We start from the raw sequence: 461373 nt of genomic DNA on the forward strand, positions 1-461373 counted from the left end.
GCCAACGACCCTTGCCGTCGCAACGGCGTTACAAGAAAGTAGCAAGGGGCTCCCGCATCTAAGTACGAGTTGCCGATAATCCGGACGCCTGCCCGACACGATCCTCAAAAACAAAAAAGGCCAATCCGAAGATTGACCTAAGTCTTTAATTCAATTGGTCGGGACGGAGTGAATCGACATACTCACCCACTTGCACCCTATCTAAGATACGGTTAGATGACGGCCGAAATGACTCGTCGCGGTTGACGTCATAGGTGACGGTCTTTTCGATTTAAACTCAGACTGATTTTGCGAAACCGAGAAAACTCCGAAATGGCAAGAAGTAGGAAGCAGTCAACCAAACCAATTTTTGATAGTCAATTTGATAGTCATTAACATTAAAAAATAATAAATATCAATTAAATCAATGACTTACATGTAGTTAATGGCGGAAGCGGTGAGATTCGAACTCACGAAGGGCTCACACCCTCGCCAGTTTTCAAGACTGGTGCCTTCAACCGCTCGGCCACGCTTCCGGAAGCCGGAATTATACCTAAACCGGATGGTTCGATATACATTTTTATAAATTTAGCGCAACAACCAGGGAAATAAATTGACAGCAGACGCGGAATAATCAAGACAAAAGCATCATGGTTCGCGAAATAATGGCTACGCAAATTGCAATCCGATGAGGATGCCAAGAATGATTGTAATCATGGGACAAATCAGGTGCATCACTCAATTCCGAACCTACGGCCTTCTTTCAGCATGTTCCCCATTTCCAGCGGCGCTACCGGGCGGGAAAAAAAATATCCCTGTATTTCATCGCATCCCTGCTTCCGGAGAAAATCCAGCTGCTCGGCAGTTTCGACACCCTCAGCAATAACCTGGCGCTGTAATTGCTTGGCAATGCCGATAATGGCACTGGCGATGGCGCAGTCGTTTGGATCCTCTGGAATGCCCATGATGAATGAACGATCAATTTTGAGCGTGTGGATAGGGAAGCGTTTCAGATAAGACAGACTGGAATAGCCAGTACCGAAATCATCCAGCGAAAGCGTCACGCCCAAGGCATTAATCTCTTTCATGATTGCAATCACATCATCGGTGCTGGCCATGAGCATGCTCTCGGTTATTTCCAGTTCCAGCCACGCAGCACAGATGCCATGCCGGTTCAACGCAGCTTGTACACGACCGGGCAGAGACAAAGTAAATTCTCCCGCCGACAAATTGACTGCCACGCGCATCGGTGCCAAACCGGCCTGCTGCCATGCGGCCGCTTGCAGACATGCAGCCTCCAGCACCCACTCACCGAGCCGTATTACCAGCCTGCTTTCTTCCGCGATCGGAATGAATTCCGACGGAAAAATCAGCCCCCTGTCCGGATGCTGCCAGCGCACCAGAGCTTCCGCTCCCACTATACGGCCATTCTCAATGTTGATTTTCGGCTGGTAATGCAACAGCAGTTCATGGTTGTCAATTGCATGGCGCAGTCCGGTCTCTATCAGAAGGTGACTTAAGGCGGTGCGATTCATTTCCTGGCTATAGAAAGCGTAACTGCCCTGATCATTTCCCCCGCATTTTTTGGCACGAAACATGGCGATGTCTGCCAGACGCAACAAGGTTTCCGAATCGGCGCCGTCCTGCGCATAGATACTAATGCCGATGCTGGCGCCGATGCGTAATTCATGCTGCTCGACCAGATACGGATGTTCCATTGCGTAGAGCAGCTTTTGTGCGACGAAACCGGCGTGGTAATGCTGGTTGATGTCAAACAATCCAACCACAAACTCATCACTGCCGAGCCGGGCCACGATATCGTCTTCGCGCAATGCATCCTTGAGGCGAATTGCCACCTGCTGCAACAATTGATCGCCGATTGCATGGCCCAGGGTATCGTTAATCGGCTTGAAACGATTCAGATCGATAAACAGTAAAGCGCCAGTCGAGCCATTGCGATTGGCCGACACCAGCGACTGGTCTACCAGCTTCATGAACAAGGTACGATTGGGCAAGCCGGTCAATGCGTCGTAATAAGCCAGATAATGAATTTTTTCCTGTGCCTGCTTGCGCTCCGTGATGTCCATCAAATAGCCAATCAGTCCGACCGGCTGGCCCGTATTGTCACGCAACGAAGACAGGGAAAGACTGGCCCAGAAGATTTCTCCTGATTTTCTGCGTCGGCGCACCTCCATCTCGCGCCCACCTTGCTGCAGGAAAGTGTCTTGCAACGGTTCTTCTTCATCCTCTTCATTTTCGTAGAGAAAAATGATATTGCGTCCAATGATTTCAGCCGCGGTATAACCGAATAATTTTTCTGCTCCTTTGTTCCAGCTGGTGATGAAACCGGTCGAATCCATGGTGATTACGGATTCATGAATTTGATCGAGTATTTGGGTCTGCTGCAACAATTGTTCGGTAGCTTTTTCGAACTGGCGCGCACTGCGATCAGTGTCTGCACGTGCCTGCAGCAGTCGTGCCGTCAAGCGCGCCAAAGCCGCAAGGCGCTCGCGGTCCATGTAATCGTAACCACCGACGCGTCCGGATACTGCATAGCGGCCGAAAATCGCGTCCCCATGAAAAATTTCTTCTGCCAGGTCTGATTTCTCGGGCAACTTGCCATGAAAATAGCCTCCCTGCGGACTCTCCAGCAAGAGCCGGGCAATACGTCCCAAGCTTTCATCGAGCGCATGGCCGCGCAAACTTTGCACGGCTTCACATAACGCAACGGTACAGTCGATATCTTCAGGCGCATTCAGGAATGTCATGGTCAATCCGCCCGTGAAACCTGAATTGACCAGGCACAGGCCTGCACCAGTGCGCGGCAGAAAAGCTCTGTATCCACCCCGCAGGCAATCAGTTTTGTCTGCAGCAGGGGCAGGTTTCCCGAGCAAGCATGTTCAGTTAAGTCGAGCATCGCTCCCAAGCGGCCACTACGCGTTTGGAGCGCACCCAGCACATCTTCGGGCAGATGCAACGGTTCGAGAATTTCAGCCAGCGGCGCGCCGAATAGTACGTCCAGTAACGAGAACATGCCGACCATGAAGGCGCGGTCTGCCTGATACCGATCGCCATCCATTTGCTGACATAACGCTTCCATCAGGCCGGCCCGCAATGCGGCTATCGGTAACAGCGGGTTGACGTTGCCATCGCCCGCTCTATCCTGATGCGCATACAGTAGCAACTGCAGCCATCGTTGCAATTGGCGGCGTCCCAGTACATTGATGGCCTGACTAAAACTGCTTATCGCGCAGCTTTGCGCATACGCCGCGACACTCACCAGCTTGAGCAAATTATAGGAAAGCGACGGGTCCTGTTTCATCAGCCCCTCGAGTTCGCGCGACTCGGCATCGCGAGCCACCAGAGCCAGTAACTTCAATAAACGGCTACGTGACGGCATCTTGTTACGCGGCATGCCGGCACTCGGATGCAGCGGATAATCACCGAGAAACCAGTTGAATCCTGCAGCGCGGCACCTATTGAAACTGATTGGAGTGTTGACATCGGTGGCCAGATGCGGACCGGCCAGTGTGTGTTGCCAAAACGGAGTTTGGTTTTTTTCGATTTGATCGCAGCCGATTGCCAGCGAATCTACACCGGCCGGCAATGCGGCATCCGGCGCGGGCCAGCCGTCCAGCATGATGCTAAAACCTTGCGTCTGCATATAATCCAGCTTGATCCGGGCCTCTGCCGCTGTGCCATCTGCTGCAGGCACCCGCAACATTACCTGCTTTTGTGGCAGATGCGTCATCAGATCCAAGTCGACCTGATTCAGGTTCGGGACATCCAGCACGCACAGAAAGTCTCCTAATGCGTCGCGCAAACCGATTTCATCGTAAAGGTGCGCGAATGCCTTAAGAACGTCGGTTTCGGCTTTTTCAAAATGAAAAACAATTCCCACCCACTCGTGATGAACATTCGTCATCATCTGCATGGAAACAAGGGGGAAAGCGGGTACGTTTGCTTCGGATAAGATCATATTATTTATACATAAACGGGTTTATTCAAAGCAACAATAGAATACAGACAACCTTGTACGAGGTTGTCTGCATAATTTTCTAGCTATAAAACGAATCACCTGTACTTATATAAACAACGACCAAAATCCGAATAACTTTAACAAGATTGCATTAGATTTAATGTGCATCCGGCCGGACATCGATATCGGCAACTAATCTGCCAAAAATAATTGCTGCAAATCGTTCAGGAAAGATTGGCCGAGAGCCGTCGGCTTGATGATTAGATGATCGCGATACAGCAAGCCTTTTGATTCGGCCAGAGCCAGCGTTTTTTCGATTGTGTTGAGCGCCATGCCGGTGCGTTCGGCAAACAAATTGACTTGAAAACCCTGGTTGAGGCGCAATGCGTTCAGCATGAATTCAAAAGGCAGATCTTCGCGGCTGACTTCGTTTTGATCCTGAATTTGCGTGCCTTGCAAAATGTGTTCCAGATACGCCTTGGGCTGCTTGTAGCGCATCTGCCGCACTATCCGGTGCGGAAACGACAGCTTGGAATGCGCGCCCGCGCCGATCCCGAGATAATCGCCGAACTCCCAGTAATTGCGGTTGTGGCGCGCCTGCCGCTGCGGTTGCGCATAGGCCGAGACTTCATATTGCGCATAGCCGGCAGCAGCGGTCAGGTCTGCGATCATGTCTTGCATGTCGGCGCTGGCATCGTCGTCCGGCACCACCGGCGGATGCTTGGCAAACAAGGTGTTCGGCTCCAGCGTCAGGTGATACAAAGACAAGTGCGGCGGCGCATAGGCAATTGCAGTCTCGATATCCTGGCGTGCTTCCGCCAATGTTTGCTGCGGCAACGCGTACATCAGATCCAGATTGAAATTATCAAAATTGGCGTGCGCAATATCGACTGCCCGGCGCGCCTCATCGCCGTCGTGAATCCGCCCCAAAGCCTGCAAATGTTGTGGATTGAAACTTTGGATGCCAATCGATAGCCGGTTGATGCCGCTGGCGCGATAAGAGCGGAACTTCTCGGCCTCGAAAGTGCCGGGATTGGCCTCCATTGTGATCTCGGCCGCGCCGTCCAGCGGCAGCAAGGTACGCACATCCGACAGCAAGCGATCCAGGCCTGCGGCAGACAGCAGACTGGGGGTGCCGCCGCCGATGAATACGGTATAAATCTTGCGTCCCCAGATCAGCGGCAGCGCGCTTTCCAGATCGGCGCGCAAGGCCGCCAGATAATCATCCTCGGGGAATCCGCCCTGCGCTTCATGCGAGTTGAAGTCGCAATACGGGCATTTCTTGACGCACCACGGGAAATGGATATACAGCGACAACGGCGGCAGCGCGCCCAAATGCAGCACACCCGGCTTCAGAAAGGCGGCAGCCGTCTGGAGCGGCTGGACGGTGTTGCTGGCAGGTTTGCCTGTCACGTCAATCAATTTAATCGGGATCATTGCAATTTCTTCACAAGTTCGCGCAATGCCTGGCCGCGATGCGACAGCGCGTTTTTCTGCTCCGAAGGCAATTCGGCTACGGTCTTGCCCAGGCCGGCCAGCCAGAAATGCGGATCGTAACCGAAGCCGCCGGCACCGCACGGATCGACAATGATCTCGCCATCCCAGCGCCCTTCGGCAATAATCGGCTGCGGATCATTGGCGTGGCGCACATATACCAGCGCGCAGTAATAGTAAGCGGACTTGTCGGCATGCGGCGCCAGGTCGGCGAGCAGTTTGCGGTTGTTGGCGGCATCCGACTTCGGTTCGCCGCCGTAGCGCGCCGAATGCACGCCGGGCGCACCGCCCAACGCATTGACGCACACGCCGGAGTCGTCCGCCAGCGCCGGCAAGCCGGTAAGGGCCGCGGCGTGGCGGGCCTTGGCCAGCGCATTCTCGATGAAAGTCGGATGCGGCTCCTCGGCTTCCGGCACATTGAACGCGCCCTGCGGATGCAGCGTAAAACCGATTGCCCCCAGCATCTCGCCAAACTCCTTGAGCTTGCCGGCATTGTTGGAAGCTAAAACGATGGTCTTTGTCATAATATTCTGGTGCGGAAACCCGTTACTGCAATGGCTTCCGCTAATTTTTAAAATAGAAAAATAGTGGGAGTATCATCAAAAACAATGCTTTTACCGCATTTATTTATTGCGGTAACGAAAAATACCAATGATAGTATTGGCACTCGAAAAGCGCGGTGCAAACCTATAAGCCAACCTACAGGCCGAGCGTCTCTTTCTGCAGGCTGATCAGGTCGGCTATCCCCTGCTGCGCCAGGTCGAGCAACTTATCCATGGTGGCGCGATCGAATGCTGCGCCTTCGGCGGTGCCCTGCACCTCGATGAAATGGGCGTCATCGGTCATCACCACGTTCATGTCGGTGTCGCAGCCGGAATCTTCCTGATAATCCAGGTCCAGCAGCGGCTTGCCCTTATACACGCCAACTGAAATCGCCGCCACGAAATGCCGCAGCGGCACTGCCGCAATAACGCCGCGCGCGACCAGTTGCGCAAACGCATCGTAAGCCGCGACCATGGCGCCGGTGATGGCTGCCGTGCGGGTGCCGCCATCGGCCTGGATCACGTCGCAATCCAGATGCAGCGTGCGTTCGCCGAAGGCTTCCAGATCGAAGGCGGCGCGCAGCGAACGGCCGATCAAACGCTGGATTTCCTGGGTGCGGCCGGATTGCTTGCCTTTGGCGGCCTCGCGATCCATGCGGGTGTGGGTGGAACGCGGCAGCATGCCGTATTCGGCAGTCAGCCAGCCCTGCCCTTTGCCTTTCAGAAAACCGGGTACCTTGTCTTCGATGCTGGCGGTGCAAATCACGCGGGTATCGCCGAACTCGACCAGTACCGAACCTTCAGCATGTTTGGTGTAATTGCGGCACAGGCGAATCGGGCGCAGCGCGTCGGCAGCGCGCCCGTGGGCGCGTATTTCATGTTGCATAGTGTCAATCCTTGGAAGTTATACGGGTGCTTTTCTGAATCGCGCCGCGAATCTCTGCAATCGCTCTTTCGATTTCAGCTTCGTCGAATGCGTCAGCTTCTACCGTCTCACCCTCAGGCAGGGCCAGAATGGTGGTTGTGACCTCGCCCAAAGGCAAGGTATTGGTGGTAATTGTAGCCTCATCGGCAGATGCATTGCTGCCATCCCACATCATCGCCAGCGCAGTGACGTTGTCCGCATGCTTGCCGGCAATGCCGGTGGCGCTGGCCAGCAACTCCGGAACCGCACGCACGATCGTATTGCTTTGCAAACTCTGGGCCAATACGTGATCCGGCAGCACCGACCACAAACCATCCGAGCACAACAACATGATGTCGCCGGCCTGCAGCGCGGAACGGCGGGACATCTCGACAATCGGCGCATTGGGCGCACCGAGACAATTGAACAACTTGTTGCGGTCGGGATGCGTATCGCGCTCGGAAGCCATCACCTTGCCTTGCGCAATCAGGGTTTCGATGCGCGAATGATCCCTGGTGCGCGCCAGAATTTGACCGTTGCGCAACCAGTACAGGCGTGAATCGCCGCAGTGCGCCCAGTAAGCGTGGCCATGCTGGATCAGGCAGGCAACAATGGTGGTGCGCGGCGTTTCCGGCAAATTATGGGAAGCGCGGTAATGTAAAATTTCACGGTGCGCTTCCAGAAAACTTTCCTCAAAGAACCGCTCCGGCTGTTTGATAGTGGGGGCCGCGTTCTGCCGAAACACCGCATTGATGGTCTGCATCGCAATGGTGGCTGCTATTTCGCCCTGAATATGTCCACCCATGCCATCGGCCAGCAATAGCAACAAGGCGTCGCGGGTAAAGCTGTAACCCATGCGATCCTGATTGACCTTGCGGCCGCCGATATGGCTTTCTTGATAGACGGAAAATCGCATGGAACCGATCTGTTATAAGTAGACAGCCAATTTTGACCGCCTGCAGGAGAGAGTGAATGGAAAGTTACCGGGTGTGCTCGTGCAGAGTGACGCCTGGCTTGGGATTTTTTGGCCCGACACCATTCCACATGCCGCGCAATTTGTTGGAAAAGCGCAGCAGCAGGCCCGGCTCCGGAGTAACTGCCACCTGTTGCTGCAAGGCCTTTTGCAACGCAAATACGCTGGGTGGGCGCTGCAGCAGATCAAGCATCAGGCACCACTTGACCACCTGGATCAATTCAGGTGAATACAAACCTTCCAGCTTGGCCAGATGAGCATCGATTTTATCGGTCTTGCTGCGCTGCTCCACCGGCGGCGGTGGCGCCCCTGTCATGCAGGCAAACATCGCTGCGCCAATACTGTAAATGTCGGTCCAGGGGCCTAGATTGCCGTTCTTGACATATAACTCGGGTGGCGCAAAGCCCGGTGTATACATCGGGTACAGCTTCACCAGGTCGGTGCGAAAGGTTTGCCGCGCGGCACCAAAATCGAGCAAGATCGGCGTGCCATCAATGCGCAAGTAAATATTTGCCGGCTTCAGATCGAGGTGCAGCAGTTTGCTCGCATGTACTTCACGCAAGCCATTCAAAACCTGGCTGAACATGGTGCGAATGAAACGCTCTGAGAGCAACGGTTTCTCGCCCGTATCGCGACGCCGCAAAATATGGTCCTGCAGCGAACGGCCCGACTCATACGCCATCACCATGTAGACCGTATCGTTGGCACGAAAGAAATTGACCACGCTGACTACGTTCGGGTGCGAAATGCGCGCCAGGGCGCGGCCTTCCTCAAAAAAACATTTCAGGCCCATCCGAAATACCGGCAGATTTGCAGCCGAAACCAGCGGCGACAACTCGCCCGGTTGCCGTAGCGCCAGGCTGCTGGGCAGATATTCCTTGATGGCGACGGCGCTGCCATTTTCGTCATACGCCAGATAGACAATACTGAACCCACCGGACGCAATCTTCTTTACAATGCGATATCCGGAAATTTCAAGTCCGTCTGGCAGTGGTGCATTGTTTTGCGCAGCCATATTTTCCTAAGCGGTAGAAATTCGGATTGTGTTGATAAATCACACATTTGTAAAGCACAGTAAAGTAAAACACAGGAGTCGACTTGAGTATTTGCAGCATGACTGGCTACGCAGTCACTACCAAAGAAGCCGCCGCCGGCACTCTGACCATCGAGATCAAAAGCGTCAATTCGCGCTTTCTGGACCTGCAATTTCGCATCAATGACGATTTGCGCGCAGTCGAGTCGATCCTGCGCGAAGCCATCATGGGCCGCATCACGCGCGGCAAGGTCGAATGCCGCCTGAGCTTCGGCCGCAAGGTCAAGTCGGACGCCGGTCAGGCACTTAATGCCGCCCTGCTGCTGGATCTGGCGGCGCTGCAACACGCAGTGCGCCAGCAATTCCCGAATGCACCGCCGCTATCGGTCAATGAACTGTTGCGCTGGCCCGGCATCATCGCGGAAGCCGAAATCGGCCAGGAAACTCTGCAAGCCGAAGTCGTTGCCGCCATGAGCGCAGCACTCGACGCCTTCGTCGACTCGCGCGCGCGCGAAGGTGCGGCGCTGCAAGCCATGTTGCTGGTGCGGGTTGACGCAATGGATCAGATCGTCCTCGACATCACCCCGCTGATTCCACAAGTTGTCTTGCAGTTCCAGCAGAAAGCCACAGAACGCATGCAGGAAGCGCTCGGGTTGGCGCCCCTAAACGGTGCTGCAGCTGCAGCCCAAGCGCTATCACGCCAGGAAGCACTGGAGCGCATCCGGCAGGAAGTTAGCCTGTACGGCATCCGGATTGACGTCTCCGAAGAATTATCGCGGTTGGCTGCCCATTTGAGCGAAACCCGTCAGATCCTGAAAAGAGGCGGCCAGGTCGGCAAACGGCTCGACTTCATGATGCAGGAACTCAATCGCGAAGCCAACACGCTCGGCGCCAAGGCGGCAGTCAAGGAATTATCCGATGCGTCGATGGCACTAAAACTGCTGATTGAGCAAATGCGCGAGCAAGTGCAAAATCTGGAATAATTTCCGTACGGGTACGGCATGCCGTGCCCGTACCGTCACAAGGATTACCATGTCCCAAATCAATACATCTTCAGGCAGCCTGTTTATGGTGGTAGCGCCATCGGGCGCCGGTAAATCCACTCTGGTCAATGCCCTGCTGGCGCAGGAATCGGGCATCCAGCTTTCAATTTCCTTCACCACCCGCGCACTCAGGCCGGGCGAAGAAAACGGGCGCGAATATCACTTCATCACGACTGAAGATTTCCTCGCAAGAAAAGACCAGGACGAGTTTCTGGAATCCGCCGAAGTGCACGGCAACCATTACGGCACCTCGCGGTTGCGGATCGCAGACCAGATCAAGACCGGCACCGACGTCTTGCTGGAAATCGACTGGCAAGGCGCACAACAGATCAAAAAGCAATTCCCGCATGCCGTCGGTATCTTCATCCTGCCACCTTCCATAGCAGCATTGGAAGAACGCCTAAAAAAACGCGGACAGGATGAACCGCACATCATCACGCGCCGGATTCTGGCCGCCGGCGGGGAAATCGCCCACGCCCCGGAGTTTGAATATGCTATTATCAACCGAGATTTTGCGACCGCATTGTGCGAGCTAACGGCGATCGTAAAAGCGGCCCGTTGCAGATTTGCGCAACAAGCGGCGCGCAACACATCACTATTTGCCCAGTTGGGCATACATGCAAATTTAAGTTAATTTAACGAATTTAAGCCAAAGTCGCATTTTTAGGAGTATTCATGGCCCGTATTACCATCGAAGATTGTATTGATAAAATCCCGAACCGTTTTCAGCTCACTCTGTGCGCCACCTATCGCGCCCGTCAGTTGCTGCAAGGTCATTTACAAAAAGTGGATGCTGACGACAAGGCAACCGTGATTGCTCTACGAGAAATCGCAGCCGGCAAAATCGGGATAGAAATGCTGAAAAGGGTTCCCAATTAATCGTTCGGCCGCTTAATCCAAGGGTTATTATCCAAGAGTTATTAACCCAACGCACCCACGATTAACCCCACTGTACCCGATGACCGCCATGTGGCTGATAGCTCCTGAGCATGAACCCAAAACCTGCAGAGTCGCCTCCATCAGCCGCATTAAATAACCGGCCTGCTTCCGAGCGGCCGGAGCCGCATTTTGCCAGCCACAAAAAATCGCCATCGAAAGACGGCACCCAGCATGGTATCGGCGCACTATCGATTACGCCGCTCACCACTAAACTAGCCCAGTACCTATCTCCGTCAGACTTGAAAAAAGTCAAGGAAGCCTATCGCTTCTCGGACGAAATGCATCTGGGCCAGATGCGCCAATCCGGTGAAGCCTATATCTCCCATCCCATCGCTGTAGCTGAAATTTGTGCCGACTGGAAGCTCGATGCGCAAGCCATCATGGCCGCCTTGCTGCATGACGTGATGGAAGATCAGGACGTCAAGAAGGATGAACTGATTGAGCGTTTTGGAGCGCCAGTAGCCGCCCTGGTCGATGGCCTGTCGAAGCTGGAAAAAATCGAATTCCAAAGCAAGGTAGAAGCACAGGCGGAAAACTTTCGCAAGATGCTGCTTGCGATGGCGCGCGACGTGCGTGTCATCCTCATCAAGCTGGCCGATCGCCTGCACAACATGAGTACGCTAGGCGTGATGGCGCCGGACAAAAAACAGCGCATCGCGCGCGAGACGATGGAAGTCTATGTCCCGATTGCGCGCCGGCTCGGGCTCAACAGCATCTATCGTGAACTGCAGGACATGTCGTTTCTGCATCTGTACCCAAACCGTTACAAAACCCTGACCAAGGCAGTAAAAGCTGCGCGCGGCAACCGCCGCGAAGTGGTCAGCAAGATACTAGAATCGGTCAATAGCACCCTGCAAGCTGCCGGCATCGAAGCGCAAGTCTATGGGCGCGAGAAAACGCTGTACGGCATCTACAAGAAAATGCGCGCCAAGCACCTATCGTTTTCCCAGGTATTGGACGTGTACGGCTTTCGGGTGGTGGTCGACAGTTTCGCCGATTGCTATCTCGCCCTCGGTACGCTGCACGCGCTCTACAAGCCGATGCCGGGAAAGTTCAAGGATTACATTGCCATTCCCAAACTGAATGGCTACCAGTCGCTGCACACGACACTGATCGGCCCCTATGGCACACCGGTCGAATTTCAGATACGCACCCAGGACATGCACCGCGTGGCAGAGTCCGGAGTCGCCGCGCACTGGCTCTACAAGAGCAGTGAAGCCAACCTCTCCGACCTGCAGCAGCGCACCCACGTCTGGCTGCAATCGCTGCTCGACATCCAGAAGCAGACCGGCGATTCGGCCGAATTCCTCGAACATGTGAAGGTCGATCTGTTTCCTGATTCGGTATACGTTTTTACGCCGAAAGCGATAATTATTGCACTGCCGCGTGGTGCAACCGCGCTCGATTTTGCCTATACCATCCACACCGATATCGGCCATCAGGCAATTGCGGCCAAGATAAACCACGAAAACGCGCCATTGCGCATGGAATTGCACAATGGCGACATCGTCGAGATCGTTACATCACCTGCATCGCGCCCTAGCCCGACCTGGCTCTCCTTCGTGCGCAGCGGCAAGGCGCGCTCCGCAATCCGGCACCATCTGCGCACCATCAACCCATCCGAATCGCTTGAACTCGGCAAACAACTGCTGACACAGGCTCTTGCTGCGCTGGAAATTGACACCGCGTTGCCACAAGCGCTGCTGGAACGGTTGATGAACGAATCCAGAGCCAAATCGATGGAAGAGCTGTACCTCGATATCGGCATAGGCAAACGGATGGCGGCACTGGTGGCGCGCCACATCATGAGTTTGTACGAGAATGGAAATTCACAGTCACGAAAAATTAAAAACCATTCTGCAACCGATAAGCTCGAACCCGTAGTGATTTATGGCAATGAAGGTACAGCGGTTCAGCTGGCGCCGTGTTGCCAGCCGATACCGGGCGACCGCATCATCGGTCAGTTAAAGCGTGATCAAGGCTTGATCGTACATACCGAAGATTGCGATGTGGCCAAACGTTTAATCAGCAAGGAAGCGGAGCACTGGACCAGCGTGATCTGGGGCGAAAATCTGAACCGCCGCTTTGATTGCAGGATCAAGCTTCTGGTGCAAAACGAAAAAGGCATACTGGCCCGCGTAGCAGTCGAAATCAATGAAGCGGATGCCAATATCATTCATGTATTGATGGATCAGGAAAAGTATCAGGACCGCTCCATGATACATCTGCACTTCACCCTCCAAGTCAAAAACCGCGTCCACCTGGCGCACCTGATCCGCAGCGTGCGGCGTCTGGCCGGAGTCGAACGACTGGAACGCGAGCGCGGATAATATTGTAGGGCGCAATAAGCGAAGCGCATTGCGCCGAATGCCTACGCACAACCGCAACAATGCACGACTATCGACGCGCCTAGTATCCAGTGGCGCCGACTTTCTGAACACTAACAGACGGCGCAATACGCTACGCTATTGACGCCCTACGTGCTTGTGCATGCGGCGCAAGCCCAGCCAAACCCCGACCGCGATTACCGGCACCAGAATACCGGTCGCCACATCCGGATTGACGGGCAATCCACCCGCTTTCATCGCCTTTCCCACATAGCCGATCAAGCCTGCTAGGTAATACGAAATCGCCACCACGGACAAACCTTCTACCGCTTGTTGCAGGCGCAATTGCTGCGCCGCACGGGCATTCAAGGACTCCAGGATTTTTCTGTTCTGGCGCTCCTGCACGATGCCGACCCGGGTTCTGAGCAAGTCATTGGTATGCGCAATCCGCTCGGCCAATGCTTCCTGACGGCGCACTATCGATTCGCAAGTATTCATCGCAGGCGACAGGCGGCGCGCCATGAACTCGTCCACCGTCGGCACGCCATCAATCCGGATTTCACGCAGCTCTTCAATGCGCGCCTTGACCAGCCTGAAATACGCTTGCGAGGCGGCAAAACGGTAGCTGTTATCCATCGACAGCTTTTCAATCCGTGCCGCTAATCCAGTAATGTTACGCAACAAAATCTGCTCATCATCAGCGTCGCTCGACAACGCCTCCAGAATCGCCGCATCGGTATCGGTCATGGTTGCCGTGAGCGCCGTCAACTCACTTTCGACATCGTTCAAAAGCGGCGCTGCATATTGTGCGTGCGGCAAACCCAGCAACGCCATCATGCGATAAGTTTCCACCTCCAGCACGCGCTGCACCACCCGCCCCGCCTCTTGCGACTGAAAGCCGAGATCCCGAATCACGAAGCGGCTAAAGCCATCCGCCTTGACCAGAAAATCGGTCCACACTTCACCACCTTGCAAAACGGTGCTGCCGACCAGCACGTCGCTCTCGAGAACACTGCGCAGGCCCGACAATACTGTTGCATCCAGCGGTGCCGCCAGCCCCAGCGCCACATGCGCTGCAACCATCAATTTCCCTTCCAAACCCAGCAGCCAGCCCTGTGGAATCAGCGTCAGAGGCATGTGATCAAATACATCGCCCATGGCAAACTGCTCAACGTGAATTTTGGCAAAAGTGTAGGTGGCGAATTCGGTATGACATTCCCATTGCAGGCGAAACTGGCCAAAATCGTGAAAGAAATACTTGGCCTCCCCTGCTGGCGCGGCGACCCCGAAATAGGTGCACAAATCAGAGAGGATTTTATGCTGTAGCGCAAGATTGTCATTGCTAACCTTGCTATCGCCCTGCGCATAAACCGCAAGATGGGTCAGATTTTCCCAAGCAGACAGACGCAAAGAAGGACGGGAATGCACCTCGGCAGCCAACGGCACGCGCAAGGGATGATTCAAACGGGAATAGGTAAAAGTCATATTGAATAGGGTGATGTGAGAGTTAAATGGAGCCCGATGCGCAAGCAAACCCCATGCTACCACCCCAAAATCGTACTGCTCAGATAGCAACCCCGGGGGCGGGATAACTAACCGTAAGAATCTCCAGTTGATCGATGCCCAAAGGCGTCTTCAGGATCACCGAATCGCCCTCTTGGGCCTTGGTAAGCGCTCTGGCTACTGGCGAAATCCAGCTGATCTTGCCATGCAGCGGATCAAGCTCGTCGATCCCGACAATGGTCACCGTGACCTCTGCGCCGGCTTGATTCTGATACGTCACCGTGGCGCCGAAAAAAACCTGGTCCAGTCCATAGTGAACGCTCGGATCGACCACTTCAGCCAGATCCAGCCGCTTGGTCAAAAAACGGATGCGGCGATCGATCTCGCGCAAACGCCGCTTGCCATAAATATAGTCGCCATTCTCCGAACGATCGCCGTTGCTGGCCGCCCACGACACGATCTGCACCACTTCCGGACGAGCAACATCAATCAACTGCAGCAACTCTTCCTTGATGCGCTGATGCCCGGCCGGCGTCATGTAATTTTTCGAGCCAGCAGGAATCGCCGACGCGATTTCCCAAGCGTCGTCATCATCGTCATCCGTCTCTTTTACAAAGGCTTTGCTCATAGCGTCATATTGTAAGGCTAACGGCGGCTGACCAAGAAAAGTGATATGCGACTAGCATGGAGATGCCATGAAAGTATGGTTTGTTCAGCGTATTTGCGATATGCGCAATGCAACCTGAAAACAGGCCATATGGCGTAGTGTTTTATCCGCAGCCGGAAGCAATTTGCGCAAGCTGCAATGAACTGTTCGCCCTGACGGATTACGCAGAAAGACCTGATTCTTGAATATGCGTAAAACGGCAACCCTACTCTGGATCAAAGCTTGGCTGCTGAGGGTTTCGGAACAACCTGGGATTGGGGTAAATGTGAAGCAGGTACAGCCGGCACAATAGCGCTCAATTGACCAGACGCAGCTGACTTGCTATCGATCTGCCCTCTGGGCTGGCTGGCATTTTCCTGTTCGATTCGTTCCTGAGCTTGACGATTCAGAACGACAAGGCTGATGCGGCGATTGATCGGGTCCATCGCATTGTGTTTGTTCAGATGCATGGTTGAAGCGACACCCATTACCCGTAGCACTTTCGGATCGAGCAAACCGCCGGCAACCAGTTCCCGTCTTGATGCATTCGCGCGATCAGCCGACAATTCCCAGTTACTGTAAGATTTTTGAGCCAAGACATACTGTGTCGCATCGGTATGCCCGGACAGGGTAATTTTATTGGGTAATTCATTCAGCACAGGGGCAATTTCACGCAAAATGACGCTCATGTATGGCTTAACAGTTGCGCTGGAAAGATCGAACATCGGCCGATTCTGGCTATCGACTATCTGAATCCGCAATCCTTCGCTGGTAATGTCGATCAGCAATTGCGGGCGAAATTGCTTGAGAATGGGACTGGCCTCGATCATCTGGTCGAGGCGCTCCTTGAGGTTCTCCAAGCGCTCGACATCGGCAGCATCTTCCGCACCCTCATTTGACAGACTCACTTCACCGTCTTTATGGGTTGGATCGGTACCGCCGCCAGGAATCACGCTGGTACTGGTGCCACTTTTTTGGCCACCAGTGATCGCCACTTTGAGGGGAGTGCGAAAATATTCGGCGATGCCACCAACCTGCTCCGGCTTGGAAATCGACAACAGCCACAACACCAGAAACAGCGCAAACATTGCCGTCATGAAATCTGCATAGGCAATTTTCCAGGCACCGCCATGCGCCTGGTGCTTGCCCGCTGGGGCACGTTTGATGATGATGCGTTGTTTATGCCCGTTCATGCCGTCTCCATCCCGAACCGGTACGGCCTAACGATTCTTGACTTGGCGTACATGCTCATCCAACTCGGAAAATGTAGGGCGTTCGGTTGAATACAGGACCTTGCGGCCAAACTCCACAGCCAGTTGCGGCGCATAGCCGTTCAGACTCGCCAGCAAAGTCACCTTAATGCATTGATATAGTTTTATCGATTCGCTCACCTGTTGCTGGATCAGCGAAGCCAGCGGCGACACAAAACCATAGGCCAGTAAAACGCCAAGAAAGGTGCCAACCATCGCATTCGCAATCAACAGACCCAATTCAGCAGGCGGCAAATCGGCCGAACCCAAAGCATGCACTACCCCCAATACAGCAGCCACAATGCCCAATGCCGGCAACGCATCGCCGACTCTTGACAGGCTGTGTACAGGCAGTTCGGCTTCGTGCTCATAGGTTTCTATTTCGTGGTCGATCAGCGATTCGATTTCGAACGGGTCCATGTTGCCGCTGACAATCAAGCGCAGATAATCGGTAAGAAACTCGATCACCTGGGTATCTTTAAGAATCAGCGGGTATTGGCTAAATACCGGGCTGTTGGCCGGATCGTCAATGTCGGATTCGAGTGCCAGCATGCCGTCTTTGCGTCCTTTTGCCAGCAACACATACAGGAGCGCCATCAAGTCCATATACAGCGCCTTGTTATGCTTTGAACTGTGCAAAACTTTAGGCAGCCTTTTGAACGTGGCGCGAATTGTCTTGGCATTGTTACCCACGATAAACGAGCCGAATCCTGATCCGCCGATAATCAATAGTTCCACGGGCTGGTAGAGCGCAGCGAAATGCCCTCCCAACAAGCCATAACCGCCAAATACAGATACCATCACAACTATATAGCCGACTATAACTAGCACTATCCAATCTCCCTGAAAAAGTCATTAAGCATACAACTCTGACAACCCTACAGCAGCCATCTTTCAGGCAAGGTTTCCAAGGGAGGAGTCACAACCGGCTTCGGCAATGGCTTGGCGGCAACGACAGCATCCAGGCGGCTATCAACTACAGCGCTGTTAAGTGCCCATTTGCGGGTTTTTCCGGCGCGCGATGGAGGACGGCATAGTACGCAGACAAAAGCGCTCTGCGGATCGTGGGCATGTGCAATGAAATGTCCGCTGCATCGGGTGCAGGTACTTAACTGCAACATGCCGCTATCGAAGAAGCGTACCAAGGTCCAGGCCCGGGTAAAGTCCAGGATAGGTTCGCTTGCCTGCAACTTGATCTGTTCAAGATAAAGGCGGTAGCTTTTGATGATTGCGACGATCTGCTTGCATTGCCCGTGCGTTGTCATGAAACGATAAATATTGTAGAACATCGACGAGTGGATATTGGCCCGCCATGTCATAAACCAATCAGTCGAAAATGGCAACAATCCCTTGGGTGGCGAAACGCCCTTGATTTCCTTGTATAGTTTAATCAGCCGATCCCGGCTCAGACTGGTTTCCGCCTCCAGGAACTGCAGGCGTGCACCCAAATTGATCAAGTCAATCGCAAGATGGATATCTTGCGCTTCCAAAATTACGCTTTTTCTAGCCATAACAGTCAGATGTGCTGGTCCATACGAAAAACCAGAAGGCAGTTAATGCAAGGCATCAGCGAATCTCTTCAACCGCTTGCCCGGCCAGCAAAATAGCTGCATGCGCCTGTTGCAATGCTATGTTTTTGCCATCGTGCGTCAGTGCAGAAAGGATGGCATGGTCATCAAACCGGAAACGACACAACAGAAGGCTTGAAGAAGCCAGCTTCACGACTTGTGATAGCGACAGACTTCCCAGTATTTCGGCCAACTCCATGCTCAATCCCAGGCGAAACATTGCGCTCGCGCGGTCTTCTCTGAGAAGTCGCTGTGCCAGCAGGAGATAAGACAGGTTGACCTCCCCAATCTCATTCACGATGCCATTGCCAGTACTATTGCCGTTGCCGTTCATGTTTTTCCTCAAGACTAAAACCAATTCTATAACTTGTCGGACGGAAATATACCAGATTGGAATTACTTTTTGTCAGGAATGGAATTATTAAATATTTCCGATAAAAAAATTTTCAGCAATCACTTTTTATGTGTAATGGCACGTTTCAGCTTATTAAATAGTGGCATGGTTATCACACTTAACAAGAGCGCATTGATGTCTCGCCATAATTGCAATCAGACCTCCCGCCTTGGAAAACCCGCTATTTACCATGCTACTTGAAACAATTTCCATCACGGCCTGAAAGCACGCGTCAGCTGGCTTTGCCCACATGCAAAAGCAGCGCAATCGTTATCTGAAATGATATGAGCCAGTAATACTTACGCAACATAGTTGTACCACCCGCGCAACAGGCGATATTGCAATAAAATCCGGGCTACCTAGTCGCGACGCCCTCTACGCGCCAGTTCGAGATAGGTAATCATCCGCTGCAAATCTGACTCTTTCGATTTCGGAAAACGCTCAAAACGGCAACCGAAATGGTAGATCGGATTGTTGCTCCCCCGAATGTTGTGCATATACGTTATCTTCAGATCAGTCTCCATCTTGCTCATCTTGCGGCAATCCAGCACTGCCTTGCTCAGTACGGTGCCAATCAGCAACTCGCCCAGCGTCGGGTCCTTTGAGCGCAGGCCCACGCCATTGAGCGACAGATCGAAAATATCAAAAGCTATCTGGCGCTTGTCGGGCAAATTCACCATACAACGATATGGCTCCATGAGCGGAGTCTCAATCCGGAAAAACTCACGACGTTGCATCCGGTACAAATTCAGCGGAAGCGGCGAGCGAAATGCAAACGCACCTTCAAACTCGCACTGCTCCGGCTGCCCGCAAACGAACTGGATGCGGACACCGTCCTGTGTGGCAGAGAAATAATTCTCCTCCGATTCCAGCATGGATCGATTGTAGATCTGGTCGACACTGCAATCGTAAATGAAAAAACCCGCATTTTGATCCACCGCCAAAATGCGGGTAACGATGCTATGCGGACGATTGCCGCTTTCCACGGTAAGAAAATCCTTGCGACTCATCAATTGTCGCAACACGCTGCCGACCTCCTTCGGATGCGTAATACGAAAATCCTCTAAAGCGGCAAGCGCATCGCCCACCGGAAATTGCTCGAATGTTTCCAGAACAGGTTGCGGCGGTAAATTTTTTGCATCCATTATTTATATTCCATTGCATATCAACCAAGCGATATTACGATAGCGAAAACGCACTGTTCTCGCGTCGCTGACCGCCGGGAGAGAGGATAGTAACAAGGCTTCACTCTTTGTTGTGTGGCGGCGTCTGCTGCGGCAACCCGGCGTCCAGGCGATACAGCCATGCCAGCAACTCGGCTACTGCCAAATACAGAGATGGCGGAATCTGATCGTCCAGATCGACATGCATCAGCAAGTTCAGCAATTCGGGCGATTCATGCACATACAAGCCATTCTCCCGGGCGCGCTGCACAATCGATTCGGCCACCACGCCGTACCCTTTCGCCACCACCACCGGCGCCTTGTCCTTGGCCGCATAAGATAACGCTACAGCGCTTTGGCGATCCGGTCGCTTACTCTCCATCGCCCCTCCATTAACGTGTCCAATATAGATGACGCGGCCACCGCTCCGCGCTTCACAAGAAAAATATACCAATCCATGTATTTTAGCTTATCGCTACAAAATACAGCGGATGTTGTGCTATTTTTTCCTATACCCCCCGCATTATCGGATTCCGAGGTTAATTTTTCAGCCCTCGCCCTCGCTCCCGCTTACGGGAGAGGAATCGAGGGAAGCGATCTGCAAGCCTGTCAGTTGCAGGCCCGCAGCAGCGAAACGCGCACGCAAGTCGTCGCCGTCGTTGCGCAGCAATGCAATGCTGGCCTCTTCGCCTGCTGCCAGATGCGCTTGCAGTTGCGTATTGGCCAGACTCAGGCGCACCTCGATGGCACCGAGGGTGGGCAAAGTCATGGTCAGGCGGGTTTGCCAGGTGCGCGGTGCGGCTTGCTTCTCGTCACCTTCTTGCTGATTGCCGCGCTCTTCGCTGAGTTCCCAATCCATCTGCGTACCCGGCCACACTTCGCCGCTCCAGCGAAACACCGGCACCGCCAGCAATTCCAGTTGCTGGCGCACCAGCAGCACCGCATCCGGATGGATGCCTGCGGCGGTTTGGCTGCCGGCGCGGGCGGCCTCGGAAGCGGTCGGCTGCTGGGCCGCATCGGAAACCGCTTCGGCCAAATGCTGCAGCGGCGCATCCCGTTGCGGCAAAACGACGGCGCCGGTGGCATGGTAGGCAGCGGCTACGCTGGCAGGCGTAGGGCGATGCGCTGCGCTGGCATTCTGCGCAGGTGACGGCGCATCCGCTGCAGCCTCGGCGCCGCCGCCGGGCGGCACTGCTATAGCGGCCGGGTTCGCGCTACCCGCAGCTGCGGACATAGGCAGCGGCGCTGGCAAACTGGCAATACCGTCCTGCAATGTTGCCAGCAAACCGGCTTGCGGCGCTGGCACCGGCACCGGCGTTGCTGGACTACGCAACAATTCCGCACCCGCTGGCGCCAGCGACCCCAACCGCGCCTGCGGTTCCTGCGCCAAGGCGGTTAATGTGTGCGCGCCCATGGCGAATTGCGATAAATGGGATTCATAAAACAGGCCGCTGGCAGCCACGGTGCGGGCCAGCGCCGCCGCCAGTTGCGGCGCTATGGGCGCTGCCGGCAGCGGCCAGACCGGAGCGCTGCCACGCACCGCGCTGGCGACGCCGGGCGTCGGGCCGAGAATTGCGCTAATCGCACGCGCAGCGGCGCTCAACGTAGTGTTGGCGGAAGCGTGTGATGCGTGCGGCGTGGCGGTGGCACCGTGCGCATCGATTAGTCCGGTTCCGAGTTGGCGCAGCATCGCTTCACGCGACGGCAGCCGGATGTCATTGTTTATTTTCTCGGTGCTGGTGACGGCTTCCGGGCCGCCGACTTTCGTTTCCGGCCTCAGCGGCAACAGATCAATGCGCTCGCTCAACTTGGATGCCAGCATGGTATCGACCAGAGTCGTCAGACCGCTCATAAGTAATCACGCATCGCTGATTTTAAAATTGGCAGGTATTTAGCCATCAGTGGCTAACTTACCTCTTTCCCACAAGCGGGAGAGAGGAGCAAAACTTCAAGCGTTCCCCAAACAAGATGGGAGAAAAAGCCCCCTCGCCCGCTTGCGGGAGAGGGTTGGGGAGAGGGTATTCGCAATGGCAAAGGTCGGCCAAATCAAAACACAACCCTGATCGCATCGCCACATAATCCGGTCGGAATGTTTACCGACTCCCTCTCTCCCGGCCTCTCTCCCGCAAGCGGGAGAGAGGAGCAAAACTACCCGCCGTAAGTCTGCTGCAAATTTTGCTGTTGATGCATGCTGCCCAGCAATGCGCCCAGACGCGCCATTTGCGGCGAGATCAGGTTGCGGATTTCAGCGTCGTCGGCAAGTATCCGCTTCAACAACCGGTGCTTTTGCGCCAGTTGCATTTGATCCAGAGTATCCGTCGGGTCCATTACCTTGAGGCGTTCGATGTCGGCATGAAACTGCGCCTCCAGCGTCACCAGTGCATCCCAGTTGCCGACACGCGCCAGCGTCAGCATGCGTGCCACTAATGGCGCAATTTGCTCGTAACAATCTATAACTGCGCTTTGATTTGCCATATCACTCTCTTATGGATAGACGGGCCGCCGCTGGCATCGCATCCGGCTGCGGGGTTGGCTGCTTGACGCCGATTTCATTCCAGGCGGAGCTGATGTTTTCCAGCAAGCGCTCGGCTTCATTGAGCAATTCCGGGTCGTTGCGCAAGTTAGCATACATCAGGCGCTGGATGATGTAATCGTACAGCGCCGACACATTGGCCGCCAACGCAGCGCCGTCCGCGCCGCCCGCCTCGGCGTCGATGCTGGTCTTCAGGCCGTTATCGATGATATTGATGGCCTTCGAAATCGCATTGCCCTTGGCTGCGATTTCACCGCTCGCCATGTGATGGCGCGCCATGCTGATCGACATCTTGGCACCGTTGAACAGCATTGCGACCAACTGGTGCGGCGATGCGCTCATGACCGCAGTTTCGAGGCCGATCTTGGCATAAGCACTGGCACCATTGCCAAATGCCGGTTTGCGTGCATACATGGCTTGACCTTAATTGGAATCGTCGTTATTCATCGCATCGAACTGCTGCGTCAGATAGGAACTGGTCGAATTCATCGTGCTGATCAGCACGTCGAGTTGGGTAAACTGGGCTTTGTAGCGCGCCATCGTGGCGTCGATCCGCTCCGAGGTGACCGTGTATTGCTTGCCCAGCGTATCCAGCGTCGTATTGATGCCCTTGGTAGCCGCCGTCAACGTCCCGTCAGTGGTGTCGGTAAAACCGCTGATCATCGACGCCATCTGAGTGCCAAAGCCGCCGCTGCCGGAAAACAGATTTGCCACCCCGTCCATTTTACTGCCCAGCGCCGCCGTCAGCTTGGCCGCATCGGTAGCCAGCGTGCCGTCTTTCTGGAACGCGACGCCGATATGCGACAACATCGTCAGGCCGCTGCCATCGTCCGTCTGCGCGGAAGTCAGCGCCGACCGGATGCGCACCTGAATGTTGCGCAGGGTTGAATCCCCCAGCAGCGCGCCACCTGACTGGCTGTCGGCGTCATACGCGGTCAATTTCGTGGAGATGCTTTGCAAATTGTTGTACGCACTGACGAAAGTGGAAACTGCAGCTTGCACGCTGGCGGTATCGTTCTGCACCGACAAGGTGCTGGTGCCGATCTTGGTCACGGTCATCGTGACGTCCTGGATCGCATCCTCCACGCTCTTGGTGGCGCTGGTGATGGCGATGCCGTTGACTGTCAATTCCGTATTTTGTGCGAGTACGGTTTGCTGCAACTGGGCAGCAGGCAGGCCCGCCGGGTCATTCGCCAGCAAGCTCTTCAAGGCATCATCGCCAGTGACCGTAATTTTCATGCTCGATGTTTTGCCGGTTTGTGTCGAGGTCAATACCAGTCGGTTCGGCGAGGCGCTGCCATCGTTGACGATCGAGGCGGTCACCCCGATGTCAGCGTTGTCATTGATCGCGTCGCGAATCTCTTCCAGCGTGCTGCCGGCGGCGATGGTGATCGGCGTCCCAGTGCGAGCAGAGTCTGCGGTAAAAGTCGCTCCGGTGAATTTGCCGGTATCGGGGTCCGCCGTAGCGCCGGAAATGGTGCCGAAGTCTATCGTCACCGTGCCGGCAATCGTGCCAATCGCGGTATCGGTAGTGGCCACGCCAGCCGTTGCCAGCGACTGCGCCTGCGCCAGTTGCGTCACGTTCACCGCATAAGTGCCGCTCGGCGTGCTGGACGCGGCGGTGGCGCTCAGTACATCGGTGGCGCTTGAAGTTGCCTTCACGCCTTCAAACAGGGCCGGCTTGGCCAGTGCCGCCGATGCGGTTTCCAGCACGCTCAACGCACTGTTGAGCTGGCCGTAAGCCGACAGCTTGGCGGTGTAACTGGTTTGCTGGCGCTGAAGCGCAATCAGCGGCGTCTGCTCGCCGGTCTTCAGATTCGCCAGCAAGGTAGTCAGGTCCAGATTCGAGCCGACGCCCAGAGAAGAAATTGCAGCCATATGAGTTCCTGTCTTTCCTGTTCATTTAACGTGCAATGGTGTACACCGTTGCACCGTAACACCGTAGGTTGGGTAAGCGGCTTCATCGCCTAACTTACAAAACTGCCCCGACATCTGCGACGGGGAAGAATGTCGGGTTACGCTACGCTCACCCAACCTACCAAATTCACCAAAATCACACCGACTGCGCGAACAACAACCCTTTCAGGTTGTCCATCGCCTTGGAGATGCGCACCACATCCTCGGTCGGAATCTGGCGGATCAACTTGCCGCTTTCCTGATCGACTACTTTGACGATCACATCTTTGTAATTGGGGTCGATCTGGAACTGCACGCTGATCGACAAGCCGGACAGCACCTTGTTGATGTCCTGCAACGATTGCCGGGTCTGCTCGGCGCTGTGTTTGACAGCTTCGCCCTCCTTTGTGTCCGTAGCAACTTTAGTTGCCGGGATATTGGGCATGTCAGCTTGCACTTTGGCTGCGGCCGGATTGAATCCCGTGAATCCCGCCCCTTGCGCGCCGCTGCCGGTCGCCGGCTGCGCTGCATTCTGACTGCGCTGCAAGCCATCGGCCGCAGTGATCGGCGCAGCAACGACTGCACCGATCGAACCTGTTGAAATCGACATTTCCCGTTCTCCCGCTGTTTTATTATTAGCGCTGCCCGCTCACGCCTGAAAACATCAAGCGGGACCGGGCAGCGCAATCGGGTTCGCTGTTTTGACCCGATTGTCTGACCGCTTGCAAACGGCGGCCAGCTTCGGCCGCCGCTCCATTGTCGCCCACGGCTAACCGTGGGCGAATGCGCTGGATTATTGCAACAGCGCCATCACGCCTTGGGTCGACTGGTTGGCCTTGGCCAACACTGAAGTACCCGCCTGTTGCAGGATCTGCGCGCGTGTCATGTTCGACACTTCAGTTGCGTAGTCTGCATCTTCGATGCGCGAACGTGAAGAAGACAGGTTGGTGATCGTGGTGCCGAGGTTGGAGATGATCGAATCGAAACGGTTTTGCACAGCACCCAGTGCGCCGCGCAGTGTGTCAACCGTTTTGAGCGCTGCATCCAAAGTTTCCAGGGGATCAGCGGTGGCCGTAGTCGTCGCCAAAGCATCACCGCGCGTGACCGCCCCGTCAGCACCAATGGAGGCATTGAAATACGAGTTAACGCCGCCGACTGAGTCTTTGATCACAAAGCCTGACGTACCGCCTTCAGTGCCGCCAGAGTAGGCAAATACTTTTCCATTGTCGACACCCGTCAACGCAGGGCGCGCAGCCACCGCAACAACTGAGGCAAGTGCCGCAACTGCGGTAACACCTTGGGCAGTCGGCGCTGCGACTGATACCGTTGTATCAGTACCGGCACCGCCGCTGCCAACTACAAAATCCGCGCTTGTCTTATCAGCAATATTGCCAGCAGTGTTTTGCGTAAAGGTAACAACGGCACCAACCGCTGCAGCAGTGAAACCTCTGGAACCGATTGCTATCGCGTTGTATGCGGCCGTATAAGCCGTAGCATTTTGTGTGCCAGTCTGTGCAGCAGTTAGAGCGAATGAAACGCCGTCAAACGCCACGGTATCAGCGTCAGTGGTTGCACCGAAAGTTGCCGCAAACACTTCAGCGACCCCGGTCACAGCTGCATGACCAGTCACGCCAGCCACTGCAGTCACAGCAGTAGCGACTTCGGCCGTACCAGCAACCTTTGACGTGTCAATCCCATCCATCACCTTAAAGCCAGCCAAACCCAACTTTGCTGGATTGATAGCCTTCAAATTAATCTCGATGGTTTGACTGTCATTGGCACCGACTTGAACTTTCAGAGAAGTCACTCCATCCTTAAGTACTTTTACGCCGTTAAAGTCAGTCTGATCCGAGGTACGTTGGATTTCATCGAGGCGCTGGGTAATTTCAGCCTGGATTGACGACTTGTCTTCTGCGGAGTTGCTGCCGTTGGCCGACTGCACTGTCAGTTCGCGGATGCGCTGCAAATTGGTGTTGATTTCGTTCAATGCACCTTCGGTGGTCTGCGCCAGCGAGATGCCGTCGTTGGCATTGCGCGAGGCTTGCGTCAGGCCCTTGATGCTGGCGGTGAAACGGTTGGCGATCGCCTGGCCGGCGGCATCGTCCTTGGCGCTGTTGATGCGCAGGCCGGAAGACAGGCGCTGGATCGACGTGTTCAATGCAGATTGCGATTTGTTCAGGTTGTTCTGTGTGAGCAACGAGAGGGCATTGGTGTTGATGACTGAACCCATGATAGGACTCCTGCTAAAGTTGTTGAGGGATTCGGCTAACTCGCCGCAACGCTGGGCTTACCTTTTATAGGGACAAGTAAGCCTTCGTTATTTATGTTAGCGGCAGGCAACTCGAAAACTTCTAGGGTAAATGCAGGGAAAGTTGAAAATATTTCGTATCGGTTCGTTGCGACAGTGCGGCAGACCGGCAATTAACAAGAGGCTAGATTCAGATCGTGGCCAGGTGCTTAACCGTCTCCGGATATTTCTCCACGAGCTTGATCAGCAGGGCCGCCTGGGCGTTTGGCTTGGCCCTACCCTGCTCCCAGCCCTCGACCGTGCGCACATTGGTGCGTAGATATCGGGCAAATACCGCGCGCGACACATGCAGCCGATCGCGCAGCTGGACCAATTCTTCCGGCGTTACTACAGGAGCAGGGTCCGCCTTGACGGTGAATGAACGCAAGGTTATTTTGCCTTCGCGGGCCGCCTCCATGCCCTGGACGCCTTCCATCAATTCATTAAACAAGCTGCGCTTTTTCATGGTGATCCTCGTGATTTCAATTCGGCCTCAATCGCATTCTTGAGAGCCTTCTTTTCGGCAGCGGACAGATCTGCCATTTCATCCTTGCCATAAATTGCGAACATCCATATTTGCTTATCCTGGGCTAGCCAGTAGTAAATCACCCGCAATCCGCCACGCTTGCCCTTCCCCCGGCGGCTGTCCGCCCACCGCATTTTGCGAAACCCGCCGGTTCCCGGCATGACATCGCCGGTCATCGGATTTTTTAACAACACCTGCTGGAGTTCTCGATACGCATCATCGGCAAGATATTCAGGAATGGAAGCAGTAAAAGATTTGGTCTCGAAAAAGGTGGCTTGCATAAAATGAATTATACGCAAACTACGTATGATGGCAAAGTCAGGGAGAAGTGCAAGCCAATGCAGGCACGCAGGCCGACACTACTGATCACGCCGGTATGTTCATGATTTCCTGGTAGGCGGCCACCAGTTTGTTGCGCACTTGCAGACTCATCTGAAAACCGATGTTGGCTTTTTGCAGATCGACCATCACGTCGTTCAAGGCGACGCCGGGCTTGCCAAGCTCGAAATCCTGCGCCTGGCCGTAGGCGTTTTGCTGCGCATCGCTGACGCGCGCCAGCGATTTTTTCAACTCGTCGGCGAAGCTGACGCCGGCTGTCGGTGCGGGCGCGGACGACGCGCCGCCCGCGGCCTGCGCGGTGGCGCGCAATTGTTGCAGTACTGATTCAATCGCCGATATGCTCATGCTGTCATTTCCTTGCCTGGCGAACTCGCTGGGAGTCCGGGGTTGTTGTGTATTGGCTTGCGCCGGGGCGGAATCTTATACACCGCCTGGTAATTTTCGTTGCCGCAATTGAATGCTGCGGGAATCGCTGTGTTTTATGGCATACCCCTGATTTTATTTATTTTTAGCAACTGTTCTGGCGGCTGGAGTGCCATTCCCTCTCTTCCGCTTGCGGGAGAGGAGCACCCCGTCTCGTCTGGGGAGGAAGTTCGTAGATCGGGCTGACGCCTGAGCTGCTCCCATTTACGCGAACTTGTAGGCTATCAGCTATCGTGTTGACGAATATCAACAATTGATGGCAAAAAACCCGGCTATTCCACTGATCGGAAATGCTGCGCTGCACCGACAATTGCTAACGTCGGCATAGACTGGCTGGGCGGATTTCGTCTGGGCCGATATTTTTATCCAATTATTAGGAAGACTGCTGAATGTCGTATGAAAGCACAAGCGCACAGTGAATGCCGCTAACTATTGCCGTCTGCCGTCCACCGGGGTGCATGCATGAATGCCGCTGCCGCCCCAAACAAGATTGCGTTTCTGGCGCAATTGCGCGCCAACCCCCAACTGCCGAAGATGATCGGTGCCGCTTTCGCGATAGCGGCAGTGATTGCTTTCTGGCTGTGGAGCAGCGCGCCGGACTATAAAGTGCTGTACAGCAATCTGTCGGACCGCGACGGCGGCGCCATCATTGCGTCGCTGCAGCAAATGAATATTCCGTATAAATTTTCCGAAAACGGCGGCGCGGTCATGGTATTGGCCGACAAGGTGCCTGAAGCACGGCTGCTGCTGGCGGCGAAGGGTTTGCCGAAAGGCGGCTCGGTCGGCTTTGAATTGATGGATAACCAGAAGTTCGGCACCAGCCAGTTTGCCGAACAGTTGAATTACCAGCGTTCGCTGGAGGGCGAGTTGGCGCGCTCAATCGAAACGATTTCCGCAGTCGAGTCGGCGCGGGTCCATCTGGCGCTGCCGAAACCGTCGCTGTTCGTGCGCGACCAGCAGAAGCCGAGCGCGTCGGTGATATTGACGCTGCATCACGGGCGCTCGATTGACGAAGGCCAGGTCAGCGCGATGGTGCATCTGATTTCCAGCAGCGTGCCGGAACTGAACGCCAAGAGTGTCACGGTGATCGATCAGGACGGCAATCTGCTGTCGATGGCGAACTCCGGCAGCCGCGGCCTGGATGTCAGCCAGCTGAAATATACGCAGGAAATCGAACAGAACACGATCCGCCGCATCGAGGCGATTTTGCAGCCTATCGTCGGCGCGGCCAATGTGCGGGCCCAGGTGACTGCGGATGTCGATTTTGCAAAGGTGGAACACACGGACGAAAAATACCGCCCGAATCAGGAGCCGGGCAGCGCGGCGATTCGCAGCCAGCAATCGAGCGATTCCAGCCAGCAAGGCTCTGCCCCGATGGGCGGCGTGCCGGGTGCCTTGTCGAACCAGCCGCCGCTCAATCCGGTGGCGCCGATCACGGCCAAGGCCGCTACGGCTACTGCAGCTACTGCAACCACTCCAGCCAACCAAGCGCAGCAAGCCGCGAATGGACAGACCAACAGCGGCCCCAGCAACATACGCAAAGACGCTACCACCAACTATGAGCTGGACCGCACGATTCGTCATATGCAGCAGGACGGCGGCGGCGTAAAGCGGCTGTCGGTGGCGGTAGTGGTCAATTACCGCGCACTGCGTGGCAAGGACGGCAAGCTGCTGTCGCAGGCATTGCCTCCGGCCGATCTGGAACAAGTCAAGAACCTGGTCAAGGAAGCGATGGGCTACAACGCCGAACGCGGCGATTCGCTCAACGTGGTCAACAGCCAGTTTGCCTCCGCTGCCGACGAAAGCGGGCCGACGCTGCCGTGGTGGCGTCAGCCGGAGAATATCGAGCTGGCCAAGGTTGCCGGCAAATACCTGTTGCTGACCATACTGGCGCTGTATCTGTGGTTCGCGGTGGCGCGACCGCTGTTGCGCAAGCACTTGCAACCAGAAGTACCTGAGCCTGCGGCCAGCGTCGAGGATGTGCATACGAATAATCTGGCACAGCAGACCTCGGATAAGCAGCAGCAAACCGACCGCCATCAAGCAAATATAAAGCATGCACAGGAAACTGCCGAGAAAGACCCGCATCTGGCAGCCATGGTGATCAAGAACTGGATGGCCGAGCATGAGTGATGACGGTTTAGTAAAAAGCGCGATCCTGCTGATGTCGCTGGACGAAAACGCTGCCGCTGCGATATTCCAGCATCTGTCGCACAGCGAGGTGGAGAGAATGGGCATGGCAATGTCCAAGCTGGGGCAAGTATCGCGCGCGCAGGTCGTCGATGTGATGGAAGAATTTCGCCTCGATACCGAACAGCACTCTGCCGTCAGCCTGGGTTCCAACGACTTTATCCGCTCGGTGCTGACCAAGTCGCTTGGCTCCGACCACGCAGCCGACCTGATCGAAGAAATACTCGATTCGCACAATGCGACAACCAGCGGCATGGAACGGTTGAACCGGCTGGAAGCCAATGAAGTGGCCGAACTGATCCGCGACGAACATCCGCAAATCATCGCTACTTTGCTGGTGCATCTGGATCGCAACAAGGCCGCCGAAGTGCTCGCGCTGTGCCAGGAACGGTTGCGCCAGGATGTCATCTTGCGGGTGGCGACCTTCGGCGGCGTGCAACCGGTCGCGCTGGCCGAGTTGACCGACGTGCTTACCGGCATGCTGCCACGCCAGGGTGCCAAGCGCAGCCGCCTGGGCGGCACCCGGGCTGCGGCCGAGATTCTCAATATGATGAGCAGCGCACAGGAAGAAAGCGTGATTTTGCACTTGCGCGAACACGACGATGTTCTGGCGCAAAAGATCGTCGACGAAATGTTCCTGTTCGAAAACCTGCTGGAGATCGAAGACCGCGGCATCCAGTTGTTGCTCAAGGAAATCGAGTCGGAATCGCTGATTATTGCACTCAAGGGTGCGCCGCAGGAATTGCGCGACAAGTTCCTCAAGAACATGTCGCAACGCGCTGCCGAAATGCTGCGCGAGGATATCGAACTGCGCGGCCCAGTACGGGTTTCGCAGGTCGAGACCGAGCAGAAGAATATTCTGCAGGTTGTGCGTCGACTGGCCGATAGCGGCGAGATCGTGCTCGGCGGCCAGGGCAACGATGCGTATGTCTAGCAAGACTCCTTATCCCAACGCCTCTCCCGCGCAAAAGAAGCCGATGAGCGCCTGGCAGCGCTGGGAAATGAATTCCGTCAACCCGCCGCAAGCTGATATTGCGCCAGCCGCTGCCGCTGCGCCGCTGCTCAAACCGCTGGAGCCGGTACTGTTGATCGATGCGGCGGAGCTGGCCCGACTGCGGCTGGAAGCCCGGCAGGCCGGTATGGCCGAGGGCCGCCAGCAAGGTTTTGAGCAAGGGCATTGCGAAGGGTATGCGGCCGGACTGACGCTGGCACAGGAGCAAGCGCAGGCGCTGCGAACATTAATGCTGGCGCTGCCGGCTGCGCTGCGCGCCGCCGAGCGCGAAGTCGCCGACGATTTGCTGACGCTGGCGCTCGATATCGCCCGCCAGGTGGTGCGTCAGGCGCTGCCGACCGAGCCGCAACCGATTCTGGCGCTGGTGCGCGAGTTGCTGCATGCGGAGCCTGCGCTCAACGGCACGCCACGGCTCTTGCTGCATGCCGACGATGCGGTGCTGGTGCAGCAATATCTGGCCGACGATTTGCAGGCGGCCGGCTGGCGCATACGCACCGATCTCACGATCACGCGCGGCGGTTGTCGCGTGCATGCCGCCAGCGGCGCACTGGATGCAACGCTGGAAACGCGCTGGGAGCGGGTTGCCGCCGCGCTCGGACGCCGCCCAAGTGCCGCCGCCGAAGCGCCGCATGACTAACAAGCCCTGCCCTGCCGACAACCCGCATCTGCAGACTTGGCACGGCGCGCTGCGCAATGCCAGCGCCGGCGTTGCGCGCAGTGTGCCGATTCGCAGTTACGGACGACTGACGCGGGCGGTGGGGCTGGTGCTGGAGGCGGTCGGGTTGCGGCTGCCGGTGGGCAGCGATTGCCTGATTGAACTGCCGCCCGGTTACGGCCAGCGCACTACCGAGGCCGAGGTGGTCGGCTTTTCCGGCGACCGCATTTTTCTGATGCCGCAAAGCGAAGTAGCCGGATTATTGCCGGGGGCGCGCGTCTATCCGCTGGAAACCTTCAATAACAACGGCAGCGCTGCCGAACCCGGCACCAAGCGTTTGCCGGTCGGCGAAGGCATGCTGGGGCGCGTGGTAGATGCCGCCGGACGGCCGCTTGACGGGCGCGGCCCGCTCGATATCGCACGCGAAGTGCCGCTTGCCGCAGCGCCCATCAATCCGCTAACGCGGGCGCCGATCGATAGCGTACTGGATGTCGGCGTGCGTGCGATCAATGCGTTGCTGACGGTCGGGCGCGGCCAGCGCATGGGATTGTTTGCCGGCTCCGGCGTGGGCAAGAGTGTTTTGCTCGGGATGATGGCGCGCTATACCAGCGCGGAAGTAATCGTGGTCGGCCTGATCGGCGAGCGCGGCCGCGAGGTTAAGGATTTCATCGACAACACGCTGGGGGCAGAAGGCATGGCGCGCGCAGTTGTAGTGGCCGCGCCGGCCGACACTTCGCCCTTGCTGCGCTTGCAGGGTGCGGCCTATGCAACCTGCCTGGCCGAATATTTTCGCGATCAGGGCAAGGATGTGTTGCTGATCATGGATTCGCTGACCCGCTACGCAATGGCGCAGCGCGAAATCGCTCTGGCGGTAGGTGAACCGCCTGCCACCAAAGGTTATCCGCCATCGGTATTTGCAAAACTGCCGGCGCTGGTGGAGCGCGCCGGTAACGGCGCGCGCGACGCCAACGGCAAAGGCGGCTCGATTACCGCGTTTTATACTGTACTGACTGAAGGCGACGACCAGCAGGATCCGATTGCGGACGCGGCGCGGGCTATCCTGGACGGCCATGTGGTGCTGTCGCGCAGTCTGGCCGAATCGGGCCATTATCCGGCGATCGACATTGAAGCCTCGATCAGCCGCGCCATGACGGCGCTGATCGAACCGTCGCAGTTCGATGCGGTGCGGCGCCTCAAGCAGATGCTGTCGCGCTACCAGCGCAACCGCGATCTGATCAGCGTTGGCGCTTACGCCGCCGGCCATGATTTGCAACTCGATCAGGCGATTGCGCTGTATCCTGCTATTGAAGCTTTCCTGCAACAGGAAATGCATGAACGGGCGGATTATGCGGCTTCCATTTCACAATTGCAGGCATTGTTTCGTGCCGGTTAATCGCCCATTGATCTGAAAGTACGTCATGTCAAATACGCTCCCGCTGGCCATGCTGATCGAACTGGCACAAAACAAGACTGACAAGGCGACCCAGCGCTTGGGCCAGCTGCAAGGCGCGCTGACCAGTGCGTCCGAAAAGCTGGATATGCTGTTGCAGTACCGGCAAGAGTATTGCGAACAGTTGCAGGCCCAGATGCGGGAGGGCGTGGCATCGTCGCGCTGGAGCAATTATCAGAATTTCATCGGCACGCTGGACGGCGCGATCGAGCAACAACGCGCATTGAACGAGCAAGCCAAGGTCAAGCTGGTACATGGGCGCACCGACTGGCAAGATCAGAAGCGCCGCCTGAATTCATTCGATACGCTGGCTGACCGGGTGCGCCAGCAGGAACTGGTGAAACTGAACCGGCGCGAGCAACGCGACAGCGATGAACACACCTCTCGCCAGTTTCAGTTGCGCAGTACTGCTTCCACCGACTAAGTGAGAACTGCTTGCCTCCCTCCCACTTGTGGGAGAGAGGGTGGGCTATTCATAGCGTGCTGAATGGCAACCTTTTGTCTGTAAAATACGTTTTTCCTAAACATTAACAATTATTCAGGAATGCCATGTCTTTAATCCTTTCGCCACCCGTTGCCCCACAGGCCGCAACAACTCGGGCAACCAGCCAAACAGGACGCAGCGGCAGTCAAAACCAGAATGACTCGGACAGTTTTAGTGCGGTATTCAAGCGCTCGCAAACCAGCGCCGAAAAAGCGCCTGAAAAAACCGCTGTACAGCGCCATCCGCGCGGCCAGAGCGACAGCGACAAGGCGAACGAACCAGAAGATCCAGCGGCGGCACTGGCGCTGGCCTTTATCGCACTGGAGCCCCGACTTGCCGCAGTGCCGGCAAGCACGGCACCATCCGGCCCCACCGGCACAGTGGCAGCTGCAGTGGGGGCCGATACCGGCTTGGGCATAACGCAACTTGCACTGGCGATACCTAGCCAGCAGGATGGCGATGCGCTAAGGGTATTGGCACATGCCCCGGCAATTGGCAACGCCGGCGCTACCGCAGAAACCCTTGTTGGTTTAGCTACGCCGCAGCTGGCGCTGGCTACGCCCGTGCAGCAGGATGGCGATGCGCCAGGAGTCTTGAGCAATGTCAAGGCGATTGAATCTTCTGCTGGTTTGGGTACGCCGCAGCTGGCGTTGCCGGCCAAAGATACGGCTGCCAACGTTAGTACCGCCGTTGCAGGGGAAATCGCAGATCCGGCCATGATGCCCGATGCCAGCGCAACCGGTCAGCAATCGAAACAGGACGATACGGCAACAGACAGCCGGGATGAAAAATTCAGCGCAAAACCGGAGCTGCGGCATATTGAAGCGCCAGTGGCGGCAAGCATTGCCGAAGCAGCAGCGGCAACCAAAGGAAACTCTGTATCTGCCGACCAGCTCGACCTGAGTGTGGTAACGCCCAACAATCCTGCCAACGTACTGCAGCAGCAGCCCGCCGGCGCAATCCAGCAGACTGCTGCTGCGGCGGCAGCGCCGGTCAGCCTGCCGCTGACACCACCGGTAGGCAGCAGCGATTGGGCTGATGCGCTTGGCAAACAGGTGGTATGGATGGGCAATGCCAGCCACCAGGTAGCCGAACTGCAGCTCAACCCGGCTGGACTGGGGCCGCTGAAGATCACGCTGACCATCAACAATCATCAGGCCGAAGCGCTGTTTGTATCGGTACATCCGTCGGTGCGGGCGGCGGTCGAAGCTGCATTGCCGCAATTACGGAGCAATCTGGCTGATAACGGCATCAGCCTGGGCAATACCTCGGTAAGCGCAGATACCCAACAACAAAATGCGTTTGCACAGGGTCAGGACAACCGGTCCAGTCAACCCAAATATCGTACCGACAGCGTGAGCATGCCCATCCAGGGAGCCCACCTCAGCATGCCTGATGCTGCGGCGACCGTCTCTGGCAACAGCAACAGCGTCGATATTTTCGCCTGAAGAACATGATCGACAAAAGACATTACTCATTCAGCCCCCTATAAATCACATCCGATCCCGCTTGCGGGAGAGGGTGGTCGCACTCCACAGCAAACTGAATAGTTACGTACTGGCAGCGTAATGCGCCGTATGAATCGCTGCGGCGTGGCGTAACGCAGGTGCAGCAAATGCCGGAGCTGAGCCGGTTTACCCCTTTTTATCAACAGATGGTTCGGCGCATTTTTAGAGAAAATGAGCGCTTGAATTCTATGCAGGAAAGCCATGGCTACAACTACGACTACCGCCCCTAAAATAAATGTGCCTAAAAAGCGTATGTTCGGCATTATGCTAGGAGCAATAGTAGCGATTGCGGCCGTAGCCGGTGCCGGCTATTACCTGAGCAAGAGCAACAGGGGGCCACAGGCTGCCGCCGCACCCGTGCTCGAAACCCCGATCTTTATTGCACTGGAAGCATTTACGGTGAATTTACAGTCGGAGGGACGCCCTCGTTTCTTGCATATCGGTGTGACGCTGAAGGTTCGCGACGCCAAATCCCAAGAGAAGGTCACCCAATATTTACCGGAAGTACGCAGCCGCGTTCTGAAGCTGTTATCAAACCGCAAACCAGACTCGCTAAGCACCCAGGAAGATAAAAACCAGTTGTCTGATGAGATTTTGAGAGTATTGAACAAACCGTTTTCTCCCGGTCCGGCACCACAACAAATTACCGATGTGGTATTTACCGCCTTCGTGCTGCAGTAAATCCATTCCAGACTCCAGAATGAGATCCATCAATGGCTTATGAACAGCAGCTGTCTCAAGCCGAGGTAGATGCACTGCTGAGAGGCGTCTCCGGCGACACTATCGACGAAGCCCCGCCGCCGCCCCCTCCGGAAGGCTTGCAAACCTATAATCTTGGTACCCAGGAACGTGTCGTGCGTAACCGCATGCATACGCTGGAAATCATCAACGAGCGCTTCGCCCGGCACTTGCGCGGCACGCTCCTTAATTTCATGCGACGCAGTGCCGATATTTCGGTAGGGGCACTCACGATTCAGAAGTATGGCGACTTCATTCGCCATCTGCCGGTACCGGCCAATATCAACCTGCTTCGCATGAAGCCGTTGCGCGGCACCGCACTATTCGTGTTCGATCCGAATCTGGTATTTTTAGTGGTCGACAATATGTTCGGCGGCGATGGCCGCTTTCACATGCGCGTCGAAGGCCGCGACTTTACTCTGACCGAACAACGCATCATCAAGCGTCTGCTGAATCTGGCGCTGGAAAGCTATGGAAGTGCCTGGCAACCATTGTATCCGCTCGAATTCGAATATGTCCGCGCCGAGATGCATGCCAAACTGGCTAATATCGTGGCGCTCAACGAAGTGGTGGTAAATACGACTTTCCATATTGAATTCGGCCCAGTCGGCGGCGCGCTGCATATCTGTATTCCCTATTCGATGATCGAACCGATTCGCGACTTGCTGTCGAATCCAATACAGGACGAGATCGAAGTCGACAAACGCTGGGTTAATCAGTTGTCGCAACAGGTGCAATGTGCCGATGTCGAGCTAAAAGCCGAGTTTCTGACGGTGCCATCGACTATCGGCCAATTACTGAAACTGAAAGTCGGCGACGTGCTGCCAATCGAGATGCCAGAAACGATTACCGCCAAAATCGATGGTGTACCGGTGATGGAATGTGGATACGGCACCTCCAACAGCCGATATGCATTGCGAGTACAAAAAATGATCAATCACCAGGACGGCGATTTAAGCAAGGGAAGCGACAATGATTGACGATATCAAGCAGGACCAAGGCGGCGATATGGATGACTGGGCTAGCGCGCTCGCCGAACAGACAGCTGCTTCCCAGCCAGCGCCCAGCAGCTTTGAGGCTCCTCAGAATGTCACCAAAGCCAATGTGTTTCAGCCGCTAAATTTAAATAATAACGCCGGAATAGCCAAAGCCGATATCGATTTGATTCTGGATGTGCCGGTACAGTTGACCGCAGAACTAGGGCGCACCAGGATCACCATCAAGAACCTGCTGCAGCTATCTCAGGGTTCGGTAGTTGAACTGGACGGTTTGGCGGGTGAACCGATGGATGTACTGATCAACGGCTACCTGATTGCCCAAGGCGAAGTGGTGGTGGTGAACGAAAAATTCGGCATCCGCCTGACCGACATTATCACGCCGTCCGAACGCATTCATAAACTAAATCGATGAACTTGCGCTACCTGTTCGGGTTGTCCGGACTGCTAACAACATTAATAGCGCTGCCTGCCAACGCTGTCGTGCCAACCGTGCCGCCGGCTGCAGCCGAGCCCATGCCGTCACTGGGCGCAGCCGCGCTATTGCAGGCCGGCCTGGGTCTGGCTGCAGTACTGGCGCTTATTTTCCTGTGCGCCTGGGCGGCACGCCGTTTCGGCCTGCAGCAACATGCCGGCAGCCGTCTGGTAAAGGTGGTTGCCAGCACCATGGTCGGCCAGCGCGAACGCGTCGTGGTGGTACAAATCGGTGCTTCATGGCTGGTGCTGGGTGTCACGCCGGGCCAGATTCGCTCCCTGCATACGATGCCAGCCGAAGACTTGCCGGCAGATGCGGTAACGACCACCGGTGCTAACGCCTTTTCGCACAAACTACGTGAATCCATCACCAAATTGCGACGTTCAGACTGATGCGCAGGTTCCCCGCCTTTCCAGGCTGCCGCACTCTGCCGCACCTCGTTACACTGCTATTGGCGGCATTGCCGCTGCTGGCGTCGGCCCAAGGTTTGCCCGGCATTATCAGCACACCGGGGCCAGGCGGCAGCCAGACTTGGTCGCTCAGCGTCCAGACGCTGCTGCTAATGACATCGCTGTCGTTCCTGCCGGCATTGCTGCTGACGATGACCAGCTTTACCCGCATTCTGATCGTGCTGGGGCTGCTGCGCTCGGCAATCGGCACCCAATCCTCGCCACCGAACCAGATTCTGGTCGGCCTGGCACTATTCCTGACTTTTTTCATTATGTCGCCGGTGTTCGACAAAATATATAGCGATGCTTACCAACCATTTTCAAGTAACAAAATCAGTGCCGAACAGGCACTCGAACGCGGTGTTGCACCCCTAAAAGAATTCATGCTGAAACAAACCCGCGAAGCCGATCTGGCATTGTTTGCACGCCTGGCCAATACGCCGCAGATGCAAGGCCCGGAAGATGTGTCGCTGCGGATTCTGGTACCGTCGTTTATTATCAGCGAACTAAAAACCGCGTTCCAGATTGGCTTCACGATTTTCATTCCGTTTTTGATCGTTGACCTGGTGGTGGCCAGCGTACTGATGTCGATGGGTATGATGATGGTGCCGCCTGCGACTATTTCACTTCCCTTTAAGTTGATGCTGTTCGTGCTGGTCGACGGCTGGCAACTACTGGTCGGCGCGCTGTCGCAGAGTTTTTTTACTTAAGTAAGCACGCAAAATTGATTATGATCAGATTTACGCAAAACGGGAAAAATGTAGAGTGCGCCATGCGCACCAATGTGGCCACAGACGATCATGATACGCAAGGCGCAGGTTTATTTAGAAATGAAATAACACCATGACTCCCGAATCAGTAATGGCAATGGGCTACCAGGCAATGAAGGTTTCGCTGATGCTGGCCGCGCCGCTGCTGCTGGTGGCGCTCATCGCAGGCTTGATCATCAGCCTGTTTCAGGCCGCTACCCAGATCAATGAAATGACGCTGTCGTTCATTCCCAAGCTACTGGCGGTGTTCGCCACGCTGGTGGTCGCCGGCCCTTGGATGCTGAACTTAATTCTCGACTACATGCGGCAACTGTTTTCCAGCATTCCGCAACTGGTCGGCTAATGTCCCCGCTGTTGTCGGTCACGTCGGACCAGCTCAGCGCCTGGATGGTGATGTTTCTGTGGCCGTTCGTGCGCATGCTGGCCCTCATCAGCACCGCCCCGATCTTTGGCGAATCGCGGGTGCCACGTCACGTTAAGGTAGGACTGGCGGCGGCGCTGGCGATTGCCATAAGCCCTACTCTCGCCCCGCTGCCGACAGTGCCGGTAGTCTCGCTTGCGGGTCTGTGGATAATTATGCAGCAAGTGCTGATCGGCGTTGCAATGGGATTTTCGATGCGCCTGGTATTTACCGCGGTCCAGGCCGCCGGCGAATATGTGGGTCTGCAGATGGGATTGTCGTTCGCCGCCTTCTTCGACCCTACCAGCGGCGGCCAGACCATGGTGCTGGCGCGCCTGCTAAACATGCTGGCGATGCTGATCTTTCTGGCATTCGACATGCATCTGGTGGTGATTGCCACGCTGGTCGAGAGTTTCCACATCCTGCCAATCGCTAACGCCCCATTGGCGGCCAATGGCTGGATGCTGTTGGTTTTGGCAGCAGGGCAGATTTTCTCGGCAGGACTGATGCTGGCCCTGCCGCTGGTGACCACATTGCTGACGATAAATCTGGCGATGGGCATCCTGAATCGGGCCTCGCCCCAACTCAGCATTTTTTCCATCGGCTTTCCGCTGACGCTATTGGTGGGTATTGCCATGCTGCGGCTGCAGATGCCGCATCTGGCACCGTTTCTGGAACAGCAGTTCGCGGCCGGACTGACAACCATGCTGCAGGTTACACAGGCGCTGCGTCCGTAATTAACAGATGTCAGATGCTTGCCCACATACGGGAATTCATCGAGGAATATAACCCTGACTAATCAGAAGTAGTGGGGTATATGGATAAATACCATGTTTTCCGCAATGTTAAATTGCGCTATTAAAATATACTCATGATTGTATATTTATACGCTACGCATCTTCGCCAATATCGAAAAATGGTCTTGAAATGAAAAAAGCACAGTGGACTGTGCTTTTTTCATTTCAGGCTTATTTGCCCCTTTATATATAATTAAGCAGGGAAATTTTCTGGATTTTCACGAAGACTTGCTGGGTTGCCTGCAATGCGGTCTGGCGCTGATAAAACTCGGAGATCGCGGTCGCGTAGTCCAGGTCCTGCAAGTCCGACAGGTGGCTCTTGTCGAACAGAGTACGACTGTCGCCTGTGACGTTGAGGCTATCGAGTTCCAACAGGCGCGAGCCAATCGACGAGCGTACCGTCACCACATTGTCGTGCGCGTTGGTGATTTTCTTGTTGGCAGTGCTGAGCGCGTTGAGCAATTGCGCACGGTCGGCACTGGTGCCGGTGTCAAGCGGCTTTTTGAGTGCAGCAATAACGTCGCCAATCGCGGCAAACATATTTGTGCCGGCATTTTCTGCGGTCGATACAGAGAAGGTATCGCCAATAGCCGGAGCACCGCTGATGCTGATTTGCACACCGCCAAATTTAATTGGATCACCTGCGGTATAGGTACCAGTCACTGCTGTCATTCCTGCCGGCACGCTGTCCACCTGATACTTGCCTGGAGTGGTAGCAGGAAAACTAATAATGAAGTCCTTGCCATAATCCGGGTCGGTCGGATCGAGCACCGAGTTGGCACTGAACACGCCACTCCCGGTATTGGCAATGCCGGATGCATTAACGTAACCCGCCCCGCCCTGCACCGTCTGAAAAATGCTGCGGCCATCGTCGGTGGCGGCCATCTGCCGTGAGACATCCACCTGCATCAGACGCTGCCCCTGGTCGCCAGTGTACTGAATACTGCCATCTGCCTGCTTGACGAATGGCGCGCTGCCGCTCTTGAAGCCGGCAAACAAAAACTGTCCGTTACCGTCATCGGTGTTGGCCAAACCCTGCAACTGATCGAAGCGGCTTTGCAGCGTGGTCGCTATGGTTCCCCGATCGGCATCCGTCAGAGTGCCACCGGCCTGCACCACCAAGCCCTTGATGTCTTGCAAAATGGTTGTGACGCTTTGCAGCGCGTTTTCTTCCAGCGACAGCGTATGCGTCGCCTGAGTACGGCTGGCAGCATACTGGGCATTGAGCGCAATCGATTGCGAAACGCCGAGCGCGCGGGTGGCGCCGATCGGATCGTCCGACGGCGCCAGAATCTTGGTCATTGAGCCGATCTGCTGCTGCACGCGCAGCAGGTTGCTCTGCTGCAAATTCATTGCAGTCTGACTTTGGTCGTAAAACGATTGGGTACTAATACGCATCATGATCTCCTGAGCGATACGTTAAGTGACTTATCTAATGCCTAACACAGCGTCGAACATGGTCGACGCGGTCTGGATTACCTTGGCATTGGCTTGATACATTTGCTGGAACATCAACAGGTTGGCAGTTTCCTCATCCTGATTGACGCCTGACACCGACTGCTGGGCCGAGCGTATCTGCGCCGTCAGACTGGTCTGCGCGGTATTCGATATCTGAATCTGCTGGGACTTGTTACCGATAGTGCTGACCAGTTGCGCGTACGCATCATTGAAGCTGGAGGCACCGCCCCCGATGGTTTTCGTATTTTGCAACGCACCCAGCAGCAATATATTGCTGCCATCAGACACGCCGCCGGTATTTTTTTCAATGGTGAACTTGTCGCCATTCGACGGCGCACCGCTGACGCTGACCGTGATGCCGTCGAAGCTGATCGATGCACCCGATGTGTAGGGTACGCCGCTAGACGTCCCGGTGGCCGGAGCCGTCGCAACCGGGGGCGTGTAATACGTTCCATCGACTGCCAGACCATAGGCGGTCGCAGTGCCATTGGCCAGCGTCACAGTAACAGGGGATGCAGCCGGAAAACCGGATAAGGTATTGGCAACTTTGTTATACGTAAGCGTCACGCCAGTTGTCAGCTGTACGAAAGGGGCTTTCACCGTGCCGGCGCTGATCGCACCGCTGCCTTGGTTCCCGGCCGTGTTGCCGGTGACTATCGGCGCAGCCGCCGCCACTTTGGCCGGATCGGTCAACACCACATCGAAATCGCGCGCGCCGGTGCGGGTCGGCTGAATCAGGAATGAGTCGCCAGCCTGCGCGGTGCCGCTGTCGAACGTCAGTGTCACTCCGTCAAAAGTGGCAGTGGGAGACGTGGTGAGCGCGGGGGGCATAACAGCAAGGAAGTCGGCAGGAAGATCAATATTCTGGTTATCGGACAGTCGTATCAGCGAATAACTGAGATCAGCCTTCACATTCAGTCTGTAGTCGCTGGCAGTTAACTTACCGCTATCGGCAAACGTCGGCGCCAGCGCCAAATTACCAGTGTTCCTGCCATTCGAAGTAATCTCAGGGCTGGCTTGCGAAAAGAAATCCTGCCCGAGCACGCCATTCAGATCGACACCCAGATTTTGCTGTGCATTGAAAGTATCGGACAATGCAATCGCGATCCGGCCCAGCGAATTTTGCGCATTGTTCAAGGTCTCGTTGCGAAATTGCAGCAAGCCGCCCAGCGCCCCGCCGGCCAGCACGCTATCCTGCAGTTCCACGGCAACGCCGTTTGCGCTCACTATGGCAACCGCGGTCTGACTTGGATCGGCGGCAGAACTGACCGCTTTCAATGTGGTTGCCTTGTCGCCCAATACCAGGGTTTGCCCGTTGCCGATAAAGACGTTGTATTGACCGCCATCCTGCACCACGACTTTGACGCCAACCAATTTACTTAGGCCGCTGATCAGTTGATCGCGTTGGTCGAGCAAATCGTTCGGGGCCTGGCTGCCGGTCGCATTGCTGACCAGCCCAATCTGCTTGTTCAAATTGGCAATTTGTGTGGAGTAAGTGTTGATCTGATCGACGTTGCCGGAAATCTGATCGTTGACATTCGAGTTCAGGCCGGTCAAATATTGACTCATCGCTCTGAATTGATTGGCCATAGCCTGCCCCGAACTGATCAATTGCTGCCGTGCAGCCGGGTCGGCAGGGGTATTTGCCACGGCTTGCACACCGGCAAACAACGCCTGCATTAGCGGCGCCAAACCTGCGGTCTGATCGGCCAGCAGGTTGTCGATCTGGGTGATTTGCGTGTATTGCGTTGTCAGCGACTGATTGGTTGATTGCGCCTGATTCAGTTGCGTTGTCAGGAATTGATCATAACTGCGGGTGATGTCTGTCGTCTTCACACCGCTACCAAAAAAGCCGACACCCGGGGCATAAAGACCGCTGCTTGACGCCGTCTGCACGGTCTGCCGGCTATAACCAACGGTATTCACGTTTGCCGTGTTGTGTCCTGTAGTCACCAGCGCGGCCTGCGCGGCATTCAAGCCGCTGAGGCCGGTATAAAACATGCTGTTCGACATAAACCTTGTCCTGTAATAAAACAATCAATTAAATTTGCCTCGGTACCACCTTGGGCTGCCATCTTCTATATAACGGCACCCGCATTAAATGTTGAAGCGCAAATGCCCAATCTATTCTGTATTTACAATGAATTCGTTTGCATGGCGAGCAGCGGGTCTAAGTAATTTGCTTCATGATGCGCACCAGTTTGCCGCCATACTGCGGATCGGTAGCGTAACCTGCGCGCTGCAGTCCATACGCGGCTTCGGCTGGATCGTGAGTGGCCAGCACCTGTGCATAGCGCGGATTGCCCGTCAGGAAGCGGGCGTAATCGGTAAACGCTTCCTGATATGAGCCATAGGCACGGAAAGCGGCCCTGGTGCGTTGCGCAACACCGTCGACGTATTCGGTGGTAGTAGTTTCGACTACCGGCCCTTTCCAGCTCTTGTCGGCCTTGATGCCGAACAGATTGTGGCTCTGGCGGCCGTCGTCACCGCGAATCTCGCGCCGCCCCCAGCCCGATTCCAGCGCTGCCTGCGCCAGGATCAATTGGGTAGGCACACCGCTAGCCTGGCTCGCGGCTTGCGCCGGTGCCGCCATGCGCGATACAAATTGCTCGACATGCCCCTGCGGGGTAGCGTTGCGCGCAGGACGTTCGGCTGCGGCTTCGTATAACGACAGATCAGGAACACTGACGGGGCTTGGCTGCAGTGGCTGTGGATACAGGTTTAGCGACGGCGTTTGCAGCTTGCCGGCAGCGGGCGCTGCATCCTGGGCTTGGGCCGGTGCGGGGCTGATGCTGCGGCCAAGCTGGGCCTGCATCGCTTCGGCCAGACCGAGGCCGCGACCGGATAGACTCTGCGCCAGTTGCTGATCCAGCATCGAGGTATACAACTTGCTCTGCTGGCTATCCAACATGCCGTCGCTAGGCGTAGCCTCGCGCATGCTTTTCAGGACCATTTGCATGAACATCGCTTCAAACTGGCGCGACACCTGCTTCAAGCCTTCTTGCGGCGAAGTGCGGGTAATGCGCCGCAACGCATCGACGCCCTGCACATCAAGGGCGAAACGTTGATCGAGCGCGCCGCTACGGCTGCTGGCGCTGTCAGGAACGGTGGAACTGGTGGGAGCGGTCAGACTCATGGACTCTCTTAAATGATTTCAAGTTCGGCACGCAATGCGCCGGCGGCTTTCATCGCCTGCAGAATCGACAGCAGATCCTGCGGATTGGCACCCAGCGTATTCAATCCCTTGACCACATCAGCCAGCGAAGCACCACCGCGCACCACTTGCAACGCGCTCCCGGCCTGGTTCAATTCGATCTGGGAGGTTTGCGTAGCTACGGTACGACCGCCTGAAAGTGGGTTGGGCTGGCTGATGACGGGTTGGGTATTGATCACCAGGGTCAAATTGCCGTGCGCCACCGCGCAATTTTCAATCCTGACCGCCTGATTCATTACCACCGAGCCGGTACGGGCGTTGATGACGACTTTGGCTAGCGCCTGTGTCGGCGTCACGTCGATATTCTCGATGCGTGCCAGGAAACCGACGTGGGCTTCCGGCTGGGCCGGCGCAACAACCTGTATCACGCGAGCGTCGAGTGCCGTGGCGGTACCAGGGCCGAAGTTGCGATTGATCGCATCTACCGTTTTTTGCGCGGTACCGAAATCGGATACTTTCAATTCCAGCGTGAAGATGCCGCCACCGCCGATAGGCGACGCCACCGCGCGCTCGACAATTGCCCCAGCCGGAATCCGACCGGAACTCAGCTGATTGATCTGCACCTTGCTGCCATTGGCCGAGGCACCGGCGCCGCCAACCACCATATTGCCCTGTGCAATCGCATATACCATGCCATCGGCACCCTTCATTGGCGTCATCAACAAGGTGCCGCCGCGCAGACTCTTGGCATTGCCCAGCGAAGAAACGGTAACGTCGATATTCTGACCGGGTCGCGCAAAAGGCGGCAAGGTCGCGGTCACCATCACCGCAGCCACATTCTTCAGCTGCATATTGGTGCCGGGCGCAACCGAGATTCCGAGTTGCGACAACATGTTGTTCAGGCTTTGCGTGGTAAACGGCGTCTGCATGGTCTGGTCGCCGCTGCCATCGAGACCCACCATCAGACCGTAGCCGAGTAAGGGATTATCACGTACGCCCCGAATGCTTGCCAACTCCTTTAGGCGTTCCGCGTGGGCCGGAATGGTGGCAATAGCGGCGAGCATGACGGCCAATAGCAAACCGGATTTCAGGACGCGACGCATTTTCAGATCACAATACAGACATTGAATACGCATAAATTATATGATCATAACGGCAAGACATTGAGGAAGAAACGTTGCAACCAGCCCATCGTCTGTGCTTCATCGATATAGCCCTTAGCGCTGTATTCAATCCGCGCATCCGCCACTTGGTTCGAAGACACGGTATTGTTGCCGCTGACCGTACGCGGATTGACCACACCGGAAAAGCGGATAAATTCGGTACCCTGATTAATCATCATTTGTTTTTCGCCGCTGACCACCAGGTTCCCATTGCCCAGCACTTCGATTACCGTCACGGTAATCACGCCGTTGAAGGTATTGGCAGCATTGGCACCGCCCTTGGCGCTCATGGCATTGCTGCCACTGACAGCCGCATCCAAACCACCGAACAAACCGCCAAAGACTTTAGGGATCACGCCCAGCGTGGTGTCGGCGCTGCCGTTACGGCTGGCATTGGCAGCCGAATTCTTGCTGGCGTTGACATTTTCGCTGACCACGATGGTCAGGATATCGCCGGCATTGCGCGGACGCCGATCTTCGAACAGTGCCTGCGCACTAAAGCCGGGTTGGTAGATTGCACCGGCTTGCGGCGCTACCGCATCCGCCACAGAGGCGGCGCGTGCCGTCATTGGCTGTTGCACCAGCGGCGTTCGCGGCAATTGCGCGCATCCGCCCACCAGCATGGCAGCAGCCAGCAGCAATAATCCAGCCCAACGGCTCTCCATCGTTTGCGCCATCACGACTGCCTCATTACAACTGCGCCAGGCGCGCGAGCATCTCGTCGGAGGTCTTAACTGCCTTGCTATTGATTTCATACGAGCGCTGGGCTTGAATCATGTTCACCAACTCCTCCACCACGTTGACATTCGATGCTTCAACGTAGCCTTGGCTGAGAAGACCGGCGCCGTTCTGGCCCGGAGCAGTCTGATTTGGCCCACCAGAAGAATCTGTCTCCACATATAAATTTTCACCACTGCTTTGCAGCCCGGTCGAATTCAGAAAAGTCGCCAGTTGCAATTGACCAACCTGTACGTTGGCAGGGTTGCCGGCTTGCGTGACTGAGACGGTACCGTCGCGCCCAATCGTCATGCTGAGGGTGCCTTCCGGCAGCGTGATCGCTGGCTGTACCGGAAAACCGCTGGCTGTGACTAATTGACCGTTCGCGTCAGTTTGAAACGAGCCGTCGCGCGTGTACGAGATGGTGCCGTCCGGCATCATGACTTGAAAGAAACCGTCGCCATTGATCGCAACGTCCTTGGAGTTATCGGTTTTGGTCGGAGTGCCCTGGGTATGAATCCGCTCAGTGGCGACAATGCGCACACCGGTGCCGATTTGCAGCCCGGAGGGCAAGCGGGTTTGGTCGGAAGTCTGGCCGCCGACCTGACGCATATTCTGGTACATCAGATCCTCAAACACGGCCCGGCTGCGCTTGAAGCCGGTGGTGCCGACGTTGGCCAGATTATTGGAAATAACGTCGAGCTGGGTTTGTTGCGCATCGAGACCGGTTTTGGCAATCGAGAGGGAACGGATCATGAAAATACTCCTGCAAGGCGGCCGTGGCCGCATCTAAATTAATTCAAAATTAATCGGTTGGTGCTGTGGCAATTACTCGCGGGCGTTATGCATTTTTCCACGAAAGACACGAAAAACACGAACCGGCCTCGCACTCCGGTAATTTTCATGAAAGTAAGGGGTATCATCATTTTCATGGCATTTTCCGCATATATTCATTGCGTAAGCTAAATATACTATAGTCACCAGTAGGGCGAGTTGCACCCGCCCTACTTAATTCATGCTGAGCAATTTATTCGCCGACTGCTCATTGGTGTCGGCAGTCTGTACCGCTTTCATCTGCATTTCAAAACGGCGCGCATTGGCGATCATGTCGACCATGGCCTCGACCGGATTGACATTGCTGCCTTCCAGAGCACCGGTCATCAGCGTCACGGCCCGATCGGCTGGCGGCGCTGTTGCGCCCTGCTGCATCCGGAACAGACCGTCATCGCCGCGCACCATGTCGACTGCAGCCGGATTGACCAGCTTGAGCCGGCCCACTTCCGCAGCACCCGTGACCGGATCGCCGGCACCGCGCGCAGTCACCAGGCCGTCCTTGGAAATCATCACAATTGAACCCGGCGGCACCACCAGCGCCCCGGCCTCGCCCACCACAGGACGCGTATCCATCGTCAGCAACTGACCATCTGGACCGATTTGCAAGTTGCCCACGCGGGTATATGCCTCGTTGCCGTCGGACGCTTGCACTGCCAGCCAGCCATCCCCCTTGATTGCCACATCGAGAGCGCGACCGGTCTCGGTGATCGGGCCGGCTGTCATGTCGGCACCGGGAGTCGACGCCACCACAAAAGCACGCGTGGCGGCTTCTGCGCCAACCACCGGTACTGCACGATAGTTGTTGATCTGGGCCCGGAAACCGGCTGTCGCAACATTCGCCATATTGTTCGCCACCGACGCCTGTTGCTCCATCGCTTGCTTGGCGCCACTCATGGCGATGTAAATCATCCGATCCATATGCTCTCCCTGATCGTTGCCTTGACGGCCGGATTAACTGATGACGTCGTCATCAGCGCATGTTAATCAGCGTTTGCATGACCTGATCCTGGGTCTTGACAGTCTGTGCATTTGCTTGATAGGTGCGCTGCGCAATGATCAGATTGACCAGCTCGGAAGTCAGGTCGATGTTCGACGACTCCAGCGCACCCGAGGTCAGCGCCCCGAGCTTGGTGCCGCTACCAGGGGTGCCGGTCAGCGGCGCACCGGAGGCCGAAGTTTCAGCCCAGACGCTATCGCCTTTCGCTTGCAAGCCGTTCGGGTTGATAAACGAAGACAGCACGATTTGACCCAACGTGTTGGTCTGTTCGTTCGAATACTTACCGGTTACGGTGCCGTCCTGATTGATCGCATAGGAAGTGAGCACACCGGAAGTGAAACCGTCCTGGGTCAGCTTGTTGACATTATTGTCGTTGCCGAACTGGGTGGTGCCGGTGATGTTCATGTCGAACGCCATTACTCCTGAACCGTTCGAAAAGTCGAGGCCGGCAAAAATCAGCTTGCCGTTAGCCGGCACCGGCGGCGCCGTCATTACACCGTTGCCGTCGAACGTCACTCCGGCGGCAATCTGCGTACCATTGCTGCCCACAGCCGGAGGCGCAGGAGCAAAGGCACCGCCGGTGGCCAGCGGCTGGCCGTCCGCGGTAGCGTACACATCCCATTCGTTGGAATCGGTCTTGACGAAAAACGTCGTCAAGTCATGTGAGTTGCCCAGCGAGTCGTAAACCGTGACCGAATTCGCATAATTGTAGGTATTCGAATCGGCAGCGTCGAACGTACCAGCTGGTGCCGTGAGGCGCGAATCGAGATTGAACTGCGCTGCGATGGTGGTGGTCGCCTTCGGCGCCATTGCATCGGTCGGCAATTGCAATGCGGTCGGAGCACCGCCGGAGACGGCACCATTGGCACCCACCTGATAGCCCGTCAACCGCAAGCCGGACCCGTTGACCAGGAAACCATCCTTATCCACATTGAACTGACCGTTGCGTGAATACGCTATTTCGCCGCCGGGACTGGCCAAGCGAAAAAAACCGTCACCATTGGTGATGGCCACATCCAGCACCCGGGTGCTGCTTTGCACGGCACCTTGCGTGAAATTCTGCGCTACACCGGCGACCTGGGTACCGAGACCGACCCGCGAGCCGGCAAATACATCGGAAAACTGTACGCTGCCAGACTTGAAACCGATCGTGCCCGAGTTGGCAATATTATTGCCGATCACATCGAGATTGGCCGCAGATGAATTCAGTCCACTTACCCCTTGCGCAAAACCCATGGTATTCCCCTTATTCTTGAATCAATTTGAATCGACTTTGATTAATTTTTTAATAGATATGACGAATTTACAAAATCTGTTTGACGCTACTCAGGCTGGCTGTGCCGCCATTGGCCAAATTCAGAGTGACCCCGCCGATGCTGCTCTGCGCCACACTGATGACATCGGACAAAATCAACGCATTCGCGGCAACTGCTTTGCCGCCAGCAGTCGCGCTGATATTAATTGTGTATGCGCCATCGGCGAGCTGCGCGCCGGCATCGTTCTTGCCATCCCACGCCATCGCCTTGATACCCTCAGCCTGTGCGCCCAAGTCGAAGGTACGCACGACATTGCCGCCAGCGTCAACGACAGTGGCTTTGACCGAATCGGCCCCACCTTGCAGATCGATGCCGAACGGTGTCGTTGCGCCTTCCACAAGAGCAACCTGACTGCCCGGCACCAGCACCGTACGATTGATCAGGGAAGCTGCCTGCAAAGCCTGGCTGGAGCTGCTCTGGGCAACCAGCGACTGCAATGTCGTGTTCAGTTTTTCGATGCCGCTGACAGTGCTCATCTGCGCCAGTTGCGAGGTCAGCTCGGCATTATCAAGAGGATTGAGCGGATCCTGGTTGTTCAATTGCGTCACCAGCAGTTTGAGGAAACGCTGCTCGGTGTCAGCACTTGATGTGGAAGCTGACGCCAGCGCCGCTGCAGCGTCTGTGTTCGAACCGATTCCCGAAACTGCCATGATGTATTTCTCCTGAGATAAAACGCCGACCGCTATTGCAAAATATGTTATTGGAACTATTCAACCTGCTATGAACCGCTCCCTCTCCCACAAGTGGGAGAGGGAGTAAACAGTCTTCACTTAGCGAGCTGAATAATAATTGTTATTGACCAATTGTCAGGGTTTTCAGCATCAAGGTCTTGGCGGTATTGAGCACCTCAACGTTAGCCTGGTAAGACCGCGAGGCGGAAATCATGTTGACCATTTCTTCGACCACATTGACATTCGGCATGGTGACGTAACCACCTGGGTTGGCCAACGGATTTTTCGGGTCATAGACCATGCGCATCGGCGACTGATCCTCGACTATCCCGGCCACCCGTACGCCGCCGATTGCCTGTTGATCCGATGGCGCCATGGCGAACACTACTTGGCGGGCACGATACGGCTGGCCATCGGGGCCGGTGACACTGTCGGCATTAGCCAAATTACTGGCAGTGACGTTCATACGCTGCGATTGCGCACTCATCGCGGAACCGGCAATGTCGAAAATATTTTGCGAAGTATTGAAAGGCGGCATACGCTAATCCTTGATCGCTATTGTTGTACCGCTGACAGCATCGACTTGATTCGTGCGCTGAGCACCGTCAGGCTGGACTCGTAACGCACTGCGTTGTCGGCAAAATTAATACGCTCGGCGTCCATTTCGACGGTGTTGCCGTCGATGCTGGATTGGGTTGGGACGCGATATAAAAGTTCGGCACCAGCACCATTCGTGACAGTAGCTTCGCCTGGCAAGTGACGCGACGAGGTTGTGGCCAGCGACACCGATTGCGACTGCCGACCGCGCTCCACCGCCTGGGTCAGAGTGCTGCTGAAATCGAAATCGCGTGCTTTATAGTTCGGGGTGTCCGCATGGGCGATATTGGACGACAATACTTCCTGCCGCCGGGCCCGCAGGTTTAGCGCTTCCTGATTGAAGCGAAGTGCCGCATCAAGCTTGTCAATCATATTTGACCACCAATGTGAAGTAACCTTGCTCAGTTGTCTGAGACCTTTTGATAAAACGATTATAGGCAGCCGTAACAACTAGCAATCGCATGAACAAGCGGGAGTTTCAGGTGTAATTCCGTTCTTGCCTGAAGTTTCATAATGGAAATAATAATGACTCCATATAAACTGAGTACCATAAATCGATTATCGCTGCCTGCACCTTGTTTTTTTGCCGTTTCTTTCAAAAATTCAATAAGCATTTTCAGTTTCTCAAGCCAGATTTGCTTCATTCTGTATGACTGGTTGTGCAATCGCAGGAATAACGCGCACATTGCAACGCAGTTCCCTTGTTGCCTGCCCTGTCGGATTGTTTAGAATTGGCATCATGTAGAACGGATCTGTACAGATGCATTACCGTACTTACATGTTTGACTCCACTGATGTTTTTTTCAAAGTGCAATCCATGAAGATGCCTGTACGAAAATCCTGGTGCAGAGGCACTGCAATGGCATTACTCATGGCGTTGAGCGCGCCAACAATGCACGCTTACGCCGCAAAGTCGCAACCAACGCCACTATCAGGCAACCTGCGGCCAGTAATCGAACATTTTTTACTGCGCCAGACGGCAGGCCTGCCGGGCAAAGTCAATATCACTCTTGACACGCCAATGTCTGGCGCGTTGCCAGCTTGCGAGGCAGCTGAGCCATTTCTGCCGAATGGCGCACGCCTGTGGGGCCGTGCATCGGTCGGAGTACGCTGCAACGCCGAGCGGCCGTGGACGCGTTACGTTCCAGCTTATATCGCCGTGGTGGCGAATTACTATGTTGCTACACGTCCGATCAGTGCTGGTGAAACCCTGGCAATAACCGACTTCACGCTGCGCGAAGGTGATTTAACCAGATTGCCACGCAACTTGATAACCAATTCATCGCAACTTGATGGTGTGATTGCAGTCAATCGGATCGCCTCCGGCGCTCCAATAAGGCAGGAATTGCTGCGCGGCGCGATCGTAGTACAATCCGGACAAAATGTCAGGGTGGTGACGCAAGGCGCAGGATTTGTTGCCAGCACCGGCGGGCGGGCGATGACAAATGCGGCAGTTGGCGACATGGTGCAGGTAAGGACACAGAATGGTCGATTGGTAAATGGTATCGCACGCGAAGACGGTTCAGTCGAGCTCTTAAATTAACAACCTCGAGCGGCTGGATTTTTTGGACACACCTAAAGTTTCATTGCAAACTGCCGTTATGTCGACTAGATCTCTCTAAGGAAACATCTTGAAAATCGATCAAATCACTAATTTGCCCAATAGAGTGTCCAGCACGACTGGTGTGGCTGCCGCCAAAGATGGCACGGCACACGCACCGGCGACAACGACCGGCACTACTTCCAGCACGGCTCCGTCTGCTGGCAGTCTGAATTCGCTGGCTGCCCAGGCGCGTCAATTACAGACCCAATTAATGCAACCGAGCAACGCAGATTTCGATGCGGCTCGCGTTGCCGAAATTCGCCAAGCTATCAGTGAAGGGCGCTATCAGGTTAATACCGGCAAAATTGCCGACGGTCTGCTTAACACAGTACGAGACCTGCTGGGTAAACAGGCTTCATGAATACCCAGCTACTATCTCATCTCATCGAGGAACGCGGGGTAATTGATTCGTTTGTCGAATTGCTGGATCAGGAAGCAGATGCATTGGTTCATGGCAGCTTCGCCAAATTGCCTGCTCTGACCGAACACAAGGCGCAACTCGCCGATCATCTCACGCTGCTCGACCAGGAACGTGAACGGCAGCAAATCGCGCTTGGCTACCCGGCCACTCATGACGGCGCCAATGCCGTTGCGCTCGCCTGTGGCGGCCCTGTGCAGCATGCATGGCAGGAATTACTGAAATGCGCGGAGCAAGCTCGCGATCGCAATCATCGCAACGGCGTACTGATTCACACCCACCTCGATTACACTCGACAGTCGATCAATTTTCTGCGTGCAAGCGGGCAATCGCTATATGGACCGGATGGCCAGCATAAAGTTGGACTTGGCAATGGAAATAGCATTGCTGCAGGCTGAAGTTCGACTGTTAAGTTCACATATACTATGCTATGTATTTATTTGCGCTCAATAAAATTGAGCGTAAATTTAGCTATTTTTAGTCATACTCCTTAAATAATCTAGTATCCAGCGAAATATACCAATAGCGTCGCGCCTTGTGCTGCAAATATTTGCAGTCGATCAGGCAAGACATACGCATCGTTCATCCTGTCTATTCGTAATTTACCACCACATAGTTCAATTGCCCCTGCAACGCCGGTGACAGCCCCCCTTTGCCATTAATTACAAAAGCAAACGAAAAATTGGAATACGCGCTATCGCCGTCAAAGGCAGTGGTGGTGCCGGTGGCACCGCTTAGTGCGAAGCATCTGACGTAGTTACACAGATAGGCCTGCAGGCCATGCGGCATCGGGGTCAGAAACGAATAACGCCAGTTGACCCGACGCACTAGCGACGCTGGCTTGACCACGCTGCCTATCGGGGCGATCTGTGCCACTTGATAAATCACGCCACGATGAAAAATCGCCGGCCCGGTCGTCGAATTAACCCAAGAGCCGGTAATTCTGGCGCTACCTGCCATCGGTGGCGCTACGGCTACGTTTGAAATACTGGCTGAGTATCCACGCAAACCGAGGGCCTGCGGCGCTGTCTCGGCAGCGCTGGCAGAGAAACAACACAATACAAGACTGATAAACGCCGCACCACAACGGCCAGCAGCCGTAAGCCCTGTTCTTGTTGCCCGCACCAATTTTCTCAACCTGCCTCGTGCAAGCGCGCACGTAGACGAGTGATGGCCTGACTGTGTAACTGGCATACCCGCGATTGACTGACTTCGAGTATTACGCCGATCTCCCGCAGATTCAGTTCCTGCTCGTAATACAGGCTGAGCAATAAGCGTTCGCGCTCCGGCATTGCGTCAATTGCCTCTATTACTCTATGCCGCAAACCTTGTTCAAGCAACTGGTCCAGAGGCCCATTTTGCTTACCTGTGTGACCGCTGGATTGTTGATCCAGAAAAGTATTTTCACTGCTGCCTTCGAAGTCTTCGTAATACACCAACTGACAACCGTGTATCTCTTGCAGCAGGTGTTGATACTCTTCCAGCGGCATCTGCAGTTCCTGTGCGATTTCGCCCTCTGTTGGTGCGCGCCCCAGCTTTTGCTCAAGTGATTGCACTGCCACTGCTGCGCCGCGCGAGGATTGTCGCGTGCTGCGCGACAGCCAGTCGTTGGCGCGCAATTCATCCAGCATGGCACCTCGAATCCGATGACTCGCATAGGTTGCAAATTGCGCACCCTGGCTTTCTTGATAACGGTTGGTGGCATCCAGCAAGCCCAGCATGCCAGCTTGGATCATGTCATCAAGTTGGACGCTGGCCGGCAATTTGGCAATCAATTGCAAGGCCAGACGCCGGACCAGCGGCGCGTATTGCGCCAACATGCCGGACTTGTCGATTTTTCCCTGCGCTGTATACATTGTGTTGATTCCTCTTCCCTCTTTATTGACCGGGATGATCAAGCTTTCGCAGCTGTATTAATTCGGCTCCAGCAACCGATTCGATGGATGTTTGCCAGCAATACACGGGGTTGGTGACGGCAGTCGGCCTGCCGATGAACGCGATGGCCATTGCAGTAATTCGGCAGCAATCCGGCGAAAATCGATGGCAGCCGGGCTGGTCTGAAAAGCTTCCACTACGCTCAGGTTCATTTTCTGCGCATGCGGCAAGCGCGGATCGGCCATCACACAACCAACCGGTTCCAAAGCCAGCGCCAGATAACGGCTGCCGGTGTTGGACAGATTAGTCAGTATGCGTTGTGCCTCGACAGTACTGGCGGCACGGTTGATCAGTATCCGCAATTGCTGTAGCGCGTGTGCATAGTGCAGTCGTTTAATACAGACATAGGCTGCAGTGATTGATGCCGGCTGCGGCTGCAGCACCACCAGTACTTCATCAGCCTGACTGGCCAGAGGCGACAACGCGCCTTCACTATCGAGCGCAGCATCGATCAATACCAGCCGCCCCTGAAACATCGCATGCACATTTTCGGTTGCTACGCTCGCGGCAGGCTCTGCCGACAATACCTGAACGCCACAGGCAGCAAATCCGAGTGCCGCTTCTAGCCGCATGCGCTGCGTTACAACATCTGACCAAGTGCCGGCTGCCGCAATCTTCCAGATCGCACTGACCGACTGTGATCCTGTCTGCTCATCAAGCAGCAGCACATCTTTGCCCTGCTGCACCAGTGCCGCTGCCAGATTGAGCGCAACGCTGGTAGCACCCGCCGCAGGGCTGCTGCCGACCACCGCGATAAGCCGAGCCGGGCTGTGCGCCATCAGGCGCCGCAAGCCATCTGCCTGATCGCTGACTACCTTGCTCAATTCAGTCTCCTCAATCCTGCATCGTCGGTAGGTCCGGCGCTTGTGGTGGTATTGCCGAACCATCGGTATCCAGTGCATCCAGCAGTACATAAAGTTTGCACAATCCCTCAAATAAAACCGCTCCCGATACTGCTCGCCCCGGACGTAGTGGATGGCCGGTCAATTGCGTCAACAGCGTGCGTGCCGGTTCGGCCCAGTTGCCCTGTGCATGCTGCAATCGCCATACAGTGGCACTAGCCTGACCTGCAATCAGCAAGCGTTTCTGCATGTTGACATCGCCCGGCTGGCTACAGCCGCCGAGCTGATTAATACCTTGTTTCAGTAATTTAAAATACGGCTCGACCGCTGCCCGCCAGTGATGCCACTGCACGATCTGCGGCGCCGGCACCTGCATCCCGATATTGCCAAGCAAATACCATTGTGTCAGCGGCTTTCCGCTGCGTTGCTCGACAATACGCGTTATAACGCAACGCAACATAGGAACTGGGCCAGTGCTGTTAGCCGCCATGTTTTTTACGCTGGTACGTAAGCTGACCGATGCTTCTGCCACAGTTTGCAGTGCTGCTTTTCCTTTATAAATCACCGGCTGCGCAGCACTGAAACTGAGCGTGTCGGCCAGTTTTGCCAGCGTGCTGCCAACATTTTTCACAACGTCAAACACACCAGTACCGGCGCGGCCGCGCGCGAGCCACTGGACGCCACCAGTTTGCCAGTCGTGTATCTGGGTGGGTGTCGGCATGCTTTCCAGAAAATGTATCATCGGCTTGCCGAAATCCTGTCGCTGCAACCAGTCGAGTTGCCGCATTTCAGCCATTGATGGCTTATGAGCGCCGTTCTTCACAATTGACGGCGCCGCCGTGGCCAGTAACTGATTAGGTGCAGCCAGCGGCATACCACTACGATCCGACAGCAACAAGCTGCCATGCAATGCATACGTATCCCCGCTTTCTGCACTGAGCTTGACCTTGCCGCCTAGCGCTAGCACGTACGCATCGCAACCGGCATTGACCTCGGCGCATGCCAGCGCTCGCAAGGTCTGCGCCACTGCTTGCGGAGTCACCGTATCGTTGGTCAAATTTCGCCATAACGCCTGGGTTCCATCAAAGCCGATATAGCCGGCGGCCAGAGCGGCCGCATTGACATTCAATTCCTGCGCATCATGCGTCAGAGCGCGAATCAATTGCTGGCACTGCACCCGCAATCGCTCAGTGAGCGCTTGCGAGGCTGCCTGAACTGCAGCCGTTGCGGCATCGTTGTTCAACAGTGCTGGTTGCTCGCCCAGATCAGCCTCGCCAGGTATAAACAGTGCACTTCGGCTGCCGGCCTGAAACACGCTGTCGACCAGCGATCGACGGTCGGCAAGCATCAAATTCTCGGGTACTTTCTGGCCACTTGAAACATAATGCACTGGCAGCCGATGTCGAATCACGGTATCGAGTAGCGTACCTGGATGGGTTGCCTCATCGACCTTGGTGAAAATGCAGCCAGCCAGATCGTTGCCGCCAGCCCCATGAATGCCATAGCGATATGCATGCACCACTTCATTGAGCGTGTCACCATGACTGGATGCATTGAGCAGCAGCAAACGCTTGACCGGACGGCCAGCACCGCACAGCATTGCTATCTGGTCCGAGACGGTACGGTCGCGCTGACTCATGCCGACCGTATCAATCAGCACCATATGCTTGTCACGCAAATCATTCAGCACCATCTGCAAATCGACAGCATCTTTGACCGCATGCACCGATACGCCCAGAATCTGGCCGTAAATGCGCAATTGTTCATAAGCACCTATCCGATAGCTGTCAGTAGTCACCAGCGCTAGTTTTTCCGGTCCGAAACGCATCACGCAACGAGCTGCCAGCTTAGCGGTGGTGGTGGTTTTGCCGACGCCGGTCGGTCCCATCAGCGCATAAACACCCCCGCCATCCATCAGTGCATCTTCGTTTTCCAGCATAGGCAAATTGCGGGCCAGTTCGGATTTGACCCATGCCATTCCGGTCGTGTAGCTCTGTCCTGTGGGAAGATGGTCCAGCATGGCTTTCGCCAGCCGCGCGCTGAAGCCGGCGCCCAGCAAGGCTCGCAACAAATGGCTGCGTACCGGGTCGCGTCGTTGCTTCTCGTTCCAGACCAAGCCGGCCAATTGCTCTTCTATCATGCCGCGCATCGAATGGAGTTCGCTAAGTACGCTGTCGGCAGGCCGCGGCCGCGTGGCCTCCGTAGGTTGCGGTGTGGCGATGCTACTCATTATTGGCGCATCAACCGGTAACGCGACAGGCAAGGCAGAAACCGATATCTGCGCAGCTGCATCCTCAGCTATTGCCACAATTTCGACACCGGCGGCGGTCACACGATTGGATAAAATAATTGCATCTGGCCCTAATTTTTCGCGAATCAATCGTAATGCTTCGCGGCTCGATGGGGCAACTACTTTACTAGCCTTCGTATTGACATTGGTACTAGTGTTCAACCTTTACCTCCAATGGTGGCGGTTACTTTGATGGTGCGTGTATCTGGTATTTCAGCATGCGAAAGCACCTTGAGTTGCGGCAGACTGCGGCGTAAAAATCGCGCCAGCAACACACGCAGCGGATGCTGCACTACCAGTACGGGGGCTAATCCCATCTGTTCCTGGCGTGCTATCGCGGCCTGAGTCTGCAGTAACAGGCTATCGGCCAGACCTGGCTCCAGGCCGCTGCTATTGGTGAGTGCCTGCAACAGCATACGGTCTAGCGAGCCATCGAGTCCAATGACCTGTAATTCGCTATTGCCCGGGAACAGTTGTTGCGTGATCGCTCGCCCCAGCGCCAGACGTGTCAACGACGTCAACTCGTTAGCATCAGAAACGTTCAGCGCATGTTCGGCCAGCACGTCAAGGACAGTGCGCATATCGCGAATCGGCACGTTTTCTTCGAGCAGGTTTTGCAATACTTTCTGCAAAGTAGTCAGCGACAGCAACTTGGGAACAAGGTCTTCGGTCAGCTTCGGCGATTCCTTGCTAATCCGATCAAGCAATTGCTGTACTTCCTGACGTCCCAACAATTCAGCCGCATGTGCATGGATAAGATGATTCAGATGCGTAGCCACCACCGTACTGGCATCAACTACCGTATACCCATAAATCTGCGCCTGTTCGCGTAAATTACTGTCAATCCATATGGCCGGCAAACCGAAGGCCGGATCCTTGGTCTGCGTGCCGGGCAATGATCCCCCCACCTGCCCTGGATTGATTGCCATCCATTGGCCAGGCCAAGCCTCGCCATGACCGATCTCAACCCCTTTCATCGTGATCACGTAGGTATTCGGTTTCAGCTCCAGATTGTCGCGAATGTGTACCACCGGTACCAGGAAACCAATATCTTGCGCAAACTTTTTACGAATACTCTTGATGCGTCCTAGCAGCTCGCCATTCTGTGCCCGATCTACCAGCGAGATCAATCTATAACCGACTTCCAGTCCGAGCGGATCAACCAAGGTAACATCGTCCCATGTTGCTTCTGCAGGTTCGGGAGAAACAACAACAGGCGGCGGAGATTTGGCGGCATCTGCGGCATGGACAGTCCGCTGCATCTGACGCCGGCCGAGCCATATCAGCCCACCGGTAATAATCAGGAATGACACATGCGGCATACCCGGCACCAGCCCCATCAAACCGATGATGCCGGCAGTCAGAAATAGAACCTGGGGATTGGAAAACAACTGCCCCATTAATTGCTGCCCGACATCTTCATCTGTAGTCACGCGTGACACGATGACACCGGCAGCGGTCGAAATCACCAGCGCCGGAATTTGGGCCACCAGGCCATCGCCGATAGCCAGTAAGGTATATGTCTTGGCCGCGGCCGCCAGCCCCATATCGTGCTGCGCAACTCCGACAATCAAGCCACCGACGACATTAACAATCATGATCAGCAAACCAGCTACGGCATCACCACGCACGAATTTACTGGCACCGTCCATCGAACCATAAAAGTCGGCTTCCTGTGCCACCTCAGCTCGCCGTTTACGCGCGACATCCTCTGCAATTAAACCGGCATTCAAATCAGCGTCAATAGCCATTTGTTTGCCCGGCATTGCATCCAAGGTAAAACGCGCACCAACCTCGGCAATGCGGCCGGCACCCTTTGTGATGACCATAAAATTGATCACTACCAAAATGGTAAACACCACGATACCGACGGCAAAATTACCCCCGACTAAAAAATGTCCGAAAGCCTCAATCACCTTGCCAGCGGCGTCAGGCCCGGTATGCCCTTCCAGCAGCACGACACGGGTGGAGGCGACATTCAGAGAAAGTCGCAGCAGGGTGGAAAATAGCAATACCGCCGGAAAAGCGGCAAAATCCAATGCCTTCATCGTATACATGCTGACCAGCAGTACCATCACCGAGAGTGCAATATTGAATGTAAACAGCAAGTCAAGCAAGAACGGTGGCAATGGCAAGATCATCATGCCAAGGATCATGACGATCAACAACGGCCCGGCCAGCCCCTTGATCTGCTTACCGGCAAGAAACTGGGCGGGCAAACGTAACAACGTATTCAGCGGCTTCATGCCTTACTCCATGCCGGATCGAGTGATTCCGGAACCGACAAGTGGCCCGGCTCACTTGGCGCAATCCCACCTTCACTGTGCCAGCGTTGCAATTGATAGACCCAAGCCAGCACTTCAGCCACTGCAGCATACAAAGCAGCAGGAATTTCGTCACCGAGCTTGGTATGCCGATACAGCGCCCGCGTCAACGGTGGCGCCTCAAGAATCGGTACATTGTTCTCTTCACCTATGGCACGAATGCGCAAGGCAAGTAAATCGGCGCCCTTGGCAACCACGCGTGGTGCGCGCATTTCCTTGTCGTGATACTTGAGCGCCACGGCAAAGTGGGTTGGATTGGTGACAACGATATCGGCATTGGCTACCTCTGTCATCATGCGTCGTCGCGCCATCTGCTGTTGCTGGCGGCGGATCTGGGCCTTAATTTGCGGATCACCTTCGCTTTCCTTATGTTCTTGCCGCAGATCCTCACGTGACATGCGCAGTTTTCGGTAATAACTCCACAGTTGATAGGGAACATCAAGTGCCGCCACTAGCAACAACGAAGCAATGATTAGCACACAGCAGTTGGCCACAAGCCGCATCGTATGCGGCAAGGCGCTATGCACCGGTTCCGTCATCAGCGACATGATCGATGTAACATTGGCAGAAATAACCCAATATGCAACACCGCCTACCAGCAACGATTTGGTGATCGCTTTGATCAATTCGGCCAGAGATTGTGCTGAAAACAGCCGACCAATTCCTGCTATTGGATTCAATTTGGAAAATTTTGGTGCCAGCGATTGTGTTGAAAACAGCCAGCCACCGAGCATTAGGGGTGCCACCAGTGCTGCCAGCGCCATCATGCCAAACAAAGGTAAGAGCGCCTGTAAAGCTTCCACGACTACATTACCGGCTTGTACCATCATATGCGACGGATCGAATGCAGAGGCTCGCTCAAATTGCAAACCGCGTTGCAATGCGCGGCCGATATGCTGATTCATCGTCCCAGCGGTCAACCACAGGCCGCCAATTCCAGTTGCCAATAAAACAAATGTGGTTAATTCACGTGACCGCGCAACCTCGCCTTCTTCTCGTGCCTTTTCCAGGCGCCTGGGAGATCCAGGTTCAGTTTTTTCGAGATCACTTTCTTCCGCCATGCGTACTCCGAACAGGAAAGCGCAAAAAGAGCGCCCTATCAGGAAGGATTATTAATGCAGCAGCAACCGACTGATCGACCAAACAGGTCGGGTATTAACCTGCTCCTTGACCAATCGGGAGAAAAAATAATGTACTTGAGACCACCCTTATGAAGTTTGATACACGGCATCATTAGGTAATATAGTAGATGTCTGTTGTTTGCTGACCCACCAAGAGTCCCGCCCCCCAATCGATGGAGTTATTTATATGATAAAAACTGCATTATTATTTAGGTAAATTTCTCACCCAGGCTAACGCTGATAAATGCGAATGATTAATATCATCTGCACTAAAATGGTGTGGCGATGCCAATGCGGCAACCAAGGTAGCATTTAACTCACAAGCCTCAGCAAGAGCCAGAAATGATCCATATACTCCAGTACGCGACAAAAGGGCATCAGATACTGCACCAGACACTTGTATCTTAGTTAGCAATTCCTCCATTGGGATACAGAGAAGACGATCCAGAAGAGAAAACATGCCTACGGTAAAGAGTGTTTCCGCCTCGCTTTTAGGCATTACCTTTTGCCCTAGCATCTCAGCCAATCGTCCACGAACAATCGCCGCCTCCAACAAAACAGGAGAAAATCCAGTCGTTGTTGAAGTTGCTAATAATAATGAAAGCCAACGATAAAGAGGGTTATAACCAAGTAGCTGCAGAGCTTGCTTCAGCGACTGGACCTCTCCTCTTTGACCTAATCCAGCTGAATTAATGTAGCGAAGCAACTTGTAGGTAATGGTTGGATCCCTTTTCAGAACGTCTTCCAAATGTTGTATTTCAACGTTCTCCTTCACCATATGCATTAATTTTAAAATAGTGAACTGAGAAGGATTCAAAACTTTACTATGCGGGGTTGGTCGCGGTGTTAAATGCAACTTGCCGACAAAAGCATCCAGACCAAGCGATATACAGGCATCGAATGTCTGCCAGTCGTTCACCTGACGAGCCAGCATATGGATACCGAACTGCTTGAGTACCCCATAAACTTTGGCTTTGGTTGTGAAATCAGTTGAGGAAAAATCAATTTCGACGTGAGTGAGATATGTTAAAAGAGACTTGTCATGCAAAACGAAATCTGCATTTTTTAGTGATACTCCAAATCCCTGCTCCCGGAAAGCGATAATTTTTGCAAAAGTAATCGGATCGTGCAAATCAGCAACAGTCACAACAAAAACTGTATTTTTAGGTGGCAGCCTCAATACGGCATCTATTGACAGCAAACTGATATCCGCGTTTAAAAATATCAAGCTTTCTCCTAACACGCCCCCCGTCCCACTACTATTGAACGCATCTGCAATAGCGCTAATGTGAGATGAAAGGTTATCCTCAGAAAAAGAATTCCCTGCTGCTGGAGGACATGACCAACTAAGTGCATAGCCGATTATTTTTTGGCTAGAATCGAGTAGAGGTTCCCGGATAATGAAATTTTCGTTAAACATAATGCATATATCAGTATTGAACCAAATTAAACCACCTCTGGCAGAGCCGGAGGTTTATTGTTGGCGTCACCTCGAAGGCGCTGGTAACCCATGACCCTAGTTTCAGTTGGTTATAACGTGTATATCTTCTGCGTCCTAGTGGCTTATGTAGGTACCCACCATTTATTCGTCCAGAATTCGTCCAGACCGTCCGTTGAAACAAAGTATCCAAGAGTCCAGAATGCTTCTTCCGTGAAGTTGCATTGTGCCCTCCAAACTGACAGTCTATCGATAACGTGTACTTTCCTTTGATAAATTCGACCACATTTGATATTTGATATTGTGTGCTTCGAGAAAGAGGCAAACACATATGAATATGGTCTGACATCAAATGTCCTTCAATTACCTTCAATTTTTTGCAATGCCGACTCCCGAAAAATTTCACCGAGATCCTGACGCAACGCCTCAAAAATTGTTTTCTTTCTGCTTTACGGGGCAAACGCCACAGGTTACTTACAGGCCCATTTCGTATAGTTCAAACTTTGATAGTTTTTCATTGTAAATCTTCTTCACTTGCTCAAAATAGACGCCTCACACCGACGTATAGGTCAAATCCTGGAAACTTCCGGCAACTCTAGAAGTTTATTTTATTAAGTTATCCTAAGAGCCAAAAATGGAAGATACACATTGCATCTTACAGCAAGCGATTTATTGTTCATTTTTGCAAAATATACATCGATTAATTACAGCCAACTAAATGTGCTATTTTTTTTAAAATCATAAAGAATTAATATAAGCATTATTTTCAATAATGCTTATAAACTGAAACACCTTATGCTTTGGCGTCCCCATTATATCGACGAGGGAACAAAGATTAATCTGAAATCGGAGAGATCAGGAGGCTGCTGCTTTCTGAAGCTTTTCAAAAATTTTTGTAAGTTTTTCATCCAGTATTGCAGTAGTAAATGGTTTCACTACATAACCACTCGCACCTGCTTGTGCAGCAGCAATGATATTCTCCTTTTTAGCTTCTGCAGTCACCATAAGCACTGGAATTTTAGCTAATGCAGGATCTGCCCGTATATTCTGCAACATGGTAAGCCCATCCATATTTGGCATATTCCAGTCAGAAACCACGAAATCATATTGTTCACTTCTTAACTTCGCAAGCCCCATGACGCCATCCTCTGCTTCATCGACGTTAGTGTATCCAAGTTCTTTAAGCAGATTGCGGATAATGCGACGCATTGTTGAAAAATCGTCGACGACCAAAAATTTTGTATTCGGACCAGCCATATATCGCCCCATTCATTTTACAAAAACAGATTACCAATTCATTAATAAGCTTGTATCAACGACTTTGTCTCAGCAGCTTTGAGCCAGCGATACAACATGTGTGTTGGCTCATACCCTGAGTGCGCGATTGCCTGACGCATTCAAGAGTTCCAGAACTTTACGCGGCAATTCGCCTAAAGGTGCGACTTCATGCACGGCGCCGATGGCGATAGCTTCGCGCGGCATGCCAAAGACGACGCAGCTGGCTTCGTCCTGGGCAAAATTGTGCGCGCCAGCCTTGCGCATTTCTAGCATCCCTGCTGCACCATCCTTTCCCATTCCGGTAAGAATCACGCCCATCGCATTTTTACCTGCGCAATTTGCTGCCGACTGGAACAATACATCAACCGAGGGTCGATGACGATTCACCGCAGGGCCTTGATCAAGCTGAGTTACGTAGTTCGCACCGCTGCGCATGAGTAGCAAGTGCGAGTGTCCAGGTGCAATATAAGCATGTCCGGGAAGAACCCGTTCACCACCTTCAGCCTCCTTGACGGAAATCTTGCACAACCCATCAAGACGCTGCGCAAACGATCGCGTAAAACCTTCCGGCATATGCTGTGTGATCAAAATTCCCGGACAGTCTGACGGCATCTGCATGAGAAAACTCTTGATTGCTTCTGTGCCTCCGGTGGAAGCGCCAATGATAATGAGTTTCTCGCTGCTAATCAGCGGATTACGGATCAGAGGCAACGGTACATCCGTCAACTTGGCGGAATCGTTTGCAACAATTGAATGGGACTTGATTCTGGCACGGGATGCAATGCGAATTTTTTCTGCAATCAGGTTAGTGTACTCAAGCATGCCGCTTTGAATCGATAACTTTGGCTTGGTGACAAAATCCACAGCACCCAGTTCCAGCGCACGCATGGTAATCTCCGAACCGCGTTCGGTTAGGGACGAAACCATGATCACCGGCATGGGCCGCAAGCGCATCAGTTTTTCAAGGAAATCAAGGCCATCCATTTTTGGCATCTCGACATCCAGCGTAAGTACATCCGGATTTATTTTTTTGATCATATCTCGCGCCACAATCGGATCTGGCGCAACGCCAACGACTTCCATGTCTGATTGGCTACTGACAATCTCGCGCATGACACTGCGAATTAAGGCTGAATCATCCACAATCAGAACTTTGATTTTCATAAAATGCTTCCCATGCTCAGCACCGCAGTGCCGGTAATCCGGTATCAGAAAAGTTCAACTTCACCACCAACCGGACTCGTCTTGAGTCGGCTGGCATAGGCATGCTCGCGCATGGCGAGCGTGTCATTATGCGTTTGCTTGAGTTTTTTGACCAAGACTTTCCCTGTTCTGGGAAAGAAATAGACCTTGCGCGGATATATGTCATTAAGATCTTCCGCCGTTATTCGCATATTTTCCATATGCAGAAAATCCCGGACGAACTGCGCATTACGCTCTCCGACATTAATCGAGGTAAAGCCAGCCAGAACATTGCCGCCGCCAAACACCTTGGCTTCCATGTTTTCACGCCGCGCACCTAGCTTCAGAAGTTGATTGATCAACACCTCCATGGCATAGGCGCCATAGCGCATCGATGCAGAAACAGGGCTGTTTCCATCGTTGCCGCTGCCGTCTGGCAGCATGAAGTGATTCATCCCCCCAATACCGGATACACGATCACGGATGCAAGCCGATACGCACGAACCCAGCACCGTCACGATCAGCATGTCCCTCCCTGTACAATAATATTCACCCGGCAAGATTTTAGCGGCGTCACAATCAAATGTTCTGTCGTAGTAAACATTGGCTGCAAATTTCTCTTCAGGCATCTTACTCATAACGAATTTCTCATATTCACCGCCATTGCATTTGCTGCGCTGTGCGATGCAGCAGATGCCAGCTCGTACACTGTTTTTCCTCGCAAAGTAAAGGCATCTGAAACATACAGGAAATTTTCCGAATGTCCGGCAAACAACAATCCATCAGGCTTCAGCAACGGCCTGAACTTGGCCAAAATTTTTCTCTGGGTTGGTTTATCAAAATAGATCATTACATTGCGGCAGAAAATCGCATCGAATGGACCTGATAAGGGCAAACTATCGACCAGTAGATTAAGCTGTTTGAAAGTGATCATTTGACGCAGTTCCGGGCGAATTCTTACCAGCCCATCCTGTTCACCCTTGCCCTTCAGGAAAAACCGTTTGACCTGCTCGGGCGGCATTTTCACTATCTTGTCAATCGCATAAACGCCATTTGAAGCGGTCCTCAGCACATTGGTATCGATATCGGTAGCGATAATATGAACCGGCGGATTTAAAGTGCCAAATACCTCACATGCGGTTATTGCAATCGAATAAGGCTCTTCTCCAGTGGAGCTGGCGGAGCACCAGATCGTAATTGGCCCTTTCACATTACGCAGGTGCTCGGCCAGAATAGGGAAATGATGTGCCTCACGGAAAAAGGAAGTCAGGTTGGTGGTAAGCGCATTGGTAAATGCTTCCCACTCGTCGTCATCTATACCTCTCTCCAAGTCATCCAGATATTGTTCAAACGACACAATACCGGTAGCCCGCAATCGACGAGCAAGGCGGCTATACACCATTTCTTGCTTGGTATCCGTCAACGCGATGCCAGCACGCTGATGAATCAATGCTTTCACTCTGGTGAAATCCTGGACTGTAAATTCAAATTCCTTAACGCCATCCAGTTTATTTTGAGGCGCTAATTTCATACTATGACTCTCTCTCAAATCCACACTCATACAAACCAGAAATCGCCAAAGATAAAAGACTTTTCAACGCTGAATAAATTAGCACCACGTATATGAAAGAATTGGACAAATTTCCCACCAGTTAACACCAAAATGGCTACATACAACACAACCATTCTAATTACGTAATGGGTCCAATATGCCCTTAACTTATAACGGCTCAAACACGATTAAATTGAGATTGACACAGACTATTATAAATCCACGATGGGTAGAAAAATTGCTCCATAGACATATTAGGTGCAGCTTTTGGTGAATATCGGCAATTGCGGCATATGGATCGAGCAACTTGAGGGAGGACAGCGGGATAAAACAAAAGGGCCGAGCATGATAGCTCGACCCTTTGAATTTTGGCTCCCCGACCTGGACTCGAACCAGGGACCTGCGGATTAACAGTCCGTCGCTCTACCAACTGAGCTATCAGGGAAAAGATGGTATTTACTGCCTACTTGCACACAAAAAACGAACAGATTGCATCACAACGGGCCGAATTGTATCATGAATGTATTTTGTATCGTGCAAAATATTAGTCTCGCAATGCCCATGATAAATCTGACAGTAGCAATGCATTGCGCCATAAATTGCCCCAATTAATACCGATTGACTTCTAGCACGCCGGCAACCTCTCGAATCACTATCAACGCTTTTTGCAAATGTGCGGTTGAGGGAATTTCGGCGGTGAAATACATGCGCGCCAATCCTTTCGCGCTTTGCGTTTTCACTCCTATTACATTAATTTTTTCCCGCGAAAATATCTCTGAAATATCACGTAACAACCCTTGGCGGTCAGCCGAAAATACAAAAATATCGACTGGATAAACCGTATCAAGACCAGCATTCCCCCATGCAGTTTGAATAATGCGTTCGGGTGCTTGCACGCGCATCTCGGTAAAATTCTTGCAATTGGCACGATGAATGGAAACACCATGACCGCGCGTAACAAAGCCCACAATGTCGTCGGGAGGAGCCGGACGACAACATTTCGCCAACTGGATCAACAAACCATCGGTACCGACCACCAACACACCCGATTTTGCGCCCTGCGTGATGCTGGATGCTCGGCTCTTGTTTGTAACATCGGCCTCCTCTACTTCTTTGACGGTCTTGTCTGCATCTTCGCCGTGCAACGCCTGTTCAACATTGCGCAGGCTGAACTCATCCTTTCCGACTGCCAGAAAAAGCTCATCCACTTTCAGAAAACCGAGTTTGCGCGCAAGTTCTTCCAGGTTGACGGCAGTCTTGCCTTCGCGCTGGAGGGTTTTTTCAATCAGGCTGCGGCCGCTTGCCAGCGTTTCTTGTTGATCTATGGCATTAAACCAGGCGCGCACTTTGGAGCGCGCGCGCGCACTGACGGTGTAGCCGGCACCGAGCCAATCACGCGACGGCCCTGCTGTTCCTGGTGCACCCTTGGCCGTCACGACTTCAACTGTCTGGCCGTTTTTGAGCGGCGTGTTGAGTGGCACCATCGCACCATCAATACGCGCGCCGCGACAGCGGTGCCCGACGTCCGTATGCAGATGATAAGCAAAGTCAATCGGCGTGGCGCCGCTGGGGAGTTCGATGACCCGCGCCTGTGGCGTCAATACGTAAATTCGATCATCTAGTGTGGCTGACTTGAGTTTTTCGATCCATTCGCGCTGAATTTCTTCCTGCCCTACCACCGCATCGGCAACTTCGCTCTTCCATGCCAGCAACTGCCTTAGCCAAGCGATTTTTTCGTCATATTTTCGCTCTGAAAAATTCGATCCGCCGGTTTCTTTGTAACGCCAGTGCGCAGCCACGCCATACTCGGCGAAACGGTGCATTTCTTCAGTACGGATCTGGACTTCCAGCGCGCGGCCGTCTTCCGCAACCACCACCGTATGCAATGACTGATAACCGTTCGACTTGGGGCGCGAAATATAGTCGTCAAATTCCTTCGGAATCGGAGCCCAGATATTGTGCACAATCCCCAGCACGGTGTAACAAGTTTTGATGTCTTCGACGGTCACACGAAAAGCGCGCACATCGTACAGTTCCGAAAAATCGAGCGATTTGCCGCGCATTTTGTTCCAGATGCTGTAAATATGCTTGGGCCGACCAGAAACATCCGCCTTGACGCCAGCCAAAGCCAGTTCGGACTTCAGCCTGGCGATTGCATCGCCGACGAACTCCTCCCGCTCCATGCGCTTTTCTTCCAGCATTTTGGCGATGCGTTTATAACTCTCAGGCTCCAGAAAACGGAAGGATAAATCCTCCAGTTCCCATTTCAATTGCCAAACACCCAGGCGATTCGCCAATGGGGAGTACAGATCCAATGTTTCGCGTGCATATTGATGCGTGGTGTCGTTATAAACCTTCTGTTCCGCAAAAAAACGCAGGGTAGTTACCCGTGATGCCAGCTGCACCAGTACCACGCGCATATCCGACGCCATCGACAGCAGCATCTTGCGCAGCACTTCGATCTGGGCTGCAGCTTGCTGTGATGCATTTTTGCCGCGACCGACTGGCCGCTGCCCTGAAGTCAATTCCCGCAAACGCATCAATTGCCGGATGCCAGTAACCAGATCACCGACATCCTTGCCGAAACCAGCTTCAATGCTTTCGGCCGCAGCCGGGTCCAGCGCAGGCAACTCGAACAGCAGCCCGGCAATAATTGTCTCTGCATCCACATTTAGTGCTGCCAGCGTGGTTGCCACACCTTTGGAAAATTCCAGTGCGCACTGACCTGTTGCGATTTTTTTTTCGGCATACAAAGGGCAAACAAACGCAAACGCATCGAGAACACGCACACTGTCCACCTCAGAAAGCCCGGCTGTAAGCTGAAGCGAAATATCGTTTTGCGCGGTGACTACCGAAACCATTGTTGCCTTATATTTGTGCTGCCGTAATGACAATTTCGATCAACCATTCCGGCTTGGCAAGTTGTGCCTGGATGGTTGCGCGAGGCGGCGTGCAGCCTGACGCCACCCATTCCTCCCATACCTGGTTCATGGCATCAAAATTCTTCAGGTCAGAAAGAAAAATCTGGCACATCAGGATGCAGGTTTTATCGCTGCCGGCCTGTGCCAAAAGGCTGTCTATCTGGCTTAAAACCGCACGCGTTTGATCCTGAATGTTATGCGACGCATCGGCCGCAACCTGGCCCGCCAGATAAACCGTGCCGTTGTGAATGGCGGCCTCAGACATTCTTTTACCTACGTGCAATCGCTTGATTTCCATAAATATCTTTCCAAAGTTGGTAAATTAACCTAGTAAAAAATCCTGCACAATTTTGATCTGATCTGCATGCATGAAAGTCGGCGCATGTCCGATTCCAGGCAGCTCAATCAGCTTTGCCTTGGGTCCACGCTGCGTCATCGTCTGCGCTGTCTGGCCCGACAAGAGGTCGGATTGGGCACCGCGTACCAACAAGGTTGGGCAGGTTATCGCATCATAAGCCATCCATAACAGCGCCTCGGCAACTTTCAGACTCTCTGGTGTTGCCGATTTGAATGCTGCAGCCAAGCCCAGATCATAATGACGAATCCACAGCCCTTCCTGATCCTGGCGCAAGACATCTGACGCCAGTTTGCGCCATTCGTCGTCGGAGTGCGGGCCAAAGGTGGCTGAAATTGCACGAATATATTGTGCTGCCTCGTCGAAAGTCTGAAACCGCACCGCTTGGCCGATATAGTCGCCAATCCGTAACAGCGCCTCACTATTCAAAGCCGGCCCGACATCATTGAGTATCAATTTTCCGATCGGGTTATCCGGTAACGAAGCCAGCCCGATCCCGATCAAACCGCCCATCGAAGTGCCGAACCAATCGACGGTTGTTGTGGCCGGGTGTGCGGTGACGCGCGCCAGCAGGTTCACCATATCGCTGACATACTGAGGAATCTGATAGTGCAGTGGATTACGCAGCCTTTCCGAGCGTCCGCGTCCGACTACGTCCGGGCAAATCACGCGATACGACTGGCAGAGCGCGCGCGCCATGTTGTCGAAATCATCCGACACTCGTGTCACCCCGTGCACGCAAACCAGCACCTTGGGATTATTGACGTCGCCCCACTCCTTGTATGCCATCCGGTGCAAGCCGCTGGGAGAGATGCACTGTACCGTCCTGATTTGTGGTTGTGTCATTGTAATGGCTGCCTGGTTGCTGTGGTTCCGACATTTTACCGGTCGTTGGGCTTAAAATCTTAGTGCAAGTTCATCATCATCGTAATTTCTCACTCTCAGAGGACATCATGCAAGGCATTACACTCAAAGGCAAAACCGCGCTCATTACTGGCTCCACATCTGGCATCGGGCTGGGAATCGCGCAGACGCTGGCCGCACAAGGCGCCAATATTGTATTAAATGGCTTTGGCGACGCGCATGAAATCGCGCTTTTGCAAGATGCCATCGCCAATGATTATGGCGTAGCAGTGCTGTATAACGCTGCCGATATGTCTAAGCCGGCGGAAATCGAAGCGATGATTCGGGCCAGTGCAGAGAAGTTTGGCGGGATTGATATCTTGGTCAACAATGCCGGCATCCAGCATGTTGCCAATATCGAAGACTTTCCGATAGAAAAATGGGATGCCATCATCGCCATCAACCTGTCCTCTGCCTTTCATACCGCACGTCTGGCGCTGCCTTATATGAAGTCAAAAAACTGGGGCCGCATCATCAATATTGCCTCTGCCCACGGACTCGTCGCTTCAGCGCAAAAATCTGCCTATGTCGCAGCCAAGCACGGCTTGGTCGGACTGACCAAAACCATTGCGCTGGAAACCGCGCAAACCGGCGTCACCTGCAACGCGATCTGCCCAGGCTGGGTGCTCACGCCGCTGGTGCAAAAACAGGTCGATGCGCGCGCCGAACGCGAAGGCATTTCAAATGAAGAAGCCAAGAAAGGATTGCTGGCAGAAAAACAGCCGTCCGGCGAGTTCGTTACGCCAGAACAACTCGGTGCGCTGGCGGTATTCATGTGTTCGGAAGCAGCCAGCCAGGTGCGCGGCGTGGCATGGAACATGGATGGCGGTTGGGTAGCACAGTAAACTGACAAGGCGGCGCCCGGGCTTGATTGCTGTGTCGCCGCTCATTGAGTGCAACAAAACTTATTGCCGGATTTAGTGCCGATTAGGAAATTCCCATATACTATGTTATGTATTTTTATATGTCGCAATTAATGTATGCGGTAAATGGCATGTTTTAATACATACCCCATATAAATTATTTAATGTTCAAGGCTGTGGATGTCACTATTCAAGTTATTCGCGAATAATATTTTATTTGGCACAAGTAAAAAAATGGGCCGAAGCCCATTTTTTTATCCGTACCACCTTACTTGGTCATAGCGCCGTAACGTCCAGCGCAACACCGGTTTTAGCCTGAATTTCTTCCGCGCTCACTCCGAGTGCAAGCTGCACCAGTTTCAATCCGGCAGCTGTCACATCGATCACCCCCAGATCGGTAATGATCCGATTGACAACGCCTACTCCAGTCAGTGGCAAGTTGCACTTCGGGAGAATCTTGTGCGACTCGGTGCCATCTTTTGCTTTTGCCACATGTTCCATCAAGACCACAACGCGCCCCACTCCGGCAACCAGATCCATGGCGCCGCCCATCCCCTTGACCATCTTGCCAGGAATCATCCAGTTAGCCAAGTCGCCATATTCGGATACCTGCATCGCCCCCAGAATCGCGAGGTTGATCTTGCCGCCCCGGATCATGCCGAATGAATCCGCCGAACTGAAAATCGATGATCCCGGCAAGGTCGTTATGGTCTGTTTGCCGGCATTGATCAGGTCAGGGTCGACCTCATCGTCAGTCGGGAAAGGGCCGATGCCCAATAATCCGTTTTCGGATTGCAGCCACACATCCATGCCCGCAGGCACATAATTGGCGACTAAGGTAGGCAAACCGATGCCGAGATTTACATAAAAACCGTCTTGCAGTTCCAGCGCCGCGCGTGCAGCCATTTCATCACGAGTCCATGCCATCTTATTCTCCTGCCTGTTTTGCACGAACCGTGCGTTGTTCAATCCGCTTTTCGGGATTTTCATTGACGACGATGCGATGCACGAAAATCCCCGGAGTGTGCACATCATCCGGATCGATTTCGCCGATTTCAACCAATACCTCGACTTCGGCTATCGTGATCTTGCCGGCCATGGCGACATTCGGGTTGAAATTGCGCGCCGTCTTGCGATACACCAGATTGCCGGCCTTATCGGCTTTATATGCTTTTACCAGCGACACATCCGGCGACAGGGCACGCTCCATCACGTATTGGTGGCCGTCGAATTCACGGATTTCCTTGCCTTCGGCCACAATGGTACCTACGCCGGTTTTAGTAAAGAAAGCAGGGATGCCCGATCCACCCGCACGCAATCTCTCGGCCAGCGTGCCTTGCGGGGTGAATTCCAGCGCCAACTCACCTGCGAGGTACTGACGCTCAAACTCCTTGTTTTCTCCCACATAGGATGAAATCATTTTTTTGATTTGACGAGAGGTCAGTAATTGACCAAGCCCGAACCCGTCCACACCAGCATTATTAGAAATGGCAGTCAATTCCTTGACGCCCGAATCCCGCAAAGCAGCAATCAGTGCTTCAGGGATGCCGCACAGGCCGAAACCGCCCACGGCAATAGTCTGGCCATCCTGAACGATGCCGGCCAGTGCCGTTGCGGCATCAGGATAAACTTTGTTCATACCAAATCCCTTTAAAATGTAATGTGAAACCATAGCGGCAATTACCGTTCCCGACAGCATAAGACGCCAAATTCAAAGGCGCAATACCGTAAAAATACGACAATCCTAGTTTTATAACCTGCAAAAGGTATACCTGCACTTATGCTTCCCACCTTGCTTATCGATTTTGAAAAAATCTTCCTGCATGCTCCAGTCGGGATGTGTGTTTCTCAAAACCGCGTCATTCAAGCGTGCAACGAGGTACTCTGCACCACGTTCGGCTGTACGTCTGAAGGCCTGATCGGCCAGTCATTTCTGGTGCTTTACCCAAGCGCAGGAGAATTCGAACGCACAGGCGCCCGTATCGTTCCTATCATGAATGCGAAGGGGCAGTACTCTGACGAGCGCATCATGAAGCGCGCCAATAACGAACTATTCTGGTGCCGCGTGACCGGGCGCGGACTGTTGCGCGACGACCCACATGCTGCCGGCATATGGACTTTTGTAGACCTTAGCCCCAAACGACCGCTCAGCGTCGAATTTACTCCCAGAGAGCGGGAGATATCCGCCCTGCTGGTAGAAGGAAAAACCAGCAAATTGATTGCCCGTCAGTTGGATTTGAGCCCGCGCACAGTGGAAATGTATCGATCCAAGCTGATGCGCAAATTAAATGCAGCCAATTCAAGCGAGTTGGTCCAGAAATTACTCGACGTGCATAGTGCTAAAGACTAATCAGTTGCCGCCAGCAGCTGGCGCACCCAGTCGGGCAGAGGCGTGGATTTTTCGGATGGAAAGTGGACCCAGACGACTTTGGCGCCACCGTGCGCATATATCATGTCCGCCACATCGACACGGCGGATTTCCTGAATGGTTTCAAAACTTGATCGTCCAGCCGGCCCAACATATGTCAAGATTTCAATCTCACCCGGATATTTCAATTGCTTGATGAAACTGCAATGGGCATTGACGATTACAGGACCTTCAGCGGCCGGATCAGGATCGCAGCCAATAGTCGTGAACCATTCGATACGTGCCTGCTCCAGGTAACGGAAATACACCGTATTATTAACGTGTCCCATCGCATCCATGTCGCCCCAGCGGATCGGAATGCGCGCAGTGTGAACCAGCTTTTTATGCATATGTCTGAAAATGGTGTCTGATTGAATATATAAATTATCTGGCTTATTCGACACTCATGCCATCATCTGCTGTGATAATTGTTCCGTTGATAAAACGCGACTCATCGCCTGCAAGAAGCAGCAACAAACCATCCAAGTCTTCAGGCGAACCGACTCTTCTTCGCGGTAGCATGCTGATTAATTTCTGCCCTTCTTCACTGGCGAAATATTCGGCATTAATTTCGGTCGTAATATAACCGGGACAAATTGCATTGACATTAATACCGTATCTGCCCCACTCCACCGCCATGGATTTTGTCATGTGCACCACAGCCGCTTTGCTCATGCAATAAATCCCGATTTTCGGCAATACACGCAAACCTGCGACAGAAGCAATATTGATGATGCGATGCTGCTTTTTCGGGTCGCCTTTGGCGCGCGCGATCATCCGCTTTGCCGTTTCCTGAGCGACAAAAAATGCTCCGCGCTGATTAGTATCCATCACGTAGGCATAATCCTCTGGCGTTACATCAAGCAGGTTCTGGGTAGTGGAAACGCCGGAATTATTAACCAGTATGTCAATTGGTCCAGCTTCGGTTTCGGCGTGTGCAATTGCCGATTTAATACTGGCATAATCGGTCACGTCCAGGCTGACTACATGCGCCGCACCACCTTCAGCTTCAATTTCCGCACGCAGCTCTTTCAAACGGTCAATTCTGCGTGAAGCAAGTACTACCTGCGCCCCTGCCTTCGCCAAGACTTTTGCAAAACGCGCCCCGAGACCACTGGACGCGCCAGTAACTAGAGCAATTTTTCCTTCAAAATTAACTTCAATGCCCACGAATCTCTCCCAATGGTTTATCTTATGACCACTTCTATTAACGAATTAATACATCTCAATGATTACATGAATCAGCCGGGATTAGATTGCAGTATCTAGCTTATTACTAGAGAATCCCTATCAATTAGCACGTTCGTTCGATATTTATATTTATATTGGTGAGAGCATGGAACAAAATAATACACAAAACCAAGACATAGCCGCGCAATACGGACCCCGCGAAACAATGGAGTATGACGTCGTCATCGTCGGAGGTGGCCCTGCCGGATTAGCCGCTGCCATCAAACTCAAACAGCTTGCCGCGGCATCAGATACCGAGCTCTCCGTCTGTGTGCTTGAAAAAGGGGGCGAATTAGGCGCGCACATTCTGTCAGGTGCAGTCATGGATCCTCAAGCCATGACTGAACTTTTTCCAGACTGGAAAGAGCGCGGCGCCCCACTCAACGTCCAAGTCAATGAAGACCGTTTTTTGTTTTTGAGCGAGACCAAGGCCTATAAAACACCAAGTTGGATGTTACCCGGCTGTTTCCAGAATCATGGCAATTACATCATTTCATTAGCAAATGTCGTACGCTGGCTTGGCCAGCAAGCTGAAACCCTAGGCGTCGAAATTTTCCCAGGGTTTGCCGCTGCCGAAGTTCTGTATAACGAGGATGGTTCGGTCAAAGGGGTTGCAACCGGCAATATGGGTGTCAATCGCGCCGGTCAGCCAACTGATGCCTTTCAGATCGGCATGGAATTACACGCAAAATACACATTGTTTGCAGAGGGTTCACGTGGACACCTGGGCAAGCAATTGATGCAAAAATTTGACCTTAATAAAGATAAAGATCCACAAACCTATGGTCTCGGCATCAAAGAACTATGGGAAATCGATCCAGCCCTGCATCAACCTGGCCTAGTGGTGCATACCGCGGGTTGGCCGCTCGACAATAAAACCTATGGCGGCTCATTTCTCTACCATATGGAAAATAATCAGGTAGCCGTAGGATATGTTGTCGGCCTTTCTTATGAAAATCCATACTTGTCGCCTTATGAAGAATTTCAGCGTTACAAAACGCATCCTGAGATCCGTAAATTTTTTGAAGGGGGTAGGCGTCTGGCATACGGTGCACGCGCCATCACGGCCGGCGGTTTGCAATCTCTGCCTAAATTAGTATTCCCTGGTGGCGCCTTGATAGGCTGCGAGGCAGGATTTTTGAATGCAAGTCGCATCAAAGGCAGCCATGCCGCGCTTAAAACAGGAATGCTGGCAGCAATAGCGGCATTTGAAGCGTTAACAGAAAAACGCCAGCATGACCAGCTATCCGCTTATGAAACTGCTTTTGAACAATCCTGGCTACATGAAGAGTTATACAAGGCACGCAACTTCAAACCAATGATGAGTAAAGGCCTTTATGCTGGCACTATTTTGGTAGGGATTGACCAGGTTATTTTTGGCGGTAAGGCACCATGGACGCTACATCACAAACATGCGGACCATGAGTGTTTGCGCCCGGCAGCAGAATTTAAGTCAATCAAATACCCGAAACCTGATGGCAAACTCACATTTGATCGTTTGTCATCGGTATTTATATCAAATACCAATCACGCAGAAGATCAACCCATTCATCTGACGCTCAAAGATCCAACTGTGCCAGTGCGTATTAATCTGGCAGAATATGCTGGCCCTGAAGCGCGTTACTGCCCGGCAGGCGTGTATGAATTCATTAAAACAAACGAGGGTGAAGACAGGTTGCAAATCAATGCGCAAAACTGCGTACACTGTAAAACCTGCGACATTAAAGACCCAACCCAAAACATTGTTTGGATCACTCCAGAAGGTGGTGGCGGCCCGAACTATACCAATATGTAAAGTACAATAAAAAAGCCGCAGTCTGCGGCTTTTTTATTGTGGGCAGAAACGAAAATCAGGTCCACTGCCCAGCGCTAATCTTATCTAGCCAAAATGCACCTATGACTGTTTTCACATCAGTTATCTTACCTTCCCGAACCCAACCCAACACCTCGCTCATTGGAGCCCTGAACGTTTCTAAAAACTCTCCGTCATCCAGTTTAGCGATACCCACCTGTAGACCGCGAGCAATAAAAATATCGAGATATTCATCGGAATACGCTATCGCATTATGGATGGTACAAACAAACGTCCAATCAGATGCAGTATAGCCAGTTTCTTCTTGCAACTCACGCTTGGCTGTCGCCAGTGAATCCTCATTAGGATCTATTTTTCCCGCTGGGAATTCAATAAATACACGATTCAACGGATAGCGAAACTGACGCTCAAGCAATACTGAATTATCATCAAATAACGGAAGAATAACTACAGCACCCGGGTGCTTGATATATTCTCTTGAAGATATTTTCCCATCAGGTAATCTAACGGTATCGTTTTGCACTTTAAGAAAATTGCCATCGAAAGCAACTTTTCCTTCAATTTTAATTTCTTTAAGATGCTTATCGTCCATATTAAAAATGAGGGCCGGTTTTTAACGAAGCTGGAAGCCAAACAATTACTTACGTAAATAACGCAAGACAAAGCCAGGATAGGCCAAAACCAGAAATAAAAAAGACGTAATAGCAAAAAATTCCCATTTTTGGTCAAAAATATTGCCCAAATTGGCCTCAAACAAATGCGCAATAAAGCCTATAGAAAAATATAAAATCACTAGTTCCATCAGACGCAGCCAAAAAGGTTTTACCGATCGACGAATGGAAATAATTGCAAGAAAACGCTCATTTAAAAACGGCATATTAGCGGCAAATACCGCCAATATGATCACCATCCAAACTGAAAAAGTCACATTCATAAACTAAGCTTCTGTAGCCTCAAATACCAAGAATTTTACTCATTGCATTTATACAGATTGCCATCAAAGCACCCGGCATCAGTCCAATTCCAAGAACAATAATGGCATTAAGACTAAGCGCTATACGCATATCCTTGTTGACTACAATCGGAGATTTATCAATTGCCTCATCAAAATACATAAGCTTAACAACACGTACGTAAAAGAAAGCCCCTATCAAAGAAAATAATATTGCTACAAGCGCTAACCAAGTTTGCCCGGTTCCCAAAACTGCCTGTATAACGGACAGCTTGGCGTAGAAGCCCATCATTGGTGGAATACCAGCCAAAGAAAACATAAGTAGCATCATAACAAGGGCAAACCATGGGCTACGCTGATTCAAACCTTTAAAATCATCCAAATTTTCAGCTTCAAAGCCCTTGCGCGACAACAACATGATGACGCCAAATGTGCCAAGTGTAGTTAGCACATAAGTGATGGTGTAAAACATAGCTGAACTGTAGGCATTGGCAGCAGGTGCGGTGCTTCCTCCAACTACGCCTGACAAGAACCCCAGCAACATAAAACCCATTTGGGAAATGGTGGAATAAGCGAGCATCCTCTTCAAATTAGTCTGAGCAATGGCAGCAATATTCCCAACTGCCATTGATAGAACTGACAAAATAACGATCATTTGTTGCCAGTCAAAGGCCAAAGGCAAAAGCCCATCAACTAATAATCGGATAAAAATTGCAAAAGCTGCTAATTTTGGTGCACCACCCAACAATAGTGTTACTGCAGTCGGGGCACCTTGGTAAACGTCTGGTACCCACATGTGAAAGGGAACCACACCGAGTTTGAACGCCAGGCCGGAAACTAGAAAAACCACACCAAAAACCAAAACTGTTCTGTCTACAGCACCTGTTGCAGTAACTTTCGCAATTTCTGTCAGATCAAGTGAACCGGTTGCACCGTATAGCATTGACATGCCATAAAGCAAAAACCCGGATGCCATCGCGCCCAAAATAAAATATTTCATTGCTGCTTCAGTCGAAATCTTATGTTCACGACGCAGTGCTACCAAAGCAAACAAAGACAATGACATTAACTCCAGTCCCAGATAAATAATAAGAAAATTATTACCCGAGATCATAATCATTTGCCCTAACAGCGCAAACAGTGTCAATACATAAAATTCACCACCAAGATGGCCGCCGACCATTCCTCGTTCAGTTACGTATTGACGTGAATATATTAACGTCAGGCCAACGGCCAGATAAGAAAACATTTTCAACACATTCGACATCGAATCTGCCACAAACATGTTGTGAAAAGTATAACCAGTAACTCCTGAATTCAGTAAGTTTAGGTTAAGCAATACACATCCCAGTAGGGTCAATAAAGACAAAATATAGGTAATGTAACGTTTCCCATCTGACAGGAACATGTCAATAAGCAAAATTGCCGATGCAGCTATAACAAGAAATACTTCGGGATAAAGTAAAGTTAGATTCATGGTATTCATTTAAGTCGCCTCTTATATATGCACTGTTCTAGTTCACTTTTGAGATAGCGACATGTTTCAATAAGTCCGTGACAGACGTTTGCATTACGTCTGTAAATGGAGCTGGGTACAAACCCATTCCGATTACTGCTATGGCTAATAAAGCTAGCATAAAAAATTCACGTTTATTAATATCCGGCAGTTGCCTTACACGCTCGTTTGCAATTTCACCAAATATCACGCGCTTGGCCATCCAGAGAGAATATGCTGCCCCCAAAATAAGAGCAGTGGCAGCGAGCATACCAATCCAGAAATTGAATTTTACGGCGCCTAAAATCACCATAAACTCACCAACAAACCCGGATGTCGCCGGCAAACCGGAATTTGCCATGGAAAATAGAACAAAAAAAGCAGCAAACTTCGGCATAGTATTTATTACCCCACCATAATCTGCAATCTGTCGCGAATGCATACGATCGTAAAGTACGCCAACACAAAGAAACATGGCAGCCGAAACAAAGCCATGGGAAATCATCTGAGCAATGCCACCCTGCACCGATAAATCATTAAACATGAAGAAACCCAGTGTCACAAATCCCATATGTGCAATCGAGGAATAGGCTACCAGTTTCTTCATATCTTTCTGCACCATTGCAACCAATCCAATATAAATCACGGCAATCAGGGACAGGGTAATCATGAAGCCTGACAAATAGTGACTAGCATCCGGCGTAATTGGTAAAGAAAAACGTAGAAAGCCGTAAGCGCCCAGTTTCAGCATAATAGCTGCGAGCACGACCGATCCACCAGTAGGCGCCTCAACGTGGGCATCTGGCAACCAAGTATGTACTGGCCACATCGGAACCTTGACAGCAAAAGCCATAAGGAACGCAAGAAAGATAAATATTTGAACGGATAACGTCAGTGGAAATTCATGCCATACAAGGATGTCAAAGCTACCTGTTTTAGTATAAAGATACAGAATTGCTAATAACGTTAGCAGAGAACCCATCAGCGTATAGAGAAAGAACTTAAATGCTGCGTAGACACGATTCGCGCCGCCCCATATGCCGATAATGATAAACATTGGGATTAAAGTTGATTCAAAGAAAACATAAAACAGCATGCCATCCAGCGCACAAAAAACACCCACCATCAGGCCTGATAAAATCAGGAAAGCCCCCATATATTGGGCAACTTTTTTCTCAATTACTTCCCATGCTGAAATAACAACAATCACTGTAATGAAGGATGTCAGAACAACGAACCATATTGAGATACCATCAATTCCGAGAAAATAATTGATATTGAAGCGGTCAATCCAACTATGTTTCTCAACAAATTGCATGCCATGCGCAGCATTATCGAAGCCCCGAAGCAGAGGTAACGTAACAAAGAAACTTGCAACTGCACCAATCAGTGATGCAATCCGAACCAACCTAGGATTGTCATCACGACCAAATGCCAAAATGAAGATACCAAAAGCGATAGGACACCAAATCGCTAAACTCAAAAGTGGGAAAGTTGATTGCATAATTGATATTATTAGCCAGCTTATTTAGCAAACGGAAAAGGCATGAAATAAATTAAAAAGCCTAAAACGCCGAGGATCATTACAAAGGCGTAGTGATAGAGATATCCCGACTGAATTTTTCTGGAAAGTCTCGATAACAAGCGAATTAATTTAGCACTACCATTAACTAAAAATCCGTCAATTAAGGTTTTATCACCAATACTCCATAAACCATTACCAAGTAAACGAGCACCGCCAGCGATAACCACTTCATTAAATTTATCTAGATAATATTTGTTATCCAGTAAATTATAAATCGGGCCTGATTTATCCTTGATATATGCAGGAATACGTGGGTCAACTAAGTAAAAATAATATGCGCTAACAACACCTGCCAGGGCAAGAAGGAAAGGTGCAGTGGTGAATGAGTGAATCGCCATTGCAATCGGGCCGTGAAATTCTTTTGAAATTTCTGCCATCGCCGCATGTGCCTCGGCAACAAAAATAACATCTTTAAAGAAGTCTCCAAACAAAAGTGGTCCAATTGCGAAGTAACCAATAATAACGGACGGAATTGCTAAAAATATAAGTGGCAAAGTTACCACAAGCGGAGATTCATGTGGTTTTTGCCCAAAAGCTAATCCATCGTGCGCATCATGATGTGCGTCGTTGTCGTGTGCTTTACCAAAACGTTCCTTCCCATGAAAAACCAGGAAATACAGTCGGAATGAATAAAATGCAGTTACAAATACGCTAGCTAGCACCGCGAAACTCGCAAAACCAGAGCCGTAAATTGTTGAATTATGAACTGCTTCTATGATGCTATCTTTTGAATAGAACCCGGAGAAAAAAGGTGTTCCAATCAATGCCAACGCACCTAGTAAAGATGTTATCCAAGTAATAGGCATGTATTTTCTCAAGCCGCCCATATGGCGAATATCTTGAACATGATGCATCCCAATAATTACTGAGCCGGCAGCCAGGAATAATAATGCTTTAAAGAATGCATGCGTCATCACATGAAATATAGCAACCGAATAAGCCGAGGCGCCCAAGGCCACTGTCATATAACCCAATTGGGACAAAGTAGAATAAGCAACGATCCGCTTAATATCGTTTTGGATAACCCCGAGAAAGCCCATAAACAATGCAGTAATTGAGCCAATAATCAAGACAAATGACAATGCTGTATCAGACAATTCAAACAATGGTGACATCCGAGCAACCATAAAAATGCCAGCAGTAACCATTGTCGCAGCATGAATCAAGGCAGATATTGGTGTAGGCCCTTCCATCGAGTCAGGTAGCCAGACATGCAATGGAAACTGTGCCGATTTTCCCATTGCACCAATAAATAAACAGATGCAAGCAACTGTTATCAACAACCATTCTGTACCTGGCAATAACAACTTTGCTAATTCCTGTTTTTGAGAAAATATTTCTCCGTAATTGAGTGACCCCGTATATGCCACTAATAGGCCAACCCCAAGAATAAAGCCAAAGTCACCCACCCGATTTACCAAAAATGCTTTCATGCTGGCAGCGGTAGCAGTCGGCCTCGTAAACCAGAAGCCAATTAATAGATAAGAAACTAAGCCCACGGCTTCCCAGCCAAAAAACAATTGCAATAAATTGTTGCTCATAACAAGCATCAACATTGCAAATGTAAATAGGGAAATATAGGAAAAGAAACGGTTATACCCCTCGTCATCCTTCATATAACCGATAGTGTAGATGTGGACCATCAATGATACAAATGTGACTACACACATCATCAAGGCAGTAAGGCTATCAATCAGAAATCCAATTTCAAACTTCAATCCAGCAATAGTCATCCAGTTATATATGGTGTCATTGAACGAAGCTCCGTTCAACACCTCACTTAATGTCATGCAAGACAGGACAAATGCAATCAGTACACCAAGTATTGTTACGGTATGAGACGCTTTTCTACCAACAATATTGCCCAAAAATTTGGTACCGAAAAGCCCTGCTATAACAGATCCCACAAGGGGCGCTAATGGAACGACAAGTAGTAAATTAGGGTTAAGTTGCCCCACCATGATGACCCTTATATTAATTTCAGAAAGTCTATTTCAGAAAATCTGATTGTTATCCTTTGAGAGAATCCATATCTTCAACATTAATAGTGTCCATATTTCGGAACAAAACTATCAGAATGGCGAGGCCAATTGCTGATTCAGCTGCAGCCACTGTCAAAATGAAGAAAACGAAAATCTGACCAGCAGCATCTCCCAAATAATGAGAAAAGGCGACAAAATTCATATTTACAGCAAGCAACATTAATTCTATTGCCATAAGTAAAACAATAATATTTTTTCGATTTAAAAAAATACCAATAATTGAAATCGAAAATAGTATTGCGCCTAGAATTAAATAATGCGCTAGTGATAGTGTCATTTTTCGAAATCCTTATTTCTGTTCTGTTCCAGAGATTGCTGCAGGTAATGCTGATGATTTAGTATTATTTGAACGATCAGATTCTGATTTCATCTTTACAATGCGGATACGATCATTCCGTTTAACCTTCACTGCATCCGATGGGTGGAAATGTTTGCTGTCTTTACGGCGCCGCATTGTGAGGGCAACAGCAGCGATGATAGCAACTAAAAGAATCACAGCTGCAATTTCAAATGCATAGACATATTGCGTATAAATCAATTTTCCCAATTCCTTGGTATTGCCAATCATGTCAGCAGCAGCTGGAATCAGCGGTTCTGGCATCCAGAACCCACGCATTAACACTGCAGCCATTTCTAGCGCGATTACTACACCGATGGTTGCAGCTAAAGGGAAATATCCCCAGAAACCTTCGCGCATCTTACCTAAATTAATGTCAAGCATCATTACGACGAATAAAAAAAGTACCATTACTGCACCGACATAGACCAGCACCAGTACTATCGATAAAAACTCAGCCTTGAGCAACATCCAGAGTGCGGCCGCCGAAAAAAAAGACAGCACAAGAAAAAGTGCTGAATGTACCGGATTACGGGCTGTAATAACGCGTGTCGCAGCAATAACTAATATCGCCGAAAAAATATAGAAAAGAACGGTTTTAAATTCCATAACAAGCCAAATAAAGGACCAGATTAACGATACGCGGCATCAGCTGCGCGAGCTGCAGCGATTTCATTTTCATAGCGGTCACCGACAGCCAGCAACATTTCTTTTGTGTAGTACAAATCACCGCGTTTTTCACCGTGGTATTCAAGAATGTGCGTTTCTACAATTGAATCAACTGGGCAAGATTCTTCGCAAAAACCGCAAAAAATGCACTTTGTCAAATCTATATCATAACGAGTGGTTCTTCTCGTTCCATCTGCGCGCTGATCAGATTCAATTGTAATCGCCATGGCAGGGCAAACTGCCTCACAGAGTTTGCATGCAATACAACGTTCTTCACCATTAGGATAACGACGTAAAGCATGCAGTCCGCGAAAACGGGGTGATTGCGGCGTTTTTTCTTCAGGAAACTGAACCGTAATCTTGCGTGCAAACAAATATCGTCCGGTCAGTGCCAAACCTTTGAGCAACTCTCGGAGCATTAAACTACCAAAAAAATCCTTAACGGCTTCCATAAGATATCAGCCTCAACTTTCCAATTACTTCCAAATATTCAAAGACGTCTGCATCCAGACAGCAACAATAACCAAATATGCCAAAGTTAGCGGAATAAATACTTTCCAGCCGAGTCGCATAATTTGATCGTAGCGATAACGTGGGAAAGACGCGCGCGCCCATATAAAAATCGACACTACCAAGAAAGTCTTAATTCCAAGCCAGATCCATCCCGGAACCCAATTAAGCAAGACAGAATTGATTGGTGATGCCCACCCCCCAAGGAACATCAATGATGCCAGTGCAGAGATGAGAATCATGTTGGCATATTCAGCCAAAAAGAACATAGCAAATGACATTCCTGAATATTCAACCAAGTGACCAGCAACAATTTCTGATTCGCCCTCCACCACATCGAATGGATGCCTATTAGTCTCTGCAATGCCTGAAATCACATAGACAACAAACATCGGAAACAAGGGAAGCCAGTTCCATGAAAGAAAATTCAGTCCTTTGTCAGCAAAATAACCACTGGATTGAGTCATCACAATATCAATAATATTAAGACTTCCTGAAACCATCAGTACAATTACCAATACAAATCCCATGGCTATCTCGTAAGAGATCATTTGAGCGGAAGCCCTCATGGCTCCTAAAAATGCATACTTTGAATTGGATGCCCATCCGGCAATAATGACGCCGTATACTTCCAGAGAGGTTATCGCCATAACAAATAACAATCCCGCGTTTACGTTCGCCAAGACAGTCTCAGGACCAAATGGAATAACCGCCCATGCCGCTAATGCCGGCATAATTGTCATGATAGGTGCGATCACAAATAATATTTTATTTGCTTTTGCCGGGACAATAATTTCTTTCAGCAATAGTTTCAGCGCATCTGCAATCGGCTGCAGTAGACCGGCAGGACCTACTCTATTAGGTCCTATGCGTACATGCATCCAGCCAATTAACTTACGTTCCCAAAGGGTCAAATAAGCAACGCAAGCCATAACAGGCAGTACGATACAAATTATTTTCACTAAATTCCAGACTAGAGGCCACAAGAAACCGAAGAAATTTTGTCCAGTCGCTTGAATTGTGACAAGCATTTGATCCATTAGCCACGCTCCACAGAAACTGGACCAAACATTGCACCAAGCATTGCCGTCGAAGGATGTCCAGCCGCCACTCTCACTACATGTTCTGGCTGACCGACGCCAACTGCTGCCGTCAATAAGACGCTACCTGCACCTTGGCGTACGACGACTCTGGCATCATTTTGCAATCCAAGCTTTGCAAACAGAGTGGCTGACAAATAAGCTACTGGTGCCGCTGCATCGGAAGTCTTTTGAAGCGAAGCAGCACGTCGTACTATCGCATCTGTGAAATAGATCGGCACATCTGCGATCCGTTGTAGACCGGGTTTCTCTGTGACTGGTGAATTCAATTGTGCTCTAGCGTTGTTATTCAGTCGTCCAGAAACAATTCCATCACCAATAATTTCATCACGAATAACTTCAGAGGATTCATAATTAAACTCAGGTACATCGAGCAAGTTGCCCAATACCCGCAACACTTTCCAGCCAGGTCGCGCTTCGCCAAGTGGTTTAACCGTACCATTGAAGCTTTGTATGCGCCCTTCGCAATTCACGTAGGAACCAGACGTTTCAGTAAAAGGTGTTATCGGCAGCAAGACATCGGCATAATCAAGAGCATGTTTAAATGCCGACATCACTACAACCATTTCAGCCTGTTCCAAAGCGTCACTCGCCACTTGCGGGTTGGCACAATCGACAGCAGGTTCTGCGTTCAATAACAAGTATGCTTTGCGCGGCACCGATAAAAACTGTGCTGCATTAGTCCCGTTGGCCGGAATTGCATTAGCCAAGTAACCGCCTACAGTATTGGCAGCTTCCGTCAAATAACCAAATTTAGAGCCAGTATTATCGGAAAGCCATTCTACAGCCGCATGCAGTTGTGCGGCATGTGGATGTTGCGAAGCGGCATTACCGAGAAAAATTGCTTTAGGTACATCTAGCAACAATCCAGAAGCAATATTTTTTGATTCATTGGATGGTTCCAAACTGGCAAACTGCACAGGAACAGTAATATTTTTTTCTTGTGATACAGCAACAATTATTTCGCCCAATATAGATAACCAGTCAGTTGGCGCCTGGATAATTTTATTTGAAATAGGAATTAACAAATCATCGTCGGTTGCATGCAGAATATTTAACTTCGCCCCTAGCTTGACTGCCTGACGCAAACGCGAGGCTAATAGCGGATGATCTTTGCGTAAAAATGAGCCAACAACAAAAATTTGTTTTAACTGTGCAAACTCTGCAATCAACATGCCTAGCCAGGGCGTAATTTTTCCATCAAGCGAAAAATCCGACTGACGGAGGCGAAAATCAATGTTATCGGAACCGATTCCCCTGACAAGTTTTTGCAACAACGACAATTCTTCAAGGGTTGAATTCGGTGTGGCAAGCGCAGCAAGCGCATCGGCACCATGTTCATTCTTAATGTTTTGTAAGCCATGTGCAACGTATTCCAACGCCGTCTGCCAGTCCGTTTCCTGCCAAAGGTCACCCTGTTTAATCATCGGTTTGGTAAGGCGATCTTCGCTGTTTAGACCCTCATACGAAAAACGATCCTTATCCGACAGCCAACATTCATTAATACCCTCGTTTTCGAGCGGCAGAACACGCATCACCTTATTATTTTTAACTTGCACGATAAGATTTGCGCCCAGACCGTCATGGGGGCTAACAGACTTTCGCCGTGACAATTCCCAAGTACGTGCGGTGTAACGGAAGGGTTTTGAAGTCAACGCCCCTACTGGACATAAATCGATCATATTGCCGGATAATTCAGAGTCAACTGTCTTGCCCACAAATGCAGTTATTTCGGCATGTTCACCACGATTTAGCATGCCGAGTTCCATCACGCCAGCAATTTCTTGGCCGAAACGCACGCAGCGGGTGCAGTGAATGCAACGCGTCATTTCCTCCATCGAAATCAGGGGACCGGCGTCCTTATGAAATACGACACGTTTTTCTTCATGGTATCGTGAGGAGGAGGCACCATAGCCGACTGCCAGATCCTGAAGTTGACATTCACCGCCTTGATCGCAAATTGGACAATCCAATGGATGGTTTATCAATAAGAACTCCATCACCCCTTTTTGGGCCTTGACAGCCCTCTCACTCTTCGTGCGTACAATCATTCCGGATGTAACAGGCGTTGCACATGCTGGCAATGGCTTCGGTGCTTTCTCAACCTCGACTAGGCACATGCGGCAGTTCGCTGCGATCGACAATTTCTTGTGATAGCAAAAATGTGGAATATAGGTGCCAAGTTTATTCGCAGCATCCATAACCATGCTGCCTTCTTGCACTTCGACTTTTATACCGTCTATTTCGATTTCGACCATGGCTTTACTTTTACCTAACCTGGCTTATAAGTATGCGGGCACCAAGCAATGCTTATGCTCGATGTGATATTCAAACTCTTCGCGGAAATTCTTGATGAATGCGCGTACTGGCATTGCTGCAGCATCACCCAGCGCACAAATCGTACGCCCTTGAATGTTGTCGGCAACGGAATTGAGAATATCCAAATCCTCAGGTCGGCCTTTGCCATGCTCGATCCTATGCACCATTCTGTACATCCAGCCGGTGCCTTCGCGACATGGAGTACATTGCCCGCACGATTCTTCAAAATAAAAATACGATAAGCGCAGCAACGATTTGACCATACATCTAGTTTCATCCAGAACAATCACCGCGCCTGAACCAAGCATCGATCCGGCTTTTGCGATTGAATCGTAATCCATGTCAGTAGCCATCATTGCATCACCAATTATCACTGGCGCCGAGGATCCACCTGGAATAACTGCCTTGATTTTTTTTCCGCCGCGCATTCCCCCAGCCAGTTCCAACAAAGTGGCAAACGGCGTACCCAACGGAATCTCATAGTTGCCTGGTTTTGCCACGTCGCCGGATACCGAGAAAATCTTGGTACCGCCATTATTCGGTTTGCCTATTGCCGCATAAGCTTCGCCGCCAAGACGAAATACGAAAGGTACCGCTGCAAATGTTTCAGTATTATTGATCGTGGTCGGCTTGCCATATAAACCGAAACTGGCAGGAAAAGGTGGCTTGAATCGGGGTTGGCCTTTCTTTCCTTCCAATGACTCCAGCAATGCTGTCTCTTCACCGCAAATATATGCCCCGTAACCGTGGAATGCATGCAACTGGAATTTAAAACCGGCTCCGCAAATATTGTCGCCCAACATACCAGCCACACGCGCCTCCTCAAGTGCTTCTTCAAAGCGCTCATATTCAGCAAAAATTTCACCATGGATATAGTTGTATCCAACAGTGATTCCCATCGCGTAAGCACCTATAGCCATACCTTCAATTAAGGCATGCGGATTGTAACGAATGATGTCACGGTCCTTGAATGTGCCAGGCTCCCCTTCATCCGTGTTACACAGCAGATATTTTTGCCCTGGAAATTGGCGTGGCATAAAGCTCCACTTCAGTCCCGTTGGAAATCCAGCGCCCCCGCGACCACGCAAGGATGAGCTTTTTAATTCTGCAATGACCTGTTCTGGCGTGATTTTTTCGGCGAGAATGCGTTTGAGAGCTTCATAGCCGCCACGCTTGACGTAATCGCCCAAGTGCCAGTTAGTGCCATCGAGCCCTGCCAGAATGAGTGGATCAATGTGCCGATTATGAAGACTCGTCATTTCTTCAATTCCTCCAGCAGCACGTCGATGCGGTCATTGGACATATGACTACACATACGCTTGTTATTTATTATCATCACTGGTGCGTCGCCACATGCCCCCATGCACTCACCTTCAAGCAGAGTGAATTGGTCATCGCTCGTAGTTTCTTTGTAATCAATACCCAGTTTTTGCTTCAGATAGTGTGCGGCACGTTCGCCACCGGACAAGACACACGGCAGATTGGTGCATACCGTAATCTTGTTTTTTCCAACCGGTTTAAGGTTGTACATGTTGTAAAACGTTGCCACTTCCTGGACCGCAATAGCGGGCATACCCAGATAACTGGCAATATCCTGCAGCACTTCCGGCGCTAGCCAACCTGTTTCATCCTGGGCAATAGCCAATGCAGCCATGACCGCAGATTGTTTCTGGTCAGTAGGAAATTTCGCAATTTCGCGATCAATTTTCTTATACGATTGTTCTGATAACAGCATTATTTTTGCCTCAAATATTGACACGCATTTAACGGTCAATCTCACCGAACACAATATCCTGAGTACCAATGATTGTTACCGCATCAGCAAGCATATGACCTCTTGCCATTTCATCCAGTCCTTGCAGATGTGCGAATCCTGGCGCGCGAATCTTGAGACGATAGGGTTTATTGGCACCATCGGAAATCATGTAGATGCCAAACTCGCCTTTCGGATGCTCAATCGAAGCGTAAGCCTCTCCAGCAGGAATATGAAAGCCTTCTGAAAATAGCTTGAAGTGATGAATTAGCTCTTCCATGTTGGATTTCATATTGACGCGACTTGGTGGTGCAATTTTATTGTTATCGGTCATGACCGGACCCGAATTATTGCGCAACCAATCAATGCATTGCTTAATGATATTATTGGATTGACGCATTTCTTCAATCCGCACCAGATAACGATCGTAGCAATCGCCATTGACGCCCACAGGAATATCAAAATCCAGCAAGTCGTAGACTTCATATGGCTGTTTTTTACGCAAATCCCACTCGACACCGGAACCACGCAACATCGGCCCTGTAAATCCCATGGCTTTTGCGCGTTCCGGAGATACCACACCAACCCCTACCAGACGCTGCTTCCAAATACGGTTATCCGTCAGCAATGTCTCGTATTCATCAACATAGGTTGGAAACCGGCTTGTGAAATCCTCAATAAAATCCAGCAATGAACCTTGCCGATTTTGATTTAACGCCTTGATAGCCTTTTCGTTGCGCAGAATTGATGTTTTGTGTTGCGGCATGGAATCAGGAAGATCCCGATACACACCGCCCGGCCGGTAATAAGCAGCATGCAAACGCGCGCCAGAGACTGCCTCATAGCAATCCATTAAATCTTCACGTTCACGAAACGCATATAGAAACACGCCCATAGCACCCACATCAAGAGCATGCGCACCCAACCAGAGCAAGTGATTCAGCAGACGGGTAATCTCATCGAACATCACGCGAATATACTGCGCACGCAAAGGCACTTCCAGACCGAGCAACTTCTCGATTGCCATCACATAGGCATGTTCGTTACACATCATCGACACATAATCGAGACGATCCATGTAAGGAACCGATTGCAAATAAGTTTTTTGTTCAGCTAGTTTTTCTGTGCCTCGGTGCAATAGGCCAATGTGCGGATCGGCACGCTGTATCACTTCACCATCGAGTTCCAGAACCATGCGCAAGACGCCATGAGCGGCAGGATGCTGCGGGCCGAAATTGAGCGTGTAGTTTTTAATTTGAGCCATTATTCATCCCGTAATTTTCTTCACGAATCACGCGTGGCGTAACTTCACGAGGCTCAATCGTTACTGGCTGATAAATCACTCGCTTTTGCTCTGGGTCATAGCGCATTTCGACGTAACCAGAGACCGGGAAATCCTTGCGGAACGGATGGCCGATAAAGCCATAATCAGTCAGAATTCGACGCAAATCAGGGTGACCATCGAACATAATGCCAAAAAAGTCAAAAGCCTCACGCTCGTACCAGTTTGCCGAATTCCATATAGTAATAATGGAAACCAGCAGCGGTACCTCATCGTCCGGCGCGAATACCCGTACACGCAAACGCCAGTTATGCTCTATGGAAAGCAGATGCGAAACCACTGCATAACGCGATCCGTCCCATGCGCCATCACCATACGTCGAATAATCGACGCCACACAAATCAATCAACTCATCAAAACGCAGATCAGCATGTTCGCGCAAGGCGCGCATCACCGACAAATAATTTGACGCCCCCACCAATATAGTGACTTCACCAAAAGCAACCGTCAGACCTTCGAGACGATCCGCGATCACACTGCGCAAAGCAGCCTCAAGCGATTCCAGTTTTGTCATCATTTTCAATCGATCATCCTATTAGCGCGCAATGGTATTGGTGCGCTTGATCTTGTTTTGCAACTGCATGATGCCGTAGAGAAGCGCCTCCGCTGTCGGCGGACAACCCGGCACATAAATATCTACAGGCACAATGCGATCGCAACCACGTACTACCGAATAGGAATAATGGTAATAACCGCCGCCATTGGCACATGACCCCATGGAGATTACCCAACGCGGCTCAGCCATCTGGTCATATACCTTACGCAGTGCCGGAGCCATCTTATTGCATAATGTGCCAGCCACAATCATCACATCCGACTGCCGCGGTGACGGGCGAAAAACCACGCCAAAACGATCCATATCGTAACGCGATGCGCCTGCATGCATCATTTCAACAGCACAGCAAGCCAAACCGAACGTCATAGGCCACATAGAACCCGTGCGCGTCCAATTAATCAACTTATCTGCAGTTGTGGTGATAAAGCCCTCGTTTAATACGCCTTCAATCGACATGACTCACTCCCAATCAAGGGCACCTTTCTTCCAGATGTACCAAAAACCGACAACGAATTCAGCGACAAAAACCGACATCGTAACAAAACCGGCCCAACCAAGGTCACGCATTGCTACGCCCCAGGGAAAGAAAAACGCAGTTTCCAGATCGAACAGAATAAACAGAATTGCGATCAGGTAGTAGCGCACATCAAACTTCATGCGCGCATCTTCGAAAGCTTCGAAGCCACATTCGTAAGGAGACAGCTTTTCAGCATCAGGCGAATGAGGTGCCATCAGGCGACCCAGCACCTGCGGTACGATACCGACGCCGATACCAACCAGGACGAATAACAGAATGGGGAAGTAAGTTTCGAGGTTCACATTTTTCTCGTAATTGCGCTGGACGCATACCGCCTAAAACAACAGGCCAAACAGCTTTCTTCTCAATAAAAAGCCAGCTTAAGATTTCTTATGCTGGCCTCTAAAATTTTGGTGCCGGCGGCGAGACTCGAACTCGCACAGCTTTCGCCACTACCCCCTCAAGATAGCGTGTCTACCAATTTCACCACGTCGGCATTAGCCTTGCATTTTAACCCGCTTAACATCTTTGTTCAATGCACAATTGCAGCAAAGTATTATACAAACGCAATATTTCTAACTTATTTAGGAATCTGACCGGCATTGCCTGTAGCAGGCGCAGGGGTTGCAGGAACGGTAACAGGACTCGGTGCCGACGCACTGCCCGATGACGGTGCTGACGTTGCGGGAAAGCTATCCATGACGCCGCCCGTAGGAACAGCACCTTTATTACTGAAATAAGCCAAAGCCAAAGTTGCGCTGAAGAAAATTACAGCAGCTAAACCGGTCGACTTCGACAGAAAATTTGAAGAACCAGTCGCGCCAAACAAACTGCCGGACGCCCCAGAACCGAAAGCGGCGCCCATATCAGCACCTTTGCCGTGTTGCAACAAAACTAGCGCTATGATTGCCAGCGCAGACACGATCTGCACTACAACGATGGTAGTAAACAAGGATTGCATTTAACAATTTCCAATCTTATAAAAATCCATTATTTTTAATGCCGACATCCAGCCATCAAGCTGAATGCACAATTGCCAGAAAATCCGCCGAATTCAATGCTGCGCCACCGATCAAACCGCCATCGATATCAGGCATTGCAAGCAACTCTCGTGCATTATCAGGCTTCATGCTGCCGCCATATAAAATTTGCACTGCTCGCGCCAATTCGCCATTTTTTTGCGCCAGTTTGGCGCGCAGTATCGCATGTACGTCCTGCGCCATTTCTGGCGTTGCAGTTTTGCCCGTGCCAATAGCCCATACCGGCTCGTAAGCGATCACCACTTTCCCCAGATCAGCATCATCAATCGCCGCCAGCAAGACGTCCATTTGAGCGCCGACCACGGCTTTAGTTTGCCCTGCTTCACGCTGCGCAAGAGTCTCACCGACGCAAACAATCGGTGTCATCTTGGATTGGATGACGCGCTGCATCTTCAACGCAATCAACGCATCGGATTCGCCATGATAGGCGCGCCGCTCCGAGTGTCCCAGTATCACGTACTTGCAGGAAAAATCCTGCAACATGGATACAGATATTTCACCGGTGTATGCACCTGCTGCATGCGCAGAGACGTCTTGCGCTCCCCAGCCCAGTTCGCTACCCATCAATTCTGATTGACATTGTGCAAGATAGACTGCCGGCACGCAGACCGCCACTTCACAACTTGACTGTGACAACCCTGCCTTGATGCCAGCCAACAACGCGGCATTCGAGGCCAAATTCCCATTCATCTTCCAGTTTCCACAAACGAGTTTGCGACGCATATCAGTCCAATTTTTCAATAACCCCGCATTTTAGCCCGTTGCCACGGGGACGGTCAAACTTCAAGGCTAACTTATCGATGCGTAGCATGTCAGCATGCAATTTTCACAAAAAATCGCCCTGTACAACTGCCCTTGGGCTTAACTTATGGAACGATTAAGCAGCGTTCTTCTTGCCCCATACGCAATCGCCTCTGGTCTCTTTATCAAGGCTAATCAGAATAGCATCATGTTCGGCAAGCTCTTCCGCTGTAGCGCAAACGCGTATGACATCCGCTAACGGCGGCATTTCCGTGGCGGTGCCGCTGGCAAGTTCTTGCTCCGGCGGCGGCAGATCGATGGAAAAACTGTTTTGCCCGCGCGTCAGAGCTAGATAGACTTCGGCCAGCAATTCCGCATCCAGCAGCGCGCCATGCAAGGTGCGATGTGCATTCGAAATGCCATAGCGGTCGCACAGGGCGTTCAGCGAGTTGCGTTTGCCTGGGTGCAGCTCTTTTGCCTGCACTAGCGTATCGGTAATTTTCCCCGTGTAAGTATCAAAGTTCTGCAAATCAAGGCGCTTAAGTTCGGCATTCAGAAACGCCAGATCGAAAGGCGCGTTGTGGATAATGATTTCAGCACCATTGACATAATCCAGCAAATCGTTTGCGACTTCTGCAAATTTGGGCTTGTCACTCAAAAACTTGGTCGTCAAGCCATGCACTGCGAGCGCACCTTCTTCCGAGTCGCGCTCCGGATTGACGTAAAAATGCAGATTATTGCCGGTAAGGCGGCGACTCAGAAGCTCTACGCAACCGATTTCAATAATGCGGTCGCCCGAGCGCGCGTTCAAACCGGTTGTTTCTGTATCGAGGAGAATTTGCCGCATAGTCACTTTTACCTGTTCATGGCGTCTACACATACTTATCTAGTGTATTTTTTATAGCCAATATTATATTGCGGGGATAATGCTATTTTACGGCATACTCCCTATGTTAAATTTATAGAATGGATTCCACACCAAGGTTGGCGAGCGCATCGGCGCGCTCATTGCCGACATGGCCGGAATGTCCGCGTACCCAGTGCCATTCAATACGGTGTCTGGCTTGCTCGGCATCCAGTGTTAGCCATAAATCGACGTTCTTGACCGGCGCTTTGGCAGCGGTTTTCCAGCCGCGCGCCTTCCAGCCTTTGATCCACTCGGTAATACCCTTGAGCACGTATTGGCTGTCAGTGTGCAGCACCACTTCGCACGGCCGGTTGAGCGCCGCCAATGCTTTGATGATGGCGGTCAACTCCATCCGGTTATTAGTGGTATTTAGTTCGCCGCCAAATAATTCCTTTTGTTTGCCATCGGCCACTAGCAGTGCGCCCCAGCCACCTGGTCCTGGATTGCCCTTGCAAGCGCCATCTGTAAATATTTCAATTTTATCCATTGTTTTTTCTGCTGATTTTATTAGTGACTGGCACGCGGTTGCCCGCTTGCACTGGTTTTTTGCTCCAGACTGGGCCAATCAGGTGCATGCCTTTGACACGCTTGATCGCCTGCACGATATAAACCGCGCCGAAATACGGCCACCAACGATCGCCCGCTTTTTCCATGAAGGCAAAACGCTGCAGCCACTGGTCGGTTTTGCAGGGCGGCACATAGCAACCGAAATGTCCACGGCTGACTTCCATGTTGAGCAACTTGAGCCAATCTTTCAAACGTGGCAAGCTGATGAATTCCCCATTTTGCGGCAAAAAATGCGCTCCGCTGAGTCGTCCCACCACCTGCCGTATTCCCCATAGACTGGCTGGATTGAAGCCGCTGATGATGACCTGCCCTTCCGGTATCAGGACGCGCTCCACCTCGCGCAGAATCTGGTGCGGCTCCTGAGCGAACTCCAGCACATGCGGCAACACCACCAGATCCAGGCTTTGCGACGCAAAGGGAAGTTCAGCAAAATCATGCAGCAGCGTAATCGGCAGCGTTGCCTGTTTTGGCGCATGGGTGTTCGTCAGCCATCGGCGCGGCATTCTATTGGCGTTCAGCGCGGCTATTTGTGGCAGTCCTATCTGAACTGAATTGAAGCCGAAAATATCCACAGTCAATGCATCAAAGCGGGCCTGCTCCCAGACGCGCAGGTATGCGCCAGCCGGTGTATCGAGCCAGGAACCGAGCGCTATAATGGATTTTTCTGATGACGGATATGCCATGTCTACCGGACTTCCCAAACCTTTGATTGTATTAGCTGTACCTGCATTTAACGATAATTATCTATGGCTGATACACGATACACATTCTGCGGTGGTCGTCGATCCCGGTGATGCGGCGCCCATTTTAGCTGCACTCGCCAGCCTGCGCCTGAAACTGGTCGCTATTTTGCTGACGCACCATCATGGCGACCACGTCGGTGGCGTAACGCAATTATTGCAGCACTTCGCGGTGCCGGTATATGGCCCGGCAAACGAGACTATCACAGGCGTTAGCCACCGGTTGTCGCAAGACGATGGCGTGACTGTACCTGAACTGGGGCTGCAATTCTCGGTGCTGGAGGTGCCTGGTCATACCTTGGACCATATCGCCTATCTAGCGCCGGAGCAGGGCTGGCTATTTTGCGGCGACACACTGTTTGCCGGCGGTTGCGGGCGTTTGTTCGAGGGTACGCCGGCGCAAATGCGCGCCTCCCTGACACAGTTGGCGTCATTGCCGGATTCGACACAAGTTTATTGCGCGCATGAATATACCCTCGCCAACTTGCGCTTTGCGCTGGAAGTCGAACCGGAAAATGCCGCCCTGGCGCTGCGCTTCGAGCGCGAACAAGAAAAACGCGAACAGGGATTGGCAACCGTGCCATCGACCATCGGGCTGGAAAAAGCGACCAATCCTTTTTTGCGCGACCAAACGCCGGCCATCGTCGGGCGCCTGATTTCCAGCGGCAGGTTGCGGGAGAATACGCCGGTAGCGGCATTTGCTGCGCTGCGCGAATGGAAAAACACTTTCCATTGATATTTCTCTAACTTAGAGCGGTCCAGGCCACCAAAAAGACACTTTTTTCTGTTAAAAAAAATACAATAAAAAAACTCTGAAAAGTATTTATTACAAAGTTAATACCGGGCAGGTAAGTCAAACGTAAAAATGTAATATTGCTTGCGCGATAAAAGGCAGCTACGTACACTCCAACGATTGAATTTATACCCTTAAAGACGATGATTCAGCCAAACCAAATCAATCCCATGCGCCGATTATCTCGATTATCCCGATTCCCCCTACTCCCACTCAAGCTAGCGCTACTGCTGTGCTTCAGCGCCCCCCTCCTAAGTCAAGCTAACGACATCACGATTTCTTCCGCCATCATGGCACCTGGAACCGCGTTTGGCAGCGACGAGAACGATGCTGCGCAAGTGCTGGCGATGGAAGAAGTCGACGTCTGGGAGCGCATCCGTACCGGTTTCAGTATCCAGGATCTGGATAGCCCGCTAGTGGCCAGTCAGGCGGCTCTCTACAGCGCTAACCCGGAATATTTTTTGCGCACCACCAAACGCGCATCACGCTATTTATTTCATGTAGTGCAGGAACTGGACAAGCGCGGCATGCCGACCGAACTGGCGCTGTTGCCTTTTGTCGAATCCGCTTTCAACCCGGAAGCCTATTCCAGCGCCAAGGCGTCCGGCATGTGGCAATTCATTCCTTCTACCGGTTTGATGTTCAAGCTCAAGCAAACCATGTTCAAGGATGAACGGCGCGATGTTCTGGCATCGACCGACGCTGCCCTCAATTATCTGGAGAAGCTGTACGGCATGTTCGGCGACTGGCAGCTGGCGCTGGCGGCCTATAACTGGGGCGAAGGCTCGGTGCAGCGCGCCATGAAGAAGAACGAAGCTGCCGGCAAGCCGACCGATTTCAATGGCCTGTCGAATCTGATGCCGGCAGAAACCCGCAATTACGTTCCGAAATTACTGGCAATTAAAAATATCATCGCAGATCCGGGGCACTATGGCATCAACTTGCCAAAAGTGGAAAATCAACCGTATTTCGTCACCATCAATAAAACCCGCAACATCGACATCAAGATCGCAGCCCAGCTGGCGGAATTGCCGATCACTGAATTCAAGGCGCTAAACCCCCAGTTCAATCGCCCGATCATCATCGGCGGCGAGAAAACCCAGATTTTATTGCCGCATGACAACGCTGAAAAATTCCAGCGCAATCTTGCCAAATGGCAGCGTCCGCTCTCCACCTGGACTTCGATCACCGTCGGCACCCGCGAGCGGATCGAAAACATCGCCCGCATGTTCGGCACCAAGGCTGAAATAATTCGTGAAGTCAACCATATTGCGCAAAAAATGGTGCTCAAGGCCGGGTCCACCATTCTGGTGCCGAAGGCCATCGATACCTTCTACAACGACATCACTTCCGACATTGCAGACAATGCCACCATCTCAGTCGAGCCGGATCATCCCGATACCAAAAACATCGTCGTCAAAGTAGGCAAGCGAGACAGCCTGCTCTCGATCGCAAATCGCTACCAGGTCTCGATTGCACAACTCAAGGACTGGAATAGCCTGAACCGCGATCAGCTGAAATTCGGGCAGCGTCTGCGTCTGCAGGTGCCATTTGCCAGTAATACGGGACGCAACAACATCGCCCGCGCCAGCAGCAGCCGCCGCGTCAAGGCCCCCAGCAAGAAACGCAACCGTTAATTCCGCCATTCTCCCGGCATCCCGGGTTACCGATGATTCCATCGGCGGCCTGATGCGGGATTACGATGCGTAAAATCCAATAGCCCGGTACGTCTGCGGCCGGATATTTCCACCAATCGATAATTTCCGGCAAACCACTCCAGGTTGGCCGGAAACTCCATGCTTACGCATTCATTCATACATTTAATTTATATATCTATCATGTGGTTCAAAAATCTCCAGCTATATCGCCTTACCCTCCCCGTAAACCTGACTGCCCAGAGCCTCAACCTGGCGCTGGCAAAGCTGGCTTTTGGGCCGTCCACCAGCATGGACCTGCAAAATCAGGGCTGGGCCTCGCCACGCGACAATGACTTGCTGGTACACACAGTCAATGGCCAGCTGCTGATCATGCTCGGCACCGAAAAAAAGCTATTGCCGGCCTCGGTCATCAACCAGGTATGCAAAGCCAAGGCCGCAGAACTCGAAGAGCAGCAGGGATTCAAACCCGGCCGCAAGCAAATGCGCGATCTCAAGGAGCAAGTTACCGACGAATTGCTGCCGCGCGCATTCAGCATCCGCCGCAACACCTGGGCCTGGATCGATCCGGTCAATGGCTGGCTGGTGGTGGATGCGGCCAGCCCGTCGAAAGCCGATGAACTTCTCAAGCCGCTGCTGAAAGTGGTCAACGATATCAAGCTGTACAGCCTGCGAGTAGCGCAATCGCCGGTGGCAGCCATGACATCCTGGCTGGTGGCCGACGAAGCGCCGGCAGGTTTTACCATCGATCAGGATACCGAACTGCGTTCAGCCGGCGAAGACAAAGCTGCAGTGCGCTATGTCAGCCACACCATCGATCCGGACGATGTACGGCGTCATATTGCCGCCGGCAAGCAATGTACGCGGCTGGCGCTGACCTGGGCCGACCGGATTTCATTCGTGCTGACCGAATCGCTGGCGATCAAACGCGTCACCGCGCTGGATGTGATCAAGGAAAACTCCGACAGCAAGATGCAAAACGATGAAGAGCGTTTCGACTCCGACTTCGCGCTGATGACCGGCGAACTCAACCGCATGCTAGGCGACTTGGTGGCGGCAATGGGAGGGGAAACACCGCAGCAGCCGTAGCCGAGCCGCGCTCTAAATTGCCCGTAAAATCTTCATTTTGCGTCGAATATAGGCCAAGTACAGCCCTTACAACATAACAATATATGCCGGAGTATAGCCATTAATATGGCTATTTCCGCATGTATTGTTAGCATATTAAAAAATACTGGCGCATTTATTGATTTATGCCAGTCTTTTAAAAATGCACTTGCCTCGCAAGCGGATTGCGATCTGCACCATCATGCCGCGTTCCAGCTGCACGACCGCAGACTTTAGAGCCTGCCATCTACAGAAATAGGTTCCAATACCTGTCTTTCCATCCTGTCGATGCGCTTGCGACCACTATGACCAATCCACACTACCCTCACCTGCTGGCACCGCTCGACCTTGGCTTCACCACCCTGCGCAATCGGGTGATGATGGGTTCAATGCATACCGGGCTGGAAGACCGTTTTTACAATTACGCCAAACTCGCCGCCTACTTCCGCGAACGAGCGCGCGGCGGGGTCGGCCTGATCGTCACCGGCGGGATTTCACCGGACCGGCGCGGCTGGCTGCTGCCGTTCGGCGGCACGCTCAATAGCGTATTCGATCTCTGGAATCATCGGCGCGTAACTACCGCCGTGCATCAGGAAGGCGGCAAAATCCTGATGCAAATCCTGCATGCGGGACGTTACGGCTATCAGCCGTTGGTGGTTTCCGCCTCGGCAGTAAAATCGCCGATTTCAAAATTTCGCCCGCGTGCATTGAGCGAAAAAGGCATTGAAAGCACCATCCGCGATTACATCCGTTGCGCCCGGCTAGCGCAGCGCGCCGGTTATGACGGCATCGAAATCATGGGTAGCGAAGGCTATCTGCTGAATCAATTTCTGTGCGCCCGCACCAATCTGCGCACTGATCGCTGGGGCGGCACCATCGAAAACCGGATGCGTCTGCCGGTCGATATCGTGCGCCGGGTGCGCGCTGCGGTCGGCGGCAATTTCATCATCATGTATCGCCATTCGCTGCTGGACTTGATCGCTGGCGGCAATAGTTGGGATGAGGTGGTGACGGTTGCCAAAGCGCTAGAACAGGCCGGCGTGACCATCATGAATACCGGCTACGGCTGGCACGAAGCGCGGGTGCCAACCATCGTGACCTCGGTGCCGCGCGCTGCTTTTCGCAGCGTGGCAGCGCGTCTGCGGCAGGAATTATCGATCCCGATAGTGGCTTCCAACCGCATCAACATGCCGGCCGAAGCCGAAGACATCCTGCGGAACGGCGACGCCGACATGATTTCGATGGCGCGCCCATTCCTTGCCGATCCTGATTTCGTCAACAAGGCCGCCAACGGCCGCAGCGACCAGATCAATACCTGCATCGGCTGCAACCAGGCCTGCCTCGACCATACTTTCGCTAACAAGCGCGCCAGTTGCCTGGTCAATCCACGCGCCGGACACGAGACCGAACTGGTGTACGCAAAAACTGCCAAGAAGCGCCGGGTGGCAGTAGTCGGCGCCGGCCCGGCCGGCTTGTCAGCCGCCACCGTAGCCGCCGAATGCGGCCATGATGTAACGCTGTTCGAAGCCAGCGCGGGCATCGGCGGCCAGTTCAACATGGCCATGCGGGTGCCCGGCAAGGAAGAATTCAGCGAGACGATTCGCTACTTCGGCCGCCAGATCGAACTGACTGGCGTCAAGCTGCGGCTAAACCAGCGCACCACCCGCGAACAGTTGATGGCGCAAGGTTTCGACGACATCATCGTCGCCACCGGAATCAAGCCGCGCACGCCGCGCATCGATGGCGTCGATCATCCGAAAGTATTGTCATACATCGATGTGTTGCGCGACCGGGCGCAAGTCGGCAAGCGGGTTGCGATCATCGGTGCCGGCGGCATCGGTTTCGATGTCGGCGAGTACCTGCTGCATGATTCTGAAGTGGCGTTGCCGGTACCGCTGGCGCACTGGGCCGGCGAATGGGGCGTCGATTTGAACGCCGCATCCGAAAGCGGCAATGGCGGCCTGGTTGCGCCGAAACTGGAAGCGCCGCTGCGGCAGATTTATCTGCTGCAGCGCAAAGCCAGCAAACTGGGCGCCAGCCTGGGCAAAACTTCCGGCTGGGTGCATCGAGCCACGCTGCAGCGCAATCGGGTGGAAATGCTGGCCGGCGTCGGTTACGACAGGATCGATGACCAAGGTCTGCACATCACAGTCGATGGGAAATCCCGCTTGCTGGAAGTTGACCACATCATCCTGTGCGCCGGACAAGATGCGCTGGCCGAATTGATGCCGGCAGAAAAATCGACCGGCGGGCCAAGATTTCACCTGATCGGCGGCGCGGCACTGGCAACGGAACTGGATGCCAAGCGGGCGATTCGCGAAGGTGCGGAACTGGCGGCACGGCTGTAGGAAGCAATATACAAGGTGGTAGTACCGCTAAAAATAGTGGCATTACCGCATATTTTCAGGGAAATTTTAAAAATACTCACTGATATACAGGCAGGCCGGGCTTGCGTCCGGCCGGCAAATCGCTACATGAGTGAATAGATCAATAGATTGGTAGGGCGGGCTTCCACCCGCCCACCCCTAATGCGTTCGCCCAGGCTACGCAGGCTTAATCCGCCGTCGGCACCAGCAAGGCCAGCTGCGCTGCATCCAGATAACACCACTCGCCCTCCTCCAGTCCCAGCGCTTCCAGCGTCAAGCCGCCGATTGCCCCCCGGTGCAGAGCGGCGCAATGGTTGCCGGCAGCCGCCAGCATGCGCTTGACCTGATGATATTTGCCCTGCTCCAGCACGATTTCCAGCTTATGCGTATCGCGTTGGCGGCAAGTTACCGCCGCCAGCGGTGCAGGTTCGTCAATCAGCTGAACGCCGGCCAGCAATTGCGCCACCAGTTCCTCGGTTACCGGCTCGGCGGTGGTGGCGACATACACTTTCGGGATATGCCGCTTCGGCGACGATTGTGCATGGATGAAAGGGCCGTCGTCCGACATCAGCAGCATGCCGGTGGTGTCGTGATCGAGCCGGCCAACCGGCTGCACGTCGCGCCAGGTGAACTGTTCCGGCAGAATGCTGAGTACGCCGGGATGGTGGCTGGGCTTCCTCGAACATTCAAAATCGGCCGGCTTGTTGAGTGCGATATACACGTGCTCGCGGTACGGCCAGACTTCATCGAAGATGGTCAACTCCAGCCCATCGGTCTCGATCTGAGCCCGATAGTCGGTCACCGCAGCACCGTTGATGCTGACTTCGCCATCGGCAATCAGTGCGCGGCACCATTTGCGGGTACCGAAGCCTTGCGATTGCAGGATGCGGTCCAGGGTGAATTTGCTCATGGCCTTAGTTGACCGCCGCCTGTTTGGCCAACTGCACCTTGTCATAGGCCGCCAACAATTGCTGGTGCATCTCGCAACCATCGAGGTTCATGCCCAGAGTTTGCAAACCGTAAAAGCGATCTTCCCTGCCCAGCAACGCTTTGGCCTGCGCCAGCGTTTCAGCGCCGTACAGACTCTGCAGTGCAGCTTCGAACGGCGCGCTGTCTTCCAGCCCGATCAGACTTTCAATGCAGCGATAGACGCGTTGCCGGCTTTCGTTCAATTGATTGAAGTTGCGGATCCAGTCGCAGCCTTCGCGGATCGCTTCAGTGTCGCCAATCGCCAGCGCCAGCAAGGTCTTCAGCTCGCCGATGCGCAATTCCTTCCACAGCGAAGCGGAGTCCGCCGCCAAGCCGATTATGGCGGCGACAGGGCGCTGCTCGGCCAGGCCGAGGTCGTTGAGCGTACTGAGCAAGTCGGCGCATTCTTCATCGTCGAGTTCCTGCAGGTGCAGGATCGGTTCGCGGATCGCATTGCCGATGCTGCTGTTGTCCCATTCCAGGTCTTCGACCGGATAGATGTCGGACATGCCGGGCACCAGGATGCGGCAGCCGTAGACGCCCAGATGGGTGAAGTCGGCAATGTAGATGTCATGCTGCATGTCGTGGATTTTGGCGATCGACCAGGCGTAATCTTCGGCGGTGGTGGTGCCGAAATTCCAGTCGTGGAAGGCGAAATCCGGCGTGTCCTTCAGGAAGTTCCAGCTGATGATGCCGCTCGAATCGACGAAGTGGATTTCCAGGTTTTGCGAGTGGGCGATTTCTTCCATATCGAAACCCGGCTCGGGAAAGCCGTCCATCGATGCCAACGCGCGGCCTTGCAGCAACTCGGTCAATGCGCGTTCAAGTGCGATCTCGAAGCGCGGATGGGCGCCGAAACTGGAGAAGCAGCCTTGGTCGTTTGGATTGAGCAGCGTCACGTTCATGACCGGATATTGGCCGCCGAGCGAAGCGTCTTTGACCAGGATGCCAAAACCGACGGCGCGCAGATCGCGGATACCGGCCGCGATGCGCGGGTAGCGGTTAATCACTTCTTCCGGTACGTCCGGCAGGCAGATGCCTTCGCGGATGATGCGGAACTTGACGTCGCGCTCAAAAATCTCGGACAGCGCCTGGGTGCGCGCTTCGGCCTGGGTATTGCCTGCCGACATGCCGTTGCTGACATACAGATTGCCGATGATGTTGACCGGGAACCAGACCGTGACGCCGTCGCGCTGGCGCACATACGGCATCGCGCAGATGCCGCGCTCGGCATTGCCGGAGTTGTAATCGACCAGCATCTCGGCGGCGATGCTGCCTTCCGGGTTGTAGAACTGCTGCAACTTGGGCGTCAACAGTTCCTGCGGCCAACTGTCTTCATCCTCCTCCAGTGCAAACCAGCGCTCCTGCGGGTAATGGGTAAACGCCGCATTGGCATTTTTTTCGCCCAGATAATAATGGGTCCAGAAATAATTACAGGACAAGCGTTCGAAAAACTCGCCCAGCGCGCTGGCGCGCGCAGCCTGCTCGGATGCGCCTTTGCCGTTGGTAAACATCAGCGGACAGTCGCGGTCGCGGATATGCACCGACCAGACGCCTTCGATCGGGTTCAGCCACGAGCGCTCTTCAATATGGAAACCGCGTGACAGCAGTTTTTCCTGCATGGACTGAATGGAAAATTCAAGCGAGGCATCTTTGCCTACGATAAAGTGTTCGGTTTGCATGATGGTTCTGCCTTTGGCAGCGTTAAGAAATAAGATAAAGCAGATTAAGAGCGCAAAGCGGGCGCGAAGCACCCGGTGAGTAAACGCTGCTACTTCCGGCAGGCCCGCAGTGTAGCAGCCTGCGCAAAATCACACCGTTTAGCTCTGCTGCGACAGATTCACGCCTAGCGCCGCAAGGCCATCCAGCATTTTCGCAAATGCGGCGTCAACCTGCTGCGGCTGGCCTTTTACGCCAAGCTCGATATGGCGGCGGGTTTGGGCATCGCCCACGCTGGGCAGGCTAAATACCTTGATCAGTGTGAATTCAGCTTCGATTTCTTCCATCAGCGGCGTCAGGTTCGATTCCATTGCGTCAAATACCAGCACCGATTTCTCCAGCCGCGCTTCCCGATGGAATAAATGCGGGTACTCGGTATCGAGCACCAATTCGATCATCGGTCCGACCATCACCGGGAATCCGGGGACGAAATGATGATGACCAAATGAAAACCCGGGGATTTTATTGAATGGATTTGGAATAATTCTGGCGCCTTGCGGAAATTCGCCCATTTTCAAGCGCTGCAAATGCTCCGGCGAACTCAAGTCTGGCGCAGTTCCGGCTTCAACGGCCATCTCCGTAATGCGCTCCTGAATCTTCGCTTTCGCCTCTGGATGCAACACCAGCGGCAAACCCAGTGCGGCAGCGGCGCACTGACGGGTATGGTCGTCGGGCGTGGCGCCGATGCCGCCGCAACAAAAAACAATGTCGCCGCTGGCAAACGTGCGGCACAAAGTAGCAGTAATGCGCGCACGCTGGTCGCCGATATATTCGGCCCAGCCCAGTTGCAATCCGCGCGCCGACAATAGCTCGACCACTTTGGGGAAATGCTTGTCAATCCTCTTGCCTGACAGAATTTCGTCACCGATGATAATGAGTCCGATAGCCATGGTTTTGAGTCTCTTAGAATGGAAGAAGCGATATCAGTTGATATCTCTGGGCATAATTTGCGGCGACTGGATGCCTGCAATATCGGCGGCCCTGTATTTTTGCAGCGCCGCAAGACAATAATACTGGAACCACAAACCGGTGAACACGAACACCAGCACATACAGCCAGATCGAACCCGCGGCCAGCAGCGGAAAAAAAATTACGGACAATGCGCCGCCCAGCCACAGCAAGGTGGGAGCCGCACCCATCGCGCCGCTCACCGCGCCGATCATTAGCAAAGGCCAGCGGTGGATGCGCAAAATCGCCTGGCGTTCCTGCGCATCGGCATAATCAGCCAGCGCATCGTAAGCCATCACGCGATAAGTCAGCCAGCCCCACAATATCGTCAGAATAATGAAAGTCAGCGGCGGCACCAGCGACAGCGGCAAAGTAAGCAGCCACAAAAGAATGAAGATAATGAACGATGAGCCCGACATCCACAGGCTGCCCCAGAACGAGCCTCCCTTGCGTGCTTCCAGCGCAGGAAAATGGCGCTTGCCCACGTGTTTGACGATCAGCGGCATGGAAACCAAGCCAATGCATAACAAGGCCGTCAAAATCATCAACGGCAGCAACAGCCACATGGCAATCAACGGCACCAGCACCGTCTTCAATGCTCCCAGGCCCAGCATCACCAGCACATTGCCGGAAATCCGGAAGCCGTCATTTTCAAGAAAATAACCTTGCAGCCAATCTATCAATGGCTGCAGTCCTTGCCACAACGTCAAGCCCCAAATTATCACTGACAGCAAAAACGGCAAGATAGTCAGCAACAACATCCGGTAGTGCATTTGCGACAGGAGCGCCCTGCCGAAAGCAATCAATACTGGGCGCATCAAAAAATCCTTTATTGGCAAATGCTGATACGAATAAGCGGTCAACTGTTTAATCTTAGATTAAACAGGCGAAGGCATATTTTACATTGGGCGGCTAATGCAACCTGGCTTGCTGGTGAGCGCTGCTCCCGGTAAAGGCTCTAGCTGACATAGGTACCGGCCAAGATCTCGTTTGCGAAATCACCCAGATGCAGAATGCGGCGCGCTATGCCAACCCACTCACCCTATTACCGGGAAAGCTGCTGAAAAACGGAAGCCATTTTTACGCCTGTTACTGCGATCTGGATCACTTCAAGCCGTTCAATGATGCCTATCGATACCGGCGCGGAGGCGACGTAATCCAGTCATCGAGCCAAATTTTGATCGACTTTGTCGATCCTGAGCTGGACTGGGTTGGCCATATTGGCGGTGACGATTTCATCGTCTTGCTGCAAAGCCGAGATTGGCAAGCGCGCTGCGACGCGATTCTGGAACAATTCGCCAGCATGATTCAAAGCTATTACAGCATTGAAGATCGCGAACGGGGCGGTTATCTGAGCGAAGATAGGCAAGGCGTCAAGGTGTTTTGCCCATTGATCAGCCTGTCAATCGGTATCGTCAAGGTTGAACCAGGCAAGTTTTACTCGCACCACCAGATTTCCACTGCGATAGCCGAAGCAAAAAAACAAGCCAAGAAAATATCCGGCAACAGCATTTTCGTTGACAGGCGACTCGGCCCTGCGTCCGCACCTTTGTCACGCAATATTGCGGTGCTTCTCGCTGAAACTCATTGAAAATTCGTGCCTACATTGCTGCGCCACAATAAAAAAATCCACTGAAATAATTCAGTGGATTTTTTTTAAGTGCGGTATCAGTTATTGAACTACATATGCCGCAGCTGCCAATTTATTCTCCTTGGATTGTTTCGAACGATTCCGTGATGGCGGCAAACGGCGCTGATTAACAGCAATCATGCCGATTTCGTTAAAGGCGGACAAAGTCCTGCTGACGGTTTCCAAGGTCAATCCCAGATAGCTGCCGATTTCGTGCCGGGTCATCCTGAGGTTGAAAAACTTGCTGGAATACCCCATCAATGCAAATCTGTCCGACAACGTTACAAGAAACCGCGCGACCCGGGCTTCTGCACTGAGTGCGCCCAGCATGCCGACCATCGCTTGTTCCCGTACCAGTTCCCGGCTCAACACATCGTATATTGCGTTTTCAAGCTCAACATGTGTGCGAGCAAGCGCGGTCAGTTTTTTGAATGGCAGCAAAATCAGATCGCAATCTGATAACGCCACTGCTTCGGATGAATACAGCCGTGAATTGATACCATCAACGCCGAGAATATCTGCCTTCATCGGAAAGCTGAGGACTTGCTCATTACCGTATTCGTCAATAAGTACGGTTTTCAGAAAACCGGAATGCACTATATACAGCGCATCGAATGGTTGCCCAATGGTATGCACTCTTTGCCCTGCCTTGAACTGCACATGCTGGAACAGCAAATCTTCATCGTCACAAACTGTAGCAAAAGGGATATGCAGCAAGTCGCAGACATCTTTAAGGCTGGACCATAATCGTCCTTGGCATTGCCGTCCGGCAGCCAGAGACGATGACGGCAGAATTTGTGAAAACGGCTTAGTTTTTGATATCTGTGTTTGCAGCATGGTATTTCCCCTCTGAAAGCTCAAGTAATTTGGAATAACTAAATCAACTGAACAGGATTTCATCGAATTTTGCCGGAATCATGACAAAAATACATGATCTACAATTTCCGAAAATTTTTAAATATTTACCCATTCCGATGATCTTGCATGTGTAAACATCACATTTTTATGCACTTAATTGCTTTGGCATATCTATAGCTATTGTTGTTTCAATCTGCGTATTCACATCGAAATACACATTTTCAATGTGTATTTCAGAAAGCCTGAGTAACATTCATTCAACCCATCCAAGCTTCAATACACAGTTTTATTATTGCAATTCCTGGCAGATGTCTCAATCAGTGCTTGCTGAATGCCGGCATAGGATTAGTGTTTTAATTAGTAAGAATTTTCTTACTAATTCTGCTATCAAACTGATAATATATTCAACATATAAAAAATTATTAAAATGCAATAAATGAGCGATAAAAACCAGCCACCCCAAACCTTGAATGTACTTGTAAAAATCCGCATCAATTAACAGGAGTTCCCAACATGGCGTCGTACTGTTAAAATGCCCCCCGGTCTCGCCAAAACAGCGGTGCAGAATTAAGTAGATTTGACAAGTTTTTTAAAATCCGCCGTTGTAGCTCAGTTGGTAGAGCAATTCACTCGTAACGAATAGGTCGCCAGTTCGATTCCGGCCAACGGCACCAAAATTCCATAATAATCAGCAAGTTAGAGAAACCGCCAATGCGGTTTTTTTTTGGCTACGCTTGGGGCAGCGACGTAAGTTGGGCCCGTAAAATACTGCGAACTGAGATCCATCTACCACATTCCTTGTAGAAGTTCAGTCCATCCTTGCGCACTCCATCTTTTGTATTTTGGTTGGCCGCAACGCATTCTCGGCGGTATGTTGCCGTCACAGCTTCCATATTTAAAATAACCAGATTTACAGGCCTCTTGTGCGCCATTTTTCGCCCGGGCTTTTTCCAATAATTCCCGCATGGAAATGATTTTGTCTTTCACGCGAATATCTCTATTCCGAAAAATAGTGCTGATAGCACTGCGGTTAGTGCCAATCCACGGATAGATCACGCCAAAAAAGGGTAGCATGGCAGCTTCCGCAATCGCGTTTGACCGGGCGCATTTAGGCGAAACTTAAGCCGTTAAAACTGGCGGCGGCTGTATAGCAATCCAGTTATCGAATAACGAAGCGGGTAGCGATCCGTTTTATTGAATACTTAGCAGAAATTAAAATTTTCAACCACGGAGTAAATCATGAGCAAAAGCCAAGATTCAAAAAAAGCAGTCAAGAAAGAACCAGCCAAAACAATGAAGGAAAAAAAGGCTGACAAGAAGGTCAAGAAGGAAGAAAAGCAGCGCCAATAATAGTGCCGCTGGCAAAAAATGCGGGGCAAGCCGCCATCCATTGGCGTTCCTTTAGGCCCACTGTAAATTTGCCAATCCTGTACAAACCCGCGTAGAATGCACGCTTCGCGGGTGTAGCTCAATGGTAGAGCAGAAGCTTCCCAAGCTTACGACGAGGGTCCGATTCCCTTCACCCGCTCCAGTTTTTCAAGGCACCTGACTCGGTGCCTTTTTTGTTGGCGCAGCGCAAGCCGCCATAACCTTCTTGCAGACTATTCCCAGCATGTCCGACACCCCATCTTCTGACGATAGCGGCAAAGCCCGCTTTTACGACCCTACCGAATACCGTATTCGCAGTTTTGTAACGCGTGCGGGCCGCCTGTCGGTGGCGCAAGGACGTGCGATTACCGAGTTGGGACCGCAGTATTGCTTGCCTTACGTCAAGGCACCGCTGGACCCAGCGCTGGCTTTCGGGTGCAGCGCGCCGGTTATTCTGGAAATCGGCTTTGGCATGGGCGAAACCAGCGCCAAAATTGCAGCTGGCATGCCGGAGAAGAACTTTATCGGGGTGGAAGTGCATACGCCCGGCGTGGGCAGTTTGTTGAAGCTGATCGACGAGCAGAAACTCAGCAATTTGCGCCTGATTCAGCACGATGCGTTTGAAGTGCTGACCCATATGATCGCGCCGGCATCTTTGGCCGGCATCCATATTTTCTTCCCCGATCCGTGGCACAAGGCGCGCCATAACAAGCGCCGCATGATCCAGTCGCCGCTGGTGGAATTGCTGGCGTCGCGGATTGCGCCGGGCGGCTATTTGCATTGCGCCACCGACTGGCAGGAATATGCGGATCAGATGCTGACAGTGCTGTCGGCGGAACCTGCCTTGGAAAATACCGCAGAAGGATTTGCGCCGCGTCCCGAATATCGTCCGGTGACGAAGTTCGAAAATCGTGGCTTGAAGTTGGGACACGGCGTGTGGGATCTGGTGTTTCGCAAGCGCTAACTTGCATATCCAATTTTAGTAGGGGTATGCCAAAAAATAATGTGCTCACCGCATATTTATAAAGCGGGAATTAAATATACCTAAAGCAGTATATTTAAGTGAAAGAAATTTCGCACTAATTATTCAACCCTCTCTCCCACTTGTGGGGGGAGAGGAGCAAAACTCCCTCGCAGGCTGGAGGGTAGCGAAATATCTTCCGACTTAAATCAGTTCTGCGAGCAGCGCCACGATCTGCTCGCCGTAGGTTTCCAGTTTCTTTTCCCCTACCCCGGCTACGCCACGCAAATCGCCGATCGAGCGCGGTTGGGCCTTGGCAATATCACGCAGAGTGGCGTCATGGAAAATGACGTAGGCCGGCACGTTGTTCTTGCGAGCGGTCTCAACCCGCCACCAGCGCAGCTTGTCGAACAGCACTTGCTCGGACGCCGATAGCGTCGATTCTTCATAGCCTTTTGTCTTGCCGCTTTCACGCCGCGGCTTGAGCGGTTTCTGATATTGCCTAAGCTGGGTTTTTTGTGCGCCGCGCAGCACCGGGCGCGCGGCATCGGTGAGTTTGAGCGCGCTATACGATTCGTAATCGACCGCAAGCAGGCCGAGCGCAATGACCTGGCGCAAAATGGCGCGCCATTCGGCCTCGCTCTTTTCTGCGCCGATACCGAAAGTCGATAGCTGGTCGTGCCGCCACTGCTTGATGCGGTCGGTTTCAATCCCGCGCAAGACTTCGATCACATGGCCGCCGGCGAAGCGCTGCTCGACACGGTAGACGGTGGACAGCAGTTTTTGCACTGCCACCGTGCCGTCGAACGAGATGGGCGGGTTCAGGCAGGTATCGCAATTGCCGCAGCGTTCGGAACTTTGGCCGAAGTAGTCCAGCAAATGCACCCGGCGGCAAGCCAGCGTTTCGCACAGCCCCAGCATCGCGTCGAGCTTGGCGCCCAGCACGCGCTTGAAAGTTTCATCGGCTTCCGATTCGGCGATCATGCGCCGCTGCTGCACCATATCCTGCAAGCCGTAAGTCATCCACGCATTGGCTGGCGCGCCATCACGCCCGGCGCGGCCGGTTTCCTGATAATAGCCTTCGATGCTTTTGGGCAAATCCAGATGGGCGACGAACCGGACGTCGGGTTTGTCGATGCCCATGCCAAAGGCGATGGTGGCGGTCATCACGATGCCGTCTTCACGCAGGAAACGGGCCTGATTTGCGGCCCGCTGTTCGTACTTCATGCCGGCGTGATAGGGCAACGATTGGATGCCATTGTCGTTTAAAAATTCAGCGGTTTCTTCGACTTTCTTGCGCGACAGGCAATATACGATGCCGGCGTCGCCGCCATGCGCGCTCTGGATGAAATCGAGCAACTGCTTGCGGCCATTGGCCTTTTCGACGATCTGGTAACGGATGTTCGGGCGGTCGAACGAAGATACGTATTTGCGCGCATCGGCCAGTTGCAGCCGCTCGGCGATTTCATCGCGGGTCTGCTGGTCGGCGGTGGCGGTCAGCGCAATCCGCGGCACCTGTGGGAAACGCTCGTGCAGCACCGACAGTTTGATATATTCCGGCCGGAAATCATGGCCCCATTGCGATACGCAGTGCGCCTCGTCAATCGCAAACAGCGCAATCTTCGACGCCTGCAGCAATTCCAGGCAACGCGGCGTCATCAGGCGCTCGGGCGCGACATACACCAGATCGAGTTCGCCATTGCGCAGCTGGCGCTCAATCCGGCTGGACTCTTCGAAAGTCTGGGTCGAATTCAGGAACGCGGCCCGCACGCCGACCTCGGCCAGCGCATCGACCTGATCCTGCATCAACGCGATCAGCGGCGAAATCACCACGCCGACGCCGTCGCGCAGCAGTGCTGGAATCTGGTAACAGAGCGACTTGCCGCCGCCGGTCGGCATCAGCACCAGCGCGTCGCCGCCCTGCGCGACATGGTCGATGATCTCGGCCTGCTGACCACGAAAGGCGGGATAACCGAAGACGGTTTCCAGCACATGTAATGCTTCGGTATTGCCGGATTGTTGGGATGTCAAAGCTTATCCAACCCAGTTGACGGAGCCGCTATACGCAGTGCCCAGGATGACCAGGCCGAACGCGATCCGATACCAGGCGAATGCGGTGAAATCGTGGCTGCTGATATAACGCAGCAACCAGCGCACGCACAGGAAAGCGGACGCAAATGCCGCCACGGTACCGATGCTGAACAGGGGAAGATCGGCCATCGATAGCAGCGCCCGATCTTTGTAAATCGAATACACGGTGGCGCCCAGCAAGGTCGGAATCGCCAGGAAGAAAGAAAACTCGGTGGCAGCCTTGCGCGATAGGCCGAACAGCATGCCGCCGACAATCGTCGCACCGGAGCGGCTGGTGCCCGGCACCAGCGCGAACGCCTGCGCGCAACCGACCTTGAAGGCATCCAGCGCGCTCATTTCATCGACCGAGACGATGCGCACCGCAATGGGATTGGTCTTATTCCTGCGTTCGACCCACAAAATAATGAAACCGCCAACGATGAATGCCAGCGCAACCGACACTGGCGAAAACAGGACTGCCTTGATTTTCTTGGCAAACAGCAAGCCCAGCAACGCGGCCGGCAGGAAGGCGATGATGAGATTGATGACGAATTTTTGCGATTTGGCGTCCGTCAGCAAGCCGGACAGAACCGACCCGATACGCTGTCGGTATTCCCAGCACACGGCCAGCATCGCGCCAGCCTGGATCACGATCTCGAACACCTTGACTTTATCGCCGGTGAAATCGAGCAGGCTGCCGGCCAGGATCAGATGGCCGGTCGACGAGATTGGCAAGAATTCGGTAAAACCTTCGACCAGGCCCATGATGAGTGCTTTTAGCGCAAGAGTGATATCCATGATTATTTTGGTAAAAGTGGGAAAGATACGTCAATGAGATACGCCAATAAAATGCGTCAATAAAAAACCCGCATCCGGGCGCGCGGTGCGGGTGCCATCGCAAAATTCGACTACAGCGGGCTATTTTACAGGTTCCTATCAGGGCCATTGACGGCACCCGGTTTGCCGCTTACATTACTGACTCTAAAGTAAGTTACTCATTTTTTTACATTCTGCATGCGCACTCCAACAGAAAACAAACCGCGCTGGGAGCGCCGTAAGGGCGAGCGACCCCAGGAGTTATTGGCAGCGGCACTGGATTTGTTCGTCGACAAGGGTTTTGCTGCGACGCGGCTAAACGACGTCGCGGCCCGGGCCGGCGTATCGAAGGGCACCTTGTATTTATATTTCACCAACAAGGAAGACTTGTTCAAGGCGGTGGTGCGGGAACACTTGCTGCCGGTGCTAGGAGACGCTGAAGCGCTAGTAGGCACTTTTGACGGCCATAGCGCCGACCTGTTTCGCGACATCATGCTGGGCTGGTGGCAGCGCATCGGCGACACCAAGCTCTCCGGCATTACCAAGTTGATGATGGCGGAGTCCGGCAACTTCCCGGAACTGGCGCAGTTTTACCATCAGGAAATTATTTTGCGCGGCACCACCATGATCGCTCGCATACTGGAGCGCGGCATGGCGCGTGGCGAGTTCCGCCAGATCGATGCGCAATTGACGACGCAGGCGATTATCGCCCCGACGATCATGCTGATGATGTCTCAGCATGCATTCTGCAATTGCCAGATCAAACCGGTCTCGCCGCTGGTTTACCTGAATAATTTTGTCGATCTGTGCCTGTACGGCATGTTGCAAAAAGACACCGCGACTACGAATGCGAATGCAAGCACGGCCGAATCTCCACAAACAACCCTCCCATGCTAAAACAACGATCCTTTCGGATTGCACTGGCAATTCTGGCGCTATCGCTATTGGTCGCCGGCGCGGCAATCGCACTCAAAATCCGCAGCGCGGCGCCCGCCCCAGCCATAACGCCCACAGCCGCTGTGCCCGCGCTGGAATTTCTCGCCAGCGACCTGATTCAAGTCACGCCGCACGACCTGCGGCAAACTATTACCGTATCGGGCGCCTTGCGTGCGCGCGACCAGGCTGTCGTCAAAGCCAAAGTTGCCGGCGAGATACGCGAGGTGCTGGTGCGCGAAGGCGCGGCGGTCACTGCCGGCCAGGTCTTGATCAGGATCGATGGCAGCGAATATCAAGCCCGGATCGCCCAGGCTACCGGCGCGCTGCAGGCGGCGCGCGGGCAACTGGAGATTGCCGGCAAAGCCCGCGACAATAACCTCGCGTTGCTGGACAAGGGTTTTATTTCCAAAAATGCATTTGACAATTCGGCCAGCCAGTACGCGATCGCACAGGCCAACATCGATTCAGCCAGAGGCGCACTCGATATAGCGCAAAAATCCCTGGCCGACACCGTGCTGCGAGCGCCGATTGCCGGCTTGATCAGCCATCGCTCGGTGCAGCCAGGCGAAAAAGTATCGGCCGACAATCTGCTGCTGGAAATCGTCGATTTGCGCCAGATGGAAATGGAAGCCTCGGTGCCGGCCACCGATATCGCCCAGATCAAGCTGGGCCAGCCGGTCAGCATCCGGGTCGACGGCATGCCGCGAGTGGTCGCCGGCAGCGTGGTTCGCATCAACCCGACCACCCAGGCCGGTTCGCGCTCGATTCTGACCTACATCTTGCTGGATAACCCCGATGGGGCACTGCGCGGCGGCATGTTTGGCCAGGCCGAGCTGACGCTGTCGCAAAAAAGCGGCGTACTCAGCGTGCCGCAATCTGCCATCCGGCAAGTCGATGGCAGAACCATTGTGTATGCAGTCGAAAACGGCGTGCTGACGGAAAAAACCGTCACGCTCGGGCTGGAAGGCAATGACAGCAACGGCGCTGCGGTCGAAATCAGCGCCGGCCTGACCAGCGGCGCGCAAGTCGTCAAGGCCAATCTCGGCAATCTGCAAGCCGGAACGCAGGCCCGCCTGGCCACCGACGCTGCCAGCGCTGCAACTGCAGCCCGGAAAGAATAGGCCATGTGGTTCACCCGCATCAGTATTGGCAACCCCGTGCTGGCGACGATGATGATGCTGGCCTTCGTCGTGCTGGGGCTGTTTTCTTATCAGCGCTTGCGGGTCGATCAATTCCCCGACGTGACCTTTCCGGTGGTGGTGATACAAACCGATTATCCGGGCGCCTCGCCCGAAACGGTCGAATCCGACCTGACCCGCAAGATGGAAGAAGCGGTCAATACCATCAACGGCATCAACAGCCTGACCTCGCGCTCGTTTGAGGGCGCATCGATTGTCATCATCGAATTCGATCTGACTATCGACCCGGCCCAGGCCGCACAGGACGTGCGCGAAAAAGTGGCGCTGATCAAGACCACTTTCAGAAAAGAAGTCAAGGAACCGCGTGTGACGCGCTTTGACCCGGCCGACCAGCCGATTTTTTCGGTTGCAGTGACCAATGACGCCACATTGCAGCAGCGCAGTTTCCGTGACCTGACCACGATTGCGGACCAAGTGGTTAAAAAACGGCTGGAAAATGTGCGCGGCGTCGGCGCGGTGACGCTGGTGGGCGGCATCAAGCGCGAAATCCAGATTTACGTCAAGCCGCTCGAAATGGAGTCGCTCGGCATCAGCGTCGAGCAAGTCATCAATGCCGTGCGCAACGAAAATCAGGAACTGCCGACCGGCGCGATCCGCGCCTCTACCGACGAACAGGTGGTGCAGGTGCAGGGCCGCATCCAGCGCGCGCAGGATTTCGGCGACATCATCGTAGCCCAGCGCGGCGGCCAGCCGGTCAAGCTGTCGCAAATCGCTCAAGTCGTCGATGGCCAGCAGGAACAGGAAAGTCTGGCGCTGTATAACGGCCGGCGCACGCTGGCTCTGGACATACTTAAGGCGCAAGGGCAAAACACGATCGAGATCGCCGACAATCTGCAAGCCGCGCTCAAGGATCTGGAACCGCGCCTGAAAGCGCTGTATCCGGGGGTGAGAATCGAAGTCATCAAGGATGGCTCGCGCCAGATCCGGGTCGGGGTCGAGAACGTGCGCCGCACGCTGATCGAGGGCGCGTTGCTGACCATCCTGATCGTATTCCTGTTCCTCAATTCATGGCGCTCGACCGTGATTACCGGCTTGACGCTGCCGATTTCGCTGATCGGCACCTTCCTATTCATGAACATGTTCGGCTTCACCATCAACATGATCACGCTGATGGCGCTGTCGCTGTGCGTCGGCCTGCTGATCGATGATGCGATCGTGGTGCGCGAAAACATCGTGCGCCATGCCGGCATGAAAGTGAACGGAAGGTTCAAAGATCACAAGACGGCGGCGCTGGAAGGCACCGCCGAGATCGGTCTGGCGGTGCTGGCGACCACGTTCTCGATTGTCGCGGTATTTTTGCCGGTGGGCTTCATGGGCGGCATCATCGGGCGCTTCTTCCACCAGTTCGGCGTCACGGTGGCGGCCGCCGTGCTGATCTCGATGTTCGTATCGTTTACTCTGGACCCGATGCTGTCGTCGATCTGGCCCGACCCAGATGCGCATGGCGTGCAGCGGCGCAGCGGCTGGTATGCGAACACCATCGGACGCGTGTTGGCGCAGTTCGAACGCTTGGTGTCGTGGTTCTCGCGCGCGTATCAAGTGCTGCTGAAATGGTCGCTCGGACACCGCGGGCTGACGCTACTGATTGCGCTGGCAAGCTTCGTCGGCGGGCTGGCGCTGCCGGCCAGCGGCTTGATCGGCTCCGAATTCGTGCCGCAGGCGGATTATTCGGAAACCGGCGTCACCTTCACCACGCCGGTCGGCTCTTCGCTGGAACTCACCGAAAGCAAGGTGCATCAGGTGGAAGCGGCGCTGCGCCAGTTCCCCGAAGTGCGCGACACCTATTCCAGCATCAATACCGGCGCTTCGCAGGGGAAAAACACCGCCACCGTATTCGTGCGTTTGATTCCGCGCGCCCAGCGCGAGCGCAGCACCGCGGTACTCTCCGGGCCGCTGCGCACGCAACTGTCGCGCATTGCCGGCATCAGCGTAACCCATATCGGCACGCTCGACGGTGTCGGCGGCGATTCCAAGCAAATCCGCCTGAGCCTGCAAGGCAGCGACCTGGAGCAATTGGCCAGACTATCGGAACAGGCCGAGGCCAAGCTGCGCGCGATACCCGGATTGGTCGATCTCGACTCCAGCCTGAAAGCCGCCAAGCCGACTATTTCGATTGAACCCAAGCGCAACCTGGCCGCCGACCTGGGCATCGGCGTGGCGCAAATCGGCAACACTCTGCGCCCACTGCTGGCAGGCGAAGCGGCCAGCAGCTGGCGCGCACCGGACGACGAAAACTACGATGTCAATGTGCGCCTGGCGCCGTCGGACCGCAACCATATCGACGACCTGTCGCGCCTGATGCTGACCAGCACCCAGTCCAACGCCGACGGCTCGCCCAAGATGGTGCAGTTACGCCAGGTTGCAGACATCACCGCCACCACCGGCGCCAACCAGATCAACCGGCGCGATCTGAACCGCGAAGTCGAGCTATCGGCCAATGTGGTCGGCCGCTCGGCCGGAGAAGTCAGCCGGGATGTCAAGCAGGCGCTCGATTCGATCGCGATGCAGCCGGGCTACCGCTACCAGATGGGCGGCGCGACCAAAAGCATGAATGAATCATTCAACTATGCGCTGGCGGCGCTGGCCTTGGCGATCGTCTTCATATACATGATCCTGGCATCGCAATTCGCCAGCTTCCTGCAACCGCTGGCGATCATGTCGTCGCTGCCGCTGACGCTGATCGGCGCCTTCCTGGCGCTGATGATGTTCCGCTCGACGCTGAACATCTTTTCCATCATCGGCCTCATCATGCTGATGGGGCTGGTCACCAAGAATGCAATATTGCTGGTCGATTTCACCAACCAGATGCGCCATGCCGGCATGAGCCGCCATGCTGCGCTGCTGGAAGCCGCGCATGTGCGGCTGCGCCCGATCCTGATGACCACGCTGGCAATGGTATTCGGCATGATGCCGCTGGCCTTCGGCCTGGCGGAAGGCTCCGAGCAGCGCGCCCCGATGGGCCAGGCAGTGATCGGCGGCATTATCACGTCGTCGCTGCTGACCTTGGTGGTGGTGCCGGTGATATATACCTATCTGGACGACCTGGCGCTGTGGTGCAAACGCAAGCTGGGCTCGGTACCACCATCGGCCGATAATGATGCAGCAACAAAATTACCGCTATAGAAGCGCCGATCACGTTTGATAAAATGCATTTTTTCTCCCCTTATCCCTCCTTCAATAATTTTTTTTGGACGCCAACATGAATATCGAGCAAACCCGCCTCAACATGATTGAACAGCAAATCCGTCCCTGGGACGTGCTGAATCAAGATGTCCTGGACCTTCTGGTAGTCGTCAAGCGCGAAGCTTTCGTCCCCGCCGCTTACAAGAGCCTGGCTTTTTTCGACACCGAAATCCCTTTGCCTTGCGGCGAAAACATGCTCACGCCCAAGATGGAAGCGCGCATCCTGCAAGAAGTTGCAGTGCAAAAACATGAAAACGTGCTCGAAATCGGCACCGGCTCAGGCTATATGGCGGCCCTGCTGTGTTACAAGGCACGCCACGTCACCAGCATCGAAATCGAGCCAGAGCTGAAGGCGCTGGCAGACAAGAATCTGTCCGGCTATGGGATCAGCAATGTCACCACCCTTCTCGGCGACGGCGCCCAAGGCTGGAGTGGCACCAGCAGCGAGGGCGGCGATACCGCATCCTATGACGTGATCGTGATTTCCGGCTCGCTGCCGGTATTGCCGGACGCCTTCCTGAAAAAAATCAAGGTCGGCGGCCGCATCTTTGCAATCATCGGCGATGCTCCTGCCATGACCGGGCAACTCACCACCCGCATGTCGGACACCGCGTACAGCACCATCAACCTTTTTGAAACCAACGAGAAACCGCTGCGCAACGCACTCACGCCGTCGCACTTCTCCTTTTAAGGACCTTTCGATGCAACACATGACTGCCCCAGAATTGGCGCAACTGATGCAGGACGCGTCGCAGGTACAACCGCTGCTGCTGGATGTGCGCGAGGTGTGGGAATTCGACACCTGCCACATCGCCGGCGCGCAATTGATCCCGATGAATACGATTCCGACCCGGCATGGAGAGCTGGATAAAGATATGCCGATCGTCTGCATCTGCCATCACGGCGGGCGCAGCATGCAGGTGGCGCATTTTCTGGAAAATAACGGCTTTTCGCACATCATCAACCTGACTGGCGGCGTGCATGCCTGGGCCCAGCAGGTTGATGCATCGATGCCGACTTATTGACCTTACTTATTTTTTTCTGACCGACTCCACCGAGGAACTTAATGCGCAATTCCGTTATCGCCACACTCATCGCTTGCACCTTCATCTCAGTGAATGTGCAAGCGGATGATTTGCTGACAACTTACCAGCAGGCGCTAGTCAATGATGCCCAATACGCCAGCGCCCGCGCGAATCTGCGCGCCGGCCAGGAGCAGCTGCCGCAAGCGCGCGCCGGCCTGCTGCCCAGCGTCGGCCTGTCCGGCGGCACCAGTCGCAACGAATTTGAAAACAGGCAAACTTTCAGCGGCAGCAGTTACAGCCTGACGCTTTCGCAGCCATTATTTCGCTGGGCCAACTGGCAGCAATACGAACAAGGCAAACTCTCTGTCGCACTCAGCGAAGCCCAGTTTGCCCAAACCCGGCAAGACTTGATACTGCGCGTCTCGCAAGCTTATTTCGACGTGTTGACGGCGCAAGACACGATTGGCTTCGTGCAGGCCCAAAAGACAGCGATCAGCGAACAACTGGAATCGGCCAAGCAAAACTTCGAAGTCGGCACCGCTACCATCACCGACAGCTACGAAGCACAGGCGCGTTTTGACCTGGCCCTGGCGCAGGAATATGCAGCACAGAGCGACCTGGAAATCAAGCGCGCAGCATTGCAACAAATCATCGGCAACACGCCGGGCGACTTGGCCAAGCTCAAAACCGGCGTTACGCTGAGCCCACCGCAACCGGCCCAGATCGGCAACTGGGTCAGCTCGGCAGAACAACAGAATACCAGCGTGCTCGGCTCCCAGATCGGACTCGAAATCGCCCAGAGAGACATCTCCAAAAACCGCGCCGGCCACTATCCGAGCGTCGATCTGGTAGCCAGCCGCAACCATGGCAACCAGAGTAACAACGTCAGCGTAGCCGGCGATACGAATACCATTGGAGTGCAGTGGAGCATTCCCTTATTCTCCGGATTCGCCATTACCAGCCGGGTACGCGAAGCCATCGCGCTGGAAGACAAGGCCCGCTTTGACCTCGAAACGGCACGCCGCAGCGCAGCGCAAAGCGCGCGGCAATCGTATCTGGGAGTCACCAGCGGCCTGGCCCAAGTCAACGCGCTGGAGGCGGCCGAAGTATCGAGCCTGTCGGCGCTGGACGCCAACAAGCTCGGCTATCAGGTAGGCGTGCGCATCAACATCGACGTCCTGAATGCGCAGCAGCAGCTATTCTCCACCCGCCGCGATCTGGCTAAAGCGCGCTACGACACCATTGTCAATGGACTGCGATTAAAGTCAGCCGCAGGCACCCTGCAGGAGCAGGATCTGGAACTGGTGAATGGCTTGCTGATCCAGTAAATATTGGATTCAAACTAAATTTATACGGGAGTATATAAAGAAACATGGCGATTACCGCATATGAATATTGCGGAAATTAAAAATACCCTTGCCTAGTATAGATTCACCTCCCGCCACGGCACACTGCCGCAGCTAAAAACCTCCTGCGCCCTTTCCTGCAAAGCGGCCCCACCAGCCTCGCATCGCCATCCCACCTCCATATGCGATATCCGCATATGGATGCGTGAAAGGATTCGTTCTTAATCCTTTTACGCCCAGTTAATCTGCATATTCCAGCAAAAAATAACTCCAAAGGAAATGCAGATGGATCTCAAGAAAATAATCCTGTCGACGCTTGCAGCCGCACTGATTGCACCCAATGCGCAGGCGGCGGAAGTCACGTTGCTCAACGTCTCCTACGATCCGACGCGTGAGTTGTATCAGGATTTCAATATCGCATTCGCCAAGCAATGGAAAGCCAAAACCGGCGACGACCTCAGGGTCAAGCAATCGCACGGCGGTTCCGGAAAACAGGCACGCGGCGTAATCGATGGGCTGGAAGCGGATGTGGTCACGCTGGCGCTGGCGTATGACATTGACGCCATTGCCGAGCGCGGCCTGATCGCGAAAGACTGGCAAAAGCGCTTGCCGCATCATAGTTCGCCGTACACCTCGACCATCGTGTTCCTGGTGCGCAAGGGCAACCCGAAAGGCATCAAGGACTGGAACGATCTGGTCAAACCCGGCGTCGCCGTCATCACGCCGAATCCGAAAACCTCCGGCGGCGCGCGCTGGAACCATCTGGCAGCCTGGGGTTATGCACTGAAACAGCCGGGCGGCAACGAAGCCAGCGCCAAGGAATTCATCAGCAAACTGTACAAGAACGTGCCGGTGCTTGATTCCGGCGCACGCGGGGCCACCACCACCTTTGTCGAACGCGGCATCGGCGATGTGTTGCTGGCATGGGAAAACGAAGCCTTGCTGGCGATCAAGGAGCTCGGTCCGGACAAGGTAGAAATCGTCGCACCATCGGTCAGCATTCTGGCCGAGCCGCCGGTGGCAGTGGTCGATAAAGTGGCCGACAAGCACGGCACCCGCAAGCTGGCAGAAGCCTATCTGCACTATCTGTATACCGAAGAAGGACAGGACATCGCGGCTAAAAATTACTACCGTCCGACCGCCGGCGCCGCCGTGAAAAAATATGCAGCGCAATATCCGAAAGTGAAATTATTCACCATAGATGACGTGGCAGGCGGCTGGACCAAGGCGCAGAAAACGCATTTTGCCGATGGCGGCGTGTTCGATCAGATTTACCAGCCGGGCAAGAAGTAAGCTCGCAATCTGAGAACTGCTTGATCCCAGCTCCCACCTATACGCCCCATCAATAAGGAAAATGATGAACATCCTCTTGCTCGCCGGCAGCCCGTCGAACCCGTCGCGCTCAACCCGACTGCTGCACCATGTCGGCGAGAAGCTGGCATTGCTGGGACACCGCTACGTCAAGCTGCAGGTGCGCGACTTGCCGGCGCAAGCCTTGCTGCATGCGGACTTTGGCGATGCCGATCTGAAATTTGCGCAGAATCAGGTCAGAGAAGCCGATGCGGTAGTGATTGCAACCCCGGTCTACAAGGCGGCCTACAGCGGCATCCTGAAAGCCTTTCTCGATGTGCTGCCGCAGGATGGCCTGGCCGGCAAGCTGGTGCTGCCGCTGGCCACCGGCGGCAGCCAGTCGCACATGCTGGCGCTCGACTACGCGTTGCGCCCAGTGCTCTCGACCTTGTCCGCCAGACATGTATTGCCGAGCATTTATGCCACGGATGCGCAGGTGCAATGGTCGCCGGAACTCGGCTTGACGCTGGAAAACGACATTGCCCGGCGCGTGACGCAAGGCGTCGAACAATTGTCGGCCAGCCTGCTGACGCTGCGAAAAGCAACCAACACTTTCGTCGCGGTGCCGTTTTCCCAAGTGCGATGTAGCGTCTGACATTTAACATCTGACGCGACGGCTGCATCATCGCGCTGCGATAAAACCTGCCACACAGCGGCATCCCTACTGTACAAAAAAACGGCTCTTGCCTGAGCCGGTGGGGGTGCTTTTACAAAATTTTTGAATACCAGGACAAAACATGACCATCTCGCATCAAAAACGCCAGGCCAAGCGCCGCACCCTGGGACTGTTATCTGCCGCAGCCGCAGGCGTGATTGCAGCAGGCATCCCGAATTTCGCCCAGGCCCAAGACAAAAAAACGCTGCGCATCGGCTTTCAGAAATACGGCACGCTGACGATCCTGAAAGGGCGCGGCACGCTGGAGAAACGCCTTGCCAGTCAGGGCATCGACGTCAAATGGACCGAATTTCCGGCGGGCCCGGTGCTGCTCGAAGGCTTGAATGTCGGCAGCATCGATTTCGGCACCGTGGGCGAAGCGCCGCCGATTTTCGCGCAGGCCGCCGGCGCCAATCTGGTGTATGTCGCCAACGAACCGCCGGCGCCATTGGCCGAAGCGATCGTGGTGCCAAAGGGATCGCCGATCAGAACCGTGGCCGAACTAAAAGGCAAGAAAGTCGCGCTGAACAAGGGCTCCAACGTGCATTACCTGCTGGTCAGGGCGCTGGAAAAGGCGGGCTTGAAATACACCGATATCCAGACCATTTTTCTGGCGCCAGCCGATGCGCGCGCCGCTTTCGAGCGCGGCAGCGTCGATGCCTGGGTGATCTGGGACCCGTTCCTGGCCGCCGCGGAAAAACAGATCGGCGCCCGCATCCTGGCCGACGGCACCGGCCTGGTCAGCAATCATCAATTCTTCCTGGCCGCCCGCCCTTATGCGGAAAAAAATTCGGAAATCATCAAAATTCTGATTGAAGAACTCGACAAAGTCGATGCATGGAGCAGCCAGAATCTGAAAGAAGTGGTGGCTGTCTTGTCGGCCCAAACCGGGCTGGAGCCGGACGTGCTTGCACTGGCGGCACAGCGCTATACGTATGGCGTCAGGCCGGTCACACCGGCGGTGATCGACGCGCAGCAAAAAATCGCCGATGTGTTCGCCGATCTGAAGCTGATTCCGAAAAAAATCAGCGTCAGCAGCGCTTTTCTCGCCCTCAAATAATCACGTTATGCAGCCCGCTACAAGAAGTCCAAACCGAAGCAGTTCCCGTAGGAGCGCACCCGGGCGCGAAAGCAGTCGCCAGACTGCAGCCGTTGATCGCGCCCAGGTGCGCTCCACCAAAACCACACTATTTCGCCCTACATTAAAAGCAAGGAACCCCATCATGAGCTTGAACGTATTCTGGTTTTTACCTACCCACGGCGACACCCGCTATCTCGGCACCACGCAGGGCGCGCGCGTGGTCGATCACGACTATCTGAAGCAGGTGGCGGTGGCCGCCGACACGCTGGGTTATGACGGCGTATTGATCCCGACCGGGCGCTCTTGCGAAGACGCCTGGGTGGTGGCGGCTAGCCTGATCGACGCCACCAAAAAGCTGAAATTCCTGGTGGCGATCCGCCCCGGCCTGAGTACGCCGGGTCTGGCGGTGCGCATGGCCGCCACCTTCGATCGCCTGTCCGGAGGACGGCTGCTGGTCAACGTCGTCACCGGTGGCGATCAGGGCGAAATGGAAGCCGACGGCCTGCATGCCGACCATGCCGAACGCTATGAAATTTCGGACGAATTCCTGCGCATCTGGCGCGCCTCGCTGGCCGGAGAAGGCGGCGCGGCGGGTTTCGATTTCGACGGCAAGCATCTGCAAGTCAAAGGCGCCAAGACCCTGTATCCACCGGTGCAAAAACCGTATCCGCCGCTGTACTTCGGCGGCTCCTCGCCGGCCGCGCACGCACTGGCCGCCGAGCAGGTCGACGTGTATCTGACCTGGGGTGAACCGCCGGCAGCGGTGGCGGAAAAAATCGCCGACATGCGCGCCCGCGCCGCCACGCATGGCCGCACCGTGCGCTTCGGCATCCGGCTGCATGTGATCGTGCGCGAAACCAACGACGCCGCCTGGAAAGCGGCCGAAGAATTGATCAGCCATGTCGATGACGAGGTGATCGCGCGGGCCCAGGCGGCTTTCGGCAACATGCAATCCGAAGGACAGCGCCGCATGAGTGCGCTGCACGGCGGCAAGCGCGACAAGCTCGAAGTGTCGCCCAATCTGTGGGCCGGCGTCGGGCTGGTGCGCGGCGGTGCCGGCACCGCGCTGGTGGGCGATCCGGAAACCATCGTGGCGCGGATGCAGGAATACCAGGACCTGGGGATCGAAACTTTCGTGCTGTCGGGCTATCCGCATCTGGAAGAAGCCTATCGCTTCGCCGAACTGGTATTCCCATTGCTAGGCAAAGGCAAGGCCAGATCGAGCGACCAAACCTTGACCGGGCCGTTTGGCGAAGTCATCGCCGTCGACATCCTGCCCAAAGCGGCGCAAAGCTAATGTCGATGAAAAGGAGAATAGCATGAGCGCAGTAATTACAACTTCGCCGGACGCGATTTCCGGCAGCGCGCCGGTTATCAAAGCCAAGCTGATTTCCGGCCAAAAGCTGCTGGTGCGGCTGGCGCCGTGGGCGGTGCCGGTGGCATTGCTGCTGGCATGGCAAATCGCCGCGCAGCTCGGCTGGCTCTCCAGCCGCATCCTGCCGGAGCCGCTGGCGGTGGCGCAAGCGACCTGGACGCTGGCCGTCTCCGGCGAGCTGTGGACCCATCTGAGCGTCAGTCTATGGCGGGCCATCAGCAGCTTTGCGGTCGGCGGCGGCCTGGGCTTGCTGCTGGGCCTGCTGACCGGCTCTTTCAAGACTGCCGAAACCCTGCTCGACACCACGCTGCAGATGATCCGCAATATCCCGGCGCTGGCATTGATTCCGCTGGTGATCCTGTGGTTCGGCATCGAGGAAAGCGCAAAACTGTTTCTGGTGTCGATCGGAGTATTTTTTCCGATTTACCTCAATACCTTCCACGGCATCCGCTCGGTCGACAAGGGTTTGATCGAGATGGCGAAAAGTTACGGCCTGTCGGGCTGGCCGCTGTATCGCGACGTGATCCTGCCGGGCGCCCTGCCGTCGATCCTGGTCGGCGTGCGCTTTTCGCTCGGGCTGGTGTGGGTGCTGCTGATCGTGGCCGAAACCATTTCGGCGCAGTCCGGCATCGGTTACATGACGATGAACGCGCGCGAATTCCTGCAGACCGACATCGTGCTGGTCGGCATTCTGCTCTACGCGCTGCTGGGCAAACTGGCCGATGTGCTGTCGCGGGGGCTGGAGCGTTACTGGCTGCGCTGGCATCCCGGCTATCGATAAATAAGGAATGACTATGCAAATCAGTCTGATTGAACAAGCCCGAGTTCGGGCAGCTGCGGCCCCTGCTCCAGTGCCAACCAAACGCGGCATCCGCGTGGCGGTGCAGAGCTTGTCGAAATCCTACGGCGAGCGTCAGGTGTTGAAGGCGGTCGAGCTGACCATCGAAGCCGGCGAATTCGTCGCGGTGGTCGGGCGCAGCGGCTGCGGCAAAAGCACGCTGTTGCGGCTGATCGCCAGGCTGGAGCCGGCCGACAGCGGCAACATCGCCTTTGCCGAGAATGGGCATAAGCCCGAGACCCGCATCATGTTCCAGGACTCGCGCCTGCTGCCGTGGAAGCGCGTACTGGACAACGTTGCGCTGGGCTTGCCGCGCGCCGGCGCGGCGGCTGCCAATGCGCTGCGCCAGGTCGGTCTGGAAGAGCGCGCCGGCGAATGGCCGGCCGTGCTGTCCGGCGGCCAGCGCCAGCGCGTGGCGTTGGCCCGGGCGCTGGTGCACGACCCGGAACTGTTGCTGCTGGACGAACCGCTCGGTGCGCTCGATGCCCTGACCCGGATCGAAATGCAGCAATTGATCGAAGCGCTGTGGCAGCGGCGCGGCTTCACCGCGCTGCTGGTCACGCACGATGTGCAGGAAGCGATTGCGCTGGCGGACCGCGTGGTGCTGATCGAAGACGGCCAGATTACGCTCGACGAGCGCATCGCGCTGGCGCGGCCACGGGCACGCGGCAATGCCGCCTTCGCGCAGCTGGAGGAACAGATCCTGGCGCGGGTGCTGAAACATCCTTCATCCGGCCCGGATGCGGCGCTGGGCGACGTCTCGCTGCAGAGAACCGTCAGCCAGGTGATGTGGGCAATTTAGCAGTGCAGGCTTGCGTGCCTGCACCACCATACTAGGACAGTGTATTTAACACACACGCATTAATAACATGCGGAAAATGGCATCAAAAACACGATACTCCATCATTTATATTTATTCACCAACCCACCATAAGGAAACACCATGAGCATCCAGGCAATCAACGTGCGCAATCAATTCAAGGGCAAAGTCAAGGCCATCATCGAAGGTTCGGTCGTGTCCGAAATCGATATCGAAACCCCGGCCGGCATCGTCACCTCCGTCATTACCACGCGCTCGGTCAAGGATCTGGGCCTGGTCATCGGCACCGAAGTCGTCGCACTGGTGAAGGCGACCGAAGTATCCATCGCCAAGTTGTTGTAATTTTCTAGCCGGAGGTATCGCCATGTCTTTTCCCGCCCTGCAAAAATATCTGGCCAGTTTGCACGACACGCCGCAGGCGGCGACCTCCGTGTGCTGCTGCCGACAGAGTCAGGCAGCCTCGCTGGACACATCTGCATCGCGCATTGGCGTCAAATCGACTGATTTATCTGCCGCACCGACATTGCAAGCCAGCGCCGCAGCATGACGCCACTACGCCTATCGGATTATCGGGTTCTGATCGTACCGGGACTGCACAACAGCGGCGCTGACCATTGGCAGACCCGCTGGCAGCAGCGCTATCCCGCCTTTGAGCGCGTCGAGCAGGAGCAATGGAGCCGGCCTGAACTACCGCGTTGGTCCGAGCGATTGGGGCAAGTATTGCGCAAGTCATCCCGGCCCACGCTGATCGTGGCACATAGCTTCGGCTGTCTGACCACAGTGCACGCCGCCGGTGATGGCAAGTTCAAGCTGGCGGGCGCGCTGCTGGTAGCCCCCGCCGACCCGGAAAAATTCGGCGTGGAGCACACCTTGCGCAATGCACGGCTAACCTGCCCTGCCCTCGTCATCGGCAGCACCAACGACCCGTGGATGACAAGTTCCCACGCGACTGACTGGGCCGCTATTTGGGGATGCGATTTTGTAAATGCAGGTGCGTTAGGCCATATCAACGCCGAATCCGGCTTGGAAGATTGGCCGTTCGGCTTTACTCAGTTGCAGCGTTTAATTAAAACGGTGCAGCAGGCTGCCGCGCAATAGAAAGTGGGTCATCTGGCCTTGCTGTGCGTCTAAAATCAAGAAAGGCTGTTACAGCGAGGTTGCCGCACGCGATGCTTGATCGTACAGCCCGGATAGCATCCGCAAAAAACGCGCCAACTCAGCAAGTTCGAACGATTCGGTTCCGCTGCCGGTGAGATTCGATACCAATACCTGCTCTCTGACGTCGAAGTAGCGCTGGCAGACTTCCTGTCCTTTTTCGTTGGTCGAATAGAGGACCTCTTTGCCGTGTTTCTGAGTCTGCACGAATCCCAGGTTTTGCAGCTTTTTGAGCGCGTAGTTCACCACGTGGGTGTCTTCAATGTTGAGGATGAACGCGATATCGGCCAGTTTCTTTTCGCGCGCACGGTGGTTGATGTGGTGCAGCACCAGGACCTCGGTGGTGGTCATGTCCTTGACCCCGGCCGCAGACATGCAGCGCACAAGCCAGCGATCAAACGCGTTACCGGCGATGATGAGTCCGAATTCGAACTCGCTCATCTCCGCACTTTTGCCTGCCGCCAGATGCGCCGATGAAACGATCGGCGATCTGGAAGGCTGGATTGGGCCGGCCAGGGATGCTTTGCTTTTGGTGGTTTTGGTCATACTTCGCTCCGAATTGCACCGGCCCATTTTACGCTAGGCGATTCCGAAGCCGCCGCCGCCCGGCGTGGCAATCACAAAGATATCATCCACCCCCATTTGCACTTCGGCGGTGGACTCCAGCGATTCCATTTGCCCCGCTGCACGCAGTACGTAATTGCTGCCGACCTGCGCTGCTTGCCCACCGGCAGCGCCATATGGCGGCACAATGCGGTGGCCCGACAAAATGGCGGCAGTCATCGGCTGCTTGAAGCGAATCTTGCGCACTACGCCATTGCCGCCGTTGTGCTTGCCTGCACCGCCGCTACCCTGGCGAATGCTGAAATCTTCCACCATTACCGGGAAGCGCAATTCCAGCACTTCCGGATCGGTCAGGCGCGAGTTCGTCATATGGGTCTGGACCCCGGATGCGCCATCGAAATCAGGACCGGCGCCCGAGCCGCCGGCGATGGTTTCGTAGTACTGGTACTGCGCGTCGCCGAAGGTGAAGTTGTTCATCGTCCCCTGTGCCGCGCCCATCACCTGCAGCGCGCCATACAAGGCATCGGTCACGTATTGCGAGGTTTCCACATTGCCCGATACTACTGCTGCCGGATAGCGCGGATTGAGCATGCTGCCTTCCGGAATGATGATTTCCAGCGGCTTCAGGCAACCTTCATTGAGCGGAATTTCCGCATTGACCAGGGTGCGAAACACATACAGCACCGCAGAACGGCTGATGGAAGCCGGCGCGTTGAAGTTGTTCGGCAATTGCGCCGAGGTGCCGGTGAAGTCGATCCTGGCGCTGCGCTGCTGACGATCAATCTTGATGCTGACCCGGATCACCGCGCCATTATCCATCGGGTAGCTGAAATCGCCGTCCTTGAGGGTGAGCAGGACCCGGCGTACCGCTTCTTCCGCATTGTCCTGCACGTATTGCATGTAGGCGATGACGACGTCCTGGCCATACTGCTGAATCATTTTCGCCAGTTCTTGCAATCCTTTGCCATTGGCCGCGATCTGAGCCCGCAAGTCTGCGATGTTCTGATCGGGATTGCGGGCCGGCCACTGGCCACTGGCCAGCAATGTACGGGTTTCCGTTTCGCGGAAACGACCGCCATCCACCAGCAGGAAGTTATCGATCAGGATGCCTTCCTCGTCCACGTGGGTGCTGCGCGGTGGCATCGAGCCTGGCGTGATGCCGCCGATATCTGCATGGTGGCCGCGCGCACCGAGGTAGAACAGCACATTTTGCTGCGTTTCATCGAATACCGGCGTAATCACCGTGATGTCCGGCAGGTGGGTGCCGCCGTTATACGGGGCATTCAGGCAATACACGTCGCCCGGATGCATCTTTCCGCTATTGCGTGCAATGACCGATTTGATCGAGTCACTCATCGAGCCCAGGTGGACCGGGATGTGCGGTGCGTTGGCAATCAGGTTGCCGCTGGCATCAAAGATCGCGCACGAGAAATCCAGCCGCTCCTTGATATTTACCGAGTGCGAAGTATTTTCCAGGGTCGCGCCCATCTGCTCGGCGATCGACATGAACAGGTTGTTGAACACTTCCAGCAATACCGGATCGACATCGGTGCCGGCCGCCTTGCGACTGGGCCGCGCCTCGACACGTTCCACGATCAGGTCGTTGCGCTCGGTCACATGCGCCGCCCAGCCCGGTTCGACTACCGTGGTCGAGACCGCATCGCTGATGATGGCGGGGCCTTTGATACGGTCCAGCGTGCTCAGTTTTTCGCGTTGGTAGATCGGCGTCTGGTGCATCTGCTGTTGCGAGAACATCTGCGCTATCGTTTCGGCAGCGCACTTCTGGTCGCTGCTCTGGGTGCGAAAGGCGTCATCGGCCAATACGTCATCGGTCTCGGCCACGGCCTCGACGGAAACTGCTTCCACGATCAATTCGCGATCTGCCATCACGAAACCGTAGCGGGCCTGATGCTGGGCCTCGAATTGTGCGCGCATCGAGGTCACCGAATCATGGCCGACGATCATTGCCGAATCGGTGCCTTTGTAGCGTAAATGCGCGCGACGGATGGTCTGGATCGCGTCGGCAGCGATGCCTTGCGACAGTAATTCCTGTTCGGCCTTGTCGGCCAGTGTGTTCAACGCATCCTGGATCAGCCCGATATTGTCGGCGGTCAGCGCCTGTTCTACCGAGGTTTCCCGCAGTGCGCGCTGGTTTGCCAGTCCCATGCCGAACGCGGACAGTACGCCGGCAAACGGATGCAGCAGCACGCGACTCATGCCCAGTGCATCTGCCACCTGGCACGCATGCTGGCCGCCAGCGCCGCCGAAGCAGCATAAAGTGTAGTCGGTCACATCGTAGCCGCGCTGCACCGAGACTTTCTTGATGGCGTTGGCCATGTTTTCGACTGCGATCTGCAAGAAGCCTTCCGCCACTTGTTCCGGCGAGCGCAGACCTAAGCCTGCAGCTTCAATTTCGCTGGCAAGCGCTGCAAATTTGCTGCGCACAACTTCGCGGTCCAGCGCCTGGTCCGCATGTTGCCCGAATACTTTCGGGAAGAATGCCGGCTGTATTTTTCCCAACATTACATTACAGTCGGTGACGGTCAACGGCCCGCCCTTGCGGTAGCTGGCGGGGCCGGGATGGGCGCCGGCCGAATCCGGCCCGACACGGAAGCGCGCACCGTCAAAGTGCAGGATGGAGCCGCCGCCGGCGGCCACAGTGTGGATGCTCATCATCGGCACTCGCAACCGCACGCCAGCGACGATGGTTTCAAACACGCGCTCAAACTCGCCGTTGTAATGCGACACGTCAGTCGAGGTGCCGCCCATGTCGAAGCCGATGATTTTGCCGTAACCGGCAATCTCGGCGGTGCGCACCGCGCCGACGATGCCGCCGGCCGGGCCGGACAGGATGCTGTCCTTGCCCTGGAACAGATGGGCGTCGGTCAGGCCACCATTCGACTGCATGAACATCAGGCGCGTATCGCCCAGTTCCGCGGCGACCTGATTGACATAGCGGCGCAGGATCGGCGACAGGTAAGCATCGGCCACGGTAGTGTCTCCACGCCCGACCAGCTTGATCATCGGCGAGACCTCATGCGACACCGAAATCTGGCTGAAGCCGATGGCGCTGGCAATCTTCTTGATGATTTTTTCATGCTGCGTGTAACGGTAGCCATGCATCAACACAATCGCAATGGAACGGATGCCGCTCTCAAAAACGGTGTGCAACGCGGCGCTGATGGCGTCCTCATCTGGTGCGCGTATAACCTCGCCTTGTGCATTGATGCGCTCGTCAACTTCAATCACGGTTTCATAGAGTTGATCCGGCAGCACGATGTTGCGGTCAAACAGGCGCGGACGATTCTGGTAGCCAATGCGCAAGGCGTCGCCGAAGCCGCGGCTGATGACTAGCGCGCAGCGTTCGCCCTTGCGTTCAAGCAAGGCATTGGTCGCTACGGTGGTGCCCATCTTGACCGCATCGATGTTTGTGGTTGGAATCGGCTGGTCACGCGGCACGCCCATCAGGTCACGGATACCGGCCAATGCTGCATCGCTGTAATGGGCCGGATCTTCCGACAACATCTTGCGCGTGATCAGCGAACCATCCGGGCGTCGCGCCACGATGTCGGTGAATGTGCCGCCGCGATCGACCCAGAATTGCCATTTTTTGCGTGTCGCTTGCTTGGTTATGCTGCTGTCCATTTTGTCTCCGTTTTGTTGCAGTGCACTAGATATTTTTAAAAAAATACTAGCGTGTCGTTCGCATAATGTAGATAATTTATCCGTAAATTGTCAATAAATGATTTTGTTTTTCATCAAAATATGTGAATATCCATTTTCCAGATGGCTAAAAGACCATCGTTATCGATGTGACAATCAGATGTGCTTATTGACAATGCAAAATGCGCAGTACTGTCGTGGTAAAACGCATAAAAAATAAAAAATGACTAGCTGAAGTAATTCCAATCATTCTGTAGGAGACGCACTCATGGAAACTGCTGTAAACCTTTGGCCGCTGATCGGCGTGGCCGTCATCATCTTCGGCTTCTTGCTGCGGATAAATCCAGTGCTGGTCGTCATCGTCGCCGGCATCATTACCGGGTTTGCCGCGGCAATGCCACTGGACAAAATATTGTCCACATTGGGAAGCGGATTCATCAAGACTCGCAACTTGCCGCTGATACTGCTGCTGCCCCTGGCAGTCATCGGCTTGCTCGAACGTTACGGCTTGAAAGAACACGCACAAGCCTCGATTGCACGTATCCAATCCGCCACTGCCGGTCGCTTGCTGATCGTTTATTTGTTCGTGCGCGAGGTTTCTGCCGCTTTAGGCTTGACCAGCCTGGGCGGCCATCCTCAAATGGTCCGTCCCTTGATTGCGCCGATGGCGGAAGGTGCGACGGAAAATCGTTACGGCTCCATTCCCGACAAACTGCGTTACAAGATACGGGCGATGTCCGCCGCGACCGATAACGTGGGGTTGTTTTTCGGCGAAGACGTGTTCGTCGCCTTTGGCGCGATCGTGCTGATGCAGACCATCCTGCGCGGCGAGGGAATTGAGGTTAATCCGCTGCATATGGCCTTGTGGGGCATACCGACGGCAATATCCGCCTTCATCATCCATGCCTGGCGATTACGGCGTCTGGATGCGCAGATTGCGCGCGAGCTGGGTTCGCATAGTGTGGCGAATCAGGACACGGCAATCAAAGGGGGGACGGCATGATTTTTACGCTCGATTATTTTTTCATTCTGCTGGGCTTGATGTTGGCGGTGATTGCCGTGATGTCGTTTCTGGATCGGGCCAATCCCAGACGATTGACCACGGGTTCGTTCTGGGCGCTATATGCGGTGGTGTATCTGGCGGGCGAGCATCTGCCACCCGCCTTGGTCGGCATCATCGTGATTGTGATGGCAATCATCGCCGGTTTCGGCGGGGTTGCCATGGGTAAATACAGTGAATTGTCGGCGCAGGAACGCAGCAGCAGCGCCAAAAAACTGGGCAATCGCCTGTTTATTCCGGCCTTGATCATTCCAGTCGCGACGATGATCGGCTCGGTCGTATTCAAAAACGTGAAAATCGGCGACCTGTTCTTGCTGGATCAAAAGAACTTCACTCTGGTCAGCCTGGGGTTCGGCTGCATCCTAGCCTTGATTGCTGCGTGCTGGATCACCAGGGCGACACCGACGCAATCGATGCGCGAATCGCGGCGCCTGATCGACTCGATGGGGTGGGCCGTGGTCTTGCCGCACATGCTGGCGGTGCTCGGCTTGCTGTTTTCCGATGCCGGCGTCGGCAAGGCGGTCGCACATCTGACGACGTCGTATATCAATATGGATTACCGCCTGGTTGCGGTGATGGTGTATTGCCTCGGCATGGCGCTGTTTACGGTAATCATGGGTAATGGATTCGCCGCTTTTCCGGTGATGACCGGCGGTGTCGGAATTCCGATTCTGGTCGGCGTCTACCATGCCAATCCGGCAGTAATGGCGTCTATCGGCATGTTTTGCGGCTATTGCGGTACGTTGATGACGCCGATGGCAGCCAACTTCAACATCGTTCCTGCTGCCTTGCTCAACCTGCCAGACAAGAACGCCGTGATTAAAGCGCAGATTCCGACTGCGATGGCATTGTTGGTCGTTAATATCTTCCTGCTGTATTTCCTGATGATGCAGTAATGCTGGTGTGTACAGCACTTGCCAGGAATATAAAAACTTACTGATCGTGGATGACGTTATGCACCAAGCCAACCAAAAACTGACGCCCGCAATAGCATCTCACTTTGCCAATCTGGTCCTCAGTCATCTGACGCGGGAATATCCGAACAAGCTCACGCACACGCTCAATAGTGCTGCAGACGTACAAGGCCCCCGTGCCTTGTATCCGATTTTTTATGGTTGTTACGATTGGCATTCTTGCGTACACGGCTATTGGCTGCTGACGCGGTTACTAGCGCGTTACCCGGAATTACCCGAAGCGCCAGCGATACGCGCTGTGTTTGACAAGCAATTGACAGCGGAAAATGTCAGGGGTGAGTTGGCCTATTTGGCAGCGCCATCGCGAAATACCTTTGAGCGTCCATATGGATGGGGTTGGTTGTTGGCGCTACAGACTGCGTTGAACCAACTGGACAGCGACCAAGGTCGGCACTGGGCGAAAACACTCCAACCGTTGGCAGATGCTTTCGCCGCACTATTCCTCAATTTCTTGCCGAAAGCGACCTATCCGGTGCGTGTTGGGACGCATTTCAACACCGCATTTGGAATGGCGCTGGGGCTGGATTATGCCCGCAATGTCGGCCATATAGAGTTAGAAAAACAGATCTGCGCTCGTGCACGCAACTGGCATATGGAAGATGCCGGATGTCAGGCTTGGGAGCCCAGCGGGGATGAATTTTTGTCGCCGGCGTTGATGGAGTCCGAACTGATGCGCCGGGTTCTGCCCGCCGTAGAGTTTAATGCTTGGTTCACGCAATTCTTGCCGAACCTGGAACAGCGCCAGCCAGCAACATTATTTATACCCGCTACGGTTACCGATCGCAGCGATGGAAAAATTGCCCATCTGGATGGATTGAATCTCAGCCGCGCCTGGTGTCAGCGTTCGCTTGCACGCGCATTGCCGGCAGGCGATGCGCGTGCGGCAGTGTTATTCGCCGCCGCCGATCTCCACTTCAACAGTGCTATCGGCCATGTCACTGGTGACTATATGGGTGAACACTGGCTGGGGACGTTCGCTTTGCTGGCGTTGGAAGCTTGACGCTTAAAGACGCAGCTGCAATATAGAAATGCCTCAATCATACGAGGCATTAAAAATAGGCTGTGCGAGCGTTCAGCGTTGAAATTATCCCATTGCTTGTAGAAGGAACCTGATAGCCGCCAGGCTCCCCCCTTCTTTGTCGAGTAGCTGGCGTCAGCCAAGATAGTTCGGCAGGTATCTGGTCGCTACGCCCCAGAGTCCACCCATCCCGCCCTTCAAACTTGAGTCACACTAACGTTCCGGATATGGAATGCGCGCGGTAGCACGCGCTTTGGTTAATGCCGCATGGATTATAGATTTCACGCTTCCGGATGATGGATGATGGATCGCTACATCCCCAATTCTTCGATATCGCCTGGATTGCGCGAAACGCACCCCATGTTCGCAGCACTCACCTCTTGTTGTTCAGGCTAGCGGGAGGCTTGGAACGATCCATTCCGGGTCGATTTTGCGCCAGGATTTTGTAAAAGCCATGCCCTTTTGTTTGTCAGTGCAGTGACATGGAAAGTGAAATTGTAAAAAAATCAGAATCAAAGACTTAACAGGGATTTTGCCAATGAAGATGAGCCGATTTGATGCAGAAGATGAGATATTTTCGGTCTTAGCCACGAAAGATGAAATTTTCGGGAGCACTCACTTTTATAGTATTGACTGGTGAACCTCAATTAGACGATGACAGATAAATTTTTGGTAACCAAAATTATTGCAGTGGATGAAAGTAAAAGACCGCTAAGCATTATGTAAAGGCCCTGACCAGCTATATTCGACCCAAACCAGCCGGTCAGGATGATTCCTTTAATGACTGCATTGCAGCGGTTGCGGTCATTGACCTTGATGATTTGGAACACCGGATTCTGCTAACAGCGACCGGTCACAAATTTACCCGAAAGTAGTCAGGCAAGTGGGTGAGGGGTACTGCATACCTCATTAATTTACGTTGTCACCTGACTCGGGGCGGCTATTGGGTGCCCCCCTTTTTTTATTGATCTGGAGCGACGAAGTCTCTATTCCATCGATCTTCCCCGTGAAGTGGCTCGTGGGGAGAAGATGCGAATCAATAGGTTATTTGATCTATCATTCTGCAAAATCTAAAACCCACGTTTAATGAAGGAAATCCCATGCATGGCTCCATTCCAGAAACTTTGCTTACTGCCTATAAGCAAAAAACGCTGATACCCATTGTCGGCGCGGGGGTGTCCATGTCTTTGCGAAAAAAATCCGGCGAGCGCCTTTTCCCAAGTTGGAAAGAACTATTGGAAAGGGCCGCAGAAAAATTGACCGCCGAGCAAAAGCCCGACCTAGCAAACGCCATTCGGGGAGTTCTTCCTGTGGGAAGCTATCAACAAGCTGCCGATTATGCTAGGCAAGGATTAAATGGCAGCTTGTGGGATCAGTTTTTCAAGGAAAATTTTTCTGTAAAAAGAGCCGATATTGAAGAATCCAGTTTCGCACTGCCACAAGCTATATGGACGCTCAGTGATCGCGTCATCACCCTGAACTACGATAGAGTTTTACGTTTTGCATGTCCACATCCAGACGATGTGCGTGAATTGGACAATACGAAAAAAAATGCGCTGGCTGATTTCAATCGCAATACTATCGGCGCACCTGCCATTTGGCATTTGCACGGAAAAATAGACAATCTGGACAAAATTATTTTCACCAGCGAAAGCTATAGCAAACTTTACCTTGATAAAGATAGCGACTACCAAGCCGCGCTGGAAACTTTTCGGGCGTTGTGTAGCACGGCCAACCTATTATTTGTGGGTTGCGGTTTGGATGATGCCGAACTTCTGCAACAGCTTGGCAGGGAGCATGTGCTTTTTGCAGGTAATACCGGCCCGCATTACGCCCTGGTGCCTGCTGCGCATCATGTGGAGATTCAAGCAAAACTGAAAGGATTGCAAATTGAATTGCTCAGTTTTGACGATTTTGGTCAGCCATTGCTCGACCAAATAAATGCCATCATAGCTGTGCCCACATCGCCGCTAAGCCGGACGATTCCGGTCACAGCACCCTTAAAGACCATAGCAAGCAAAATCAGTGCAACAAGTCCTCCGCAAGGCGCTAAACGTGTTGTCGTATTAACAGCCAATCCCATCGGCGAAAATTATCAATATGAGAGTTTGCTGGCAGAGTTCAAATCCCTCAAATGCGAAATAAGTTACTTCCATTTAAATACCAAAACGCTGAACGCGCTCGATAATTTCAACTACATCTTTATCTTGTCTACGCTAATCAAAAAGAAAATTGTGATCGAAGATGAGACACTGCAAAGCAGTCGTATCGGTTTAAAAGAATTGGAAGAATGTATCGGCAATGGCGATACGGATGGCGTTTTTATCTTCCTCAATCACCAGAATATGGACGAACTGGATGTGGATGAAATCGCCTCGTTATCGCTACCCACGCTGATTCTTCCTGCGCTGAAAAAACAGAAAATTAATAGTATTGCATTCAAAATATTCAAAAAAGAGGATTTAATATACTTCGAAAACAGCGCCATCGCCAATCGCGATGCCTTCAGACTCGGTGAATTAAGAGGTGAGCACAAGGGCCACAGAACGCGCACAGCATTGCCTGACCTAATCGATCCAAAAAACACCAAAAACTATATCGGCAGAGGTACCGACCTCGAAAATATTTGCCGCAAAATTATTGAATTACAAGACAAAAACGAGGTATTAACCATTAAAGGTTCTGGAGGCATTGGAAAAACCATCACGATAAAAAAAATTGCGGTCGCGTTGGCTGACCGCAATTTATTTCATGATGGCATTGATTTCATTGATTGTGAATTCATTAGCGACTACCTGGCCTTTGAAAAAAAACTTGCCGCCAATTTCAATCTAGAAAATGCCATTGACGTAAAAAAGCAAATCAAAAATAACTGTGAGAAGCAAGATAAATTAATCATTTTAGATAACGTCGAAACCCTGCTTTACTTAGACGATCAGCAGCAAATAAAGGATTTTATTAATTTTATTTGTGACTATGCCACCATCGTTATCACCTCGCGTGAATTGCTTAAACTGGAATGCGAGCAAGTCTACGAATTAAGGCCGTTCACCACCGATGAAGCATATGAATTATTTAGCCAGCAATTGCGCGGCAGAGTGATTGATGATAGTGAGCGGCACTATATCCGGCAAAATATCGTGGAAGCCTTGCTCGATAACAATCCATTGGCAATTAAATTGGTTGCCAATAATATTCCGAAAGGAAAAAGCTTCCGTGATTTACAGCGTGAACTTGAAGACGATTTCTTCCGCAAAGCCAGCGATGCCGAATTGGCCGATTTTGACAGGGTTGCCGATGGCAATATAGAACGCAAGAAATCGCTTTATGCATCCATCCATTTTTCTTATCGCCACCTCAATGACGCCGAAAAAATGGCGTTCGAGTTACTGTCATTATTCCCTGATGGCATCGATATGGAAGATTTAAAACGCATTGCGGAGAATCGGAAGGCAGATCAGAGGAACCCCGGTAAAAAAGCGCGCACCAAAAAAACGAGCCCGATCATTACCGATGTGATCATCAAGGCACTTGAAGATAAATCCATGACGCAAGTAGATCGCCGCAACATAAAATTACAATCCATCGTAGGCAAGTTCGCTGAATACCAATTAAACAAACGCAGTGCAGGCGATCTTACGCATCATTACCAGAATGCAATCACGTACAACATAATCATTGCGAAATATTTAAGTAACTCATTTAGAGATGATAAATATTTTGCTAGTAAAATATTCAATGATCGCCAAGGTAATTTTTTTAAAAGTATTCAATATATTAACGCTTCAAACATAGATTGCGAAAAATTACTAAACTATCTAGACGATTTGAGTTCCCTATCCGTCGCAACCACGACTAACGGCGCTTTGATCAAAGCACTGGAAAATAAATCAAATATCTTTTCTAATGATGAAATAACGAGCCGCTGCTTTGAGACTATTTTATGCTACGTAAAATATTTTTCTGGCGATTTTAAAAATGCATTTGCACAGATAAAAAAAATATGCCCATTAACGACTTTATCAGAATTTACAAACTTATCAGCGGTCGAAAGGGTAATGATATCCCACGCAGTGGCTATTTATGGAATGGAAGGCGATGAATTACTACATTTAAAATACTGTATTCATAGAAAATTGAATAATGACGATTACTATTCGGGCTCCCTATTCACAATTGGCGAGATAAATCAAATTCTACTCGAGAGATGTAAAACAGATTTTTTCACGCTCGAAGCCAAGTACGCAAGCGGACTGCTTAGCATAGCAATGCTCAATGCCTATATCGCCGCGGTCTATGAAAAAGATCATATCAATTTGATGCAGTTTCATTATCTCAAAGCAAAGATGGGCGTCACCGATAAAATCAAGATCAAAAAATTAACAATCGTCAATCCGTATACGATGGGCCTGCAACAGCTTATGTTGGCATTGGCAGAAGTCGATAGTGAAAAGAAAACAGCCCTATTTGAGCAAGCGCTCGGCAATTTACAACATATAAAATACTATTATGTCGAAGCTTTATTTCTCTATGCCAAATATTTACACGAGGCTGGTCTGCAGCAACGCTATGATGAAATTTATCAACAAGGTCTGGGCTTGGCCTCCCACTATTATTATCGATGGTTACGTTATCAATTTGAAAATTTGGCAGAGAAGAAAACCAGCCCCTACTGTGCAGATGATTACCCATTGCCGGAGGCGCTTGATATTGATGGCTATATAAAATATCTCATTAACGAAAAGCAGCGTTAAGTTCAAAAGGTTAGGTAAATGCTTTGGCAGCCCAACTTTGAAAAAAAAAGAGGGCAGGTCTTTGTATTCGCATTTTTTGGCTATCTCCCTGTTTTATGCTTAAAAATCTTGTCGTAGGTGGAGCCGGTTTCTTTACGCTCATGTTTCTGTCCAACTAATCGTTCAAGCGGACGTGCGTATCGCATGCTGCTTAACTCAGGTGTTGAGCGGCAGCTATCTGGAAAAGTGAAAGACTGCAACCAGTCTTGAACCGCCATTCGCGCCGCAATCCCCAACGGCCGCTTCTATATCCAATGCCTGAAATTCCAACAAGGCCAATCATTTGCTCGACACGCGAGTAGGTCAAGGAATTCCAGAGCTTGGGTCAAATTCACGTCAGCGCCAATAAGATTAGGCTTAACCCCCGCTTTCCGATCAGAAATAGCTCTGAGTTATAGCCGCCTTAGGTTGGCACATTAACATCATGTGGCGAGCTGATTGAAGATCACAGTTCCGATGCAGTGCTTACAGTAAATCCGGGATGAGTCAGTCTCAACTATCGTGGCAATAATCTTCTCTTCACTGGCAACAATCTCAACTTCCGTGTCACTTTATGTTTGTCGAAAATCGTTATTCGAAAACGTTCTATCTACATGCAAAAAAATTCGTTCTCTTTATGTGATTACGATGTGATTATCGCCATCAATTAGTCAAATTTGTAATAAAGAGAGCCGACATGCAGCTTGCCATTGCCACCGCACAGGATAAAAAATCGCCGTTCCGTGTCATGCCCGGCTTCGGTCTTACGCTTGGCTTCACGCTGTTTTACCTGGCGCTGATTGTTCTGATCCCGTTGTCAGCGGTGTTCCTGAAAACTTTCACACTGACTTGGGATGCATTCTGGGTGGCGGTCACGTCGGACCGGGTGGTAGCCTCGTACAAGCTGACTTTCGGCGCGTCGCTGCTGGCCGCCGCGCTGAATGTGGTGTTCGGCGGCATTGTGGCCTGGGTGCTGGTGCGCTACCGTTTTCCCGGCAAGAAGATCATTGATGCGCTGGTTGATTTGCCGTTTGCATTGCCCACGGCGGTGGCCGGCATTGCGTTGACCGCTTTATATGCGCCCAATGGCTGGATCGGCCGCTTTCTGGAGCCGCTCGGCATCAAGGTGGCGTTCACCCCGCTAGGCGTGCTGATCGCGCTGACTTTCATCGGTCTGCCGTTCGTGGTGCGCACCGTGCAACCGGTGCTGGAAGACGCCGAACGCGAGTTGGAAGAAGCCGCCGCCAGCCTGGGCGCGAATCCTTTGCAGACTTTTTCGCGGGTAATTTTTCCGACGATTCTGCCAGCGCTGATGACCGGCTTTGCGCTGGCTTTTGCGCGCGCCACCGGCGAATACGGCTCCGTCATTTTCATCGCCGGCAATATGCCGATGGTGTCGGAAATCACGCCGCTGTTCATCATCACCAAACTGGAACAGTACGACTATGCGGGCGCCACGGCGATTGCGGTGGTGATGCTGATGGCATCATTCCTGATGCTGCTATTGATTAATGTTTTGCAGGCCTGGTCCCGCAACCGCGGCCAATCCGAGAAAGTCTGAGATGCCGACGCCTACCGCCCCGACTTTGCCATTGCCGTTGCCAGCCGTGCAGCAAACCCGCATTGAACCGGCGCATGTGCCAACCCTTGTGCCGGCAGCCACGCTGGAACCATTCTGGGTCCGCGCATTGCTGATCACGATTGCGCTGGCTTTTTTGACGCTGTTCCTGTTCGTGCCGCTGTTGTCGGTGTTTGCCGAAGCGTTCAAGAAAGGTTGGCAAGCGTATCTGGCGGCGATCACCGAGCCGGATGCGGTCTCCGCCATCAAGCTGACTTTGCTGACCGCCGCGATTGCGGTGCCGTTGAATCTGGTGTTTGGCGTGGCGGCGTCCTGGTGCATCGCCAAATTCGAGTTTCGCGGCAAGAGCATTCTGCTGACGCTGATCGACTTGCCGTTTTCGGTGTCGCCGGTGATTTCCGGCCTGATCTATGTGCTGCTGTTCGGCGCGCAGGGCTGGCTCGGGCCTTGGCTGGTTGAACATGACATCAAGATTTTGTTTGCGGTGCCGGGCATCGTGCTGGCGACGATTTTCGTCACTTTCCCGTTTGTCGCGCGCGAACTGATCCCGCTGATGCAGTCGCAAGGCAGCGAAGAGGAAGAAGCCGCGCTGGTGCTGGGCGCATCCGGCTTCAAGACGTTCTGGTATGTGACGCTGCCGAACATCAAGTGGGGTTTGCTGTACGGCGTGATTCTCTGCAATGCGCGGGCGATGGGCGAGTTCGGTGCGGTGTCGGTGGTGTCCGGCCATATTCGCGGCGAAACCAACACGATTCCGCTGCAAGTCGAGATTCTTTATAACGAATACAACTTCGCCGCCGCTTTCGCAGTCGCGTCGCTGCTGGCCTTGCTGGCACTGGTGACGCTGGCGTTGAAGTCGCTGATCGAATGGCGCTTGGCTGACGCCGGCGCAGAACAATTCCAGGAGCAACAATCATGAGCATCGAAGTCAGGAATATTCATAAACAATTCGGCAATTTCGTGGCGCTGAACGATGTGTCGCTGGATTTTCCGGCAGGCGAACTGACTGCGTTGCTGGGCCCGTCGGGCTGCGGCAAGACCACGCTGCTGCGCATCATCGCCGGGCTGGAGCAAGCGGATCGGGGCCAGGTTTTGCTCGACGGCGAGGATGCTTCGGCGCGCCACGTCCGTGAGCGCCAGGTCGGCTTCGTGTTCCAGCACTATGCGCTGTTCAAACACATGACGGTATTCGAGAATATCGCCTTCGGCCTGCGCGTCAAGCCGCGCAATCTGCGGCCAAACGAAGCGCAGATTCGCGACAAGGTCAAACAATTGCTGGAGCTGGTGCAGCTCGATTGGCTGGCGGATCGTTATCCGCCGCAACTGTCAGGCGGCCAACGTCAACGCATTGCGCTGGCGCGCGCGCTGGCAGTCGAGCCACGCGTGTTGCTGCTGGATGAACCGTTCGGCGCGCTGGACGCCAAGGTGCGCAAGGAGTTGCGGCGCTGGCTGCGGCGCTTGCATGATGAATTGCACGTCACCAGCATCTTCGTCACGCACGATCAGGAAGAGGCGCTGGAAGTGGCCGACCAGATCGTGCTGATGCACAAGGGGCAAGTGGAACAAGTCGGTGCGCCGAAAGAAGTGTATAACCATCCGGCCTCGCCTTTCGTGTACGGTTTCCTGGGCAACGTCAACCTGTTTCATGGCCGCGTGCATGAAGGCGTGCTGGATGCGGGCGGCGTCACTTTCGACGCGCCCGATCATGCGCAAACGCAGGATGCCAAAGGGACCGGTTATGTGCGCCCGCATGATCTGGAAGTGGATCGTTACACGACGGGCGCGGAAGGAATTGTGGTGCAATTGAAGCGCGCCCATGCAATCGGTCCGCTGGCGCAACTGGAACTGGAACGCGATGATAATGCGGAAATCATCGAGGCGGTGATTTCGAATGAACGTTTCGCGCAACTGAAGTTGAAAGAAGGCGAAACCCTGATCGTGCGGCCAAAACGGCTGCATGTCTTTGTCGAAAAGGCAGTCTGACTCGAATATATTTTAGGATAATTGATGAATTTCCAGCAACTGCGCTCGATCCGCGAAGCCGCCCGTCACGGCTATAACCTGACCGAAGTGGCGAGCGTGCTGTGCACCTCGCAGCCGGGCGTGTCGCGCCAGATCCGCGAACTGGAAGACGAGCTCGGAGTCGAGATATTCGGGCGCAACGGCAAGCGCCTGACCGGTTTGACCGAGCCCGGCAAAGGCATCCTGAAGATTATCGAACGCTTGCTGATCGAGGCCGAGAACCTGCAGCGCGCCGGCCAGGAATATTCCGGCCAGACCAGCGGCACGCTGACGGTCGCCACCACCCATACCCAAGCGCGCTATGTATTGCCGGAAGTGGTGCAGACTTTCCGCGTTGCTTTTCCGGACGTGCGCATTGCGTTGCAGCAAAGCGCGCCGGAGCATATCGCCGAATGGGTATTGTCGGGCAAGACCGACATCGGCATTGCGACCGAAGGCTTGAGCCAGTTTCCGGACCTAGTTTCCTTCCCTTGCTACAGCTGGAGCCACTTGATCGTGGTGCCCAACGGGCATCCGCTATTGTCGCAAACGAACGTGGGCTTGACCGAACTTGCCGCCTATCCGCTGATCACTTACGACAGCGGCTTTACCGGCCGCAGCCATATCGACGAAGCGTTCAATAACGCTGGCGTGAGCACCAATATCGTGCTGACGGCGATGGATTCGGACGTGATCAAGCAGTATGTGTCGCTCGGCATGGGGGTTGGTCTGCTGGCAGCAATGGCATTTGACCCTGAGCGCGATCAAGGGCTGCGTGCGATCAGGGCGGCGCATCTGTTTGCACCGAATGTGACCCGACTGGCAGTGCGACGCGGTGCCTATTTACGCTCGTACGCGTATGATTTCATCATGGAATTCGCCCCCGGCCTGAAGCGCGCCGACATCGAAAGGGCTTTGAACCAGGACGGCATTGCACCCGTAAAACATGAAAAGCACGAAAAAATTCACAATGCAATGCGTTTGTAAAAACAGGGGGTATCACTATTTTCATGGCATTTTCCGCGTATTTAATATGAGTATATTAAATATACTCATGCCAATATTTAGTTGGTGCGGTGGGTTTCACCCACCCTACTTTGTCATCGTGCTTTCAGGCCAGTTCCTGACTATTTCAGCAACCGCGCCAGCTCCACTGCGGTCTTGACATGCATCTTGTCGAAAATATGGGCGCGATGCACTTCGACCGTGCGCATGCTGATGCCGAGATCGTCGGCGATGACCTTGTTCATTTTTCCTTCTAGAATCAGATCCAGCACTTCGCGTTCGCGCGCCGACAGGGTTTCGAGACGGCGATGGATCAGCGCCATGCTGCCGGCCTCCATGGAGATCAGCAAGGCTTCCTGCGCCCGGTCCATCAGCTTGTTGTCATTCAGCGGCTTTTCGAAGAAATCGAACGCGCCGCGCTTTAAGGTATCGACCGCCATCGGCACATCGCCGTGACCGGTCAGGAAGATTACCGGCAACTGTCGCGTCAAGTCGCGCCCGGCCAGTATGTCAAACAGCGCAATGCCATTCATGTCGGGCATGCGCACGTCGAGCAGCAAACATTCGCCTTGCGGATCGAAGGCAGTCTTGCCATCGAGTACGGCCAGAAACTCGGCGGCGCTGGCGTAGGCTGTGGCAGCGATGGCGCGCGACCTGGCCAGCCATAGCAGGGAGTCGCGAATCACTTCTTCGTCATCAACTATGTGAAGCATGCAGGTTCCTCGGTTATTGGGACAACTGCGGTGGATGTGGCAGATGCGGTGGCAAATGTGGCGGCAATGAAAAGCGGAAAATTGTACCTCCCAGCGGATTATTCACATAGTTCAGGGTGCCGCCATGAAACTCCAGCGTGGTGCGGCAGATTTTCAGGCCGATCCCCATGCCTTCCGCCTTAGTCGAGAAAAAAGGTGAAAACAGGTGTTCGGCGACTTCCGGCGCGACCCCGTGCCCCTGGTCGATCACTGACACCACCACGTTTGGAAGCGCTGATGCGGTATTGAGCGGCACGCTGTCGGCGGTGACGGTAATGCGCAGGATACGACGCTCGATGGGAATCAGGTGCATAGCCTCGATGGCGTTGCGCGTCAGGTTCAGCAGCACCTGCTCCAGCATCACGCGGTCGGCCAGCACTTTGGGCAGTCTGGGGGTAATGCTGAACTGGATGGTGACGTAACTCTGTTGCGCCTGCAACTCGATCAGCGGCATCACACTGTTGATCAGGTTTTGCATCGACACCGGTTCGCGGGCCGGGTCGCGCCGCTTGACGAACTCATGCACGCTGCGAATGATCAAGCCGGCGCGCTGCACCTGCGCGTTGGCTTTTTCCAGCGCCGGCCGCAACAACGCAGGATCCACCACGCCTGACTGCATCAGATTGATGGCGCCGACGGTATAACTGGAAATGGCGGCCAGCGGTTGATTGAGTTCATGCGCCAGGGTCGATGCCAGTTCCCCCATGGTTGCCAGACGCGCACTGGATTGCAATTTTTCCTGCTGCTGTTGATTTAATTCCTCCACTTTTTTTCGATCTGAAATATCCAGGATCGAGCCCATCCAGCCGGTTTGCTTGCCACTGTCGTCCAGCAGAGGCGACTCGAAAATCAGTACCGGAAAACGCTCGCCGTTGGCACGCTGGAATATGATCTCGAAACCATGTCGCTGGACGGTGCCGGCCAGAACTTGGGCAAAACGTCCTTCATGGTCCTCGATCGCCTCGGGAGCCCAGTACGGCATTGGCGGCACCTTGTTGAGCAATTGATCGGCAGTTAAACCGACCATCTGGCAGAACGCCGGGTTGACATAGCTAATCCGCCCTTCCAGGTCGCGTGCCCGCAGCCCGGTCACCAGCGAGTTTTCCATCGCAATGCGGAAGGCAACCTGCTCGCGCAGCGCGCCTTCTGCCGCCAGCCGGCGATTAATATCCCACCACAACGCCCATAAGCTCCAGATCAGACCCAGCGCAAGCAAAATAATCGCGCCAACCAGCAGATTTGGCAGCAGCGTCGGCGCACTTTTGACGCTATTGGTGCGCAGATAAACCACTGCCCCCGGCAGCTCAAGCGTATGGCGATGGGTGTATACACCGCGCCCCATGCCGCCGGCCGCCCGCCTGGCGAAGACGGTGTCGTCGTTGTCGGTCAATACGATCTCGTTATCCTGGGCAAACCACCACGGCGCCATTTCATCGAGGATATTCTGCAACGCATATCGAATCACCACGCTGCCGCTATATTGGCCATACCTGAAGATCGGCAAGTGACCATCCATCAACGTCAACCCCGGCGCGCCGTCAACGCTAACGGTTTTGAGCGGCTGACTATATTGGGTTGATTTCAGCTTGCGTGCGCTGGCCGATGCTTGCGCCGATGCGTCGGATAGCCGGGAGGTGACGATCGTTTGCTCATCGCTGGACGCAACTATTTTGCCTGTCGCATCGAGCCACATGACGCTGCGGATTTCAATGCTATTTTTCAGCAACAGCGCGGTGCGTTCGCGCAGTTTGTCGGGCATCAGGTAGCCGTTCGCAATTTCGGTTCCAACCTGACGGAAATTTTCTTCATTGCGTTTCAGCTGAAAGCGAATCGCCTGTTCTACCCAGAGCGTATCGGCAATCATCTGTTGTTGACGTTCGCTGACCTCCAATTGCCGTACTTGCCATGGCAACCATATCAGGATCGACAGCACCAGCAGCACCAGCAGCACCGGCAGCAACCAGCGCCATGCCTGCTTGGGTTGCAACGGAGCGGCGCCAAAACCTTTAAATCCAGCAGTTGTCATGGGCGCAAGGCATCTTTCTAGCGTATTAAGCGATTGTTTCTCAAACCGGAATTCTACCGAATATTCTATGCCTGTTTTTTTGGATTCAAACTGGGGTAATTTTTCCGGATTGTGGTTATCCACAATTGTGTTGCCATGAAACACTAGACAAAATGTTTGAGTAATTTAAAAAAAACGTTTTTCCATATCTATCGGAGACAAGCATGAAACTCAAAACGCTATTCCTAGCGCTGGCGTCCGCCGCCGTCATTAGCCCAGTTGCTTTTGCGCAAGCCCCAATCGTCATCAAGTTCAGCCACGTGGTCGCAAAGGACACGCCAAAAGGCAAAGCTGCCGATCGTTTCAAGGAACTGGCAGAAAAAAATACCAAAGGCCGCGTCAAGATTGAGGTCTACCCTAACAGCACCTTATACAAGGACAAGGAAGAACTGGAAGCATTGCAACTCGGTGCAGTCCAGATGCTGGCGCCATCGCTGGCAAAATTCGGCCCATTGGGCGTGCGTGAATTTGAAGTCTTCGACCTGCCGTATATTTTCCCTTCCAAAGACGTGCTGTATCGCGTAACCGAAGGTCCGATCGGCAAGGGTCTGCTGAAAAAACTCGAACCAAAAGGCATCACCGGTCTAGCTTACTGGGATAACGGCTTCAAGATCATGTCGGCCAACACGCCGCTGCATTCACCGGCAGCCATGAAAGGCTTGAAAATGCGCATCCAGTCATCCAAGGTACTGGATGCACAGATGCGCACGCTGGGTGCGAACCCGCAAGTAATGGCCTTCTCCGAGGTATATCAGGCGTTGCAAACTGGCGTTGTGGATGGCACCGAAAACCCGCCATCGAATCTGTACACGCAAAAAATGCATGAAGTGCAAAAGCACGTCACCATGACCAACCATGGCTATCTAGGCTATGCAGTCATCGTCAACAAGAAGTTCTGGGATGGCTTACCGGCCGATATCCGCACCCAACTGGATGCGGCGATGAAAGAGTCGACCCGCTACGCCAATGCGATCGCCCAGCAAGAAAACGACAAGGCGATGGCCGCCGTCAAGGCTTCCGGCAAAACGGTTGTGTATGAGTTAAACGGCAAAGAACAGGTCGAATGGCGCAAAGCCCTGGTACCGGTTCAGAAACAAATGGAAAGCCGCATCGGCAAGGAGTTGATTTCTTCCATCAACAAGGAATCGGCAGCGCTGCTCCTGAAGTGATTCTCCAGTCAGTACGGTGAATATGCGGCTTGCAAGCATTCTTGACTTGTAAGCCGCATGTTTTTTTGCGTGAAATATACCGGCAATAGTATTTTTAGTACCGCACAACATACATGCGGTAAAACGGCATAAATCCAGCATACCCCGTCACTTTCCTTAACTCCCACGCCTACCGGGAAACCCATGAAAATTCTTGATTATCTTGAAGAATGGCTAATCGCCTTCTTGATGGCAGCGGCCACCATTGTCACCTTTGTCGCCGTCCTGCACCGCTACGCGTCCGGCATTACCCTGTTCGGCATCCAGGATGTACTGATCCACATCAATACCAGCTGGGCCCAGGAATTGACCATTTATATGTTCGTATGGATGGCAAAGTTCGGCGCCGCTTATGGCGTGCGCACCGGCATCCACGTCGGCGTTGACGTCTTGATCAACAAGCTGAATACGCCGTGGCGCAAAAAATTCGTCATCTTCGGCCTGCTGGCCGGCGCCACTTTCACCGGTCTAGTCGGTACTTTCGGCGCCAAATTCGTATACGAATTAAGCCATACCAGCAGCGTTTCCGAAGTGCTGGAAATTCCGATGTGGATCGTCTATATGGCGGTGCCGCTCGGCTCGTACCTGATGGCATTTCGCTTCCTGCAAGTGGCCTGGCATTTCATTCAAACCGGCGATTTGCCAAAACACGACCATACCCACGTAGAAGGTTTGGAAGAAGAGATTAAAGGGGAAAAAGCATGAATGCACTGATCATCTTTGTGCTGCTGTTCGGCCTGATGCTGACCGGCATGCCGATCTCGATTTCGCTCGGCCTGACGGTATTGACTTTCCTGTTCACGATGACTTCGATACCGATCGAAGCGGTCGCTTTGAAGCTGTTTACGGGTATCGAAAAGTTCGAGATCATGGCGATCCCGTTCTTCATTCTGGCGGGCAATTTCCTGACCCACGGCGGGGTGGCGCGGCGCATGATCAATTTCGCCACGTCGATGATCGGCCACTGGCATGGCGGCCTGGCTTTGGGCGGAGTAGCGGCTTGTGCATTGTTCGCCGCAGTTTCCGGCTCTTCACCTGCCACCGTGGTCGCAATCGGCTCGATTATGTTGCCGGCCATGGTCAAGCAGGGTTATCCAAAAGGCTTCGGGGCAGGCGTCATCACGACATCCGGTGCATTGGGCATCCTGATCCCGCCATCGATCGTGATGGTGATGTACTCGGTCTCGACTAATACTTCGGTGGGCAAACTGTTCATGGCCGGCGTGATCCCTGGCTTGTTGCTGGCCTTCTTTTTAGGATTGACTACCTGGGTTTTGGCGCGCAAGCGGGGATATCCGCGCATGCCGAAGGCAAGCTGGAGCGAGCGTTTGGTGGCCTTTCGCAAAAGCGCCTGGGGTCTGCTGCTGATCGTGATCGTGATGGGCGGCATCTATTCCGGCATGTTCACCCCGACCGAGGCAGCTGCGGTGTCAGCGGTATATGCGTTTATCGTCGCCGTATTTATCTACAAGGATATGGGCATGAAGCAAGTGCCGAAGGTCTTGCTGGACTCGGCTTCGATGTCTGCGATGCTGCTGTATATCATCACCAATGCGGTGCTGTTCTCTTTCCTGATGACCAGCGAGCATATCCCGCAGGATATGGCGGCCTGGATCATGGACAAGGGTTTTGGCATGATTTCCTTCCTGCTGGTGGTCAACGTGCTGCTGCTGTTGGCGGGTAACGTGATGGAGCCGTCGTCGATCGTTCTGATCATGGCGCCAATCCTGTTCCCTGTGGCGATGACGCTCGGTATCGATCCGATTCACTTCGGCATCATCATGGTGGTCAATATGGAAGTCGGCATGTGCCATCCGCCGGTGGGTCTAAACCTGTATGTGGCATCCGGAATCGCCAAAATGGGCATCACCGAGTTGACTATCGCCGTCATGCCGTGGCTGCTGACGATGCTGGGCTTCTTGGTACTGATCACTTATGTTCCGCAAATCTCGCTCTGGCTGCCTAATCTGATTTTTAATTAAATCGGATTGGCTAAAAAACTGCCGGACTACAGCCGTCCGGCAGTCTTTGCTAACTTAACAAAATTTAATTTGGATCAAGCTCCTGTATTGTAAATAATGGCTGTAAATTTCTTTACTGGATCGATTTTTTCTTTCGCTTAATTGTTTTTTCCGATTTCAGTAATCCGGTGTTATTATTGCGAAAATTTTTCATCCGGCGGTAATACGCAAGCCATAACCAAATGAAAAAATCAGCCGTACCGAACACGCAATGCATTCGAATTTCAGAGGGGTAGTGCATAAAAACGGTAGACATACCGACATATAACGAGGAGACACGCGTTTCAAATGAGCTGTCATAACAGCCTGAACGCGTAGAAGCAATTTGAAGGCGCATCTCACGATGCGCCTTTTTTGTTTTATTCTATCGATATGAAAAATGCATACGCAACTTCCCTGTTCTCGGCCATCGTCGAAGCCCCTTTCGGCGCAGTCGGCATCCGCACCAAAGCGTCTAGTCTGCAGGAACTGGTCTATCTTCCTCCGTCTTTTGAAGCCAAGGCCGCAGCCCCGGACGACGCGCTGGCCGCAAAAGTCGCAGCCCAGGTGACGCGCTATCTGGATGATCCGGATACTATTTTTGACCTGCCCTTGCCGGAAATCGGCACGGTTTTCCAGCGCAAGGTATGGCAAGCCATTGCCGCCATTCCACGCGGCAAGGTGCTCACCTATGGTCAGATTGCCAAACATATCCGCTCGGCCCCGCGGGCGGTCGGACAGGCTTGCGGCGCCAACTGGTTTCCGCTGGTGATTCCCTGCCATCGCGTCACAGCGGCAGGCGGGCTGGGCGGCTTTTCGCACCACGACGATGCAACCGGCTTCCACGTCGGCGTCAAACGCTGGCTGCTCGCGCATGAGGGTGCCGCAGGCTACTTATGACGGACCAGTTGCCGGCCGCAAGCCAATCTGCAATCGATGCTTTTTGCGACACCTTATGGCTGGAAGACGGCCTGGCGAAGAATTCGCTGGAGGCTTACCGGCGCGACATGCGCCTGTTTGCGTCCTGGCTGCAGGCAACTTGCGGCAAAGTTTTGCATCAAGCCCAGGCCGACGATCTGAGCGCCTATTTTAGTGCCCGACATGAAACCACCAAGGCCACCTCGTCGAACCGCCGCCTGGCAGTGCTGAAGCGTTTTTATCAATTGGCACTGCGCCAGCGCGACATCGAGATCGATCCCTGCCTGAAAATGCAAAGCGCCAGACAGCCGCCACGGGTACCGAAAATACTATCAGAAGCACAGGTTGAGGCTTTGCTGGCCGCGCCTGATACCAATACTGCGCTGGGCTTGCGCGACCGCACCATGCTGGAGCTGATGTATGCCAGCGGCTTGCGCGTGACGGAACTGGTGTTGCTGAAAACGATGGAAGTCGGCATGAATGAAGGCGTCTTACGCATCACCGGCAAAGGCGACAAGACGCGTCTGGTGCCTTTCGGCGAAGAGGCGCGCAGCTGGATGGAGCGCTATCTGAAACAGGCACGCGGCGCGATTCTGGGTGGACAGGTAGATGATGCCTTGTTCGTTACTGCTCGCGGCGGTGCGATGACGCGCCAGATGTTCTGGATATTGGTCAAAAAATATGCAGTCAAGGCCGACATCAATGCGCCACTGTCGCCGCATACGCTACGCCATGCGTTCGCCACGCATTTGCTCAATCACGGCGCCGATTTGCGGGTGGTGCAATTGTTGCTCGGGCATGCCGACATTTCGACCACCCAGATTTATACTTATGTGGCGCGCGAACGGCTCAAGAAATTGCACGCAGAACATCATCCACGCGGTTAGCGCGCTATCCCACACCGATCCCGCCTGGCTGGTCATTGACGCCATACAACTTCACCCGCATCAGCACTTGCCCGTGATCGCTAGTCTCCGGCTGTCGCAACTGGACATGGTCATTGAGATAATTCACTTCGAGTATTTCGCCCAGAGCAAAGCGCGAAGATGGATTAAATTCTTCCGACACCAGAATATGGTCGATGGTCTCAAACTGCCCCTGATGCAGGGTGCTGTAACCGATATTACGCAAGGGATCGAAATGCGACTGGATACGGTAGCTATCGAACAGGCGGTCGTCGAAACCGGTTTTGCCGTGGCGTCCGTCGCCCATCACGATCCTGCTGGTGATCGCGCCGGCGACATCGTTGAAGTCGCCCATCACCACCAGCGGCACCCGGCTGCTCTGGACTAAATCGGTCAGCAGATAACGCAGGCCGAGAGCTTCGGTGCCGCGCCGGATCAGCGAGCGCAAAGAACCCAGTCCAAGCTGATAGGGATCGTTTTCCTCTTCCCCATTCGCATAATCGGGGCGCTGGGATTTCAGGTGAACCACAATAACATTCACGATCAACTCGCTCGACAGCGCCACTTGCACATGCAGAACCGGCCGCGTGAAGCAAGTCGATGTTTCGCCTGCGCCAGGCAATGTCACCGATAGTTGGCGCGGCAATTCGCTGTAAGTCTTTACTTCGCCGGCCAGCGGCAGCCGCGATACCAGCGCCACGCTCGGGGTCAACTGTCCATCGCGCGCAACCGGGTCAAAACCAACCTGATGCGCATGCGCGTAACGCGTGCTTTTCGCCAGCGCATGTTGCAATGCGGCCTGCGAGAAAATCTCTTGAAAACCGATCACATCGGCATCCAGTCGGTCGATCTGCTGCGCGATCCAGGCGGTTTTTGCTTCAAATTCTGCTGCCGTATAAGGCGCCAGGTTGGCGTAGCAAACCGCGCCCGGCAGCGTCAGATTGCAGACATTGAAAGTGGCGAAACGGATTTCTTGTTGCATAATATGCCCTCGATTGACATCACAACAGATTCGGTGAGCGTATCACGCATGGCAAAAAAAGAGCACACCTCCGAGACCCAGGCGACCCAATTCTTGCGCAAGCACGGCATCGCATTTTCAGAACATTCATACGCGTATGAAGAACATGGCGGCACCGGATTGTCGGCGCAGGAGCTGGCGCTCGATGAGCATTGTGTGGTGAAAACGCTGGTAATGCAGGACGAAGCCGCCAAGCCGCTGATCGTCCTGATGCATGGCGACCGCACGGTATCGACCAAGAATCTGGCGCGCCAGATCGGCTGCAAATCGGTCGCGCCCTGCAAACCGGAAGTGGCAAACCGGCACTCCGGCTATCTGGTCGGCGGCACCTCGCCGTTCGGAACCAAAAAAACGATGCCGGTATATGTCGAGCAAAGCATTTTGGCGCTGGACAAAATCTACATCAATGGCGGTCGGCGCGGCTACCTGGTCTGCATTGATCCGAAAATAATCTCCACGCTGCTGCCGATTCAGACAGTCCATTGCGCACTGGATGATTAAAATCCACTTTCATATAAAAAAACGATGGGGTATATGATTTCATGCCGCGTTACCGCATTAAAAATATGCGGTATCTGCTAATTTTTACCTATACTCCATCATTTCTGAATAGCGCACCCGCCCCTTAAAGCCGCGGCGGCAAATCGAAAACCAGCAATTCAGCTGCGTTGCCGTCACGGATTCGCAGTTCGGTTTCCGCGCTGAGTTTCAAGGCATCGCCGGCAGCCAGCGTCTGACCATTAACGCTGGCACTACCGCGCGCCATGTGGACGTAAGCCAAGCGATTGGCAGCCAGCGTCAGATCGGCCGCCTGGTCGCCATCGAACAGACCGACATACAAGCGCGCATCCTGATGTATTTTGACCGCGCCATCGGTACCTTCGGGCGACGCCACCAGCCGCAGGCACCCTTCTTTTTGCGCTTGCGGCACATGCTGCTCTTCGTAACTGGGCGCAATGCCTTTTTGATCGGGTTCAATCCAGATTTGCAGCAAATGGGTTTCACTGCCTTCCGCATGATTGGACTCGGAATGCATCACGCCACGGCCAGCACTCATGCGCTGCACGTCGCCGGGACGGATCACGCTGCCGTTGCCCATGCTGTCCTGGTGCGCCAGTTCGCCTTCCAGTACATAGGTAATAATTTCCATGTCCTTGTGACCATGGGTGCCGAAGCCGCTACCGGGGGCAATCCGATCCTCGTTAATCACACGCAACGGGCCGAAACCCATGTGCGCCGGATCCACATAATCCCCGAACGAAAAACTATGGCGCGCCTTCAACCAGCCATGATCGGCCTGCCCACGCGCTTCGCTTGTGCGTAATTCCAGCATGATGTCTCCTGTTGGTTGCAAATAGGTGCTGCGCAATAACGCTATAGACACTTATCAAAGTGATTAACATAGCATAATTTGCGCCTATTCACGCACCCCGGACGCAATCCTGCCGCAGTCTTCACATATCAGATTACATGGGGGTATAGTGAAAAATCATGTAGTTTACGCATGATTTCATTGATTTTGTAAAAATACATGGTTATGTATTTTTAATTGGGAAGCAATGCCGCCGTTCAGTGCGGCATCAATTTCAAGGCTTTGGAATGCCGCCGAGTAGTACGGCCATTCTGGCTTTGGACGACTTGCTCGATCCCGCTGGAATCGTGTCCTGCCCTTGCCCGCTGACGGCATTCGCTGCTGGCACAGCAGGCTCGTAAGGCTTCAGGAACCAGGGGTCAATTTTTTCCTTGCGCGGGGAAGCAGAATAATTGCTCCGCCCTTGCATAGTTGCCGTGCGGTTTCCATCTTCGCGGCGCGGTGGCCGTTCGGTACGTTCGGTACGTTCGGCCCTTTCAGGACGTTCGGAGGAGCGGGCCGGTGCAGCGGAAAAACCGACTAGTTGTTGACGTTCGAATTTCCGCTTAATCAACTTTTCGATATCCACCAACAAGCGCTCGTCCTTGTCGGAATACAGGGAAATCGCATCGCCGGAGGCGCCGGCGCGGGCAGTGCGGCCGATCCGGTGGACATAATCCTCGGCGTTAAACGGCAGGTCGTAATTGATGACGCAAGGAAGTTCGACAATATCCAGCCCACGCGCTGCGACATCGGTTGCGATCAGGAATTCAATTTTTCCCTGCTTGAACGCCTCCAGCGCAGCCATCCGCTCGGCTTGCGTCTTGTCGCCATGAATTGCGGTAGCGTTGATACCTTCCTGCACCAGTTGGCGCGCCAGGCGTGAAGCGCCAATCTTGCTGTTGGAAAACACAATAGCTTGCTTCAGACCACGCTCGCGGATGATGAAGGAAACCGCACTGCCTTTCGCCGCTTCGTCGACTTTATACACGATCTGGGTCACATTTTCCGCGGTTGAATTACCCCGCGCGACTTCGATCGTGACCGGATTGGTCAGAAAGCTGTTGGCCAGTCTCTTGATTTCATTGGAGAAAGTTGCGGAAAACATCAGATTCTGCCGCTGCTTCGGCAACAGATTGATGATCCGTTGCAAATCCGGTAAAAAGCCCATGTCCAGCATGCGATCCGCCTCATCCATCACCAGCATCTGCACCTGCGACAAATTCAGGGTCTTCTGCTGTACGTGATCCAGCAAACGACCCGGCGTAGCGATGACAATCTCGACCCCGGCACGCAATGCCGCCGTCTGCGGCGCAATATCCACGCCGCCAAAGACAACAGTGGAGCGCAATGACGTATGACGCGCATACGCTTTCACGTTATCGGCCACCTGATCGGCCAACTCACGGGTTGGCGTCAGAATCAAGGCCCGTACCGGATGCCGCGCAGGAGAGGCGCTGGTATTCGCATGCGCTGACAATATCTGAATGATCGGCAATGCGAAACCGGCAGTCTTGCCAGTGCCGGTCTGAGCCGCGCCCATCACATCCCGTCCCTGCAGTACGATAGGAATTGCCTCCGCCTGAATCGGCGTCGGGTGAATGTAACCCTGATCTGTGAGCGCTCGCAAAATTTCAACTGACAAGCCGAAATCTTCAAAACGAATTGCTGGGATATCAACTTGCGCTGTTTCGGACAGTGCAGATGGTGCGGACGGTGTTTCCGGCGTGGTTTCAGACATAGTATATGGTGGGCCTCCCGTGAGTCGAACACGGCACCAACGGATTATGAGTCCGCTGCTCTAACCAAGCATGAGCTAGAGGCCCAGTATCTTTCGCGCAGGGTATCCTGCTTAAATTTATCTCCGTGAAAAGGAGATTCGGGATGAGGCAAAAAATCGCCTCGCCAATTTTAAACTATTTAGTTACCTTCGAGGAAGCTCTTTAGCTTATCCGAACGGGATGGATGACGTAATTTACGCAATGCCTTGGCTTCTATCTGGCGAATCCGCTCACGCGTTACGTCAAACTGCTTGCCAACTTCTTCCAGCGTATGGTCAGTAGACATTTCAACGCCAAAACGCATACGCAATACTTTTGCCTCACGCGGAGTCAAGGAATCCAGCACATCCTTGACCACATTGCGCATGGATGCATGCAAGGCCGCATCTGCAGGCGCCAGGGTATTGCCATCCTCAATAAAATCGCCCAAATGGGAATCGTCATCGTCGCCAATTGGCGTTTCCATCGAAATCGGCTCTTTGGCGATTTTCATGATCTTGCGGATCTTGTCTTCCGGCATTTCCATCTTGATCGCCAGCGTTGCCGGGTCCGGTTCGGCACCCGTTTCTTGCAAAATCTGGCGCGAAATGCGGTTCATCTTATTGATCGTTTCGATCATATGTACTGGAATGCGGATCGTGCGCGCCTGATCGGCGATGGAGCGCGTAATTGCCTGGCGAATCCACCATGTCGCATAGGTCGAGAACTTGTAGCCACGGCGGTATTCGAACTTATCAACCGCTTTCATCAAGCCGATATTACCTTCCTGAATCAAATCCAGGAATTGCAGGCCGCGATTGGTGTATTTTTTTGCAATTGAAATCACCAGCCGCAAGTTGGCTTCCGTCATTTCACGCTTGGCCCGGCGCGCTTTCATCTCGCCGGCCGCCATCTTTTTGTTGATGTTGCGCAAATCAGGCAATGGCAAAACGACGCGCGTTTGCAAATCAATCAGTTTCTTTTGCAATTCCTGGACGGTTGGCACATTCCGTCCCAAGATGGCGCTGTATGCATGGCCGGAATTGACCTCACCTTCGACCCAGGAAAGATTGATTTCATTGCCCGGGAATACTTTGATGAAGTGGGAACGCGGCATGCCGCAACGATTAACCGCCACATCCAGGATCTGTTTTTCGATATGGCGTACTTCATCCACCTGACCGCGCAGGGTATCACAGAGCTTTTCAACTACTTTTGCGGTAAAACGCATGCCCAGCAACTCCTGGGAAATCGCTTCCTGCGCCTTGACGTAGGGCTTCGAGTTGTAGCCTTCTTTCTCATACGACTTGCGCATTTTTTCGAACTGGCTCGAGATGATCGCAAACTTATCCAGTGCATCCCGTTTCAATTGCTCCAACTGCGCTGCGGAGAAACTTGCGGCACCACCGTTGGCGCTCGGTTCTTCCTCATCCTCTTCGTCCGCATTTTCTTCATCCGACTCTTCATCTTCTTCATCATCCGAAGCAGAAACAGCAACCGGTTGCGCAGCGGCAGGCTCACCTTCTGTCAAATTCACCAGACCATCGACAATTTCGTCAATCTTGATTTCATCGTTGGCGATTTTATCGGCTGCAGTCAAAATTTCGGCGATGGTCATGGGACAGGCCGAAATGGCCTGAATCATGTCCTTCAAGCCGTCTTCAATCCGCTTGGCGATTTCAATCTCGCCTTCGCGTGTGAGCAACTCCACGGAGCCCATTTCACGCATGTACATCCGCACCGGATCTGTGGTGCGGCCGAAGTCGGAATCGACCGTCGACAGTGCCGCTTCAGCAGCAGCTTCCGCTTCATCATCGCTGGCAACGGTGGCAACGTTATCCGACAACAAGAGCGTTTCAGCATCGGGCGCCTGCTCATAAATGGCAATGCCCATATCGTTGAAGGTGCCGATAATACCTTCGATTGCCTCCGGATCAATAATATTTTCCGGCAGGTGATCATTGATCTCCGCGTACGTCAGAAAGCCGCGCTCTTTGCCCAACTTGATCAAGATTTTCAGTTTTTCGCGGCGCGCCTCAAGTTCTTCCTCTGACGCTTCCGTATCCGAAGAAAAGGCATCTTTCAAAAGTGCTTTTTCTTTTGCCTTGCGATCTTTTGCTTTCGCCTTGTCAGCCGCCTTCATCTCGGTACGCTCGACTGCATTTAGTGCCGCAATTTCATCATTTTCCGGCTGAAATTCTTTTGGCTTGCGGCCGCGACGTCCTGGCACCTTGATTGTCGGAAGGATATAACCCGAGGTATCGATTGCTGCCAACGTTGCGGCATCCGTGGTCGACATTACGACTGGACCACCGACGTTTTTGACGTCCTGCTTGAGCGCTGCGGCTTCAGGTTGGGCTTCAGTTTTAATAGGCTTGATAACAGTTTTCGATTCAGTTTTCTTGGTTGTCACGGGAGCTTTCAATTGCGCAGGGGCCGACTTTGCATCAGTTTTAGACAAAAGCTTTTTAGTTGCCTGGGCAGTAGCCCCCGACACCTTTTTCACGACCGCACCGGATTCTTCCAATTTGGCAAATTTAGCAATTTTTCCAGCTTGCGTTTGGATAGGCGATGGTGTAGCGGCCGAAACTGTTTTCCCCGTCTTGGTTTTACCGGGCGATCGGGAAGAAGCAGAAACAGAAGTTTGATCGACGGTCTTTGAACCCATCGATTTCACTGAAGTGGATTTCACTTTTTGTTCGCTCGGAATCTGGAATTTCGCAGGTTTTTTCATTGCGCTCACCATGGAATAACCACCAACTCAAATATTTTTTACGCCACAAGTCAAATCGCGCCTAGCTTGAGAATTTCCGCATAGTGCTGATTGGCTTGCAATGTACTCCTTATGTTTTCACCGATTCAAAGCCATAAGACCTTGAATTAAAAGCTTTAAACTATAGCATATCGAGCCATATTTTCTCCAGGCCACCGAACCATCCCCATTGCTTCAATTCAGATATTTGAGCCGTCTTAACGCATTGCTATTTCAGCGTCCGCCTGCCGTCTCAACTGCTCTTGCTGCGACATCAATTCCATATAACGCGTACGGACGTTTTCGACACTCTGACCAGAGGTTGCCAATTGGTCTAGTTCCGCCTTGATTGCATGCATTTTGGTCTGTCTGACAGCGCCGGCCAACTCCAGGCGAACGACATCTACGTCCGATTCTGGTTGTGCCGCTATTTCCGCTATCAATGCATCAAAATCAGACTCAGAGGCGCGCAACTGCTCTGCCAATGCCGCAAAATTCGCATTCACTCCCATCGCCTGACAAGTCTTGACCAACTGCGTCAGCATTGCCGCATAATCCGACGAAATGTGCGCCACAGCAACCAGCACAGATGCATCCAGATCCGCTGCCAGCGAGGGATGCGCGATCAGCAGCCGAATCATCTGGCGCTCCAGCCCCATCGGTGCAGCACGTTTTGTTTTTGGCGGTGCTCTGCGCGTTCTGGATATCGGATTGACAAGTTCGAACAAAGATTCAATTTCTTCAGCAGTCGTAAGCGTCAATTGCGACAAACTCCTGACTATTTGCAAACGCAAAGATGATGCGGGCATCGCTTGCAATAATGGTTTGGCATCAAACTGCACGCGTGCGCGCCCTTCTGGACTAGCCAAATCATTGTCGCCAATCACTTCCTTCAAAAGAAATTGTGACAGTGGCATCGCATCCTGAATTTGTTGCGAAAAAGCATCTGCACCCAGTTCACGCACATAACTATCCGGGTCATGCTCGGTCGGCAAAAATAAAAATTTAATGATTTTATTATCTGTCACCAAAGGCAAACATCCATCGAGCGCACGCCGCGCTGCGCGACGCCCGGCACTATCGCCATCGAAACTAAACACCACGTGATCTGTCTGGCGCAATAATTTCTGTACATGTGTCGGGGTACATGCAGTGCCGAGCGTCGCAACCGCCTGCGGAAAGCCAAGTTGCGCCAGCGCAACAACATCCATGTAACCCTCAGTCACCAATACATAACCGGCGGTGCGTATCGCCTGCCGCGCCTCGAACAAACCATACAACTCCAGACCCTTCTGAAATAAGGGTGTCTCGGGAGAATTCAAGTACTTCGGTTCGCCGCTATCGAGAATCCGGCCGCCAAAACCGATCACCTGCCCTTTTGTATTGCGTATGGGAAACATTATGCGATCACGGAAGCGGTCATAACACCGCCGGCTTGTTCCCGGCTCTTCGCTTTTATCGATCACCAGGCCAGCTTCGACCAACGCCGCAGCATCGTAATCGGGAAATACTGTGCGCAAGCCATCCCAGCCATCGGGTGCATAACCCAAACCGAACCTGGCTGCTATCTCACCTGTTAATCCGCGTCTTTTCAAATAGGCAATAGCGGGCCCGGCACTACGCAATTGGCTGCGATAAAAATCGCAGGCCTGCGTCATCACATCGGTAAGCGCCATGGTCTTTGCCTGAGCCTCGGCACGCTGCGCAGGCAACAGATGATCCTGTTCCGGAACTGCCAGGCCGACATTCTGTGCCAGATCCTTGACGGCATCGACAAAGCCAGAACCGGCGTATTCCATCAGGAAACCGATGGCGGTGCCGTGCGCGCCGCAACCGAAGCAGTGGTAAAACTGCTTGGTTGGGCTGACGGTAAAGCTGGGTGATTTCTCGTTATGAAACGGACACAAACCCATGAAGTTGGCGCCGCCCTTCTTCAGTTGCACATAACGGCCAACCACCTCGACGATATCGACGCGACTGAGCAAGTCCTGAATGAACGATTGGGGGATCATCTCGACTTAAATCTGCGCAATACGGCGATCAAGCCTTGCTCAAGGCGGCCTTTACCAGCGCCGATACGACTGTCATGTCCGCGCGCCCTGCCAGTTTCGGCTTCAGTACTGCCATCAACTTGCCCATATCCTGCGGCCCGGTGGCACCGACTTCCGCGATGGCAGCAGCCACTGCAGCCTGCACTTCGGCATCTGAAAGTGCTTCAGGCATGTAGACCGACAAAATTGCCAGCTCGATTTTTTCGATATCGGCCAAGTCCTGGCGAGCGCCGGCTTCAAATTGGCTGATCGAATCCTTGCGCTGTTTGATCATTTTTTCGACGATGGCAAGAACCTGCGCATCGGTCACATCAATACGCTCGTCAACTTCTTTTTGCTTGATCGCGGCAGTTAGCATGCGAATCGCGCCCAGCTTGACGCTATCTTTGGCACGCATTGCAGCCTTCATATCATCGGTAATCTGCTCTTTCAATCCCATATCATCCTCATTTCACTCAGATAAATAGAAAAACCCGCAGCGGAACAACCGAAGCGGGTTTTTAATTCAGCCGCACTAACGTGCGGTGAAAAATTAGAACAGCTTTTTCGGCAGCTGCTGGCTACGAATGCGCTTGTAATGGCGCTTGACTGCGGCAGCAAGCTTGCGCTTACGCTCTGCAGTGGGCTTCTCGTAAAATTCACGTGCGCGCAGGTCGGTCAACAAACCGGTTTTTTCAATAGTGCGCTTGAAGCGACGCATTGCGACTTCGAACGGCTCGTTTTCTTTAAGGCGGATTGTTGTCATGTAAATTCAAACGGTGATTTTAGGAGAAGACGCCGATTCTAGCAGACTTACTTGTTCGTTGAAAGTTTTTTTAACGTGAAGTTTTAACGAGCAACTCTCTCGCCATGCCGGCATCGGATTCGAATCACACCGACATGCCTGCCGCAACACCGGACGCCCATGCCCACTGGAAATTATAGCCGCCCAGCCATCCGGTCACGTCTACCGATTCCCCTATGAAATATAGTCCCGGCACCCTTGTTGTCATCATTGTCTGTTGCGACAACTCGCGGGTATCGATGCCGCCCAGCGTGACTTCCGCCTTACGATAGCCTTCGGAACCGTCGGGGGTGATGACCCAGGCGTTCAGCGATTCTCCCACCAAGCGCAATTGCTTGTCGGTCATGTCGGCGATGCGCGCGTCGGATTGGATGCCTTTGATTTGCAACCAGCCGTCCACTAACCGCGCCGGCAACCATTGCGACAATGTGTTGCCCAGATTCCTCTTGAGTGTCGACTTGCCCTCGATCAGCGTTTGCGCGACATCCATGTCGGGCAATAAATTGATGGTGAGCTGCGCACCTGGCTGCCAATAGCTGGAAATCTGCAATACCGCCGGGCCGGACAGGCCACGATGGGTAAATAACAGGTCTTCACGAAAACTCCCCCGGCTCTTCTTTTCGCCTGCGCTTATCTCGACCGGCAATGCAATGCCCGCCAACGCGACAAACGGTTGCCATTCTGCAATATCAAAAGTAAGCGGCACCAGTGCCGGCCGTGGCTCCACCAGTTTGATGCCGAATTGCCGCGCAATACGGTATGCGAAATCGGTAGCACCGATTTTCGGGATGGAAAGGCCGCCGGTGGCAAGCACGACGCTGTCGGCCAAGATGCTGCCGGCACTGGTCGTCACCATAAATCCGCCGTCGGCCTGGTTAATTGCGCTGACGCTGCACGGCATCTGCCAGTGCACTTGACCCAGATCGCACTCGGCTTTCAGCATCCGGATAATGTCTTCGGCCGAATCGTCGCAAAACAGCTGCCCCTTGTGCTTCTCGTGATACGCGATGCGATAACGCTTCAGCAAGCCAAGAAAATCCTGCGGCGTGTAGCGCGCCAAGGCACTTTTGCAGAAATGGGGATTACCGGACAAAAAATTCTGCGGGCCGGCGTCGATGTTGGTGAAATTGCAGCGGCCGCCGCCGGAGATGCGGATTTTTTCTGCCAGACGCGTGGCGTGATCGATTAACACCACGCTTTTGCCGCGCTGGCCGGCGACAGACGCGCACATCATGCCGGCGGCACCGGCGCCGATTACGGCGACTTCATATTTTTTCATCATGTCTTGCAAAACCTACCGCGCCAATTGGTCGGCTTGTAATTGTTTGGAAACCTGCAAACAGTATTTCACCTGTTCGACAATGGTGGCCGGCACCGGTTGCTCCTGGCGCAATACCGCTTCGGTCCAGAGTGCGGTCGAGGCTGCATCGCGCTCTTCGGGCAAGGCAATGACTGCGTCGATGACTGGCAGAGTTTGCACCAGCGTCGTGCATGTGCCGGCGTGGTACCAGTCGATTTGCTGCGAGCGCCGGGCGTTCGCCACGGTTTCTCCTTCGGTTCCGCGCATCAGGAAAGCGTCGCCGCGCGCGGCGGGCGCAGCCGTTGAAAAATAGCTGCTCAACATGGCGAGATATTCCGGATGCGTATACGACACCAAACGCAAGGCCGAACCCTTGAAAGGCTGCATGATCTTGACCAGCGTATGAGTCGAATTGCGCACTCCCAATATGCGCCGCGTTTCCAGCAGGCGTGCCATCGCGGGGGCCAAAACGCCGATCGGCATGAAAGCGGGCTGATGCCGCGCAAAGCACGCCTCGGCCTGCTGCACAGTCTGCGAATGCTGCAAACCCAGCGCCGTGAAAATCTCGGCCGTGGTCACGCGCCCCGAGTCTTGCGTAACGCCATGCACCAAAACCGGCACGCCTTCGCGCGCCAGCAGCAGCGCCAGCAATGGCGTCAGGTTCGCCATTTTGCGCGAACCGTTGTAACTCGGAATCACAATGGGAGCAAAGGCGGACAGTTCGCCCGGCACCGACAATTGCTCAAACGATGCTTCTGCTGCATCGAGAAAACCGGCGATTTCATCCACCGACTCGCCCTTGATGCGCATCGACAGCAAGATTCCACCCAGTTCGAGATCGGAGATGCGTCGATCCAGCATTGCCGCATACATATCGTATGCATCATTGCGCGCCAAGCTGCGAGCGCCATCCTTGCCGCGTCCGATCACCTTGATGAAACGGGCCGCCGCGAAATTTTCAGAATTTTCAGTTACTTGTGCATTTTCCATGCGCGGATTATACCGATTACGAGCTCCCGACGAGGCCGGTCCCGGCAAGTTTTGTCAGGCAGTTGTTGCAATTGCTTCGCGTGCCAGCACCATCTGTTTCAACTCGGGCACGCATGAACCGCAGTTGGTGCCGCACTTCAGCCTGGCTTGCAAGCTTGCCAATACAGCATCCGGTGCGCCCTGCTGCGCAGCCAATACGCCCTTGATTTCCGACTCGGCAACATTAAGGCAGTTACAGACAATCCGGCCGCGTGACTTGAATCCTTGCGGCGCTTTGGTCGAGGGCACCAACAACATGCGCCCAAGCGCGGCAACCGGCAATTCGCCTTCCAGGTATTCCTTCAGCCAATGCTCTGCCGAGGTATCGCCTGCCATGGAAACCGCTGCCAGTTTGCCGTCCTGCACCAGAATATGGCGTGCATTGCCGCGCTTGGCATCGTCGTAACGCAGCACAGCGGCACCCTCGATGCCGAAACGGGATTCGATTTCCTTGACCAGCGCTGCGTCGGCGACGTAATCATCGGCGGCGCGAAACAGAACGCCGACCTTGTCGCGTCCGAACAGCGTGCATGACGCGTAGCTGAAACGGCGCAGATACGGCCGCAGCGCCACTTGCAGGGCCAGCACTTGCGACGCATCGACCCAGCCGAACACCAGAAAACGCCACGGCAACTCAGCCTTCAAAATCTTGACTGCCGCATGCTTGAGTTCCGGCTGCTTGGAGACTGGATCAAAGGTTGACAGCGTCAGCGCATTCACGCCAAAAGTGCCGGCGCCATCATGGCCGCGGCCGGACAGATATTCCTCGCCCCAGTGCATCGCAACGAACGCCTGCCCGGCGCGCATCTCGGCACCGGCCAGCGCCGGCAATATTTGCGAGCCGCGCTTGCTGGTCACATGCACCAACTCGCCGCTCTTGATCAGGCGGCGCTCCATGTCGAGTTGCGACATCACGACCGACGGCTCGGATGCGTGCGCAAACAATTGCGCCACGGTGCCGGTGCGGCTCATACCGTGCCATTGGTCGCGCAGGCGTCCAGTCGTCAGGTGAAACGGGTAGCGCGCATCGACCGCCTCGGCCACCGGCTGATACACGGCATTGACGAATTTCGCCCGCCCGCTGGCAGTCGGAAAAATGCCGTCTTCGTACAGGCGCTGCTTGCCGGTCACCGCACCGTGCGGGAACGGCCATTGCTGCGGCCCCTGCTGCTCCAGAATATCGAAAGACAAACCGGTGATATCGAGATCGCGCCCGCGCGTGGTTTCGCGGTGCTCGCTCCAGATATCTTCCGCGCTCGCATACGGAAATAAGGTTCTAGTTTTGCCCATCAACACTTCCAGCCTGCGCGCGAAGTCACAGACTATTTCCCAGTCGTGACGGGTCTGGCCCGGCTTCGGCAATGCCGGCTTGATGCGGGTGATGCGGCGCTCGGAATTGGTGACGGTGCCATCCTTCTCGCTCCAACTGGTCGCCGGCAGCAGCACGTCGGCGTAATCGACGGTCGCCGTCGTCTTGTAGGCTTCCTGCACGATCACCAGCTCGGCGCGTTCGAGCGCTGCGCGCACCAGCTTCTGGTCCGGCATCGATTGTGCGGGATTGGTGCAGGCGATCCACAGCAGCTTGATCTCGCCGCTGCGCACTGCCTCGAACACTTCAACCGCCGTTTTGCCCGGTTGGGCTGGCACATCGTCCACGCCCCATAGCTTCGCCACTTCGGCGCGATGCTCGGGATTGGACAAATCGCGGTGCGCCGACAGCAGATTCGCCATCCCGCCGACTTCGCGCCCGCCCATCGCATTCGGCTGGCCGGTCAGCGAAAACGGTCCCGCGCCGGGCTTGCCGATCTGATGCGTGGCCAGATGCAGATTGATCAGCGCCGCATTCTTGGCGGTGCCGGAAGACGACTGGTTCAAGCCCTGGCAATACAGCGACAAGGCGGCTTTGGAACGCCCGAACCATTGCGCCGCCTGCACCAGATCGGCCTCGCTGATGCCGCACAGTTCTGCCACATATTTGGGCGTGTAATCGCGCACCGTCTGTTTCAGTTCGGCAAAGCCTTCGGTATGGGCGTCGATATACGCGCTGTCGAGCAGGTCTTCCCACAGGCAGATATGCAGCATGCCGTTGAACAGCGCGACGTCGGTGCCGGGCAAAATAGGCAAAAACAAATCAGCTTCGCGCGCAGTATCAGTACGGCGCGGATCGGCGACGATGACTTTCAGATTCGGGTTGTTCTTGCGCGCATCTTCGATACGGCGATACAGAATCGGATGCGCATACGCGGTATTGGAGCCGACGATGAAAATCAGCTCGGCTTGCTCGATATCTTCATAACAGGCCGGCGGCGCATCGGCACCCAGCGTCTGCTTGTAGCCGGCCACCGCACTCGACATGCACAAGCGCGAATTGCTATCGATATTGTTGGTGCCGATCAAGCCTTTCGCCAGCTTGTTGAAGACGTAATAATCTTCGGTCAGCAGCTGGCCGGAGATATAGAAACCGACGCTGTCCGGCCCGTATTTTTTGATCGTGTCAAAGAATTGTTGCGCGATGGCGTCCAGCGTCTGGCCCCAGCTGGCGCGCACGCGTGGCGCAGTGCGCGCAGTGCGCAGTTCCGGATACAGCGCGCGCGCTTGCCGCTGCAGCAGCGGATTGGCGGTCAGATGCAGCGTGCTGCCTTTGGTGCACAAGCGGCCGAAATTGGCGGGATGCTCGGGATCGCCGCGCACGCCGGTCACCTGCACGCCATCGGTTTCGACGATGACGCCGCAACCGACGCCGCAGTAACAGCAGGTTGCTTTAGTCTCGCGCAATGGGTTCATGCAGCGGCAACCTCGATCGCCAGCGCAGCTAATTCGACTGCATCCAGATACACATCGCCGGCTTCCACCTTGACGCTGAATTTTTGCGCGCAACCATGATCCGGCGCCGCGGCGCAGCCGGAATCGAGTTCGATGTTCCAGTTGTGCAAAGGACAGGCGACGCGCTCGCCGTACACGATGCCTTGCGACAGCGGTCCGCCCTTGTGCGGGCAACGGTCCAGCAGCGCAAATACCTTGTCTTCTGCGTTGCGAAAAATCGCCACGTCCGGCTTTCCAGTGCGCTGCACCACGCGCGCGCCCAGCACCGGAATATCGGCAACCTTGCAAATGACTTTCCATTGATTCGACATTTCAGATCCTTACAATACTAGGGTTATGTATATGCAAAAAGCACTGCTTTTACGCATTATTTAATGGCGTCTTTAAAAATACCCATTACTTATTTCTTAAAACATAACTATTCGGCCGGCCAGTCAATGAAGAGCGAAATGGTGCGATTTTGTAGGAGCGCACCCGGGCGCGATCAACGGCTGCAGTCTGGCGACTGCTTTCGCGCCCCGGTGCGCTCCTACAAAAAACTGCTTCAGTTTGGACTTCTCTTATAGCGCGCTGAATAATTACCTTATAACCAAATCAGGCCGGCAGCGCCACGAACTGGCGCATGTCAATCAGCGCCTTCTCCGGCTCATGCCAAGGGTCGACCTCGCCTTCGAGCGAGAACAGCATGCGTTGATACAGCGCCTTGCGGTTGGCCTCGTCTTCCAGCACGTTTTTCTTCGCATGATCAAGGCCGACGCGTGCCAGGTAATGGACGGTGCGCTCCAGATACCAGCCTTCTTCGCGGTATAGCTGCAGGAAAGCGCCCGCATATTCCAGCACTTCCGCATGGGTCTTGACCTTGACGAAGAATTGCGCGACTTCGGTCTTGATGCCGCCGTTGCCGCCGACATAAATTTCCCAGCCGGAATCGACGCCGATCACGCCGACGTCCTTGATGCCGGATTCGGCGCAGTTGCGCGGGCAACCGGAGACCGCGATCTTGACCTTGTGCGGCGCGTACATGCGGCACAATTCACGCTCCAGCTGCTGCCCCATCAGGGTCGAATCCTGGGTCCCGAAGCGGCACCATTCGCTGCCGACGCAGGTTTTCACGGTGCGCAATGCCTTTGCATAAGCAGCGCCGCACGGCATCCCGAGGTCTTTCCAGACGCCCGGCAAATCCGCCTTTTTCACGCCGAGCAAGTCGATGCGCTGGCCACCGGTAACCTTGATGGTCGGAATCGCATATTTGTCGACCACATCGGCAATGCGGCGCAGGTCGGATGCGTTGGTTATGCCGCCCCACATGCGCGGGATGACCGAATAGGTGCCGTCTTTCTGGATGTTGGCATGCGCGCGCTCATTGATGTAGCGCGATTGCGGATCATCACGGGCTTCGTGCGGCCAGGTCGACAACACGTAATAGTTGATCGCAGGGCGGCATTTGGTACAGCCGTTGGGCGTGCGCCAGGCCATGAATTCCATGGTCTGGGCGATGGTCAGGAGTTTCTCGATCCTGATCGCATCGCGCACTTCCTGGTGGGTGTGATCGGTGCAATCGCACAGCGGCTTGGCCTTGCTGGAAACCGAATAATCGGCGCCGACGGTGGACATGATGATCTGCTCGACCAAGCCAGTGCAGGAGCCGCACGAGGCCGATGCCTTGGTGTGCTTGCGCACATCTTCCAGCGTGAACAGGCCGTGCTCCTTGATCGCCTTGACGATGGTGCCCTTGCACACGCCGTTGCAGCCGCACACTTCGGCGCTGTCCGGCATCGATGCGGCCTTGGTGAAGCCTTCATGGCCGGCGTCGCCGGTGCTCGATTCGCCGAACATCAGGCTGTCGCGGATTTCGGCAATCGCCCGGCTTTCACGCAGCAGCTTGAAGTACCAGCTGCCGTCCACCGTGTCGCCGTACAGGCAGGCCCCGATCAGCTTGTCGTCCTTCAGCACCAGCTTCTTGTAGACGCCGCCTATCGGATCCGACAGGATGATTTCTTCGGTGCCTGCGCCGCCGGTGAAATCGCCGGCCGAAAACAGATCGATGCCGGTCACTTTCAGCTTGGTCGAGGTGACCGAACCCTGATAGCGGCCGATGCCGAAATTGGCCAGATGATTCGCGCAGACCTTGGCCATGTCGAACAGCGGCGCGACCAGCCCATATACATTGCCGCGGTGGTTGACGCACTCGCCGACCGAGTAGACGCGCGGGTCGTAGGTCTGCATCGTGTCGTTGACGACGATACCGCGGTTGCAATAGATGCCGGCCGATTCCGCCAGCGCGGTGTTGGGGCGGATGCCGACTGCCATCACGATCAGCTGCGCCGGGATTTCCAGCCCGTCGGTGAAGCGGATCGCCTTCACGTGGCCGCTTTTACCTTCGTCTTCGTCGCCGATGATGGCTTCGGTGTTTTTCCCCAGCAGGAAATGCAGGCCGCGATCTTCCAGCGCTTTCTGCAGCATCTTGCCCGCGACTTCATCCAGCTGGCGCTCCATCAGCCATTTCGGCAAATGCACCACGGTGACATCCATGCCGCGCAGCTTCAGGCCGTTGGCCGCTTCCAGCCCGAGCAAGCCGCCGCCGATGACGATTGCATGTGTATGTTTGGTGGCCGCGTCGATCATCGCGTTGGTGTCGGCAATGTCGCGATAGGCGATCACGCCTTGCAAGTCCTTGCCCGGCACCGGCAGCATGAACGGGTTGGAGCCGGTCGCCAGCAACAGGCGGTCGTATTCGGCGACGGTGCCGTCTTCCGCGATCACCTGACGCTTGACGCGGTCGATCTTGACGATCTTCTTGCCCAGATGCAGCGTGATGTCGTTTTCCACATACCAGTCGACATCGTTGAGCATGATGTCCTGCACGGTTTGCTCGCCGGCCAGCACCGGCGACAACAGGATGCGGTTGTAATTGGCATAGGGTTCCGCACCGAAGACGGTGATGTCATACACGTCGGGAGCGATCTTGCGCAGCTCTTCGAGCGTGCGCACGCCTGCCATGCCGTTACCAACCATTACCAGTTTCAACTTCTTCATCGCGATCCCCCAAGTAAATGTCTGTTGGCTTTACTTGAGCAAAATTGATGCCAGTGCGTTTCGTGGTGCATGACCGTGGCGAAATGCAGATTTGCACCCTAAAAGGGCATTTAACGCACGCAATCACACTGAAATAGTGCAACGCACAAAAATAACCCTTAGCCGATTTACGCCTTATCAATTAGTGCAGGCAAGTGTGTAAGCGTGTGCAGGCATCACGCAGGCGTATGGCATGGCGCTTGCATTAATGACGCGTATTCACATCAGGAGTCATCATGCAAAAAACATCGTTCTGGAAGGCCGGGCATACGCCGACGCTGCTTTCCGCCTTCTTTTACTTCGATCTCAGCTTCATGGTCTGGGTCCTGCTCGGCCCGCTGGCGATCCTGATTGCCAAGGACCTGGGCCTGTCGGACGCGCAAAAAGGCATGATGGTCGCCACCCCTTTATTGGCAGGCGCTTTGCTGCGTATCGTGATGGGCGTTCTGGTGGATCATCTGAAACCCAAAAAAGCCGGACTGATCGGCCAGCTGATCGTGATCGCTGGGCTGACGTGGGCCTGGCTGGGCGACTTGGGAAGTTACCAAAGCTTGCTGACATTGGGCGTCATCCTGGGTGTGGCCGGCGCGGCTTTCGCGGTGGCGCTGCCGCTGGCATCGCGCTGGTATCCGCCCGAACATCAGGGCACCGCGCTCGGCATCGCCGGCGCCGGCAACTCCGGCACTGCATTCGCGGCATTATTTGCGCCGTCGCTGGCAATCGCCTATGGCTGGCAAAACGTGTTTGGGCTGGCCCTGATTCCTTTGAGCGTGGCATTGGCGGTGTATATGACATACGCCAAAGATGCGCCGGCAGCGCCACCGGCGAAATCGCTGGTCGAGTATTTGCACATCCTGAAAGACAAGGATGCATGGTGGTTCATGTTCTTTTACAGCGTCACCTTCGGCGGCTTCTCCGGCCTGGCATCGTCGCTTGCGATTTATTTCAACAGCCAGTACGGCTTGTCACCGGTGGCTGCCGGCTATTTCACCGCCGCCTGCGTATTCGCCGGCTCGCTGGTGCGGCCGATGGGCGGCCGCCTGGCCGACCGGATTGGCGGCATCAAGGCCTTGTCGATCATGTATGTGCTGGCCGCAAGTTTCCTGCTGATCGCCAGCTTCGGCCTGCCGTCTGCGGTCGCGGCCGTCATCGTATTCACGCTGGCGATGCTGGCGCTGGGCACCGGCAACGGCGCAGTATTCCAGCTGGTGCCGCAGCGCTTCCGCAAGGAAATCGGCGTGATGACCGGCCTGGTCGGCATGGCGGGCGGGATCGGCGGCTTTTACCTGGCATCCAGCCTCGGTTATTCGAAGCAATTGACGGGCAGCTATCAGCTGGGGCTGTCCATATTCGCCGGGCTGGCAATCGTCGCGTTGCTCGGCTTGTCGATGGTCAAAGGCCGCTGGCGCACCACTTGGGGCAGCGCGGCGATGACAGCGGCCAAGATCTAATCAGGAAAGCATGGTCCACGAAAAGCACAAAAGGCACGAAAGGCACGAAAATGACGGATCTCGATCGCACATGAATGAGCATCCGATTCCAGCTTCGTACTGAACTGGGTATATTTTGTATACGCAATAAAAATATGCTGAAAATGCCATGAAAATACATATACCCACTGTTTTTACAAATTCATTGCCCATGAATTTTTTCGTGTCTTTCGTGGACAGAATTTGATTACCGACTGAGACAACACCATGCCACTGATCATCGCCGCCAGCCACGCCACATCCGCTGGGAAACGCGAACGCAATGAGGATTTTCTCGGCATGGTCACGCCCAACGAGCCTGAACTGTCGACCAAAGGCATGTTGGCCGCCATCGCCGACGGCGTCTCCGGCAACGAGGGTGGGCGCGAAGCGTCGGAATACGCGGTGCGCGGTTTGCTGGCCGATTATTACGCCACGCCCGATACCTGGCCGGTGACGCAGGCGCTGGAGCGCGTGATCAAGGCCACCAACGGCTGGGTCCAGCAACAGGGTTCGATCCGTGCGGAACTGGCCGGCATGGCGACCACGCTGACGTCCATCGTGCTGCGCGGCCGCTTTTACTATTTCGCCCATGTCGGCGACACGCGCCTGTACTTGCTGCGCGGCGGCGTGCTGTCCCGGCTGACCACCGACCATGTCTGGGACCGCCCGGAAATGCAGCATGTGCTCACGCGCGCGATCGGGCTCGACTCACGCCTGGCAATCGACCACGGCATGGGCGAACTGCAACAGCGCGATGTGTTTCTGCTGGCCAGCGACGGCGTCTGGGCGTCGATCACAGAATACGACCTGACCGCCCTCTTGTCCGAGGCGGCGCTGGGCCACAGCATCGAACACGCCAGCCAGGCCTTGCTGGATGCGGCGCTGGCAGCCGGCTCGCAGGACAATCTCAGCGCCCTGCTGCTGCGGGTCGATGCGCTGCCGCAGGAAAACCTGCGCGATGCGGTCTCGCTGTCGCGCGATTTGCCGCTGCCGCCCAGGCTGAAAGCGGGCCAGAGCATCGACGGCTATCGGGTCGAAGAACTGATCCATGCGTCGCAAGCGACATTGTTGTATCGGGTGCTCGATCCCACCACCCAGCGCAAGCTGGTGCTCAAGACGCTGCACCCCGACCATGCCAATGACGAGCAGGAACGCTCGGCTTTCGCGCACGAGGAATGGCTGGCAAAACGGGCGGTCGCACGCTTTTTTCCGCAGGTCATCACGCCGCAACGCAAAACCGCCTTGTATTACCTCTGCACCTGGCATCCCGGCAACAACCTGCAACAGTGCCTCGACGCCGGCGTCCACTTCACGGTGCCGGAAGTTGTCCACCACGGCGAGCAACTGGTGCGCGCAATCGGCGCGCTGCACCGGCGCAGCATCCTCCATCGCGACATCAAACCGGCCAATGTGCATCTGGGCGACGATGGCGAATTGCGCGTGCTGGACCTGGGCGTGGCGCAATCCGGATTCGAGGCCGAACAAGGCAATCCAGCGCCGCAAGCCGGCACCCCGTCCTTCCTGGCGCCGGAACAGTTCGACAATGCGCCGCCGTCGCGCCAGACCGATGTGTATGCGGTCGGCGTGACGCTGTATTACTTGCTGACCCGGCATTACCCTTTTGGCGAGATCGAACCGTTCCAGCACCCGCGTTTCGGCGAGCCGGTAGCGCCCTGCCGCTACCGGCCAGACATCCCGTTGTGGCTGGAAAACGTATTGCTGAAGGCGCTGGCCAAAGACACCAGCAGCCGTTTCGAGACTGCGGAAGAGTTTCTGCTGGCGCTGGAACGCGGTGCAACCCGTCCGCTGGCTACCGCCGGCACCCCGCCGCTGGCGACCCGCGACCCGGTTTCCGTCTGGCGCACCCTCGCCATTACCGCCATTATTTTGAATATATTGATGCTGTATTTGATTGTGATTCGCTGAGTTCAGCAACCCGCCTGCTGTTGTTCTACGACTGGGATGATAGGTACACGTGGATTTTCTGTAGGAGCGCACCCGGGCGCGACCGGCTTGCGATTAGCTGCGTATCTTGGCAATTATGCGGTTCTGCGGATATTCGCGCCCGGGTGCGCTCCTACACTAATTTGGCTCATGACCGACTGAAATGACTTGGATGATCTGATTCAAACAGTTCATGCCACCTCTTTCTCCGCCGGATGCACTTGGCGGTGATACAAAAACTCCAGCACCGAAGTCCGGTATTCGCCGTACAAGGCATTCTGCGCCAGGGCGACGCGCTCGCGTGGCCGCGCCAGCCGCACGTTCAGGATTTCGCCGATGGTGGCCGCCGGGCCGTTGGTCATCATCACGATACGGTCCGACAGCAATACCGCCTCGTCGACGTCGTGGGTGACCATCACCACCGTCGAGCGCGTCTGGGCGACGATTTTCAGCAATTCATCCTGCAGATGGGCGCGGGTCAGCGCATCGAGCGCGCCGAACGGCTCATCCAGCAGCAACACTTTCGGCTCCATCGACAGCGCGCGGGCGATGCCGACGCGCTGCTTCATGCCGCCGGAAATCTCGTTGGGACGCTTGTTTTCGGCGTGAGTCAGTCCAACCATTTCCAGCGCAGCCCTGGTGCGTTGCTTGAGTTTGGCTTTAGATTCGGCAGCGCCGAAAACGCGTTCGACTGCCAGATAGACGTTTTCAAAGCACGTCAGCCAGGGCAGCAGCGAGTGGTTCTGGAACACCACGCCGCGCTCCGGCGAAGGGCCGGCGATTTCGCGGTTGGCGCAAATCAGCACGCCGCCGGTGGCCGTCGTCAAACCCGCAAGCAGGTTCAGCAACGTCGATTTGCCGCAACCGGAATGGCCGATCAGGGTCACGAATTCACCCTTCCGGATGCTCAGGTTAATGTCTTGCAATGCGTGAAAATTGCCCTTCCGGGTGTGGAACACCATTTCCGCGTGCTGCACGTCGATGAACTTGCTATCCTGGTTTTCCATGATTTTTCCTTATTTACCTTATAGCGATCAGTTGCCGCCATCTTCAAAAGTGAATGCCTTCGCGACCGCGACCAGCGCCTGTTCCAGAATCAAACCGACCACGCCGATGACGACGATGGCGATGATGATGTGCGCCACGTTCAGGTTGTTCCACTCATCCCAGATCCAGAATCCGATGCCGACGCCGCCGGTCAGCATTTCCGCCGCGACGATAACCAGCCAGGCGGTGCCGATGGCAAGACGCACGCCGGTCAGCATGTGCGGCAACACCGAAGGAAACAGAATCTTGGTCAGAATTTTCCATTCCGACAGATTCAGCACCCGCGCCACGTTCATGTAATCCTGCGGTACGCGCTGCACACCGATGGCGGTGTTGATGATCATCGGCCAGATCGAGCAGATCAAAATCGACCAGATCGCAGCCGGATCAGCCGCTTTGAATACCAACAAGCCGATTGGCAGCCAGGCCAGCGGCGACACCGGTTTCAGCAAGCTGATGATGGGACCGAACATGCGCGACAGGAAAGTGAAACGGCCGATCATGAAGCCCAGCGGAATGCCGATCGCCGCCGCCAGGCCGAAGCCGACCGCCACCCGCTTCAGCGACGCATACACGTTCCAGCCAATGCCCTGATCATTCGGGCTGTTGATGTAGAACGGGTCCGAGAACAGCACCACGGCCTCGTTGAAAGTCGCCAGTGGCGACGGGATGCCGCTGTTCTTGATGGAGATGATTTGCCAGATCAGCACCAGCAAAGCGACGCCGATCATGGGCGGCACGACCGCCAGCAGAAAAGGCCGCAACGACGGTTTCCTGCCGGCCGATTTTGCAACTTTCACAACAACCGGGCTGGCGCTGTTTCGTGCAACCATCGCTTGCTCCGGCGGCGAATTTACCGCCATGGCAGCCGGCGCGTTTGTGGTGGAATCCATTACTGCACTCATGATGACTCCTTAGGCTTTGATCTTGAAAGAAGCGGCGTAGGCTTTCGGGTTCTTGCCATCCCATACGGTGCCGTCCATCAGCTTGCTGGTGCGCATACCCTCTTTCGGCACCGCGACTTTCGCCATTGCGGCGGCATCTTTGTAGATGTCGATCCGGTTCACCGCTTTTGCCACGCCGAGGTAATCCGGTTCGTCCTTCAGCAAGCCCCAGCGCTTGTGCTGCGTCATGAACCACATGCCGTCGGACAGGTAAGGGAAAGTCGCCGCGCCGTCATTGAAGAACTTCATGTGGTTCGGATCGTCCCAGGTCTTGCCGAGGCCGTTCTGGTAGCGCCCGAGAATGCGCTGGTTGATCGCATCGACCGAGGTATTCACATACGATTTGGCGGCGATGGTTTCGGCCATCTTGCTCTTGTTGGCCAAGGACGCGTCGATCCAGCGGCCGGCTTCCAGCACCGCTGCTACCAAAGCGCGGGCGGTGTTCGGATATTTCTTGACGAAATCGCCGCTGGCGCCCAGCACTTTTTCCGGATGGTCTTTCCAGATGTCCTGGGTGGTGGTGGCGGTGATGCCGACGCCATCCATGATCGCCCGATGGTTCCAGGGCTCGCCGACGCAGAAGCCGTCCATATTCCCGACCCGCATGTTGGCGACCATTTGCGGCGGCGGCACCACAATGACGCGCGCATCCTTGAACGGATCGATGCCGCTGGCGGCCAGCCAGTAATACAGCCACATCGCATGGGTGCCGGTCGGAAAAGTCTGGGCAAAAGTATATTCGCGCTTTTCGGTACGCATCAGCTTGGCGAGGCTGGAGCCATCAACCGCGCCCTTGTCGGCGAGTTTTTTCGACAGCGTAATCGCCTGCCCATTGTTGTTGAGCGACATCAGCACCGCCATGTCTTTTTTCGGGCTGCCGATGCCCATCTGCACGCCATACATCAAGCCATACAGCACATGCGCAGCGTCCAGTTCGCCATTGACCAACTTGTCGCGCACGCCGGCCCATGACGCTTCCTTGCTGAGTACGATCTTGATGCCGTACTTCTTGTCGAAGCCGAGCACCGATGCCATCACGACCGAGGCGCAATCCGTCAGAGGAATGAATCCGACCTTGACCTCTTCCTTTTCCGGCTTGTCGGAACCGGCGGCCCAGACTGCGCCTGTGGATAATCCAAACATGCTTGCTCCTGTGGCGAGACTTGCGGTTTTGATCAGGCTGCGGCGTTTGTTATTGACAAGGTCTTGTCCGGTTGCGCTGAGAAGATGATTTTTATCGCTGAACATGGCGGTACTCCCACTATTTGAACAAATAAAAAAAGTGCCTGTCCGTCATGAAATAAATCATGCGGAGAGACACCTTTGTCTTGGCAGAACCGACCGCCGTTGGCCGGTTCCACACAGTCGCCATCGTTAGCGCTTATCTTTCATTCAGCAATTTCCGTGCCAGCTCTTCCACAATGGAATCCGTCCATCCGGATGCAACTCAAGCGTTTTATCGCACCAGTTTTGTGCGATGCACCAACACAAGCCATCTAACCCAGCAAATCAGCAACATCCAGAATGCGCTGCGCGATGTCGGCCACTTTCAGGTTCTTGTCCATCGCCAACCGGCGCAGTTTCTGGTACGCCTCTTCTTCCGACAGCTTGTGACGCGTCATCAGCAAGCCTTTGGCGCGGTCGATGGTCTTGCGCTCGGCCAGTTTGGCTTTGGTGTCGGATAACTCAGTACGCAGTTTTTGGTCGGCATTGAAGCGCGCCATTGCCACATCCAGCACCGGCTTGACGCGCTCCGCTTGCAAGCCGGCCACCACATAGGCCGAGACCCCGGCTTCCATCGCCACCGTCATATGCGATTCGCTGGCATCTTCGGTAAACAACGCAATCGGGCGCGGCGCATCGCGGGTGGCGATCACGATCTGCTCCAGCACATCGCGCGCATCGGACTCGGCATCGATGATGATGATGTCCGGTTGCAGCTGCGCGATCCGCTCCTGCAGGTAGAAATCGCCCGGAATCGCGGCGACGATGTTGTAGCCGGCCTGCAGCAGGCCGATGCGCAGCGCCCGCGAGCGCTCGGAATGGGCGCGCGCGGCGGCGTCATCGGCATCCTCCAGGGACCAGACGGTATTGACGACAACGATGCGAAGCTTGCCTATTTCTGATGTCGTGATGTGCGTCTTCAAAGTAACAATCCATTCATCGTTGCGCCACGGGTATCGGGGTATCGGGCTTAAGGAGCGCCATCTTCTATAATACAAACAAGAAATGCACGCAAAAGATAGTCGCAAGAAATGTATGCAAAAATCACACCACCCCCTACCTGTAGAGAATCCCCATGCTTGTTTTAGGCGTTGAATCCTCCTGTGACGAAACCGGCATCGCGCTGGTGGACACCGAACAAGGCTTGCTGGCGCACGCGCTGCACTCGCAAGTTGCGATGCACGCGGCGTATGGCGGCGTAGTGCCGGAACTGGCATCGCGCGACCATATCCGGCGCGCCGTCCCGCTGTTGCAGCAAACCCTCAAAGACAGCGGCAGAACGCTGGAGCAGATCGACGCCATCGCTTACACCCAGGGTCCGGGCCTGGCCGGCGCGCTGCTGGTGGGCGCATCGTTCGCCTGCGGTCTGGGGCTGGCGCTCGACAAGCCAATGCTCGGCATTCACCATCTGGAAGGCCATTTGCTGTCGCCGTTGCTGGCCAAGAATCCGGCATATTCGCCGCCGGCGTTCCCGTTCGTGGCCTTGCTGGTATCCGGCGGCCACACGCAATTGATGCGGGTCGATGGCGTCGGCCGCTATACCTTACTGGGCGAAACGCTGGACGACGCCGCCGGCGAAGCTTTCGACAAGTCGGCCAAGCTGCTGGGACTCGGTTATCCGGGCGGGCCGGAAATCTCGCGCATGGCTGAATTCGGCGACCCCGGCGTGTATAAATTACCGCGTCCGATGCTGCATTCGAAGGATTTGAATTTCAGCTTCTCTGGCCTGAAAACCGCAGTGCTGACTCTGGTCAAGAACAAGATCACCAATATCTGCGAGCAGGACAAGGCCAACGTGGCGCGCGCTTTTGTCGATGCGATGGTGGAAGTGCTGGTCGCCAAATGCATGGCTGCCCTGCGCGATACCGGCCTGAAACGGCTGGTGATTGCCGGCGGCGTCGGCGCCAATGTGCAATTGCGCGAAGCGCTGAATGCGGCAGCGGCCAAACGGCGCTTCCAGGTGTTTTATCCGGAATTGGAATTTTGCACCGATAACGGCGCGATGATCGCCTTCGCAGCAGCGCTGCGCTTGAAGGAAAATCCGGATGCGGCCAAGCGCGATTACGCGTTCAATGTGCTGCCGCGCTGGCCGCTGGATACGTTGCGCGCCGCGTAGGATGGGTTTCACCCATCCTACGAAACTGGGCGGTTGCACCCGCCATACTTGATCTGGTATTTTTTAAATACGCACTAAAAATATGCGGGAATGGCAGTGTTTAAAGCCATACTCCCGCTATTTTAAAAATATAAATCACGTTTTCTTGCTGCCCAGACGGCTTTCCTTGCCGGCCAGCAGGTTGGCGATATTCTGGCGGTGGCGAAACACCAGCAGCGCGCTCATGGCCAGCACCGCAAACAGGATCGGATTAACGCCGAACATCAAGCCGTAGTAAAACGGCGCGAATATGGCTGCGATCAGGGCCGCAAGTGACGAGTAGCGGAACGCATACGCGATCACCAGCCAGGTGATCAGCGTCCCCAGGCCAAGCCAGCCGCTCAAACCCAGCAACACGCCCAGCGCAGTTGCTACGCCCTTGCCGCCGACGAAGCGGAAAAATACCGGCCACAGATGCCCGAGAAAGACCGCCAGCACCACCAGAGCTAGGCCGCTCTCGCCCACGCCGTATTGCGGGCCGAACCGGATGGTGAGCCACACTGCAAGCCAGCCTTTGGCGCCATCGCCCAGCAATGTCAGCAGCGCCGCCGACTTGTTGCCGCTGCGCAGCACATTGGTCGCGCCCGGATTGCCGGAACCGTAGCAGCGCGGATCGTTCAGCCCGAGCAGCTTGCTCACCACCACCGCAAAGGAAATCGAGCCGATCAGGTAAGCGGCGATTGCAAACAGGATGCCAGTCATTGAATCTTTCTTTTTGGTTTATGCATCTCACTTTTAAGTTGCGCGTTGGGCTTCGCAAGCTCAGCACCAACCTACAATGCATAATAAACGGGAGTATATCGAAATAGCATGCACTTACCGCACACTTTAATTGCGGACATTAAAAATACATATCCCGGTATTTTTAATGTCCGGAATCGGTTTCGACAACGCTGGCACCGCTACCCGCGCTCACATCGGGCACTTTATAACAATGCGGGCAAGATACGCCCGGCACATATTCCGGCACCAATTGCTCGCGTGGCGTGACCACGGCGCGGCAGGCGAAACATTGGGTGGTGGCGGTCGGTTCCAGCTTCGGGTTGAGCGCGGTGCGATAGTCGAACACGAAACATTCGCCGTCGTAATGATCGCCGCCGACATCCTCGAAATACTGCAAAATGCCGCCATCCAGCTGGTACACATTGTCGAAACCGATGTTTTGCATGTGAATCGCGGCTTTTTCGCAGCGGATGCCGCCGGTGCAAAAGGTTACCAGCGTCTTGCCCGCCAACTCGTCCTTGTGTGCGGCGATCACGTCGGGGAATTCGCTGAACTTGCTGATACGGTAATCGACGGTGTTTTTGAAAGTGCCGACATCGACCTCGAACGCATTGCGGGTTTCCAGCATCACCACCGGCCGGCCATTGTCGTCATGACCGCAATCGAGCCAGCGCTTCAGGGTTTTGGGTTCCACGAAAGGGGCGCGGCCTTCTTCGGGCTTGATCAGCGGCATCTTCATCGTGATGATTTCGCGCTTCAGCTTGACCAGCAGCTTGGTGAAAGGCTGCTCTGGCGAAGTGCTTTCTTTGACGTAAAAATCGGAAAAACGCGCATCGGCGCGCAGCCACCCCAGAAATTGATCAATCTCTGCGCGTCGCCCGGCCAGAAACAGATTGATTCCTTCCGGCGTCAGCAAAATGGTACCTTTTAATGCCAATTTCTCGCACAAAGCGCGAAATTCACCGCGTTTTTCAACGGTATCGCTGAAAGTGACGAATTTATAACCTGCGATATTGACGTATGGTTCTGTGGCCTGCATGGTGCGATTTCCGCTGTAGAAAGTGTGAGCGCCATTATAAACGGCAGTGAAGCCTTGGCTCCAGCGGGTAAAATACCGCCATGATTACACCGCAATTTATCCACCTTCGCCTGCATTCCGAGTATTCCATCGTCGATGGATTGGTACGGCTCGATGACATCATTCCGGCCGCAAAAAAAGATTTGCAACCCGCGCTGGCCCTGACCGACCTGGCGAACCTGTTCGGCATGATCAAGTTTTACAAGGCTGCTCGCGAGAATGGCGTCAAGCCGATTGCCGGCTGCGATGTCTGGATCACCAATGAAGACGAGCGCGACAAGCCGTCGCGTCTGTTGCTGCTGGTCAAGAATCGCAGCGGCTACCTGCAATTGTGCGAATTGTTGTCGAAAGCCTGGCTGACCAACCAGCACCGCGGTCGCGCCGAAATCCGCACCGAATGGTTGCAAGCGCTGCAACAAGATGGCAGCAAGCCGGGATTAATCGCCTTGTCCGGCGCGCATTTCGGCAATATCGGCCAGGCAATCGACAATGGCAATCTGGCCTTAGCCGAGAGCCGTGTAAAACAGTGGGTCAGCATTTTCCCTGGGCATTTCTACATTGAAATCCAGCGCGCCGGTCAGCCAAACATGGAAACCCATGTGCGCCAGGCCGTCGCGCTGGCAGCCAAACTGCAACTGCCGGTGGTGGCGACGCACCCGATCCAGTTCCTGACGAAAGAGGAATTCATCGCCCACGAAGCGCGCACTTGCATCGCCGAAGGCGAGATGCTGGCCAATGCGCGCCGCGTCAAGCGCTTCAATGATTTGCAATGTTTCCAGACCCAGGACCAAATGGCGGCGCTGTTCGCCGATTTGCCGGTGGCGCTGCAGAATTCGGTTGAAATCGCCAAGCGCTGCAATCTGACGCTGGAGCTGGGCCGGCCGCAGTTGCCGAATTTCCCGACGCCGGAAGGCATGACGATTGAAGAATTCCTAAAGACGGAATCGGAAGCCGGCCTTGAAAAGCGTCTGCTGCAACTGTATCCGCTGGCAGAAAAACGCGAACAGGAACGCGCTCGCTACGAAGTCAGGCTGGCGTTCGAACTGAAGACCATCATCAACATGGGCTTCCCCGGCTACTTCCTGATCGTGGCCGAATTCATCCGCTGGGCCAAGGAAAACGGCGTGCCGGTCGGCCCCGGTCGCGGCTCCGGTGCCGGTTCGCTGGTGGCGTATTCGCTGCTGATTACCGATCTCGATCCGCTTGAGTACAACCTGCTGTTCGAGCGCTTCCTGAATCCGGAACGGGTATCGATGCCCGATTTCGATATCGATTTCTGTCAGGAAGGTCGCGACCGCGTGATTCAGCACGTGAAAGATTTGTACGGCAAGGACGCGGTGTCGCAGATCGCCACTTTCGGCACCATGGCGGCCAAAGGCGCGATTCGCGACGTCGGCCGCGTGCTCGATTTCGGCTACAACTTTTGCGACGGCATTTCCAAGCTGATCCCGTTCAAACCCGGCAAGCACGTGACGATTGCGGACGCGATCAAGGAAGAGCCGCAACTGGCCGAGCGGCAGGAAAACGAAGAAGAGGTCCAGCAACTGCTGGAGCTGGCGCAAAAAGTCGAAGGCATTGCCCGCAATATCGGCATGCACGCCGGCGGCGTGGTGATCGCGCCTGGCAAGCTGACCGATTTCTGCCCGCTGTATACACAGGGCGGCGATTCCGGCGTGGTGTCGCAATACGACAAGGACGACGTGGAAGCGGTCGGGCTGGTCAAGTTCGACTTTTTGGGCTTGACCACGCTGACGATTCTGGACCGCGCGGTGCGCTATATCAAGCAACTGGACCCGGCGATGGCCGATTTCAGCCTTGAAAAACTGCCGCTCAACGACCGGGCCTCGTATGAACTGTTGACTGCCGCCAAAACGGTCGCCGTGTTCCAGCTGGAAAGCCGCGGCATGCAAGGCATGCTGAAGGATGCGCGGCCCGATCGCTTCGAGGACATCATCGCGCTGGTGGCGCTGTACCGGCCGGGCCCGATGGATCTGATTCCGGACTTCTGCAAGCGCAAGCACGGCGAACGCTTCGATTATCCCGATCCGCGCACCGAAGGCATTCTGTCCGAAACCTACGGCATCATGGTGTATCAGGAGCAGGTGATGCAGATGGCGCAGGTGGTCGGCGGCTATTCGCTCGGCGGCGCCGATCTGTTGCGGCGCGCGATGGGTAAAAAGAAGGCCGAGGAAATGGCGGAACATCGCCAGATTTTCCGCGACGGCGCGGCCAAGGATGGCTTGTCGGAAGCCAAGGCCGACGAGATTTTCGACTTGATGGAAAAGTTCGCCGGCTACGGTTTCAACAAGTCGCACGCCGCCGCTTACGCGTTGCTGTCGTATCACACCGCCTACCTGAAAGCGCACCACCCCGCCGCCTTCATGGCCGCCAACTTGTCGCTGGCGATGGACGACACCGACAAGATCAAGATTCTGGTCGTGGATGCGCTCGATATCTGCAACTTGACGCTATTGCCGCCCGACATTAATTTGTCCGATTATCGCTTCACGCCGGAACGCGAAGACGGCAAGAAAGCCGCCTTCATCCGCTACGGTCTGGGCGCGGTCAAGGGTTCCGGCCAGAATGCAATCGAGGCGATTGTCGCCGCCCGCAAAGAATCCCCTTTTGTCGATTTATTCGATTTCTGCCTGCGGGTAGACAAGCGCCAGATCAATCGCCGCACCATCGAATCGCTGATCCGCGCCGGCGCGTTCGACTGCTTCAAGGTCAATCGCGCCATTCTGCTGGCGTCGGTCGGACGCGCAATGGAAGCAGCCGGGCAAGCGCTGGCATCGATCAATCAGTCCAGCCTGTTCGGCGGCGACGACAGCGATTTGGTGGCACCGCCGGAATATGTCAAGGCTGCGCCCTGGAGCGAGAAACAGAAGCTGACCGAAGAAAAAGCCGCGCTCGGCTTTTGCCTGTCCGGCCACATGTTCGACGCCTACGCAACCGAAGCGCGCCAGTTCGCACGCTCCAAACTGACCAATCTGGAACCGTCGCGCGAGCCAAGGCTGATGGCCGGCGTGATCTCGGCATTGCGCACCCAGATGACCCAGCGCGGCAAGATGATCATCGTCACCCTCGATGACGGCAGCGCGACGGTAGACGTGACGGTATACAGCGAAATTTATGATGCCAACAAAGGACTGTTCAAGGAAGACGAATTCCTGGCGGTGCAGGGCAAGGTGTCGGAAGACCGTTTTTCGGGCGGCCTGCGGATTACGGCGGAAAAGGTGATGGATATCGCGGCGGCGCGCATCCAGTACGGGCAGCAGCTTGGTCTGTTCTTGCCGGCCACCGTGGCCTCGGCCCAGATTCAGGAAGTGCTGCAGCCGCACCGCGCCGAAAACGGCCTGCCGATTGCCGTGCGCGTGAAACCGGACGGCGTCGACTGTACGCTGCGCCTGGGCGACACATGGCGTGTGGCGCCGTCGGACGCATTGCAGATAGCGCTTGAGCAGGTGCTGGGCGCGCAACAGGTGGCGGTCGAATATTGAGCAATTTCGATTGCGCATGATGAAAGCTGCGCAAAAACCCTGATTGCGATGGATATAATGTGGCCGGTTAATTTGAACGGAAGCAAATTTCGCCTGCATGCTTTTCGGGATGAACGGCAAATCAAGGATTTTTTTAATGGTTGTTTACACGTCTTTCGCGGTCTTTCTTTTTTATGTGATTGCGCTCGTCATTCCCAGCGGATTTTCAGTCGGTGCGGTGCTGCTGCTAGCTGGCAGCGTCGTCCTGCTGCCCAAGCGCGCCGAGATTAAACTGCAACGCAAGCTGCAACGCGAAGAAATGGCATTGATCTCGGTGCTGGCTTTTTATTTCCTGGCCGGCAGCCTTGCCAATGCAGTGCATGGAGCGGCGATCCGCGAATACGATAGTCCGATGCGCTTTCTGCTGGCAATTCCAGTGCTGCTTTTGCTGCGGGTCTTTCCGCCAATCCCGCAGTTTTTTTGGGGCGGTCTGGCTGCCGGCGCAATTTCCTCCGGTCTGTTCGCGGCATGGCAGTTTTTTTTAGTAGCCGGCACGCGCGCTGCAGGATTTACCAATCCAATTCAATTCGGCAACATCAGCCTGTTGCTCGGAATTTTATGCCTGGCCGGTCTGGGCTGGGCGGCGTCACAGCGCCGCTCCGTATTCTGGTTGAGTCTTTTATCGGGCGGGATCTGCCTGGGCTTGCTCGGCTCTTTGCTCAGCGGGAGCCGGGGCAGCTGGGTCGGCCTTCCCGTGGCGCTTCTGGTGGTCTACCGGTGTTACGGCGGCGCGCTGAACAGACGCCATATCGCAGCCAGCCTTGCTGCCATGCTGGTGCTGTTTGGCGTCTTATATTCCATGCCCCGACTTCCAATGGAAGCACGGGTAAAGCTGGCTGTCGCGGAGGCGCAGGACTATTTCAAAACCGGCAACGCCACATCTTCAGTCGGCGCCCGGCTGGAGATGTGGCGCACCGGACTGCTGCTCTTTCCCGAGCGGCCGTGGCTGGGCTGGGGCAAGGAAGGCTATTTGAAAGGAGCGTCGGGCCTGGTCGAGGCAGGCAAGGTCAGGCTGGTCCCGGGGGAGCATAACCATCTGCATAACGAGTATCTCGATGCGCTGGTCAAGCGCGGCCTGCTCGGATTAATCGCGCTATTGGCTCTGTACCTGGTTCCGCTGGTGCTGTTCGCAAGACGGGTGACGAATGCCCACCTAGCAGCCCGCCCCTATGCAGTTGCGGGAGTGTTGTTGAGCGTCTGTTACATGTTCTTTGGACTGACTCAGTCCTTTCTGACGCACAATAACGGCGTCATGATTTTCGCATTCACGCTAGCCATTCTCTGGTCGTTGCTGCGCGTGCAGGAAGACAGCGGCGCTGTTTATAGCGCAGTTCATGGTGCCAATCACGGCGTACCATGACCAGTCGCCGGTCGCAAGCAACCCGCGTGTCGAATTTTTCAAAAGCCGCAAGCCACCGGGTCCTGCGAATCGATACCACCACAGACAGTGACGAAACGTTGAAAAAAATTTTATGACACAACCACTCATCGCGCCGGAATTGCTCCGCAAATCGAACAAAATACTGTTCATCGCACATCTCGCGCTGGGAGATTTCACCTATCTCCAGAACTGCTTTCAGGCATTCTCGCAAGCCTATCCGCAGATCCAGATCGACTTGTGGGTGGACGAAGTGCGCCGCACCGGTGACGCTTCGCAATGGGAACACCTGAAAAAATATTCGCTCTACGACTGGGTCGCCGCCTGCCCGTTCTTCCACAAGATATATAAGCGCACTTACAGTCCGGAACTGTACCGGGAATCAATCCATGAAGCCCGCCAGGAAGCGTATCCGATCGTGGTGTCGCTAGCGACGCTGCGCCCGCAACGCTACGCCGCGCTGGCCCGGTCCATCGCCGGCGACGGCTTGGTGGTGGGGATGAAAGCGAGGGTTGGACTTTTTCAGCTGCATCATCTGCTGGGATACCGGAAGCTGGATCGTTTGATCCCGCCGTATTCGGTCGACAGGCGCAATCCGCAGCACATCAGCGATGTGTATGCCGACTGGTTCCGCCAATTGTGTGGAATCGAAATCCTGCCCGCAGCGCGGTTTCCGTTCGTGACGATTCCCGAAACGTGGCTGCACGAGGCAAATGACAAGCTGGCGGCATGGGGCTTCGGCGATCGCAGCGGCAAACTCGTCTTCATCAATCCGTTCGCGAAGTCGAAGAAGCGTTGCTGGCCGTTGGAACGCGTGGCGGAACTGATCGCGGCCATGCGGCAACAGGAAAGATTCCGCGATGCCTGCTTCATCGTCAACGCAGCGCCCAATGAACTGGCCGGCGCGCGCAAGGTATTCGCCGCCTATGCGCTGCTGCGCACGGAACTGTTTTGCGCCGAAGATAATTTTTTCCAACTGCCCGCAATGTTGAAAAAGTGCGATCTGATCATCTCGGTAGAAACCGCGGTCATGCATCTGGCCAATGCGGTGCATGTGCCCGTAATCGCTCTGATGCGCCAGAAAAATCCGGAGTGGGTGCCAATCGACCACGACAACAGCACGCTCATCATGACCGCACAGCGGCGCGAATGGGTCAAGGCGATCACCGTAGAACAAGTAATGAAAGACATCTGAATGAGCACTGAATCGAACGCACTATCTGAAGCGCGCCGTCCTGCGGCCGATCCGTCGTTCCATATCGCATTTTGCGTCGACGACCATTATTTTCGCAGCATGGGCGCAACGATCACCTCCATTCTCGAGAACAACCCGGGCGTTCACTTCACTTTCCATGTCTTCGCATTCTCGGTATCCGACCAGCAGCGTGAGCGCTTGCAGCAACTGGATCGGCAAGCGAATGTGCGCACGCAGCTTCACATCATCGATCCGGCCCTGTTCGATAAATTCACGCATTTCATCGAGTTTTCGTATTACTCGCTGTCGATTTTTTCGCGCCTCATCATTCCAGCGGAATTGCAGGGCGTGACGGACAGGGTGCTGTACCTGGACGCGGACATCCTGTGCGTTGGCAAGCTCGATGAGTTGATCGAAATGGATATCGGCGCCGATATCGCGCTGGTCGTGCCCGATGCGGAAGAGACGACCCGACGGCGCTGTGCCGCGCTGCAGCTCAAGCACCCGCGCTATTTCAATGGCGGCGTCATCTTCATCAATGTCGAGAACTGGATCAGCAACAACATCACGGAAGAAGCCATGCAGGCGCTTTTAAAGTTCGGCAAGAAATTGCGCTTCAACGATCAGGATGCGCTGAACATCGTGCTGGATGGACGCGCGCGTTTCATCGCGCCGAAATGGAATTACATCTACGACCTGATCCATGACCTGGACCGCAACATTACCCGGATGCGTCCGGTGGACGATGCGGTATTCATCCACTTCGCCGGCGCGGTCAAGCCGTGGACCGACTGGACCGGGCACGAATCGCGTGCCTTGTTCGTCAAATATCATGCGCTGTCGCCCTGGTCCGACATGGCGCTCGATCCGGCACCGAGGAATTCCCGTGAAATGAGAATGCTGTCGCGCTTTCTACTGAAGCGCGGCAAGCTGCTGGACAGCGCACGCTGGTATCTGAAATATCTGAAGGCAAGGTCGCGCTGAGTGACGCCGCGCATCGCCAGCATTACTGTTACTGCAGGTCATTCAACTCGGCACAAACCTGATGACTTTCCTGTTCAAGACGCTTGTGCCTGTATAAAAAAGAGAACTGATGGAAAATAGTGCTGTCATCAAACGCTTGCTGAAAATTATCCGGCCCTACCGGTCGCGCGCGTTGCTGGCGCTGCTGGCGATGGCCGGCACCGCCAGCACCCAGCCGATGCTGGTCAAAGCGATGGAGGCCTTGATCGATAACGGCTTTGGCGAGCAACGGGTTGCATTTAGCCTGTGGTTGGTGCCTGCGATCCTGATCTCGATTTTTGCGCTGCGCGGCATCTTCACATTTTCAACCGCCTATCTGAACAATTGGGTAATCAGCCGCACGCTCAACGATTTGCGGCGCGGGATGTTCGACCGCCTGCTGCGTCTGCCGGTGTCGCGCTTTCACCAGGAGTCGACCGGCACCTTGATCAACACCATCATCGGCGATGTGCGCCAGGTGGTGGACATGGTCAACTCGGTGTTCCTGGCCTTTGTGCGCGACACGCTGTCGGTGATCGGCTTGCTGGCCACCCTGTTTTATCTGAATTGGCGTCTGACGCTGGTCGCACTCGTCATCGTGCCGCTCACCGCCGGCATCGTGCGGCTGACAACAGGCCGCTTGCGCCGCCTGAACCGCGAAAACCAGCGCGTCACCGGCGAGATGACGCAAGTGGTGGAGGAAGCGGCGCGCGGCCATCAAGTGATCCGGGTGTTTTCCGGCGAACGCTATGAACGCCAGCGCTTCGAAGCGCGCAGCGAAGCGCTGCGCGGCTTTTCACAGCGCATGACGGTCGCCGCTGCGGCGACGGTGCCGGTGACGCAAATCGCGACCGCGGTGGCAGTTTCCGTAGTGATTGTGCTGGCGCTGCAGCAAAAAATGACGCCGGGCGAATTTACCGCGTTCATCACCAGCATGTTGATGCTGCTGGCGCCGCTCAAAAGTCTGGTCGAGGTCAACGGTCCCCTGCAGCGCGGGATGGCCGCAGCTGAAACGGTGTTCGCGATGATGGATGCGCCGGTCGAAGCTGACCCTGGAACCACAGTGCTGGAGCGCGTGCGCGGGCATTTGCGCTTCGACCAAGTCTCATTTTCCTACTCGCCTACGAGCCCGCCGGCGCTGACCGACATCACGCTCGACATCGCGCCGGGCGAAACGATTGCGCTGGTCGGCACCTCCGGCGGCGGCAAGTCCACCATGGTCAATCTGGTGACGCGTTTTTATGCGCCCACTTCCGGCCGGATATCGCTTGATGGCATTGCATTCGATGAAATCGCGCTGGCCAGCTTGCGTGCGCAACTGGCGATGGTCAGCCAAAATGTAGTCCTGTTCGACGACACGCTGGGCGCCAATATCGCTTACGGCGCCGAACATGTGGACCGGGAAAAACTGGCGGCTGCCGTCAAGGCGGCGCATCTGAGCGACGTTGTGGCTGCGCTGCCGGACGGGCTGGAGACGATGATCGGCGAGAACGGCATGCGCCTGTCCGGTGGCCAACGGCAGCGCGTGGCGATTGCACGGGCGATTTACAAGGATGCGCCGATCCTGATTCTGGATGAGGCGACTTCCGCGCTGGACTCGGAGTCCGAGCGCGCGGTGCAGGCTGCGCTGGACCAGTTGATGCAAGGCCGCACCACGCTGGTGATCGCGCACCGGCTGTCAACGATTGAACGCGCTGATCGGATTGCGGTACTGGCCAACGGTCGCATCGTTGAAATAGGGTCCCATCATGACCTGCTTGCCACCAATGGCGTCTACGCCAATCTGTATCATTTGCAATTTGCGAACAAAACCGCCCAGTGAACAGCCGCACTCCACCCTCCCTTTTCGCGGTGCCGCACATGGATTCGACAACGAAAATATCTGGGCAATCACAATACCCAAGCAGCGCAAATGCGTGCCGGGCATAGCAATTGCATGCAAAATCTGACGCCAGCAATGCTATGCGCATTTGGTTACAGCCTCATACATACCAATTTGTAACGCGCGACGCTTTTCTGATCTGATATCATTCTCAAAAAATTGTATTTAAGCAATCAAAACGAGACTATAAAAATGACCATGTTGCGCATTACAGACTTCGTCTGGCACCGACTGACCGGCCTGATGCCGGGAGAACTTCAACAGGCAGAACTGAGCTGGCTGGCGTCACCCCATCCGCATCTGAGCTTGCTGGCGCGGCGGCGCGCGACCATGATCGTCAACCGGGTGCGCCTGTTCGCATTCCTGTTCGCGGTCTTGACACCGCTCTGGAGCGTGGTCGATCTGGTGGTTTTCCCCTTTCCGCTGTGGTTCAACCTGGCCCTGATGCGGCTGCTGGCATGTGCTGCCTTCGCCAGCCTGTTGCTGTATTACCGGCCCAACGGCGACCTGTTCGATGCCTACCGCGCGATGGCGCTGCTGTTTGCCATCCCGACCGCTTTTTATGTCGCCTCATACACGTTGCTCAGTCACTACCAATTGACCGGCATCTCAGCTGCAATCGGCGCCGGTTATGCCTTTTTGCCGTTCGTGCTGCTGGCCGGACTGGCCATCTTTCCGCTCACCCTGCTGGAAAACCTGGTGATCGCCAGCCCGATCCTGATCGCCCAAGGTATCGCCGGCTCGCTGCGTTGGGTCACGCTGGACTGGCCGTCGTTCGCCGGCGCTTTCTGGCTGCTGGTGCTGATCACCGGCGTCTCGACGCTGGCCGGCATGAGCCAGCTGGCGTTCATGATCGCTCTGGTGCGCCAGGCCATCCGCGACCCGCTGACCGGAGTTTTTTCCCGCAGCAGCGGCGAGGAAATTCTGGAACTGCAGTACACCATCGCCAACCGCAGCAATACAGCGCTGTCGGTAGCCTTCATCGATCTGGATCACTTCAAAAGCATCAACGATAGCTTCGGTCACGAAGCCGGCGACAAGGCGCTGCTCGACATGACCGCCATCGTCAACAGCAATCTGCGCGGTGGCGATATGCTGGCGCGCTGGGGCGGCGAGGAATTTGTGCTGATCATGCCCAACACCGATCTGATGCAGGCGGAAGCGGCGCTGTTGCGGCTGCGCAGCATTGGTTTCGGCATCCGTCCCGACGGCACGCCGCTGACCGCCAGCATCGGTATCGCCGAGCGCAGCGCCGATCTGACCCCCGACTGGAAAACGTTGATCGAGCTGGCCGACCAGCGCATGTACCTGGCCAAACAAGGCGGACGCGATCGGGTATTTAGCAAGCATGCGCAGATAATTGCGCTCAACCAATAAGGCTGTGATCGCCGCATGTCGATAGCTTCCCTCCTGTTCCCTGATTTCTCCCTGATCCTGCTCGGTTTTCTGCTCAAGCGCTGCATGCGCTGGGGCGATGACTTCTGGCCGGGCGTGGACCGGCTGGTGTATTTCATCCTGTTTCCGGCGCTGTTGTTCTATTCGACCGCACGCACACCATTTGATTTCCATGCCACCGGCAATCTGCTGGTAGTGAGCTTGGCGGCCTGCTGCAGCGGCATCGCGCTGGGCTGGCTGGCGAAGCCTTTGTTCCACTCGAAACCGATGATTTTCGAATCAGGCGTGCAAACAGCCTTCCGTTTCAACTCGTATATCGGGCTGGCGGTGGCGTCGCGGCTGGCGGGCGAGCAAGGCACGGCGCTGATGGCGCTGATCATCGGTTTTGCAGTGCCGCTGTGCAATATGGCGGCAGTGCATGCGCTGGTGCATAAGAATGGCGGCCTGCTTAAGGAGCTGGCTAAAAACCCGCTGCTGCTGGCGACCGCCGCCGGGACGCTGTGCAATCTGGCCGGCGTGGCGCTGCCGGACGTGCTGGGCGCGACGCTGGCGCGACTCGGCAACGCTTCGATTGCGCTGGGGCTGATCGCGGTGGGCGCCGGTTTGCAGCTCTCCGGCCTGCACGCATCCAAAGGAATCGCCGCGTATTTCATCGGCGTTAAATTGCTGGCGGTGCCGGCGCTGGCTTTCGGGCTCGGAACCTGGCTGCGGCTGCCGCCGCTGCAACTGCAAATGGCGGTGATGTTTTGCGCGTTGCCGACCGCATCGAGCGCCTATGTGCTGGCTAGCCGGCTGGGCGGCAACGGGCCGTTTGTGGCATTCCTGATTTCGGCAGGAACCGTGTTATCGGTACTGAGCCTGCCGGTTTGGCTGGCGCTGGTGCATTAGTCGCACCTTCCCACCGGGCGCTTTCGCAAGTCCTATACGGGATAGGGTATTTTAAATTACCGCCTGGATATATGCGGTAATCAGATATATTCAAGCCATACTCCCCTGCAATATATTGCAACGGAACATCTGCGCGTGATGATCAGGTGCGCGGTGAGCGCACCTGCAACCGCCGCGAATATGAGCAACATCGTTAGCAACAACCGTCGGCAAAACTGTCAGCAGCACCGCCCGACCTTGCCATTGCCGCCGTAACGCGCCTCTTGCCGTTCGCGGAAAAACTCCTCATACGACATCATCGGCAAGTCAGGATGCGTCGCTTCCATGTGCGTGACGTAGGTGCTGTACTCGGGCAAGCCGACCATCAGTCGCATCGATTGCCCGAGATAACGCCCCGCCTTGGCTATTTCATCAAACATCAGGCTTGCGGCATTGCGCTGGCCGGCAATGTCTCGAATGGCGTCTCTTTGGAAGTAACCTTGCCCGCAGCGCGCGCCACCAGCACCGTCCTGATGCCGAACACCAGCATACTGAGCAGCACCAGCATGAAGAAGCCACTCAGTGCGGCGTCCAGGTAATCGTTGAAGATCACTTGCTGCATTTGCTCGATCGATTTGGCCGGTGCCAGCAGTTTGCCCTCGTCGAGTGCGGTCTTGAACTTGCTGGCGTGCGCCAGGAAGCCCACGCGCGGATTGGCATCAAACATCTTTTGCCAGCCGGCGGTGAGCGTACAGATCAAGATCCAGATGGTGGGCAGGATGGTGACCCAGGCGAAACGGTCGCGCTTCATCTTGAACAACACGCAAGTGCCGAGAATCAATGCGATGCCGGCCAGCATCTGGTTGGCAATGCCGAACAGCGGCCACAAGGTATTGATCCCGCCCAGCGGATCGACCACACCCTGATACAGGAAATAGCCCCAGGCGGCAACGCACAGAGCGGTTGCCGTCAGGCTGGCCACCAGCGAATCGGTACGCTTCATCGATGGCGCGAAGGTGCCGAGCAAATCCTGCAACATGAAGCGCCCGGCGCGAGTACCCGCATCGACTGCGGTCAGAATGAACAGTGCCTCGAACAAAATCGCGAAGTGGTACCAGAACGCCATCATCGCCTTGCCGCCGGTAAAGCCCGACAGTATCTGAGACATCCCGACCGCCAGGGTCGGTGCGCCGCCGGCGCGGGAAATGATGGATTTCTCGCCGACATCCAGCGCGGTTTGCGTCAGCATCTCCGGCGTGACATAAAAACCCCATTGCGAAATCGCTTGCGCGGCAGATTCAGCAGTGCTGCCGATCAGCGCGGCCGGGCTGTTCATCGCAAAATACACGCCGGGCTCGATAGTCGAAGCAGCAACCAGCGCCATCATCGCCACAAACGATTCCATCAGCATCGCGCCGTAACCGATGAAGCGCGCATGGCTCTCGTTTTCGATCATCTTGGGCGTGGTGCCGGAAGCAATCAGCGCATGGAAACCGGACACCGCGCCGCAGGCGATCGTGATGAACAGGAACGGGAACAGGCTGCCGGACCAGACCGGGCCGGAGCCATCGACAAACTGCGTGAAGGCCGGCATCTTCAGGTGCGGCGAAAGGAGCATGATGCCGACCGCGAGACCGACAATGGTGCCGATTTTCAGGAAAGTGGACAGATAATCACGCGGCGCCAGCAGCAGCCAGACCGGCAGCACGGACGCGACGAAGCCATAACCGATCAGCATCCAGGTCAATTCCTTGCCGCTGAAGGTGAACATCGCGGCCAGCACCGGAATTTCCTGCACATATTGCCCGCCGACAATGGCCAACATCAGCAGCACGAAGCCGATCAGCGACACTTCCCCAATGCGTCCGACACGGATATAACGGGTGTACACGCCCATGAGCAGCGCGATCGGGATCGTGGCAATCACGGTAAAGCTGCCCCACGGCGAATCGGTCAAAGCCTTGACCACGATCAGCGCCAGCACTGCCAGGATGATGACCATGATCATGAAAGTGCCGAACAGGGCGATCACGCCCGGCACCTGGCCCAATTCAGACTTGATCAGATCGCCCAGCGAGCGGCCGTCGCGTCGCATCGAAATGAACAGCACGATGAAATCCTGCACCGCGCCGGCGAACACGACGCCAGCCAGAATCCACAGCATGCCGGGCATATAGCCCATCTGGGCCGCCAGCACCGGGCCAACCAAAGGGCCGGCCCCGGCTATCGCGGCAAAATGATGGCCGAACAACACGTATTTGTTGGTGGGCACGAAATCCAGGCCGTCATTGAACTTGTGCGCGGGCGTCATGCGAGTGGCGTCCAATCCCAAAACGCGGTTGGCGATGAACAGGCTGTAAAAACGGTACGCGATCAGATAGACGCAGACCGATGCGATGACGATCCAGACCGCGCTGATGGATTCGCCGTGTTCCAAGGCGATCAGGCCACATGCGAATGCGCCGACGATGGCGAGCGCGAACCAGCCAAGTTTACTGACGAGTAAATTCATTGTCTTCCTCCAAAATGGGATGAATTATTGTTTTTCAAATGCAAAAAACTGCGCTTCAAAAGGTTTTTTTTGAGCGCTTTGCGACTTGTTGCACAGTATTTGGCATGAGGCTTTCGTCCGCAAGCGCGGAACTACGTAAAACGCATGCGTAGTACTACGCACAAGGTCGGATCGAATTAGCGGTAAAGTAGCGCCATGAAATTACGGCAAAAAATCATATTGCTTGCGATCGTGCCGCTTATTCTGGCTCTATGCGCAATTGCGCTTGCAGTGCGCCAGCAGGCAACCACCTTGGGACAGCAGCAGCGCGCCTCGATCCAGACCGCGTATCTGGCGAACAAGAAAGCCGAACTGACCCACTACGTCAGTCTGGCAACGCGCTCGATCGCGCACCTGTACGAATCGGGCCGAACCGACTCCGCCACGCTGGATCAAGCCAAGGCCATCCTGTCCAAACTCGATTACGGGCATGACGGCTATTTCTTCGTCTACGATTTGCACGGCAAAAACATCATGCATCCGCGCCAGCCGGAATTGGTCGGCCAGAACTTATGGAATATGAAAGATGCCGATGGCAGCCCGACGATCCAGAATCTAATCAACCGCGCCAACGCAGGCGGTGGCTTCGTGCGCTATCAGTGGGTCAAGCCGTCCAGCCACAAGACCGCGCCTAAACTCGCTTACGTGGTTGCGCTGCCGCACTGGGGCTGGATACTGGGCACCGGCATTTATCTGGACGATGTGGATGAGGCGCTGGCAAAAATCGATGCGCAAGTCTCGGGCAATATCCAGAACACGATGCTCTGGATCGCCGCGATTGCAATCCTGAGCGCGGTTGCAGTGGCGCTGTCAGGCCTGGTATTGAACATCAGCGAGCATCGCGTGGCCGATGCCAAGCTCAAGGTGCTGGCGCAACGCGTGGTCCATTCGCAAGAGGAAGAACGCGCCAGATTGTCACGCGATCTGCATGACGGCATCAGCCAGTGGCTGGTGTCGATCAAATTACAAATCGAGGCCGGCATCATCAAACTGGCGGGGACGCCCGAACAATCCGCATCGGCGCGGCTCACGTTCGAGCGCACGGCGGCGCAACTCAATGACGTCTTGGGCGAAGTGCGCCGGATTTCACACGACCTGCGCCCGGCGATTCTGGACGACCTCGGTTTGGCGGCAGCGCTAAAGCATCTGGCGCATGAATTCATCGCGCATGCCGCCACCCCGACCGACTTCAATGCCACCGGCGCCACGGACGGCTTGCCCGATGTCGCCAATACGGTGCTGTTCCGGATTGCCCAGGAAGCGCTGACCAATATCGAGCGCCACGCTAGCGCCGGCCAGATATCGATGCGGCTGGAAGGCAATGCGCGCTGCGTCACGCTGGTCATTTGCGACGATGGGGTCGGCTTCGACGTCGATCATGTCGACGGCCACCCGAAGCGCGGCATCGGCTTGCGCAACATGACAGAGCGACTGGAAGCTGTCGGCGGAAAGTTAAGTCTCACCTCGTCACCCAACGGCACCACGGTGCAGGCCTCCGTGCTGCGACACTAACTCTCTACCATCCCATGTCCGCCAAACCATTGATCAAAATTCTGCTGGTCGACGACCATCCCCTGGTGCGCGATGGCTTGCGCGCCCGACTGGAGGCGGTTGCCGCTTTCCAGGTGGTGGCCGAGGCTGGCGATGCGGAAGAAGCGCTGCATCACGCGCACAACATGGAAATCGATCTGGTGCTGATGGACATCAATCTACGGGGCATCAACGGCATCGAACTGACCGCGCAGTTTCATGCAATGTTCCCGCAAATCGCGGTGCTGATATTGAGCATGCACGACAAGGCTGAATACGTGATGCAGGCAATGCAAGCAGGTGCGCGCGGCTATGTGTTGAAAGACGCGCCGGGGCAGGACATCGTGTTTGCGATCGAAACCGTCATTTCTGGCGGCATTTATTACAGTGCGGCCTTGGTCAGGCAACTGTCGCGACCGATGACGCCGGTGCTGTTACTGACTGCGCGCGAACGACAAATACTGCAGCAAATTGCCGAGGGAAAATCAAACAAGCAAATCGCCCTCACGCTGGCCCTGAGTGTGCGCACGGTCGAAACCCACCGCCTGAACATCAAGCGCAAGCTCAACATCGACGGCCAGGCCGAATTGATCAAGTTCGCCGTTCAGCAAATATATTGACATGAGTATATTAAATTTAGGCAAGTAATATATGCGGTAAATGCCATGTAAATTGCCATACCCCATGTTTTTACGAAAATCGCAATTATTCAGCCGCCGCGTAATAGGGTGCGCCATCATTTTGGGCGAGGAGAATATCAAACCGCGCCATGCTGTTCCAGCGCCCAGATCACATGTTCGCGCACCATCGCGCTTGGATGCTCCAGCCGCGCCTTGAGCGCTGTCACCATGGCTGCAGCATCAACGCCGCATCCGGCCGCATTGCCCAAACCCACCGCCAGATTGCGCAGCCAGCATTCATGGCCGATGCGGCGGATCGGACTGCCTTCCAGATTGCGATTGAATTGCTCTTCGCTCCAGCCGAACAGATCGACCAGCATCGCGTCATCGAGCCCATTGCGCACCTCGAAATCGGGAACCGTGGCCTGTTGTGCAAACTTGTTCCACGGACACACCAGCTGGCAATCGTCGCAACCGTACACGCGGTTGCCGATCAACCCGCGCAATTCCACCGGGATGCTGCCCTTAAGTTCAATCGTCAGATAAGAGATGCAGCGCCGGGCATCGACCTGATACGGCGCGACTATCGCCTGCGTCGGGCAGATGTCGATGCAGGCGCTGCAAGCGCCGCAATGGGGCGTGATCGGCGCATCCACCGGCAACGGCAAATCAGTAAACAATTCGCCCAGAAAAAACATCGAACCGGCGTCCCGACTCAGCAGCAGCGTATGTTTGCCGCGCCAGCCGAGACCGGATTTCTGCGCCAGCTCGACCTCCATCACCGGGGCCGAATCGGTGAACACCCGATAGCCGAACTCGCCCACTTCGGCCTTGATACGGTCGGCCAACTGCTGCAAACGCCCGCGCAACACCTTGTGATAGTCGCGTCCGCGCGCATAGATCGATATCTTCGCCGCCGCCGGCTGGCTCTGGCGCGCTTCTTCCTTGTCGCGCCAGCCGGACGCCGACTGCGTCAAATTGGGCAAATACGGCATGCGCAGCGTAATCACGCGTGCGGTGCCGGGCACCAGTTCCGCCGGCCGGGCGCGCTTCATGCCGTGCGCGGCCATATATCCCATCTCGCCATGAAAGCCCTTATCGAGCCAGGCCTGCAAGCCGGCTTCGGCATGCGCGAGATCGATATCGGCAATACGCACCTCGGAAAACCCGAGTTCACGCCCCCACGCCTTGATACGTAGCGCCAGTGCGAGTAAATTATCATTCTCAGTCATATACATGAACCAGCTGAAGTCAAAATTAATCAAAATTAGTCAAAACAAGAGAAACCATTTTACGAGATGCAGCAACTCCACCTCCAGATCCATCTACATGACGAAGCCGGCACCGTCGCGCTGGGCGCAGCACTGGCGCGCGCGCTGGCGCCAGGTTTGACGATATACCTGCACGGCGAGCTTGGGACCGGCAAGACCGCGCTGACCCGAGCTCTTTTACATGCGGCCGGTTACGCCGGTCACGTCAAAAGCCCGACCTATACGCTGGCCGAACCCTATACCATCGACATCGACGGCGAGGCGGTGCATTTAATCCATTTTGACTTGTACCGGATGCAGTCTGCGGAAGAATTTCTCGATGCCGGTTTTCGGGAAGCATTTAACGAGCGCAATATCTGCATCGTCGAGTGGCCGGAAAAAGCCGATACAGTACTTCCGCCGCCCGATATCAGCGTGTTTCTGACTGTGGCAGGACTGGGGCGTGATGTAGAATTACAGGCCTTGTCAGCCAAAGGGTCACAATGCCTCGACCGCCTGCACTTCGCACCCAATTTATGAAACCTGGCAGCACAGCGGCAACCCGCCGCATCGTCCTTAAAGCCGGCAGCACACTACTGCTATCCCTGATCGCACCGTCGCTTTCATTTGCCGCTCAAATCGTCGCAGTGCGGGTCTGGCCGTCGGACGAATACACCCGCGTCACGCTGGAAAACGACAGTGACCTGAAAGCCAGCCATTTTCTGGTGCAAAATCCAAACCGGCTGGTGGTCGATATCGAAGGGCTGGAGCTCAATCCAACCCTGAAGGAGCTGATCGCCAAGATTCAGTCCAACGATCCCTACATCAGCCAGGTGCGCGTCGGGCAAAACCGTCCGAACGTGGTGCGGCTGGTGTTCGATCTGAAAACGGAAGTCCGGCCGCAAGTGTTTACCCTGGCGCCGGTCGGCGAATACCAGCACCGGCTGGTATTCGATCTGTATCCGACCCGCGAATATGACCCGATTGCCGCCCTGATCGAATCAGGCGAGCGGCCGGTCGACCGGCCTTTCGACGCCCCGACGGCAACCATCGATACTCTACCGCAGATCAAGCCCGAACCGCCGCTTGCCAAAATCGAGCCGAAGCCCGAGAACCGCAGCGGTAATGCGCCAGTCATGACGCGCATGATCACCGTCGCAATCGATCCCGGTCATGGCGGCGAAGACCCCGGTGCGGTCGGTCGCGGCGGCAGTTATGAGAAAAATATCGTGCTGGCGATTGCCAAGCGCCTGAAAGCTAAGATCGAACAACAACCGAATATGCGCGTGATGCTGACCCGCGACGCCGATTACTTCGTGCCGCTGCATGTGCGGGTGCAAAAGGCGCGCCGGGTGCAGGCCGATCTGTTCATGTCGATCCATGCCGACGCCTTTGTGCTGCCGACCGCGCGCGGCTCGTCGGTGTTCGCGCTCTCGGAAAAAGGCGCTTCTTCAACTTCTGCGCGCTGGCTGGCCAACAAGGAAAACGCGGCCGACCTGATCGGCGGCGTAAACATCAAGAACCATGACCGGCAGCTGGCCAGCGTGCTGCTCGACCTGTCCACCACCGCGCAGATCAATGACAGCATGAAGCTTGGAAAAGCGATTCTGGGCGAGATCGGCGGCATCAACCGGCTGCACAAAGGTTCCGTCGAGCAAGCCGGTTTTGCGGTGCTCAAAGCACCCGACATTCCATCGGTGCTGATCGAGACCGCCTTCATTTCGAACCCCGAAGAAGAAGCCAAGCTGACTGATAACGCCTATCAGGATCAGATGGCCGACGCGATCATGAATGGTATCAAGAAATACTTTGCGAAAAATCCGCCGCTATCGAAGAACCGGATGACTTGATCCGGTTACCGGGAGTTTCGTAGGATGGGTGCAACCCATCGTGTATCTAAACAACAAACACGATGGGTTGCACCCATCCTATTTTGCGCAGCATGTCGCCCCCGCCAGCGCTGCAATGATCGGACAGGGCTGGGACTGGCCGGTCGCTGTACATTCACCGATCAGATGACTCAACGCAGCTTCCATCCGTGCCAGATCGGCCATCTTGGCGCGGATATGCTGCAACTTGTCGGCCGCCAGTTCGCGAATCGCTGCCCGGTCGTTGCCGTCTTCCAGTTGCAGCAATGCCTCAATTTCATCCAGCGAAAACCCCAATTCCTGCGAACGTTTGATGAAGCGGATGCGATCAATTAACGCCACAGGATAGGTCCGAAACGCACTGTCTTGCGCAACCGGCAGCGGCAACAACTTGCGGCGCTGGTAGTAGCGCACCGTCTCCACCCCAACTCCGGCGGCACGCGCCAGGCGTCCAATCGTAAAATTTTCTATTTGCATGGATTTTGTCAAAATTGACTTGACTCTGTTGTTGGGTACGGAGTCTATACTAATGTCAATCGGTTAGCACCACAAGACAAGGAACAGTAATGAACCCGCAACAAGATCCCACGCCAACTCCACCTGCACATCAAGATTGCTGTTGCCATTCGCAACATAAAGCACAAGCAGCACAACCCGAACAACCAGAACAACCGGCTCCAATCCAAAATAATAAGCAGTACACCGATCCGGTCTGCGGCATGACGGTGAGCGCCGATCCGTCCAAAAAGGCGATTCATCAGGGCAAGACCTATTATTTCTGCAGTACTTCCTGCCTCGCCAAATTCACAGCCGATCCGCTGGCTTATGTGCAAGCGGCCAAGCTGCTGAAGATTTCGGTGACGGGGGCCGCGCCGACAGGACCGTTGGTGCCGATAGCATCTGCGCCAGCCATCGACAAACCCTACACCGACCCGGTCTGCGGCATGAAGGCCGCCGCCAATCCGGACAAATCGGCGACTTTCAACGGCGTCACCTATTACTTCTGCAGCACTTCCTGCGTCGCCAAATTCAACGCCGATCCGAAAGGGATTCTGGCCCATCCACCCACACCGATGACGCCAGCTAAACCAAGGACGACGCCGGCAGCCGCAGATGCGATCTACACCTGCCCGATGCATCTTGAGGTACAGCAAGTCGGCCCCGGCACCTGCCCCAAATGCGGCATGGCGCTGGAACCGATGGAAGCCAGCATCGAAGAGGACACCAGCGAACTCGACGACATGACGCGCCGCCTGAAATTCAGCGCCGCGCTGTCGCTGCCCTTGCTGCTGATGACGATGGGCGACATGATCCCCGGCGCAGATATCGGGCACCGGATCGGCATGAACGCGTTCGGCTGGCTGCAGGCCGTGCTGGCTACGCCGGTAGTGTTGTGGGCCGGTTGGCCACTGTTCCAGCGCGGGTTTGACTCGTTCCGCAGCTGGAATCTCAATATGTTCAGCCTGATTGGACTGGGCACTTCGGCCGCCTTCCTGTTCAGCGTGATAGCGCTGCTGTTTCCCGAAGCCTTGCCGGAAGCGTTCAAGATGAACGGCATGGCGCCGCTGTATTTTGAAGCTTCGGCGGTCATCATCACGCTGGTGCTGCTGGGCCAGGTGCTGGAGTTGCGCGCCCGTTCGCGCACCAATGGCGCGGTGCGCGCGCTGCTGGGGCTGGCGCCGAATACCGCGCTGCGGGTAAAAATCGATGGCAGCGAGGAAGAAGTCCATCTGGATCAGGTTCAGGTCGGCGACATCCTGCGCGTCAAGCCGGGCGACAAAGTACCGGTTGATGGAAAAGTGACCAACGGCCGCTCGAATGTCGATGAATCGATGATTACCGGCGAGCCGATGGCAGTCACTAAAACAATCGGCAGCCAAGCCAGCGCCGGCACCGTCAATCAGACCGGTACTTTTCTGCTGCAAGCACAGAAAGTCGGCGCCGACACGCTGCTGTCGCAAATCGTGCAAATGGTGAATCAGGCCAGCCGCTCACGCGCACCGATCCAGAAATTGGCCGACCGGGTTTCCGGCTGGTTCGTGCCGGCGGTGATGGCCTCGTCGGTACTCAGCTTTCTGCTGTGGAGCTGGCTCGGCCCGGCGCCGGCGATGGCATACGGACTGGTAGCTGCAGTATCGGTGCTGATCATTGCCTGCCCTTGCGCGCTGGGGCTGGCGACACCGATTTCGATCATGGTCGGGATCGGCCGCGGTGCCGGCGAAGGCATTCTGATCAAGAATGCCGAAGCGCTCGAACGGCTGGAAAAAGTCGATACGCTGGTGGTCGACAAGACCGGCACCCTGACCGAAGGCAAGCCGAAAGTCCAAAGCGTGATCGCCGCCGACGGTTTCAGCCAAGCCGAGGTTCTGGCCGCAGCGGCCGCGCTGGAAAAACTCAGCGAGCATCCGCTGGCGCAAGCAATCGTCGATTACGCACAGGAACAGAACGCGCTGCTGCAGACGGTCGAGCAGTTCGATTCCGTCACCGGCAAAGGCGTGCAAGGCCACATCGGCGGAGCGCTGATTTCGCTCGGCAACCAGCGCCTGATGGACGATGCCGGAGCAGACACCAGCGCGCTACGCGATAGCGCACAGACATTGCGCGCACAAGGTCAAACGGTGATGTTTATCGCCAGCGCAAACCGGCTTGCCGGCTTGATCAGCGTGGCCGATCCGATCAAGGCCAGCACCGCGGAAGCGCTGCATTTGCTGCGCGCCTCGGGCTTGCGCATCATCATGCTGACCGGCGACAACGCCGCCACCGCAGAAGCGGTTGGCCGCCAACTCGGACTGGATGAAGTCAAGGCGGAAGTATTGCCGCAGGATAAATTCAAGCTGATCGAGGAACTGAAACAGCAGGGCCGCATCGTTGCGATGGCCGGCGACGGCGTCAACGACGCGCCGGCGCTGGCGCTGGCCGATGTCGGCATCGCGATGGGCACCGGCACCGATATCGCGATGAACAGCGCACATGTGGTGCTGGTCAAGGGCGACTTGCGCGGCATCGCCAAGGCCCGGCTGCTCAGCCAGCACACGATGAAGAACATTCGGCAAAACCTCTTCTTCGCCTTCGTCTACAACTTTGTCGGGGTGCCGATTGCCGCCGGAGCGCTGTTTCCCTGGTTCGGCATCGTACTCAGCCCGATGATCGCCAGCGCAGCGATGAGTTTCAGCTCGGTATCGGTGATCGCCAACGCGCTGCGGCTGCGCAAAACGACACTGTGAGCGGGTTTTGCAGGAAAGCCCTTAGAGAACAACATACTGCTTTATGTATTTTTAATTACCGCATACATATATGCGGTAATTGGCATGTTTTTTGGCATACTCTAGGTAAATAACAACAACCATATCTCTCCTCAGCCTAGTATGATGTTGATATCTAAGTGACAACTTTATGTCATTAGCGGTTGTATTGACGCTGTTTTTGATGTTAAGCCGCTGGGGACGCAGCCGTTTGTGTGCTGCAGAAAATGGATCAGAAATGAAGGCTGTTTGAGCGAAGCGAGTTCCTTCATTTCCCATTTTTTGCAGCACACAAACGGGGACCCGAAGGGCAAGTCTGCGGTCGCCTTTCTTTTGCTTACTTTTCTTTGGCGAAGCAAAGAAAAGTGAGTAGCCGTCGGGCTACCCCCGACAAAGCATCCACGAAGAGTGCAGCGATTAATTAAGTCGTCAACTTTGCAGTCACCCTCTCCCCGACCCTCTCCCGCAAGCGGGCGAGGGGGTATTCATAGCGGGGGTCAACAGTTACTAACAATCTGGAATATGCCAGAGCATCTCAGGCCAGCGACTTACCGGTTATTTTCCGGTAAAACTTCCACAGCCCGCCCAGCATCAGCGGCACCACCGCAGCGGCCACACCGATTAAAACGATGGTGTTCAAGTGGTCTCGAATGATCGGGATATTGCCGAAAAAATAGCCGGCAGCAACCAGTCCGCCCACCCACAGCAACGCACCGGTCACGTTGAACAGCTGGAATTTGCTGAATGTCATCTTCGACACCCCGGCCACAAACGGTGCAAAGGTACGCACAATCGGCACGAAGCGGCACAGGATGATGGTTTTGCCGCCGTGTTTTTCAAAAAACATGTGCGTCCTGTGCAACGCCTTCTTGTCGATCCATTTGTAATCGTGGGTAAACACTTTCTGGCCGATGGCGGAGCCGATCCAGTAATTGAGCGTATTGCCACCGACCGCTGCGACCAGCAATATGCTGACCAACAGCCAGACATCCATCGCGCCTGTGGCGCAAAAAGCGCCGCCAATGAACAGCAGCGTATCGCCCGGCAAGAACGGAAATACCACCAGCCCGGTTTCGGCAAACACGATCACAAACAACACCGCGTACACCATGGCCCCGTAGTTTTCCAGCAAATGACCGAGCGTCTTGTCGACATGCAAGATCATGTCGAAAAATTGCATGAATTCCATACTTCTCCTAAGATATCCAGCCCATCGATTGGGGTCCAGAATGATACCAGCACACCCAGCTATAATCTGGCCATGAATGCTCCGCTCGACCCACACCGCCCAATCCAGGCTTTATCCGACCAATTGATCTCCCAAATCGCCGCCGGCGAAGTGGTGGAGCGGCCGTCTGCGGTGGTCAAGGAATTGCTTGAAAATGCGCTCGACGCCGGCGCCACCCACATCACCGTGCGGCTGGAGCAAGGCGGCGTCAAGCGCATCGCCATCACTGACAACGGGCGCGGCATCGCGCCGGAGCAGATGCCGCTGGCGCTGGCGCGCCATGCAACTTCCAAGATCACCTCGCTGCACGACCTGGAAAACGTCGCCACGCTGGGTTTTCGGGGCGAAGCGCTGGCATCGATCGCTTCGGTGGCGCAACTGACGCTGACTTCGCGCACCTTGGATGCCGCCCATGCATGGGAAATTTCCGGCACATCTGCCGGCAGCACAGCGCCCGCCTCGGGCGCGCCGGGCACCACCATCGATGTGCAAGACTTGTATTTCAATACCCCGGCGCGGCGTAAATTCCTGAAGACCGAACAGACCGAATTCGGCCATTGCGCCGAAGTGGTGCGCCGCATCGCGCTGGCGCGGCCGGACGTCTCTTTTTCGCTGTCGCACAACGGCAAGACCATCGACCACTGGAACGCAACCGAAGTGGCGCAACGCAGCGCCCATATCCTGGGCGAGAACTTCGCCGCGGCCCGGCTGGCGCTGGACGAATCCGCCGGCGACGCCGCCAGCGGCTTGCGCCTGCACGGCTTCGCCGGCTTGCCGACCGCCGCCAAGGCACGCGCCGACGCGCAGTATTTCTATGTCAACGGCCGCTTCGTGCGCGACAAACTGCTCACCCACGCCGTGCGCGCCGCCTATCAAGACGTGCTGCACGGCGACCGCTACCCATCCTACGTGCTGGCACTGGAGCTCAATCCGGCATTGGTCGATGTGAATGTCCATCCGTCGAAGATCGAAGTGCGCTTTCGCGACAGCCGCGCAGTGCACCAGTTCGTGTTCCACGTAGTGCAGCGCGCGCTGGCGCAAACCTCGGCCACCGCATTCGGCACCGCGCCGGCACCGCTGGCGTCACCTTCGGGCGCAATGCCGTGGATGCGCGAGCAGCAGCAAACCACGTTTGGCGCTCAGTTGCGCTCCGACGCTGCAGCACCACAATTCAGCCGGGCAAACTCCGGCTTCGGCGTGGCGCAATCGACCGCCAGTTACGGCGCGCTGTTCGCCGCCGCGGCGACGGAATCATTGCCCCCGGCTATCGCCCCTCAACCAATGCAGACCTTGCCGGACGACGCCGATAACGACGACTATGACCATCCGCTTGGCTACGCGCTGGCGCAATTGCACGGGGTTTTCATCCTGGCGCAAAACAACCAGGGATTGGTGCTGGTGGACATGCACGCCGCGCATGAACGCATCCTGTACGAGCAACTCAAAAACGCGCTGGACGCGGATGCGCTGCAGGTACAGGCGCTGCTGATCCCCGTCACCTTTTACGCCGATGCGGTGGAAGTCGGCACCGCTGCAGAAAGCCGCGCCATCCTGGAATCGCTCGGTTTCGACATCAGCGCGGTATCGCCCACCACGCTGGCGGTGCGCGCCGTGCCGGCATTGCTGAAAAACGCCGATGCGCAAAGCCTGGCGCGCGACGTGCTGCGCGACATCCGCGAATTCGGCGGCTCGCGGGTGCTGATCGAACGGCGCAATGCGCTGCTCGGCACGCTGGCTTGCCATACCGCAGTGCGCGCCAACCGCGCACTCACCGTGCCGGAAATGAACGCGCTGCTGCGCCAGATGGAAGCCACCGAACGCGCAGATCAGTGCAACCACGGCCGCCCTACCTGGGTACAGTTAGCACTCGCTGACCTCGACAAACTATTTCTACGCGGCCAATGACGCATTCTCAAAACAAGCAAACCAAACCGCTGGCGGTCGCCATCATGGGCCCGACTGCCTCCGGCAAGACGGCGATGGCGCTGGAGATTGCGCGCCGGATACCGTCCGAAATCATCTCGGTCGATTCTGCGCTGGTCTATCGCGGCATGGATATCGGCACCGCCAAGCCCAACGCAGCCGAACTAGCCGCCGCGCCGCACCACCTGATCGACATCATCGACCCGCTGGACGCCTATTCTGCCGCGCAATTCTGCAAGGATGCACTGCGACTGAGCGCAGAAATCCGCGCCCGCGGTAAGTTGCCATTGCTGGTCGGCGGCACCATGATGTATTTCAAGGCGCTGATGGATGGACTGGACATTCTGCCAGCAGCCGACCCGGCCCTGCGCGCGCAACTCGATCTCGAAGCCGCCCAAATCGGCACTCCCGCCATGCACGCCAGACTGGCGCAGCTCGATCCGGCCACCGCGGAACGGCTCAAGCCCAACGATGCGCAACGCATCCAGCGCGCGCTGGAAATCATTGCGCTAACAGGCCAAAAGATGTCGCAACTGCTGGCGTTGCGGCCCAAAACCGAATTGCCCTTCACTCTCTTGCCGCTGGCGCTGGAACCATCGGATCGCAGCGTGCTGCACCAGCGCATCGAAACCCGCTTCGACGCCATGCTACAAGGCGGCCCCGGCCACAATCTGCTCGACGAAGTGGCAACCCTGCGCGCACGCGGCGATTTGCATCCCGGCCTGCCCTCCATCCGCTGCGTCGGTTATCGCCAGGCCTGGGAATACCTGGACGGACAATACGACCTGCCCACTCTGCGCGAAAAAGGCATCATCGCCACCCGCCAACTCGCCAAACGCCAACTAACGTGGCTGCGCGCAATGCCGCAGCAGATTGCACTGGATTGCCTCAATCCAAACGCGATCGATCAGGCATTGCTGCACATCAATCAAGCGACTTAAATCATGCACGCCAGATTAGTAGGATGATGCAACCCATCCGACGCAGTGATCCGTTGTCATCACGCTTTCTTCATGCTTTTCGTGGACCGGATTCAGTAGTTAGACCAAATGCTTTCATGCAACTGCCCTGACAGGCGCGACAATTTTCTTGACAGAGAAAAAGTCGTTTGTCATAATGCAGGGCTTAGTTGTTCTGGCAGTATATTTGGCCTGAATAATGCCGGTTACGACAGTAGCCGCATAAACTAGTGGTGATATAGCTCAGTTGGTTAGAGCACAGCATTCATAATGCTGGGGTCGGTGGTTCAAGTCCACCTATCACTACCAAAGACACCGCAAACCACCGCAAACCACCGCAAGTTTGCATGAAAAGCCCCTAAGAAATCAATCACTTAGGGGTTTTTTTACGCCCGTTGCGCCAAAGTTTGGCAGTTAACAGCCAGATTTTATGCTGGTATTTTTGCGAATACCAACTCGCGCCAGCAAAGTGGATACCAGCAAAATACCCAAATTAGCCACTCCCCTGCCCCTGTGTCAGCAGATGCATGCGTTAATCGTCCAGGATGCCGAATCAAAGGTGAAAGTGTCGTTCGGTTCGCTCCTGATGCTGGCCACGATCTTGCGCACCTGCACATAGTTCACGGGGCCAGTCTGCAACAATTTATGTGCCTGTGTCCTCGACAGCGGCACAAAAACGTTACACGGGCAGCACCCCAGCGGCATCCCGCCTCCACCGGGTTCGGCGCACTTGAACCCGGCTCGGTTAGATTTGAAATCCGTCCAACATACTCAGCGTTACCGAAATTCTGCTTGTCTGCAAAATGCCCGACCCAGCACCGCCATTTTCTCGTTGACGAACAAATTGATCGATTACGCACGATCAGCTTCGATTACGACTAGGCTGAAGCACCGAGTGCCTGCATTATCAGCATCAGCCCGGCCATGCCAGTGGTTCGGTGAAGCTATGACATAAAGCCCAAAAATCAACCAACTCATAATTGAGTCGCTTAAATCGCTGCATGATGCTTTGGTGGGCATAACCAATTTTGGAGGGCCCCTACAGTCTGCCACCATGGACGCGGCACCATGGAGACTCCGGAGTTTCAAAGTGGCCCCTTCTGTCCAGCCCCTCCCACGCCCCATTGATGCACACGATTGTTCTTACAAAAACATTTGGATGGCGAGCTTTGTCGGGGACTTGTCCAAGCTGCCTGTTTTGTAGGCTCGCCAGAAGATCGACGCCGGCATTGGGATTGCGCGCGGATGTGGTTGGCTGTACGCAAGGTTATCCACAGAAAGCGGGCATAAGCCATCTGTTCAAAAACGACCGTTTTTTCAACACTATTTTTTATGACCAAATGTCACAAATATGGCGGTTTGTTGCCATAAAGAATTAATGTCCTGCCTTGACATAATCCTTGCTTCACCTTGATGATGGCGGCTTTCAGGTGCCCGTCGCTGCAAGGCGACAGGAGAATCGGGAAGGCGGTGTGATTCCGCCACGTGCCCAACGCTGTAAGGAGGATGAACCAGGCGAGATGCCACTGGCGTATGCCGGGAAGGCGCCTGGTTCAGATGAATCCGAGTCAGAAGACCGGCCTGAAAAACCATCAAGCTGCACGGCCAGGCAGCGCATCTATTTTCACGCTAGGGGAATGTCATGAAAACAATGCCGGCGCAAGCCATCCAGGATACACACGCCTTTACAGACGAAGCACGTGACGCGGTCTATCACGCCATTTTTTCCCGCCGCGATGTGCGCGGCCAGTTTTTGCCGACGCCGGTTCCCGATGAAGTACTGAGCCGTGTCCTGACCGCCGCCCACTACGCGCCATCGGTCGGCTTCATGCAGCCTTGGAATTTTCTGGTAATCCAGTCGGACCAAGTCAAGCGCCGGGTGCATGATGCCTTTGCCATAGCCCATGCCGAAGCAGCAGAAATGTTCGAGGGAGACAAACGCGACGTCTATCGGACCCTGAAACTGGAAGGGATTCTGGAGTCGCCCGTCGGCATCTGCATCACCTGTGACCGCGAGCGCACCGGTCCAGTGGTAATCGGACGCACCCAAATGAAGACCATGGACCTGTACAGCAGCGTATGTGCGGTACAAAACCTGTGGCTGGCCGCCCGGGCCGAGGGTCTGGGTGTAGGCTGGGTCAGCATTTTCAACCAGGCCGCACTGCAGCAAGCACTGGGAATTCCGAAGCGCATCACACCCATTGCTTATCTGTGCGTCGGCTATGTCAGCCATTTTTATGCCAAACCGGAACTGGAAAGTGCCGGATGGTTACCCCGGCTGCCGATTGAAAACCTAGTCTATTTCAACCAGTGGGGCAATCATGATGACCAGCAAGCCCTGATCGGGCACTTGCGACGCGACCAGGCAGCCGCGCAGGAATAACTGCTGGTTCAGGGGCACTTCCTGCAACACCGTGCGCATTCCGTAGTGGCCCAGCACTTCATACCCGAGCACGAACTGTGCACGTGCAGCGTCGTGCAGACGGTCGGCGATCAGGTACACCACCTGCGTTTTCTGGACGAAGAAACCGGAGGTGCCGGCGCGCATCGTATCGGCCAACTGCGCCTGCGCTGGTGGCGGCAGATCGGCAACCGACTGCACCACATGGATGCCGCCTTTCGGCGCAATCGCTTGCTCGATGGCGGCGGCGCTGCCGCTGCCGCTGCTGGTCCCGTCGCGCGACAGCAGCGGTGGCGCTTTTTCGTCTATACGGGAAGAAGTCTCGTCAAGGCCGCGACGCGTAATCGTAGGCACGGCTTGCGTAGGCAAGACGGGATCGAGAACTCCTCCCTTGTTCAGCGACATCGTTTTTTGCTGTCTATCAGCGCGTACACCCCCGCATTGCGTTCCTAGGCAGTCGCAACTTTGATGGGTACCGCACTGCAATGCGGGCAAATCCCATACAAAGAAAGGCGATGCATCGTCACTTGATAGCCGTTGATGGTTGCCACTTTTTGCTTGCGCGATTCGATGACCTCGTCTTGGAATTCATCCACGCGACCACAAGTCAAACAGATCAGGTGGTCGTGGTGACCACCCTCGTTGAGCTCAAAGATCGCCTTGCCTGAATCGAAGATATTGCGCGAGAGAATTCCAACCATCTCCAGTTGCGACAACACGCGATAGACAGTAGCGAGGCCGACATCGAAACCTTGTTCTACCAGGAGTTGATACACGTCATCGGCACTCAGATGCCGCGATTCGCTAGCGCGGATCACCTCCAGCACCTTTAACCTGGGCAAGGTGGTTTTGAGCCCGGTTTTTCTCAATTCATTACTGTTCATAGTGCCTGCTCTTTTCAGTGCTGTTATTCCATTTTTAAATCAAATATGCACTTTGTCGACTTCGCCTACCGTACCGGCGGTCATCTCACTGTTCACCGCTATGGATTGCTCAATGTATTTGAGGCAACGCGCCAGACTGCTCGCACTCGGTTTCTCAATGAATACACAACGCTTCAATATGAGCGCTCTTCTCCGTGATGACGCGGGTACTGCGCTCCCCGAGTTCGCGCGTCAGCACCCCGTTCTCCTCAATCAGTTCCCCGCAAATCTCTGTGCATCGGCCCGATGCGCGGCACCGACCTGATGCTGCAACATGTGAATATTGCTTAATACCCGCTCCTCCAGCGCCACATCGCAGCACGGATGCGTCAGCGTAGCCCAAAGCGCACCAGCAATCTCATTGCCCTGTTGGCAGCTTGACCACCACTGACCGAGAGCATCCGTAGTTTTTGCTTGTGAGGCAAGGCGCTGAGAATATGCATAGCGACGATCTAACTCGCGCTGCAATCGTTCTGCTATCGGTGTGCGGGATTTGCATTCGGCGATCACACAACAATGCAACGCATAATCGTCTGCCTGGACCTGCTCGCCTAGGGCCTTGTCAACCAGGCGGCGCAATGCGCTGATGGGCAAACATACTCCCACCACAGGGCAGAACGCATGGATGGGCAATTCCCAAAGTCGACGCCGGCGCGATCCCATCGTTAACGGCTGCAACGCTACGGTATCGGCATGCATGGCGATACCTGTGACGGCTTCTGTATTGTGTTTGCACATTGCCTGCCCCTCTTTTTAATGTCGCACGACCTGCGGCATGGCAGACATCAATTCGGCGCCATGCAGGGCAGGGTCTGTTTCGAGCTGTTGCTGGGCAACGCCTAACATGCGCGCCAGTTCACGAAATACCTGCATTTCAAAGCGCAGCGTTAAAGAGGGCAAACTCAGATGCACGATCCCGCAGTCGGGACAAGTGGTGACATAGCCGACAGCGCTGGTTGCTACCAGTAATTGCTGGCACGGGACGGGACTTATTTTGTGCATCACGGACGGGCTCCAGATTCAAAAAAGGACAGTTCAGGCTAATTATAAATGAGAATCATTCTCAATTAAAGATAAATTTATCCTTTGTCCACACGATTGCAATGACGCATAAAAATTCTTTCTGTCATTGTCGTATTGGGTAATCCGACAAGGCATTTTGCGTGTTCGCTGAACCCGGTTTTAAAATGGATTGGGATTGCGTGAAATCAAAAAATGCAGTGTTGCTCCGGAAATTGTGTGTCCTGAAATTTGTCTTCTTTGATACATTTACAAGTCTACTTACGCACGCCAGGAGAACCCCATGAAACAAGATGAAGTACTGAAAACCCTCAATCGCATCATGGAACTGGAACTCGCCGGCGTGGTGCGCTACACCCATTACGCACTGATGGTGTATGGCTATAACCGCATCCCGATCGTTGATTGGCTACAAAAGAACGCTGATGAAGGGCTGCTGCATGCCCGCCTGGCAGGCGAACTGGTGACTTGGATGGGTGGCCATCCGTCGCTGGGTATCGGCCCGTTGCTCGAATCTCACAAGCATGATATCGGCGACATTCTGCGCGAATCCCTTAAGCACGAAGGCGAGGCGCTAAAGTCCTACTATGCACTGCTTTCCCTGGTTAAGGATAAGGACGTTCGGCTTGAGGAATACGCTCGCAACATGATTTCAGAGGAAATCGCACATCAAGACGAAGTCAACAAGATGCTGCGTAAGCCTGGGCAGACCGAACCTTTCGAAGTATAAGCATTGCCGTTTCCAGGCTCACTCTGGTACCAGCGCTGCCGCCGTCCTGGACAGACGCGGCAATGCCCAAAGCACGGCGATCGCGATTGCTGTCGCCAATAACGCTATCGCAGGCATTCCGGTCAGCCGACCGTCCTGCGCCTGACCCAGCATCAGACTGGTTACCAGCGCCGCCAGGGCAATTGCCAAATCCTGCACCATATTCTGTAACGCCATAAATCCAGCGCGTTCATGTGCTGCGGGCACTTGGCTAGTGGCGATTGCCAGGCTGACGTTGCGTCCCGCATTGCCGGCCATGAACAGCACAAAAGTCAATATCAGTGGTAAACCCGGCGACAGACTACTTGGATTCAAGAACGGTGTTAAGCCCACGCCAAAGCCTAGGGTAGCGAGTACCACGGCGGGAAACGGGCCGACACGATCGACCAGCCTTGCCAGCATTTGTACCGTCAACAGCGCCACCAAGCCACCGGCAAAATACAACATGCCTAGCCGCTCGCGTGGAAATCCGAGGTTGAGCAAAAAATATGCCGAAAAATGCGGAATCAGCAAAAAAGCCGAGAACTGGCTGAGCGCCTGTACCAGACAAGCTGCGCGCACCGCTGGCTGCGCCAGCAGGCTGCGCGGCGTGACCACAAGCGTCTGCCCAAGATGCGCGCGCAAGGTTGGCAGCAGTTTGGCTGCTGCCAACCACACCATGGCGGCCAGCGCTGCGAGCGCATAAAACGGAGTCCGCCACCCGCCTAGGCTGGCAAGTTCAAGCGCCAGCGGTACGCCGGCGATGGCGGCCAGCGAGAATCCGAGCATGACTTTGGCCAGCGCGCGTCCTCGCTGCTCCACCGGTGTGGTATCGACGACGATCGCCATCCCAACAGCGATCGCCGGACCGCCGCACAGGCCGGTGAGCGCGCGGGCCAGCATCAGCGTCCAGAGGTCCGTGGCGAAAGTCGCAGCCAGCGTGGCCAATCCGACCGCGCCGAAGGCACACAACAAGACTCGCTTGCGGTCGAAACGATCCAGCAGCCGAACCGAGACCAGCCCGGACAGCACCGCAGCCAAGGTATAGGCGGCCGACAGCCAGCCCAGCCGGTCGGCCGAAAAATCTAAAGCCTGCGCGACGTCTGGACCGAGCGGTAGCAACATGATGAAATCGAGGATATAGACGAACTGCAACGCGGCAATCAAGAAGATCGTGCGGGTCTGAAGTGGCTTATGCATGGGTTTCCTGGCGCAGCTTTGCTATCAATATTTATTCATGGCGCCTGCGTCGATAAGGGTTCAAACGCACACGTCAAGCAAGAAAAGCGGGTGAGTTGATAGATGACATCCTAGCATTATATGTAAATAAGAATCAATCTTATTATTATTTAGATTTGCTATTGCGAATAATTCTCATTTTGATTTATAGTGCGGTACGTTTGCTTAATTGCACGCACTTCTGGGCCGCTGGATATCGCCATTTTTTTTTGGAGGTGCCTAATTCACCAAGCTTGATCCGGCAAGTGCAATACCTTATCGCGAGGACTTATTCATGAACGACAGACTCCACAATTCACTTTTCGCACAACCTCGGGCGACCGATTTGCTGCGGCAATATCAGGCGGGCGCGACGTTTTTTGCGTCACCCAGACGCACCCTGCTGGCGAGCGGGATCAAGACCGTGGTGCCGCACTGCGCAAACACAAAACTGGCGGCAACAGCGTCGGCGCTGCTCAAGGAGGTCGGGACAGAAGGTGACGTGCTGATCGGTGCGATACCGTTCCGGCAGGATGGGCCGGCACGCCTGTTCATCCCGCAACGACTTAGCGCTGGGCTGGGCGTGGATGGCCAGCCCGTGGCAGTCCATGGTGGCTCGAAACAAGCCAGCATGCAATTGCCGAACGCCATACACATGCAACCCACGCCAGATACCTATCGCAGCAATGTGAGCCGTGCGCTGACGCGTATCCGTGAAACAGCTTTAGAAAAAGTGGTGCTGTCGCGTTCGCTGACGCTGGATGCCCGGATTGATCTTGCTGCGCTGCTGCGCTGCCTGGCCGGGCGCAATCTGCTTGGTTATACCTTTGCGATCGATCTGGCCGATGCGCCAAATGAACGGCGCACCCTGATCGGCGCCAGTCCGGAGCTGCTGCTGGCGCGCACCGGTCGGGAAGTCGTGTCGCATCCACTGGCGGGTTCGATTCCGCGCAGCGCAGATGCGGCTGAAGACCAGCGCCGCGCTCAAGGCTTGCTGCGTTCAGTCAAGGATCTGCACGAACACGCGCTCGTGGTCGATGCGGTGGCTGCCACGTTGCGGCCATTCTGCCGCAAGCTGGACGTCCCCACAGCGCCGACATTGCTGGCGACGCCGACCATGTGGCATCTGGGCACAGAAATACACGGCGAACTGGCCGATCCGGCGACGACCTCGCTGGTACTCGCCTTAGCGCTGCACCCTACTCCAGCGGTGTGCGGTCATCCGACTGCAAGCGCGCGCGATTTCATTGCAGAAGTGGAAGGCTTCGACCGCAGCTTCTTCGCCGGACTGGTCGGCTGGTGCGATGCCGGCGGCGACGGCGAGTGGGCTGTGACGCTGCGCTGCGCCGAAGTCGGCGAACAGAGCGCAACGCTGTATGCGGGGGCCGGCATCGTCGCCGGCTCCGAACCGGCGCTTGAGTTGCTGGAAACCTCGGCCAAACTGCGCACCATGCTCGGCGCGATGGATATGGAGTCGGTGCTGGAACAGGCGCTATGAGCCCCGACTATTTGCCCGGCTGCACACCATGGCCGGAAGAATTCGCCACCCGTTACCGCGCCGCCGGTTACTGGACCGGCGAAACCTTTGGCGCCATGCTGCGCACCCGCGCACAGCAGCATCCGGAGCGGCTGGCGCTGGTCTGCGGCGTGCGTCGCTGGAGCTATCGTGAACTAGATGCGCGCTGTGACCAGCTGGCCGCAGGCTTGGCCCGGCTCGGCATCGGCGCGCGCGACCGAGTGGTGGTGCAATTGCCGAACGTGGCTGAATTCTTTGCGGTTTGCTTCGCACTGTTTCGCCTGGGCGCGGTGCCAGTGCTCGCGCTGCCAGCCCATCGCCGGGCCGAAATCAGTTATTTTTGCGCCTTTACCGACGCCACAGCCTATGTCATTGCAGACCGCGAGGGCAGTTTCGATTATCGCGAACTGGCACGCCAGGTGCAAGCCGAGGTGCCGACCCTGCACCACGTGATTGTGGCCGGCGAGGCCGAAGAATTCACTGCGCTCGATGCGCTGTATGACGCGTTGCACAACGCGCCACAAACCTTCGCCGGACCGGATGCAGGCGATGTCGCCTTCCTGCAGCTTTCCGGTGGCAGCACCGGCGTGCCCAAGCTGATCCCGCGCACCCATGACGACTACCTGTATAGCGTGCGCGCCAGCGCCGCGATTTGCGGCCTGAACGCAGACAGCGTCTATCTGTGCGCGCTGCCGGTCGCGCACAACTTCCCACTAAGCTCGCCTGGCACCTTCGGCACGCTGTACGCCGGCGGCTGCGTGGTATTGGCGCGGGGAGCGAGCCCGGACCAGGCTTTTCCGCTGATCGAAGCCGAGCGCGTGACCCTGACCGCATTAGTGCCGCCGCTGGCGATGGTCTGGCTGGATGCGGCCAACAGCGGCCGGCACGACCTCAGCAGTCTGCAACTGCTGCAGGTTGGCGGCGCCAAACTCAGCGTGGAAGCTGCCCGGCGGGTGCGTCCGGTACTCGGTTGCGCGTTGCAACAGGTGTTCGGCATGGCCGAAGGACTGGTCAATTACACCCGGCACGACGACCCTGAACATCTTGCCATAAGCACCCAGGGCCGGCCGATCTCGCCCGCCGACGAAGTGCGTGTGGTCGATGACGAAGATCGTGCGGTGGCACCCGGCACTGTCGGCCACCTGCAAACTCGCGGCCCTTACACGATACGCGGCTACTACCGGGCCGATGCCCACAACGCGCGCGCCTTCACCACCGATGGTTTTTATCGCACCGGCGACTTGGTGTTAAGTCTGCCATCCGGCCACTTGGTGGTCGAGGGCCGCGCCAAGGACCAGATTAATCGCGGCGGCGACAAGGTGGCGGCCGAAGAGATCGAAAACCATTTACTGGCCCATCCGGCTGTCCACGATGCTGCACTGGTGGCGATGCCGGACGCCTACCTGGGCGAGCGCAGCTGCGCTTTTGTCATCGCGCGCGGTGCAGTGCCAAGGGCGCTTGAGCTGACCCGTTTCCTGCGCGAGCGCGGCCTGGCCCAGTACAAGATTCCGGACCGGATCGAATTCATCGATCGCTTTCCCAAGACCGGGATTGGCAAGGTCGACAAACGCCTGCTGCGCGAGCGCATTGCGCAGCAACTAGCCAATCCTGTCTGACCTTCTGTCTGACCCTCTGTCCGACCCTTCAACTCGACAAAGTTTTTATCATGAGCATTCCAAAAATCGCACCCTACCCAATGCCCGCCGCAGCGGCCATGCCGCAAAACCGTGTGGACTGGGCGCCCGATCCGGCCCGTGCGGTTCTGCTGATCCACGACATGCAAGAGTATTTCCTCGACTTTTACGATGTCAAAGCCGCGCCGATTCCGACCCTGCTGGCGCACATCGGCCAATTGCGCGCCGCCTGCGACGTTGCCGGCGTGCCGGTCGTGTATACCGCACAGCCGGCGCAACAGTCGCCGGAACAACGTGGTCTGCTGCAGCCATGGTGGGGGCCTGGACTGACCGCGCAGCCGGAGCGCGCGGCGGTGGTCGCGGCGCTTGCCCCGCGCCCGCACGACACGGTGTTGACCAAGTGGCGCTACAGCGCGTTCGTGCGCAGCGATTTGCTAGAGCGCATGCAGCAACAAGGACGCGATCAGTTGATCGTGTGCGGCGTGTACGCGCATATCGGCTGCCTGATGACTTCGGCCGATGCCTTCATGCACGATATACAACCCTTCCTGGTCGGCGATGCGCTGGCTGACTTCTCCGCCGATCAGCACACGATGGCGCTCGATTACGTGGCCCAGTGTTGTGGCGTAGCCAGCAGCGCCCAGCGCGTGGTCGATGCGCTGCGGCCGGCTGCCAAGTTGCCAGCTAAGTTGCCAGTTAGCTTGGCAGCGCTACACGCGGAAGTCGCGGCGCTGCTGCAAATACCGGCCTCCGATCTGCTGGGCGACGACAACCTGCTATACGCCGGGCTCGATTCGATCCGGCTGATGACCTTGCTTGAGCGCTGGCGTCGGGCCGGCGCGAACATCACCTTCGTCGAACTGGCCGAGCGCCCTACCCTGGCCGGCTGGTGGAGTCTGCTGTCCACGCGCCAGGAACAGAACTGAATGACCACCCTCCCCGCCGAAAATCCGGCCGAACAGCTACCGCTATCAGCAGCCCAATACGGTATCTGGCTCGGCCAGCAACTTGATCCAGGCAGCCCGGCTTACTGGACTGCCGAAGCGGTCGAACTGAACGGCGCACTGGACGCCGTCGCCTTCGAAGCCGCGCTGCGTCAGGCGGCGGGCGAGTGCGACGCCCTGCACCAGCGCTATGCCAGCGACGGCCAAACCGTCTGGCAGACGCCGGAACCGCGCAGCGACTGGACGCTGGCACGGCGCGACCTGAGCGGCGCAGAGTCGCCGCTGGGAGCGGCGCAAGCCTGGATGCAGGCCGATCTGCTGCAAATAGCCGACCTGGCTACCGGGCCGCTGTTTGCCAGCGCGCTGCTGCAACTGGCCCCGGCCCGCACGCTATGGTATTTGCGGGTCCACCACGTCGCACTCGACGGTTTCGGCTATACCTTGCTGACCCAGCGCGTGGCCGACCTGTATTCGGCGCGGCTGGCAGGCACCCTGCCGCCAGTGGCGCGCGCTGCTGCGCTGGCCCCGGTGATAGCGGAAGATCGCGCGTATCAAGCGTCTGCCGCTTGCGCGCGCGACCGTGATTTCTGGTGTGCGCGGCTGCAGGATGCCGCGCCGCCGATGATGCTGGCAGCGCCGATGCCGGTCGCGCATGGCGTGCGCCGCCAGCGCGGCAGCCTGGCTCCCGAAACTCTGAGCCGCTGGCAGGCGGCAGCCGACACCGCCGGCGTCGATTGGACGGCGTGGCTGATTGCCGCCATCGCCGCCTGGCTGCAGCGCACCAGCGGCGCGCCCGAACTCACGCTGGGGCTGCCGGTCATGGGTCGTCTCGGTTCGGTGGCGCTCGCCGTGCCCTGCATGGTGATGAATATCGTGCCCTTGCGCTTGAAGATAGATATCGAGGGCAGCTTGACCGATCTGGCGCGCCTGGTCGCCGCTGAGTTGCGCGCATTGCGGCCGCATCAGCGCTATCGCTACGAACAGCTCAAGCACGAACTTGGCATTGTCGGTGGCAACAAGAGATTGTTCGGGCCGGTGATCAATCTGATGCCGTTTGACCGGCCGCTCAAGTTCGGCGCGCTGGCTGCGGTCTCGCATTCGATCTCGGCCGGCCCGGTCGAAGATTTGGTGATCAATATCGCGCCCCGCAGCAACGGCGTTCGGCTGGATTTTGAAGTCAATCCGGATGCTTACGACGACGCCACACTCGCGACCCATCATGCGGCGCTGCTGACCGCGCTCGATGCGTTAATCAGCATGCCGGAGCGGCCGTTGGCCGAGGTGCTGGGCCGCTACGCTTCGGCGGCACCGGCGGCACCCGCAGCGTTTGCCACACCGGCGCTGTTGTTCGGCGGGCCGTTGCCATCTGCGCCTGAGCCAATACTGGTCGCGCTGCTGCGACATGCCAAGGCCACGCCCGAGCGCATCGCGCTGGAACAGGATGGCGTCTGCCTGAGCTACGCTGCGCTGCTGAACGCGGTGCAAACCCTGGCGGCGCGTTTATGCGCGCACGGCGTGGCGGAAGATAGCCGTGTGGTATTGCTGCTGCCGCGCGCGCCGCACACCGTGGTGGCGCTGCTGGCCACCCTGTGGGCTGGCGGCGGCTACGTGCCGCTCGCCCCCGACGGCCCGGCACTACGCATCGCCGCAGTGCTGGCCGACGCCGCGCCGACGCTGGTACTGAGCTTGCGCGCCCATGCGCACTTGGCCACCGGCACTGCGCCTGTGTTGTGTCTGGACGATGCCGAAATTGAAGTGTTACCAACCTTGGCCAACCCGATCCCGGCCGCAGCCGATGCGCTGGCCTACGTGATCTATACCTCCGGCTCGACCGGCCGTCCGAACGGCGTGATGATAGGCCGCGATGCGCTGGCGCATTTCGTGGCCGGGGCCACCGGGCGCTACCGCATCACTGCAAGCGACCGCGTGCTGCAGTTTGCGCCGCTGCATTTCGATGCCAGCGTCGAGGAAATATTTCTGCCGCTGTGCGCCGGCGCCACGCTGGTGCTGCGCAACGAAGCGATGCTGGAATCGCTGCCGCGCTTTCTGGATGCATGCGGACGGCTTGCCATCAGCGTGCTCGATCTGCCGACCGCGTTCTGGCACGAGCTGGCGTTCTGCATCGGGAGCGATCAGGCCGTGCTGCCGGATAGCGTGCGGCTGGTCATCATCGGCGGCGAAGCGGCGCTAGCCGAACGGGTGGCGCGCTGGCGCGCAAGCGTGCCGGCGCGGGTGGTGCTGCTCAATACCTACGGCCCGACCGAGGCCACAGTGATTTGCACCACGGCCGAACTGGCCGGCCCCGACGCGATTTGCTGGGAAGGCGACGCGGTGCCGATTGGCGTACCGCTGGCCGGAGTCGACATCGCAGTAGTAGATGCTGGCTTGCGTCCGGTGGCAGTCGGCGAAACTGGCGAATTGTGTCTGATCGGGAACGGACTGGCGCGCGGCTATCTGGAGCGCGCGCCGCTGACTGCGCAGCGCTTCATACAACTGGATGCGCTGCCGGAGCGCCCGCGCGCGTATCGCACCGGCGACCGGGTACTGCTCGGAGCCGATGGTGCGTTGCGCTATCTGGGCCGGCTCGATGATGAATTCAAACTCAGCGGCCACCGCATCGACCCGCTCGAGATCGAGGCCGCGCTGCTGCAATATCCGGGCATGCGCGAGGCTGCCGTGGTGGCGCAGTCGCTCGCCAGCGGCGGTAAACGACTGGCTGCCTTTATCGTCGCCGAGGGTGAAGCGCCATCCCCTGCTGCCTTGCGCACTTTTCTGGCCGAGCGTCTGGCGGCGGTAGCGGTGCCGGCGTGCTATATCGCCGAGTCGCGGCTGCCGCGCAACAGCAACGGCAAGATCGACCGGGCAGCGCTGCGCGAGCGCCACAGCACCGTGGACCAACGCGCAGACAGCGCTGCCACCGCGTTGGAGCAGACCGTGATGGCGGTCTGGCGCGAAGTGCTCGGGATCGACAGTCTGACGCCGGCCGATGACTTTTTTGCCCTCGGCGGCAAATCGCTGCAGGCGATCCAGGTCGCCAACCGGCTCGGCATCGCCTTGCAGCGCGAGGTAGCGGTGTCGGCGCTGTTCCGCCATCCGACCGTCGCCGCGCTGGCGCAGTCGCTTGGCACCTTGGCCGGCCACGCCCCGCCGCCGACTGCGGCCGGCGGCGAATTTGCGCCGCTGCTGACGATCCAGCCCGGCACCGGCCCGGCCTTGTTCTGCATTCATCCGGCCGAAGGACTGGCCTGGTGCTATCTGGGGCTGGCCAGGCAATTGCCGCAGATCCCAATCTACGGCCTGCAGGCTCGCGGGCTGACTGGGGCCACACCGGCCGACATCGAGGTGCTGGTGGCAGATTATCTCGGCCTGTTGCGCAGCGTGCAGCCGCACGGACCCTACCGCTTGCTGGGCTGGTCGGCGGGCGGCGGCGTGGCGCATGCGCTGGCGGTGCAACTGCGGGCCGACAGCGAAACCGTGTCGCTGCTGGCGATGATGGATTCCTATCCGAGCGATATTTGGCACGGCAAGCCGGAACCGCAGGAGCGCGATGCGCTGCTGGCGCTGCTCGACGTGATCGGCGCTTCGGCGCTGGATGCAGACGGCCGGCCCTTGTCGCGTGCTGCCCTGCTGGCCCGTTTCAGGCAGCCCGGCAGCACGCTGGCCGGCTCCGACGACGCGCATCTGGCGCGCCTGACTGCGATGGCTTTGCACACGATGCGGATTTACCGCGGCCTGCGCCATCTGCCTTTCGATGGCGATCTGCTGTTCTTTCATGCGCACCAACGTGCCGCCGACGCGCCCGACTGGCAAGGCTGGGCACCCTATGTCGAAGGCCGCATGGAACGCATCGAGATCGACAGCACCCATGGATCCATGAGCCGGCCGGCACCTCTGGCACACATCGGCCGCGTGTTGGCCCAGCGGCTTGCGTTAATAGATGGGGTATGAATAAAAACCATACATATGCTGCATGTATTGCGCGACATAAATTTAATACCAATGTCAGTATGCTTTAACGATAAAACACGCTGACGCATCCAATTTGCAAAGGTTTTCTCATGACATCATCTTCTCCAACGCGCACGCCGCCGCGCCTGTTGCGGGTGCGACGCACCCGGCAACTGACGCCGCAGATGCGCCGCATCACTCTTGCCGGCGCGGCGCTGGCCGGTTTTCCACCCGACAGCGACGGCGCGCATATCAAGCTGCTGCTGCCGCGCCCGGGCCAGCGTGAACCGGTGCTGCCGACGCTGGGGCCGGATGGCCCGGTCTGGCCAGCGGCCGATCTGCGGCCGATCTCACGCACCTACACGGTCGGCCATTACGATGCGCAGGCCGGCGAACTCGATATCGATTTCGTGCTGCACGGCGACGACGGCCCGGCCTCGCGCTGGGCGCTGCAGGCCGCGCCGGGCGACGCCATCGGCGTGGCCGGCCCGGCAGGTCCGGCCCGCTTCCAGCCGGGCGCCGATCACTACCTGCTGCTGGGTGATCCGAGTGCGTTCGCGGTGCTGGCGGCGGTGCTTGCTGCGCTGCCGGACAATGCCCGCGGCCATGCGTTGATCGAAGTGCCGGACAGTACAGAAATCCAGCCGCTGCGCCATCCGGCCGGCGTCAGCCTGCGCTGGCTGGTGCGCGACGGCGTCCGTGCCGGCGACAGCCGCTTGCTGCTCGATGCGGTGCGCCAACTGACATGGCCAGCCGGCGCAGTGTCGGTCACGCTGGCCGGCGAGAGCAGCCAAGTGGTCGCACTGCGCGAATATCTGCTCGCCGAGCGCGGACTGCCGCGCCAAGCGCTGTACGCGGTGCCCTACTGGAAAGATGCACACGACGAAGAGGCTTACCACGCCGAACGGCACCGCATCATGGATGAATTCGAACTAGACAACAGCACAGACAATCAAGAAAGCCCGCAATGAAAATTGGATTCTCCGGATTCTCCTTCTCCTTTACCCGCAGCACCTTATTTGCAGTACTGGCCTTGCTGGCTGGCTTGATTGGCGTGGCCAATGGCGCCGAGCGTCAGATGGTCGATGCCGCCGGCAGAACGGTGGCGCTGCCGGCCAAGCCGCAGCGCGTGCTGGCCCTGTCCGAACTGGATCTGGACGCGCTGCTGGCGCTCAAAATCAAACCGATTGGCGCCAGCAGAGGGCGCGGCCAGACTGCGGTTCCGGCTTATCTCGGCGCTGCCGCTACCGCCATTCCCAGCGTCGGCAACTTCGCCAGCCCGGTGCTGGACCTGGTCATCATGCTGCAACCCGATCTGATCCTGGCGGGTGGAATATCCAGCAGGGAACTGCTGGACCAACTCAATAAAATCGCCCCCACCGTGGTCACTTACAAACCGGGTGAACATTGGCAGAGTGCATTCCGCCGCGTTGCCAGCATCGTCGTGCAACCGGCTGCGGCCGAGTCTTTCCTGACCGATTACCAACGTCGCGCTGCTGCGCTGCGGGAACGACTAGGCGTACAAGCCAATGCCACCGTGAGCGTGGTGCGTTGGAATCCGCAAGGTCCAGCCTATATGTTGAAAGATGCGTTCGCCAGTATGGTGCTGGCCGACCTCAAGTTGCGACGTCCGGTTGCGCAACAGCAGCCGGGTGCCGCGCATTCGGCCCCTTTGAGTTTGGAGGCACTGGCCCTGATCGATGCCGACTGGCTGTTTGTCGGTACGCTCAATAGCAGCGGACAGGCCAATAATGCGCTCAAAGCCGCTAGCATCAGCCCCGCCTTTCGCCAATTGAACGCGGTGAAAAAGAACCACATGCGGGCGGTCGATGGTGCGCTGTGGACTAGCCCCGGCGGCCCGCTGGCGGCACTGGCCATTCTCGCCGATGTAGAAAAATCAATGCTGAAACATTGATAGTCGCGCATTGAAAATGGTCAACTATTTCCGGAGTTCCCGTGTCTGATTTTTGTTACCGCCCGCCCACAATGCGGGCGCTGTTTGGCTTGCTGCTGCTGGCGCTACCGGCTTTGGCGCTGGCATCCTTGTTGATTGGCGCCGGCCCGATCGGCGTAACGGATGGATTATCTTTTCTGTTGGGTCAGTCCGGCGGACTTGGTGCGCATAACGACGCGCAACTGGTGCTGCTGAATTTGCGCCTGCCGCGCACGGTGGCGGCGCTGCTGGTTGGCAGCGCGCTCGGAGTGGCCGGATTGCTGATGCAGACTGTGACGCGCAATCCGTTGGCCGAACCAGGTCTATTGGGTGTGAATGCCGGTGCCGCACTGGGTGTGGTGGCCGGCATCGCTTGGGCTGGGGCCGAGAGTGGTGCCGGTTATTTATTGTGGGCGGGGCTTGGCGCACTGGTCGGCAATGCCTGCGTACTGGGTGTCGCACATGCCAGTCAGCACAGCGCGGCACCGCTGCGTCTGGTGTTGGCGGGCGTCGCGCTGGGGGCAACTTTCCACGGTTTGAGTTCGGCCATCCTGTTGAGCCAGCCGTCCGGTTACGACCAGTACCGCTTCTGGGTGCTCGGTTCGCTGGCCGGAGTGACTCCGGCGATGACGGCATGGACCGGGCCTGCCGTGCTGCTGGGTTTGTTGAGCGCGCTGCTGCTGGCGCGGCCGCTGTCGGCGCTGTTGCTGGGCGACGACATCGCCCGTTCGCTCGGCCATCGGCCACTGTTGCTGCGGCTAGGCGTGGCGCTGACGGTGACGCTGCTGACCGGCAGCGCGGTGGCCTTGGCCGGTCCGATTGCCTTCCTCGGATTGCTGGCGCCGCATTTGGCTCGGGCGTTCGCCAAATCCGGACTTGCCGCACAACTGGCGCTTTCGGCCTGGTTGGGCGCCACCTTGCTGCTGCTGGCTGACTTGGCCGCAAGGCTGGTGGTGCAACCGTTCGAGACCCCGATTAGCGTGCTGACCGCATTTCTCGGCGCCCCGCTGCTGATCTGGCTGGCGCGCTCGCACCGGAACGGGAGCGTGCTATGAGCCGCATCGATTCGACAGAAAATTTTATGCCGGAATCCGGCATGCAGTGGCTGCGTGTTGGCAATTTTTCGGTGCTATTTGCCTGGCGCTCGCTGTGGATAACAGTGGCGCTGTTCGTCGCACTTGCATCAGCAGTCGGCATCGCATTACTGGCCGGTTCGACATGGTTGTCGCCATCCCAACTGGGCACAGTGTTGGCGGGCCAAGCGACGCCGGGGATGCAACTGCTGGTTCTCGAATTCCGCCTGCCGCGGGTGCTGGTCGGTCTGCTGGCCGGTGCCGCACTGGGCACGGCGGGCTGCCTGATTCAGGCGTTGACGCGCAACCGGCTGGCTTCACCCGATATTTTGGGCGTCGCCGATGGCGCGACGCTGGGCATCTTTCTGGCGCTGATCGGCAGCAGCTCAAGCCTGATGGGGCCGTGGTGGGTCGGGCCGCTGGGCGCTCTGGCGGCAGTCTGTCTGCTGCTTATCGCATCCGGCAGCCTGGGCCGTCGCGGCCAAACCGTGCTGATCGTCGGACTGGGGCTGTCAAGCCTGCTGCGCGCGATTACTGAACTAGCCCTATCGCGCCAGGAATTGATGCACGCCAGCGCGCTGTATGCGTGGAGCATAGGCAGCTTGAGCGGCCGCGCCTACGCTGCCGCGCTGCCGCTGGCGGCGGGACTGGTTGTGCTGTTGCCGCTGGCGTTGCTGGCGTCGCGCCGCCTGGCGCTGCTGCGCTTCGACCCCGATATTGCCGTCGCGCTGGGCTTGCCTTTGCGCGCTACCCAGTGGCAAGCGCTGCTGACAGCAGTGCTGCTGGCCGGGCTGGCGGTGGGCGTCTGCGGCCCGATTGCCTTCGTCGCGCTGGCGGCGCCGTTCATCGCCGAACGCTTGATTGGTGGCGGCCGCATCGCCGTGCTCGGCGCGGCGCTGGCCGGGGCCACGCTGGTGGTCAGTGCCGATACGCTGGGCCGGGTGCTGTTGACGGCGGCCGAATTGCCGGTCGGCGTGATCTGCAATTTGCTCGGCGGTCCTTTTTTACTATGGCTGCTGTTGAGTGAGCGTCCAGGAGAAATGCAATGAAAGAGATGCAATGAATCATTTAATTATCAAGGGGCTGCATGCGCGCCATCCGTCCGGCCCGGTCTTGCATGATGTCAATCTGACGATAGCGCCGGGTCAGGTGACGGTGATAGTCGGCCCCAACGGTTGCGGCAAATCAACCTTGTTGCGTTGCATTGCGCGCCTGCATCGTCCGGCGCAAGGCAGCGTACACATCGGCAACGACGATCTGTGGCAAATGCGTGCGTCACAGGCGGCGCGCCGTTTGGCCTTGTTGCCGCAGGCGCCGCAAGCGCCGGAAGGCATTACGGTCAGTGGCCTGGTGCGTTACGGCCGTCATCCGCATCAAGGCTTGTTTCGCCAATGGTCGGCCGACGATGAACGGGCGGTACGCGCGGCGCTGCTGGCGACCGGCACCACCGAACTGGCCGAGCGCCAGCTGGACCAATTGTCGGGCGGCCAGCGCCAGCGCTGCTGGTTGGCAATGGTATTGGCGCAGGAAACGCCGTTGCTGCTGCTGGACGAACCGACCAGCATGCTGGACCTGGGCCATCAGGTCGACGTGCTGAACCGGGTGCAGGCGCTGGCGGCGGCAGGACGCGGCGTGGTGATGGTGCTGCATGACTTGGCAGCTGCCGCCCGCTATGCCGACACGTTGGTGGCGATGCGAGCGGGCCGGATCGTCGCCATCGGTGCTCCGCGTGAAATCGTCACGCCGGCGCTGGTGCGCCAGTTGTACGAACTGGAAGTAGATATCCTCGCGGCCCCTGGCGACGGCGCGCCAGTAGTGGTGCCGGTCGCCAGCCGGCCTGCCGCAATCGCGTTTCCGAATAACGTGCGCCCGCTTACACGGGCGATTTGAGCTTAATCTGATGCTACGCATGAGTATATTTATCTTGCGCAATGAATATATGCGGTGAATGCATTAAAAATGCACATACTCCTTTATTTTTTCGCGGCCAAGTGCGTAACGTCAGTTCATTTCTAAAACAGCATGAAAGAAAACAACATGGAATTTCAAGGCAAGGTGGTATTGATCAGCGGTGCGGCACAAGGTATTGGTGCCGCAGTGGCGCATGCAATGGCGCGCGCAGGGGCAGCGGTTGCTGCGCTCGATGTCCGGGCCGAGGCTGTGGCAGCGATGGCCGCCACGCTGCATGCCGCCGGCAGCACTGCGCTCGGGCTGGCGGTCGATGTGTCCGATAGCGCTGCGGTGAATGCCGCGGTCGAACGCGTCGAACAGACCTTGGGGCCGATCGACATCCTGGTCAACGCCGCCGGCATCCTGCATCTCGGCCCGGTACTGGACTGCAGTGATGCTGACTGGGACCGTACCTTCGACGTCAATGTCGGCGGCGTGTTCCGGCTCTGTCGCGCGGTGTCCAGGCACATGGTGGCGCGCCGGCGCGGTGCGATCATTACGGTAGCATCCAATGCGTCCTCGGTGCCGCGCCAGCAGATGGCAGCTTACGCCGCCTCGAAAGCGGCCTCGACCCACTTCACCCGCTGTCTCGGGCTGGAACTGGCGACCCATGGCATACGCTGCAACGTGGTCTCGCCCGGTTCGACCGATACCGACATGCAGCGCCAGTTGTGGACCAGCCCGGATAGCGCGCAGGCGGTAATCGGCGGCGCGCTGGAGAGCTTCCGACTCGGCATTCCGTTGGGACGTATAGCCAGCCCGGAGGACATCGCCGAGGCAGTCTGCTTCCTCGCGTCCGAGCGTGCCCGCCACATCACGATGCACGATTTGCGTGTCGATGGCGGTGCCACGCTGGGCGCCTGATCAGAACGGAATCTAGAACAGTGCGGTGGTGCGACCCAAAGCTAGCGCCGCCGCATAGCCGCTTGGCGCTGCTAGCGGCCAGGCCCGGGTCGTTGGTTCTGGCAGACCGCGCAGGGCCAGCGCAAATTCCGGATGCTCCGGATCATTCGGATGATCAAACGCCGGCAGCAACGACAGCGCAGGCAGATGCATGGCGATGCCCCAGCCCCATACCTTGAGTACTGCTTCCTTGCCTGTCCAGAGATCGTAAAAAGCGGCGGTGCTACTGGCGCAATGTGCGCATTCGTCCGGAGTAAACAGTTGTGCTGCCAGATCAGCCAAAGGCCGCGTTGCATCCAGCCGTTCCAGATCGACGCCGACCGGGACCGTGTCGGATATCGCGATCAGCGCGTGGCAGCCGGCATGCGAGACATTGAAGAACGGCGCGCCGCCGGCCAACTGCGGCTTGCCGCGTGCGCCAACAGAAAATCGAATCGCCTCGGGCGTCAGCGCCAGGCGTTGCGCCAGCAAACCGCGCAGCGCAGCCCGCGTCGCGGCAAAGCGCACCCGATCCTGACGCCGGCGATACTGCCCGCAGCGCGCGCGCTCATCCTCGCTCAATGCGGCCAGCGTCATCTCGTCCAATGGCGCATCCAGTGTCAGGTCGAGTTGCCATACTGCCACCTGCGACGGCACACTCGCAGGCAGGGAAATTGACTTGCAAACCATTACAGGCGTTTTATGGGTTAGGCATTGTTGTGCGCAGATGGCCTTCCGGCACAGCGGCCGCGCTGGCAATGCCTTGGCATTGCGGCAGAACATCAGCGCCCTCTCCCAACAAAGCTACCAAACCGCAACCAAGCGAACCCTGCCAATGCAGATAGTCGTGGCCGGTATCGTGTTCACGCTGGATAACCGGATATCCCTTGGCACGCAATACATAGCCGAGATTACGGTTCGTCTCCAGAATTCCTTCACGGCCACCGCGGGCACCTTCATATCTGCCAGCATCGAGATAAAACCGCAACGGCGCTGTCGGCAACGCCACGTATTGACGCGTCAACCAACCTGGCAGTACATTTGGCGGTGCCCACCAAAACGATCCCGACAGACTCAGCACATTGCCAAATATTTCAGGATGAGCGAGTGCAACGTAGGCAGACGCCAGACCGCCATAACTCGACCCGGCAACGACTGTCTTCGCTGCCGGCGCCGACAATCCCTGCGCGCGAACCCAAGGCATCAATTCTTCAGCCATGAAATCGGCAAAATTGGGATTCGGCGGCAGCTCGACACCACGCGACTGCGCACTGGCGTTGCCAATAAAGATAGCTGCGGTAGGCGGTATGCAGCCTTCCGCCAGCAGATTATCCAAGATGATTGGCGTCGGTACGTCACGCACATAATTGGGTGCGTCGAATATCACCAGCAAAGCCTGTGGCGCCACCTTCGCCGGTCGGTATACCCAGATGTCACGCGCGTTACCGAGAATGCGACTGAAAAATTCATGATGTTGCATGCTGCCGGAAGCAACCTGCGCGCGCTTCTTCACCCAGGTCTGTGCCGGTGCATCAGGCAATTCTAATATCGAGCGTCCTTGGAACAGGTCTACGCCTGACGCCGGAAACACATGGCGGTTCAACGGATCGCGCTGCGCGGTCGCCAAAATCATGCGCCGCTGTTGCATGGGGGTGCCGACAATGTTTGGCACATCAGGCGCGAGCAAATAACTTAGCCGCGCCGTGGTTGGCATTCTATAAGTGGACCACCACACATCCGTTGTGCCGAGTCGCTGTAACGCATCATGCTCACCTGACGGGCTGCCGAACAAGTGCACATTCTGCTGGGCGCCGCGCCACAGGAAAGTGACCTGCGCTTCCTGCGCATTCAATGGTTCAACTAACGGTGTACCGATACGCTCAACATCTCGCCAAAACGCATCGGTGCTCCCGTTCTGCGCTACATGCGCGGCAAGTGCGCGCAGGCGTGGACTGAGAAGCTCAGAACGTAGACTGACTGATGCCGGCTTCGCGGGCGCCACTATGCGTGAAATTGTTAATTGAAATGGGGTTGGCGCACCGGCCTGTTGCGACATCACCATGAATTGGCTGACTCCTTGCGTACCAGCCACAAACATGAATTGCTGGGATGCCGACGCGCCATCCGCAAGACGCCGCAAATGATGGCCCGATGCGTCTTGCAGATCGAGAAAGGCGTGTCGCCCTTCAAGCACGCCTTGGACTACATGGCCGGCAGGCACCGACAACGTGTAGTGCAGTGGTGCTGCTTGCTCTACCGAAGCCGCAACCGGTGTGCCGACTGTGAGCGCGCGCGCATCCGCAGCGTGACTGATGGCGGGTGCCAACATTGCAAATGCAATCGCCACTGTTCCCAGCGACAGCGCCGGAAAAAGAGCCGAACAATGGCGCGCCTTGGCAGGCCACCGATCAGGCCGCGTCGGCATCACAAATCGACGCTCACCGAGACGCGGAAAGTACGTGGGCCCGCTACTGTAGCGAAACCATCGTTAAATGAACCGGCCCAATACTGACGGTTTAAAACATTCTCCACGCTACCGCGAATGGTCACATCATTGCCGCTGATTTTGGTTGCATAACGCGCACCGAGATCAAAGCGAGTCCAGGCGGGCAATTCCATCGTATTGGCTGAATTGACCCATTGTTCGCTGGTATAAACCATCCGCCCGCTGAGTGTTACGCCCTTAGCCCATGGGGCATCCCATTCGGAGCCCAGGTTGGCAGTCCAGCGCGGCACACCGAAAACATTAAAGCCGTTTTGTTTGCCTCCCGGCGTTTTCTCCTGCTTTGCCTGGGTGTACGCGACTCCGCCCAGCACGCGCACGGTCGGAGCTAGTTCACCGAACACATTCCATTCCATTCCGCGGTTACGTTGTTCGCCATTAAGCTGCTGGGTATTGGTCGGCACATCGGTTATGACGGAAGGCTTGGAGATTTCAAATAGAGAAACAGTTTGCGTGAAATTGCCATGACGCCATTTCACACCGGCTTCACTTTGTTCCGTTTTGAACGGCGCGAATACGTGGCCAGCATTGGCAAAGGTTGCGCCCACTTGACTGCCCGCGCTTAATCCCTCGATGTAATTCGCGTAGAGCGACAGATTTTCGCCCCAAGGTTTGAGCACGACGCCAACCGCAGGTGTGATGGCCGTCTCGTCATAGGTAGGCGCGCTCATCTTTTGCCTGACGTTTTGCGAGCGCAATCCAAGCGTCAACTGCACTCTATCTTCCGCAAACGACAGCGTGTCAGCGAGTGCCACGCTAGACATTACATTGTTACTTTCTTGGGTCGGTGTTCCCGGCGCGTTTGGCAACAGAGGCGTGATCGGGTTGTAGATGTTAGTGATGTAACTGGCACTGGTAGGCACCGGCGTGAAGCGCCCTGACTTCTGCGTGAGCGTATTAGCAGACACCACTACCTGGTGTTTCACACTGCCTGTGCTGAAATTCCCGCGCACGCCAGCTTCCGCAGTTTCGCTATCGGTGTAACCGGCCTGATGGTAAGTCTGGCCGATTGCATCGCCGTTGCCCGCCGCAGTGAGGACAACCCGGGTGCCGTTGAGAAATCCACGGTAGTTGTGCTGTGCCTTGCCCAACGCACCGAACACGGACCAGTCGCGGTTCAGTTTAGCTTCAGCGCGCAGAGTTACTGCATCGCTGTCTTGATCCGCATATATTCCGCGGAACAAATTGGTAGTCGGATCGGGTGCCGCAATCACGCGTTTCAGCGTGTTGAAACCCACCATCATTGGACTGCCGTTGCTCATGTGATCACGCAACGAATAGGCATCCAGCTGCATATTCCAGTTTTCACCTTGATAATCAAGCGCAAGCGAGCCGAACCGATGCCTCTTGCTCTGATCGTCCACCTCAGTATCACCGCTGGAAACAGATCCGTTGACGCGCACACCCAAGCGTTGCTCCTCACCAAAACGTCGCGATACATCTGCTTGCATCCCGAGCTGCGACGCAGAAACCCATGAGCCGGTTAAGCGTGTCAACGGCTTATTTTCAGCGCGCTTAGTTACTAAATTCACTACGCCGCCAACTGCGCCGCCGGGCGTCATACCTGACAATAAGGCACCTGGGCCTTTGAGCACCTCTACCCGTTCCAGCATTTCGGTCGGCACGTGCGCATCTGGCGCCATGCCGTATAAGCCATTAAAGGACAACTCGGTTGACGTTACGCCAAATCCGCGAATGGTGTAGTTCTCATAGGTGTGACCGGCGTTCGTGGTGAAGCGTATTGATGGATCATTTTCCAGAACCGCAGCCAATGTGTTGGCATTTTGATTGGCAATCGTTTGCGCAGTGTAGGAAGTAATGTTGAAAGGTGCATCCATCACGTCCACATTGCCCAGCAACCCCAAACGCGCACCGCGCGCCACTTGTCCGCCAGGCGCAACCTCCGGCAGCCACACCGCGGGCCCAGCATCCCTTACGGTTACTTCCGGCAATATCCGCTCGCTAGTCTGGGCGGTCGCGCTCAAAGGAGATGCCAGACAACCAACCAATGCTGCGCAAGCCGCAGCCATAGGACGCAAGCGCCAGATTGGTGTTACAGAAAATGAAATACCGTTGGAAGAGCGCATGACTCTAGCGTTAGCGCGAACAATAGAAATATACATAAGTCCAAATATAGGGGCGCTTGCGCGTTGTTAATAAACCTTGCCGGATGACATTAAATACAAATACGAATGAGAATGATTCTTAATCATTTATATAATAGCACGCCGGAAATTTATTTCCTAAATACAAGAAATCATTACGTAACGAAAAACACAAACTTTTTTCTCAACCAATGAATCACGCAACCAAGTCAGTCAGACATTCATCCACAACCGCACCGATTCGTGCCAGCGTCACATCAGCTAAAGTGGCTCCGAAAAAAATTGGGCAAGAGATTAAGTTAGCCCCGCCACCAAGAGAAAAGGCAGGCAATGTGTCAAACAGCGCGCAACACTTTTCAGATTAGGGGTGGAAACAGCGTCCAATAATTTCCACTTCCGTAGTAACCATCCGGTGTTTGAGCCGGAGGTATCTGGAGTGTTTTACTAGGCATGGTCCGTGTCACCAGCGGATGTAAATTGACACAGCGCAACGATTGAAATCTGATATACCAAACTGAGAAGATGGTTGCTTTTTTGGAGCGGCCTTGATCACAAAGGAGGTGTATGTGGAAATCTAATTATTGAAGAAACATAACTTGAGTTTCGGCAGATCGCAGAAGAAGTGTGCTGTGCAGTCAATACAGTGCAGCGGCATCTGGGTTTGCGGGATGCACCAAAATAGAAATGAAAGGTCTTGCGCGAGACGAAGCTTGCCGCACATCCAGGGTACTTGTGTGAGCGGCAAGCTTCTGCCAAGCCGTTATACCGTTATAGATTCCAGCAACGGTGCTGTATCGGGAAATCGCCGGGCTGTGGAATAAGCCAACTGCGGGCCTACTTGCGCACGCTCAAACCGGCCCAGAGCGCAGAGCCGGTAATTGAATGCTGGGGATGCGGCAAGTATTGTCCCGTCAATTCGTTAGCCTGCGGAAACGGCTCGGAGCGCACGCAGCACCCGGCTGAACTGTTCGGAAAGGACTGGCTCGAATGGGGAATCGACTCTGGCGCGAAACCGGCAGAGTCTACGGACAACTGACGCTCACTCCTACTGCCGATCTTTCAAGATACGGTCCGACCCATGCGCGTTGGAGGCCACCCGATACTACAGCGCTTCGCGTCGTTCAAGCTAGCGTGGAACGGCTGCTTCCGGAATCATTGACAGGCAGCTTCGGGGCACTTCCAGTCTTTCGCCAATGATGTAGTTAGCCCCAGAGTTGTCGTGGAGGCCCCTTTTGTTTTGGCTCTATTTCGATGACTTTACTGTTAATTCGGCGAGCTGCTGCCGAAGGCTCTTATCCTCCAAATACCGCGCCGTGGCATTGCGGGCAAGGGCCGTTGATCCAATGGTTTCCCCGGCTTGATTTTTTACGATCGCAAAGCTCATGTCTACATAAAGCTGTTCGCCGTTCTTGTGTAACGAGCGCGTGATAATCGAACGCCTTCCATGGACGGTGGTCCCCCGACTAACTGCACGATGGAATCCGTCCCAGTGCGCCTTGCGCAAACGTTCAGGGATGATAAGGTCCAGGCTCTGACCAACGGCTTCGGCCGAGGTATAGCCGAATATAATTTCGGCACCTGGATTCCATATCTGGATGATGCCTTCCAGGTCCGCAAAAATCATCGCCTCCGACATGCATTCGAGAATATCCTGGTACGTTGTTCCCGCAACGAAGCAGCAGTTTTTCATTGTGTATATTCCTTAAACTAAACTCAACAGCCTTATCGAATCCATAGGGACAAAGTGGCAAAACCACTGGCTGGATACACCAAAACCAGGACCTGCCGAGACAGGTTCCGGAATATTACAAGCTATTAGCTCTTCTTCAAGCATGTGTGTAGGCGCCGATTCTAAGTGACCCACGTCCGTGGTTCGCAAACCCGCGTGCAGTAAGGATTTCAAAGGTCTTAAGTTGAGTCAGTAGAAATCGGCAGCGTGGGTCAGTTTGGCGTCGGCGCCAACACAGCTATTATTTATTCTTACTATCTTTGCTCACACGAAGCACCGAAAGAATAATCAACCCGAACAAGGCGCTGAGAATTGCAGTCGCTTCCAGTCCCATTCCAGCGGCAACTCCCACTGCAGCGGTGAGCCAAATGCCTGCTGCAGTTGTCAGCCCCTTAATGTCCTCATTCCTTAATTTTATAATAGCGCCAGCGCCCAAAAAACCAATTCCCGCCGTTACTCCCTGCAACACTCTGGAGATATCTTCCAACGGCATGCCGGCTTGAAGGGGAACCAGTATAAACAGTGCCGATCCGAGCGATACCAACATATGTGTTCGAAGTCCTGCGGCAGCCCCCACCGATTCGCGTTCATATCCAAGAGCGGCACCAAGAACCAGCGCAACCAGTAGTCGCACACAGACCCGGGTGACGTCCGATGGATCGCCCAGATCTGAAAATTCCTCTTGAATAATTATCCAACTTTGTGTCCACCACACGTAACATCCCCTAAAATTGTTCATCGACTAACGCTGACACAAGTAGCTTTTAATAATGTCAATCTTGGAATGCAGCGTCAAGATGCCTAACTGGGCTGATACACTGCTTTGCTGCCGCTCCTGACCGGCAAGATCGTGCTGTGCCCCTGCAATACATTGCCGAGTGAATTGCCCACCAGCAGGATATCGATGCCACAGCGATCCATCAGCAACGCAAAGCTGGCGTCATAGCACGTCAGTACCGTAATTTTTCGCCAGCACTCTTGATGGTCAGGAGCGAGGGCAAAGTGATAGGCTTGCGACGCGCGGCGCTTTCGCCTTCCTGTAGATAACCGGCCATGGAGCCGCTATTTTTCCGACTTGCCGTGCATGACCATGATCGTTTGCTGCATCAGTGCGCAGAGGGTTTCCTTGCCATCCTTGACCGCAAATACCTCTGCCTTGGTCACAATCAGGGTACGGCCAGAACGAACAACCTGGCCTCGAGCGATCAGCTTTTCACCATCGGCCGGCGCAACCATATTCATCTTGTACTCGACGGTCAGGACCGATGCGTTGGCTGGCACCATGGTCATAGCCGCATAGCCAGCGGAGGAATCGGCAATCATGCCGACCACGCCCCCATGAACAAAGCCATGCTGCTGCTCGATACCCTGCCAGTGCGGTATGTGAATTTCGGTCGAACCGTGGTCGACGACTGGCATGGTGGCCTGAATCAAATGCATCGCGCTCTGCCGGTCGAAGCTAGCAAGGACACGTTCGGCGAAGTGCGGGTCAGAAAAATGCGTCATATCTCAAGTCTCTAGTTGTTGTTGATTTGAACTACGGGAATTCGATGCTTACCGGCATAACGACCAGAGTCTGGACCAACCCCAGGCATTTTCTGGTCTCATGTTTATCTTCCAGCCTAATTCCTTGTAAGGCGTCATTAGAATTGAACTTCCGGACTTATTCAATTGATTTTTTCGACGTCATACATGAGATTTTGCAATGTCAATCAGCAGACAAATGCATGGCCTGGAAATGGCCTTGGGCATAAAGCTTTTCAAGCGAGCCCATCGATCAATCAAGTTCACGCCAAAGGGGGCGCGACTATCGATGTGTGTCGAAGAACCAAAGGCTCAATGCCCTCAGGCGCGTCGACGTTGACCACTGCGTTTTGCATCTTCGTACCGAAATACACCATGACACCAAGAGCAATGCGCCAGTGCCGTTATGGAATTCAATGCCCAGTTGCTGGAGTACCCGTCTGACCGGGTCATTGCACCGTAATCGTTGAACGACGCTAATCGACTTTCAAGGAGATGGCTGCCGTATGTGGGGCATGGAATTACCATCGGTTCAGCGAATCGCGTCATTGGTTTTTTTACCTGTGGTCAGGCAGCAGCCCGTTCCCGCAGCGTCTCATAAAGGTTGGAGTGATTCAGCAGGATATCCTTGAGACCACCCTGAACGGCAGATGAATTTAGCGCCTGCGTGCTCATCAGCGTAAGCGCATCCAATGCGCCCATGATGGCGTTCAGCAGCTCGGTTTTCAGGTCGGGCGAGTTGGAAAATCACTCTTTGGTGCTGTTGGTCGCCTGCTGCCGCAGCGTTTCCGACTCCAGCAACTTGCATTTGATGACGTTGTTCACATAGACCAGTTTGTTCTGGTCGGTGGAGTTGACGACTATTGCCGGGAAACCAGGGGTGGCGGGCAGCGCTTACGGCCAAGAATAAGAAACGAAGCACGTTTCAATCTTCCGACCGCTCTTACCGTTGATTCCCGTGAAAATCTGTATGTGTCCGACTCCAGGAACTTCAGCACTCGAAAAATCACACCATCAGGTAGCGTAACAACCATTGCTGTTAATCCGGCCTTGAATGGTGCCGTGACGGGAATAGTATTCACTGACAAAAACACTGGCGATAGCCGTCGTTCACGGCGCGGTGAAACTAACTGTGGAATAAAGATAAACAATGTCACGCAGTGCCAGCTTGGCCTGGAGCCAATGCAAAACGGGCCGCAAGTGCGGCCCGTTTTATCTTGCTCACATGCTGTTTTTTATTTCACAGCTGCTGCTTTTTTAACGCCTTGTGCAAACTGGTCCGATACTTTGACGACTTGCGCTTCTGTCGCTTCGATAGCTTGTTTGGTGGCGTTGTTGACTTGCTCGTAGCCGGCATGTGCGTTAGCGACGGACGATTTCATCATTGCAACCACGTTTTCAGAACCGGCTGGTGCGTTCTTTGTGATGCTTTCTACCAAAGCGTTTACTTTGCTTTGAACTTCGGCAACTTGTGCTTCGGCGACCTTGGTGAACTCCGTTTTTGTGGAGGACACGATGTCCGTCAACTGGCGGCTGTAGGCAGCAACTTTTTCAGAATTTGGTTTGGCGTATGCAGTTGCCAGCGCGAAGAAAGCTTGTGGGTCTTTAGCGGCCAACAAATCTTTTGCTGCAGCTGCGGAGTCCGCGGCAGATGCTTTGGCAACTGCCATATTCAATTCAGCGATTTTTTCCGTTCCTTGAACCGCTATGTTCGCCAGCGCGCTGAGTGCAGCGAATTGTGATTCGAAAAATGCTTTGCTGGCAGCTGTGTATTGGTCTGTGTTTGAAAACATGATTTTCCTAAAAATGGGTTTGACTACATTGGTACCGGATGCGGCTTGTGCTTCGCAACATTTGCTACTTTTACACAATGAAATCTTACTGCTTTGATCTGCGACAAATTAAGAATAGATTCCCAATGCGCCAAAGAATGCATATGTTGACTGTGCGTATTGGCCGGTTGGGACGTGTTCTCCATGATGCGATCGAAGCAGCCAGGAAAATTTTTTGCCGGCAACAACACGGGTGTATGCAATTCATAGAATATGAGCAATCCTTTACTACAGATGCTTTCAAGGCAATATTCAATTCCTTCCATCGCCAAAAACATGTTTCAAGAAACCCAAAAAACACCGCAAACCCCCGTTTTTACCCGTGATATCGTGTGTTTTTGTCGTTTAATCGTTTTTTAACGTTTATTTACATTCAGCATCTTTGGAAGCACTCTTTAGAGTATGCGCACAATGAGAATAAAGGCGTGCTTTGATACCCCCATAAATGCGTTGCATGTCAGGATGATTGAGCCGGTTCAATTAGCATTTAAAGCACCAAAAGCGCCAGGCAACGGCTTTCTTTGCCTGTCCAATTAACAGGGAGGCGGGCGTAAAGGACGAGCGTATCCATAGCTTTGCTGCAGTGCGGGGTGATAGCGGGATTTCTTTTGTATTCCAAACCGGATATCTGCAGAATGCGCTGCAGCAGCTGGATGATTTTGCCGATGCAGTGGCTTTTTTGCTTGGACATAACATCATTGCATTCGACGGAGGCCGCATCTATCAGCGGCGAAGCCCGATTTGCGCCTGCTAAAGCTGCCGTTGGTGGATGCTTTGCAGCTTAATCCGCTGGCGTTTCCACGCAATCCTATCGCAAAAAAGTAAAATTTAACGGAGTATATTTAATTACCGCAATGAACATATGCGGAAAATACCATGAAAATTGCAATACTCCATATACCATAAAAAATATCGCAGGGCTAGGTTCCCAACCTGCCCTTTCAGGCTGGCCGCGCAAGGGCAGGTTCGGAACCTGCTCCTACGAATAGCCTACCGCACCATGAAGCCATCGCGCTGATGTGATAGTCTATTTGCCCTTGTCTCTTCCACATAACGTGTGACTATGTTGCGAATTAATAATTAGCAATGAAATGGAGCGATCCCATGCAGACAAAACATTTTCTATCGGCAATCTCATTGGCAACCTTATTGGCAACATTGACCTATTCTGCCGCGGCCTACGAGCGGCCCTTTCCATCGAATGCCAAACGCGGGACAATGACGGCTGCAATTTATCCGGCCATCATCATTGATGGCAATCAACGCACGCTGTCGCCGGGTGCGCAAATTTTTAATGCCAATAATACGATCGACATGCCTGACACTTTGCGCGTCAGCAATGTGGCAGTGAATTTCACCGAGAACAATCAGGGCCAGATCCACCGGATCTGGCTGCTGAACCCGCAAGAAGCCGGCAAGCCATTGCCGGCCCAGAACCGCTAGAACCTTACAAGCCGATCCGCACAAAGCCACTCCATGCAAAAAAAAGTATTCATCAAAACCTTCGGCTGCCAGATGAACGAGTACGACTCGGACAAGATGGCCGACGTACTCAACGCCTCCGACGGCATCATCAAGACCGACATCATCGAAGATGCCGATGTAATCTTGCTCAACACCTGCTCGGTGCGCGAAAAAGCGCAAGAAAAAGTATTTTCCGACCTCGGCCGCATCCGTGAATTGAAATTGGCCAAGCCTAATCTGGTGATCGGCGTCGGCGGCTGCGTCGCTTCCCAGGAAGGTGCTGCGATCCTCAAGCGCGCGCCGTATGTAGATGTGGTGTTCGGCCCGCAAACCCTGCATCGCTTGCCGGCTCTGATCAATCAACGCCGTGCCAGCGGCAAATCGCAAGTCGATATCAGCTTTCCTGAAATCGAAAAATTCGATCATTTGCCGCCCGCCAAGGTCGATGGCGCGACCGCATTCGTGTCGATCATGGAAGGCTGCAGCAAATATTGCAGCTACTGCGTGGTGCCTTACACCCGCGGCGAGGAAGTGTCGCGCCGCTTCGATGACGTGCTGACCGAGATCGCCGGCCTGACCGAACAGGGCGTCAAGGAAATCACGCTGCTGGGCCAGAATGTCAACGCGTTCCGCGGCGTGATGGCCGACGGCGAGCTGGCCGATTTCGCGCTGCTGATCGAAACCATCGCGGAATTCCCCGGCATCGAACGCATCCGTTTCGTCACCAGCCACCCGAAGGAATTCACCCAGCGCCTGATCGATACCTATGCCAAGGTGCCGAAACTGGTCGATCACCTGTATCTGCCGGCCCAGCATGGTTCCGACCGGATTCTGGCGGCGATGAAACGCGGCTACACCGCGCTGGAATACAAGTCGGTGGTGCGACGCCTGCGCGCAGTGCGGCCGAATATCGCGATATCAAGCGACTTCATCATCGGCTTCCCGGGCGAGACCGAGGCCGATTTTGAAATCCTGATGCAACTGATCGACGATATCGGCTTTGACAATAGTTACAGCTTCGTCTACAGCGCCCGCCCCGGCACGCCGGCCGCCAACTTGCAAGATGACACGCCGCATGAAGTCAAGCTGGCGCGCCTGCAACGTTTGCAGACCGTCATCAGCGACAACACCAAACGCTATAGCCAGCAAATGATCGGCACCGTTCAGCGCATTCTGGTCGAAGGACCATCGGCCAAGAGCCCCGCGGAAATGCAGGGCCGCTCCGAAAACAATCGCGTCGTCAATTTCGATGGCGGACCGGATGGCGCACGTCTGATCGGCCAACAGGTCGATATCGACATCACGCACAGCTACACCTATTCGCTGCGGGGCGAACTGGTTGCCACGCAACACGCAGCGCCCACCGCATCCACACCGATCCAGCAAAGCGCCATTTGAAAACCAAATCTCCCTCCCCTTCACAGCATTTCCTGCCGGAACCGCTCGACAATGCGCGGCTGGCGCATCTGTGCGGCCCGCTCGACGAAAACCTGCGGCAAATCTCGGCAGCGCTGGATGTGACGATTTTCCGGCGCGGCGACCGCTTCGTGGTCGGTGGCGCCAACGGCGAACGTGCGGTCGCGATCCTGGAGCGGATTTATGCCGCTGCCACAAAACCTATTTCGGTCGACGAAGTGCAACTGGCACTAGTCGAGCAACGGGCAAAACTGGTCACAAAAGAAATCAATCCGGCTACCGATGCACTCACCTCGGCGATGGTGGAAACCACGCAAGACGCCACCGAAAGCCCGGCACTGAAGACACGCCGCAGCGATCTGCGCGGTCGCACGCCGCACCAAAACTTGTACCTGAACGCAATCCTGGCGCACGACATCACCTTCGGCGTCGGCCCGGCCGGCACCGGCAAGACTTATCTGGCAGTGGCTTGCGCGGTCGATGCGCTGGAGCGCGACGCAGTCAAGCGCATCGTGCTGACGCGCCCTGCAGTCGAAGCCGGCGAACGCCTCGGATTCTTGCCCGGCGACATGGCGCAGAAAGTCGATCCTTACCTGCGTCCGTTGTACGACGCGCTGTACGATCTGCTGGGTTTCGACAAAACCCAAAAGCTGTTCGAAAAACAAACCATCGAAATCGCGCCGCTGGCGTATATGCGCGGCCGCACGCTGAATCATGCCTTCATCATTCTCGACGAAGCGCAAAACACCACGCCCGAGCAGATGAAAATGTTTCTGACCCGGATCGGCTTCGGCAGCAAGGCCGTGGTCACCGGCGACGTCACCCAAGTCGATTTGCAGCGCGGCCAGAAAAGCGGCTTGAACGATGCGCTCGGCGTGCTGAAAGACGTGCGCGGCATCGCTTTCTCGCATTTCACCAGTATCGATGTGGTGCGCCATCCGCTCGTCGGGCACATTGTCGATGCCTACGAATCCGCCAGCAGCCTGGAACTCGAGCTGCATAAATACGCCCCCGCCAATCATCATGCCCGCAAAAAATAAACTCGCGCTGTCGGTGCAGTATCCCGACCCGCGCCTGCAGGACACGATCACCCGCCCCAAGCTGCGCCGCTGGGTGCAGGCGGCGCTGTTCGCTCCGGCCGAACTGACGATCCGCTTCGTCGATGCGGCCGAAGGCTGCACGCTGAACCGCGATTATCGCGGCAAGGATTACCCGACCAACGTGCTGACCTTCGCGTATACCGAAGACCAGGATGCCGAAATCACGCAGGCCGACATCATCCTGTGTACCGACGTGCTGGAGCGCGAAGCCGCAGAACAGGGCAAATCGGTCACAGCCCACACCACGCACCTGATCGTGCATGGCGTGCTGCATGCGCAGGGTTACGATCACGAGAACGAGGAAGAAGCGCAGGAAATGGAAGCCATCGAAACCGAAATCCTCGCCGCGCTGGGCTTGCCCAACCCGTATGTCGAGGGCTGATGCCAGTCAAACTTAACCGGCAAATTTAACCAGTAATAATGGGGCTTTTGGCATCCCGTTACATTTGTTGTATCCTATGCCGATCGAAACAACGGCTAATCGCCCCTTATGCAAGATCAACTTACCGGCGTCAGAGTCCCTGACGCCAAGCCTCACCGGTCATTGTTTGAACGCCTGACCGCCCTGATTTCCCCCGAACCCGAAAGTCGCGCCGAACTGCTGGAAGTCCTGCACGACGCGCATGAACGCAACCTGATCGACGCCGATGCACTCTCGATGATCGAAGGCGTGTTCCAGGTCTCGGATCTCTCGGTACGCGACATCATGATTCCGCGCTCGCAAATGGACGTGATCGACATCACCAGGCCGATCGAGGAATGGATGCCATACGTGTTATCGACCGCGCACTCCCGTTTCCCCGCCATCGAAGGCGAGCGCGACAAAGTTGTCGGCATTCTGCTGGCCAAGGATTTGCTGCGCTATTACGCGGAAGAATCATTCGACGTGCGCGACATGTTGCGTCCGGCAATCTTCATTCCCGGATCAAAGCGCCTGAATGTATTGCTGCGCGACTTCCGCGCCAACCATAACCACATGGCAATCGTAGTTGATGAATACAGCGGCGTGGCCGGCCTGATCACGATTGAAGACGTGCTGGAACAGATCGTCGGCGACATCGAGGACGAATACGATTTCGATGAGGAAGAAGACAATATTCTTTCCATCAAGCATGGCGCTGACGGCCCGCGCTGGCGCGTCAAGGCGCTGACCGAAATCGAACAATTCAATGAAGCGCTGGAAAGCCAGTTGGCCAATGAAGACGTCGATACCATCGGCGGCCTGGTTGCCAACCACCTCAGCCGCGTGCCGCGCAAGGGCGATGTATTCAATATCGACAACTTGCGTTTCGAAGTGCTGCGCGCCGATGCGCGTCAGGTCCACGTCCTGCTGGTGGAAAAACTGCCGTCAGTTGATCTCGACGAATCAGATTGAGATAATCTGAATTTATAGGGGGTATATGGAAAAAACCATAGCCTCCCGCATATATCCAGAGCAATTATAAAAATACATTGTCATGTATAAAATACGTAGGATGGGTGAAACCCATCCTACGACGCCACTTTCTCCAGCTTGGCAATTCCCAAATCCAGCAACTTGATTCCCACTTGCCGGCCGAAATTGATTTGCGCTCGCGCATTGGTGCCGCCGCCTTCGATGTTGATGATCACGCCTTCGCCAAACTTGGCGTGCGCAACCGATTCGCCGATGCGCCAGCCGTGGTCAGGCTTGCTGATGCTTTGCGCAATCCGGTTGGCTCCGGTTTGCGGCGCATCGACCCAGGCCGCCTTCGGTTGGGCGAACCATTGCGGCTGCACTTTCACCTGCGGCGACAGCCATTTCAGCGCATCTTCCGGTAGTTCGTCGAAAAAACGCGATTTCACGTTGTAGCGGATTTGCCCGTGCAGCATGCGGGTCTGCGAAAAAGTCATATACAGGCGCTTGCGGGCGCGCGTGATGGCGACGTACATCAAACGCCGCTCTTCCTCGACGCCGCCTTCTTCCCTGGCGCTGTTCTCGTGCGGGAACAGCCCTTCTTCCAGACCGGTGATGAAGACCGCATCGAACTCCAGCCCTTTGGCCGAATGCACGGTCATCATTTGCAGCGCGTCTTGTCCGGCCAGCGCCTGATTCTCGCCCGCTTCCAGCGACGCGTGCGACAGGAAGGCCGACAGCGGCGACATCACGGTCGGCAGCGCCGCATCGGCGTCGAAAATTGCGATGCCGTCGGCGGTGGTAATTGCTGCACCCGCCACCGCTTCCACATTAGGGCCGAGGAAAGCCGGCGCATCGTGGCCGAAGCCCTCTTCGGCCACGAACAGGGCCGCGGCGCTGACCACCTGCTCCAGATTCTCTATCCGGTCCGCGCCTTCTTTTTCTTTCTGGTAGTGGGTCAGCAGACCGCTGGCGTCCAGTACGATTTTGACCATCTCCGGCAAAGGTAGGTTCTGCGTTTCGAAGCGTGCGCCTTCGATCAATTTGATGAAAGCGTTGAGTGACGACCCCGCTTTGCCAGATACATAAGGCACGGCCGAATATAGCGAAATATCGTATTGCTTGGCGGCATCTTGCAATTGCTCCAGCGAACGGATTCCGATGCCGCGGGTCGGGAAATTCACCACCCGCAGGAAGGCTGAATCGTTGTGCAAATTGTCCAGCAATTGCAAATAGGCAATCGCGTGCTTGACCTCGGCGCGCTCGAAGAAGCGCTGTCCGCCATACACCTTGTACGGAATGCCGGCCGAAAACAGCGCATGCTCGATCACCCGCGATTGCGCGTTGGAGCGGTACAGCACCGCGATTTCGCTGAGTAACCCGCCTTCATTGATCAGGCTTTTGGATTCTTCGATAATCCAGCGCGCCTCTTCCAGGTCTGAGGTGACTTCCTGAATCCGCACCAGTTCGCCATGCCCGGCATCGGTGCGCAGATTCTTGCCCAGGCGCTTGCTGTTATGGGCGATCAGCGCATTGGCGCTATCGAGGATGTGGCCGTGCGAGCGATAGTTTTGCTCCAGCTTGATCAGATTCTGGACGTTGAATTCGCGCTCGAACGCAGCCATGTTGCCGACATTGGCGCCGCGAAATGCGTAAATGCTCTGATCATCATCGCCTACCGCAAACACCACATTGTGCGGTCCGGCCATCAGCTTCAACCACTTGTATTGCAAGTCATTGGTATCCTGAAATTCGTCGACCAGAATGTGCTTGAAGCGGGCTTGATAATGTTCGCGCAGCGGTTGGTTGCGACTGAGCAATTCATAGCAGCACAGCAATAATTCGGCGAAATCAACCACGCCTTCGCGCTGGCACTGATTTTCATAAATCGCGTACAACTCAGCCATCTTGCGCTCATGCGGATCGTGCGTTTCCATCTTGTCGGCGCGCAAACCCTGATCCTTGGCGCCGTTGATGTAGTACATCAAGCTGCGCGGCGGATATTGCTCGTCATCGATATTGTTGGCTTTCAGCAAGCGCTTGATGACCGACAATTGATCGGAAGAATCGAGAATCTGGAACGTCTGCGGCAAGCCGGCGTCGTGGTAATGCGCGCGCAACAGCCGGTTGCACAGGCCGTGGAAAGTGCCGATCCACATGCCGCGCGTGTTGATCGGCAGCATCGTAGTCAGCCGCGCGGTCATTTCTTTCGATGCTTTATTGGTGAAAGTCACCGCCAGCAAGCCGCTGGGCGACACTTGCCCGCTCATGATCAGCCACGCGATGCGGGTGGTCAGCACACGCGTTTTGCCGGAACCGGCACCAGCCAGAATTAGTGCGGATTGGGCAGGTAGTGTGACGGCGGCGAGTTGTTCTGGATTGAGGTTTTGGAGAAGTTTTTGCATCCGCTGATTATAAGCCGGATGCGGCAGACGAAAGAATCAAAGCCATGATGTGATTTATAAAAATAGGGAGTATCACTATTTTTATGGCAATGTCAGTATATATTTATTGAATATATAAAATATACTCAAGCTCCGTAGGATGGGTGAAACCCATCACATATTAAATTTACAAGATGGGTTTCACCCATCCTACGGTGTTTCTACGCATCTATCCATTACATCAAATGCTTTCCTTCAACAAGCGCAGCAAAGCCGCCGTATCCATTCTTCCGGAAGCATCGCCGCCATCGAGCAGGCTGTCGGCCAGGTCCCGTTTCTCTGCGTGCAAGGCGAGAATTTTTTCTTCGATAGTGTCTTGCGCCACCAGTCGATAAATCGTGACGGGCCGTTGTTGCCCCATGCGATGGGCGCGGTCGGAGGCTTGGTCTTCCACTGCCGGGTTCCACCACGGATCGAGATGGATCACGTAATCGGCGGCGGTCAGATTCAAGCCGGTGCCGCCGGCTTTCAAGCTGATCAGGAATATATCGCCCTCTCCGGCCTGGAACGCATTCACGCGTTTGATGCGCTCTGCGGATGGCATGCTGCCGTCCAGATATTGGTAACTGATGCCTTTTTGTTCCAGCCATGCGCGCACGATAGCCAGATGGTCGACAAATTGGCTGAACACCAGCGCCTTATGGCGATTTTCGAGCAATTCTTCGGCGACATCGGCAAACATCGCCAGCTTGCTGCCGCGCACGCTGGAATTCTTGAGGACCAGTTTCGGGTTGCAGCAGAAACGGCGCAGCTTGGTGATTTCGGCCAGCACATGCATCGCCTGACCTTCGCCGGGTTTCAGTTGGGCGATTTTATCGAGCGCTTCCTGCCGCAGCGCTTCATACAAATGGCGTTCTTCGTCGCTCAGTTCGACTAACAATTTGACTTCCGTGCGCGATGGCAGTTCGCTCAAGACCTGGGTCTTGGTGCGGCGCAGGATGAAAGGCTGGATCAGCTTTTTCAAGTGCAAACGTGCCGGTTTGTCGCCGCGTTCAATCGGATTGCTAAAGCGCTGGGCGAAGCGTTCCTTGGAACCCAGCAAGCCGGGATTGATGAAGCGAAACAGATTCCATAATTCGCCCAGATGGTTTTCCACCGGCGTGCCGCTGGCAATCATCTTGAAATCGGCGCTGAGCGCCATTGCGGCTTGACTGCGTTTGGTGGCGGCGTTCTTGATCACCTGCGCTTCATCGAGCACCACGCTATGCCAGTGCTGGGCGCTGAAACTGTCGGTATCCGACTGCAACATGCCATAGCTGGCGATGACCAGATCGAACGGTCCCAAGTCCGCCAACGAGCGGTTGTTGTGATACGCCCGCACCTTCAGCGTCGGTGCAAAACGCGCCACCTCGGCTTGCCAATTCATGGCCACCGAAATCGGCGCCACCACCAACGCCGGGCCATTGGGCGCGCGCTCCAGCAATAGCGCCAACGCTTGCACGGTTTTGCCCAGCCCCATATCGTCGGCCAGACAAGCGCCGACGCCCCAGCGCGCCAGTCGCGACAGCCATTGGTAGCCGTCTAGCTGGTAATCGCGCAGCTCGGCTTGCAAGGTAGATGGCAAGACGGGAATATATTCGGCCAGCGAATCCAGCTTTTTGACGTGCTCGCGCCAGGCAGCATCGGCTTTCAGCTCGCCCACTTCAGCGGCCAGTTCGGCCAGTGCCGGCGTGGCTAGCGGATTAATACGAACGCCATCTTTGCCAACTAATTCGCCTAGCGCACGCAACTCTTCGAGCCGTTTGCGGAAGGCATCGGTCAGCGCCAGATAATCGTTGTCGCCCAATTTCAAGAAACGCCCGGACGCGCCATCCATTAGTTGCAGCAGTTCGCGCAAGGCCAGCACCCGACCATCGTCAAGCGTGATCTCGCCGCCCGCCACGAACCATTCGCCCTGCCTTTTGATCGTCAGCCGCATTTGCTTGAGGGAACGACTGCCTTTTAGGCGGAAGCGCTCGCCCTCCGGCCAGACCAGTTGCAGCGTGTCTTCCGGCAGGATTTTGAGTTCGCCCAAGAGTTCCAGACAGAGTTCGGGATGCAGCAGCACCCACTCATCCCCGCCCTCTTCGGCTTCGGCCAGCGTCGGGCAAGCATCCTTCACTTGCTGCAGGCATTTCTTTTCCTGCTTCAGATTACGGCTGGCCTGCACCGCGCTGCCGCCCTGCTCGCCCAGCACATTGGCCGCGCCTTTGCCGGGTGCAAACCAGCCGCCATGTGCCAACGGGCGCACCAGAAATTGCAGCCGCAAGCCTTCCTTCAACGGCAGCAAGTGGGCGAACAAGGTGGCATCGGCATCGATGGTGGCGATATGCGCGGCCAGCTCCGGCAAATCGGAATGAATCGCCAGATGCGGCGCGATGGCGGCGATCACATCCACCAGTTGCGCCTTGGCGGTGGCCGGCACCGTCAAGCCACGGCCCAGGATGCCGGCAATCTGCAGGATTTCCGGATTCGACGTAAACACCGCCAGCCGGGTTGGCGTCTCCTTGCGCCAGATGGTGGGAGTATCGGCGCTGATGAGAGGATTCAGTTGCAGGCTGATCTGGTCGCCCTGCTCCTTGAGTTGCAGCGCAACTTCGCCTTTGACGATATCGATCCCCACCTCGGGCGCATCGAACCAGAACACCGCCGGATGGCCGATCAGGAAAGGCAGCGCTTTTTCGCCATCCAATTCGTACCCGCCGCCGCCGTAACTGTCATACGTTTTGTCCACGCAGGCAGCGATGCGCTTGTCCTGATCGCTGATGCCGGGCAAAGCATCTTGCTCCTGCGTCAAACGTCGCAACGCTACTGCGCGGCCCTTGCTCCAGACGCCTTTGGCGCTGCGTTTTTGCTCGCGCGGCTCCAGCTTGATGTGATTCGGATGCGATTCAAGCAGCCAGGCGATGCGCACATCGCTGCCGCTGGCGGCCGCCGCAACAGCGTCGGGTTTGAGCTTCGCCAGCGCCGTCAATGCGCGTTGCCAGGTTTCTTCGCGCTGCAATGCAGCGACCAGCGGTTGGAATTGATGTTCCGCGTGCCAGTTCGGCAGCTTTTGGATTTCGGCATATTGCCGCTGCAGCAGCGCATCGAGTTCGGCAGCAATCCACACGTAGCCTGACTGCAGACACGCAGCGCGCATCTGCAGCAGTTTGTCGTGCAGCGGCGGATTGTGCGGCGCATCCTGCCAGTACAGCGCGAGTCCTTCAAACAGGACATCGACCGTTTTTTGCGGGCGCACCGACGGTGACACGCTGTGCAACGGCACGCCTTGCGCCAAGTGATTGACCAAAGGTTGCAGCAAATAGTAAGCGAACGCATCGTACTGTTTGGCCCCGTCATCAACCTGTTCCTTGGCGCGTTTCAGGCTGACAGCATCTTTTTTGGCCAGCATTGCCACGGTGTACAACAAGCCGATCAACCCGGGCAAAAATAGCTTGCGCTTGCCCGCTTGCACTTTCAGCGCCTTGATAAAGACTTCGGAAATCTCGCTGGCGAGCGCAAAATTTCCTCTGAAAATTGCCAGCGCGATCAGCGATTCAGGCTGGAAATGGGTCCGCATCTTTTGCTGAAACAACTGCAATTGCCCGATATCGCCCCGCAATAGCGCTTGCCAGCACAACAATTCCAACAAAGGCGGCCAGTCTTTGGAAAATGCGTCGAAACGCATGCAGGCATAATCATAGGCGACGCGGCAATCATCCAGAGTCCAGTTGGCGCGAGAAAACATATCGGCAAGCAGCATCGCCTGCGCCTGATTATCCAGCGTGGCGAATAAGGTGATGCCGTCGTCGCTGCCAAAAAACGTACTGCCGGGCAGCGCTTGCGCGGGTGTTGCCGCATGGAAGAATTTGTCGCGCCAGCGTATCAACTCATCCCTGTTTCCTGCCACCGCCGAGAACACAATCTCGCGCCGGCAAAATGCGGCATCGAGCATTTTCCATTGGGTATATTGCTGATGCTGCTTCAGCAAATTTTGCACGCTATCGATCCAATTCTGGAGCCGGCCACTTTGCTGGAGTTTCAGCAAGAGCGGCATGCGCACATCGTCGCGCGCCACATAGCCCTGCCCGATTTCCTGGCGTACCAGCGCAGCCTTGCTCAGGCTGGCGAGGCAATCCTTGATCTGCTGGATATCGTATGCGCCGCCTGCTGCTGTCTTCTGGTGAAGCAGGTGCAACAGTTCCATCAGCCGGGTCTGGCCGAGCGGCGCGTCGAACAGCGCCAGCGCGTACAGCAAAGGTAACTCGTCGGCAGAAAGTGCGGTGAGATCGGTCATCGGATGAATAGAATTGAAAATTTGATGTTACGCATGCTCATCATGGAGGAAAACAGTGTCCACGAAAAACACGAAGGGTACGAAAAAAGTGGCAATCGATAGCGCCGGCGCTGAAGCTGCGATTCGGCGCGGGCCAAGTATTGATATGAGTATATTTTATAACCGCATTAGATATATGCGGGAAATGCCACAAAATTTGTGATACTCCATAACTTCAAAAAAATAATTGCATTCTGGGGCCGGTTCGTGATTTTCGTGTTTTTCGTGGACAATGCCGTCTTGCAAAATGATTCAGACAGGCTCCTGGCCATTGAGCGTTGCGTGATGAAACGCCAGATGGTCTTCCATGAAGGTGCTGATGAAGTAGTAACTGTGGTCGTAGCCTGGTTGGCGGCGCAATGTCAGCGGTTGATGCGCCGCTGCGCAGGCGGCCTCAAACGCGTGCGGCAGCAACTGTTCGGTCAGGAACTGGTCGTTCAAGCCCTGATCGATCAGGATGCCTCGCGGGTAAGGCGTGGTGCGCGTTTTCATCAATGCGCTGGCGTCGTATTGCTGCCAGCCGGCAGCGTCCGGCCCCAGATAATTGCCGAACGCCTTTTGCCCCCACGGACATTGCGTCGGTGCCGCAACCGGCGCGAAGGCCGATACCGACTGGAACTTGCCCGGATGGCGCAGCGCCAGCACCAGCGCGCCGTGACCGCCCATCGAGTGACCGAAGATGCCGATTTGGTCGGGCTGGGCCGGAAAATTCTGCAAAATGATATCGCGCAACTCCTGCACGATATAGCTTTCCATCTTGAAATGCGCATTCCACGGCGCTTGCGTCGCATCCAGATAAAAACCGGCGCCGTTGCCGAAGTCCCAGCTGTCGGCGGCACCGGCAATACCGGTGTTGCGCGGGCTGGTGTCCGACGCCACCAGCATGATGCCGTGCTGCGCGGCAAAGCGCTGGGCTCCTGCCTTGATCATGAAAGTCTCTTCGGTACAGGTCAGACCTGCCAGAAAAAACAGCACCGGCACTGGCCCATCCTTGGCTTGCGGCGGCTGATACACGGAAAACCGCATCGGCAAGTCGATTGCGCTCGATGCGTGTCGATAAAACCCTTGTACGCCGCCGAAGCAGGCATGTTCGCCGATGCGCTCTAACGTTGGCATGGCGGCCTCAGTAGATGACGACCGAACGAATCGACTCGCCGCTCTTCATCAAGTCAAACCCTTCGTTGATGCGTTCCAGCGGCAGGCGGTGGGTAATCAAGTCGTCGATATTCAGTTTGCCTTCCATATACCAGTCGACGATTTTCGGCACATCGGTACGGCCGCGCGCGCCGCCGAAGGCAGAACCTTTCCAGACCCGGCCGGTGACCAGCTGGAATGGACGCGTGCTGATTTCTTCCCCTGCTGCCGCGACGCCGATGACAATCGACTGGCCCCATCCTTTGTGGCAGCATTCCAGCGCCTGGCGCATCGTATGGACGTTGCCGATGCACTCGAAACTGTAATCAGCGCCGCCATCGGTAATCTCGATGATGGTGTCGACCACGTTTTCGACTTCATTTGCATTGACGAAATGCGTCATGCCGAATTTGCGCGCCATTGCCTGCCGCGCCGGGTTGATGTCAACCCCGATGATCTTGTTGGCGCCCACCATGCGCGCCGCCTGAATCACGTTCAGGCCGATGCCGCCCAGACCGAACACCACCACGTTCGCGCCCGCCTCGACCTTGGCGGTAAACAACACCGCGCCGACGCCGGTGGTCACGCCGCAGCCGATGTAACAGACCTTGTCGAATGGCGCATCTTCGCGAATTTTGGCCAGCGCGATTTCAGGCACCACGATGTAATTTGAAAAGGTCGAGGTGCCCATGTAGTGGTAAATCGGCTTGCCGTCTATCGAGAAGCGGCTGGTCGCATCCGGCATCAGGCCGCGGCCTTGGGTCGAGCGGATTTTCTGGCACAGATTGGTCTTTTGCGACAGGCAGAATTTGCACTCGCGGCATTCCGGCGTATACAGCGGAATCACATGATCGTCTTTTTTCAGGCTTTTAACGCCGGGGCCGACTTCCAGCACGATGCCAGCACCTTCATGGCCCAGGATCGCCGGGAAAATTCCTTCTGGGTCCGCTCCGGACAACGTGTAGTAATCGGTATGGCAAATCCCGGTAGCCTTGATTTCGACCAGGACTTCGCCCTCGCGCGGGCCGCCCAGTTCGACTTCTTCAATCGTCAGCGGCTGTCCCGCTTTCCAAGCTACTGCGGCTTTGGTTTTCATTTTATTTTCCCGTTGAAGTTCAGATCAATCGGTGATTGTAGCCGTTTGGGCCGGTTCCAACAGGCGTCGAAGCGACGGCCCCGCATTGACGCTCACCGAGAAAAAAAGGATATGCTATGGCGCAGACGGACGCTGCCTTCCGGCAGGTGCCGGCACAACGACAACAATTTGCAACAACCGGCAGCGATTGCTTCCGACGATCAGGCAGGCACGATGCAAGGTTGTGCGCTTGCAGCTTTCTTTCATCTAAGAAAAACAGGAAATCAATGAGCTTTTTAATTGTGATTGCAGCACTTTTTTTGCTGATGTTCGCCGCTTACCGTGGCTATAGCGTAATTCTGTTTGCGCCGATTTGTGCGCTGCTGGCAGTGGCATTCACCGACCCGTCTTATGTCTTGCCGATGTTTAGCGGCATCTTCATGGAAAAAATGGTGGGGTTCGTGAAGCTGTACTTCCCGGTATTCATGCTCGGCGCCATATTCGGCAAGGTCATCGAGCTGTCCGGCTTTTCAAAGTCGATCGTGTCATCGATTATCCAGCTGGTGGGCCGGGAACGGGCCATGTTGGCTATCGTGCTGGTGTGCGCGGTGCTCACTTACGGCGGCGTGTCGCTGTTCGTGGTGGTGTTTGCCGTGTATCCGTTTGCCGCCGAAATGTTCAAACAAAGCAATATTCCGAAACGCCTGATCCCCGGCACCATCGCGCTCGGCGCGTTCACCTTCACGATGGATGCGCTGCCCGGAACGCCGCAAATTCAGAACATTATTCCCACCACTTTTTTCAATACCACCACCTGGGCTGCGCCTTGGCTGGGGGTGATCGGCTCGATATTCATTCTGATTTGCGGCATGGCCTATTTATCATGGCGCCGCAAGCAAGCGTTCGACGCCGGCGAGGGCTACGGTAGCGTCCATCTGAATGAGCCGGAGCCATTCGAAAAAGAGCAACTGCCCCATCCGCTGCTGGCTATTACGCCGCTGATCCTGGTGGGCGTACTGAACAAATATTTTACCGTTGCGATTCCCGCGTACTTTGGCGCCACCTTTACCATCGCCATCCCGGGACAGCCGCTTTCTGTCGAAGTATCAAAACTGGTTGCGATCTGGGCGGTGGAAGGCGCGCTGCTGGTCGGGGTTTTGACGGTGATGGCGTTCGCCTACAAGCAAGTGATGGCAAAGTTCGCCGAGGGCTCGAAAGCAGCGATTGGAGGCGCGTTGCTGGCGTCCATGAACACCGCTTCCGAATACGGATTTGGCGGCGTCATCGCCGCGCTGCCAGGGTTCGTGGTGGTGTCCGATGCGTTGAAAGGCATCCCCAATCCGCTGGTCAACGAAGCCATCGCCGTAACAGTGCTGGCCGGCATCACCGGTTCGGCGTCGGGCGGCATGAGCATTGCGCTGGCTACCATGTCGGATCTGTTTATTCAAGCCGCGAACGCTGCCAACATCCCGCTCGAAGTCTTGCACCGGGTCGCTTCGATGGCCAGCGGCGGCATGGACACCCTGCCCCATAACGGCGCGGTAATCACGCTGCTGGCGGTTACCGGCCTCACGCACAAGACCTCGTATCGCGATATTTTTATGGTGACCTTGATTAAATCCGCAGCTGTTTTCGTGGTGATAGGGGTGTATTACGTGTTTGGGATTTATTAGTTCGGAAGGGTGGGCTTTGCAGCCCAACCTTCCGCGCTGCTCGCATTGCTTAGTACTTAGAGGTCCCAAACAAATCCGCAAATTCCCGCGCCGCCGCTGCCGGATCGTCGGCCAGATAGATGCTGCTGATCGCAGCCACCATGTCGGCTCCGGCAGCTACCAGCGGCGCAGAATTTTCCTGCGTCATGCCGCCGATCACCACGCTGGGCAGCGGGATTTCCGCCTTCGACTGCGCCAGGATATCGATCGACGTAGTGAGCGGATACTGCTTCACTTTCGAAGCATAAAAACCGCCGTAAGCGACGTAACTGGCACCTGCCAGATGCGCCGCGTGCGCCAGCTCCAGACTGCCATAACAGGATGCGCCGACGATTTTATCCGGGCCAACCGCCGCGCGCACCGCTGCCACCGCCGCATCGGTGCCGCCGACATGGATGCCGTCGGTATCGAGTTCCAGACACAGCTCGACATAATCGTTGATGATGAAAGGCCGGGCGTAGCGGCGGCACAGCGCTTGCAACGCAGCGGCCTGAATCCGGCGCAGCTCGGGCCCGGCGGTTTTGTGGCGATATTGCAGCAGCGCCACGCCGCCTTGCAATGCTTGCTCTGACACCCGCAGCAAGCGTTCGGTGTCATCCCAATCGGGTGTGACGATATACAGTCCGTTCATGGCTTTTCTTTACTATCAAGGTGCGCGCCAGCTTGTTGCTGCGCCGCGCAGGTCATGTTGAATATACACAATACTGTATTTTTATGGGGCGCTTCATATATATGCGTGAAATGCCATGTTATATAGCATACCCCATACTATTTACATTACACAACGCGCCCCGCCATCGGCGATGATGGCGACGCTGCAAAACGTTTGGGAATCCGCCCGGCCAGATACGCATGGCGTCCGGCCTGCACGCCCAGCTTCATCGCCTGCGCCATGCGGATCGGGTCGCGCGCGCCGGCAATCGCGGTATTCATCAGCACGCCGTCGCAACCGAGTTCCATCGCAATCGCGGCGTCCGAGGCAGTGCCGACGCCGGCGTCGACGATCACCGGCACTTTCGATTGTTCGATGATCAGCGACAGGTTCCACGGGTTCAGGATGCCCATGCCGGAGCCGATCAGCGACGCCAGCGGCATGATGGCGACGCAGCCAATCTGCTCCAGCATCCTGGCCTGAATCGGATCGTCGCTGCAGTACACCATTACGTCGAAGCCGTCCGCAACCAATATTTCGGCCGCTTTCAGGGTTTCCGGCATGTTGGGGAACAGGGTTTTTTCATCGCCCAGCACTTCGAGCTTGACCAGCTTGTGGCCGTTCAGCAATTCGCGCGCCAGTTGCAGCGTGTACACCGCATCTTTCACGCTGTAACAGCCGGCGGTGTTGGGCAAAATCGTGAATTGCGAAGGCGGCACCACGTCCAGCAAGCTTGGCGCGTTCGGGTCCTGGCCGATATTGACGCGGCGGATTGCCACCGTGATGATGTCGGCGCCGCTGGCAATGGTCGCTTTCCGCGTTTGCGCCAAGTCGGTATATTTGCCGCTGCCGACCAGCAAGCGCGAGCGGTAGGTGATGCCCGCGATGGTCAAGCCATCGTCGATTGATTGCGTTTCTTCCGTTTCTTCCGTTTTTTCCATAACTTGCATTTCATTCTCCACAAATAATTCGGTGCGTGGGCAGCCCTGCCCACGCTACAGGTTACCCGCCGCCAATTGCCTTCACGATATCGACCCGGTCTTGCGGCTGCAACCACCGTTGCGGCCATTGCTGGCGCGGCACTATTTCGCGATTCACCGCTACAGCCACGCCCTTGCCGGCCAAATCCAGCGACGCTATCAGCGCTTCCAGACTGTGCGCGGCGGGCACCGGATGCGGCACGCCGTTGAGTTCGATTTCGATCATTGCAACCTCGCTCCAAATTTCATTGCTTGCGGTAAATTTCTGCGCCGTTTTTGATGAACTCGACCGACTTGACTTCCATTCCTTGCTTCAGAGCGGCGATTTCGCTGATGCCTTGATTGGCCGCGTATTCGCGTACTTCCTGGGTGATTTTCATCGAGCAGAAATGCGGCCCGCACATCGAGCAGAAGTGTGCCACTTTAGCCGAATCCTTGGGCAAAGTTTCATCGTGGAATTCGCGCGCCTTGTCGGGGTCGAGGCCGATGTTGAACTGGTCGTCCCAGCGGAATTCGAATCGTGCCTTGGACAAGGCATTGTCGCGGATTTGCGCGCCCGGGTGGCCCTTGGCCAAATCGGCGACATGGGCCGCGATCTTGTAGGTAATGATGCCGTCCTTGACGTCGGCTTTGTTGGGCAAGCCCAGATGTTCTTTCGGCGTCACGTAGCACAGCATCGCGGTGCCGTACCAGCCGATGGTCGCCGCGCCGATGCCGGACGTGATGTGGTCATAACCCGGTGCGATGTCGGTGGTCAACGGCCCCAGCGTGTAGAACGGCGCCTCAAAACACTGCTCCAGCTGCAGGTCCATGTTTTCCTTGATCAGGTGCAGCGGCACATGGCCGGGGCCTTCGATCATCACTTGCACGTCGTGCTTCCAGGCGATTTGCGTCAGTTCGCCCAAGGTTTTCAGCTCGCCCAGTTGCGCTTCGTCGTTGGCGTCGTAGATCGAACCGGGACGCAGGCCGTCGCCGAGCGAGAACGCCACGTCGTAGGCTTTCATGATCAGGCAGATGTCCTCAAAATGCGTGTACAGGAACGATTCCTCGTGATGCGCCAGGCACCACTTGGCCATGATCGAGCCGCCGCGCGAGACGATGCCGGTCAGGCGCGAGGCGGTCATCGGCACATAGCGCAGCAAGACGCCGGCGTGGATCGTGAAGTAATCGACGCCCTGCTCGGCCTGCTCGATCAGCGTGTCGCGGAAGATTTCCCAGGTCAGGTCTTCGGCACGGCCGTTGACCTTTTCCAGCGCCTGATAGATCGGCACGGTGCCGATCGGCACCGGGCTGTTGCGGATGATCCACTCGCGGGTTTCGTGGATGTGCTTGCCGGTAGACAAGTCCATCACGTTGTCGCCGCCCCAGCGGATCGCCCAGGTCATCTTTTCGACTTCTTCGCCGATGCTGGAGGTGACCGCCGAATTGCCGATGTTGGCGTTGATCTTGACCAGAAAATTGCGGCCGATGATCATCGGCTCGATTTCCGGATGGTTGATGTTGGCGGGGATGATCGCGCGACCGCGGGCGATTTCATCGCGCACGAATTCCGGCGTGATTTCGGCTGGAATTGACGCGCCGAACGACTGGCCCGGATGCTGGCGACCCATCAAATCGGCCAGCCGGTTGCCCATCGGGCCGGAGGCTTTCAGTTCTTCCAGGTATTCGCGCCGGCGCAGGTTTTCCCGGATGGCGACGAATTCCATTTCGGGCGTGATGATGCCTTGCCTGGCGTAATGCATCTGTGTGACATTTTTACCGGATTTGGCGCGGCGCGGCTTGCGCTGCAGGTTGAAGCGCAACTCGGCCAGCGCCGGGTCGTTCAGGCGTTCAACGCCATACGCCGAGCTGGGGCCGGATAATTCCTCAGTATCGGCGCGCTCGGCAATCCATGGGCCGCGTACCGATTCCAGGCCGGAGCGAATGTCGATATTGGCAGCCGGATCGGAATACGGCCCGGAAGTGTCATATACATAAATCGGCGGATTTTTTTCTGCACCGAATGAGGCTTCGGTATCGGATTGGCTGATCCTGCGCATCGGCACCCGGATATCGGGACGCGAACCGGCGATGTAGACTTTGCTGGAATTCGGCAGCGGCTGGATTGCGGCGGCATCTACCAACGCGGTAGCGGACAGGAATTTCGGATTGGCGTTCATTTTGGCTCCTTTGTATTGCTTAAAGAAGCCAGCAAAGGAGGTTGGAGCGGCAAAGGTGGAATCACCTTGTGAAATCTCTCAAGCTTCCCTTCGCTGGCATTATCCAGATCAGGTTCGGAGGGTGTTTCTCACCCGATTGCCGCAACTTCTTGCGACAATCAGGACCCCTAGCATTGCGCTGCCTTGGCGGCAGCGCGGTTTGAATTATAGCGTTTTCAGGATGATTGGGCTTTCGATTTACTCAACGGCCTGCTTGTTTTCCGTGCCAAGCGTGAAAGCAACAGCTTGGTTGCGGCCTGTTTGTTTAGCGCGGAACAGCGCTGCGTCGGCACTGTCGAGCAGTTGAGTCGGGTCGCAATCGGTGTCCGGCACGAAAGTGCAGAAACCGATGCTGACAGTGAGCAGATCGGACGTACTGGATTTGTTGAGGGGTATGGCCAGATTCAATATCGCACATCGGAGTTTTTCGGCAAAATCGGCAGCACTTGTCTGGGATAGGCTGGGCAATACCAGCACGAATTCCTCGCCGCCATAACGCGCCGCCACGTCGGTAGCACGCGACAACTGCGACTTCAAAGCCCTAGCTACCCGCCGCAGCGCCCGGTCGCCTTCGATATGCCCGTAGTAATCGTTATATTCCTTGAAGTGGTCGATATCCACCACGAACACCGACAGTGGCTGATTTTCCCTTTTGGCATGACCCAGCGCGATCTTGTAGTGCCCATCGAAAAAGCGCCGGTTATAAATTCCGGTCAGGCTATCTGTGATGGTTTCCAGCCGCAATGTCTCTGAATGCGAGCGCAACACTTTTTCACGCTTGATCGAAGTGCTGGAGTCGCTCACCTGAATCAGGCAACAACGCTCGCCCAAGCGGGAGAGAATCGGCGTGATCGTAATGGATTGATGCATCCGGACCCCGGATTGCTGCATCTCGGCGCTGTCGTATAGCGGCAACGGGCAGCGATGCAGCGCATTCGATAGCACTGCGGGCATGCCGTAGGTCAGCGTATTTTTGATCGCAGCCAGAAATGCCGGCGTCAATGGTTCTGCAAACACGCCGGCCAATTGCGCATTGAGGGCGTCGGCAAGATTAATATTGCTGCGCTTGATGATCCATTGGTTCCACAGCAGGATATTGCCGTTGGCATCGACAATGATCAAGCCGAGATTGACTGCATTGAAAAGTAGCTCGATATCAAAGCGGTTTGGCTCGGTTGCGTTCATCACAGGCCGTCGATAAAGCGTTGAATTTGCGTCACCAGGTTACCGAGCGAAGTCGAACTCAGCAGAAAAATAAGGTGACCCTCAGTATGCCGTTTCTCGATCGCCAGATCGATATGCAGCAACAGAATATAGGGTTGATCGCTGTTATCGGTAATCCTGTGCAAAATATCGTGCAGCGATTCGACCGTGTAGCTGGGCAGCGAGCTGTCCATGCTAATGCTGAGCATATCGGCCATCGCCGACAGGCAGGCATTCAAAATGATGTTGCCAAGCTCGCACATGGCTTCCTGCTCGAAGTCGGCCAACTCTTCCAGGCTCATTTGCGAGCCCATCATGTCGCGCACGATTTCGAGAGTGTTTTCTTCGGTAAACAACAGCACTGCATCGGCATCAAACGGGCCGCTGAAATGCTGGCTGACCGCGCTGAACTTGACATCGCCCTGCGCCAACAACCTGGCATCGGCTTCATCCGACTTGATGATTTCTATCGACGGCACCGACAGTTTGACTTCGTCACCGACAATCTCGCTCAGACTGGATGCGGCGCGACCGGCACCGACATTGAATATTTCGGTCAGTGCGTCCAGATGCAAATTGGAGAGTAGGGTCACTGGGCGCCTGCAAAATGACCCAAGGCCTGGGCGATGGACTTTTCCGTAACTGGCTTGGCAACAAAAATGATGCCCAGCAAACTGGCGCGGGCATGATTGGCTTCCTGGATATTGGCCGAGAACATTACCATCCGCAGCGCCGGATATTTGGCCAGAATCCGCTCTGCCGCCTCGTGGCCGGAAATCCCCGGCATGTTGATATCCATGGTGCAATAGTCAGGTACATCCTGATCTACCAGCGCAATCGCGTCCGTACCGCTAGCCGCCTCGGAAATAATCCAGGCCGGACGCTGTGCCAGCACGTGGGCCCGAATAATCATTCTTGATACCTTGCTATCGTCCACGATAAGCAGCTTTTTTACGGTTCCATCCAGTGTCATGGCAGTTCTTAGTTGATATTGGCGCGATTATTCTACATCAGTGCCTCATTGCAATATAGCCTAAAAGAAAGGTTCAGCGCATTTTCTATCCGACGCTCACTCAATCCGACAGGCTCCTAACCTTTATAATGCGCATTTACGCAAACTCACACGCCAAATCATGGAATTAGCCAAGTCTTTCGAGCCCGCCGACATTGAACAGTTCTGGCGCACAGAGTGGGAACAGCGCGGCTACTTTGCCGCGACAATGGATGCGGGCAAACCCTCATTCTCGATCCAGCTACCGCCGCCGAACGTGACGGGCACCCTGCACATGGGACACGCGTTCAACCAGACCATCATGGACGGCTTGACGCGCTACCACCGCATGCGCGGCTTCAATACCGCCTGGATTCCGGGCACCGATCACGCCGGCATCGCAACCCAGATCGTGGTGGAACGCCAACTCGATGCGCAGAAAATATCGCGTCACGACCTGGGCCGCGCCAAATTCCTGGAAAAAGTGTGGGAATGGAAAGAAAAATCCGGCTCCAGCATCACCGGCCAGATGCGCCGCCTGGGCGCGTCAGCCGACTGGAAGCGCGAATATTTCACGATGGACGAGCCGCGCTCCAAGACGGTAACCGATGTCTTCGTGCGTCTGTTCGAACAAGGCTTGATCTATCGCGGCAAGCGGCTGGTGAACTGGGATCCGGTGCTGGGCACTGCAGTGTCCGACCTGGAAGTGGTGTCGGAAGAAGAAGACGGCAGCATGTGGTACATCCGCTACCCGCTGGCCGACGGTTCCGGCCACTTGACGGTTGCCACCACGCGACCTGAAACCATGCTGGGCGACGTCGCGGTGGCGGTCGACCCGACTGATGAGCGTTACGCCCACCTGGTCGGCAAGATGCTGGTGTTGCCTCTGTGTGGCCGTGAAATCCCGATCATCAAGGATGAATACGTGGATAAGGAATTCGGCACCGGTTGCGTGAAGATCACGCCGGCGCACGACTTCAACGATTATCAAGTCGGCCAGCGCCACAATCTGGAAAAAATCAGCATCCTGACGCTGGACGCGAAAATTAACGAATACGGTCCAACTACTTACCAGGGCATGGACCGCTTCGTTGCACGCAAGCAAATCGTCGCCGACCTCGACGCCCAAGGCTTGCTGGAATCCGTCAAGCCGCACAAGTTGATGGTGCCACGCGGCGACCGTACCGGCGTGGTGATCGAGCCGATGCTGACCGACCAGTGGTTCGTCGCGATGAGCAAGGCCGCGCCGGAAGGCACCCATTTCCCCGGCAAATCGATTGCCGAAGTGGCGCTGGAAAAAGTCGCCAGCGGTGAAATCAAGATGGTGCCGGAAAACTGGACCACCACTTACAACCAGTGGCTCAACAACATCCAGGACTGGTGCATCTCGCGCCAACTGTGGTGGGGCCACCAGATTCCGGCCTGGTATGACGAAGACGGCAAGATTTATGTCGCCAAAACCGAAGCCGAAGCGCAAGCCCAGGCCGGCGACAAAAAAATCACCCGCGACGAAGACGTGCTCGATACCTGGTTCTCTTCCGCGCTGGTGCCGTTTTCCACGCTAGGCTGGCCGGAAGAAACGCCAGACTACAAAATGTTCATGCCGTCATCGGTGCTGGTGACCGGCTTCGACATCATCTTCTTCTGGGTTGCGCGGATGGTGATGATGACCACCCATTTCACTGGAAAAGTGCCGTTCAATACCGTGTACGTGCATGGGCTGGTGCGCGACTCCAGCGGCCAGAAGATGTCGAAATCGAAGGGCAATACGCTCGACCCGATCGACCTGATCGACGGCATCGATGTCGAGTCGCTAGTTGCCAAGCGCACCACCGGCCTGATGAATCCGAAGCAAGCCGACAGCATCGCGAAAGCCACCCGCAAAGAATTTGCCGGCGGCATCCCGGCCTACGGCACCGATGCGCTGCGCTTCACGATGGCGAGTTACGCGTCGCTCGGGCGGAATATCAACTTCGACCTCGGTCGCTGCGATGGCTACCGCAATTTCTGCAACAAACTGTGGAACGCCACCCGCTTCGTGCTGATGAATACCCAAGGGCAAGATTGCGGGCTTGAGAGCCAAGTCGACGGCGTCTGCAAGGACGATTATCTCGACTTCTCGCAAGCCGACCGCTGGATCGTGTCGCAACTGCAGCGCACCGAGGCCGACATCGAAAAAGGTTTCGCCGATTACCGCTTCGACAATATCGCCTCCAGCATCTACAAGTTCGTCTGGGACGAATATTGCGACTGGTATCTGGAAGTGGCCAAGGTACAGGTTCAGCACGGCACAGAAGCGCAGCAGCGCGCCACCCGCCGCACTTTGCTGCGGGTGCTGGAAACGGTACTCCGCATGGCGCATCCGATCATCCCGTTCATCACCGAGGCGTTGTGGCAAACGGTAGCGCCGCTGGCCGGCAAAGTGCTGAATCCGGCCGGCGACAGCATCATGCTGCAAGCCTATCCGCTGCCACAACCGCAAAAAATCGATGAACAGGCCGAAGGCTGGATGACGCAACTTAAGGCAATGACCGACGCCTGCCGCAACCTGCGCGGCGAGATGCAATTGTCGCCGGCACTGCGCGTGCCGCTGATCATGGAAGCTGCCGATGCAGAAGGCAAGGCGCAGCTGCAATCGTTCGCACCGTATTTGCAGGCGCTGGGCAAACTGTCCGAAGTGCTGGTGGTGGATGCGCTGCCGGAATCGCCGGCACCGGTATCCATCGTCGGTACGGTCAAGCTGATGCTGAAGGTGGAAATCGACGTTGCCGCCGAGCGCGAGCGTCTGAACAAGGAAATAGCGCGGCTGGAAGGCGAAATCGGCAAGATCAACACCAAACTGGCCAATGAAAGCTTCGTCGCTCGCGCTCCGGTAGCCATAGTTGCGCAGGAGAAAGAACGCTTGTCCAATTTTTCCTCGACCCTGGAAAAACTGCGCGAACAGTGTGCCAAACTGCCGATTGAATAATCCGGGAGAGCCGAGCAAACGCTCGGCGCTTCAGTACGCAATCAGACGAAAGTGATACCCATCCCCGCCAGGTCCACGGCTGAAAACGCGGTGGACCAGGTCTGCCCGGCCTCGATCGGGATAGCTGCGGCCCAAGCGCCGGTGGCGACGATTTCCCCGGCCCGCAATGGCGCGCTCTGTGGCTGCATCTGCAATTGCTGGTGCAGATGCAACAGCGCATGCACCGGACTACCCATCACATCCGAACTATAACCGGCGGCGCGCAACCAACCGCCGCAGGATAGCGAGACGCTGGCATGAGACAGCATCAGGGCCAGATTGCGGCGTGATGCCGACGACAACAGACGCGTTTCGCCGATCAGCAGCGCGCCGTGCAGGCCGAAAGCGGCAATCGCATCGACTGCGGTAAATTTCCAGTCCGGGTATGGACAGATGACAATTTCCAGGCCGTGCGCCATCCATTCGATGCAATCAACCAGCGCATCCAGGTCGGCATCTGCTTCCGGGGTACGGCCCAGACGAAATACCACCGACGCTTCCAGACGCGGCTGCAAAGCGCCGGCCAGGCTCTGGACGCCATGATTCTTTTTCGAGGTGCGCACGGTGGCATCGAACAGCGGAGCCCAGATCAGCGTGCCGCTGGTGACGCTCGGGCTGTGTGCGGGGCCGAGCTTGCGGTCGATGAAGCCAATCCTGCGCCCGATGATAGTTTCGCCCTGAGCAATGCGGGCGCTACTGATGCTGTACGCAATATCGTAGGCATCTTGCAGCGACAGACTGGCGTCGGACGACAACGGAGCAATCAGCCGCGACATGGCGCGCGCATCCAATAATTGATGGGCGTAACGGTTGGCGAGGGAAGACATCAACATGGCATTGATTTTTAAGTCAAACACTGCTAGGACTTATATTCTCAGCGTCATTGCGAGTTTATGCAAGAGCGGCGATACGGTAACTAATAAAAAACGTGACTATTTAGCCAACCATGTACGCCAGCTGTCCGGCGGCAGGAACAGGAGCGCGGCGTAGAGGCCGGTTTCAAACTCGTCACTGGCGCGAATATAAAATCAAGGGAGGTTTAGAGTCCGTCTCTACGTAAAAATAATACTGGGAGTATCATCAAAAAATGGCAGTTTCCCGCATTATTTCAGTGCGGCGTGAATAATACAAACCGCAGTATCAGGATTCAGGCCGTTCCATCGCAGCCCATTGCTCGCCGTTCGGCCCGACGCTGGGTGCGGCGATGCCGAAGTGGGCGTAGGCGGCGGGCGTGGCGATGCGCCCGCGCGGGGTGCGCTGCAGGAAACCTTGCTGTATCAGGTACGGTTCCAGCACATCTTCAATCGTGTCGCGCTCTTCGCTGAGAGCAGCCGCCAGATTGTCGACCCCTACCGGGCCGCCGCCGAACTTGAACAGCACCGCTTCCAGCAGCTTGCGATCCATCACATCAAAACCGACCTTATCGACATCGAGCATGACCAGCGCCGCGTCGGCGATACTTCCGGTGATATCGCCATTGCCCTTGACTTCGGCATAGTCGCGCACCCGGCGCAGCAGGCGGTTGGCGATGCGCGGCGTGCCGCGCGAACGCTTGGCGATCTCGAACGCGCCATCGTCCTCGATCGGCGCCTTCAGCAACGATGCGCTGCGCAGCACAATCCGCGTCAATTCGGCCGCGGTATAGTATTCCAGCCGGGCGACGATGCCGAAACGGTCGCGTAAAGGATTGGTCAGCATGCCGGCACGGGTGGTCGCGCCCACCAGCGTAAACGGCTGCAAATCGAGCTTCACGCTGCGCGCAGCCGGACCTTCGCCGATCATGATGTCGATCTGGTAATCCTCAAGCGCCGGGTACAGGATTTCCTCCACTACCGGCGACAGCCGATGGATTTCGTCGATGAACAGCACGTCGTTGGCTTCCAGGTTGGTCAAAATCGCCGCCAGGTCGCCGGGACGCTCCAGCACCGGGCCGGAAGTCTGGCGCAGATTGACCCCCATCTCGCGCGCGATGATGTGTGCCAGCGTAGTCTTGCCCAAGCCCGGCGGGCCGAACAGCAGCGTGTGGTCAAGGGCTTCGCTGCGGTTGCGGGCGGCCGTGATGAAAATTTCAAGCTGACCGCGAATTTTTTCCTGGCCGACATATTCGTCCAGTTGCTTGGGGCGCAACGCGCGTTCCATCGCCTCCTCGACATGCGAGACGGGCGTGGCGGCGATGATGCGCTGTTCGGTAAAACTGTCGGTCTGGATGCTCATGGAAGACTTTTAACCCTTGGAGAGAGATTTCAAGGCTAGCTTGATGCCATCCGAGACGCCGCTGCCAGCCGGAATTTGCTTGGTCGCTTGCAGCGCTTCCTTGTCCGAATAACCCAGCGCCAGCAGCGCGTTGAGGATATCGCTGGCCGAGTCGGCCACCAATATGCCGCCGGCAGCGCCGAGATCGGCGCCGAGTTTGCCCTTTAATTCCAGCAGCAGCCGTTCGGCGGTTTTCTTGCCGATGCCCGGCACCCGCGTCAGGCGACCGGCTTCCTGCAGCGTGATGGCTTGCGCCAGGTCGGCCACCGACATGCCGGACAAGATCGACAGCGCCATGCGCGCGCCGACGCCGGTAATCTTGATCAATTGCTTGAAGACAGTGCGCTCTTCGGTGCTGCCGAAACCATATAACAGGTGCGCATCTTCGCGCACCGTCAGATGGGTCAGCAGCACCACCTTCTCGCCCAGCGCTGGCAGGTTGTAAAAGGTGCTCATCGGTACGCTGACTTCGTAGCCGACGCCGTTGCAATCCATCAATAACTGGGGTGGATTTTTTTCGAGCAAAATACCGGAAAGACGACCTATCATGAGAAGTGCTTTCGAAAACGGGTGGAAAAAGAACAAGAATAACGAAGGAAATTGGAAAGAATCATACTGCACAGACCATAGCCAGCGCAAATAAACTGTATGAATACACAGTAGGACTAAAGCGTCAAAATTACGCCGGAACGACGCTTCAGCCCACCAGCCGTCCGCCTTTGACCCGCAGGCCGCGCTTGGCTAATGCCGGCGCCAGCTTGCCCAACATCGCCAGCGTTTCTCCGCTGTGCGCATGGCAAATCGCCACCCCCAGCGCATCGGCTGCGTCCGGCCCCGGCAGGCCGGGCAACAGCAGCAAGCGCTGCACCATATCCTGCACCTGCTCTTTCTTGGCCTTGCCATGGCCGACTACCGCTTGCTTGAGTTGCAGCGCGGTGTATTCGGCCACCGCCAGGTCGGCGCTGACCAGCGCGCAAATCGCCGCGCCACGGGCTTGCCCGAGCAACAGAGTCGATTGCGGATTGACGTTGACGAATACCTTTTCGATCGCCGCACAGTCCGGCTGGTAAGTCGCAATCACTTTGGCGACGCTATCGAAGATGACTTTCAGACGCTCCGGCAGACTGGCATCGGCGGTCTTGATGGTGCCGGAGGCGATATAGGCGAGTTTGTTGCCCTGCTTGTGAATGATGCCAAAACCGGTGATGCGCAGGCCGGGGTCAATGCCGAGGATGCGCATTTCAGGCCTGGTCAGCCGGCGGCACTGGAATCCGGCGCAACTCAACCGCATTGAAATCCGACGGCGCATCGAAATCGATCGCTTTCGGCAACAGGAAAGAAGGCAGAATCGTGGTCAGCACCGCATACACCAGCAAGGCCCCGTACAAAGTATCCGGCACCGCAAAACGCTCGCGCAAGATGCCCGCCAATACCAAAGTAAAGATCAGGGTCGGCATCAAAGTGATCGACACATGCAGACTGCTGCGGAAAGTTTCATTGAAAATGGCGCGCCGTTGTCCCCATACGATCAGCACCCGTAGCGGCAGTACCACGGCGGTGATGCCAATCCCCAGCAACAGCGCCTGCCAACCCAAGGCTTCGGTAGGCACACCGATGCCGCCATGAAAAAAATAGAACGGCACGAAGAAGGAAGAAAACAGCTTCACCGCATGCATCATGCTGTCGGACACCAGCGAAGGCATGCGCTCGCGCAACTGACGCGCCAGGAAGCCAGCCAAAAATGCCCCGACGAGGTAATACACGCCGAGTTCCTTGGTAATCGAGGCTGCAATCACGCCCATCAGCACCAGGAAAGTAAATTCCGAACCGGGCGCATACGGCAGCACGATGCGGCCGAACAACAAGAACAGGAAAGGCATGATGACGACCATCGCCAGCATGATGCCGAACGACAGCGCCAGATGCGTAACCGAATCCGATTGCAGTGCGATGAACATCAACGCCAGCGCCAGCAGTTCGCTGGTAATGGCTTTGAGCGTGACCCAGAATCGCTCCGAGTCGCTCAGGCCGAATTGCGATAGCGAATCCAGGATGAAACCGGTCGACGGGATGAATAGCGCCAGCGCCACCAGCGTTGCTGCCTGCCACGACAGCGCAAGAAATCGCATGCCGAGCAAGGTGCAGGCAGTCACGATCAACAGCGTCAGCAACAAATGGGTAAAAATTGGCCATTTGTGCTTAACCAGGTCGCTCAGGCTGACTTCGAGGCCGGCGAACAGAAACAAGGATGCGATACCAAATACCGACAGCAGCACCAGAGTTTTGTCATGCTGGTAATCGCCACCCCACAGAGAAACCACGATGCCGAAGAACAGGCAGGTAACAGGTCCCGGGATGCGAAAGCGCTGCAGCGCTTTCGGCACCACCAGGATGCCCAGCAGCAGCCCCAGATAAATCATGGGCTGCACAAATGACGCAGGCAGGTTTAACTCCATGGAATGGGATTAAATTAATGACGGAAATGACGGATGCCGGTGTACAGCATGACGACGCCCCGTTCATTGGCAGCGTCGATCACTTCCTGATCGCGCATCGAGCCACCCGGTTGAATCACGCACGTCGCGCCGGCGTCGATGACGACATCCAGGCCATCGCGAAACGGGAAGAATGCATCCGACGCCACGGCGGACCCGATCAGCGACAGGCCGGCGTTCTGCGCCTTGATGGAAGCGATACGCGCCGAATCGACCCGACTCATCTGTCCAGCACCGACGCCCAAAGTCATGCCGTTGGCACAAAATACGATCGCGTTGGATTTGACAAACTTGGCGACGCGCCAGGCGAATAGCATGTCTTGCATTTGCTGCGGCGTCGGTTGCAGCGTGCTGACGACCTTGATATCGGCAATGCCGACATTCTTGGCGTCCGGCGATTGCACCAGCAAGCCGCCGCCGACGCGTTTGATTTCGAATGGATTCAAGCTGGTGCCGAGTGGGATTTCCAGCAGGCGCACGTTCTGTTTCGCGGCAAAAATCTGTTTTGCTTCGGCTGTGAACGAGGGCGCGATCACCACTTCGACGAATTGCTTGGCAATCGCCTCGGCCGCCTTGCCGTCACAGGCGCAATTGAAGGCGATGATGCCGCCGAAGGCCGAAGTCGGATCGGTCTGCAACGCCTTGGAATAGGCTTCCAGCGCGTTGGCGCCGACCGCCACGCCACACGGATTGGCATGTTTGAGAATCACGCAGGCCGCAGAATTGGATGCGGCATCGAAGGTTTTCACGCATTCCCAGGCAGCATCGGCGTCGCCGATATTGTTGTACGACAATTCCTTGCCCTGCAACTGAGTGTAATTGGCCAGCGCACCGTCGAACGGGTTCAGGTCGCGATAAAACGCAGCGGACTGGTGCGGGTTTTCGCCATAGCGCATTTCCTGCACTTTTTCGGCATGGATGTTGAGCGTTTGCGGGTAGGCGCTGCGGGTTGCATGGGCCTTGTCGGCACCCAGACTGGTCAGGTAATTGGTGATTGCGCCGTCGTATTGCGCAGTGTGGGCGAATACCTTCTTGGCTAATGTGAACTTGGTGTCGTAGCTGACTTCGCCGTTGCCGGCTTTCAGCTCAAGGAGTACCGCGCTGTAATCGAGCGGATCGCAAATGACGATCACGTCTTTGTGATTCTTGGCGGCGGAACGCAGCATTGTGGGGCCGCCGATGTCGATGTTCTCGATCGCATCTTCCAGCGAGCATTCTTGCTTGGCGACGGTTTGCTGGAACGGGTACAGGTTGACCACCACCATGTCGATGGTCGGAATGCCGTGCTGCGCCAGAGCGGTTACGTGCTCGGGAAAATCGCGCCGCGCCAGGATGCCGCCGTGCACTTTAGGATGCAGCGTCTTGACGCGGCCATCCAGCATTTCGGGAAAGCCGGTGTAATCGGCCACCTCGGTCACCGCCACACCATTGTCGGCCAGCAGTTTGGCGGTGCCGCCGGTGGACAGGATATTGACGCCCATAGCCGACAACGCGCGCGCGAAATCGAGTACGCCGGCTTTGTCGGAAACGGATAGGAGTGCTTGTTTGATCATGATGAGGTTCTCTGAATCTGAAGCGGCCGTAGTGGTCTATGGGCCGTAATGGTCTATGGGGCCGGAGTGGTCTAAGTGGCCGGGGTGGCCAAAGCGGCTAAGGTGAAGGCGGCAGCAAGATATCCGCGCCCCTCACGTTATCCGCCTGTGGCTTACAACAGCCCATGCTGTTGCAGCTTCTTGCGCAAGGTATTGCGGTTGATGCCGAGCATGGCGGCGGCTGATGACTGGTTGCCTTCGGCACGCGCCATCACGACCGTCAACATCGGTTTTTCGACGCTCAGAACCACCATGTCGTACACGTTCGACGGTTGCAATTCGCCCAAGTCGTCGAAATATTTTTCAAGGCTGTGCTGGACGACTTCCTGGATACTTTCTTTGCTCATGCTTTTTCTTTTAACGTGTTGATATTTTTGAATAACTTATTTGAATTTAACTAGCGCAGGGTGTATTTTTTAATGCCGCAATGAATATATGCGGAAAACACCTTATTTTTTCATATACTCGGCAATATTTCGAACTGAAAAGAACTCTGATGCAGCTTCAAGCTGCCAGCGCGGGTTCGGAGAGGCCATATTGTAACCGCTCGCCATACGCCAATTGCGCGTCAAAAAATGTATTCAGCGCATCCAGTTGCGCCTCAATTGACTCGATCCGGTTCATGTTCTGGCGAAAAACTTCACCGCCGGGCAAATCGCGCACATACCAGCCGATATGCTTGCGGGCAGTGCGCACGCCCAGATAATCGCCGTAAAACGCATAGTGGGCGCGCAAATGCGCGATCATCAGCGGTTGCACCTCGGTCACCAGCGGCGCCGGCAAATGGCTGCCAGTGCGTAAAAAATGTTCGATCTCGCGGAAAATCCACGGCCGGCCTTGCGCCGCGCGGCCTATCATCACCGCATCGGCCCCGGTGGCATCGAGCACGAAGCGGGCTTTTTCCGGGGTCGTGATGTCGCCGTTAGCCACCACCGGAATCGACACCGCCGCTTTTACCGCCGCAATCGTGTCATATTCCGCCGCGCCGCTATAACCGTCGGCGCGGGTGCGTCCATGCAGCGTCAGCATCGCAATCCCGGCCGACTCCGCCATTTTGGCAATCGTCAGCGCATTCCTGTTTGATCTATCCCAACCAGTACGAAACTTTAGCGTCACCGGCACATCCACCGCCGCCACCACTGCATCCAGAATCCGTCCGACCAGTTTCTCATTCTGCAACAAGGCCGAGCCGCACCAACTGCTGCAGACTTTTTTCACCGGGCAACCCATGTTGATATCGATGATCTGCGCCCCGCGTTCGACATTGAACCTGGCGCAATCGGCCAGCATGGTTGGATCAGCGCCGGCGATCTGGACCGCTTTCGGCTCCATTTCGCCGGCGTGATTGATGCGGCGCGACGATTTTTCGGTCTGCCACAGCTTCGGGTTCGAGGCCGCCATTTCGGACACCGCATAACCGGCGCCGAGCTCCTTGCACAACTGGCGAAACGGCCGATCGGTCACTCCCGCCATCGGCGCGACGAATACATTGTTGCGCAGCAAATAAGGGCCGATATGCACGATGGGCGACAGGGAATGATTAGGGGGACGCTATTCTATACGAATTATGCTTACAAAATAAGCACAATCAGGGAACGCGCTGATCAACCTCGTCTTGCGCCATCGCATCGAGGTGTGCAACTTCGCCCCAGGACAGCAGCCGCAGCGTATCGGCTTCCAGGCGGAAGCGGTTGACGCTGGCATTCAAGATCGGGAAGTTGCGCGGTGCCGAAAGCGGCAGCGCCAAGGCGGCGCGGTATGCGCATTCCAGCACGCCGCCGTGCGCCACCAGCGCGATCTTTTGGCCCGGATATTGGCGCGCCCAATGCAGTATGGCAACCATGATGCGCGCATAGAAATTACGGAAACTCTCGCCGATACGCGCCCCCGGCGGAAAAACCGCGTCGATATCGCGCGCTTGCCAAGCGGCAAAAGCGGTCGGATAGTGCTGGCTGATTTCGCTGTAGTACAAGCCTTCGAACGCGCCGTAACAGCGCTCGCGCAGGCCGGAGTCGCAGACGACTTCGAACTTTAATCCCGATTGCTGCCGGGCAACCGCCTGCGCGGTTTGCCGCGCTCGCTGCAAGTCGCTGCTGATGATGGCCGCCAGCGACTCATCGCGCAACGCCTGCCCCAACGCATCGGCTTGTGCTTGGCCCTGTGTGTTGAGCGCAATGTCGCAATGCCCCTGCAGGCGCTTCGTCGCATTCCAGTCGGTTTCGCCGTGCCGGATCAGCAGTATTTCAGTACTCTTGCCCATACTTCCTTTATTTTTCTTGCCGTGGGATGGGTGAAACCCATCACATTTGGCGGCCGATCATGATGGGTTTCACCCATCCTACGGAGCCGCCAGTTCCGGCGACAGCGTGTAGGTGCCGCTGATGCTGGCTTGCGCCAGGATATGACCTTCCATCGCCGCCAGCGCTTGCTGGGCGGTAAAGCTACCTTCGACCAGCAAATGGACGATATCCAGCGCATACACGGTAAAAATATAGTGATGCACAATCGAATCGTTCCACGGCGGACAAGGACCGTCGTAACCGTAATATTCGCCTACCATGTCCTGGTCGGCAGCGAACCAGCCGGTGTAGTCATTAACACCTTGGCGCGCCCCGCGCAGAGCTTCCGGCCCTGGCTTGCCGCGCGACAGAACGCCATCGCAGAACTCGCCCTCGGCAATCGCCAGCATGTTCGGCGGCAGATCAACCAAGGCCCAGTGGAAAAAATCGACTCGCGGCAGATCGGCCGGAACCTTGCGCCCCAGCTGATTCACATCGTCACCTTGCGAAGGCGCATCGGGGTCATGGCAAATCACCACCAGCGACTGGGCGTCGGGCGGCGCGTCGCGCCAGCCCAGATGCGGATTTTTATTGTCGGACAAGGCGACATGGGCCTTGGCATCGATTTTGCAAAATGCAAATTTGGCAGGAATGGCGCCACCGTCCTTGAATGAATCGCTCCAGAGTTGCATGATTACTCCTTCATTATCGTTGCCAGGTTTGGATTGCTTTATACCAATATACCTATTACTGTATTTTTATGATCACACTAAAATACAGCGGAATAACTAGTATTTTATGGCATACCCCAAATAAAATCAGTATCACGCAGAGGCTTCAAATAACCGGTTTGACCTGCAGCCAAAATGTTACCGGCCCGTCGTTGGTCAGCGTAACTTGCATGTCGGCACCAAAGCGCCCGCTTTCCACCAGCGGATGCTGCAAGCGCGCCTGCGCCACAAAATAATCGAACAGACGACGGCCCTCTTCGGGTGCTGCAGCTGGCGTAAACGACGGCCGGGTGCCGGATTTGGTATCGGCTGCCAGCGTGAATTGCGGCACCAGCAACAAACCGCCCTGCACTTGCGCCAGGCTCCGGTTCATCTTACCCGCATCGTCGGAAAACACGCGGTAGGCGATCAATTTGGCCAGCAGCGCATCGGCTTGCTTGATGCCGTCGCCGCGCTCGGCGCACAGCAATACCATCAGCCCGGCATCGATGGCACCGACGGTGACCCGATCGACCACCACCCGGGCCTGCGAGACCCGCTGCAACAATGCAATCATCGCGGCAACTTCTACGCCAGCGTGACGCGGGCAAACTTGCGCTTGCCGACTTGCAGCACCATGGTGCCAGCTTCGACTTTCAAGCCTTTGTCGGAAATCATGTTGCCGTCAATCCGCACCCCGCCCTGCTCCACCATGCGCAGCGCTTCCGAGCTAGAGGCGCACAGATTGGCCTGTTTCAGCAACTGGCCGATGCCCAGCGGCGCGCCGCGCAATGCTACTTCTGGAATGTCGTCCGGAATGCCGCCCTTGGAGCGGTTGACGAAATCGGCCAGCGCATCAACGGCTGCCTGCGCCGAATGGAAGCGGGCCACGATTTCCTGCGCCAGCGTTACTTTGACATCACGCGGATTCTTGCCGGCCGCGACAACATCCTTGAAGCCGTCAATCTCAGCCAGCGAGTGGAACGACAGCAGCTCGTAATAACGCCACATCATTACATCGGAAATGCTCATCACCTTGGCGAACATGGTATTGGCCGGCTCGGTGATGCCGATGTAGTTATTCTTCGACTTCGACATTTTTTCGATGCCGTCCAGCCCTTCCAGCAGCGGCATGGTCAGGATGCACTGCGGCTCCTGGCCGTAATCCTTTTGCAGTTCGCGCCCGACCAGCAGATTGAATTTCTGATCGGTGCCGCCGAGTTCGAGGTCGCTTTTCAAGGCCACCGAATCGTATCCCTGCATCAGCGGGTACAGAAATTCATGCACTGAAATTGGCGTGTTGGCCTTGAAGCGCTTGCTGAAATCGTCGCGCTCCATCATCCGCGCCACCGTCGAATGCGAGGCCAGCTCGATCATGCCGCGCGCGCCCAACGGGTCGCACCATTCGGAGTTGTAGCGGATTTCGGTCCTGGCCGCATCCAGCACCAGACTGGCCTGCTTGAAGTACGTCATCGCATTTTGTTCGATCTGCTCTTTCGTCAACGGCGGGCGCGTCACGTTGCGCCCGGACGGGTCGCCGATCATCGAAGTGAAGTCGCCGATCAAAAAAATCACGTTATGACCCAGATCCTGCAACTGGCGCATCTTGTTCAGCACCACGGTGTGGCCCAGATGCAGGTCGGGCGCGGTCGGGTCCAGCCCGAGCTTGATGCGTAGCGGTATGCCGCTGCGTTCGGCGCGCGCCAGTTTTTGTGCGAATTCAGCTTCGATCAGCAGTTCGTCGGCACCGCGCCGGGTGATGGCAAGCGCTTCTTGCACCATATCCGACAACGGCAACGCTGTGCTTGGTCCGGAAGAATGTACATGATCGGCTGGAGCTTGGTCTAGGGCAGATTGGGATTGAACGTCCATGTTTTAACTTTGTTTCACTTTCAAAAGGCTAATGAGTGCTTCCGACTTTGTTATAATGCTTGACTATTTTCCACCTTGCCGCTAGTCAATAGCAAGGCAGCAAGAAAACGTACTTGCACCGCATTCACACCAAATTCACACCAACCCGACAAATTTTAACTGATTAGATGCAACCAAATCATAAATACCTGAGCCTCGGCTCGACCGGCAAGCTGTTGCTGGGCACCTCCCGCAAGACCCGGATCATCTCGGCCACCGGTCTATTTCTGGCAGCATGCGCATTCGGCGCAATCGGCGTCGCGCCGCTCGCACCGGACGCCTCCGACCTACCGGTCAGTTTGATCGAACAGCAAATAACGCTGCCCAACCTGTCCCAGCAAATCGCGGCGCTCGAACAAGCCTCCCCCCAATATTACATGCGTGAAGAAAAAGTCCGTACTGGCGATACGCTGGCGACTTTGCTGGAACGGCTCGGGATCAACGATGCGGCAGCGGAGAATTTCATCAAGTCCGACAGCACCGCACGCAGCGTGATGCAATTGCGCTCCGGCAAAAGCGTGCAGGCGCAAACCAATGGTGACGGCAGCCTGCAATGGTTGCGCACCACCGTCGTCAGCGGCAGCGACAACCCGGTCAAGAACCTGGTGATCGCGCGCAATGGCGACAACTTCAAGGCTGTGGAAGAAACCGCTGCCATCCAGATGCGGGTTGAAATGCGCTCCGGCCTGATCAATTCATCGCTCTTTGCCGCCACCGACGGTGCCGACATCCCGGACACTATCGCAACCCAGATGGTCGACATGTTCTCGACCAATATCGACTTTACCTCCGACTTGCGCAAGGGCGACCGCTTCAATGTGGTCTATGAAACTTTCTGGCAAAACGGTGACTTCGTGCGCACCGGCCGTGTGCTGGCGGGCGAATTCGTCAACAATGGCAGCACCTACCAGTCGGTCTGGTTCCAGGAACCGGGCAGCAAGCAAGGCGGCGGTTATTACGGCTTCGACGGCAAGTCGCTGAAAAAAGCTTTTCTTAAATCTCCGCTCGCATTTTCTCGCATCTCATCGGTCTTCTCGATGCGCAAACACCCGATTCTGGGCCAGTGGAAGCAGCACAAAGGCGTCGATTTCGCCGCGTCGAGCGGCACCCCGATTCGCGCCTCGGGCGATGGCGTGCTCGATTTCGCCGGCACTCAAAACGGCTATGGCAACTTCATCGTCATCAAGCACTGGAACAATTATTCTACCGCTTACGCCCACATGAGCCGCTTGGCACCCGGCATGCGCAAAGGCAGCAAGGTCAGCCAGGGCGAGGTGATCGGTTATGTCGGCTCCACCGGCTGGGCTACCGGACCGCATTTGCATTACGAATTCCGCGTCAACAATGTAGCGATCAATCCGATGTCGGTCGATGTGCCGAATGCGCAACCGATGACGACGGCACAGCTGCGGCAATTCCGCAACGTTACCGGCGACATCATGCATCGCTTCGCTTTGATGCAGCAGCAGGAAAACCCAGTCAAACTGGCGTCCATCGATTGATGTGATGATCACGGCAGGGATTAATGCCTGCACGCAGCGACAACAAACGGTGACTGAAGTGCTTCAGTCACCGTTTTTTTTAGATATCAGCCCAAAATGCGCCCTCCCCTTATGCCCAAACCCTACCCCGACAGTCTGACCATTGGCCTCATGTCCGGCACCAGCCTGGATGGCGTGGACGGCGTACTCGCCGCTTTCGCGGCTGATGGCAACAGTAACAACGGCCAGATCCGTTCCATCGCCAACGCTTACATCCCGTTTCCGGATGCGCTGCGGGCCGAATTGCTGGCCCTGCAAAAGGCGGGCCACAACGAAATCGAGCGCGAAGCGCACAGCGCCAATGCGCTGGCACACCATTACGCAGCCTGCGTGCAACAATTGCTGGACAGCGCCGGCAACAGCGCTGGCAAGATTAATGCGATCGGCGTGCATGGACAAACCATCCGGCACCGACCCGAACTGGGCTTTACCCGCCAGACCAACAATCCGGCCCTGCTGGCCGAATTGACCGGAATCGACGTGATTGCCGATTTTCGCAGCCGCGACATCGCAGCCGGCGGCCAGGGCGCACCGCTGGTGCCGGCCTTTCATCAAGCCGCATTCGGCCAGGCCGGCGAGATCCGGGTGGTGGCCAATATCGGCGGCATCAGCAACATCAGCATACTCGACAATAGTGGCAATGCCGGCGGTCGCGTTACCGGCTTCGATACCGGTCCGGGGAATATGCTGCTCGACGCATGGATCGCGCGCCACCGGAGTTTGCCTTTTGATGCCGACGGCGCCTGGGCCGCCAGCGGCACGGTGATTGCCGGGCTATTGCAAGTGCTGCTGCAGGAACCGTATCTGGCAGCGCCGCCGCCCAAGAGCACCGGGCGCGACCTGTTCCATCTGGCATGGCTGGATGACAAACTGCAGGCTTTCCCTACTTTGGCGGCGGCAGACGTGCAAGCGACCCTGACCGCGTTCACCGCCCACTCTCTGGCCGACGCCATTGCGCGCTACGCCGATGGCGCGGCGGCAGTCTATCTGTGCGGCGGCGGCGCCTACAATGCGCAACTGGCGGCGCAACTGAGCGCCGCATTGCGGGCGCGCGGACAAAGCGCGCGTGTGCTGTCAACCGAGGCGCTTGGCGTAGCGCCCAATCAAGTCGAAGCGCTGGCTTTCGCATGGCTGGCGCAACGCTTCCTGCAACGCCAGCCCGGCAACCTGCCAGCCGTCACCGGCGCCAAAGGATTGCGCGTGCTGGGCGCGCTTTACCCGCGCTGAAACAATTGTGTTTGAATATGTACTGCCATATGTTTTTTCATAACACGCAGTATTTATATGCATAAAAAGCAGCGTTTAAAGCTATACCCCATGATATTCGTAAAATATAAAAAACCGTTCGGACATTAAAAAAGGACGCGAAAGCGTCCTTTTTGCGTTCTGCGCAGAGACTCAGGCAGAAAACGAAGAACCGCAACCGCAGGTGCTGCTGGCGCCCGGATTCTTGATCACGAACTGGGCACCTTCCAGATCATCCTTATAATCGATCTCGGCCCCGACCAGATACTGGTAGCTCATCGAATCGATCAGCAACTGCACCCCGTTCTTGGACATCGTGGTGTCGTCTTCATTGACGACTTCGTCGAAAGTGAAGCCGTACTGGAAGCCAGAGCAGCCGCCGCCCTGCACGAATACGCGCAGCTTCAGATCGGGATTGCCTTCTTCGGCTATCAGATCAGCGACTTTTTGTGCGGCGCTGTCGGTGAAAATTATCGGCGCAGGCATTTCGGTAACAGCATTCATTTCAAGCTCCTACTAAGGAATAATATAAGGCGATTATAGACGTTCACCGCAACTCATGCTTTGGACGCGGCAAGCTTAAGTATTGGCTCTTCTGCTAGCTGCTCTACTGACTCTGCTGCCGGTTGCCCGTGCGTCAGTCTGCCGGCGACCAGCGCGCCGCCATGCATTTCCAGGGTTTTGTAAAACACATCGCCAGTTATGCGGGCTTTCGGCTGCAATTCAAGCAGCTCGGTGGAATGCACCGCGCCGATAATCTCGCCGTTGATCACCAGATGCGCGCCGCGCACCTCGCCGGTGATTCTGGCCAGCTCGGAAACCACCAGCATGCTGGTCTGGCCGGGCTCCGCAATCACGTCGCCGTTGATCTTGCCGTCGATGCGCAAACCGCCCTTAAAATGGATATCGCCCTCGATGGTGGTCGTTACGCCGATCAGGCAATCGATAGTATTACTGGGCTTACGTTTGAACATCCTGCATTTCCTTTATAAATTGGCAGACTGATGGGCCAAGATCTTGCCCTGCTCCAGCACCCGCGCCTCGACTGTTTTTACCACTGCGCCGGCAGGCAACTTCAGCACCCCGTCGATGCGCTGATAATGCTTGAATTGCAGCTTGAATTTGGCAGCTTGCGCCGATTTTTGTTCCGGGTAAAGCAGCACTAACTCCTTTCCCGCCAGCGACAGCGTCACCGCCAACTGCAAAGTGCCTGAAAAATCACGCACAGCGCGGCCGCCCTGCATTGCCAGCAAGCGGTAACGTAATTGACCGGGCTGCGCCATTTCGAGTGTCAAGCGACGAATGCTGATGTCGGCCGGACCCGTTGCGGTGGGCAGCAGACTCTCGAAAAAAGCCAGGTCTTCCTTCATCTGCGCATTGGCAGCGCTCAGATTCTTCACCTGCAACGCCAGTTGCTGCTGTGCCGAACGCTCAATATTCAAGCTTGAATCGGCCGCATCGGCAATTGCCGACAAGCGCTCGCGCTCGCTGGACAACTGCCGGACTTGTTGCTCCAGCTCGGCAATGCGCTGCCGCGACGCACCGGGATCAAAGCCGGTGAAGCTGCGCCCCAGATCGTAAGCCAGCAAGGCCATGACGCCGGCCAGACCGATTGCGACTGCGGCAATCAGGGTTTTCAACGACCAGTGCAGTTGACGCTTGATGGTCATCTTCGAGGCCGACACCGACAGCCGCCGAGATCGTAACTTACGCTTCAACTGGACGCGATCCGGATTGCTGTATCAATCACTCACCTCAAGCATCAATTCAGGGCAATACCGGCACATGCAGCAAACCCGTCGTCTCGGCCACATTGAACATCAGATTCATGCATTGCACCGCTTGCCCGGATGCGCCCTTGACCAGATTATCCTGCACCACCAGCACCACCACCATATCGCCGCCGTCGGGCCGGTGCAGCGCCAGACGCAGCATATTGGAAGCGCGGGTGGAGCGAGTTTCCGGATGGCTGCCGAACGGCATCACATCGACGAACGGCTCATCCCGGTAGGCATCCTCGAACAACGCTTGCAGCGCTTGATTGTCGATTTCTTTGGTCAGGCGGGCGTACAGGGTCGAATGCATGCCGCGTATCATCGGCACCAGATGCGGCGAAAACAGCAAGCCGACTTTTTCCGTGGTCATGCGCTGCAATTGCTCCACCGTTTCCGGCTTGTGACGATGGCCCGAAATGCCATACGCCTTGAAGTTGTCGCTAGCTTCGGCGAACAAGAAACCGATTTCCGCCTTGCGGCCCGCGCCCGAGACGCCGGATTTGCAATCGGCGATCAGGTGCGACGCATCGACCACGCCAGCCTTCAGCAACGGATAAAAACCGAGTTGCATGGTAGTCGGATAACAGCCGGGGTTGCCGACAATACGCGCGCGCGCAATCGCCGCACGGTGCAGTTCCGGCAAGCCATAAGCGGCTTCAGCCAGCAAGCCGGGGCAGCTATGCGGCATGCCATACCATTTTTCGAATTGCGCGGTATCCTGCAGCCGGAAATCGGCCGCCAGATCGATCACCTTGACACCCGCATCCAGCAACGCTGGTGTCTGCGCCATGGCGACGCCGTGCGGAGTGGCGAAGAACACCACATCGCACTCGCTCAAAGGCGCTGTTTCCGGCGTCGAAAACGCCAGCGACACGCGCCCGCGCAACGACGGATACATGTCCGCCACCGGCAAGCCGTTTTCCTTGCGTGAAGTAATGGCGGTGAGCTGCACTTCCGGGTGCGTCGCTAACAGGCGCAACAACTCGACGCCCGTGTAGCCCGTACCGCCGACGATACCGACTTTAATCATGTTTTTTCCTGGGAATGCTTGAACTTGGGCTCATATTTTAACAGCCGAAGCTTACATCGCAATCACCCGGGAAGTGCAGCCGGACAGCCGCAAAGATGCATTTTTCAGTTCTCTGGCAGGTGTGCGGCAGTGAATTCAGGCCGGTCATAGGCATAGCTATTGCGCACGCCGCGATCTGCGCATCGCGCACAAACGCCCCAGTATTAAAAAAACCGGGGCATTCACGCCCCAAGCCGGATTTTATTTTATCGGCATAGCACGAGGCTATCCGATCTGGGCGTCACGCGGCTTGAACTGCTTGTCGCTTATACGAAACTTGTTGCGCCTGTCGCCCATCAACAAACGCAGATCCGCGATGCTCAAATTGGTAACCTCATGCATCCGAATTAACAGTGACGCACCAACCGGTATCCTGCGGTGGCGAATCTTGCTGATCATCGGCGGCGCCACCTCCAGCGCACGTGACAGAGCGGCGTCGTTTTTCAGATTGAGTTTTCCGATGACCGATGCCAACAAGTTATCAGGGGCGTATTGAATTTGGTCAGGTAGATTTTGAATATTCATACTGGCTCCTCTTACTCTCTCACTAGGGGTTGAAGTAACCCAATTGTGAACAATTGTAACAATGAGTCTTTTGATAACTCGCAATACAAATCGCGTAAAATAGCACGCGCTGTTAATAAATATCAGCTAAAAAGTCAATCACATCTTGCAAAAGATGCGCGACAAAGCGCAGTCCCGGTCGGGCTGTTGACTATTTACGACAGCAAGGCGTTCGATCGCGAGATTATGACGGATGAAGGGTGCTGGAAAAGCATGGCGGAAGTCGGAAAATTGGGTGACGGCGTAGGCTTAGGTAAGGCGGAGGCGTAGGTTTAGGTAGGGCGTAATAAGCGCAGCGCATTGCGCCGAATGCGCAAACCACAAGCGCCGTCAGCGTTGCGGCACATAATCAAACAAGCTGTGTTGCGGTGATTTCGCGCAAGCATCGGTGCAGACGAAAAAACACCCGACGAATCGGGTGTTTCTGTGTGTTGCCGGCCATGCGGCGCAATGCGCTTCGCTTATTACGCCCTACGCGAGCTATGTGGGCTAGCAAGTCTTAGGTGATGTCGACGTCTTCGCGGTACAAGTACCAGATTGAGTCCAGGTTACAACTGAGTCCCCTACCGTCATCGCTGGGGTGAGGACGAATGTGGAACCACCTGCAGTTGCGGTTGCCGTAGCGTTAATTGCAGCTGTAGTTGCTGTAATAGTCACAGCATCGTGATTGGCTGATGAGGGCGGCAAAGTAATATTAAGTTCCGTAGCCGTATCACAAGCAGCATTTGAACCAGCATTCAAAGACAGACATTCTGTAATTGCTAGTTTCACTGAATCAATCTCTGTCGGTATAGAAGAAAATTTAGCCTTAGTCGTATAGTCACTATAAGCAGGCAAAGCCACCGCCGCCAAAATACCGATAATCGCAACAACGATCATCAATTCGATCAGCGTAAAACCGCGTTGTGCGCTCTTCATCATTTTCATCGATTTCATTTTATTTCTCTCTGTGGTTAGCAATGCTGGCAGTCGGTCTGCCATGCTTACCTATCAGCAAATGTTGTGCCAGCGCAAAAGGCGGCTGATTACAGCGGTTTCTGCTTAAAAAGTGTGCACGACAGGAATATTATTGTCGCCGGCTGACAAAAATTGTCAGCCCCGGCACGGATTGTCAGATTGTCACAGCACCCGAAGCAGGCTTCACGGGTTTTGGCTGGCTGCGCTGCGCGTTGCGAGGCCGGCGCATATAAAATAAACATGGGGTATGCCATTAAATATGTGATTTCGCGCATATCTTTAAAGCGATTAATTTAAATACACGGCATTGTATTTATTTTGCATTACATTAGCCGAGAATCAACCGCATCTGGGTCCCTGCAATGTCGAGCACGTCGCCATCCTGCAGCGCTTGGGCTGTGGCGCCTATGGTTTGACCGTTGACAGTCGGCCGGTGGTCGCCTTCGATGTGGGTAATTGCGTAGCCTTGCGGGCTGCGGGTGATGACGGCAACCTGGATGCCGGGGCGGCCGATGGTGGTGAGCGCCTTGGTGATGTGCATTTCTTTGCCGCTGCTGGTGCCGCTGATGATTTTAATGCTGGCTGGGCGGGTGCCGTCGTCGTGCGTTTCAGACGGGTTGTAGACCTGCGTGTTTTGTGCGTCTGGTATGACTTGCGTTAGGGTGTTGACGGCGTCGCTGGCATCGGAGTGATTGGCTGCGCTGCTGTCGCGCTGCTGCGCTTGGACCTGGGTCTGGTATTTGATGCGGTATCTGGCCAGTTCGATGACGTCGCCATTTTGCAGGAAATGCTTTTTGACCGGCTGGCCGTTGACCTGAGTGCCATTGGTGCTGCCCAGGTCTTCGAGGAAGGAGTCGTCCTGTATGGTGGTAATGACGGCGTGCTGGCCGCTGATGGCGAGGTTGTCGATGACGATATCGTTGCTGGGCCGGCGTCCGATGGTGATGCGCTCTTTCGAGAGCGTCATTTCCTGCAATACCGCGCCGTCTGCCATGAGAATGATTTTGGCCATGCTGTTTCTCCTGCGATCTATCTGATTCCTAGTAGCCCATTATGGGGCGTAGCCGTGATTGTCGCGTGCCTTCATCAAAACTACCGAGACATTATCCTGCCCGCCATGCGCATTGGCGCAGGCGACCAGTTGCGCGCAAGCGTGCGGCAAGTTGGACCGGTTGGCATCCAGCAGGCCGGCGATCTGTTGGTCCGGCACCATTTCGGTCAAGCCATCCGAACATAACAGCGCAATGTCGCCAGGTTGAAAATCGTGGTCGTGCAGTTCGGCTTCGAGCAGCGGATCGACGCCCAGCGCACGAGTGATGATGTTGCGGTTTTTGGACAGCGCCGCCTGCCCGGGCGTAATCAGGCCGGCCGTGATTCGCTCCTGCAGCAGCGAATGGTCGCGGGTCAGCTGTTGCAGCGTGCGCCCGCGCAGCCGGTACAAGCGCGAATCGCCGACGTGGGCGGCGTACAGCGTGTTTTCATACTGCAGCGCCAGCACCAGCGTGGTGCCCATGCCGCGGCAACCGATTTGGCTGTGGGCGGCCTGCAGGATGCGGGCGTTGGCCAGACCGATTGCATCCCGCATCCAGCCGTGCAGATGCTGCCGCACTTCGTCCGGTGCAGTGTTTGCGTTGTTCAGCAGAATGCCTTCCAGCGCCTGTTGGATGATGGCCACGGCCATGCCGCTGGCCACTTCGCCGGCCAGATGCCCGCCCATGCCGTCAGCCAGCAGCGCGAAGCCGCAGGCTTCACTGATGGCGACCGCGTCTTCATTGTGGCGGCGCACCTGGCCGATATCGGTCAAAGCGGCGAATTCGAGGTTGCTGCGGGCTGGTACAGGTGTCATCGGAACAGTTAGTTAAGAAGCGCTAGAAGCAATAATCTTCCAAGCGGCGATCGGGTGTCAATAGCGTCGCGTCTTACTGCGTTGTTTGCAAAGCCAAAACAGAACGGGAAGCCGCAGCTTCCCGTTGGTATTTCCGTTACTTCCAGCAACTATGAATTACAGCATTGCCTTGAGCAAACGCGCCATTTCCGACGGGTTTTTGGTGGTTTTGATGCCGCAGGCTTCCATGATGTCGAGCTTGGCTTGCGCGGTGTCGGCGCCACCGGAGATCAACGCACCGGCGTGGCCCATGCGCTTGCCGGCAGGTGCTGTCACGCCGGCGATGAAGACCACGACTGGCTTCTTCATGTTTTCCTTGATCCAGTAAGCCGCGTTGGCTTCGTCCGGGCCGCCGATTTCGCCAATCATGATGACCGCATCGGTATCAGGATCGTCATTGAACATCTTCATGATGTCGATGTGTTTCAGACCATTGATCGGATCGCCGCCGATGCCGACTGCCGACGATTGACCTAAGCCCAGTGCGGTCAGTTGACCGACTGCCTCATAGGTCAGCGTGCCGGAGCGCGACACCACGCCGATGCGGCCTTTCTTGTGGATGTGGCCTGGCATGATGCCGATCTTGATTTCGTCCGGCGTGATCAGACCTGGGCAGTTTGGGCCCAGCAGCAGCGTTTTGCTGTTGGCTTTTGCCATGCGGTCTTTCAGGATCATCATGTCGCGCACCGGGATGCCTTCGGTGATGCAGATGGCCAGATCGAGTTCGGCTTCAACCGCTTCCCAGATCGCTGCCGCTGCGCCTGCCGGCGGTACGTAGATGACGGAGACTGTCGCGCCGGTAGCGGCTTTGGCGTCGGACACGCTGCCAAAAATCGGGATGCCTTCGAAATCTTCGCCGGCTTTTTTCGGATGCACGCCAGCTACGAAGCAATTCTTGCCATTGGCGTAATCGCGGCAGCCACGGGTGTGGAACTGGCCGGTCTTGCCGGTAATGCCTTGGGTGATGACTTTTGTATCTTTATTGATCAGGATCGACATTTGGGTTCCTTGTGCGATGTTTAAGCGTTGGCGGCAGCGACGGCTTGCTTGGCTGCATCTTCCATCGTGTCGGCGGCGAGGATCGGCAGGCCGGATTCGGCCAGCATTTTCTTGCCGATGTCTTCGTTGGTGCCCTTCATGCGCACTACCAATGGCACGTTGAGCGACACCGCTTTAGCGGCCGCGATCACGCCCTCAGCGATCACATCGCAGCGCATGATGCCGCCGAAGATGTTGACCATGATGGCTTTCAAGCTTGGATTTTTCAGCATAATCTTGAAGGCTTCGGTTACTTTCTCAGCTGTCGCACCACCGCCGACGTCGAGGAAGTTGGCTGGTTCGCCACCGAACAATTTGATCGTATCCATGGTAGCCATCGCCAGACCGGCACCGTTGACCAGGCAACCGATGTTGCCGTCGAGCGAGATGTAGGCCAGGTCAAATTTGGATGCTTCGACTTCAGCTGGATCTTCTTCGTCCAGATCGCGGTAAGCGACGATTTCAGGTTGACGGAACAGCGCGCTGTCGTCGAAATTGAACTTGGCGTCAAGCGCGATGACCTTACCGGAGCCGGTCAAAATCAATGGATTGATTTCGGCCAGTGAAGAGTCGGTTTCCCAGTAAGCTTTGTACAAACCTTGCAACTGTGTGCGGGCGTCAACAAGCGAAGCTGCAGGTACGCCGATCTTGGTGGCGATATCATCCGCTTCAGCGTCTGTCAGGCCGACGGTAGGGTCGATTGCGACTTGAAAGATCAGTTCCGGGCGGCTTGCGGCCACTTCTTCGATGTCCATCCCGCCTTCGCTGGAAGCCATCAGAACCACGCGCTGGCTGACACGATCGGTCACCATGCTGACGTACAGTTCTTTCTGGATGTCGGCGCCTTCTTCGATCAGCAGGCGGCGTACTTTCTGGCCTTCTGGGCCAGTTTGATGCGTGACCAGTTGCATGCCGAGGATTTGGTTGGCGTATTCGCGTACTTGTTCCAGCGTTTTAGCGACTTTTACGCCGCCGCCCTTGCCGCGACCGCCGGCATGGATTTGCGCCTTGACGACCCACACCGGACCACCAAGGGTTTCGGCTGCTTTAACTGCTTCATCTACGGAATTGCACGGAATACCGCGCGGAACCGTGACTCCGAACTTGCGGAGAATTTCTTTGCCCTGATACTCATGGATTTTCATGCGAGGTTCCCTTCAGACGCTTAGGTATGGATAAAAACTATGGATAAAACTAACTGGCTGGATTGCCTGGGATATCTGCTGGCGAGGTGCAGGCCCAGCGTGGATAGTATTTCGCGACCGCCGCACCATCGGTACGTAATGCATGGCAGCGGTCGAGTTGAAATGGTTTTTGGCTTTGCGGGTCGGCACCATCGCCATCGCGAGTATCGAGCACCTCGCCGGCAAACGCCTGGATCGCGGCAGTCGGCAAAATCTGCGCCAGTTCCGTCAGATGGGTGCAGCCGTGCGTGCCTGATAGCAGTTGCTTAAGCTGATGCCGAAAACCGGACAGCAGATTCAATCCGACCATTTTCTGATAATCGGGGCCAATCGTGTTGCAATAGCCGGGATAAGGCACGGCGTCGGAGACCGCTTCGGCTGCGACGATATTGAACTTGACGTCAATCGTCAGGCGCAGCCAAAGCTCATGTATGGGCGTATTGGCCGGGCGCACGCCGGAAGCGAGCGGGGTGTCGCGGGTCTTGACATCGGTAATGCAGGCGTCGATGTCCCATAGGCCATCTTCGCGTGCAAACGCTTCAATATGAATTGCGCGCGTGTGCTTGCGGACGCGCGGTACAGCGGGTGGTGAAAGGGGCATAGGAACCAATGCCGAAATAATCGGCAAAATTAATCAAGCCGCAATTGCGTCGTTACCGCAGCTTCTACGGATTTGCACGATAGCAGCCGCTCATGCGGCACTGCAATAAGCGGAAAAGTGTAGCACATTGAGACCGTGTTACAGAATAATGCTTATTATCATGTCGAATATTGCGTTGCATAAAATACCGTAGTTTTATCGGCATAAGACCCGCGCATGGACCAGCCTGTGCGCCGTTCTGGCAGGCAAGGAACTCATGCCTTGATCAGGCTCCTGAGTATATCCACCAACACCACGGGTAGCCGTTCGGGATGTTGCAACACCGCGTACCTTCCGGGTCCGAACACGCTGGCCAGATACTGCGGCGCCTGGCGGTCGACCGTCAGGCAAAACGAATATATCGTCTGCAGCGTAGCTTCGGCCACCGCCTGGCGCATGTCTTCCACGCCGTAGCGGCCTTCGTAATGATCGACATCGTTCGGCTTGCCATCGGACAGCAAAATCAGCAAGCGGTGCTGGGCCGGGCACGTATTGAGCAAAGCCGTCATATGGCGAATGGCAGCCCCGGCGCGGGTATAGCGTTGCGGTTCCAGCGCCGCGATACGGCGTTCGATCACGGTATTCGGGCTCTCGTCAAAACCTTTCAGCGGCCACAGCGCCACGTTATGCGGGCCCTCACCGGAAAATGCCTGGATGCAGAACGGATCGCCCAGCACCACCAGCGCGCGATAGACCAGCAACAGCGCTTCTTTCTCGACATCGATGATGCGCAGATCTTGCGTCACCCAGCCATCGGTCGAGCCGCTGATATCGATTAGCAAGGCAATCGCGATATCGCGCCGCGCCGGCCGCGCCGACTGATACCAGCGCTCTTGCAGCGGCAAACCAGCGCGCCGTTCGGCGTAACCATTAACAAAGGCACCGATATCAACCTCATCGCCATCTGGCTGGCGACCTTGGCGCACCCGGCGCGGGCGCAGACCTTCGAAGCGGCGCAAAATCAGTTGCAAGAGCGCATGGCGTTTCTGCAGCACCGCTTCGGCCCAAGCCGGGTCGCCCTCACCGGGCGCTTGGAGCCGCACAATCGCGCCCTGTCGATGGTAACCGCCGATGCGGCAATCCCATTCCGGATACACGATTCCCGCAGCGACCTCAGCAGCAGGCGCATGTAATATTGCACGCCGCTCCAGCGCATCATCGCAAACCAGGATTTCCGGCGCCGGTCGCGGCGTAGAGATCAGGCGCGCTTCGGCCAATTCGGACAGAGAATCGGCCAGGTCGCCCGGGTCCGCGCTGTCGTCGCGATCGGTCGGGCGCTGCAAACCCATCGGGTCTTCCACATGTTGCTGCGGATCGTCCATCTGCAGCATCCACATGCCCTGTTCCTGCGAATCATCTTCATCCTCGCGTGGTTCGCGTATTTCCGGCCGGCGCGCTAACTTTGCCTGACGTTGTGGCTTGGTTGCTGCATCCGCTGCCGGTTCGCTGCCGCGCTGCAATTGTTGCTGCCCCGACGCCGGCACAGTCGCACCCAGCCACAGACCTTTGCGCATGCCGCGATAGTGCGCATCGATAGTTGCCATTTGTTGTTCCGTAGCGCATGCCCAAGCCAGCGAATCGGCAGCCGTAGATGCCAGCACCAATGGTGCCGGAATAGCCGCAGGAAATGCGCACAGCACGCGCACATACAGGTCTTCAATTGCCCGTTCCGGCGCATTGAGCAGCGCCGGTCGCGGGCGTTCTGACAATGTGGCGCGACGCAGCGCTAGTAAATCCGGCACAACGCCGGGGAAATCCCTGGCCAGCGCATGATCGACTGCTGCGGCTTCGCTTAAACAAAACAGGTCATGCACCAGCACATTTTCACTATGGGAATCTATCGTGCTCCGTAGCACGCGTCCGGCTTGCTGCAAAGCGAGAGCGCGGAATGTCGCCAATGCGGCCGGATTGCCAGGCGCCAAACGCAGCGGAAGGAAAATTTGCGTACCGTCATGGGCCGGCAGAGCATACGGCTCGATCAAGTGGCTAGCCGTGCGCTTGAACAGTCGCGCTAGCGCAGTGGGCGGCGCAGGCAATTGCGCCACGCGCAAGCCGATATGACGGCCGTATGCGGCTGCCAACAGCAGTTCCAGCCGGTGCCGATAAGGCAGCAAGGTATGGGAATCAGACTGATCGCGGTCGCCTCGCTGCCATAACCGCGACACGAATACGGTCGCATGGCGGGCCGCGTTGATGATGAGTTCTTCTGGTTCAGCCATGGCAGTAGGATGGGTGCAACCCATCGCATGTTGAATTCACAAGATGGGTTGTACCCATCCTACGGCTGCTCAATCGATCAACACCGCATCTACCAGGTCGCGCATCGCGGCAATCATGCCTGGATCGTCTGACAGTGGCGATACCAGGCCGACATAACAGGCCAGGCGCGGAGCAATGCCGTTGGCGATCAGGCGTGCGGTGGCGACCAGCAAGCGCGGGCTGGGCACTTCAGCCAAACCACGGTCGCCGAGATGGCGAATGCGGCCGGCCAGCGCGACCAGATCGTGCACTATCGCGCGGTCGGCGCCGCTTTCGTGGACGATGATGTCGACTTCGCGCTCCGCTGGCGGGAAATCGAATTCCAGCGCAACGAAGCGCTGCCGCGTGCTGGGTTTCAAATCCTTGGAAACATGCTGGTAGCCCGGATTGTAGGAAATCACCAGCTGGAATCCGGGCGCAGCTTCGATATGCTCGCCGGTCTTGTCGATCGGCAAAATCCGGCGGTAATCAGTCAGCGGATGGATCACGACTACCGCATCCTGACGCGCCTCGACCACTTCATCGAGATAGCAGATCGCGCCCAATCGCACCGCTCGCGTCAGCGGCCCATCCTGCCAGACGGTGCCATTGTCCCGAATTAAAAAACGCCCAACCAGATCGGCAGCCGACAAATCATCGTGACATGACACCGTCACCAGAGGACGCTTGAGACGCCAAGCCATATGCTCGATGAAGCGGGTTTTGCCGCAGCCGGTGGGGCCTTTCAGCATCACGGCCAAACTACGCAAATGACACTGCGTAAATACGCTGATTTCATCGCCCAGCGGCAGATAGTAAGGTTCAATACTGGCAGGCTGGAGCTGAGGATGAGTTTGAGAATAAAGCAAGCTCTGGCGCGTATCGGCCAATCTGCAGCTTGCTTCTGCCAAGCCTTCCATCGCTTATATTGCCGCTGGTGCCGGCACCACATTGAGCGCATCACTGCTGAGTTTTGGAGCGCTACGGAAAAAATCCCAGATGAACAGGCCTGCGCCAAGCGTAAACATCGTGGCGGTCGTAATCAGCATCAAAAAGTGCACCTGCAACTTGAGTTGCGTATCCAGGTAACCCAGGCCAAGAATGCGCTCCAGATACACCTGGCCGATACCGGCGGTACCAAACGACAGCACCATGCCGAACATGCCGGCGATTTGCAGCCAGAAAGCCCAGTAACCGATACTGCTGCCTTCCACCCGGCGATTGTTGGTCAGGCTGGGCAGCGCATAAGCGATCATCGCCAAGACAATCATTGCATACCCGCCGTAGAACGCCCCGTGGCCATGCATCGCCGTCACCAGTGTGCCGTGGGTCCACTTGTTGACGTCGGGCAAGGTATGCGCCAGCCCGAGCAAACCAGCGCCGAACACGGTGAATACCGCACTGCCTATGGTCCAGTGCACAGCCAGCGCATTAGGATGAGACAGCCCCGAGCGGCGCATCGCAAAATACGCAAACATCGCCATCCCGAGCAATGCCAACGGTTCCAGCGCGCTGAAAAAACCCCCAATCGGAAGCCAGTAATGCGGTACGCCAATCCAATAATAATGGTGGGCGGTGCCGATGATCCCTGCCAAAAAAACCAGGCCGACGATGACATATAGCCATTTCTCCATCACTTCGCGATCGGCACCGGACAGGCGTATCAGCAGATACGCCAGCAAGCCGCCCTGAATCATTTCCCACACACCTTCCACCCACAGATGGATGGTCCACCAGCGGTAAAAAATGGCTACCGTGTAATTGTCGTATTCCACCAGGGCTGGCAGATACAGCAACGCCGCCAGCGCCAGACCTGCTACCAGCACGCCTTCGGTGACGGTCCAGCGCCCTGCCTGCCTGATCGTCATCAGGATGTTGTAAAGGAACAGCAACATCACAATCACAATCACGATTTTCAGCGGGAACGGCTGCTCCAGCAACTTGTTGCCGGCAGTCCAGCCGAACATATAACCAACTACGGCGGTCACGCCCATCAGCGTCCAGGCCACCAGCTGCACATACGCGATCTTGGTACTGTAGATTTCACCGCGCGATTCTTCCGGCACCACGTAATACGTCGCTCCCATGAAGCCGGTCAAGGTCCAGACGATCAACAAATTGGTGTGAATCGCCTTGACCTTGTCGAATGAAAGAATATTCAACAACGGGTCCGGGCCAAGGTATTTTGACGCGGCAAGCAAGCCAAACACCAGCTGCAAACCGAACAGGCACATGGCGACAGCAAAATACCAATATGCAACCGATTGTGAGCGATAGCGCATGGCAGCTCCTATTTCAAAGTTTCCAGATAAGCAACGAGAGTGTCGATTTGTTCTGGTGTGAGGTCAGTCGCGAAGCTGCTCGGCATGAAGGACTGGCCGTTGGCCGAATACATCGGGCCGGGGAATAGATACGCGCTGGGTTTGGCGATCGATTCGCGAATATAGTCGGCAGGAGTTTTGGCGCTGCCCTTGTAATCGGGCGAAGCAATGACTTTGGCAGCATGCGCCCCCAACCCAGCTAGCGAAGGCCCGGCCAGATTCACCCCGGGAGAAACCGAGTGGCAAGCAAAGCAAGCAGGCGGCGTAGATTTGAACAAAGCTTCACCCTTGGCAACAGGTTCCGACGATGCGGCGACTGCCTTGGCTGGCTGACCGACATCCGAGCCGGGTATCGCTGCTCCGGATACGATCAGAGGACGAGGCGGCCAGCCCTGATTGTCAATGTGGCCAACCCAGTCGAGGAAAGCGATGACATTGTCGATGTCCCCCGTGCTCAGATTCGGATTCGGCATCAGCCGCCGATGCTTTTGCTCCGAATAGAATTTCGATGGATCTTTCAGGAAAGCCTGCAGATAAGGTGCGCCGCGCTGCTGCGTGATCTTGGTCAGATCCGGCGCGTAATATGCACCCTCACCCAGCAAGGTATGGCAATTGATGCAGTTGTTGTTGTGCCAGACGTGTTTGCCGCTGATTACCGCAGGTGTAATTTTTTCTGCATGGGTCAGTTCACTAAAGCGGGTATGGCTGTGAACCGTCATGACGATGAATAGCACGGCCGTGGCGGCAGTGCAAAGAATGAAAAAAAGCCGTCCTTGTCGTTTAGTCATCGCGGCCATCCTTTTTTTTATTGAAACCAGGGCGAATCACAAGCAGCCTGACAGACAGATTTACACGCTAATACCACTCCAGTTGCTAATTGAAATTACTGCCGCATAGCCGACCGCCAGCACCATCAGTGCCAGAACTACCATGCTGAAAATTTTGAGGGGTGGGAAAAACCGGGAAGTGCGACTTGTCATGGTTGTCTCCATTTCGGTCGGGGGTAAATCTATGCGCCACATTAATATCAATTCGACATTAACTGTTTTTTCGTCGCATAAAATTTGATAAATATCAAAAAAACAATGCGAAAGACACTCGAAACAACCGTTCAATAACTGGTGTTGTTATGCACGGTCCGCTAAAAACGCGAAAGGCACGAGAAAGATGGGAATGAAGTGTTTCGGACCAGCCGCCCTAGTTGCCAATCGAAAGCTCGGCGAATTTTCAATATTAGCTTGAGTATATTTTATTAGCGCAATGAATATATGCGAAAAATTCGATAAAAATGGCAATACTCCTTTTTTCTCCACAACTCAATGGACTCTGAATCCTATCTGTTCTCTGGTGTCTTTCGTGGACATTGTTGTCCGCCGATGGAATCGCCGACCGTTTGCTGGGCTGTTTTTGAAAAAGCCGAGCAGACGCTCGGCACTCCCAGTCACCCGCCGCAATCCCGGATTAATCGTCGCAATCGACAACGCCGCGCATGGCGGCCTGGATGGCGCGGTGGGAGAAACCGCGCTGCTGCATGAAGCGCATCTGCTTGGCGCGTTCGGTGGCGTCAGTAGCAAGAGTGCCGAACTTTTTGCGCCAGACTGCGCAGGCGCGCGCGACCTCATCTGCTGCCAGTTCCGTCTTGATTCCGGTCAGTGCCTCGCCGCCAATGCCGTGGCTCTGCAATTCAGCGAGGATGCGGCTGTTGCCGTAACGTGCCGCACGCCGGCTGACCAGGGCTTCGGAGAAACGCGTCTGCGACAACCAGTTTTGCGCTTCCAGAAAATCCAGCAGAGCTTCGATATCATCAGACTCTTCTGCGTAACGGGCGAGCTTGCGCCCCAACTCCGCACGGCTGTGCTCTCGCATAGACAGATATCTAAGCGCACGCGCTTTCAGGCTGATTTTTAATGCGGCCATGATTTTAAATCGGTAAAGCCAGCGCGTAGGATGGGTGAAACCCATCACTTTTCAATCGCCAGCAAATGATGGGTTTCACCCATCCTACAAAACTGATCAGCCCAACGAGAGTAGGGGCGGGTTTTGAACCCGCCCCTACTGATAATCCTACTCTACGGCCTGACAGATAAGCACTTAAGGTTGCGCTGGTTGCGCTGGTTGCGCTGATTCCGCGTCCTTATCTTTGTCCTTGCCCTTATCCTTGGCTTTTGGCTTGGCTTGTGCATCCGATGCCAACGGCGGCAACTCCCGCACGCCTAACGATACCCGTACCTTGTTCTCGATTTCGCGCGACAGTTCGGGGCGCTCTTTCAGGTAACTGCGGGCATTATCCTTGCCCTGTCCGATGCGTTCGCCGTTATAGCTATACCAGGAACCGCTCTTTTCAACGATCTTGGCATCGGCACCGAGATCGAGTATTTCACCTTCGCGTGAAGTGCCTTCCCCATACAAAATGTCGAAATGCGCTTCCCTGAACGGTGGGGCAATTTTGTTCTTGACGACCTTGACCCGAGTTTCGTTGCCGATGACTTCATCGCCGGACTTGATCGATCCAGTGCGACGAATATCCAGTCGCACCGATGCGTAAAATTTCAGCGCATTGCCGCCGGTCGTGGTTTCCGGGTTGCCGAACATGACACCGATCTTCATGCGAATCTGGTTGATGAAGATCACCAGCGTATTGGTGCGGTTGATGCTGCCAGTCAGTTTGCGCAATGCCTGCGACATCAGTCGCGCCTGCAGGCCTGGCAGCGAATCGCCCATGTCGCCTTCGATTTCAGCGCGCGGCGTGAGTGCGGCGACCGAGTCGATGACGATCAGGTCAACGCTGCCGGAACGCACCAGCGCATCGGTAATTTCAAGTGCTTGTTCACCGGTATCCGGCTGAGAAATCAGCAAATCTGACAGGTTAATGCCCAATTTCTTGGCATAGCCGACATCCAGCGCATGCTCGGCATCGATAAAGGCACAGGTGCCGCCGAGCTTTTGCATTTCTGCAATGACTTGCAGGGTTAGCGTGGTTTTGCCGGAGGATTCTGGTCCGTAAATCTCGACCACGCGGCCGCGTGGCAAGCCACCGACACCCAGTGCAATATCCAGGCCGAGCGAACCGGTGGAGACCACCTGCACTTCTTCGACCACCGCGCCATCTTCCATGCGCATGACCGAGCCCTTGCCAAACTGTTTCTCGATTTGAGCCAACGCGGCAGCGAGGGCTTTGCTCTTGTCCGTAACGGGAGCGGCTTTCTTATCGTCCATAAGTTTCTTTCAGCAGTGAAGGCGCGGTTGCAGCGTACAGTATTCGCGGTAATGACCGAGTTGAATTATGTCACAAATAGTACTGTATAAAAAAACAGTGAAAATTGCAAGTAAATTTCGATCCCGGTAATCATACTTGAAACCGGAAGCCCGCTGCGCCTTGCTGCCGGGATTGAAACGCAATAGACTGTAAGTCATTCCTGCGAGCATCAAGGCGTTCATTTTTCGTTGCGACTCGTTCATGTTCCTGCTTATTTTTTGATGAATTATTAAAAACCATGCGTATCTTGCTTGCGGAAGACGATAGTGTGCTCGCCGATGGTCTGACCCGTTCTTTGCGTCAGGCCGGCTATGCGACCGATTACGTGCAAAACGGTCTGGAAGCCGATTCTGCCTTGTCCACTCAGGATTTCGATCTGCTGATTCTGGATCTCGGCCTGCCCAAGATGCCGGGCCTGGAGGTGTTGCGGCGTCTGCGCGCCCGCAATTCGCATTTGCCGGTATTGATCCTGACCGCCGCCGATTCGATCGAGCAGCGCGTCAAAGGGCTCGATCTGGGGGCTGACGATTACATGGCCAAACCGTTCGCGCTGTCCGAGCTGGAAGCTCGGGTGCGCGCCCTCACACGACGCGGCGCCGGCGGCGGCCCGACCGTCATCAAGCATGGCCCGCTGACCTATGACCAGGTTGGCCGCACTGCCTACATCGACGAGCAGATGCTTGACCTTTCCGCGCGCGAACTCGGTTTGCTGGAAGTGCTGCTGCAGCGCACCGGACGCCTGGTTTCCAAGGATCAGCTGGTGGATCATCTGTGCGAATGGGGCGAGGAAGTCAGCAATAACGCGATTGAAGTCTATGTACATCGCCTGCGCAAGAAAATCGAGATCGGCGGGGTGCGCATCGTAACGGTGCGCGGCATCGGCTACTGCCTTGAAAAATTTCCTGAAACGCCCAACGCCAATACTCCCGGCGCGGCCGGCAACCCTGCTGCACCCACGCCGCGTTAGCACCATCATGATCCGGTCCTGAGCTAGCTATGAGCGACGCCAGAAAAGTGGACGCCAGTGCCGCCGATGCCACATCGACTGCATCACATTCATTGCCCGCTACGCCAACGACGCAGCCGATTGAGCCGATCCAGCGTTCCTTGTTCGGTGAAATCCTGGACTGGATGCTGGTGCCTTTATTGCTGCTGTGGCCGATGAGCATCGCCATCACTTACATCGTCACCAAGTCGATCGCCAACCAGCCTTTTGATCATGCGCTGGAAGACCGGGTCGCGGTGCTGGCGCAGCAAGTCAAGCAGGTGAACGGCAAAGTCGTCACCCAAACCAGCGCCGCTTCGCGCGACATGTTGCGGGCCGACGATATCGATTACGTGTATTTCCAGGTTCAGGGACCGCATGCGGAGTTCATCGAAGGCGACCGCGACATGCCGATGCCGGCGCCGCAGGACGCGGAGAAACCCCTGCCCGGCATCATCGCATTTCGCAACGACACGATGCACGGGACAGAAATTCGGGTCGCCTACACCTATGTCGATTTGTACCGCTGGCAGTCGCAATCTAATATAACCGCCTCGAAAGAAACGGCAACGGCGCTGGTGCAGGTCGGTGAAACTCTGGACAAACGGGCCCAGCTTGCCAATGAAATCATCAAGGGCGTGATCATGCCGCAGTTCATCATTCTGCCAATCGCGCTGGCGCTGGTCTGGCTGGCGCTGTCGCGCGGTTTGCTGCCGCTGGCGGAACTGCAGCAACGCATCCGCAACCGGCGGCTGGACGATTTGAGCCCGATCGACTCGGGCCAGGTGCCGGAAGAAATTTCGCCGCTCATAAATTCTTTTAATGACATGCTGGTGCGGCTATCGCAATCGACCGAGATGCAGAAACGCTTCATCGCCGATGCCGCGCACCAGATGAAAACGCCGCTGGCGGGCATGCGCATGCAATCCGAACTGGCTCTGCGCCAGACCGATCAGGATGAAATCCACCGTTCGCTGCTGCAATTATTGAAGAGTTCGGAATCGGCCACGCGCCTGGTCAACCAATTGCTGGCGCTGGCGCGCACCGAAAACCAGACCCCGGCCGCCAAACCGTTCGAGCCGCTGGAATTATCTGAACTGGCGCGCAATGCGGTGCAGGACTGGGTGCAAACCTCTTTTGCCTATCGCATCGACCTGGGTTTCGAGTCGCCGGGGCACCCGATCATGATCAGTGGCAATCCGCTGATGCTGCGCGAACTGCTCAATAATTTGATCGACAATGCGCTGCGGTATACGCCGCCGCAAGGCTACGTCACCGTGCGAGTGCGCAGCGACGCAGACAATGCGCAAGCGTTTCTGGAAGTCGAGGATACCGGGCCGGGCATCCCGGCCATCGACCGCAACCATATTTTCGAGCGCTTTTACCGCATCCTGGGCAGTAATGTTGAAGGCAGCGGACTCGGCCTGGCGATTGTCAGAGAGATCGCCCTGCAACACGATGCAGTAATCGATATTTTCGACAATCCGCATCAGAACGATCCGAAATTTCCTGGCAGCCTGTTTCGCATCACTTTGCACATGAGACCGCGCCCTGCCATGGGCATGATCGAGAATCTGGGCTGATATGACACGCCCCAGCCGGCAATTCGTACAGCGCACCAATCACTGGCGCGCCACCAAGCGCCTGACAGCGGTGCTGCTGCTGACATGGCTGATCATCACTTTCGGTAGTATTTTTTTCGCCCGGGAACTGTCCACCCTCACCCTGTTCGGCTGGCCAGTGTCGTTTTACATGATCGCCCAGGGCGTGCCGTTAATTTACGTGGTCATTCTAGGCATCTATGCCTGGCGCATGCGCACCCTCGACTTGCGCTGCAGGAGCGAAGACTGATGGCGGACAAGGCTTTCAACCGAAAGCTCCGGCGCTATTATTCCTGGTACACACTGGGTCTGATCCTGTTCCTGGGCGCACTCTCGATTCTGGAATTCGAAGGTGTGCCGCGGGCCTGGATCGGCTATCTGTTTTTGTTCGCCACCATCGCGCTGTACGCTGGCATTGGCGTCATGAGCCGTACCTCCGACGTGGCGGAATATTATGTGGCCGGACGACGCGTGCCGGCCATGTTCAACGGCATGGCGACCGCTGCCGACTGGCTGTCGGCGGCCAGTTTCATCAGCCTGGCCGGCGGCCTGTACCTGCAGGGTTTCGACGGCATGGCGTATATCGTCGGCTGGACCGGCGGTTACTGCCTGGTCGCCTTGCTGATCGCGCCTTACCTGCGCAAATTCGGCCAGTACACCATTCCAGACTTCCTGGCGGCACGCTACAGCGGCCGCCACGGCGGCAACCCGGTGCGGGTGCTGGCGGTGATTGCCACCATTCTGGTCTCGTTTACTTATGTGGTGGCGCAGATTTACGGCGTCGGCCTGATTACATCGCGCTTTACCGGGGTCGATTTTTCGGTCGGAATATTTCTCGGGCTGGCCAGCATTCTGGTGTGCTCGTTCATGGGCGGCATGCGCGCCATCACCTGGACCCAGATTGCGCAATACATCATCATGATTGCCGCCTACATGATCCCGGTGTTCTGGCTATCGGCCAAGCACACTAGCGTGCCAGTGCCGCAAATCGCTTACGGCGCGGTATTGGCGAAAATCGGCCAGGCCGAAAAAAAGCTGGAAAGCGATCCGAAAGAACAGCAAGTGCGCACCATCTTCAAGCGCGTCGCCGCCGATTACGCACAGAAGATGGAGGCGCTGCCGGCCTCGCTGCAGCAAGGCCGCGCCGTATTGCAAGGCCAGGTCGATCGCCTGAAAAAAAACGGCGCGACCCTGATCGATATCAAGATCGCCGAGCGGGCATTATCGAGTTACCCAAAAACCAGCGAAGAAGCCCACAGCCTTTGGAGCCAGGCGCGGCGCCATAATCTGGCGCGGGCCGACTCCATCCTCGACCACAGCACGCCCTTTCCAGCCCAGGATGCGGCTGCCTCCGACATCAAGCGCAACAATTTCCTGGCACTGGTGTTTTGCCTGATGGTCGGAACCGCCGCCTTGCCGCACATCCTGCTGCGCTACTACACCACGCCATCGGTGCAGGAAACGCGGGCTTCGGTGTTCTGGTCGCTGTTTTTCATCATGCTGATCTACATCACCATCCCGGCGCTGGCGGTGCTGGTGAAGTATGAAATCTATACGTCACTGGTGGGCACCGCCTTCACCAAGCTGCCGGCGTGGGTGTCGTACTGGGCCAACATCGACAAGATCGCGCCGCTGATCTCGATCATCGACATCAACCATGACGGCGTCGTGCAACTGGCCGAGATCGCCATCGACGGCGACATCATCGTGCTGGCCACGCCGGAAATCGCCGGCCTGCCGTATGTAGTTTCCGGCCTGATCGCGGCCGGTGGTCTGGCGGCGGCATTATCGACTGCCGACGGCTTGTTGCTGACCATCTCGAACGCGCTGTCGCACGATATTTATTACAAGGTGCTGGACCCGAGCGCATCAACCCAAAAACGTCTGACGATTTCCAAACTGCTGCTGGTGGTGGTGGCGCTGGTGGCCGCCTATACCGCATCGCTGAAACCGGGCGACATCCTGTCGATGGTGGGCGCCGCATTTTCAATGGCGGCTTCGGCGCTATTTCCCGCGCTGGTGCTGGGCGTGTTCTGGAAGCGCGCCAACCAGCAAGGCGCCATCGCCGGCATGGTCACCGGCTTTGCCGTATGCGTGTATTACATAGTGCATACGCATCCGGCTCTGGGCGGCAGCAGCGCCGCTCAATGGTTCCATATCGCGCCGATCTCGGCCGGCGTGTTCGGCGTGCCAGCCGGAATGCTGGCACTGATTATCGCCAGCCTGGCGACGCAGCCACCCAAACCAGAGACGCTAGCCTTTGTTGACCATATCCGTGCGCCTTGAGTTGCAGCAGAAATAAAAAAACGGCAGAACGAAATTAATTCGTTCTGCCGTTTTTTTATGCTTGTCGCGATGCGATTACACAGTCCTAGTATAGCCAAAAATGACCTTATTTCCGCATACAATCAGAGCGCCCTTAAATATACTATGCCAACAACCGGCAGGGGCGGGTTTGGAACCCGCCCCTACTTGCTCAACATCACAGCACAATGGTTTGCGCTTCGTCACCTTGGCGTGCGCGAATGGTGCCGATCTGGCTGACGGTTTCGCCGGCGGCTTGCAGTTGGGCGATAGCGGCAGCGGCGTTCTGCTGCGAGACGATTACAACCATGCCGATGCCGCAGTTGAAGACGCGGTGCATCTCGGCATCGGCCACATTGCCGTGCTGCTGCAGCCAGGTAAACAGCGGCGGCATGGTCCATTTTGCGCGGTCGAGTTCGGCCGTCAGGTGCGGCTGCAGCACGCGCGGCACGTTTTCGACCAGGCCGCCGCCGGTGATATGGGCCATGCCCTTGACTTCCATGGAGGCGATCAGCGCCAGCAGCGGCTTGACATACAAATGCGTCGGTTCCATCAGCACGTCGGCCAGTTTGCGGCCGTGGAAATCGCTGTCCAGGTCCGGCTTGGCGATTTCGATAATCTTGCGCACCAGCGAATAACCGTTGGAGTGCGCGCCGGACGAGGCCAGGCCCAGCACCACATCGCCGGGGATGATCGTGCTGCCGTCGATGATTTTCGATTTTTCCACCACGCCGACTGCAAAACCGGCCAGATCGTATTCGCCGTCCGGATACATGCTCGGCATTTCAGCGGTTTCGCCGCCGATCAGTGCGCAACCGGACAATTCGCAACCCTTGGCAATGCCTTTGATGACATCGGTGGCGCTAGCCACATCGAGCTTGCCGCAGGCGAAATAGTCGAGAAAAAACAACGGTTCGGCGCCCTGCACCAGGATATCGTTGACGCTCATCGCAACCAGGTCGATGCCGACCGTGTCGTGACGATTCAGGTGAAAAGCCAGCTTGAGCTTGGTGCCCACGCCATCGGTGCCGGATACCAGCACCGGCTCCTTGAATTTTTTGCTGATTTCGAACAGCGCGCCGAAGCCGCCGATGCCGCCCATCACGCCTTCGCGCATGGTGCGTTTGGCAAACGGCTTGATCGCTTCGATCAGCGCATCTCCCGCATCGATGTCAACACCGGCGTCGCGGTAGGAAAGGGAAACGTTTGGAGTCGAGTTCATGGTGTGATTGGCGGCAGAGGCGGTAAAATAAAGGAATGTGACCGCGTCAAACAGGCGCGGCAAAGTGGTATTTTATCAAACTGACCCGAACCGACACCCATTTAATGCCATTTCCCCTCACTTCCGAGCAAAAACAATCTGCAACCTGGCTGGCGCTGGGGATATTACTGATCGTCCTGCTGATCTTGCTGGGGCCGGTTCTGACCCCGTTCATTGCGGCGGCGATTCTGGCATATGCGCTCAACCCGGGCGTCGACTGGCTCGACCGCAAGCGCATCGGCCGCTTCAGGCTGCCGCGCTCGGTGGCGACATTGCTGGTGATTGCGCTGCTGTTTGCTGCTCTGCTAGCGCTGATCCTGATTGTGGTGCCGGTGTTGCAGAGTCAGTTGCCGCTGTTGCGCGAAAAAATACCGGCCTTTCTGGCGCAGGCAAATAATTTTCTGAGCCCACGTCTGACGGCACTGGGAATTCACGTCAACCTGGATATCGATGGCTTGAAAGAACTGGTGTCGTCGAAGATGGCCTCCAGCGGCGACCAGATCTGGGGTACCCTGCTCACCTCGGCCAAACAGGGTAGTTCGGCAGTGCTGGGGTGGACCGCAATGGTGCTGCTGATTCCATTCATTCTGTTCTACCTATTGCTGGACTGGCATCGAATTTTGGCATCCACCTTCAGGCTGATACCGCGCCCGTGGATCGACAAAACCCGCGTGATCTCGAACGATGTCGATGGCTTGTTGGCGCAATACCTGCGTGGGCAATTGCTGGTGATGCTGATTTTGGCAGTGTATTACTCGGTGACCCTGATGCTGGCGGGCTTTGACGTTGGGCTGCCAGTCGGCATCATCACCGGCTTGCTGGCTTTCATTCCCTATCTGGGCTTCGGACTGGGCCTGATACTGGCGCTCATTGCAGCGGTACTGCAATTCGACGGCTTGCACGGCTTGCTCCTGGTAGCCCTGATTTACGGAGTGGGCCAAGTTATCGAAAGCTATTTCCTGACGCCGCGCCTGATCGGCGAGCGCATCGGCCTGCATCCGCTGGCGGTGATTTTCGCGCTGATGGCGTTCGGTCAGCTGTTCGGTTTTGTCGGCATCCTGCTGGCGCTACCGATGGCGGCCATCTTTTCAGTCGCGATCAAGCATGTGCGCGCACATTATTTAGAAAGTAGTTTTTACAACCAATGATGCGGCAACTACTACTCGATTTAGGGGCGGAAAAACCGCAGACCTTCGATAACTTCTTCGTCGGACAGAATCCCGAACTGGCCGAACGCCTGCAGCAAATCGTGGCGCGCGTCTCCAGCGAACGCTTCGTGTATGTCTGGGGCCAGCCCGGCGCCGGCAAAACCCATCTGCTGCGTGCGGTGGCGGAAGCGGCCGCGCCCACTGCACGTTTCATTGCATCCGACGCCGACGCAGCAGCCTTCCAGTTCGACCCTGGTGTCACGCTGTATTTGATCGACGACTGCGACCAGTTATCCCCCGCGCTGCAGATCGAAGCCTTCAACCTGTTCAATCAGGTGCGCGAGCACGGCTATGCGCTGGTGGCGGTCGGCAACCTACCGCCAGCTACCCTAGCGGTGCGGGAAGACTTGCGCACCCGGCTTGGCTGGGGCTTGATTTATCGCCTGCATGAGCTCACCGACGAAGAAAAAATTGCCGCTCTGAACTATTCCGCCCAGATGCGCGGCCTGAGCTTATCGCCCGGCGTGCTGCCGTATTTGCTGACACACACCGAGCGCGACATGCGCTCGCTATCGACCATTCTGGACGGTCTGGATAAATATTCCCTGGAAACCCAACGCCCGATTACCTTGTCGCTGTTGCGCAGCCTGCTGCAACTGGGACAACTTGAACCTCCGGAAAGCACACCGAAAGCACCATGAATTTAGCCCTGTTTGACCTCGATCACACCCTGATTCCGATCGATTCCGATTACGAATGGGGGCAATTTCTGGCGCGCATCGGCGCGGTGGACCCTGTCGCATTCGAGCTGCGCAACGCCGCCTTCTTCGCCCAGTACCAGGCCGGCACGCTGGACCCGGTCGAGTACCTGGAATTCGCGCTGGGCACGCTGGCGCAATTTTCGCGCCGCCAACTCGACGACTGGCATGCGCAATTCATGGCCGAAGTGATCCTTCCGGTCATCACGCCGGCAGCGCGCGACCTGCTGAGACGCCACCAGGACGCCGACGATCTGGTCGCCATCATCACCGCCACCAACCGCTTCGTCGCCGCGCCGATTGCTAGAGCGCTGGAGGTGCGGCATTTGATCGCAGCCGAGCCGGAAACCCTGCCCGACGGCACCATCACCGGCAAACTGATCGGGATTCCGAGTTCGGGCGCCGGCAAGGTGCGCCATACCCACGACTGGCTCGCCGGCATGGGGAAATCCCTCGGCAGCTTCGGCCAGAGCCATTTTTACAGCGATTCGCAAAACGATATTCCGCTATTGTCAGCCGTCACCCATCCGGTGGCGACCAATCCCAATGCCATACTGGAAGCGCACGCCAGAGCGCTCGGCTGGCCCATCCTGAAGTTATTCCATGATTAAAAAATACATCCGCAAGATATTGGGCATCACCAAGACCGATGCCGCCGGCAACAACATGGAGCCGGACACGCTCGGCCCGAAACAGCACGGCATCGACCCCGGGCTGTTGTCGAACAACGCGATCCGCGTCACGAAAACCCTGCAAGACGCCGGCTTCAAGGCGTATGTGGTGGGCGGCGCGGTGCGCGACCTGCTGCTGGGCGTGAAGCCGAAAGATTTCGACATCGCCACCAACGCCACCCCGGAGCAAGTCAAGCGTTTATTCAGGCGCGCGTTCATCATCGGCAAGCGGTTCCAGATCGTGCATGTGATGTTCGGCCAGGATTTGCTGGAAGTAACCACCTTCCGCGGCCCGGCCGCAGTCGAGTCGCCTAAAGACGAGCACGGCCGGGTGCTGCGCGACAATACCTTCGGCGCGCACCACGAGGATGCGGTGCGGCGCGATTTCACCATCAATGCGATGTATTACGATCCGGCGACCCAGACCGTGCTCGATTTCCACGGCGGCATGGCCGACATCCGCAAGAAAACGCTGCGCATCATCGGCATCCCGGAGGCGCGTTTCCGCGAAGATCCGGTGCGCATGTTGCGGGCGGTGCGCTTCGCGGCCCGGCTGCAGTTTTCGATCGACCCCGCCACCGCCGCGCCGATTGCGGTGATGGCGCCGCTGATCAACAACGTGCCCTCGGCCCGGGTATTCGACGAAATGCTCAAGCTGCTGTTGAGCGGCCAGGCGCTGGCTTGCCTGAAACGCTTGCGCTCGGAAGGCTTGCATCACGGCTTGCTGCCTTTGCTCGACGTGGTGCTGGAACAGCCGATGGGCGAGAAATTCATCACGCTGGCGCTGGCCGCCACCGACGAGCGGGTCAAGCTGGGCAAACCGGTTTCACCCGGATTCCTGTTCGCCTCGCTGTTGTGGCATCAGGTGCTGGAGAAATGGACCGCCTACCAGGCCGCCGGCGAAAATCCGATTCCCGCCTTGCATCTGGCCGCCGACGACGTGCTCGACACGCAATCCGACAAGCTGGCGATTCAGCGCAAGATCGGCTCCGACATGCGCGACATCTGGGCCATGCAGCCGCGCTTCGAGCGCCGCATCGGCAAATCGCCCTACAAGCTGCTGGAGCATCCGCGCCTGCGCGCCGCTTACGATTTCCTGCTGCTGCGCTGCGCTTCCGGCGAGATTGATGCTGAGATCGGCGTGTGGTGGACCAGCTTCATGGCCGCCGATGGCAACGAGCGCGAAGTATTGCTGACCGCAAAACCGCGCAGTGCGGCCGCGCCCGACGGCGCAGCAAAACGCGGCGCATCACGCGGCGGACGCGGCCGCAAGAAAGTCAGCGGCAACACCGAAAGCGCGCAGTGACATTGCAGCCGCCAATGCAAGCTTACATTGGCCTGGGCGCCAATCTGGGCGATGCGCGCAGTCAGGTGTTGCGCGCCATCGAACAATTGGAAACTCTGCCCGATACCCGTGTCAGCGCGCAATCGAGCCTGTTTCGCAGCGCGCCGATTGACGCTGCCGGCGACGATTTCATTAATGCGGTGGTGCAACTCGAAACCCGCTTGCCAGCCGCCGAACTGCTGCTGGCGCTGCAAGCGATCGAACAGGATTTCGGCCGCCAGCGCCCGTATCCGAACGCGCCACGCACGCTCGACCTCGATCTGCTGCTGTACGGCAACCAGACGATTGCCAGCGCGACGCTGCAAGTGCCGCATCCGCGCATGACACAGCGCGCCTTCGTGCTGATCCCGTTGCTGCAAATCGACCCGCTGATCCAGATTCCGGGCCACGGCGCCGCACAGCAGTTCGCACCCGCAGTGGCGGATCAGGCCATTCAGAGAATCTGACACAGCTTTGGCGCAATAAATATACCGGCAATAGTATTTTCAGAACAGCACAGAAAACATGCGGAAAATGGCATTATTTCGTGCATACCCGACAAATTTTATAATACACCGCAGGCGACATCATGCCAAATTCGATCACTTTCCAAACAGTCGGCCTGCTGTTCTTTTCGAATATTTTCATGACCATAGCCTGGTACGGCCATCTGAAAAACCTGGCCAGCAAGCCGTGGTGGATCGCGGCGTTGGTGAGTTGGGCGATTGCGCTGTTTGAATACATGCTGCAAGTGCCGGCCAACCGCATCGGTTATACCCAGTTCAATCTGGCGCAACTGAAAATCATGCAGGAAGTAATTACACTCGTGGTGTTTGTGCCGTTCGCCATGCTGTACATGGGCCAGTCGTTCAAGCTCGATTTCGTTTGGGCGGGTCTGTGTCTGGTGGGAGCGGTGTACTTCATTTTTCGTGGTTAAGGTGCGCAACACTATTGCTGCGCAGTATCAAGCCCGCGTCAGGGCGCTACACTATTGCAACCGGATTTTGCAACTTAGAGGATTTTATGGCTAGTTATTTGCAGGGAAAAGACATGGCCGCTGCCGGCACGCCGACGGCTGCCACCAAACCGGCCGCGACCAAGGTTGTCACGATCCCATCGCTGAACGCGATGCGCGCCGCGGACCAGAAGATCAGCATGCTGACCTGCTACGACGCCAGCTTCGCGGCTCTGATGGATAGCTGCGGGGTCGACGTGCTGCTGATCGGCGATTCGCTCGGCATGGTGTGCCAGGGCCACCATTCGACCCTGCCCGTCACGATAGCCGACATCGCCTACCATACCGCCTGCGTCGCGCGCGGCAGCAAGTCGGCGTTTATCGTGGCCGACATGCCGTTCGGCAGTTACGCCACGCCTGAATCGGCGTTCAACAACGCGGTGCAGTTGATCCAGGCCGGCGCCCACATGGTCAAGCTGGAAGGCGGCGCATGGCTGGCCGAGACCGTGCGCTTCCTGACCGAGCGCGCGGTACCGGTCTGCGCCCACCTTGGCCTTACGCCGCAATCGGTGCATCAGCTGGGCGGCTACAAGGTGCAAGGTAAAACTATCGAGAGCGCCGATCATCTCAAGACCGACGCGCAGCTGCTGCAGGCCGCCGGCGCGGCACTGCTGGTGCTGGAAGCGATTCCCGCCGCGCTGGGCCGCGAAGTGACCGAATTACTGGCGATCCCGACCATCGGCATCGGCGCCGGGCCGGATTGTTCCGGCCAGGTGCTGGTAATGCACGACATGCTGGGCGTGTTTCCGGGCCGCAAGGCGCGCTTCGTGAAGAACTTCATGGACGGTCAAATCAGCATCGGCGCTGCGGTGCAGGCGTATGTAGCGGCGGTCAAGGATAAATCGTTCCCGGCTGCCGAACACTGCTTCTGAAACGCCGCTAGCCAACCAGAATGGGGATGATGGAGGCCACCGGCGCTGCGTTCGCGCTGCTGTTTTCGGGCGACGCCGCGCTGTGGCAAATTATCTGGGTGTCGCTCAAGACTTCCAGCGTCGGGCTGGCGATTGCCACCCCGATCGCGCTGCTGGCCGGCTATGCGCTTGCCAGCAGCAACTTTCGCGGCCGGCGCATCCTGATCTGGCTGGCGCAGGTCGCGCTGGCGGTGCCCACCGTGCTGATCGGCCTGCTGCTCTACATGATGCTCACGCGCCAAGGGCCGCTGGGCGGTTTGCAATGGCTGTTTTCGCAGTCCGGCGTCATCGCCGGACAAGCAATCATCGCGCTGCCGGTGCTGATCGCGCTGACGCTGGCTGCGGTGCAAGCGGCCGATCCGCGTCTGGCGGAAACCGCCATCACGCTCGGCGCATCGCGCCTGCGCGTGATGCTCACGCTGCTGCACGAAGTGCGGTTCGGCGTGATGGCGGCCGTCATCAACGGTTTCGGCCGGGTGATTTCGGAAGTCGGTTGCGCGATGATGGTCGGCGGCAATATCGCCGGCGCCACCCGCACCATCACCACGGCAATTGCGCTGGAAACCAGCAAGGGCGAGTTCGCCCAAGGCATTGCGCTAGGCCTGGTGCTGATCGCGATTGCGCTGGTGATCAATGCAGCGCTGATGCTGCTGCAGGGCGACGCGCAGCGGCAAGGGCAACTGCGATGACGGTATTACTGCAATTGCAACATCTGCGCAAGCGCCACGGCCAGCGCATCGTGCTCGATATCAACAGCTTTTCGATCGCCAGCGCCAGCGCCTATGTGCTGACCGGCGTCAACGGGGCCGGGAAAAGCACGCTGCTGCGCATCCTGGCAGGGCTGGAAACCGCCGAATGCGGCGCGCTTGCCCTGCTCGGCGAATCCATGTCCATGCCGATGCCGCTGACGCCCTACCCGGCCGCGTTGCGCGCCGCGATCATTTACGTGCACCAGCATCCGGTCATGTTTGCCGGCAGCGTGGCGGCCAATATCGGCTTCGGCCTGAAGCTGCGCGGCGATTCCAGAGCATTGCGCGCCAGGCAAACCGCAGAAGCGATGGAATGGGCTGGCGTCGCGCACTTGCGCGACAACCTGGCGACCACTTTATCCGGCGGCGAAAAGCAGCGCGTGGCGCTGGCCCGCGCCCGCATCCTGAAACCCCGGCTGCTGTTGCTGGACGAGCCCACCTCCAACCTCGACGGCACCGCGCGCGAACAAGTGATCCGGCTGATTCCAACCCTGCTAGCCGAAGGCAGCAGCGTAATCATGGCCTGCCACGACCGCGACCTGATCGCGCTGCCGCAAGTGCAACGCCTGAAATTGCGCGACGGCCGGTTGCAGGCGCATTCATAAAGCCATTCGTAACGGACCAAAAACCCGAGAAATTTAAGCCACCTATCAAACGCATTAATAATCTCAAATTGAGATAGAATTAATATATGCGAATCATCTCCAACAAGGCCTTACTCAACTTTTCTGCGAAATATCCAGAAACGCGAGAGTTGCTTCAGACTTGGCGCAAGCTGCTTGAAGCAAGCGCATTTGCCAGCTTTGCCGACATCAAGACGGCATTCAACGCAACGGACAAGGTGGGTGATTTTTATGTTTTTGACATCGGCGGCAATAAATACCGGATCGTTGCTTCCATCCATTTCAATCGTCAAATGCTTTTTATCCGGCATGTGTTCACGCACAAGGAGTATGACAAATGGAAGCCGTAATAAACCGTCAAATGGTTGCTGAGATCACAGCCCATTTTCAAGCGCTCAACGCCGTTGTTCCCCTGCGCCCAGTTCGCACGGCAGCCGAATATGACAAAGCAGTGAGCGCGCTTAATCAACTGCTGGATGTCGGCGCTGGCGATGAAGCCCATCCTTTGGCCGACCTGGCTGCAACCCTTGGTGAAATTATCGGCGACTATGACGACATCCATTATCCGAATGGCGACGTAACGCCCTCTGCGATGCTGCGTTTTCTCATGGAGCAACATAACCTCACCCAATCCGATTTGCCGGAGGTGGGTACACAAGGCGTGGTGTCGGAAATTTTGCGCGGTATCCGCGATCTCAATATTCGACAAATAAAAGCAGTTTCGGCACGATTCAACATCAATCCTGCTGCATTTTTTTGATCTGACGCCAGCCGCTAAAGATATACTGCAAACTGTATTTGCACATACCGCAATGAATATATGCGGTAATTGCAGTTAAAATTGCCATACCCCCTGTTTTATTGCTTATAAAAATAACAAAAGCGACGAAAACGAATAAGCGCCAAGCTTCAGCCATGCCGCTGCCCACCCCAATACCACACCATGCCTCCTGCACAATTCATCGCCCTCTGGCAAGACAACAAACTCAACGAACGCGCCGGGGCACAGGGGCATTTTGACGATCTGTGCGGCCTGCTTGGCGTGGACAAGCCGCGTGACCCGGACCACTATTGCTTCGAGCGCGGCGCCAAAAAATCCGGCGGCGGCGATGGCTGGGCCGATGTCTGGAAGCACATTGGTAGCAAAATTGTGCTGCTGGTCGAGGTGCTCAATGACCACGACCGGCGTTTCCTGCTTCGGCTGGAGGTGCATAGCGTCGAAGCGAGGTTCTCGATGCCCTTGAGGATTGTATGAGGGTCGAAGGAGCGCGTGGTTGCCTATTCCTGCGGGTGGCGGGCGAGACGGGTGGACCCGGTGCCGTATCGGCTGCACGAAAAGCGGCCAGGACGTTGGTGGACAACGCGAAGGTGGCAGCATGACGCCCGCCCTGCGACTGAGTACGACCGGCTTCGCGCTGATCGCGGTTTGCTATGGATTTGCCCGTTTCGCGTTCGGTCTGTTCCTCCCGGAGATCAGAGCCGATCTCGCCATATCGCCCACGATCGGCGGTTTCATCGCGGGAGGATCGTTCCTTGGATATTGCGTCGCAATCATTGCATCCGCTTATCTGACTGAGCGCTTCGGTCCGCGACTGGTCGCTGGCGGTGCGGGGCTTGTCGCCACCGCAGGGCTGGCGGCCATCGCAATGGCAACGTCGGCACCCGTCCTTGCTGCTGCAGTCCTTTTCGCAGGGATAAGCACGGGGCTTGTTTCACCGCCCTTGGCAGCAGCGGTATCCCGCGCGGTTCGACGCGAACGCCAGGACGCTACGAACACCATCATCAATGCCGGAACCAGCGCGGGCGTGGCCCTGACCGGTCCAGCCGCATTGCTGTTGGGCGCGGAGTGGCGGCTTGCTTTTGCGCTCTTCGCTACGGCGAGCCTCGCTGTCGCCATTGCCGCTTTTGTTTTTATCCCGCGCGACGGCAAAGACCGGGCTGTCGGGCCAGGCAGCGTGCCGAAGCCGTCCGCCGATCTTGCTCGTCTCATGATCGCCGCTTTTCTGATGGGTGCGGCCAGCACGGCGATCTGGTCTTTCGGAGGTGAATTGACGACGCGCAGCCTTGACTGGACGGGTCAGCAAACCGGCCTCCTCTGGATTGTCATCGGCTCGGCCGGGATCTTTGGCGGGCTTGCCGGAACGCTGGTCGCCAGATTCGGCGTGAACACGACCCACTTCTTCTCGCTGCTTGCCTTGGCTTGCGGCATAGTCTGCATCGGTTGGTCCGGGACGACGGCGATCCTGGCCTTTTTCGGCGCAGCATTGTTCGGAGCCGCCTATATCCTGCTGACCGGCATCTATCTTGTCTGGGGCGTATCGGCCATGCCGGAACGGCCGGCGGCCGGCCTGACCATTGCTTTTCTCATGGTAGCAGTCGGGCAAACGGCTGGCGCCCCCGTTTTTGGTGTCCTTCTGGGCCAAATAACGGCGGACTTTGCCGTAGTCTCATTCGCCTGTCTCGGCGTTCTGGCCAGCATGGCTAGGCGTAAGGATTCTTCGTAAAAACGTATCACGCCTAAATTTCGAACCCGACGCTATAGGGCTATGTTTGCATTACACGTTGCTATAGAGTGAAGCAAGATATTCAACTTTGCCCGGGATTATTTACGCAGCAACGTGTAACGCGAATAGAGCCTAAAAACTATTATCTCAACATTTATAGTTCATAGCGATCAAACACCGTAACCAGCTTTTGCGCCAACACTTCGGCTGAATTAACTATCATGCCGAGGTCGCGCAACAAGCCATCCTGCAAACCATAGACCCAGCCGTACACCGTCACTTCCTGACCGCGTTCCCATGCATCCTGCAGAACGGTGGTCTGGCACAGATTGGTGACTTGCTCGATCACATTCAATTCGCACAAGCGATCCTGCTGCGCACGGCTGGGCAAGACATCACCGAAATATTTTTCGTGCTTCTGATGCACGTCCTGCACATGGCGCAGCCAGTTGTCGGCCAAGCCGATGCGGCGGCGCGTCAGCGCTGCATGCACCCCGGAACAGCCATAGTGGCCGCAAATGATCACATGCTTGACGCCCAGCACATCGATGGCAAATTGCAGCACAGAGAGACAATTCAAATCGGTATGCACCACCACGTTGGCAATATTGCGATGGACAAACAGTTCGCCCGGCAGCATGCCAAGTAATTCATTGGCCGGAACACGGCTGTCTGAGCAGCCGATCCACAAGTATTCCGGCGACTGTTGCGCTGCTAGCTTCTTGAAATAATCTGCATCATTGGCCTTGATGGCATCGGCCCAAGCTTGGTTATTCTGAAAAAGCTGATTGGGTGAAATATCCGTTTTTGGTTCTAGCATCTGTCCATACTCCTGAAAAAATATGACAGCCAGCATCAATTCAGCTGCCGGCACAGTATATTGCGCGCACATATCTTATCGGAATGGGCAGCCTGCCGCAGGTAAATTCAAGCCCGGTCGTCGGGTCCAGGCTCAGGCAGCGGATCTGCCGGCTGCAAAGGCAGCGCAAAACGCCGCATGAAACGCCGGTCGATACTATTTTTCCAGCGCCACACCCAGTCGCCCTGCCACACCAGCCCGTGCCAGCAAGCGATTGCATGGCGCGGCCCGGTCGTCAGCAGCGATAAATAATCGCGCTGCGGCAGATGCTCGATCAAGGGTTCGCCAAATACCTGGTGCAGCAGGTTTTGCGCCAATATCGGCCCCTGCCGCACCGCAAACACGCCGGCTTTCGGGCGCGGCTGCTGCGGATTGCTGGCAATATCGCCGGCGGCAAACAGTTGCGGATGGCTCACCGATTGCAAATGCTGGTTGATCTGCACGAAGCCGCCGTCCACCGTCGCCACGCCAGACTGCGCCAGCCACGGCTGCGCTGCTGCGCCGGTGGCCCAAAGCAGATGATCAAAAGACGCGGTGCTGCCATTATCAAAGTTGAGCCGTCCCGGCGTCACCGAACTTACGTTGGTCCCGGTCAGCAACGCGACTCCGGCAGCTTCCAGATGGCGTGCCGCCAGACGCGCGGCGCGGCGTGGATAAGCCGGCAGCAGAGCGGCACGCGTGACCAGCGACAATTTCACCAAACTGCGCCGGGTCCGCAAACGATGGGCCATGGCCAGCGCCATTTCGACCCCGCCGGCGCCGCCGCCGACCACCACGATATGGATCGGCCGCTGCAGCGCAGCGCTGGCCTGTTCCAGCGCATGCCATCGCTGCAGGAAGACATCAATCGGCTTGATTCCCAGCGCGTGTTCGGCCGCGCCCGGCACCAGCGCCAAAGGCGGCGTCGCACCGATGTCAAGCGACGCCAGATCGAAGCGCCACTCCCGGCCCTGTGCCATAGCGACATTGCGCTGCAGGTCGATCTGATCCACGCCGGCCTGCACCAGTTCGATGCCGGCGCTGTTTGCCAGCAGCCGCAGATCGACATGGCATTCCGAACTGCGGTAATGCCCGGCGATCAGTCCCGGCAACATGCCGGAATACGGCGTCATGACATCGCGCGACAGCAAGGTTATTTCCAGCCGATCACGCCACAATGCGCGTTGCAGGCGCAGCGCCTCCAGCACGAACAGATGCGCATGGCCGCCGCCCACCAACAACAATCGCTTTCGCATCACGCCCCTGATTTTTTGAAAAAATTCTGCGCCGCAATTAATTCGGGCGTGGCGGGCACTACTTCTGCCGAATCACAACCGGTAGCAGCGTTATGACATTTCGAAGCAGAAAAGCTTTTGAATCAGCCGACCTCTTTGGCCGAATTAGCCGAATTAGTCGAATCGGCATAACCGCCCTTCGCCATGCAGGCCGCAGCCGTAAACAATACGTCGGTGGAGGAGTTCAGCGCCGTTTCCGCCGAATCCTGCACTATGCTGATGATGAAGCCGATCGCCACCACCTGCATGGAAACCTCGCTGGGAATGCCGAACAGGCTGCAAGCCAGCGGGATCAGCAACAAGGAACCGCCCGCGACTCCGGACGTTCCGCAGGCGCAAATCGATGCCACCACACTGAGCAAAATTGCAGTCGGAATATCCACCGCAATCCCCAGCGTATGGACTGCCGCCAGGGTGAGCACTGTGATAGTAATTGCTGCGCCGGCCATGTTGATGGTCGCACCCAGCGGGATCGAGACTGAATAGGTGTCTTTATGCAAACCAAAACGCTCGCAGAGTTGCAGGTTTACCGGAATGTTGGCGGCGGAACTGCGCGTGAAAAACGCGGTAATCCCACTCTCGCGCAGGCAGGTCAGGACCATCGGATAGGGATTGCGGCGAATTTGCCAGTAGACGATCACCGGGTTTATCACCAGAGCGACAAACAACATGCAGCCCACCAGTACTAGCAACAGTTGCAGATAGCCCAGCAGCGCACCGAAACCAGACTCGGCCAGAGTCGAGGCAACCAGGCCGAATATTCCCAGAGGAGCAAAGCAGATCACCAGTTTGACGATGTACGACACCCCGTCGGAGAGATCACCAAGCACGACCCGCGTGGTATTGCTGCCATGCCGAAGTGCGATGCCCAGCCCAACGGCCCAGGCCAGGATGCCGATAAAGTTGCCTTTCACTAAAGCGTTGACCGGGTTGTCGACCACGTTGAGCAACAATGTCTTCAAGACTTCAGAAATGGTGCCAGGGGGTGCCACCGCCACATTGTCGGTGACTAGCACCAGTGTCGACGGGAACATGAAACTGGCGATGACTGCCACCATCGCGGCGGCGAATGTGCCCAGCAGATAGAGCAGCAGAATCGGCCGAATATGCGTTTTCTGGTCTTTTTTATGGCTGGCGATCGAAGCCATCACCAGCACAAAAACGAGAATTGGTGCTACCGCCTTCAACGCCGAGACAAACACACTACCGATGAAGTTCACGGATACGGCAGCCGCAGGAAAGACCAGGGCAAACAAAATTCCGGCGATCAAGCCGATGATGATTTGCGTTACAAGGCTGGTACGTTTAATCAGATTCAGAAAAAATTGTTGCGCATAAGACATGACAGGAATCACTAACTTTAAAAATTTTTAAAACGTAGCGGGGCAATCCGGATAAGGGGCAAAAACGACAAGGGCGTAGGGCGCAATAAGCGCAGCCCTTGCAGCTAGTTCGGCGCAATGCGCTACGCTTATTGCGCCCTACGGCTAGGACGAAAGAGATTCAGCAAACTACTCAAAAAACCCCTTGACCTTGTCCATCCAGGATTTGCTTTGCGGGCTGTGCTTGGCGCCGCCTTCCAAAGTCAGGCGCTCGAATTCACGCAGGCTGGCTTTCTGGGCTTCCGTCAATTTGACCGGGGTTTCAACCACTACGTGGCAAAACAGATCACCCGCATAACCGGAACGCACTCCCTTGATGCCCTTGCTGCGCAAGCGGAATGTCTTGCCCGACTGGGTGCCTTCAGGAATCGAAAACGACGCCTTGCCACTAAGTGTGGGCACTTCGATGTCGCCGCCCAACGCCGCCTTGGTGAACGAAATCGGGATTTCGCAATGCAGGTCATCGCCATCACGCTGGAATACCGCATGCTGCTTGATGTGAACTTCGACGTACAAGTCGCCCGACGGGCCGCCATTGGTGCCGGGTTCGCCATTGCCGCTTGAGCGAATCCGCATGCCTTCGTCGATCCCGGCCGGAATTTTTACTTCCAGCGTCTTGTTGCGCTTGATCTTACCGGCACCGCCGCATGGTGGGCAAGGGTCGGTAATGGTCTTGCCGGTGCCGTGGCATTTCGGGCAAGTTTGCTGAATGCTGAAAAAACCTTGCTGCATGCGCACCTGACCATGCCCGCCGCAGGTAGAACATGTGCTCGGCGAAGTCCCGGCCTTGGCGCCGCTGCCGTGGCAAGTTTCGCAGGCATCCCAGGTTGGCACCCGGATAGTGGTATCGAAGCCATGCGCCGCTTGCTCCAGCGTGATTTCGAGGTTGTAGCGCAAATCGGCGCCGCGATAGACTTGCGGCCCGGCACCGCGTCCGCCGCGAGCGCCGCCTCCGAAAATATCGCCGAAGATGTCGCCGAAGGAATCGCCAAAACCGCCTGCGCCACCACCACCGCCGCCACCCATGTTTGGGTCGACGCCGGCATGGCCGTAACGATCATAGGCGTCGCGCTTTTGCGCGTCCGACAACATCTCGTACGCTTCCTTGACTTCCTTGAACTTGCCTTCTGCGGTCTTGCTATCCGGATTTCGATCCGGATGATGCTTCATTGCGAGCTTGCGATACGCCTTCTTGATGTCTTCATCAGACGCATTTTTCGCTACACCCAGCACTTCATAAAAATCACGCTTCGCCATCTTTTTCCAACCTTTTACTCAGAGCTATTAGTTATTCCAATTTGCATTAAAAAGGAGAGCAAAGCAAAATCAAACACCAGCCAAACACAGCACAAGGTGTTGTCAACGCTGCCATCGTTCGCTGCCATCTTAATGCAAATGGGAATATGCAAAAAGCCGAGTCCAGCATCGCTTACGCTTTTGCATGAACTCGGCAAGCCATTGCGGCGCATTTGCTGCCTACTCCGCCCGACAGGGGATTACTTGTCTTTGACTTCCTTGAAATCGGCGTCGACCACATCATCTTCCGCCGGTTTTCCTTCTCCATTTGCGCTACCCGCACCTCCGGCTGCGCCGCCAGCGGCTGCACCTGCCGCAGCCTGTTGCGCTTGCATGTCGGCATACATTTTCTCGCCCAGCTTTTGCGATGCGCTCGACAGCGCGGCTGTCTTGGCGTCAATGACAGCCTTGTCATTGCCCTTGAGCACTTCTTCCAGCTCCTTGATCGCCGCTTCGATTTGCTCTTTCTCACCGGCGGCAAGCTTTTCGCCGTACTCGCCCATCGATTTGCGGGTCGAGTGTACCAGCGCATCGCCCTGATTGCGGGCGTCTGCCAACTCTCTGAGCTTATGGTCTTCTTCCGCATTCAGCTCGGCGTCTTTGACCATCTTCTGGATTTCTTCCTCGGTCAAGCCGGAATTGGCCTTGATCGTGATCTTGTTTTCCTTGCCGGTCGCCTTGTCTTTGGCGCCGACATGCAAGATGCCGTTGGCGTCGATGTCGAAGGTTACTTCAATCTGCGGCGTACCGCGGCTTGACGGCGGGATGCCTTCCAGGTTGAATTCGCCCAGCGCCTTGTTGCCGGCAGCGATTTCGCGTTCGCCCTGGAATACCTTGATGGTAACTGCAGGCTGATTGTCTTCGGCAGTCGAGAATACCTGGCTGAACTTGGTCGGGATCGTGGTGTTTTTCTGGATCATCTTGGTCATCACGCCGCCCATGGTCTCGATACCCAGCGACAACGGAGTCACATCCAGCAACAACAAATCCTTGCGCTCGCCCGACAATACCGAACCCTGGATTGCCGCACCGACAGCAACCGCTTCATCGGGATTGACGTCTTTGCGCGGGTCCTTGCCGAAGAATTCCTTGACCTTTTCTTGCACCATAGGCATGCGGGTCATGCCGCCAACCAGGATGATGTCATCGATATCAGTAACCTTGACGCCGGCATCCTTGATCGCGATGCGGCATGGCTCGATGGTACGGATGATCAACTCTTCAACCAGGGATTCCAGCTTGGCGCGGGTCATTTTCAGGTTCAAATGCACCGGCGCGCCGTTGGCCATCGCGATGTACGGCTCATTGATTTCGGTTTGCTGGGCGGAAGACAATTCGATTTTCGCGCGTTCGGCGGAAGCCTTGATGCGCTGCAATGCGATTGGATCTTTTTTCAGGTCGAGGCCGTTGATCTTCTTGAACTCGTCGATGATGTAATCGATGATGCGCTGATCGAAATCTTCGCCGCCCAGGAATGTATCGCCATTGGTGGACAGCACTTCAAACTGCTTCTCGCCATCGACATCGGCGATTTCGATAATCGAAACGTCGAACGTGCCGCCGCCCAAGTCGTACACGGCAATTTTGCGATCGCCCTTTTCTGTTTTGTCCAGACCGAACGCCAGCGCTGCCGCAGTCGGTTCGTTGATGATGCGCTTGACGTCCAGGCCGGCAATGCGTCCGGCGTCCTTGGTTGCCTGACGCTGCGAATCATTGAAGTACGCTGGCACCGTGATGACGGCTTCGGTAACTTCTTCGCCGAGGTAATCTTCAGCGGTTTTTTTCATTTTGCGCAAAACTTCAGCGGAAATTTGCGGTGGCGCGAGCTTCTTGCCGCGCGTGGCAATCCAGGCGTCGCCGTTGTCCGCCTTGATAATCGAAAAAGGCATCAGGCCGATGTCTTTTTGTACTTCTTTCTCGTCGAACTTGCGGCCAATCAAGCGCTTGACGGCGAACAGGGTATTGGTCGGATTCGTGACTGCCTGACGTTTGGCCGAGGCGCCAACCAGAATCTCGCCGTCTTCCTGATACGCAATGATGGACGGCGTGGTGCGCGTACCTTCGGAGTTCTCGATTACTTTCGGTTTCCCGTTTTCCATAACGGAAACGCACGAGTTGGTTGTACCCAAGTCAATACCGATAATTTTGGCCATGATGTTTCCCTTTTAAGCTGAATGACTGAAATCTGATGAATGCAACTATGTGGTGAAAAACGCCATTTTCAAGCATTTTTGACCACTTTTTCGATTGATTATTTGCCTTGCGATACCGTCACCAGCGCGGGGCGCAGCAAGCGGTCGGAAATCATATAACCTTTTTGCAACACGGTAACAATGGTATTGGCTTCCTGCTCGGCCGGCACCATCGATATGGCTTGATGGCGAGCCGGATCGAGTTTGTCGCCCGGCTTTGGCGATACTTCAGTCAACTTGTTTTTCTCGAACGCGGTGGCAAGCTGCTTCAGTGTCATTTCAACACCTTCCTTGAGCGAGGCAACCGATGGCGTTTCGACTGCCAGCGCCATTTCCAGGCTATCTCTGACTGGCACCAGCAACTCGGCAAAAGCTTCAATGGCAAATTTGTGCGCCTTGCTGACGTCTTCCTGCGCGCGACGGCGAATGTTTTCGGCCTCCGCCTTGGCGCGTAAAAACGCATCCTGCATCTCGGCAATTTTGGCTTGCGCCGCTACAAGTTGTTGCTGCTGCTCCAGCGCCGCATCGCCGGCAACCTGTTCGTCACCTGCTGTAGATGCGTCTTGCCCTGGTTGTAAGGGTTCCAATTGATCCATTTTTTCTGTTTGTTTCTCTGCGTTTTGCATCCAAAGCCTCCGACGATCTATAACGTAATTTCAGCACCCGAAATAAATGGGGCTATCCGGATCAGATTCAAGGGGGCGCTGCGGTCCTCGAATTGGGTGCGGCGCGGAAAATTTACAGTGTTATTCAAATGTTGAGTATGCATAAAAAACACTGTTATTCCGCAATAATTTAAAGCATCTTGAAAAATACTGTCACTTTTACTATGAAATTGCACCCAAACGTTTCGATTCCGCGCGCGCAATCGCGGCGGCGGCCTGTTGCGCGTCGCGTGAGGCTGCGGTGCTCGTGGTCGGCCAGCCGCTGGTGTGCTGCAAGACGATATCGGCCAGCGCATCCACCCATACCGCAGCCTCGTTGAGGCAGGCAATATAGTTGAATTCGTGTCCGCCGGCGGCCAGAAAGTCGCGGCGCGCTTCGATTGCTATTTCTTCCAGCGTTTCCAGGCAATCGCTGGTGAAGCCGGGGCACATCAGGTCAACCCGCTTGACGCCTTTTTTTGCCAGCTTTTGCAGCGTTGGCGCGGTGTACGGCTGCAGCCATTCGGCTTTGCCGAAACGCGACTGGAAGGTGACCAGATATTGCTCTTGCGTCAACCCCAGCGCTTCCGCCAGCAGACGTGCCGTCTTGTGGCACTCGCAATGGTACGGGTCGCCCAAACTCAGCGTGCGTTTCGGCACGCCGTGAAAGCTCATCACCAGTTGGTCCGGGCGGCCGTTGATCTGCCAATGCGCCAGCACCGATTGTTTCAGGGCATTGATATAGCCGGGATGGTCGTGGTAATGCTTGATCAGGCGCAGTTCCGGAATGTTGCGCACCTTGCGGTAATACGCAAATACCGCGTCGAAAACGGACGCGGTGGTGGTGGCTGAATATTGCGGATAAGCGGGCAAGACCAGGATGCGCTCGCAGCCATCTGCTTTCAACTTGTCGAGTACGGCTGGCAGCGAAGGATTGCCGTAACTCATCGCATACGCCACTTGCAGTTGGTGACCACGCTCGCCCAAATATCCTTGCAGCAATTTGGCCTGCTTTTCGGTGTGAACCTTCAGCGGCGAGCCTTCCTTGGTCCAGATGGTCGCGTATTTGGCCGCCGATTTGCCGGCGCGCAGCGGCAGGATGATGCCATTGAGAATGCACCACCAGATTATTTTTGGAATTTCGACTACGCGGCTGTCCGACAGGAATTGCTTCAGGTAAGGCCGCACCGCAGCAGCGGTCGGTGCCTCGGGCGTGCCGAGATTTACCAGCACGACGGCGGTTTTAGGCAGCGTGCCGTGCGCGTAGGGCGGTTCTGGCTGAAAAGACATGTCGGATGGTTTCTAATGATGAGTTGAACGAATAACGTGCGTAGGATGGGTGAAACCCATCACTTATCAAGTCTACAAGATGGGTTGCACCCATTCTACTTTTAAAATAACAGGGGTATTTTTTAATACCGCAATAGATCAATGCGGAAAACAAGTGTTTTTATCACATACTAGGCGTAGTTAAAGTGCCAGCAATTCCCGCGCGTGCTTGCGGGTGGTGGCGGTGATTTCAATCCCGCCCAGCATGCGGGCGATTTCTTCCACGCGATCTTTTGCTTCGAGTGCGTTGATGCGGGAAAGTGTCCTGCCGTCCTGATTCGCCTTGCTGACCTCGAAATGCTGATTGGCTTGGCTGGCGACTTGCGGCAGGTGCGTCACGCACAACACCTGCCGGTCCTGGCCCAGGCGTTTCAACAGGCGGCCAACCACTTCGGCCACGCCGCCGCCGATGCCGCTATCGACTTCATCGAAAATCAGCGTCGGCGTCAAAGTGGCGCTGGAGGTGATGACCGAAATCGCCAGCGAGATGCGCGCCAGCTCACCGCCTGACGCGACTTTGGCCAAAGGGCGCGGCGCAGTACCGGCGTGGCCTGCCACCAGAAACTCCACCTGTTCCAGCCCATAAGCGGCTGGCTCGCAGGGATTCAATCCCACCACGAAGCGCCCGCCGGCCATGCTCAAATCCTGCATCGCGGCAGTCACGGCGTCCCCCAATGTCTTGGTGGCTTTGCTGCGTGCCTTGGACAATTTTTGCGCCACTTGCAAGTATGCAGCCTTGACTTTCTCTTCCTGCGCCCGCAGCGCATCGAGGTCGCTGGCGTCGGCCAACTGTTTCAATTGCACCGACAGGGATACGTATTCGCTCGGCAAGTCTTCCGGCGCGACGTGAAATTTGCGGGCGGTGGAATGCAGCGCTTCGAGCCGCGCATCGACTTCGCGCAGGCGATTCGGGTCCAGTTCGACCCGGCTCAGGTAATCGTTGAGCGCAGATACCGCTTCCTGCAATTGAATACGGGCCGGTTCCAGCAATTCCAGCACCGGTTTCAGGGTGCCGTCGATGTCGGCCAGCTTGTCCAGTTTCTGGTTCAGGCTAGACAGTTGCGACAGAATCGGGTGGTCGGATTCGGAAATCGCGTCCAGCGCTTCCTGCGCGCCTTCGATCAGGCTGGCGGCGTGCGACAGACGGCTGTGCTCGGTGCTGACTTCATCCCATTCGCCCGGTTTGGGGGCGAGTTTTTCCAGTTCGCCCACTTGCCACTCCAGCCGCTCGCGTTCCAGCAGTACGTTTTTGGCGTCTTTCTCATAGGTTTCGCGCTGTTTGGCGATGCCGCGCCAGTCTTTGTAGGCGGCGGCTACTTCCCGCGCCTGCGCCAGCAAACCGGCTTGACTGTCGAGCAGAATGCGCTGCGCATCGGGTTTCAGCAGGGACTGATGGGCGTGCTGGCCGTGAATATCGACCAGCATTTCACCGATTCCGCGCAATTGGGAAGCGGTGGCGGCGATGCCGTTGATGAAGGCCTTGGAGCGCCCGGCGTTGTCGATCACGCGGCGCAGCAACACCGCGCCCTCTTCACTCTGAAATTCGTTGGCGTCCAGCCAGGCTACCGTTTGCGCATTGACCGCGAACTCGGCGCTGATATCCGCCTTGGACGCGCCTTCGCGCACCACGCTGGCGTCGCCGCGTCCGCCCAAAGCCAGCGCCAAAGCATCAATCAGAATCGATTTACCGGCCCCTGTCTCGCCGGTAAATACCGAAAAACCGGAGGAAAATTCCAGCTCGATCGAATCGACAATCACGAAATCACGGATGGAAAGTGTACGTAGCATGGTGAGACCTGAAGAATGTAAGACTGGCTGCTGCATTGGCGTGAAAACCGCAATTTAACGCAATTCAGCGCAATTTAAGTTAACTGCCCTTCGGCCGACGGATATTCGTTCCAGTGCAACTTCTCGCGCAGGGTATCGTAATAATTCCAGCCTTGCGGATGCATGAAGGTGATGCGGTGCGCGGAACGCTTGATATGGATACGGTCGTGAAGCAATATGCTGGCAAATGACTGCATATCGAAGTTGACGCTGGTATCGCGGCCGCTGACGACTTCGATCATGATTTCGCTCGAATCGGGCACCACAATCGGACGATTTGACAACGCGTGCGGGGCAATTGGCACCAGCACGATGCCGCACAGGCTGGGATGCAGCAACGGCCCGCCGGCCGACAGCGAATACGCGGTCGAACCGGTCGGCGTGGAAACGATCAAGCCATCGGAGCGCTGGTTGTACATGAAGTGGCCATCGACCTCGACCCGCAACTCGACCATGCCGGCGCCAGCCCCGCGCGACACCACCACATCGTTGAAAGCCAGTGCGGAAAAAATATTTTCACCCTCGCGCATCACGCAACCTTCCAGCAGGCTGCGGAATTCCGTCTCGTAATTTCCTGCCAGCATGTCAGCCAGCACCGGCAGCATGCCATCGATCGGAATATCGGCCATGAAGCCCAGCCGCCCCTGATTAATCCCTATCATAGGCACGTCATACGGCGCCAGCTGGCGTGCGATGCCGAGCATGGTGCCGTCACCGCCGACCACAATCGCAACATTGGCCTGCTGGCCGATTTGTGTCGGCGTCATTGCTTCGAAACCGGCCAGTTCAATATCGCGCGCGGTTTCTGCTTCCAGCACCACGGTATATCCTGCGTCATCGAAAAAATGGGCGATCTGGGACAGCGATTGCGCGATACCGGGAGCTTGAGGCTTGCCTATAACAGCGATTGTTTTTGGCGCTAAAGGCATATTGGGTTGGGCTGGAGTAAGGGAGGACGAGGTTCACAGATTAGAACATAATTCAGCCATCTCTTGAAGAATGTGAAAGTTAACGATTTTGAAAATGCCGATCAAAGCTGTACTGTTCGACCTCGATGACACCTTGTGGCCGATTGTTCCAGTGCTAGAACAGGCTGAAAAAGTGTTGCACGGATGGCTGCTCACGCATGCGCCGGCGGTGGCCGGGCGCTATTCGATCGACATGTTGCGCACCCGGCGGCAAGCGCTGATGCAGACTGAGCCGCGTTACCAGATCGACCTCTGGGGCTTGCGCCATGCGACACTTTGCGAGGCATTCCGCCAAGTAGGCGCAGATGTTGCTCTGGTGGATCATGCAATGGTGGTTTTTTCCACTGCCCGCAATGCGGTGACACCGTTTGCGGATGTGGTGCCGGGGCTGACCAAGCTCAATACGCGGCTGGCGGTGGGTTCGATCTCGAACGGTTTTGCCGACTTGCAAGCTATCGGCATCGCCCACCATTTCCAGGCCTCGATTGCAGCGCACCGTTTCGGTCGCGCCAAACCCGATCCGCAGATTTTTCATGCGGCCTGCGCAGCCCTCGAAATCCAGCCGCAGCAAGCGGTGTATGTCGGCGACGACCTTCTGCTGGATGTCCAGGGTGCGCAAAATGCGGGAATGCATGGCGTCTGGATGAACCGTTTTGAGCGCAGCCTGCCCGAACAGTGCCGCCCGGACGCGGTCTGCACCACGCTGCACGAACTCGACCGCTGGCTGATTGACGCGATGGGCGCATAATATTGCTGGCGGCAACTTGTTAGTTGTAACCGCTGTCCCGATATCGCTTCCCGATGTACATATCAACTTGCTTCCTATAAACCTATGCAATTCGATATTCGCGCACAAACTCTGCTCAAGGCCCTGGTCGAACGCTATATCGCCGACGGCCAGCCAATCGGCTCGCGTGCCTTGTCGAAACTATCGGGGCTGGATTTGTCGCCTGCCACCATCCGCAACGTCATGTCCGATCTGGAGGAGATGGGCTTCATCGCCAGCCCGCACACCTCGGCCGGCCGGGTGCCGACGCCGCGCGGCTACCGGGTTTTCGTCGACACCCTATTGACGTTGCAAGCCTTTGACGAAGCAGCGGTCGAGTCCCGGATGCAAACTACGCTGTCCAGAAAATCGCCGCAAAAAATCATTGCCAATGCCGCCCAAGTGCTGTCTTCCCTGTCGCAATTCGCCGGCGTGGTGCTGACGCAGCGGCATGAATCGGTGTTTCAGCAAATCGAATTTCTGCGCCTGTCCGATAAACGGGTGCTGCTAGTCATCGTCAGCCCGAGCGGCGATGTGCAGAACCGCCTGCTACTGACGGACGTTGATTACACGCCGGCGCAATTGGTGCAGGCCGCCAATTACATCAATCAAAATTACGGTGGACTGAGCTTCGACGAAGTGCGCGGGCGGCTGCAAAGCGAATTGCGCAGCCTGCGTGACGACATGACGCGCCTGATGCAGGCAGCGGTGGAAGCCGGCAGCGAAGCGATGACGGATGACAGCGAAGATATGGTGATCGCGGGCGAGCGTAACCTGCTGCGCGTAAGCGACCTGGCCGCCAACATGAATTCGCTGCGCAAACTGTTCGACATGTTCGAGCAGAAAACCAGCCTGATGCAATTGCTCAATATTTCCAGCAAGGCCACCGGGGTCCAGATTTTCATTGGCGGCGAATCGCAACTGATGCCGATGGATGACACCAGCATCGTCACCGCGCCCTATGAAGTCAACGGCCGCGTTGTCGGCACATTAGGCGTAATCGGGCCGACCCGCATGGCGTATGAGCGCGTGATACCGATGGTGAATATCACGGCCAAACTGCTGTCGCATGCATTAAGTCATTAGGTTACGCACGTTGCATTAAAGATTTGAAGCACAGTAGGATGGGTGAAACCCATCCTACGCACTGCATCACTTATTGCGATGCGGGCAATTGTCCTTGATGCAATTGCTGTACAGCGCCAGCGCATGCTCAGAGATGCGAAAACCGCGTTCAGCAGCAATTTTCTGCTGGCGTTTCTCGATTTCCTCATCGTAGAACTCTTCCACCCGACCGCAGTCCAAACACACCAGGTGATCGTGATGCGATCCTTGGTTGAGTTCGAATATGGCTTTACCGGTCTCGAAGTGGTTGCGATTGAGCAACCCAGCCTGTTCGAATTGTGTCAGGACTCTATACACAGTAGCCAGACCGACATCCATATTTTCAGTCAGCAATACCTTGTATACATCTTCGGCCGTCAGGTGGCGCACTGCACTGTTCTGAAAAATATCGAGAATTTTCAGACGCGGCAAGGTTGCCTTGAGCCCGCTGGCTTTTAAATCACTGGGGTTTTTGTTCATGGTTGTCGTAAAACTAAATCCGGTTTGAAACCCCGTCCCTTGGAACGGTACGAAAGTTGAAATCATAACGTGGACTGACAATGCATGCATCCGATATGCAGGGCCGCGATGAGTTAACCAGCCGCTTCAGGTAAGATTCGGGCAGTTCTGTTTTATCATTATGTGTTTTAGCACAATTGAATTGAGATACCTTATGCGATTGCTGCACCCCCACTTCACCCGCGCCCCATCTTCCCTTGCCTTGCTGCTGATCGGCAGTTTGTGCTTAGTGCTAGCAGGATGCGCCTCCAAGAATCCACTGATGGATGATGCGCCTGCAGCCAAGGCAAAGACAACGGATGCAGCCCCGGCCAAAACCGCTGCGGCGGAACCGCTTGACGCCGCCACCGGCACCCGAACTAGCGGCCCGACCGGGATGGCGCGTGTATTGGGCGCTTTCTCGCTCTACAAGATCGATATTCAGCAGGGCAATTTCGTCTCGAAAGAAATGATCTCTCAACTCAAGGAAGGCATGACGCACGATCAGGTGCGCTTCGTGCTGGGTACACCGATGTTGAGCGATATTTTCCACGACGACCGCTGGTATTACCCATTTCGCATGCAAAAAGGCAACGGCGAAGTCACCACCAGCCGCGTGACGGTGTATTTCAAAAATGATCTGGTGGAGCGCTTTGAAGGTGGCGATTTGCCTACGGAAGAGGATTATCTCGCGCGCATAGCGGGCAACCCGCCAAAAGACAAAGCGCCCGAAGCCGCTGCACCCAAAGCCGCTCCCACCAGCGTCGCTGCCCCAAAATAATTACCTGAAAATCGCATGAACCAAATGAAAATCGCCGTCGCCGGCGCATCCGGCCGCATGGGCCGGATGCTGATTGAAGCCATCCACAACGCAGTTGACGCCACGCTGACCGGCGCGCTGGACATCGCGCAAGCGCCTGGCATCGGCACCGATGCCAGCGCTTTTCTGGGCGCACCGCAAGGCGTATTGATCGAATCCGATCTGGCCAGGGGATTGGCGGGCGCGGAATACCTGATTGATTTCACCCGCCCGGAAGGCACTCTCAAGCATCTGGAATACTGCGCTGCGCACGGCGTCAAGATGATTATCGGGACAACCGGTTTCGATGAAGCCGGCAAGGCAGCAATTCTTGCCGCTTCCCAAAAAATCGCCATCATGTCCGCGCCCAACATGAGCGTCGGCGTCAACGTGACGATGAAGTTGCTCGAAATGGCAGCTAAAAGTTTTACCGAAGGCTACGACATCGAAATCATCGAAGCGCATCACCGCCACAAGGTGGATGCGCCGTCCGGCACCGCGCTGAAGATGGGCGAAGTCATCGCCAGCGCGCTCGGCCGCAACCTGGATGAATGCGCGGTATATGCGCGCGAAGGCGTCACCGGCCCCCGCGACCCATCCTCGATCGGCTTCGCCACCATTCGCGGCGGCGATATCGTCGGCGACCATACCGTGCTGTTCGCCGGCATTGGCGAGCGCATCGAAATCAGCCACAAATCGTCCAGCCGCGTGACCTATGCGCACGGATCGTTGCGGGCGGCGCGTTTTCTGGCCGATAAATCCACCGGCCTGTACGACATGCAGGACGTGCTCGGACTACGCTAGGCTTGTATCCGCTTGCCGGTTTGGCCGATGACTTCCGTTGAATTTCAATGACTACCGGCAAAAACCCACAGCGCACCACAATTGTCGCGCTGCTGGGCACAATAGCGCTGCATCTCGCACTCATTGCAGCGGCGACGATCTGGCTGACACCTCCAGCCAAACCGGATCAGCGCGATCCAATCCTGATCGTCGCCCTGCACGGCCCAGCTTCAGCTGCCGCCAGCAAGCCGGAAGCCGCCCTGCAAGAATCACCGCAAGCCAAAAACAGCGCGTTCCCGAAACGGCCAAAAACCGCACCAAAAATTGTGCCGCAACAAAAGGCGCAGCCCCGACGGCCGACCGCTGCACAAAAACTGGTTCCGGACCTATCGCAACAGCCGCAGATATTGGCCGCACCCACCGCACCACCGCAGCCGCAGTCGCAACAACAAAGCGCCCCGTCCGAGCCGTCTTCAATGCAAAATTCCACGCCAAATGCGCCGCCGGCAGCCGCTCCTGACGCGCCGCCGATTGCTGCCAAAACCGGCGGCGCCAGTGCTGCCAACGCCACCAGTGTGACGATTCCCGCCGCCTATGCGGCCCGCAATCGCAAGCCCGATTACCCGCTGCTGTCGCGCCGTTACAATGAGCAAGGCACCGTGGTGCTGCGCGTGCTGGTCAATGCCGGCGGCACTGCCGGTGCCGTGCGCATCAAGCAATCCAGCGGCTATCCGCTGCTCGATCAGTCCGCGCTTGCGGCGGCACGAGACTGGCGATTTGCGCCCGCCACCCAAGACGGAAAACCCGTTGCAGAGTGGTATGAGATTTCCATTCCCTATACACTGCAGGATTAACGTAATTTCATCTAAACCGCCATGAATCAAACCCTCGGACTCGCCCACTACTGGTCGCAAGGCGATGCTATTAGCCACGCGGCCGCCTATGTCTTGTTGCTGATGTCGATTAGCAGCTGGTATTACATCCTGTCCAAAACGTGGAGCGCATGGCGCATCCGCAAGGCCGCATCGGCGCTCCCAGGTTTTTGGAAAGCGCCCACGCTGTCCGATGCCGTCACCGTCATCCGGCAGCAAGACAGTGAAAATATTTTCACCCCACTCGCCACGCAAGGCGTCGAGGCTGCCAATCTGCACCAGCAAACCGACACTGCCGCTTCGCTCAATGCCGCCACCGATCCGAGCGAACTGATTACCCGCACCTTGCGCCAGGAAATCAACCGCGTTTCGTCGCGACTGGAAAATGGCCTGACTCTGCTGGCCTCGGTCGGCTCCACCGCCCCCTTCATCGGCCTGTTCGGCACCGTATGGGGGATTTACCATGCGCTGATCGCAGTGTCCGCCGCCGGCACCATCCAGATCGACAAGATTGCCGGCCCGGTCGGCGAAGCGCTGATCATGACCGCGCTCGGGCTGGTGGTGGCAATTCCTGCGGTGCTGGCGTATAACGCGTTCACCCGCATCAACCGCATCACGCTGGCCGAACTCGATGCCTTTGCCCACGACTTGCACGCTTACCTGACCACCGGCGCACGGGTCGGAAAATAAATCGGCAATTAAACCTTATTGGAGTACACCATGTCTTTCGGCGGATTCAACGACAACCGGCACCAGGCCCCGATGGCAGAAATCAATGTCACGCCGATGGTGGACGTGATGCTGGTGCTGCTGGTGATTTTCATCCTCTCGGCGCCGCTGTTCACTCATGCAATCAAGCTTGATTTGCCGAGCGCGCAATCGGCGCCAGCGCCCGAGAAGCCCGAGACGATTTCACTCTCGATCAATGGCGCCGGCAAGATTTTCTGGAACGATCAAGCCATCGATCAGGCTGGACTGCCGGCCAAATTCGCGGCTGCAGCGCAGAAGCAGCCGCAGCCCGAGCTGCAGCTGCGCGCCGACAAGGAAACCCGCTACGAAGTCATCGCACAGGTGATGGCGGCAGCGCAGAGCAACGGCCTGTCCAAGCTCGGCTTCGTCACCGATGCAAAAACGAGTGAATCAGGGCGATGAATAAGGCAACGCATCAGGAAAAATCACATACTGAATTATGTATTTTTTAAATCCAAATTAAATATTGCGGAAAATGCCATGTTTATTGGCATACCCCCATAAATTTTATTAACAGAAAGGAGAGTGACAGCATGCCTACAGTCAGCCTGAACGGTGAAGCCATCACCAGCTGGGAGGCTTTCCACAACGAAAGCCAGCGCGTGTTCGGATTTCCCGAATTTTACGGCCGCAACATGAATGCCTGGGTCGATTGCCTGAGTTACCTGCGCGACGATGACGGCATGTCGACATTCCGCCTGAAACCGGATGAGGTTTTGCGCATCGAAGTGCAGCACGCCGAACGCTTGCGCACGCAGGCGCCTGAAATTCTCGACGATCTGGCTTTCTGCATCGAAGCCATCAACGACCGCTACGCCGATTACGGCGAAAAACCGGCGCTGGAACTGATCCTGCTCTGAGCGGCACCGCAATTGCGCCGGATTGAACCGGTATAATGTGCGGCTCACAGCCACTTAAAGCCGGATCCGTCATGCAAGAAAAATACAGCCCCGCCGACGTCGAAAAATCCGCACAGCAGCACTGGAAAGCAATCGACGCCTACAAAGCGGTCGAACACGACCCGCGTTTTCCGAAGGGCAAGTATTACGCCTGCTCGATGCTGCCCTACCCCTCCGGCAAGCTGCACATGGGCCATGTGCGCAACTACACCATCAATGACGTGATGTACCGCTATCTGCGCATGAACGGCTACAACGTGCTGATGCCGATGGGCTGGGATGCGTTCGGCATGCCGGCCGAAAATGCCGCGATGGCCAACAACGTGCCGCCGGCGCAATGGACTTACGCCAACATCGCCCACATGAAGCAGCAGATGGAATCGATGGGGCTGGCGATCGACTGGTCGCGCGAAATGACTGCATGCACGTCCGAATACTACAAATGGAACCAGTGGATGTTCCTGAAGATGCTGGAAAAAGGCATCATCTATCAAAAGACCGGCACCGTGAACTGGGACCCGATCGACCAGACCGTACTGGCCAACGAGCAGGTGATCGACGGCCGCGGCTGGCGCTCCGGCGCGCTGATCGAAAAGCGCGAAATTCCGATGTACTACGCCAAGATCACCGATTACGCCGAGGAGTTGCTGGAGTACGTCGATCACAAGCTGCCCGGCTGGCCCGAGCGCGTGCGCCTGATGCAAACCAACTGGATCGGCAAATCGACCGGCGTGCGCTTCGCCTTCCCGCATGACATCCAGGATGCCGACGGCAAGCTGATCCAGGACGGCAAGCTGTGGGTATTTACCACCCGTGTCGACACCATCAAGGGCGTGACCTTCTGCGCGGTGGCACCGGAACATCCGCTGGCCGCTTTTGCCGCGACCAACAATCCCGAACTGACCGAATTCATCGCCGAATGCAAGTTGGGCGGCGTGGCCGAAGCCGACATGGCGACGATGGAAAAGAAAGGCATGCCGACCGGCTTGCAAGTCAATCATCCGTTGACCGGGCAGCTGATCGACGTCTGGGTCGGCAATTACGTGCTGATTACCTACGGCGACGGCGCGGTGATGGGCGTGCCGGCGCATGACGAGCGCGATTTCGCGTTTGCGCACAAATACTTATTGCCGATCCGGCAAGTCATTGCGGCCGACGACCAAATATTTTCCGAGGAAACCTGGCACGACTGGTACGGCAACAAGGAAATCGGCCATTGCGTGGATTCCGGAAAATACGACGGCCTGGGGTTTCAGGACGCGGTCGATGCGATTGCCGCCGACCTGGCCGCTCTCGGTCTGGGCGAAAAGAAAATCACTTACCGGCTGCGCGACTGGGGCATTTCGCGCCAGCGCTACTGGGGCACGCCGATCCCGATCATCCACTGTGACGATTGCGGCGCGGTGCCGGTGCCGGAACAGGATTTGCCGGTAGTGTTGCCGGAAGACTGCGTACCGGACGGCAGCGGCAACCCGCTCAACAAGCACGAGCAATTCCTGCATGTCGATTGCCCGCGCTGCGGCAAACCGGCGCGGCGCGAAACCGACACCATGGATACCTTCGTCGATTCGTCCTGGTATTACATGCGCTACACCTCGCCCGGCGCAACCGCCGGCATGGTCGATGCGCGCAACGATTACTGGATGCCGATGGACCAGTACATCGGCGGCATCGAACATGCCGTGATGCATCTGCTGTATGCGCGGTTCTGGACCAAGATCATGCGCGACTTCGGCCTGGTCAAGTTCGACGAACCGTTCGTCAACCTGCTCACGCAAGGCATGGTGCTCAACGAAACCTATTACCGCGAAGAGGCCAGCGGCAAGAAGACCTGGTACAACCCGGAAGACATTGCGCTGGAACTGGACGAAAAAGGCCGTCCGCTGGCCGCCAAACTGCAATCCGACGGCCAGCCGGTTGCCATCGGCGGCACCGAAAAGATGTCGAAGTCGAAAAACAACGGCATCGATCCGCAAGCCCAGATCGACCAGTACGGCGCCGATACCGCCCGCCTGTTTACGATGTTCGCCTCGCCGCCGGAGCAGACGCTGGAATGGTCGGGCAGCGGCGTTGAAGGTGCCAACCGTTTCCTGCGCCGCGTGTGGGCCTTCGCCTACGCGCAAGCGGGCCGGCTGACAGTGGCAACCTCGACCAACTGGGCGCAACTGAACAATCCACAAAAAACCCTGCGCCGCGAAATCCACAAGATTTTGCAGCAGGCCGATCACGACCTGAAACGCATCCAGTACAACACCGTGGTCTCGGCCTGCATGAAAATGCTGAATACGCTGGAAGCCGCCAAGCTCGATGACTGCGCGGCGTCCAGTGCAGTCATCACAGAGGGCTTGTCGATATTCCTGCGCGTGCTGTATCCGGTCGCGCCGCACATCACGCATGCCTTATGGCAGGAACTCGGCTTTGCCGCTGCGCATGGCGACATCCTGAATGCAGCCTGGCCGCAGGTCGATCCGGCTGCGCTGGAACAGGCTGAAATCGAACTGATGATCCAGGTCAACGGCAAGCTGCGCGGCAGCATCACGGTTGCGAAAGATGCCGACAAGGCGACGATCGAAGCCGCCGCCCTGGCCAATGAAAATGTCCAGCGCTACCTTGATGGCACACCAAAAAAAATCATCGTGGTGCCAGGCAAGCTGGTCAACATCGTTGCCTAACCTTATTGTCTTCAGGAAAAACCCATGATGCCAGCTCGCCCTGCACTACTGAAATACGCCCTTGGCCTGCTGCTGGCTGCGATGCTGTCCGCCTGCGGTTTCCATTTGCGCGGGGCCAGCGATATGGCAATGCCGTTCAAGACGATTTATCTCGGCTTTGCCGACACCTCCACCCTGGGTAATGCGCTCAAGCGCAGCATCCGGGGCGCCGGCAATACCGCCGTCGTGCCCGACGCCAAGGAGGCGGAGGCGATTCTGGATGTGTTGTCTGAGACGCGCGAAAAATCCGTGCTATCCCTCAATAGCCAGGGCCGGGTACGCGAATACACCTTGATTTATACGTTCAAATTCCGCGTCAGGGATGGCAGCAACAATGAATTGCTGGCGCCTACCGAGATCAGGCTGGCGCGCGACATCAACTACGACGATACGCAAACGCTGGCCAAGGAAAGCGAAGAAGCGATGCTGTACCGCGACATGCAGAGCGATCTGGTGGCGCAGATACAGCGGCGCCTGTCCGCTATCCAAATCCTGCAATGAGGACATCCGATGCAGCTGCGACCTGATGCACTGGATGCGCATCTGGCCAAGCCGCTGGCGGCGCTGTATGTAGTCACCAGCGACGAGCACTTGCTGGCGCTGGAAGCGGCCGACAAGATCCGCAAGGCGGCGCGCGCGCAGGGCTTCTCCGAACGCGAAGTGCTGACCGTGGAGCGCAGCTTCAAGTGGGGCGAATTGCTCGCCGCCAGCCAGTCGCAATCGCTGTTCGGCGACAAAAAACTAATCGAGCTGCGTATCCCGACCGGCAAGCCGGGCAAGGACGGCGGGCAAGCGTTGCAACAGTATTGCGCTGCCGTGGGCGGCCAAACCGGGGCCGATACCGTCACCATCGTCACGCTGCCCAAGCTCGACTGGGCCACGCAAAAATCCGCCTGGGTCAACGCCTTGCAACAGGCCGGCGTGTATATCGAGATTGCACTGGTCGAACGCGCGCAACTGCCGGCCTGGATCGGCATCCGGCTGGCCGCGCAACAACAGAGCGCCGAGCGCCACAGCGTCGACTTCATCGCCGACCGGGTAGAAGGCAATCTGCTCGCGGCCCACCAGGAAATCCAGAAACTCGGCCTGCTGCATCCGCCGGGCAAACTGAGTTTCGAGCAAATCCAGGATGCGGTGCTGAATGTGGCGCGCTACGATGTGTTCAAGCTCAACGAAGCGATGCTGGGCGGCGATGCGCTGCGGCTGGCGCGCATGGTGGAAGGCTTGCAAGGCGAAGGCGAAGCGCTGCCGCTGGTATTGTGGGCGGTCAGCGAAGAAATCCGCACGCTGCTCAAGCTGAAGTCGGGCATAGAACAAGGCCGGGCGCTGGGCCAGTTGCTCAAAGAATACCGGATCTGGGGCCCGCGCGAAAAGCTGATGCAGCCGGCGCTGCGGCGGCTGTCGCTGAAAACGCTGGAGGCCGCACTGCAGGAAGCGGCACAAGTCGATAAGATGATCAAAGGCTTGCGCGCCCCGGCATTTTCCGGCGACGCCTGGGACGCATTACTGCAATTGGGCTTGAAAGTAGCACGCGGTTATTAAGAAAACGCAGCAATCAATAAGTAGGGCGGGTGCAACCCGCGCAAAATCCGAGTGCGCGCGGGTTGCAGCCGCCCTACGGTACTTCGTATCAATGGCAGTATTTTTTATAACCGCAACTATATATGCGGTAATTGCCATAAAAATTATGGTACTCCCTATTTTTTACGAAATGCATTGCGCCCTGATGCCTGTTCGTATCTTTCGTGTCTTTCGTGGACAATGCCGTAGCAATAGCCATTAAGAAAACGCTTAAAAAAAGAGATCATGGATATCAAACAATACATGCACGACCTCGGCCAAAAGGCCCGGACCGCTTCCCGCGCCATGGCCAAAGCCGATACTGCCGCCAAAAATCAGGCGCTGCTGACGATTGCCGGCGCCATCCGGCGCGATGCCGCATTGCTGCGCGCAGCCAACCAACAGGATATGGCGGCGGCACGCGCCAGCGGCCTGACTGACGCGATGCTGGATCGACTGAGCTTGTCCGAGCAGGCGATTGCGACCATGGCCGAAGGGCTGGAGCAGATCGTCGCCCTGTCCGACCCGATCGGCGAAATTTCCAACCTGAAATACCGCCCGAGCGGAATCCAGGTCGGCCAGATGCGGGTGCCGCTGGGCGTGATCGGCATCATTTACGAGGCGCGCCCGAACGTGACGGTGGACGCTGCCGGTTTGTGCATCAAGAGCGGCAATGCGACCATTCTGCGCGGTGGTTCGGAAGCGATTCGCTGTAACCAAGCTTTGGCAAAAATTGTCCAGGAAGGGCTGGCTGCCGCCGGACTGCCGCAGGACGCGGTGCAAATCGTCGAAACCACCGACCGCGCCGCGGTGGGCGAACTGATCACCATGCCGCAATATGTGGACGTCATCGTGCCGCGCGGCGGCAAAGGCTTGATCGAGCGCCTGATGCGCGAATCCAGGGTGCCGATGATCAAGCATCTGGACGGCATCTGCCACGTATACATCGACGACAAGGCGGATATCGAGAAGGCCACCGCGGTTGCCTTCAACGCCAAATGCCACCGCTACGGCACTTGCAACACGATGGAAACGCTGCTGATAGCGCGCAGCATCGCGGCCGAGGTGCTGCCGCAACTGGCCGCACTGTATGCCGGCAAGCAAGTGGAATTGCGCGCCGACGCTGCCGCCCGCGAAATTCTGGCCGGCTACCCGCATCTGGCTGTCGCCACCCCGGAAGACTGGGAAACCGAATACCTGGCGCCGATTCTGGCGGTCAAAATCGTCGAAGACATGGAGCAAGCCATCGAGCACATCAACACGTATTCGTCCCGCCATACCGACGCCATCATTACCGAAGACTATTCGCGTGCGATGCGCTTCCTGCGCGAAGTCGATTCGGCGTCAGTGATGGTGAATGCCTCGACCCGTTTTGCCGACGGTTTCGAATACGGCCTGGGTGCGGAAATCGGCATCTCGAACGATAAATTGCACGCGCGCGGCCCGGTCGGACTGGAAGGCTTGACCTCGATGAAATACATCGTGCTCGGCCACGGCGAAATTCGCCAATAAAATACATCGTAAAACGCGTGTCGTAAAACGCGTGCCATAAAAATTACACCGGCACACCATTAACAAGCTCTATAAGGAATCCGCATGCTCTGGATCAAATCGCTGCACATCGTCTTCGTCGCTTCCTGGTTCGCCGGCCTGTTTTATTTGCCGCGCATTTTCGTCAACCTGGCGCTGGAAACTGAACCGATTGCAACCACTCGCCTGATCATGATGGCGCGCAAACTGTACCGTTTCATGACCATTCTCGCTATTCCCGCCGTGATCTTCGGCCTGTGGCTATGGCTGGGTTTCGGTATTGGCAAGGGCCCGGGCAATGGCTGGCTCCATGCCAAACTGGCGGTGGTGTTACTGATGCTGGGCTACCACCATTCCTGCGGCCTGATGCTAAAGAAGTTCGAATTGGGGCGCAACACGCGCAGTCCTACCTGGTTCCGCTGGTTCAATGAAATCCCTGTGATCGCCTTGCTGGCGGCCGTCGTATTGGTCGTTGTTAAACCATTCTGAACATCTAGCTGGAGCTTGCCATGACCAATACTTGTGAATATTACTTTTCGCCGCAATCGCCTTTCGCCTATTTGGGCCATGCGCGCTTTGCCGCGCTGGCAAAGAAATACCACGTGCAGATTGACCTCAAACCGTGCGACTTGGGCAAGGTGTTCAGCCTTTCCGGCGGCCTGCCGCTGACCAAACGTGCGCCGCAGCGCCAGGCATACCGGCTAGTCGAATTGCAGCGCTGGAGCGATCATTTGGAGTTGCCGCTCAATCTGCAACCGAAATTCTTTCCGGTTGCCGACAATGCCGCAGCCAAACTCATCATCGCAACACAATTGGCGCACGGCACCGAGGCGGCGATGGTGCTGGCCGGCGCGATCATGCGGGCGGTATGGTCTGAGCAGAAAAACATCGCGGACGCGGATACGCTCGCCGGCATTGCGGCGGAATGCGAGCATGACGGCAAAATGTTACTGAAATCTTCCGAAACCGCCAGTGTCCAGGCACAGTTCGACCGTTTCACCGACGACGCCATTGCCGCCAACGTATTCGGCGCGCCGTGGTATGTCGTCAACGGCGAAGGATTCTGGGGCCAGGACCGGCTGGACTTCGTCGAGCGGGCATTTTTGAAATAAACGAAAACGAGAATAATGTAGGGTGCGCATAGCGCACCCTACCATTTCATATAGCAGTGCCAGCCATCGGGGTTGGCGCTGCGCCTGAATAATTTTGCAACATAACGGATAAAGGGTTCCCCCATGGCACACTCCTATTTTTGTCCTTGCCCACGCGGCCTGGAAGCAGCACTGGCTGAAGAACTGCTCGAAATCGGCCAACAATACACGCCGACGCTCAAGGTCCACAATCAGGTTCCCGGCGGCGTGCATTGCTCGGGCGAGCTGACCGATGCCTACCAGGTCAACCTGCATTCGCGCATCGCTTCGCGCGTGCTGATGCGCATGGCGCACATCAGTTACCTGAATGAAAACCATATCTACGACCTGACGCTGGCGCAGGAATGGGAAGACTGGTTCAGCGTCGACCATACGATCCGGGTCGATGTCACGGCGATCAAGTCGCCGCTGCGCAGCCTTGAATTTACGACGCTCAAGATCAAGGATGCGATTTGCGACCGTTTCCGCGACCAGTTCGACAAACGGCCATCGGTCGATACCCACAACCCGGACATCCGCATCGTCGGCTTTCTCGATGCGCGCCATTTCACGCTGTATCTCGACACCTCCGGCGAAGCCTTGTTCAAGCGCGGCTGGCGGCTCGATACCGGCGACGCGCCGCTGCGCGAAAACCTGGCAGCAGGATTGTTGCGGGTGGCCGGCTGGAAGCCCGGCATCCCGCTGTTCGACCCGATGTGCGGCTCCGGCACCATCCTGGCCGAAGCAGCGCAAATGATCGCCGGCATCCCGCCCGGCGCCCGGCGCTCGTTCGCCTTCGAAAAATTCCACGGCTTCGATAGCGCCGCCTGGCTCGCCATCAAGGGCAACGTCAAGCCGCTGCCGCTACCGACCGAACCGAGCATTTTCGGCAGCGACATTTCCGGCGACGCGATTGCGATGACGCGCGAAAATCTGCGCAACGCCGGCATCCTGTTCGAAGTGCCGCTCAAGCAAATTGAAGCGCAGGAAATCAAGCCGCCAACAGAGATTCCCGGCATCCTGCTGACCAACCCGCCATACGGCGAACGGATCGGCGTGCGCGGCGACAGCACCATCGAAGCCGACGAAATGACCGGCGCTTTTTACAGCGCATTCAGCACTACGCTGAAGCAGCGTTTCGCCGGCTGGAAAGTATTCCTGTTCTCGGCCGACCTGACCGTACCCAAAATGCTGCGCTTGAAAGAAGCGCGCAAGACGCCGTTCTTCAACGGCGCGCTGGAATGCCGGCTGTTCCGCTTCGACATGGTGGCCGGCTTTAACCGGCGCGAAGAAGCCAAGCCCAAAGAACATTGAGGCAGCGCTTTTTTCCGGATATTTTGATGTTTAAAATATACTGAATAATGTATTTTTGAAGTGCTATAAAAATAGTGCGGGAACATGGCAATATTTACATATACTCCCATGTATTCCTTTATATATTTAAAATAGGGCGAACGGTTCTGCAGCAGCCTGAACCGCCCCTATCAGAAAGAATCCCCACCATGTCATCTGAAACCAGCCCTCCTCCAGCCATAAACCGGGTTGCGCTGCTGGGCTCCGGCGGCCTGGCATTGATGCTGGCTGCGCTGTCCATGCTCGGCCCATTTTCGGTCGACACCTACTTGCCGGCCTTCCCCAGCATGCAGGCCGCGCTGCAAGCCAGTCCGATGGAAGTGCAGCAAACGCTCACTGCCTACATGTTCTCCTTCGCCGTCATGATTCTGTGGCATGGCGCGTTGTCCGACGCTTTTGGCAGGCGCAACATCATCCTCGGCGCGCTGGTGGTGTTCGCGCTGGCCTCGCTCGGTTGCGCTGCTTCCCACAGCGTTGAATATTTGTGGGCGTTTCGCATCCTGCAGGGCATGTCATCCGGTGCCGGCGTGGTGATCGGCCGCGCCATCATCCGCGACCTGTATACCGGCGCTCCGGCGCAGCGGCTGTTGTCGCTGGTGACGATGATTTTTTCGATCGCGCCGGCAATTGCTCCGCTGATTGGCGGCTGGATTGTCTTGTTGCTGGACTGGCGCGCGATTTTTCTATTCATGTTCGCCTACAGTGCGCTGCTGCTGTGGTATTGCTACCGCAATTTGCCGGAATCGCTGCCGCCTGAAAATAGGCAACCGTTTAATCTGAAATTTTTATCGGTGAGCTACCAAAAAGTTTTTCGCTCGCTGCCATTTCATTTCAAGGCGGGCACGCTTGCTTTCAATTTTGCCGGCTTGTTTTTGTATGTCGCGGCCGCACCGGTATTCATTACCCAACACCTCGGATTAGGCACACATCAATTCGGCTGGCAATTCATTCCCACCGTGGCAGGGATTTTTCTGGGCGCATTTAGCGCCAACCAGTTGGCCGGCCGCATCACCATCCCGCAGCAGGTTATGGTCGGATACGCCTTTTTAATCGGTGCCGGCTTGTTCAACGTCGCATACCATCTATTCCTGCCGCCGGCATTGCCGTGGTCGGTGGTGCCTCTGATGCTATATACCTTTGGCATGTCGGTCGCGGCTCCCGGAGTGATGCTGATGGTAATGGATCTGTTTCCGGATATTCGCGGCATCGTCGCTTCCTGCCAATCCTTCTTCCAAACCATGCTGGCAGCTTTGGTTGCCGGCATCATCGCACCACTGCTCAGTACGTCGGTGCTCTGGCTGGCGCTCGGCCAACTCGGTTTTGCCCTTGCCGGACTAATCTGCTGGCTGGCCGGCCGCCGTTATCGCATCAAATCTGCATATCCGAGCCTGAATGTATGAGAATCGGATCAAGAACAAAATAATGCGATTTTGTAGGAGCGCACCCGGGCGCGAAGCAGTCGCCAGACTGCAGCCGTTGGTCGCGTCCAGGTGCGCTCCGACAAGAACCACCTCGGTTTGGAAGTCCCTTATAGGAGACTCAATAGTAACGAAGCCTAGCCAAAAAACAGGTAAGTCACCGCCACCGCCGCGATAAAACCAACCAGGTCGGCAAACAGTCCGCACTGGACCGCGTGGCGTGTATGCTTGATGCCGACCGAGCCGAAGTACACCGCCAGTACATAAAACGTGGTTTCGGTGCTGCCTTGTATCACCGACACCAGATGGCCGGCGAACGAATCCGCACCCTGCGTTTTCATGGTGTCGATCATCATTCCGCGCGCGCCGCTACCCGACAGGGTTTTCATCAATGCGGTCGGCACCCCATCGACAAAACGGGTATCCCAGCCGATGCCGGCGACTGCATACCGTATCGCATTCATCAACAAGTCAAGTGCGCCGCTGGCCCTGAGCACAGCGATCCCGACCAGCATCGCGACCAGATACGGAATAATCCGCACCGCGGTAGCAAAACCTTCCTTGGCGCCGTCGATGAAAGCGTCATACACATTGACTCGCTTCAGCGCTGCGCCACCGATAAACACCACCACCAGCAACAACAGCAGAAAATTGCTAATCAACGAAGATTGCGCCTGCATCTGTGCCGCGGATAAATGCGCAAACCACAGCGTCAGGCCGCCCACCAGCAGACTTAACACGACCATGTAAGTCAGAATCACGCGATCGAATAAGTTAATTTTTTGCACCAGCGCCACCGCAATAAAACCGAACAGGGTCGAGATATAGGTCGCGATCAAAATCGGAATGAAGACATCGGTCGGGTCGGCAGCGCCGAGCTGGGCCCGATAGGCAAAGACAGTGACCGGAAACAGCGTCACCGATGCGGTATTGATCACCAAAAACAGGATCTGCGCATTGCTGGCGGTATCCTTGTCCGGATTCAGCGTCTGCAGCTCCTGCATCGCTTTTAATCCCATCGGGGTGGCGGCATTGTCCAGACCCAGCATATTGGCCGCAATATTCATCGTCATCGCGCCGAGCGCCGGATGATTGGCCGGAATAGCCGGAAATATCCGGGAGAACAAAGGATTCAGCGCGCGCGCCAGTGCAGCCATGAATCCGGCGTTCTCGCCGATTTTCATAATCCCGAGCCAGAGCGTCATCACGCCGGTGAGCCCAAGCGAAATTTCAAACGCTGTTTTGGAGCTATCGAACATCGCCCTGACAATCGCAGAAAAGATATCAAGCTGGCCAAAAAATACCGCTTGCACGCAAGCGGTAAGGAAAGCCACGATAAAAAAACTGATCCAGATAAGATTGAGCATGGACGCGGCAGTATCCTATGAATGAAAGCGGGGCGACAGAATAATCATCTGTAATCCATCAAGTTGCAACACACAAGTTTTTCCTGCTGCCCATAGGCCTCGCGCATTTTTATGAATTTCATCGTGCTTGAATGTACCAAGGCGAATTCTGTAGATCAAGGCCGCGATGATACGCTTTCGGATTCACGTATACCCACGCCAGTCGCATGAAATTGTTGCATATACGGCGTTCATCGGTGATAATTGCGGATGCGTTGCCGGGATGGCGGAATAGGTAGACGCACGGGACTCAAAATCCCGCGGTGGAGACACCGTGCCGGTTCGATTCCGGCTCCCGGCACCAACAGAATAGTAAGTACCGTCAAGTTAGACCAGAAACCCAGTACCTTCACAGGTAACTGGGTTTTTTGTTGTCCATCGTTGACCGCCAATAACCATTACCACCAAACTATTTTTTGGAGTAAATCTGGGTGGGTTGGGTAATCGAAAACAGGAAAAATCCACGCCCGATATCAAGCCGAAGACAACGCCGTTAAACGACACGCTATGCAGACAAGCTAAGCTCCATAAAACGCCCTTAACTGGAACCGTCTAACAAAGAATGCTGTAATCGATCAACCAAATCGATCAAACGTGGCTGTACCTCTTTCAATAAAAATTCCGGTGACAAATTAAATGCGGGGCCGCCGCAATTAATCGATAGCGGCGCCATCCCATCGTTCGGTTTAAACGCAACCGCAATCGCATTAACATCTTTTTGCCAGTCACCGAATGAGGTGCAGCAACCTATGGTCCGGTACTCTTCAATGGCACGCATTACGCCGTCCCGTATCTTGGGCCAGGCTAATTCATCGAGTTCACGCACGCGTTCAAGGATGTCGTTACGCTCGCTGTCAGAGACTACTGCAAGGTAAGCGCGTCCCATCGCCGTCGTCGCAACCGGGATGCGAGATCCTACATCTAGGCTGAGTGTCAGCGCAGTTTGGCTGCGGCTATTCTCGATGTAAATCATGCTGAGACGGTCCCGCATGCCAAGGGAAACCATGCCTTGCGAAAAATCAGCAATTTCCTGCATGTAGGGACGCGCCAGTTGACGCACATCCAGTTTTGATAGCATGGCACTGCCAAGCGCCAGCGTCGCCGATCCCAGCCGATATTTGCCGACGCTCTCGACGTAGTGCAGATAACCTAGCTTGGTCAAGGTATAGGTAAATCGCGAGACGGTGGATTTTGGCAGCTTGCTACGTTCGGCTAGTTCCTGATTTCCCAGCAGCTTGTCGCTCGAGCGAAAACATGCCAGCACGTCCAAACCTCTGGCAAGCGCGGTGACGAAATGCCGGTCTTCCTTGGCATTCGATTTGGTAGCAACAAGGTTGCGATTTTCTTGGTTCTCTTCCTGCATGATATTTTAGGTGTGGGTGCCAAAAAATGAGATGTTACGCCGCATCAGGCTTCGAGTGCAAAGTACAGCTCGTGCAATTTTCCGATGTCAACCTGATCAGCCGGCTGGTCCAGAATAACCCGGCCGCTGCGCATCATGTAGACATGATCCGCCACGTCGAGCGCCAAGTGCGTATTTTGCTCGACCAGCACGATCGTGACGCCATCCTGTTTGAGCTTGCGCAAAATACCGAAAATTTCCTGGACGATCACAGGTGCCAGACCGAGCGACGGTTCATCGATCAACAGGATGCGCGGTTCCGCCATCAACCCGCGCGCCATGGCGACCATTTGCGCTTCGCCGCCTGACAGCGAACCGGCCATTTGTTTGCGCCGTTCCTTCAGCTTGGGAAACATTGCATAAGCGCGTTCGAGATTGTGCGCCAGCGATGCACGCTGTTTTTTGGGAAAGGAACCAAGCGTCAGGTTTTCCTCGACGCTCATGTCGCGGAATATGAGGCGGCCTTCGGGAATCAGGGAGATGCCCAGTTCGGCCATGTCCCAGGTGCGGCGGCCGGATAATGCTTCATTGCGCAGCACGATCTCACCTTGGCTGGGCGCGATCAGGCCCATGATGGTTTTCAGCAGCGTCGATTTGCCGGCGCCGTTGGGGCCGACGATTGCCGTCAGGTGGTTTTCCTTGAAATCCAGATTCACATCCCACAATACGTTGATCGCGCCATAGCCGGCACGCAGATTTTTAATCTCAAGCATGCGCTGCTCCGGTATAACTCTTGATCACCTCAGGATCGCGGAACACGATATCCGGCGTGCCGTCGGCGATGACCTGACCGAAATTGAGCACTACGATCCGCTGGCACAAGGTGGATATCGTTTCGATATCGTGTTCGATAATCAGGATGCCGATTTTGAATGTGCGATGCAATTCTTCCAGCTTGGCGGTGAAATAGCGTTTGGCATTGGTTTCCAGCCCCGCCAACACTTCATCAAGCAGCAGCAGTTTCGGTTCGGTCGCCAATGCCTTTGCTACTTCCAGCCGCTTCAATTCCTGCAGCGCGAGACCGGTTGCCGCATCGCGCTCGGCTTGCGCCGACAGATCCATGAATGCCAGCAGTTCGTCGATGCGGGCGTGATCGACCTTGCCGTTGCCGAAGCGCTGCGCCACCACCAGATTTTCGCGCACCGTCAATTCATGCATCGGCTGCGGAATCTGGAAGGTGCGCCCGATGCCCATCCGGGCGCGGGTATACAGCGGCTTGCGGCTGATGTCGATCCCATCGAAGCCGATCTGCCCCTGCGTCGGCTTGACCAGTCCGGAAATCGCATTGAACAGCGTGGTTTTGCCGGCGCCGTTCGGCCCTACCAGCCCAACCAGTTGATCGCCACCCATTGTAAAGTGCACATCCTTCAATGCTGTCAGGCCGCCAAATTGAATCGTCACGTTATCAAGCCTCAGCACGTTTTCCTCCCGTTTGTCGTTTTTTAAATAAGGAAAGCAAGCCGTCGGGCGCAAACAGAATCATCGCGGCTAGCACCACGCCCAGGATGATCTGGTGGCCGGACGACAACATCGCCTTGAATACCAGTTGATCGACCATATAAATCACGACGGCGCCGATCATCGGTCCGGTGACCGTGCGGTAACCGCCGAAGATCGCGGCGACGATCGGCAGCACGCTCCATGAACTGTTGAACGCATAATCAGGCTCCAGAAAATTGATGATGTGCGCATTGAAGGCGCCGATCATGCCGGTCATGCATGCCGACAACAGCAGCATCCAGGCTTTGAGCATCACGCTATTGACGCCGACCACCCGCGTCGCATCTTCGCTATCGTGCATTGCGCGCAACGCAACGCCATAATCGCTGCGGCGCACAGTGGCATAAATCACGCAAAAAGCGAGCACCAGCGTCAGCGCCAGAAAATACGGGCCGAGGCCGGCCAGGACATCGAGCCCCGGCACATTTGGCAAACCGGGAATCGATGATATCCCGCCCGATCCGCCTGTCACCGAGGTAAACTGGGTCGCCAAAATCCGGAAGATATGCGCATAAGCCAAAATCACCAGCGCAAAATACGGCCCGGATAATCTGAGTGCCGGCAGCATTGCCAGCGATGCGACCGATGCACAGACCCCGGCCGCCGGAATCGCGAGCAACACCGGCCAGCCCGCTTTCATGGTCAGAAGCGCCGATGCATAAGCGCCGATACCGAAAAACGCCGCATGACCGAAGCTGACCATGCCGCCCAAGTTACCGAGCAACGCCCATGCAACCGCGATACCGGCCACGATCAGCGACGATACGGTCAGGCTGAGAATATAGCTATTGCCTTTCAATAGCGCAGGAACTAGCAAATAGAGAATGGCGACCGCCACCCACAAGAATTTTTTCATGGATTATCCCCGACGCGCTTTGGCGCCGAACAGACCGTTCGGCATAATGAATAAGACAATCAAAAACAGCACCATGCCAGCCAGTTCCTGCAATGCGGAACTAAATAACGTGACGGTCAATGATTCGGTAATACCGAGCAGGAAAGCTGCCAGAACGACACCCGGCACCGATCCGACGCCGGCCAGCACCGTGATGATGAAAGCTTTTACGGTGAGCGAATGGCCGAGCGGCGGTGAAATAACGCCGGTCGAAAATATCGCAATACCGGCAATGGTTGCCAGCACGCCGGCAACCAGGAATGACACCAGTTCGACTTTCGCCGGGTTGATGCCCATCAGTTTTGCCGCATCGCGATTCGACGATACTGCACGCACTGCGCGGCCATACCAACTGCGCGACAGCCACCAGCCGAGTACAAGCGCCACCAGCAGACTCAACACGAAAAACATCAGCTCGCTGAACATGCTGTACAGGTTGCCGATCTGAATCGCTTTCTGCATCGAGGTGGAAGCGGTCGAGCGGATATCGCTTTTCCATATCAGCAGCACTGCATTGGTCAGGATCACACCGAGCGCAAACGTCAGCATCAGCGAATTGAGTTCCCGGTTGCGCTTGATCCTGGCAACCAGAAAATAAACGATTGCCGAGCAGCTGCATACAACCGCTAACGCAAGCGGCAATGCCAGTATCGGGTTGACCCCGAACCGGCGTTCCACTGTGTAGGCGACATATGCGGCCAGCAGCACCAGCTCGCCATGCGCCAGATTGATGATGCGCATCGTGCCAAACGAAAGCGAAAGCCCAAGCGCGATCAATGCATAGATGCCGCCGACCAGGGTGCCGGAATAAAGGGATTGTAGAATGAGTTCTGACATGATTGCTTTAGGTGATCAGATTAAGTTCTGCGCGAAAGGCGACAAAGTGCACGTTTGATTTATAAATGGAATTAGCAAAGCCAGTGCAATCCACGTCATGGTTATCCCATTCCCCTTTAGCTGGGAATGGACCACTCAAGAGCAACGTTCGGAATGAAAATCTTGCCAAACCCCACTTACCCACCTACCAAGGCGAGCCCGGATATTTGAGCGGTGCTGTCGCTTCCGCAGCTGGCGACACGATGGCGACCTTGCCGTTCTGATGCTGACCCATCCGGTGCTTGAAATTCGGATTGTCGCCATTGGCGTCGAACACGACCTTGCCGATCAGCGTGTCGCGGTTGGACTTGCGCAGCTCATCGGACAAGCCGTGTTCTTTCTTCAGGCTACCGTTGTCGGCTGCGCGTGCAATCGCTTCAAACAACAGGCTGGCCTCGACATAGCCGAACTGCGCCAGGTAATCGACATCCTTGTTGAATAGTTTTTTGTAGGTGTCGGCAAACTGCTTGCCTTCAGGCGTTTTGTATTCAACCGGGTACGGCAGCAACGCGGTGCCGATCACGTTCGGCATCAGGTCCGGAAAGTCGGATGCCATCTTGGGAGTAGCCAGCGACCAGACGCCAACGATCGATTTTATTTCCGGCTTCAACACTTTGGCGGCACGGAGGATGCCAACGTAATCGTTTTCATAGCCGCTCATGAAGATGACTTCCGGCTTATCGAGCAACTTGATCTTGTTAATCACCGGTTTGAAATCGGTAATCGCAGGATCGAATGCATGCATCGTCACTTTGATTTTCTTTGTGGCGAAAGATTTTTCCAGGCCCTTGGCCAATTGGGTGGTCGCTTCCTTGGTTGAATAGACGATCGCTACCGATTTCGCCTTCATTTCTTCCAATAACTTCTCAATCGCCAACTCATAGCCGCGCGTGTTGTTGATACGGAAAAAAGTTTTGTAGCCGCGTTGAGTCAGTTCGTCGCTGACGCCGCCGGCTGTGATGTAAGTCAGTTTGCGGCGATTGGCGGCATCCGATGCCGGTCCGATGATGTTGGAACCATAGCCGCCGATGATGGACGTGACGTTTTCCGATGCGAGTTTTTCGACCGCGGCCACCGCTTTTGCAGGCGCCGATTCATCGTCGATCATCACCAGCTTGATCTTGTGCTTGCCGTTGGTACGGTTGAAAATATCAATGGCGGTTTGGATGCCTTCCTGGAAACCGGCGCCCGAACGTGCCAGACCACCTGTCAACGGCATGTGGGCGCCCACCTTGAACTCTTCAGCGCTGGCCGAGATTGCCAGCAGAGCGGCGCTGAGTCCGATGATATTGCGCAGTTGGAATTTCATGTCTCTTCCTTTTATGATAAATAAAATGACTCAAGAATGGTCAATGTGCAGTGCTTGTTCGTGCCGCAGCAAGTTGCTGTAATTCTTTTTTCAGAACTTTTCCAGTGGCAGTAGCGGGCAAATAATCGAGAACGACAATCTCTGATGGCATTTTGTAAGATGAAAGGTTGTCCCTTAAATAGGCATTGAGCGCATCGAGATCGATGTCAGTGCCCTGGGCTGTTTCGATGAACGCTACCACCTCTTCATTCCCGATCACATCGCGCCCCACGACGGCGGAATGCACGACGCCTGGATAGGCATTCAGGACTTGCTCGACCTCGATCGGATACACATTGAAGCCCGAACGGATGATCAGTTCCTTGCTGCGGCCAACGATGAAAATCGCACCATCAGGTTCGATACGTGCCAGATCGCCGGTACGCAACCAGCCTTCTTCGGTGATGGTTTCCGCCGTCAGTTCAGGCGCGCGGTAATAACCCTTCATCACGTTCGGTCCGCGCACCCACAGTTCGCCGATGCCAGCCGGATCGTCCGCCGCGCCATGCAGCAACACCTCGATGCCGGGAATCGCGGGGCCCACCGAGCAATCCCGGCGCGGCGCATCGATGCGGGTCTGGCAGATGGAAGGGGCCGCCTCGGTCATCCCATAGCCGTTTTGCAGCACTAACCCAAAGGTCTTTTCGAATTTTTCTTTTACCGGTAACGTCAGCGGCGCGCCGCCAGATTGGACAACCCGCAGATGCGGCGCTCGCAAACCCGCGCCAGTCCTGCTGCCCCACTCGGTCAGCTTTGCAAACATGGCGGGAACCCCGTGCAGTACCGTCACGCCTTCTTGCGCCAATGCACGCGCCAGATCGCCGGCTAGATAACGCGGTACCAGTCGCAAGGTGGCGCCGCCCATCAAGGAAGCCACCAGCAATGCGGACAAACCATATACATGCGACAGCGGCAGCACGCCATATACCGTATCGGTCGGCATCAAACGCCGCAGATTTCTGCTGTTGGCGCCGATAAACAGCAAATTCCGGTGGGTTAGCATCACGGCTTTGGGTAAGCCTGTGGTACCGGATGTGTAGACCATGGCCGCAACCTGCTGTGTTGCATCGTCTTCGACCGGCTCCGGCGTTGTGTCCTGATTCACCGGACCGAGCAAGACCTCACCGATGCCCGGCCATTGCACGGGCTGCGCGCCATGCGCCAGGCCATGTGCGCCGGCTTCTGCCGAAACCTGATTGAAATATATCGCGACACGTGCACCGGAGTGCGACAGGAAATTATCGATTTCCCGTGTCGACAAACGCGCATTGACGGTGGCCGACCATGCGTCAAGCCGGCTAACGGCGAGAATACACACCGCCAGCGCCACCGAATTTTCTGCGACCAGCAATACCCGATCACCACCCCGTACGCCGGCATCCCTGAAACGTGCTGCCACCGCATCCACCACGGCAGGCATTTCGCCGTAGGTAAGAGAGGTGGTCGCATCCGTCAGTGCGACATGCGACGAATTCTTCTCAACCCAAGGCAAAAAAGCTTCATGGATGCGGCGCGGCAGGCCCGGCAAATCATCGTTTTGATCCATGCTTTCTCCTTCGAAACGTAGGCAAACCACACACCAGTCAGACTGTATGAAAGAGACTGAACCGATCCAATGCATAGGCAACTGGCAAACGATACTGTCATAAGAAAAATAAAAAATCAATATTTTTCAGAATTAAATTCTGCAATGCAGAATATTAATAGGTTAAGAAGCACGTAAAAATACAAAACATGGCAAGAATTGTGCGAAAAATTGGCATTAATTTTTAAAAAACACACTTGACAGATAAAACTACAAGAAATACAGTTCCGTTTTAAATGTATTTATTCTGCATTGCAGAACTTCTGTAATTTCAAATCAAATCAAAATATTTCAGCAGGAGAAGCCGAATGCATAACGAAATTCGCCCGGATTCAAGCTCGCCCAACCTAGTGGTAGGCATCGTTGGGGCTGGCACAATGGGACTCGGTATCGCCCAGATCGCAGTCCTGGCCGGGGCGCAGGTACGGCTCACCGATAGTCGCGAAGGCGGTTCGGCGGTGGCACGCGAACAGTTGCTCGCCACATTCGGCAAACTGGTAGAAAAAGGCAGGCTGGCCAAGGCTGATGCTGTTGCCGCGGGCGAACGGATTCATGCCTGCAACACCCTGGAAGAGCTTGATGGCTGCCACGTCGTGATTGAAGCGATCATCGAAGATTTGGCGGCTAAAAAGGCGCTTTTCAGTGTCCTCGAAGGGATCGTTGGAGCAGATGCAATCCTTGCCACCAACACGTCTTCCCTCTCGGTCACCGCCATCGCCGCGGGGCTGAAATGCCCGGAGCGCGTAGCCGGTTTCCATTTTTTCAATCCCGTACCGCTGATGAAGATCGTGGAAGTGGTCGGTGGATTGCTGACCGCGCCGGAAACCACCGATTACATGATCGCATTAGGCGCACATTGGGGACATACCGCCGTCCGGGCCAAAGACACGCCCGGCTTTATCGTCAACCACGCAGGTCGCGGATATGGGACCGAAGGCTTGCGCTTGCTGGAAGAAGGCGTGACGACGTTTTCCACGCTCGACAAAATCCTGCGCGACTGCGCCGGCTTTCGACTCGGCCCGTGCGAACTACTGGACCTTACCGGCCTGGATGTATCGCATCCGGTGATGGAATCGATCTATCATCAATATTACGAGGAACCCCGCTTCCGCCCGCAAGGACTCACGCGCCAAATGTTGAGCGCCGGCGTGCTGGGCAAAAAAGTCGGCCGCGGCTTCTATCGCTACGATGCAGAAGGCAAGAAAGCTGCGATCCCGGATGACGCGCCGTCAACCACATTGCCACCCAGCGTATGGTTAAGCCGTGCGCGTCCCGCACTGGCAGAACGCATCCTGGGGCTGATCCGGCAAAGCGGCGTACCGCTGGAAGAAAGCGAACGTCCCAGCAACAATGCGCTCTGCATCGTCACCACCTTGGGCGATGACGCCACCGCCTGCTGCGTGCACGAAGAACTTGATGCGCGCCGCACCGTTGGTGTCGAAACTCTGTTCGACCTGACCCGCCGCCGCGTCGTGATGACAACTCCTGCGACTGACCCAGCCTACTGTCAAATGGCGCGTGGTCTGTTTGCCACCGATGGCGCTGCTGTCAGCGTGATTCGCGACAGTACCGGATTGGTAGCGCAGCGCGTGGTGGCTCTCATCGTCAACATCGCCTGCGACATTGCCCAGCAAGGTATCGCGGAACCGGCCGACATCGACCGCGCCGTCACGCTTGGATTGGGCTATCCGCATGGCCCGCTGGCCTGGGGCAATCAGCTTGGCGCCGACATTGTCATGACCATTCTGACCAACCTGCTGGAGCAGACTGGAGATCCCCGTTACCGACCAAGCCCGTGGCTCAAACGTCGCGCAGCACTTGGCCTTTCGTTACATCACAAGGAGGTTTAATCTCATGCTCAACGCTTATATTTATGATGGTTTGCGTACCCCATTCGGTCGTCATGGCGGCGTTCTCGCCCCGATACGTCCGGACGATCTGGTCGCAGAAGTAATGCGTGCGCTAGTGGCGCGCAACCCATGGCCGGCCGATGCCATCGAGGACGTGATCCTCGGCTGCACCAATCAGGCCGGTGAAGATTCCCGTAACGTGGCGCGCAATGCCTTGCTGGTAGCCGGCCTGCCGGTCACGGTGCCGGGTCAAACCGTCAACCGTCTGTGCGCCAGCGGCCTGGCTGCCGTGATGGATGCGGCGCGCGCCATTACTGCCGGTGAAGGCGATCTGTATCTGGCTGGCGGCGTCGAGAGCATGAGCCGCGCCCCCTTCGTCGTTGCCAAAGCTGAATCAGCGTACAGCCGCGATTTCAAAGTATTCGATACCACTATCGGCAGCCGTTTCCCCAATCCGAAAGTCACCGCAATGTATGGTGCGCACACCATGCCGGAAACCGGCGACAACGTTGCGCGCGATTTTGGCATCGACCGCAATGCAGCCGATGCTTTTGCGCTCGCCTCCCAGCAAAAATACGATACCGCACGCAAGGCCGGTTTCTTCACCGATGAAATCCTGCCGATCAGCGTGCCTACCGGCCGCAAGACACCGCCAGTTTTGGTCGATACCGACGAGCACCCGCGCCCGGAAACAAGCGCAGATAGCCTGGCCCGCTTAAAGCCGCTATTTGACGGCGGCGTAGTTACCGTAGGCAATGCATCCGGCATCAACGACGGCGCAGTTGCACTACTGATCGGCAGCCTGGCAGCCGGTGAAAAACTCGGCAAGGCACCGATGGTGCGCATCCTGTCTGCTGCCGTGGCCGGCATAGAGCCGCGCATCATGGGTGTCGGCCCGGTCAATGCCATCCGCAAGGCGCTGACACGCGCCAACCTGACGCTGGCAGACATGGACGTAATCGAGATCAATGAAGCCTTCGCCAGCCAGGTACTCAGCTGCCTGAAACTGCTGGAAATTTCCGCCACCGACAGCCGTGTCAATCCGAACGGCGGCGCGATTGCGCTCGGCCATCCGCTGGGTGCGTCCGGTGCCCGCTTGGCATTGACGGCCTCGCGCGAACTGGCGCGGCGTCAGGCACGCTATGCGGTTATCAGCCTGTGTATCGGCGTCGGCCAGGGTCTGGCTGTCGTCATTGAACGTGTTTGATTGAATAAGCGAATAAAGAAACGCTCATGGGCAAGAAGTCCCAATCTTTCCGCAACGCGCACACCAACCCCGTGATCTTGCGTGAATCACAAAGAGAGATTTATGAATCTGAATTTCACCACTGAAGAAAATGCATTCCGTCAGGAAGTACTGGCATTCATCGAGCAATCCCTGCCTGCGGATATCCAGCACAAGATATTAAATGGCCTGATCCTGGAAAAGGATGATTATCTGCGCTGGCAGCGCGCGCTCCATGCGCAAGGCTGGGGCGGTACAGGATGGCGTCCGGAGTTCGGCGGCACGGGCTGGAATGCGGTGCAGCAGTATATCTTTGAAGAAGAATGCGCCGCCGCCGGCGCACCGCGCCTTATTCCGTTCGGCGTCAAGATGGTGGCGCCGGTCATCATGGCCTTTGGTTCGACGGCACAGCAACAACGTTATCTGCCGCGCATCCTGTCCGGTGAAGAATGGTGGTGCCAGGGATATTCCGAGCCTGGTGCCGGTTCCGACCTGGCATCGGTCAAAACCAGCGCCAAGCTAACCAATACCGGCGACGGCGACCACTACATCGTCAATGGACAAAAAACCTGGACTACGCAGGGTCAGTACGCCGACTGGATTTTCTGCCTGGTGCGCACCGATCCGGAAGCCAAAGCGCAACGCGGCATCTCGTTTTTGTTAATCGACATGCAGTCGCCCGGCATTACCGTGCGCCCGATCATCACGATGGATGGCGCCCACGAGGTCAATGAAGTCTGGCTGGAAGATGTCCGCGTGCCGGTTGAAAACCGGGTCGGCGAAGAAAATAAGGGCTGGACCTATGCCAAGTTTTTGCTCGGCCATGAACGGACCAATATCGCGGGAATCGGTATCGCCAAGCGGGAGTTGGCGCGCCTGAAGCGTATCGCCTCGCTGGAAATGAAGAACGGCAAACCGCTCATCAATGACCAGCTGTTTGGCGCGCGCCTCGCCCAGATCGATATCGATTTAATCGCGCTGGAAATCACCAATCTGCGCGTGTTATCGGCCGAAACGGAGCGTCGCGCGCCAGGTCCGGAAGCATCGATCCTGAAGATCAAAGGCACGGAAATCCAACAGGCCATCACCGAACTGCTGACACAGGCAGTCGGCCCCTACGCCCTGCCCTTGCGGCGCGAAGCGATGGCAGCCGGATACCGGGGCGATGCCGTCGGGCCATTCTATGCCGCCCCGCTGGCAGCCAATTACCTGAACATGCGCAAGCTGTCGATTTATGGCGGTTCCACCGAGATTCAAAAAAATATCATCGCACAGATGATTCTAGGGTTGTGATGTGCAAATGATGCATTACAACTCTTTGACTGCAGGAGTATGAGACATGGATTTCACGTTCACTGAAGAGCAGCAAATGCTGCAGGAAACCACCCGCCGCTTCATTGCCAAAGAGTACGGCTTCGAAGCCCGTCGCCTGATCAAGGAAAAATCGTCGCGGGGTTACAGCCCGGAGGTCTGGAAAACATGCGCCGACCTTGGCTTGCTGGCGCTCAACGTGCCGGAGCAAGAAGGCGGTCTTGAAGGGGGACCGATCGAGACCATGCTGGTGATGAGTGCGATGGGCGAAGGACTGGTGTTGGAGCCCTACCTGGCAAGCGCCGTGATCGCGACCAAAACCATCATCGCATTGGGCAACAGTATCCAGCGGGCCAGCATGCTCCCGGGCTTGGCAGCCGGTGAACTGGTCGCGGTGCTGGCGCACGATGAACCGGGTACTCGCCATGACTGGCGCGCTGTTTCCACCCGCGCATGGCCCGTAGGCAATGGCTACATATTGACTGGCCACAAGAGCGTCATCCCGCACGGCACATCGGCAGATATGCTTTTGATCAGCGCGCGCCTGGCGGCTCCGAATCAAGATGGGCCATTATGTGTTTTCGCGGTGCCGCACAATGCGTCCGGGTTGCGCCAGGTTCCGTACTCGACAGTGGACGGCGTGCGCGCCAGCGAAATCTGGCTGGATCAAGTGTATGTGCCGGCGATTGCGCGGCTCGATGCCTCGGCTGAAACCGAAGTCCGGCTGGGCGAAATCCTCGATATCGGACTGGCCGCGATTTGCGCGGAGGCAGTCGGCGCCCTTGACCGCATTCTGGCGGCAACCATCGAATACACTAAAACCCGCAAGCAATTCGGTATCCCCATTGGTAAATTCCAGGCGTTGCAACATAGGATGGCCGAGATGGTGCTGCACATTGAACAAGCGCGTTCGATGAGTTATCTGGCTGCGGTCAGTTGTCTGGAGCAAGATCCTGCATCGCGCAGGCGGGCCATGTCAGCGGCAAAAGTCGTGGTTGGCCAGGCCTGTCGTTTTGTGGGGCAACAAGCGGTGCAACTTCATGGCGGAATGGGGGTGACGGATGAACTCGATGTCAGCCATTACTTTAAACGCCTGATGGCGATAGAACTGCAATTTGGCAGCACCGATCATCATTTGGAATTGTTTGCCCGCCAACTTAGCTGACGATCAGATATTGATCGCAGCTATTTTAAATATGATTCGCCCCTGCTACCTTGCACCGAGAGGGGAGAATCGAAGCTTATTCGTTTAACCTTCCTTGCCATCAAGGCGCGCTCTGTAGAGATAAGGGCCATAGATAATCAGGAAGAATACAAATGCTGCCGACCAGCTTGCAGCGGCCACAACCAGCGCACCGTCTCGCAATCCGGTGGTATTGATGGCGGCGCAAAACCGCGCGACGACACCCACTTGTATCAATACATACATCAATACTTCTTTGCGACCGGCTTTGAGCGGTCTTCCGGTATGACCAAGAGTGGTGCGAGTCATCATGCCCATGATCAGTCCTGCCATCGAGCCAATCGCCAAGACATGGAAGGCGGAATTTGCCGGAACCACTTGCAGGGCCGCCAATGCGATAAGGATAAAGCCGCAGGGAATCCACCCATACGACAGATGCAAAATCCATAGCAATGGGTGGTGCAAAGTCTTATACGGTTTCCATCCGCCCAGCCGCAACAGTTGCGCACAGGCCGCTGCAAACGCCAATGCGGCTATTAATTGGGGAGGAAAGGTGAAAATCCATGCCAGGCTAGCCAACGCAGTCAATGCAATGGTCAGGCGGTCACGTTTAGAATTAACAATGGGCTTGGCTGTGGGGACTGTACTGGACGTAAAGCCAGGAATTACGCGCCCCCCGATCACTGATTCGATCATCACAACAATCAGGATGGCGGCCTGTATCACCAGTACGGTTGAGACGGTAATCCAGCCCAGAGCCGCAAGATGAAACAGTATGTTGACGATCGTGAGCAGGCTGAGCAAACCGATTAAAAACATATTGCGCTTGTTGCCAGAGCGTTGCAGTACGCGGTATATGGGCCAGGCGGCAAGCGGCAAGAATAATATATCCACCAACGCCGCAACCAAGGCAGGAGCGCTCAACATGGCAATGCGCCCTGCCAGCCAGACACCGGCAAGCACTGCCAAATGTCCTCTGCGCGGCGTCCACAAACCGGTCCAGTTGCGCCCGGCGGTAAACAGGAAGCCGATGATTACCGCCATCGCAAAGCCGAACACCATTTCGTGCATGTGCCAGTTGACGGTTATATTTGCCAAGCCGGACATCTGGCCGAAATATTTTGCCAGCCAGAGCGGAATGCTGACAGCGGCAAAGGCTGCAGCCAACAGATAAAAAGGCCGAAACCCCAGCGCCCACAATGGATGGTGTGTCGGCGACGATTTCCCTGGTCGCGACACGTTGGGTTCATCAATAGTCATAAGCGCCATATTGCCCCGCATTTAAAGATACAAATTAGATGAATCTTATATTGTGGCTTTGAATAAAGCAACTGATGTTACGCATTTATGCTGTCACGATAAGGATGAACGAAGATTGGAGCGGCTTTTTCTGTCTGATCTGACGCGTTGTCATATCAACATTTGCGCGCAGAATGTTGGGCTTCGCTTTGTTCAGCGAAAAACTACTAACTGCGGTATGTATTTATAAATACGCATTAGATATATGCGGAAAATTGCATGTTTTTACTTATACCCCCACATATTTTTTGAACGCGCAGGTTGGAAGAATGCTTTGTCAGCCTGGCATTGCGCTGCAATTCTTCAAGAATTGCTATCCCTGTTTTTCAGCGCCACCGGTAGCGACGCCGTGTTCAACGGCAAATACCGCGGCCTGCACACGACTGGATAAGTTCAGCTTCTTTAAAATATTTTGCACATGTATTTTCACCGTGCTTTCGGCAACATTCAGCGAGCGCGCGATGTTCTTGTTGCTCTCGCCTCGCGCCAGGCAGGCAAGAGTTTCCTTTTCGCGCGGGGTCAATATATCGAGTTCGGAGGGCAGAACTTTGGGTTGCACAGCATTGCCACCTTGCCATTTCGCCACCAGTTTGGCCGTCATCGCTTCGGCGATTACCGGCTCGCCTGCTGCGGCGCGCCGGATAGCGCGCACCAGAAAATCGGTATCGATGTTTTTGATCAGGTAACCGCGCGCGCCTGCCTGCAGGGCTGCCGCCAAATCTTCGGCGTCTTCCGATACTGTCAGCATGATTACCGCCGTATCGGGACGATCCTGCAATAGTAGTTGCAGCGTTTCCAGGCCGGAAATGCCGGGCATATTCAGGTCGAGCAAAATCACATCAGGCTGCAACTGTCTGGCGCGCTTGACACCTTCCACGCCGTCGGCCGCTTCGCCGACGACGGTAAAATCCGCATGGCGCTGCAACAGGGAGCAGATGCCGCTGCGAAACAAATTGTGATCATCAACCAACAGTACGCTGATAGGATTGGTAGGCGTGATAGGAGCGGCGGTCGGGTTATTCATGGGAATCTTTGTAGGGAGTAATCATGCTGCCAGACGCTGCTCATGCGGCAAATGCAGTACGACGGTGGTGCCGGAACCGGGCACGGAGGCAATATCAAACGCGGCACGGATGCGTTGTGCGCGTTCGCGCATGATGTTGATGCCGACATGGCTTTCGCCCTTTTGCCGCAGGGTTTCCGCATCGAAACCAATGCCGTTATCGCGAATGGTTAAGGCAAAATCCTTCTGGTCCGACAAACTGACTTCGACATGGCTGGCTACCGCATGCTTGCGAATATTGGAGAGCGCCTCCTGCACGATGAATAAAATCTGCAGCTGTTGTTCGCGCGGGAATGGCGCACCATCGACATCGGCGACGAATTCGGCGGCAATCCCAGTCTGACGGCGGAATTTATCCACGGTTGTCTGCAGAGACCGCACCAGATCGCCTTCGGCTAAACGGCTACGGAAATTGAGCAATAATTCGCGCACATCTTCGTAACTCTCTTTCACCCCAGCCTGCAATGCGGGCACGATTTCGGTGACTTCCTTGATATTACCCTGCTGCAGCGAATCCTCCAGCAGTTGCACCTGAATATTCAGGAAAGTCAGTCCCTGGGCGATGCTGTCATGCAATCCTTGCGCCACCATATTGCGCTCCTCGGAGATTGCCATTTCGCGCTCGCGCATGGCTAGTCGCAGGTTTTCGATCGCCACTCCGAGCAATTGGCCCAGCGTAGCCAGCAAATCAGATTCATGCTGGTTGAAGCTCTTCACTTTACGGAAATGCATGTTAAAAAACCCGAGATGCTGATCACGAGCGTAAATATGGAACACCGATACTGTGGCAAAACCTTCCCGATGGCACAACAATTGATGCGCCGCATCCATCTGCTGCAGATTATGTACCACCGATACACCCTTTACGGCGGCCTCGCCGCACAAGCAATCGCCGACTTTGAGACAGTGCTCTGCCTCCACCATTTGTTCGGAAATCCCTTTATGCACCACCATGTGCAGGTTGCCCCGAATCGGGTCCAGTATCCGCACCGAGCCGCCGTCAGCCTGGAAATAGCGACTGAGACGGTCCAGAAAGCCTTCGCAAATGGCTTCCACCGGCTGCGGCACCTGCAGGAAAGCGGCAATATCATAGAGCAGCGCCAACTTTTGATTCTGCTCTGCCAGCGCTGCCGTTTTTTGCTGCACATGGCTTTCCAGGCTGCTGTACAGATTTTCGAGGCGGTCCGCCATATGATTGAATCCCTCGCTCAAGCGGCCGAATTCATCGTGGCTCTCTACCGGCAAACGCACGCTGAAATCCTTGTCCGTCATGCGCCGCATGCCGTCATACAGACGCGTAACCGGCTGGATGATTAACAGGAACATCAGGAAAATTACGATCACAGTGCCAGTCAGCGCCAACGCCACCAGCCCCAGTTGCGAAGAACGGAGCCAGAAGGTGCGTTTCTCACTGTCTTTTTCGATCATTTTTACCAGCGCATCGACATTCGCCACGTAATCATCGACTTGCGGGTAATAACGCTGCCAACTCGCTTCTCGGTCAGGATTCTGCTGGGACAGCATGATGTTCACCAGAGGCAGCAACTTTTGATGCCACTGCGCCGAAACAATATTGAACTCGGCATGAATCTCGGCGGCTGGCGGCAAAAACAGCGGACGCTGCGGATCGCCTTTTTGCAGCAGAGAAAACTTGGCTTCGATCGTCTGCAGTTGTTTATCCACCAGCTTCCGGGTGCCCACGGGCTCCGGCTCATTCACCCAGCGCGACAACGCCATGGACAAGCGATAACTCTGCATGCGCAGACTGCCGGCTTCATTGATTGCAGCAGAACTGCCTTCGAGCTGCCACGACAAAAATAGCGTAGCGCCGATCGCCATCAAGGCCAGAACCAGAAATCCCAGCAATACACTAACGATTTTGGTGGAGAGTTGCTGCCAGGCAGGCAGGATGGCGTCGAGTGTCATGGGGTGCAGATTACGCCATTTTTGGCATAAGTCATCACCCATGCCAAGATCTGCTCGCGCCGCGCCAGCTCAAGCCACACAAGCTGGCGCGACAGCAACGGTGGCGCAGCATCCGATGCCACCGCCACGATGTCGATATCATCCAGATACAGCGCCGGCTTGCCTAGTGCCGGGCGATGAATTTCCAGCTTCGGAATCGGCTCGCGCTTGAATCCCTCCACCAGCGTCAGATCGGCAGCAGACAGGCGCTCCATCTGCTCGGCCAGTGTCGGCTCGGGAGCGCCGCGCAATTCATGGATCAGCGCGAAGCGGTAGGGCGAAGCCAGCAAGACTTCAGCTGCGCCGGCGGCGCGCAAGCGTGCGCTATCCTTGTGCGCCGGCTCCAGCTCCAGATCGTGATGGCTGTGCTTGATCACGTTCACCCGCAAGCCTTGTGCGGCCAATTGCGGCAACAGGTATTCCAGCAGCGTCGTTTTGCCGCTGCCGGACCAACCCACAATGCCTAATACCCGAGATGTCATGGTGTGTCTTGTCGTGTCTTGTCATTAAAGTGAGTTCAGGCGCAGGATGCTCCGGTACCCGTCTTGTTGTAATCCGTCTTGTTGTTACTGCAGTCAACAAACTGTCCATGCAGTTTTGCAAGGATTTTCAAAAATTGGTTTTTCGGTGCGCGCCATTTGACGGCGGGTCCAGCGGGCAGACCAGCGGCAAGAACTCCTGCTGGCGTGGAGAATATGCCAGCAACGCGCCGGTTTCGATGTCGAAATACCAGCCGTGCAGCATCAACTTCCCTTCTTCTGCGCGGCGCTTCAACCATGGATATGTCAGCAGATTATCGAGCGAATGCAAAATGCTCGCCATCTCGCACGCCTTGTGCTGGGCCTCTGAAGACTTGTGCGCAAGATCGCGCAATACCCGGTCCCGCACCGGTTCGGCAATGCGCATCCAGCGCGCGACGAAATTGGTCTCCGGCGCGATTTCGGACGGCGACAGCAAAGCCCGGATGCCGCCGCAACGCGCATGGCCCAGCACGATGATGCGCTTGACCTCCAGATTGCATACGGCAAACTCGATGGCGGAACTGACTCCGGGCGGCGCATCCTCGGCGCAAGGCGGCACCAGATTGGCAATATTACGCACGATAAACAGATCGCCCGGGTCGCTGCCGGTCAGCAGCATCGGGTCCACCCGTGAATCGCAACAACCAATCAGCAAGGTGCTTGGGTTCTGCGATTCGCGCAAGCTATCGAACAACGTTTGCTGATCGCTGAAGTATTGTTGTTGGAAACGGTGATAACCGCGCACAAACTTTTCGATATCATTCATATTGTTGCCCCATCCTGTTTGCGCGATACGCTAAGGCGCTTACCAGCTGCATGCCCAGACATGCAGTCAACCCAGCCGCGCAGGTCTCAATCGCTGTCAATGACACAATTTTATTGCATCAGATCGGCCGTGCCTGTCAGCAAGAAGGTTTAGCCAAGCTAGTTATTTAGGTGTAAGCGTACTAGAACAGCGCAGCGGAGGCTCTCCATAATTTTTTGGCAGCCGCAGAAAAAACATTTCATTGCCAAAAAACAAGAAAAACTGGCATGGACTGTCACAATGGCATGCCATAGCCCGTCTGCCGCCAAAAGGACACAAGGAAAATAATGCCTGATCTTGCTTCGAAACCTGTTTCACCTTCTTCTATCGAAGCTGCCCATAAAAAGCTTGATTTCAATACGGCATCAATTAAGTTACCGATCCCGGCATATTTGCAAAAAATCTATTGGTGGGCGTATGTCCATCCGCGCGCGGTCAAAATTTTCGAACGCGGATGGCTGGTCAACCTGATCCTGTTTGGCAATTATGCAAAGCTGCGCAATGCAGCCCTGGATGAAATTGGCCGGCCGATCAACGGCAGTACTCTGCAGGTAGCCTGTGTCTATGGCGATCTGACGCCGCGCCTGTGTAAGCGCCATACCGGCAATGCGACACTGGACGTGATCGACGTGCTGCCGATCCAGCTTGAGAATTTGCAGCGCAAACTGGCGCCCGATTCCGGCGTTTCGCTATTCCAGCGCGACTCGGCGGCGCTCGGCTTTGCCGATGGCAGTTATGATCGGGTGCTGATTTTTTTCCTGCTGCACGAGCAACCGGAAAGCGTGCGACGCGGCACCTTGGCGGAGGCATTCAGAGTAGTGAAACCCGGTGGGAAAATCGTCATAGTCGACTACCATCGCCCAGGCAAATGGAATTTTCTGCGCCGTCCGCTGCAGGCGCTATTAAGACGTCTGGAGCCGTTTGCGGACGATCTTTGGCAGCACGATCTTGCGTTCTATTTCCCGCAAAACATCAAGCCATCCAGCCTGCGCAAGCAAACCTTCTTCGGCGGACTCTACCAAAAAATCGTCTTGACGCGTTAAAGAACATGCAGAAACCTGCGGGAACGTGCACGAAACCAGCGCATCGCAGCATTGGCCAGACACGATTATTATTTAAAAAAATAGGGAGTATAAGAAATAATGCCGTTATTGCCGCATATTATTATTGCGGAATATAAATATACAATAGCGTGTATATAAAAAACCCGCATACGACTGCGTAGCAATCGCATGCAGGTTATTGGATTATTGCACCAGCGGCGTATCCGCACCTTCGAGCGTGACGCCTTGCACGTCAGCCTTGCCAACCAAAATTTTCAGATACTGATGCACGGCACTTTGCCACGCCTGTCGGGTTAGCTGATCGGCGATTTGCGACTTGACCGCCTCAAACGGCAATAATTCACCCTCCACGCGGCGCATCACTTGCACGATATGCAAGCCGAAACGGGTTTCCAGCAAGCGCTCACCCATTTCGCCGGATGCCAGGCGAAACACGAAATCTTCAAACTCAGGTACCGTCTGACCGCGTGAGAGCTGGCCCAGATTGCCGCCCATTGCGCCGGAAGAACAGTTCGAATATTCCTTCGCCAATGCATCGAAACGTTCAGGATGGACGTGCAGCTCGGCCAGAATGGCCTCGCCGGTGTCGCGCAGCAGCTCCAGCGTGACAGACGGCGTAACCTGAAACAGGATATGGCGCGCTTCGACCATTTCGCCGTTGCTAAACAATGCCGGCTGGTTGCGGTAAAAAGTGGCGCAGGTCACTTCATCGGCTTCCGGCACCCGCACCTCTTGCGCGAACAGCGCTTCGACGCGGGCGTCATCGTCCTCTGCAGCAATCTCCAGGCGGTCGGCTTCTTGTAGCAGCAAGGTGCGCAGGATCAATTCGTTTACCGCCTGCTTGACTGGATGCTGTGCCTGTTGATGATGCGGCAATTCTTGCTCGATGGCGTGGTCAGTAATTTCAACGCCGTTGACTGAAATACTCATGGTATTTGCCTTTCAGTAGGGATTGGCGTGCGCCGTGCAATATCGCAGCAGCGCACACACACATAATTTAACGCGGGCGAACCAGCTGGAAAGCGCGGCCGAGATAAGTAACCGCACCGAAACCGCTCCAGACATGCACCAGACGCGTGAATGGAAAAATCAAGAACAGCGACATGCCCATGAACAGGTGCAGCTTGAACACCAGTGGCGCATCGACAATGAAGGAAGCGGCGTCGCCGCGGAAAGTCACGATATGCTGGGCCCAAGTCACCAGCAGCACCATCATGTGGCCATCCATGTGACCGGCGGAAACGAAGATCGATGACAGTCCCAGCAACAGGGTGATCAGTATCCACAATATGACAACCTTGTCCTTGATGGTGGTGACGGCCATGATGCGGTCATTGGTGAAGCGACGCACCAGCAGGATCAGGACGCCGATCAGGCACAGGCCGCCCATCACGCCGCCGGCGATCATCGCAACCAATTGCTTGGTGCCGTGCGCGATGCCGAGCGTGTCCCAGACCCAAAGCGGGGTTAGCAAGCCGGCCGCATGACCGAAGAACAGACCGATGATGCCGACATGAAACAGGATATTCCCGGTACGCAAGTTACCGGTATGCAGCATCTGGCTGGAGTCGGACTTCCAGCTATATTGTTCGCGATCAAAGCGAACCAGGCTGCCAAGCAGAAAAATTGCCAGCGCGATGTAGGGGTAAATCCCGTAGATGAATTGGTGGAAATATTCCATGATGTACTCCTTTTTTGATGCACAAACGCATCACTATTTTGTCATTGGATCAGCGGGCAGCTTTGAGGTTGCCAGTGGTCCCTTTTGGATAGAAGTTGATCGGTTGCGCGCCGCCGACATGGGTTTGCAGCAAGGGTTCCACGCCATCGGCGCCGGGGCCGAAGGTTTCCAGCGCTTCATCCATATTGCGCACCGGTGGCTCGGTCAATTCTTCGGCGGCAATCGGGCTCAATTGCTGCAAAACGTCAAAGACGCCGGAATACGGGCTGCCGTTGGCGGCCAGCTTGCGGCCGATGTGCGCCAGCACATGAATCGCGTCCGACAATAAGCGCGCCGCTTCCTGCTCGTCCACTTGCGACAAAAATTCCAGGAACAGCGGCACGAAATCCGGCAAATCCTCACCGGTCATATCCAGACCGTGTTTTTTGTACTCTTCCATCAAATCCACCATCGCTTGCCCGCGATCTCGAGATTCGCCATGGATATGCTCGAACAAATGCAGCGAATGCGATGGGTTGCGGTCGAACGTGGTGACATAACGTTCCTGCAGCGTGATCAAATCGTCCGTCGCCAGCATATCCAGCAACGGGCGTAACGGCGCGTGCATCAGCGGTGTTTTTGCCAGTTCCACTTCAAGTGTGGGTAAATTCTCCAGCAACGCGGGCTCGGGATAGAGCAACAGCGCGGATAAAATCTGGAAGTGTTGCATAGCGTTTCCTTCGTGGATGATCAGAGCGGGGCCAGTGCCGGGCGAAAGCGCCCGGCACTAGGCAGTCCTAAAAAACGTTTTCTTCGCGTTTTTTACGGGATTTCGGCATTGCCATGAAAATCGCCGATCCCTGCTTTTTCTTGCCGAACAAGGATGGCTCGCTCACCCCGTCGGAACAACCGTTGCCGAAGGTGAAGCCGCACGAACCTTTTTCGTTGAAGCTGTCTTCTGCCATTTCCTTGTGGCTGCTCGGGATCACGAACCGGTCTTCATAGTTGGCAATCGCCATGATGTGGTACATGTCTTCGACTTCCGCCTTGCTCAGTCCGACTTGCTGCAACACTGTCAGATTTTCAACCTTGTCCACCGTCTTGCTGCGCATGTAAGCCCGCATCGCCAGCATCCGGTCCAGCGCGCTGATGACGGGCGCTTCCTTGCCGGCAGTCAGCAGATTGGCAAGGTATTTGACGGGAATACGCAAGCTCTTGGTATCCGGAAGGATGCCGTTCAAACCCATTTTTCCGGATTCGGCTGCAGCCTGGATCGGCGACAGTGGCGGGATATACCAAACCATTGGCAGCGTGCGATATTCCGGATGCAGCGGGAACGCGACTTTCCACTCTTTCGCCATTTTGTAGACCGGCGATCTTTTAGCCGATTCCAGCCACGCATCAGGAATACCCTGTTTGCGCGCTTCTTCGATCACTTCAGGCGAATGCGGGTCCAGGAACAAATCGAGTTGCGCTTCATACAGATCCTGCACATCCGCCACCGATGCCGCCGCTTCGATTTTGTCGGCGTCGTACAGCAAGACGCCGAGATAACGGATACGGCCAACGCAGGTTTCAGAACACACGGTCGGCTGGCCGGCTTCGATACGCGGATAGCAGAACGTGCATTTCTCGGCCTTGCCGGAAGACCAGTTGTAATAAATTTTCTTGTATGGGCAACCCGAAATGCACATGCGCCAGCCGCGGCATTTATCCTGATCGATCAACACGATGCCATCGTCTTCGCGCTTGTAGACCGAGCCGGACGGGCAAGATGCGACACAGGTCGGATTCAGGCAGTGTTCGCACAGGCGCGGCAAATACATCATGAAAGTGTTCTCGAACGTGCCGTACATCTCTTTTTGCATGTTGTCGAACAGCTTGTCCTTGCTGCGCTTGGCGAATTCACCGCCCAGATCGTCTTCCCAGTTCGGACCCCAGACGATCTTGTCCATGACCTTGCCGGTAATGACCGAAATCGGACGTGCGGTCGGTGGCGTTTCAGACAGAGGCGCGTTCTGCAAGCGCTCATAGTCATAGGTGAACGGCTCGTAATATTCGTCGATCTGCGGCAAATTCGGATTGGCGAAAATGTTGGCCAGAATTTTCAGACGGCTGCCTTGACGCGGCTCGATCTTGCCGGCAGCGTTACGACGCCAGCCGCCATTCCATTTATCCTGGTTTTCCCATTCTTTCGGATAACCGATACCCGGCTTGGTTTCAACGTTGTTGAACCATGCGTATTCCACGCCATCGCGGCTGGTCCACACGTTTTTGCAGGTGACGGAACAGGTATGGCAGCCGATACACTTGTCCAGGTTCAGCACCATGCCGATTTGTGCTCTTATTTTCATGCTTTACTCCAGATATTCCGCTTCCGTAGGATGGGTAAAACCCATCGGCACTCAGCGGACGATAATCTCGATGGGCTTCACCCATCCTACGGTGACTACGCGATTTCTTTCAGCGGGCCTTCCAGCCACTCCACATTCTTCATCTTACGAACCAGCACAAACTCATCGCGGTTGGAACCAACCGTGCCGTAATAGTTAAAGCCATACGACAACTGTGCATAACCGCCAATCATGTGGGTCGGCTTGGTGACGATACGCGTGACTGAATTATGGATACCGCCGCGCTTGCCGGATATCTCTGCACCTGGCACATTGATGATTTTTTCCTGTGCGTGATACATCAGGGTCATGCCTTCCGGCACCCGCTGACTGACCACTGCGCGTGCCGTCAACGTACCGTTGACATTGAAAACTTCAATCCAGTCGTTATCGACAATGCCGGCTGTCTTGGCATCGGTTTCCGACAACCATACGTGCGGACCGCCACGCGATAGCGTCAACATCCGCAAGTTGTCCGAATAGGTCGAGTGGATGCCCCACTTCTGATGCGGCGTGATGAAGTTCAGCGCAATTTCCTTGTTGCCGTTGGGCTGCGCACCCAGCATTGCGGCCGTGGTTTTGGTATTGATCGCCGGTTTGTAGACGCACAAGCCTTCGCCGAAATCCCGCATCCACAGGTGATCCTGATAGAACTGCTGGCGGCCGGTCAGAGTGCGCCATGGGATCAGCTCATGCACATTGGTATAGCCGGCGCTGTAGCTGACTTCATCGCTTTCCAGACCCGACCAGGTCGGCGAAGAAATGATCTTGCGCGGCTGTGCCTGCACATCACGGAAACGAATCGAATCATGTTCGCGTGGCAGCGCCAGATGGGTATGGTCGCGCCCGGTCATTTTGGATAACGCATCCCATGCCTTGACCGCCACATGGCCGTTGGTTTCAGGCGCCAGTGACAGAATCATCTCTGCTGCATCGATCGCCGTATCCAGACGCGGCTGGCCTTTCGATACGCCCTCCTCCAGCACCGTGCGGTTGATACCGCGCAACACTTCGACTTCATGTCCGGTTTTCCAGCCGATACCCTTGCCACCGTTACCAATGCTTTCCAGCAATGGACCAATCGATGTAAATTTCTTGTACACATCACGGTAATTGCGTTCAACTACGGTCATGCTCGGCATGGTTTTGCCCGGAATCGGTTCGCATTCGCCGGCGCGCCAGTCTTTCGGATCGAACGGTTGCCCCAGTTCGCCGGGAGTGTCATGCATCAGCGGCGACAGGATCAAATCCTTTTGCGTACCCAGATATTCGCCACCGATTTCGGAGAATTTCTCAGCCAGGCCCTTGTAGATTTCCCAGTCCGATTTTGACTGCCACAGCGGCTGTACAGCTTCCGATAATGGATGGATGAACGGGTGCATGTCGGACGTATTCAGATCGTCCTTTTCATACCAGGTTGCAGTCGGCAACACGATATCGCCATACAGGCAAGTGGTCGACATGCGGAAATCCAGCACCACCATCAGATCGAGTTTGCCTTCTGCGGCCGGACGCACTTTCACGTCTTTCGGTTTGATGCAGCCGTCTTCATCGCTCATCAACGCATTTTGCGTACCCAGCAAATATTTCAGGAAATATTCGTGGCCCTTGCCGGAACTACCCAGGATATTCGAGCGCCAGACAAACATATTGCGCGGGAAATTGGCAGGATTATCCGGATCGTCGCATGAGAAATTCAGCTTGCCGGCCTTGATCTGTTCCACTGCGTACTGCGTCACATCCATGCCGGCAGCTTCCGCTGCGCGGGTAACCTCCAGTGGATTGGTCTCCAGTTGCGGCGCGGATGGCAACCAGCCCATGCGTTCGGACTTGGCGTTGTAATCGATCAATGCCATCTCGGCCATCTGGCCGTCCGCCGATGGCGACAGGATTTCCGCTGCATGCAGTTTTTCGTGACGCCATTGGCTGGTGTGGGCATAGAAGAACGAGGTGCCGGCCATCTGGCGCATCGGACGATTCCAGTCGAGTGCGAACGCCAGTGGCGTCCAGCCGGTTTGCGGCCGCAGTTTTTCCTGGCCCACATAATGTGCCCAGCCGCCGCCGGATTGACCGACGCAACCGCACATCATCAACATGTTGATAATGCCGCGATAGGTCATGTCCATGTGATACCAGTGGTTCAGTCCGGCGCCGACAATCACCATGCTCTTGCCGTGCGTCTTGTCGGCATTTTCAGCGAACTCGCGCGCAACTGTAATCACATCAGCCGGCTTGACGCCAGTGTGCTTCTCTTGCCAGGCTGGCGTGTACGGTACATCGTCAGCATAATCCACCGCGACATTGCCGCCACCCAAACCACGGTCGACGCCATAGTTGGCCAGCGTCAAATCGTACACGGTGGTAACCAGCGCGGTGCTGCCGTCTGCCATGCGCACTTTCTTGACCGGCACATTGCGCAGCAACATATCGCTGGCGTCCTTGCCGCCGAAATAGGCAAATCCGACTGGCAGCACTTCGTCGCTGCAGTCGATCAAAGACAAGCGTGGGTCGATCGCACGACCGCTAGTGCCGGTTTTCATTTCCAGATTCCACTTGCCGGATTCGCCCCAGCGGAAACCGATCGAGCCGGCCGGCGCACAGATATCGCCGCTGGCGTCATCAATGACCAACGTTTTCCATTCCGGATTATTGGTTTCGTCTAAATTGTTGTCCAGGTGCGATGCACGCAAGAAATACTCCGGCACCAATGCGCCGTTTTTCTCTTTCAGCAGCACCAGCATCGGGAAATCGGTGTATTGCTTGGCGTAGTCGCGGAAATAAGCGGATTTTCCGGTAACGTGATATTCCTTGAGGATCACATGGCCCATCGCCATCGCCATCGCGGCATCGGTACCTTGCTTCGGTGCCAGCCAGATATCGCTGAACTTGGCCATCTCGCCAAAGTCGGAAGAGACGGCGACTGTTTTGGTGCCCTTGTAGCGCACTTCGGTATAGAAATGGGCATCCGGTGTGCGCGTCATCGGCACGTTAGAACCCCACACCATCAGATAAGTCGAGTTGTACCAGTCGGCCGACTCCGGCACGTCGGTTTGCTCGCCCCATACTTGCGGACTGGCTGGCGGCAAATCGCAATACCAGTCGTAAAAACTCAGCGCCACGCCACCGATCAAGCTTAAATAACGGGTGCCGGAAGCATAGCTAATCATCGACATGGCCGGAATCGGTGAAAAACCGACAATACGATCCGGACCAAATTTCTTGATCGTGAAGGCATTGGCGGCGGCGATGATCTCATTGGTCTCATCCCACTTGGCCCGCACAAAACCGCCGAGTCCGCGTATCGATTTGTACTGTTTCGAGCGCTCCGGGTCTTGGCTGATGTATTCCCAGGCCGCAACAGGGGCCATGGTTTTGCGTGCTTCACGCCACATTTCCATCAGACGGCCGCGCACCATCGGGTACTTCACGCGCTGGGCCGAATAGACATACCAGGAATAGCTAGCGCCACGCGGGCAACCGCGCGGCTCATGATTCGGCAAATCAGGACGGGTACGCGGATAATCGGTTTGCTGGGTTTCCCATGTAATCAAGCCGTTTTTGACATAGACCTTCCAGCTACACGAACCGGTGCAATTCACACCGTGGGTTGAGCGAACGATCTTGTCGTGCTGCCAGCGCTGCCGATAGGAATTTTCCCAAGTACGGTCTTCGTTGACGACTGCGCCGTGCCCATTGGAAAAAGTTTCCTTGGTCTTGCTGAAGAATTTCAAACGATCCAGAAAGTGACTCATGGTCTCTCCAAACATGCGCCTGATAAACAGGCGCTAATCATTAAAACTACTAATCGGGAATGTATAACTATTATTCTAAACAGGGAGTCCGCCTCTCACCATTCGCAAGAAGTCGGACTCCCACACGTAGTACGAACTACTCCCTAGTCCTTTATGACTAGTTTCGCCAGACTACCTTTTTAGTGCGTTACTGCTATTAGCAGGGCATTTCTGCATTCTTGCGAGAATAAAACCACCAGGTGACAACCAAGCAGGTAACGTAAAAGCCGATGAAGCACCATAACGCCGCATCTGGCCCGCCCGTCAGTGCAATCGAGGTGCCGTAACTTTTCGGTATGAAAAATGCACCGTAGGCAGCAATCGCCGAAGTGAAGCCCAGTACTGCAGCACCTTCTTTGTTGGCGTCCACAATTGCCTGAGCTTGCGCTACCGCGTCCTTGCCTGCTTCACGCTGACGCTCGGTCAGGAAAATCACTGGAATCATGCGAAAAGTCGATGCGTTGCCTACACCAGTGCCGGCGAACAGCAGCATGAACATCCAGAAGAAACCCCAGAAATTGCCCGTGTTGCCGGCTTCTGGCAGGAAGTTGATAACCCCGATTACGGCACCGATCATGACAATGAAAGTCCAGAACGTGACCCTTGCGCCGCCCAACTTATCTGAAATCCAGCCGCCTGCAACACGGGTTAATGCGCCAACCAATGGGCCAAGAAAGGCATATTGCAACGGATTTACATCGGGAAACTGGGTCTTTATCAACAAAGGAAAACCCGCCGAATATCCGATGAAAGATCCGAAAGTGCCGACATACAGCCAGCACATCAGCCAGTTATGCTTGCGCTTGAAAATCACCGCCTGATCGGCAAAAGATGCTTTGGCAGAAGCAATATCATTCATGCCGAACCAGGCGGCCAGTGTGGTGATGACAATGAACGGCACCCAGATGAAACCGGCATTTTGCAGCCAGAACTGCTTGGTCTGGCCGGCCTTGGCCCAGACTTGCGGCTCGCCGCCCAGCCCACCGAAGACGCCGACAGTGATTACCAGGGGAACCACGAATTGCACTACCGATACGCCGAGATTGCCTAGGCCAGCATTCATGCCGAGCGCATAGCCTTTTTGTGACTTCGGGAAAAAAAAGCTGATGTTTGCCATCGAAGAAGCAAAATTGCCGCCGCCGAAACCACACAACAGAGCCAGTATCAACATGGTTGGGTAGCCGGTATTGATGTCTTGTACGGCAAAGCCGATGCCAATCGCAGGGATCAGCAACGACGCAGTAGAAATGGTGGTCCACTTACGGCCACCAAAAATAGGCACCATGAAAGAGTAAAAAATTCGCAAAGTCGCGCCGGATAAACCCGGCAAAGCAGTCAGCCAGAACAACTGATTGGTGCTGTACTTGAAGCCGATATTCGGCAGATTCACAACCACTACGCTCCATACCATCCAGACCGCGAAAGCCAATAGCAATGCCGGAACGGAAATCCATAAATTACGATTTGCGATCGAACTTCCCTGGCTTTTCCAGAAGCTTTTTTCTTCCGGCTCCCAGCGATCAATGACATGAGTACTCATCTTTTTCTCCTGATTCAATATTAAGGAACGCGCGCCAAGGTAGCGCCAGCCACCCTGGGCTTAATTACGCTGAATTACGCTTAATTACTATTTATGCCGCGAGAGCGACGCTCTTCTTGCTCGGCTCTTGCTGCGGCTTGAACGAAAAATACATCCAGACCAGCGACACGCACACCGTCCCGTACAACAACATGAACGTACTGGAACGCACACCTGTCAGATCGACTAACGCGCCGAACATGATCGGCAGGAAGAAGCCGCCCAAACCGCCAGCCAGGCCAACAACGCCAGAGACGGCACCGATGTTGTGGGTAAAATCGTCACCGATAAATTTGAAAACGGATGCCTTGCCGATCGCCATTGCGACGCCGACGATGAACAGCAGAATGGTGAACATCGTTGATGACAGGCCAATATGAAAATTCACATCGCCGGTAACGGTCTTAATGACCAGATTCGTTTGCGGATAAGACAACAGGAAGAAGCAAACCCAGCACACCCACATCACCGCCCAAGTAACCTTGTGAGCGCCGTATTTATCGGAAATCCAGCCACCCATCGCACGCAGCACACCGCCCGGCAACGAGAAGCAGGCTGCCAGCAATGCCGCCAGCTTCAGATCAAAACCATATTCGGATACGTAGTACTTGGTCATCCACAGCGCCAGACCGACATAACCGCCGAACACCACCGAGTAATACTGGCAATAACGCCAAACGCGCGGGTCTTTCAGCATCTTCAGCTGATCCGAAAACGAGACGTTTGCGCTGACCTGATGCGACTTGTCCGTATAGGAAAAAAACCAGAACAACAGTGCGGTAATGAATATAGCTACGGCGTATACTTTGGGCAACATTTGCCAGCCGAATCCAGCGATAATCGCCGGAGCCACAAATTTGGTCAGCGCAGCCCCTGAGTTTCCGGCACCGAACACGCCCATCGCCAAGCCTTTGCGCTCCGAACTAAACCAGCGTGCAACATAGGGTGTACCGACCGAAAATGAGCCGCCTACCAGCCCGACAAATAGCCCCAGCACCAGAAAATGCCAATATTCTGTGGCGTAGCTGATCAGGTAAATCGGTGCTACGCAGATCATCATCAGCCAGAAGAAAACCACGCGGCCACCGAAGCGATCGGTCCAGATGCCAAGCGGCACGCGCACTAACGAACCCGTAAGCACGGGAGTAGCAGCCAACAATCCGAACTGGGTTTCATTGAGCCCCAGTTGTGCCTTGAGCGGAATGCCCAAGACTGCGAACATCATCCACACTGCAAAGCACATAGTGAATGCGAAAGTACTGCTAACTAGTACAGAAAGCTGCTTATTCTTGATTTCCACGATACCCCTCCATAGACGCACAATCCAACACACCAAGCTTATGGGTTGCATCGCTAAAGGGCTACTCGTCGAAGGGTTATTCCGGCAAGGCAATCTGCCTAAGCGGCCTCTCCGGAGTATCTAGCCAGTCGTGCCACGTTATAGGTCAAAAGAGGTAGGAAGAGGATGACAGCTTGCTACACATTGCTGCAATGTGTAGCAGCCGTGGGAAAATAGGCGAAAATCAACAAGGGACTTTTTTTCTATTCTGTGCGCAGATCATTTTTTAGCATCGAAACCATCGAAACTGAAACTGCGTAATCTTCAGACACGCTATTTCGACAAATCGGTTTTTGATAGAATCTCCCCCACTCTGTAAAAATGCGTCAAAAATCATGAATAAACCCAAAATTAAACCTCAGGATTTCCTCTCCAAGCTCGCTTTATTCAATGAAATGGGGCCGCAGGAATTGGATCGCATCGCAAGTGGCACCTCAGAAATGCATGTGCAGCGCGGAGAAACGCTGTTTCAACGCGGCGACGTCTGCACCGGCTTTCACACCGTTATCTATGGACAGGTCAAGCTTGCATTTACTTCTTCGCAAGGCAGCGAAAAAATAGTCGAAATTATTGGCCCCGGCCATAGTTTTGGCGAGGCTATTATGTTCATGGATAAGCCCTATATCGTTGCCGCCCAAGCATTGGCTGACACTCTACTGCTGCATATCTCCAAGTCAGCGGTACTGGCAGAACTGGAACGGGACCCGCTGTTCGCGCGCAAAATGCTAGCCGGCCTGAGTCGGCGTTTGCATGGTTTGATTTGTGATGTGGAAGCGTATTCCTTATACTCCGGCACCCAGCGTGTTATCGGTTATTTACTGCAGCACGGTGCAGATGCAGATACGCAGGTCAATGGGCAGGAAATTGTATTGCCGTTTAGCAAGGCGGTGCTGGCATCCAGGCTCAATCTGACACCCGAACATTTTTCGCGCATTCTGCATGACTTGTCAGAAAACCAGCTGATTAACGTCAGCGGAAAAAATATTACCATTCTGAATATCGAGAAACTGCGCAACTATGAGGGATAGCAGCCCGAAGGATAAAAACGAGGCATAGCAGCGGGTTTATTTCGTCGCAAGACCATGCGCTGCATGCAGTTTAATGCGTCGATACATGCGTGTTGCGCTAATCATATTTACAAGCAGCCAGCATGAAGACACGGCAAAAGAAAGTCCTGCGACATGCGTCAAAACACCCGGCCACTGCACCGCTGCCAGCAATATTAGCAGCGCTGCCAGATGGGAAAAAAATTGTTTGGTAGTCAGGCTATCAGGCAAGACCTGCTTCACGTTGGGCACAATTCCACGCTGTTTTATTGTGCTTTGCAAGTGGTACCACACCAAAAATGGCACAATCTTGTAGAGCATGCCGTTGATTACCGAGTAAGCAAATCCGACAATAAATAGCACACCCAAAAACAGTGCATACGAAGGAGCGACTGTAATCTGCGGCATCAAGCGCCCGGCAATCCAGAGTACGGCGCAGACAATTAAACTCGCCATGCCGGTACGCCAGAACATGACAGCAACATCCGGCTTGGGACGTTTCCTGAACCATAACAAGTACAGAGTTGTCAGTCCGAACAGCATGAATCCGAGCGCAACAAGAATTGACATTGCGGCATTCCAGCCATTGGCCTGCTGCTGCGCCAGCACATCGACAGCCGACCAAACCAGCAATAGCAGAAACAGCACTGGCGCCAGCCAACGCGTCAAATAAGGTGGATACAGCGGCGTCACCTGAAACATCGGCACCACCTGATAGGCGACCCCGACTACCAGCAAGCCGACCCATCCAAGCAGGCCCCAACGGGCATGCAAATTCGTCAACTCAATCAGCGGCAGCCCAAGCGTCCAAGCAAACGCGCTGGCAAGCGTTGCGCCCAGTATGACTGTACCAAGCAGTGCTATGAGCGCCAGGCGAATTGCCCAAAGCGTGGCGCTGGCATCGGGTACCCGCCACAGGCCAACCACACTCGCACCCAGAAGCCATAGAAAAGCTGAACCAAGAAAGAGCAGCGCCAGTTTAAAGAGTAGCGGTTGTGCCAGTAAAAAGGCGCTGGCCAATGTGGCAGTGCCGACTGCCAATAAGAAATGTACGATCCCGGCTGACAACTCCGCACGCGGCAGGTGGATGCCTGCCACTACGGGCAGAATCTGAACCAAGGCTCCGATCATCGCAGTGACCAGAAATCCAAGCGCCAACAAATGCGTCAATGCCAGCGTCAAAGGAGACCAACGGGATTCCAGTGCCTGTGGGCCATACCAAATAAGCAAAAAGGAAGCAAGGATTGCAAACGCGGGTGCCGTCAAAAAAAAACGCAACGGGACTGACAGTGGTGGTGCTTGATCAAACGATAAAATACGCTGCATCAGACCTTGTGCCAAATCAGTATTTCGTAGAGATAATCCGGACGGGTGTGGGTCTCGTGCGCAAAGCCATTGTTATCAAGAATACGATACAGCGGACGTGGCTCGCGGTCGATCACCATACGCAAACGCTGACCCGGAGCCATCAACGAAATCGCATCGAGTACGCGCTCCATGGGCTCGGGCGGCTCAAGTCCGCAGACGTTTAATTCGATCTCATTATTCACGGCTTCAGTCAGCCTTATCCAGAGACGCAATCACGCTATCAATGTGATCCATGGCATCTATGATTTCATGACACTTGGAAGAAAGTGCCCTGTCAGTCATTGGATACAACATGCTTTCTTCTTTCATATTATGCTGCTGCAGCATGATATTCAGCGTTTCCGCATAACCGAAAAAATTCGACGCATGCCGCTCTGCTATGGCGTCGTCCATCTGCTCCATCAGCTCCAGCATTTGTTTATGCTCGGTACGCATGACGCTAGTCGGACCATTCGTGTTGCCAGTTGCATTTTCAAAGGCTGGAAAAAGTATCGCTTCTTCCATCGTCAAGTGGTGCAACTGTGCTTCGCTGAAATGCTGAAATGCAGCTTTCGCCTGCTCCCAATTGCCCTGATCGACACTATGTTCGGTTGCCGCAAACAGTTGATCGCAACGTTTATGATCAGTACCCAAGTATTCACTAATCGTTTTCATGATATGTACCCAAGTGGACGATAGGTCATTCTCACATCAAGCCTTGCCCCATCTCATTGATCTATATTAAGGATTTATAGGCTTATGGCAGTCTAGAATAACCAGGCTGATACGGAATTCCCATTCGCATGGCCATCCTGCCCTACGCCATATTCAACATCAACCAGGTGTATTTTGCAGATAGCTTTTAAAGCATGCGCAAATCACACTAATTTTAACCATACTCCTCTAACTCTAAGAATATGGCAGAAGTGCTCAGGGCTGATGAAACACGTCGAACGTGGCTCTCGCCGCCAGTATAACGGGATCGTCATCGTGGTTTTAACCGGTTGCAGCGCGAATAACCGCCCTGCCTTAAATCAATATTAAATCAGTCTTTATCAAGTAGCAGTGCCTGTTCGAATTATTCGTGCAGGCCGGCAACAACAAGGATTATTGTGCTGCAGATTGCATTACCACACCCTTTACGCAAATTTAAACTCAAAGATACATTGTTGCTGCCGATCATCCAGGGCGGCATGGGCGTCGGCATCTCGGCGCACCGCTTGGCGGGCACCGTGGCAAAGCTCGGTGCAGTCGGCACTATTTCCAGCGTCGACCTGCGCCGTCACCATCCGGATCTGATGGCGCAAACCCACCTTTCGCGCGACAAGGCATTGATCGATAGCGCCAACCTGATTGCGCTGGATCGGGAAATCAAAGCGGCGCGCGTGCTGGCCGATGGCCGTGGCATGCTCGCCGTCAACGTCATGCGCGCGGTGTCCGAATATGCATCCTCGGTGCGCCAGGCATGCGCCAGTGGCATCGACGCATTAGTAGTAGGCGCCGGTTTGCCGCTGGATTTGCCGGAACTGACCGCACACTACCCCAAGGTCGCGCTGATTCCAATTCTGTCAGACGTGCGCGGCATCGCGCTGATACTGAAAAAATGGATGCGCAAAAATCGTTTGCCCGACGCCATCGTGATTGAAAACCCGCGTTATGCAGGCGGACATCTGGGCGCGGCAAATCCGCAAGAGGTAGCCGATCCGCATTTCGCCTTCTCTACCGTGCTCGAAGGCACGCTGGAATTATTCAAGCAGCTTGGTCTTGAGCGCGAACGCATTCCCTTGATTGTTGCCGGCGGCATCAATAGCCACCAGGAAGTGCGCGAGCTATCCGCTCTGGGCGCGAGCGCAGTCCAGCTCGGCACGCCGTTTGCCGTGACAGCGGAAGGCGACGCCCATCCCAACTTCAAGAAGGTTCTGGTAGAAGCCCGGCCGGAGGATATCGTGACTTTCGTCAGTAACACCGGGCTGCCGGCGCGCGCGGTACGCACGCCGTGGCTGGCCAACTATCTGGACAAGGAAGCGAAGCTAAAAAACATCGCCAAGGTCAAGCCCTGCACGGTGGGCTTTGAATGCCTGGTCCAGTGCGGCTGGCGCGACGGTATCGCCAAAGCCGGCCAGTTTTGCATCGACACCCAGCTCGCTTTCGCCATGAACGGCGACATCAAGCGCGGTCTGTTTTTCCGTGGCTCTGAAGAATTGCCCTTCGGTAGTGCGATCAGATCGGTACAAGAACTGATGCAGTACATGCTCACAGGACAAAGGCCAGCCGATCTGAAGACCCAATCGCTGGAACAGCATCTGCTGCCAACTTGACCCGCATCGTGCCGTCAATACGCATTCACGCCACCGCTAAATTGCCACTTATTTGCCACTGACACATACACCATGACGAATACATCCGTTGATACCTTGCCCGAAAATGAAGCGGCAACCGCTGCTACAGAAAAAATGGAATTGGTCTGCCCTGCCGGCAGTTTGCCGGCGCTTAAAGCCGCTGTCGACAACGGTGCCGATTGCGTCTATCTGGGTTTTCGCGATGCCACAAATGCGCGCAACTTTGCCGGCCTGAATTTTGACGATGTCACCATCGCCACCGGCATTCGTTACGCGCATGACCGGGGTTGCAAAGTGTTGCTTGCACTGAATACCTATCCGCAGGCGTCAGGCTGGCAGAAATGGCGCACCGCAATTGACCGCGCCGCCCATGCCGGCGTTGACGCCGTAATTCTGGCCGACCCAGGATTGATGCAATACGCGGTATCGCATCATCCAAACTTGCGCCTGCATCTTTCGGTGCAAGGTTCTGCCACCAATTTTGAAGCGATCAATTTCTATTACGAGCACTTTGGCATAGCCCGCGTGGTGCTGCCGCGGGTGCTGTCGCTGGCACAAGTGGAACAAGTGAGCAAGAAAACTCCGGTCGAAATTGAAGTGTTCGGCTTCGGCAGTTTGTGCGTAATGGTGGAAGGCCGCTGCGCGCTATCGTCTTATGTCACCGGCGAAGCGCCGAACACGCACGGCGTCTGTTCGCCAGCCAAATCGGTGCGCTGGCAACAAACTCCAGTTGGACTAGAGTCGCGCCTGAATGGGGTGCTGATTGACCGTTACGCAGATGGCGAAAACGCCGGTTATCCAACCCTGTGCAAAGGCCGCTTCGATGTCCGCGGCGAAAACTACTACGCGATTGAAGAACCCACCAGCTTGAACACGCTGGAATTATTGCCGCAATTAATGCGCATGGGCGTAAGTGCAATCAAGATCGAAGGGCGCCAGCGCAGCCCTGCTTACACCGCACAGGTAACCAAAGTTTGGCGCGAAGCAATCGATAGCTGCCGCGAAAACCTGCAGCGCTATTCGGTAAAGCCGATCTGGATGACGGATCTGGACAAGGTGGCCGAAGGGCAACAACACACATTGGGGGCGTACCACCGCCCTTGGAAATAATTCCATTTCTACATCAACCGTGCACTTTGCCGGCTTCGCCAGTCGTACTTACTGTACTGACGTACTGCCTTCGCGTTCACGATTGATAGTGAAAAGGAATAACTGCACAGGAGAATGCATTTTGAAACTTGCTTTAGGTCCGATACTGTATTACTGGGGCCGCGATGATGTATTCAAGTTCTATGAAACCATCGCCAACTCCGCCGTCGATATCGTCTATCTGGGCGAAACGGTGTGTTCGCGCCGCCATGAATTGCGCCTGTCCGATTGGCTGACCATTGCCGAACGCCTGCGGGCTGCCGGCAAAGAAGTGGTGCTATCGACGCTGGTATTGATCGAGTCCGGCGCAGACACCGCCACCTTGCGCAAGATCACTGAAAATGGCGCATTCACAGTCGAGGCCAACGATATGGGCGCGGTGCATTGTCTGAGCGCAAAAACGCCTTTCATTGCCGGGCAGCACCTTAATTTATATAACCCCCCTTCGCTTGAACTTGTGGCCGGTCTGGGTGCCAAACGCTGGGTAATGCCGCTTGAAATGAACCGCGATGATCTGGCGCAGATGCAGGCCGGCAGGCCGGCTGGAATGGAAACCGAAGTATTCGCTTACGGCCGCATGCCGCTGGCATTCTCGGCGCGCTGCTTTACCGCACGCCACCACAACCTGCCGAAAGACAATTGTCAATTCGTCTGCATGGATTATGCAGACGGACTCATGCTGCAAACCCGCGAGAGCAAAGATTTTCTGGTACTCAACGGCATCCAGACCCAATCCGCACTGGTCTACAATTTGATCAATGAACTGACGCAGATGCGCGACTTGGGAGTAGACGTGGTGCGCATTAGCCCGCAATCCCAGCGCACCGAGGAAATCATCAAGCTATTCCATGCGGTGCTGGCGCAACAGGCGTCACCGACTGAGGCGATGGAAACGATGCGTACAATAATGCCGGATCAACCCTGCAACGGTTACTGGTATGGAAAACCGGGTCTGGAATTGCTGGTCGCATAATCATGAATGGAAGAACGGCTCGACTCCTCTTGAAATCGTGACCTGCGCTTCAGTTCGTGCGCAGCAGATTTTTAGAGGAGCTTTAGCTTTATGTATTACGTTGATTACGGTGAAAAATTCAACAGCATCAGCCATTTGATCGGCGCGGTGTTGGCTGCGATCGGGTCAGTGCTGCTGATTGTGCTGGCCGCGCGTCTGGGCGACCCGTGGAAAATCGTCAGCTTCAGCATCTATGGCGCCATGCTGCTGACCCTGTATGTCGGCTCCACCCTGTACCACAGCGCGCGCGGGCCGGCCAAGGATGTGCTGCGCAAGTTCGATCACTGCGCGATTTACCTGTTGATTGCCGGCACCTATACCCCTTTTGTGCTGGTGACGCTGCGCGGCGCTTGGGGCTGGTCCTTGTTCGGCGCGGTATGGGGCCTGGCAGTGCTGGGAATTGTGCAGGAAATCTGGTTCGCCAAAGGGGCGCGCCTGTTGTCGCTGGTGATTTACGTTCTGATGGGATGGTTGGCGCTGGTCGCGATTATGCCGCTGATATCGGCGCTGACCATGGCAGGATTTGCCTGGCTGGCGGCAGGCGGTTTGCTGTATACGATTGGCATTATTTTTTATGTGTACGACACAAAAATACGCCATGGACATGGCGTCTGGCACCTGTTCGTTCTGGGCGGCAGCGCCTGCCATTACTTTGCCGTATTGCTTTACGTAGTATAAAAATTGGGAGTACTCATGCATCAAAGCCGTTATGTGATACCACAACAAGTGGGCAAATTGCTGTCGCTGCTGCCCGCTTATCCGGGCTCGTTCTTATTCGTCACCGCGCTCAATCTGGCGCTTTTAAAGAACTTGCCGGCCGATGTGCGAGAGTCGCTTGTCGATAAAAAAATGCGCATCACGGTGCGCGATGCGCAATTGTCATTCGACTTTCAATGGATGCACAAGAGCTTTTCTGCCTGCCGCAACATGGGCGAAGCCGACCTGACCATCAGCGCCAGTGCGCACGATTTTCTGTTGCTGGCGCAGCGCCAGGAAGATCCCGACACTCTGTTTTTCAGCAGACGGCTTTCGATGGAAGGCGACACCGAGCTGGGTTTGCTGATGAAAAACACCATCGATGCGATTGAACTGCCGGTTTTTCACCTGAGCCAGTTGTCCCCAGAAAACGTACTGGCGCGCATGAAGGCGAAACTGAAAGCGTGATTTTAGGCTGCAATAGCAGTGCAGGTTTTTAGAATTTCTGAAGGGAAGGATTGTTCTCATGCGTGCGAAAGATGCCGCAAAAAATACTGATTTACCGCTGGTCTATTCGTGCTCCGGCTGTTCGAGCGCGGCGCAACTGGCCAATCACGTCGCCTTGCAACTCGATAGACGCGGCGTGGCCGAAATGTCGTGCATCGCCGGTATCGGTGGCGACGTGCCGTACTTGCTGAAAATTGCACAATCCGGGCGCCGCATTATCGCGCTCGACGGTTGCGCGCTGGCCTGCGTCAGGCATTGCCTGTCGCGGCACGACATCGTGCCGGACAATTATCACCAATTGCAAGAATACGGCGTCAAAAAACGCCTTCATGAAGATTTTGACCCGGTGCAGGCAGAGACCGTAATCGACCGCGTGGTGGCGGGTCTGAAGCCCTAATTAACTGTTGTTATGAATTTGTCCGCGGAAAAAGAGGAACAGTGCATAACATCAGCTACCAAGGCGCATATACTCCCTATTAAATTTTTTAAAATACGCAATTTTCCGCATTATTTCATTGCGCATATCAATAATACCTATTGCAGTATATTAATTAAGCGCAATCAAAGGCACAAAAGATTGTTCTTCTCTGAACAGGCGCAACAGGACGTCTCTATCGGCGCAGATGTGCAAAGCGATTTTGCATTACCCGATAATCGCTGCCTGCCGGGTCAGCGCCACACCCACGATGTAGGCAAATACCAGCAGTGCGCTGATAAACGCAGCCACCCGAACCGACTTGGTTTTGCCGCGTTTTAACGCGATGGTGCCGAGTCCAATATAGGCCACCAATGCGATGACTTTGGCCGTCAGCCAGTTCTGCACAAACGGATACTGGCCGCTCCAGAACACCATGATCAGCGCGCTGGTGAGCAGCAAGCTGTCGATGACATGCGGCGCAATCCTGACCCAGCGCCGCTGCAGGATTGGCGAATCCACTAACATCCAAAGCCCGCGCAACAAAAAAAAACTACCGCTGAGTGCGGCGCAAGTGACATGGAAGTGTTTAAGGGCAAGGTAAATCATGGGGAGGGAATATCTCGATTTTTCCGATTTCAGAAGAGTCGCTACGCGCAGATGAGAGTCCAGGCACAGATACGCAAGCCCTGTCGGCAGGGCTTTGCTGGTTAATTATGAATCCGTGAATCTCTTAATCCGGTAAACCCTGGCGGAACACCAGAACCGGGATCGTCGAATGTGCCAGCACTTTTTGCGTTTCGCTGCCGACAAACAATCTGCTCAATCCTTTGCGCCCATGCGAAGCCATGAAAATAACGTCGCAATTGTGTTTGATGGCAACGCTGATGATTTCTTCATGCGGGCTGAACGATTGGCGCACGTAAGTTTCACACGGGACATTCGCAGCTTGTGCCGCATCCGCTATTTTCCGGACGTGCATTTGCGCCATTTCGTGCATTTTTTCTTCATAGCTATTCGCGTCCACCGTAATCGAACCGTCGGTCAACGGCGTGTATGGGTAGGGTTCGGCTACCGACAAGCCGATAATTTTTCCACCAGTGGACTGCGCGAATTCGATCGCCGCATTTATTGCCTGATCGGACAAGGATGAACCATCCGTTGGCACGAGAATCGTCTTGAACATATTCTTACCTTCCCTGTTATGACTTCGATTATGCAGGCGCATTGAGTTAACAATCACGCCCTGCTTTGGCTACGCGTTAGTGTAAATCAAACGCACTACAGCAGCCAAGCGGTACCATTTTTAAATGCAGGCAGACAGGCCAGCTGGCAAGCTATCGATTAGCCCGTCACCTGAAAATCAATGACGATTTCACCCGGCTCACGCGATACATAGGCAATCTTGACGCCAGCACCATAATGTCCGTTGATTTGCGCCAGTAGCGGCAGTGGGTCATGATCGTTACAAAAGCGCATGGTTTCTCCCGGTTGCAAGGCTTCCAGCGCACCAAAAATCGCTGCGTGCCGAAAACGCTTGGCGACGCCGCGTGCATCAAACGGATAAATTCCCTGGGCTATGGTTGGGTGCGAACAATCGTGGGCCATGATAAAACTCCTAGTAAAACAATGAATAAAAAAATACTGGAACAGACCGACAAAGCATCGGCCTGCTCGGGACTGGAACGATCAACCCTTGATCGGACGCACTACTGACACTGTTTGCTCCTGAGCGCGTCTGGCTTCGGTGAGTAATCGCACCGCAAAAAATGCCAGGAAAAACACCCCTATCGAAAACACGATATCGCCAGGCACCCGCATCCATACGAATGTTTCCATCAGATGCGAATGCACTACTTCGGCCGAACGTGCGTACCACACGCCCTGGGTAATGCTGGCCCAGGCTTGATAGATACCTGACGGCACCAGTGAGATGAACACCATCATGCCAAGGCCGATATTGAGCGACCAGAACATCGGCTGTAACAGCTTGTCGGACCAGGCGACCCGATCCGACAGGCCGCGCAGACAGAATAGCAGCAAGCCGATGCCCAGCATTCCATATACGCCGAACAATGCGGCATGGCCATGGGCCGCAGTCAGCTTCATCCCTTGCATGTAATACAGTGCGATGGGCGTATTGACCGCAAAACCCAACAAACCCGCGCCGATCCCATTCCAGAAACCCACGGCAATGAAGCACAGGATCGGCCATTTGTAGGTTTGCACCCAGGGCGCAGCCTTGGAGCGCTGATAGTTGCGATATGCCTCAACGCCTATCATTGCCAACGGTACCACTTCCAGCGCCGAGAACATCGAGCCGATAGCGATCACCGAAGTCGGGGTGCCGGTAAAGTACAGATGATGCAGCGTACCCAGTATGCCGGCGAACAGAAACACGATGGTTTCCAGCACGATTGCAGTATTTGCGGTGGCCGCATGAATCAATCCAAGACGCGTGTAGCAATTGGCCAGCTGGAATCAGCCAAGGCCGTGCTGCAGGACGTCGTCACCGTATCCCCGCACGCGATCCGGCGCTTACACAAACTGGGCGAAATCGCACTGGAAACGGGCGACGCCGAGACTGCCGAGCGCAGTCTGCGGCAAGTCATCAGCAAAGCGCGTTATTCGGACTTCCGCGACCCGGAAGATCACGCGCGTCTGGTGCAGAGCTTGCTCAAGAAGGGCGATACGGTGCAGGCTACCGCGGTCATCCGCGATCTTGACAAATCCATGGGTGGCTTGAATAAAACGGCAGTCTGCCGGGCAATATCTAGTGCGATGGTGTACTCCCACACCGGTGATGAAGCGCGCGTCGCACAGGCGTTGGGTGAAGCCGTCAGTGCCTGTCGCGATAGCATCGGCATGTCGAGCAATCTCAAAATTGAACTGGTGCGCAGTTGCCTGGAAAGCAAGCTGGAAGACGGTGCCTCGGAAGTGATGCTCAATGTAATGAGCAACGCGCCGAGTGGCCCGGTGCTGGAAAAGGCGATGCGCGTCTTTGAGCAGGCCGGACGGAAAGAGATGGCTGAAAAACTGTTGCAGGACAGCCGCCGCCAGGTCATCGAATTGGCGGCAGCCGGCGCGGAGAAAGCCAAACACGGAGATTATCGTGGCGCAGTGGCATTCATGTTGGAGGCTATTGACAAATTGCCCGACAATCCGCAGGTTGTTTTCAATGCCGCGTTGGCAGCACTTAAATGTCTGGATAACTTGGGCTGGGAGAATGCACTTGGCCAACAGGCACATTCCCAGATCGAGCGGGCGCGAATCCTGGATCCGGCTAACCCTCGGCTGGCACCACTGACCAGCCTTTATCACGACATGCTGAAAAAATATGGCATACGGCCTGGTCGCAGTGCGGAAGCGCCAATATCGGCCGCATAAGCGCGTAATGCGGCAGCCAACTTACAATATTCGCATGTGGAAATGTTTTCGTGTAAGTCTCCAATCCGCATTGTCAAGGCTTGCGCAAAGAAGCTTATCGCCAGTTTAATTGGTGTTTCCAAGTTTGGATGCCAATAACATATATAATAAATACTGCATTATGCATGTTATGTAGCATCACCCTTTAACAGGCTTGGATCCAGCAATGAGATTAACTGCTTATACCGACTACACATTACGCACCCTGATGCACTTGGGCCTGAATCGGGATAAGTTGGTAACGATTCAGGATATAGCCAATATTCACGGCATATCCAAGAATCATTTGATGAAGGTAGTGCATCAACTGGGCCTGACCGGGATGGTGGAAACCGTACGCGGGCGTAACGGCGGACTGCGGCTCAACAGAGAGCCGGCAGATATCAATATTGGGGAAGTGGTACGCAACACTGAAACCGATTTTTTCATGGCTGAATGTTTTTCACCCGGAAATTTCCAGTGCAGCTATGCCGCAGATTGCACACTAAAAGGCGTGTTGCATGCTGCTACGGCAGCGTATCTGGAGGTGCTTGATGGCGTCACACTTGAAAATTTAATCAAAAAAGATAGCCGCTACGCCAGCCAAGTCTGCGTGGCAAGTCAAACTACTACCAAGCTCAAATCGATACGCATCTACCCGGCCAAGTCAGAGGCCTGAGAGCGACTTTGCTAGCAGCATCGGCGCCTTCGACACCACAATCCGCCGCCCAATAAAAAATGCCGTTTCTCCGTCAGGAGAAACGGCATTTTTATGCCGCGCATCCAGTTGAAGGTTATCGCTCAGCTATCGCATCCACCACGCACAGGGCTGTCATGTTGACAATCCGGCGCACGGTGGCCGACGGTGTCAGGATATGCACCGGTTTGGCGCAACCGAGCAGGATAGGCCCGATCGCGACACCATTGCCTGACGCTGTCTTCAGCAGGTTATAGGCGATATTGGCGGCATCGATATTCGGCATCACCAGCAAATTGGCGTCACCGGTCAAAGGCGAATCCGGCATCATCGCTTTGCGCAAAGCCGAATCAAGCGCGACATCGCCATGCATCTCGCCGTCGATTTCGAGGTCAGGTGCATTCTTTTGGATAATGGCCAGCGCGGCGCGCATTTTTAGCGCCGACTCGCTGTTGCTGGAGCCGAAATTCGAGTGCGACAGCAGCGCGGCGCGCGGATGTAGACCGAAACGACGCATCTCTTCAGCAGCCAAGATGGTGATTTCCGCCAGTTGTTGCGCAGTCGGATTCTCGTTGACGTGGGTGTCGACCAGAATCAACTGAGTTTGCGGCAGGATCAGGCAGTTCATCGCCGCATACACATTGACCCCTTCGCGCTTGCCCAGAACCTGATCGATATAGTGCAGGTGCAGGTTAGTGGACCCATACGTACCGCAAATCATGCCATCGGCGTCGCCTTTGTGAATCATCATGGAACCGATCAGGGTGTGACGACGGCGCATTTCCAGCTTTGCGTACTGCTCGTCCACACCTTTGCGCCGTGACATTTTATGAAAGGTTTGCCAGTAATCCCGATAGCGCTCGTCAAAGTTGGGATTGATTACTTCGAAATCCTCATCCAGCTTCAGACGCAAGCCAAATTTCTCGATCCGTTGCGCCAGCACATTTGGCCGACCGACCAGGATCGGCTTGGCCAGTTTTTCATCGACGATGATCTGTACCGCACGCAGCACGCGCTCTTCTTCGCCCTCGGCAAAGACGATGCGTTTTCTGGAAGACGGGGCTTTTTTCGCGATCTGAAACAGCGGCTTCATGAAAGTGCCGCTGCGATAGACGAATTGCTGCAAGCTCTCAATGTAAGCCGGCATGTCCTGAATCGGACGCGCGGCCACACCGGATTCTGCCGCTGCCTGCGCCACTGCCGGCGCAACTCGGGTCATCAGACGCGGGTCGAACGGCATCGGAATCAGGTATTCGGGGCCGAAGGACAGATTGCGGATGCCGTAAGTGGTGGCCACAATATCCGACTGTTCGGCTTGGGCGAGTTCGGCAATCGCATGCACCACCGCGATCTCCATCTCGCGCGTGATGGTGGTCGCACCGCAATCGAGCGCACCGCGGAAGATGTACGGGAAGCACAATACGTTATTGACCTGGTTCGGATAATCGGAGCGGCCGGTGGCGATGATCGCATCGGGGCGCACCGCCTTGACTTCTTCCGGCAAGATTTCCGGCGTCGGGTTGGCCAGCGCCATCACGATCGGTCTGGCCGCCATGCCGGCCACCATATCCGGCTTTACAACGCCGCCGGCCGAAAGGCCCAGAAAAATATCCGCGCCCGGCATCAACTCAGCCAGCGTGCGGGCACTGGTCGGCTGGGCGAAACGGGCCTTGTCCGGATCCATCAGTTCGGTCCGGCCCTGATACACCACGCCGGCCAGATCGGAGACGAAAATATTTTCGATCGGAAAACCGAGATCGACGATCAGGTCGAGACAGGCCAGCGCTGCAGCGCCGGCACCGGACACCACCAGCTTGCATTTTTTAATGTCCTTGCCGACCACTTTCAGGCCATTCAGGATGGCGGTGCAGACAATGATCGCGGTGCCGTGCTGATCGTCGTGGAAAACCGGGATATTCATCCGGTCGCGCAGCTTGCGCTCGATATAGAAGCATTCCGGCGCCTTGATGTCTTCCAGATTGATGCCGCCGAATGTCGGCTCCAGCGAGGCGATGATATCGACCAGTTTGTCCGGATCGAGCTCATTGATTTCAATATCGAAGACGTCGATGCCGGCAAATTTCTTAAACAGAACGCCCTTACCTTCCATCACCGGTTTCGACGCTAGCGGGCCGATATTGCCCAAGCCCAGCACTGCTGTGCCGTTGGTGATGACGGCCACCAGATTGCCGCGTGCTGTGTATTTGAAGACACTGGCCGGATCGGCGACAATTTCTTCGCACGGTGCCGCCACTCCGGGAGAATAGGCCAAGGCCAGATCGCGCTGATTCGACATCTGCTTGGTAGCGGTAACGCTGATCTTGCCAGGTGTCGGAAATTCATGATATTCGAGTGCTGCCCGGCGCAATTCCTGGCGCCGTGCCTCCTTTTGATCCAATGTCGATTCCATGCTCTATACGGCCTTTCTATTTTTTTAAACTTACCGAAAGCTTACGATTCTAGCAGAGCGGATGCGCAGACTTTATACGTATTTGTACTAGTCTTATGTGGTTTGAACATAAATCAGCGGCACCGACTACAGATTAAGATTGAAATTTTGCAGAAGTGCGTTCCTTACAACTTTGCCGCAAATACACGCGATTAAACAAGAATATAGGGGGTATATAAAAAACATGGCTCTATTCGCGTTACACGTTGTTGCATAAATAATCCCGGGCAAAGTGGAATATTTTTCTTCACTCTATAGCAACGTCTAACGCGAATAGAGCCAAAAACAGGCGCGGATTCAGATACGAAGTGCAACCGGCCAGCCGGTTGAAGGGCCAGATGCGATAGCATTCGGTTTTTTGACCAGCCAGTCGAAAGTTGCCGAAGATGCGCTACACACACCTGACCCAAGAAGAACGATACCAAATTTACGCACTGCGCATACAAGGATTTGGCGGAAAAGTATTGTTTTCAATTGAGCGCCCAACTTTTATTGAGTTGGAAGAGCACGTCAAGCAAACCAAATCAAAATAAACATAAGTTTTTTCAGGAGTTGATATGGCTGATGACGCACCACGCCCAATAATTGTTAAGCGTATTAAAAAAACTATAGGCGGTTACAATGGAGGATCCTGAAAAATAGCTTATGCCGACTTTGTTACGGCTATGTTGGCATTTTTTCTTTTAATGTGGCTCCTTGACCCCACCTCAAAAGGCACATTACAAGGTATTGCCGAATATTTCCAAACACCACTTAAAGTAGAAATCGCAGGTGGCTTTGGGAGCGGCGATAGCTCAAGCATTATAAAAGGCAAAGACCTGACCCGGCAGGATGGACAAATCAAACAAACTCGTATTGCGGCAGAAAAGAAAAATATGGCCTGAAAGATGCAGAAAAAGCACTTGAAAAAATTGATGCAAGTTGACTGAAAGACCTAAAAAGCCTTATTGATGCCAACATAGCAGCCCACCCGGTGCTAAATCAATTCAAAAATCAATTATTGCTGGACATTACCACCGAAGGTTTGCGAATTCAAATTGTTGATGAGCAAAACAGACCTATGTTTTCTTCTGCAAAAGCTGATCTAAAACCAGACACCAAGGTAATCCTGCACGAAATTGGTGCAGTTCTGAATCAAGTCCCGAATAAGATAAGTTTGTCTGGCATACTGATTCAGCCCCCTATTCAGGCGGAGAAAAAGGGTACAGAAACTGGGAACTCTCAGCTGATCGGGCCAATGCATCCCGCAGGGAATTAATTGCCGGCGGCATAGAGGAATCAAAAATTGTACGCGTAGTTGGACTTTCTTCCGCAGTACTTTTCGATAAAAAAGAACCTCTGAATTCTATTAATAGCCGCATCAGTATTATCGTGATGAACAAGAAAACTGATGAAACCGCCACTAGGGATGGCGGTGTTATTGAAGTGGTGAATGAACCGTTAAACCAGCAAGAATTTACCAAAACAATTAAAAATTGAATCTTTCCGTTCTTTTTTATATTGTTTTTTTGCCGAGAACAGGATAAATGCATGGCAAATAATAAAATATTGGCGCCACAACTTAAAGACCTGCTATCCGATGTTTCTAATCATGGCAATCAACATCTTTTGGAAGTAGAAGTTGACTTGATTCAGACTACGAACTTGCTTGGAGAAGCAATTGACAAACTGGTTCATAGTTTTATATCAATTAACGAAGCAGTAAATTTCCAGCAAGAAGCCGTCAATCTGCTTCTTGCTGGAAAACGGCCATCGCTTGAAGATATCGAACGTCTGAAAAAAATTCAATTAGAAGTTGGCATGCATGTTAATGAGGCAGTTACCAGCATGCAATTTCAGGACATGACGAATCAATTGATAGGCCGAGCGGTAAAGCGTGTGGTAGCACTCAGAGACGCGCTGGCTTCACTGGGCAATATGGGTGCTCAAATGATCCCTGAGAGTGGCGGTGAAGAAATTATTGCATTCTTGAATGGAATAAATAATGCATTAGTTGTGCGAAATATTGAACTTGAAAGTGCGCTACGTAAAGTAGTCAATCAAAGCAAAATGGATAGCGGCGATATTGAATTGTTTTGACGGCCTTAATTTTTATAGTGGCTAATATTTGACCTGTAGATATGCGAAGAAAGTGAAATAAAAAATGGGTAAAACAATACTTGCGGTAGATGATTCAAGCTCTCTAAGACAGATGGTCTCCTTTAGTTTGAAAGCTGCCGGATATAAGGTAATTGAAGCTGTAGATGGTCGTGATGGACTCGACAAGGCAAAAAATCAGATAGTTGATTTAGTTTTGACTGATCAAAATATGCCGCGTATGGATGGCTTGGCCCTCATTAAGGCATTACGTGAATTAGAGAATTATCAGAGAGTACCAATTCTGATGCTAACCACGGAGTCAAGCGATGAAATGAAAGCACAGGGACGAGCGGCAGGCGCGAACGGTTGGCTGGTTAAACCATTTGATCCTCAACGCTTGATTGAGGTGGTAAAAAAAGTGATCGGTTAGTGACCTATTCACCAATCGACGCTATGGCAATCTTGTAAAAAAAAGACAAAGGCCAATAATGACTATAGATATGAGTCAGTTCTTTCAGGTTTTTTTTGACGAGGCAGAAGAACTGCTTGCAGAAAAAGAGCGATTACTTCTTGAAGTTGATTTGGCAAACCCCGATAAAGAATATCTTGATGCCATTTTTCGTACTGCGCACTCCCTCAAGGGAGGAGCCTCAACTTTCGGCTTTTCCGATATGGCGGACATAACGCATGTACTTGAGTCTCTGCTTGATAAAATTCGCAAGGGTGAAATGGCATTAAAAACAGAACATGTGGATGCTTTCCTCGCCGCTAAGGATGTTCTGAAAATGCAACTTGATGGTCATAGAAATGGAGCAAAAGTTGATTTGGATGCCGTTGAAGAGGTTCGTGCCAGATTAGCATTGCTTTCGCAAAATATTAAACCAAACACGCCATCGGTAGTTGCAGCACCCATTCATGTGATTCCGGCTGAAATACTGCGCCCCAAAAATGGCAAACAGCTTCGCAAAATCCATATCGGTCTACCCAGCATGCCGGAACGCGACTTAAAGTCGCTGGCAGCTGAATTGGCCTTGCTCGGATCGCTGGAACAAACACCACCCGACACACAGCCTGTTGTTTTCACCCTGCTCACAGCGGAGGACACAGAAGAAATCATATCCATTTGTGCTTTTATACTGGACCCTGATGACCTGAAAATATCGGAAGAATCTGTTTCCTCAAATACAGACGCGACACAATCAGAGAACGACAAAGGTTACGGATTCTTCGACTCGATGGCCGAGTTAGGCATAAATACTGAGAAAAGTTCACCAAATCGACCTTCCGAACTTACTCAAAATATTCTGGATAATGTCTCCGCTGCTCCGAGCGTAGACCTGGATGAAACCACGCCCGAAAAAAAGCATGATTTCAAATCGCGTGAAACAGAAAAAATCCATGTCAATCACGAATCGTCATCAATTCGCGTCAGCATTGAAAAAGTAGATCAACTGATCAATCTGGTGGGAGAACTGGTCATCACCCATGCAATGATTGAACAGCGCATAGACGGACTTGATCCGATTGTGTATGAACGCTTGTTAAACAGCGTCAATCAGTTGACCAGAAATACACACGACCTCCAGGAAGCCGTCATGTCTATCCGCATGCTGCCTATGGACTATGTATTCTCCCGATTTCCACGCATGGTAAGGGACTTGGCGGGCAAGCTCAGTAAAAAAGTTGAATTCATTACGCACGGAGCGTCAACCGAACTCGACAAAGGCTTAATTGAACGAATTGTCGATCCTCTGACACATCTGGTGCGTAATAGTATTGACCACGGCATAGAAACAACCGATATCCGTCTGGCTGCAGGTAAGAATGAAACTGGGAAGCTTTCACTTTCTGCTGGCCATCGAGGAGGAAAAATCGTTATTGAGGTTAGTGATGATGGTGGTGGCCTCAACCGTGAAAAAATTCTAGCTAAGGCAACGCAACAGGGATTAAATATTCCTGATGGTATTTCGGATGCGGAAGTCTGGCAATTAATTTTCGCGCCTGGGTTTTCTACTGCAGAAATAGTGACGGATGTATCGGGACGAGGCGTCGGCATGGATGTCGTCAAACGGAACATTACAGCCATGGGCGGCATTGTCGAAATTCGCTCCGCCAAAGGTTTAGGAACCGCAATTACTATCTCATTACCTTTGACCCTGGCGATTCTGGATGGAATGTCCATTAAAGTCGGTGATGAGATATATATCTTACCGCTCAATTTTGTCGTTGAATCTCTGCAACCGATACCGGGTGACATCAAGGAAATCAGCGGACAGGGACGTGTCGTCAAGGTTCGGGGCGAATATCTACCATTGATTGCGCTCTACCAAATATTTGCAATTACTCCACGCTATACCGATCCATCTCAAGGAATAATTGTAATTCTTGAAACGGATGGTCAAAAAATTGGTTTATTAATCGACGAGCTTATCGGTCAGCAACAAATCGTTGTTAAAAATCTTGAATCGAATTATCGTAAAGTGAGTGGCATTTCCGGTGCCACAATACTTGGCGATGGCGGAGTGTCCTTGATACTTGATGTAGCAGCGCTTTTTTTGTCACATCAAAAACAAAGCGCCGAATCGATGGATTTTTGAAAGCCAACTATTATCCTGAAAAACATAATCCATATTTAATAGCTCTCACTCTCATCTTCTATATTTAACAAAAATATGGAGATGAGATTCAGCACTAATCACATATTTAGTCAAAGAACGAATGCCAAGCCTGCTAAATATTGAAGAATACCTACCACGGAGACCTTGTTTTTACTATTTTTACAGGACGGCATAATAAGAAGATATCAAAAAATTAAAAAAATGAGGGGACATATATGAATCTGCGTAACCTGCGTATTGGCAATCGTCTTAATTTAAGTTTCGGCACCATATTAGTGATGTTCATTATTGTTTTACTCGCAGCAACCTTGATGACGAAAAGAAGCAGAACTGAATTGATTGGCGGATTTAACGCAATCAATGAAAAAGTGGCCCTGGCTTCAGCAATGAAAAGTGCTTTACTCGAAGGCGGTATTGCCATGCGCAATATCGGTCTGCAATCTGACCTCCAGAAGATGCAGTCCGAGTATGAAGAAGTTAAAAAACAACGTAAATTGTATATCGGCATGCAAGGCAAACTTGCCGCCATCGGCCTTACGGATGACGAACAGAAACTCATTCATAATCTGACCAAAATAGACAATGAACTTGATGCTCATGTCAAAGAGGTGATTCGAGCAGTACAAGCCTTCGACAGTGATCGAGCCATTAGCGTCATTACGTCCGGCGTGAACCCCTTAAATCATCAGGCTGTAGCTGAAATTAATAAACTTATTGATGCTCAACAGATCAAGAGTCGCCAAATAATCGGCCGTAATGTCGCGACCGGAAATAATCTGATGTATATCGTAATTTCGATTGGAATGATTACTCTGGCGTTCGGCGGCATATTCTCATGGCTTATCACCCGCAGTATCGTATTGCCTTTAAAGTCGGCGCTAGGTGTCGCAAATCACGTTGCAACAGGAGATTTAACAACCGCCATTGAAACCACTGGAAAAGACGAGATAGCACAGTTACTTGGCGCACTCAAGCTCATGAATACCAGCTTGATCAGCACGGTAGGAAAAGTCCGCCACGGCACCGACACCATCGCCGTCGCCTCGCGCGAAATCGCTTCCGGCAATGCCGACCTGTCCTCGCGCACCGAATCTCAGGCCAGTTCGCTGGAAGAAACCGCCAGCTCAATGGAACAACTGACCGGCACCGTGCGTCAAAATGCCGACAATGCGCGCCAGGCCAACCAACTGGCCGCCACCGCCTCCACAGTGGCAGTCAAAGGCGGCCAAGTGGTGTCGCAAGTGGTCAACACCATGGGCTCGATCAAGGCCAGCTCGCGCAAGATCGCCGACATCATCAGCGTCATCGACGGCATCTCCTTCCAGACCAATATCCTGGCGCTGAATGCGGCGGTCGAAGCGGCCCGCGCCGGCGAACAGGGGCGCGGCTTTGCGGTGGTCGCCACCGAAGTGCGCAACTTGGCGCAGCGCTCGGCTTCCGCTGCGAAGGAAATCAAGGCGTTGATCGACGATTCGGTACGACAAGTCGATCAGGGCAGCAAGCTGGTGGACGACGCCGGCCAGACCATGAATGAAATCGTCAGCTCGGTCAAACGGGTGGCCGACATCATGAGCGAGATTACCGCCGCCAGCCAGGAGCAAAGCGACGGCATCGAACAGGTCAACCAAGCCATCGGCCAGATGGATGAAATGACGCAACAGAATGCGGCGCTGGTGGAACAGGCGGCGGCTGCTGCCGAAAGCCTGCAGGATCAGGCTGTGTCGCTGGCGCAGGCGGTCAGCGTTTTCAAGCTGGGCAGCGAAACTTCAGCGGTGCTGGCGCCGCGTGCGCCTGCGGCAAAAATTCCGGCGACTGCCAAAACCGTCTCGAAGCAAAAAGCCATCACGGCTACGGCTATAGCCGCACCAAAATCTGGAAAAAAACCGGCTGGCGCGAACAGTGACGAGTGGGAAGAGTTTTAAACCAGAGCACGAGCAGGGCCACCGTTACATGTGAAAAAGGGAGCCGAAGGCTCCCTTTCTGGTTTTGCTACTCAAAAACCACGCTACAAATCTTTAAATTTCAACAATACAACGTGCTGTATTATTAAAAATAAAATTATTATATGCGGCAATATACCTATTTTTCCGCATACTCCCATATTAACGTGCGTGCCGGATCGGATACAGGACCGACATCGGAACTTAGGAATCCGCTTGAATCTGAATCCTCAAATAACTCCATGGATTTATCGAAATCCATGGGCGGTCAACTACAGTTCAGGGCAATTCTTTATTTGGATTTTGCATTATTGAACGCTTCGACGCCTGCCATGATCTCTGCCTTAGCTTCGTCCGGGCCTGCCCATCCTTCAATTTTTACCCATTTGCCCTTTTCGAGATCCTTGTAATGCTCGAAAAAATGCTGGATTTGATTCAGGCGTAATACATTCATATCTTCCGGCTTTTGCCAGTGGGTGTATATCGACAAGATCTTGTCCACCGGTACCGCCAATACTTTGGCATCTTCGCCGCCATCATCCGTCATTTTGAGTACGCCAATTGCACGGCAACGCACCACCACGCCTGGAAAAAGCGGGAATGGTGTAATCACCAGCACATCAACCGGATCGCCATCACCGGCGATAGTGTTTGGAACATAGCCATAATTGCAGGGATAGTGCATGGCAGTGCCCATGAAACGGTCAACAAAAATCGCGCCAGATTCCTTATCCACCTCGTACTTGATCGGATCGGCATTCATCGGGATTTCTATAATGACGTTGAAATCGTTGGGTAAATCGCGGCCGGCAGGGACTTTATTCAGGCTCATGGTGTTTTCTCAGAAAGTTTAGAAATTTGATTGGCGAATAATTATAGCGATTTTCAGCAGTGAATTTTGCATTGCAACATAGCAGGCTTACATTCCGATTACAGCATGGTGGCCAGCGCGCAAAGACGGTAATGTGTTGCTGCCTGCTCGGTCTGATTCAGGGCGTCATGCAGTTGCGCCAATTTCAGATGTGCTTCACGCACCAGCGCCGCTTCAGTCGCATCAGACAGGGCCTGCTCCAGGTAGCGTTGCGCCTTGCCCCATAATTTTTGTTTTAAGCACAATGATCCGAGCGTGAGCACAAGTTCGGCATCGGTTGGACGTTTTTTGATCCAGACTTCGCAATATTCAATCTGAGCCAGCAATGCAGGATCACCTTTGGCAGCGGCAGATTCGCGATATGCGCGTACCAGACGCGAATCCCAATCTGCGCTCAAAGCTTTCTCCACTATCTTGCGGGCATCGTCATGCAATCCGAGGATATTAAATGCGGTGGCAGCACGCACCGCAACAAATGGTTTTTTCTGATCTTCGTCGGGAATATTCCACAACACACGACGGATCGAATCCGCATCATGGCTGCGATTTGACAGAGCATCATCGTAGGCCAATTCGCGCAAACGCCCCGACAACGCAGGATGCAGTACTTTATTCTTGTCCAGCAATCGCACCAGACGCAATACTTCAGGCCAATTCTTAGCCTGCTGATTGGCTTTCAGCGCCAGACGTAGTGCATGAATATGCCGGGTACCGCTGGCATTGAGCTCTTTTACCGCCTCCAGAGCAGCCTCAGGTTGATGGTCATCGACCAGCAATTCGATGGTTGTCATAAGGCGGGCGGTATTGAGAGACAGATTATGCTGCGTCATGGATAGCCAGGCATCGCGACGTTCAGGCTGGAGCATCCTGTGCGCGGCCCGGGCACCAATCAAGGCCCCTACACCTGCATTATCCGGCAAGTTTGCAGCCAGTTTAGCTGCTTTTTGAGCCTGGCCAAAGCGACCTTCGAATAGTGACTTCAGCGCATCGCGCAGGGCTTGGTTACCATCATGCTCACGCCGCGCCTGGCGATAAGCAGCAACACGTCCGGGCATTTTCTGCGTCATACGAATAGTGCGCAGCAAGAAATACAGCGACAGGAACAGCAGTGTAATCAGCAGCAGAAAAAAATTCAGCGACAAATCAATCCGGTACGGCGGATAGAACAACACGACGTTACCAATATTAAAACGTGCGGCAACAGCAAGCCCCACGGCAATGACCAACAATAAGAGAAGCCTGAGAAACGATCCCATATTTACCGCTTCGCTTTGTAGTTACGCACTGCATTAAGGCTGTTAGTCAGGGTCGGCATCTCAATTGATAAGTTGCTGCCCTGCACTTGCTTAAGTAATGCTTGCACAGTCTGCGTGCGCTTAGCGCGGGTATCGAAATACTTGGTTATGGCGTCTTGCGAAGCGATCATGTCGCTGCGAAATGCGGATTCGTTACGCGACAATAGCGCCAACCGGGCATTCAGCAAGCGCAGCTTGAGGTTTTCCCTGGCGTAATATTCTTGCGTCGGCGATAGCAATAGCGCCTCGGGCGATTCCACGCTGCGTATGCGTACCAGCTGCTGTAAATCGCCCCACACCTCGGTTGAGACTTTTTGCCAGACATCCTCTAATTTCAACATCCATTGCGCGCCGACATTCTGATTGACCGATGTTGCGCTAACTGCCTTGGCTGCCTTGACATTCTTAGGCGCTGCTGATCTTGGCTTCGGTGTTGGTGGCTTCTCATCCGCTAGCAAGGGTATCGTGTCGATTTGTGCGATGACGCTGTCAAGACGCAACGCAATCCCGGTCAGATCCAAGTTGGGCAGGGATTTCAGCTTTTCGAGGTCGCTTGCAATGGCGCGGCGTATCTGGATAAATTGCGGCTTGTCCGAACTGGCCAAACGGGTATCGGCATTTTGCAAGGCAATCAAGGCGCCTGACACATTGCCAGCCAATTGCAGTTGCTGGCTGGCAGTAGAGAGGACCTGTTCGATTTCGGCCAGAGCCCATTCATCACGTGTCCTGGAAAAAGCTTGATACAGTTGTTCCAGTGCCAGTTGCTGGCTCTGTGCCTCCACCTGTTTGCTTTCCAGTACATTTACCTTGGCTTGTATTTCTTTCAAATTCTCCAGGCTTGTCTTGGCCACTAACCTGGTTTCACTATTGATAGAGTCGGCACTTTGCAGGCGACGCGCGAGTTCTGCGCGCAAACTGCCAAACTCCGTTTTCGCGGTCCACCACTGCGCTGCGATTAAAAGCAGTAGTACCAGTAATCCAATCGGCAGCAGCAATTGCATCAATTTATTGCCCTTGGCCGCAGCGGCAGGCTGGGTTGACGGATTATTTTCCAGAGGTTTCGGGGTCTCATTCATGGCTGGATTGTAACGCGGCTAGCAGTGGTTCGTCGCCTGATCCGGTCAGGGTGACATTGTCGAAACACAAGTTTTTGGCGACTTCTGCAATACGACTATGCGGAACGATCAGGTGTTGTTGTTGCATTTTTACAACATTATCTGTGCCTGCAAGCCGTTCAATCATGGCTAACAGGATGCGCAAAGCTTCGGAGCTGGTGATGATCCAATCGCATTCGACATCCAGCAATCTCTGCAGTTGCTCCAGAACTGCCGCACTCGGCTCCGGAGCGCTGCGCCGGTAAGCGGCAACCTGGGTGACACTGGCGCCGCTCTGGCGTAACGCGTCCGCCAACAATTCACGCCCGCTCTCGCCGCGCACGATCAGCACCTGGCTGCCGCGCAAGGCTTCAATATCCAGCACTTCGAGCAAGGTTTGCGAATCGGTTCGCAGCGGGTCGCGCGGACAATGAATGGTGGCATTGGCGTCACTCACACCATGCTCGGCCAAAGCGGCCCGGCTACCCTCGCCCACCACCGCAATAGCGACTTGCGCCGGCCAATGCGACAGATGGGAAAACGCGGCATGAATCGCATTCGGGCTCACGAACGCCACCATCGAGAACCGCGTCAGATCGGCCAGCGTCGCCTGCAACGAGGCCGTATCCGGCAAAGGATGAATTTCCAGCAAAGGAAATATGACGGCGGCGCGGCCCATGGCCGTCACTTGCTGCGCAAGCGCCCCGGCCTGCGCAATCGGGCGAGTAATGACGACCGGCTTACGCACTTTATGCATTTATCTTACTCATTCCGCTTCGTCTGAAGCGCAAGCTGCAAGTATCCCTGCTGCATCCTGCGCGGCCAGTGCTTCTGCCACCTGGCGACCGAGAGCCTCCGGCGCATCGGCTGGGCCAAATGCTTCTGCTGTTGCCATCCGCTGGCCGTCCGGCGTCGCCACCATCGCACGCAAGCGCAAGGTCGTCCCGTCCAGCGTAGCAAACGCAGCCAGCGGAATCTGGCAACTGCCGCCGAAGACCCGCGATACTGCGCGCTCGGCCAACACGGCCTGGGTCGTTGCCTGGTGCGCCAGTGGCGCCAGCCAAGCTTTCAGGTCGGCGCGCTCGGAATGGATCTCGATTGCCATCGCACCTTGCCCGGCCGCCGGCAAGCTTTGCTCCGGCTCCAGCACGCAACGGATGCGGGCAGCCGCACCGAGCCGCATCAAGCCCGCCGCAGCCAGGATAATTGCGGCGTATTCGCCGCGGTCGAGCTTGCCCAGCCGGGTATCGAGGTTGCCGCGCAACGGCCGTATCACCAGGTGCGGGTAACGGGCGGCGATCAAGGCCTCCCGGCGCAAGCTGCTGGTGCCAACAACGGCACCGTGCGGCAGCGCGTCCAGCGACGCGTAATCGTTGGAGACGAAAGCATCGCGCGGATCTTCGCGCTGCATAACCGCTGCCAGGCAAAAACCGTCCGGCAGGGTCATCGGCATATCCTTGAGCGAATGCACGGCAAAATCGGCCCGCCCTTCACTCATGGCGACTTCCAGCTCCTTGATGAACAAGCCCTTGCCACCCACTTTTGACAGTGCGCGATCAAGAATCTGGTCGCCGCGCGTGGTCATTCCTAGAATTTCGATGCTGCACTGCGGATATAATTCGGATAAACGGGAGCGCACATACTCGGCCTGCCACATGGCCAGACGGCTTTCGCGCGATGCGATTATCAACTTGGAGGGAGAGGATAGTTTCAACACGGGCTCTTTCGATGAATTATTTTCTATGGATTTTCTACGGATCATTTCGATTTAAAAGGCTTGGATGAATGCTCAAATCCATGCCATTGCGCAAATGCTTGAGGCCAAATGTTATCACGCGTCCACTTGCCATTCATGGCTAAAGGCCATTTCCATCACCAGATCAAAACGGATTGCATTCGTTCACCATGGCTAAAAAAACCACCAGTAACAGTATCGGGCTCGCCGCCAACAAAAAGACTGTCGACAAGGATGCCCCGCTCAAGGATGACATACGGCTGTTAGGCCGCCTGCTAGGCGATGTGCTGCGCGATCAGGAGGGCGATGCTGTTTATGATGTGGTGGAAACTATACGCCAGACCGCAGTGCGCTTTCGCCGCGAGGCAGAAATCCAGTCCGGCGCCGATCTTGATAAGCTGCTCAAGAAATTGACCCGCGACCAGACCATTACGGTGGTGCGCGCCTTTTCATACTTCTCGCATCTGGCCAATATCGCTGAAGACCAGCATCACAACCGGCGTCGCCGCGCGCATTTACTGGCCGGTTCCGCGCCGCAACAGGGCAGCGTCGCGTTTGCCTTGTCCAAGCTCGATGATGCCGGCGTATCCGGCGACACCATTCGTGATTTTTTCAAGCACGCACTGATTTCTCCGGTATTGACCGCGCACCCAACCGAAGTGCAGCGCAAAAGCATCTTGGATGCGGAGCGCGAAATCGCCCGCCTGCTGGCCGGGCGCGACCATCCGATGACACCCAAAGAGTTGGCCGGCAATACCGAACTGCTGCATGCGTGCGTCGTCACTTTGTGGCAAACCCGCATGCTGCGCAACTCCAAGTTGAGCGTCGCCGACGAGATCGAGAATGCGCTGTCTTACTATCGCATCACATTCCTGCACGAGTTGCCTGGCTTGTATAACGATATCGCAACTGAAGTCGCCACCCAGTTCCCATCCCATGCCAAACCGTCCGACACTCCGGCCTATCTGCAGATGGGCAGCTGGATCGGCGGCGACCGGGATGGCAATCCGAACGTCAATGCCGACACCATGCAGCATGCACTAGGACGCCAATCGACCACCATCATCGAATTTTACCTGGGCGAAATCCATCTGCTCGGGGCGGAACTCTCCAGTTCTGCCGAGCTAGTTGAGGTCTCACCGCAACTGCAAGCGCTGGCCGATGCCTCGCCCGACACTTCGGCCCACCGCGCCGATGAACCTTACCGGCGCGCCCTGGTTGGCATCTATGCACGGCTGGCTGCAACCGCACGCTCGCTGGGCGTAATGAATATCCTGCGCCATGAAATCGGCCACGCGGCAGCCTACTCGGCAGCTACCGAACTCACCTTTGACCTGAACATCGTCGCCGAATCGCTGAAATCGCATCATGCCGCCGCCTTGATCAAGCCGCGCCTGTCGTGCTTGAAGCGGGCCACTGAAATCTTCGGCTTCCACTTGGCTACTCTGGATATGCGCCAAACCTCAGACGTGCATGAAATCGTTCTGGCCGAACTGTTCGCCCACTCCGGGGTGGAAAAAAATTACGCCGCACTGCGTGAAGAACAAAAAATCGCCTTGCTGCGTCAAGAGTTGACCCAACCGCGCCTGATGTATTCGCCCTACATTGCATACTCGGACCAGACCAATTCGGAACTGTCGGTGCTGCGTGCGGCGCGCGAGATTCGGCATCGTTTCGGCGACCGTGCGATCCGCAATTACATCATCTCGCACACCGAAACCGTGTCCGACCTGCTCGAAGTGCTGCTGCTGCAAAAAGAAACCGGCTTGCTGCGTTCGCAATCGGACCCCGATGTACTGCCAGCAGGCGAAGCCAGGCACGACCTGATGGTGATTCCGCTGTTCGAGACCATCCCCGATCTGCGCCGCGCCGCCGCCATCATGCAGGAATTGATGGCGCTGCCAGAAGTTGCCCAGCAACTGGTGCAACAAGGCCAGCTGCAAGAAGTCATGCTGGGCTATTCAGATTCCAACAAGGATGGCGGCTTTTTGACTTCCAACTGGGAACTGTACAAGGCTGAAAACGCGCTGGTCAAAGTATTCGATCACGCCGGCGTCAAGCTGCGCCTGTTCCACGGCCGCGGCGGCACGGTAGGACGCGGCGGCGGCTCCAGTTACGAAGCGATCCTGGCGCAACCGCATGGCACCGTCAACGGTCAGATCCGCTTGACGGAACAAGGCGAAATCATCGCCTCCAAGTTCTCGAACGCCGAAATCGGCCGCCGCAACCTGGAGCTGCTGGTGGCTGCGACGCTGGAAGCCAGCCTGATGCCGTCCATATCGGACTCGGACGCACGCCACACCAAAAAGCTGCAGGAATTCGAACACGTGATGGGCGAACTGTCCGAACGCGCGTATGCCGCCTACCGCAACCTGGTATACGAAACGCCGGGCTTTACCGATTATTTTTTCTCGGCCACGCCGATTGCCGAGATCGCCGAACTCAACATCGGCTCGCGCCCTGCCTCGCGCAAATCGACCCGCCGCATCGAAGACTTGCGGGCAATTCCATGGGGCTTCTCCTGGGGCCAATGCCGTTTGCTGCTGCCGGGCTGGTATGGCTTCGGCAGCGCCGTCTCCGAATGGATGAACGATGGCGACGAAAAAGCGCAAGCCAAAAAAGTCGCCACTCTGCGCGCGATGTTTCGCGAATGGCCGTTTTTTGCCACGCTGCTGTCGAATATGGACATGGTGCTGGCCAAAACCGACCTCGCAGTCGCCTCCCGCTACGCCGGGCTGGTGGCCGACAAAAAGCTGCGCACCAGCGTTTTCAAACGGATTGTGGCGGAGCACGAACGCACCACGCAATGTCTGGAAACCATCACTGGCGCTACCGAACGGCTAGCCGGCAATCCTTCGTTGGCGCGCTCGATCCAGAGTCGCTTCGCTTATCTCGACCCGCTCAATCACTTGCAGGTCGAACTCATCAAGCGGCACCGCGCTGGGGCGACCAATCCCGACAAGATCGACGAACGCGTCCATCGCGGCATCCACTTGTCGATCAACGGGATCGCGGCAGGGTTGCGCAATACCGGTTGAGCCAGTAGCGCAGGCATGGAGGCCTGCGCTACTTAAATTTTCACTTTATTTATCATCGCAAAACGCCCTGTTTTGCACACTCCCGATTCGGCCACCATGACCTCAATGCACTGGGTAATAATTTGTACTGCGGCGCTGTTCGCCGGCGGCTTGAATGCGATTGCCGGTGGCGGCAGTTTCTTGACTTTTCCCGCCTTGGTGTTCGTCGGCGTGCCGCCGATTATGGCGAACGCAACCGGAACCACCGCATTGCTGCCGGGATACATCACAGGCGCGCTGGCCTTCAAGGACGATCTCGGCAGTCTGCGTTGCATGACCATGAAAAAACTGATCGTGTTCAGTTTGATCGGCGGCCTGATCGGAGCGTCGCTGCTGCTGGCGACTTCGGACGCCGGTTTTCGCCGCATCATTCCGTGGCTGCTGCTGGCGGCAACCTGCCTGTTTGCGTTTGGAGGAAAACTGGCTAACCGTTATGCAAGCACAGCCGGGTCCGCCGGTTTTGCGCCGGATTCGGTCTGGCCGTCGATTGTCGTGTTTGTGGTGGCCATTTACGGCGGCTATTTCAACGGCGGCCTCGGGATTCTTTTGCTGGCTGCGTTTGCGCTGCTGGGCGAAACCAACATGAACAGCATGAATGGCTTGAAAAACATTGCGTCCGCCGTGTTGACGGCAATCTCGGTGTTGGTCTACGCGGCAGGCGACGCCATCAACTGGCCGCTGGCATTTGCCATGATGGCCTGCTCCACGCTCGGCGGTTATATCGGCGGCAGGCTGGCGCGCAAAATGCCGGCCAAGGCGGTGCGCACAGTGGTAATCATTACCGGCGCTGTAATGACAGTGATTTTCTTTCAGCGATAAAGAATATACATTGCGCTGTATTTATACTCACCGCATGCAATATATGCGGAAAATATGGAGTTTTTTTGCATACCCCATGTATTTTAATAATCATGTTAATCAGCGCACCAGGGTCCTGAGCACCGGCCACTGGCGGCGTGAAATCGGCAAGCGCTCTGCCACATCGCGCAGAATCACTTGCCAGAAATCCCCGCCTTTGCCCTGCTCGTCGCCCTCCAGCCCCTGCAGGCCGGTAGCGCGTTCTACGCCGCAGATGGCGCTGCGCGCTACCAATGCATTGCGATGCACGCGCACGAATGTTTCGGCCAACTCATGCTCCAGCGAGACCAGCGACGCCTCGATCAGATATTCACGCACCTTGGTATGCAGGGTCACGTACTTCAATTCGGCTTTCAGGTACAACACATCATCGATCGGCACCAGCACGACCCGGGTGCGTTCCTGTACCGAAAAATGCTGGCGCCGGACTTGTTCTGGATGGCTGGCGGCGGGCGGCAAATACGCGCTGCGCTCCGGTGCGGATACAGCTACCGGCTTGAAGCGCTGGAGCGCAGCGGCCAAACGGGATGCGCGCACCGGCTTCAACAGGTAATCGAGCGCCTGCACCTCAAAAGCGTCCAGCGCATATTCCTCGTGCGCGCTAATGAAAATAATCGCCGGCGCGGGGCTCTGCACGCCGGTCAGATGTGCCAGCTGCGCAGCCAGCGCCATCCCGCTCATGCCGGGCATCTGCACATCCAGCAACAGAATATCGGGCTTGCTGCGGACAATGCCGATCAGCGCCTGCGCGGCGTTATCGGCTTCGCCGACGATCAGATGCGGACATTCTGCCGCGATATCGGCCAGCAAAGTGGTCAACCTTACGCGCGCCGGAGCCTCGTCATCGACAATGAACAAGCGCAATTTCCTGCTCATGCTGGACTCTTTACATAAGGAAAACGCAGCTGCACCTCGAATTTCCCCTCCACCACGGCGGTGGACAATTGCGCTTCGACATCGAACAACAGCGCCAGCCGCTCGCGGATATTGACTAGCGCCATGTTGTTGCCGGCCTTACCGCCAGCGATTGTGTCCTGTCCATGATAGGAGTTGGTGATGACGATTTGAATCCGGTCGATCGAGCGGTTCAGACGCACCGAGATCAGGCAAGGCGCGCTGACCGGTTCGACGCCGTAACGCACCGCGTTTTCCAGCAACGGTTGCAGCAGCAGCGCCGGCACTTGGGCCCGACGCAGGGTTGCATCGCTGACGTTGCCGCGCTCCCAGCGCACCTGCAGGCGCTCGCCCAGGCGAATTTTCTCGATGGACAGGTATTGGCGGCACAAATGGATCTCTTGTTCCAGGCTGGTCATGTTGCGCGCATCACGCATGAATACGCGAAACAGGTCAGCCAAATCCTCCAGCGCGGTTTCGGCCTGGCGCGGCGCGGTGCGGATCAGGGACAATACCGCGTTCAGGCTATTGAACAGGAAATGCGGCCGGATGCGCGCCTGCAACGCTTGCAAGCGCGCCTCTGCCAGAGCCGGCGAAAAGGCGCGGGTACGCAGTTCGAAGTAATGTTGCAGCACAACGCCGAACAAGGCCGCCACCAAAAAACCACCCGGCACAGTCAAATGGGGAAAGCTGCCGACAAACCAGTCGAAGGATGACAAGTAACGGATGATGGCCGCCGTCACCAATACCGGCACCAGCATGCACAGAATGCGCTGCGCCCACAGGCGAGCGTGACGCACCGCCCGGAACTGGCGCAGGCTGCACAGCATGAAAAGCGACCACAGGCAAGCCAGTTCAATCACGATAGCCGCTTCGACGAAATCGATCAGGCCCGCCTGCCAGCCGTCATTATGCAGAATGGCGGCAGTCAGGACCGCCAGATTGACCGCCAGCATCGAGCGAAACACCACGCCGATATTGCAACAGTCGGGGATGACCGTATCGATTGTTGCACTGGCACTACCAGGAACCGTAAATAGCGACATAGGCGAGCGTTAATCCAACGTGGATTCAGAAACAGGAAGAGCCGGCTTCATGGAAGACATACTACTTAATGTATTTTTATAATGCGCATGATAATAATGCGGAAATATGCTTGTTTTTAAGCATACTCCCGCATTATTAAATAAACTCCAGAGTGCAAATTAAACGCGGCCTGCTGGCGGGACTTATTTCCGCCTGTTGCGCACAAGTCCCGCAACTCCTATTTATAATCGCAGCATTCCCCAAGACCAAAACCTGGACCCAATTATGACAGCACAACTCTCCAAAAAAAGCGAAGCGTGGTCGGCGCGTTTCTCCGAACCGGTATCCGATCTGGTCAAACGCTATACCGCTTCGGTATTTTTCGACAAGCGCCTGGCCCAGTTCGACATCGAAGGCTCGCTCGCGCATGCCGAAATGCTGTGCGCCACCGGCATCATCAACCCAGCCGATTATGCAGAAATCCAGCGCGGCATGACGCAAATCCGCGCTGAAATCGACGCCGGCCAGTTCGAATGGCTGCTCGACCTGGAAGACGTCCATCTGAACATCGAAAAACGTCTGACCGAACTGGTAGGCGACGCCGGCAAGCGCTTGCACACCGGGCGCTCGCGCAACGACCAGGTCGCCACCGACATCCGCTTGTATCTGCGCGCGGCGATTGACGACATCACGGCGCTGCTGCACGCGTTTCGCCTGGCGCTGCTGGACTTGGCCGAACAACATGCCGACACCATCATGCCGGGCTTCACCCATATGCAAGTGGCGCAGCCGATCACTTTCGGCCACCACATGCTGGCCTATGTCGAAATGTTCAGCCGCGACGCCGAGCGCATGGCCGACTGCCGCCGTCGCGTCAACCGCTTGCCGCTGGGCGCGGCTGCGCTGGCCGGCACCACGTTCCCGATCGACCGCGAACGCGTCGCCAAGACGCTCGGCTTCGACGAAGTCTGCCGCAATTCGCTCGACGCGGTGTCCGACCGCGACTTCGCCATCGAATTCTGCGCTGCAGCCGCGCTGGTGATGACGCACGTCTCGCGCATGTCGGAAGAACTGGTGATCTGGATGAGCCCGCGGGTCGGCTTCATCGACATCGCCGACCGCTTTTGCACCGGTTCGTCGATCATGCCGCAAAAGAAAAACCCGGACGTGCCGGAACTGGCGCGCGGCAAAACCGGCCGTGTCAATGGTCACCTGATCGGTCTGCTGACCCTGATGAAAGGCCAGCCGCTGGCGTACAACAAGGACAATCAGGAAGACAAGGAACCGCTGTTCGACACCGTCGATACCCTGACCGATACGCTGCGCATCTTCGCCGACATGGCAACCGGCATCACGGTCAAGGCCGACACCATGCGCGCAGCCGCGCTGCAAGGTTTCGCCACCGCCACCGATCTGGCCGATTATCTGGTCAAGAAAGGCTTGCCATTTCGCGATGCACACGAAGCGGTAGCCCGCGCGGTGCGCACCTGCGTGGATCGCGGCTGCGACCTGACTGACCTGACGCTGGACGAGCTGCGCGCTTTCTCCGGCTTGGTCGAGGCAGACATCTTCGCGGTGCTGACGCTGGAAGGCTCGGTCGCCGCCCGCGACCACATCGGCGGCACAGCGCCCAAACAGGTCCGTGCGGCCATTGCCCATATGCGCGACTTGCTCCAATAAAACGTTTTTAAACCGGCAGCACGCAGCCAGGCACAGGCCTCTGCGGCTGCTTTAATATTCTCATTTGTCAAAAAAACCGTCTCTATTACTGCCTTTGCGCAAGCATCGTAAGTAGTATCGCGTATCCGTGACAGCAACAATTCATGCGACCATTTCACGCTGACATGAAAATTACTAAAGTGAAACATGAAGCGCTAATTCACAAAGTGAAATGTCATATACTGGCCCGCAAATAAAATGTCGCGCCGGAGCAATATTGCGCATCAGGCATTAACCGTTCATTCCAAACAGGAGACAACCACCATGTCGTTTTTACTTTTGCTCTCGCGAATCATTGACAAAATCAATGATAAAGTCGGGTTAGGCGTCAGCTGGGCGCTGCTCATCGCAGTCCTCATCTGTAGCGGCAATGCCCTCATCAGATACACCTTCGACATCAGCTCCAACGCATGGCTGGAAATCCAGTGGTATCTGTTCTCTGCCATCTTCCTGTTGGCGACTTCGCATACCTTGCACCGCGATGAACACATCCGCATTGACGTCATTTCCGGCCGACTGCCGAAACGGGTTCAGGTCTGGGTCGATATCTTCGGATTCGCCGTTTTTCTGTTGCCGATCTCTCTGATCATCCTGTATTACGCCGTTCCCTACGCATTTGAATCGATCCAGGGTCGGGAACTCTCCAGCAATGCCGGCGGCCTCATCGTTTGGCCAGCCAAGCTGCTGATCCCGGTCGGGTTCCTGATGCTGACCTTGCAAGCCTTCTCCGAAATAATCAAGCGCATCGGTTACCTGATGGGCAAAGTCGATGCCAGCACATTCGAACGCCATGTAGCGACTCCCGAAGAAGAAATCGAGGCCATCAAGGCCGCGAACAAGATCAACTAATCGGCTCAAGACAGGTTAAAAAATGACAGAATTCATCATCATGAACATCGCGCCGATCATGTTCGGCGCGCTGGTAGTTTTCTTGCTATCAGGTTTCCCGGTAGCCTTTGCACTGGCCGCCAACGGCCTGTTTTTCGCCTTTATCGGCATCGAATTCGGCTTGATCAAGCCGGAACTTCTGCAAGCGTTGCCGAACCGGATTTTCGGCATCATGCAAAACGACACGCTGCTGGCGATTCCATTCTTTACCTTCATGGGGTTGATCCTGGAACGCTCCGGCATGGCCGAAGATTTGCTGGATACCATCGGCCAGCTTTTCGGGCCTTTGCGCGGCGGCGTTGCCTTTGCCGTAATTTTCGTCGGTGCCTTGCTGGCAGCGACGACCGGCGTGGTGGCGGCATCGGTGATTTCGATGGGCCTGATTTCCCTGCCAGTGATGTTGCGTTACGGTTACGACAAGCGACTCGCCAGCGGCGTGATTGCAGCATCCGGCACGCTGGCGCAAATCATTCCGCCCTCGCTGGTATTGATCGTCATGGCCGACCAATTGGGCCGCTCCGTCGGCGACATGTACAAGGCTGCATTCGTGCCTGGCCTGTTGTTGACAGCAATGTATGCGGGCTATGTGGCGGCTGTTGCAATTTTCAAACCGAAAGCATTGCCGGCACTACCGCCGGAAGCACGCAACCTGAGCCAGCCCAACGGCGACAGCGGCGCCAGATCCCTGTTTGTCCTGATTGCCCTTGCGATTGCCGCGTCTTACGTTGGCTCCAAGTATTATGCAAGCGGCCATCCGAATGCGCCTGCAGATGAAATCGCTGCAGTGGGCGTGGCAATCGGCGTGGTGGGTTCGTTCATACTCGCACTGATCAACCGCGCACTCAAAATGGGCCTGCTGTCGCGTATGGCTGAGAAAGTCGTATTCGTGCTGATCCCGCCGCTGGCATTGATTTTTCTGGTATTGGGCACTATTTTCCTTGGCATTGCGACCCCCACCGAAGGCGGTGGCATGGGTGCGTTCGGCGCTATCGTCATGGCATTGATGAACCGCCGCTTGTCATGGGACTTACTCAAGCAGGCAATGAATTCAACCACCCGCCTGTCCTGCTTCGTTATCTTTATTCTGATCGGCTCCAGCGTGTTTTCGCTGATCTTCCGCGGCATGAATGGCGATTTATGGGTGGAACATCTGCTGACATCCCTGCCGGGCGGCCAGATGGGTTTCCTTATCGTGGTGAACATTCTGTTTTTTGGATTGGCATTCTTTCTCGACTTCTTTGAACTGGCGTTCATTCTGGTGCCGTTAGTCGGACCCGTGGCTGAAAAAATGGGGATCGACCTGATCTGGTTCGGCGTACTGCTGAGCGTGAATATGCAGACTTCCTTCATGCATCCGCCGTTTGGTTTCGCCCTGTTCTACTTGCGCTCGGTGGCGCCCAAGGAAGTCAAGACCAGCGATATTTACTGGGGTGCGATTCCATTCGTGTGTATTCAGGTCATCATGGTGGGATTGATCATCTTTGTCCCGAGCATCGTGAGTGTGGGCCAAGTCGAGGATATGCACAGAAAATTAGATCTCAGTATTGAAATTCCCACTGCATCCGAACCAGCATCGGAATCCGCGCCACCCGCATTTACCTTCACTAAATAAGCAACAGCGCACCCCAATAAAAAACCCTGCAGATGCAGAGTTTTTTTATTTCTAACGAGAATTATTCAAATCCTCATAACACGCTTATTCGTTATTTCAACGCGCGGGTTGCGTTAAAGCGATCGAAACTGCCTTCTGCGACATTGAACCATTGGCCCTCATTGTTGCGGAATACTTTCCAGTCGTCATAGACCTTCTTGAATTTCGGATTCTTTGCCGACTCTTCGGTGAAAGTTTCCTGCGCAGCCTTGAAACAAGCATCCATGACTGCCGGTGGGAAGGGCTTGAGTTTGATTCCAGTTTGCAGCAAACGCGCTAATGCAGCGGGATTTTTGGCATCGTATTTGGCCTGAATATCGACATGCACTTCCATTGACGCAGTTTGAACAGCGGCCTGATATATCTTAGGCAGCTTTTCCCATTCTTTTTTGCCCATATAGAAAGAAAATTGCGTGCTACCTTCCCACCAGCCGGGATAGTAATAGAATTTCGCAACCTTGTTAAAGCCCAGCTTCTCGTCATCGTAAGGGCCAATCCACTCGGCTGCATCGATCGTGCCTTTTTCCAGCGCAGGATAGATATCGCCACCAGCAATCTGCTGCGGCACAACACCAAGCTTGGACAACACGCGACCGGCAAAACCCCCAACGCGGAATTTCAAGCCATTGAGATCGGCAACCGTCTTGATTTCCTTGCGGAACCAACCACCCATCTGGGTACCACTGTTACCACCGATGAAGTTGACGACATTGTATTCGGCCATCAGTTCACGCATCAATTTCATGCCATTGCCATGCAGCATCCAGGCGGTCTGCTGACGCGAGGACAGGCCGAACGGTACTGACGTATCAAATGCCAGCGTAGGATCTTTGCCGAAATAGTAGTAAGAGCAGGTATGCCCCATCTCAATGGTGCCGGCCTGAACAGCATCGAGTACCTGCGTGCCGGGAACGATTTCACCGGCAGCAAAAACACGAATGTTGAACTTGCCATTGGTGAGTTCTTTTATCCGGGCAGCAAACAACTCGGCACCGCCGTACAGGGTATCAAGACTTTTGGGGAAGCTCGAAGCCAAGCGCCAGTTCAGCGTTGGTGTGGACTGTGCCAAAGCAGGTGCAACGATTGCACCTGCTGCTGCACCTACGGCTGCTTTTTTAAGGAATGAACGTCGTTCCATTTTGTCTCCTGAGGAATTGAACAGCAAAGAAATTATTAAGCCGAAATCAGTGACCGCACATCGGGCACCCAATTAGTTTCTGGGTGACAAATTGTAGGGGGTGAATACGAATGCAGCAATACAAAGTCTCGCTGCGATGCAGCACGCAGCATCTGTTTCAAATATCGACATGAAATAAATTCACCATTGCAGTTATCGAATACAAATAGACCAACCGAATATTAAAAAATATGCGCAATAGGCTCGATTGAATGCTTATTCAGCTAAGCGTCGATGCCAAATATTTTCATGTGGGCCATGCCCGGAATCGGTATCCGTGGCGCTCCTGAAACCGCATATTTCAATCTCGGTTCCACTAGTGCTTCGGGTCGCCGGTTGTATCTACCAATCTGCAGTAAGCAATTGATATCAGTCGGAATATTCATTGCTTCAAAAAAAATCCCTACACTGAAGTGCAGGGATTGGTATTGAGTGCTGGCGCAAAATACTGCTTTTTTCACATCCTAATGCATTGCAGGTGCTGACCCTGCCATCACTTCAGGGGGCGCGTAAAACTGAAGCGGTCAAAAGCGCCTTCTGCAACATTGAACCACTGGCCCTGGTTGTTGCGGAACACTTTCCAGTCGTCGTAGACCTTCTTGAATTTCGGATTCTTTGCCGCTTCTTCAGTAAAAGTTTCCTGCGCAGCCTTGAAGCAAGCCTCCATGACAGCGGGCGGGAACGGTTTGAGTTGGACTCCGCTTTGCAGCAAACGCGCTAATGCAGCGGGATTTTTCGCATCGTAATTGGCCTGCATATCCGTATGGGCTTCCATCGACGCAGTTTCAACCGCATCCTGATACAACTTCGGCAGTTTTTCCCACTCTTTCTTGCCGATGTAAAAGGACAACTGCGCACCGCCTTCCCACCAGCCTGGGTAGTAATAAAATTTCGCGACCTTACTGAATCCCAGTTTCTCGTCATCCACTGGGCCTACCCATTCGGCCGCATCGATCGTGCCTTTTTCCAGCGCAGGATAGATATCGCCACCGGCAATCTGTTGCGGCACGGTACCCAGCTTGGTCATTACGCGGCCGGCAAAACCACTGACGCGAAATTTCAAGCCTTTCAGATCCGCAACCGTCTTGATTTCTTTGCGAAACCAGCCGCCCATCTGGGTGCCGGTATTGCCGCCCATGAAATTAATGATGTTGTAGTCCGCCAGCACTTCGCGCATCAATTTCATGCCATTGCCATGCAGCATCCATGCACTCTGCTGGCGCGAGGTCAAGCCGAACGGCACTGAGGTGTCAAATGCCAGTGTTGGGTCCTTGCCGAAATAATAGTAAGAGGCGGTATGACCCATTTCGACGGTGCCAGCTTGCACCGCATCGAGTACCTGCGTGCCGGGAACGATCTCGCCGGCGGCAAAGATGCGGATATTGAATTTGCCTTCAGTAAGGTCTTTTACGCGTGCGGCGAACCGTTCTGCCGCACCAAATAAGATAGGCAGGCTTTTGGGGAAGCTCGATGCCAGACGCCAGTTCAGTGTGGGCGTCGATTGCGCCAAGGAAGGGACCGCAATCGCACTAGCCGCAGCACCTACTGCGGTCTTTTTAAGAAATGAACGTCGTTCCATACTGTCTCCAAAGAATTGAACATCGAAAAAATCATTAAACTCGGCCACCCCGCCGGTCTGGCACTCTGACACACCTATTCAGTGCGCTTGTGTACTTGTTGCGCAGGAGATTATAAGCATAGAGGCGGCGCGTAACGCCAGAAAATCATGCCGCGATGCAACATGAAAAATAGCTTAGATGGGCGAATTGGGCTAAATTTTAGCCGCCGGCTACCATCATTTGCTCGATCAGAATGGAACCGGTTTGCTTGGAGCCGCGCACCAGAGTGTCGGCACCGACCGCCACGATTTGTTGAAATATATCTTTCATGTTGCCGGCAATGGTGATTTCCTCTACCGGATAGGCAATCACGCCATTTTCCACCCAGAACCCCGAAGCGCCACGCGAATAGTCGCCTGTTACATAGTTGGTTCCCTGCCCCATCAACTCGGTCACAAGAAGGCCGGTGCCCATCTTCTTCAGCATTGCCTTGAAATTATCGGTGCGCTTGGTCAGCTTGGATGTCAGCGACAGATTATGCGAACCGCCGGCGTTGCCCGTGGTTTGCATGCCCAGCTTGCGGGCCGAATAGGTAGACAGGAAATAACCCTGCACCACGCCATCACTGACCACGTCGCGCCGGTGGGTCTTGACGCCTTCGTCGTCGAACGGCGAAGAACCGACGCCGCCGATGGCGTATGGATCTTCCAGAATCTGGATATGCGCTGGAAACACTTGCGTGCCCAGTGAATCGAGCAGAAAAGTCGATTTGCGATACAACGCGCCGCCCGACACCGCTTGCACAAAAGCGCCCAGCAAACCTGCTGCCAGCGGCGCTTCGAACAATACCGGGCACTTGCGGGTATCGAGCTTGCGCGCACCCAGACGCGCCAATGCACGCTCTGCCGCATAACGGCCGATATCCTCCGGCTTGGCCAGTTTTTTTGGATTGCGCATCGACGAATACCAGTCATCGCGCTGCATGTTGCCACCCTTGCCGGCGATTGGAGAGACCGAAATGGTATGGCGGGAATATGGATAGCCACCGATAAAACCACGGCTGTTGGCTGAAATGAAATGCGACTGCTGCACATACACGCCAGCGCCTTCGCTGTTGGTAATGCGCTTGTCGACCGCAAACGCGGCTGCTTCGGTGCGCTGCGCGAGCAAGACTGCCTCCTCCGATGAAATCGTCCACGGATAGCACAGGCGCAAATCGCGCGGCGCCATTTCCAGCAGGTCGGCTTCCGGCAAGCCGGCGCAATCGTCTTCGGCAGTAAAGCGGGCAATGTTGTAGGCCGCTTCCACCGTGGCGCGCAAGGCTGTTTCCGAAAAATCGGAGCTGCTGGCATTGCCGCGCTTTTTGCCGATATACACGGTCACGCCCATGCCTTTATCTTTGTTCTGTTCGATGGTCTCGATCTTGCCCTTACGCACGGACACGGACAGACCGCTGCCTTCGCTGAAATCGACCGAAGAGTCCGATGCACCGGTCTCAAGGGCGATGCGCAACACATCTCGCGCTAACTGCTTTAATTGGTCTTGGCTGTGAATGAATAGGGAGTCGCTCATGAGCTGTTTTCTTCGGATGGTCGTATAAACAGTTATGATAGCAGTCGTTTACAGAATGGCTCACTGCCCTACCTCAATTCATTATGCCAAATCCAAACCGAGGCGCTTGCGGCTTCCAGACCAGCGAATTCGAACAAGAATACGACCGCCCATCCAAGTCGCAACTCAAGCGTGATATGACCGCCCTGCAAAAGCTGGGCCAGGAACTGATCGACCAGCCACGCGACCGCGTCAAGCGGGTTCCGATGCCGGAAGATGTCAAAGACGCGATTCTTGATTGCCAACTGATCAAGGACCATGAAGGCCGCCGCCGCCAACTGCAATACGTTGGCAAAAAAATGCGCTCGCTGAACGAAGAAGAACTCGCCATCATCCAGCGCGCGATGGACGGCTGGAAAGGCTTATCCAAAGCCGATACCAGCGTCATGCATGCGCTGGAACGCCATCGCGAACGACTGTTGAAAGACGATGCCGCGCTGACGCTGTTGCTGCAGCAGCATCCGGAACTCGAGGCGCAACACCTGCGTACCTTGATCCGCAATGCGCGCAAGGAACAGGCTGAGAACAAGCCGCCCAAAGCGTACCGCGAGATTTTCCAGATACTCAAACAACTGCAAACCCAAGCCAAGACCTCCGAACAAGACGATCAGGACGATCAGAATGACGACGACGAAAATAAATAACCCTGATCAGTTGCGCATCGGGTTGGTTTCGATTTCCGACCGAGCCTCCAGCGGCGTCTATGAAGACCAGGGCATTCCGGCGCTGCGCGACTGGTTTTCCGCCGCATTGACCAGTCCATGGCAAATGGAAACCCGGCTGATCCCGGACGAGCAGGCCGCGATTGAAAAAGCCCTGATCGAGCTGGTCGACGTATTGCGCTGCGATCTGGTACTGACCACCGGCGGCACCGGCCCGGCCCGACGCGACGTTACGCCAGAAGCAACGCTGGCTGTGGCCACCAAGGAAATGCCAGGCTTCGGCGAACAGATGCGCCAGATCAGCCTGAAGTTCGTGCCGACCGCGATCTTGTCGCGTCAGGTCACAGTGATCCGCGAAACCGCTGACCACGCGGCATTGATCATGAACTTGCCCGGTCAGCCGAAATCTATCAAGGAAACGCTGGAAGGCTTGAAAGACGCCGACGGCAAGCAACTTATTGCAGGCATCTTCGCGGCGGTGCCCTACTGCATCGACCTGATGGGCGGCCCATACATCGAAACCGATGAAAACGTCTGCAAGGCATTTCGCCCGAAATCCGCCATCCGCACTAAAACATCCATCGTATAAATTGTCAGGATTCCCGCGCATACGCGGGAACGATGACTGTTTTTACGCAATCAATCTCCCTCCATTTGCGCCACGAGAAGGTTCCCACCATGACACTAGAAACCATTGAAATCGAAACCGCTCCCAACCCGGGCGTATCCGTCATCTGGCTGCACGGCTTGGGCGCAGACGGCAATGACTTCGTGCCGATTGTGCGCGAACTGGATTTGACTGGCTGCCCGGCGATCCGCTTCGTATTCCCGCATGCAACAGCGATACCGGTGACCATCAATGGCGGCTATGTGATGCGCGCCTGGTATGACATTCTCGGTGCCGACATCGCCAAGCGCGAAGATGAAGCCGGCCTGCGCAAGTCGCAAATATCGGTCGAAAATCTGATCGCCAAGGAAATCGCACGCGGCACGCCGGCCAATCGCATCATCCTGGCCGGATTTTCCCAGGGCTGCGCGATGGCACTGCAAACCGGATTGCGCCATCCGGAACCACTGGCCGGCTTGCTGTGCCTGTCCGGCTACGTTCCTTTAAGCGGCGTCACCGCAGCAGAACGCCACTTGGCCAACCAGCACACGCCGATCTTCATCGCGCATGGCCGTGCCGATCCGGTGATTTCGATTTCGCGTGCAGAACAATCGCGCGACTTGCTGAACACCCTTGGCTATAGCGTCGAATGGCATGAGTACATGATGCAGCACGCGGTGTGCGCAGAAGAAATCGATGACATCGGCGCTTGGTTCAAACGCGTTCTGGCCTGATCCAAGCGAAAAAAAATGCCACCAGGCGCATGCAAGCTTCTGGTGGCATTCGGCATGTTACACAACACATACTTGATAATGTATTTTTAAATACCGCATAATAATATACGGATATAGCATTGTTTTAAGCCATACTCCCCATCAACGCTGCACCGGAGCCTTCAGCGTCTCCAGATCGATCTGCACCGTCTGATCCCCGCCTGTCATCCAGATCTGCCCATCTTGAATCGTGCATTGCAGCTGCATATTGCGTTGCGCCAGCTTTTGCAATGCCTGGCTGGTTGCTGCCGGCAAATTAAATACAGTTAAATTTTTCGCGCGCTCCAGCCGGCTGCCGATCTGATTCCACCAGATGCTGCTGTTGCTGGCGTAGCTGTAGACCACCACTTGCTCGGCACGCCCACAGGCTTTGAGCAGCCGCTTGTCGTCCGGCTGGCCGACCTCGATCCAAAGCTCGATTGCGCCGGTCAAGTCTTTTTGCCATAAATCCGGCTCATCGTTGACGAACAAGCCCTTGGTAAAAGTCAGCGCCTCGTGCGCATGGCGGGCAAAGGCCAGCACCCGCACCATCATCCGTTCGTCGGTTTCGGACGGATGGCGGGCGATGGTCAGAGTTTGCGTTTCGTAAAAATTGCGGTCCATATCTGCAATTTGCAGATCGGCCTTGTAGATGGTTGCTTTAATAGCCATTGTGTCGCTTAAAAATAGGAGGCGGGATGCGGGATGCCGGGTGCTAGGCGCACCCGGTGAGAATTACTTGAAAACCACCGTCTTGTGGCCGTTGATCAAAATGCGGTGCTCGACGAACCACTTGACTGCGCGCGCCAGCACCACCGATTCGACATCGCGCCCGACTGCGGTCAGCGTGCTGGTATCCATCGCATGATCGACCCGCGCCACATCCTGCTCGATGATCGGGCCTTCATCCAGGTCGCCGGTGACGAAATGGGCGGTGGCGCCGATCAGTTTCACGCCGCGCTCATGCGCCTGGTAATACGGTTTGGCGCCCTTGAAACTGGGCAGGAAGGAATGGTGGATGTTGATCGCCCGCCCCTTGAGCGCTGCGCACAAAGCCGGCGACAAGATCTGCATGTAGCGCGCCAGCACCACCAAGTCGATCTGGTGGGTTTGCATGAGGTCCAGCACGCGGGCTTCCTGCGCTTGCTTGGCTTGTTCGGATGCGCCCGGCGCCAGCGGCAGATGATGAAATGGAATGTTATAGCTGGCCGCGAGCTGATAAAAATCCATATGATTGGACACGATGGCCGGGATTTCGACCGGCAGCAGGCCGCTCTTGTAACGAAACAGCAAATCGTTGAGACAATGGCCGATCTTCGAGACCATCAGCATCACGCGCGGCTTGAGGCGGGCATCGAATAATTGCAAATCCATGTGCCGGGTTGCCGCCAGCGCCGCGAAGCCGTGGCGCAGCGCGGCATCGGTGACGCCGGCATCTTCGGCGGCGAAATGCACTCGCATGAAAAACAGTTGCGACAAGGCGTCGCCAAATTGTGCGGAATCGATGATGTTGCAGCCGTGATCGGCCAGAAAACCGGAAACGCTATGGACGATCCCGCGCTGGTCGGGACAAGACAGAGTCAGAATATATTCGGGATACATGAGGATGATGTAGTTGCGAACTGAAGATATAAACTTAATTACAAACTTAAGTTACAAGTGAAATCGCGGCGCCCATGCGCCGCGCAGTAGTCGTCTATTGTCGCACGCCGGACCCGCCAGCAAAACCGCACCGTCAGACTGCGGCTTCAAGCCCTCTGTACGCCGTCGGACAGGCCAAGCACTGCCTTGAGCGCCTGACTGTACATGCCGGTCAGATTGTCCATCGTTTCCAACAGGCGCTCGCTGGTGGTGGCGACATTCCTGGCTGCAGTATTCTGAACGCTACCGCCATTGAGCGCCTGTTCCAGGAACAACCACTGGTTTTTGGCCAAGGCAAGCTCACGCTTGATTACGTCGGAGGACAAGGGCGCCGCTTCGAGCGTCGCCATCGCGGCCTTGAATTCCTGGCCAAATTTGTCGAGATCAGGCTTGGTATTGTTCAGCAGTGCGCCGAAATACAGCCGTGCCATGCGTTGCGACAACATCCGTTGGCGGCCGGACAAGTTGACAATTTTAGCGGTAGAGATGTTTGCCTGCAGCTGAAAGGCGATGGTCAGCTTATCCGCCGCCGCCACCAGTGCATCGGTAATCTGGTGCGCCGCGGCCACATTATCTCTGCTGGCCGGCTTACCGAGTGCAACACCATAGCGACCATACATTTCGATTAGGGTCGCCAGTCCGGCCTTCAGTTCCGGCGTGTGCGCACCCTTGCCCAGAAATTGCAGGGCGTCTTCATAACGCTTTTGCGATTGCGTGATCTGCTCAAGGGCTTTCTCAGGCAATATTTTCAGTGCCTGCTGCGCGTACGCCTTGCCCATGCGCTCGGCCAAATAGCGCAAGCGGCCTGATTCATTGATCAGTGCGCCGGCATACGGCAACGCAGCCTGGTGCGCACCAAACGCAGATGCCGGTTCCGCCGCAGCAGCGCGCAACGGTAAGCTCGATGCGATGCATCCAATCGATAACAGCAGGCTTGCAAGGGTCAGAACATTGGGTCGCAACATAATCTTGATTGCATTGAAAATCAGGCTTTTGATCGGTGCCAAAGCAATTTATTTTTTGCCCGACATGCGGTTTTTATCTAAAAATGTAACATTTTCTAAAATTTCTTGCGGGCAAATTTTAGCGCGCGTCACCATCCGACACAAGTTGAAATAGCCCGGCCGGCGCTTTAAAGGCTCTTTCGTTGCCGCGCACCGAACCGGCGTTGATGCATTCGCGCACGTAAAAAATCGCGCAGCCTGTTTCCAGACTGCGCGATTTTTGATGCGGGTTATGCGGGTTATGGCTATACGGCAGCGCCCGTTTCCTTGACCGCCGTGATGGCCGATGCAGCGGACGCGCCGCCGACCTGCACATCGCCGATCAGTTGCCCACCCTCTTCGATCACAATCTTGCCATAGCGGATCTTGCCAGTGACCTTGCCGGTGGCATAGATCACCAGTTTGACGCGCGCCGTCAGATCGCCATTGAATTCGCCCCGGATTTCAGCAATATCGATTTCCGCCGAACCCTTGAAAGCGCCGTTTTCAGCAATCTGTATCACGCGGGAATCCATCGTCGCCTCGACCCGACCCTCGACCACCAGAGTGTCGCAATCGGTGATCTCGACCCCTTTGAGCTTGATGTTCGGGCCGACTATCAGCTTGCTGCCAACTTCATTGGTACTGGCGTTCGAAGTGTTCATATTGTGCGAAGTTGTCGAGGAGACTGGATTGACAGCATTAGGCGCCCTGGGAATATTCAGGCTGCCACCGGAGGTAATGCCGCTGGCGGCACCAAGAGGTGAATTAAGCTTGCTGCTGCTGACTGGAGAATTGTCGGGGCTAGTGGGATTGCGCTTACCAAAAAGCGATTGGGAGCGAAGCATGTCATTTCCTTCAGGGGCTCTGGACGGTTAGCAAGTGTCCTGTCATGTTTGCGCTACGCATTTACAATCCAGGACGCTAGGGAATTATGGCTATCAACTCTGGCATCGCTACGTCGCATTGCGTTAATACTGTGGGTGCAAAAATCGATTCCACAAACGCAAGCAACGCAACTCTGCACCAGAGTGGCGGCCCGTAACAAGTATATCAAGCATGCAACTGCACTGCTGTTTGTCTGTCATATGCGTTAATAGTTCCTGAGTTTTTACGCATTTTCAAAATAGAACGACCGTGCAAATTTACGTTATAGTAAACCCACAATTTTGACTAGAGGAGACTAAACATGCACACCACAGCCTTGCAAAACCAACAATATCACCTTGCCGCTCGCCCGGTCGGCATGCCCAAGCCAAGCGACTGGCAATTTACCAGCGAAGTGGTGCGTGATATCGCCGATGGCGAAATCGTGGTCCAGACGCTTTACCTGTCGCTCGACCCTGCGATGCGCGGCTGGATGAACGAAGGCAAATCCTATATCCGCCCGGTCGCAATCGGCGAAGTGATGCGCGCTGGCGGTATCGGCCGCGTGGTCGCCTCCAAATCGCCGAAATTTGCGGTCGGCGATAGCGTCTGCGGCGGTCTTGGGGTGCAAAGCTACTGGGTCGGCGCAGCCGACGACAAGACTGCCGGCTTCTACAAAGTCGATCCGACACTGGCGCCGCTGCCAAAATATCTGAACGCGCTCGGCATGCCCGGCATGACCGGCTACTTCGGCCTGCTCGAAGTCGGCCAGCCGAAAGCCGGTGAAACCGTGGTGGTCTCCGGTGCCTCCGGCGCAGTCGGCCAGACCGTCGGCCAGGTCGCCAAGCACAAAGGCTGCCGCGTGGTCGGCATCGCCGGCGGCCGCGAAAAATGCGATTTCGTAGTCAATGAACTCGGATTCGACGCCTGCATCGATTACAAAAACGATGCGTTGAAAGACGGTTTGAAACAGCATTGCCCGAACGGCGTCGATATTTATTTCGACAATGTCGGCGGCGAAATCCTCGACACCGTCCTGACCCAGATCAACCTGAAAGCCCGCATCATCATCTGCGGCGCGATCTCGCAATACAACAACACCAGCGCGGTCAAAGGACCGGCCAACTATCTCTCCTTGCTGGTCAATCGCGCCCGCATGGAAGGCATCGTCGTGTTCGACTACGCCGACCGCTACCAGGTCGGGATGAAAGAAATGGCCAAATGGATGAAAGAAGGCAGCTTTAAGACGCGCGAAGACATCGTCTTTGGCCTGGAAAAATTCCCGGAAACACTGCTGATGCTGTTTGAAGGGAAAAACTTCGGGAAGCTGGTGCTGCAGGTGGCGCAGGAATAAACCGCATCAGTGCCGCTAATCAGGACTTGCGAAAAATAGGGTGCGGCGCGTTGACGCGCCGATGGCGCGCAAAAAATTCCAGCATCATCTTGCTGGCATCAGGCCCGGCCGGGGAATTGAACGCCAGGCTGCCGTCGCCGCCACTCCACGCATGCTCCAGGTGGGCAATCCGGGTAACTCTTAGCAGCAGTTTCTTGCGCAGATAAAAGTCACCAATTTCATACGCGCGGCCCGGATTGCGGCTGCCAACCCGCCCGGCCGGCTTGGCCACGACTGGTGCCGCGCTCTCTGCCGCCAAGCGATTCAATAGCAGCGATTGCTGCACCAACTGCGCCTGATTGATCGGACGCACGATTCTATCGCCCTGCCCCTGGATCAGAATCGTCGGCATAGCCGGAAACTCAGGTTGCTTATGAAAGACTTCAGCGATGGCACTACCGACACGATTGTTCGCGCCATGCTGCATCACGCCATAGGCGCCGATCAGACTATGCCCGGCGCCAAACATCGGCCCTGAATGCAGTCCGACCGCGGCAATCAGGTGCGGATAATTCAGCGCCACAATATTAGCCATCGCCGCACCAGCCGATATGCCGCAAATATAAATGCGCGTCCTGTCAATCGGGTATTTTTCAGCTATTTTTTCTATCATCCCTACGATCATTTTTACGTCGCCACCACCGTCCTGGGTCGCTTTGTCGTACCACTTCCAACACCGATGCCGATGCGTGCGCAAGGATTGCTCCGGATACAGAACCGCGTAACCTTTTTGCCCGGCGCGCTGATTCATGCGGGTGCCTTGCGAAAACTCCGGCGCTGTTTGTTCGCAGCCATGCAGCATCACGATCAGAGGCCAAGTCTTTTGCTCTTGTTGGTCACGCGCCGACTGCAGCGGGAATTGATCGGGAAGGTACAAGTAATAGCGCATCCGCCGCAGCGGCATCATCCCGCCATCGGCTAAGGATGAATAATAGGAAGCCAGCCATTTGCCGGGCGGCTGGCTCGATCCAGCGTCCGTTTTTGGATTTATTTGCGCCGCCGGCACCCGCGCTTTATTAGCAGCCCTGGTGGTGCTCACCAGTGGTGCGCTGGGTCGCTTGATTGCCCTGGATTTGCGCTTTGCCTTGGGTTTCGGCTTGACGAGCATGCTCTTGAATAATTTTGTGGCTTGGCTTCTCTGGACTTTTCCCGCGCGTGCCAAACCGTTCAGCCAGAAGCGGCTGAATCCCTTTAACATCGCGTGCTCGCAATAGATCGCCGGCACATCATTCCATATATAAATATTGCGTATTCACATTTAATACTGCAAAGAAAAATTATCATCTTTATTTCCTCCATTTGTTATAAAGCATACCAGCGAAGCCTGAAAATTTCAGAGCACTAAACGCATAAGGCGAGAATTGATCAAGTAGTTTCCGCATGACAATGCGACTCGTCTTCTTGTGCTGTTAATGCTTATTTAATAGTAAAATAAAACCGCACTGAATTTTATTTTCTTATGTTCGGAACCGAACAGACTTAGCCCCAATTACAGCATCACATTGACGTTTTAAACAGGAGAAACATCATGAACAAAAACCAGATTAAAGGCGCTGCAAAAGAAGGTGTTGGCAAAGCACAGGAGGCAGCAGGTAAATTGGTTGGAAGTGATAAGCAGCAAGCTAAAGGGCTGGACAAACAAATTACCGGAAAAGTGCAGAAAGCAGTTGGCGACGTGGAAGAAAAAATCAAATCTAAAGTGAAACCTACCTAAATAGTGCATTGTCTAATTGGAGCCATCTTTGAATAGAAATTATAAAGTTTGATCTCATTAATAAAAAAAACAGAAGCATTCTATAAAATAATTCCGAGATTGTTGTTCCACAAGAAGAAAAGTTGCATAGAATCTAAAGGAGATTCAAATGTATATAGGCATCGGAACCATTATATTAATCATAATTCTGATTTTAATTTTCAATTAAGAAACTGCTGTTACGCACGTCTGAGCGGAGAAGAACGATCCACGAAAAATAAAGGATAGAGAATTTGATACGCATAACAGTGAAATCCAATACAAGGCGCAAGCACTGAATACATTAAAGTGACAGAAATGCACCTGCGTTTGCCAGCCAACGTCTGTTGCTAACCGAGCGCAACAGCCCAATGAGTAGGCTATAAATTCCGTTTGCGCGATCATCGCAGGCAGCGCTTCCATCCGTGTAAATTACGGAACCTTTCTGCATGAATGCAGCGGCCGGTCTGCCTATGCTTTATTTTCGGCCTTAATAACGAATGCGATAGTCTTGTTTGCCCCATGATTGCGTCGCCAATCACATCGCACCTCTGATACATCACGAACGCACGACGCTTGCCCCCCAGCCAAGCGGCTGATCAATATCATCTTCTTTTTTGTTCTTCAGGCTTACATGTGCCTTGACAGAGGAAACTCGCGCCCATTTGTAATGACTGAAAATTGTTTGTTGATTTATCCCTCTTTATGTAGAATGTTCACTATTTTCAAGGAACATGCGAGGTTTGCCATGCAAGAAGAATGGAATCAACTGGCGACCAACCTGCTCAAGTCGGAAATGGCTCGCGCAGGGCTGGGCTATGAAGAATTGATCAGCCGTTTGCAGAAAATCGGCATCGAAGAAAGCTACAAGGGCATTGCCAACAAAATCAATCGTGGCGCATTCAGCTTTGCTTTTTTTATGCAATGCATGAAAGCGTTGGGCGTCACGGATGTGAGATTGTAAAAACGCGTTGGCTAGTTCTGGATTAAAGAATAATTTTTCTCCCAAAGCGAATACGTAAATTAAATATCAAAATGGAGTATGTACAGTGTCAAAGTATTCTCACCTCAGTCAAGAAGAGCTGATTAGCCTGCTTGAACAGCGCGATGCAGAACTGAAACTCGGCTTAAATTGGGAACGTAACTCCAATGAGCATGAAAGTGCTTTGAATGACGATTTTATTGCGCTGGATTTAGACACAGCCTTATCGTTTGGCGCCAGCCCTTACGATAATCTCCTCATTGAAGGAGATAACTTCGACGCCCTGCGATATTTAAAAAGAGCCTACACAGGGCGGGTCAAGTGCATTTATATTGATCCTCCTTACAATACCGGTAACAAAGACTTTATATACAACGATAATTACGTTGATAAGGATGACAATTTCAAGCATTCAAAATGGCTTGAATACATGTATCGTCGCTTGTCACTGGCAAAGGATTTATTGACCCCTGACGGAGTGATCTTCGTCTCTATTGATGACAGTGAGTATGGGTATCTGTCGGTGCTTATGGATGAAGTATTTTCTAATATGCGGGTGGGCACATTTGTCTGGAAGCGCCGCAGCGGAGCCAATGATTCTACTGGCTATTTCACCAGCACCGATCATGAATACGTGCTGTGTTATGCGAACGCCGGATTCTCATTTCAAGGCATCGACAAGGATTTTTCATCTTATAACAATTATGACGATGGATCTTCCGACCCCTGGAAACGCGGCGACTTAACAAAAGCGCATACATATAAAGCCAGGCCGAACTCTTTTTACCCGATTCAAAATCCCGACACCGGCGTCTGGTATCCGGCCAATCCGCAGCGGGTATGGGGCCCCATATCTGAAGTGTTTATAAAGCCAGGGAAAAAAGCGCCTAAGACGACCATAGAAAAACTGATTAAAAATAACAAAGTGCTGTTCCCGGAAGAAACCAGGGTCGTTCAATATGCATCCCACAATGAATTGATGGGTGCAATTCAATCCGGCACCTCGCCGCAATACATACGGGAAAACCTTTTTGATTCCGATGAAGAGAATCAGGCATATCTGAATTTCTGGGTGAATAAGCCGATTGGATATGGATCGCCTGGCTATAAGCGGAATTTATCCGAAGTAAAACGGACAGAAAAACCACTGTCAACCTGGATCGTTTCGCCGTCGGACAAATCTGCGCATGGTAATGCCGTGACCTTTATGGAATCCGGTATGACGCAGGAAGGCACGAAATTGATTCAACAAATGCTGGGCAGTAAAGCGTTCAGCTATCCCAAGCCGCTATCCCTGATTAAGAACCTGGTAAAACAATCCACTGGTGACGGCGATATCGTCCTGGATTTCTTTGCAGGCAGCGGAACTACAGGACATGCGGTACTGGCGCTGAATGCAGAGAGCGATGATGAGAGAAAGTTCATTCTCGTATCGACCACCGAAGCAACAGAGTCTGATCCAGAAAAAAACGTATGTCGCGATGTTACCCGCCAGCGACTGATTGCGGCAATTGACGGATATTCCTACAAGACCAAAACAAAGCAAGAATCAATTGATGGCGTTGGCGGAAATTTTGCATATCTCGTTACGCGTCGCATCGATGTTGGGCACCTCCACGTTGAGATTCAACATGAACAGATCTGGCATTACATTCAACAATTTTACGGTTATGGCCTGCAACCTTTTGCGCCTTATCATCCGGTGCAATCGACAGATACAGACCAGGTTCGCCTGATCTATGCACCAGAAGTCAATGAAATAACCTTAAAGACTATTGTTGAATTGATGGAAAAACAGTCTTCGGTAGTGGTGTATTCATGGCAGCCGGAACTGTTAAAGCAGCGGATATTGTCAGAGCATGTGAACTTTGAAAAAATCCCTGATTTTCTCGTTAAAAAATTCGGGAGGAACTCCGAGAGGAATGCATGATGAGAAACACATGACGCCGATAAAAATAAACTTGGCAGATTTTTCAATATCGATCTGATGACGGGATACTAACGATGATTGCCGATACGGATCTGGCGTATGTGGAATTAAACAAGGCTGAACTGGATGCATGCATCGATATAGCGCAACATCTTTCAGCGCATATCGTAGACAGAAAGGATTTGCACGAAAGAGATAATCTGGAACGCTTCATCAACGTTCTGATGGGGGAAGTTGCGGAGCAAATGGTCATCAAATGGTTGACGGGGGCGGGAAAAATCGCCGAATCCACGGTAGATAAGAAATCCGGTCAACCCGATCTCGGTCATGATGTGCGGGTATTCAGGTGTACTGACGGGTCTGAAGCATTTTGCTCCGTGAAGTCATCCTTATCCTTCAAATTGGATGTGAATGGCATTCTAAATATCTGCAAGATAGCCACGAAAAAATCCGAACTCAGGGATATCAATATCCAAGTGTATTTCTGGCTCACCACGGAACCGAAAAACGAGGAAAGCCGCGTGACTGTACCGTCGTTGAAACAGGCTGCGATTATCGGTTGGTTCACTAAAAACGAGCTGATGCAATTTGCCGCATATAAACATGAACCGGGTAGAGAGGCGCCAGTCGAAACTCTGCGAACAGCGAGATCAATGGACTCATTGCTGCATTACTTGAAGTAATTCGCGCTTAAATCCTGGTGCGGCGACTGCATAATTCAGGTTATGTGCGCTATCACACGGAACTGATGCGAATCGTAGTAGACAATCTTTACATTGAGTGGGATTTCAAAATCTGCTCAACCGCTACAGCAATATGCGGTGCGTTTGAGAAAGTCCAACTATTACGGGAATGCGCGATGTCATCTACCACCACCAATTTTTCCATTTCCCGCCTCATCACTGCAACAGTCTTAATCGTTTTATTCTGTGCAGGTACGGCATTCGCCATCGTCGGCTGGACGCCCGGCGCAACCGGGCTTCCTACGGATATCGCCGCTGTCCAGGAATAAGAATGGAAACTGCAATCGGTAAGCAAGGCAGGTTGGCATAATAATTTTCTAACCTTTCAAGAGGCAAAAAAATGAGCTTAATAATCAGCTTGATTGTGTATCTGGTCGTATTTGGATTGATTTGGTGGTTAATCGGCATGTTGCCGTTGCCGGCACCGATTGGGCAAATCGTGCGCGTGCTTTTCATTATTTTGTTAATTCTGATCATACTGTCGGTGGCTGGCATTCTGCCAGGCGTAACTGTGCCGCTGATACGCTGGTAAAACGATAAGTTGTGCTTTTTGCCGATCTTGGCGGATTATCGTCGGGACGGCATTGGGCGCACACAAACAGACGCTCTATCCGAGCCCGAACCAATTGGCCGAAGGCTTGCATCATGAGTGCCCATTTTTCTGTCGTGATTGCGTCGCAAGGCTGGGAATTTGACGCCCCCGATTCACACCCGTTGCTGGCGTCGGCGCAACTGGCCGGCGTTCGCTTGCCCAGTTCCTGCCGAAACGGCACCTGCCGCACTTGCATTTGCCATCTTCTCAGCGGGCGCGTCAGCTACCGCATTGAGTGGCCGGGGCTGAGTGCTGAGGAAAAAGCAGACGGTTTTATTCTGCCCTGCGTCGCCTATCCGGAATCGGACCTTGTCATTGATGTGCCAGGCGCTGTCCGGCTTACTGCCTTCCGATAGATCCGCTGTGCGATGCACACTGTGGCCAGTAAAAAATATCGGCGCTACTCCACAATCCACATCGGGATGCCATTTGCTTGTAGGTGCGAATACATTCGCACCTACGCCGCTGTTGTTTCAACGTGAAAATGCCTGATTTTGAACAACGTATCTACAAAACAGTACCGCTTCGCTCTTAATTCGCATGCTGGATGAATAGTTACAAAATTTTCAAAAATACGGGAGTATGGTTAAAAAACATGTATTCACCGCGTATTTATATGAAATATAAAATTTTACTGAATACAGTATATGAATATTCATTCAATGCTGTAGCCCATTACCTTGGCAAATTCCGATCGCCAGCAAATATTTCATGAACGTCTCATAATTTTATTGATTCTTGAAAATTCAATAATTCGATAAAGAAAGCGCAAATAATGGATGCGCACTGCCCGTTTATCGGCAGTAGCGAGGACAAGACCGCCGTGCTGGATGACGTCAAGGAGTAATCCGATGACCAAGCTCGCCTCACCGCGCTGGCGGCGACTGACACGCTTACCGCTGGCGGTTGAAATTGCATTAGCCTTGCTGCTCAAGATCGCGATTTTATTTGCCTTGTGGCACGCCTTTTTTTCCCATCCGCAAGCCAAGCACATGCTGCTGCCCGCCACGCAGGTGGAACAACGCTTGCTGGCGGGCGCATCTTCCGGTTCTTCTGCACGGGAAGATGCGCCCGCGGCGCATTCAAACCCCTCGTCCCACCCCCAATCCAAGGCGCAACATGGCTCAGATTGAAGCAGTCGTCAACCTGTCGCGGCTGCAGTTCGCTGCCACCGCGATGTATCACTTTCTGTTCGTTCCGCTTACGCTCGGTCTGGCGTGGATACTGGTGATCATGGAATCGGTCTATGTGATGACCGGGCGCGAAATTTATCGCGACATGACCAAGTTCTGGGGCAAGCTGTTCGGCATCAATTTTGCTATGGGCGTGACTACCGGCATCACGCTGGAATTCCAGTTCGGCACCAACTGGTCGTATTACTCGCACTATGTGGGCGACATTTTCGGCACTCCGCTGGCGGTCGAGGGCATGATGGCTTTCTTCCTGGAATCGACTTTCGTCGGGCTATTCTTTTTCGGCTGGACGCGGCTATCCAAGGTGCAGCATCTGGGCGTGACCTTTCTGGTGGCGCTGGGATCGAGCCTGTCGGCGGTATGGATTCTGATCGCCAACGGCTGGATGAATAATCCGGTCGGTGCCGAATTCAATGTCGAAACCATGCGCATGGAACTGGTCAGCATCACGCAGGTGATCCTCAATCCGGTGGCGCAAGTGAAGTTCGTGCATACGGTGGCGGCTGGTTATGTGGCGGCCTCTCTATTCGTGCTGGGCATTTCATCGTATTACCTGCTTAAGGCGCGCGATACCGGGTTCGCGTTGCGCTCGTTCGCGATTGCCGCCGCTTTCGGGCTGGCTTCAACGCTGTCGGTGATCGTGCTGGGCGACGAATCGGGATATACCGCCGGTGAAGTCAACAAGGTGAAAATGGCTGTAATCGAGGCCGAATGGGAGACCGCGCCGGCGCCGGCTGCGATTACAGTCTTTGGCCTACCCAACAACAAGACCGAGCGCACCGATTATGCAGTCAAGATTCCGTATCTGCTGGGCCTGATCGGAACCCGCTCAACCGACCAGCAGATTACCGGCATCAAGGATCTGAAACTGCAGCATGAGGCGCGCATCCGCAATGGCATGCGCGCTTACGCCGCCTTGACGCGACTGAAGTCGGGCGATAAATCGCCAGCAGCGCGGGCCGCTTTCGAGCAACTGAAAGGCGATCTCGGCTTCGGCCTGCTGCTGAAGAAATACACGCCGAACGTGATCGATGCCACACCGCAGCATATCCGGATGGCGGTCGACGATACGATCCCGAAAGTCGCGCCGCTGTTCTTCGGCTTTCGCCTGATGGTGGCGCTGGGTGTGCTGTTCCTGTTTATCTTCGGCGCCTCGTTCTATTACCTGATCCGCAAGCGGCTGGCGCAGCAGCGCTGGCTGCTGAAACTGGCGCTGTTCAGTATTCCATTACCGTGGGTGGCAATCGAGACTGGCTGGATGGTGGCGGAATACGGCCGCCAGCCGTGGACCATTTCCGGCGTGCTGCCAACCCATTTGTCGGCCTCGACGCTGCAGCCGTCTGACCTATATTTCAGCCTGGCCGGTTTCATGACTTTTTACACGGTGCTGCTGGTCATCGAACTGATGCTGATGTTCAAGTATGCACGGCAAGGACCGAGCAGCCTGCATACCGGCAAGTACTATTTTGAACAATTTGAACCATCCAAAGCTTAGGAGCTGCCATGCTCGATTATGAAACCTTGAAATTAATCTGGTGGGGCTTCGTCGGTGTGCTGCTGATCGGTTTCGCGCTGACCGATGGCTTTGATTTCGGGGTCGGCATGCTGCTGCCCTTTCTGGGCCAGAACGATACCGAGCGCCGCATCATCATCAATGCGATCGGCCCGACCTGGGAAGGTAACCAGACCTGGTTCATCACCGCCGGCGGCGCACTGTTTGCCGCCTGGCCGCTGGTGTATGCGGCAGCGTTTTCGGGCTTTTATATTGCGATGATGCTGCTGCTGTTCTCACTATTCCTGCGCCCGGTCGGCTTCGATTACCGTGGCAAAGTAGCTGATCCGCGCTGGCGTAATGCGTGGGACTGGGGATTGTTCACCGGCGGCTTGGTGCCGCCGCTGATCTTCGGCGTCGCGTTCGGCAATCTGTTGCTGGGCGTGCCGTTCCATTACGATGACAGCATGCGGCTGGAATATATCGGTGGCTTCTTTGGCTTGCTTAATCCGTTCGGGCTGCTGGCCGGAACGCTCAGTGTGGCGATGCTGACGATGCATGGCGCGGCGTTTTTGCAGGTGAAGACCGATGGCGTGATCGCACAGCGCGCGCGCAAGGCCGCCGCCATCGCGGCGCTCATCACATTTGTCCTTTTCGCGCTGGCGGGAGTCTGGATCGCCACCGGCATCGAAGGCTACCGCATCGTGACGATGCCGGACGCTAATACCGCCTTCATGCCGACAGCCAAGATGGTCGAACTGGTGCGCGGCGCCTGGATGGACAACTATGCGCGCTGGCCTGCGATCTGGGCGTTGCCATTGCTGGGTCTTGCGGGCGCCATGATGTGCCTGTTTTTTACCGCCTCAAAACGCGCGCTGCCGGCTTTCCTCAGCAGCGGCCTGTCGGTGGCGATGGTGATCCTGACTGCGGGCGCCTCGATGTTTCCGTTCGTGATGCCGTCTTCGCTGGACCCGAATAGCAGCCTGACCGCGTGGGATGCGGTGGCCAGCCACAAGAGCTTGGGCATCATGTTCTGGATCGTGGTGATCTTGCTGCCGATCATCATTTTGTACACCGGTTGGGTCTATCGCATGGTGAGCGGCAAGATCGATGAGAAACATATCAGCGACAATGAACACACCGCGTACTAGTAAATTAGGAGGTCGACATGTGGTATTTCAACTGGATTTTAGGAATCGGCCTGGCGCTGGCTTTCGGCATCATCAACGTGATGTGGCTGGAAGCGAATTACGCTTTCGGCGAGCGTGACGAGGATCAAACGCAGCACAGCTTCGAACGCGCGCGCGACCGGGCATGAACAGGCCAAAGCACGCAAGAAACGGCGGGGCTGGCCGGCCATCTTTCATCCGTCCAGTGCCATACGGGGGACGGCATTATTCATTACACTGTCGAATGCCAAACCGCCGGGCAATAAAAAAGTGCCAATTACTGTTGGAATTTGAATCTTGAACCACCAAAAAATACATCCGAAAAAGCATCAAACAACATCGCTGGCATTGTTTTGCAAAGTCGTTGATAACTATGGCGACATTGGGATTTGCTGGCGTTTGGCACGGCAACTGGAGCAGGAACATGGCATCGCCGTCACCTTGTGGGTGGACGATTTGCGGAGTTTTCAGCGGATTTGTCCAGAGGTCGCTATCGACCGCGAGGAACAACAGATCGGTACAGTGACGGTGCGCCATTGGCGCGATCAAAACGGCGTGTTTGCGGCCAGCGATGTGGCCGATATCGTGATTGAGTTTTTTGCCTGTGACATACCGCCTGCGTATATTGCGGCGATGGCACAGCGTACACCGCATCCGGTGTGGCTGAATCTGGAAGGACTTAGCGCGGAAGAGTGGGTGGAAGGTTGTCATGCATTGCCATCATCCCAACCACTGTCCTTGACAAAGTATTTTTTCTTTCCTGGCTTTACCAGCAAAACCGGTGGCCTGCTGCTCGAATCCGGATTGCAGCAACAGCGCCAGACATTTCGCGATGATCAGGCTGCAATGGCAGATTTTCTCGGGCAATTTGGCGTCACGCCAGCAGAGATGGCAGCCCTGAAGGTGTCCTTGTTTTGCTATCCGCAGGCACCGGTTGCGGCATTATTTCAGGCATGGCAAAAGAGCGGCACAGCGATACTCTGCCTGGTGCCAGAAGGCGTTGCTGCCGATGCAGTTGAAACATTTCTTGGGCAAGCTGCGAAAGCGGGGGCAAGCGCGACCCGCGATGCCTTAACCGTGCGCGTACTGCCTTTTATTCCCCAGCCTGATTACGACAAACTGTTATGGGCATGCGATCTCAATTTTGTGCGGGGAGAAGATTCCTTCGTCCGCGCACAGTGGGCGGGACAACCGTTTATCTGGCATATCTACCCGCAAGACAAAAATTTGCATCACGTTAAATTGAACGCATTTTTGCAGCGCTACACAGCAAAAACAGAGAGCTTGAGCGAATTCTCTTTAGACTGGAACGCTGCAACGAAAACAGCAGTGAATTGGGCCGAGACATGGCAGCTGCTTGAAGCCGATATGCAAAAAATTGCCATCATGTCTACAGATTGGCAGCGCCAATTATTGGAGAATGGCGATCTGGCATCCAATTTACTGCAGTTTGCCAAAACAGTTCGGTAAGGAATATTCAAAAAATGGGTTAAAATCTACGGTTAAATTTTACGCATTTTAAAATTCAATCAAACGTAGGATTACGGCGCTTTTTGCCAGTAGGCTACAGATGATTTTTGTGCAACCACCTTTTTACGTATATTCGCTATGAAACCTGCAAAAGAAATTCGTGTTGGCAACATTATTATGGTTGACACTAAGCCTATGATCGTCTTGCGCTCTGATGTCAACGGCTCGAGTCGCACGGGCTTCACCTATAAGTGGAAGATGAAGAATCTTCTGACAAATAGCCCTCTGGAAAATGTCTTTAGGGGTGACGACAAGTTTGAGGTAGTGGTACTCGACAAAAAAGCGGTGACCTATTCTTATTTCGCTGATCCGCTGTATGTGTTCATGGACACAGACTATGAACAGTTTGAAATTGAAGGCGAGAACCTGGGTGATGCGCTGCACTACCTGAAAGATGGCATGGAATGCGAAGCTGTTTTTTACGACGGCAAAGCAATTTCCGTCGAACTGCCAACGACCATCGTGCGCCAAATCGTGTACTCGGAACCAGCAGTCAAGGGCAATACTTCGGGCAACGTACTGAAAGAAGCCAAGATTGAAAATGCAATCGAAGCGCATCAGCACACCGTTCCAGTGCCCTTGTTTGTCAGCCAGGATGACATGATTGAAATTGATACCCGCACCAACGAATTCAAAAAAGTAGTGCGCAACTAATTTCACATCCGACCACTAAAAACGCTGCGATTTTCCGCAGCGTTTTTTTTCGTTCATCTATCGGAAAAACACCATATCGAAGCTAAAAACGTCGGGTTGCGCTAACGCACACCCGATTTGCGATGCTACCGAATTGCTCAATAATTACAGTACCTTGGCAATCGACGCGATGACGTAACCAATATTGCGCGTATTCAGCGCAGCCACGCAGATACGGCCGGTATCGACTGCATACACCGAAAACTCTTCGCGCAGACGATCGACCTGGGGTTTGGTCAGACCGGAATATGAGAACATGCCGCGCTGCTTGATCACGAAATCGAAATCGTTGGATGGCGCTGCTTCTTTCAGATTCGACACCAGCAATTGGCGCATTTCGCGGATACGCACGCGCATGCCAGCCAATTCTTCTTCCCACAGCGTGCGCAGTTCCGGTGTCGCCAATACGGTGGCAACCACCTGGCCGCCGTGGATGGGTGGATTCGAGTAATTGGTGCGAATCACGCGCTTGAGTTGCGACAGCACGCGCGTTGCTTCCTCGGTGCTGGCCGCGACGATGCTCAGTGCGCCCACCCGTTCGCCATACAAGGAGAACGACTTGGAAAACGAGTTCGCCACAAACAGCGGACCGCCCGCAGCGGCAAACCGGCGCACCACTTGGCCGTCTTCTGCGATGCCGTCGCCAAAGCCCTGATACGCCATGTCGAGGAAAGGCACCAGGCCGCGTTGGGCGACGACTGCAATGACTTCATCCCACTGCGCATTGCTCAGATCGGCACCGGTCGGATTGTGGCAGCATGCATGCAGCACCACGATCGAACCGGCTGGCATCGATTTCAGTGAATCCAGCATGCCGGCGAAATTGACGCCGCGTGTTGCTGCATCGTAATACGTGTAGTTATTCACGGTAAAGCCGGCCGATTCAAACAGCGCACGGTGGTTTTCCCAGCTCGGATCGCTGATCCAGACTTGCGCGCCTGGTGCAAAGCGCTTCAGGAAATCGGCACCCAGTTTCAGGGCGCCGGTGCCGCCGATGGCTTGCGCGGTCACTGCACGTTTTTCTTGAATAACCGCGCTATCGGCACCAAATACCAATTCCTGCACCACTTTGTCATAGGCAGCCAGACCGTCGATGGGCAAATAAGTGCGTGGCGCGAATTTTCCCATCAGGATCGCTTCGGCCTTGCGCACGCATGCCAGCAGCGGGACTTTGCCGTTGTCATCGGAATACACGCCGACGCCCAGATTGACCTTATTAGGGTTTTTATCAGCATTAAAAGCGTCGGTTACGCCAAGAATCGGGTCGCGGGGCGCCAGTTCGATGGCGGAAAATAGGGAGGCAGAAAGAGGTGAGTTCATCGTGATAACATCAAAAGTTGGCAGCGAAAACACCGAAAGCGCTTCTCAGTATTTTTCGCAGCGGGGTTGAATGGTGCAGAACAAAGCGAAGATTTCCGCCAAGCACCATAAACAGTTAACAGTCCACAATTTTACCAAAGGTCGCTATTCATGGCTGAACTATCCGAAGTTTCCACTCAAATTGATGAATCCAAAATCGTCACTTTTCCGGATTCTCCGTATCGCCTGTTCCAGCCTTTCGCGCCGGCCGGCGATCAACCGCAGGCCATCGATAAGCTAGTCGAAGGCATTGAAGACGGCTTGTCGTTCCAGACCTTGCTCGGCGTGACCGGCTCGGGCAAGACCTACACGATGGCCAACGTCATCGCCCGCATGGGCCGGCCCGCCATCGTATTTGCGCCGAACAAGACGCTGGCGGCGCAGTTATACAGCGAATTTCGCGAGTTCTTCCCGCAGAATGCGGTCGAATACTTCGTCAGTTATTACGATTATTACCAGCCGGAAGCCTACGTGCCGCAGCGCGATTTGTTCATCGAAAAGGATTCGTCGATCAACGAACACATCGAGCAAATGCGCCTGTCCTGCACCAAATCGCTGATGGAACGGCGCGACGTGATCATCGTCGCCACCGTCTCCGCCATCTACGGTATCGGCAACCCGAACGAATACCATCAGATGATCCTGACCTTGCGCGCCAAGGACAAGGTCAGCCAGCGCGACGTGATTGCGCGCCTGATCCAGATGCAATACACCCGCAACGAGATCGATTTCGGGCGCGCCACTTTCCGCGTGCGCGGCGACACCATCGACGTATTTCCGGCCGAGCATGCGGAATTGGCGATCCGGATCGAGATGTTCGATGACGAAATCGAAAGCCTGCAACTGTTCGATCCGCTGACCGGCCGCGTGCGCCAGAAGATTCCGCGCTTCACCATCTATCCCGGCTCGCATTACGTGACGCCGCGCGCCACCGTGCTGCGCGCGGTCGAAACCATCAAGGATGAATTGCGCGAGCGACTGACTTTTTTCCGCAAGGAAAACAAGTTGATCGAAGAACAGCGCATCGAGCAACGCACCCGCTTCGATCTGGAAATGATGGCCGAAATCGGCTTCACCAAGGGAATTGAAAATTATTCGCGCCATTTGAGCGGCGCGCAGGCTGGCGAACCGCCGCCGACGCTGGTCGATTACCTGCCGGCGGACGCGCTGATGTTCCTGGACGAATCGCATGTGCTTATCGGCCAGTTCAACGGCATGTATAACGGTGACCGGGCGCGTAAAACCAATCTGGTCGATTACGGCTTCCGGTTGCCGTCCGCGCTGGATAACCGGCCGCTGCGCTTTGACGAATTCGAATCGAAAATGCGCCAAACCGTGTTCGTCTCGGCCACTCCAGCCGCATATGAAACTGCCCACGCCGATCAGGTGGTGGAACAGGTGGTGCGCCCGACCGGCCTGATCGATCCGATGATTCTGGTGCGGCCCGCCAGCAGCCAGGTCGATGATTTGACCAATGAAATCAGCGACCGGATCAAGAAGAACGAACGGGTGCTGGTGACTACGCTGACCAAGCGCATGTCCGAGCAATTGACCGAATATTTGAGCGACAACGGTTTCAAAGTACGCTATTTGCACAGCGATATCGACACCGTCGAACGGGTCGAAATCATCCGCGACCTGCGCCTGGGCACCTTCGACGTGCTGGTCGGCATCAACCTGCTGCGCGAAGGGCTGGATATTCCGGAAGTTTCATTAGTGGCGATTCTGGATGCCGACAAGGAAGGTTTTCTGCGTTCCGAACGCAGCCTGATCCAGACCATCGGCCGCGCCGCCCGCAACCTTAACGGCATGGCGATCCTGTATGGCGACAAGGTGACCGATTCGATGCGGCGTGCAATCGACGAAACCAATCGCCGGCGCGAAAAACAGGTCGCCTTCAATCTTGCCAACAACATCACGCCGGTCGGCATCAAGAAGCATATCCGCGACATGATCGACGGCGTCTACAGTCCACAGGATGCGCGCGAAGAGTTGCAGGTGGCGCAAGAACACGCCAAATATGAAGCGATGAGCGAGAAGCAGGTCAGCCGCGAAATCAAGCGGCTGGAAAAGCTGATGCACGATCACGCGAAAAATCTGGAATTCGAACAAGCCGCGCAAGTGCGGGATCAGCTCAGTGTGCTCAAAGACCAGGTGTTCGGCGCGCACGGAACAGACAATATCGTGTCGATGAACGGATAATATACTCGCAGCCGTATATTTAACTTCCGCAATGTATATATGCGGAAAGTGGCATGTTTTAAAAATTAAGCATGGAGTATGCTTATTTCTGCAGTAAATGCAGCGGCGTAAACAATGCCTGCATCTGCGCATGCGCGATGAAAGACAGGTTGTATGGATGCTCGGACAACACCTGCGGAAAAGCATTAATCACCGGCAACGGTTGCAAGCGCTCGGCGATTTTTCCCCACAACACTAGCGTTGGGGCCGGCACATTTCGTACCTCGGCCCGCGCCGCCAATGCCTGCAAAACCACTTCCAGAAAAGGCAGCCAGGCACGCGCATCGTTGACCGGCGCCACTTCGGCCCGAAACACCAGCGAGGCATTCAGCAGCAAAAAACCTTGTGCCAGCATATTGCGCTGCAAGTCAGCCAGCGTTTGCACCAGCGGCGAGCCAATCGCACGCGCCTTCGACGCCACTTGCGCCATTGCTGCGCCCGACGTATTTTCCACTTGTAATTGGCCGTCTGCCACCAGCAGCATCTTGATGAAATTGCGCAGCGAAGTCGCCTTGTTCACCGGCTTCGACAAACCGCCGTCCGGCAGCGCCGACCACAAACCCGCCACCGCGCCATCCATGAAACACACGCCAGTCGCACTCTCGGCACGCGGATACGGCCCCTCGCCCACCAGCACATAACGCACCGCATCCAGCGGCTGCGCAAACGCCGCGAACAAACGCCCTTCCGTTGGCAGATACGCGCTGCTTGCCAGCGCCGGCAAATATCCGGCATCGGCGCGCGCCACCGCCCGCAAGCCGTCGCGCAATATCGGCTGCCAGGACACATGCGCGCCAGCCAGCGCATCCAGTATTGCGGTAGGAATCGTCATATATTACCCAGGAACAAAAGCAGTTCACAAAAAAAATATCAACACAAGACCGGCAATTTATCCAAACTTACGCTGCGCATCCAGCGCCAGCCCGGCACCGATGCTGCCGAAGCGGTCGCCTTCGACCTGTCTGGCATCCGGCACCACGGAAGCGATTCTTTCCCGCAACAGTCGCACCCCGCTGGAGCCGCCGGTGAAGAACACGGTATCGACCGCGGCGGCCGTTATGCCGGCGTCGCGCAGCAGACTGGCGACGGTGCTTTCGATGCTGCCGACCAGGCCGTGAATGGCGGCCTCGAAATCGGCCCGGTGAACCGCCAGCGTCTGCGGCGGCGACATGCGGTCGAGATCGAGTTGAATCAGATCGGCGTCCGACAGCGCGATTTTGCCCAGCTCCATCTGGCCGGCCAGCCAGTGGCCGGCGCGCTGGTCGATCAGTGCATGCAGGCGGTCGAGCCGGTCACGCGCCGTGGCATCGCGATAAATATCCTGCAACTGAGCCCGGGTTTTCTGGGTGTAGGCAAGATTGATGTTGTGCCAGGTAGAAAGATTGAAATAAATGCTGGACGGTATCGTGCCGCCGTTATTGAGCGCACTGCCATAACCGAGCAGCGGCATCGCGCATGCCAGGCTCAGATATTTGTCAAAATCGGTGCCGCCCAGATGGACGCCGCCGGTGGCCAGAATATCGCTTCTGCGGTCGATCTTGCCGGCGCGCTGCGGCGACAAGCGCACCAGCGAAAAATCGGAAGTGCCGCCGCCGATATCGGCAATCAGCACCAGTTCTTCGCGCGCAATCTGCGATTCATAATCGAAGGCGGCGGCAATCGGCTCAAACTGGAAATCGATTTCCCTGAAGCCGACCATCTGGGCGACTTCGGCCAGCGTGTCCTGCGCCAGTCGGTCGGCGGTCGGATTGCCGTCGACAAAAAAGACTGGCCGGCCCAGCACCGCCCGGCTGAATGTGCGCCCGGCCGCGCTTTCCGCGCGCCGTTTCAGCTCGCCGATGAACTGCGCCAGCAGCGACTTGAACGCCATCGCGTTGCCCAGCACTTCGGTCTGGCCTTCCATCAGGCCGCTGCCGAGCAAGCTCTTCATCGAGCGCATCAGCCGCCCTTCCGCTCCGCTCAGATAACCGGCCAGCGCAGCGCGACCGTATTGCACGCTGTCGTCTTCGGCGTTGAAGAAAATCACCGACGGCAAGGTTGGTTTGCCATCCTCCAGCGCCAGCAAGGCCGGCTGACCAGGACGACTCCAGCCGACGGTGGAATTGGATGTTCCGAAATCAACTCCGCATGCGTCTGCCATGGCACTCTCATCAATCCAAAGGGCGCACATGATAAGCGATCCACCGGCTGCTGTCTTGACGCATCGCAGCGCGAGCTGCCGAACGGCCAACTGTACCAACGCTGCCAACGTCACTAACATCTCATTTGCTGGCGCTTGCGCAGCGGCGATACCGCATCGTTGACTGGCGCACTTCCAGAGATTCATCACGCGAGGCCGAGGCAATTTCGCTCATGATGCTCACTTCTTGTAAACGGTCGTTTTATCGACGATCCCAACGTGCATGTTTCGGCGCTTGCAGACATCACGCGTACTTGCCATTAACCTCACCATTTACCTCGCCTTTTAGCTCTGCATCAAGCACAATCCCGCTTGGCTTTCGCGTTTCTCAAGAGCATCATTAGAGGCTGATATTCCTTGTTCTATGAAATTTTGAGTTAGCGCACTAAATTGACAGCACCACCTATGACAATCGTTGCTTTTTTTGCAAAATTCAGGCTAATATGAAAATTTGGGTACAACTCTTGGTTACCATCGGGATCTCGCTGATTGTTGTTTGGTCAGGCGTGATCATTTGGCAAAATTATGTCTCTCGCGAAGTCGCCGTTGATCAGGCGCGTGGTTTTTCCCTTAGCATGCATGAAGTCACCATGGCAGGACTCACCAGCATGATGGTCACCGGCACGGTAAAAGACCGTGCTATTTTCCTCGACCAAATCAAGCAGCTCAACTCAATCCGTGATGTGCGTGTCATACGCGGCGATGGTGTCAGCAAGATGTTCGGAGCCGGCACAGCCAAGGATATATCCACTCCGGACGCACTCGAAAAACAGGTGCTGGACACCGGCAAAGAAATCATTCGCGTCGAATCCGACAGCAACGGCGAATATCTGAGGGCGGTGCGCCCGACTCTGGCCCAAAAAAATTACCTCGGCAAGAATTGCATGATGTGCCACCAGGTGCCAGAAAATACTGTGCTGGGTGTCGTCAGCATGAAAATCTCGCTGGACGAAGCCAACGAGGCCTTGGCCAGGCAGCGCCTCAAATTGATTCTCGCCGCCATCCTCACTTGCATCCCGGTGCTGCTCCTGATCTACCCTTTCATTCGCAAAGTCGTCACGCAGCCGCTGGAAGCGGGAATACGGATCGCCAATGGCATCGCCGCCGGCGATTTGACGCAAGAAATTGAAGTTAACTCGACCAACGAAATGGGGACGCTGCTGCAGGCGTTGAAAGACATGAATGGAAGTCTGGTGCGGATCGTGGGCCAAGTGCGCCAGGGAACCGATACCATTTTCAGCGCTTCCAGCGAAATCGCCAGCGGCAACGCCGATCTTTCCTCCCGTACCGAATTACAAGCCAGTTCACTGGAAAAGACCGCTTCCTCGATGGAAGAACTGACTTCCACCGTCAAGCAAAACGCCGCTAATGCGCACCAAGCCAACCAGCTCGCCATGTCCGCATCGGAAGTCGCGGTCAAGGGCGGCGCGGTCGTCTCGCACGTGGTCGACACCATGGAATCGATCAATGCTTCGTCCAAAAAAATTGTCGATATCATTGGCGTGATCGATGGCATCGCGTTTCAGACCAATATTTTGGCCTTGAATGCCGCAGTGGAAGCCGCCCGCGCCGGCGAACAGGGGCGCGGCTTTGCGGTCGTCGCCGCCGAAGTGCGCAGCCTGGCGCAACGTTCGGCCGCAGCCGCAAAAGAGATCAAGGGCCTGATCGGGGACTCGGTCGAAAAAGTCGATACCGGCAGCGCGCTGGTGCATCAGGCCGGCGCCACCATGACAGAGATCGTCGACAGCATCCGACACGTCACCGACATCATGGGCGACATCAGCACAGCGAGCAACGAACAAACGGCAGGCATCGAGCAAGTCAACAACGCAATTATCGAGATGGACAACGTCACCCAAAAAAATGCCGCACTGGTGGAAAAAGCCGCCGCTGCAGCACAATCCTTGCAGGATCAGGCAGCTCACCTGGAACAGGTCGTCAGTGTCTTCAAATTGGAAGTGAAACATGACGATGTAAATAGTTAAGCATTGGTTTGAATAGATTTGCCTTCCGGCATTCGAGGAGTCCCGATGAATTCTGATGAACAAGCCATTCGCAATCTCGTCGCGCTTTGGCACAGCGCGACCGCTGCCGGTGATATTGATACCGTTCTCAATCTGATGGCTGAAGAGGCTGTCTTCCTGGTGGTCGGACATCCGCCGATGCGAGGTCGCAGTGCGTTCGAAAGCGGGCTTCGCGCTCTGCTCGCCAAGCATCGCATCGAGTCCACTGGCGACGTGCAAGAAGTCGAGGTTTCAGGCAGCCTCGCCTACTGCTGGACGAATCTCAAGGTCCGAATCATCCCGCTCGCCGGTGGAAGTGCTGCCGTCCACACTGGCAGCGCGGTATCTATTCTTCGCAAGCAGGCGAGTGGTGCGTGGGTAGTAGTGCGGGACGCCAACATGTTGTCTCCGGCAGCGTGACGCCTGACCATTTCAGGCGAGAGTCACAACGTGAAAACTAAGCCCTAATTTTTTAAAGCGTCGTTGTTTGCGTTATTCATAAGAATTTTTATTTCGGCGTAGTCGCTTGCCGATAATGGAATTTCCAGTTTCGTTTTCGTGCAAGACGATGGTTCGCTGAAAATTAGCGGAATTCTCATACACTTGTACCGCATCCAATCTAGATTCCGTCCACCGCTCAAACCTGCGTTACTTTCATTAGACTGGTATTTGGTGGGAACAGCGCATCTTCAGCCCTCGATTTTAAGATCGGCAGTGACTTTGCACTCTGCCAGCAAAACTTTTCAAGTTTGTACGGCAAAATACACTGGTGGCGTCTTAAGCTAGAATGTGGCCCGGCTCGCGCCCAAGCTGCGAGTCAACGACGGGAATTTTAGGAGACCATGATGCAGTTAATTCTTTCGGCCGGATCGATCCTGGTCATTGTGTTGTGGGGCCTGCTGGCGCCGGCCTCCCTAAGCGGGGTGTTCGACCAAGCGCTCGTATTCATCACCCGCAACTTCGGTTGGCTTTATCTCTGGGTCGTGCTGGGACTCGTGATCTTGGCGATCATACTGGCCTTCAGCCGCTACGGCGACCTGAAGCTCGGCGGCGAAGACGACGAGCCCGAGTTCTCGATTGGCGCCTGGTTCTCAATGCTGTTCGCCGCCGGCATGGGCATCGGACTGGTGTTCTGGGGCGTGGCCGAGCCGATCTCGCATTTCGGCGCAGCGCCGCCCGGTCTCGTCGCAGGCACACCCGAGGCGGCCAACGCCGCCATGCGCTACAGCTTCTTTCATTGGGGACTGCACCCGTGGGCGGTGTACAGCATCGTCGCACTGGCGATCGCGTTCTTCCAGTTCCGTCGCGGCGGCGCGGCGCTCGTCAGTACCGCGGTCGAAGCGCTGCCGTGGCGCTTCGCGCAGCATGCCGCGGTGCTGGTCAATGTGCTGGCGGTGATCGCCACTGCGTTCGGTGTGGCGGCATCGCTAGGCATCGGCGCATTGCAGATCAACAGCGGCTTGCACGCGGTTTTCGGTTTGCCGGTAAGCAATGCATCGCAGGTCGGCATCATCGCGGTAACGACTGCGCTGTTCCTCGTCTCGGCGGTAACGGGTGTCGAGCGCGGCATCAAGTGGCTGTCCACCTTCAACCTGCTGGTAGCGGCCGCGCTTGCGTGCGCGGTTTTTGTGCTGGGGCCGACGGTGGCGATCATCGATACTTTCACCAACACGCTGGGCAGCTACATGAGCGAATTCGTGCGCATGAGCCTGCGCATGACGCCGTTCCGCGACAGTAGCTGGGTCGGCGGTTGGACCGTTTTCTACTGGGCCTGGTGGATCTCGTGGTCGCCTTTCGTCGGCTTGTTCATCGCGCGCGTGTCGCGTGGACGCACGATCCGCGAGTTCATCATCGGTACTGTTCTCGCGCCTACGCTGGCGGCTTTCGTCTGGTTTTCGGTGTTCGGCGGCACCGCGTTGTACATGGAGATCTGGCAGGGTGTGCCGCTCGCCGAAGCGGTGAAAACCGATGTGTCGACGGCGCTGTTCGCGATGTTCAACGCGCTGCCGCTGGGCGGCCTGATGTCGGGCGTGGCTACTATATTGGTGCTGGTCTTTTTCGTCACGTCGGGCGACTCGGCCACACTGGTGCTGGGCATGATGAGCACTGGCGGCAATCCAAATCCGCCGGCCCGGGTCAAAGTGCTATGGGGCTTGCTGGTCTCGGGCATCGCGATCAGCCTGTTGCTGGCGGGCGGCTTGAAAGCGGTGCAGACGGCGACGATTGTGTTTGCGCTGCCCTTCACCATCGTCATCGTATTGATGGCGGTATCGTTGTGGCGCGGAGTACGTGAAGATTGGCGGGAAGAACAGCGGCAAGAGAAGCTGCTGCGCCGGCGCATGCGCGAGATCGCCTCGAAGCAAACCGAGTTGGAGCGCTGACATGGCAATCGAATTGTTACTGGTGCTTGGCAAAAGCTTCCTATTCGTGCTGGCGGCGATCCTGCCGATTCTCAATCCCGCTGCGACTGCACCATTCTTCCTCGGCCTGACCGAGGGTGCGTCGGCCGCCACGCGGGCGCTGCTGGCACGGCGCATCGCGGTCAACGTGTTGGCCCTACTGGCGGGTTCAATGCTAGTCGGCTCCTACGTGCTGGCCTTCTTCGGTATCTCGCTGCCAATCGTGCGCATTGGCGGCGGAATGATCGTGGCCGCCAACGCATGGCGCTTGCTCAACGCCAGCGCTGTCGGCGCAGATAATCGCACCGAGCTGGCCGAAGCCTTCACCGCCGAACAGGCCAGCAGCAAGGCCTTTTACCCGCTGACGTTCCCGATCAGTTGCGGCCCGGGGTCGATCGCGACAGCGATCACGGTCGGCGTTGCGCTGCACGACGAAAATCTACCGCTGTCGCTGGTGCGCACAGGCGGCGGCGTGCTGGCGCTGCTGGTGATCGGCTGCGTGCAGTACCTGGCGTTCCGCTACGCCCAGCGCCTGCTTAAGCCTCTGGGCGAAGCAGGCACCGTCATTTTCCTGCGCCTGTCCGCCTTCATCCTGCTGTGCCTGGGCGTACAGATCGTCTGGGACGGCGCCAGCGAACTGCTGCGCAGCGTGCTGCTGGCGCCGGGCGCCGGCTGAACGAGTCGCGCTGCATGCTCCCGCGCCGCCGAGGCATCGCCTAGCCAATTGGCCCGACGCGGAATCAACCGGCTAACCAACGTGGCACATGACATCTGAAGAAGTATAAATAGCGATGGGCCTGCCGACGGCTGCCGGCAAACCCCTTTTGATGCATCCATCAACACATCCGTGAATACTTCCAACCTCCGTGGGAATTATATTTACTATGATGGGTATATCGAAAAACATGTAGTTTTTCGTATATATATGTTGCTAATATAAAATATACTCCATTAATTTTGAATAAGATTCGAACCCTCGCTGGCACTTTGGCAGCTGTTCCGAGGCATTCCATTGCCGCTCTTTTTTCGTGCTTTTCGTGTCTTTCATGGACAAATACTTAACCTCAGTGCTTAAAAAAACCGCCGCTTGTTGCCAAGCGGCGGTTTGTGGAGGTTTAAAGAACGCAGGCCAGCTTTTGGCCGCTGCTTTTAATCGCTGCTATTGGCAAACCCAAGCAACTGCAGCAGGCTGGTGAACAAGTTGAAAATGGTCACAAACAGCGTCACTGTCGCCATCACGTAGTTGGTTTCGCCGCCGCGGATGATTTCACTGGTCTGGTACAGGATCAGGCCCGACATCAGCAATACGAAGACTGCGGACACCGTCAGCGACAATGCAGGAACCTGCATGAAGATGCCTACCAGCCCAGCCAGAAACGCGACCAGAATACCGACCGTCAAAAAGCCGCCCATGAAGGAAAAATCGCGCTTGGAAACCAGCGCATAGGCTGACAGCCCCATGAATATGGCTGCGGTGCCGCCCATTGCCATCATCACTGTCTGGCCGCCGTTAGGCAGTTTCAGGTACATGCTGATGATCGGCCCCAGCGTGTAGCCCATGAAACCGGTCAGGGCAAACACCAAGGCGACGCCGAGACCGCTATCGCGGTTTTTGGTGACCAGATACAGTAGTCCGAAGTAACCCACCATCGTGATGATGAGGCCGGGATGCGGCAATCCCAATGCGATAGAGGCTCCAGCGGTTAATGCGCTGAAAGCCAGACATACGGAAAGCAGCATGTACGTGTTGCGCAGCACCCGATGCGCAGAAGCGTCCAGTCCCTGCGTGGCTGATGAAGCCGGCGGGACATGGATGCGCGTGTCATTAAATCGATTATTCATGTTCATTCCTTTTTGATGATTTCAAAAAAATTCAGGCAAATTCCGGTAGCGGCATCGCATGCTTCGTATGGGAGAACGACTTAGCCCGCGACAAAAGCCGCTGCACTGTGTAAGCCGCCCGATGGATCGCACGGTCAATTGTCGCATTTATAGCATGCCCTGTTTCTGTAACAACGATATCAGGCAGACCCGGTACGCTCAACTTGATCAGGCAGCGCTTGTCGACTCCGCCCTTTGGGCCATTTACATCGCTGATATGCACTGTCACGGCGCGAATGTTGTGCCGAATCCTGTTTAGCGCAAAATCCAACCGACGTGTCGCATAATCGCGTAATGCACGACTCGTTTTCAAACCCTTGGCAACACCCTTAGCAACAATAACTGGCTTCATTGTGGACTCCTGTCGTTATTTACAAGTTCATGCTATTGGGTTTCTCCATCATGTAAAAGCGAAGATAATATGAATATTACTTCATAAAAGCAGAACTATGAAATCAACCGGATTAAATTTTCACCACCTTTATTATTTTTGGGTGGTCGCCAAGGAAGGCGGCGTGACGCGCGCCGCCGAGCGGCTCGGGGTTGCAGTGCAGACCATCAGCATGCAGCTCAGTCTGCTGGAGCAATCGATCGGAAAGTCTTTGCTTACTCAGCAAGGCCGCCGGCTGGTGCTGACCGAAGCCGGCAGAATGGCGCTGGGTTACGCCGATCAGATATTTTTGCTCGGCGAACAAATGCAGGAAGCGCTGGCCGAAAATGATATCGGCCGCACCATTCGTTTAACGGTGGGCATTTCCGACGCCCTGCCCAAACTGGTGGCCTACCGCTTGCTGGAAGCGGTGCTGCAGATGCCGGACAAGGTCCGACTGACGTGCTACGAAGGCAAGTTCGAGTCCTTGCTGGCCGACCTCGCCTTGCACAAGCTTGATCTGGTGCTAACCGATCGCCCTGTCAGCCCGGGCACCAGTTTGCGGGTGTTCAGCCATTTGCTAGGCGAATGCGAGATCATGCTGTTTGGCATCCCCGCTCTCGCACAAAAATATAAAGAGGGTTTTCCGGCCAATCTGAACGGTGCGCCTCTGCTGATGCCCACCCGCAATAGTGCGGTTCGCGGCCAAGTCGATCAATGGTTTGAACTGAATGATCTGCATCCGGAGATCGTCGGCGAATTTGAAGATAGCGCACTCCTCAAGACTTTCGGGCGCAGCGGGCTGGGCTTGTTTCCAGCCCCATCGTTGCTGGCCAAAGACATCGAAGTGCAATTCGGCGCCGTGCCCATCGGAGATTTGCCGGGCGTGCAGGAACAGTTTTACGGCATCCTGACCGAAAGGAAAATCAAGCATCCTGCGGTGGAAGCGATTCTCTCGGCCGCACATGCGAGCTTTGTCAAACCGGTCTGAGCAAAACGCGCGGTTGATGGTCGAATTCGCCTTTGCGCTTACAACTTGTTACAGGGCTTACGCATTGATGCTAGCGCGGCCCGGTGATTTGGACTTTAATGGAACCATACCTAAAGGAATTAACGTGAAAAAATATCTCACCTTTGCAGCCGGATTACTGACTTGCGCCAGCCTGATGTTGGGTAGCGCGCCGGCATTCGCCCGCTCCGATGTCAGCGTTGGCATAAATATTGGTATTCCGGGTATTTATCCGGGAGCTGTGTATGTGGAACCGCAACCGGTCTATGTTGAACCGCGGCCGGTGTATGTACAACAACAACCGCGCGTGATCTATACCCAGCCGCGTCCGGTGTATTACCAGGGGCGACAATGGGAGGATAGGGAATATCGCGGTCGCCACTGGAAAGACAAGGAACATCGTGGCGGCCACGGAAAACATCGTGGTCATGACCGCGGCGATGATTGATAAGCGCCTTTGATTGGATGCATCGGGGTGCATAAAGTTACCCACATCTTTTGTGGATAACTTTGTGTGTAACTATAATTCAAAGTTTCAAGTTGTTGAATATAAACGGTTTATATTGATTGTCTATAAATCAGGCACTTGTACTAAAGATGTTGAGCGGCGTTGAAAAGTATATTACTGCCGCATTTGTCAAGAGGTCCAGCCATGAAAACATTAGCAAAACGTTTGGCACTTTGTCTCATTACGCTATCCACCCTGGGCGGCTGTGCAGTATATGGACCGCCAAGCTATCCAGCCACTTATTACGACCCAGACCCTTACAGCCAGCCGCAGGCAGTATATGTAGCGCCGCCCGTTTATGCAGCTCCGGTGTATGTGGGGCCGCCATTATTCCTCAATTTCGGATTTCGATCCGGCGGCGGTCATCGTGGACATGGCGGGGGCGGTCGCGGCCATGGTGGCGGTCGCGGTCACAGGTAAGCAGTCACACTCTGTATTTAACGTAGATGCATCACGATTACTGAGATGCATCTACGGACGCGGCAACTGACGCCGGTCGCGTGCGTTACCCCAGTCGCACAAGCCCAATTCCGATATATGGTGCATCTCGCCATCGCGGTCTACGCTGTAATCCTTGAAAACGATTTTTTCATGCAACTGCGCGTTGGATGAGATCCGGGTGTATTCAAACAACACACTGCGCACCACTTGGGCGCCGGCGCAGAGATGGCTGCCGTGTCCGATCCAGGTCGGGCCAACGATCTTGCAGCCAGCCTCGATATGCGAACCCGAACCGATATACACCGGTCCCTCGATGACCGTGCCTTCCCAATCGATGCGGGTATTGAGTCCGACCCAAAGCCCCTCTTCGATCTGCAATCCCGGCATATCCATCTGCGCCAAGCCGCCCGTCATGACGCTTTGCGAGACCGACCAGAAATCCTTGACGCTACCGATATCGATCCAGTTGAAACGGCGATTCTGCGCATAGAACGCGCCCCCTTGCCGCGCCAGCAACGGGAATAATTCCGAACCGATATCAAACACCTGGCCCGACGGGATCAGATCAAGCACTTCCGGCTCGAAGATATAAATGCCGGTACTGACATGGTTGGACAGCGCGTCTTGCTGCCGGGGTTTTTCCTGGAAAGATTGAATCCGGCCATCGGGGTCGGCCACCACCACCCCATAGTCAGGCACTTTATCCCACGGCACTTCCTTGGTGATAATGCTGGCTAGCGCGCCCTTGCGCTTGTGTTCGAACAGTGCCGACTGGATATCGAGGTCGATCACTGCGTCGCCGCACAGAACGATCGTGGTTTCATCGAAGAAGCCGCCGAACTCTTGAATCTTCTTCATGCCACCGGCCGAGCCGAGCGGTTGCGGCACCACTTCGCCGGCGTCGTTGGTATAGCCTTCAAACGAATAGCCGATATGGACGCCGAACTGATTGCCGTCACCAAAGTATTCCTCGATTTTGTCGTGCAGATAACTGACGTTGACCATGATTTCGCGCACGCCATGCTGGGCCAGATGCTTGATCAGATAGGCCATTACCGGCTTGCCCAGGATCGGAATCATCGGTTTCGGCAAATCGTAGGTCAAAGGCCGTACCCGTGTACCCTTGCCGGCAGCCAGAATCATTGCTTTCATGAATTCCTTTCAGGAGCGTTTTTTTGTGCGCTTTGCGCGGTGTACGTCGATTGTTGCAAGATCGCGGCGACTTCGGTGTCATCCACCGCGGTAAAGTCGCGGTAAAACTGGCTTACCGCACGGAAATCGGCAACTGTCAGCAGGCACACCACTGCATCGGCAAAAGGCGCTACGGCTTTGATGCTCTCGGGTGGTGCGACGGGAGTAACGCAAATGAGGGTGTCGGGGTGTTGCAAGCGAACTGCCTTGAGCGCCGCAATCATGGTCGAACCGGTTGCGATGCCGTCATCCAGCACCAGCACGATGCGCCCCTGCGCACTGATGGCGGGCCGGTGCGGCAGGTACGCGCTGCGGCGTTTTCGCATCAATTCCATCTGCTGCTGTTGTTCCGCTGCCAGGCTGGTGGCGTCGATGTCGCTGACATCCACCTCCAGGTTCATAGTGGTGTTGCCAGCTTCATCGATCGCACCGATCGCATATTCCGGATTGCCGGGCGCTCCCAGTTTGCGCACCAGCACGATATCAAGCTCGCCACCCAAACGTTCGGCGATAATCTTTCCCATCGGCACCGCTCCGCGCGGAATGGCGAGAATGAGCGGGTTACACCCTCGATATGCCTGCAGACAATCAACCAGTTTTTCCGCAGCATCTGCGCGGTCTGCGAAGCCCTGAAACGATGTATGCATGGCGCTTGATCTCCTTCACACCAAGAATAGTGGCGACCAACGAGACTGTGTTGCGCATCCTCAAACCCGGCGCAAGCAGATGGACAGGTTGCGGACGAGTCGAGTCTAGGCCGAATGCCGGCGGGCTGGCGGGCGTATGCCACCGCGCCATCCTTCAGTTTTTTGGAGGATAAAAAAATCCGGCCTGAGCCGGATTGTTTATTTTTAAGTTCAAATTTTTCAAGAGCAAATTAAACCGCATCCGTCCCGGTTTCGCCGGTGCGGATGCGCACCACTTGCTCGACATTCTGGACAAAAATCTTGCCGTCGCCGATTTTGCCGGTGCGCGCCGCCTTGATCACTGCATCGACCACATTGTCAACCACGCTGTCGTCGACCACGATTTCAACCTTCACTTTCGGCAGGAAATCGACCACGTACTCAGCGCCGCGGTACAGCTCGGTATGGCCTTTCTGGCGGCCGAAGCCTTTGACTTCAGTTACGGTCAGGCCGGCGACGCCGACTTCAGCCAGCGCTTCGCGGACTTCATCCAGTTTGAACGGCTTGATGATGGCGGTAACTTGTTTCATGGGGGCTCCTTTAGGGTATTGTAAAAATGGTGTAGTGGCTGATTATTCGGAAAAGCAGGAAGTGATCGGATAACGCCAGTCGCGCCCGAACGCCCGGTGCGTGATGCGGATGCCTACCGGCGCCTGACGCCGCTTGTATTCGTTGATTTTGATCAGGCGCGTGATGCGTTCCACGTCTTCCTGGCGGTAGCCTGCAGCGAGAATCTCGGCAATGCTCAAATTCTGCTCCATATACATCTGCATGATGGCGTCCAGTATTTCGTAAGGCGGCAATGAATCCTGATCGGTCTGATCGGGCCGCAACTCGGCCGATGGCGCACGGGTCAGAATGCGGCTTGGAATGACGTCGGACAGCGTATTGCGATAATCGCACAAACGGTACACCAGCGTCTTGGCGATATCCTTGATCACCGCGAAGCCGCCCGCCATGTCGCCGTACAAAGTGCAGTAACCGACCGCCATTTCGCTTTTATTGCCGGTGGTCAGCACAATCGTGCCGTGCTTGTTCGACAGCGCCATCAAAATGGTGCCGCGGATGCGGGCCTGAATGTTTTCTTCGGTGGCATCTTCCTTGAGCCCCTTGAATTCCTCGGCCAAGGTAGTGCGGAAGGCGTCAAAGCAATCGTTAATCGGAATTTCATCGTAGCGCACGCCGATCCGACTGACCATCTCGCGTGAATCCAGCCATGAAATGTCGGCCGTATACTTTGATTGCATCATCACCGTGCGCACGCGATCGGCACCCAGCGCATCGACTGCAATCGCCAGCGTCAATGCGGAATCGACGCCGCCCGAGAGGCCGATGAGCACACTGGGAAAGCCATTCTTGCCGACATAATCGCGCACGCCCAGCACCAACGCCTGATACACCTGAGCCTCGATTGGCAACGCATTGGCGACATGACTACTTTGCGGCACGCCATCGACGAATTCGATCACCTGCAACGCCTCTTCGCAATGCGCCAATTGCGCGCAAACGCCGCCGGCGGCGTCCATCACGAACGAATTGCCGTCGAAAATCAGTTCATCCTGCCCGCCGACCAGATTCGCATACACCAGCGCCAAGCCTTGCGCACTGACGTTTTCGCGCATGACATTAAAACGCACGTCCTGTTTGTTCATGTGATAGGGCGAACCGTTTGGAATCAGCAGCACTTGCGCGCCGGCGGCCCTGGCGCGCAACGGCGTGTGCGCAGACCAGGCGTCTTCACAGATGTTGATGCCGAATGCGACACCCTTTACCTGGAACACCACCGGCGTGTCATCCGGGGAAAAATAGCGCTTCTCGTCAAACACAGTGTTATTCGGCAATGCAAACTTGCAATAGGTCGCCAGCACCGCTCCATTAACCAGCACCGAGGCCGCGTTGTACTGCGCGCCATCGCGCATGATCGGATGGCCGACTACCACATGCAAGTCCTTGAACTGGGCCAGGTCGGCTGCCAGCGCGTCGAAAGTTTCAGCGGTTTTTGCGTAAAATGCCTGACGCAGCAGCAAATCTTCCGGCGGATAGCCGACCAGGGATAGTTCGGGCGTAAGCACGATATCGGCGCCCTGCGCCGCGGCGCGGCGGGAAAAATCGAGGATTTTGGCGCGATTGCCGGCCAGGTCTCCGACGATGCTGTTGATTTGGGCGATGGCGACTTTAACTGTCATGATAAAAAAATAATGGAATCCGGCGAATGATGCTGCAGCAATTACGCAGCGCATGAATTATTTAACTGATGTTACGTATTGTCCACGAAAGACACGAAAAGCACGAACCGCCCTCAGCACACAATGCGTTTCGTAAAAACAGGGTGTATCACCATTTTCATGGCATTTCACGCATATATTGATTGCGGATATAAAATATACCCAGTTCAATATTGAGCATGTTCCGAAGCTTCACTTCAGCGTGCAGTACTTGTTCCGGCGCATTCCAGTGCCACTTTTTTTTCGTGCCTTTCGTGTTTTTCGTGGCCATTGTTTTTCCACATGATGCACATGCAGAACCGCAGTTATTTAAAATTTAATTCGGGCCGGATCAATAAAATCAGGCACAAAAAAAGCACGAAAAAAACACAAAACAAGGCGAACGAACCTATGAATTATCGCACGCGAATCATCTCTTCCCTGTCGGAGGTTGGTCAACACGATTGGGATGCGCTGGTGCAACTGCAAACCGACGCCAACCCTTTCTTGTCCTTCGCCTTCCTGGACGCGCTGCATGCGACCGGCTGCGCCAGCTTTGATACCGGCTGGCAGCCGCAATACTTAACGCTGTGGCAAGACGATGCGCAGGGAAATGCGCAACTGGCAGCGGCGCTGCCGCTGTATGCGAAATTCCATTCCTACGGCGAATACGTGTTCGACTGGGCCTGGGCCGATGCCTATCAGCGCCACGGCCTGGAATATTATCCAAAGCTGCTGGCGGCAATCCCGTTCACCCCGGTCACCGGCAGCCGCTTGCTGGCGCGCGATGATGCGGCCCGCGCAGCTCTGATACAAGTATTGCGCGCATTGCAGGCCGACAGCGCGGTATCGTCCTGCCACATCCTGTACCCGCCGCAAGCCCAAGCCTTGCAGCTGGAGCAAGCCGGTTACCTGTTGCGCACCGGCGTGCAATTTCACTGGATCAATGCCGGCTATCGGCATTTCGACGATTTTCTGTCCACGCTGGAGCACAAAAAGCGCAAGAACATCCGTGCCGAGCGGCGCAAAGTCGCTGAGGCCGGCATCACTTTCCGGCATATTGCGGGCAGTTGCGCGACCGAATCGGACTGGGCGTTTTTCAACCGCTGCTATGCCAACACGTATGCCGAACATCACTCTTCGCCCTATCTGAATCTGGAATTTTTCCTGCGCATCGGCGCTGCCATGCCGCAGAATATCCTGCTGATCGAGGCGCTGCGCGACGGCCGCCCGATTGCCTGCTCGCTATTGATCCACGATCAAAACACCCTGTACGGCCGCTACTGGGGCGCGCTGGAGCATGTGCCATGCCTGCACTTTGAAACCGCGTATTACCAGCCGCTGGAATTCTGCATTGCGCACCGCATCGGCTGCTTTGAAGGCGGCGCGCAGGGCGAGCACAAGATGGCGCGCGGCTTCCTGCCGCAAAAAACCTGGTCCGCGCACTGGCTGGCGCACCCGGGTTTTGCCGATGCAATCGAACGTTTCCTGACGCGTGAAAGCGGCGGCATCGAGGCGTATATGGATGAATTGAACGAGCGCAATCCGTTCAAACCGGCGCAGACCCGGACGCGCCAAACCTGAAGGTTACATTGGGCTAATTCCCTTTAACGTGAAAGTCGCGTAGCGACTCACTTCGCTCCCCTCTCCCGCTTGCGGGAGAGGGGTCGGGGGAGAGGGCGGCCATGGCGCTTTCATGTGTTGGAGTGACATTTTCGCCATGGCCGTTAGGGCTTGCCGTAGTTCATTGGCATAAACTGCAACCGCTCCCAGGGGAATCCATTCAAGACTGCGTAGGAAGGTTTGCCGCCGAACAGCGCGATATAGGGATCAATTTGTCCGAGCGCCGTGTAGGATTTTGGATTCTGCGCCCGAATCGAGATTGCGCCCGCCTTGTCCCATACTATGAAACCGTATTTCTGCGCCGCTTTTGCAATGATTTTGCCTGCAGTGGTCATGCCAAGCGCGTCAACATTGACGGCAGGGTCAAGACGAAAGCGCAGCCCTTCCGGAATGCGATTCGGGGCAAGCCCGGGGTTCCATCCGTCGGAGCGCTTGGCCGGCCAGGAGAACACGTTGTAAGACTCCGTTTCGACCAGAGAAATACCGATCGCATGGCGAATTTCGCCACGGCGCAATTCTTCCGCTGTGATTTGCCCGCCGATGAATGGCAATCCGGTCGCGGTAGTGCCATACGGGCGCGACCAGGTTCCATCGCTAGTGTTGGTGTTTGCCATCTTGCCGCCCCAGCACCCCTGCCACTGCCCCGCCACATTGCGCGTTACCCAAAATTCCCACAGCGTATTTGTGGATGGCTGATAAATTGTCATCTCGGCATCGGTGCCGTTGGCAGGCACAGCGTAAGACGGTATCGGCACCGCTGCCCACTGCGCCTCCAATGCCGTTTCAGGATAGGTTTTGTTCTGACAGTTCCAATAAGCCACCTTTGTGGTCGGCGTGTTTGCCGCTGCGATAAATACCGGGCTGGCGTATGACCAGGTGTTGATGTTGACCGTGCCGTAATAGGTCTGTTTCTGGCGCAGGAAATCGGCGACGAAACCGGCCGAGTTGGCGTGTAGCGGTGCATTGACCGGGATCGCCGAATACCAAAAGCTGGTAGCTGCAAATACCGCGTCTGTAAGCACGGGTGCAGAGCTCGAAACGCCGGCTGATTGCGCACCGCCGGGGAAATTGGCATCGCCATTCACCAATGCACGCACGACAGCCTGCCCGGTCCATGCCGGCGCGGCGGAACAACTTGCGGTCGCACTATTAACCGTGTTGCTTCTCAACGCCGACTGGCAAATCGTCGCTTGATTGGCGTCTCGAATTGTCACGGTGCCGCTTGGCGTACCGTTCACCACCCGTGAATCGGTAGCGACGACGGTGGAATATGTCAGCGACATTCCTGGCGCTAGCGGGTTGGGGCTGGCGGTCAGCGTCACGGTGACGGGGCTGACGGTGACGCTTGTATTTACGCTATCGCCGCTGGTCGCAGTAGCAGTGATGACGGTACTGCCGACCGCGATGGCTTGCACAACTCCGGTTGCGGCATCGATGGTTGCCACGGCCGGATTACTCGAGCTCCACTTTGGCGCCGCCGATTCAGGCGACGCAACCGCAGCCGACATCGTGATCGGCTTTCCAACGATCATATAAGGATCTAGCGGCGATATCATCACACTTGTCTCCGCGGCCTGTGATTGCCTACTTGAAGCTGACGTCTCTTCCGCCGGAAGCTGAGCGCCAGCCCCACCTGAAGCCGACGTCTGTTCCGCCAGAGGCTGAGTGTGAGCGCCAGCCGTGAGATCCTCGCCGCTTCCGCCGCCGCAGGAGAATAGCCCGATACTGAGCAACAGCATCATTGACCAAGTGATCAAGACGCGAAATCCATAAGCATAAGAAACGTTGCGCGGCATGCTGATACCTCTTGAGTAAAATTTGTCTTATTGACCACCCTTCCATGAATACAATTGTTTGGAAGGCCGACATTGAGATATTGGCGTGAGACTACCTCTTCAGCATCGCCCTTCCTTGCGGGAACGCAAGGAAGGGCGATGCTGAAAAATTCCAATGCTGCAAAAACCTGCAACATTCTAAAGAAACTTCTGAAGCAAACTGTTCTCGGCCGTTAAAAAAACAAGCGTCAATACGCTCTGTTGCCAATCAATGCATCAATTCTCAATAAGCCATACATAAGATATGTTGCAATATGTTGCATCCCGCATCTCAACTAGACAGGAATACACATGGACCAACAATTTGAAGATGGCTTGCGCATGCGCAAGCTAGTAATGGGCGACACTTTTGTGGAGAAAGCGTTTGCCGGCGTCGATAGTTTCACAGCGCCGCTGCAGGAATTCGTCACGCGCAACGCCTGGGGCACGGTCTGGTGCCGCGACGGGCTGGACCTCAAAACCCGCAGCCTGATGACGCTCTCGATGCTCACTGCGCTGGGCCGTGCGCATGAAATCCGGGGCCATGTACGGGGCGCGGTCAACAACGGCGCCAGCATGCAGGAAATCCAGGAAGTGCTGCTGCACGCCAGCGTGTATTGCGGCATGCCGCTGGCAATCGACGCATTCCGCTCGACGCACGAAGTGCTCAAGGAAATGGACATGATTCAGGAGACATTGCCATAAATTGCGGAGTATTTATGAAGCCGGCTTATTTATATGCGGTAGGTATCGCAATTTTAGACATATACCAGGCAGTATAAAATATCCGCTGACACTGTGGCGAGCAACCGACGGATGCAGCAGCCATCACTTTTACTTATAGCCCTATCCCGATTCAATATTTCCCACTGGAGACCCATCGTCCTACACTGTGTTTCACAGCAGTGCCAGTACCAACATGAGGCGGCCAAACACCATGGCCATAGCGCTCGCACCTTACCGGGTGTCTGCGCATACCCAGTCACTTTGGATTACCAATCCAAAAACGCATTGGGTAGTCAACTCAGCGTGGGAACTGCTGGTTTATTTTTCACCCTCCTCCGCCACACTTAGTTACAACACTTACCGCTACGCCATCGCGACGCCCCGCTCCAGAGGTTATGATGCGCCATCATTAACGCGCAAACGGATGGATCGCATGGACCTCAAAAAACTCGCCAATCTCCTGCTCGTACTCGGAATTGTATTGCTGCTGGCGGCAATTGCATGGTGGGTCAATTTTTATTCCCCGATCATGAAAGACCTGAATGCGCCGCTGTCGGACGCACTGGATTGCCTGTATTCAAACGCCGGCGCTTGCAACCTGGCATCCGGCATTACCCAGCTATTGGGCAAGACTCCGTACAACCCAACGCTCTTCCTGGCCGGTGCCGGCGCAACCTGCGCCGGCGTATTGCTGCGATTGACGGCCAAGTCGCCCCGATAGGCGTGCTGCATCTATCTTAAAATAAAGCAAAATCGAATGACGGGCGATGCGGCCCTTCATGCAATGAATGCGGAAAGAATAGTTAACATGTCCGATTCTAAAATAGGCACTTCACCCTCGCGCCTCGACCGCTTGAACCAGGTCATCGCGTCCCATATCGCCGATGGGCTGATCCCGGGCGCGATGATGCTGATTGCGCGCCGCGGCAAAATCATCCATCAACAAGCACTGGGGCGGCAAGCGCCGGATGACGCGACGCCGATGCGGACCGACTCGATTTTCCGCATTTTCTCGATGACCAAACCGATCGTCTCGGTAGTGGCGATGATGCTGGTGGAAGAAGGCCGCCTGCTGCTGAGTCACCCGGTGTCGCGCTATTTGCCGCAGTTGGCCAATCTACAGGTCGGCCTGACCCTGAGCGGGCCGGAAGGCCAGCCGGCGCTGGGCTTGGCGCCCGTGCAGCGCGAGATGACGGTGCAGGATTTGCTGCGCCACACGGCCGGCCTGACCTACGGCATCTTCGGCGCATCGCTGGTGAAATCCAGTTACAACGCAGCCGGCATCGGCGGCCCCGACACCACCAACCAGAGCCTGATCGAAAAGCTCGGCACCCTGCCGCTGGAGTCTCAGCCCGGCACCACGTGGGAATACAGCCGCGCCACCGACGTGCTGGGCGCGCTGCTAGAACGGTTGTGCGGCAAGCCTCTCGATGCAATCTTGGAGGAACGCATTTTCGCGCCGCTGGGAATGCACGACACCGGATTCTGGGTGCCACCCGAGCAACAGCATCGTCTGGCCGAAGGCTTTGCGATCGATCCAGTCACGCAGCAAGCCGTGCATCTGCTGAACGTGCGCGAGCGGCCGCAATTTTTGTCCGGCGGCGGCGGGCTGGTGTCAACCGCGCACGATTACTGGCGCTTCGCCAACATGCTGCTGCGCGGCGGCGAACTGGACGGCGTGCGCATCCTGTCGCGCAAACTGGTGGCCCTGATGACCAGCGATCATCTGGCCAGCCTGCCGCAAGCAAAGTCCGGCGCCAATTATCTGCCCGGCCCCGGCTACGGCTTTGGACTCGGCTTTGCGGTGCGCACCGCCGCCGGCGAATCGACGATCCCGGGCTCAATCGGCGATTATCACTGGAGCGGCTTGGCAGGCACCTATTTCTGGAACGATCCGCAAGAGCAACTGAGCGCGATCTGGATGGTGCAAGCGCAGGAACAGCGCGAATATTATCGCCAACTGTTTCGCAACCTGGTCTATGCAGCGTTGCCGGACTGAAGGATTGAAGCAGTACGGCCAATCTCCGGCACGCTCACGACACTAGCTAAAACTTACATTCAAAAATACCCGATGCCCACCCATACCTTCCTCTGGCACGATTACGAAACCTTCGGCTTGCAAACGCGCCGTGACCGTCCGGCCCAATTTGCCGCTATCCGCACCGATGCCGAGCTCAATGAAATCGGTGAACCGATCATGCTGTACTGCCAACCGGCATCGGACTATTTGCCCGATCCGCAGTCATGCCTGATTACCCACATCACGCCGCAACAATGCCTGCAAAATGGCGTGCCGGAACATCAATTCGCCGCTCAGATCGAGCAGGCGTTCAGCCAGGCCGGCACCATTGGCGTGGGCTATAACACGATCCGTTTCGACGATGAAGTCACCCGTTTCCTGTTCTGGCGCAATCTGATCGATCCGTATGCGCGCGAATGGCAAAACAGCTGCGGGCGCTGGGATATTCTCGACATGGTGCGCACCACCTATGCGTTGCGCCCGGACGGAATCAACTGGCCCAAGCAAGAGGACGGCCGCCCCAGTTTCCGGCTCGAAAAATTGACGGCCGCCAACGGCATCAGCCATGTCGCAGCGCACGATGCGCTGTCGGACGTGCGCGCCACCATCGCCCTGGCGCGTTTGATCCGCCAGCATCAGCCCAAACTGTTCGACTTTTGCCTTGCCCTGCACAAAAAAGAGCGCGTCTCCACCGAAATCGGCTGGCCGCTGCAAAAAACTTTCTTGCACGTATCCGGCATGTTCGCCGCCGAGCGCGGCTGCATCGCCCCGATGTGGCCATTGGCCGCGCATCCGAACAACAAGAATGAAATCATCGCCTGGGATCTGACATACGATCCGGCGGAACTGGCCGCGCTGGACGCCGCCACCATCCGCCAGCGCATGTTCAGCAAGACTGAAGATTTGCCGGAAGGCATGACGCGACTGCCGATCAAAACCATCCACTTGAACAAGTCGCCGGTCGTGATCGGCAATCTGAAAACTCTGTCGAGCAAGATGGCCGGCCAATGGGGCATCGACCTCGGCACTGCGCAGCAATACGCGGTCACAGCCGCCAGCCTGCCCGATCTGAGCAGCATCTGGCGCGCAGTTTTCCAGCGCCCCGAGGCAGAAACAGTCATTGATGTGGATGAGGATCTGTATGGCGGTTTTGTCAGCAACGAAGATCGCCGCAGCCTGAACCGCTTGCGCACGCTGAACCCGGAACAGTTGGCAAGCGCGAAAGTCAGCTTCGCCGACGCCCGGCTGGAAGAACTGCTGTGGCGCTACCGCGCCCGCAACTTCCCGCACACGCTGTCGCCCGCAGAAACCGCAACCTGGGAAGCGCACCGCGCCGCGCGCTTGTTCGGCGGTGCCGCCGGCGCGCGCACGATAGATGCGCTGTTTGGCGAAATCGATACATTATCGGAAAGCGCAGACGAACACGGTGAAGAAACCTTGGGCGCACTGTATGACTACGCTGAAATGATTGCACCGGTACGGCGTTAAAACATTGCTGAACAATTCCCGTTATTTGATAATAAATATGGGGGTATGCTGATAAATAGTGCAATAGCCGCTTTATTCTATTGCAATGTTAAAGATACATGCACATGTATACTTTTTGACGTAGGAAGCGCAGGATGCGCGCAAAAATGCCGTCAAGCGCAAGGTAACTCTGCTATAATTTTGGACTTTTGCAGTACCCGTATTGCAAAATAGACCGAACAAGGAAAGGTGGCAGAGTGGTCGAATGCACCGGACTCGAAATCCGGCATACGTTTATAACGTATCCAGGGTTCAAATCCCTGCCTTTCCGCCAGTAATATTAAAAAGCCCCGTAAAATTTTACGGGGCTTTTTTTCGTCTTATCTACCCACATTTACGATGGAGCACCGCGCCCCTTATTCCATCACAACATTGATTTAGATTGTTTGTAGCAGTATGAAGCGGTTTTAATCATGCAGGTTTTTAGGAGAACAGCGATGCGCACCATGAAAGCAGCAGTATTCGTCCGTCCGGGCAAGATCGCCCTCGAAGAAAAGCCAATACCCACTGTCGGCGCTGGCGAAGCGTTAATCAAAATCACCACCACCACAATCTGCGGCACCGACGTGCATATTCTCAAGGGAGAATATCCGGTCGAGGCAGGGCTCACTATTGGTCATGAGCCGGTGGGCGTGATTGCGGAATTAGGCGCAGGCGTCACTGGATATACAGTGGGGCAACGGGTTATCGTCGGTGCGATTACGCCGTGCGGACACTGTCACACTTGCCTCGACGGCCATAAATCCCAGTGCGGCGGTAAGGCGGGCGGCGGTTGGCGTTTTGGCAATACGATTGACGGCTGCCAGGCGGAATATCTGCTGGTGCCGGATGCAATGTCGAATCTCGAACCGATTCCGGACGGGCTCACCGATGAACAGGTGTTGATGTGCCCTGACATTATGAGCACGGGTTTCGGCGGGGCGGAAAGCGGCGGGATCAAGATCGGCGACACGGTGGTGATTTTTGCCCAGGGACCGATCGGCTTGTGCGCGACAGCCGGCGCAAAACTCAGGGGCGCGAGCCTGATCATCGCGGTTGATGGCGTGGATGCGCGGCTGGAAGTGTCGAAGAAGCTGGGCGCCGATGTCACCATCAACTTTACAAAGACTGATCCGCTTACCGAAATCATGCGTCTGACCAACGGGCGTGGCGTCGATGTTGCGATTGAAGCTTTGGGCACGCAACAGACGTTCGAAAGTTGCCTGCGCGCGCTCAAGCCAGGCGGAACGCTTTCCAGCCTTGGGGTGTATTCCGGCAAAGTCACCTTGCCGCTCGATGCCTTTGCCGCCGGACTGGGCGATCACAAGATCATCACCACGCTCTGCCCTGGCGGCAAAGAACGCATGCGCCGGTTGATGAATGTGGTGGCTTCGGGTCGGGTCGATTTGGAACCCATGGTCACGCATCGATTCAAGCTCGATCAGATCGAGGAGGCCTATGAATTATTCGCAAACCAGCGCGATGGCGTGCTGAAGGTCGCGATCACAATGTAACCATGCTGAATGGTTAATTGGTAAGGGTTAAAGACGGCGTCGTCCTCTCTATGGGCTCGGCGCCGTTTGTTTTTGATCGGATTTTTTGAAAACAATCCAGACTGCAAATTTGATGGCGGCGTTGATCCTACCCCACAAACTGGGCCTCCGTGTACGTTAGCGCACAGACCGGCTTGCCGGGCTGGGCTATCCTGCAGCTGCATACATCGAATCACACTGCAGCATCGATTCGCCTGCACGATGGCGCGGCATAAACGTGCCATTGGTACCGGAATTGGCTAGCGGGCAAGTGATAAGGTCGAGATTAATAATAGCGTAATCGTGCGCAATCGCTGCATCAAGACGCCGTTGTCGGCGTGAATCCGGAGCGCCCCATGGGTTGTAACGTTCGTCATAACTGGATCGTCAATTTCATCAGCGTGATCGGCATCGGTCTGCTGCTCACTGCCTGCGCGGCACTCCCCGAAGTGCGATATCTGAGCAGTTCGCTGGTAGCGCCGGCGAACCCAACGGTGACCAATGCGCAAGGCACTCTCAGCGTAAAAAAATCAAAATCCCTGCTGGCCAGCCGCTGGCATAATTCATACGTTGATGTCGCAGCGCTGGCGGCGCTGGAAGAAGTGGCTACCGGCAGTCCTCTGATCGCCGGCAACAAAGTCACCCTGCTTTATGATGGCCCGCAAACCATGGCGGCAATGATCGAGGCCATCAGCGCGGCCAAGAATCACATCAATCTGGAAACCTACATCTTTGACCAGGACCCGCTCGGCATCCGCTTTGCGGATATCCTGATCGCCCGTCAGCGCGCCGGGGTGCAAGTCAATGTGATCTACGACAGCGTCGGCACGATTGGCACGCCGCAGGACTTCTTCGACAAAATGCGCGATGCCGGCATTCATCTGCTGGCCTTCAATCCCATCAACCCACTGACGCTGATGGCGCCGTGGGAGCTGAACAATCGCGATCACCGGAAAATTCTGGTGGTCGACGGCATGGTCGCCTTCACCGGTGGCGTGAATATCAGCAGCACCTATTCCAATAGTTCGCTGTTCCGTTCGAAAACCAGGCGCGATGCCAAAGTCGGCTGGCGCGATACCCATATCAAAATCGAAGGGCCGGCGGTCGCCGCGCTACAGTGGGTATTTCTGGATAACTGGGCCGGCCAACAATCCCCCGATCTCTCTGACAGCAATTTCTTTCCGCCGTTAAAAGAAGCCGGCGACAAGCTGGTCCGCGTTCTGGCCAGCGAACCGGGTGGCGATCACGAGATTTACAAGGCTTACATTCTGGCGATACAAGGGGCAAAGGAAACCGTGCACATTACCTGCGCTTACTTCGTGCCGGATGCGCAGATTCTGCAGGCATTGCGCGACGCCGCGCAGCGTGGCGTCGATGTCAAAATAATTTTACCCGGGGTGACCGACAGCGGATTGGTGTTCCATGCAGCACAATCCTTTTACAGCGAAATGCTGGCCAGCGGAATCAAAATCTATCAGCTGCAAATCGCGGTCTTGCATGCCAAGACCGCCGTGATCGACCGGGTTTGGGCGACGGTGGGGTCAACCAATATAGATACCCGCAGCTTCTTGCACAATAGTGAAATCAACGTAGTGGTATTTGGCGACGAATTCGGCAATGAGATGGAAAAGACATTTGTCGAGGATCTGCGCTATTCAATCGAAATTACCAACGGAAAATGGGAGCAGCGTCCGCTGGGTAACCGGCTCAAGGAATGGGCGGCGCGCCGGCTTGAGTATTGGCTGTGATGCGGCTGGCTGGAAACTTAACTGTGAGGGAATGGCAATGCATAAGCGTTCTTGGTCATACTCGTTGCACTGGTTCAGATGCCTGCTGTTGATCTGTATTGCAGGTATTTCTGGTATTGCGGGTGTCACAGGCACCGCGATGGCGGAGTCCGATCCGGCTGTGGCACTGCGCGCAAAATACGCGTCTCTAAAGACGCAATTGCGGCAAAATCAATTCAAGCGGCCGCTGGTTCTCGATTCCGCTGAAACGCCGAACCGTTTGAAAGGCGACATCTACGCGATCGTCGATTACCCGTTTGGCGCGGTGAATACGGGCTTGAATAATCCAGATCACTGGTGTGACGTGATGCTGCTGCATATCAATACCAAATATTGCCATGCGATGGCAGGGCCGTCCGGCACCACCCTGAGACTCCATGTCGGCAGGAAGACGCCCGAAGAACTGGCCACCGCACCGCGGCTCGACTTCAATTACAGCGTCGTTGCAAAAACTGCGGAATATGTTGAAATCATGCTGAGTGCCAAAGACGGGCCGCTGGGCACCAGCGACTACCTTATCCTGCTGGAAGCGGTGGCGCTGCCGAACGCCAAAACGTTTTTGCATCTGACCTATTCTTACGCGATGAATATTGCCGCACGGCTGTCCATGCAAACGTATCTCAGCACTATCGGCAGCGACAAGGTGGGATTCACCGTGATCGGCAAGCAGGCCAGCGGCCGGCCTGAATATATCGCTGGGGTGCGTGGCCTGGTGGAGCGCAACACGATGCGTTATTACCTCGCAATCGATACCTATTTAGAGGCTGCCAGTGCAGCCCCGACGGCGCAGTTCGAACAACGCTTACAGAGCTGGTTTACGGCTACCGAGCGCTATCCGCGGCAGTTGCACGAGATGGATCGGCAACAGTATCTCGAGATGAAACGGGCCGAATATGTGCGGCAGCAGACGGTGCATTAGCAGGCGATGCCGCTATATGAATCTCACTGAATAACACGGCATAAGAGCGTCTTGATGCCAAGATGCGATCGTGGGCTAGCATCATTCTGGCTTGCATTGGGGGATCGTCAGCGGTTGCCGGGACTTGTCCGGTTCGCTGTTTCACCGCCTCGGACGTGGTCTTGCTGGCCGGACAAGGCGCTGCATCGCATCTTGTCCGGCCCGACCATCAAGAAGATTGCAGCAGCCCTGTCAGCCGGCTTCGTAGCCGCGCGGCACCGCATCGCGCTGGACCTGTGCGGGCGCAAGGCGCAATGCGTAATAGAGCACCGTCAGCAGCACCAGCCATGCCGGCCCGACCACCAGCGCAACGCGCGTGTCGGGAAAATACGCCATCAAACCGATCACCAGCGCCAGGAAGGCCAGCGCGATCCACGAGCCATACGGCCAGAACGGCATGCGGAAAGCGAGTGCCTTACGCTCTGCCGGCGACAGCGACTTGCGAAATTTTATTTGCGTCACCAGAATCACGCCCCAGGTCCAGACTGCGCCGAAGGTCGAGATCGAGGTCACCCACATGAACACTTTTTCCGGCACCAGGTAATTCAGCAGCACGCCGAACAGCAGCGCTGCCATCGACAGCAAGATCGCGCGGCGCGGTACGCCGCTGGCGGTGGTCTGGGCGAACATGCTCAACGCCTGGCCTTGCTGGGCCAGGTTGTAGAGCATGCGGCCGGTGCTGAAGATGCCGCCGTTGCAGGACGACAGCGCGGCGGTGAGCACGACGAAGTTGATGATGCCGGCGGCAGTCCTGATGCCCAGTCGCTCGAATGTCATCACGAAAGGGCTGCCTTGGGTGCCGATTTCGTTCCATGGATAGATCGCCAGGATCACGAACAGCGCACCGACATAGAAAATCAGGATGCGCCAGAATACCGAGTTGATCGCGTCCGGGATCGACTTCTTCGGGTTGGCCGCTTCGCCTGCCGTCAAGCCGATCATTTCCACGCCAAGATAGGCGAACATCACCATTTGCAGCGACATCAGCACGCCCTGGGCACCGTTCGGAAAGAATCCACCATGCGCCCATAAGTTGGAGAAGCCGAGCGCGACGCCGTGGTTGCCAAAACCGAACACGATCATGCCGGTGCCGCCGATGATCATCAGCACGATGGTGACGACCTTGATCAGGGCGAACCAGAATTCGAATTCGCCATAGGCTTTGACTGCCAGCAGGTTGACCGAACCCATC

The 461373-nt window shown here is 55.3% G+C and carries 420 protein-coding genes, 9 tRNA genes, 4 pseudogenes and 2 riboswitches (1 of these 435 cut by a window edge); of the genes and pseudogenes, 194 read left to right on the forward strand and 239 right to left on the reverse strand.

Annotation, left to right across the window (positions count from 1 at the left end; genetic code table 11):
• Window positions 1-425 precede the first annotated feature (425 nt).
• The 8 genes from FKCLFG_RS09645 to FKCLFG_RS09680 form a co-directional block, all read right to left on the reverse strand.
• Window positions 426-515 (reverse strand) — tRNA-Ser (locus FKCLFG_RS09645).
• Window positions 516-713: 198 nt separating this feature from the next.
• Window positions 714-2747, reverse strand: coding sequence for a putative bifunctional diguanylate cyclase/phosphodiesterase (locus FKCLFG_RS09650; RefSeq protein ID WP_472612879.1), 2034 nt, complete (start codon window positions 2745-2747; stop codon window positions 714-716).
• Window positions 2748-2749: 2 nt separating this feature from the next.
• Window positions 2750-3904 carry an EAL and HDOD domain-containing protein gene (locus tag FKCLFG_RS09655; protein WP_472612881.1) on the reverse strand — a complete coding sequence of 385 codons (1155 nt, stop codon included), beginning with the start codon at window positions 3902-3904 and terminating at the stop codon, window positions 2750-2752.
• A gap of 246 nt (window positions 3905-4150) precedes the next feature.
• On the reverse strand, window positions 4151-5395 hold the full coding sequence (gene hemW, locus FKCLFG_RS09660) for a radical SAM family heme chaperone HemW (RefSeq protein WP_472612882.1): 1245 nt from the start codon (window positions 5393-5395) through the stop codon (window positions 4151-4153).
• Complete coding sequence (gene rdgB, locus FKCLFG_RS09665; RefSeq protein WP_472612883.1) at window positions 5392-5976, reverse strand: RdgB/HAM1 family non-canonical purine NTP pyrophosphatase; 585 nt, start codon at window positions 5974-5976, stop codon at window positions 5392-5394. Before rdgB ends, hemW begins: the two co-directional genes overlap by 4 nt.
• Window positions 5977-6151: 175 nt before the next feature.
• Entirely contained in the window at window positions 6152-6880 is a 729-nt protein-coding gene (rph, locus tag FKCLFG_RS09670) for a ribonuclease PH (RefSeq protein ID WP_472612884.1), read from the reverse strand.
• Window positions 6881-6884: 4 nt separating this feature from the next.
• Complete coding sequence (locus FKCLFG_RS09675) at window positions 6885-7814, reverse strand: PP2C family protein-serine/threonine phosphatase (protein ID WP_472612885.1); 930 nt, start codon at window positions 7812-7814, stop codon at window positions 6885-6887.
• A gap of 64 nt (window positions 7815-7878) precedes the next feature.
• On the reverse strand, window positions 7879-8886 hold the full coding sequence (locus FKCLFG_RS09680; RefSeq protein ID WP_472612886.1) for a serine/threonine protein kinase: 1008 nt from the start codon (window positions 8884-8886) through the stop codon (window positions 7879-7881).
• Between the two features lie 98 nt (window positions 8887-8984).
• Between FKCLFG_RS09680 and FKCLFG_RS09685 the strand changes: the two genes are divergently transcribed.
• The 4 genes from FKCLFG_RS09685 to FKCLFG_RS09700 all read left to right on the forward strand — a co-directional run bounded on the left by FKCLFG_RS09685 (window position 8985) and on the right by FKCLFG_RS09700 (window position 13216).
• On the forward strand, window positions 8985-9887 hold the full coding sequence (locus FKCLFG_RS09685) for a YicC/YloC family endoribonuclease (RefSeq protein WP_472612887.1): 903 nt from the start codon (window positions 8985-8987) through the stop codon (window positions 9885-9887).
• A 49-nt stretch (window positions 9888-9936) separates the two neighbouring features.
• Entirely contained in the window at window positions 9937-10581 is a 645-nt protein-coding gene (gmk, locus tag FKCLFG_RS09690; RefSeq protein ID WP_472612888.1) for a guanylate kinase, read from the forward strand.
• Window positions 10582-10622: 41 nt separating this feature from the next.
• On the forward strand, window positions 10623-10826 hold the full coding sequence (gene rpoZ, locus FKCLFG_RS09695) for a DNA-directed RNA polymerase subunit omega (RefSeq protein WP_472612889.1): 204 nt from the start codon (window positions 10623-10625) through the stop codon (window positions 10824-10826).
• A gap of 110 nt (window positions 10827-10936) precedes the next feature.
• Window positions 10937-13216 carry a RelA/SpoT family protein gene (locus FKCLFG_RS09700; RefSeq protein ID WP_472612890.1) on the forward strand — a complete coding sequence of 760 codons (2280 nt, stop codon included), beginning with the start codon at window positions 10937-10939 and terminating at the stop codon, window positions 13214-13216.
• A 135-nt stretch (window positions 13217-13351) separates the two neighbouring features.
• Here the strand turns inward: FKCLFG_RS09700 and FKCLFG_RS09705 are convergent, their stop codons facing one another.
• The 17 genes from FKCLFG_RS09705 to fliE form a co-directional block, all read right to left on the reverse strand.
• Complete coding sequence (locus tag FKCLFG_RS09705) at window positions 13352-14698, reverse strand: DUF3422 family protein (RefSeq protein ID WP_472612891.1); 1347 nt, start codon at window positions 14696-14698, stop codon at window positions 13352-13354.
• Between the two features lie 79 nt (window positions 14699-14777).
• The gene (gene greB / locus FKCLFG_RS09710; RefSeq protein ID WP_472612892.1) at window positions 14778-15344 is read right to left on the reverse strand and encodes a transcription elongation factor GreB; all 567 of its coding nucleotides are present in this window, start codon (window positions 15342-15344) and stop codon (window positions 14778-14780) included.
• A 254-nt stretch (window positions 15345-15598) separates the two neighbouring features.
• Window positions 15599-16555 (reverse strand): flagellar motor protein MotB, encoded by a 957-nt coding sequence (gene motB / locus FKCLFG_RS09715; protein WP_472612893.1) that lies wholly within the window; start codon window positions 16553-16555, stop codon window positions 15599-15601.
• A 27-nt stretch (window positions 16556-16582) separates the two neighbouring features.
• Window positions 16583-17443, reverse strand: a complete 861-nt coding sequence (motA, locus tag FKCLFG_RS09720; protein ID WP_472612894.1) for a flagellar motor stator protein MotA — start codon at window positions 17441-17443, stop codon at window positions 16583-16585.
• A gap of 47 nt (window positions 17444-17490) precedes the next feature.
• Window positions 17491-18123: a flagellar transcriptional regulator FlhC gene (gene flhC, locus FKCLFG_RS09725; protein ID WP_472612896.1), complete on the reverse strand. Its 633-nt coding sequence runs from the start codon at window positions 18121-18123 to the stop codon at window positions 17491-17493.
• Window positions 18124-18178: 55 nt separating this feature from the next.
• A complete protein-coding gene (gene flhD, locus FKCLFG_RS09730; RefSeq protein ID WP_472612897.1) occupies window positions 18179-18514 on the reverse strand; it encodes a flagellar transcriptional regulator FlhD in 336 nt (111 codons plus the stop codon).
• A 419-nt stretch (window positions 18515-18933) separates the two neighbouring features.
• Window positions 18934-19719, reverse strand: coding sequence for a flagellar brake protein (locus FKCLFG_RS09735; protein WP_472612898.1), 786 nt, complete (start codon window positions 19717-19719; stop codon window positions 18934-18936).
• Between the two features lie 100 nt (window positions 19720-19819).
• Complete coding sequence (locus tag FKCLFG_RS09740) at window positions 19820-20119, reverse strand: EscU/YscU/HrcU family type III secretion system export apparatus switch protein (RefSeq protein ID WP_472612899.1); 300 nt, start codon at window positions 20117-20119, stop codon at window positions 19820-19822.
• Window positions 20120-20284: 165 nt separating this feature from the next.
• Window positions 20285-21589 (reverse strand): flagellar hook-length control protein FliK, encoded by a 1305-nt coding sequence (gene fliK / locus FKCLFG_RS09745; protein ID WP_472612900.1) that lies wholly within the window; start codon window positions 21587-21589, stop codon window positions 20285-20287.
• A 296-nt stretch (window positions 21590-21885) separates the two neighbouring features.
• The gene (locus FKCLFG_RS09750) at window positions 21886-22212 is read right to left on the reverse strand and encodes a flagellar protein FliT (RefSeq protein ID WP_472612901.1); all 327 of its coding nucleotides are present in this window, start codon (window positions 22210-22212) and stop codon (window positions 21886-21888) included.
• A gap of 1 nt (window position 22213) precedes the next feature.
• Complete coding sequence (gene fliS / locus FKCLFG_RS09755) at window positions 22214-22684, reverse strand: flagellar export chaperone FliS (RefSeq protein WP_472612902.1); 471 nt, start codon at window positions 22682-22684, stop codon at window positions 22214-22216.
• 9 nt (window positions 22685-22693) lie between these two features.
• Entirely contained in the window at window positions 22694-24148 is a 1455-nt protein-coding gene (gene fliD / locus FKCLFG_RS09760) for a flagellar filament capping protein FliD (protein WP_472612903.1), read from the reverse strand.
• 175 nt (window positions 24149-24323) lie between these two features.
• Entirely contained in the window at window positions 24324-24776 is a 453-nt protein-coding gene (locus FKCLFG_RS09765; protein ID WP_472612904.1) for a flagellar protein FlaG, read from the reverse strand.
• Window positions 24777-24959: 183 nt separating this feature from the next.
• On the reverse strand, window positions 24960-26396 hold the full coding sequence (locus tag FKCLFG_RS09770) for a flagellin N-terminal helical domain-containing protein (RefSeq protein ID WP_472612905.1): 1437 nt from the start codon (window positions 26394-26396) through the stop codon (window positions 24960-24962).
• A 208-nt stretch (window positions 26397-26604) separates the two neighbouring features.
• Window positions 26605-26919: a helix-turn-helix domain-containing protein gene (locus FKCLFG_RS09775; protein ID WP_472612906.1), complete on the reverse strand. Its 315-nt coding sequence runs from the start codon at window positions 26917-26919 to the stop codon at window positions 26605-26607.
• A complete protein-coding gene (locus FKCLFG_RS09780; protein WP_472612907.1) occupies window positions 26916-27260 on the reverse strand; it encodes a toxin in 345 nt (114 codons plus the stop codon). Before FKCLFG_RS09780 ends, FKCLFG_RS09775 begins: the two co-directional genes overlap by 4 nt.
• A gap of 85 nt (window positions 27261-27345) precedes the next feature.
• Window positions 27346-27663, reverse strand: coding sequence for a flagellar hook-basal body complex protein FliE (gene fliE / locus FKCLFG_RS09785; protein WP_472612908.1), 318 nt, complete (start codon window positions 27661-27663; stop codon window positions 27346-27348).
• 540 nt (window positions 27664-28203) lie between these two features.
• Here fliE and fliF point away from each other — a divergent pair.
• The 13 genes from fliF (at window position 28204) to fliR (ending at window position 39604) form a co-directional block, all read left to right on the forward strand.
• Window positions 28204-29874, forward strand: a complete 1671-nt coding sequence (gene fliF / locus FKCLFG_RS09790; RefSeq protein ID WP_472612909.1) for a flagellar basal-body MS-ring/collar protein FliF — start codon at window positions 28204-28206, stop codon at window positions 29872-29874.
• Window positions 29867-30865 carry a flagellar motor switch protein FliG gene (fliG, locus tag FKCLFG_RS09795; RefSeq protein WP_472612910.1) on the forward strand — a complete coding sequence of 333 codons (999 nt, stop codon included), beginning with the start codon at window positions 29867-29869 and terminating at the stop codon, window positions 30863-30865. The genes fliF and fliG overlap by 8 nt, the downstream gene beginning before the upstream one ends.
• Window positions 30858-31580: a flagellar assembly protein FliH gene (gene fliH / locus FKCLFG_RS09800; protein ID WP_472612911.1), complete on the forward strand. Its 723-nt coding sequence runs from the start codon at window positions 30858-30860 to the stop codon at window positions 31578-31580. The genes fliG and fliH overlap by 8 nt, the downstream gene beginning before the upstream one ends.
• Window positions 31573-32991 carry a flagellar protein export ATPase FliI gene (gene fliI, locus FKCLFG_RS09805; protein ID WP_472615834.1) on the forward strand — a complete coding sequence of 473 codons (1419 nt, stop codon included), beginning with the start codon at window positions 31573-31575 and terminating at the stop codon, window positions 32989-32991. Before fliH ends, fliI begins: the two co-directional genes overlap by 8 nt.
• A gap of 25 nt (window positions 32992-33016) precedes the next feature.
• Entirely contained in the window at window positions 33017-33472 is a 456-nt protein-coding gene (fliJ, locus tag FKCLFG_RS09810; protein WP_472612912.1) for a flagellar export protein FliJ, read from the forward strand.
• 125 nt (window positions 33473-33597) lie between these two features.
• Entirely contained in the window at window positions 33598-34980 is a 1383-nt protein-coding gene (locus tag FKCLFG_RS09815; RefSeq protein WP_472612913.1) for a flagellar hook-length control protein FliK, read from the forward strand.
• Between the two features lie 261 nt (window positions 34981-35241).
• On the forward strand, window positions 35242-35721 hold the full coding sequence (fliL, locus tag FKCLFG_RS09820) for a flagellar basal body-associated protein FliL (protein ID WP_472612914.1): 480 nt from the start codon (window positions 35242-35244) through the stop codon (window positions 35719-35721).
• Window positions 35722-35753: 32 nt separating this feature from the next.
• On the forward strand, window positions 35754-36758 hold the full coding sequence (fliM, locus tag FKCLFG_RS09825) for a flagellar motor switch protein FliM (protein ID WP_472612915.1): 1005 nt from the start codon (window positions 35754-35756) through the stop codon (window positions 36756-36758).
• Window positions 36751-37188 (forward strand): flagellar motor switch protein FliN, encoded by a 438-nt coding sequence (gene fliN / locus FKCLFG_RS09830; RefSeq protein ID WP_472612916.1) that lies wholly within the window; start codon window positions 36751-36753, stop codon window positions 37186-37188. Before fliM ends, fliN begins: the two co-directional genes overlap by 8 nt.
• Window positions 37185-37640, forward strand: coding sequence for a flagellar biosynthetic protein FliO (gene fliO / locus FKCLFG_RS09835; RefSeq protein WP_472612917.1), 456 nt, complete (start codon window positions 37185-37187; stop codon window positions 37638-37640). The genes fliN and fliO overlap by 4 nt, the downstream gene beginning before the upstream one ends.
• The gene (fliP, locus tag FKCLFG_RS09840) at window positions 37640-38407 is read left to right on the forward strand and encodes a flagellar type III secretion system pore protein FliP (protein ID WP_472612918.1); all 768 of its coding nucleotides are present in this window, start codon (window positions 37640-37642) and stop codon (window positions 38405-38407) included. The genes fliO and fliP overlap by 1 nt, the downstream gene beginning before the upstream one ends.
• A 133-nt stretch (window positions 38408-38540) precedes the next feature.
• Complete coding sequence (gene fliQ / locus FKCLFG_RS09845) at window positions 38541-38810, forward strand: flagellar biosynthesis protein FliQ (protein WP_472612919.1); 270 nt, start codon at window positions 38541-38543, stop codon at window positions 38808-38810.
• Window positions 38811-38818: 8 nt separating this feature from the next.
• Window positions 38819-39604, forward strand: coding sequence for a flagellar biosynthetic protein FliR (gene fliR, locus FKCLFG_RS09850; RefSeq protein WP_472615835.1), 786 nt, complete (start codon window positions 38819-38821; stop codon window positions 39602-39604).
• A gap of 243 nt (window positions 39605-39847) precedes the next feature.
• Here the strand turns inward: fliR and flgL are convergent, their stop codons facing one another.
• From flgL to FKCLFG_RS09910, 12 genes are all read right to left on the reverse strand, one after another.
• The gene (flgL, locus tag FKCLFG_RS09855) at window positions 39848-41062 is read right to left on the reverse strand and encodes a flagellar hook-associated protein FlgL (RefSeq protein WP_472612920.1); all 1215 of its coding nucleotides are present in this window, start codon (window positions 41060-41062) and stop codon (window positions 39848-39850) included.
• A 30-nt stretch (window positions 41063-41092) separates the two neighbouring features.
• The gene (flgK, locus tag FKCLFG_RS09860; RefSeq protein ID WP_472612921.1) at window positions 41093-43135 is read right to left on the reverse strand and encodes a flagellar hook-associated protein FlgK; all 2043 of its coding nucleotides are present in this window, start codon (window positions 43133-43135) and stop codon (window positions 41093-41095) included.
• Window positions 43136-43292: 157 nt separating this feature from the next.
• Window positions 43293-44258, reverse strand: a complete 966-nt coding sequence (flgJ, locus tag FKCLFG_RS09865) for a flagellar assembly peptidoglycan hydrolase FlgJ (protein ID WP_472612922.1) — start codon at window positions 44256-44258, stop codon at window positions 43293-43295.
• A gap of 8 nt (window positions 44259-44266) precedes the next feature.
• Window positions 44267-45379 carry a flagellar basal body P-ring protein FlgI gene (locus FKCLFG_RS09870; protein ID WP_472612923.1) on the reverse strand — a complete coding sequence of 371 codons (1113 nt, stop codon included), beginning with the start codon at window positions 45377-45379 and terminating at the stop codon, window positions 44267-44269.
• A gap of 44 nt (window positions 45380-45423) precedes the next feature.
• Entirely contained in the window at window positions 45424-46116 is a 693-nt protein-coding gene (locus FKCLFG_RS09875) for a flagellar basal body L-ring protein FlgH (RefSeq protein WP_472612924.1), read from the reverse strand.
• A gap of 13 nt (window positions 46117-46129) precedes the next feature.
• Window positions 46130-46912, reverse strand: coding sequence for a flagellar basal-body rod protein FlgG (gene flgG / locus FKCLFG_RS09880; RefSeq protein WP_472612925.1), 783 nt, complete (start codon window positions 46910-46912; stop codon window positions 46130-46132).
• A 252-nt stretch (window positions 46913-47164) separates the two neighbouring features.
• Window positions 47165-47908, reverse strand: a complete 744-nt coding sequence (locus tag FKCLFG_RS09885) for a flagellar basal body rod protein FlgF (RefSeq protein WP_472612926.1) — start codon at window positions 47906-47908, stop codon at window positions 47165-47167.
• Between the two features lie 52 nt (window positions 47909-47960).
• Window positions 47961-49223 (reverse strand): flagellar hook protein FlgE, encoded by a 1263-nt coding sequence (gene flgE / locus FKCLFG_RS09890; RefSeq protein ID WP_472612927.1) that lies wholly within the window; start codon window positions 49221-49223, stop codon window positions 47961-47963.
• 67 nt (window positions 49224-49290) lie between these two features.
• Complete coding sequence (flgD, locus tag FKCLFG_RS09895; protein ID WP_472612928.1) at window positions 49291-49953, reverse strand: flagellar hook assembly protein FlgD; 663 nt, start codon at window positions 49951-49953, stop codon at window positions 49291-49293.
• 142 nt (window positions 49954-50095) lie between these two features.
• Complete coding sequence (gene flgC / locus FKCLFG_RS09900; RefSeq protein ID WP_472612929.1) at window positions 50096-50512, reverse strand: flagellar basal body rod protein FlgC; 417 nt, start codon at window positions 50510-50512, stop codon at window positions 50096-50098.
• Window positions 50513-50529: 17 nt separating this feature from the next.
• Window positions 50530-50943: a flagellar basal body rod protein FlgB gene (gene flgB, locus FKCLFG_RS09905; protein ID WP_472612930.1), complete on the reverse strand. Its 414-nt coding sequence runs from the start codon at window positions 50941-50943 to the stop codon at window positions 50530-50532.
• A 59-nt stretch (window positions 50944-51002) separates the two neighbouring features.
• Window positions 51003-51215: a hypothetical protein gene (locus FKCLFG_RS09910; protein ID WP_472612931.1), complete on the reverse strand. Its 213-nt coding sequence runs from the start codon at window positions 51213-51215 to the stop codon at window positions 51003-51005.
• A 215-nt stretch (window positions 51216-51430) separates the two neighbouring features.
• Here FKCLFG_RS09910 and flgA point away from each other — a divergent pair, with 215 nt between their 5' ends.
• From flgA to FKCLFG_RS09925, 3 genes are all read left to right on the forward strand, one after another.
• Window positions 51431-52114, forward strand: a complete 684-nt coding sequence (gene flgA / locus FKCLFG_RS09915) for a flagellar basal body P-ring formation chaperone FlgA (RefSeq protein WP_472612932.1) — start codon at window positions 51431-51433, stop codon at window positions 52112-52114.
• Between the two features lie 88 nt (window positions 52115-52202).
• Complete coding sequence (gene flgM / locus FKCLFG_RS09920) at window positions 52203-52535, forward strand: flagellar biosynthesis anti-sigma factor FlgM (protein ID WP_472612933.1); 333 nt, start codon at window positions 52203-52205, stop codon at window positions 52533-52535.
• On the forward strand, window positions 52532-52990 hold the full coding sequence (locus FKCLFG_RS09925) for a flagella synthesis protein FlgN (RefSeq protein ID WP_472612934.1): 459 nt from the start codon (window positions 52532-52534) through the stop codon (window positions 52988-52990). The genes flgM and FKCLFG_RS09925 overlap by 4 nt, the downstream gene beginning before the upstream one ends.
• Before the next feature lie 193 nt (window positions 52991-53183).
• Here FKCLFG_RS09925 and FKCLFG_RS09930 read toward each other — a convergent pair whose 3' ends face one another.
• From FKCLFG_RS09930 to FKCLFG_RS10005, 16 genes are all read right to left on the reverse strand, one after another.
• Window positions 53184-53651 (reverse strand): flagellar protein FlhE, encoded by a 468-nt coding sequence (locus FKCLFG_RS09930; RefSeq protein ID WP_472612935.1) that lies wholly within the window; start codon window positions 53649-53651, stop codon window positions 53184-53186.
• 74 nt (window positions 53652-53725) lie between these two features.
• Window positions 53726-54448, reverse strand: coding sequence for an RNA polymerase sigma factor FliA (locus tag FKCLFG_RS09935; RefSeq protein ID WP_472612936.1), 723 nt, complete (start codon window positions 54446-54448; stop codon window positions 53726-53728).
• A 57-nt stretch (window positions 54449-54505) separates the two neighbouring features.
• Window positions 54506-55351 carry a MinD/ParA family ATP-binding protein gene (locus tag FKCLFG_RS09940; RefSeq protein ID WP_472612937.1) on the reverse strand — a complete coding sequence of 282 codons (846 nt, stop codon included), beginning with the start codon at window positions 55349-55351 and terminating at the stop codon, window positions 54506-54508.
• 10 nt (window positions 55352-55361) lie between these two features.
• Window positions 55362-57821 carry a flagellar biosynthesis protein FlhF gene (gene flhF, locus FKCLFG_RS09945; RefSeq protein ID WP_472612938.1) on the reverse strand — a complete coding sequence of 820 codons (2460 nt, stop codon included), beginning with the start codon at window positions 57819-57821 and terminating at the stop codon, window positions 55362-55364.
• Window positions 57818-59905: a flagellar biosynthesis protein FlhA gene (gene flhA, locus FKCLFG_RS09950; protein WP_472612939.1), complete on the reverse strand. Its 2088-nt coding sequence runs from the start codon at window positions 59903-59905 to the stop codon at window positions 57818-57820. Before flhA ends, flhF begins: the two co-directional genes overlap by 4 nt.
• The gene (gene flhB / locus FKCLFG_RS09955) at window positions 59902-61044 is read right to left on the reverse strand and encodes a flagellar biosynthesis protein FlhB (RefSeq protein WP_472612940.1); all 1143 of its coding nucleotides are present in this window, start codon (window positions 61042-61044) and stop codon (window positions 59902-59904) included. The genes flhA and flhB overlap by 4 nt, the downstream gene beginning before the upstream one ends.
• A gap of 265 nt (window positions 61045-61309) precedes the next feature.
• Window positions 61310-62524 (reverse strand): EAL and HDOD domain-containing protein, encoded by a 1215-nt coding sequence (locus FKCLFG_RS09960; protein WP_472612941.1) that lies wholly within the window; start codon window positions 62522-62524, stop codon window positions 61310-61312.
• Window positions 62525-62534: 10 nt separating this feature from the next.
• The gene (locus FKCLFG_RS09965; RefSeq protein ID WP_472612942.1) at window positions 62535-63002 is read right to left on the reverse strand and encodes a transposase; all 468 of its coding nucleotides are present in this window, start codon (window positions 63000-63002) and stop codon (window positions 62535-62537) included.
• A 395-nt stretch (window positions 63003-63397) separates the two neighbouring features.
• On the reverse strand, window positions 63398-63799 hold the full coding sequence (cheY, locus tag FKCLFG_RS09970) for a chemotaxis response regulator CheY (RefSeq protein ID WP_472612943.1): 402 nt from the start codon (window positions 63797-63799) through the stop codon (window positions 63398-63400).
• 108 nt (window positions 63800-63907) lie between these two features.
• On the reverse strand, window positions 63908-64984 hold the full coding sequence (locus tag FKCLFG_RS09975) for a protein-glutamate methylesterase/protein-glutamine glutaminase (RefSeq protein ID WP_472612944.1): 1077 nt from the start codon (window positions 64982-64984) through the stop codon (window positions 63908-63910).
• Between the two features lie 44 nt (window positions 64985-65028).
• Window positions 65029-65640 (reverse strand): chemoreceptor glutamine deamidase CheD, encoded by a 612-nt coding sequence (gene cheD / locus FKCLFG_RS09980; RefSeq protein WP_472612945.1) that lies wholly within the window; start codon window positions 65638-65640, stop codon window positions 65029-65031.
• Window positions 65637-66533, reverse strand: a complete 897-nt coding sequence (locus tag FKCLFG_RS09985) for a CheR family methyltransferase (protein ID WP_472612946.1) — start codon at window positions 66531-66533, stop codon at window positions 65637-65639. Before FKCLFG_RS09985 ends, cheD begins: the two co-directional genes overlap by 4 nt.
• 390 nt (window positions 66534-66923) lie before the next feature.
• Window positions 66924-66999: transfer RNA gene (locus FKCLFG_RS09990), tRNA-Asn, on the reverse strand.
• 163 nt (window positions 67000-67162) lie between these two features.
• The gene (locus FKCLFG_RS09995) at window positions 67163-69415 is read right to left on the reverse strand and encodes a RelA/SpoT family protein (RefSeq protein WP_472612947.1); all 2253 of its coding nucleotides are present in this window, start codon (window positions 69413-69415) and stop codon (window positions 67163-67165) included.
• A 7-nt stretch (window positions 69416-69422) separates the two neighbouring features.
• Window positions 69423-69773 (reverse strand): RidA family protein, encoded by a 351-nt coding sequence (locus tag FKCLFG_RS10000; RefSeq protein ID WP_472612948.1) that lies wholly within the window; start codon window positions 69771-69773, stop codon window positions 69423-69425.
• Between the two features lie 24 nt (window positions 69774-69797).
• The gene (locus tag FKCLFG_RS10005; RefSeq protein ID WP_472612949.1) at window positions 69798-70676 is read right to left on the reverse strand and encodes an alpha/beta fold hydrolase; all 879 of its coding nucleotides are present in this window, start codon (window positions 70674-70676) and stop codon (window positions 69798-69800) included.
• A 107-nt stretch (window positions 70677-70783) separates the two neighbouring features.
• Between FKCLFG_RS10005 and FKCLFG_RS10010 the strand changes: the two genes are divergently transcribed.
• Complete coding sequence (locus FKCLFG_RS10010) at window positions 70784-71578, forward strand: 3-hydroxybutyrate dehydrogenase (RefSeq protein WP_472612950.1); 795 nt, start codon at window positions 70784-70786, stop codon at window positions 71576-71578.
• Between the two features lie 294 nt (window positions 71579-71872).
• Here FKCLFG_RS10010 and FKCLFG_RS10015 read toward each other — a convergent pair whose 3' ends face one another.
• Both FKCLFG_RS10015 and FKCLFG_RS10020 read right to left on the reverse strand, forming a co-directional pair.
• On the reverse strand, window positions 71873-72523 hold the full coding sequence (locus FKCLFG_RS10015; protein WP_472612951.1) for a 3-oxoacid CoA-transferase subunit B: 651 nt from the start codon (window positions 72521-72523) through the stop codon (window positions 71873-71875).
• A gap of 1 nt (window position 72524) precedes the next feature.
• Window positions 72525-73235, reverse strand: coding sequence for a CoA transferase subunit A (locus tag FKCLFG_RS10020; protein WP_472615836.1), 711 nt, complete (start codon window positions 73233-73235; stop codon window positions 72525-72527).
• Between the two features lie 141 nt (window positions 73236-73376).
• On the opposite strand from FKCLFG_RS10020, the gene FKCLFG_RS10025 reads away from it, so the two are divergent.
• Window positions 73377-73946 carry a LuxR C-terminal-related transcriptional regulator gene (locus tag FKCLFG_RS10025; RefSeq protein WP_472612952.1) on the forward strand — a complete coding sequence of 190 codons (570 nt, stop codon included), beginning with the start codon at window positions 73377-73379 and terminating at the stop codon, window positions 73944-73946.
• On the opposite strand, the gene FKCLFG_RS10030 is transcribed toward FKCLFG_RS10025, so the two are convergent.
• Both FKCLFG_RS10030 and FKCLFG_RS10035 read right to left on the reverse strand, forming a co-directional pair.
• Entirely contained in the window at window positions 73943-74353 is a 411-nt protein-coding gene (locus FKCLFG_RS10030; RefSeq protein WP_472612953.1) for an acyl-CoA thioesterase, read from the reverse strand. The two genes, FKCLFG_RS10025 and FKCLFG_RS10030, sit on opposite strands and share 4 nt — an antisense overlap.
• A gap of 43 nt (window positions 74354-74396) precedes the next feature.
• Window positions 74397-75173 (reverse strand): SDR family oxidoreductase, encoded by a 777-nt coding sequence (locus FKCLFG_RS10035; RefSeq protein WP_472612954.1) that lies wholly within the window; start codon window positions 75171-75173, stop codon window positions 74397-74399.
• Window positions 75174-75339: 166 nt separating this feature from the next.
• Between FKCLFG_RS10035 and FKCLFG_RS10040 the strand changes: the two genes are divergently transcribed.
• Window positions 75340-77028: an electron transfer flavoprotein-ubiquinone oxidoreductase gene (locus FKCLFG_RS10040; protein ID WP_472612955.1), complete on the forward strand. Its 1689-nt coding sequence runs from the start codon at window positions 75340-75342 to the stop codon at window positions 77026-77028.
• A gap of 55 nt (window positions 77029-77083) precedes the next feature.
• Here FKCLFG_RS10040 and FKCLFG_RS10045 read toward each other — a convergent pair whose 3' ends face one another.
• From FKCLFG_RS10045 to FKCLFG_RS10150, 22 genes are all read right to left on the reverse strand, one after another.
• Window positions 77084-77638, reverse strand: a complete 555-nt coding sequence (locus tag FKCLFG_RS10045) for an NUDIX domain-containing protein (protein ID WP_472612956.1) — start codon at window positions 77636-77638, stop codon at window positions 77084-77086.
• 45 nt (window positions 77639-77683) lie between these two features.
• Window positions 77684-77980, reverse strand: coding sequence for a DUF2818 family protein (locus FKCLFG_RS10050; protein WP_472612957.1), 297 nt, complete (start codon window positions 77978-77980; stop codon window positions 77684-77686).
• 19 nt (window positions 77981-77999) lie between these two features.
• On the reverse strand, window positions 78000-79484 hold the full coding sequence (nuoN, locus tag FKCLFG_RS10055) for an NADH-quinone oxidoreductase subunit NuoN (RefSeq protein ID WP_472612958.1): 1485 nt from the start codon (window positions 79482-79484) through the stop codon (window positions 78000-78002).
• Window positions 79485-79512: 28 nt separating this feature from the next.
• Window positions 79513-81000, reverse strand: a complete 1488-nt coding sequence (locus FKCLFG_RS10060) for an NADH-quinone oxidoreductase subunit M (RefSeq protein WP_472615837.1) — start codon at window positions 80998-81000, stop codon at window positions 79513-79515.
• A 17-nt stretch (window positions 81001-81017) separates the two neighbouring features.
• Window positions 81018-83039: an NADH-quinone oxidoreductase subunit L gene (gene nuoL, locus FKCLFG_RS10065; RefSeq protein ID WP_472612959.1), complete on the reverse strand. Its 2022-nt coding sequence runs from the start codon at window positions 83037-83039 to the stop codon at window positions 81018-81020.
• 49 nt (window positions 83040-83088) lie between these two features.
• Complete coding sequence (gene nuoK / locus FKCLFG_RS10070) at window positions 83089-83397, reverse strand: NADH-quinone oxidoreductase subunit NuoK (protein WP_472612960.1); 309 nt, start codon at window positions 83395-83397, stop codon at window positions 83089-83091.
• Window positions 83398-83409: 12 nt separating this feature from the next.
• Window positions 83410-84066 (reverse strand): NADH-quinone oxidoreductase subunit J, encoded by a 657-nt coding sequence (locus FKCLFG_RS10075; RefSeq protein ID WP_472612961.1) that lies wholly within the window; start codon window positions 84064-84066, stop codon window positions 83410-83412.
• 23 nt (window positions 84067-84089) lie between these two features.
• A complete protein-coding gene (gene nuoI / locus FKCLFG_RS10080) occupies window positions 84090-84578 on the reverse strand; it encodes an NADH-quinone oxidoreductase subunit NuoI (RefSeq protein ID WP_472612962.1) in 489 nt (162 codons plus the stop codon).
• A gap of 24 nt (window positions 84579-84602) precedes the next feature.
• On the reverse strand, window positions 84603-85676 hold the full coding sequence (gene nuoH / locus FKCLFG_RS10085; RefSeq protein WP_472612963.1) for an NADH-quinone oxidoreductase subunit NuoH: 1074 nt from the start codon (window positions 85674-85676) through the stop codon (window positions 84603-84605).
• A complete protein-coding gene (gene nuoG / locus FKCLFG_RS10090) occupies window positions 85676-87994 on the reverse strand; it encodes an NADH-quinone oxidoreductase subunit NuoG (protein ID WP_472612964.1) in 2319 nt (772 codons plus the stop codon). Before nuoG ends, nuoH begins: the two co-directional genes overlap by 1 nt.
• Before the next feature lie 24 nt (window positions 87995-88018).
• Entirely contained in the window at window positions 88019-89314 is a 1296-nt protein-coding gene (gene nuoF, locus FKCLFG_RS10095) for an NADH-quinone oxidoreductase subunit NuoF (RefSeq protein WP_472612965.1), read from the reverse strand.
• Window positions 89311-89790, reverse strand: coding sequence for an NADH-quinone oxidoreductase subunit NuoE (gene nuoE, locus FKCLFG_RS10100; protein WP_472612966.1), 480 nt, complete (start codon window positions 89788-89790; stop codon window positions 89311-89313). The genes nuoF and nuoE overlap by 4 nt, the downstream gene beginning before the upstream one ends.
• Window positions 89791-89818: 28 nt before the next feature.
• Complete coding sequence (locus FKCLFG_RS10105) at window positions 89819-91072, reverse strand: NADH-quinone oxidoreductase subunit D (RefSeq protein WP_472612967.1); 1254 nt, start codon at window positions 91070-91072, stop codon at window positions 89819-89821.
• Window positions 91059-91667 (reverse strand): NADH-quinone oxidoreductase subunit C, encoded by a 609-nt coding sequence (locus tag FKCLFG_RS10110; protein ID WP_472615838.1) that lies wholly within the window; start codon window positions 91665-91667, stop codon window positions 91059-91061. The genes FKCLFG_RS10105 and FKCLFG_RS10110 overlap by 14 nt, the downstream gene beginning before the upstream one ends.
• An 18-nt stretch (window positions 91668-91685) precedes the next feature.
• Window positions 91686-92162, reverse strand: coding sequence for a NuoB/complex I 20 kDa subunit family protein (locus FKCLFG_RS10115; protein WP_344762629.1), 477 nt, complete (start codon window positions 92160-92162; stop codon window positions 91686-91688).
• Between the two features lie 3 nt (window positions 92163-92165).
• Window positions 92166-92525, reverse strand: coding sequence for an NADH-quinone oxidoreductase subunit A (locus tag FKCLFG_RS10120; RefSeq protein ID WP_472612968.1), 360 nt, complete (start codon window positions 92523-92525; stop codon window positions 92166-92168).
• Between the two features lie 109 nt (window positions 92526-92634).
• Window positions 92635-92719: transfer RNA gene (locus tag FKCLFG_RS10125), tRNA-Leu, on the reverse strand.
• 84 nt (window positions 92720-92803) lie between these two features.
• Window positions 92804-93184 (reverse strand): preprotein translocase subunit SecG, encoded by a 381-nt coding sequence (gene secG / locus FKCLFG_RS10130; protein WP_472612969.1) that lies wholly within the window; start codon window positions 93182-93184, stop codon window positions 92804-92806.
• A gap of 55 nt (window positions 93185-93239) precedes the next feature.
• Window positions 93240-93986, reverse strand: coding sequence for a triose-phosphate isomerase (gene tpiA, locus FKCLFG_RS10135; protein ID WP_472612970.1), 747 nt, complete (start codon window positions 93984-93986; stop codon window positions 93240-93242).
• Window positions 93987-94140: 154 nt separating this feature from the next.
• Window positions 94141-94851: a DNA polymerase III subunit epsilon gene (gene dnaQ / locus FKCLFG_RS10140; RefSeq protein WP_472612971.1), complete on the reverse strand. Its 711-nt coding sequence runs from the start codon at window positions 94849-94851 to the stop codon at window positions 94141-94143.
• A 112-nt stretch (window positions 94852-94963) separates the two neighbouring features.
• A complete protein-coding gene (rnhA, locus tag FKCLFG_RS10145; RefSeq protein WP_472612972.1) occupies window positions 94964-95398 on the reverse strand; it encodes a ribonuclease HI in 435 nt (144 codons plus the stop codon).
• A complete protein-coding gene (locus FKCLFG_RS10150; protein ID WP_472612973.1) occupies window positions 95391-96161 on the reverse strand; it encodes a class I SAM-dependent methyltransferase in 771 nt (256 codons plus the stop codon). The genes rnhA and FKCLFG_RS10150 overlap by 8 nt, the downstream gene beginning before the upstream one ends.
• Here FKCLFG_RS10150 and gloB point away from each other — a divergent pair.
• The 4 genes from gloB to FKCLFG_RS10170 all read left to right on the forward strand — a co-directional run bounded on the left by gloB (window position 96160) and on the right by FKCLFG_RS10170 (window position 102121).
• Entirely contained in the window at window positions 96160-96954 is a 795-nt protein-coding gene (gene gloB, locus FKCLFG_RS10155) for a hydroxyacylglutathione hydrolase (RefSeq protein WP_472612974.1), read from the forward strand. The genes FKCLFG_RS10150 and gloB overlap by 2 nt on opposite strands.
• Before the next feature lie 227 nt (window positions 96955-97181).
• Window positions 97182-98648: a transglycosylase SLT domain-containing protein gene (locus FKCLFG_RS10160; RefSeq protein ID WP_472612975.1), complete on the forward strand. Its 1467-nt coding sequence runs from the start codon at window positions 97182-97184 to the stop codon at window positions 98646-98648.
• 201 nt (window positions 98649-98849) lie between these two features.
• On the forward strand, window positions 98850-99755 hold the full coding sequence (locus FKCLFG_RS10165) for a recombination-associated protein RdgC (RefSeq protein ID WP_472612976.1): 906 nt from the start codon (window positions 98850-98852) through the stop codon (window positions 99753-99755).
• 323 nt (window positions 99756-100078) lie between these two features.
• Window positions 100079-102121: an oxidoreductase gene (locus FKCLFG_RS10170; protein ID WP_472612977.1), complete on the forward strand. Its 2043-nt coding sequence runs from the start codon at window positions 100079-100081 to the stop codon at window positions 102119-102121.
• Between the two features lie 205 nt (window positions 102122-102326).
• Here FKCLFG_RS10170 and FKCLFG_RS10175 read toward each other — a convergent pair whose 3' ends face one another.
• The 4 genes from FKCLFG_RS10175 to FKCLFG_RS10190 all read right to left on the reverse strand — a co-directional run bounded on the left by FKCLFG_RS10175 (window position 102327) and on the right by FKCLFG_RS10190 (window position 106593).
• The gene (locus FKCLFG_RS10175) at window positions 102327-103049 is read right to left on the reverse strand and encodes a pseudouridine synthase (protein ID WP_472612978.1); all 723 of its coding nucleotides are present in this window, start codon (window positions 103047-103049) and stop codon (window positions 102327-102329) included.
• A gap of 4 nt (window positions 103050-103053) precedes the next feature.
• Window positions 103054-104790: a 30S ribosomal protein S12 methylthiotransferase accessory factor YcaO gene (ycaO, locus tag FKCLFG_RS10180; RefSeq protein ID WP_472612979.1), complete on the reverse strand. Its 1737-nt coding sequence runs from the start codon at window positions 104788-104790 to the stop codon at window positions 103054-103056.
• A 138-nt stretch (window positions 104791-104928) separates the two neighbouring features.
• Window positions 104929-105717, reverse strand: coding sequence for a competence/damage-inducible protein A (locus FKCLFG_RS10185; protein WP_472612980.1), 789 nt, complete (start codon window positions 105715-105717; stop codon window positions 104929-104931).
• Between the two features lie 33 nt (window positions 105718-105750).
• Window positions 105751-106593, reverse strand: a complete 843-nt coding sequence (locus tag FKCLFG_RS10190) for an EI24 domain-containing protein (protein ID WP_472612981.1) — start codon at window positions 106591-106593, stop codon at window positions 105751-105753.
• Between the two features lie 188 nt (window positions 106594-106781).
• On the opposite strand from FKCLFG_RS10190, the gene FKCLFG_RS10195 reads away from it, so the two are divergent.
• Window positions 106782-107366 (forward strand): diguanylate cyclase domain-containing protein, encoded by a 585-nt coding sequence (locus FKCLFG_RS10195; RefSeq protein WP_472612982.1) that lies wholly within the window; start codon window positions 106782-106784, stop codon window positions 107364-107366.
• 81 nt (window positions 107367-107447) lie between these two features.
• Here FKCLFG_RS10195 and FKCLFG_RS10200 read toward each other — a convergent pair whose 3' ends face one another.
• On the reverse strand, window positions 107448-108242 hold the full coding sequence (locus FKCLFG_RS10200; RefSeq protein ID WP_472612983.1) for a Crp/Fnr family transcriptional regulator: 795 nt from the start codon (window positions 108240-108242) through the stop codon (window positions 107448-107450).
• A gap of 619 nt (window positions 108243-108861) precedes the next feature.
• Between FKCLFG_RS10200 and FKCLFG_RS10205 the strand changes: the two genes are divergently transcribed.
• Window positions 108862-108937: transfer RNA gene (locus tag FKCLFG_RS10205), tRNA-Thr, on the forward strand.
• Between the two features lie 112 nt (window positions 108938-109049).
• Here FKCLFG_RS10205 and FKCLFG_RS10210 read toward each other — a convergent pair.
• Window positions 109050-109337, reverse strand: coding sequence for a hypothetical protein (locus FKCLFG_RS10210; RefSeq protein WP_472612984.1), 288 nt, complete (start codon window positions 109335-109337; stop codon window positions 109050-109052).
• Window positions 109338-109720: 383 nt separating this feature from the next.
• Here FKCLFG_RS10210 and FKCLFG_RS10215 point away from each other — a divergent pair.
• Both FKCLFG_RS10215 and trmB read left to right on the forward strand, forming a co-directional pair.
• Window positions 109721-109794, forward strand: a tRNA-Gly gene (locus FKCLFG_RS10215).
• Between the two features lie 81 nt (window positions 109795-109875).
• Window positions 109876-110595 (forward strand): tRNA (guanosine(46)-N7)-methyltransferase TrmB, encoded by a 720-nt coding sequence (gene trmB, locus FKCLFG_RS10220; RefSeq protein ID WP_472612985.1) that lies wholly within the window; start codon window positions 109876-109878, stop codon window positions 110593-110595.
• 201 nt (window positions 110596-110796) lie between these two features.
• Here trmB and recQ read toward each other — a convergent pair whose 3' ends face one another.
• Window positions 110797-112623 (reverse strand): DNA helicase RecQ, encoded by a 1827-nt coding sequence (recQ, locus tag FKCLFG_RS10225; RefSeq protein WP_472612986.1) that lies wholly within the window; start codon window positions 112621-112623, stop codon window positions 110797-110799.
• Between the two features lie 3 nt (window positions 112624-112626).
• The gene (locus FKCLFG_RS10230) at window positions 112627-113460 is read right to left on the reverse strand and encodes an undecaprenyl-diphosphate phosphatase (protein WP_472612987.1); all 834 of its coding nucleotides are present in this window, start codon (window positions 113458-113460) and stop codon (window positions 112627-112629) included.
• Window positions 113461-113676: 216 nt separating this feature from the next.
• Between FKCLFG_RS10230 and FKCLFG_RS10235 the strand changes: the two genes are divergently transcribed.
• The 15 genes from FKCLFG_RS10235 (at window position 113677) to FKCLFG_RS10305 (ending at window position 128384) form a co-directional block, all read left to right on the forward strand.
• A complete protein-coding gene (locus FKCLFG_RS10235) occupies window positions 113677-114375 on the forward strand; it encodes a TetR/AcrR family transcriptional regulator (protein WP_472612988.1) in 699 nt (232 codons plus the stop codon).
• The gene (locus FKCLFG_RS10240) at window positions 114369-115535 is read left to right on the forward strand and encodes an efflux RND transporter periplasmic adaptor subunit (protein ID WP_472612989.1); all 1167 of its coding nucleotides are present in this window, start codon (window positions 114369-114371) and stop codon (window positions 115533-115535) included. Before FKCLFG_RS10235 ends, FKCLFG_RS10240 begins: the two co-directional genes overlap by 7 nt.
• Window positions 115536-115538: 3 nt before the next feature.
• The gene (locus FKCLFG_RS10245) at window positions 115539-118736 is read left to right on the forward strand and encodes an efflux RND transporter permease subunit (RefSeq protein WP_472612990.1); all 3198 of its coding nucleotides are present in this window, start codon (window positions 115539-115541) and stop codon (window positions 118734-118736) included.
• A 76-nt stretch (window positions 118737-118812) separates the two neighbouring features.
• Window positions 118813-119487 carry a protein-L-isoaspartate O-methyltransferase family protein gene (locus FKCLFG_RS10250; RefSeq protein WP_472612991.1) on the forward strand — a complete coding sequence of 225 codons (675 nt, stop codon included), beginning with the start codon at window positions 118813-118815 and terminating at the stop codon, window positions 119485-119487.
• Window positions 119488-119497: 10 nt separating this feature from the next.
• Window positions 119498-119821 (forward strand): rhodanese-like domain-containing protein, encoded by a 324-nt coding sequence (locus FKCLFG_RS10255; protein ID WP_472612992.1) that lies wholly within the window; start codon window positions 119498-119500, stop codon window positions 119819-119821.
• Window positions 119822-119862: 41 nt separating this feature from the next.
• Window positions 119863-121149 (forward strand): TolC family outer membrane protein, encoded by a 1287-nt coding sequence (locus FKCLFG_RS10260; protein WP_472612993.1) that lies wholly within the window; start codon window positions 119863-119865, stop codon window positions 121147-121149.
• Between the two features lie 303 nt (window positions 121150-121452).
• Window positions 121453-122460: a sulfate ABC transporter substrate-binding protein gene (locus FKCLFG_RS10265; RefSeq protein ID WP_472612994.1), complete on the forward strand. Its 1008-nt coding sequence runs from the start codon at window positions 121453-121455 to the stop codon at window positions 122458-122460.
• A 64-nt stretch (window positions 122461-122524) separates the two neighbouring features.
• The gene (gene ssuE, locus FKCLFG_RS10270; protein ID WP_472612995.1) at window positions 122525-123112 is read left to right on the forward strand and encodes an NADPH-dependent FMN reductase; all 588 of its coding nucleotides are present in this window, start codon (window positions 122525-122527) and stop codon (window positions 123110-123112) included.
• Window positions 123113-123254: 142 nt separating this feature from the next.
• A complete protein-coding gene (locus tag FKCLFG_RS10275; protein ID WP_472612996.1) occupies window positions 123255-124232 on the forward strand; it encodes a sulfonate ABC transporter substrate-binding protein in 978 nt (325 codons plus the stop codon).
• Between the two features lie 169 nt (window positions 124233-124401).
• Window positions 124402-125550 (forward strand): FMNH2-dependent alkanesulfonate monooxygenase, encoded by a 1149-nt coding sequence (ssuD, locus tag FKCLFG_RS10280; protein ID WP_472615839.1) that lies wholly within the window; start codon window positions 124402-124404, stop codon window positions 125548-125550.
• 22 nt (window positions 125551-125572) lie between these two features.
• Complete coding sequence (ssuC, locus tag FKCLFG_RS10285; protein ID WP_472612997.1) at window positions 125573-126409, forward strand: aliphatic sulfonate ABC transporter permease SsuC; 837 nt, start codon at window positions 125573-125575, stop codon at window positions 126407-126409.
• 13 nt (window positions 126410-126422) lie between these two features.
• On the forward strand, window positions 126423-127268 hold the full coding sequence (locus FKCLFG_RS10290; RefSeq protein WP_472612998.1) for an ATP-binding cassette domain-containing protein: 846 nt from the start codon (window positions 126423-126425) through the stop codon (window positions 127266-127268).
• Between the two features lie 141 nt (window positions 127269-127409).
• Window positions 127410-127628, forward strand: a complete 219-nt coding sequence (locus tag FKCLFG_RS10295; protein WP_472612999.1) for a TOBE domain-containing protein — start codon at window positions 127410-127412, stop codon at window positions 127626-127628.
• A gap of 22 nt (window positions 127629-127650) precedes the next feature.
• Complete coding sequence (locus FKCLFG_RS10300; RefSeq protein WP_472613000.1) at window positions 127651-127833, forward strand: hypothetical protein; 183 nt, start codon at window positions 127651-127653, stop codon at window positions 127831-127833.
• Entirely contained in the window at window positions 127830-128384 is a 555-nt protein-coding gene (locus FKCLFG_RS10305) for an RBBP9/YdeN family alpha/beta hydrolase (RefSeq protein WP_472613001.1), read from the forward strand. The genes FKCLFG_RS10300 and FKCLFG_RS10305 overlap by 4 nt, the downstream gene beginning before the upstream one ends.
• A 48-nt stretch (window positions 128385-128432) precedes the next feature.
• Here the strand turns inward: FKCLFG_RS10305 and FKCLFG_RS10310 are convergent, their stop codons facing one another.
• Together FKCLFG_RS10310 and FKCLFG_RS10315 are read right to left on the reverse strand one after the other, a co-directional pair.
• Window positions 128433-128987: a winged helix DNA-binding protein gene (locus tag FKCLFG_RS10310; protein ID WP_472613002.1), complete on the reverse strand. Its 555-nt coding sequence runs from the start codon at window positions 128985-128987 to the stop codon at window positions 128433-128435.
• Between the two features lie 33 nt (window positions 128988-129020).
• Window positions 129021-132650: a hydantoinase B/oxoprolinase family protein gene (locus FKCLFG_RS10315; RefSeq protein WP_472613003.1), complete on the reverse strand. Its 3630-nt coding sequence runs from the start codon at window positions 132648-132650 to the stop codon at window positions 129021-129023.
• Window positions 132651-132936: 286 nt separating this feature from the next.
• Between FKCLFG_RS10315 and FKCLFG_RS10320 the strand changes: the two genes are divergently transcribed.
• Genes FKCLFG_RS10320 through FKCLFG_RS10330 form a run of 3 tightly spaced genes read left to right on the forward strand, consistent with a single transcriptional unit; the run spans window position 132937 to window position 135702 of the window.
• Window positions 132937-133671 (forward strand): DUF969 domain-containing protein, encoded by a 735-nt coding sequence (locus FKCLFG_RS10320; RefSeq protein WP_472613004.1) that lies wholly within the window; start codon window positions 132937-132939, stop codon window positions 133669-133671.
• Window positions 133668-134624, forward strand: coding sequence for a DUF979 domain-containing protein (locus FKCLFG_RS10325; protein ID WP_472613005.1), 957 nt, complete (start codon window positions 133668-133670; stop codon window positions 134622-134624). The genes FKCLFG_RS10320 and FKCLFG_RS10325 overlap by 4 nt, the downstream gene beginning before the upstream one ends.
• 58 nt (window positions 134625-134682) lie before the next feature.
• Window positions 134683-135702, forward strand: a complete 1020-nt coding sequence (locus FKCLFG_RS10330) for a DUF2891 domain-containing protein (protein ID WP_472613006.1) — start codon at window positions 134683-134685, stop codon at window positions 135700-135702.
• Between the two features lie 665 nt (window positions 135703-136367).
• Here the strand turns inward: FKCLFG_RS10330 and FKCLFG_RS10335 are convergent.
• Window positions 136368-136550, reverse strand: a complete 183-nt coding sequence (locus FKCLFG_RS10335) for a hypothetical protein (RefSeq protein WP_472613007.1) — start codon at window positions 136548-136550, stop codon at window positions 136368-136370.
• A 270-nt stretch (window positions 136551-136820) separates the two neighbouring features.
• On the opposite strand from FKCLFG_RS10335, the gene FKCLFG_RS10340 reads away from it, so the two are divergent.
• From FKCLFG_RS10340 to FKCLFG_RS10360, 5 genes are all read left to right on the forward strand, one after another.
• On the forward strand, window positions 136821-140474 hold the full coding sequence (locus tag FKCLFG_RS10340) for an SIR2 family NAD-dependent protein deacylase (RefSeq protein WP_472613008.1): 3654 nt from the start codon (window positions 136821-136823) through the stop codon (window positions 140472-140474).
• Between the two features lie 715 nt (window positions 140475-141189).
• Window positions 141190-142053: a sulfate ABC transporter permease subunit CysT gene (gene cysT, locus FKCLFG_RS10345; RefSeq protein WP_472613009.1), complete on the forward strand. Its 864-nt coding sequence runs from the start codon at window positions 141190-141192 to the stop codon at window positions 142051-142053.
• Between the two features lies 1 nt (window position 142054).
• The gene (cysW, locus tag FKCLFG_RS10350; RefSeq protein WP_472613010.1) at window positions 142055-142990 is read left to right on the forward strand and encodes a sulfate ABC transporter permease subunit CysW; all 936 of its coding nucleotides are present in this window, start codon (window positions 142055-142057) and stop codon (window positions 142988-142990) included.
• Complete coding sequence (locus FKCLFG_RS10355) at window positions 142987-144054, forward strand: sulfate/molybdate ABC transporter ATP-binding protein (RefSeq protein ID WP_472613011.1); 1068 nt, start codon at window positions 142987-142989, stop codon at window positions 144052-144054. Before cysW ends, FKCLFG_RS10355 begins: the two co-directional genes overlap by 4 nt.
• A 24-nt stretch (window positions 144055-144078) precedes the next feature.
• Window positions 144079-145059, forward strand: a complete 981-nt coding sequence (locus tag FKCLFG_RS10360) for a CysB family HTH-type transcriptional regulator (protein ID WP_472613012.1) — start codon at window positions 144079-144081, stop codon at window positions 145057-145059.
• Window positions 145060-145199: 140 nt separating this feature from the next.
• Here the strand turns inward: FKCLFG_RS10360 and FKCLFG_RS10365 are convergent, their stop codons facing one another.
• Together FKCLFG_RS10365 and FKCLFG_RS10370 are read right to left on the reverse strand one after the other, a co-directional pair.
• Window positions 145200-145790, reverse strand: a complete 591-nt coding sequence (locus tag FKCLFG_RS10365) for a response regulator transcription factor (RefSeq protein ID WP_472613013.1) — start codon at window positions 145788-145790, stop codon at window positions 145200-145202.
• 13 nt (window positions 145791-145803) lie between these two features.
• On the reverse strand, window positions 145804-147855 hold the full coding sequence (locus FKCLFG_RS10370) for a PAS domain S-box protein (RefSeq protein ID WP_472613014.1): 2052 nt from the start codon (window positions 147853-147855) through the stop codon (window positions 145804-145806).
• 203 nt (window positions 147856-148058) lie between these two features.
• Between FKCLFG_RS10370 and FKCLFG_RS10375 the strand changes: the two genes are divergently transcribed.
• The 5 genes from FKCLFG_RS10375 (at window position 148059) to xerD (ending at window position 152907) form a co-directional block, all read left to right on the forward strand.
• Window positions 148059-149063 carry a TRAP transporter substrate-binding protein gene (locus FKCLFG_RS10375; RefSeq protein ID WP_472613015.1) on the forward strand — a complete coding sequence of 335 codons (1005 nt, stop codon included), beginning with the start codon at window positions 148059-148061 and terminating at the stop codon, window positions 149061-149063.
• 183 nt (window positions 149064-149246) lie between these two features.
• Window positions 149247-149807, forward strand: coding sequence for a TRAP transporter small permease (locus FKCLFG_RS10380; RefSeq protein ID WP_472613016.1), 561 nt, complete (start codon window positions 149247-149249; stop codon window positions 149805-149807).
• Window positions 149804-151084 carry a TRAP transporter large permease gene (locus tag FKCLFG_RS10385; protein ID WP_472612669.1) on the forward strand — a complete coding sequence of 427 codons (1281 nt, stop codon included), beginning with the start codon at window positions 149804-149806 and terminating at the stop codon, window positions 151082-151084. Before FKCLFG_RS10380 ends, FKCLFG_RS10385 begins: the two co-directional genes overlap by 4 nt.
• Window positions 151085-151495: 411 nt before the next feature.
• The gene (locus FKCLFG_RS10390; RefSeq protein ID WP_472613017.1) at window positions 151496-152002 is read left to right on the forward strand and encodes a methylated-DNA--[protein]-cysteine S-methyltransferase; all 507 of its coding nucleotides are present in this window, start codon (window positions 151496-151498) and stop codon (window positions 152000-152002) included.
• Complete coding sequence (gene xerD, locus FKCLFG_RS10395) at window positions 151999-152907, forward strand: site-specific tyrosine recombinase XerD (RefSeq protein WP_472613018.1); 909 nt, start codon at window positions 151999-152001, stop codon at window positions 152905-152907. The genes FKCLFG_RS10390 and xerD overlap by 4 nt, the downstream gene beginning before the upstream one ends.
• 4 nt (window positions 152908-152911) lie before the next feature.
• On the opposite strand, the gene FKCLFG_RS10400 is transcribed toward xerD, so the two are convergent.
• Complete coding sequence (locus FKCLFG_RS10400) at window positions 152912-153907, reverse strand: endonuclease/exonuclease/phosphatase family protein (protein WP_472613019.1); 996 nt, start codon at window positions 153905-153907, stop codon at window positions 152912-152914.
• Window positions 153908-153955: 48 nt separating this feature from the next.
• Between FKCLFG_RS10400 and FKCLFG_RS10405 the strand changes: the two genes are divergently transcribed.
• A complete protein-coding gene (locus tag FKCLFG_RS10405) occupies window positions 153956-154447 on the forward strand; it encodes an aminoacyl-tRNA deacylase (protein ID WP_472613020.1) in 492 nt (163 codons plus the stop codon).
• A gap of 124 nt (window positions 154448-154571) precedes the next feature.
• Here the strand turns inward: FKCLFG_RS10405 and FKCLFG_RS10410 are convergent, their stop codons facing one another.
• From FKCLFG_RS10410 to nirB, 12 genes are all read right to left on the reverse strand, one after another.
• Window positions 154572-155279, reverse strand: coding sequence for a pirin family protein (locus FKCLFG_RS10410; RefSeq protein ID WP_472613021.1), 708 nt, complete (start codon window positions 155277-155279; stop codon window positions 154572-154574).
• A 253-nt stretch (window positions 155280-155532) separates the two neighbouring features.
• Complete coding sequence (locus FKCLFG_RS10415) at window positions 155533-157038, reverse strand: DEAD/DEAH box helicase (protein WP_472613022.1); 1506 nt, start codon at window positions 157036-157038, stop codon at window positions 155533-155535.
• A gap of 6 nt (window positions 157039-157044) precedes the next feature.
• Window positions 157045-157123: transfer RNA gene (locus tag FKCLFG_RS10420), tRNA-Ile, on the reverse strand.
• Between the two features lie 94 nt (window positions 157124-157217).
• Window positions 157218-159470: an RNA polymerase sigma factor RpoD gene (gene rpoD, locus FKCLFG_RS10425; RefSeq protein WP_472613023.1), complete on the reverse strand. Its 2253-nt coding sequence runs from the start codon at window positions 159468-159470 to the stop codon at window positions 157218-157220.
• Window positions 159471-160027: 557 nt separating this feature from the next.
• Window positions 160028-161821 (reverse strand): DNA primase, encoded by a 1794-nt coding sequence (gene dnaG / locus FKCLFG_RS10430; RefSeq protein WP_472613024.1) that lies wholly within the window; start codon window positions 161819-161821, stop codon window positions 160028-160030.
• A gap of 28 nt (window positions 161822-161849) precedes the next feature.
• Window positions 161850-162299 (reverse strand): GatB/YqeY domain-containing protein, encoded by a 450-nt coding sequence (locus FKCLFG_RS10435; protein ID WP_472613025.1) that lies wholly within the window; start codon window positions 162297-162299, stop codon window positions 161850-161852.
• A 93-nt stretch (window positions 162300-162392) separates the two neighbouring features.
• On the reverse strand, window positions 162393-162605 hold the full coding sequence (gene rpsU / locus FKCLFG_RS10440) for a 30S ribosomal protein S21 (protein ID WP_025917312.1): 213 nt from the start codon (window positions 162603-162605) through the stop codon (window positions 162393-162395).
• Between the two features lie 124 nt (window positions 162606-162729).
• Window positions 162730-163926, reverse strand: a complete 1197-nt coding sequence (locus tag FKCLFG_RS10445; protein ID WP_472613026.1) for a BaiN/RdsA family NAD(P)/FAD-dependent oxidoreductase — start codon at window positions 163924-163926, stop codon at window positions 162730-162732.
• 12 nt (window positions 163927-163938) lie between these two features.
• Window positions 163939-164934 (reverse strand): DNA-binding protein YbiB, encoded by a 996-nt coding sequence (gene ybiB, locus FKCLFG_RS10450; protein WP_472613027.1) that lies wholly within the window; start codon window positions 164932-164934, stop codon window positions 163939-163941.
• Between the two features lie 54 nt (window positions 164935-164988).
• Complete coding sequence (locus FKCLFG_RS10455; RefSeq protein ID WP_472613028.1) at window positions 164989-167757, reverse strand: nitrate reductase; 2769 nt, start codon at window positions 167755-167757, stop codon at window positions 164989-164991.
• Window positions 167754-168107, reverse strand: a complete 354-nt coding sequence (gene nirD / locus FKCLFG_RS10460) for a nitrite reductase small subunit NirD (protein WP_472613029.1) — start codon at window positions 168105-168107, stop codon at window positions 167754-167756. Before nirD ends, FKCLFG_RS10455 begins: the two co-directional genes overlap by 4 nt.
• 283 nt (window positions 168108-168390) lie before the next feature.
• Window positions 168391-170832: a nitrite reductase large subunit NirB gene (gene nirB / locus FKCLFG_RS10465; RefSeq protein ID WP_472613030.1), complete on the reverse strand. Its 2442-nt coding sequence runs from the start codon at window positions 170830-170832 to the stop codon at window positions 168391-168393.
• A gap of 275 nt (window positions 170833-171107) precedes the next feature.
• Between nirB and FKCLFG_RS10470 the strand changes: the two genes are divergently transcribed.
• A complete protein-coding gene (locus FKCLFG_RS10470; RefSeq protein WP_472613031.1) occupies window positions 171108-172322 on the forward strand; it encodes a nitrate/nitrite transporter in 1215 nt (404 codons plus the stop codon).
• Window positions 172323-172568: 246 nt separating this feature from the next.
• Window positions 172569-174269 (forward strand): protein kinase domain-containing protein, encoded by a 1701-nt coding sequence (locus FKCLFG_RS10475; RefSeq protein ID WP_472613032.1) that lies wholly within the window; start codon window positions 172569-172571, stop codon window positions 174267-174269.
• Between the two features lie 209 nt (window positions 174270-174478).
• On the opposite strand, the gene FKCLFG_RS10480 is transcribed toward FKCLFG_RS10475, so the two are convergent.
• From FKCLFG_RS10480 to FKCLFG_RS10495, 4 genes are all read right to left on the reverse strand, one after another.
• The gene (locus FKCLFG_RS10480) at window positions 174479-175294 is read right to left on the reverse strand and encodes an ABC transporter ATP-binding protein (protein WP_472613033.1); all 816 of its coding nucleotides are present in this window, start codon (window positions 175292-175294) and stop codon (window positions 174479-174481) included.
• Window positions 175295-175321: 27 nt separating this feature from the next.
• Window positions 175322-176239, reverse strand: coding sequence for a nitrate ABC transporter permease (ntrB, locus tag FKCLFG_RS10485; protein ID WP_472613034.1), 918 nt, complete (start codon window positions 176237-176239; stop codon window positions 175322-175324).
• 9 nt (window positions 176240-176248) lie between these two features.
• Window positions 176249-177526, reverse strand: a complete 1278-nt coding sequence (locus tag FKCLFG_RS10490) for a CmpA/NrtA family ABC transporter substrate-binding protein (protein WP_472613035.1) — start codon at window positions 177524-177526, stop codon at window positions 176249-176251.
• Between the two features lie 248 nt (window positions 177527-177774).
• The gene (locus tag FKCLFG_RS10495) at window positions 177775-178398 is read right to left on the reverse strand and encodes an ANTAR domain-containing response regulator (protein ID WP_472615840.1); all 624 of its coding nucleotides are present in this window, start codon (window positions 178396-178398) and stop codon (window positions 177775-177777) included.
• Window positions 178399-178577: 179 nt separating this feature from the next.
• Between FKCLFG_RS10495 and tsaD the strand changes: the two genes are divergently transcribed.
• Window positions 178578-179618 (forward strand): tRNA (adenosine(37)-N6)-threonylcarbamoyltransferase complex transferase subunit TsaD, encoded by a 1041-nt coding sequence (tsaD, locus tag FKCLFG_RS10500; protein ID WP_472613036.1) that lies wholly within the window; start codon window positions 178578-178580, stop codon window positions 179616-179618.
• A 135-nt stretch (window positions 179619-179753) separates the two neighbouring features.
• Here the strand turns inward: tsaD and plsY are convergent, their stop codons facing one another.
• Together plsY and FKCLFG_RS10510 are read right to left on the reverse strand one after the other, a co-directional pair.
• Window positions 179754-180359 carry a glycerol-3-phosphate 1-O-acyltransferase PlsY gene (gene plsY / locus FKCLFG_RS10505; protein ID WP_472613037.1) on the reverse strand — a complete coding sequence of 202 codons (606 nt, stop codon included), beginning with the start codon at window positions 180357-180359 and terminating at the stop codon, window positions 179754-179756.
• Between the two features lie 163 nt (window positions 180360-180522).
• Window positions 180523-181419: a sulfurtransferase gene (locus tag FKCLFG_RS10510; RefSeq protein ID WP_472613038.1), complete on the reverse strand. Its 897-nt coding sequence runs from the start codon at window positions 181417-181419 to the stop codon at window positions 180523-180525.
• Between the two features lie 80 nt (window positions 181420-181499).
• On the opposite strand from FKCLFG_RS10510, the gene dnaE reads away from it, so the two are divergent.
• From dnaE to FKCLFG_RS10545, 7 genes are all read left to right on the forward strand, one after another.
• Window positions 181500-184958 (forward strand): DNA polymerase III subunit alpha, encoded by a 3459-nt coding sequence (dnaE, locus tag FKCLFG_RS10515; RefSeq protein ID WP_472613039.1) that lies wholly within the window; start codon window positions 181500-181502, stop codon window positions 184956-184958.
• 136 nt (window positions 184959-185094) lie between these two features.
• On the forward strand, window positions 185095-186357 hold the full coding sequence (locus FKCLFG_RS10520) for an O-antigen ligase family protein (RefSeq protein WP_472613040.1): 1263 nt from the start codon (window positions 185095-185097) through the stop codon (window positions 186355-186357).
• 112 nt (window positions 186358-186469) lie between these two features.
• Window positions 186470-187570, forward strand: a complete 1101-nt coding sequence (locus tag FKCLFG_RS10525; protein ID WP_472613041.1) for a glycosyltransferase family 9 protein — start codon at window positions 186470-186472, stop codon at window positions 187568-187570.
• Window positions 187571-188554 (forward strand): glycosyltransferase family 8 protein, encoded by a 984-nt coding sequence (locus FKCLFG_RS10530; protein ID WP_472613042.1) that lies wholly within the window; start codon window positions 187571-187573, stop codon window positions 188552-188554.
• A 109-nt stretch (window positions 188555-188663) separates the two neighbouring features.
• Window positions 188664-190394 carry a lipid A export permease/ATP-binding protein MsbA gene (gene msbA, locus FKCLFG_RS10535; protein ID WP_472613043.1) on the forward strand — a complete coding sequence of 577 codons (1731 nt, stop codon included), beginning with the start codon at window positions 188664-188666 and terminating at the stop codon, window positions 190392-190394.
• Window positions 190395-190652: 258 nt separating this feature from the next.
• Window positions 190653-191831 carry a GGDEF domain-containing protein gene (locus FKCLFG_RS10540; protein WP_472613044.1) on the forward strand — a complete coding sequence of 393 codons (1179 nt, stop codon included), beginning with the start codon at window positions 190653-190655 and terminating at the stop codon, window positions 191829-191831.
• A 15-nt stretch (window positions 191832-191846) separates the two neighbouring features.
• The gene (locus tag FKCLFG_RS10545) at window positions 191847-192737 is read left to right on the forward strand and encodes an AEC family transporter (protein ID WP_472613045.1); all 891 of its coding nucleotides are present in this window, start codon (window positions 191847-191849) and stop codon (window positions 192735-192737) included.
• 218 nt (window positions 192738-192955) lie between these two features.
• Here the strand turns inward: FKCLFG_RS10545 and FKCLFG_RS10550 are convergent, their stop codons facing one another.
• Window positions 192956-193156: a YbdD/YjiX family protein gene (locus FKCLFG_RS10550; RefSeq protein ID WP_472613046.1), complete on the reverse strand. Its 201-nt coding sequence runs from the start codon at window positions 193154-193156 to the stop codon at window positions 192956-192958.
• Entirely contained in the window at window positions 193156-195228 is a 2073-nt protein-coding gene (locus tag FKCLFG_RS10555) for a carbon starvation CstA family protein (protein WP_472613047.1), read from the reverse strand. Before FKCLFG_RS10555 ends, FKCLFG_RS10550 begins: the two co-directional genes overlap by 1 nt.
• 195 nt (window positions 195229-195423) lie before the next feature.
• Here FKCLFG_RS10555 and FKCLFG_RS10560 point away from each other — a divergent pair, with 195 nt between their 5' ends.
• Together FKCLFG_RS10560 and FKCLFG_RS10565 are read left to right on the forward strand one after the other, a co-directional pair.
• Window positions 195424-196779: a cache domain-containing protein gene (locus FKCLFG_RS10560; protein ID WP_472613048.1), complete on the forward strand. Its 1356-nt coding sequence runs from the start codon at window positions 195424-195426 to the stop codon at window positions 196777-196779.
• A 14-nt stretch (window positions 196780-196793) separates the two neighbouring features.
• Window positions 196794-197417 carry a response regulator gene (locus FKCLFG_RS10565; RefSeq protein ID WP_472613049.1) on the forward strand — a complete coding sequence of 208 codons (624 nt, stop codon included), beginning with the start codon at window positions 196794-196796 and terminating at the stop codon, window positions 197415-197417.
• Window positions 197418-197554: 137 nt separating this feature from the next.
• Here FKCLFG_RS10565 and queG read toward each other — a convergent pair whose 3' ends face one another.
• Window positions 197555-198649 (reverse strand): tRNA epoxyqueuosine(34) reductase QueG, encoded by a 1095-nt coding sequence (gene queG, locus FKCLFG_RS10570; protein WP_472613050.1) that lies wholly within the window; start codon window positions 198647-198649, stop codon window positions 197555-197557.
• Between the two features lie 66 nt (window positions 198650-198715).
• Between queG and tsaE the strand changes: the two genes are divergently transcribed.
• The gene (gene tsaE / locus FKCLFG_RS10575; protein ID WP_472613051.1) at window positions 198716-199207 is read left to right on the forward strand and encodes a tRNA (adenosine(37)-N6)-threonylcarbamoyltransferase complex ATPase subunit type 1 TsaE; all 492 of its coding nucleotides are present in this window, start codon (window positions 198716-198718) and stop codon (window positions 199205-199207) included.
• Complete coding sequence (locus FKCLFG_RS10580; RefSeq protein WP_472613052.1) at window positions 199171-200517, forward strand: N-acetylmuramoyl-L-alanine amidase; 1347 nt, start codon at window positions 199171-199173, stop codon at window positions 200515-200517. The genes tsaE and FKCLFG_RS10580 overlap by 37 nt, the downstream gene beginning before the upstream one ends.
• A gap of 78 nt (window positions 200518-200595) precedes the next feature.
• Here FKCLFG_RS10580 and FKCLFG_RS10585 read toward each other — a convergent pair whose 3' ends face one another.
• Window positions 200596-201012: a MerR family transcriptional regulator gene (locus tag FKCLFG_RS10585; RefSeq protein WP_472613053.1), complete on the reverse strand. Its 417-nt coding sequence runs from the start codon at window positions 201010-201012 to the stop codon at window positions 200596-200598.
• A gap of 89 nt (window positions 201013-201101) precedes the next feature.
• Here FKCLFG_RS10585 and FKCLFG_RS10590 point away from each other — a divergent pair, with 89 nt between their 5' ends.
• Window positions 201102-203759 (forward strand): heavy metal translocating P-type ATPase, encoded by a 2658-nt coding sequence (locus tag FKCLFG_RS10590; protein WP_472613054.1) that lies wholly within the window; start codon window positions 201102-201104, stop codon window positions 203757-203759.
• Between the two features lie 553 nt (window positions 203760-204312).
• Here the strand turns inward: FKCLFG_RS10590 and FKCLFG_RS10595 are convergent.
• Window positions 204313-204966 (reverse strand): VTT domain-containing protein, encoded by a 654-nt coding sequence (locus tag FKCLFG_RS10595; RefSeq protein WP_472613055.1) that lies wholly within the window; start codon window positions 204964-204966, stop codon window positions 204313-204315.
• Between the two features lie 72 nt (window positions 204967-205038).
• Here FKCLFG_RS10595 and mutL point away from each other — a divergent pair, with 72 nt between their 5' ends.
• From mutL to bluB, 4 genes are all read left to right on the forward strand, one after another.
• Window positions 205039-206910, forward strand: coding sequence for a DNA mismatch repair endonuclease MutL (gene mutL / locus FKCLFG_RS10600; protein WP_472613056.1), 1872 nt, complete (start codon window positions 205039-205041; stop codon window positions 206908-206910).
• On the forward strand, window positions 206907-207869 hold the full coding sequence (gene miaA / locus FKCLFG_RS10605; protein ID WP_472613057.1) for a tRNA (adenosine(37)-N6)-dimethylallyltransferase MiaA: 963 nt from the start codon (window positions 206907-206909) through the stop codon (window positions 207867-207869). The genes mutL and miaA overlap by 4 nt, the downstream gene beginning before the upstream one ends.
• Window positions 207870-208119: 250 nt before the next feature.
• Window positions 208120-208196, forward strand: a tRNA-Met gene (locus FKCLFG_RS10610).
• 1102 nt (window positions 208197-209298) lie between these two features.
• A riboswitch (cobalamin riboswitch) is annotated at window positions 209299-209486 on the forward strand.
• A gap of 43 nt (window positions 209487-209529) precedes the next feature.
• Window positions 209530-210270 carry a 5,6-dimethylbenzimidazole synthase gene (bluB, locus tag FKCLFG_RS10615; RefSeq protein WP_472613058.1) on the forward strand — a complete coding sequence of 247 codons (741 nt, stop codon included), beginning with the start codon at window positions 209530-209532 and terminating at the stop codon, window positions 210268-210270.
• Here bluB and FKCLFG_RS10620 read toward each other — a convergent pair.
• From FKCLFG_RS10620 to FKCLFG_RS10635, 4 genes are all read right to left on the reverse strand, one after another.
• Entirely contained in the window at window positions 210181-210693 is a 513-nt protein-coding gene (locus tag FKCLFG_RS10620) for a hypothetical protein (RefSeq protein WP_472613059.1), read from the reverse strand. The two genes, bluB and FKCLFG_RS10620, sit on opposite strands and share 90 nt — an antisense overlap.
• 44 nt (window positions 210694-210737) lie before the next feature.
• On the reverse strand, window positions 210738-211172 hold the full coding sequence (fur, locus tag FKCLFG_RS10625) for a ferric iron uptake transcriptional regulator (RefSeq protein ID WP_472613060.1): 435 nt from the start codon (window positions 211170-211172) through the stop codon (window positions 210738-210740).
• Window positions 211173-211424: 252 nt separating this feature from the next.
• Window positions 211425-211949, reverse strand: coding sequence for a hypothetical protein (locus FKCLFG_RS10630; RefSeq protein ID WP_472613061.1), 525 nt, complete (start codon window positions 211947-211949; stop codon window positions 211425-211427).
• Between the two features lie 15 nt (window positions 211950-211964).
• Window positions 211965-212216 carry a hypothetical protein gene (locus FKCLFG_RS10635; RefSeq protein WP_472613062.1) on the reverse strand — a complete coding sequence of 84 codons (252 nt, stop codon included), beginning with the start codon at window positions 212214-212216 and terminating at the stop codon, window positions 211965-211967.
• Between the two features lie 298 nt (window positions 212217-212514).
• Between FKCLFG_RS10635 and FKCLFG_RS10640 the strand changes: the two genes are divergently transcribed.
• Complete coding sequence (locus tag FKCLFG_RS10640; protein ID WP_472613063.1) at window positions 212515-212961, forward strand: ferritin-like domain-containing protein; 447 nt, start codon at window positions 212515-212517, stop codon at window positions 212959-212961.
• Between the two features lie 18 nt (window positions 212962-212979).
• Here the strand turns inward: FKCLFG_RS10640 and FKCLFG_RS10645 are convergent, their stop codons facing one another.
• A complete protein-coding gene (locus FKCLFG_RS10645; RefSeq protein ID WP_472613064.1) occupies window positions 212980-214179 on the reverse strand; it encodes an MFS transporter in 1200 nt (399 codons plus the stop codon).
• 313 nt (window positions 214180-214492) lie between these two features.
• Between FKCLFG_RS10645 and FKCLFG_RS10650 the strand changes: the two genes are divergently transcribed.
• The 10 genes from FKCLFG_RS10650 to FKCLFG_RS10695 all read left to right on the forward strand — a co-directional run bounded on the left by FKCLFG_RS10650 (window position 214493) and on the right by FKCLFG_RS10695 (window position 228059).
• Window positions 214493-215695, forward strand: coding sequence for an isochorismate synthase (locus FKCLFG_RS10650; RefSeq protein WP_472613065.1), 1203 nt, complete (start codon window positions 214493-214495; stop codon window positions 215693-215695).
• Window positions 215692-217329, forward strand: coding sequence for a (2,3-dihydroxybenzoyl)adenylate synthase (locus tag FKCLFG_RS10655; protein WP_472613066.1), 1638 nt, complete (start codon window positions 215692-215694; stop codon window positions 217327-217329). The genes FKCLFG_RS10650 and FKCLFG_RS10655 overlap by 4 nt, the downstream gene beginning before the upstream one ends.
• Window positions 217330-217379: 50 nt before the next feature.
• Window positions 217380-218273 carry an isochorismatase family protein gene (locus FKCLFG_RS10660; protein WP_472613067.1) on the forward strand — a complete coding sequence of 298 codons (894 nt, stop codon included), beginning with the start codon at window positions 217380-217382 and terminating at the stop codon, window positions 218271-218273.
• On the forward strand, window positions 218274-222239 hold the full coding sequence (locus FKCLFG_RS10665) for an amino acid adenylation domain-containing protein (RefSeq protein ID WP_472613068.1): 3966 nt from the start codon (window positions 218274-218276) through the stop codon (window positions 222237-222239).
• A 110-nt stretch (window positions 222240-222349) separates the two neighbouring features.
• Entirely contained in the window at window positions 222350-223210 is an 861-nt protein-coding gene (locus FKCLFG_RS10670) for a siderophore-interacting protein (RefSeq protein WP_472613069.1), read from the forward strand.
• Entirely contained in the window at window positions 223207-224154 is a 948-nt protein-coding gene (locus tag FKCLFG_RS10675) for an ABC transporter substrate-binding protein (protein WP_472613070.1), read from the forward strand. The genes FKCLFG_RS10670 and FKCLFG_RS10675 overlap by 4 nt, the downstream gene beginning before the upstream one ends.
• A 41-nt stretch (window positions 224155-224195) precedes the next feature.
• Window positions 224196-225227 (forward strand): FecCD family ABC transporter permease, encoded by a 1032-nt coding sequence (locus FKCLFG_RS10680; RefSeq protein WP_472613071.1) that lies wholly within the window; start codon window positions 224196-224198, stop codon window positions 225225-225227.
• A complete protein-coding gene (locus FKCLFG_RS10685) occupies window positions 225224-226294 on the forward strand; it encodes a FecCD family ABC transporter permease (RefSeq protein WP_472613072.1) in 1071 nt (356 codons plus the stop codon). Before FKCLFG_RS10680 ends, FKCLFG_RS10685 begins: the two co-directional genes overlap by 4 nt.
• Window positions 226295-226304: 10 nt before the next feature.
• Window positions 226305-227135, forward strand: coding sequence for an ABC transporter ATP-binding protein (locus tag FKCLFG_RS10690; protein ID WP_472613073.1), 831 nt, complete (start codon window positions 226305-226307; stop codon window positions 227133-227135).
• Between the two features lie 132 nt (window positions 227136-227267).
• A complete protein-coding gene (locus FKCLFG_RS10695) occupies window positions 227268-228059 on the forward strand; it encodes a 2,3-dihydro-2,3-dihydroxybenzoate dehydrogenase (protein ID WP_472613074.1) in 792 nt (263 codons plus the stop codon).
• 12 nt (window positions 228060-228071) lie between these two features.
• Here the strand turns inward: FKCLFG_RS10695 and FKCLFG_RS10700 are convergent, their stop codons facing one another.
• From FKCLFG_RS10700 to FKCLFG_RS10710, 3 genes are read right to left on the reverse strand one after another with little or no spacing between them, the layout of a single operon-like run.
• The gene (locus FKCLFG_RS10700) at window positions 228072-228722 is read right to left on the reverse strand and encodes a 4'-phosphopantetheinyl transferase family protein (RefSeq protein ID WP_472613075.1); all 651 of its coding nucleotides are present in this window, start codon (window positions 228720-228722) and stop codon (window positions 228072-228074) included.
• A 55-nt stretch (window positions 228723-228777) separates the two neighbouring features.
• Window positions 228778-230502, reverse strand: a complete 1725-nt coding sequence (gene fes / locus FKCLFG_RS10705; RefSeq protein WP_472613076.1) for an enterochelin esterase — start codon at window positions 230500-230502, stop codon at window positions 228778-228780.
• Complete coding sequence (locus FKCLFG_RS10710; protein WP_472613077.1) at window positions 230502-232532, reverse strand: TonB-dependent receptor; 2031 nt, start codon at window positions 232530-232532, stop codon at window positions 230502-230504. Before FKCLFG_RS10710 ends, fes begins: the two co-directional genes overlap by 1 nt.
• 991 nt (window positions 232533-233523) lie before the next feature.
• Here FKCLFG_RS10710 and FKCLFG_RS10715 point away from each other — a divergent pair.
• A complete protein-coding gene (locus tag FKCLFG_RS10715; RefSeq protein ID WP_472613078.1) occupies window positions 233524-233721 on the forward strand; it encodes a DUF3079 domain-containing protein in 198 nt (65 codons plus the stop codon).
• 207 nt (window positions 233722-233928) lie between these two features.
• Here the strand turns inward: FKCLFG_RS10715 and FKCLFG_RS10720 are convergent, their stop codons facing one another.
• From FKCLFG_RS10720 to FKCLFG_RS10735, 4 genes and pseudogenes are all read right to left on the reverse strand, one after another.
• Window positions 233929-234375 (reverse strand): PAS domain-containing protein, encoded by a 447-nt coding sequence (locus tag FKCLFG_RS10720; protein ID WP_472613079.1) that lies wholly within the window; start codon window positions 234373-234375, stop codon window positions 233929-233931.
• Window positions 234376-234655: 280 nt separating this feature from the next.
• On the reverse strand, window positions 234656-235129 hold the full coding sequence (locus tag FKCLFG_RS10725; RefSeq protein WP_472613080.1) for an MgtC/SapB family protein: 474 nt from the start codon (window positions 235127-235129) through the stop codon (window positions 234656-234658).
• 122 nt (window positions 235130-235251) lie between these two features.
• Window positions 235252-235469, reverse strand: a pseudogene (locus tag FKCLFG_RS10730) (3-methyl-2-oxobutanoate hydroxymethyltransferase); the annotation flags it as partial.
• Between the two features lie 7 nt (window positions 235470-235476).
• Window positions 235477-235920, reverse strand: a complete 444-nt coding sequence (locus FKCLFG_RS10735; RefSeq protein ID WP_472613081.1) for a PaaI family thioesterase — start codon at window positions 235918-235920, stop codon at window positions 235477-235479.
• 199 nt (window positions 235921-236119) lie between these two features.
• Between FKCLFG_RS10735 and FKCLFG_RS10740 the strand changes: the two genes are divergently transcribed.
• On the forward strand, window positions 236120-236278 hold the full coding sequence (locus tag FKCLFG_RS10740) for a LysR family transcriptional regulator (protein ID WP_472613082.1): 159 nt from the start codon (window positions 236120-236122) through the stop codon (window positions 236276-236278).
• Between the two features lie 227 nt (window positions 236279-236505).
• Here FKCLFG_RS10740 and FKCLFG_RS10745 read toward each other — a convergent pair whose 3' ends face one another.
• The 3 genes from FKCLFG_RS10745 to FKCLFG_RS10755 form a co-directional block, all read right to left on the reverse strand.
• The gene (locus FKCLFG_RS10745) at window positions 236506-236640 is read right to left on the reverse strand and encodes a hypothetical protein (protein WP_472613083.1); all 135 of its coding nucleotides are present in this window, start codon (window positions 236638-236640) and stop codon (window positions 236506-236508) included.
• 533 nt (window positions 236641-237173) lie between these two features.
• Window positions 237174-237731: a phasin family protein gene (locus FKCLFG_RS10750; protein ID WP_472613084.1), complete on the reverse strand. Its 558-nt coding sequence runs from the start codon at window positions 237729-237731 to the stop codon at window positions 237174-237176.
• A gap of 526 nt (window positions 237732-238257) precedes the next feature.
• Window positions 238258-238461, reverse strand: a complete 204-nt coding sequence (locus FKCLFG_RS10755) for a hypothetical protein (RefSeq protein ID WP_472613085.1) — start codon at window positions 238459-238461, stop codon at window positions 238258-238260.
• Window positions 238462-238874: 413 nt separating this feature from the next.
• On the opposite strand from FKCLFG_RS10755, the gene FKCLFG_RS10760 reads away from it, so the two are divergent.
• The 5 genes from FKCLFG_RS10760 to FKCLFG_RS10780 all read left to right on the forward strand — a co-directional run bounded on the left by FKCLFG_RS10760 (window position 238875) and on the right by FKCLFG_RS10780 (window position 243125).
• A complete protein-coding gene (locus tag FKCLFG_RS10760) occupies window positions 238875-239213 on the forward strand; it encodes a hypothetical protein (RefSeq protein WP_472613086.1) in 339 nt (112 codons plus the stop codon).
• Between the two features lie 33 nt (window positions 239214-239246).
• Window positions 239247-240632: a tRNA (N6-isopentenyl adenosine(37)-C2)-methylthiotransferase MiaB gene (miaB, locus tag FKCLFG_RS10765; RefSeq protein ID WP_472613087.1), complete on the forward strand. Its 1386-nt coding sequence runs from the start codon at window positions 239247-239249 to the stop codon at window positions 240630-240632.
• Window positions 240629-241690: a PhoH family protein gene (locus tag FKCLFG_RS10770; RefSeq protein WP_472613088.1), complete on the forward strand. Its 1062-nt coding sequence runs from the start codon at window positions 240629-240631 to the stop codon at window positions 241688-241690. The genes miaB and FKCLFG_RS10770 overlap by 4 nt, the downstream gene beginning before the upstream one ends.
• The gene (gene ybeY, locus FKCLFG_RS10775; protein ID WP_472613089.1) at window positions 241674-242132 is read left to right on the forward strand and encodes an rRNA maturation RNase YbeY; all 459 of its coding nucleotides are present in this window, start codon (window positions 241674-241676) and stop codon (window positions 242130-242132) included. Before FKCLFG_RS10770 ends, ybeY begins: the two co-directional genes overlap by 17 nt.
• Before the next feature lie 108 nt (window positions 242133-242240).
• Window positions 242241-243125 carry an HlyC/CorC family transporter gene (locus FKCLFG_RS10780; RefSeq protein WP_472613090.1) on the forward strand — a complete coding sequence of 295 codons (885 nt, stop codon included), beginning with the start codon at window positions 242241-242243 and terminating at the stop codon, window positions 243123-243125.
• Window positions 243126-243241: 116 nt separating this feature from the next.
• Here FKCLFG_RS10780 and FKCLFG_RS10785 read toward each other — a convergent pair whose 3' ends face one another.
• The 4 genes from FKCLFG_RS10785 to FKCLFG_RS10800 form a co-directional block, all read right to left on the reverse strand.
• Window positions 243242-245530: a UvrD-helicase domain-containing protein gene (locus FKCLFG_RS10785; protein WP_472613091.1), complete on the reverse strand. Its 2289-nt coding sequence runs from the start codon at window positions 245528-245530 to the stop codon at window positions 243242-243244.
• A 220-nt stretch (window positions 245531-245750) separates the two neighbouring features.
• A complete protein-coding gene (locus tag FKCLFG_RS10790) occupies window positions 245751-249827 on the reverse strand; it encodes a DEAD/DEAH box helicase (RefSeq protein ID WP_472613092.1) in 4077 nt (1358 codons plus the stop codon).
• A 291-nt stretch (window positions 249828-250118) separates the two neighbouring features.
• On the reverse strand, window positions 250119-250982 hold the full coding sequence (gene fghA, locus FKCLFG_RS10795; RefSeq protein WP_472613093.1) for an S-formylglutathione hydrolase: 864 nt from the start codon (window positions 250980-250982) through the stop codon (window positions 250119-250121).
• 7 nt (window positions 250983-250989) lie between these two features.
• Complete coding sequence (locus FKCLFG_RS10800) at window positions 250990-252096, reverse strand: S-(hydroxymethyl)glutathione dehydrogenase/class III alcohol dehydrogenase (RefSeq protein WP_472613094.1); 1107 nt, start codon at window positions 252094-252096, stop codon at window positions 250990-250992.
• A 266-nt stretch (window positions 252097-252362) separates the two neighbouring features.
• Between FKCLFG_RS10800 and FKCLFG_RS10805 the strand changes: the two genes are divergently transcribed.
• Window positions 252363-253748 (forward strand): GntP family permease, encoded by a 1386-nt coding sequence (locus FKCLFG_RS10805; protein ID WP_472613095.1) that lies wholly within the window; start codon window positions 252363-252365, stop codon window positions 253746-253748.
• Window positions 253749-253797: 49 nt separating this feature from the next.
• Here the strand turns inward: FKCLFG_RS10805 and thiE are convergent, their stop codons facing one another.
• The 7 genes from thiE to FKCLFG_RS10840 form a co-directional block, all read right to left on the reverse strand.
• Window positions 253798-254418, reverse strand: a complete 621-nt coding sequence (gene thiE / locus FKCLFG_RS10810; protein WP_472613096.1) for a thiamine phosphate synthase — start codon at window positions 254416-254418, stop codon at window positions 253798-253800.
• A gap of 146 nt (window positions 254419-254564) precedes the next feature.
• On the reverse strand, window positions 254565-255380 hold the full coding sequence (locus FKCLFG_RS10815; RefSeq protein WP_472615841.1) for a thiazole synthase: 816 nt from the start codon (window positions 255378-255380) through the stop codon (window positions 254565-254567).
• A gap of 61 nt (window positions 255381-255441) precedes the next feature.
• On the reverse strand, window positions 255442-255645 hold the full coding sequence (gene thiS / locus FKCLFG_RS10820; protein WP_472613097.1) for a sulfur carrier protein ThiS: 204 nt from the start codon (window positions 255643-255645) through the stop codon (window positions 255442-255444).
• A 19-nt stretch (window positions 255646-255664) separates the two neighbouring features.
• On the reverse strand, window positions 255665-257578 hold the full coding sequence (gene thiC, locus FKCLFG_RS10825) for a phosphomethylpyrimidine synthase ThiC (protein ID WP_472613098.1): 1914 nt from the start codon (window positions 257576-257578) through the stop codon (window positions 255665-255667).
• Window positions 257579-257646: 68 nt separating this feature from the next.
• A riboswitch (TPP riboswitch) is annotated at window positions 257647-257757 on the reverse strand.
• 58 nt (window positions 257758-257815) lie between these two features.
• Window positions 257816-258802, reverse strand: a complete 987-nt coding sequence (locus FKCLFG_RS10830; protein WP_472613099.1) for a sensor domain-containing diguanylate cyclase — start codon at window positions 258800-258802, stop codon at window positions 257816-257818.
• Window positions 258802-259413, reverse strand: coding sequence for a chemotaxis protein CheC (locus FKCLFG_RS10835; RefSeq protein ID WP_472613100.1), 612 nt, complete (start codon window positions 259411-259413; stop codon window positions 258802-258804). Before FKCLFG_RS10835 ends, FKCLFG_RS10830 begins: the two co-directional genes overlap by 1 nt.
• Window positions 259410-259793, reverse strand: a complete 384-nt coding sequence (locus tag FKCLFG_RS10840; protein ID WP_472613101.1) for a response regulator transcription factor — start codon at window positions 259791-259793, stop codon at window positions 259410-259412. Before FKCLFG_RS10840 ends, FKCLFG_RS10835 begins: the two co-directional genes overlap by 4 nt.
• Before the next feature lie 160 nt (window positions 259794-259953).
• On the opposite strand from FKCLFG_RS10840, the gene FKCLFG_RS10845 reads away from it, so the two are divergent.
• Window positions 259954-262779, forward strand: a complete 2826-nt coding sequence (locus FKCLFG_RS10845; RefSeq protein WP_472613102.1) for a valine--tRNA ligase — start codon at window positions 259954-259956, stop codon at window positions 262777-262779.
• Window positions 262780-262820: 41 nt separating this feature from the next.
• On the opposite strand, the gene FKCLFG_RS10850 is transcribed toward FKCLFG_RS10845, so the two are convergent.
• From FKCLFG_RS10850 to tyrS, 12 genes are all read right to left on the reverse strand, one after another.
• On the reverse strand, window positions 262821-263651 hold the full coding sequence (locus FKCLFG_RS10850) for a 2-keto-4-pentenoate hydratase (protein WP_472613103.1): 831 nt from the start codon (window positions 263649-263651) through the stop codon (window positions 262821-262823).
• Window positions 263652-263958: 307 nt separating this feature from the next.
• Window positions 263959-265032 (reverse strand): Holliday junction branch migration DNA helicase RuvB, encoded by a 1074-nt coding sequence (ruvB, locus tag FKCLFG_RS10855; protein WP_472613104.1) that lies wholly within the window; start codon window positions 265030-265032, stop codon window positions 263959-263961.
• A 9-nt stretch (window positions 265033-265041) separates the two neighbouring features.
• On the reverse strand, window positions 265042-265620 hold the full coding sequence (ruvA, locus tag FKCLFG_RS10860) for a Holliday junction branch migration protein RuvA (RefSeq protein ID WP_472613105.1): 579 nt from the start codon (window positions 265618-265620) through the stop codon (window positions 265042-265044).
• Between the two features lie 148 nt (window positions 265621-265768).
• Entirely contained in the window at window positions 265769-266311 is a 543-nt protein-coding gene (gene ruvC / locus FKCLFG_RS10865) for a crossover junction endodeoxyribonuclease RuvC (RefSeq protein WP_472613106.1), read from the reverse strand.
• A 1-nt stretch (window position 266312) separates the two neighbouring features.
• Window positions 266313-267527: a cation:proton antiporter gene (locus FKCLFG_RS10870; protein ID WP_472613107.1), complete on the reverse strand. Its 1215-nt coding sequence runs from the start codon at window positions 267525-267527 to the stop codon at window positions 266313-266315.
• A 14-nt stretch (window positions 267528-267541) separates the two neighbouring features.
• A complete protein-coding gene (purH, locus tag FKCLFG_RS10875) occupies window positions 267542-269119 on the reverse strand; it encodes a bifunctional phosphoribosylaminoimidazolecarboxamide formyltransferase/IMP cyclohydrolase (RefSeq protein ID WP_472613108.1) in 1578 nt (525 codons plus the stop codon).
• Window positions 269120-269271: 152 nt separating this feature from the next.
• Window positions 269272-269505 (reverse strand): Fis family transcriptional regulator, encoded by a 234-nt coding sequence (locus FKCLFG_RS10880; RefSeq protein WP_472613109.1) that lies wholly within the window; start codon window positions 269503-269505, stop codon window positions 269272-269274.
• A gap of 157 nt (window positions 269506-269662) precedes the next feature.
• Complete coding sequence (dusB, locus tag FKCLFG_RS10885; protein ID WP_472613110.1) at window positions 269663-270679, reverse strand: tRNA dihydrouridine synthase DusB; 1017 nt, start codon at window positions 270677-270679, stop codon at window positions 269663-269665.
• A gap of 67 nt (window positions 270680-270746) precedes the next feature.
• Window positions 270747-271418, reverse strand: a complete 672-nt coding sequence (locus FKCLFG_RS10890; protein WP_472613111.1) for a histidine phosphatase family protein — start codon at window positions 271416-271418, stop codon at window positions 270747-270749.
• 78 nt (window positions 271419-271496) lie between these two features.
• Window positions 271497-272129, reverse strand: coding sequence for a YbhB/YbcL family Raf kinase inhibitor-like protein (locus FKCLFG_RS10895; RefSeq protein ID WP_472613112.1), 633 nt, complete (start codon window positions 272127-272129; stop codon window positions 271497-271499).
• 145 nt (window positions 272130-272274) lie between these two features.
• The gene (dtd, locus tag FKCLFG_RS10900; protein ID WP_472613113.1) at window positions 272275-272724 is read right to left on the reverse strand and encodes a D-aminoacyl-tRNA deacylase; all 450 of its coding nucleotides are present in this window, start codon (window positions 272722-272724) and stop codon (window positions 272275-272277) included.
• 11 nt (window positions 272725-272735) lie between these two features.
• On the reverse strand, window positions 272736-274019 hold the full coding sequence (gene tyrS / locus FKCLFG_RS10905; protein ID WP_472613114.1) for a tyrosine--tRNA ligase: 1284 nt from the start codon (window positions 274017-274019) through the stop codon (window positions 272736-272738).
• Window positions 274020-274186: 167 nt separating this feature from the next.
• Here tyrS and FKCLFG_RS10910 point away from each other — a divergent pair, with 167 nt between their 5' ends.
• Both FKCLFG_RS10910 and FKCLFG_RS10915 read left to right on the forward strand, forming a co-directional pair.
• A complete protein-coding gene (locus tag FKCLFG_RS10910; RefSeq protein ID WP_472613115.1) occupies window positions 274187-275560 on the forward strand; it encodes a peptidoglycan DD-metalloendopeptidase family protein in 1374 nt (457 codons plus the stop codon).
• Between the two features lie 96 nt (window positions 275561-275656).
• Window positions 275657-276826, forward strand: coding sequence for an anhydro-N-acetylmuramic acid kinase (locus tag FKCLFG_RS10915; protein ID WP_472613116.1), 1170 nt, complete (start codon window positions 275657-275659; stop codon window positions 276824-276826).
• A gap of 171 nt (window positions 276827-276997) precedes the next feature.
• On the opposite strand, the gene erpA is transcribed toward FKCLFG_RS10915, so the two are convergent.
• From erpA to FKCLFG_RS10940, 5 genes are all read right to left on the reverse strand, one after another.
• Window positions 276998-277348 carry an iron-sulfur cluster insertion protein ErpA gene (erpA, locus tag FKCLFG_RS10920; RefSeq protein ID WP_472613117.1) on the reverse strand — a complete coding sequence of 117 codons (351 nt, stop codon included), beginning with the start codon at window positions 277346-277348 and terminating at the stop codon, window positions 276998-277000.
• A gap of 53 nt (window positions 277349-277401) precedes the next feature.
• Entirely contained in the window at window positions 277402-277818 is a 417-nt protein-coding gene (locus FKCLFG_RS10925; protein ID WP_472613118.1) for a bactofilin family protein, read from the reverse strand.
• 12 nt (window positions 277819-277830) lie between these two features.
• On the reverse strand, window positions 277831-278514 hold the full coding sequence (locus FKCLFG_RS10930; protein WP_472613119.1) for a DUF6776 family protein: 684 nt from the start codon (window positions 278512-278514) through the stop codon (window positions 277831-277833).
• A gap of 97 nt (window positions 278515-278611) precedes the next feature.
• The gene (argC, locus tag FKCLFG_RS10935; protein WP_472613120.1) at window positions 278612-279649 is read right to left on the reverse strand and encodes an N-acetyl-gamma-glutamyl-phosphate reductase; all 1038 of its coding nucleotides are present in this window, start codon (window positions 279647-279649) and stop codon (window positions 278612-278614) included.
• 264 nt (window positions 279650-279913) lie between these two features.
• The gene (locus tag FKCLFG_RS10940) at window positions 279914-280213 is read right to left on the reverse strand and encodes a hypothetical protein (RefSeq protein WP_472613121.1); all 300 of its coding nucleotides are present in this window, start codon (window positions 280211-280213) and stop codon (window positions 279914-279916) included.
• A gap of 45 nt (window positions 280214-280258) precedes the next feature.
• Between FKCLFG_RS10940 and FKCLFG_RS10945 the strand changes: the two genes are divergently transcribed.
• Window positions 280259-280522: a hypothetical protein gene (locus tag FKCLFG_RS10945; protein ID WP_472613122.1), complete on the forward strand. Its 264-nt coding sequence runs from the start codon at window positions 280259-280261 to the stop codon at window positions 280520-280522.
• A 219-nt stretch (window positions 280523-280741) separates the two neighbouring features.
• Here the strand turns inward: FKCLFG_RS10945 and FKCLFG_RS10950 are convergent, their stop codons facing one another.
• The 13 genes from FKCLFG_RS10950 to recA form a co-directional block, all read right to left on the reverse strand.
• Window positions 280742-281188 (reverse strand): pilin, encoded by a 447-nt coding sequence (locus FKCLFG_RS10950; RefSeq protein WP_472613123.1) that lies wholly within the window; start codon window positions 281186-281188, stop codon window positions 280742-280744.
• Window positions 281189-281537: 349 nt separating this feature from the next.
• On the reverse strand, window positions 281538-282221 hold the full coding sequence (locus tag FKCLFG_RS10955; RefSeq protein WP_472613124.1) for an FHA domain-containing protein: 684 nt from the start codon (window positions 282219-282221) through the stop codon (window positions 281538-281540).
• Between the two features lie 39 nt (window positions 282222-282260).
• Window positions 282261-283055: a Stp1/IreP family PP2C-type Ser/Thr phosphatase gene (locus FKCLFG_RS10960; RefSeq protein ID WP_472613125.1), complete on the reverse strand. Its 795-nt coding sequence runs from the start codon at window positions 283053-283055 to the stop codon at window positions 282261-282263.
• A gap of 156 nt (window positions 283056-283211) precedes the next feature.
• Entirely contained in the window at window positions 283212-284093 is an 882-nt protein-coding gene (sucD, locus tag FKCLFG_RS10965) for a succinate--CoA ligase subunit alpha (RefSeq protein WP_472613126.1), read from the reverse strand.
• Window positions 284094-284113: 20 nt separating this feature from the next.
• Window positions 284114-285277 carry an ADP-forming succinate--CoA ligase subunit beta gene (sucC, locus tag FKCLFG_RS10970; RefSeq protein ID WP_472613127.1) on the reverse strand — a complete coding sequence of 388 codons (1164 nt, stop codon included), beginning with the start codon at window positions 285275-285277 and terminating at the stop codon, window positions 284114-284116.
• Between the two features lie 49 nt (window positions 285278-285326).
• Window positions 285327-285917 carry a DUF2889 domain-containing protein gene (locus FKCLFG_RS10975; RefSeq protein ID WP_472613128.1) on the reverse strand — a complete coding sequence of 197 codons (591 nt, stop codon included), beginning with the start codon at window positions 285915-285917 and terminating at the stop codon, window positions 285327-285329.
• A gap of 254 nt (window positions 285918-286171) precedes the next feature.
• Window positions 286172-288175, reverse strand: coding sequence for a nitric oxide reductase activation protein NorD (locus FKCLFG_RS10980; RefSeq protein WP_472613129.1), 2004 nt, complete (start codon window positions 288173-288175; stop codon window positions 286172-286174).
• A 69-nt stretch (window positions 288176-288244) separates the two neighbouring features.
• Complete coding sequence (locus FKCLFG_RS10985) at window positions 288245-289114, reverse strand: AAA family ATPase (protein WP_472613130.1); 870 nt, start codon at window positions 289112-289114, stop codon at window positions 288245-288247.
• Between the two features lie 3 nt (window positions 289115-289117).
• Complete coding sequence (locus FKCLFG_RS10990) at window positions 289118-290476, reverse strand: cbb3-type cytochrome c oxidase subunit I (RefSeq protein WP_472613131.1); 1359 nt, start codon at window positions 290474-290476, stop codon at window positions 289118-289120.
• An 8-nt stretch (window positions 290477-290484) separates the two neighbouring features.
• Window positions 290485-291303, reverse strand: coding sequence for a c-type cytochrome (locus FKCLFG_RS10995; RefSeq protein ID WP_472613132.1), 819 nt, complete (start codon window positions 291301-291303; stop codon window positions 290485-290487).
• 60 nt (window positions 291304-291363) lie between these two features.
• Window positions 291364-291495, reverse strand: coding sequence for a hypothetical protein (locus tag FKCLFG_RS11000; RefSeq protein WP_472613133.1), 132 nt, complete (start codon window positions 291493-291495; stop codon window positions 291364-291366).
• A gap of 481 nt (window positions 291496-291976) precedes the next feature.
• Complete coding sequence (recX, locus tag FKCLFG_RS11005; protein WP_472613134.1) at window positions 291977-292432, reverse strand: recombination regulator RecX; 456 nt, start codon at window positions 292430-292432, stop codon at window positions 291977-291979.
• 174 nt (window positions 292433-292606) lie between these two features.
• Window positions 292607-293731 carry a recombinase RecA gene (gene recA / locus FKCLFG_RS11010; protein WP_472613135.1) on the reverse strand — a complete coding sequence of 375 codons (1125 nt, stop codon included), beginning with the start codon at window positions 293729-293731 and terminating at the stop codon, window positions 292607-292609.
• Window positions 293732-294009: 278 nt separating this feature from the next.
• On the opposite strand from recA, the gene FKCLFG_RS11015 reads away from it, so the two are divergent.
• Genes FKCLFG_RS11015 through FKCLFG_RS11030 form a run of 4 tightly spaced genes read left to right on the forward strand, consistent with a single transcriptional unit; the run spans window position 294010 to window position 298643 of the window.
• Complete coding sequence (locus FKCLFG_RS11015) at window positions 294010-294738, forward strand: response regulator (RefSeq protein ID WP_472613136.1); 729 nt, start codon at window positions 294010-294012, stop codon at window positions 294736-294738.
• A 29-nt stretch (window positions 294739-294767) separates the two neighbouring features.
• On the forward strand, window positions 294768-296339 hold the full coding sequence (locus tag FKCLFG_RS11020) for a sensor histidine kinase N-terminal domain-containing protein (protein ID WP_472613137.1): 1572 nt from the start codon (window positions 294768-294770) through the stop codon (window positions 296337-296339).
• Between the two features lies 1 nt (window position 296340).
• Entirely contained in the window at window positions 296341-296607 is a 267-nt protein-coding gene (locus FKCLFG_RS11025; RefSeq protein ID WP_472613138.1) for a DUF4212 domain-containing protein, read from the forward strand.
• On the forward strand, window positions 296607-298643 hold the full coding sequence (locus FKCLFG_RS11030) for a sodium:solute symporter family protein (RefSeq protein ID WP_472613139.1): 2037 nt from the start codon (window positions 296607-296609) through the stop codon (window positions 298641-298643). Before FKCLFG_RS11025 ends, FKCLFG_RS11030 begins: the two co-directional genes overlap by 1 nt.
• Window positions 298644-298839: 196 nt before the next feature.
• Here the strand turns inward: FKCLFG_RS11030 and purM are convergent, their stop codons facing one another.
• Window positions 298840-299883 carry a phosphoribosylformylglycinamidine cyclo-ligase gene (gene purM / locus FKCLFG_RS11035; protein ID WP_472613140.1) on the reverse strand — a complete coding sequence of 348 codons (1044 nt, stop codon included), beginning with the start codon at window positions 299881-299883 and terminating at the stop codon, window positions 298840-298842.
• Between the two features lie 104 nt (window positions 299884-299987).
• Here purM and FKCLFG_RS11040 point away from each other — a divergent pair, with 104 nt between their 5' ends.
• From FKCLFG_RS11040 to FKCLFG_RS11090, 11 genes are all read left to right on the forward strand, one after another.
• Entirely contained in the window at window positions 299988-301070 is a 1083-nt protein-coding gene (locus FKCLFG_RS11040; RefSeq protein WP_472613141.1) for an AI-2E family transporter, read from the forward strand.
• Window positions 301070-301771: a DnaA regulatory inactivator Hda gene (gene hda, locus FKCLFG_RS11045; protein WP_472613142.1), complete on the forward strand. Its 702-nt coding sequence runs from the start codon at window positions 301070-301072 to the stop codon at window positions 301769-301771. The genes FKCLFG_RS11040 and hda overlap by 1 nt, the downstream gene beginning before the upstream one ends.
• Complete coding sequence (locus FKCLFG_RS11050; RefSeq protein ID WP_472613143.1) at window positions 301768-302439, forward strand: histidinol-phosphatase; 672 nt, start codon at window positions 301768-301770, stop codon at window positions 302437-302439. The genes hda and FKCLFG_RS11050 overlap by 4 nt, the downstream gene beginning before the upstream one ends.
• Window positions 302432-303805: a polynucleotide adenylyltransferase PcnB gene (gene pcnB, locus FKCLFG_RS11055; protein WP_472613144.1), complete on the forward strand. Its 1374-nt coding sequence runs from the start codon at window positions 302432-302434 to the stop codon at window positions 303803-303805. The genes FKCLFG_RS11050 and pcnB overlap by 8 nt, the downstream gene beginning before the upstream one ends.
• Before the next feature lie 14 nt (window positions 303806-303819).
• Window positions 303820-304290, forward strand: a complete 471-nt coding sequence (folK, locus tag FKCLFG_RS11060) for a 2-amino-4-hydroxy-6-hydroxymethyldihydropteridine diphosphokinase (protein WP_472613145.1) — start codon at window positions 303820-303822, stop codon at window positions 304288-304290.
• A 122-nt stretch (window positions 304291-304412) separates the two neighbouring features.
• Window positions 304413-304760 (forward strand): DMT family protein, encoded by a 348-nt coding sequence (locus FKCLFG_RS11065; protein WP_472613146.1) that lies wholly within the window; start codon window positions 304413-304415, stop codon window positions 304758-304760.
• 86 nt (window positions 304761-304846) lie between these two features.
• Window positions 304847-305710 (forward strand): 3-methyl-2-oxobutanoate hydroxymethyltransferase, encoded by an 864-nt coding sequence (gene panB, locus FKCLFG_RS11070; RefSeq protein WP_472613147.1) that lies wholly within the window; start codon window positions 304847-304849, stop codon window positions 305708-305710.
• A gap of 20 nt (window positions 305711-305730) precedes the next feature.
• A complete protein-coding gene (locus FKCLFG_RS11075) occupies window positions 305731-306438 on the forward strand; it encodes an ABC transporter permease (protein WP_472613148.1) in 708 nt (235 codons plus the stop codon).
• Window positions 306435-307103: an ABC transporter ATP-binding protein gene (locus tag FKCLFG_RS11080; protein WP_472613149.1), complete on the forward strand. Its 669-nt coding sequence runs from the start codon at window positions 306435-306437 to the stop codon at window positions 307101-307103. Before FKCLFG_RS11075 ends, FKCLFG_RS11080 begins: the two co-directional genes overlap by 4 nt.
• Before the next feature lie 86 nt (window positions 307104-307189).
• On the forward strand, window positions 307190-307471 hold the full coding sequence (locus tag FKCLFG_RS11085; RefSeq protein WP_472613150.1) for a type II toxin-antitoxin system HigB family toxin: 282 nt from the start codon (window positions 307190-307192) through the stop codon (window positions 307469-307471).
• Window positions 307459-307881, forward strand: a complete 423-nt coding sequence (locus FKCLFG_RS11090; RefSeq protein WP_472613151.1) for a helix-turn-helix domain-containing protein — start codon at window positions 307459-307461, stop codon at window positions 307879-307881. Before FKCLFG_RS11085 ends, FKCLFG_RS11090 begins: the two co-directional genes overlap by 13 nt.
• Here FKCLFG_RS11090 and FKCLFG_RS11095 read toward each other — a convergent pair.
• Window positions 307859-308038, reverse strand: coding sequence for a hypothetical protein (locus FKCLFG_RS11095; protein WP_472613152.1), 180 nt, complete (start codon window positions 308036-308038; stop codon window positions 307859-307861). The genes FKCLFG_RS11090 and FKCLFG_RS11095 overlap by 23 nt on opposite strands.
• A gap of 26 nt (window positions 308039-308064) precedes the next feature.
• Between FKCLFG_RS11095 and FKCLFG_RS11100 the strand changes: the two genes are divergently transcribed.
• Together FKCLFG_RS11100 and FKCLFG_RS11105 are read left to right on the forward strand one after the other, a co-directional pair.
• Window positions 308065-308376 carry a hypothetical protein gene (locus FKCLFG_RS11100; RefSeq protein ID WP_472613153.1) on the forward strand — a complete coding sequence of 104 codons (312 nt, stop codon included), beginning with the start codon at window positions 308065-308067 and terminating at the stop codon, window positions 308374-308376.
• A gap of 121 nt (window positions 308377-308497) precedes the next feature.
• Window positions 308498-309625 (forward strand): MFS transporter, encoded by a 1128-nt coding sequence (locus FKCLFG_RS11105; protein WP_472613154.1) that lies wholly within the window; start codon window positions 308498-308500, stop codon window positions 309623-309625.
• Between the two features lie 154 nt (window positions 309626-309779).
• On the opposite strand, the gene can is transcribed toward FKCLFG_RS11105, so the two are convergent.
• The 9 genes from can to FKCLFG_RS11150 form a co-directional block, all read right to left on the reverse strand.
• On the reverse strand, window positions 309780-310445 hold the full coding sequence (gene can, locus FKCLFG_RS11110; protein ID WP_472613155.1) for a carbonate dehydratase: 666 nt from the start codon (window positions 310443-310445) through the stop codon (window positions 309780-309782).
• Window positions 310446-310552: 107 nt separating this feature from the next.
• The gene (locus FKCLFG_RS11115; RefSeq protein WP_472613156.1) at window positions 310553-311719 is read right to left on the reverse strand and encodes an FAD-dependent oxidoreductase; all 1167 of its coding nucleotides are present in this window, start codon (window positions 311717-311719) and stop codon (window positions 310553-310555) included.
• A 122-nt stretch (window positions 311720-311841) separates the two neighbouring features.
• On the reverse strand, window positions 311842-313101 hold the full coding sequence (gene sstT / locus FKCLFG_RS11120; RefSeq protein WP_472613157.1) for a serine/threonine transporter SstT: 1260 nt from the start codon (window positions 313099-313101) through the stop codon (window positions 311842-311844).
• 168 nt (window positions 313102-313269) lie between these two features.
• Window positions 313270-314397, reverse strand: a complete 1128-nt coding sequence (dnaJ, locus tag FKCLFG_RS11125) for a molecular chaperone DnaJ (RefSeq protein ID WP_472613158.1) — start codon at window positions 314395-314397, stop codon at window positions 313270-313272.
• A 239-nt stretch (window positions 314398-314636) separates the two neighbouring features.
• Window positions 314637-316589, reverse strand: a complete 1953-nt coding sequence (dnaK, locus tag FKCLFG_RS11130; protein WP_472613159.1) for a molecular chaperone DnaK — start codon at window positions 316587-316589, stop codon at window positions 314637-314639.
• 98 nt (window positions 316590-316687) lie between these two features.
• Complete coding sequence (gene grpE / locus FKCLFG_RS11135; RefSeq protein ID WP_472613160.1) at window positions 316688-317254, reverse strand: nucleotide exchange factor GrpE; 567 nt, start codon at window positions 317252-317254, stop codon at window positions 316688-316690.
• A 201-nt stretch (window positions 317255-317455) separates the two neighbouring features.
• On the reverse strand, window positions 317456-318562 hold the full coding sequence (gene hemH / locus FKCLFG_RS11140) for a ferrochelatase (protein WP_472613161.1): 1107 nt from the start codon (window positions 318560-318562) through the stop codon (window positions 317456-317458).
• A 180-nt stretch (window positions 318563-318742) separates the two neighbouring features.
• Window positions 318743-320389 (reverse strand): DNA repair protein RecN, encoded by a 1647-nt coding sequence (gene recN, locus FKCLFG_RS11145; protein WP_472613162.1) that lies wholly within the window; start codon window positions 320387-320389, stop codon window positions 318743-318745.
• A 74-nt stretch (window positions 320390-320463) separates the two neighbouring features.
• Window positions 320464-321357, reverse strand: a complete 894-nt coding sequence (locus FKCLFG_RS11150; protein WP_472613163.1) for an NAD kinase — start codon at window positions 321355-321357, stop codon at window positions 320464-320466.
• Window positions 321358-321451: 94 nt separating this feature from the next.
• On the opposite strand from FKCLFG_RS11150, the gene FKCLFG_RS11155 reads away from it, so the two are divergent.
• Together FKCLFG_RS11155 and hrcA are read left to right on the forward strand one after the other, a co-directional pair.
• The gene (locus FKCLFG_RS11155; protein WP_472613164.1) at window positions 321452-322144 is read left to right on the forward strand and encodes an HAD family hydrolase; all 693 of its coding nucleotides are present in this window, start codon (window positions 321452-321454) and stop codon (window positions 322142-322144) included.
• 84 nt (window positions 322145-322228) lie between these two features.
• Window positions 322229-323248: a heat-inducible transcriptional repressor HrcA gene (hrcA, locus tag FKCLFG_RS11160; protein WP_472613165.1), complete on the forward strand. Its 1020-nt coding sequence runs from the start codon at window positions 322229-322231 to the stop codon at window positions 323246-323248.
• 66 nt (window positions 323249-323314) lie between these two features.
• Here the strand turns inward: hrcA and fur (FKCLFG_RS11165) are convergent, their stop codons facing one another.
• Window positions 323315-323746, reverse strand: coding sequence for a ferric iron uptake transcriptional regulator (gene fur / locus FKCLFG_RS11165; protein ID WP_472613166.1), 432 nt, complete (start codon window positions 323744-323746; stop codon window positions 323315-323317).
• Window positions 323747-323939: 193 nt separating this feature from the next.
• On the opposite strand from fur (FKCLFG_RS11165), the gene FKCLFG_RS11170 reads away from it, so the two are divergent.
• The 14 genes from FKCLFG_RS11170 (at window position 323940) to FKCLFG_RS11235 (ending at window position 337551) form a co-directional block, all read left to right on the forward strand.
• Window positions 323940-324545 (forward strand): outer membrane protein assembly factor BamE, encoded by a 606-nt coding sequence (locus FKCLFG_RS11170; RefSeq protein ID WP_472613167.1) that lies wholly within the window; start codon window positions 323940-323942, stop codon window positions 324543-324545.
• A 15-nt stretch (window positions 324546-324560) separates the two neighbouring features.
• Window positions 324561-325367, forward strand: a complete 807-nt coding sequence (gene dapB, locus FKCLFG_RS11175) for a 4-hydroxy-tetrahydrodipicolinate reductase (RefSeq protein ID WP_472613168.1) — start codon at window positions 324561-324563, stop codon at window positions 325365-325367.
• A gap of 47 nt (window positions 325368-325414) precedes the next feature.
• A complete protein-coding gene (locus FKCLFG_RS11180; RefSeq protein WP_472613169.1) occupies window positions 325415-326200 on the forward strand; it encodes an energy transducer TonB in 786 nt (261 codons plus the stop codon).
• A 21-nt stretch (window positions 326201-326221) separates the two neighbouring features.
• Window positions 326222-326908 carry a MotA/TolQ/ExbB proton channel family protein gene (locus FKCLFG_RS11185; RefSeq protein ID WP_472613170.1) on the forward strand — a complete coding sequence of 229 codons (687 nt, stop codon included), beginning with the start codon at window positions 326222-326224 and terminating at the stop codon, window positions 326906-326908.
• Between the two features lie 30 nt (window positions 326909-326938).
• Entirely contained in the window at window positions 326939-327370 is a 432-nt protein-coding gene (locus FKCLFG_RS11190; RefSeq protein ID WP_472613171.1) for an ExbD/TolR family protein, read from the forward strand.
• A 131-nt stretch (window positions 327371-327501) separates the two neighbouring features.
• Window positions 327502-327828 (forward strand): barstar family protein, encoded by a 327-nt coding sequence (locus FKCLFG_RS11195; protein ID WP_472613172.1) that lies wholly within the window; start codon window positions 327502-327504, stop codon window positions 327826-327828.
• A gap of 71 nt (window positions 327829-327899) precedes the next feature.
• Window positions 327900-330539 (forward strand): leucine--tRNA ligase, encoded by a 2640-nt coding sequence (leuS, locus tag FKCLFG_RS11200; protein ID WP_472613173.1) that lies wholly within the window; start codon window positions 327900-327902, stop codon window positions 330537-330539.
• Between the two features lie 24 nt (window positions 330540-330563).
• Window positions 330564-331079, forward strand: coding sequence for an LPS-assembly lipoprotein LptE (locus FKCLFG_RS11205; RefSeq protein ID WP_472613174.1), 516 nt, complete (start codon window positions 330564-330566; stop codon window positions 331077-331079).
• A gap of 9 nt (window positions 331080-331088) precedes the next feature.
• Window positions 331089-332120 carry a DNA polymerase III subunit delta gene (holA, locus tag FKCLFG_RS11210; protein WP_472613175.1) on the forward strand — a complete coding sequence of 344 codons (1032 nt, stop codon included), beginning with the start codon at window positions 331089-331091 and terminating at the stop codon, window positions 332118-332120.
• Window positions 332121-332384: 264 nt separating this feature from the next.
• Window positions 332385-333650, forward strand: a complete 1266-nt coding sequence (locus FKCLFG_RS11215; RefSeq protein WP_472613176.1) for a glutamate-5-semialdehyde dehydrogenase — start codon at window positions 332385-332387, stop codon at window positions 333648-333650.
• An 84-nt stretch (window positions 333651-333734) separates the two neighbouring features.
• Window positions 333735-334157 carry a CopD family protein gene (locus tag FKCLFG_RS11220; RefSeq protein WP_472613177.1) on the forward strand — a complete coding sequence of 141 codons (423 nt, stop codon included), beginning with the start codon at window positions 333735-333737 and terminating at the stop codon, window positions 334155-334157.
• Window positions 334158-334177: 20 nt separating this feature from the next.
• On the forward strand, window positions 334178-334780 hold the full coding sequence (locus FKCLFG_RS11225; protein WP_472613178.1) for a DsbA family protein: 603 nt from the start codon (window positions 334178-334180) through the stop codon (window positions 334778-334780).
• 123 nt (window positions 334781-334903) lie between these two features.
• Window positions 334904-336112, forward strand: a complete 1209-nt coding sequence (locus FKCLFG_RS11230) for a THUMP domain-containing class I SAM-dependent RNA methyltransferase (protein ID WP_472613179.1) — start codon at window positions 334904-334906, stop codon at window positions 336110-336112.
• A gap of 188 nt (window positions 336113-336300) precedes the next feature.
• On the forward strand, window positions 336301-337551 hold the full coding sequence (locus FKCLFG_RS11235; protein ID WP_472613180.1) for a multidrug effflux MFS transporter: 1251 nt from the start codon (window positions 336301-336303) through the stop codon (window positions 337549-337551).
• A gap of 155 nt (window positions 337552-337706) precedes the next feature.
• On the opposite strand, the gene FKCLFG_RS11240 is transcribed toward FKCLFG_RS11235, so the two are convergent.
• On the reverse strand, window positions 337707-338936 hold the full coding sequence (locus FKCLFG_RS11240; protein ID WP_472613181.1) for a nucleoside recognition domain-containing protein: 1230 nt from the start codon (window positions 338934-338936) through the stop codon (window positions 337707-337709).
• A gap of 256 nt (window positions 338937-339192) precedes the next feature.
• Between FKCLFG_RS11240 and FKCLFG_RS11245 the strand changes: the two genes are divergently transcribed.
• Window positions 339193-339279: transfer RNA gene (locus FKCLFG_RS11245), tRNA-Leu, on the forward strand.
• Between the two features lie 234 nt (window positions 339280-339513).
• Here the strand turns inward: FKCLFG_RS11245 and FKCLFG_RS11250 are convergent.
• The 7 genes from FKCLFG_RS11250 to FKCLFG_RS11280 all read right to left on the reverse strand — a co-directional run bounded on the left by FKCLFG_RS11250 (window position 339514) and on the right by FKCLFG_RS11280 (window position 346542).
• Entirely contained in the window at window positions 339514-340338 is an 825-nt protein-coding gene (locus FKCLFG_RS11250) for an IclR family transcriptional regulator (RefSeq protein ID WP_472613182.1), read from the reverse strand.
• Window positions 340339-340382: 44 nt separating this feature from the next.
• Window positions 340383-341090 (reverse strand): ABC transporter ATP-binding protein, encoded by a 708-nt coding sequence (locus tag FKCLFG_RS11255; RefSeq protein ID WP_472613183.1) that lies wholly within the window; start codon window positions 341088-341090, stop codon window positions 340383-340385.
• Window positions 341083-341796 carry an ABC transporter ATP-binding protein gene (locus FKCLFG_RS11260; RefSeq protein WP_472613184.1) on the reverse strand — a complete coding sequence of 238 codons (714 nt, stop codon included), beginning with the start codon at window positions 341794-341796 and terminating at the stop codon, window positions 341083-341085. The genes FKCLFG_RS11255 and FKCLFG_RS11260 overlap by 8 nt, the downstream gene beginning before the upstream one ends.
• Window positions 341783-342733: a branched-chain amino acid ABC transporter permease gene (locus FKCLFG_RS11265; RefSeq protein WP_472613185.1), complete on the reverse strand. Its 951-nt coding sequence runs from the start codon at window positions 342731-342733 to the stop codon at window positions 341783-341785. The genes FKCLFG_RS11260 and FKCLFG_RS11265 overlap by 14 nt, the downstream gene beginning before the upstream one ends.
• 3 nt (window positions 342734-342736) lie before the next feature.
• A complete protein-coding gene (locus FKCLFG_RS11270; protein ID WP_472613186.1) occupies window positions 342737-343609 on the reverse strand; it encodes a branched-chain amino acid ABC transporter permease in 873 nt (290 codons plus the stop codon).
• A 184-nt stretch (window positions 343610-343793) separates the two neighbouring features.
• Window positions 343794-344957, reverse strand: coding sequence for an ABC transporter substrate-binding protein (locus FKCLFG_RS11275; protein WP_472613187.1), 1164 nt, complete (start codon window positions 344955-344957; stop codon window positions 343794-343796).
• A 40-nt stretch (window positions 344958-344997) separates the two neighbouring features.
• The gene (locus FKCLFG_RS11280; RefSeq protein WP_472613188.1) at window positions 344998-346542 is read right to left on the reverse strand and encodes a class I adenylate-forming enzyme family protein; all 1545 of its coding nucleotides are present in this window, start codon (window positions 346540-346542) and stop codon (window positions 344998-345000) included.
• 347 nt (window positions 346543-346889) lie between these two features.
• On the opposite strand from FKCLFG_RS11280, the gene FKCLFG_RS11285 reads away from it, so the two are divergent.
• From FKCLFG_RS11285 to FKCLFG_RS11300, 4 genes are all read left to right on the forward strand, one after another.
• Window positions 346890-348431 (forward strand): 3-hydroxyacyl-CoA dehydrogenase, encoded by a 1542-nt coding sequence (locus FKCLFG_RS11285; RefSeq protein WP_472613189.1) that lies wholly within the window; start codon window positions 346890-346892, stop codon window positions 348429-348431.
• Between the two features lie 4 nt (window positions 348432-348435).
• On the forward strand, window positions 348436-349638 hold the full coding sequence (locus tag FKCLFG_RS11290) for a 3-oxoadipyl-CoA thiolase (protein WP_472613190.1): 1203 nt from the start codon (window positions 348436-348438) through the stop codon (window positions 349636-349638).
• Between the two features lie 102 nt (window positions 349639-349740).
• Window positions 349741-350949: an acyl-CoA dehydrogenase family protein gene (locus tag FKCLFG_RS11295; protein WP_472613191.1), complete on the forward strand. Its 1209-nt coding sequence runs from the start codon at window positions 349741-349743 to the stop codon at window positions 350947-350949.
• A gap of 46 nt (window positions 350950-350995) precedes the next feature.
• The gene (locus tag FKCLFG_RS11300; RefSeq protein WP_472613192.1) at window positions 350996-352132 is read left to right on the forward strand and encodes an acyl-CoA dehydrogenase family protein; all 1137 of its coding nucleotides are present in this window, start codon (window positions 350996-350998) and stop codon (window positions 352130-352132) included.
• Window positions 352133-352216: 84 nt separating this feature from the next.
• Here FKCLFG_RS11300 and FKCLFG_RS11305 read toward each other — a convergent pair whose 3' ends face one another.
• The 5 genes from FKCLFG_RS11305 to FKCLFG_RS11325 all read right to left on the reverse strand — a co-directional run bounded on the left by FKCLFG_RS11305 (window position 352217) and on the right by FKCLFG_RS11325 (window position 357764).
• Window positions 352217-353410, reverse strand: a complete 1194-nt coding sequence (locus FKCLFG_RS11305; protein ID WP_472613193.1) for an NnrS family protein — start codon at window positions 353408-353410, stop codon at window positions 352217-352219.
• Between the two features lie 352 nt (window positions 353411-353762).
• Window positions 353763-354473, reverse strand: coding sequence for a response regulator (locus FKCLFG_RS11310; protein ID WP_472613194.1), 711 nt, complete (start codon window positions 354471-354473; stop codon window positions 353763-353765).
• A 21-nt stretch (window positions 354474-354494) separates the two neighbouring features.
• Complete coding sequence (locus tag FKCLFG_RS11315) at window positions 354495-356438, reverse strand: type IV pili methyl-accepting chemotaxis transducer N-terminal domain-containing protein (protein ID WP_472613195.1); 1944 nt, start codon at window positions 356436-356438, stop codon at window positions 354495-354497.
• Window positions 356435-356959, reverse strand: coding sequence for a molybdopterin-guanine dinucleotide biosynthesis protein B (gene mobB, locus FKCLFG_RS11320; RefSeq protein WP_472613196.1), 525 nt, complete (start codon window positions 356957-356959; stop codon window positions 356435-356437). Before mobB ends, FKCLFG_RS11315 begins: the two co-directional genes overlap by 4 nt.
• A 127-nt stretch (window positions 356960-357086) precedes the next feature.
• Complete coding sequence (locus tag FKCLFG_RS11325; protein WP_472613197.1) at window positions 357087-357764, reverse strand: carbonic anhydrase; 678 nt, start codon at window positions 357762-357764, stop codon at window positions 357087-357089.
• A gap of 431 nt (window positions 357765-358195) precedes the next feature.
• Between FKCLFG_RS11325 and rquA the strand changes: the two genes are divergently transcribed.
• Entirely contained in the window at window positions 358196-358846 is a 651-nt protein-coding gene (gene rquA, locus FKCLFG_RS11330) for a rhodoquinone biosynthesis methyltransferase RquA (RefSeq protein WP_472613198.1), read from the forward strand.
• A gap of 204 nt (window positions 358847-359050) precedes the next feature.
• Here rquA and FKCLFG_RS11335 read toward each other — a convergent pair whose 3' ends face one another.
• The 7 genes from FKCLFG_RS11335 to FKCLFG_RS11365 all read right to left on the reverse strand — a co-directional run bounded on the left by FKCLFG_RS11335 (window position 359051) and on the right by FKCLFG_RS11365 (window position 369533).
• Window positions 359051-359797, reverse strand: a complete 747-nt coding sequence (locus tag FKCLFG_RS11335) for a peptidylprolyl isomerase (protein ID WP_472613199.1) — start codon at window positions 359795-359797, stop codon at window positions 359051-359053.
• 67 nt (window positions 359798-359864) lie between these two features.
• Window positions 359865-360548 (reverse strand): respiratory nitrate reductase subunit gamma, encoded by a 684-nt coding sequence (gene narI, locus FKCLFG_RS11340; protein WP_472613200.1) that lies wholly within the window; start codon window positions 360546-360548, stop codon window positions 359865-359867.
• A 49-nt stretch (window positions 360549-360597) separates the two neighbouring features.
• Complete coding sequence (gene narJ / locus FKCLFG_RS11345) at window positions 360598-361257, reverse strand: nitrate reductase molybdenum cofactor assembly chaperone (RefSeq protein WP_472613201.1); 660 nt, start codon at window positions 361255-361257, stop codon at window positions 360598-360600.
• A gap of 67 nt (window positions 361258-361324) precedes the next feature.
• Window positions 361325-362881 carry a nitrate reductase subunit beta gene (gene narH / locus FKCLFG_RS11350; protein WP_472613202.1) on the reverse strand — a complete coding sequence of 519 codons (1557 nt, stop codon included), beginning with the start codon at window positions 362879-362881 and terminating at the stop codon, window positions 361325-361327.
• A gap of 95 nt (window positions 362882-362976) precedes the next feature.
• Window positions 362977-366672: a nitrate reductase subunit alpha gene (locus FKCLFG_RS11355; protein ID WP_472613203.1), complete on the reverse strand. Its 3696-nt coding sequence runs from the start codon at window positions 366670-366672 to the stop codon at window positions 362977-362979.
• Window positions 366673-366868: 196 nt separating this feature from the next.
• Window positions 366869-368251 carry a NarK family nitrate/nitrite MFS transporter gene (locus tag FKCLFG_RS11360; protein WP_472613204.1) on the reverse strand — a complete coding sequence of 461 codons (1383 nt, stop codon included), beginning with the start codon at window positions 368249-368251 and terminating at the stop codon, window positions 366869-366871.
• Window positions 368252-368342: 91 nt separating this feature from the next.
• Window positions 368343-369533 carry an MFS transporter gene (locus FKCLFG_RS11365; RefSeq protein ID WP_472613205.1) on the reverse strand — a complete coding sequence of 397 codons (1191 nt, stop codon included), beginning with the start codon at window positions 369531-369533 and terminating at the stop codon, window positions 368343-368345.
• 431 nt (window positions 369534-369964) lie between these two features.
• Between FKCLFG_RS11365 and FKCLFG_RS11370 the strand changes: the two genes are divergently transcribed.
• Window positions 369965-370657: a Crp/Fnr family transcriptional regulator gene (locus tag FKCLFG_RS11370; protein ID WP_472613206.1), complete on the forward strand. Its 693-nt coding sequence runs from the start codon at window positions 369965-369967 to the stop codon at window positions 370655-370657.
• A gap of 36 nt (window positions 370658-370693) precedes the next feature.
• Here the strand turns inward: FKCLFG_RS11370 and FKCLFG_RS11375 are convergent, their stop codons facing one another.
• The 3 genes from FKCLFG_RS11375 to FKCLFG_RS11385 form a co-directional block, all read right to left on the reverse strand.
• The gene (locus FKCLFG_RS11375) at window positions 370694-371905 is read right to left on the reverse strand and encodes a hypothetical protein (RefSeq protein ID WP_472613207.1); all 1212 of its coding nucleotides are present in this window, start codon (window positions 371903-371905) and stop codon (window positions 370694-370696) included.
• Between the two features lie 95 nt (window positions 371906-372000).
• The gene (locus tag FKCLFG_RS11380; protein WP_472613208.1) at window positions 372001-372225 is read right to left on the reverse strand and encodes a DUF2249 domain-containing protein; all 225 of its coding nucleotides are present in this window, start codon (window positions 372223-372225) and stop codon (window positions 372001-372003) included.
• Between the two features lie 4 nt (window positions 372226-372229).
• Window positions 372230-372697, reverse strand: a complete 468-nt coding sequence (locus FKCLFG_RS11385) for a hemerythrin domain-containing protein (protein ID WP_472613209.1) — start codon at window positions 372695-372697, stop codon at window positions 372230-372232.
• A gap of 431 nt (window positions 372698-373128) precedes the next feature.
• On the opposite strand from FKCLFG_RS11385, the gene FKCLFG_RS11390 reads away from it, so the two are divergent.
• The 6 genes from FKCLFG_RS11390 to FKCLFG_RS11415 all read left to right on the forward strand — a co-directional run bounded on the left by FKCLFG_RS11390 (window position 373129) and on the right by FKCLFG_RS11415 (window position 378122).
• Complete coding sequence (locus FKCLFG_RS11390; RefSeq protein WP_472615842.1) at window positions 373129-374340, forward strand: NAD(P)H-dependent flavin oxidoreductase; 1212 nt, start codon at window positions 373129-373131, stop codon at window positions 374338-374340.
• 135 nt (window positions 374341-374475) lie between these two features.
• Complete coding sequence (gene ubiU, locus FKCLFG_RS11395) at window positions 374476-375471, forward strand: ubiquinone anaerobic biosynthesis protein UbiU (RefSeq protein ID WP_472615843.1); 996 nt, start codon at window positions 374476-374478, stop codon at window positions 375469-375471.
• A gap of 121 nt (window positions 375472-375592) precedes the next feature.
• Window positions 375593-376483 carry a ubiquinone anaerobic biosynthesis protein UbiV gene (gene ubiV / locus FKCLFG_RS11400; protein WP_472613210.1) on the forward strand — a complete coding sequence of 297 codons (891 nt, stop codon included), beginning with the start codon at window positions 375593-375595 and terminating at the stop codon, window positions 376481-376483.
• A 90-nt stretch (window positions 376484-376573) separates the two neighbouring features.
• Entirely contained in the window at window positions 376574-377200 is a 627-nt protein-coding gene (trhA, locus tag FKCLFG_RS11405; protein ID WP_472613211.1) for a PAQR family membrane homeostasis protein TrhA, read from the forward strand.
• 15 nt (window positions 377201-377215) lie between these two features.
• Window positions 377216-377686, forward strand: a complete 471-nt coding sequence (gene ubiT / locus FKCLFG_RS11410) for a ubiquinone anaerobic biosynthesis accessory factor UbiT (RefSeq protein ID WP_472613212.1) — start codon at window positions 377216-377218, stop codon at window positions 377684-377686.
• A 58-nt stretch (window positions 377687-377744) separates the two neighbouring features.
• Window positions 377745-378122 (forward strand): putative zinc-binding protein, encoded by a 378-nt coding sequence (locus FKCLFG_RS11415; protein ID WP_472613213.1) that lies wholly within the window; start codon window positions 377745-377747, stop codon window positions 378120-378122.
• Between the two features lie 246 nt (window positions 378123-378368).
• On the opposite strand, the gene FKCLFG_RS11420 is transcribed toward FKCLFG_RS11415, so the two are convergent.
• The 4 genes and pseudogenes from FKCLFG_RS11420 to FKCLFG_RS11435 all read right to left on the reverse strand — a co-directional run.
• On the reverse strand, window positions 378369-378749 hold the full coding sequence (locus tag FKCLFG_RS11420) for a SirB2 family protein (protein WP_472613214.1): 381 nt from the start codon (window positions 378747-378749) through the stop codon (window positions 378369-378371).
• 124 nt (window positions 378750-378873) lie between these two features.
• Window positions 378874-379326, reverse strand: a complete 453-nt coding sequence (locus FKCLFG_RS11425; protein ID WP_472613215.1) for a universal stress protein — start codon at window positions 379324-379326, stop codon at window positions 378874-378876.
• Between the two features lie 158 nt (window positions 379327-379484).
• On the reverse strand, window positions 379485-379748 hold the full coding sequence (locus FKCLFG_RS11430) for a DUF2249 domain-containing protein (RefSeq protein ID WP_472613216.1): 264 nt from the start codon (window positions 379746-379748) through the stop codon (window positions 379485-379487).
• Between the two features lie 81 nt (window positions 379749-379829).
• Window positions 379830-380615, reverse strand: a pseudogene (locus FKCLFG_RS11435) (cbb3-type cytochrome c oxidase subunit I); the annotation flags it as partial.
• Between FKCLFG_RS11435 and FKCLFG_RS11440 the strand changes: the two are divergent.
• On the forward strand, window positions 380580-381527 hold the full coding sequence (locus FKCLFG_RS11440; protein ID WP_472613217.1) for a tetratricopeptide repeat protein: 948 nt from the start codon (window positions 380580-380582) through the stop codon (window positions 381525-381527). The pseudogene FKCLFG_RS11435 and the gene FKCLFG_RS11440 sit on opposite strands and share 36 nt — an antisense overlap.
• 205 nt (window positions 381528-381732) lie before the next feature.
• Complete coding sequence (locus tag FKCLFG_RS11445; protein WP_472613218.1) at window positions 381733-382224, forward strand: RrF2 family transcriptional regulator; 492 nt, start codon at window positions 381733-381735, stop codon at window positions 382222-382224.
• A 115-nt stretch (window positions 382225-382339) separates the two neighbouring features.
• Here the strand turns inward: FKCLFG_RS11445 and FKCLFG_RS11450 are convergent, their stop codons facing one another.
• Complete coding sequence (locus FKCLFG_RS11450) at window positions 382340-384652, reverse strand: NADP-dependent malic enzyme (protein ID WP_472613219.1); 2313 nt, start codon at window positions 384650-384652, stop codon at window positions 382340-382342.
• Between the two features lie 470 nt (window positions 384653-385122).
• Between FKCLFG_RS11450 and FKCLFG_RS11455 the strand changes: the two are divergent.
• The 6 genes and pseudogenes from FKCLFG_RS11455 to FKCLFG_RS11480 form a co-directional block, all read left to right on the forward strand.
• A pseudogene (locus FKCLFG_RS11455) lies at window positions 385123-385224 on the forward strand (flagellar motor stator protein MotA); the annotation flags it as partial.
• Between the two features lie 24 nt (window positions 385225-385248).
• A pseudogene (motB, locus tag FKCLFG_RS11460) lies at window positions 385249-386170 on the forward strand (flagellar motor protein MotB).
• A gap of 51 nt (window positions 386171-386221) precedes the next feature.
• Window positions 386222-386770 (forward strand): chemotaxis protein, encoded by a 549-nt coding sequence (locus FKCLFG_RS11465; protein ID WP_472613220.1) that lies wholly within the window; start codon window positions 386222-386224, stop codon window positions 386768-386770.
• Window positions 386771-386834: 64 nt separating this feature from the next.
• Complete coding sequence (locus FKCLFG_RS11470) at window positions 386835-387200, forward strand: response regulator (protein ID WP_472613221.1); 366 nt, start codon at window positions 386835-386837, stop codon at window positions 387198-387200.
• A gap of 58 nt (window positions 387201-387258) precedes the next feature.
• Complete coding sequence (gene cheA / locus FKCLFG_RS11475; protein ID WP_472613222.1) at window positions 387259-389367, forward strand: chemotaxis protein CheA; 2109 nt, start codon at window positions 387259-387261, stop codon at window positions 389365-389367.
• Between the two features lie 236 nt (window positions 389368-389603).
• Window positions 389604-391310 carry a methyl-accepting chemotaxis protein gene (locus tag FKCLFG_RS11480; RefSeq protein ID WP_472613223.1) on the forward strand — a complete coding sequence of 569 codons (1707 nt, stop codon included), beginning with the start codon at window positions 389604-389606 and terminating at the stop codon, window positions 391308-391310.
• Window positions 391311-391620: 310 nt separating this feature from the next.
• Here FKCLFG_RS11480 and ppa read toward each other — a convergent pair whose 3' ends face one another.
• From ppa to hemC, 5 genes are all read right to left on the reverse strand, one after another.
• Entirely contained in the window at window positions 391621-392160 is a 540-nt protein-coding gene (gene ppa / locus FKCLFG_RS11485; RefSeq protein WP_472613224.1) for an inorganic diphosphatase, read from the reverse strand.
• Between the two features lie 98 nt (window positions 392161-392258).
• Entirely contained in the window at window positions 392259-393455 is a 1197-nt protein-coding gene (locus tag FKCLFG_RS11490) for a heme biosynthesis HemY N-terminal domain-containing protein (protein ID WP_472613225.1), read from the reverse strand.
• A gap of 2 nt (window positions 393456-393457) precedes the next feature.
• Window positions 393458-394570 (reverse strand): uroporphyrinogen-III C-methyltransferase, encoded by a 1113-nt coding sequence (locus FKCLFG_RS11495; protein WP_472613226.1) that lies wholly within the window; start codon window positions 394568-394570, stop codon window positions 393458-393460.
• Window positions 394563-395345 carry a uroporphyrinogen-III synthase gene (locus FKCLFG_RS11500; RefSeq protein ID WP_472613227.1) on the reverse strand — a complete coding sequence of 261 codons (783 nt, stop codon included), beginning with the start codon at window positions 395343-395345 and terminating at the stop codon, window positions 394563-394565. The genes FKCLFG_RS11495 and FKCLFG_RS11500 overlap by 8 nt, the downstream gene beginning before the upstream one ends.
• Before the next feature lie 9 nt (window positions 395346-395354).
• Window positions 395355-396350, reverse strand: a complete 996-nt coding sequence (gene hemC / locus FKCLFG_RS11505) for a hydroxymethylbilane synthase (RefSeq protein ID WP_472613228.1) — start codon at window positions 396348-396350, stop codon at window positions 395355-395357.
• A gap of 143 nt (window positions 396351-396493) precedes the next feature.
• Between hemC and ppc the strand changes: the two genes are divergently transcribed.
• Together ppc and FKCLFG_RS11515 are read left to right on the forward strand one after the other, a co-directional pair.
• Window positions 396494-399361, forward strand: a complete 2868-nt coding sequence (ppc, locus tag FKCLFG_RS11510) for a phosphoenolpyruvate carboxylase (protein ID WP_472613229.1) — start codon at window positions 396494-396496, stop codon at window positions 399359-399361.
• 105 nt (window positions 399362-399466) lie between these two features.
• Window positions 399467-400219, forward strand: coding sequence for a sulfite exporter TauE/SafE family protein (locus FKCLFG_RS11515; RefSeq protein WP_472615844.1), 753 nt, complete (start codon window positions 399467-399469; stop codon window positions 400217-400219).
• A gap of 99 nt (window positions 400220-400318) precedes the next feature.
• Here the strand turns inward: FKCLFG_RS11515 and FKCLFG_RS11520 are convergent, their stop codons facing one another.
• Both FKCLFG_RS11520 and FKCLFG_RS11525 read right to left on the reverse strand, forming a co-directional pair.
• Window positions 400319-401134 carry a LytR/AlgR family response regulator transcription factor gene (locus FKCLFG_RS11520; protein WP_472613230.1) on the reverse strand — a complete coding sequence of 272 codons (816 nt, stop codon included), beginning with the start codon at window positions 401132-401134 and terminating at the stop codon, window positions 400319-400321.
• The gene (locus FKCLFG_RS11525) at window positions 401131-402198 is read right to left on the reverse strand and encodes a sensor histidine kinase (protein ID WP_472613231.1); all 1068 of its coding nucleotides are present in this window, start codon (window positions 402196-402198) and stop codon (window positions 401131-401133) included. Before FKCLFG_RS11525 ends, FKCLFG_RS11520 begins: the two co-directional genes overlap by 4 nt.
• A gap of 265 nt (window positions 402199-402463) precedes the next feature.
• Between FKCLFG_RS11525 and argH the strand changes: the two genes are divergently transcribed.
• From argH to FKCLFG_RS11540, 3 genes are all read left to right on the forward strand, one after another.
• Window positions 402464-403858, forward strand: a complete 1395-nt coding sequence (gene argH, locus FKCLFG_RS11530) for an argininosuccinate lyase (protein WP_472613232.1) — start codon at window positions 402464-402466, stop codon at window positions 403856-403858.
• Window positions 403859-404161: 303 nt separating this feature from the next.
• Window positions 404162-404746: a TRAP transporter small permease subunit gene (locus FKCLFG_RS11535; protein ID WP_472613233.1), complete on the forward strand. Its 585-nt coding sequence runs from the start codon at window positions 404162-404164 to the stop codon at window positions 404744-404746.
• A 22-nt stretch (window positions 404747-404768) separates the two neighbouring features.
• A complete protein-coding gene (locus tag FKCLFG_RS11540; protein ID WP_472613234.1) occupies window positions 404769-406397 on the forward strand; it encodes a TRAP transporter large permease in 1629 nt (542 codons plus the stop codon).
• 91 nt (window positions 406398-406488) lie between these two features.
• Here FKCLFG_RS11540 and FKCLFG_RS11545 read toward each other — a convergent pair whose 3' ends face one another.
• The 3 genes from FKCLFG_RS11545 to pmbA all read right to left on the reverse strand — a co-directional run bounded on the left by FKCLFG_RS11545 (window position 406489) and on the right by pmbA (window position 410744).
• The gene (locus tag FKCLFG_RS11545; protein ID WP_472615845.1) at window positions 406489-407574 is read right to left on the reverse strand and encodes a TRAP transporter substrate-binding protein; all 1086 of its coding nucleotides are present in this window, start codon (window positions 407572-407574) and stop codon (window positions 406489-406491) included.
• Between the two features lie 532 nt (window positions 407575-408106).
• Window positions 408107-409192 (reverse strand): TRAP transporter substrate-binding protein, encoded by a 1086-nt coding sequence (locus FKCLFG_RS11550; protein WP_472613235.1) that lies wholly within the window; start codon window positions 409190-409192, stop codon window positions 408107-408109.
• Window positions 409193-409391: 199 nt separating this feature from the next.
• Complete coding sequence (gene pmbA, locus FKCLFG_RS11555; RefSeq protein WP_472613236.1) at window positions 409392-410744, reverse strand: metalloprotease PmbA; 1353 nt, start codon at window positions 410742-410744, stop codon at window positions 409392-409394.
• An 83-nt stretch (window positions 410745-410827) separates the two neighbouring features.
• Here pmbA and yjgA point away from each other — a divergent pair, with 83 nt between their 5' ends.
• From yjgA to FKCLFG_RS11570, 3 genes are all read left to right on the forward strand, one after another.
• On the forward strand, window positions 410828-411427 hold the full coding sequence (gene yjgA / locus FKCLFG_RS11560) for a ribosome biogenesis factor YjgA (protein WP_472613237.1): 600 nt from the start codon (window positions 410828-410830) through the stop codon (window positions 411425-411427).
• Window positions 411405-412034 (forward strand): molybdopterin adenylyltransferase, encoded by a 630-nt coding sequence (mog, locus tag FKCLFG_RS11565; protein ID WP_472613238.1) that lies wholly within the window; start codon window positions 411405-411407, stop codon window positions 412032-412034. Before yjgA ends, mog begins: the two co-directional genes overlap by 23 nt.
• An 89-nt stretch (window positions 412035-412123) precedes the next feature.
• Window positions 412124-412786: an alpha/beta hydrolase gene (locus FKCLFG_RS11570; RefSeq protein WP_472613239.1), complete on the forward strand. Its 663-nt coding sequence runs from the start codon at window positions 412124-412126 to the stop codon at window positions 412784-412786.
• A 141-nt stretch (window positions 412787-412927) separates the two neighbouring features.
• Here the strand turns inward: FKCLFG_RS11570 and FKCLFG_RS11575 are convergent, their stop codons facing one another.
• From FKCLFG_RS11575 to FKCLFG_RS11590, 4 genes are all read right to left on the reverse strand, one after another.
• Entirely contained in the window at window positions 412928-413476 is a 549-nt protein-coding gene (locus FKCLFG_RS11575) for a YaeQ family protein (protein ID WP_472613240.1), read from the reverse strand.
• A 63-nt stretch (window positions 413477-413539) separates the two neighbouring features.
• The gene (purU, locus tag FKCLFG_RS11580; RefSeq protein ID WP_472613241.1) at window positions 413540-414406 is read right to left on the reverse strand and encodes a formyltetrahydrofolate deformylase; all 867 of its coding nucleotides are present in this window, start codon (window positions 414404-414406) and stop codon (window positions 413540-413542) included.
• Window positions 414407-414552: 146 nt separating this feature from the next.
• Window positions 414553-415410 (reverse strand): type IV pili methyl-accepting chemotaxis transducer N-terminal domain-containing protein, encoded by an 858-nt coding sequence (locus tag FKCLFG_RS11585; RefSeq protein WP_472613242.1) that lies wholly within the window; start codon window positions 415408-415410, stop codon window positions 414553-414555.
• A gap of 284 nt (window positions 415411-415694) precedes the next feature.
• A complete protein-coding gene (locus FKCLFG_RS11590) occupies window positions 415695-416276 on the reverse strand; it encodes a bactofilin family protein (protein ID WP_472613243.1) in 582 nt (193 codons plus the stop codon).
• 341 nt (window positions 416277-416617) lie between these two features.
• On the opposite strand from FKCLFG_RS11590, the gene FKCLFG_RS11595 reads away from it, so the two are divergent.
• Window positions 416618-417649, forward strand: coding sequence for an NADP-dependent oxidoreductase (locus FKCLFG_RS11595; protein ID WP_472613244.1), 1032 nt, complete (start codon window positions 416618-416620; stop codon window positions 417647-417649).
• Between the two features lie 19 nt (window positions 417650-417668).
• On the opposite strand, the gene FKCLFG_RS11600 is transcribed toward FKCLFG_RS11595, so the two are convergent.
• The gene (locus FKCLFG_RS11600; protein WP_472613245.1) at window positions 417669-418886 is read right to left on the reverse strand and encodes an extracellular catalytic domain type 1 short-chain-length polyhydroxyalkanoate depolymerase; all 1218 of its coding nucleotides are present in this window, start codon (window positions 418884-418886) and stop codon (window positions 417669-417671) included.
• 330 nt (window positions 418887-419216) lie between these two features.
• Here FKCLFG_RS11600 and FKCLFG_RS11605 point away from each other — a divergent pair, with 330 nt between their 5' ends.
• The 13 genes from FKCLFG_RS11605 (at window position 419217) to FKCLFG_RS11665 (ending at window position 429705) form a co-directional block, all read left to right on the forward strand.
• Window positions 419217-419402, forward strand: coding sequence for a CsbD family protein (locus FKCLFG_RS11605; protein WP_472613246.1), 186 nt, complete (start codon window positions 419217-419219; stop codon window positions 419400-419402).
• Between the two features lie 688 nt (window positions 419403-420090).
• Window positions 420091-420384 (forward strand): DUF6471 domain-containing protein, encoded by a 294-nt coding sequence (locus FKCLFG_RS11610; RefSeq protein WP_472613247.1) that lies wholly within the window; start codon window positions 420091-420093, stop codon window positions 420382-420384.
• Window positions 420385-420469: 85 nt separating this feature from the next.
• Window positions 420470-422332: a site-specific DNA-methyltransferase gene (locus FKCLFG_RS11615; protein ID WP_472613248.1), complete on the forward strand. Its 1863-nt coding sequence runs from the start codon at window positions 420470-420472 to the stop codon at window positions 422330-422332.
• Between the two features lie 74 nt (window positions 422333-422406).
• Window positions 422407-423015: a hypothetical protein gene (locus FKCLFG_RS11620; protein ID WP_472613249.1), complete on the forward strand. Its 609-nt coding sequence runs from the start codon at window positions 422407-422409 to the stop codon at window positions 423013-423015.
• A 176-nt stretch (window positions 423016-423191) separates the two neighbouring features.
• Window positions 423192-423344, forward strand: coding sequence for a hypothetical protein (locus FKCLFG_RS11625; protein WP_472613250.1), 153 nt, complete (start codon window positions 423192-423194; stop codon window positions 423342-423344).
• 71 nt (window positions 423345-423415) lie between these two features.
• The gene (locus tag FKCLFG_RS11630; protein ID WP_472613251.1) at window positions 423416-423607 is read left to right on the forward strand and encodes a Thivi_2564 family membrane protein; all 192 of its coding nucleotides are present in this window, start codon (window positions 423416-423418) and stop codon (window positions 423605-423607) included.
• 113 nt (window positions 423608-423720) lie between these two features.
• Window positions 423721-424023: a 2Fe-2S iron-sulfur cluster-binding protein gene (locus FKCLFG_RS11635; RefSeq protein ID WP_472613252.1), complete on the forward strand. Its 303-nt coding sequence runs from the start codon at window positions 423721-423723 to the stop codon at window positions 424021-424023.
• A gap of 495 nt (window positions 424024-424518) precedes the next feature.
• On the forward strand, window positions 424519-424800 hold the full coding sequence (gene cydP, locus FKCLFG_RS11640) for a cytochrome oxidase putative small subunit CydP (protein ID WP_472613253.1): 282 nt from the start codon (window positions 424519-424521) through the stop codon (window positions 424798-424800).
• Window positions 424787-426355 carry a cytochrome ubiquinol oxidase subunit I gene (locus FKCLFG_RS11645; RefSeq protein ID WP_472613254.1) on the forward strand — a complete coding sequence of 523 codons (1569 nt, stop codon included), beginning with the start codon at window positions 424787-424789 and terminating at the stop codon, window positions 426353-426355. Before cydP ends, FKCLFG_RS11645 begins: the two co-directional genes overlap by 14 nt.
• An 8-nt stretch (window positions 426356-426363) precedes the next feature.
• Window positions 426364-427503 (forward strand): cytochrome d ubiquinol oxidase subunit II, encoded by a 1140-nt coding sequence (gene cydB / locus FKCLFG_RS11650; protein WP_472613255.1) that lies wholly within the window; start codon window positions 426364-426366, stop codon window positions 427501-427503.
• 17 nt (window positions 427504-427520) lie between these two features.
• Entirely contained in the window at window positions 427521-427670 is a 150-nt protein-coding gene (gene cydX / locus FKCLFG_RS11655) for a cytochrome bd-I oxidase subunit CydX (protein ID WP_472613256.1), read from the forward strand.
• Window positions 427671-427833: 163 nt separating this feature from the next.
• Entirely contained in the window at window positions 427834-428991 is a 1158-nt protein-coding gene (earP, locus tag FKCLFG_RS11660; protein WP_472615846.1) for an elongation factor P maturation arginine rhamnosyltransferase EarP, read from the forward strand.
• A 138-nt stretch (window positions 428992-429129) separates the two neighbouring features.
• Window positions 429130-429705 (forward strand): elongation factor P, encoded by a 576-nt coding sequence (locus tag FKCLFG_RS11665; protein ID WP_472613257.1) that lies wholly within the window; start codon window positions 429130-429132, stop codon window positions 429703-429705.
• 144 nt (window positions 429706-429849) lie between these two features.
• On the opposite strand, the gene FKCLFG_RS11670 is transcribed toward FKCLFG_RS11665, so the two are convergent.
• Window positions 429850-431064, reverse strand: a complete 1215-nt coding sequence (locus FKCLFG_RS11670) for an amino acid aminotransferase (RefSeq protein ID WP_472613258.1) — start codon at window positions 431062-431064, stop codon at window positions 429850-429852.
• 150 nt (window positions 431065-431214) lie between these two features.
• Here FKCLFG_RS11670 and uvrB point away from each other — a divergent pair, with 150 nt between their 5' ends.
• Window positions 431215-433305, forward strand: coding sequence for an excinuclease ABC subunit UvrB (uvrB, locus tag FKCLFG_RS11675; protein ID WP_472613259.1), 2091 nt, complete (start codon window positions 431215-431217; stop codon window positions 433303-433305).
• A gap of 82 nt (window positions 433306-433387) precedes the next feature.
• On the opposite strand, the gene FKCLFG_RS11680 is transcribed toward uvrB, so the two are convergent.
• Window positions 433388-434176 (reverse strand): uracil-DNA glycosylase family protein, encoded by a 789-nt coding sequence (locus FKCLFG_RS11680; RefSeq protein WP_472613260.1) that lies wholly within the window; start codon window positions 434174-434176, stop codon window positions 433388-433390.
• Window positions 434177-434233: 57 nt separating this feature from the next.
• A complete protein-coding gene (locus FKCLFG_RS11685) occupies window positions 434234-435484 on the reverse strand; it encodes an Hsp70 family protein (RefSeq protein WP_472613261.1) in 1251 nt (416 codons plus the stop codon).
• Between the two features lie 482 nt (window positions 435485-435966).
• On the opposite strand from FKCLFG_RS11685, the gene FKCLFG_RS11690 reads away from it, so the two are divergent.
• From FKCLFG_RS11690 to FKCLFG_RS11705, 4 genes are all read left to right on the forward strand, one after another.
• Complete coding sequence (locus tag FKCLFG_RS11690) at window positions 435967-437508, forward strand: methyl-accepting chemotaxis protein (protein WP_472613262.1); 1542 nt, start codon at window positions 435967-435969, stop codon at window positions 437506-437508.
• Between the two features lie 45 nt (window positions 437509-437553).
• A complete protein-coding gene (locus tag FKCLFG_RS11695) occupies window positions 437554-437946 on the forward strand; it encodes a YybH family protein (protein ID WP_472613263.1) in 393 nt (130 codons plus the stop codon).
• Window positions 437947-438371: 425 nt separating this feature from the next.
• Window positions 438372-439907 carry a BCCT family transporter gene (locus FKCLFG_RS11700; protein WP_472613264.1) on the forward strand — a complete coding sequence of 512 codons (1536 nt, stop codon included), beginning with the start codon at window positions 438372-438374 and terminating at the stop codon, window positions 439905-439907.
• 1 nt (window position 439908) lies between these two features.
• The gene (locus FKCLFG_RS11705; RefSeq protein ID WP_472613265.1) at window positions 439909-440601 is read left to right on the forward strand and encodes a MarC family protein; all 693 of its coding nucleotides are present in this window, start codon (window positions 439909-439911) and stop codon (window positions 440599-440601) included.
• 473 nt (window positions 440602-441074) lie between these two features.
• On the opposite strand, the gene FKCLFG_RS11710 is transcribed toward FKCLFG_RS11705, so the two are convergent.
• Together FKCLFG_RS11710 and FKCLFG_RS11715 are read right to left on the reverse strand one after the other, a co-directional pair.
• Complete coding sequence (locus FKCLFG_RS11710; RefSeq protein ID WP_472613266.1) at window positions 441075-441767, reverse strand: Bax inhibitor-1/YccA family protein; 693 nt, start codon at window positions 441765-441767, stop codon at window positions 441075-441077.
• Window positions 441768-441798: 31 nt separating this feature from the next.
• Complete coding sequence (locus tag FKCLFG_RS11715; RefSeq protein ID WP_472613267.1) at window positions 441799-442158, reverse strand: HPF/RaiA family ribosome-associated protein; 360 nt, start codon at window positions 442156-442158, stop codon at window positions 441799-441801.
• Between the two features lie 97 nt (window positions 442159-442255).
• On the opposite strand from FKCLFG_RS11715, the gene nhaR reads away from it, so the two are divergent.
• Window positions 442256-443167: a transcriptional activator NhaR gene (gene nhaR, locus FKCLFG_RS11720; RefSeq protein ID WP_472613268.1), complete on the forward strand. Its 912-nt coding sequence runs from the start codon at window positions 442256-442258 to the stop codon at window positions 443165-443167.
• Window positions 443168-443291: 124 nt separating this feature from the next.
• Complete coding sequence (locus tag FKCLFG_RS11725) at window positions 443292-443633, forward strand: PXPV repeat protein (RefSeq protein WP_472613269.1); 342 nt, start codon at window positions 443292-443294, stop codon at window positions 443631-443633.
• Between the two features lie 531 nt (window positions 443634-444164).
• Here the strand turns inward: FKCLFG_RS11725 and FKCLFG_RS11730 are convergent.
• The 5 genes from FKCLFG_RS11730 to FKCLFG_RS11750 form a co-directional block, all read right to left on the reverse strand.
• Window positions 444165-445286, reverse strand: coding sequence for a sugar phosphate nucleotidyltransferase (locus FKCLFG_RS11730; RefSeq protein ID WP_472613270.1), 1122 nt, complete (start codon window positions 445284-445286; stop codon window positions 444165-444167).
• Window positions 445283-445972 (reverse strand): phosphoribosyltransferase, encoded by a 690-nt coding sequence (locus FKCLFG_RS11735; RefSeq protein WP_472613271.1) that lies wholly within the window; start codon window positions 445970-445972, stop codon window positions 445283-445285. Before FKCLFG_RS11735 ends, FKCLFG_RS11730 begins: the two co-directional genes overlap by 4 nt.
• A 230-nt stretch (window positions 445973-446202) precedes the next feature.
• Window positions 446203-446541, reverse strand: a complete 339-nt coding sequence (locus FKCLFG_RS11740) for a P-II family nitrogen regulator (protein WP_472613272.1) — start codon at window positions 446539-446541, stop codon at window positions 446203-446205.
• Between the two features lie 42 nt (window positions 446542-446583).
• Window positions 446584-448197: an NAD+ synthase gene (locus FKCLFG_RS11745; RefSeq protein ID WP_472613273.1), complete on the reverse strand. Its 1614-nt coding sequence runs from the start codon at window positions 448195-448197 to the stop codon at window positions 446584-446586.
• 157 nt (window positions 448198-448354) lie between these two features.
• The gene (locus FKCLFG_RS11750) at window positions 448355-448507 is read right to left on the reverse strand and encodes a hypothetical protein (protein ID WP_472613274.1); all 153 of its coding nucleotides are present in this window, start codon (window positions 448505-448507) and stop codon (window positions 448355-448357) included.
• A gap of 119 nt (window positions 448508-448626) precedes the next feature.
• Here FKCLFG_RS11750 and FKCLFG_RS11755 point away from each other — a divergent pair, with 119 nt between their 5' ends.
• Window positions 448627-449799, forward strand: coding sequence for a GNAT family N-acetyltransferase (locus tag FKCLFG_RS11755; protein WP_472613275.1), 1173 nt, complete (start codon window positions 448627-448629; stop codon window positions 449797-449799).
• Between the two features lie 143 nt (window positions 449800-449942).
• Here the strand turns inward: FKCLFG_RS11755 and FKCLFG_RS11760 are convergent, their stop codons facing one another.
• Complete coding sequence (locus tag FKCLFG_RS11760) at window positions 449943-451634, reverse strand: Ig-like domain-containing protein (protein ID WP_472613276.1); 1692 nt, start codon at window positions 451632-451634, stop codon at window positions 449943-449945.
• A 330-nt stretch (window positions 451635-451964) separates the two neighbouring features.
• Here FKCLFG_RS11760 and FKCLFG_RS11765 point away from each other — a divergent pair, with 330 nt between their 5' ends.
• The 8 genes from FKCLFG_RS11765 to FKCLFG_RS11800 all read left to right on the forward strand — a co-directional run bounded on the left by FKCLFG_RS11765 (window position 451965) and on the right by FKCLFG_RS11800 (window position 460142).
• A complete protein-coding gene (locus FKCLFG_RS11765; RefSeq protein ID WP_472613277.1) occupies window positions 451965-452357 on the forward strand; it encodes a carboxymuconolactone decarboxylase family protein in 393 nt (130 codons plus the stop codon).
• Window positions 452358-452589: 232 nt separating this feature from the next.
• Window positions 452590-453099 (forward strand): hypothetical protein, encoded by a 510-nt coding sequence (locus FKCLFG_RS11770; RefSeq protein ID WP_472613278.1) that lies wholly within the window; start codon window positions 452590-452592, stop codon window positions 453097-453099.
• 87 nt (window positions 453100-453186) lie between these two features.
• Complete coding sequence (locus tag FKCLFG_RS11775; RefSeq protein WP_472613279.1) at window positions 453187-454377, forward strand: serine hydrolase domain-containing protein; 1191 nt, start codon at window positions 453187-453189, stop codon at window positions 454375-454377.
• Between the two features lie 72 nt (window positions 454378-454449).
• Window positions 454450-455886, forward strand: a complete 1437-nt coding sequence (gene sbcB, locus FKCLFG_RS11780; RefSeq protein WP_472613280.1) for an exodeoxyribonuclease I — start codon at window positions 454450-454452, stop codon at window positions 455884-455886.
• 222 nt (window positions 455887-456108) lie between these two features.
• Window positions 456109-456199, forward strand: a tRNA-Ser gene (locus FKCLFG_RS11785).
• Between the two features lie 163 nt (window positions 456200-456362).
• Complete coding sequence (locus tag FKCLFG_RS11790) at window positions 456363-457418, forward strand: NAD(P)-dependent alcohol dehydrogenase (protein ID WP_472613281.1); 1056 nt, start codon at window positions 456363-456365, stop codon at window positions 457416-457418.
• 374 nt (window positions 457419-457792) lie between these two features.
• Window positions 457793-459184 (forward strand): cardiolipin synthase, encoded by a 1392-nt coding sequence (cls, locus tag FKCLFG_RS11795; protein ID WP_472613282.1) that lies wholly within the window; start codon window positions 457793-457795, stop codon window positions 459182-459184.
• 37 nt (window positions 459185-459221) lie between these two features.
• Complete coding sequence (locus FKCLFG_RS11800) at window positions 459222-460142, forward strand: hypothetical protein (protein ID WP_472613283.1); 921 nt, start codon at window positions 459222-459224, stop codon at window positions 460140-460142.
• Window positions 460143-460373: 231 nt separating this feature from the next.
• Here FKCLFG_RS11800 and FKCLFG_RS11805 read toward each other — a convergent pair whose 3' ends face one another.
• Window positions 460374-461373, reverse strand: partial view of an amino acid permease gene (locus FKCLFG_RS11805; protein WP_472613284.1) — the 3' portion only. The gene runs 401 nt beyond the window's last position; only the last 1000 of its 1401 coding nucleotides appear in the window; its start codon lies beyond the right edge, outside the window; its stop codon occupies window positions 460374-460376.

The organism is Gelidimonas denitrificans (assembly GCF_055694065.1).

Bases quoted from the DNA above. Each gene is read 5' to 3' on its own strand.
- FKCLFG_RS09775 (WP_472612906.1), bottom strand. From the start codon at position 26,919: ATGAAAAAGCGCAGCTTGTTTAATGAATTGATGGAAGGCGTCCAGGGC.
- FKCLFG_RS11575 (WP_472613240.1), bottom strand. From the start codon at position 413,476: ATGGCTATTAAAGCAACCATCTACAAGGCCGATCTGCAAATTGCAGAT.
- FKCLFG_RS09910 (WP_472612931.1), bottom strand. From the start codon at position 51,215: ATGAAGCAAATCTGGCTTGAGAAACTGAAAATGCTTATTGAATTTTTG.
- FKCLFG_RS10195 (WP_472612982.1), top strand. From the start codon at position 106,782: ATGCAGAATGCGGCGCGCTATGCCAACCCACTCACCCTATTACCGGGA.
- erpA (WP_472613117.1), bottom strand. From the start codon at position 277,348: ATGAATGCTGTTACCGAAATGCCTGCGCCGATAATTTTCACCGACAGC.
- xerD (WP_472613018.1), top strand. From the start codon at position 151,999: ATGACGGACCAGTTGCCGGCCGCAAGCCAATCTGCAATCGATGCTTTT.
- gmk (WP_472612888.1), top strand. From the start codon at position 9,937: ATGTCCCAAATCAATACATCTTCAGGCAGCCTGTTTATGGTGGTAGCG.
- fliK (WP_472612900.1), bottom strand. From the start codon at position 21,589: ATGAGCGGTCTGACGACTCTGGTCGATACCATGCTGGCATCCAAGTTG.
- nuoG (WP_472612964.1), bottom strand. From the start codon at position 87,994: ATGGTCGAAATCGAAATAGACGGTATAAAAGTCGAAGTGCAAGAAGGC.
- cysW (WP_472613010.1), top strand. From the start codon at position 142,055: ATGCCGACGCCTACCGCCCCGACTTTGCCATTGCCGTTGCCAGCCGTG.
- FKCLFG_RS11370 (WP_472613206.1), top strand. From the start codon at position 369,965: ATGAATAAACCCAAAATTAAACCTCAGGATTTCCTCTCCAAGCTCGCT.
- flgB (WP_472612930.1), bottom strand. From the start codon at position 50,943: ATGATTGACAAGCTTGATGCGGCACTTCGCTTCAATCAGGAAGCGCTA.
- FKCLFG_RS10745 (WP_472613083.1), bottom strand. From the start codon at position 236,640: ATGGGCGCATTGGATGCGCTTACGCTGATGAGCACGCAGGCGCTAAAT.
- FKCLFG_RS10525 (WP_472613041.1), top strand. From the start codon at position 186,470: ATGACACAACCACTCATCGCGCCGGAATTGCTCCGCAAATCGAACAAA.
- FKCLFG_RS10275 (WP_472612996.1), top strand. From the start codon at position 123,255: ATGACCATCTCGCATCAAAAACGCCAGGCCAAGCGCCGCACCCTGGGA.
- FKCLFG_RS10750 (WP_472613084.1), bottom strand. From the start codon at position 237,731: ATGTTTTCAAACACAGACCAATACACAGCTGCCAGCAAAGCATTTTTC.
- FKCLFG_RS10955 (WP_472613124.1), bottom strand. From the start codon at position 282,221: ATGGCCAAAATCATTCTCATGGCAGACGGCGCGGTATTGCAGGAAATG.
- FKCLFG_RS11480 (WP_472613223.1), top strand. From the start codon at position 389,604: ATGAATCTGCGTAACCTGCGTATTGGCAATCGTCTTAATTTAAGTTTC.
- FKCLFG_RS10675 (WP_472613070.1), top strand. From the start codon at position 223,207: ATGAAAATTGGATTCTCCGGATTCTCCTTCTCCTTTACCCGCAGCACC.
- FKCLFG_RS11180 (WP_472613169.1), top strand. From the start codon at position 325,415: ATGACTACCGGCAAAAACCCACAGCGCACCACAATTGTCGCGCTGCTG.
- FKCLFG_RS09885 (WP_472612926.1), bottom strand. From the start codon at position 47,908: ATGGATCGGATGATTTACATCGCCATGAGTGGCGCCAAGCAAGCGATG.
- fghA (WP_472613093.1), bottom strand. From the start codon at position 250,982: ATGCCAACGTTAGAGCGCATCGGCGAACATGCCTGCTTCGGCGGCGTA.
- FKCLFG_RS11590 (WP_472613243.1), bottom strand. From the start codon at position 416,276: ATGCTTCGCTCCCAATCGCTTTTTGGTAAGCGCAATCCCACTAGCCCC.
- cysT (WP_472613009.1), top strand. From the start codon at position 141,190: ATGCAGCTTGCCATTGCCACCGCACAGGATAAAAAATCGCCGTTCCGT.
- flgL (WP_472612920.1), bottom strand. From the start codon at position 41,062: ATGCGTATTAGTACCCAATCGTTTTACGACCAAAGTCAGACTGCAATG.
- FKCLFG_RS11775 (WP_472613279.1), top strand. From the start codon at position 453,187: ATGTCCGATTCTAAAATAGGCACTTCACCCTCGCGCCTCGACCGCTTG.
- FKCLFG_RS11680 (WP_472613260.1), bottom strand. From the start codon at position 434,176: ATGACGATTCCTACCGCAATACTGGATGCGCTGGCTGGCGCGCATGTG.
- FKCLFG_RS10490 (WP_472613035.1), bottom strand. From the start codon at position 177,526: ATGTTCAGCGATAAAAATCATCTTCTCAGCGCAACCGGACAAGACCTT.
- hemH (WP_472613161.1), bottom strand. From the start codon at position 318,562: ATGTCTTTTCAGCCAGAACCGCCCTACGCGCACGGCACGCTGCCTAAA.
- FKCLFG_RS10240 (WP_472612989.1), top strand. From the start codon at position 114,369: ATGCTAAAACAACGATCCTTTCGGATTGCACTGGCAATTCTGGCGCTA.
- flgD (WP_472612928.1), bottom strand. From the start codon at position 49,953: ATGGCAGTTTCGGGAATCGGTTCGAACACAGACGCTGCAGCGGCGCTG.
- FKCLFG_RS10385 (WP_472612669.1), top strand. From the start codon at position 149,804: ATGAATGCACTGATCATCTTTGTGCTGCTGTTCGGCCTGATGCTGACC.
- FKCLFG_RS10985 (WP_472613130.1), bottom strand. From the start codon at position 289,114: ATGGAAGGCTTGGCAGAAGCAAGCTGCAGATTGGCCGATACGCGCCAG.
- FKCLFG_RS11085 (WP_472613150.1), top strand. From the start codon at position 307,190: ATGCGAATCATCTCCAACAAGGCCTTACTCAACTTTTCTGCGAAATAT.
- FKCLFG_RS09675 (WP_472612885.1), bottom strand. From the start codon at position 7,814: ATGCGATTTTCCGTCTATCAAGAAAGCCATATCGGCGGCCGCAAGGTC.
- ntrB (WP_472613034.1), bottom strand. From the start codon at position 176,239: ATGAGTGCAGTAATGGATTCCACCACAAACGCGCCGGCTGCCATGGCG.
- recX (WP_472613134.1), bottom strand. From the start codon at position 292,432: ATGGCCGCATTAAAAATCAGCCTGAAAGCGCGTGCGCTTAGATATCTG.
- thiS (WP_472613097.1), bottom strand. From the start codon at position 255,645: ATGATCGAAATCGAACTCAACGGCGTGCCGCATCCGGTGCCCGCCGCG.
- FKCLFG_RS11195 (WP_472613172.1), top strand. From the start codon at position 327,502: ATGCCTACAGTCAGCCTGAACGGTGAAGCCATCACCAGCTGGGAGGCT.
- FKCLFG_RS11115 (WP_472613156.1), bottom strand. From the start codon at position 311,719: ATGCGAAAGCGATTGTTGTTGGTGGGCGGCGGCCATGCGCATCTGTTC.
- fliG (WP_472612910.1), top strand. From the start codon at position 29,867: ATGAGTGATGACGGTTTAGTAAAAAGCGCGATCCTGCTGATGTCGCTG.
- FKCLFG_RS11715 (WP_472613267.1), bottom strand. From the start codon at position 442,158: ATGAAGCCAGTTATTGTTGCTAAGGGTGTTGCCAAGGGTTTGAAAACG.
- FKCLFG_RS11765 (WP_472613277.1), top strand. From the start codon at position 451,965: ATGGACCAACAATTTGAAGATGGCTTGCGCATGCGCAAGCTAGTAATG.
- FKCLFG_RS11150 (WP_472613163.1), bottom strand. From the start codon at position 321,357: ATGCCTTTAGCGCCAAAAACAATCGCTGTTATAGGCAAGCCTCAAGCT.
- FKCLFG_RS10175 (WP_472612978.1), bottom strand. From the start codon at position 103,049: ATGAGCAAATTCACCCTGGACCGCATCCTGCAATCGCAAGGCTTCGGT.
- FKCLFG_RS11065 (WP_472613146.1), top strand. From the start codon at position 304,413: ATGCCAAATTCGATCACTTTCCAAACAGTCGGCCTGCTGTTCTTTTCG.
- fliD (WP_472612903.1), bottom strand. From the start codon at position 24,148: ATGGCTGCAATTTCTTCTCTGGGCGTCGGCTCGAATCTGGACCTGACT.
- fliI (WP_472615834.1), top strand. From the start codon at position 31,573: ATGACTAACAAGCCCTGCCCTGCCGACAACCCGCATCTGCAGACTTGG.
- FKCLFG_RS11465 (WP_472613220.1), top strand. From the start codon at position 386,222: ATGGCAAATAATAAAATATTGGCGCCACAACTTAAAGACCTGCTATCC.
- FKCLFG_RS11515 (WP_472615844.1), top strand. From the start codon at position 399,467: ATGCACTGGGTAATAATTTGTACTGCGGCGCTGTTCGCCGGCGGCTTG.
- FKCLFG_RS10295 (WP_472612999.1), top strand. From the start codon at position 127,410: ATGAGCATCCAGGCAATCAACGTGCGCAATCAATTCAAGGGCAAAGTC.
- plsY (WP_472613037.1), bottom strand. From the start codon at position 180,359: ATGACTGGCATCCTGTTTGCAATCGCCGCTTACCTGATCGGCTCGATT.
- FKCLFG_RS10150 (WP_472612973.1), bottom strand. From the start codon at position 96,161: ATGGCATATCCGTCATCAGAAAAATCCATTATAGCGCTCGGTTCCTGG.
- FKCLFG_RS10415 (WP_472613022.1), bottom strand. From the start codon at position 157,038: ATGTCTGAAACCACGCCGGAAACACCGTCCGCACCATCTGCACTGTCC.
- yjgA (WP_472613237.1), top strand. From the start codon at position 410,828: ATGCCAAATCCAAACCGAGGCGCTTGCGGCTTCCAGACCAGCGAATTC.
- ycaO (WP_472612979.1), bottom strand. From the start codon at position 104,790: ATGCAAACCGAACACTTTATCGTAGGCAAAGATGCCTCGCTTGAATTT.
- FKCLFG_RS10620 (WP_472613059.1), bottom strand. From the start codon at position 210,693: ATGTCGCTGAACAAGGGAGGAGTTCTCGATCCCGTCTTGCCTACGCAA.
- FKCLFG_RS09655 (WP_472612881.1), bottom strand. From the start codon at position 3,904: ATGACGAATGTTCATCACGAGTGGGTGGGAATTGTTTTTCATTTTGAA.
- leuS (WP_472613173.1), top strand. From the start codon at position 327,900: ATGCAAGAAAAATACAGCCCCGCCGACGTCGAAAAATCCGCACAGCAG.
- thiC (WP_472613098.1), bottom strand. From the start codon at position 257,578: ATGAACGCCAATCCGAAATTCCTGTCCGCTACCGCGTTGGTAGATGCC.
- FKCLFG_RS10530 (WP_472613042.1), top strand. From the start codon at position 187,571: ATGAGCACTGAATCGAACGCACTATCTGAAGCGCGCCGTCCTGCGGCC.
- FKCLFG_RS11265 (WP_472613185.1), bottom strand. From the start codon at position 342,733: ATGAAAAAATTCTTGTGGGTGGCGGTCGCCATTCTCTATTTGCTAGTT.
- FKCLFG_RS11020 (WP_472613137.1), top strand. From the start codon at position 294,768: ATGAGCGACGCCAGAAAAGTGGACGCCAGTGCCGCCGATGCCACATCG.
- FKCLFG_RS11595 (WP_472613244.1), top strand. From the start codon at position 416,618: ATGCACACCACAGCCTTGCAAAACCAACAATATCACCTTGCCGCTCGC.
- fliO (WP_472612917.1), top strand. From the start codon at position 37,185: ATGAACTTGCGCTACCTGTTCGGGTTGTCCGGACTGCTAACAACATTA.
- FKCLFG_RS11285 (WP_472613189.1), top strand. From the start codon at position 346,890: ATGCATAACGAAATTCGCCCGGATTCAAGCTCGCCCAACCTAGTGGTA.
- FKCLFG_RS11225 (WP_472613178.1), top strand. From the start codon at position 334,178: ATGACCAATACTTGTGAATATTACTTTTCGCCGCAATCGCCTTTCGCC.
- bluB (WP_472613058.1), top strand. From the start codon at position 209,530: ATGAAAACAATGCCGGCGCAAGCCATCCAGGATACACACGCCTTTACA.
- FKCLFG_RS10360 (WP_472613012.1), top strand. From the start codon at position 144,079: ATGAATTTCCAGCAACTGCGCTCGATCCGCGAAGCCGCCCGTCACGGC.
- FKCLFG_RS09685 (WP_472612887.1), top strand. From the start codon at position 8,985: ATGACTGGCTACGCAGTCACTACCAAAGAAGCCGCCGCCGGCACTCTG.
- FKCLFG_RS11610 (WP_472613247.1), top strand. From the start codon at position 420,091: ATGACTGAAAATTGTTTGTTGATTTATCCCTCTTTATGTAGAATGTTC.
- FKCLFG_RS09765 (WP_472612904.1), bottom strand. From the start codon at position 24,776: ATGTCGATTTCAACAGGTTCGATCGGTGCAGTCGTTGCTGCGCCGATC.
- FKCLFG_RS10755 (WP_472613085.1), bottom strand. From the start codon at position 238,461: ATGTCCAAGCAAAAAAGCCACTGCATCGGCAAAATCATCCAGCTGCTG.
- trmB (WP_472612985.1), top strand. From the start codon at position 109,876: ATGTCCGACACCCCATCTTCTGACGATAGCGGCAAAGCCCGCTTTTAC.
- FKCLFG_RS10025 (WP_472612952.1), top strand. From the start codon at position 73,377: ATGCTTCCCACCTTGCTTATCGATTTTGAAAAAATCTTCCTGCATGCT.
- flhC (WP_472612896.1), bottom strand. From the start codon at position 18,123: ATGGCTAGAAAAAGCGTAATTTTGGAAGCGCAAGATATCCATCTTGCG.
- FKCLFG_RS11025 (WP_472613138.1), top strand. From the start codon at position 296,341: ATGACACGCCCCAGCCGGCAATTCGTACAGCGCACCAATCACTGGCGC.
- cheA (WP_472613222.1), top strand. From the start codon at position 387,259: ATGACTATAGATATGAGTCAGTTCTTTCAGGTTTTTTTTGACGAGGCA.
- FKCLFG_RS11275 (WP_472613187.1), bottom strand. From the start codon at position 344,957: ATGAAATTCCAACTGCGCAATATCATCGGACTCAGCGCCGCTCTGCTG.
- fliQ (WP_472612919.1), top strand. From the start codon at position 38,541: ATGACTCCCGAATCAGTAATGGCAATGGGCTACCAGGCAATGAAGGTT.
- fes (WP_472613076.1), bottom strand. From the start codon at position 230,502: ATGCCGACGCGGCCTGATCGGTGGCCTGCCAAGGCGCGCCATTGTTCG.
- FKCLFG_RS10305 (WP_472613001.1), top strand. From the start codon at position 127,830: ATGACGCCACTACGCCTATCGGATTATCGGGTTCTGATCGTACCGGGA.
- FKCLFG_RS10040 (WP_472612955.1), top strand. From the start codon at position 75,340: ATGGAACAAAATAATACACAAAACCAAGACATAGCCGCGCAATACGGA.
- FKCLFG_RS10950 (WP_472613123.1), bottom strand. From the start codon at position 281,188: ATGAAATCGATGAAAATGATGAAGAGCGCACAACGCGGTTTTACGCTG.
- FKCLFG_RS10695 (WP_472613074.1), top strand. From the start codon at position 227,268: ATGAAAGAAAACAACATGGAATTTCAAGGCAAGGTGGTATTGATCAGC.
- FKCLFG_RS10545 (WP_472613045.1), top strand. From the start codon at position 191,847: ATGTCGATAGCTTCCCTCCTGTTCCCTGATTTCTCCCTGATCCTGCTC.
- FKCLFG_RS09735 (WP_472612898.1), bottom strand. From the start codon at position 19,719: ATGGATGCAAAAAATTTACCGCCGCAACCTGTTCTGGAAACATTCGAG.
- FKCLFG_RS10910 (WP_472613115.1), top strand. From the start codon at position 274,187: ATGCAACCAAATCATAAATACCTGAGCCTCGGCTCGACCGGCAAGCTG.
- FKCLFG_RS10405 (WP_472613020.1), top strand. From the start codon at position 153,956: ATGGCAAAAAAAGAGCACACCTCCGAGACCCAGGCGACCCAATTCTTG.
- FKCLFG_RS10540 (WP_472613044.1), top strand. From the start codon at position 190,653: ATGTTGCGCATTACAGACTTCGTCTGGCACCGACTGACCGGCCTGATG.
- FKCLFG_RS09740 (WP_472612899.1), bottom strand. From the start codon at position 20,119: ATGGAGAGTAAGCGACCGGATCGCCAAAGCGCTGTAGCGTTATCTTAT.
- flgC (WP_472612929.1), bottom strand. From the start codon at position 50,512: ATGCCGCCTTTCAATACTTCGCAAAATATTTTCGACATTGCCGGTTCC.
- FKCLFG_RS09700 (WP_472612890.1), top strand. From the start codon at position 10,937: ATGAACCCAAAACCTGCAGAGTCGCCTCCATCAGCCGCATTAAATAAC.
- FKCLFG_RS10050 (WP_472612957.1), bottom strand. From the start codon at position 77,980: ATGAATGTGACTTTTTCAGTTTGGATGGTGATCATATTGGCGGTATTT.
- FKCLFG_RS10255 (WP_472612992.1), top strand. From the start codon at position 119,498: ATGCAACACATGACTGCCCCAGAATTGGCGCAACTGATGCAGGACGCG.
- FKCLFG_RS10960 (WP_472613125.1), bottom strand. From the start codon at position 283,055: ATGACACCTGTACCAGCCCGCAGCAACCTCGAATTCGCCGCTTTGACC.
- FKCLFG_RS10595 (WP_472613055.1), bottom strand. From the start codon at position 204,966: ATGGAATTCATGCAATTTTTCGACATGATCTTGCATGTCGACAAGACG.
- FKCLFG_RS11500 (WP_472613227.1), bottom strand. From the start codon at position 395,345: ATGCATAAAGTGCGTAAGCCGGTCGTCATTACTCGCCCGATTGCGCAG.
- FKCLFG_RS10845 (WP_472613102.1), top strand. From the start codon at position 259,954: ATGGAATTAGCCAAGTCTTTCGAGCCCGCCGACATTGAACAGTTCTGG.
- FKCLFG_RS10720 (WP_472613079.1), bottom strand. From the start codon at position 234,375: ATGAAAAACTGCTGCTTCGTTGCGGGAACAACGTACCAGGATATTCTC.
- nuoH (WP_472612963.1), bottom strand. From the start codon at position 85,676: ATGGATCAAATGCTTGTCACAATTCAAGCGACTGGACAAAATTTCTTC.
- purM (WP_472613140.1), bottom strand. From the start codon at position 299,883: ATGAACTCGACTCCAAACGTTTCCCTTTCCTACCGCGACGCCGGTGTT.
- queG (WP_472613050.1), bottom strand. From the start codon at position 198,649: ATGACTGAGAATGATAATTTACTCGCACTGGCGCTACGTATCAAGGCG.
- FKCLFG_RS11760 (WP_472613276.1), bottom strand. From the start codon at position 451,634: ATGCCGCGCAACGTTTCTTATGCTTATGGATTTCGCGTCTTGATCACT.
- FKCLFG_RS10250 (WP_472612991.1), top strand. From the start codon at position 118,813: ATGAATATCGAGCAAACCCGCCTCAACATGATTGAACAGCAAATCCGT.
- sucD (WP_472613126.1), bottom strand. From the start codon at position 284,093: ATGTCGATCCTGATCAATAAAGATACAAAAGTCATCACCCAAGGCATT.
- FKCLFG_RS10805 (WP_472613095.1), top strand. From the start codon at position 252,363: ATGAGCTTTTTAATTGTGATTGCAGCACTTTTTTTGCTGATGTTCGCC.
- FKCLFG_RS10330 (WP_472613006.1), top strand. From the start codon at position 134,683: ATGCACCAAGCCAACCAAAAACTGACGCCCGCAATAGCATCTCACTTT.
- FKCLFG_RS10370 (WP_472613014.1), bottom strand. From the start codon at position 147,855: ATGACAACTGCTGGATTTAAAGGTTTTGGCGCCGCTCCGTTGCAACCC.
- FKCLFG_RS10200 (WP_472612983.1), bottom strand. From the start codon at position 108,242: ATGCTGCAAACACAGATATCAAAAACTAAGCCGTTTTCACAAATTCTG.
- FKCLFG_RS11700 (WP_472613264.1), top strand. From the start codon at position 438,372: ATGCAGTTAATTCTTTCGGCCGGATCGATCCTGGTCATTGTGTTGTGG.
- FKCLFG_RS10170 (WP_472612977.1), top strand. From the start codon at position 100,079: ATGACCAATCCACACTACCCTCACCTGCTGGCACCGCTCGACCTTGGC.
- FKCLFG_RS11525 (WP_472613231.1), bottom strand. From the start codon at position 402,198: ATGTCGCTATTTACGGTTCCTGGTAGTGCCAGTGCAACAATCGATACG.
- FKCLFG_RS11000 (WP_472613133.1), bottom strand. From the start codon at position 291,495: ATGACAAGTCGCACTTCCCGGTTTTTCCCACCCCTCAAAATTTTCAGC.
- purU (WP_472613241.1), bottom strand. From the start codon at position 414,406: ATGTATCCCGAATATATTCTGACTCTGTCTTGTCCCGACCAGCGCGGG.
- motB (WP_472612893.1), bottom strand. From the start codon at position 16,555: ATGAACGGGCATAAACAACGCATCATCATCAAACGTGCCCCAGCGGGC.
- FKCLFG_RS11215 (WP_472613176.1), top strand. From the start codon at position 332,385: ATGGATATCAAACAATACATGCACGACCTCGGCCAAAAGGCCCGGACC.
- holA (WP_472613175.1), top strand. From the start codon at position 331,089: ATGCAGCTGCGACCTGATGCACTGGATGCGCATCTGGCCAAGCCGCTG.
- FKCLFG_RS11335 (WP_472613199.1), bottom strand. From the start codon at position 359,797: ATGAGTATTTCAGTCAACGGCGTTGAAATTACTGACCACGCCATCGAG.
- FKCLFG_RS10560 (WP_472613048.1), top strand. From the start codon at position 195,424: ATGAAATTACGGCAAAAAATCATATTGCTTGCGATCGTGCCGCTTATT.
- hda (WP_472613142.1), top strand. From the start codon at position 301,070: ATGCGGCAACTACTACTCGATTTAGGGGCGGAAAAACCGCAGACCTTC.
- FKCLFG_RS11665 (WP_472613257.1), top strand. From the start codon at position 429,130: ATGAAACCTGCAAAAGAAATTCGTGTTGGCAACATTATTATGGTTGAC.
- FKCLFG_RS11355 (WP_472613203.1), bottom strand. From the start codon at position 366,672: ATGAGTCACTTTCTGGATCGTTTGAAATTCTTCAGCAAGACCAAGGAA.
- msbA (WP_472613043.1), top strand. From the start codon at position 188,664: ATGGAAAATAGTGCTGTCATCAAACGCTTGCTGAAAATTATCCGGCCC.
- nirB (WP_472613030.1), bottom strand. From the start codon at position 170,832: ATGAAGAAGTTGAAACTGGTAATGGTTGGTAACGGCATGGCAGGCGTG.
- FKCLFG_RS11550 (WP_472613235.1), bottom strand. From the start codon at position 409,192: ATGGAACGACGTTCATTTCTTAAAAAGACCGCAGTAGGTGCTGCGGCT.
- nuoE (WP_472612966.1), bottom strand. From the start codon at position 89,790: ATGCTGTTATCAGAACAATCGTATAAGAAAATTGATCGCGAAATTGCG.
- FKCLFG_RS10300 (WP_472613000.1), top strand. From the start codon at position 127,651: ATGTCTTTTCCCGCCCTGCAAAAATATCTGGCCAGTTTGCACGACACG.
- FKCLFG_RS10590 (WP_472613054.1), top strand. From the start codon at position 201,102: ATGAACCCGCAACAAGATCCCACGCCAACTCCACCTGCACATCAAGAT.
- FKCLFG_RS11740 (WP_472613272.1), bottom strand. From the start codon at position 446,541: ATGAAACAAGTTACCGCCATCATCAAGCCGTTCAAACTGGATGAAGTC.
- panB (WP_472613147.1), top strand. From the start codon at position 304,847: ATGGCTAGTTATTTGCAGGGAAAAGACATGGCCGCTGCCGGCACGCCG.
- FKCLFG_RS10925 (WP_472613118.1), bottom strand. From the start codon at position 277,818: ATGTTCAAACGTAAGCCCAGTAATACTATCGATTGCCTGATCGGCGTA.
- argH (WP_472613232.1), top strand. From the start codon at position 402,464: ATGACAGCACAACTCTCCAAAAAAAGCGAAGCGTGGTCGGCGCGTTTC.
- uvrB (WP_472613259.1), top strand. From the start codon at position 431,215: ATGGCTGAACTATCCGAAGTTTCCACTCAAATTGATGAATCCAAAATC.
- FKCLFG_RS10115 (WP_344762629.1), bottom strand. From the start codon at position 92,162: ATGTCGATTGAAGGCGTATTAAACGAGGGCTTTATCACCACAACTGCA.
- FKCLFG_RS10400 (WP_472613019.1), bottom strand. From the start codon at position 153,907: ATGCAACAAGAAATCCGTTTCGCCACTTTCAATGTCTGCAATCTGACG.
- nuoI (WP_472612962.1), bottom strand. From the start codon at position 84,578: ATGGAAGCCGTTAAGGATTTTTTTGGTAGTTTAATGCTCCGAGAGTTG.
- FKCLFG_RS10665 (WP_472613068.1), top strand. From the start codon at position 218,274: ATGACCACCCTCCCCGCCGAAAATCCGGCCGAACAGCTACCGCTATCA.
- FKCLFG_RS11030 (WP_472613139.1), top strand. From the start codon at position 296,607: ATGGCGGACAAGGCTTTCAACCGAAAGCTCCGGCGCTATTATTCCTGG.
- flhB (WP_472612940.1), bottom strand. From the start codon at position 61,044: ATGGCGGAAGAAAGTGATCTCGAAAAAACTGAACCTGGATCTCCCAGG.
- FKCLFG_RS10320 (WP_472613004.1), top strand. From the start codon at position 132,937: ATGGAAACTGCTGTAAACCTTTGGCCGCTGATCGGCGTGGCCGTCATC.
- pmbA (WP_472613236.1), bottom strand. From the start codon at position 410,744: ATGAGCGACTCCCTATTCATTCACAGCCAAGACCAATTAAAGCAGTTA.
- FKCLFG_RS11385 (WP_472613209.1), bottom strand. From the start codon at position 372,697: ATGAAAACGATTAGTGAATACTTGGGTACTGATCATAAACGTTGCGAT.
- FKCLFG_RS11300 (WP_472613192.1), top strand. From the start codon at position 350,996: ATGGATTTCACGTTCACTGAAGAGCAGCAAATGCTGCAGGAAACCACC.
- FKCLFG_RS11635 (WP_472613252.1), top strand. From the start codon at position 423,721: ATGAGTGCCCATTTTTCTGTCGTGATTGCGTCGCAAGGCTGGGAATTT.
- tsaE (WP_472613051.1), top strand. From the start codon at position 198,716: ATGCAGCAACTCCACCTCCAGATCCATCTACATGACGAAGCCGGCACC.
- FKCLFG_RS11155 (WP_472613164.1), top strand. From the start codon at position 321,452: ATGCCGATCAAAGCTGTACTGTTCGACCTCGATGACACCTTGTGGCCG.
- FKCLFG_RS09960 (WP_472612941.1), bottom strand. From the start codon at position 62,524: ATGTTTAACGAAAATTTCATTATCCGGGAACCTCTACTCGATTCTAGC.
- FKCLFG_RS10045 (WP_472612956.1), bottom strand. From the start codon at position 77,638: ATGGACGATAAGCATCTTAAAGAAATTAAAATTGAAGGAAAAGTTGCT.
- folK (WP_472613145.1), top strand. From the start codon at position 303,820: ATGCAAGCTTACATTGGCCTGGGCGCCAATCTGGGCGATGCGCGCAGT.
- FKCLFG_RS10510 (WP_472613038.1), bottom strand. From the start codon at position 181,419: ATGCAGGCCACAGAACCATACGTCAATATCGCAGGTTATAAATTCGTC.
- pcnB (WP_472613144.1), top strand. From the start codon at position 302,432: ATGATTAAAAAATACATCCGCAAGATATTGGGCATCACCAAGACCGAT.
- FKCLFG_RS10160 (WP_472612975.1), top strand. From the start codon at position 97,182: ATGCGCCGATTATCTCGATTATCCCGATTCCCCCTACTCCCACTCAAG.
- FKCLFG_RS11230 (WP_472613179.1), top strand. From the start codon at position 334,904: ATGGCACACTCCTATTTTTGTCCTTGCCCACGCGGCCTGGAAGCAGCA.
- FKCLFG_RS11220 (WP_472613177.1), top strand. From the start codon at position 333,735: ATGCTCTGGATCAAATCGCTGCACATCGTCTTCGTCGCTTCCTGGTTC.
- mobB (WP_472613196.1), bottom strand. From the start codon at position 356,959: ATGACATCTCGGGTATTAGGCATTGTGGGTTGGTCCGGCAGCGGCAAA.
- FKCLFG_RS11450 (WP_472613219.1), bottom strand. From the start codon at position 384,652: ATGGAATCGACATTGGATCAAAAGGAGGCACGGCGCCAGGAATTGCGC.
- FKCLFG_RS10880 (WP_472613109.1), bottom strand. From the start codon at position 269,505: ATGAGCAAAGAAAGTATCCAGGAAGTCGTCCAGCACAGCCTTGAAAAA.
- fliM (WP_472612915.1), top strand. From the start codon at position 35,754: ATGGCTTATGAACAGCAGCTGTCTCAAGCCGAGGTAGATGCACTGCTG.
- FKCLFG_RS10740 (WP_472613082.1), top strand. From the start codon at position 236,120: ATGTCAATCAGCAGACAAATGCATGGCCTGGAAATGGCCTTGGGCATA.
- dnaG (WP_472613024.1), bottom strand. From the start codon at position 161,821: ATGATCCCCCAATCGTTCATTCAGGACTTGCTCAGTCGCGTCGATATC.
- cls (WP_472613282.1), top strand. From the start codon at position 457,793: ATGGGTTGTAACGTTCGTCATAACTGGATCGTCAATTTCATCAGCGTG.
- FKCLFG_RS11190 (WP_472613171.1), top strand. From the start codon at position 326,939: ATGTCTTTCGGCGGATTCAACGACAACCGGCACCAGGCCCCGATGGCA.
- FKCLFG_RS10475 (WP_472613032.1), top strand. From the start codon at position 172,569: ATGCCACTGATCATCGCCGCCAGCCACGCCACATCCGCTGGGAAACGC.
- FKCLFG_RS10640 (WP_472613063.1), top strand. From the start codon at position 212,515: ATGAAACAAGATGAAGTACTGAAAACCCTCAATCGCATCATGGAACTG.
- FKCLFG_RS10105 (WP_472612967.1), bottom strand. From the start codon at position 91,072: ATGGCTCAAATTAAAAACTACACGCTCAATTTCGGCCCGCAGCATCCT.
- flgA (WP_472612932.1), top strand. From the start codon at position 51,431: ATGGCATTACTCATGGCGTTGAGCGCGCCAACAATGCACGCTTACGCC.
- FKCLFG_RS10990 (WP_472613131.1), bottom strand. From the start codon at position 290,476: ATGCGCTATCGCTCACAATCGGTTGCATATTGGTATTTTGCTGTCGCC.
- can (WP_472613155.1), bottom strand. From the start codon at position 310,445: ATGCTAGAACCAAAAACGGATATTTCACCCAATCAGCTTTTTCAGAAT.
- FKCLFG_RS10890 (WP_472613111.1), bottom strand. From the start codon at position 271,418: ATGGGCAAGAGTACTGAAATACTGCTGATCCGGCACGGCGAAACCGAC.
- FKCLFG_RS11645 (WP_472613254.1), top strand. From the start codon at position 424,787: ATGGCTCAGATTGAAGCAGTCGTCAACCTGTCGCGGCTGCAGTTCGCT.
- recN (WP_472613162.1), bottom strand. From the start codon at position 320,389: ATGCTACGTACACTTTCCATCCGTGATTTCGTGATTGTCGATTCGATC.
- tsaD (WP_472613036.1), top strand. From the start codon at position 178,578: ATGCTTGTTTTAGGCGTTGAATCCTCCTGTGACGAAACCGGCATCGCG.
- FKCLFG_RS11040 (WP_472613141.1), top strand. From the start codon at position 299,988: ATGCCATTTCCCCTCACTTCCGAGCAAAAACAATCTGCAACCTGGCTG.
- fur (WP_472613166.1), bottom strand. From the start codon at position 323,746: ATGAACAAAAACCCCAGTGATTTAAAAGCCAGCGGGCTCAAGGCAACC.
- FKCLFG_RS11545 (WP_472615845.1), bottom strand. From the start codon at position 407,574: ATGGAACGACGTTCATTCCTTAAAAAAGCAGCCGTAGGTGCAGCAGCA.
- ubiU (WP_472615843.1), top strand. From the start codon at position 374,476: ATGGAATTGGTCTGCCCTGCCGGCAGTTTGCCGGCGCTTAAAGCCGCT.
- rpoZ (WP_472612889.1), top strand. From the start codon at position 10,623: ATGGCCCGTATTACCATCGAAGATTGTATTGATAAAATCCCGAACCGT.
- FKCLFG_RS11255 (WP_472613183.1), bottom strand. From the start codon at position 341,090: ATGCTTGAGATTAAAAATCTGCGTGCCGGCTATGGCGCGATCAACGTA.
- narJ (WP_472613201.1), bottom strand. From the start codon at position 361,257: ATGCAACACTTCCAGATTTTATCCGCGCTGTTGCTCTATCCCGAGCCC.
- hemW (WP_472612882.1), bottom strand. From the start codon at position 5,395: ATGATCCCGATTAAATTGATTGACGTGACAGGCAAACCTGCCAGCAAC.
- ubiT (WP_472613212.1), top strand. From the start codon at position 377,216: ATGCATCAAAGCCGTTATGTGATACCACAACAAGTGGGCAAATTGCTG.
- FKCLFG_RS11310 (WP_472613194.1), bottom strand. From the start codon at position 354,473: ATGAATAACCCGACCGCCGCTCCTATCACGCCTACCAATCCTATCAGC.
- FKCLFG_RS11695 (WP_472613263.1), top strand. From the start codon at position 437,554: ATGAATTCTGATGAACAAGCCATTCGCAATCTCGTCGCGCTTTGGCAC.
- FKCLFG_RS10800 (WP_472613094.1), bottom strand. From the start codon at position 252,096: ATGAAAACCAAAGCCGCAGTAGCTTGGAAAGCGGGACAGCCGCTGACG.
- FKCLFG_RS10480 (WP_472613033.1), bottom strand. From the start codon at position 175,294: ATGGAAAACCAGGATAGCAAGTTCATCGACGTGCAGCACGCGGAAATG.
- FKCLFG_RS09750 (WP_472612901.1), bottom strand. From the start codon at position 22,212: ATGGCAAATCAAAGCGCAGTTATAGATTGTTACGAGCAAATTGCGCCA.
- fliF (WP_472612909.1), top strand. From the start codon at position 28,204: ATGAATGCCGCTGCCGCCCCAAACAAGATTGCGTTTCTGGCGCAATTG.
- FKCLFG_RS11280 (WP_472613188.1), bottom strand. From the start codon at position 346,542: ATGGATCAAAACGATGATTTGCCGGGCCTGCCGCGCCGCATCCATGAA.
- nuoK (WP_472612960.1), bottom strand. From the start codon at position 83,397: ATGACACTATCACTAGCGCATTATTTAATTCTAGGCGCAATACTATTT.
- FKCLFG_RS10895 (WP_472613112.1), bottom strand. From the start codon at position 272,129: ATGCAACTCTGGAGCGATTCATTCAAGGACGGTGGCGCCATTCCTGCC.
- ruvA (WP_472613105.1), bottom strand. From the start codon at position 265,620: ATGATAGGTCGTCTTTCCGGTATTTTGCTCGAAAAAAATCCACCCCAG.
- FKCLFG_RS11735 (WP_472613271.1), bottom strand. From the start codon at position 445,972: ATGCATACATCGTTTCAGGGCTTCGCAGACCGCGCAGATGCTGCGGAA.
- FKCLFG_RS11185 (WP_472613170.1), top strand. From the start codon at position 326,222: ATGAATCAAACCCTCGGACTCGCCCACTACTGGTCGCAAGGCGATGCT.
- FKCLFG_RS10780 (WP_472613090.1), top strand. From the start codon at position 242,241: ATGCAAGATCAACTTACCGGCGTCAGAGTCCCTGACGCCAAGCCTCAC.
- FKCLFG_RS11625 (WP_472613250.1), top strand. From the start codon at position 423,192: ATGTCATCTACCACCACCAATTTTTCCATTTCCCGCCTCATCACTGCA.
- FKCLFG_RS10190 (WP_472612981.1), bottom strand. From the start codon at position 106,593: ATGCGCCCAGTATTGATTGCTTTCGGCAGGGCGCTCCTGTCGCAAATG.
- secG (WP_472612969.1), bottom strand. From the start codon at position 93,184: ATGCAATCCTTGTTTACTACCATCGTTGTAGTGCAGATCGTGTCTGCG.
- cydB (WP_472613255.1), top strand. From the start codon at position 426,364: ATGCTCGATTATGAAACCTTGAAATTAATCTGGTGGGGCTTCGTCGGT.
- sstT (WP_472613157.1), bottom strand. From the start codon at position 313,101: ATGTCTTATGCGCAACAATTTTTTCTGAATCTGATTAAACGTACCAGC.
- FKCLFG_RS11270 (WP_472613186.1), bottom strand. From the start codon at position 343,609: ATGTCAGAACTCATTCTACAATCCCTTTATTCCGGCACCCTGGTCGGC.
- FKCLFG_RS11250 (WP_472613182.1), bottom strand. From the start codon at position 340,338: ATGCAGGAAGAGAACCAAGAAAATCGCAACCTTGTTGCTACCAAATCG.
- fliL (WP_472612914.1), top strand. From the start codon at position 35,242: ATGGCTACAACTACGACTACCGCCCCTAAAATAAATGTGCCTAAAAAG.
- FKCLFG_RS09780 (WP_472612907.1), bottom strand. From the start codon at position 27,260: ATGCAAGCCACCTTTTTCGAGACCAAATCTTTTACTGCTTCCATTCCT.
- hemC (WP_472613228.1), bottom strand. From the start codon at position 396,350: ATGATCCGTAGAAAATCCATAGAAAATAATTCATCGAAAGAGCCCGTG.
- FKCLFG_RS10655 (WP_472613066.1), top strand. From the start codon at position 215,692: ATGAGCCCCGACTATTTGCCCGGCTGCACACCATGGCCGGAAGAATTC.
- FKCLFG_RS11690 (WP_472613262.1), top strand. From the start codon at position 435,967: ATGAAAATTTGGGTACAACTCTTGGTTACCATCGGGATCTCGCTGATT.
- FKCLFG_RS11730 (WP_472613270.1), bottom strand. From the start codon at position 445,286: ATGAAAGCAATGATTCTGGCTGCCGGCAAGGGTACACGGGTACGGCCT.
- FKCLFG_RS10850 (WP_472613103.1), bottom strand. From the start codon at position 263,651: ATGTTGATGTCTTCCCTCGCCAACCGTTACGCCCATCAATTATTGGAT.
- FKCLFG_RS10645 (WP_472613064.1), bottom strand. From the start codon at position 214,179: ATGCATAAGCCACTTCAGACCCGCACGATCTTCTTGATTGCCGCGTTG.
- FKCLFG_RS10870 (WP_472613107.1), bottom strand. From the start codon at position 267,527: ATGGAGTTAAACCTGCCTGCGTCATTTGTGCAGCCCATGATTTATCTG.
- flgJ (WP_472612922.1), bottom strand. From the start codon at position 44,258: ATGAGTCTGACCGCTCCCACCAGTTCCACCGTTCCTGACAGCGCCAGC.
- FKCLFG_RS11240 (WP_472613181.1), bottom strand. From the start codon at position 338,936: ATGCTCAATCTTATCTGGATCAGTTTTTTTATCGTGGCTTTCCTTACC.
- FKCLFG_RS11170 (WP_472613167.1), top strand. From the start codon at position 323,940: ATGCGATTGCTGCACCCCCACTTCACCCGCGCCCCATCTTCCCTTGCC.
- ssuC (WP_472612997.1), top strand. From the start codon at position 125,573: ATGAGCGCAGTAATTACAACTTCGCCGGACGCGATTTCCGGCAGCGCG.
- FKCLFG_RS11365 (WP_472613205.1), bottom strand. From the start codon at position 369,533: ATGTGCTTTGCAGTGTGGATGATGTTCGCAGTCTTGGGCATTCCGCTC.
- FKCLFG_RS11630 (WP_472613251.1), top strand. From the start codon at position 423,416: ATGAGCTTAATAATCAGCTTGATTGTGTATCTGGTCGTATTTGGATTG.
- FKCLFG_RS10930 (WP_472613119.1), bottom strand. From the start codon at position 278,514: ATGACCATCAAGCGTCAACTGCACTGGTCGTTGAAAACCCTGATTGCC.
- FKCLFG_RS11670 (WP_472613258.1), bottom strand. From the start codon at position 431,064: ATGAACTCACCTCTTTCTGCCTCCCTATTTTCCGCCATCGAACTGGCG.
- FKCLFG_RS10445 (WP_472613026.1), bottom strand. From the start codon at position 163,926: ATGATGAAAAAATATGAAGTCGCCGTAATCGGCGCCGGTGCCGCCGGC.
- FKCLFG_RS10555 (WP_472613047.1), bottom strand. From the start codon at position 195,228: ATGAATTTACTCGTCAGTAAACTTGGCTGGTTCGCGCTCGCCATCGTC.
- FKCLFG_RS10580 (WP_472613052.1), top strand. From the start codon at position 199,171: ATGCCTCGACCGCCTGCACTTCGCACCCAATTTATGAAACCTGGCAGC.
- fliH (WP_472612911.1), top strand. From the start codon at position 30,858: ATGTCTAGCAAGACTCCTTATCCCAACGCCTCTCCCGCGCAAAAGAAG.
- flgG (WP_472612925.1), bottom strand. From the start codon at position 46,912: ATGATCCGTTCCCTCTCGATTGCCAAAACCGGTCTCGATGCGCAACAA.
- FKCLFG_RS09975 (WP_472612944.1), bottom strand. From the start codon at position 64,984: ATGAAAATCAAAGTTCTGATTGTGGATGATTCAGCCTTAATTCGCAGT.
- dnaE (WP_472613039.1), top strand. From the start codon at position 181,500: ATGATTACACCGCAATTTATCCACCTTCGCCTGCATTCCGAGTATTCC.
- FKCLFG_RS10245 (WP_472612990.1), top strand. From the start codon at position 115,539: ATGTGGTTCACCCGCATCAGTATTGGCAACCCCGTGCTGGCGACGATG.
- FKCLFG_RS11800 (WP_472613283.1), top strand. From the start codon at position 459,222: ATGCATAAGCGTTCTTGGTCATACTCGTTGCACTGGTTCAGATGCCTG.
- trhA (WP_472613211.1), top strand. From the start codon at position 376,574: ATGTATTACGTTGATTACGGTGAAAAATTCAACAGCATCAGCCATTTG.
- FKCLFG_RS11685 (WP_472613261.1), bottom strand. From the start codon at position 435,484: ATGGCAGACGCATGCGGAGTTGATTTCGGAACATCCAATTCCACCGTC.
- FKCLFG_RS10000 (WP_472612948.1), bottom strand. From the start codon at position 69,773: ATGGAAATCAAGCGATTGCACGTAGGTAAAAGAATGTCTGAGGCCGCC.
- recA (WP_472613135.1), bottom strand. From the start codon at position 293,731: ATGGACGATAAGAAAGCCGCTCCCGTTACGGACAAGAGCAAAGCCCTC.
- FKCLFG_RS11015 (WP_472613136.1), top strand. From the start codon at position 294,010: ATGCGTATCTTGCTTGCGGAAGACGATAGTGTGCTCGCCGATGGTCTG.
- FKCLFG_RS10265 (WP_472612994.1), top strand. From the start codon at position 121,453: ATGGATCTCAAGAAAATAATCCTGTCGACGCTTGCAGCCGCACTGATT.
- FKCLFG_RS10165 (WP_472612976.1), top strand. From the start codon at position 98,850: ATGTGGTTCAAAAATCTCCAGCTATATCGCCTTACCCTCCCCGTAAAC.
- FKCLFG_RS10185 (WP_472612980.1), bottom strand. From the start codon at position 105,717: ATGGCTATCGGACTCATTATCATCGGTGACGAAATTCTGTCAGGCAAG.
- ruvC (WP_472613106.1), bottom strand. From the start codon at position 266,311: ATGCGCATCCTCGGCATTGACCCCGGCCTGCGCATCACCGGTTTTGGC.
- dnaK (WP_472613159.1), bottom strand. From the start codon at position 316,589: ATGGCCAAAATTATCGGTATTGACTTGGGTACAACCAACTCGTGCGTT.
- mutL (WP_472613056.1), top strand. From the start codon at position 205,039: ATGAATGCTCCGCTCGACCCACACCGCCCAATCCAGGCTTTATCCGAC.
- FKCLFG_RS10435 (WP_472613025.1), bottom strand. From the start codon at position 162,299: ATGGGATTGAAAGAGCAGATTACCGATGATATGAAGGCTGCAATGCGT.
- FKCLFG_RS10010 (WP_472612950.1), top strand. From the start codon at position 70,784: ATGCAAGGCATTACACTCAAAGGCAAAACCGCGCTCATTACTGGCTCC.
- ruvB (WP_472613104.1), bottom strand. From the start codon at position 265,032: ATGAGCATCCAGACCGACAGTTTTACCGAACAGCGCATCATCGCCGCC.
- nuoL (WP_472612959.1), bottom strand. From the start codon at position 83,039: ATGGTGGGGCAACTTAACCCTAATTTACTACTTGTCGTTCCATTAGCG.
- FKCLFG_RS10685 (WP_472613072.1), top strand. From the start codon at position 225,224: ATGAGCCGCATCGATTCGACAGAAAATTTTATGCCGGAATCCGGCATG.
- FKCLFG_RS11745 (WP_472613273.1), bottom strand. From the start codon at position 448,197: ATGACAGTTAAAGTCGCCATCGCCCAAATCAACAGCATCGTCGGAGAC.
- cydP (WP_472613253.1), top strand. From the start codon at position 424,519: ATGACCAAGCTCGCCTCACCGCGCTGGCGGCGACTGACACGCTTACCG.
- ybiB (WP_472613027.1), bottom strand. From the start codon at position 164,934: ATGGAAAATGCACAAGTAACTGAAAATTCTGAAAATTTCGCGGCGGCC.
- narI (WP_472613200.1), bottom strand. From the start codon at position 360,548: ATGGAATATTTCCACCAATTCATCTACGGGATTTACCCCTACATCGCG.
- tyrS (WP_472613114.1), bottom strand. From the start codon at position 274,019: ATGGACGTTCAATCCCAATCTGCCCTAGACCAAGCTCCAGCCGATCAT.
- FKCLFG_RS11600 (WP_472613245.1), bottom strand. From the start codon at position 418,886: ATGTTAAAGGGATTCAGCCGCTTCTGGCTGAACGGTTTGGCACGCGCG.
- FKCLFG_RS11325 (WP_472613197.1), bottom strand. From the start codon at position 357,764: ATGAATGATATCGAAAAGTTTGTGCGCGGTTATCACCGTTTCCAACAA.
- FKCLFG_RS11290 (WP_472613190.1), top strand. From the start codon at position 348,436: ATGCTCAACGCTTATATTTATGATGGTTTGCGTACCCCATTCGGTCGT.
- FKCLFG_RS10325 (WP_472613005.1), top strand. From the start codon at position 133,668: ATGATTTTTACGCTCGATTATTTTTTCATTCTGCTGGGCTTGATGTTG.
- FKCLFG_RS11495 (WP_472613226.1), bottom strand. From the start codon at position 394,570: ATGAATGAGACCCCGAAACCTCTGGAAAATAATCCGTCAACCCAGCCT.
- rdgB (WP_472612883.1), bottom strand. From the start codon at position 5,976: ATGACAAAGACCATCGTTTTAGCTTCCAACAATGCCGGCAAGCTCAAG.
- FKCLFG_RS10790 (WP_472613092.1), bottom strand. From the start codon at position 249,827: ATGACCGATCTCACCGCACTTTCTGCCGACGAGTTACCTTTGCTGTAC.
- FKCLFG_RS11570 (WP_472613239.1), top strand. From the start codon at position 412,124: ATGACACTAGAAACCATTGAAATCGAAACCGCTCCCAACCCGGGCGTA.
- ssuE (WP_472612995.1), top strand. From the start codon at position 122,525: ATGAACATCCTCTTGCTCGCCGGCAGCCCGTCGAACCCGTCGCGCTCA.
- FKCLFG_RS11415 (WP_472613213.1), top strand. From the start codon at position 377,745: ATGCGTGCGAAAGATGCCGCAAAAAATACTGATTTACCGCTGGTCTAT.
- FKCLFG_RS10995 (WP_472613132.1), bottom strand. From the start codon at position 291,303: ATGACTAAACGACAAGGACGGCTTTTTTTCATTCTTTGCACTGCCGCC.
- ybeY (WP_472613089.1), top strand. From the start codon at position 241,674: ATGCCCGCAAAAAATAAACTCGCGCTGTCGGTGCAGTATCCCGACCCG.
- greB (WP_472612892.1), bottom strand. From the start codon at position 15,344: ATGAGCAAAGCCTTTGTAAAAGAGACGGATGACGATGATGACGACGCT.
- FKCLFG_RS10380 (WP_472613016.1), top strand. From the start codon at position 149,247: ATGAAAATTCTTGATTATCTTGAAGAATGGCTAATCGCCTTCTTGATG.
- hrcA (WP_472613165.1), top strand. From the start codon at position 322,229: ATGCAATTCGATATTCGCGCACAAACTCTGCTCAAGGCCCTGGTCGAA.
- FKCLFG_RS10110 (WP_472615838.1), bottom strand. From the start codon at position 91,667: ATGATGACAAAACTGGAATCGCTTGAGGCTGCTTTGCGCAGTGTGATC.
- FKCLFG_RS10310 (WP_472613002.1), bottom strand. From the start codon at position 128,987: ATGACCAAAACCACCAAAAGCAAAGCATCCCTGGCCGGCCCAATCCAG.
- cydX (WP_472613256.1), top strand. From the start codon at position 427,521: ATGTGGTATTTCAACTGGATTTTAGGAATCGGCCTGGCGCTGGCTTTC.
- FKCLFG_RS11445 (WP_472613218.1), top strand. From the start codon at position 381,733: ATGAGATTAACTGCTTATACCGACTACACATTACGCACCCTGATGCAC.
- fliE (WP_472612908.1), bottom strand. From the start codon at position 27,663: ATGAGCATATCGGCGATTGAATCAGTACTGCAACAATTGCGCGCCACC.
- FKCLFG_RS10340 (WP_472613008.1), top strand. From the start codon at position 136,821: ATGCATGGCTCCATTCCAGAAACTTTGCTTACTGCCTATAAGCAAAAA.
- purH (WP_472613108.1), bottom strand. From the start codon at position 269,119: ATGATCAAACAAGCACTCCTATCCGTTTCCGACAAAGCCGGCGTACTC.
- ppc (WP_472613229.1), top strand. From the start codon at position 396,494: ATGGCTAAAAAAACCACCAGTAACAGTATCGGGCTCGCCGCCAACAAA.
- FKCLFG_RS09995 (WP_472612947.1), bottom strand. From the start codon at position 69,415: ATGGTTTCGGTAGTCACCGCGCAAAACGATATTTCGCTTCAGCTTACA.
- FKCLFG_RS11080 (WP_472613149.1), top strand. From the start codon at position 306,435: ATGACGGTATTACTGCAATTGCAACATCTGCGCAAGCGCCACGGCCAG.
- FKCLFG_RS11075 (WP_472613148.1), top strand. From the start codon at position 305,731: ATGGGGATGATGGAGGCCACCGGCGCTGCGTTCGCGCTGCTGTTTTCG.
- argC (WP_472613120.1), bottom strand. From the start codon at position 279,649: ATGATTAAAGTCGGTATCGTCGGCGGTACGGGCTACACGGGCGTCGAG.
- fliP (WP_472612918.1), top strand. From the start codon at position 37,640: ATGCGCAGGTTCCCCGCCTTTCCAGGCTGCCGCACTCTGCCGCACCTC.
- FKCLFG_RS10975 (WP_472613128.1), bottom strand. From the start codon at position 285,917: ATGCCCCTTTCACCACCCGCTGTACCGCGCGTCCGCAAGCACACGCGC.
- FKCLFG_RS11090 (WP_472613151.1), top strand. From the start codon at position 307,459: ATGGAAGCCGTAATAAACCGTCAAATGGTTGCTGAGATCACAGCCCAT.
- FKCLFG_RS10230 (WP_472612987.1), bottom strand. From the start codon at position 113,460: ATGGATATCACTCTTGCGCTAAAAGCACTCATCATGGGCCTGGTCGAA.
- FKCLFG_RS10760 (WP_472613086.1), top strand. From the start codon at position 238,875: ATGCAGACAAAACATTTTCTATCGGCAATCTCATTGGCAACCTTATTG.
- FKCLFG_RS09875 (WP_472612924.1), bottom strand. From the start codon at position 46,116: ATGGCGCAAACGATGGAGAGCCGTTGGGCTGGATTATTGCTGCTGGCT.
- FKCLFG_RS11050 (WP_472613143.1), top strand. From the start codon at position 301,768: ATGAATTTAGCCCTGTTTGACCTCGATCACACCCTGATTCCGATCGAT.
- FKCLFG_RS10735 (WP_472613081.1), bottom strand. From the start codon at position 235,920: ATGACGCATTTTTCTGACCCGCACTTCGCCGAACGTGTCCTTGCTAGC.
- FKCLFG_RS10455 (WP_472613028.1), bottom strand. From the start codon at position 167,757: ATGAACCCATTGCGCGAGACTAAAGCAACCTGCTGTTACTGCGGCGTC.
- FKCLFG_RS09870 (WP_472612923.1), bottom strand. From the start codon at position 45,379: ATGCGTCGCGTCCTGAAATCCGGTTTGCTATTGGCCGTCATGCTCGCC.
- FKCLFG_RS10550 (WP_472613046.1), bottom strand. From the start codon at position 193,156: ATGTTTGATGAAATAGCCAAGGCGGGGCGTTATCTCGGGCAATCGATG.
- FKCLFG_RS11440 (WP_472613217.1), top strand. From the start codon at position 380,580: ATGAATCAATCCAAGACGCGTGTAGCAATTGGCCAGCTGGAATCAGCC.
- fliJ (WP_472612912.1), top strand. From the start codon at position 33,017: ATGTCAAATACGCTCCCGCTGGCCATGCTGATCGAACTGGCACAAAAC.
- grpE (WP_472613160.1), bottom strand. From the start codon at position 317,254: ATGCAAAACGCAGAGAAACAAACAGAAAAAATGGATCAATTGGAACCC.
- flgK (WP_472612921.1), bottom strand. From the start codon at position 43,135: ATGTCGAACAGCATGTTTTATACCGGCCTCAGCGGCTTGAATGCCGCG.
- FKCLFG_RS10980 (WP_472613129.1), bottom strand. From the start codon at position 288,175: ATGGCTGAACCAGAAGAACTCATCATCAACGCGGCCCGCCATGCGACC.
- FKCLFG_RS11490 (WP_472613225.1), bottom strand. From the start codon at position 393,455: ATGGGATCGTTTCTCAGGCTTCTCTTATTGTTGGTCATTGCCGTGGGG.
- FKCLFG_RS11520 (WP_472613230.1), bottom strand. From the start codon at position 401,134: ATGAGCAGGAAATTGCGCTTGTTCATTGTCGATGACGAGGCTCCGGCG.
- FKCLFG_RS10915 (WP_472613116.1), top strand. From the start codon at position 275,657: ATGCGCCCTCCCCTTATGCCCAAACCCTACCCCGACAGTCTGACCATT.
- FKCLFG_RS10075 (WP_472612961.1), bottom strand. From the start codon at position 84,066: ATGGAATTTAAAACCGTTCTTTTCTATATTTTTTCGGCGATATTAGTT.
- FKCLFG_RS09680 (WP_472612886.1), bottom strand. From the start codon at position 8,886: ATGGCTGCGCAAAACAATGCACCACTGCCAGACGGACTTGAAATTTCC.
- FKCLFG_RS10020 (WP_472615836.1), bottom strand. From the start codon at position 73,235: ATGAACAAAGTTTATCCTGATGCCGCAACGGCACTGGCCGGCATCGTT.
- tpiA (WP_472612970.1), bottom strand. From the start codon at position 93,986: ATGCGTCGCAAACTCGTTTGTGGAAACTGGAAGATGAATGGGAATTTG.
- fliS (WP_472612902.1), bottom strand. From the start codon at position 22,684: ATGTATGCACGCAAACCGGCATTTGGCAATGGTGCCAGTGCTTATGCC.
- FKCLFG_RS11790 (WP_472613281.1), top strand. From the start codon at position 456,363: ATGCGCACCATGAAAGCAGCAGTATTCGTCCGTCCGGGCAAGATCGCC.
- FKCLFG_RS10650 (WP_472613065.1), top strand. From the start codon at position 214,493: ATGAACGACAGACTCCACAATTCACTTTTCGCACAACCTCGGGCGACC.
- FKCLFG_RS10235 (WP_472612988.1), top strand. From the start codon at position 113,677: ATGCGCACTCCAACAGAAAACAAACCGCGCTGGGAGCGCCGTAAGGGC.
- FKCLFG_RS10210 (WP_472612984.1), bottom strand. From the start codon at position 109,337: ATGCTACCCTTTTTTGGCGTGATCTATCCGTGGATTGGCACTAACCGC.
- FKCLFG_RS09935 (WP_472612936.1), bottom strand. From the start codon at position 54,448: ATGTATACAGCGCAGGGAAAAATCGACAAGTCCGGCATGTTGGCGCAA.
- FKCLFG_RS11540 (WP_472613234.1), top strand. From the start codon at position 404,769: ATGACAGAATTCATCATCATGAACATCGCGCCGATCATGTTCGGCGCG.
- sbcB (WP_472613280.1), top strand. From the start codon at position 454,450: ATGCCCACCCATACCTTCCTCTGGCACGATTACGAAACCTTCGGCTTG.
- FKCLFG_RS11205 (WP_472613174.1), top strand. From the start codon at position 330,564: ATGATGCCAGCTCGCCCTGCACTACTGAAATACGCCCTTGGCCTGCTG.
- nuoF (WP_472612965.1), bottom strand. From the start codon at position 89,314: ATGACGAGTCTTCATAATCGGCACATTGATCCACTCATTCTGGCAGGG.
- gloB (WP_472612974.1), top strand. From the start codon at position 96,160: ATGTCTACCGGACTTCCCAAACCTTTGATTGTATTAGCTGTACCTGCA.
- dnaJ (WP_472613158.1), bottom strand. From the start codon at position 314,397: ATGGCGAAGCGTGATTTTTATGAAGTGCTGGGTGTAGCGAAAAATGCG.
- nuoN (WP_472612958.1), bottom strand. From the start codon at position 79,484: ATGAATACCATGAATCTAACTTTACTTTATCCCGAAGTATTTCTTGTT.
- FKCLFG_RS10365 (WP_472613013.1), bottom strand. From the start codon at position 145,790: ATGCTTCACATAGTTGATGACGAAGAAGTGATTCGCGACTCCCTGCTA.
- FKCLFG_RS11420 (WP_472613214.1), bottom strand. From the start codon at position 378,749: ATGATTTACCTTGCCCTTAAACACTTCCATGTCACTTGCGCCGCACTC.
- FKCLFG_RS11705 (WP_472613265.1), top strand. From the start codon at position 439,909: ATGGCAATCGAATTGTTACTGGTGCTTGGCAAAAGCTTCCTATTCGTG.
- nirD (WP_472613029.1), bottom strand. From the start codon at position 168,107: ATGTCGAATCAATGGAAAGTCATTTGCAAGGTTGCCGATATTCCGGTG.
- flhA (WP_472612939.1), bottom strand. From the start codon at position 59,905: ATGAAGCCGCTGAATACGTTGTTACGTTTGCCCGCCCAGTTTCTTGCC.
- rph (WP_472612884.1), bottom strand. From the start codon at position 6,880: ATGCAACATGAAATACGCGCCCACGGGCGCGCTGCCGACGCGCTGCGC.
- FKCLFG_RS09925 (WP_472612934.1), top strand. From the start codon at position 52,532: ATGAATACCCAGCTACTATCTCATCTCATCGAGGAACGCGGGGTAATT.
- FKCLFG_RS10260 (WP_472612993.1), top strand. From the start codon at position 119,863: ATGCGCAATTCCGTTATCGCCACACTCATCGCTTGCACCTTCATCTCA.
- flgE (WP_472612927.1), bottom strand. From the start codon at position 49,223: ATGGGTTTTGCGCAAGGGGTAAGTGGACTGAATTCATCTGCGGCCAAT.
- dtd (WP_472613113.1), bottom strand. From the start codon at position 272,724: ATGATTGCATTGTTGCAGCGGGTCTCGCAGGCCCGGGTGGTGGTCGAT.
- FKCLFG_RS10375 (WP_472613015.1), top strand. From the start codon at position 148,059: ATGAAACTCAAAACGCTATTCCTAGCGCTGGCGTCCGCCGCCGTCATT.
- FKCLFG_RS11305 (WP_472613193.1), bottom strand. From the start codon at position 353,410: ATGACTATTGATGAACCCAACGTGTCGCGACCAGGGAAATCGTCGCCG.
- FKCLFG_RS11100 (WP_472613153.1), top strand. From the start codon at position 308,065: ATGCCTCCTGCACAATTCATCGCCCTCTGGCAAGACAACAAACTCAAC.
- FKCLFG_RS10585 (WP_472613053.1), bottom strand. From the start codon at position 201,012: ATGCAAATAGAAAATTTTACGATTGGACGCCTGGCGCGTGCCGCCGGA.
- FKCLFG_RS11095 (WP_472613152.1), bottom strand. From the start codon at position 308,038: ATGGCTGAAGCTTGGCGCTTATTCGTTTTCGTCGCTTTTGTTATTTTT.
- FKCLFG_RS10690 (WP_472613073.1), top strand. From the start codon at position 226,305: ATGAATCATTTAATTATCAAGGGGCTGCATGCGCGCCATCCGTCCGGC.
- miaB (WP_472613087.1), top strand. From the start codon at position 239,247: ATGCAAAAAAAAGTATTCATCAAAACCTTCGGCTGCCAGATGAACGAG.
- FKCLFG_RS11755 (WP_472613275.1), top strand. From the start codon at position 448,627: ATGAATTATCGCACGCGAATCATCTCTTCCCTGTCGGAGGTTGGTCAA.
- fliN (WP_472612916.1), top strand. From the start codon at position 36,751: ATGATTGACGATATCAAGCAGGACCAAGGCGGCGATATGGATGACTGG.
- FKCLFG_RS10660 (WP_472613067.1), top strand. From the start codon at position 217,380: ATGAGCATTCCAAAAATCGCACCCTACCCAATGCCCGCCGCAGCGGCC.
- FKCLFG_RS11295 (WP_472613191.1), top strand. From the start codon at position 349,741: ATGAATCTGAATTTCACCACTGAAGAAAATGCATTCCGTCAGGAAGTA.
- FKCLFG_RS11425 (WP_472613215.1), bottom strand. From the start codon at position 379,326: ATGTTCAAGACGATTCTCGTGCCAACGGATGGTTCATCCTTGTCCGAT.
- FKCLFG_RS10410 (WP_472613021.1), bottom strand. From the start codon at position 155,279: ATGCTGGAATTACGCACAAGCGAAGCGCGTGGGCAGGCCGATCATGGC.
- FKCLFG_RS11770 (WP_472613278.1), top strand. From the start codon at position 452,590: ATGGCCATAGCGCTCGCACCTTACCGGGTGTCTGCGCATACCCAGTCA.
- FKCLFG_RS11315 (WP_472613195.1), bottom strand. From the start codon at position 356,438: ATGACACTCGACGCCATCCTGCCTGCCTGGCAGCAACTCTCCACCAAA.
- FKCLFG_RS10315 (WP_472613003.1), bottom strand. From the start codon at position 132,650: ATGGACAGCAGCATAACCAAGCAAGCGACACGCAAAAAATGGCAATTC.
- rnhA (WP_472612972.1), bottom strand. From the start codon at position 95,398: ATGGATAAAATTGAAATATTTACAGATGGCGCTTGCAAGGGCAATCCA.
- FKCLFG_RS10830 (WP_472613099.1), bottom strand. From the start codon at position 258,802: ATGAACGCAACCGAGCCAAACCGCTTTGATATCGAGCTACTTTTCAAT.
- sucC (WP_472613127.1), bottom strand. From the start codon at position 285,277: ATGAAAATCCATGAGTATCAGGGCAAAGAAATTCTCCGCAAGTTCGGA.
- FKCLFG_RS11750 (WP_472613274.1), bottom strand. From the start codon at position 448,507: ATGGCCACGAAAAACACGAAAGGCACGAAAAAAAAGTGGCACTGGAAT.
- FKCLFG_RS10015 (WP_472612951.1), bottom strand. From the start codon at position 72,523: ATGGCATGGACTCGTGATGAAATGGCTGCACGCGCGGCGCTGGAACTG.
- thiE (WP_472613096.1), bottom strand. From the start codon at position 254,418: ATGAACGGACTGTATATCGTCACACCCGATTGGGATGACACCGAACGC.
- nhaR (WP_472613268.1), top strand. From the start codon at position 442,256: ATGAAATCAACCGGATTAAATTTTCACCACCTTTATTATTTTTGGGTG.
- FKCLFG_RS10940 (WP_472613121.1), bottom strand. From the start codon at position 280,213: ATGAATATTCAAAATCTACCTGACCAAATTCAATACGCCCCTGATAAC.
- FKCLFG_RS10030 (WP_472612953.1), bottom strand. From the start codon at position 74,353: ATGCATAAAAAGCTGGTTCACACTGCGCGCATTCCGATCCGCTGGGGC.
- FKCLFG_RS10630 (WP_472613061.1), bottom strand. From the start codon at position 211,949: ATGTGCAAACACAATACAGAAGCCGTCACAGGTATCGCCATGCATGCC.
- FKCLFG_RS09985 (WP_472612946.1), bottom strand. From the start codon at position 66,533: ATGAAATTAGCGCCTCAAAATAAACTGGATGGCGTTAAGGAATTTGAA.
- FKCLFG_RS10520 (WP_472613040.1), top strand. From the start codon at position 185,095: ATGGTTGTTTACACGTCTTTCGCGGTCTTTCTTTTTTATGTGATTGCG.
- dnaQ (WP_472612971.1), bottom strand. From the start codon at position 94,851: ATGCGGCAAATTCTCCTCGATACAGAAACAACCGGTTTGAACGCGCGC.
- cheY (WP_472612943.1), bottom strand. From the start codon at position 63,799: ATGGCTGGTCCGAATACAAAATTTTTGGTCGTCGACGATTTTTCAACA.
- FKCLFG_RS11470 (WP_472613221.1), top strand. From the start codon at position 386,835: ATGGGTAAAACAATACTTGCGGTAGATGATTCAAGCTCTCTAAGACAG.
- FKCLFG_RS09650 (WP_472612879.1), bottom strand. From the start codon at position 2,747: ATGACATTCCTGAATGCGCCTGAAGATATCGACTGTACCGTTGCGTTA.
- rpsU (WP_025917312.1), bottom strand. From the start codon at position 162,605: ATGACAACAATCCGCCTTAAAGAAAACGAGCCGTTCGAAGTCGCAATG.
- FKCLFG_RS10670 (WP_472613069.1), top strand. From the start codon at position 222,350: ATGACATCATCTTCTCCAACGCGCACGCCGCCGCGCCTGTTGCGGGTG.
- FKCLFG_RS10565 (WP_472613049.1), top strand. From the start codon at position 196,794: ATGTCCGCCAAACCATTGATCAAAATTCTGCTGGTCGACGACCATCCC.
- FKCLFG_RS10290 (WP_472612998.1), top strand. From the start codon at position 126,423: ATGCAAATCAGTCTGATTGAACAAGCCCGAGTTCGGGCAGCTGCGGCC.
- FKCLFG_RS10390 (WP_472613017.1), top strand. From the start codon at position 151,496: ATGAAAAATGCATACGCAACTTCCCTGTTCTCGGCCATCGTCGAAGCC.
- ppa (WP_472613224.1), bottom strand. From the start codon at position 392,160: ATGAGCCTGAATAAAGTCCCTGCCGGCCGCGATTTACCCAACGATTTC.
- FKCLFG_RS10005 (WP_472612949.1), bottom strand. From the start codon at position 70,676: ATGACACAACCACAAATCAGGACGGTACAGTGCATCTCTCCCAGCGGC.
- FKCLFG_RS11535 (WP_472613233.1), top strand. From the start codon at position 404,162: ATGTCGTTTTTACTTTTGCTCTCGCGAATCATTGACAAAATCAATGAT.
- FKCLFG_RS11605 (WP_472613246.1), top strand. From the start codon at position 419,217: ATGAACAAAAACCAGATTAAAGGCGCTGCAAAAGAAGGTGTTGGCAAA.
- FKCLFG_RS10355 (WP_472613011.1), top strand. From the start codon at position 142,987: ATGAGCATCGAAGTCAGGAATATTCATAAACAATTCGGCAATTTCGTG.
- mog (WP_472613238.1), top strand. From the start codon at position 411,405: ATGACGACGACGAAAATAAATAACCCTGATCAGTTGCGCATCGGGTTG.
- FKCLFG_RS11430 (WP_472613216.1), bottom strand. From the start codon at position 379,748: ATGGCCCACGATTGTTCGCACCCAACCATAGCCCAGGGAATTTATCCG.
- FKCLFG_RS09815 (WP_472612913.1), top strand. From the start codon at position 33,598: ATGTCTTTAATCCTTTCGCCACCCGTTGCCCCACAGGCCGCAACAACT.
- FKCLFG_RS11585 (WP_472613242.1), bottom strand. From the start codon at position 415,410: ATGTTGCGACCCAATGTTCTGACCCTTGCAAGCCTGCTGTTATCGATT.
- FKCLFG_RS09705 (WP_472612891.1), bottom strand. From the start codon at position 14,698: ATGACTTTTACCTATTCCCGTTTGAATCATCCCTTGCGCGTGCCGTTG.
- FKCLFG_RS09770 (WP_472612905.1), bottom strand. From the start codon at position 26,396: ATGGGTTCAGTCATCAACACCAATGCCCTCTCGTTGCTCACACAGAAC.
- FKCLFG_RS10815 (WP_472615841.1), bottom strand. From the start codon at position 255,380: ATGGAAAAAACGGAAGAAACGGAAGAAACGCAATCAATCGACGATGGC.
- miaA (WP_472613057.1), top strand. From the start codon at position 206,907: ATGACGCATTCTCAAAACAAGCAAACCAAACCGCTGGCGGTCGCCATC.
- fur (WP_472613060.1), bottom strand. From the start codon at position 211,172: ATGAACAGTAATGAATTGAGAAAAACCGGGCTCAAAACCACCTTGCCC.
- FKCLFG_RS11105 (WP_472613154.1), top strand. From the start codon at position 308,498: ATGACGCCCGCCCTGCGACTGAGTACGACCGGCTTCGCGCTGATCGCG.
- dapB (WP_472613168.1), top strand. From the start codon at position 324,561: ATGAACCAAATGAAAATCGCCGTCGCCGGCGCATCCGGCCGCATGGGC.
- FKCLFG_RS11360 (WP_472613204.1), bottom strand. From the start codon at position 368,251: ATGAGTACTCATGTCATTGATCGCTGGGAGCCGGAAGAAAAAAGCTTC.
- narH (WP_472613202.1), bottom strand. From the start codon at position 362,881: ATGAAAATAAGAGCACAAATCGGCATGGTGCTGAACCTGGACAAGTGT.
- FKCLFG_RS11235 (WP_472613180.1), top strand. From the start codon at position 336,301: ATGTCATCTGAAACCAGCCCTCCTCCAGCCATAAACCGGGTTGCGCTG.
- cheD (WP_472612945.1), bottom strand. From the start codon at position 65,640: ATGAGTAAGATGCCTGAAGAGAAATTTGCAGCCAATGTTTACTACGAC.
- FKCLFG_RS11710 (WP_472613266.1), bottom strand. From the start codon at position 441,767: ATGAATAATCGATTTAATGACACGCGCATCCATGTCCCGCCGGCTTCA.
- flhD (WP_472612897.1), bottom strand. From the start codon at position 18,514: ATGAACGGCAACGGCAATAGTACTGGCAATGGCATCGTGAATGAGATT.
- FKCLFG_RS11620 (WP_472613249.1), top strand. From the start codon at position 422,407: ATGATTGCCGATACGGATCTGGCGTATGTGGAATTAAACAAGGCTGAA.
- FKCLFG_RS10840 (WP_472613101.1), bottom strand. From the start codon at position 259,793: ATGACACTGGATGGAACCGTAAAAAAGCTGCTTATCGTGGACGATAGC.
- FKCLFG_RS10470 (WP_472613031.1), top strand. From the start codon at position 171,108: ATGCAAAAAACATCGTTCTGGAAGGCCGGGCATACGCCGACGCTGCTT.
- FKCLFG_RS10785 (WP_472613091.1), bottom strand. From the start codon at position 245,530: ATGCAAAAACTTCTCCAAAACCTCAATCCAGAACAACTCGCCGCCGTC.